Raw genomic sequence first — 461373 nt, forward strand, 5'->3', positions numbered from 1 at the left:
TGCGGCGTGTCGTAAAGCAGATAACCCATACAAGCCACTGGTTCAGCCAACTAACTAATCATTGGTTTATAAAAACACATAAAAAATGGCCGCTCGTTTGAGCGGCCATTTTTATATTAAAATACCAACCTAAATCTCTTTATGTTGATATAAATAAATTGAATATGACATAGCTAATAAAGCACATAGTGTCGCAGGTATTGCTAGCGTATTAATTTCTAAAATTGGATAAAAATACCCACCAATGGTGCCACCAAAAATAAAACCAAATGCAATATAAAGATATAGCGCCAGTCGACGATGGTGAATAGGCTCTCCTTTAAGCTTCATTCCAAGCATGATACCTAAATCGGTTAATACACCAGTTACATGTGTCGTTCGAACAACCGCACCACTATACGTCGTAACCAAACCATTTTGTAAACCACACGCAGCAGAAGCGAAATAGTGCCCCCACTGACTGCCTTCATTAAGAACAATCATTGCAGCAAACAACAATCCACTTTCAATAATTAAAGCAAAATTATAACGACGACCAAGCTTTAAAGCTGAGCAACCAACAATCAAACTGCTTAATGAAGATCCAAGAATAAAGCTAATAATGATAAATAATAAGTGCCAAGTCGTATCATTAAACCCAAGTAGTTGAGTGCCTAATAATGTCGCCGTCCCTGATAAGTGTGAGATAGATTGATGTTGGAAACCAAGTAAACCAACAGAATTTGTAATGCCTGCTAATAAAGCGAGAAAGAAGGTGCCGTATTCGACCCATTTAGGAAGTTTTGAAATCACGATACATTACCTAGCCAGTAAAGAGCGTTATTCTATACCTTAGAATCAAAATGTGCATGATCTACCGCAAAATAAAAAGGAAGACATTACGCCTTCCTTTAAAAGTTTATTCATTTTTGGTTATTTATTAACTATTTATAGCTGTTCGATACATTTCTATGTATTTTAGTGCCGCTTTATTCCAGCAGAAATCTTGTTTCATAGCATGCAATTGGACACGTTTTACTTCATTGAGGTTTTGGCTATAAAGTAATAACGAGCGCATAAGCACAAGTAATAACTCCATAGGTTCAGGATTTTTAAAGCTAAATCCTGTCGCATTTTCAATGTCATCATCGTAGTTATTGACGCTGTCTTTCAAACCTCCTACTTCACGAACTATTGGCAAAGTACCATAAGCCATGCTGTAGATCTGATTTAAGCCACAAGGTTCAAACTCTGATGGCATGATAAAGAAATCGGAACCAGCCTCTACCCAATGTGCAAGTTTATTATCGTATGCTTCAACAAACGTAAACTTGTCACTATGCTCTTGTGCTATCTCTGTTAGACGAGCAGCAAGTACGGGGTCTCCTGTACCTACAATGACAAGCTGTAAATCATTTTTCAGAAACTGCTCTAAGATAGGTAACAAATACTGAATGCCTTTTTGATTAGTCAAACGACAAACCATGCCGTACATAGCAACGTCTTTTTGAGGTAATGATACTTCTTGCTGCAGCGCAGCCTTACATGCCTTTTTACCTCTAACCATACTTATTCGATTTACTTTAAATTGCTTAGGAATGTAACTGTCTTTTTCTGGGTTCCATTCACTGTAATCACAGCCATTTAAAATCCCAATCAAATCTGATTCGCGATCTTGAAAGTCGCTTGCCATGCCATGAGATCCTAGCTCAGTAAGTAACTCTTTTGCATAATTCGGACTAACCGCATTAATCTTATCGGCGCACTGAACCCCAGCCTTGAGCATACTAACATGCGTATGACTTATCGACGCTTCTGGAACAAAATGAGATTTAAATTCAGACAAACAAGCAATTTCATCGTAATGAAAAATACCTTTAAACACTGCATTATGAATGGATAACACACTTCGGGTTTGATGGTAAAACTCATTTTCCACATAGCGTTTTTTCAATAAATAAGGAATGAGGCCTGTATGCCAATCATTTACATGAATAATATCAGGTTTTTTATTCAGTAATTTAGGAAGCAGATCTAATGTCGCAGCACTAAAGAAAGCAAAGCGTTCTCCATTATCAGCATAGGCTTGATTATTTTCAGCATACATCTCAGCACGTTCAAAATAATCTCCAGATTCAATGGCGAATACTGGAATTCCATCAACATTAAGTGATCTAACTTGATATGCAGTATGAGGCCAATGCTCTAATTGCGTCGTTAGAATAATTTCAGCATCATCTCGACCAGCAATCGTCTTATAAGCAGGCATAACTATTTGAACGCTATGCCCCAACTCTTTTAATGACTTAGGCAGAGCCTTGGCAACATCTGCCAAGCCTCCACTTTTTATTAACCCGTCAACTTCAGATGCTACAAATACAATTGATAGCGTCTTAGTAACCAACTCTCTCTCCTTTAGGGATAACAACAATACCCTCATCTGATACGTGGTATCTTTTCTTATCTTCTTGAAGGTTTACACCAATTTCAGTTCCTGGAGCTATATCTGCACCTTTATCGACAATCACTCGGCGCAAGACACAACCTTTACCGACTTTCACATTACCTAACAAAATACTTTCACTAATATCACAAGCGGATGCAATATTACTTCTAAAACCCAGTACTGATTTTTCAATACGTGAACCACGGATATAGCTACCACCACAAACGAGACTATCAATAATCTGCACTCGACCATTATCTGAATCAGAGAAAGTCGCAGGTGGTAATGGAGGATAATAAGTATGAAGTGGCCATTTGCGGTTATATAAAGAAAATGGAGCATCTTTCTTTAATAGGTCCATATGAGCTTCCCAATACGATTCAATCGTACCTACATCACGCCAGTAAACCTCTTTCTTTTCACCTTTAATATGATTTGTACTAAAATCGTAAACGTAAACATTCCCTTCTGGGAACATTTTAGGAATGATATCTTTACCAAAGTCATGAGAAGAATCTTCAAGCGCCGCATCATGGATCAATTCTTTACAAAGACTCTCTGCTTCAAAAATGTAGTTACCCATTGATACCAAAGCGATGCCAGGTTGGCCCGGGATACATTTAGGATTCAATGGTTTTTCTTCAAAGCCGATCATTTTGCCATGTTCATCAACTTCAATAACACCAAAGCCAGAGGCATCTTTTGCAGGCATGCGTAGTGCTGATACCGTTAATGCTGCTTTTTTCTTTTTATGAAAATCAAGCATTTGGCGAATATCCATTTTATAAATATGATCAGAACCGAAAATACATACATGTTCAGGATCTGTTGATTCTATAAAACTGATATTTTGATATATAGCATCTGCCGTCCCTTCATACCAACGCTTACCTGTTCGCATTTGAGCAGGAACAGGATCAATAAAGCGATCTGTTATTCCATTTACATTCCAACCTTTTTTCATATGTTGAAAAAGTGATTGAGATTTAAATTGAGTTAATACATAAATTCGCATTAAATCTGCATTTACAAAATTATTTAATGCAAAATCAATTAAGCGATAACTGCCACCAAATGGTACTGCAGGTTTGGTTCTTGATTCCGTTAATGGGCGTAGACGTGAGCCTTCACCACCAGCCAAAATCATCCCTAATACACCAGCCATGTGTTCTCCCTGAGATTATTATTAATATAGATAGAATTTCTTGAATTCTTTATTTTGAGATTAAGTTAACATAAATTATTTACAAATCTGTGAAATGTTTCGTTTATATTCACTTGCAAAATAAATTCATTCAATACTGTGCTCCAGCTCAATTTTTAAGCTATATGCAACACAAATGGTTAACAATAATTTTACCAAGCCATTATATAATCATGCGTACTTTAAAATATGTATTGAAACTTAACTATCTCAGTGTAATGATTTCTCCTCATTCGCTTTCAGGAAGTGTAGATATGGCAGTAAGTCTTTTTAAACAATTGCAAACAGTTTGGGATTATCACCTTGTAAATCAAGAGATTAGAAAATCAGATGCTATCTTTGTTTTATGTAGCTACGATCTAAGAGTGGCAGAACATGCAGCCCAACTTTATTTAGATGGCTATGCGCCATTACTTATATTTTCAGGGGCTCAGGGTAGAGCGACAGAAGGATTATTCACTTTAAGTGAAGCTGAAACATTTGCAAATGTAGCAAAAGACATGGGAGTCCCCTCCTCTGCTATTATTGTTGAAACAAAAGCAACCAATACAGGTGAAAATATCTTTTTCACTCAAGCATTATTAAAAGAAAGAAATATATCGGTTTCATCACTTATTTTAGTTCAGAAACCTTATATGGAGCGTCGATTATTAGCAACATTCTTAAAAAACTGGAATGATATAGAATTCTGTATCAGCTCACCTAATATTAGTTTTATCAATTACCCTACCGATGAAATTACATTTGACCATATTGCAAGTATTATATTAGGTGAATTACATAGACTAAAAGTTTACCCCACATTAGGTTATCAAGAAGCACAAGAAATACCTGATGAGGTATGGCAAGCATTTGAAAATTTAACTCAACTTGGGTTTGATGAGTATTTACTGCCTAACAATAATTAGTATCCATTCAAATAAAGAACAAGCCGTTAATTCAATTAATAAAAAGCCCTAAATCAGAAACTGACTTAGGGCTTTTTCATTCATACTTTTAATTTGTTATTTTAAACGATAAAAAACCGTAGAAAGCGGCGGTAACGTAATAACAATAGATTGTGCTAACCCTTGAGACTCAACTTCTTCTGTGGGTACACTACCTATAACAGAGTAATCACTGCCCCATAAAAATGAGCATCACTGTTTAAAATCAATTCATACTCACCAGCGATTGGCATTCCTAAACGGAAACCCTCTCTTGGAGCAGGTGTAAAGTTACTAACAACGAGGATTCGCTCACCATTATCACCTAAACGTTCATGAGCTAGAACACTCATTTCAGCTTCATCTTGTAATCGCCACTCAAAGCCAGCAGGATCACAATCTTTTTGATAAAGAGCAGGCTCTGTTGTGTATAATTTATTTAAATCACGCACTAGCGATTGCATACCAGAGTGACGCTCAAATTGAGTTAAGAACCACTGTAATTGACCATCATGATCCCACTCTGCACTTTGAGCTATTTCAGCCCCCATGAAGTTTAATTTCTTACCCGGCTGACCATACATATACCCCATATAGGCACGTAAGTTTGCCGTTTTTTGCCATTCATCTCCAGGCATTTTATCTAAGATTGAGCCTTTTCCATAAACCACTTCATCGTGTGAAAGCGAAAGAATAAAGTTCTCACTAAATGCATAAACTAGCGGGAAAGTGATGGTATCGTGGTGATATTTTCGGTGAATCGGATCTTCTCTAATGTAATTTAAGCTGTCATGCATCCAACCCATGTTCCACTTAAAGCCAAAGCCCAAACCACCAGCAAAAGTAGGAGCAGAGACCCCAGGAAAAGCCGTTGATTCTTCCGCAATGGTCATCGCATTAGGATAATGTGAATACACCTCTTCGTTCATCCACTTTAATAAAGCGATGGCTCCGTGGTTATGATTTCCACCTTCCCAGTTAGGGATCCATTCACCATCATTACGCGAATAATCAAGGTAAAGCATTGATGCTACAGCATCGACACGTAAACCATCGATATGGAAATGCTCAAACCAATATAATGCATTAGAAACTAAAAATTCACGCACATGAGGTTGGTCATAATTATAAATAAAGCTCTGCCAATCATTGTGCCATCCACGACGAGGGTCAGGATCATTAAACAAAGATGTTCCATCAAAATTCGCCAAACCATGTGAATCCGATGGGAAATGAGCAGGAACCCAATCGAGTACGACACCAATACCAACTTGGTGGCATTGATCGACAAAATATTTGAAATCATCAGGTGTACCAAAACGGCTCGTTGGTGAAAATAACCCTATCGGTTGATAGCCCCATGAACCATAAAATGGATGTTCTGATACTGGCATTAACTCTATGTGCGTATAACCCATATCTAAAATATAAGGTATTAATTGCTCAGCTAACTCACGATACGTTAAGAAATCGCCATTTTCATTTCTCTTCCAAGACCCTGCATGCAGTTCATAGAATGAAAGCGCTTCTTTCTGCTTTTCAGTTATTGGTCTTTGCTGCCATTTGGCATCATTCCACTGATAAGAGGTTTGATCATATACCACAGATGCAAATGATGGATACTGCTCATTATGAGCGCCATAAGGATCCATTTTATGAGGAAGTGATTCGCCATTTGGTCCTTTTAACTCAAATTTATACTTAGTACCAACAGCATGTTCAGGTATAAATAACGCCCAAAGTCCGTTATCTATCCGTTGCATAATATGACGACGACCATCCCATTGGTTAAAATCGCCAATAACACTAGCTGAAGAAGCATTTGGAGCAAAAACTAAATAACGCACACCTTGAATTTGCTTACCGTCACGAACAACACTAAATAGATGTGCACCTAAATGGTTATACATCTCTTTTGGTGTATGAACTTGCGCATCCGTAGGGGAAATATTGTGGTATTGATATGGGTCATCAAGAGTTTGTTCCGTTCCATTCCAATCGATAATTAATTGATAATGAACTTCTGTCATATCAACGCTTTCATTTAATACAAAAACACCCGAATGTTTCGGGTCTGAAAGCAATTGATATTCAACATGGTTAGCTAGTCGTACTTTTACCGATGTGGCACCTGGAAGCCAAACTCGTAGTGCTGTCGTTTGGCTTTGATATTGTGGACCTAGAAAAGAAAATGGATCAGAAAAAGCAGCCCTTTCGAGCTGCATGTAGATGTCCTTTTCTTTACGTTCAACAAGTAAGTTCAACGTAAATACTCCTTTTATTTTTGGCTTGCTTGAGCGCGAATGTCGGTTAGTCGTTTGGTTAATTCATTAACCTGAGGACGATTAAAAATGTCGTCCAGAGTAACAGACAATTTACGACGCCAGTTTGGATATTCATTTACCGTTCCCGGTATGTTAACTGGTTTATCCATTTCTAGCCAATCTTCAAGCTGTAAACTGAGAAGTGTGCTCGATCCCGCTGCAAGATGACATTGCAACGCATCACTTAAGTATCTATCCATAGGAACAAACGAAGCATCACGGCCCACACCTTCTGGTAAATACCCATGGAAATCGACACTGTTTAAGATCTCTTGTTTTGATTCCGCACGAGTATTAAACAATTCTTTTAGTTGTTCAGGATCTGGATATAAACCGATCTCTTCACCCATTTTCAAATCATCACAATGCCAGAAACCACGTAACGTTGGCATATCATGCGTACATAATGCCGACATTGATTGCTCTTGATAATGCGTTGGTGAATAGAAACCACCGTCTTCAGACGTTTCAAAGAAGAACACTTTGTACGAGTGAATCCCAGCTTCCGCAAGCAAATCAACAATCTCATCTGGTACTGTACCCAAATCCTCACCAATCACAGAACATTGGTAACGATGACTTTCTAACGCAAGAATAGACAGCATATCTTCTACAGGATAATGCATGTAAGCGCCTTTAGTTGCATCTTCACCTTTAGGGATCCACCACAAGCGTAGCAAGCCCAATACATGGTCAATTCGAAGTGCACCACACGCTTTCATGTTTGCTCGTAGCAACTGAACATACGCTTCGTAGCTTGTTTCTTTTAGTGTGTGAGGATTTAAAGGCGGTAGTCCCCAGTTTTGTCCCAATGGACCTAAAATATCTGGTGGCGCACCAATGCTTACATCCAGACATAAGTTGCCGTGATCAGCCCACGTCTCAGAACCTGAATCAGCAACACCAACAGCCAAATCACGATACAAACCAACGTCCATACCTTTATTTTCTGCGAATTGTTGTACATCGTTAATTTGAGTAAATGCCACCCATTGTAAGTACATATACAAATCAACTTGATCACGATTATCTGCAATGTATTTTTGCACGGCTTTATTATCAAAGTGCTGCAATTCATGAGGGAATACAGGCCAGCCCCAAATACTATTATCTTGGCTGTATAAGCTGTTATGCAATGCATCAAATGCAGCTTGATGTAATAAGCTCTCGCCACCTTCGGCAACAAACTCTAAGAACGCTTTTGCTCGTGCACTTTTCTTATCTAAATGACGAGTTTTAAACTCGCTAAATAGCAATGGAAGTACACTCATTTTTAGCGCAGAGACTTCTGAGTAATTCACCCAATGAGATTGACGAGCATCAGCTAAACGCTGTTGGAATTCCGCACTGCCAACTAACTCTTGAGCTTGGTTACACAATGCAAACTCAGGAACTGAACATACATCAATGTATAAAATATTTAGCCAACGACGAGATGATGGACTGTATGGGCTCGCCCCTTCAGGGTTAGCAGGAAACAGTGAATGAATCGGGTTTAAACCAACAAAATCACCGCCACGAACAGCAATATCACCTACTAGTTGCTTAAGATCACCAAAGTCACCAATACCCCAGTTATGCGGCGTTCTCAATGTGTATAACTGAACGCTTGGTCCCCACATTTTTTTGCCTTTAAGCATTGCATCTTGTTTGAAACACGCTTTTGGCGTCACAATTAATGTCATTTCATAAGGTGCTTTACGACGCTTACGAATCACTTCTAATTTATGGTAACCCCATGGCAGAGTTGGTAAAGAGAATAACAATGTACCATCATTTTCACGCTCGTCTGAAACGATTTGAGATTGTAAGTACCCTTCTAATACTTCACCCTCTTCAGTGGTGATTTTCCAACTAAATTCACTGATACGAGCACTTTTACCAAGATTCATTTCTACTTGAAGCGGCTCATTATCACGGACAACCTGTACAGTAGAAAGTACGTCTTTTTTATGTTTCTTTTCAGCTGAACTTAAGAGTGTTTTATCATTCTTAGTGTCATAACCTAAAGAAGCCAGTAGACGAGTTAAGGTTTCATCACTGACTTTTGCTTCATTGCCCAGGCACTTACATAGCTATTTTTTAACCCTGCCAGCTCTGCGACTTGATGGAGTACATTGTTATTATCTTTCATCGCTTTTCTCCAAGGGCAGTACGATACTGCCCTCATATTATAATTTTATTAATTAACGGTTTACTGATTCCAGTTTCCAAATGTTATTTACATAATCACGGATACTGCGGTCTGAACTAAATTTACCAACCAAAGCAGTGTTTAAAATAGCCATTTTCGCCCACTGTTTTTGGTCACGATATGCTGCATCAATGTCGTTCTGAGCACGAACATAATCAGCAAAATCAGCAAGAACTAAGTATGGGTCACCGCCATACAATAGGTTGTCACGAATTGCAGATAACAAACCTACTTTACCCGGAGTAAATTCATCACCAGCTAATAAATCTAATGATGCTTGTAATAATGAATCGGCTTCATAGTACTTATACGGGTTATAACCTGATGCCTTTAACGCCTCAACTTCATCAACCTCTAAGCCAAAGATGAAGATATTTTCGTCACCTACTTCTTCACGGATCTCAACGTTTGCACCATCCATAGTACCAACAGTCAATGCACCATTTAGCGCCATTTTCATGTTACCTGTACCAGATGCTTCTTTACCTGCTGTAGAAATTTGCTCAGATACATCCGCAGCTGGAATGATAATTTCAGCCATGCTCACACGGTAATCAGGAATAAATACCACTTTCAGTAAATCAGACACACGAGGATCGTTATTTACTTTTTCTGCCACTTTATTAATTGCAAAGATGATCTCTTTTGCTAAGTGGTAGCCCGGCGCTGCTTTTGCTGCAAAGAAGAACACACGTGGGTGCATATCAAAACCAGGTTCGTTCAATATACGGTGGTATAAAGAAAGAATATTTAATAAATCCAAATGTTGACGTTTGTATTCATGTAAACGCTTAATTTGAACATCAAAGATAGCATCGGTATTTAGTTCAATACCCATGTTTTCTTTAACCCAATTAGCTAAACGCTGTTTATTTTGTTTTTTCACAGCCATGAATTCTTTTTGGAATTTCTCATCATCGGCAAAAACAGCAATATCACTCAGTTGTTCAAGATGTGCAGGCCACTCATTCCCAATTTTTTCAGAAATAAGGTTTGAAAGACCAGGATTACAGAATTTCAGCCAACGACGAGGAGTAACACCGTTAGTTACATTCGTTAGTTTTCCTGGGAAATATTCATTAAACTCTGGGAATAAATCACGCTTAACTAACTCAGAGTGAAGTGCTGCCACACCATTCACGGCATAAGATGAAACCACACATAAATTCGCCATACGTACCATACGATGTGTGCCTTCTTCGATGATTGATAACTTGCGTAATTTTTCCACATCACCTGGCCACTTCAGTTTCACGCCTTCCAAGAATAGGTAGTTAATCTGATAAATGATTTCCATGTGACGGGTAAAAGTCGAGAAATCAGTGATTCACTCCATGTCTCTAACGCTTCAGGTAACAATGTGTGGTTGGTATAAGCAAACGTGTTTGAACAGATTTCCCATGCCGCATCCCACGATAAGCCACGAACATCAATAAGTACGCGCATTAACTCAGGAATACCAATTGTTGGGTGTGTATCGTTTAATTGGATCGTTTCATATTTAGAAAGATCTTCAATCTTATGACCTGCAGCATCATGACGACGTAAAATATCTGCAATAGAACACGCACAGTGGAAATACTGTTGCATCAAACGTAATGTTTTGCCTTTCTCGTGGTTATCATTTGGATACAGAACTTTCGTTACGTTACCAGCATCAATTAAGGCGTGTTGCGCTTCAAAGTAATCACCATTATTAAAGCTTGCAAGGCTAAACGGTGCTTTTGCACGACATTCCCACAAACGTAATGGGTAAACCGTATCACTTTGGTAACCAACAATTGGTAAATCCCAAGGCATACCTTCAACTGACATACCTGGTACCCAACGACGTTTCTCTTGGCCATTTTCAGTGTACGTTTCTACATGACCATAAAAACCAACTTGCTGTGCAAAATCAGGACGAGCCACTTCCCAAGGATAGCCTTCAACTCCACACCACGCATCAGGCGCTTCTTTTTGTCGACCGTCTTCAAAAGATTGGCGGAACAAGCCGTATTCGTAATGCAAACCGTAGCCAATCGCCGGATATTCTTGCGCAGCTAATGAATCCATAAAACACGCAGCTAAACGACCAAGGCCACCGTTACCTAAAGCAGGGTCACGCTCTTCTTCTAATAAATCCGTTAAGTTATAACCAAGCTCACCCATTGCTTCAGTGATCTCTTCATAAAGACCCATACTAATTAGGTTGTTGCCCGTTAGACGTCCAATTAAAAACTCTAAAGATAGATAGTTTACGCTGCGTGCGTTTTTAATTTTGTCATCATTTTCAGTAGCGACAAGATCAAATGTCGTTAATTCAGCTAGGGCTTTACCCATTGCTAAATACCATACTTTAGCGCTCGCTGTTTTTTCATCTGCAGCGAATGTTGTCACTAAATGCTGTTTTACCGACGCTTTAAACGCCGCTTTATCAAATTTCTCTATGTTATTCGTTTTCATCTTAAATATCTCACGAAGGTTCATAATCAACTGTTATCAATCCTGCCTTGTTCGAATAAGAGTCACATCCTCCTTTTTGGGGGATGAGATAAGGCTGAGATAAAGGCGTAGTCCTAATTAACCAAATAGGGTGTGACCCGACTCAAAGTTTGTAGGCTGACAGTAAAAACCTGCGTGATATTGGACACGTTTTTACAGCATAAAAAACAAAATGATAACAAGATCACAAATTTAAAGATTAAATAAAACTATTTAAAAAACGTATTAAATAAAACTCATATATAAATTCATCAAGATAAAAATAAAGGTTTGATCACATTTATAGGGCGTAGTGGATAGATTAAATCTCATTATTGAGGATAATCAGGTCAGTATTTTTTAAAAGAACAATAATTATGTTAATACCATCGAAACTGCATTTTCCAAGACGATTACATAATGCCATTCTCCGCCAACGTGTTTTAGATACGCTAGAGAATGCGATGCATTACAAACTTGTTTTATTTCGTTCTCCGGCTGGCTACGGAAAAACAACCATGGCTGCACAATGGCTATCAGACAAAGATGCTACTGGGTGGTATAGCCTAGATGAGAGTGATAATGATGAATACAAATTTGCAAAATACTTTGTACAAACAATAAGTAATGCAACTCATACTGAACTGTCGCATTCCAAAGCATTAACTGAGAAACGTCAGTTTGCTTCATTATCAAGCCTATTTTCGCAAGTCTTTACTGAGCTGATCTCGTTTCAAGATGAAGCTTATATCGTTCTCGACGACTATCACTTAATAACGAATGACATAATTCACCTTGGCTTAAAATTCTTCTTAAAACACCTTCCAGATAATTTGACGCTGGTAATAACAAGTCGCTCTCAACCACCTCTAAATACAGCAAATCTACGTGTGAGAGACTTATTAATTGAAATTGATAATCAAAGTTTAGCGTTTGACCAATCAGAAACATCTCTATTTTTCAATCAACGCCTAAATGAGAATATTGACCAAGAAGCCATTACTCATGTTCGTGAGCATGTTGAAGGTTGGCCGTCAGCTCTTCAATTAATTGCACTACACAGTATTCAAAACAATCAATCCTTAAATAATTCAGCGCAAGTCATGGCACAATTAAACCATGCTCACTTATGGGATTATTTAGCAGAAGAAGTGTTTGACCATTTGGATCAAGAAACGCAGCAATTTTTAATGCGTTGTGCTGTTTTGATCATTTTAATACCACACTGCTGTCTAAGGTAACGCAACGAAAAGATGCGCAGTTGCTTATTGAAAATCTAAACCGATTCGGATTATTTATTAACACAAATGGTGAACAAGGTGATTGGTATAAGTTCCATAACCTTTTTGCTGAGTTCTTAACCCACCAAAGACAAAACCACCTAGCTCATGAAGAAATAGACCTGCAAAAATACGCAGCAGAAGCTTGGCTTGAACACAATAATATCTATCAAGCACTTCGCCATGCAAAAAATGCAAAAGACGATATCCTAATCGCGAATATACTTACGCAGCATGGCTGGCATTTATTTAATAATGGTGAGCTTACGTTATTAGAAACGACCATCTCAGCTCTTCGTCCTGAGGTATTATTTACCTCTCCTCGACTTGTTATTATTCGTGCTTGGTTAGCTCAGAGTCAGCATAATTATCTACAAGTAGATGATTTACTCTCTGAAGCACAACGTGAAATGGCGGATCGAAATATTGTTCTTGATAGGCATATGCAAGGAGAGATCGATGCACTGCGAGCACAAGTTGCCATCAATAAAAATGAACCTGAAGCGGCACTTGCCTTTGCAGAAAAAGCACTTGAAGAATTAGAAACCAATAAATACCGCAGCCGCATCGTCGCAACATCTGTTATTGGTGAATATCACCACGTTTCAGGAAACCTTGCGCAAGCACTCGCTCTAATGCAGCAAACTGAAAAAATGGCCATGACCTATGGCATTTATCATCAAGCTTTGTGGGCAATCTTACAACAAAGTGAGATTTTAATGGCGCAAGGATTTATGCAGGCGGCTTTTGATCTTCAAGACAATGGATTCAAACTGATTGAAGACCAAGATTTACATCAACTACCACTGCATGAATTCTTACTTCGCTCACGAGCTCAAATTTACTGGTTCTGGTTCCGTTTTGACGAAGCTGAACAATGTACTTGGAAAGGTTTAGAGGTTCTATCTCCTTTTGATGAAACTAAGCACTTACGTGGCTATTCAATGCTTGCACGCTTGGCCGTTGCTCGTGGCGAACTTGATAAAGCAGAACGATACCTTGATAAATGCCAACAGTTACTTGGCCAAGCGGATTACCATATTGACTGGAAAGCAAATGCCTCTTCTGCTCAGCTATTTTACTGGCAAGCAAAAAACAATTCAGAAGCCATTCAATATTGGTTAGCACAAGCAGACAGGCCAGAGACTCGTTGTAACCATTTTACCCAATTACAATGGCGTAATATTGCACGAGCTCAGTTCCACTTAGGGGATATTGATACCGCAATTGACACACTACAAACCTCTCAAGCTATTGCTCAACAGCATAAGTTGATCACCGATATCAATCGTAATGCGATCTTAGCTGCCATTTTACTGCATGAAAACAAACAGATTGATGAAGCCGTTGAAGCGATGCACCTTGCTATTAAACAATCAAACCAAACAGGGATCATTGGTAGTTTTCTAATGGCGGGACGAAACGTTTTAAAACCCCTTGGGAAATTACAACAAAAAGGCAATGTGACGGAACTTGAAAAACACCGAATTGAACAATTACAGAAAGCGCTATCAAATAATGAGCGCTCTCGTTCAGCTCATTTCGATGAAGCCTTTATTGAAAAAGTATTAAATACACCAGAAGTACCTGAATTAATAAGAACCAGTCCACTCACCCACCGTGAATGGCAAGTGCTCGGCCTTATTTATTCTGGCTTTAGTAATGAACAAATTGCAGCGGAATTTGATGTTGCACCAACCACTATTAAAACTCATATTCGTAATTTGTATCAAAAACTGAATCTTCCAAATCGAAAAGCCGCTATCGCTATGGCTGACGAATTAGTTGGAATGATGAAGTAATCAAATTTACGACATTTTTTACACAGAACTTATGTATAATCATGGCATCTTCATGCATTGTGCATAAGTTTTTTATTTGTATCGAGATAAAATGAATTATTTAACAACGTTCTTTAAAGGCATGGCAATGGGAGCTGCTGATGTAGTTCCTGGGGTATCAGGTGGTACGATTGCATTTATTACTGGCATTTATGATACGCTTCTAGAAAGCATTCGACGTATTAATCCATCAATCTTAGGATTATGGAAGCGCGAAGGATTTAAAGCGGCATTTAACCACATTAACGGCTTCTTTCTTATTTCTCTGTTTGGTGGGATATTAACAAGCATCCTGACATTAGCGAAATTCATTACGTGGATGTTGCACACGCACCCAATTCCATTGTGGTCGTTTTTCTTCGGCTTAATCCTAATTTCAATCGTACATATTGCGAAACAGATTGAAAAATGGTCTTTAGATCGTTTTGTTATGTTATTTGCTGGTGCTGCTTTTGCTTATAGCATTACCGTTCTTAATCCAATGACAATGACACCATCAACTTTCACCTATATTCTTGCAGGCTCTATTGCTATTTGTGCAATGATCTTACCGGGTATCTCAGGAAGCTTTATTCTTCTACTTATCGGCATGTACGGCCCAGTACTTGGGGCAGTTAAATCTCTTGATTTAGTGACTATGGGTCTATTTGCATCTGGCTGCTTAATTGGTTTATTAAGCTTCTCACATGTTCTTTCTTTCCTACTAAGAAAGTTCCGAGATATTACGCTAATCTTCCTAACTGGCTTAATGGCTGGCACATTAGGTAAAATCTGGCCTTGGAAAGAAGTGCTAGAATGGCGTACAAATTCAAAAGGCGAGCAAGTACCACTAATAGAGCAAAACCTATCTCCATTTAACTACGAACAAGTAACGCAGCAACCAGCACTTATTGGTTTCGCAGTATTTGGCGTTATTTTAGGTATTGGTTTAGTTCTAGGTCTTGAAATGTACGCTAAGAAAAACGAAAAAGAATCGTAATTGATTGGTGTAAACTGGTAAATCAATAGATACAAAAAAGGAGCATTCAATATGCTCCTTTTTTTACATCTGTAATACTACTGATATTTATTAGTGATGATTTGGTTCACGAAGATAAATAATCCAGTAACCCATACCAACAAAGATGCCGCCACCAATGATATTACCAATCGTAACTGGGATAAGGTTATTAATCACAAAATTATGTAATGTTAAATCTGCAAAATCTAATGCTGAATAACCACTTGCAGCCCAGAACTCAGGAGAAGCAAAAGTTTTAATGCCAATCGCCATTGGAATTTGGAACATATTCGCAATACAGTGCTCAAAACCTGCTGATACAAACATTGCTACAGGTAAGATCATAACCAAAATTTTATCTGTTAATGTACGACCAGAAAATGTCATCCATACACCAACACAAACCAATACGTTACACATAAGACCTAACGCAATCGCCTGCCAAAAACCATGATGCAACTTGTGTTGTGCAATTTTCATTGTGTTGATACCAACGGCACCACCATCGTTCATGTATTGTTTTGCAACTAACATGATACCAACAAGTAGCATGGCACCTATAAAGTTACCAACATAAACAACAGCCCAGTTCGCACATAGGTTTTTCCAGCTGATTTTACCACTTGCACGAGCAACCAAAGTTAACACCGAGCTGGTAAATAGTTCACCACCGGTTACCACAACTAAAATAAGACCAAGACTGAAAGCCAAACCACCAACGAAATGGGACATACCCCATGGCATTGATTCAGCACCAGTTGTTACTGTGGTATAGAAGATAAATGCAATACCGATATGTATGCCTGCAGTAATTGCTAATAAAAAAGATTTGAATGGATCTTTAGTTGCTTTTGCTACGCCAACTTCAGCAGCGCGTTCAGCCATTTGTGGCGGTAGTAAAGAATCGAATTGGTTCATAGTAGAAACATTTTGATACAAGTGAATAGGAGGTCGGATAATCCTCCTATTTTGTTCGGAATACAAGCAATTTTATTGTTGAAGAGTATTAATTTTAAGATTTGAATAAAGTATAAAAAAATATTTATTGAAACTAATAAATAAGCATTGATTAAGTAAAAATAAGATTTAAATTTTGATATCAATACTATCTCTATGACGACGATCTTTATTTACTCGACGATCATACAGAACAGGCTTTGAAGGGTATGTGCGTCGCTCTTCTTTTTTTCTAAGTTCAGCTTGGTAGATACCATCGACATCTACTGTATCAATAATTTTTTCATCAACATTTGGTAAGGATTTTTTATTCATATCCCCTCCTTGGCTCGCCTATCTCACTTAACAAAACATCCAATTGTTATTTATTTGTTATTTTTAACATAACAAGGACAATTTACCAAGTGATCATTTACAACCCCTGTTGCTTGTAGAAAGGCATAGCAAATCGTAGATCCTACAAACTTAAAACCTCTCTTTTTTAAATCTTTACTTAATTTATCTGATAATTCGGTTGTTGCAGGTACATCACCCATCACTTCCCAGTGATTAATGATCGGTTTTTGATCGACATAAGACCAAAGGTAATTTGAAAAACTGCCAAATTCTTGTTGTATCTTTATAAAGGCATTCGCATTCGTAATCACCGAATTAATTTTAAGTCGATTACGTATAATTCTGGAATCTTGCATTAAAGATTCCACTTTATCTTGATCATATTGAATGATCTTTTGTAAATCAAAACCATCAAATAATAATCGGTAGCCTTCACGTTTCTTTAAAATCGTCGACCAACTTAAGCCAGCCTGAGCTCCTTCTAAAATTAAATACTCGAATAACTCATGATCAGAATAAACAGGTACCCCCCATTCATTATCATGATATTCCCTATCTAAATCAGAAACCTCTGCCCAGTGACATCGCTCTTTTCTCATTTCCTTACCACCTTTTTTATATACAATTTAACTGAGCTCACACAACAGATAATGCATGCATATCCAAAATTTAACTTATGTTACCATTCATTAACCAGTTTAATTGAGCCGATATATATGAAAGCATTCGCAGTTTTGATCAAAGCCTTTCTTATCCTATTACTATTGTGTACTGGTTTTTTCTTTACTGAAATAAGCACCTATGTAAAAAGCTATGTAAGCCCCAAAATTCAGCTTGAAAATACTTGTCATTTATCAACACAAACTTGTCAGCAAGGTGACGTATCCATCACGCTTGAAAAAGATACATTAACGCCGTTACAACCTAGCTCTATTTTAGTGAACTGGCCTAATCAAAATGCCAAAAACCTCATTATCACTCTACAAGGCTACGATATGGCAATGGGAAACCCGACATTTAAATTATTACCCAATACAGACAAAAGCTACTCTGGCGATATTTTACTTCCAATTTGTACACAAAACACCATGATTTGGGTCGGAACCATTAGTGATGGTAACACCTCTATTAATGTTTCATTAAAGGCAGAACAATGAAAAAAGTCTTAATTATCACTCTTATTATTTTATCAGGATTTGGGTTAAAGCAGCTCTATTTATCAATGACAGCCAACAGTACACAGCTTTATGGTGCACAAAATCAACCAATAAACCTTTTTGACGAAACCGACCCTAGAATACGTATTGTTTACTTTGGCTTTACTCGGTGCCCTGATGTTTGCCCAACATCTTTAGCTATGTTAGCAGGAGCTTTTAACCAAATTAACAAAACAACGTTATCTCAATTTAAACCCGTGTTTATCACGTTAGACCCTGAGCGTGATGATGCTGAGCATGCTGCTGAATATGCCCACTATTTCCATCAATCAATAGAAGGCAGTTCAGGTTCACTTCAAACCATTACACAATTAGCTGAACGTTATGGCGTTGTTTTTCATAAAACGGAACTGCCTAATTCAGAATTAAAATACACGATTGACCATTCGTCTTATTTTTACTTTTTAGAACCCAATGGCACTTTAATTACCAAAGTGCCGCATACAATAACACCAGATCCCATAGTGAAAGCAATTAATGAACTTTCACAGCAATAATGACACTTTAAAAGGAATATTAACCATGAAAAAAACATTGCTTGCTCTTAGTGCCCTATTTATTAGTTCGGCTTCTTTTGCACAAAGTGATTTGATCATCGAAAATCCATACGCACGTGCAACGCCACCAAATACAGTAAATAGTGCTATTTTCATGACCATTAAAAATAATGGTGATAAAGACCGTACTTTGGTTTCTGCTACGACATCAGCGGCTAATAAGGTTGAACTTCATACTGTTGTAAAAAGTGACGGAATGATGAAAATGCGTGAAGTGGACTCCATGACAATAGCAAAAGACTCAGAAACGGTTTTAAAGCCTGGTGGCCTACATATCATGCTTTTTGAACTAACAGGTCCGCTAAAAGAAGAAGAATTTATTGATGTAAGCCTTAACTTTGCAAATGGTGATAAAGAAGTATTTAAAGCGCCAGTGAAGAAAGTCATGGCTGGAATGAAGCACAAAATGTAATCATGTCTTATTAGTAAGTCAGCATGTCCGATTAGAGATATATGTAATTAATTGTACCTGTCAAACTGCATCCCATTATCCTCTGATGAGATGCAGTTCACATGTATTATCTTTTACCGCTATTCACCGTACTCATTTGGGGCGGAAATTCTATCATCAATAAGATGGCAGCTTCTGCTATCGAACCAAGCGCAATGAGCTTTTATCGTTGGGCTTTTGCCATGCTGATTTTAACTCCGTTTTGCTTACCATCTGTTATTAAATCTCGTCATGTGATCCGTCCGTATTTAAGCAAATTGGCTTTCTTAGCCTTACTTGGCATGGTATTAAACCAATCTCTTGGTTATTACGCAGGTTTAACGACTACGGCTTCAAATATGTCGTTAATCACCTCACTAGTGCCATTAATCAGTATCTTTCTTAGTCTCCCGTTATTGGGAAAACGTATTTCAGCATTAAGTATTGTCGGTGCCGTGATTTCACTTGCGGGTTTAACATTTATGCTTGGTCACGGAGATATGACTTTCTTTTTACATCAACCAATTACAGAAGGTGATGGCTTGATGGTAATCGCAGCCCTCTCGTATGGTGCCTATTGCGTATTATTAAAGCGCTGGAAAATGCCAATTACTAACTGGCAACTTATTTACATGCAAGGTATGTTTGCTGTCGCAATGCTAACACCATTGTGGTTAACAAGTGATAGCCTATTACCAACAGAAAGCTCGATTCCACTAATCATGTACGCGTCAATTGCTGCTTCTATCTTAGCACCTTGGATGTGGGTAAAAGCAATTGATGTAATTGGTGCAGAATCAAGTGCGATGTTCATGAATTTACTACCAGTAGTTGCGGTATCGTTAGCTGCAATCCTACTAGGTGAAAAGATTGAAAGTTATCATCTGATGGGCGGAATAATGGTTATCTCTGGTGTTATCTTGGCACAAATTAAAACCAAGAAAGCCAAACAAGAAGCAAGCGTTCTCGTTAAAGCCTAATTAAAATTTATAGCTTACATACATAATAAAGCCGACTATTAATGTCGGCTTTTTAGTACAAAGAATCAGTCATTTAACAACGGTTACACTTTCCCGTTTTAGATTGATATTCGATTAAATTCCCTTGAACATCTATAGAGAAATCACAACAATCCGTAAATAAGCCATGTAATTTTTCACGGCTTTTCTTTACTCTCGATTTTAACGTTGAGTATTTTAATCCATGTTTTTCTGCATACTCTTTTTGAGATATGCCTTCGATTTCAATAGCTGATAATAATTTCGCATCTTCATTCGATAGCTGTTCAATAAAAGGCAAAAGACATCGTGAAAGCTCTTTCATTACTTGCTCTTCATTTTCTTCATCGAACCATAAATCATCTGCTAGTAACTCTGTTCGCCTGTTATTTTGGCGGTAAAAATCAATAATCGTATTATTTGCTATTTGAAATATCCATGATTTCACCTTTTTAGTATCCGAGATCGTTTTCAGGTTTTTATGCGTTTTAATCAAGATCTCTTGAAGCAAGTCTTCAACATCTTCAGGATTAGACACTTTACTGCGTAAAAACGCTTTTAAACTTAATTGATACTCGGACCAAATCACTTCTAATTTCATATCAATTACTTACCTTTATACTTTCTAATTTTTGGCGATACAAACAACTTAAGGTAACCAATAATTGGTTACCTTGATTAAAGTCTACTATTTGTTGCTATGAATACAACTAATTACAGCATGAGCTTGAATCCGTTGAACAGCGTCCTTCTGCACATTCTGCCTCTGTGCCATTCATTACATGAGCTAAATAGGTATTTTTTAAATAAAAGCCACTAAAAGTTGCGACAAAATCTTGCGGTACTGTTTTCTCTGCAAGACCAGATTCAATAAGTGAAGCTTGCCATTTTTGAACTTTAGGGAAGCCATCAAGCATATCAAACCCTGATTGATCTTTAATGACAGCTGCACGATGTAACAATGGAAGCCAAGCAATATCTACATTTGAGATATAGTCACCTTTAAAAAACAATGAATCACTCAATTTACCTTCCGCCTTAGCGAACGCTTTAGAAAGATTAGCCAAACGTGTTTCAAAAGTTTCTTTGTCTTTACTTCCCATGGTTCCACATTGCGGCATGTAATGCTTACTCGCTTGATATGACCATGCACGATCAATTGCTCGCTGTTCTGGCGTAATATCTTCAATTGGCGCGTATTTATCATCAAGATATTCAACAATAGCGTCCGACTCAAACAACACGGTCTTATCTTCTGTGATCAATACTGGTACTTGACCATTTGGCGCAATATCCAAGAACCACTGTGGTTTATTATTTAATTCAATGTATTCAATTTCAAACGGTACATTCTTTGTTACTAACGCACCCATTACACGCTGTACAAATGGGCAATTTTTAAAGCTAATTAATTTAATCATTTTGTTACTCCAAAGTGGTTCGTTATTTGTATTTACATCTATAAGACGAAACCAATTTAGAAAAGACGACATTTTAATAAAAAAATCCCCATCAAAGATGATGAGGATTAGATATGATTAAAAACTTTCAATGAACTAATGCGTTACTTGCTCATGATGTTCAATTAACTGCTTATGTAATACGTCTTTTAATTCCATACGCTGACGCTTTAATGCATGCATACTATCATCGTCAATTGGGCTACCTGATATCTCTAATTGTCGAATGTCATAATCAAGTTGATGATACTGTTGGAGATCAGCTTTAAATTTAGGATCATCATGATTAAGCTGAACAATATCCAATTTAAGCTCTGGAAAATCTAAGATAAAAGCGTGGTTTTCATTTAGCATTGGCACTTCCTTTTCTATCAGATTACCTATCAGTATAGGAGCAATCCATCAAAAGAAATGTGCCGCATCACTCAAAGTTAATCACGAATCTTTTAGCAGATACTAACCCTCTGCAAGTTGGTCTTCGTGCTTCGCCACTTTATGTCCATCTTCTGTACAGCCTTCTTTCCAGTAGCTGCTGATATAAAGATCGTCTTTATCAACTTCCTTTTCATTACGGAAATACGTACGAAGCGCTCTCATGTTGTTAAATTCACACGCACTCCATACAGCAACTCGACCGGCTTTCCACTCTTGTAAGCGAACCGTATTTGTTAATCCTTTCTCATCAGATTTAATGACCCATACAAGCTCAATACCTTGTGGTTTCGCTAGATCTTGCTTATCTGATGGATGGTTAATTTCAATAACCGCATAACCTATTGCCGTTGCAGGCAAAGCTTCAAGTTTTGCAGATAATGCAGGTAACGCCGTCATATCAGCAACTAAGAAGAACCAATCTGCTTCTGCATTTAATCCTTTGATACTTCCTGGGCCAGCAATTGAAATCGTATCGCCATTAACGGCATTTTGAGCCCAAGCAGAAGCAAAGCCTCCAGTTTCAGCCGTCATCGCTGTATGCGCATGATGATGGCGAACAAAGTCAACATCCAGTTCATTCTGCTCTTTTCTCAAATTACGCACGGTATAAGTACGCATCATTGGGCGAGTGCCGTCGGGAATATTAAAAAGATCGGTTCCGCCATTGTCATTAAACAACAGCTTGATGTAACCGCCTTCACTTTCCATATTAAAATCAGACAGATCTTCAGCTTTAAACGTAATGCGCTGCATATTAGAAGTAAGTTGCACACTCTTTAAGACAGTCAGCACTCGTGGTGAGGGTTTATTACTCATAACTTAATCCTTTATTGTCCGTAATACATACAAATACGTTGGCCATTAACTTCATGGATATCAAACTCGGTTTCATATATTTCAGACAACACCTCTTTTCTAATAACTTCAGCAACGGTACCATTGGCCACCACTTTGCCTTTTTTAAGTGCCACAATATTGTCTGAATAGCATGATGCAAAATTAATATCGTGAATAACAATAACAACCGCTTTACCTAGTTCATGAGCCAACGTCTTAATGTTTTTCATGATTTGCAATGAATGTTTAATATCTAAGTTATTTAGTGGTTCATCTAAAAATACATAATCCGTATCTTGCGCAACAACCATAGCAATGAACGCTAATTGACGTTGACCGCCACTTAATTGATCTAAATATTTATTCTGAATAGGCTCGAGATCTAAATAGCGAATTGCCTTATCCATCACTTCATTATCGTGCTTTGTGAGTTTGCCTTGGCTATATGGAAAGCGACCAAAGGCAACAAGCTCACGAACCGTAAAACGCATATTTAAATTATTAGATTGTCGAAGTACCGCTAATTTCTTCGCTAGGGCTTTAGTATCCCAATCCACCACTTCTTGGTTTTCGATGAGAACACTACCGCTGTCTTTTGCTAACAAGCGACTTGCCATGGATAACACGGTACTTTTACCTGCCCCATTCGGTCCAATGATCGACGTAACTTCACCTTTAACAAAAGAAGCGGAAGCTTGGTCTACTACTTTTTGCTGACCAAATGATTTAGATAGTTGAGATAATGAAATCATACGTTTCTCTATTGAATTTTTTGTCTAACTAACAGTGATAAGAAATACAAACCACCGATAAAATTAATTACTACGCTTAATGTCGTTTCAAACTTAAATATGTTTTCGATAACCCATTGCCCTGAAAGCAACATCGACATTGCCATTAAACTGCTTCCCAGTAGCAAAGTACGATGACGATAGGTATGAAAAAACTCTTTCGCTAAGTTCGCTACCAACAAACCAAAGAACATCACAGGGCCAACTAATGCCGTTGAAACCGAAATTAAAATCGCCACTAAGATAAGTACTTGTTTTGTCACTTTACCAACATCAACACCCAAACTGGTCGCGTTATCATTATCTAGCCAGAACACATCAAGAATATTCGACATTCTAAAAAGAACAGCACTAATAAGAAGTAATGGAATCACACAAAAATAAACAAGATCTTTGTTAATGTTATTAAAACTGGCAAACATACTAGATTGAATCGAAGCAAAATCATTTGGATCGACTAACATCGTGAAGAAAGAAGAAATGTTAGAAAATAGCTGTCCAAAAATCACCCCAAGCAATAATAAGGTAATTACGTTACTGTTGTTTTTCTTGAAGTAAAATCCAAATAACAATAAAGAAAACCCGACCATTATCACAACTGACATCGCAAAGTTTAAAAATGGATTTAATATGAAAATACTGAAGCTACCAAAAATAACAACAACCAATACTTGAGTAAGTAAATACAAAGCATCAAAGCCCATAATACTTGGCGTTAAAATACGGTTGTGCGTGATGGTTTGAAAAACCAAAGACGATTGAGCAATTGCAATACTGGCTAAGATCATCGCCAATACTTTAGGTACACGGCGTGACAAAAAGTATTCATAATTTGAAGCGTCAAGCCCAATACCAATAAACAAAAAGGTAAATAATACGGTAATGAAAGCCAATGCCGTTAATTTAATTGAATCAGACATTTTGCTTACCTTTTACGATAAAGAAAATAAACACCATTCCACCAAGAATACTAATGATCATAGAGATAGGAATTTCATAAGGGAAAATGATCACACGTCCAACAACATCACACGCAAGAATTAATATCGCACCAACAATCGCTGTTAATGGAATATTCCTACGTAGGTTATCACCATAAAATTGTGCCACTAAGTTAGGTACAATGAGACCAAGGAAAGGTAATTGACCGACAATCATTACTACTGTTGCCGACATAACAGAAACTAAAATAATGCCAAGAAATAGAATTTGTTTGTAATTCAAGCCAATATTAGTAGCAAAGTCTTTGCCCATACCAACAGCAGATAGACGTGTTGCATACCAATAGCTGATCACTGAAATAGGGATTGCGATATACAGTAATTCGTAATTACCTTGAAGAATGTTAGCAAAGTTGGCTACTGTCCATGCAGAAAGGTTTTGAACTGCATCATATTTATAGGCAACAAAGGTAGCAGCAGAAGAGACAACATTACCAAAAATAATACCGATGAGCGGTACATAAATGGCATTTTTAAATTGAATACGATGAATAAACTGAATAAAAAGAAGCGTACCACCAATTGCCATTGCAAAAATGAGTAGTAAATTATCACCATGCCCAAAGAGTACTAAACTCAATACGTAGCCCAACATAGCACATTCGATGGTGCCTGAGGTTGATGGTGCAGCAAATCGATTTTGGCTAATCTGTTGCATAATTAGACCAGCAATACTCAAACCGGCACCAGATAATAAAATCGCTAATAAACGTGGTAAACGACTTACCATAAGAAGTTCTAAAGCTTCCGTATCACCACGAAATATAGCTGACAGCGGTAAATCAGCAACGCCAATAAATACCGAAGCAAAACTCAATACAATAAGAACAAGCAATAACTTTTTCAAAGCTAACCTCAGCCTGCACAAAGCGTGCTATCTCAGTGAAATAACACGCTTTACAGTAGAATTAGAAATAAATTTAAAGATGAATAGATTGTTTTACATCAGCAATCATTTGATCGGTTGCTGTAACACCAGAAATCGCTAAATACCATGCATTAATGTCTAAATAAGTTAAGCTATCGTTCTTATATGCATCAGTTGCTTTTACTAATGGATTAGCAAACTCTTCACGTGTACGACTTTTATCTTTATTGATCAATTTATCTTTATCAATAATTAGCAGGTTTGATGGGTTTACATCACGAATAAATTCATACGATACCAAATCACCATGGCGGGATTCTTTAATACCCTCTACCGCTTCTTTAAATCCAAAGTCTTTATAAATAGAAGAAAAACGCGATTGAGCTCCGAAGGTTGTGATATTACCACCAGCACTCATAACCGTTAATGCAGCAACATTATTTGCTTTATTGTGTTCAGCAATAGCTTTAAATTCAGCATCTACGCTAGCGATTTTCGCTTCAACTTTATCTTGAATTTCAAAAATATTACCTAGCATACGCCATTGTTGTTGTGTGCTTTTCCAATAGCCCGTAGAGTCAGCGGCAAATACGATTGTTGGTGCAATTTCAGACAGATCTTTATATGCTTTTACCGCTCGTGAACCAATAATGATTACATCCGGTTTTTGCATGTAAATAGTCTCAAAATCAGGTTCACTTAAGCTACCTGAAGAGGCATATTCTTTCGTTTTATACTTTAGTAAGTAAGAAGGCATTGTCGTTGCCTGAGTTACCGCTACTGGTTTAATACCAAAATAATCAATGGCATCTAACGTTCCTGTACCAATAACAACAACACGTTGAGGTTTTGTCTCAAGTGTCGTTTTGCCTAATTGATGAGAAACGGTAATCGTTTCAGCATAACTTGATGCAGAAACTAATAAACCAAATAACATTGTAGCGATACTTTTTTTCATATTCTTTACACTAAAGTGATAACTATTCGTATTTCGATTCACTATAATGAAAATGGTTATTATTAACCAGAATAAAAAAGTAAAGATTGTAAAGGCGTAAAAAATATAAGGCTATTAGAAGAGAGTTGAGATAATTGCGGTTCTATAGGCAATAAAAAGGCCATTATAGGGGGAATGATAATGGCCTTAAAAATACATAGCTGGTTTTCTTTAGTGCAAGTGTCTCTTCGTTACTTCACATGAAAGAGTCTCATGATCAAACAAGAAACGAAACGCGTGCGAGTTAAAATATTTCCCGTCACTCCATAACACTTCACCAAAGATCTTGCAGAGATCCATGTCTGAAGCTGAACCTTTCTTATCGATTAATCCAATAACAGATAAAACTTGGCTCTCTATATCCTTGGGACAATTTTTAATTGACCATTTATGAGTCATACTCATTTTTTCCATAATAATAACTAGCCTAATGTGTTTTTATTTATTGTGCTCAAGTCACAAAACACAGTTTAACCCAATGATAACTTAAATCAAGCTTTTTTGTGACTTAAGTCTCACAAAGTGAAATTACTGACAAATTATAGAAGTATAAATAATCAAAAATGAGATCTTTATCATTGATATTTTACATATTTAACACATAAAAAAGGCGCTGTATTAATACAAACGCCTTTGAGTTACCACTTTAGTATTAATGCAAGCTATTGGTATTTAAGGATATTTACTTTCTAAAAATGACATTATGTCAGCAGACTCATACATCCATTGTGTTTCACCATTTTCATTATCAATACGCAAGCATGGTACTTTTATTCTTCCACCTCCCGCTAACAAAGCGGCTCTGTGCTCTTCATTATTTTTTGCATCTCGTAATTCAATGTTCAGTGATTGACGTTTAATCGTTCGACGTACTTTCACACAAAAAGGACACGCTTCAAATTGGTACAAAGAATACTTTGCTGTTTCTGCATCAATTTCAGTCTGTTTAGCAGGATCTCGCTTAACTCCTGAAGGAGAAAATACACAATCCAAACCTAAAATAACCTTACCAAGCACGAAACGAATGACTTTCATGTTTACTCTCCTAAATAATGCATCAATAGCTAACAACGTTGAGCAAATAGATGTTAACTAATGTGAAATATAATAATTATTGTTTTAAAGTTACTGGATTGTAACAGTTTTATTTATATAAAAAAAAGCCTCAAAAGAAATCATCTTATGAGGCTTTAGATTTATGATTATTAATGGGCTAGAACTTATTCAAACTCAACAAGATTACGCTCAAATTCTTCATGCTGTTTTAGCACTGTATCTTCAGGCTTACCTGTTAATTTACTAACGACAATAATCGCAATCGTTGCAAAGATAATTCCAGGGACAATCTCATAGACATCAAATAAACCGCCAGTTAATTGCTTCCAAACAACAATTGTTACACCACCAACGATAATGCCAGCAAGAGCGCCATTACGGTTCATTCCTTTCCAATAAAGGCTAAGTACAATCGCTGGACCAAACGCAGCACCAAAACCTGCCCATGCGTAAGATACGAGACCAAGAACAGAACTATCAGGATTCATTGCTAATAATAGAGCGATAACAGACAAAGCAACGACAGCGAAACGACCCACATTAACGATCTCTTTGCTTGTTGCGTCTTTCTTAACCAGTTGCTTATATAAATCTTCTGATAACGCCGAAGAAGATACAAGTAATTGCGAATCCGCAGTACTCATTATTGCCGCTAAAATTGCAGCTAATAAAATACCAGCAACAACCGGATGGAAAATGGCATTTACTAACAGCATAAATACTTTTTCACCATCAATCGTCTCACCAGGCATAGAACCTGTTACATATAGTAAACCAACAAGACCAACAAGTACGGCACCAAACATGGATAGAGCGGTCCATGCAACGGCAATACGACGCGCTGTCGTTAAATCTTTATTTGTACGAGATGCTTGGAAACGAGCCAAAATATGTGGTTGTCCAAAGTAACCAAGTCCCCATGCCACTAATGAAATGATTGCAATCGCACTTAGTGGTTTGCCATCCATTCCTGTCCATAAAGTCATTAACTCAGGGTTAATTGCGACAAGCTCTGAACTCAATTGTCCAAAACCACCTTGCATAGCTGCAATGGGTACAATCATCAACGCAGCAGACATTAAAAGACCTTGAACAAGATCAGTCCATGCAACGGCTAAAAATCCACCGAATAAGGTATATGAGACGACACATAATGTTCCAATTACCACTGCCACTTTGTAATCTAAACCAAATACAGTCTCAAATAACTTACCACCAGCAACCAAACCAGAACTCGTATAGAAAAGGAAGAAAAGTAAAATGAATAGAGCTGAAATGGTTTGAATGAGTTTCGATTTGTCATTAAAACGGCGAGACAGAAATTCAGGAAGAGTTAATGAGTCATCCGTTGTCATGCTATAGGTTCTTAAGCGTTTCGCACAAATTAACCAGTTTAGCCATGTACCAACAAGTAAACCACCAGCAAGCCACAACGACTCTAAACCTGCTGCATAAGCGTAACCAGGTAAACCAAGCAGTAACCAACCACTCATATCTGACGCACCTGCAGATAATGCTGCTGGCCATGGACCTAATGTTCGTCCACCCAAAAAGTAATCTGATGAGCTGCTCGTTCGTTTATATGCATATACCCCAATCGCTAACATCATTATCAAGTAAGCGATAAAAGTGCCTGTAATGGCAAAGTTATTTTCAATCATTTTATTTCCTTTATGTTATTGGCAGTAATTAACGTCACTCTTGCTATGTTGAGCTTTGCTCTATAGTTATGGCGCAAAAATGACGATGTAATATTCATTCAATTGAATATCAGTGGTTACCACCTCCAAGTTCCAGCAGCGTAGCGTTACCACCTACCGCTGTAACATTAATTGTTCGGGTGCGCTCAGTAATAAAGCGTAGAACAAAATGAGGATCAGTAATTGTCGTTAAACCTTCTTGATCCGTTTCTGCGATCAATTGCGCTAATAATCCATCTCTTTGTGCTAATTGTTGATTCAATTCAATTGCTTTTTGAATACCTCCAACAAAACAGACACCAGCTAATCGCTCATCATTTATGTCTACTGCTTCTCTATCCACTTGTTGAACGGTAAATTCAGGAACATTCACCTCATGCAAACTATTAACAATGACAGAAGCCACTTCAGAGTCTTCACCCGAAAGGGCGACAATAATAGCGTTTCCGGCTACTAATGCTGCAGTTATTTGACCAATTAATGCAACAACCGATGCTTTTTTATCCGATGTGATGTAAAAAACACCTCTTGGAGCGGTATAAAGTTCATTACTTTCACCTGTAGGTCCGGGCATTAACTCAACGTCAGTGATAAGTTGTTGCGCTCGCTGACATTGATATCGAACCATTTTAGCCGCAAGTACACCAAAATGTGGATTCTCAGCTAACTGATTGGCCCAAGTAAGTAATTTTTCAATTCGAAGTGATGCTGACTCAGATTGCCACTCAGCCAATCCTTGAGAAAGCACCGAATCAATGATTTGTGTCATTTTAGTCATGGAATTCTCCTTTCTCATTTTAAAGTCGTTGTAATTGCTTTTGTATAACGCATTAGATAACGAGGTCCACCAGCTTTAGGTCCAGTTCCGATAACCCTTGCCGCCAAACGGTTGAACACCAACGACGGCACCAACTTGATCACGATTGATATAGCAGTTACCCACTTTGATGTTTTTCTCTATCCGCGTGTATGTCACTTCATTACGGCTGTGAATCCCCATGGTTAATCCAAATCCGGTCGAATTAATCTCAGAAATGACCTTATCTATATCGCTGGCTTTGAAACGAACAATATGAAGAATCGGACCAAATTGTTCATTTTCTAATTGTTTAATTGATTCAATTTCAAACGCACTTGGTGGAACAAAATCTCCCTTTTCAGACCAATTAGGTAGTTCAGCTTGTGCAACCAATACACCTTCTTTTGTCATTCTTTCAATGTGCGCCATCAATTTATCTTTCGCACGCACATCAATAACTGGCCCAACATCAGTACAGTGTAACTCAGGCAATCCGACACTTAGCTCAGCCATTGCCCTTTAATAAGATTGATAATTCTATCGGCAATATCTTGCTGAACAAACAACACACGTAAAGCTGAACAACGCTGACCGGCAGAAGCAAACGCTGAACGCATTACATCACGTACCACCTGTTCAGGTAATGCGGTACTGTCTACTATCATGGCATTTTGGCCACCCGTTTCAGCAATAAAAGGCACAGGAGAAACCCCTTCTCCCTCAATTGAACGGTTCGCTAATGTGCGATTGATAAGTTGTGCAGTTTCAGTTGAACCTGTAAAAGCAACGCCAGCCACACGATGATCAGAGGTCAATGGAGCACCGACAGTTTTCCCATCACCCGGTAATAAATGTACCGCTTGCGGAGCTATTCCCGTCTCTAACAACAATTCAATAGCTCGAACTGCAATCAATGACGTTTGTTCTGCTGGCTTAGCTATAACCGTATTACCAGCAACTAATGCTGCCGTTACTTGACCTAAGAAAATGGCAAGAGGGAAATTCCAAGGACTAATACAAACAAAAACACCTCGCCTTGGCGTTCAATTTGGCGAGAAATATCATCAAAACCGACGATGGTTTCTGCCGCTGTAAAATTCAATTTAGCTTGAACAGCATAATAACGGCAAAAATCCACCGCCTCACGCACTTCATCGATACTATCATGAATCGTTTTTCCTGCTTCTTTATGACATAAAGCGACAAGTTCAGGCATGTTCATCTCTAACTTATCTGCTAGAGCTTCCAGGTAATCAGCTCGCTCTGCCACTGGGGTTTGCTGCCAAATAGGAAAGTAATCATGAGCAATATCTAACGCATTGGATACTTGCTCTTGTGAACTCCAGACCAATGAGCCAACGTCATTTCCACGATCATAAGGAGAATTAATAACATGAAGTGCAGAACCATGTTCCTTGATCATGCTTTCGTAATCTCGGATGTTGCTCACGATTGGACCACCTTGCCAATACGTTTTCATTTGTTCTTTTACTTGACGTTCAAATGGATGGGCTTCACTTTCAACATCTAAGTTAATGCTGTATGAATTTTTACGATCAGAGAAAATGTATGGCGGTAGTGGAATTAATTGATTCTCTAATGATGGACACGCTAATAAAGAATCAACAGGGTGAACCGTTAAGCTTTCAATCGGACAATTCGCATCAACCAAACGATGAACAAAAGAGCTGTTAGCTCCATTCTCTAATAAACGTCTTACGAGGTATGGCAGTAAATCTTTATGACTTCCTACTGGTGCATAAATACGAACACTGCGGTTAAACATATCCATAGCGTGTTCATAAAGTGCATCTCCCATACCATGCAGCCGTTGAAATTCGAATTCATCATGTGTTGCCATAGAGGCAATAGCGGCAACCGTGTGTGCATTATGACTAGCAAACTGTGGAAAAATCTTACCTTTTACATGCTCGCTTAATAAGTAACGAGCGCAAGCTAAATAAGATACGTCAGTGGCCTCTTTACGAGTAAAGACAGGATATCGTGCAAATCCAAACTGTTGAGATAATTTTAATTCCGTATCCCAATAGGCACCTTTTACTAACCTAAGTGGAATAAGGTCTCCTTGTTCTTTTGATAACGCCGTTAACCATACTAAAACCGGCAACGCTCGTTTCGAATAAGCTTGAACAACCAGTCCGAACTTTCCCCACCCTTTTACTATGTCGCTACGATATAACTTTTCAAAAAGCTCAAGAGATAACTCTAAACGATCCATTTCTTCTGCATCGATAGTAATACCTACATCCAATTCTCGTGCACGTTCTAATAATTGCAGCACAGATTGGTACATCTCATTCATGACTCGTTCTTTATTTGCAACTTCATAACGAGGGTGCAATGCTGACAATTTGATTGAAACCGTTGGCTCAGGGGAATTCGCAATACTTGCAGCACGGCCAACGCTTTCAATAGCCATGATGTAATCTTTAAAATACTTATGAGCATCCGTTTGCGTTAATGCCGCTTCACCTAGCATATCGAAAGAATAGGTATACCCTTTCTCTCGCATTGATAACCCTTTTTTCTGAGCTTCTTCTATGGTTCGCCCAAGCACAAACTGATGCCCCATTATTTTCATGGCTTGATTCATTGCTTGACGGATCACAGGCTCTGAAAATTTATTAACGAGTCTACTCAAGGCATTAGATGGAGAACCATCAGCTTTGACATCCATAGATACAACTTTACCCGTTAAAAGAAGCCCCCATGTAGAAGCATTAACAAAAGTAGAATCTGAGTTTTTTAAATGAGACTTCCAATCTGCAACACTCAATTTATCTCGAATTAATGCATCCGCTGTTTCAGCATCAGGAATACGCATTAGCGCCTCAGCAAGACACATTAATAATATTCCTTCCTTAGTATCTAAACTGTACTCGAGCAAAAGTGCATCTATCATTTGCACCGCTTTTTTGTCATCACGAACACGCTGTATCAGTATCGCTGCGTGCTTTTCCATCATAACGGCTTCACGGTCTGTTGGTTTAGCTAATGGTAATAGCTGGTGCAGCCATTTGGCTTCATCAACCATGTAGAGAGGAGAAATAGCAGACCATAATGATTCTAACGGTTGCTCAATTATAGATGAGGACAATACTTCTTTCGCTTGAAACATACCTGTTTCCTCTTGTTTATCTGACATGATTAACTATAAAGACAGAGCCTCATAGTTAAGCTAGTTATTATTAGAGTTTATTGCGAAAGATTCTATTTTCTATTTAATCTGAATACTTGTCAAAACCTCCGATTTAATTGTTAAATCATCCATACGGTTACAAAATGAGAACAAAAGCGGTAATTTTTAATTACGAATAAAGTTCATATTACGATAGTGACTGGGAGAATCTCCCACTTTTTTCATAAAAGCATGGCTAAAAGCACTTTGATTAGCAAAACCAGCTTGTTGTGCAATTTCGCCTACAGTAAGGGTACTTTCTCTTAATAATTTCTTTGAGTACTCAATACGCTTTGTAACGATATACTGATGTGGGGTTAAACCAAATTCTTGCTTAAAAATGGCATAAAATTGACTCTCCCCTAAAAAAACAGTGCTTGCTAACTGTGCAATTGTGATCTTAGTTCCGAGATGTAGTGTTATAAAATTGTCGATCACATCTGGATTTAAACGTTTTATTTTTTTTGCTGAATTTTCATCAATTAAATGACGCTCTAACAGGGAAATTATCGTGTTACTGCATGTTCTGCTTAGTAAATGATCGTCAATATTTGATTGTATTTCACACACCAATAATTGGATTAAGTGCTGAATTTGACTATCAAGCTGATAATAACCCATTTTACAAAACAATTTTTTAACTCTTGATGCTAATTCATCATCAGTAAAAAACTGAGGAAAATTAAGGACTAATATTTCTGATTGATACAAACTTAAAAAAGCATGCTCTTGATTCGCCGGAATAACGGCCACTTTACCAGCATAAATAACACTTAAATTATTATTTATTTCAAACTCAGCTTGCCCTTTCAAACCTATCACTAATTGATGATAGTGATGAGAATGCAGTTCTCTTTCTTCCGGCAACATTATGATTTGAGTTGGTGAAATCCAGTCAATTTCCATCATCAATCCATTTAACTCATCTAATCTGATTTAAATTCAGTTTAACCAAGATCATAAAAACAATCTATCTATAACCACTACATGAAAGCATGATCATGATTAAACATTTTACTGCCAATGTATTTCCTATTTATAAATGACGGACATTTCAGTACAACAAATAATCAAAGCTCTTTAATTACAAATAGTTACAATTAAATATCAAAACTAAGAATATATCGTCTCATTAATTAACTTGATCATGCTTTCATACTATCGAAACAATGATCAAGGTTAACAGATTAGATTATATAAATTACATACTATTTTGGTATAAATTTTGCTTAATACTTAATGTTAAATCTATGAATAACAGATACTCATCTGCATAGATCATTTGCTACATGAAAAGTGAAATATGTAGATCAGTATCAGAATACGTGAACGAAATTTATTTATGTCTAATATTAAAAGCAGAAGAATTATGAATCGTAAAGGACTACCCGCACTAGCTTTAATCTTGTCACCAGCGCTCTTTACGCCAGTTGCGCTTGCCAATACTGAAACACAAATAACAGCTCCAGCTGCTGATTCAGTCGCGTCTATTGATGCGAAGCTTGATCATAAACGCAGTGAAGTTAAACAACTTGAAGGAACTGTTAGAAATGACCAAAATCGACTACGTGATTTACGTAATCAAAGTGATTCTTTAGACAAAAAAGCAGAACAATTAGATGCGAAACGTAAGTTAGCTCAGCGTAACTTAGATGAGCAATACAACCGCATGATTGATGACCCTGATCTTGATATCACTCCTTTCCAAAAACAATACCAAGACTCGTGGAAAGAAGTAAAAGAAAATCAGATTGCTAAACTTGCTATTCAACAAGATATTCAAGAACAAACTCGTGTTCTAAAAAGCAATAATGCTAAAAAACAGCGTGCATTAGACGAACTGGAAATTCTTGGAGAATCACGCCAAGAAGCTCGAGTTCTTCGTTTACAAGAAGAACTCGCAGCACAAGATAGTTTAGATGTTATTCATACCATTACATGTAAAATGTCGATGACCCTTGAAGCATGTGCAAGCCAAGGTAAAACATTGAGCATGCAAAAAGCGGTAAATAACTTCCAACAACAACTCATCAATGGTTTTACTGAAACAGATATCGTAAAACAACACGTTGATAGTGTATCGTTAAATATTCACGTATTAGATAGCGCTATTATTGATAGTGGTTTCAATGGTAGTAACCGTTACACAACTAAGCTTCAAGCTTCTTTACGTGCTCGTCCTAACTCTACTGCTGCTTGTCAACTTCTTGGACTTGAAAACCGTTACTGTATTGAGCAATCAAACTCTTCTTCTTTGAACGATAAAATCAAAAAAGAGAAAAAATGGGTAGGTATTACTATTCGTTCAAATCGTCATGAAGATAACGTAACAGTAAATGGCGTTAATTACGGTAGTACACCAGTAGACGTTATGCTTCCAGCTGGTCAACATCAGATCACTGTTGAGAAGTCAGGTTTCGAACCTTACCGTCGCCAAATGTCATTAACTAAAGACATTACTGTATGGGCTGATCTTAAAGAGCAAGAAAACCGTCCAAAACCAGGTAAAAAGTTTTCTGACCGATTAAGTAACAACCAACTAGCTCCTCAAATGGTAGTTATTGGCTCTGGTAATTTCCACATCGGTAAAAATGCAACTAAGAATGTAACGATTTCTAAGGCTTATTCTATTGGTGCAACACCTGTTACCGTAAATCAATTTAATGCATTTGTTGCTAGCACAGGTTATATCACTGAAGCTGAAAAAGGCGCAGGTTGTAATGCTATCAATGGCGGCGAAACCAAACGTCACCAAAACCAAAACTGGCGTAAACCGGGTTTTGAGCAATCTAAAAACGCACCTGCAGTTTGTATTTCTAAAAATGATGCTGAAACCTACGCTCAATGGTTAACAAAACAGACTGGCTTCAAGTACGCACTTCCAACAGAAGCACAGTGGGAAATTGCAGCTCGTGCGGGTAGCAAAGATGCATACTGGTGGGGTGACGATATTGGTTCTGGTAATGCAAACACAGGTTGGGGCGGCTCAACGTGGGCTAACAAGTCAACATCTCCTGTAGGCAGCTTTGGTGCAAACCCTTATGGTGTTTACGATACGGCAGGTAACGTATGGGAATGGACAAATGCTAAATCAGGTATCGTTCGTGGTGGCGCATGGAGCTTTGCACCAACAAAAGCAAAAGCTTATGAATCACTAGAGTTGAACCCATCAACCAGTGCTAACTACACCGGTTTCCGAGTGGTTCGCGAGTTATAATCTTACTCGATCCATAAATAACAAAGCCGCTGAATAGTCATGTTCAGCGGCTTTTTTATTAACCGATAGATAGTGTTAAATTTAAATGAATGATCTCATATATCATTGTATGTATATGATTATTAATGTTTATTGTGCAAATAAACTCACAGTCATCATATCTTGGTAAATTCCAGCCATTGCATTGGGTGATGCTTGATTTTCAATGTGAATTCGTAACACCTCTCCCTTACCTTTAGAAAAAGAGCGTACTTCATATTCTATCGGTGCACTTAATTTACGCTTCTGCCCATTAACCGTTACAAAATAAGGTATCCTTTTATTAGATGAATCTAAATTCACTAAATCTCCCCTATTTTCAGAAATCAACTTTACACGCACATTCGTGTTACTTTGAACCATGAAATCAATGGTCCTGTGATTACTTTTTGTTAAGTTACCCATATCTAATCGGATCGTACTCCCTGAATAACTTAACCAACGCCCACTATAGCTATTAATTTTTGCATTAACATAAGGTTTTGCCATGTACTTAAAAGAAGCAATTCGTTCTGACTTAACGCTCATCGTATCTCTTAAATAAAACATCATTTCACTGCTATAAAGGCCGGGCAACAGTTGCTTACCTTTTGCTATATATAGCCAAAATTTCACTCGATTTTTACCTAAAATAGGCAATTGATAATTCCCTTTGCCATTTTTTATTAACGGTTGTCTATCTGAATTAAATAAAGATGAAATTACGTCATTCTGTGGGCCTTTGATGATTCGGTCACTACTTCGCCCTAATGGTTCTATTTCAATAGCCTTTGCACAATGTCGGAATGCATGACCTAATTCAATATAAGCAGGAAACCACAATCCACCACGATCCCTGAAAGATCGCTCAACAGGCGTAGTTGATATGACAGCCTTCCACTCACTTTGACATGACTCATCGGGTTCACTTGCATTGACAGGAAAGCAAATTACGATGAACAACAAATAAAAAGCACTGCACAATAACCAATTTATATTATTTTTATTTATCATTGTTACATCCCCCTTCACAGGTTACATAGATGACACCTAAATCAACTAAACTCGTTTCTTTCTTGATAACCTGAATAAGTACATCAGGCATATCCATACCATCTGGCGTCAGTGTGTATTTTCCTGGCGTTAGTCCTTGAACAAAAAAACGACCTTGTTTATTAGTAAAAAATCGAACGCTTTTATGGTCATTTTTTATTGTTCCTTGATAATAATCCAAGGGGCTTTCATCATTAAATAACAAGACACCTTTCACTGTATAAGACGCATCTGATCCAATTTGCATAAAATGTCCAGTGGCGATTCCTGGCGTAAATGATATTTGTCCTTCTCCCCAGTCATACCCTATCGGGGCATCAATAACGTTATAATCAACATGATTAGTTGCATAAGGTTGAGATAAAGAAAACATACCGTTAATTAATGAGGTTGCTTGTGCAGTTGCTACGCCATCTTGTGTAACGTCTAAATCAGCCCTGCTATTTGGTAATGTTGGATGTAAAGAAGCAATTACAAATGGTCCAGAAGGAACCCGACCCCACCCTATTTGATTATCAACAATACCTATTGCTGTAGAAGCCCTAATCGATGCTTGATAGCTTTCATATCCCGTAGCTTGCATTTCATGTCTTGATATTTCACTTTCAACTCGAAAACGATTTGCCGTATAACTCGCAACTGCTTTTTGATTTACTTGATAATCATCCTTTTCCGCTTCAATTCGATAACCAGCATCTCCAACTCGTTCAAGTCCTTCATTATTTAAATATATTCTTGAACGCTGACTTTCACTGTTATAAGAAACGCCCATTCGGTGGTCGTCATCTTTAGAATACCAACTCCAATCTAGCGTAAACAATATTCTAGAATCAGGTTCTGTGTAACGTTCAGACTCTTCATATTCCATCCCAACTCCAACAGCTAAGTTACGTTTTCTCCAATTCAGGAGTGTCGTAGCTGTTATTTCTTTATCTGCTATTGGATAGGTTGTGAGTCTTCCTGATAACGTTAAATCAAACTCAGAAGTGATCTGCCAAAAGTAATTACCTAAATATCGCAAATATTCATTTTCATATTCGCTTTCTAGCCACGGCTGACTAACAAATTGTTTAGAATGTTCAATAGCAAGCCGTAAATTTGGTGATTGGCTATCACCTCTTCCAATGACACTATGCTCGTAATCCAGTGAAGTTATTTTTCCTTTATCATGCTGCTCTCCATCACTTACAGAAAAGCGCCCTGTTAAATTACCAAAATCAGAGCTAAGCGTAGCTATGCCACCAATAACTTGCCCGTCGGTTGTGTGTAATCCATTAACTCCCAAAGTTAGCCAATTTAGGACTCCATACTCAATAAATCCGGTACTTACAACCACATCACTATAATCAATACCGTCGTCGTTATAATTTAATGGTTTACCACTTGAAAAAGCATAATCAAACAACCCTTCTTCTAATAACTTGCTATTATAAAATTGTGTGAATTTAAGCGTTTCTTGTCTTCCTGATACATAACTCACCTCAACCGTAATATCATTCGCTCCATTTCCTAGCATTAGGTTTTGCAAGTTATATCGCCCTGGCTCTAGCCTTCCGCCAGATATGCGTTCACCATTGACATAAACATCGACCTCTGCTGATTCGAGTAATACTAATTGTTGGCTACTTTCAGGACTAATATCTCTATTGGGCTGTAAATCGGCATAACGACTTTCAATTGAAATCCCCCCCAATGCGATATTAGTAATATGCCCAGACTCACCACTACTAATATCTCCAACAGATATTCGTAAAGGCATATTAGGCTCATCATAAAAAGCTTTCCATTCACCTCGCTGAAATCGAGTTTCTTCTTGGTCGCTATAAATATAATTAGCCAAAAGAGCATTCACCCCTTTTGCTCCACCAATATTCAATTGAGATAGCCAATCAACAGATGTTGACCATGATTCAGTACTTTTATCCCAATTCATGTCATAACGAGTATTTATGCTATTAAGCCACGCAAAATTTCCACTTTCTGTTGGAATAAATAAAGGGTATCCGTTGGAAAGATTTATGTCTTGCTCTGCTAATAATTCAGACGACACAGTGACCAAGATAACTAAATTTTCAGGATCTAGCTCAATACCTAGACCATTTTCAGCTAATAATTTCGGTTCAATATAAGCATTTAAGGAAGTGTTTTTCTTTTCTATATTATGCCACCACTCAGGGCTTATCCTCGCTCCAAGTATGGCTTTCAAGTCTTTCTTTCCAATACCTGTTAATGTCATACCATCAACCTCAACAGGTACTTCTCCTATTTCTTTATCACTATAAATAATCGGTAGCGTTAAATTAAATGCCGCAAAAGCAGGTACTGTTATCCATAAGGAAACACAACATAGGACAATCCATCGCCACATTATTTATCTTCTTATCATTTCATATTGACTTAAATTATTGAGTCAAATCACTCACTAGCAAACTAGCACTTTGCCCTGGAACTAAATACTGAAGAGAAATAAAAGGTTCAATATCAGACCATTCCCATGTGTATTTCTTATCGTCTAAACTGACATTCCAGGTCTGTTTACTTACATCTACGACACTGCTTCCTACATTATCAATCATCAGAACTGATTGATTATTTTCATTTGTCGATAATTGACTTTTTATTGTTTCATTAACTTTATTTGGTGACACGAAAACAAGCCCACCAATTCGGAACAACATTTGAATACTATCGCTACCCATTTCATCTTTTAATGGCAACTGACTTACAATAAGGCGATAAGATTCTGCAATTTCTTTTGGTGAACCAATATATTGTACTTTTATTGTCTGTGAAGCGCCGGGAGCAATAAGTGCTTGTGGAGGGAAAACAAAGATATCTGCACTCTCAATCAAAACTTCCGATTCTTCTCCTGTTACTTGTCTTTTTCTTACTTCAATTTCGACAGGAAGAGGTTGTAGTGAGGCATTTGTAATTTTAAAGAAACCTGAACTGTCTTTACCATGGTCACTAAAAAAATTAACCATCGGAAAAAGCTCAAATGCACTAAGATGAAATGGAAAAATAAGAGTTAATAAAAATACATATATTTGTTTTTTCATATAAACCTCAATGGGGGGATATTATACCCCCCAAAACTACTCTGGTTATCATTACATATGGAATAAGCTTACATACATAGAACCTGCATATTCACCATGACGCGCACCAACTTGTGGTAACGATTTAAGTTTTAAAACATGTTTAGCAGACATTGATTTATCAAGACTATTGCTAATATCAATTTCTTTATAAATACGAGTCACGTTTGTTGAGCCATCGTTTACAACTTTTTCCCCTTTAAACTTATACTGCATAGGGATCACATCCCCATTACCATTTTTAAATTGGAAACCGTCAATAAGTAGGTTTGCTTTACTACCATACGAGTTACACCACGCTTTAAATGCGAACTTCTTCGTATCCGATTCTTTCGCTAAATCAAACGTTATAGTTTCTAAATTTTTGTTTGCAACCATTTCACAGCGCTTAGGAACTTCACCTTTAAATTTCACATGAAAATCTGCACGCCCTTCATCACTACCAACAACCCAATCAGATGCAGCTGCGCCTGTAGAACATAATAAAGCTAAAACAGCTCCACCAATTAAACCTTTCATTAGTCTTCTCCTTTCCTTAGTTGACTATTTTTATATACATCAACTTGACTGTACCGCTATAAATATAGAGATAAAGGAGAAATAGGATATAGGCCATATGTCTAGAGTTATCACTTAAAAGGGGGATTATTGGCCTAACTCATCCTATACTGTTGGTGTTAGTACTTTCTTTTCATTATCAACGAGTAAAGAGAAAAGTTGCCTACGCCCATTTTTTCCAGTTTTTAATAAAATGCTCGAAACATGACATTTAATCGTACTTGGACTGACATTCATTTGCGTCGCAATTTCCTTATTACTACTCCCTTGTAATAAATATAGAAAAACCTGCTGCTCCCTAACCGTAAGCGCATACTTTACCGCTAATATATTAATCGAATGATTTGACTGATGACCAATATGAGTAGCTTGTTTAAGCGACAATGACATTGCCTCTCGACTAAACCATAACTGCCCAGAAATAACTGTCCTTATCGCTTTAGGCAGCATTTCTATCGTATATGCTTTATCAATTAGGCCAGAGAAGCCCAACGCAATAAAACCAGCACTACTCTCTGTATCACACTGCTTTGCATTTACAATGACCCACTCTCCACCACGTTCGCCTGGAGAGACTAAATTTAATGATGGGTTACCCAAACTTTCTTTATCATAAATAACGATCGTTTTCGGCCTTATATTCCACAAATTAGATAGCGATGTTAAGTGCTGGAAATTATAGCTAACAAAGATCGTAGATAACCCCCGATAAGGATATCAGCCCATTCACTATTTGTTGATACAATATATATTTCGCTGTATTTATTCATTTCAACTCATACTGTCTATAGGTTAAAAGTATTAAGATCCCTCACTGCAATAGTTTATATATTCAGTGCAAATAACATATAACAGAGTAATAAATCACTCTAATGCAGTTATCACAGTTATTAATAAAACAGTATTTAAATCTATTTTTTGAGATGCTCTTCGAATATGTATTAATTTGTCGTACCTGCTTAAGACATACGGCTAAAGCAAACAAGGTGGGGTTTATATCTGCTTCTATTCTGTGTGGTCAAACCTGATGTTTAACTTCTGGGGTTACATCTCTTGTTCGTGTAAATCGCTATTTTAATAGTTACATTCCCAATATTATGCATATTTAATAGTTTAGAAATAATGTAAATCCTGAGATACTTTATCCATGATTCATTAGCCAATAAAAAATATGCAAGAATCCTTAGATATCAGTTGGTCGTTAATGGGGCTGTTTAGTCTTACATTAATCATTCCGTTTTCAATTAATCGCATTTACCAATTAGATCTCGCTAAAGACATGATTATCAGTGTGGTTAGAATGATCACACAACTGGCTTTTATTGGTCTGTATCTTGAATTTGTCTTTCAATTAAATGATCCATTGTTAAATGCACTATGGATTGTATTAATGATAGCTATCGGCTCTAGCTCTATCATTTCTAAAGCCAAGCTACCAAAAAGACGCCTGCTGTTTCCCGTAGCTACTGGTTTATTTATTGGACTTTCACCATTGGTCATTTTACTTAGTTCGGTAATCATTCAACCAACCCCACTTTATAGCGCCCAATATGTAATTCCTTTGGCTGGAATGTTATTAGGCAACAGTTTGAGTGGAAATATCGTTGCTTTGCAAAACTTATTCACTGCATTTAAAGAACGAGAGAGTGAGTATCATGCCGCCATCGCTCTTGGCGCATCTCCACACTATGCAACCCTTCCTTTTGTTCGTGCGGCAATGCAAAAAGCCTTTGCTCCTATTATGGCATCAATGGCTACAACAGGCTTAGTTACCCTTCCTGGCATGATGACAGGTCAAATCTTAGGAGGGGTTAACCCAATGATTGCTATAAAATATCAACTGCTTATTTTAATCGCTATTTTTGTTATGCTGACCATATCCGTCACTATCACATTACAACTAACCCTCAAGAACAATATTTCAAAAGAAGGGAAAGTATTAGTGCATTTTCTAAATTAACGATCCAATAAAAAGAAATAAAGGAGCCTTCTTACATGGAATACTCAACACTTGGTAGCAGTAATCTCTCAGTTTCTCGTATCTGTTTAGGTAGCATGACTTGGGGAAAGCAAAATACTCAAGAAGACGCCAATCAACAAATTGATTATGCGCTAAGCCAAGGCATCAACTTTATTGATACCGCTGAAATGTATGCGGTACCGCCATCACCTGATACCTACGGTAAAACAGAAACCATCATTGGTAATTGGCTAGCGGCAAATCCTGAACGACGTAAAGATATCATTTTAGCCTCTAAAATTGCAGGCCCGGGACTGCCTTGGGTTCGTGATGGTGGAGCAATCACAGGTGAAGCCGTTATTGCTGCAGTTGATGCCTCACTTGCACGATTACAAACGGATTATATTGACCTCTACCAACTGCATTGGCCAAACCGTACCTCCCCACATTTTGGTAAGCACTTTCCTAATCAATTCAAATTTAGTGATTTTGATGCGAAGAAAGAAGAAGCCGATATGCTAGAGATCTTACAAGCACTAGATACTTGTGTTAAAGCAGGAAAAATCCATCATATAGGGCTATCAGACGATACTCCGTGGGGCATCAACACCTATCTAAAATTGAGTGAAAAATACGATTTACCAAGAATGGTTTCAATTCAAAACGAATTCAGCTTATTGCACGCAAAAGACTGGCCTTATCTCATTGAAAACTGTATTCATGAAAATGTGGCTTACCTACCTTGGTCACCACTGGCTGGCGGCATGTTAAGTGGTAAATATTTAGATGGTAAAATGCCAGAAGGCAGCCGTTGGACCTTCTCACAACGTAACGGTATTTTCCGAGATACGCCTGCGGCAAATGAAGCGGTACGTGCCTATATGAATGTTGCTGAGAAACACGGTTATACACCTTGCCAATTAGCATTAGCTTGGTGTGATCAAGTAGACGGTGTCACGTCTACTATTATTGGTGCAACGTCGCTAGAGCAATTAAAAGAAGATATCGAAGCGTTCTCAAAACCATTAAGTGACGAAGCTATTTCAGATATTAATACGGTATTTAGACAATACCCAATGCCGTTTTAATTAATAAATTAGATGATCACTACATAGAAAAATGGCGCATCCTATCTTGATGCGCCATTTTATTTTTTAGTCCTAGGTAAAAATTTATACCAATCCGGATAAGTAGTTGATCAGATAATTGCGTAGGAAAAATCGATTAAAGCAAGGCATAAATTGCAGTAACTAGTGGCTCTAATTACAAAATTTATAACGCAGCTATAATCGATTTTAACAAGCAAGAATGATCAAATATTTATGTGGATTAGTATCACTTAGCTTCTAACGATAATAATACGCTACTGGTGTCTTGTTCTATGTCAAAACGGCTATCCAGTAAGAACACACGAGCGGCATCAACTTTTACCACATCCACCAAATACGCTTTTACTGCTTGAGCTCGCTGTTGAGCTAATTGCCCAAGTTCGCCTTCATTTATTTTTTGCTTATTTAAAACCAAATTATATAAAGCAATATGCCAACGTTTATTTAACTCTTCATCCGTTAACTCTATATCTTTTGCTTCTTCTTCGTCTTCAATTCGATCTTTTACTTCAGTGGCTTTTTCACCGTACTCCGCTTTATATATACTTTGCAAAGCGTCTGATAATGGACCCGAAGTTGGCATTGAACTCGCTGTTAAGTTTTGAGGTAATTCGTTTTCTGGAATTTTAGCCGCTTTCACTAACAATTGATTAAAATGTTCTAACTCAAGCGCCTTACTGTCTTCTTGGGCATTCACAGCGCCATCAACAGTTAATTTTAGTTTAGGACGAGTTTCTAATGCTTTACCTAACGTCTGTAGTTTCTCTTGCTCTTCTATTGTTAAGTCATCAGTACCAAATTGAAAGGCAATCACATTTAATTCTTCATCAGAGCCAGCAAGACCTGCGATAAATGAAAATGGTGCAGTAACCGCTTTAGTAATGATATTTGAAATCGTACTCCAAATAACAGCACCTAAACTAAACTCTGGATCATTCACATCACCAGATACTTCAACCCCAAGATCAATCACTCCATCATTATCTTGCAATAAAGCAATCGCCAACTCTAATGGTAATGAGGTTGCTAAATCACTGTCACTGGCTTTACCTAATTGCAGCTGATCAATAATCACATGGTTCTCACCTTTTAGCTGATTATTTTCTAACTGATAATTAAGCGCTAAGGTTAATTGCCCTTTATCGATATAGTGACCTGCATATGTGCCTGAATACGGATTTACCGTCGTCAACTCTACGCTCTTAAATACCACACCCAAATCTAAATACGGCTGCTTCAGTAATGGGTTAATTTCCCCCTTCACTTTTACTGGTGCGTATTTTTCAATGTTACCGCTAATATCAACCGTCGCCTTTGTTCCTGGAATACTCGATACATGGCCAATGTTGCCTTTTAATTGTTCGATACCAGAAGAGAAATTCGGCGTCAGTGAGTTATCAGCAAAGAAAGCCGAACCATTATTAAACGCTATCTTTCTAACGCTTAATGCAAACGGCTTCTGACCCTTTTTCTTCGTTGTCGATTTTGATTTTTTAGCTTTAGGTTGGGCAACAATCAAATCACCGATATTGGTGGAACGATCTTTGTTAATCACCACTCGAGCATAAGGCTGACTAACACTTAGTGTATCAATAGCTAGCTTAGACTTTTGTAAATCAAAATCAAATTTGTTCACCGCTAATGAGCGCCATTTTACAAACGGCTTTCTCAGCTTATTATCACGAATAGAAAGATGATTAACTTGCACCCCACCATTCACGATAACCTTGCCTTCTGCATTAGCATTTAACTTAGCTTGTGTATTCACTTCACCTTTAGTGAGCGTAGCATTTACTGCTGTTGCTAAATAAGGCTGAAACTGAGCAAGTTTTAATGATTTAACATCAATATCAGCCATTACGGCTTGTTGTTTAGCATCAGCCTGGCCTTTAACGCTTATATCCCCTTTGCTATTAACTGAAGCAAAGAAATCAAAATCAATAGGCTTAGATAAATCACTGACAATTTGACTCGTCGTTAAATTAATAGGAGAAATCTGCCACAGGTTAGCTTTTTTAGTAATAACCTTTTCTTCTACATTTAGCTGGTAATCTTTAATTTCTATACCATCAAGCGTTACCAACCATGACGGGGAAACTTCTGTAGATTTTGGTTCTGTTTCTACTGAATCATCTTTATGTTCTTTTGGTGCTTCAGCAATAAACTTAGGCGTGAATAAATTAACAAGGTCTGCGCCCTTATCATCCACTTTTGCTGAAACCTGTAAGCCTTGTGAAGTAACAGATGCAATCGTAACAGTTTGCTTTTCTACATTCGTTGCAATGCCCTTTACGGAGAAACTAGGCAGTGAAACAATGGATTTATCTTCTGCATTAAAATTTAAGTGATTAACAGAGAAGACGCCTTCATCAGTAGTGATGCTCATCGTATCGTCACTTTCAGTATCACCGATGGTTTGAGCCACATGATAGTTCGATGAAAAATTCACATTCCCTGAGGTTAATTTGGCAATAATGTCTTTTTCAATAAAGCCCCATAAGCGTGGTAATTCAATCTTCTGAACATGAATATCACCGACCACTTCTAACGGTTTTAATTGCACTTGACCTTTGAGCTCTACCTTGCCCGAATCTGCATCTGTAATTTGTAGACGATACTCATTCTTATACTCAGCATTAGTTAATAAGCTTTGTGTAGAAAATGAACCCAACGTGAAGTTGATATCTGGATAGACTAACTCTGTTTCAGTGACACCATCAAAAAATCTGACATGACCTTGAGCTAGTCTTGTTTGTTTAATCAAAACAGGAAATAACGCTTTATGACGATCAATTGGCTCTTCTATTGATGGTTCTACTTTTTCTTCTGAAGCCAAATTACGTGCAACAGCACTTAAAATATCATTGAAATTAAATACCGATTGTTCGGTATCATTTAAACGTTCAATATCAACATAAGGTTTATCTAATGCAATATATTCAACTGAAATTGCTGCATTAAAAATCGACTCCCAAAAGTTAACTTTTACGCCAGCATTCTCAAAGCGCACAAAGGAAGTTGAAGATTCAGCGTCCTGAATGGAAAACTGATGAAGATCTAATTGAAGAGTAAAAGGATTAAACGTCACGTCAGCTAACGTTACAGGACGTTCTATAAGTTTAGAAAGCTGTTCAGGGATCTGCTGCTTAGCAATATATGGTACCAGTAAGCCAAACAATGCAGCATATAAAAGATAAGCACTTAATGCATACGTACTCCAGCGAATACGGCGAGGAAAAGAACGAAACTTTTCAACTACAGCTTTAAATTTGTTCGACATTTTTACCTACTACTCCTACGTCTATAGCAGTCTCATGACGTATTAAGCACTCTTAATATAATCATTAACGATTCAAAATCAGTAATTATTACTTTTATCTATAGACAGAACAAAAAACATCAAAATTCTATCTATACAATATGCTTATGTCTAGCAATCTCCTTTGATTGGCTCGCAAAATCATAAGATATTTAATTTGGAATGAAAATCACACTCAAATACGTTTATTAATCTGAACTCTAGAACAACTAGAACAACTAGAATAAGAGAAAATTTCGTGGCATAGTCACTTTAAATACAGCAAGTTACCTTCTTAATAAGGACTGTTTACATGAAAAAAACCGCCTTCTTACTGCTTTAGTATTATTTTTTTGCTCTGCCCCAAGTTTTGCCAATATATCTAATTTAACGACAGCGCAATGCCAAGCAATGATTGGTAAAGGCGTAATGTCAACTAAAGCACCCGTTCAATGTGACCGCTTACGTAACGTCACCTTTAAGCATTACACGTTTAATGGGAAAACAGCGACAGGTAAACTTGTTGTCTTAGATGCAGTGACGCCTCATGTTGAACGTATTTTTGATGAGTTGTATCAGCAAAGCTTTCCAATTGCCCAAGCAAAACCCATTGAGAATTACGCTGGTAATGATAATAAATCCATGGATGCAAACAACACTTCAGCATTTAACTATCGACCTATTGTCGGTAAATCTTCTCTCTCTTTACATGCTTATGGCACAGCTATTGATATCAACCCATTACAGAATCCGTTTGTTGAATTTACTTCATGGGGAACCGCGACTTTTAAACCATTAAAAGGTCATGAATATTCAAACCGAATGCTGCAACGTTTAGGTAAGGAAGATAGAAAGGGATTTGCAGAGGAAGTGATTAATATTTTTGCTCAAAATGGATTCATTTATTGGGGCGGATATTGGGATACACCCATTGATTTTCAGCACTTTCAAACCAGTCGTGATATGGCGTATTTAATGACTGCAATGCCAACCAAAGAGGCGTCCCTATTCTTTAATCATTATGTTGATTGGATTCAGTCATGCCAACAAAATTACGGTTCTAAGCAGATGAATAAATTCAAAGATTACACTTCATATTTGCAAACAGAATTAAAAACAACGACGTCTTTAAACCGTTTGTATAAAACCACCCCTAACGCTGTGATGCAAGCTATAAACAAAAAAGCGCAAGTGTCACAATCTCGTTGCTTTAAATAACCTGAATCCTGAAAAGCATAAACCCGTTGAACTCTCATTCAACGGGTTTATTTTTACTCAGCTTATCACGCTTATTTGTTTAAACGATTCGCAGTCCAAACATACAGAAGCTCTAAAGCAATCGTTGCACCAGCCAATGCCGTGATATCACTTTGATCATACGCAGGTGATACTTCTACCACATCCATACCAACCATGTTGATACCTTGCAAACCACGGATGATTTTTAAGATCTTATCTGAATTCAAGCCACCACAAACTGGTGTGCCTGTACCCGGTGCGAATGCAGGATCAAGACAATCAATATCAAACGTTAGGTATACTGGTTTGTCACCAACAATGCCTTTTACTTGCTCGATAATAGCATCAACACTCATGTCATTGGCTTGCATTGCGTTAATCACATTAAAGCCGTGATCTTTTTGGTCATACTCAGTACGAATACCGATTTGAACAGAATGCTCAGGTGAAATAAGCCCTTCGTTTGGTGCATGGTAGAACATAGTACCGTGATCGTAACGACTACCATGACTGTAAGTGTCAGTATGTGCATCAAAATGAATTAATGCCATTTCACCGTATTTTTTACCGTAAGCACGTAGCAAAGGCAGAGTAATAAAGTGATCACCACCTAAACCTAATAGCGTTTTACCACTATTTAGGATCGCATCAGCAGCAGCTTCAAGGCGTATCGTTAAATCTTCTGCATCGCCGGTATCAAAAACAAGGTCACCTGAATCAATCACTTTTGTATGATCAAATACATTGAAATCCCATGGGAATTTTTTACCTTCCCACGCTAGATTTACTGATGCACGACGGATCGCATCAGGACCTAAACGCGCACCAGGGCGACCTGAGGTTGCCATATCTAATGGTGCACCTAACACTACGATATCTGCATCGTTATCAATTGGGTTTTGTACCAATGGGCGACGCATAAATGTCATTGCATTTGAGTACAATGAATAATCTTTTTTGGTGAATAAATCGTTCATTAAAAATCTTCCAAATAGGTGTAACCCATTAAGCCTTGCTCTAACTCTTCAAGCACGCTTTGTTGTTCTTCTTCTGCAACTTTCGCTGTTACCATGTCTTTGTAATTTTGACGGATCAAATCCACATCGATATGTACATAACGCATCATATCTTCAACGGTATCGCCTTCATTGATGTAATCAATATTTGCTTCGCCGTTTTCATCAACATTAACAACAACACTGTGAGTATCACCAAATAGGTTATGCATATCACCTAAGATCTCTTGGTATGCGCCCACTAAGAAGAAGCCCATTAAATAAGGCTCATCAGGGTTCCAAGCTGGTACTGGTAACGTTGTTTCAATACCTTGACCATCAACATATTGATCAATCGTACCGTCTGAGTCACACGTAATATCCAATACAACAGCACGATGCTCATCCGCATTATCAAGACCGCTTAGTGGTAACACAGGGAACACCTGATCAATACCCCACGCGTCTGGTAATGATTGGAACAAAGAGAAATTCACAAAAAATTTATCCGCTAAACGCTCACTTAACTCATCCAAGATTGGACGGTGGTAGCGGTTCTTAGTACTCATTTTTACGCTTAACTCATAGTTAATACGTAATGATACTTGCTCTGCCCATGCTCGATGCTGAAGGTTAATCATACCTGTCGCAAACTGATTATGAGCCTCTGCTACGTCACATTGAGTATCGTTATAAATTTCAATTAACGCACGATCATCGCTGCCGTTTTCTAACTGTTCTAAGTTACGCCACATGTTGTGTAATAACAATGGGTCATCAGCACGAGGCGCTTCAATGGCTTCAGGCGTATAGCTTTCTGTACCAATAACATTGGTAATTAACACCGCGTGATGCGCTGTTAACGAACGACCAGATTCAGAGATGATCACTGGCATTGGTTGTGAATAAAGCTGACAAATATCACCAATCGTCATTACGATATTACGCGCATATTCAGCCAAACCGTAGTTCATCGAGTTTGATGATTGACTGCGAGTTCCATCGTAATCTACCGCTAAACCACCACCCACATCGAGGTATTTTAGTTTTGCGCCAATATCACGTAATTCACAGTAAAAACGAGCCGCTTCACTCACCCCATTACGAACATCACGAATGTTTGCCATTTGTGAGCCTAAATGGAAATGCACAAGCTCTAAAATATCTAATTGGTCTTCTGCTTTTAGACGATTAATAACCGTTAATACTTGAGAAGCAGACAAACCAAATTTCGATTTTTCACCACCACTTGCTTGCCATTTTCCTGCACCTTGAGAAGCAAGACGAATGCGCAAGCCAAGACGCGGTTTAACACCTAATGCTTTTGCTTCAGATAGAACTAAATCTAATTCTGATAATTTTTCTAGAACGATAAAAACACTGTGACCAAGTTTCTCACCAATCAGTGCTAAGCGAACATACTCACGGTCTTTATAACCATTACATACGATAACTGAACTCGCTTTTTGAGCTAGCGCTAATACGGCCAATAGTTCAGGTTTACTGCCTGCTTCTAAACCTAATTGCTTCTGCTCTAATTGCGCCTGACTTGCAAGAATTTCATCAACCACTTCTTTTTGCTGGTTTACTTTAATTGGGTAAACAAGAAGATAGTGGTTTTCATATTGGTATTCATCAATCGCTTGGTTAAATGCATTACAAATATTATGCACACGCTGATGAACGATTTGGGGAAAACGAACCAAAGCAGGCAATCCAATATTTCGCTGCTCTAATTGATTCACAATATGACTTAGTGGAACTTGGTGACTCGCGTCAGTGCGTGGTGAAACATAAACCTCACCATTGTCATCAATACCATAAAAACCTTGGCTCCAGTGCTTTACATTATACTCAGCACGGATACGTTCCAAATTAACCGAATGTTCCAAATCTAGACCTCACACAATAGGGCCATCAAAAGAAAATACTTCGTTGGAATATCGAAGCATAACCTAACAATCCTTGTAATCTAACAAGTTGTCGACGGCATTAACTAACATTCTTTAAACGTAGTCCAATAATGAATATTTATCGTAAGAATCGAAAAAATTTGTCGTTATTTTGGTTCAAAATTGAGAGATAAAACTGTAACGCTTTTTGTCATTATCCTTGTTTATCTGATACGAAACAGTAGAATCTCATTCAACATTTGCTGTAATTAATATGTTCTTATGCCAAAACTGAATCTGCATCGCCGTGACTATGTATCAATCTTAGGAGGCGATATCTCTGCAGATAAATTAGAGCAATCGCTCAACCCTCATTTTGAAAAACCACTAAACAAAATCACTCCAAGCCCTTACCTAACTGAAAAAAATCTTACTCGTCGTTGGGATAAACTTGCAAAACCTGAACTTCAATCAGAACTTCTCGATCCACACACACAAAATCAAATGCATGTGTACGAGAAAAACATCGAGCATTTTATTGGTACTGTTAAACTGCCAGTTGGTCTTGCAGGCCCATTACGTGTGAATGGCTTATTTGCCAATGATGATTACTTGGTGCCACTAGCCACCACAGAAGCCGCCTTAGTCGCCTCTTATAACCGTGGAGCACAGCTATTGACGGCAAGTGGCGGCGCAAGTGCCATGCTGTTAAACGAAGGGGTAACACGAACGCCTGCGTTTGCTTTTTTTGGTCTAGCCGAAGCGGGACAATTTGTGGCATGGGCGGTGACTCAATACGACACATTCAAACAACTGGCTGAATCCACCACTTCTCATGGGAAACTCAGCGACATTAATATCAGTATTGAAGGCAATCATGTTTATTTGGTATTCGAGTTTTTAACTGGTGATGCTTCAGGACAAAACATGGTAACCATTGCGACCAATGCTGTGTTTAGCTACATCATGGAAAACTCCCCTATCACACCTGAAAATGCCTATTTAGATGGTAATTTATCAGGAGACAAAAAAGCCAGTAGTCAAACTCTCCGTAGTGTTCGAGGTAAAAAAGTCACTGCAGAAGCACACATCCCTGCGGAGTTAGTGAAAAAGTACCTACACACTACCCCTGAAAAATGATGCAGTTTACCCAAATGAGTACCGTTGGTGCCACACTCAGTGGAACCATTGGTATTAATGCACATTATGCTAACGCCCTTGCCGCTCTTTATATCGCTTGCGGGCAAGATGCGGCATGTGTGGCTGAATCAGCCATTGGGATGACTCGCATTGAAGTGGATAGAAATGGTGACTTATACGCAAGTGTCACTCTACCTAACCTTATGCTTGGTACAGTTGGCGGTGGTACCGGATTACCAAGCCAAAAAGCGTGCTTAGAATTAATGGGATTGCATGGTGCAGGTAAATCTCAAGCACTGGCTGAAGTATGTGCTGCTTTATGTTTAGCTGGAGAGTTATCCATCGTAGGGGCATTCTGTGCGGGGCACTTCTCTCGAGCGCATCATAAATTAGCTCGTTAATTAAAATGCCGTCAGATTTCCATATAAAAAATGGCACTTAATATGAGTGCCATTTCTTTTATTTGCTATATCTCGCTTTATTATTTTTGCTCAACAAAAATAAGTTCATTTGTTTTAAAACCAAGTGATTGAGCGGTTGATACAAAACGTTCAATCACTTCTTGGTCCACTTTTTTAGTTCGTGAAAGTAGCCATAAATAGTCGAGGTCAGGACCTGAAACAAAAGCATATTGATAATTTTCTTTATCTAACTCAAAAACAACATAAGAACCATAGAAAGGACCAAAGAAAGAAACTTTTAAATACCCCTCATCACTTCCATCAACAAATTTTGCTTTACCTAGAGCCTCACTCCATTGTTGATCTTGATCTGAAAAACCACGATTAATAACCTTTACACTGCCATCCTCATTGATTGAGTATTCTGCACTTACTTGACTCAAACCATCTTCGAAAGAATGATCCAAACGAGCTATCTCATACCAAGTACCAAGATAACGATTCAACTCAAAGCCTGTAACGGGTTCTACGCCTTTTGGCATTCCCAAACATCCATTGAGCATCATCAAAATAACAGCCCCAAAACCCACTTTACTTATACTTTTAAACATCATTCTCTCCATTACTCTTATCTTTTTGTTATTACGATACTTTTCAACAAAAAGATCATCCCATAGTTAAATATGACAGCGCCTTTATTTATTACGGTTTGGAATATTCATTATTCCTAAATGGTATTTAATTTTATTTATCATAAAACCAAAAATAAATTTGTGACTAATCGCATTTTTATTATACGCATGAGTACTTTTCATGCCCTTTTGATAATTAATATAAGAGCACTTTATGAAACCCTTTTTTAGCTACTCTTTAACTGCCTCTGCTGTTTTGCTCAGTTTTAATGCCTTTTCTAGCGGATTATTTCTTCAGGAAGCAACCGTTGCGAATGCTGGTACAACAGGCGCAGGAGACGGCGTTTACACTGAATCTGCGGCTGCAATGTGGACAAACCCTGCCACCATGTCCTACATGGGAGAGAGTAAAACAACCATCAATGCCATGGCGTTTGATTTAGAAATGAAATTTAATGATAACAATGGTTCAGAAGACGGCAAAGCACATTCAATTTTACCTTCAGCTGGCGCTTTTCATACTCAAGCGATAACAGACAAATTACACTTTGGTTTAGCACTTGGCGCTGTTGGAGGCTCAAGCTTAGACTATGGTAGTGACTGGGCTGGCAGTAAACTATTAGAAGATATCAGCTTGACTGCAATGCAGTTAAATCCTGCTTTAAGTTATCAAGTAAATGAACGATTATCATTAGGGGCTGGTTTACAATTTAGTTGGGCTTCTTTTGAGCAATCAATGTCAGGTATTACTGCTGAAAAAGATTCAGATTGGGCATATGGCTATAATTTAGGCGCTATGTATCAAGTTTCAGAACAAGCATCCATGGGCTTAAGCTACCGTTCAAAACTTGAGCATGAATTTAATAATAACATTAGCTTAGGTAATTTTAATCCAACGCTTTCGAGTGGAATGATCATGCCTGATATTGTTGACCTCAGCACCAGTTATGCATTAAGTAAAGATATAAACTTATTAAGTAGCATACAGCTGCACCGTTGGAGCCACTGGGATTCGACCATTTTAGACGCAAACCTAGGTAATGGTGGTGCCGAAATTAAACGAGATTGGGATGATGTATGGAAATTTGCCATCGGTGCTGATTATCGTCTAAATTCTGATTGGCGTTTAAAGGCTGGATTCTCATATGAAACCTCACCTCAAGATGATCCTTCGATGCAATGGGTAGATTTACCGGTAGGTGAACAATATCGCTACTCTGTTGGTGCATCCACATCATGGGACGGTATTACAATGGATATGTTTTATGAATACGCCGATTTAGGCTCTGTTGATATGGATCGTTTAAATGTGAATGGTACCTTCGACGGCAGAATCCACTTTGTGGGCGTAAACTTTACTTTTTAAAGAAAAAATAAATGGCCTACCAATTGAGTTGGTAAGCCATTTTAATTTGTCGGATCATTAAAATTGATAGTTAAATTCAATTCGGTGATCACCATCAGCAAAGTGTGTATCTTCATTCCAATTAGCAAAGTAACGAATATTAGATCGTTTCGTGATCTGATAACTAATTGCGGCTTCATGAGTTAACATTGCGTCGTTATCTACACCGTAAGCATTATTTTTATATTCATCAGATCCTGAAATTGTCCCTAAATACATTGGATTATAGTTAATCCAAATTTTATCGGTAATTTCAATTTTACTATACAGCCCTGCTACATAAAAAGAACCATGCAAATCATAACGATCTTGTGCCTGAGCCGCGCCTTGATCGCCTACATCATAAGATTCCCCAGCAGCTAAACCCAAACCAGCTAAAGGATATAAACTAACAGGTCCCATTTTTGGAAGAACCTGTATAAAACTGTAAGAAGCTGAGCCTTGGTTACGATCAAAATTCCAGTCAACATCAACCTGAGCACCACGCCCATTGGTTAAATCAACGCTAAAATTACGGAAGCGTATAGAGTCAATACTATCATCATTATTTGCACGAGCATCGCCATTCCAACCAACAGCTTCACCAGCAATACCTTTGATTTCGATGATATTCATCCCCATCGTAATATCGCTGCCCGTATCATACGTTTGACCTATTTTTAAGTTCAGTCCCTTATCGGTATAGCCTGCACCAGCTTGAGTATAAACGGCCAATGGATCAGACATATCTTGAACATCATCTTGGTTGTCTGCAGCAAGCACAGTACCACTAAAAATAGACAGTCCAACAAGCGTAAATAACGATCTTGTCGTACACTTCTTCATTTCAATACCCCCTATAGTTATAAGCAAAGTCAAAGCAATGCATTTATATAAATATTTTTATCAACAAAGGGACGATACTCGATGGATACTTCAGAGCCAATGATATGAAGGTTATATCGAATATAACTATTTTGATATGTTAGATTTTTATCCACCAAAACCGTACAATCAACGGATTGAATATTCAAAAACAATATTGTTATTAAATAGGTAAAAGATTTGCACACATTAGCGCAGTTACAATCTGGTGAATTACAAGGAATCACCCGATTACAATTAAGTGAACAACTCACTGAATTTCCAAAAGAAATCTTATCTCTTGCGGATTCATTAGAGATCTTAGATTTATCAAACAATCAACTAACTACGCTACCAAATGAGATAAATCAATTATCGAAATTAAAGATCTTTTTTGCATCAAATAACCCGTTTACTGTATTTCCTGATGCTCTGGCACAATGTGAAAACCTTGAAATGATTGGGTTTAAGTCATGCCAGATTAAACAGATCTCCGAAAACGCTTTTCCACCGAAATTACGCTGGCTTATCTTAACGGACAACCAACTCGAAACAGTGCCAGATGCTTTAGGTGAATGTAATTTAATGCAAAAACTGGCATTAGCCGGAAATAAGCTAACCGAACTACCAGATAATTTATCTCAGCTGCATAATTTAGAATTACTGCGTATTTCTGCAAATCAATTAACAAAATGTCCAGATCAACTACTTGATTTACCAAAATTGGCTTGGTTTGCTTTTGCTGGTAATCCATTCTGTAAATCAGATCTAAAGATCAAATCAGTACCTACGGTCTCTTCAAGTGACTACACGTTAGAAAATGTATTAGGTCAAGGCGCATCTGGCGTTATTTCTAAAGGTCGTTGGAATAAAGCGCAAACGGATTTCCCACAAGAAATCGCTGTTAAAGTATTTAAAGGCGAAGTCACAAGTGATGGATACCCTGAAGATGAGTTGCAAGCGTGTTTAAAAGTAGGCAATCACCCAAGTTTGGTACAATCGTTAGCACAAGTTAATGAAGAAAATCATCTCGCGTTGATCATGAACTTGATCCCTGCACATTACAAAAACTTAGGTTTACCACCTAGTTTAGAAAGTTGTACACGAGATACTTTTCCTAATGGGTTCAGTTTATCACTCGAAAAAATAAATAAAATGACATCAGAAATGTGCAATGTATTCAATCACCTGCACGATAATCAAGTGTGTCATGGGGATCTATACGCACACAACACGTTATTTGATAATGAAGCAAATATTATCTTTGGTGATTTTGGTGCCGCCAGTATGTACCACATGTTAAGTACTACACAACAACAAAAGATAAGAACCATTGAAAAGCGAGCACTTAACCATTTTATTGATGACTTAATGAGTGTATGCGAACACTAAAGAAAAACTAAAATTTACAATGTAAACTTCAAAAATTAAAAAGCCTTAAACGGTCCTAAATTTAAGGCTTTTTATTTAATTATCAATTGGATAAACGTTAAAAATAACAGATTACTCCGCTATTTTTGGAATGGATAAATAGAACCTAAATGCATAATTTGCGTTAATTCATCTAATGCTGCGCGAGATTCTACTAGCAATTGAGGATCCGCAAGATCTTTATCTTCAATACGGTCTCGATAATGCTTATCTGCCCATAGATTAAGAGTCGTAAATAGCTCTTCACTCATTAACGTATGTTGATTTACCGCCTTTTGCTCAGCTTCATTTAACACGACTCGCAAACGCAAACACGCTGGTCCACCACCATTTTGCATACTCTGTTTTAAATCAAAGGTATGTAGCTCATCAATACCACACTTTTGCTCTACTAACTCATTTAAATAAGCCCATACTCTTGAATTTTGACGACAATGTTCAGGAAGAATAATCAAAGTAGTTCCATCAGATTTAGTGATTAACTGGCTATTAAACAGATACGTTTCTACTGCATCTTGAACGGATACTTTATCAGTTGGTACCTCAATAACATTAAAGCCAGAACCATAAGAAGCACTTAAATCAGACTTCACTTTTTCTTGATTCAGAAAAGCTTGTTGGTGACAAAACAATGTGTTCTTATTTCCCACAGCAATTACATCGTTATGGAAGACACCTTGATCAATAACATCAGGGTTCTGCTGTGCGAATACAGAGAATTGCTCACGTAGACCATGTGTACGAGCGATGGCTTCACTCGCTTCTAATGTCTGACGTGCTGGGTATTTTTTCGGAGCAAGGTAACTCTCATCAAAGGCGCTTTTTCCAAAAACAAAAAACTCAACCCCTTGCTCACCATACTCACGACAAAAACGAGTGTGGTTTGCAGCGCCTTCATCACCAAAATAATCACTGTGTGGTAATGCTTGATGGTGAACAAAGTGGTCCTCATCAGAAAAAGTGGCTTTTAAAATATTCCCCGTGACCTGATCCTCTATCGAACGGTGAAACTTATTAATTAAATTCGCTGGTGTGAAATGGACTTTCCCATCAGCTGTATCTGCACTTGGAGAAACAGTGCCAGCATTGGCAGTCCACATACTTGATGCAGAAGAACAAGCAGCAAGTAATTGAGGTGAATATTGATATGACTTTTTTAGTACTTCAGAATCAGAGCCAGAAAAACCTAAACGTCGAAGTGTATGGATATCTGGACGCTCCTGTGGTGCAAGCACCCCTTGAACAAACCCCATATCATGCAATGCTTTCATTTTTTCCAAACCTTGCTTTACTGCTTGTTTGGGATTAGACACACCAGATTGATTGCTTTTAGAGGCGATATTACCAACCGACAAGCCGCTGTAATTATGTGTAGGCCCAACGAGCCCATCAAAGTTTGATTCAACTGCTTTCATATATTCCCTCATGACTGTTAACTGCTACTTGTTAAGCTCTTTGGCTCACTCTTTGGCATTGATATTAGCAAACTTATCTCTAATCAGTAGCATTTGATATCATCAAACAAGCGCACTATCACAACTTTTATTTAACATTTATCACGATTTAATTAACTATTCTCTGTCATAAAATAACTATGCAGATTTTTATTCTAAAACAGCTATAAAGTCCCCTTACACCATAAAAACCATCATTGATAAAACCTATCAAAATGATAGTTGATAATAATTCTCATTTGCATATACTAATAATCATTCGCATTTACTAATGGTTTTTTTATTATGATGACTACTAATTCATTTTCTCAATCGCTTTCGTTGTCGCAATTTTCTTTGCAACATAAACGCTTAATATTACCTATCACTTTATTAGCATTAGTTGGTGCAGAAACAACACGAGACCTTACCGTTACAACTCTATCTGATGCTTTTTGGGCGGTTTCAACCTACGTGGCTTTTACCTTAGTTATTTATCATTACCTTTCAAATATCATGGGTAAAACCAATCGTATTACTGCTTTGTATAACAAATCTCGTACTAACCAAGTTGTCTTCTCATCTCTACTTGGTGCACTACCAGGCTGTGGTGGTGCTATTGTTGTTACGACTCAATATATTAGCGGGAAGGTAGGGTTCGGTTCTGTCGTTGCGGTATTAACAGCAACCATGGGAGATGCTGCTTTCTTATTAATTGCAGCTCAACCAAAAGTTGGGTTTGGTGTAATGGCATTAGGCGTTGTTGTTGGTATTGTTTCAGGAATGGTAGTAAACGCTATCCATAAAGATGACTTCTTGCGTCCTGAATCACCACAAATTAAAGAACCAACTAAACAGGATATTCCATGTTTACAAGTAAAAGCGATTAATCTACAAGGTACTTTTTGGAAATTAGTATTAATTCCAGCGACAATTGTTGCGGTTTTAGGCTCATTCCAAGTCGATATTAACCAATTGTTTCACTTGCCAGAACATAGCATTGAATGGATTGGAGCAATATTAGCGATTGGCAGCATGATGTTATGGGCATTAACTAAAGAGATCAGTGATTATCAATCGACAGTTTCTGAAGATAATAAGTGCGTAAGTTCTCACCCTATACAAAAAGCAGCACAAGATACGAATTTTGTTTCTGCCTGGGTTATTGTTGCTTTCTTAATTTTTGAATTAACCACTTACTTTTCTGGTATCAACTTACACACGGTGTTTTTAGGTTATGGAATGTGGATGCCATTAATTGGTTTAGCGATTGGTTTACTGCCAGGCTGTGGCCCTCAAATTCTGGTAACTAGTCTATATCTATCAGGAGCTATGCCAATGTCTGCACAACTTTCAAATGCAATTTCAAATGATGGTGATGCACTGTTCCCTGCGATTGCACTAGCTCCAAAAGCAGCCATGGTTGCAACCTTCTACTCAGCAGTTCCTGCCTTTGTGGTTGGCTATGGTTATTACTTCCTATTTGAAATGTAGTGCTTCACTAGCTAGATAAACTAAATCTGAAAATGCGAATAGATAAAACAACAAAGGCGACAGTATTATGCTGTCGCCTTTTGTATTAAAACGTAAAACAATGCGTGATTTACTTAGGTTGTAGATCCAAAATAAAATCAATATCTTCTGCACTGTGGCGTTCTGGCACTTGCTCCCATGGTTCGCCCCATGAACGATTTACGATACGTCCACGTTGAACCCCTTTTCGTTGCGCTATCTCTTTCGCCCATTCAAGAACATGCACATAACTTTCAACATCTAAAAACTCTGCTGCTGCATATAAATTCCCTAATACTAGATTGCCATACCAAGGCCAAATAGCCATATCAGCAATACTATATTCATTACCAGCAATGTATTTGGTGGTAGCAAGCTGCTTATCAAGCACATCTAATTGGCGTTTTGCCTCCATTGAGAATCGATTAATAGGATATTCATATTTTTCTGGCGCATACGTATAAAAGTGACCGAAACCACCTCCTAAATATGGAGCCGAGCCCTGAAGCCAAAATAACCAATTTAATACTTGAGTACGAGCAGAGAGCTCTCTAGGAATAAAATGGCCAAACTTATCAGCCAAATATAATAAAATTGCACCAGATTCAAATACATGAAGTTCAGGATCAACAGAATGATCAACTAACGCAGGGATCTTTGAGTTTGGGTTAATATCAACAAAGCCAGATGCAAATTGATCTCCCTCCCCAATATTAATTAAATATGCATCATATTCGGCCTCTTTAATCCCTAATGCGAGCAATTCTTCCAATAGAATCGTCACTTTTTGCCCATTTGGTGTCGCTAAAGAGTACAGCTGTAAAGTATGCTCACCAATAGGCAATTCTCGCTCATGCCTTGCCCCTGAGTATGGTCGATTAATGCTCGCCCATTGACCGCTGCTGTCCGTTTCTGATGTCCAAACTTTTGGGGGTACATATTGATTATTCATACTCGCTCCTTACTCATTCATCCTCAATATTTACACATTATTACTATAGACCACTTCTAAAAAACCATGTATTCGCTATACGGAAAAAATAGCCAAAACACCTTGATAAGCATAAAATCACAGCTCTATCGCTATTAACTATTTAAGGTTCATAATGTCAGCGTTTTTTGGCGCATTAGCGTTTATTGTTTGGGGATTAGTTCCTATCTATTTCCATCAACTTGGTACGATGGAACCTATGTTGATCCTATCAAGTCGTATTTTTTGGTCAGCTATAATCTTAGTGGCGCTTTTCGCCTACAAACCCAAATTAATCAATAAAGCCCAATGCACCCCTAAAAACATTACCTTAGCTGCTGCTGCCGGTATTTTAATGAACCTATCTTGGCTCGGTTTTGTTTATGCCACCATCAGTAATAATATTATGGCGGCTTCTTTAGCTTTCTACATTACACCTGTAATGGTGTTTTTTATGGGCTTTATTTTCTTTAAAGAACACATTCAAAAAAATCAAAAGATTGCGTTGTTTTTAATGGTATTGGCTATTGCTGTGTATGTTGCTTTAGATAAACAATTACCTTTACTTAGCTTGGCTATCTCTGTCTCTTTTGCTAGCTACATCGCCATAAAAAAATTGGTCACATTAAACACCTTTGGTGCCATTTTCTTTGAACATATTATTTTTGCCCCCTAGCTCTATTGTATATAGCAACCCATTCATCTGGATTATCTTCAACAGAATGGGGATTATTAGTGGGGACAGCTCCACTGCAACTGCTGCCTATTTTGCTACTGACCATTTCATTACTCAAAACACCATTAAGTAAAATCAGTTTATTGCAATACATTGAGCCGACATTCCACTTAGCATTAGCATTGTGGGTTTATCATGAGCCTATTTCTTTAGGTCAAAAATCAGCACTGATTATTGTGATTATCTCCATTATGATCGCCTCTCTAAAAACAAGAAAAAAGATCACCATTGAGAACGTTAATAAAAGCTAATTGGTAAATAAAAATCTAACTCAAACTCTTCGTTTTCATTTAAAAAATGGTTTTTGTGGTAACGAACGTAAGCCGGTGTTGATCTCAATTTAAATCCCGACGCCGGCAACCATCGCTCTAATACGTGACTAATCTGTGGAAGAAGTTGCCCATATACACCACTTAACTTAAATACGGCGTGTAAACCACCAGGGATCACCATTTGATTCACAACACCACGATATTTAAGTGGTTTATCTATCGCTATACACGCGACATATCGGCATTTAGCTAATTCAACCCATGCAGGATTAGAATGATGCAAACCAAATTGAGTTGAGAAGTCACGCTCTTCTGAATTTGCCCACGCTTTTAATATTAACCATGCATTTCGAATAGAACGATTGTAACCCTCATGCCTCACATAAGCGGCAAGTCTATCTTCCACCTCAATAATCTTTGGCTGCGGTAACGGTTTATCTGCGACACTGACATAACCTGCAGCAATTTCATCGTCTTTCAAATACGGTTTATCCGATATTTGTAAATCGTGTTTTCTCCACTCCCCTGGTGCCATACCAAACGTAGATTTAAACGCACGACTAAAAGAAGAAAGTGAACTAAATCCACACGTATTCGCAATATCTAATACAGATGATTTTGTATCAAACATCAATTGGTTTGCGGCATACTCCATTCTTGTACGACGAATATATTGATGAATGGATTCCCCACCACTTGTTTAAAAATTCGATGAAAATGTTGTTCAGAATAAGCAGCAACATCTGCCAGCTCTTTCACTGCAAGCTCTTTGCTAATGTCTTTATGAATATAAAATAAGACATCATTAATTCTTGATAGATGTTGTCGGCTCATGATTAAAAAATAGCATAAATGGACATATTTATAAGCATAAACGGACAAACAAAGTTATACAACGCCTTGTACTATCGGATCAGTTAAAAAATATTATTTTATGGGAACATATATGGAAATCGCTCATTCTCTGCAACAAATTCAATCCTCTTACATTAGAGAAATTCTGGCTGCGGCTTCAGACAAAAACGTCATTTCTCTTGCTGGTGGGTTACCTGATGAAGAGACCTTTCCCATTGAAATAATGAAACCAATTCTTGAAAGCTTATCTGATATGCCAGATGTCTTTCAATATGGTGCAACAGCAGGTTACGCCCCACTTTTAGAGTTTCTTACACAGAAATTTGAATTGCCTGAAAACCACTTACCAATGATATGTACTGGTTCTCAACAAGGACTAGACTTGATTGCTCGAGCTTACATTAACCCGGGCGATACTGTGGTAATGGAAGCACCTAGCTACCTTGGTGCAATGCAAGTCTTTGGGTTAGTTCAAGCAAGTATTTCCACCGTATCTCAAACGGAGTTTGGACCTAATCTTGAAGAACTAGAGCAATGCTTTATTCAAGAGTCACCAAAAATGTTTTACGCGGTTCCTGATTTCCACAATCCAACAGGTGTATGTTGGTCATTAGAAACCCGTAAAAAAGTGGCTGAATTATGTATTCAGTATAACGTCGCTTTTATTGAAGACGCTCCTTATCGCGAACTTCGTTTTACTGGTGAAGCATTACCAATGGTATCCACTTTCTGTCCTCAAGATTCAATTGTATTACGCTCTTTCTCTAAAATAGCTTCTCCAGGTTTACGTATTGGTGTTGTCACAGGTAAAAAGAGTTATATCGAACCATTAATTAAAGTAAAGCAAGGTGCAGATTTACACTCAAGCGTACCTATGCAAGCCCTGTTACTTGGCTTACTCAAACATGAGAAATTTGAACAGCATATGCAAACCATCCAAACGCTTTATAAACAGCGTTACGATGTTTTATACAATGAGCTTAAAGCCCAACTCCCGGCACAGTGTGAAGTTAACGCCGTTGATGGTGGCATGTTTATTTGGGTATCATTACCAAATTGCGATACATTTGAACTTGCCAGCACATTAATCGCCAATGGGGTGGCTGTTGTTCCTAGCCCTGTGTTCTATCCAAAACCAGAAGGCAGCCCTGCAGCTTTGCGACTAAACTTTACTAATGCTAAACCAAATGAATTAGTAGAAGCGGTAAATCGTTTAACAAACGTATTGAATAAGTCAGTCAATTAATCTTATTCAAATTCTTATCTAAAGAAGTGAAATAATATGAAAATATTCAGCAATTTTGAAAGCGGCAATATTCATGTAGTAACGGCGGAATCGCCTAATGATATCCAGTTGACCATTCCTGCCGATAATCAAACTGAGATCTCCCAATGGTTTCACTTTCGCTTAGAGAGCCAGCCTCAGCAAGAACATAACTTCAAAATATTAAACTTAGCAACATCAGCCTATCCAGAAGGTTGGCAGGATTATGATGTTGTCGCGTCTTATGATCGTGAAGAATGGTTCCGTATTCCTACTGAGTTTAATGGTGACACGCTAAGCTTTAACGTAATTCCAGAATACCGTTCAATGTATTTTGCTTACTTTGCGCCTTACTCATACGATCGCCATCAAGATCTATTACACGGTGCACAAACCCATCATAGCTGCCAATTAGAAACTCTTGGAGTCACATTAGATAATAATGACATCAGCATTCTAACCATTGGTGAGCCTGCAGAAGGTAAAAAGAACATCTGGATCACTGGTCGGCAGCACCCAGGGGAAACCATGGCTGAATGGTTTATTGAAGGTTTACTGCTTCGCTTGTTAGATGAAACCGATACCGTAGGCCGCGCTCTGCTTGATAAAGTCGTGTTCCACATTGTTCCTAACATGAACCCTGATGGCAGTATTCGTGGTCACTTACGTACTAATGCCATTGGTGTGAACTTAAACCGTGAATGGCAGACACCATCAATGGAAAGATCACCTGAAGTCTTTTTAGTACGTGAACGCATGTTAGAGACAGGTGTTGATATGTTCTTGGATATTCACGGTGATGAAGCGATTCCATATAACTTTGTGGCAGGTGGCGAAGGCATTCCATCATATGATGACCGCATTGCAGCTCTTGAGAACACATTTAAGCAAGCATTACTAACCATTACGCCTGAGTTCCAAGATGACATTGGTTATGACAAAGATGAACCGGGAACCGCTAATTTAACGGTGGGTTCAAACTGGGTTGGAGAGCAATTTAAGTGTCTCTCTTACACGGTTGAAATGCCATTTAAAGATCATATTAGCCATGCTGATGAGCTATATGGTTGGTCGCCAGAAAGAAGCATCGCCTTTGGCCAAGACGTTTTAAGTGCGATTTGGGCAACCGTTGGAAAACTGTAATTCACAATGATAAAAGCCGGTCTAAAATGATCGGCTTTTATTATTTAACAATTTGCTTTAATTGATTTGTTTAATCCAAACTTGTGGAAACTGCCAATTATCATTTTGTATTTCCAAACTGGTTAATTCATCATTATCTGTAGATAGGTTTATTAAACCTCTTGTTTTACCAAACGAACAAGAATTACTCTTAATCCTAAAATAGGCCGCTTGCTCCTCAAGAATGAGATTAACTTGAGCCTTATCTTTACAATGATTAGATGTCATCTCTAATTTACCATTGTCTGAAATGGTTAAGTTATAAATATCATCATCAACCAATGCGGTGTAATGACCAGAGAATTGTGATAACTCTAACGGGGGTTCTTGCTTAAGACTCAATTCAAAATCACTATCATAAGATGAACAGAACCACTTTTTCTCTGCAGGAGAGCACATATATTCTCCATGATTAAATGAGATACGGTTCGATTCATTATCCATTTGTCCTACATAGCTGCTTTGTCGATCACGATCATCCCACTGTGTCATCAGAACATCTTCAGACTCACTCGCAGTTATTTCAATTTTAATTGGATCACCATTCTCGCTAGTAGCAACACCAATAAATACACCCGGTGAATACACCTCATGACACCCGGTTAATAAAAGTAATAACCCGACAGGTAAACCTAATCTAATCATGCCTATCACCTTTATAAATCAATTAAACGCTGTTGAATTAATGCCGCTTTCGCTCGGGTCGCTTGAACATTACCATCAATAGTACTAATAGTGATATAACCTGATTTAACCGCTACGCCTTCAGACATTTCATCCGTATCACCCGCATCTCCTGCCATAAATGAAATACCATGCTTATCACGCAACATTGCTTTAGCGACAATTCTTGCTTGTGCTTCTGACATTCCTTGCTCTTCAACGAGCATGTTAACAACATAATCCATGATCATTTCATTATTGCTTAAATCAGAAACAAATTTCAGCCCTATTCCACCCGCATTCCAACCAACATTGGTATATAGATAACCCAAATTATTATCTATATCATGAGGAGTATTAATGTTTAATCCAGTATAAGCAGGCAGTAAAGGCTGACCTTCAATGCGTGTTTTTTCTAAATTATTTATAACATCGACGACTACTTTGGCTATTTTTTTTCCTTGCTCACTATCTTGTGCCGAATTTTCACTACCACTAACAGCGATTGCAGGAATATTTCGGCTAAGTGCGATCATCGTTGCACCTAACGTACCCGAATTATTGTTCATATAACCCAGATTATTTCCTTCATTTGGTCCTGATACAACAAGGTCTGGATTCTTACCCCATCGTTCTTGAGCTGCTACATCAATACCATATAGAACAGACATGACAGGCGTACCTTCGGTATAATCTTCAAAAGCTTGTGTCGTATCCGTATCACCTACACAATATTCGTTATTAGCACTCTGGCTGGTATCAACATTCACCGCTTTAAAAAAGTTAATAGCACCACCTTTACCACTTTGGCCGGTACAAGGTGCGCTCATAATTACATCATGGCCCTGCTCAATTAAAGCTGACTTCATTGCTTGAATGTTATTCGTGTTCCAACTGTCATCATTGGTTAAAACAATATTCAACGCAGATGCAGGTTGAGATAAGAGTAAGAGTGGCGTAATACATACTGATAAGAAGCTATTTTTGATGTTCATATAATCCCTTGCTATTTATGTGCTTATTGATTCAAAAATAAACTTAACGGTAAATTATGAAATTCTTGTTACATTTTGTTTAAAGAAAAAATACATACGCATATCGTCATATAAGTGAATCATGTGTATAGAAATAAAAAAGCCGATCTGAGTAGATCGGCTTTTTGATAAAATTCCATTTTATGTTCACACTTCATAAATTAAATAAATGCCTTTAATTAAAGTAATTTTCTAAAATTAGATTTTCATAATTTTCAATCCAATTCGAATCTATGATATTAAGGATATTAATATCAATTTTTGATACATGTTTCTTTTTGTGTGTTAACGAATATAAGGATACATAAAGATAACTAGAATCACGTAGAAAAAAACCAGACTCATATGATAGCGTAATTATGGTCCTCTCTGTTTTATATTCAACAACTTGCATACGACTCCAAAAAATAAATGGTCGCGTATTGTTGCAGATGGGCATAATTTATTAATAGCACCTCAAAAGAATAAACTTAATAAAATGCTATTATCATAATTAGTAATGTTTATAAGAAACTACTCATTCACCTTAGACTGAATTTCATTTCCGGCTTCTTTTAATAAATTAAATGGTGACATGATCACCCCTTTTACCGCACCTTGAGTCGCTTGTTGAGAAAGTTCTTCTGTTTTATCAATGATTTGATCAGCTTTTAGCATAATAGGAGGAACTTCTTTACGCAGCTTTTCAGACTCTTTCAATACCGCAGGAATCGTTGTTATGCGGTAACCTTTACTTTCAACAAACGCTTTTGGGAATACCTGTTCACGATAATTTTTCAGTTCAATTAATGTATTTGGTACTGTCTCTTTATTTACTGCATTCATTACAGTAATAACTTCTGGTAATGATTCAGTTCTGATAGATTGCACTTCATTAAGAATCAATGGAATTTTGCTATCAACAGAAGCAACAGTTTGATTAACATCATTAATGGTATTTTTGACTTCATTGACCAACTCAAGAGCTTGAGGCGTTAACTCTTCAAGATGCTGAGCCAAAAGTAACCATTGTTCTATCTCTAACTTATCAGCCGTTTTATTTACTTCTTTCATTAATTCTGGATATTGATCCACAACCGTATTTATTGAGTGTGTAAAAGAGTAAATTGTATAACCTAAATAAAAAATAGAACTCGCTAATACAAGTTGTATCACCATTCCCAATCGAGCCATAACGTATTAATCCATAAATAAAAGATAGAGCTACTTTACGTTATTAGTTACTAGAAATACATGAATAATCGTTAAGCTAACGCAAGTAGTATCCACCAACGGTTAACGCTGCTGACATATATTGTCCTGCAGAATAAGAAGTATCACCTTCTTCCTCAATCGCATCCGGATGATTAATACCCAACGCGCCATGGGCAAATGATTCAACTTGATCGGAGACACCTTCAGTTTCTGATTGCTTCAGTTTACTGTCTTTTTCTATTTCTTGTAGTGCACGTAATAACGCTTTTCCTTCAACTGATAAAGAAACAGTATCATGCTGCACACTTAAAGCATTCATTGAAACAGCAGAAAAAGGAACTGAATTTAACGGCATTCTAGGCTTAAGGTATGTTGTTAACCTCGCTCCTGTCTGAATTCCATTTATCATGATGTTGCTCCATAAATTAATCACCTACTTCTTTATCGGTAGAACAATAAAAATCTGCTCTTTTTTTATCGAAAAACACTTTGTTATTAGAGCTTTATCACGATTATTTTGTAAACATAATTGAGTTTCTTTTTATTTTGTCTTGATCTTCTTTAGCAGTAGCTCTATAGTTAATCGTAATTTCACGATTGATATACGAGTAAACATGACAGTTGAATGTAAAGCGACAAATAAAAGTTCTTTTTCAACATCAGAACAAGAACTACAGTTAGAAACACACTTTGCATCATTAGCAAAAGCACTCGCTCACCCTGCTCGAGTTCGAATTTTAAAAATTCTATCAAACTTAGAAAAAGCAGGAGGTTGTTTAAATAGCGATCTAGTTTCTGAACTTGGACTTGCTCAATCAACCGTATCTGAACACTTAAGAGTATTAAAACAGGCTGGATTCATCACAGCAGAATCCATCCCACCTAAAATGTGTTATCGAATAAACCGCGAATGTATTTCATCATTTGATCAGTTAACTCGCTCTATCTTGATGTAATACGAATAACGCCGTTTAGATAATGGCGTATTTTTTGATATTCTCAATCGCAATTCGACGATGTACGATTCAATAAAATAAGGAACCACCATGCAACCTAAACTTAGCTTCTTAGATAGATATCTTACACTCTGGATTTTCCTAGCCATGGCCATTGGTGTATTGCTTGGAGTTCAGTTTCCACAAATTGCTGAATGGAATGAATCCATGTCAGTTGGTAGTACCAATATTCCCTAGCTATTGGTTTAATACTTATGATGTATCCACCATTAGCTAAAGTGAATTACAACCTACTTGGTACCGTTGTAAAAGATAAACAAGCCGTTACTCTTTCTCTTATCATGAACTGGATTGTTGGTCCTATTCTAATGTTTGCTCTTGCCTTAATCTTTTTAGGCGATCATCCAGGTTATATGGTTGGGATCATTCTGATTGGTTTGGCTCGTTGTATTGCAATGGTATTAGTTTGGAACGATATTGGTGGTGGTAATAAAGAGTATGGTGCAGCCTTAGTAGCTATTAACTCAGCATTCCAAATTGTAACTTATAGCTTTATGGCGTGGTTATTTATCAGTGTTTTACCTCCTGTATTCGGTTACGAAAGCATGGTTGTAGACATTTCTATGATGGACATCGCCCACAGTGTTTTAATTTATTTAGGTATTCCATTTTTAGCTGGTTTTTTAAGTCGTAAAATCTTGGTTTCAGCAAAAGGGGAAGAATGGTACAACACTGTTTTCATCCCGAAAATTTCACCAATTACACTTATCGCATTACTTGGTACTATCGTTCTAATGTTTAGTTTAAAAGGTGAAATGATCCTTGAACTACCAATGGATGTAGTACGTATTGCGATTCCATTGACTATTTACTTTGTTTTAATGTTTTTCTCTAGCTTCTTTATTGGTAAAAAGATGGGGATCCCTTATGACAAGAATGCTTCAATTGCTTTTACTGCGACAGGTAATAACTTTGAATTAGCCATTGCCGTTTCAATCGCTGTATTTGGTTTAAACTCAGACCAAGCATTTGCTGGTGTTATTGGCCCTCTTATCGAAGTACCAGTACTTATTGCATTAGTAAACGTTGCATTAAGAATGAAAGATAAGAAAACAGAAAAAGCGGCTTAAATATATCCTTTAATCAAAAATAGCCTTTAGCTTTCACTAAAGGCTATTTTTTTATCGTCTCATAAAGATAATCAATTCATCTTAAAGAAATCGAGTTCGGTTTTTTGTGCTACCGCTAATTTCGATAACTCATCCGCAGCTTGCTGAGTTTGATTAATCGCTGATACATTTTGTGTAACCAAATCAAATGTTCTTGTCGTATTTTTAGCGATATCTTCCGTTACACTAAATTGCTCTTGTGAAGCTGTTGCGACTAACGTGTTGATATCGGAAATCGATTGAACTGAGCTGACAATATCATTAAATGATGTTTTCACTGTATAGACTCTATTAATATGAACAATTAAAGAAGATATAGGGATTTGGCGAGAATTTAAGGGATTAGGTGGGATTAAAACCTCATGAAACCATATAGAATAAGGGCTGACGGTTTTTTTAAAATCGCAGCCCTTAATGGTATTTATGGATTGAGCAAAAATTTGCAAAATGAGCAATTTCTCTAAGATGGTAAAAATACGCTAATAAATTGAGCACTATCAAGATGGGTAGAATTAGTGTTTAAACTGAATTTAAACTTTTAAACATCTTTCGAAATGTGTACAACTTGACCTATTACCTCAAACTGGTTTTGTTCTTCTTTAGTTATATCTATTACACTATATAGTTGGTTATCGCTAATTAATCTCCACGCACTTGGCATGCTCTGATACCTTTTTACAAAAACCTCATCACCGTGTCTAAAAATATAAAGATGCCCATCCTTAAGAGTGTTTTTATTCATATTGACGACAATAGTATCATTGTTATGTATTGTTGGCTCCATACTGTCACCTTTTACCCATACAACTGTTAAATCACTATCTTTAAATCCTCTATATTTCAGCCACTTACGACGAAAAGCTAAGTATCTTGTTGGTGTAATATTGTCTTCATTGATAACTCCATTTCCTGCCGAAACTTGGACGTTATAACCTGGAATTAAAGCAAAATCATTAAGAAAGTTTGTATTATCAAGGTTGTCATTATCTTCTATATAACCCGTACAAAGCCATTCAAAAGAAACATTTGCTGCTTCAGCAATAATTATCAATTTATCTAATGATGGATAAGTTGTTCCAGATAAATATTTTCTTAAACCAGACTCTGAGTGCCCGCACTTTTGTGCGAATTCGCGCACAGAAATATCACCTATAGATTCCCTAAGCCTCTCAGGAAAGCGCATTATTGTGTTTTTATCAAAAAAGTGTTTCGCCTTTTTCATTAGTAAATCGCTCTTTTGTTGTTAACCTATTGTTTTTTAACTAAATGGTCGCACGCAAGTAAAGTTACGCACAACAACACAAAAAAGCGCAAAACTATTGACATGCGCACTTTTGTGATCAATCATGTGTTACACAAGAGCGCAGCATATTAGTGTAGCGCGTTAGTGTTTAGCGGAGAATATCATGATGAGTGACTTAGATCGAGATTGGCATGTGGCAGACATAAGAGCTGCAATAGCAAAAACAGATATAAATTTTGAACAATTAGCAAAAGAAAATGGAATTGCGGGAGCGACACTTAGAAATGCTCTGAGATTTAAATATCCAAAAGCAGAACGAATCATTGCAGAACGCATAGGTGTTTCACCAGAAGAAATCTGGCCATCTCGTTATATTAATAAATGTGCATAGGTGGGCTTATGTGGGTAACCGTAAAAGAATGTCTTGGTGTCGGCGGAATGCCAACTGATGCTAGTAATGTCAGAAAGCGTTTAAATGATTTATCAAATGAAAACACAAGACGTAAAAGGAAAGGAACTAAATCATTTGAGTATGACACAAGAATTTTATCTCCAGTAATTATCACCGCCCTGATGAAAAAACAGGGAAAAGTAAACGTCGGTGGACAAGAAATCGTACTACCGAAACCAAAAGAAAAAACCTCTTATTGCAGTGAAGCACTTTGGGCTCGTTGGAATAAAGCAGGTGCAAAAGCGCAAGACAAAGCAAAGAAAACGCTTAAAGCCGTTCAGGCCGTACAGCAGTTAGTGAACCACCAGGTTCCAAAAATGGACGCTTATCAATCTGTTTCTGACGAGTTCGGAATTCCAGTGGCAAGCCTTCGTAGATATTGCGCACAAGTAAAACGAATAGACATTGCTGATTGGGCTCCTGCTCTTCTACCGAAACATAAAGAAGCAGCGCAACTAGCAAGAAAGAAACACTTTGCAGAGATAGACGACCAAGCATGGGACTTTATCAAAGCTGATTATCTATCAAACGAAGAGCCAACCCTCACCGTTTGTTATGAAAGATTAAAAGATGCAGCGTCACACAACGGATGGAAAATCCCAAGTTACGACAGCATTAGAAGAAGAATGGCGTTTGAAGTTCCTGTAGAGCAGCGCGTCATGTTACGCAAAGGTGAGCACGCATTATTAATGATGTACCCACCGCAAGAACGCAGCGTCGCAGACTTGTACGCAATGCAATGGATAAACGGAGATGGTTACCAACACAACGTCTTTGTTAAATGGTTTAACGGCGAAATCCTAAGACCAAAAACATGGTTCTGGCAAGACATATACAGTCGCAAGATCATCGGATGGCGAACCGACATAAGCGAAAACACAGACAGCATTCGATTATCAATGATGGATGTGTTCGACAAGTTCGGAATACCAAAAGAAATAACGATCGATAACACCAGAGCAGCAGCAAACAAATGGATGACGGGCGGAGTACCAAACCGATACCGATTCAAAGTAAAAGAAGATGACCCACTAGGCATCATCCCAATGATGGGAATAAAGCTGCACTGGTCAAGCGTCATATTAGGAAAAGGTCATGGTCAAGCCAAGCCGATAGAACGAGCGTTTGGTGTTGGTGGTTTAGATGAATACATCGACAAACACCCATTAAACAGAGGTGCTTATACAGGCCCTAACCCAATGGCAAAACCAGACAACTACGGCAGCACCGCGATAGACGCAGAAGTGTTTCTTCAGTCGGTAGCGAAAGGAGTAGAAATGTTCAACGCAAAAGAGAACCGAAGTTCGGAAGCGTGCCAAGGTTTCATGAGTTACAACCAAGCATTTAATGCCAGTTACGAAAGCTCAGCAATACGCAAAGCAACACCAGAGCAATTGCAACTAATGATGCTGCAAGCAGAAGCAACAAGAGTATCGCAGCACGGAACAATTACCTTGTCAGCGGGGGGAAGTTTACAAGGTCGTAAGAACCGTTATCACCATGAAACGCTGACCAACTTTATAGGACAAAAACTAGTAGCAAGATTCGACCCACTAGCGCTGCATGAATCAGTAGAAATCTACACCCTTCAAGGTGTTCGAATTTGTACCGCAGCATGTTTAGACAAAGTAGGTTTTGGCGATACGCAAGCAGCAAGAGAGCATACACGCAAGCGTACACAATTTGGAAAAGCAAACAAGATAGCCGCAAAAGCGCAGCATGAAATGACCGCACTTGAAGCAGCAGCATTAATGAAACCTTTGGAAGAAGAAGTAGTACCAGAGACGAAAATAGTAGAACCATTTAGACCAGTTTCAATCGGCAGTAATGCAGTGAAAGCACAGCCGAAATATGAAGAAGATGCGGAAGAAGAATATGAGGAAAATTTCGCAGCAAGTATAGCTAAATGGCGTAGCACTAAAAATTCAAACAGCATTTAAACATTAGGTAAATGGAGTATAAAAAATGACAAACGTAACAGCGATTTCACAAGCGCAAGAATCAAAAAGTGTAGACACACTAATGCGCATTCGCACCATCTTAGATAGCAAAGAAGTCAGTGCTTCACAGCTTGCAAAAGAGATGAGTGTTTCTCCTGCAACTATTAGCCAAATTTTGAAAGGAAGCTACAAAGCAGACACCACAAAAATCATTGAAAAAATGGCGAAATGGCTAACGCTTCGTGAGCAAAAAAACAACGCGCCAATCACTAACCCAGGCTTTGTTATGACAACCACAGCAAAGCAAATTATCAACGACATGACGTATGCACAAATCAGTGAATCTATCGTCGTTATCTATGGTGCTTCAGGGGTTGGTAAATCAGAAGCAATTCGTGAATACAAACGTACCAACAACAACGTTTGGCACATTACAGCTAGCCCTAGTCGCTCAAGTTTAACCGAGTGTCTTTATGAACTAGCAATGGAACTAGGAATGGACGACGCACCACGTCGTAAAGGGTCACTTTCTCGCGTTATCCGAAACCGACTACAAGGCTCTGAAGGTTTAGTTGTGATCGACGAAGCAGATCACCTAGATTACCCAACACTAGAAGAGCTTCGCATCATGCAAGAAGAGACAGGAATAGGAATGGTTCTTGTCGGTAACAACAAAGTGTATACGCAGCTAACTGGCGGCCGTCGTAACGAAGACTTTGCACGCTTGTTTTCACGCATTGCAAAGAAACGTGGCATCCACAAAACAAAACAAGCTGATGTAAAAGCCATTGCTGAAGCATGGGGAATTCATCAAGAAGCTGAGCGTAAAACAATGATCAACATTAGTGAGCGACCAGGTGGTTTGCGACTGCTAAGTAAGACACTAAAACTGGCCGCAATGTTTGCCAATGGTTCAACCATTACCGACAAAACATTACGTGCCGCTTTCCAAGAATTAGAAACGAACGAGTAAGGAATAAAACGATGACATTTAAAGCAATGGTTCGCTGTGATGCGGAAGGATGTTGTGAGGAGTCGGAACTTGAATGTTTTGACCCTGCGGATGCAGAAGATGCGATTTTTGAATTATCAGATTGGTTCACCGCAGCTGGAAAACATTATTGCCCTGCTCATGCAGAAGCCGCAAAACAAAAATGGGAAGAAGAAAATCCAAGAAGAAATGGCATTTACCAAACCATGGTTGGATAAGGAAGAAACCAATGACACCGATGAATGAAAAGCGTCGCGCAGCCAAGAACGTCATTGAGCTGCTAGAGCGAAAAGGAATGGATGTTCATACCATCAACCTAAATTTTAATCGCCCAGTAATCACCATCTCAAACCCAAGCGGCGAGCTGATGATGCAAAGTTCATTGATTAAAAGTACGCACCAAAACGAGCAGAAATTAATAAGAAGCTCCAGATACAAAGGATGCATTGTCAACTGGAAAACAGACGAAACCAAAGAAGCAATGTTCCAATTCGCACTAACGTTGAAAGACATTTTTATTAAGCCAACACCGATTTTAAATTAAGAGAGAAACATCATGAAAAATGCAACCGTAATTAGTAAGAAAGTTTATATGAGCGTTTTAGACCAACAAAAAGAAACGCTTGAGAAGAAATTGGAAAACGCTCAAGCCGATTTGAACGCGCTACTAAAAGCAATCTCAGAACTAGAAAAAGAAGACTTTAATGAAGTTAAAGTTACTGACGAAAACGGCTCTTACACTTTTTCAATCATCAAGGAATAAGACATGAAAACTTCAATCTATCCACCGCAAGGCTACCGTAACAACGCACTAGGTCACCTAGTACCAGAAACGCAAATCAAAGAAATCGACAAGCTGCGTGATGATGTCGTTAACAGCATCGTAGAAAAAGCATTAAAAGTTCAAGCAACCGTTTCAGAGTTTAAGCAATCAGCAATGTCAGAAGTGGCTGATTTCGTAGACCTAAGCGCAGAAGAATACGGCGTTAATTACGGTGGAACAAAAGGAAACGTAACCCTACTTTCTTTTGATGGCCTGTACAAAGTTCAACGCTCAGTTGGCGAGCATCGTGTTTTTGATGAGCGCATCCAAGCAGCCAAAGCAAAAATCGATGAATGCATCATGCGCTGGTCAGAAGGGTCAAGCGACCAAATCAAATCACTAGTTGATCATGCGTTCCGCGTAAGCAAGCAAGGACACATCGACGTAAACCAAGTACTTAGTCTTCGTCAGTTAAATATTGATGATGCAGATTGGATAGAAGCAATGGAAGCTATCGCAGATTCAATCCAAGTGACAGGAACCTGTGCATATCTAAGAGTGTATAAACGCGATTTAAACGGTAAGTACAACCAAATCTCATTAGATGTAAGCAAGCTATAGCGAGGTGTAAATGCTCATCCAAACCCGATACGGAAAAATCAGGGTTTCTTACCACGCAATAGAGCGTTGGAAAGAGCGAACAGGACGCAGTGAGCAGCAACTAAAAACGGCGGTGGAAACATCCCACCGCCCAACCAAACGCCAACTGCGAATAATCATGAAGCGCGAGCAAGGCTTTAAACCAAAACGAATACTCGAATGCCAGCACGCCTACTTCATTATCAAAAACCACAACATCGTCACGGTGTACCAAAAAGAAAGGCAATGGATATGAAAAAAGAAACATGCACCTACAAACATCACGCAAACATGGCAGCTCGCGCAGAGCGTCAAGGTTTATACGGAATAGCAAAAGACGCATGGTGGCAAGCGTCGCTAAGCACCTCAAGCGAAAACCTAAGATGGTCAATTGCTCGTGCTGAGTTTTGTGACTCACGCTTCGCAAGAGGAGAACAACATGGGTAACGAACTGCAACGCTCATTCACCACCGCTCACTCATACAGTGCCATAGAGCGAGAAATAGAAATGGCACAAGTGCTGATAGATGAAGAAGGAACCGCTTTTCCAGACAGCAGCTTTGAAGAAGGTTACATCGCAGCAATGCAGTTCATCCTAACCAGACAAGGCTCAAACGTAAGAGAAGAATACGAAGCGTTAATGGATGAGCAAGATGGCCTCAAAGAGTAGCAAAGAATTAATCGCCTACATTCAAACGTTCAACAGATGCAACAAAGAAGAAGCAGAACAGTGGGCAGATAAACATTGTGGCGATTGGAGAAATACCCCACTACCAAAAGCCAAAACCATAATCAAAAAAGTAACAGATAAGGAAGATGAAGATGAGTAAATCAATAAGTAAAGAAATGTGGAAAAAGCTAGAAGAAGAAATGTCATGTGGTTGGGTTGCGATAACGTTCTCTTATAAAGGTCATGAAATATCAGTAAATCGTGTAAGAGAGTCAGAATCTAAAACCTGTCTTCAAGTTTACATCGACGGTTTTATTAAAGGTGAATGGATACAGTTTGATGGTGGATTTCATTTCAGTAAAAACGCACCAAAGATTCTTGATGAAGTATGGCGCAGAAAAAGCAAATCAAAATACTCACCATCGCGTAAAAAAGAACTTCAAGAAATATACGGTAAACGAAGATTTAAACAACGTTTCCCAGATGCAGACGATAAGTATTTTTTCTATGTGCCTGATTTTTCTAAAGCATCCGTTCTCTGTCGTCAGTACAAAAAATTAGAAGGCATCGAGCTAGTAAAAGCCGATTGCATGGGAGACGAATAATGAAACTAACACGCTGCCCATGCTGCCATGCCAACATTCATTTAGATGCTCTGATTCAAGATGATGCAGGAAGAGAACTACTGGCAACCATGGCAACACTACCCGATTTTGTAGCGCGACCATTGCTTAACTACCTTGGTTTATTTCGCCCAGCAAAATCCGATTTATCAAACACCAGAGCATTACGATTACTCAAAGAAGTGGTTGATGAATACATAGCAGATCATGTTCTTGCTTCGGCCCTAGTTGAGTGCGTTAACAAACTAAGAGAAAAGCGATTGCAGTTTAATGATTCAAAACCATTAGCCAATCACAACTACTTAAAACAGGTTTACCAAACCGTAGCGGTAAAAAACAACGTAAGCCCAGAGAGACGCAAGAACAACAAAGAGCCAGAGACCCAGTGCAACAAGACAACAGCGCATGGTACATAGAGCAAGCCGAAAAGATGATCAAGCATGGTCTAGACCCATTAGGTCCACAAAGCGCCATAGCCAAAAAGCTAAAAGAAATGAATTGGAGTCCAAAACAATAAAGCGAAACAACTAAGGTTCGCGCCTTAGTTGTCTGCCTAGAGTGGTTTCTAGGTACTGATGAGCAGCCACAAGCTAAAGGAGGGTTTTATGTTTGGCGAATACACACCATTGATGAAACCGGGAATATTAAAACGCAGACTCGCAAATGGTAAATCAAGAATAGATACGCTGTTAGGGTTAGAAAAGTACTGTCCCAATTGCCAAGAATACTGGCCTCAAGACACATTATTCTGGAGCCTACGCAGTTGTAATCAACATGATGGATTACAAACTTGGTGCAAAGCGTGCCAGAGCGAAAGCAAAACCAAATCAAGAGCGAGTCATGCATAAGGAGGATTTATGTCTAACAACCTCAAGCTAGTTCAAATCGCAAAGCGAGACTTGAACATGGACGACGATATTTACCGAGATTTATTAGAGCGCATTACAGGCCAAAGAAGCTGCAAAGGGTTAAGTGATTTCGCACTATCAAAAGTCGTCACCGAAATGAAGCGCAAAGGCTTTAAGCCAAAGCAAAGTAAAAAAATCAAGTTGTCACCGCCAAGTTCTGACAAAGTAAGAGCATCAGAAACGTTAAAAATCAGAGCAATATGGATAACCATGTATAAGCATGGCTTTGTAAGAAACCGCTCAGAAACAGCATTAGATGCTTACGTAAAGCGAATGACAAATAACAGCAATGGCAAAGGCGTAGCAAAAGCCGCATGGTTAAACAGCACCCAAGCCTACAACGTATTAGAAGCACTAAAGAAATGGCATTACCGCCTAATGGCAGAATCCATTATTAAACAAGGTGGACGCATTCCACTAAACAACGATTTAACATGCCCAGCAGGTTACGACTTGTTGAAAGAACATTTTGAAGATGGTTATTTGCAGAATAAAGAATCGGTGAGATAGATGAAAAAAGTATTAGTAACGAAAGAATGGCGAGAACGAGCAATGAAAGCTATTGAATCAGAAAATTCTTGCGTCGCATTCATTGAAGGTCTTCGTTTTTTTATTGCTACCAAGTTAACACCAGAGCAGCAAAATGAATTAGAAATAGAAATTCAAAGTTGGATGGATGCATTTAATATGGAAAAGGAAAGATAGATATGGCGCATTGGACTAGGAAGCGTTCAAGCAAATGGACGGAAATTTATAAAGAATTTAGCTATCACTATGATACTGCTTATGAGTTGGGATGGATGGTAGCAGAGTCAAAATCTGGAATGCCAAACCCATACGATCCACAAAATACTGATTACGATGATTTCAATGAAGGAAGGTATGATTACAGACAAAAAAACAAACTGGAAACAGGAATGAATGATAATTTACACGTGACGCCGCTTGGTAAAATTCTTCGAACTATTCGAATTAAAGAGTGTTTAACGTTGAGAGATATGGCGGTATCTATCGGAATTGGTTCTGCCCATCTTTCTTCAATTGAGTACGGAAAGAGAATAGATTCTAATGTTGTAGAGAAAATTAAAACTGTATACAAGTTAAATTCTACTCAGATTTCAGCACTAAACAACCAGTCAGTAAACTAAAAACCATCCCACCACTCAACACCTCAAGGTAAAATAAAACCACCCAATCAAACGGGTGGTTTTTTATTTGGAGGTAATCATGAAACCCACAACCCAAAGTGCAGAGCACAATCAAGACCTGTTTGGATTTACAGAAGTCACAGCAGAAGATATCGACAACATGGTCGATGAAGAAGAGAAAGTAAGATGGCCAGAAGACATGCGCCAAATGTACGACTTACTCGCAACCGATTTAGAAAAAGCAGGCATAGACAAATCACTTGCCATTACTCAGTTAAATTCTATTTGCAAAACCTTTGGTGGAATGCAATTCTACCTACCACGCGGCGAAGCACTCAGTAACATGATCTTAAAGTTTAGCGTCTGGAACGATTTTAAAGGCGACAACGTTAGAGAACTAACCCGAAAATACGACATGAGCGAAAACCATGTTTATCGAATAGTAAAGATGATGCGAGCAAGAGAAATAAAACGCCGTCAACCTAGTTTGTTTTAAGGATAGAATAATGAAATATTTATTAATCGCTATGTCGGTACTTGCTTTTTCAATGCCATCTTTAGCTAAAGAACTACCAAATGTAGATTTAATGGTAAGTAGGATTAATGACAGTGGGTTTACTAAATCCAATGAATGGAAAGGTATCGGAGATAGCAAAAGTCAATCAGTAAAAAATGGGGTTATTTTTGTTAGTAAAAATAATGTATCATCTATGATGACAATTGCTGGAGAAAGTGAAGCTGAGATAATGCTTTCTTATTCTTTTGCTAATCTTCATTGTGTTACCACTTCATTGTCTGCTATAAACATGCTTCAAAATGAAACGCTAAAAAAGTCAATGATGGAGAGCTTCACATCTGCGCTTGGTGCTTATGAAAATAAAACAAGCACACTAGTATGGGGCTACTATTTTAAAACCAAATTAACAAAAACAAAGCTAGGATTAATAGCTTCTTGCTCACTTGAGTAACATCACCGAAGGTTAATTTATCCCACCTCCAAACATAAAGCACAATCTATAAAAATTAACTTCCGTTGATGTTTATAGGTTGTGCAATGAAAACACTAACTCTCCACCGAAATTATTTCCAACATGGCACGTTCTCCATTCTTTGCGATGAGAACGGCAACCCAATACTAAAAACCGTCGAGCGTGAATGGGCTAATAACACGCCTAATATATCGTGCATTCCTGAAGGTGTTTATGATGTAACACCGCACGATTCACCACGCTTTGGTAAATGTTTAGCACTATCAGCACCATCACTTGGTGTCACTATTTACGGTCCATCACTTCGTACACACTGTCTAATCCATGCCGCAAACAAACCATCACAGCTTCAAGGTTGTATTGCACCAGGTCTAGATTTTGGTGTGGTTGATAACGAGTGGGCAGTATTAAGCTCTCGTGATGCACTTCTTGAGTTGATGAAATACATCGACCACAAGCCTGCAAAACTAATTATTCGCAAGGCATAACCATGGGCGCGAATTGGGAATACTCAAAAACCAAAGGGCGTGAAATGCGCTTAGAAGCAGAGTTACGCTTTGCTACCACTGGTGAGCCAGTCCCAACGGCACCCCCTTTATTCAGTCACGATGCCACCATGCAAAGCCTATTTTCAAAAGCATGGAACCGTGTCACCCCTGTTGATATTCGAGTCCATTGTCAAAAGGATGTGCCAATACAACCCAAAGGGGATCGATTATCAAAACTTAGGAGTTTACGAAAATGTCACTTTCATTAATGGCATCCGTCGCTTCACTAGCGGTAAAGCTAGGGCCAACGGTAATACGTGGTGTGTCCAGTTTATTTGGTGGCTCAGACACCGCAGACAAAGTAGCAAACATTGTTGAAGTAGCCGACAAGCTAACCGACCAATCAGATAAAGAAAATCTGATTATGAAAGAGCTTGGAAACCTACCACCAGAATCCCTTGCTCAACTTGAAGAGTTAAAAATAGCGCTTGAAAAAGAAAACACGCGCCGTTTAGAAATTGCAGCACAAGATGCACAAGCCGAGCACGAACAAGCGCAAGCCACAATCAGAAACGGTGATGTATCTGGTGACCCTGTTGTTCGACGCTCTCGACCACGTATTGCCTTTTGGAGTTTTATTGCTACTGCTATTTACGTTATCTCAATGTCAGTCGCCAATGCTTACTCACATGGAACAGGTCCAGACATGGCCGTAGCAGGTTTATTAATGTCTCCTTGCGTGGCTTACCTTGGTTTGCGTCACCGTGAAAAAACAGTAGGAACTGCATCATGACAGACCAATTTGATAGAGCTCAAGAAAATGACGAACGCTTTCAAAGCAATAGCCTAAAGCGCCATCAAGAAAATCGAATTACAGAAACACCGGATGAAGATGAGCACGGCCGATATTGTTTAACGTGTGGCAATCTCATTTCGCAAGAACGCCTTAATGCAAACCCTAGTGCAGTGCGTTGTGTTCCTTGTCAATCAAAACAGGAATCGTAAATGGAAGTACTCAAATCATGGTGGCCGATGATTTGGGCGTTGGTTCTAACGCTCGTTCAAATCATCCAAATTCTTTTAGCCAAAACTTACGCTCGACGTGAGGAACTAGAAAAGGTGAACAAGAACGTGGCAGATTTAACCGAGCAAATAAAGCATCTACCTTCTCATCAAGATGTGCAAAATCTAAGGCTAGAGCTTTCAGAAACTCGCGGAGAGCTGCGAGAGCTAAAAGCGGAAATAAAACCAATCAACCATTTGGCACAATTGCTATTAGAGCAACAGCTAAAACAAGATAAATGAGGTTCAAATGAGCTTTAAAGAACTTTTAAAACAAGACCAACACTTGGTCATTTTGCGATCATTGCTTGAAATGCCATCTTACGAAGCAAACGAATCTATTCTTGATTCATGCTTAGATTGTTACGGCCACAATGTAAGCCGTGATACGGTTCGCACTCGTATCAGTTGGTTAGAAGAGCAAGAGTTAGTGACCACTCGTGAGTTAGCAGGTTGCATGATTGCTAAGTTAACTAGCCGTGGTGAAGATGTGGCAACAGGTCAAGCCGTTGTCCCTGGCGTAAAACGCCCACGAGCATAGGAGCAACCAATGTCGATTACCGCCCCTGCAAACCGAAAGTCTAAAATCTCGCTATTACCAGAAGAGATAAAGCAGCAATTAAACGTGCTTATTCGCTCTGGAAACATGATGCAAAAAGACATACTTGCTGCCGTAAATGAAATGATTGATGAAGCCGGGTTAGGCGAAGAAGCAAAACCAAGCCGTTCAAGCTTCAACCGTTACGCCAAGCGAATGGAAGATGTGGGTTTGCGTATTCGACAAGCAAGAGAAACCGCAGAAGTGTGGACAACAAAGCTTGGAGAAGCGCCTACCTCAGAGTTGGGTAAGTTACTGCAAGAGTTCGTCCGAACCATGGCGTTTGAAACATCAACCCACATGATGGAGCAATCAGAAGAGAAGCAAGAGCCAATTCCACCAAAGGCATTAGCACAATTAGCATTGGTTATTCAACGTATCGAGCAATCATCAATGGTGTCTCATAAAGTTGAGAAAGAAATTCGTAAAGCCTTTGCTCAAGAAATGGCAGATAAAGCAGAGAAAATTGTTAAAACAGCAGGCGTAAGTGCCGAAACCATTCAAGACATTAAGAACGGAATATTGGGGATTGCATAATGGAAGAGCTAATGTGGGGACTAGGTGGATTAGGTATCATGCTTCTTATGTTTGTTGGTTTACCTTGCTGGCTTGCTAAGACAACCCCTTACAAACCAACCAAAACCAAGAGTGATAATGATGATTAAAAATAAAGCACCTACAATACTTAAGCATTTTAATTTTCAATATTTGCCTGACCATTTAAAAAAGGTTAGCCAACCATTTAGCGATGTAGCTAACAACGTTGTACTTTTGCTTCCTGATAATGAAGAGCGAGAAATTGCATTACGCAAGCTATTGGAAGCTAAAGACTGCGCCGTTCGTGCAATTCTTGGATAACGCTGATGGAAAATAAAACCACATCACAAAGCCGAAGTGCGATCTTGTCTGGTGAGTTTGATAAGAACGACGTTTTACTTCCATATCAAAAACGGTGGATAGCGGACAACTCTCAATTAAAGATTGCAGAGAAAAGCCGACGAACAGGCGTAACATGGGCAGAAGCGGCAGACTCAGCATTGAGTGCTGCCGCCTCTGCTAATGCAGGCGGTGAAGATGTCTTTTATGTAGGTTCAACAAAAGACATGGCGCGTGAGTTTATTGATGCAGTGTCAATGTGGGCTAAAGCTTATAACTGCGCGTGTGGTGATGTGAGTGAAGAAGTCTTCGATAATGAAGACAAAGATATTCTTACTTATGTGATCAACTTTGCGTCAGGTTTTAAAGTAAAAGCCTTATCAAGTAATCCGTCTAACCTTCGTGGTATGCAAGGCACCGTAATCATAGACGAAGCCGCCTTCCATGAGAGATTAGCTGAAGTGCTAAAAGCTGCACTAGCATTGACCATGTGGGGCTCAAAGGTTCGATTAATCAGTACTCATAATGGGGTCGAGAATTTATTCAATACTCTAATTCAAGACAGCCTAGCAGGTAAAAAACGCTACTCTATTCATACCATAACCCTTGATGATGCGTGTGAACAAGGTTTATATAAGCGTATCTGCCAAGTTAAAAAAACGCCTTGGACTAAAGAATTAGAAGAAGAATGGAAAGCAAACCTACTTAGTGACACCGCAACTGAAGAAGATGCATTAGAAGAATATCAGTGTATACCAAAGAACGGCGGCGGTGCTTATATTAGTCGCGGATTACGTGAACGAGCTGCACGCTTAACTGATGCACCAGTTTTATCCTTTACAGGATCGTCAGAGTTTAACCAAGCTAAAGAGCACATTCGTGAAGCCGAGATGAAAGAATGGCTAGATGAACACGTTCAGCCAGAGCTTGATAAGTTGGATCCTAAACTTCGTCATTCACTAGGGGAAGATTTCGCGCGTTCTGGAGACTTAACTGTTTACGCACCAATAGCGGTTCATAATGACACAACGCGAGAAGTTCCATTTTTATTAGAGCTTGGTAACGTGCCATTCAAACAGCAAGAACAAGCCCTCTATTATATATGTGATCAACTGCCTCGCCGTGATGGTATTTATCTCGATGCACGTGGTAACGGCCAATACTTAGCCGAGCAAGCAAGATACAAATACGGTGAAGAAGTAGTGGAAGTCATGTTGTCTGTGTCTTACTACCGTGAAAATATGCCATCGTTTAAAGCCGCTTTTGAAGACGACGAACTACTGCTACCAAAGCATGAAGACGTCATTACCGACTTGGGACAAATACAAATCAAGGCCGGAGTGCCAAGTATTGATTCAAGCAGAACCAAAGGCGAAAACGGAAACAAACGACACGGCGATAGTGCTATCGCTATTTGGTTTGCCTACTTAGCATCAAAGGCTGACATCACCCGTTACGGTCTACATACCATTAAAGCCGTTGGTGATGAAACAACGCGATCCTTTTATGGAACAGCAGAAGACAACAACAGATTTGAAGATATGCCGCATCAAGACTTGCGCGGTAAAGGAATTAGACTATGACCGGAATTTTAGACGCACAAGGTAAACCAATAAAAGCAGATAAAGCAATGCTGTCTGAAGATATTGCTAAAGCCTACACCACCAGTGTAAGAAACCCACGCCCTTCAAGTGTGGCATCAACGGTTACTCCTCAACGTTTGGCCGGATTACTTCGTGCAGTGATTGATGGTAACGATCCAGAAGCGTTCATGACATTAGCTGAAGAAATGGAAGAGCGTGATCTACATTACGCTGCTCAACTTCGTACCCGTAAATTAGCTGTTGCTGCTATTTCTCCAAGTGTAGAGCCATGCAGTGAAAGCGAACAAGACATGCTAATGGCAGAGCGCGTTCGTGAAGTGATGAATGATGATCAAATTCCAGAGTTGTTTTTTGATTTGCTCGACGGCCTTGGTAAAGGATTAGCTGTTGTTCAAATTCTTTGGAATACACAAAAGTCACCGTGGAAACCAAAAGATTACACATGGGTAGACCCAAGATATCTTCGTCAAGATAAAGATACGTTATCTAAAATTTTACTTATTAGTAATAACGCTCCAAGTGGAGAACCACTAGAGCCTTATAAATTTATGGTTCATACCCCACGCTCGAAATCTGGCAGCGTATGGCGCAATGGCCTAGCTCGATTAGTTGCTGTGATGTACATGCTAAAGTCATTCACCATTCGTGATTGGTGGGCGTTTGCTGAAGTGTTCGGCATTCCAATTCGTGTGGGTAAGTATGGCGCGAACGCAAGTCCAGATGACATCAATACGCTAGTCAATGCCATTGGTCGTATTGCCAGTGATGCAGGTGCAGTTATTCCAGAGTCCATGAAACTGGAGCTAATTGAAACCGCAAAAGGCAACGGCGGTAATACCCTGTTTGAAAATATGGCGCGTTGGTGTGATGAACAAATAAGTAAAGCCGTTCTTGGTCAAACCATGACAGCCGACAATGGCAGCTCACAATCTCAAGCTACCGTTCATAACGAAGTGCGTTTAGACATTGCAAAATGGGATGCAAGACAACTAGAAGCGTGCGTTAACGAATACCTGGTTAAGCCTTACATTATTCTTAATTGGGGTGTACAAGACTGTTATCCAAAAGTGCGCATCAAAGTTCATGAGCCAGAAGATCTAAAAGTCTTTGTTGACTCTTTAACACCAATGATTGATCGCGGCGTTCGTGTGACTGAAGATTCAATTTTAAACAAGTTTGGATTAAAAGCGGCAGAAGATAGCGAACGAGTACTTCACCCCGTTAACCAAGTTCAAACACTAACCCCAACAGAGTTAGGATTAAACCGTCGCCTTGCTATTAACCAAGTAAGCAAAACGGTAGATAAAGAAATTGAAGACATGACAAACGAAGCCATGAACGATTGGGTAGAAACCGCAGAGGATTTCATGAACCCGATCTTATCATTGGCAAATTCTGTCGATACCTTTGAAGAGTTCAACGCCAAGTTACCGCAACTTCAAGAAGAACTAGGTGCAGACGCGTTCGTCGCAGCGATGACGGAGTACATGTTTAAAGCAAGAGGATTGGGAGACGCGAAAGATGCCTAATGAAAGCGTGATCTCAAAAGAAGCATTAGCATGGTTTAAAAAGAAAGGCATAGAGCCTTCTTTTGATTACCGTGACGTGTGGGAAGAAGAGCACGCAAACGCCTTCACCGTGGCAAAAATGCTCAATGCTGATTTGCTTGTCGAAGTAAAAGGGTTAATCGATGAAGCCATAGAGCAAGGCCAAACCTTTGTACAGTTCCGAGACATACTAAAACCACTGTTAGTAAAATCCGGTTGGTGGGGAATTCAAGAAATGGATGACCCAACCACCAAAGAAACAAAGCTCGTTCAATTAGGCAGTGAAGGCCGTATAAAAACCATTTACAAAACCAACATGAGAACAGCAAGAGCAGCCGGGCAATGGGAACGAATAGAGCGAACAAAACGAGCTATGCCCTATTTGCTTTATCAGCTAGGTCCATCTCTTGAACATAGACTAGAGCATGTTAAGTGGAATGGAATATTGCTTCCAGTGGGCGATGAGTTTTGGATTAACCACATGCCACCAAATGGATGGGGGTGTAACTGTTGGATAAGGCAGGTATCAAAGTTTGAAGCCGATAAACTTATCCAGGATAAAAAAGTAACAACCACTGCACCACCAGATAAAACTAAAAAGTGGTAAACAAAAGAACAGGAGAAGAAACCACCTTACCAGTAGGAATTGATCCAGGTTGGAACTACAACCCTGGTAAAGAGCGAGAAAAAGCCCTTTCTCTAGACCTAGTTCAAAAAGAGACGCTAATGCGTCAAACGCTCTCTAAGGGCGTTTAAAATGAAATTAAGATAATCACGAGATAAAAAAAGTTTAAACACGCTCAGTTAAATTTAAACAGTGTTTAAATGCGGTTTTATAATGTATTTAGGTTAGCAGTTGTCTTTCAGCTTGCTAACCTGATTTTTATCTGTAATCTATAAAGCCTTCCCCTTCGCAATACCTAATCCCAAACTCACCTATTTTAATCAATCGACGTTATTCACAATGTCTTCGCTCGTCGGTGCATTATGAACTCCTACCAAGAAACATATCAATCAACCAACCACAAGGAGGTTGCTATGTAACGGTCAATTTATGGAGTAAGTAATGAGTCGCAAATTATATACCGCCCTTTGCTTTAGTCTTTCCAATACGGTTTCACCAGAAGGTCTTTGGCTTCCTATGATTCCTGCTGGAAATTTTTCAGGTATTGATAAGCGTTCTTGGACAAACTCAAACCCTGATGCCGTTGTCGCTGCGTTTCAAAAAAAGTTGCCTTTTGATATCGAGCACTCAACACATATCAAAGCACCAAACGGTGACCCTGCGCCTGCTGTCGGTTGGATTGTAGAGTTACAAAACCGTAATGGCGAAGTGTATGGAAAAGTTGAATGGAACAGCGAAGGCCACGAGTTAATTGAAGAAAAGAAATACGCTTATTATTCGCCATCGTTCACTTACGATGAAAATGGAACTGTCATCGAGTTGGCAAGTTCTGGTTTAACTAACAGCCCTAATTTAAATGTACCAGCCTTAAATCGAATAGAGGACGAAGACATGAAGTTTTCTCAAGCAATCGTTGCGGCCCTGTCGCTATCAGCAGAAGCAACAGAAGATCAAGTGTTGACTGCTATCAACTCCCTTAAGTCAGAAAAGCAAGTCGCATTAAACAGTGCGCAGCATCCAGATTTAACCAAGTTTGTTCCAGTTGAAACACATAACGTTGCGCTTAACCGTGCTGAAACCGCCGAAGGTAAATTAAAAGCAGTTGAAGATGCTGAGATTGAAGCATTAGTTGATAGTGCGATTGCCGACGGAAAAGTAGCGCCTGCAAATAAAGATATGTTTGTTGGTATGTGTCGTTCTGAAGGTGGTAAAGAGCAATTCGCCAAGTTCGTAGCTACTGCGTCTGCGGTTGTCTCTGATAAAGAAGACAAAAAACCAAACCTTGCAACTAACAGCAAGTTGAATAAAGAAGAGCTTGCGTTATGCCGCAAGATGAATTTAACCGAAGATGAATTCCTAAAATCAAAGGAAAGCATCGCGGCTTACAATGAACAGAATAAGGACGCGTAATCATGGCGACTGAAGCTCAAATTATTGAAGCACTATTTGTATCTATGAACGCTGCATATGTGAAAGGTGTTTCACGTGCACAGCCTCAATGGGACAAAATCGCAACCGAAGTTCCATCATCGGGTGCATCAAACTTTTACGGTTGGCTAAAAGACTTACCAGAGATTAAAGAATGGGTTGGCGATCGTCAGCTTGCTGATGTGGGTAAACATGGTTATGCCATCACTAACAAAACGTTTGAAAGTTCTATCTCTATCAGTCGTGAAAATGTTGAAGACGACCAAATCGGTCAGTACTCAGTATTAGCCGAGCGTTTTGGTGACCAAGTTACCATGTTCCCTGATAAGTTAGCGTACCCACTATTGGTAGCTGGCTTCACCACATTGTGTTACGACGGCCAAAACTACTTTGATACGGACCACCCATTAGATACTACACCAGCATCGACGTTCTCAAACGTAGTCGGCGACCCATCTACGGATACAGGTTCACCTTGGTTCTTGATTGATAACTCTCAAACGCTAAAGCCGATTGTGTATCAAAACCGTCGTCCATTCGTGTTTAAGAATATGAACCCGACAGAAGAATACACCTGGTTCAACAACAAATTTGCAGCAGGTACAGATGGCCGCTGTGAAGTTGGTTTCTCATTCCCTCAATTAGCGATTGGTTCTAAAGCTGCGCTAACTGAAGCGAACTATGAGCTTGCGGTTAAACAACTTGGTGGCATGAAGCGTGCGGATGGTACACCACTTGGCGTGCGACCAACGACATTAGTGGTTGGTTACGCTAACCGTGCAGCGGCTAAGAAGTTAATCGATCGAATGCTGATTGAAGGTGGCGATACCAATATCTACTACCAAGATGTGGAAGTTGTGGTTTCACCATTCATCGCATAATCAACTCATTATGGCGGTCTCAGTTCCGCCATATTTAAAGGAACAAGCCCATGACAAAAAGAGTATCGCTTAACCCAAATACATGGACTCTTATTTCTTCTGCGGCTGTTGGATACATGGATAACCAAGCAGGCAGCGTGGTTAAGTACCGAGTTGAAGATGCAGCACCAGATGATGCCGAAATATGGGGGCATCAACTAAAGCTTGAAAAAGGCATCGGTTGGTCACGAGCAACGGCGAAAAACATCTACGGAAGAACATCCAGTTCTAACGGTGACGTAATAGTAACGGAGGGCTAATCATGTTTTTTGAAGGTCCACCGATTATCAGCCAAAGCGCAGCGCCAACACCTGCCTCTGTTCTTTTAATGAGATCGAGTTTTATTACTCAAGATGCAAACCCATTAAAGCAAACGCTCGCAGCAGATAACGTTCCAGAAACCGTTTTATTTAATGAAACTCAAATTGCATCACCAGATTTAACGGTTGATTTAGTTAATGGTGAAGTTACCGCAGTTAAAGAATTTAACGGGATGATAAGTGTTAACGCATTGGTATTGCGTGAAAGCTCTCCTTTTGCTTCGTCTGATTGGGGAATGTTTGCTGAAGTGTTTGTTAATGGCGCTTGGGTTGAGGTTGACGGAAGTCTTAGACCATTAACCCTTGGGTTTCAGTTTGATAATGAAAAACGACCTAATGATTTTACGGTATCGGTTTCATTAGAAGCAGGTCAAAAATTCAGATGGCGACATTATGTTACTGATGCAAGCAGCCAAGTGTCACTGGTTTCATTCCCTTCTGAAAATGGTTTGCCATCAACAGCTGGGGTCATCATGAGTTTTTGGGGAATTAAACCCTGATTAATCCCTCTTTATATTGTGTTTAAAAGGAGCTTACTGTGAGTGAAGCATCTAAAAAGAAAACCACAAATAAGTCTAAAGCGAAAAAGACAAAGGCTAGTGCAAGCACAAAGCCAGTTCAAGATGGTGATGCCATCAAAACAACGCAAGCCGAACAGAAGCAAACCAAGTCAGAAGTGGCTGCGTTAACGGGTCAATATCAAGCGCTAATCGCGCCAACAAATGGTTCTGTAGTTGAAAAAGGAAATAGTAAAGATGGTGATTTGGAAACTGGAAATGAAGTGGAAACACAATTGGTCAGCAATTCTGAAATCAATAATGATCTTTTGGGGATTCTTGATCGCAAAACCGATATCGAAGTGCTTGGCGCTATGGAAGTCAGCTCGCATTCAGACAATGGCTTCTGGCGCAGCGGTGTTCATTTTTCTCGCCTTGAGAAAACAGTGGTTATTGTTGTCAGCGATGATGACATTAAAAACCCTGAGTTATCTCAAAGTGGACTTGGTATTGAAAGCGCGTTTCCTGTGGTGTTTATGGCACCATCACAAGCGAAAAGAGTACACGATGAGACTCACTTAAATGTTGACGTTCTAGAACTTGAATCCTTGATTGGAGAATAAGCATGGCTATCTACGCAACCAAGCAAGATTTAATAGATCGTGATGAACAAATGCTTTGGAATGTTGCGATTGATAGAGCAACAGATCAATTGAATGACACTGCCATCGAGCAGGCGTTGGAGCAAGCAGATGAAGAGATCGATTCTTTTATCGGTCGTCGATATGTCCTTCCGCTTCCAACCGTGCCAGGCATGTTAAACAAAGTAGCAATGACTATCGCGTTCTACTGGTTATCAGACCGTGACCAACAAGCTACGGATCTAGTAGAAAAGCGTTATGAAATGGCATTAACCACATTACGTGAAATTGCGAATGGTAAACGCGAGCTTGGCCTTCCAACGGTAGACACACCCGAAGAAGGAAGCGTAGGTAAAGTAGAGCTTGTTCAAACTAACGAGCGATTATTTACCCGAAACACATTGCGAGGCGTTCTGTAATGGGTATTAGCGTTCAGGTTACTGGAGCAGAAGAGCTTGAGCGCTATCAACGCTTGGTTGATACCTTATCTGATTCGAAGCATAAAGATGAATTACTCGATAGCCTTGGTGCCATCGTTGAAAGCCAAACAAGACGACGCATTGCGGATGAAAAAACCGCACCAGATGGTACTGCATGGCAAGCATGGTCAAGCGGTTATGAAAAGACCAGGCATGGTAATCAATCTTTACTGCAAGGTGAAGGCGATTTATTAGATTCAATTCAATACATCGTTGAGAAAAACCAAGTAAGAATTGGTTCACCTCTGCCCTATGCAGGCGTTCATCAAGATGGGTTTTCAGGTCAGGTTCAAGTTGATGCTCACACCAGACTCATTACTCAAGCGTTTGGTAAAGCGTTAGCGTTTCCTGTTTATCAATCCGTTGCAGCATTTAGCCGACAAATGGAAATACTACAGCGTCAGTTCTTAGGGCTTAGTAGCGACAACCAAACCGAAGTCTTTGCGGTTATCGGTGACTTTTGGAAGGAAGTAATGGCATGACAACATCAAGACCCAGTTTACAAACGCTTGGTTCTACCGTATGGGCAAGCGAACAAGTGGTTTCTTATCTTAAGACCAAGCTTGAAGGTGGAAAGAACGACGTAGACAAAGTTCAAAGTGTTGAACGTCATATCGGAAAGTTCGATAAACCAGAAGAAGTAAAGCGTTGGATGGGAAATCGTGATGGTGGTATTCGTGTTGCGGCTGTTCGTATTCCAAAGATGGAGAACATCGGCTCAGAACTCATCGGAACCATTAACTTTGCAGCCTATGTGTTCATGACCGACATGTGGGGATATTCAAAAGACGTGCGTGCTGAAGTCGTCACGGCCAAAGTAGCTCAAGCAATCATGAGCCGAGGATGGCACAAAACCTACAACGCAAAATCAACGGCGTTAGATGTAAGAGCCGATAATTTATATAGCGGAAAAATTGATGAATTAGGCGTATCTATTTGGGTGGTGACATGGACACAAGATTGGCGTCTCGATGTAGAGATTAATCTTGATGATCTAGACCCATTCCTAACGTTTGATTTTAAAGCCCCAATTGCTGATGGTGCACCAGTGCTAGAAGCAGAGATTCAATTACCACAGGATCCACAACCATGATGATTACTGTAAAACCTAAAAAAGAAGACGTTCTTGTTCGTAAGCCTGACGGAACGCACCTAGACAAAAAAGGCGAAAAAGTAAAGCGCACTGCTTTTTGGGTTCGACGCATCAATGATGGTGATGTTATCCGCGTTGAAGCCGAAGAGCACAAAGCCAAAGAAGCGAAAGCGAAGGCAAGCACTAAAGATAAAGGAGACAAATAATGTCACTAGGTTCTATCCCCAATGATATTCGCGTTCCTCTGGTTTATATTGATATTGATAACAGCCAGGCACTAAGCGGAACGCCAGCGCAAGCACAAAAGATTTTGGTGATTGGTCAGCAATTATCAGGCGCAGCAGCAACGCCGTTAACCCTAGAGCGCATTACAACGAGCGAAAGCCGTTGGGACGAGCTATATGGAAAAGGCTCAATGATGGCTCTTATGCTTAAAAAGCTGCGTAAGGCTAACTTCTCTACCGATGTTTACGCTCTTGGTGTTGCTGATTTAACCGCAGGAACGCAAGCAAAAGCAGAGTTAACTATTACGGCATCCAATGCAAAAGCAGGTGTGATCGCTTTATTAGTGGCTGGTCAATCGGTTCAAGTAGCAGTTAAAGACGATAACACCGCTGCTGAAATTGCTACTGCTGTTATCGCAAAGGTCACTGAGCTAACAAACCTTCCTGTTTCAGTTGCACTAAAATCAGGTGAAACAGAAGTCGTTGAGTTTACTTGTAAGCACAAAGGCTTAACGGGTAATGACTTAGATATTCGCTATAACTACTACGATGGTGAAGTGCTTCCTCAAGGTGTCACACTGGTTAAAACGGCATTTACAGGTGGTGCAGGCACACCAGATATGGCGTCCATTGTTGCCGCTATTCCTGATGAATGGTACAACCACGTGGTCAACCCATACAACGACACTCAAAGCATGAACGACTTGCGAGATGAATTAGTCGAGCGTTGGGGTCCACTTAAAATGATTGAAGGTATTGCCTATACCGCTTTTCGTGGCACGTTTGCTGAATCGGGATCTTACGGCCAAGCACGTAATGATTTCTTATTTAGCTGTATGGGAACCAATGCCGCACCTAACCCAACATGGGAATGGGCAGCCAGTTATGCAGGTGTTGCCTCATACAACTTAGCGATTGACCCTGCGCGTCCGCTGCAAACGTTAATTTTGCCAAGTTTATTACCACCGCAAAAAGAAGTGGTTTGGGATTTAACCGAGCGCAACCTTCTACTTAAAGATGGCATTGCAACGTATACCGTCACACCGGGTGGACAAGTCGCCATTGAGCGTGAAATCTCAATGTACCGTGAAAACATTTACGGTGACCCAGACCCAAGCTATTTAGATATTACTACGCCTGCAACATTGGGCTACTTACGTTACTCGATGCGTACCATGGTAACCAACCGTTACCCACGCCATAAGTTAGCTAATGATGATGTTCTGCCACAGTTAGACCCTGCTCAACCCGTGGTAACACCAAAGCTAATGCGTTTAGCTATTTTAGACCTAGCTCAACAATGGGTAACGCAAGGTCTGATTGAAGATTACGATCTCTTTGCGGAAACCTTAGAAGTGTATCGTGATGCGAATGATAAGAACCGCTTGAACTGCGTAGCGCATCCAGACATCGTGAATCAGTTACGAATCTTTGCAGCACTGTTTCAATTTAAACTTTAGGAAGGAATAAATTATGGGAGCGATTCTTGGCGAAGTGGTTGTTCGTGCTAACGGCAAGCAATTCAAAACGAAGAAAGGTTCACAACTTAACCCAGGTGGTTACACGCGAACCCCACATGTTGGCCCTGGTCGTGTATGGGGTCAATCAAAAGAGTACACAGTACCAACCATTACGATGGTGATTGCGGCGGATGAAGATGTCGATGTACTTGAAATTAATGCGATCGAATTTGCTACGTTAACGTGGGAAGGCGATAACGGCGTTGATTACATGATGACAGACGCAGCACCACAAGGACCAGCCACATTGTCCGACTCAGGTGACATCAATGTCGTATTCCAAGGTAATAAAGTGAGTAAAACCTAATGGCATTAATGACGTTTGAACTAAAAGACGGCTTCAAGGTGGGTGATGATATCCACACTGAAGTGGGGTTAAAAGAGCTAAGCAGTGGTGATTTGATTGATGCTCAAATGGCTGCCGAAAAGATCATTATTCATGATGGAACACCAGTCGCTTATACCTCTGATGTGCTTTACGGATTAGAAATGCTTGTTCGCCAAATTGAATACATCGGTAATGTTCAAGGTCCATTTCAAATCAAAGAGCTTCGTAAGTTATCACCAGGTGACTTGAATGAAATTCAAAAGCAATCAAGCAACCTAGATAAATTATTAATGAAGGAGTTTGAACAGCGGGGGCGATCTAACGGCGCTTCCTGATATTTGCCAAAATCTGCTGCTCGCCATGAGTGGCAGATTTCCAGTAAGTGCCTTATCTCCCCTTCCAATTCGTCGGTTATTGAAGTTGTATTATCAGCTTAAGGAACTAAAGAATGTCCAATAAACTAGTTACCGATATTGTTCTTAATCTCGCTGGTAACCTTTCTCAAAAAGCAAAACAATACGGCGCGAACATGTCGGAGTTCGCAAAGAAAAACGAACGCGCCATGAGTCTTGTCAAAAAATCATCCGAAGCCGCAGGTCGTGGTATTGACTCATTAGGTAATCGTTATATGGGTCTTGCTAGTACGGTTGTTGCAGGAACGGCAGTCAAGAACGTTGCTGCATTTGAAGCACAAATTACTCGTATGGGTACTAACGCTATGTTAAGCGCAGAGCAAGTCGATATGCTTACCGCTTCCATTCAAGAAATTTCAAATCAAAAAGATATTCGCATTGCAACCACAGATTTAACTTCTGGTGTTAATGAACTTTTAGGTAAGTCAGGTGATTTGGAGTTTGTAAATGACAACCTTGAAAACATGGGTTTGCTTATGCAGGCATTTGGTGTGGATGCTAAATCAACAGGAGCGATCTTTTCTCAGTTTCGTGAGAAAGGGGTTAAATCTACATCTGAAGTAATGGACACTATTGATCAATTATACGGTCAGTTCGCTGTTGGTAGCGTTGGCGTAGAAGAATTAGCTGGCGTGTCAGAGCAATTATTCTCAATCTATCAAGGAAAAGGCCAAGATGCGATTATTCAAATGGGCGCATTGCTGCAACTGTTTGCTAAAACAAAAGGAAGTGCAGATGAATCTGTAACAGCTATTGAAGCAGTATTTTCTGCATTCACTGATAAAAAGAATGTTGAATTTTTAGATCAAAAAGGTATTGAGGTATTCAAGAAAGGAACCAAAGAGCTAAGAGAGCCAGTTGAGTTATTAATGGAAATCTTAGATAAAGCTGAAAATGACCCAATGAAGTTGCGTGGAGTTTTTGATGGTACTGCCGTTAGTGGATTAGCTTCACTTTATTCAGAAGAAAACAAACAGCTATTAATTAAGATGACGTCAGGTACTGCCGAATTAGGCGCAACGCAAAAGGCAGCGGCTACTAACGCGGCCACGTTTAACAGTGCAATGGCATCAATGAATAACACCTTTAATAAAATAGCCAATGACAAGCTTGCTCAACCCATCCAAGACATTGCAGATGCGATAAACAGCGTAGACAGCGAAACCATTGATGATTGGCTTAAGTGGGGTGAAACCGCTGTCATCGCTATTGGTGGCATTATTGCAGCCAAAAAAGGAATGGACTTTGTAAATACCACTCGTGACTTTTTCGGCAAAGGTGGTAAAGGTGGCGGTTCAGGTGCCGGAGGTATGCAAGATTTAGGGGCAATGCCTGTTTATGTTGTGAACATGCCAGGTGGAGGTATGGGTGGTGATATTGTTACCACTGATTCAAACGGCAAAACACCAAGGAATGAACGTTCAGGATTCAAAGGGGCCATTCAAAAAGGTTTAGTAAGTTTAGTTCAAGGTGGAACTGTAGCATATGCATCATCAATTGCTCCTGAATTTAAATCTCCATTAATTTTAGACGAGCTAACACTGTCGATACTTCACAACTTCCTGAAAACTTTCCAGTATCAGCAGGGTTACTTGATGTGTTAGATGATATCAAAGGATTCTTTGGAGGCTCATCATCGACGACTGGTGGTGCAAATATTGGTTTGGATATTAAAGTTTCTGATGATCGTATCCAAGTTACTCAATCTGCAAGTTCTCCAACCATTGCCATAAATCTTGATAATGGTCGAAATTAAAGGAGCTTTAAATGTCGTTTGAAACCCGTTTAATGGCCTCTATTCGTGGCATTGAATTTAAACTTGAAGATGCAGACGGTAACTCTGGCCGTCGTGCAGTTCCTCATGCTTACCCAAAAAGAAACACAGGATGGACAGAAGACAACGGCGCAGTGCTTACCAATCAAACCATTACTGGAATTGTGGTTGGTGATAATTACGTTAAAGAATTAGTCGATATTCTTGCTGCATTAAATAAACCAGGGTCGTGTGAGTTAATCCACCCTTGGTTTGGGGTGCAGCAAGTTCAAGTGGGTAAAGTCAGCCATAAGCTTGTCAATAAAGAAGATGGTATTGCCACTTTTAGCTTTGAAGTGTTTGAAGCAGGGAAAGCATTATTCCCTGTTGCTGGTATTGATACGGTTCATGCAGTAAAAGCAGAATCAGCAGCCAGCCAAGAAGCCAGTAATAAAGAGTTTGAAAAGGAATGGAATAAAGACGCAGAGCAAGGCGCAGGCGATATGATTGATGCGTTCTTGGATGACTTGGAAGAGTTTACGCGAGGACTTCCTTCCCTTCCTTCTGAATTAAGAGAATGGACAGACCGATTAATTCGAGTAAAAGATTCTGTAGGAAAACTGCTTGCTTATCCTGGCGAATTAGCTCGTGAAGTAATGGGGTTATTAGAAGACATTAAAAGCGTGGTTAAGGATCCTATTCGTTCACTCGAAGTTTATGACCAAGTAAAAAACCGTTGGGATGGCGAACGAGCTGAGTTAGCTATTACGGGTGGTTTAACAAAAAACATTGTTACTGATGGCACTAACGCAAGCTCAGTACCAAACAGTGCAAACCCGATTACTCAAGCGAATATCATTCAAAACAGTGAAACTTTTAAAACACTAGTTCTTGAATCCGCTGTGGTATCTAAAGCATCCGCATTAGGCGACTCAATCATTATTCAAGATTTGTCCGCAAAAGTTGAAGTGATTACAGGTTTAACCGGTGCAGACAGTCAAGCCGTCCTTACTGGTCAGCAATTACGAAATATTGGTTATACGATAGCGGATGAATTGGCAGAACGAGCAGCCATTGCGGTTGATGTTGGCAGTTCTTCAGTTTGGCGTCAGTTCAGAGTGCTACGTCAAGCTGTACTTAATGATACAAAAGAGCGTGCAGAGCTGTTGCCTCAACTTAGTATTTATACGCCTATTATAACGAACCCTGTTGCCTTGGTGGCTTGGAGAGAAACAGGCAATACCGAATTAAGACAAAGCATAGTTCGTCGTAATGGAATTAAGAATCCATCATTTATTCAAGCGAATGAGCCTATCGAGGTAATTAATGGATAAGGTGTCTTTGAAAATCAATGGTGCGGTATATTCTGGATGGACTAATGTTCAAATCACAAGAGCGCTTGATGCTATGTCGGGAAGTTTTGAGTTAAGTCTAACTTGGGATTTAAAGAACGCCATTGATAAGCCAATTAATGAAGGCGATAGCTGCGTGGTTGAGTTAGGTACTGACCGAGTGATTACAGGCTTTATTGATGATTGGATCCCAAGCTATGACGAATCTGAAGTCACCATCGCAGTAAGTGGCCGTGATAAAACGGGAGACTTGGTGGATTGCTCTGTGGTTGGTCACTCTCAGTTTCTTAATTTAACCTTATCTCAAATCGCCATCGAAATATGCAAGCCCTTTAATATTAAAGTTGTGGTCGATGCAAATGTGGGTGAAGCGTTTAGTCGCGTTTCTGTAGAGCAAGGTGAAACATGTCACGAGCTGCTTACTCGCTTAGCAAAGCAACGTGGCATTATGCTAACCAGTGATGTTTACGGAAACTTAGTGCTGACTAAAGCAAGCAATGAAGTGCTACCAACTGCGCTTGTGTTAGGTGAAAACATCAAAGCAGCGCGTGGGCGATTCTCTCGACGTGATCGCTTTAGTAAGTTCATCGTTAAAGCGACGGGTTATGGTGGAGGTAATGAGTGGGACAGTACGGCAGTTACTTCAGTTGGTGGTCAAAAAGCTGAAATCACCGATAAACAGATTACTCGATACCGTCCTAAAATCATTATTAATGACGAAATATCAACAGCTGAAGGTGCGAGCAAGCGCGGACAGTGGGAACGTCAACGTAGCATTGGCGAGTCAAATACTTCTGAGATAACCGTAACAGGTTGGAGAATGCAGGAAGGCGGTAAGCTTTGGGAAACCAATAAACTGGTTACGGTTAAAGATCCAATTCAAGGTCTTGATGGTAATTTATTAATTAAGACGATCATGTTTAGTGAAGATGATTCTGGACGATTAACCGTGATAGGTGTTATTCCACGTGAAGCGATGGACATTCCTGTATCAATTGAAAAAGAAACACAAGTAGACGCTGGATGGTCTGGCGCAGTAATTGAACGTTAAGGCTTATTATGAACAATAGAATGATTGAAAAATTGTTGGCACCAATACGCCGTCGTTTAAGTTTAATGGTCGCACGAGGCATTGTAACGTTAGTTAATGATGGCACTAAACGACAAAACATTCAGGTTATCGGCTTTGCAGATGAAGTTGTCGATAATATGGAAAGGTTTCAGAACTACGGCCTAACCTCTGTACCACCAAAAAGCAGTGAAGTCGTTGCGGTGGCGACATCGGGATTGCGTTCTGGATTAGTTGCTGTTTCTGTAGAAGATAAAGAATGCAGACCTAAAAATCTGGAAGAGTTGGCCGTAATGCTTTACCATCTTGAAGGTCACGGCATCACTCTTTCCAAAGACGGTAAAATTCACATATCATCAACTGATGTTATTCTCGAAGCGTCAAACTCATTCACTATTATATCCCCAGAGACGTTAATTCAAGGCCCTCTGCATGTTACTGGCGGCATATCAACTGATTTAGGTATGTTTGCAAATAGTGGAATTACTTCAAATGGGATTATTACTGGTTCTGATTTATCAGCAGGTAACTTTTCTTATCTTGGTCACTATCACAATGCAGGAGGGTCAAATACTTCACCACCGATTGGGTAGATAGCAGATGAGCGCACGCATCGTTTATGACAGCGCAGGTGTAATGATAGAGAGCGGAAGTGTTCAAGATGACTCACTTACCGCTCTTGTTTTTATCTCTATGTTTACCGATGCTAGAGCTGAAGATTCAGATGTATTACCAGATAATTCTAACGACCGTCGCGGTTGGCCTGGCGATACATTTTATGACGAACCATGGGGCTCTCGCCTATGGCTTCTTTACCGCGAAAAACTCACCACTGATGTTCGTAACCGTGCCGTTAAATACACTGAAGACTGTTTGTCTTGGATGCTTGTAGAGAGTGGTGATGGCGTTACTGCAAAATCAATTACAGTAACGGGTTCTATTCCTCAATATCAAGTTCTTGCCTTAACGGTGGTTATCACAAAACCAGATGATAGCGTCATTACACTGACTGTATCTAAACAATGGGATATTCAATATGCCTTATAGTGTTCCTACTCTTAGACAGCTCATTGAAACGGGTTTAATTGATATTGAATCATCGTTAGATGAAGTGCTACCAAAGTTCGGAATTGAGCAAGCGCTTAATGTTTCTGTAAGCGGAAGTGTGCGTGATTTATACGACTACATTACCTTTGTTGTTCGACAAATTATTCCAACTACAGAGTCAGAAGACCAAACGATTATTGATACCGCTCGTTATGAAGGTATTGTTCAAAAATTGGCAACTTATGCGGTTGGTCCTGTCACTTTAACTGGTAATACATCGGTTCCTATTGGCACGAAATTAAGCCATCAAAACGGTCAAGTTTATACGGTTACTTTTGCTAATCCGCCATCAAGTGGAACGGTTGTTGTTACGGTTCAAGCCGATGAAGTTGGTGTTGATGGTAACTTGGTTTCAGGCGAAATATTAACCTTGGTTTCTGCGGTTCCTGGTATTCAAACAAATGGTATTTCAAACGGCATTATTGGTGGTGCAGAAGATGAGTCAATCGCCTCAGTTTTAGACCGATTATTGTTTAGAAAACGTAATCCGCCAATGGGTGGTGCTGTGTACGATTACGTTGCTTGGTGTCGTGAAGTTCCGGGCGTAAGTCGTGCATGGGCTGTAGACTTTTATCAAGGCGGTTCCACCGTTGGTTATGCGTTTGTTTTTGATGAAAGAGAGGATATTTTACCAACCTATTCCGATTATGTAGCGATGAATAGTTACATATTTCGTCATCCTGACCCATCAACAGGATCTAACGTTGGTAGGCCAGCAGGAATTGAAGTAATAGCAATTCAATTAACGTTAAAAACTATCGATATTGATGTAATTATTTCTCCAGATACGCCCGATAATAGAACCGCTGTCGAGCGGAGTATTCGCTCTTTTACACAAACGTTAAGTCCAGGGCAAACTATGTATAAAAACAGTCTTGGAACCGCCATTGGTTCTACGCCTGGTATTGATAATTATACGATCGATTTAGCTGCTGATGTTCCTGCTCAAACTGAGGAATTAAACACAATAGGAGCCATCATATGGGGCACTCTATAGCAGCATGGACAAGTGCGCTTCAACAGCAAATGCCACGTGGTTTAGCTTGGCCTACGGATACGTCAGGAAACCTATATAAATATGTTTCTGGATACGCACCAAGACTGCAAAGAGTAGAAGAGAAAGCCACGGGATTGCTTTCTGAAATGCGACCAGAAACCATGGTTGAATCACTCGAAGAATGGGAAGCATATTTAGGCCTTCCTGAGTGCTTTGTTCAGTATCGAACGTTTGAAGATAGACGTAACGCAGTTATAGAAAAATACCATCGTAAAGGCGGCTTGCAAGCGTGGAACATTGAAGAACTGGCCGCTAAGTTAGGCTTTGATATTTCAGTTGATGAGGTGTATCCACATCATTGTCTACGTGATTGCACTTACCCACTTTATGAAGAGAGTTTAAGGCATGTAATTCAAATTACTGTATATGGAATTACTCAAACTTATTCGACGTGTTTGGATGATGTTTTAACACCAATAGCATCATCAAATAACGCCGCTATTCTTGAATGTACATTGAACAAATTCAAGTTAGCAGGCAAGTACTACAACTTTATTTATCCACAAGAGGACGCATAATGCATTTTCTTCAAAATAATACTCAGGTTGCTGTAAAACCTCCTCTTAAGCCACGAACTGGTACTCCTGGTTTCTTTACTGAAAGTGGAGTAGATAACCGACCTTCGATACCGGGGCAAGATTGGTTTAACGCATGTATTGCTGAATTTCAAGGTGCTCTTGCTGCGAATGGTGTAGCGTTTGACCCTGAAAAGTTTGATCACCTTACTAAACTACTTGCAGGAAACGGTAGTCAGTTCGCCCCATACCGAGCCGATCGCGAATACGCAACAGGCGAAACTTGTACGACGGTAGACGCTACAACGGGTATGTTAAAAATCCATCAAATGTATGATGGACCAAACAAAACTTGCATAGGTAAAGACCCAGACGATCCTCTAAACCGTCGTGAAGGTTGGCCCGACTATCCAAAGCCATTCATTTGGATTGAATACACAGGCAAAGCACCAGGAGAGACGGTTTGGTGGGGTGGCGCAGACTTACCATCATTCGCACTACAAGAAATGAACCAAACAGTAAGCGCAGAGTTCTATTGGCGTTTAGCGCTAGCACGACCTGAACTGGTTTCTGGTGGCGATATCAATTTACTAGACGCATCTGGCCGCTTCGTTCGTGCAGCAGATGGTACAGCGTATATTGCAGGTCAGACGCATGAGGATGGAATTAGAGAAATTTCAGGGTCTATGAATTCTATCGTTAATCAAAACGGCCTTGGTACTGGTTCATTTGAAACGATAGTTAATTCGAGCTTAAACGTACCGAGTGGCTCTAGCTCTTGGAAAGATACAACAACAAACTTCAAAGCTTCTGATTCGACAAATGTAACCACTCAAGTTATGCCTGTTGGGTTAATTGAAAATAAAGGAGTTATAATTTAATGATTTACTTCAAGTACAACAAAGAAACATTAGTTGTTGAACACGGTCTAGTACGAGCAACTCAGCACGCGGTTGGACAATTTTCAATTCCAATAGATGCAATTACCGATGCATCAATAATTAAAACGCATAAAGAAGGTTTTAAAGTTATCGCCGCTGATATTGATGAAAATGGAAAGCCGCACGCAACTGAGTACATTCGTAATTTAATAGGGAAAACCGTATACGCTAAATCAGATTGTAACAAATCAAAATGTATGGATAATCTTGGTGAGCCTGACTTCGAATGGACATTAGACAAACCTAAAACGCGCTTTGATGAATGGTTTGATGGTTTAGGGTGGGTTACTAATACTCAAAATAAATTTCAATCAGAAGTCCTTGATGTTGATTCTAAACGTCGTTATTTGTATTCGACTATTGTAGATCCTCTTCGTGCTGAATCCATTGACGAAGCGTTACAGGGTAATACTGAAAAAGCTAACGAGTTAGACAAGCAGCGTATCGAAGCAAGAAAGAAAATTAAATCTGAAAACCCATTCCCAGAATACCCAACCGACTTATGAACAATAAAGCTAGAGTATTGAGCAGTTTAAGCCGTGCTCATTTCTCTAGCTTTTATTGTTCATACTACGCGCCGCGCTACATTCACACTTTCGATAAGATGCACCGATTCTTGAATAGATGTGACATTTTCCATCATATTTTTATTCGCATTTTCAGACTGAGCCTGTAGCTTGCTAATAATCTCCTGAATATTACTCGTAGATTCCTTTGTTTTAGCTGCTAGATTACGAACTTCATCAGCTACCACAGCAAAACCTCTTCCCGCTTCACCGGCACGTGCAGCCTCAATTGCTGCATTTAATGCAAGCAAGTTCGTTTGCTCTGAAATACTGCTGATAACGTCCGTCACTTCGCCAATATTAATTGCATCATCTCGTAATACAGAGATCATTTCTGCGGTTTGTTGTACAGATTCATTAATATCAACAGTCAATGCGATCGAATTATCAAGTGTATTATGTCCATTTGATACATTTGTTATTGCCTTTTGTGCTTCTTCTTCCGCCTGAGCAGCATTTGTTGTCACTTCTTTTGAAGTACTAGATAGCTCACTGATCGCGGTAGAAATTTCTTCAACTTGTGCCAATTCATGCTGAGAGTTCTTAGCCGTATCAGACATGACGACAGCCAGCTCTTCTGAAGCTGCTGATACACTATTTGAAATTGAATGACTCGACGTCACTATTTCTGACAGCTTCGAGCTTAAGGTAACAACTGAGCGGTATATACCTGTATCATTATCTGATGCCACTAATTGCTGAGATAAATCACCTTCCGAAATATTAGATAGAATTTCAGAGATGTTCTCTGGTTCTCCGCCAATCGGTTTATAGATTAAATAGATAACACCATAATAAACAATCGCTAATGAGATAATAAGAAGTGAAAAGAAGATGATAATTGAATTCTTTAACATCACCATACTAGGCGCGTAAACGTCATCCTCGTATTCATACATGACAACCGTCCAATCATAACGAGATAAATTATCAGCACTTGCCAAAACATAATCATCGTGGTCGATGTCATAAAAACGAGTATTGCCAGAATCAAAATCAACGAGCGCAGGTTCAACATTTTTAATATTCTTACTAACGTCGTCAGGATTTTTCGCTGCGATGATATAGCCTAAATTATTATAGGTAAATATCTGTCCTCGCTCTGTGAGCGTCCCAATAAACGCATTTAAAACATTCTGCTCAATCCCTATAGCCACAACAGCGACAACCTTACCATCACTTAAAATAGGTACTGCAAATGCAAATACATTTACTCCATCCGTATTTTGATACACATCAGTGATGATCTCCTTTTCACCAGCAAAGCCACGTACAAACCATTCGCGTTTTACCTCCTTAGCATTAAAGTTAGGAATAAACTGGCCATTTTCAAAAGTAAGTCCTGACTCAAATGCGATAAAGGCACTATTGGTATCATTATTTTCTGCTAATTTTCTCAAATCCTTTGTTGTGGTGACTTCATCTAGTCTACCATCAGGGTGATAAGATATAGAAAATGTCCTCAATGATGAAAAGTAGCCATCAAGTTTTTCTCCTAACGATACCGATATTAATTTAGATCGATCTTCCGTCGATTTAGTTATCAGATCTTTATTTATTTGACTGAATTCATTAAAACCATTCCAAGTTAAAGCACTCGCTATCGAAACCAATAACACGAATATAAATAATAATATTTTATTCTTTAACAACATCCATTATCCTTTTTGTTCACTATTTTAATATAAAAACTCACCTTACATTAATTAACTAATATCAATACAAAACCAGTTATTGATAGCTTATATCAATACCTCTCTCACAAAGTAGTTCATTATTAACATCTACAAAAAAATCAATACCAAAAATAGTGTTGATAAAATAAATTTCTTCCAATGTTAATTCATTTATCACACTTATCATATGTATGCTTTCATTTGCATTATATATAATCATAGGCCTTACTTTCTGTTTGTTATATTTATTAGTCAATTCATATTCTTTACACTTCGAATTATATAAAAATCAAGGAAAATAAACTAATAATGATGGATAATTTATATATAAAACCTTTAAAAACAACATTATATAAAATATAATCATCATACATTCACAATATTAATTTATAATGACAATATTGTTAATTGTGATCAATGACTGATTTTTTATAAATTCTAAGTGTTATCTTTGCGATAAATCAAAAATAATTTGTAACGTTATGAATTTAAAGTTTAAAAATTCCTTATTAATGCTAGAAGATAGGCCAAAAATTCTCATAAATAATAAAAGTTATGTGATAACCATTCCCGAAAGTAAGATTCTCAAATTACTTATCGAAAATAAAAATACATCAATAACTAAGACTGAACTCATTGTAACCGCATGGGGACACCCTGATTTTATAGGCCCTAACTCATTAGCTGTTGCTATATCTAACATCAGAAAAATAATTGAACATGATGGGTTAATATTAAAAAACATTCCTAAAGTTGGATATAAACTAATAATAGATGAACCACTAAAACATCAAAACAGAACAGTAAACATTAACAATAGAGAGCGAGCACTTGATAATGTTACACTCGCTAAAAACAGTGCAATTATAACGAAATTAACATCGTCACCTATTCAAATACTTATATTCTCAACCTTGACTTACTTTGTCTTATATTTGATTCACTCATGGGTCCTAATTAATTAAAAATGAACAAACTAAGCTTAATTAAAATAAATATTTTTATTGCCACTATAATGCTACTTCTGATTTCTATTTCTTTTGTTAACGGCACAGGTTGCAATTACAAGATGAATCTTATTGATAGTAAGAATCCGAACTTTCAGATAAAAATGACCTGTTTTAAAGGGAACTACGTCGCTTTACAAACCTTAAAATATGGCGATAGCACTTCAAAATGGAAAATTACAGCACGGCAATTTAACTTGTTTAATCAAGTCATTTTATACATAAATAAAAGAAGCCCGTTGGTTAAGCCTACCTATAACAACAAATTAGACGACTACAACCAGTTAGTTTTTGATCAACGCTTACTATTTTATGCTTACAAAATAGACAAAAAGAAAAATATTATTACAGTATACGAAGATTTTCCCGAGAGGCGGGCTATTACAACAGAATTCACAGGAAAAATTAGTCAATGGTAATAAAATAACTGCCATGACATTACGTACGAAAGAGCTTATATGGTAACATGATGTAAATTTTACATCACATTAGGTTATATCAGTCTTATGAAACCTTCTATGGAAAAAGTATTACTTCAAATAGCTTTGGATCTTAGCTCTAACTTATCCAGCGATTTACATTATCAACGTCTGATTAACTCGATTCATCAGGTATTTCCATGTGATGCTAGTGCCCTTTTTATTCTAGATAATGATCACTGCCTTAAGCCAGTCGCTGTTAAGGGGCTTTCTCAAGCAGTATTAGGACGTTGTTTTCCACCACAAGTCCATCCTAGGTTAGAGGCGATTTTACAAAGCAAACATCCTGTTAGGTTTGAATCAAATTCAGACCTACCTGATCCGTTCGATGGATTATTACTCGTAGATGAAAGTATAAACATAGAAGTTCACGACTGTTTAGGCTGCAGTTTATATGTAGAAGATACGCTCGTTGGTGTACTCACGTTAGATGCCTTAGAAGTGGGTGCTTTTAAAAAGATAGATGACATTACAATTGAAACATTTGCAGCCCTCGCCGCTGCGACTTTACATAACAAAGCTCTGATCAAAACACTCCAAGACAGTAATCAGCAACAAAAGTCCATCAACCAAACCTTAATTCAGCAAGCTAGAATTAAAAAAGGCGAATTAATTGGTATTAGTCCTCAAATTACTCGCCTTAAATCAAACATAAGTACTGTTGCCCATTCAGATTATGCTGTTTTAATCAGCGGTGAAACAGGATCTGGCAAAGAGTTAGTCGCTCACTCTGTGCACGCACAATCACAACGAAATGAACTTCCAATGATTTATGTTAACTGTGCAGCACTGCCCGAATCATTGGCGGAGAGTGAGCTATTTGGACATGTCAAAGGTGCATTTACTGGTGCGAATAACCATCGAGCAGGTAAGTTTGAATTAGCCGATAAAGGAACTCTTTTTCTTGATGAGATCGGAGAGCTTCCTCTGTTAATTCAAGCAAAATTATTACGCGTTATTCAACAAGGTGAAGTTCAACGTGTAGGCTCAGATAAAAACGTGATGGTGAATGTGCGTATTATTGCTGCAACCAATCGTAACCTAGAAAAAGAAGTGGAAGAAGGTCGTTTTCGTGCCGATCTTTTTCACAGACTTAACGTATTTCCAATCCATGTTCCACCACTTCGTGAACGTGAAGGCGATATTTCTGTTTTATCCGGTTATCTACTCGATAAAGTTAGAACACAGTTCAACGTACCAAATTTACATATCCACCCAAAAACACTCACTCATTTAGAATCGAGCCCTTGGCTTGGTAATGTTCGTGAACTTGAACATACACTAATGCGCGCAGGATTAAGAGCCATTCAAGAAAATGCAAACAGTATTACATTAGCTCACTTTCTTGGCGATATAGAAAATACGGAAGATGTAAAAAACACATCACACTTATTACCAAATAAAAGTCAACCTATGAGAGAGTTAGTAGAAAGCTATCAAAAACAATTAATTGAACATGCATTATCCGAATCTAATGGAATTTGGGCAAAAGCAGCTGAATTTTTGCAAATGGATCGTGGAAATCTCTATCGTATGGGAAAAAAATTAGGCATTTCAAATTGATACAAACAAACCAAATGATGTAATTATAACATCATACGCTGTAGTCATTAATACATCAATAAGCAAAAAATGAAACAATAAAGCCATTTAAATCAACAACTTAAAAATGGCACACACTGTGCAATAGATGGTTCATCAATGTCGATTCAAATCTCGACTGGTTCAACAATCTATTGCACAATAGAACGCATTGAACTGGCATGATTTGAACAATATGTATTAATGACTGGAGTTCTAACTATGTTCTGTATCCAATGTGAGCAAACGATCCAAACACCAACAACAAAAGGCTGTTCTTTTGCACAAGGTATGTGTGGTAAAACCGCTGAAGTTTCTGACTTACAAGATATTTTAGTTTACGCATTACAAGGGGTTTCTTTTTGGGCTGAGCAAGGTCGTAAAGTAAACGTCATTCTTGATGAAATCGATCAGTGGGCACCAAAAGCTTTCTTTGCCACGCTGACCAATGTTAATTTCGATCCTGAACGTGTTATTGAGTTTGCACAACAAGCACAAGATTACAAACAACAATTAGAAGAAACGGTACGTGCGGCAGCAACAGTTACTAACACTGAATTAGATGAATTATCGCCAGCTGCAAAATTCGAACTACCAACAGAAGCAGATCAAATCATTGCCTTAGCCCCACAAGCAGCCGTAAACCGTGGTCATGAAACACAACATGAAGACGTTATTGGCTTACGTTTGCTTTGCTTATATGGTCTAAAAGGTGCAGCAGCTTACATGGAGCATGCTCGTGTTCTTGGGCAAACAGACAAAGACGTTTTCACTGAATATCACCAAATCATGGCATGGTTAGGCACTGATCCTACAGATCTCGGTGAATTACTAGATTGCTCAATGAAAATTGGCCTAATGAATTACCGTATCATGGAAATGTTAGATACTGGTGAAACAGATACGTTTGGTCACCCAGAACCATCACAAGTAAACATTAAAACTATCGAAGGTAAATGTATTCTGATTTCAGGTCACGATTTACATGACTTAGAAAAGATCCTTCAACAAACAGAAGGTAAAGGCATCAATATTTACACTAACGGTGAAATGCTGCCTGCTCACTCTTATCCTGAACTAAAAAAATACCCTCATCTTGTAGGTAACTACGGCAGCGCATGGCAGAACCAGCAAAAAGAGTTTGCTAACTTCCCTGGCGCAATCGTAATGACGTCCAACTGCTTATTAAACCCAAATGTAGGTCAATATGCAGACCGCCTGTTTACTCGTAGTATTGTTGGTTGGCCGGGTGTTGCTCATATTGAAGGGGATGATTTCACAGCAGTTATTGATTGTGCACTAGCGCAAGAAGGTTTCAAGCACAACGAAATCGAACAAATGATCACGGTTGGATTTGGTCGTAACGCACTAATGGCTGCAGCTCCTGCAGTTGTTGAGCAAGTAAAAGAAGGCAACATTAGCCACTTCTTCCTTGTTGGCGGTTGTGATGGTGATAAATCAGAACGTAGCTACTACACAGACTTTACTGCTCAAGCTCCTGAAGACTCCGTGATTCTGACATTAGCTTGCGGTAAATACCGTTTCAACAAAAATCAATTTGGCGATATTAATGGTATCCCGCGTTTATTGGATGTTGGTCAATGTAATGATGCATATTCAGCTATTCAACTCGCACTTGCACTAGCTAAAGAGTTTGATTGTGACATTAACGAACTTCCATTAACGCTGGTACTTTCTTGGTTTGAACAAAAAGCAATTGTTATCCTACTGACTCTATTTGCTCTTGGTGTTAAAGGCATTTACACAGGCCCAACAGCACCTGCGTTCTTAACAGATAACCTACTTGCTATCATTCAAGAGAAGTTTGATATGCGCAGTATCGGTAATGTAGAAGACGATCTAAAAGCCATTTTAGCCGCGTAATCAAATCAAATAAATCCATCAAATTATGCCTCAGTTATCTGGGGCATTTTTCGCTAGCGTGTATTCAACACAATCTGACCAATAGAGAATAAACATGACACAATTTATTTGGCCAACCACTCCAGTTCAACTTCGTTGTGATAAAAAATGGCAAGAAACAGATGATACGATTAGCCTACAATTAATCAGTGAACACAAAGAAACCTTTGATTTTAAACCGGGTCAGTTTGTTAGTATCGGTATTGAAATTGAAGGAAAAATGGAATACCGTGCCTACTCTATCAGCTCAGTTCCAAATCAAGATTTTCTGCAACTAACCATTAAACGCGTCGAAGGTGGTAAGGTATCAAACTACCTAATTGACCAATTGAATGAAGGCGATGAGGTTGCTGTTTTAGCACCAACAGGCCCTTTCAACTCTATTGATTGTAAACCAAGAAAAAAAGTGGCGTTACTAAGCGCTGGCTGTGGCATCACTCCTGTCATCTCGATGGCGAAATCGTGGATAACTCAAAATAAAGATATCGATATTACTTTTGTCCACATGGCAAAATCTCCAGAACACACCATTTATTTTGATGAACTTCAGTATCTAAATAAGCAACATGCTAATTTCAATCTCAAATTATTATTAAAAAACCCACAATTTACCGATTACCCACAAGGTCGATTAGATCAAGAGTGGTTAGTAACATTATGTCCAGACTTAGTCGAAAGAACCGTATTTCTATGTGGCCCAACAAATTTCATGCAGGACATGAAAAAATATGTTGAAGCAATAGGCTTAGACATGGCTCACTTCTTTCAAGAAAGCTTTACTCCTATTGAACCTGAAATCACGGATACAGTTGAAAACTCGGGCGTTGTCCAATTTGATGTACCCGCTTTTGGTGTATCCAAAGAAATAGATAAAGGCGCAACTCTTGCTGATGTATTAGAAGAAAGTGGCGTTCCGATCATCATAGCCTGTCGTAGTGGTATGTGCGGATCGTGTAAGTGTAAAGTAACCAAAGGCGACGTTTCTCGCACCAGCACAGAAACACTGAGTGAAGAAGATATTGCGCAAGGTTATACGTTAGCGTGTTCAAGCCAAGTTCAAAGTGATGTTGAAGTGAGTTTAGTTTAATATCATTTTATTCATTCCCAAAAAACCGATGACTCTTTTTATACTAATCATAGTAAGTAAGTGATCATCGGTCTTTTTATATCGTACTTATGCAACAAATTGATAAATCAATCAAAGTCACCATACAGAGTTAGTGGATTAACAGGCATAGCTATTGGTTGCCAACGATCGGTAAAGGTATATTTAGCATAGAAAAGTAAATGGTTTGGTTCATAGAAATCCGAACGCTGAATATCGACGGCGGCACCTAAATACCAACGCTTACTGATTCTTTGCTCTACTGCTGCCTCTAAAGAAAAACCAAAGCCACCACCACGACTTGAACCAAGCGTTGCCCCTTCAACATATGGAGCATCTTCTTTTGTCCAAGAGTTTGAAATTGATCCACTGACTAAATATGAAAGACTATTATTAATACGTTCATAATAATTGACAGGAATAGAAACAGAGAAATAATCCTGAGGGCTATAATAACCGCCATATCCGTAGGCATATTCACTCAAATTCTTGTCATAATTTAGATACATCAAATTTAAGCCTAAACTTAACCGTTTATCGTTGTCGTTGATTATTTTCCAATATGTACCGCCCAATAAGCCTAAACGAGTATTATCCTCTACTGATTTGCCTGTCATTTTATGAAATTGAGCACTTGCCCAATAACCAACATCACCACCTAAATCGTAACTACCACCAAGCTTAATACCGGTTTTCATCACTCCGCCCCATTCCTCACCTTGATGATTTGAAACGGTATCAGGCACCGTCATACCTGCATAAGAAAGAGTGCTGCTTGTTTCTGAACGGCGAGATAATGTCGCTTTCCATCCAATGTCGCCTAGATCGCCAGAAAGATTCAAACCACCAACAATATTTTGTTGGTCAAACCCTATAGGTGTTGTTCCAATATCGGCACTCCATGAATCAGCTAACCACCCAATACCGAAGGCGGTACCAGTATCTTTCTCATTCATTCTTGTTGTTGGATTATAGTAATCAATATCGCCAGAATTCAGATGCACTACATCGGCTCTAAGTTGCAGATGCCCATCGTATTCAGGCATTGGAATAATTGCTTCCACTGGTATTTGAACGGACTTGTTTGCTCCTTCACGAGCACTGTAATCAACACCAAAAGAAACATACCCTTGCTTGCGCGCATCAATATAATCAATATCTGATTTTACATTTCGAGTTAGCCAGTTATCATCAGCGTTATCATATAAATGTCGAAGCGGCATATCTTTAGGTTCGTCTTTATCCTTAATCTGAGCGTCATCTTGACCAACCGTCGGACCGCCTTGCGGGTCTAAAGCATCTTCAATAAGGGCCAATTTAGCCATATCTTTAGCTAAACCCCAATCTTGCTGAGTCATGGCTACAGACATTCCATCTCGATAATCAATAGCATCACTATCTTGTTTATTACTTAATCCTTTAACCAAAAGTGACGCTTCTTGTTGATGCCCATATCTTGATAGTATTCCTGCAAGTTCAACGCTATTACGACTAGATAACGCTTTTTCCTCACTGTACAAATGCAATGCTAAGGGAAGAACGGTCTCTTCTTTTCCTAAAGCTTCTCGAGTTTTAATAACACCTAATAATGCATCATGCTGATACTGAGAATGCAATTGGCTTGCTAGAGAGTAATAATACTCGGCCTCTTCATACTGTTCATTTTTATAAGCGTACTCTGCAAACAACAAATCTCGACGTATCGCTTGATCAATGGTTAGATTGTCATGAATTTCAGTATTGAGCGCTTGCTGCCAAGCTTCAAATTCAGAGTTTTGCTCAAATTTAAACAATAATTCACCATAATGAAGTTGAGTTTCCATCTCCCACTCATTAGTAGGATGTATCGTATCTAAACTTTTTACGGCTTTCTCAGAAAAACCAAGTTGATACTGAATATCAATCAGAGACATGGTTGCATCTGGGTTAGATGAATATTTTATTTTTAAACGTTCAATTTCTCGCTCGGCAGCATCAGGATCATCCTTAGCCAATACATACAGAGATCCGAATGTTTGACTCATCTCCAATCGGTTTAAATTAGATGTCATTGCATCACTGCGTTTTTCTTTTGATATTGCAGTAAGTTGGTTTATTGCTTCTGGGGTATTTCCATGTCTTGCAAGATATAGCGCATAAGCAAATTTCATTTCAGGAGTCGGCGTTTCTATCGACCAGGTTTGCATTTGCTTATCAGCACGCTGCTCTTGACCAATTAAATGAAGTGAATCTGCAATATCACTACGTAACCACGGTGATGTAGGAGGGTCTGAAAGCAATTTATCTACGATAGTATTAGCCGTTACTGTATCACCGCGCTTCATGGCTTGATTTAATTCAGCCATCTGCATCGATATTTCAACTTCATGAAAGCGTTCTGCTAATACTTTTTGAGCATTTTTTGGTAATTTACGTCCACTTACTAACGCCTGCTTTTCGCCATAAAGTGCGATATTTACATTAAACCAACCTCGTAATGCGGTTTCATCAAGACTATTTTTACTCAGCGCTATTTTATAATAACGAAGGGCTTCTTCATTATTGTGTTGAACTATAGCTAACTCGGCTAAATAGTTATAAGCATAAGGGTCATCTGGCTCAAATTTAACCGCTTGGTGATATTTTCGATTTGCACCATCAAAATCCCCTCTCTTCATTTTTTTCTCACCTATCTCAAGGTAAGACCAATAACTAGAAGAGCTAATCAGTCCATTCCATTTATCTACATTTCGAAGATCTTTATCGTATTTTTTAGCTTTTTGAAAATAAGATAATGCTGCCTCTTGCTGACCTAAACGCAAATAAGTCATGCCTAGCGCACCTAAAATTTCAGGATCATTCGGGCGTGCTTTTAACGCTATAAATAGTTTTTGCTGTGCATTTCGGTAATGACCACTTTCAAGCTCTTTTAAGCCATCTAATTTAGCCATATAACGTGGATCTTTTCTTAGTTCTTTTTCTTTAGCTAATCGTTCTTTTGCGTCTATCCATGCTTTTTTATACTTAGTATTTGATGGGAAATAGCTAGCTAAAATGGCATATTGCACAACGACATCATCGGTTATGTATGTATCATCTAAACGAGATAACCATAATGTTCCAGCGCTATTACTTACAGAAGGCTCAAGAGAAAGGCGCTGTAATAGCTGCATTGCTTCAGGATTAGAAGGGTTTCCACGTGAAATATGTTCAGCATACGCTAATTGGAAATCAGGTACACCTGGGTGTTCTTGATTTAGTTTTTTTAAGCCGAATAATACTTCTCGTTCATGCCCCTCAACTCCTGATTCAATTTTCAAATATTGAAGCTGAATCTCAGGTGTTGGCATACCATTCGGAAACAGTTTTTTTAACCCATTTAATGCCTGTTTATTTCGTCCAGATCGCGCTTGCAGCATAATTTGCTGATATGCAGCCTTGTTATCACCATAAAGCGAGAGTACATCGTTAAGCTGTCTAGTAACTTTTGATTTTGGGTGCTTTTTCTGTAATTTTTTTAAAATTAACGTCGCTTGATCAACTTGACCTGATTTGGCCAAGTATTGCGCCTGAAAACTTAACCCTTCTGCATTTTCAGGATCAATAGCAAATAACCGCTTCAACGTAGTTTGTGTAATATCAGGGCGATGAAGCAACTGTGCATAAGTTAATTGTTTAATTAACCATGCTTTAGATTGAACCTCTGATACATCTTGTTGAAATACAATTGGCTCATGGTTATTGATATCTCGATTCAATGATACAGCAGAAACTGGCGATGAATACATAGCCCCCAGCATAGCAAAAGAAACAAATTGTTTAAGGCGGTATTTGCTTACTGACATACATTAACCCACTTAGGAGTAACGCTGCCATCATCATTAAAAGAGTACAAATCTTGATACCAGCCAAGGCCGAATAAAGTCAGCACACTGTTATAGTAATAATCACTTTCAATCTTCGACAATTCTGCTTGGATCTTTTTCTCATATTCAACGGCATTTGTATTTGAATCTAACGAAGATAATAAAGGCAAAATAGCTGCGTTCATTCCGACGCCACCTTGATTTTTACCTTTTCCTGTTAGCACATTTATTGTCTCAGGCATGCCTTTATTTCTTTCTATAACACGAACTAATGGCTTCATTTTACCAAGTAACAATGCTTTATTAGGATCACTATCTGGTAGCATTCCTGCCCATAAATACACTCTAATCGCATTATAACTGCCAACACTTTGGGTCTTTGAATCTTTTTTAAATTGAGTTTTATCCCACTCAACCCAATCAGGACTATAGCCTTTTGGCATGGTTTCTTTTAGTAATTTTGCGCTTGATTGATATATTTCTTCCCATTGGTAACTAGGGAAAATCGTATTCATTCGAGTTAGCAACTGCAATGGAACGTAGCTTGGGTTTAATCGAACATGATTTTTACCCAATACAAATCCCACTTTTCCTGGCAATAATACCGTTCCAAGACCTGACACTTTGATGGTTTCGTCACGTAAAATTCGACTAGCCAGTAAATGTCCAAGAGATTGATAATAATGGTTATCCCACAATCTTCCGGCTTCGAGTAGACTATAAGCAATCCATAAATCTGAGTCAGCTGCTGAGTTTGAGTCTAAAATACCTTGCGAGCCATCAGGTTGCGTTCCCCATAACCAAGCAGGGAGTTGTGCTGTTAGATCCCCCCCAGCTAAATGCAACTCAGTCCAACCAAGTAATTCATCAAATGTTTTTTTATCATTCGCAATTAATGCAAAAAATAAAGCATAGGATTGACCTTCTGATGTCGTTATTAAACGAGGATCACTGTTATCAACGACTCGACCATTCTCTATATAATGTTGTTTAAAGCTTTCCCATTGCCCCCATTCACACTGATTCTCTTTTGTTAGTGCGGCAGATGAAACGATTGGGGTTGTGTAATTTTCATCTTGAGCAATAGCTGAAGAAGAGCAAGTTAACGTGCCAATTAATAGACTCAATACCGTTAATTGCATTTTCATTATTCATCTTCCTCTGTGTTTAAACGATTTTTGGCGATACGGCGAAGTACTCTAAATAAAATAATTGTGACCATTACAACTAATAAGGCGGCAAGCAAAGCCATCACTAACGGGTGTTTTGAAAAGTGGTACCAAATCAACTGAGAAATCGGTAATTCACCTACGTAGTAATGTTCTCCTACATTAAAACTGGCTACCTCATCGTCTCGTAAGGTAATAACAGAACCAAACATAGCCGACACTTTACCGCTGTCATTTAATGCTTCATTGACCAATGCAAACGATTCTGGTGTCTGTGCTAAAACGCTCACAATGGTACGTTGTGATGTATATGGTGACTCCATACTAGTGATAGCCGCAAAGTTACCTGTCGTATTAATACTTACTGAATCAGAAACCTGTTGGTTTTTACCTGACGAAGCTCCCCAATTTTGTCCTTTTTGAGTCTCATTCTTGCTTGGTAGCTGAACAATACGATTCGATGCAACTAATTGAATATTTTCAATTTTCTCTTTATTAATAGACGCTAACTCTGGCGTCATTCCTATGGTTAAGATATCTTTATCTTCAAGGTCACTTTCATTCCAATTATCAGTTAAAGCGACATTTAATACTGAGTAACCAGTATGAGAACCAAATACCCCCATCATATTAACGAAAGTCTGGATTTCTTCTGTACTTGGCTGCTTAGGTAATACAACAACCGTTTCAGATAAATCAGCCATTCGTGTAAATGGATAGCCCGAATTGGCAAAAGCACGCATATTCGGCATTTCGATATAATGAGAGAAACCTGAAAAATCGATAGTCGAATCTGAATTGATTACCGCATAATTCTTACTTGGTTGCATGGTTTGACACTGATCTTTACCACCAATAGAGGAAGCGAAACCAAATTCAAATTTAACCTCATTTTTACTACCCACTTGGAAAGCAGGAATACGGACCACTTGGCCATTTCCTAATAAATCATCGTCTAACAAAGGAAGTCTCAAGTGAGTATTGTCATTCGATTCACCTGACGTATTTAAATTAAACGCTTTTACGAATTGATTGTTAACACTAAGACTCATTCTAGAGCCAGAGTGATCTCGTAGTGGTGGCGTATAACGATAATTTAAGTCAAATGGGATCCCGTTACTTTGCCAAGTAAATAAATCAGGCGGCAATCTAAAGTGAAGAGAAATAGGCGGTGGATTTTGCCCTTCCACTTGTAATGTCATGCCTTCCGTTAATAGCTCTGATAACGCAACAGGTCTGTCTGTATTTATCCAATTGGGCGCGTCATAAGGAATACGAGGAACTAATTGTTCTGCAGAATTAATTTTTGCCGACGGTCCTGTTAACAAATCTTGTCCTAGTGCCAACCCTTTTACTGCGGTAATTAAATCTTCACTATTTCGTCCCATAATCAGCAATAATTTAACGTAAGGATCTGCTGGATGAGAAATCATTTGAATACGAGGGCCATCAGCGTCAGGGAAATCACGTAAGAAATCAGGTTTGCTATCATTAGTGATAAAAACAATCGCATCATTTTTTGGCAATTGATCATCTAATATTGGAAAACTTGCTCCACGCCATTGAGCTAACGCACCAAAATAAGATGAAGCAATACCCGCAGCTTTAATTTCATTAAGATCAAGCTTCTCACCAAATACCATTGGTAAATTGACATGCTTCATGTCTCTTGAATCAAAAAATGGCGCTGGTAATAAACTTAGATCATTATTAATTTTTGTTTTTTGAGTCGCTAATGTAATCGTACTTTGAGAGCTGATTTCAGTCCAAATACTGTTATCATTTGGATTACTACATGACATAGAGGCATTACCAACCAATTCAAATTTTAGTTGGTTAAAATCAGTGAACAAACGCGGATCGAGCTCAAGATCAACATCCCCTTTCTGACCTTGCATACCATCAGAAATAGCAACAACCCCAGCCAATTGGTTATTAAAATACACCTTTATATGTGAAACCATAGAAAGCAATGCTGGTGATGGCGTAAAATCAAAATGAAGAGAAGCTTTAGACACAACCTCATCTAAACGTGAGCCAAAACCAATATAAGCAGTACTTTCACTCCCCTGCAATCGGATTGATTCTCCATAACCAAGATCACCAAAACTAAACGTTTTTTTCGTAATAATTGAGGATGCTTGTGATGTTTGTATTATTCCATTTTGTAATGGAGCATTGTCACTATGAGCTGTAGCCACCGATGCATTTGCACCCGAGCTCATAAGACCTATTGCTACTGCAAAAACGCTTATTTTTGTTTTAATCGACATAACTGATTGCACTCTGAAAATTGACTTTTTTTGGTTTAAATGTGAGTAAGAACTCACTTGTTATAGTTATTAGTTTTACGATAGCTCGCACTGTTTTAGGGCTGTAAGCTATTGTATTTTTGTATCCTTTTGCCCCAATTTTAAATACGCTGAGCATGCTGGATAACGGTTTGTCACTTTGATAGCTTTTTTGCCATTTACTCCATACATCTGCACGGGCAAAAGTACATTGCACATAATCTATATTTTGTTGTTTTGTTAATGGCTCCAACTGCAGCCCTAATGCTTTACCGTTGCTATAGCTTACTGTTGTAGGAAAAACAAAATGATGCTCACCTCTTTGCAACGCAATATTAAGTGAATGACCAGATGGCAAATCAAGTGAGACTGGTAATTCGACACGTAGTCCACCTAATGAAAAATCCTTAATGTCACAACGCACTTTATGCCCAGAAGATAAATGTATAGACATTGGAATATTTACGACCACACGATGATCTTTTCTCACCTGCTTTGACTCTTCTGCAACCGCAACCGCACCACCAAGTATCAATAAATTATAAAAAACCCAAAGTAAGTTAACGACAACACTTCCAAGCTCATCATCAGGGCCCCAGCCTAGTCGATAGAGACCAAAGCCAATGCCTAAAACATTAAGAATAACAAGTAACCAATACGGCTTTGAAATGGACCAGTCGTAGTGCGTTTCTTCAATTAACCCACCTTTAGCTGTAACATTAAATGTCCCTTTATGCGGAGCAAACAGTGCTACAGTTGTTGGTCTTGCGATATACCATGACAAAACGGTTTCATACACCTCCCCCCAAAAGGAATAACGATATTCCCCCTGCATTCGAGAGTTCGTCATACTTGCGTGAACCATGTGTGGTAACACATATAAAATAATCGCCAATGCTGGTGCATAAATAATATACGTATGCATAATTAGGAAAACTAACGGCGCAAGCAAAAAGATAATACGAGGAATACCCGACAAGAAGTGGAGCATCGCATTGGCATAGCACAATCTCTGCTGCCATTTTAGACCTTTACCTAATAAAGGATTATCCACTCTAAAAATTTGAGCCATGCCACGAGCCCAACGAATTCGTTGTCCAATGTGAGCAGATAAGGTTTCAGTCGCTAATCCTGCTGATAATGGCTTTCGCAAATAGGCTGAACGATAACCCAAACGATGCATTCTTAATGAAGTATGTGCATCTTCCGTTACCGTTTCTACTGCAATGCCTCCCACCTCTTCTAATGGTTCTCGGCGTAATACTGCACATGACCCACAAAAGAAAGAGGCATCCCATAAATCATTACCATCTTGAATTAAGCCATAAAACAAGCTGCCTTCATTTGGTACAACACCAAAGTTTGATAGATTTCTTTCAAAAGGATCAGGCGAAAAGAAGTGATGTGGAGTTTGAATTAATCCAAGCTTTTTATCTTTTAAAAACCATCCCATAGTCAGCTGAAAAAAAGCACGGGTTGGTATGTGGTCACAATCAAAAATGGCAACAAACTCACCTGAAGTTTGTTTTAAAGCATAATTAATATTGCCCGCTTTAGCATGTTCATTTGTCGGTCTACGGATATAACCTACACCTACTTCTTTAGCGAATTCTTTAAATGAATCTCTTTTGCCATCATCAAGAATAAATATATTCAACTTTTCTTTAGGCCAATCAACACCTAAAGCTGAGTATACAGTTGCTCGAACTACATCTAGATCTTCATTATACGTAGGGATCATCATATCAATCGTTGGCCACGTTGATTGATCTTCAGGCAATGATGCAGGCTGTCGATTTAAAGGCCAAATGTTTTGAAAGTAGCCAAGAATAAGAACAATCCATGCATACGTTTCCGCTATTAAAAGTACACAACCTAAAAACAGTGCTAGCGGATCATCCCAATTTAATGATGAGGTATATCGCCACCAAATATAACGGCATGAAACCGTTACTGACAACGTAATCAACAATATAGTCGGAAACTTGCCTGGCATTCGTCGAAACATCATACCAAGAGACCATAATGCAAAAATGAAAAAAGCCTGTGCTGTTAAGCTAAAAGGAATCGTAAAACACAATAAAGCAAGCATACAAACAGCAACGCCTATAATCACATTAATCACACGTTCACTGACGATTGCACTACGTTTACTTACATTTTCCTTCTTTCTTATCTCACTATATTTAGAATAATTTTCTAACCATGCAACAACGGAAGTCAGCCCTTTTAACGGAAAGTAGAAAATACGATTTATTTGTCTCCAAACATAGCTAATCCATTGAGTTAAAGAAATGTCTTGCGTTATTTTCTTAGGCTGAACAACAAGTATTATCCAAACTAATTGAATACACATACGTAATGGGTCTAAGAATTTTAGTTGTGAAAAATCAATTTGTGGAAATAAGTAATGTGGCAACTTCCAACTATCAACATTAAAAATGGTTGGCTTTAAAAAGCAAAAGCAAATAAAAAACCATAGTGATAACACCAACTGGCTAATACCTGTTGCCACTTTATCTTGAGTATAAAAGTTCAATTGCAACCGGAATTCTTTAACGAATCTCGGTTGAAATAAAAATGAAAGCCAGCCAAACATAGATTATTTACCCTCTACCTCTTTCGCCGAAAAATGAGTTAAAAGCCAAAACGATAATTCATTTATACCCTGAGATATTTGACTATGAGGAGCATAATTAAGTACTGGATTAAGCTGTGAACACGCATCTGGTACCGCAGTATCAAAATGTAAAAACATAGGTAAGCACTGCTTATCTAACTCATATTTAAGCACCAACGACAAATCGACACTATTATCGCTGTATAGACTCTATTAATATGAACAATTAAAGAAGATATAGGGATTTGGCGAGAATTTAAGGGATTAGGTGGGATTAAAACCTCATGAAACCATATAGAATAAGGGCTGACGGTTTTTTAAAATCGCAGCCCTTAATGGTATTTAGGGATTGAGCAAAAATTTGCAAAATGATCAATTTCTCTAAGATGGTAAAAATACGCTAATGAATTGAGCACAAGCGCAAATCCTTGAATCGATGTTTAAACTAAATTTAAACGTTTAAAATTCGGTTTTTAAACTCTGGCTTTTCTAATCCTGGTCATAAGAACGCGAACCGCCTCACCAATTACTTCAATATCATTAAGATCATCCCCAGAAAAGAACATCTCATCGTACTCTTTGTTATCACTTTTAACTTTAAGTGTCTGTTTTATATGGTTGTATTGAATCCTTTTTATAAACAAATCATCTTTAAGACGAATAACATAGACCCCTTCATGCAAAAAGCTTTCTAAGTTAACCCTTTGTATTAGCACTAAATCATCCTCATACAGCGTAGGTTCCATAGAATCACCTTTAACTGGAAGAATGAATAGCTCTCTACGGTTCGTAACGCCATAGAGCGATAGAAGCTCTTTCTGAATAGTTACATACTCGGTCGCTTGATCTTGTTCGTATGGAACGCAACCATGACCAGCTGAAACAGTAACATCATAGACAGGAATCTTAACAGAATCAGTAAGATATATTACTGATGGCTCTAGTATTTCATTTGTAGTTATTTCTTCTAAAGCTGATTTTGGAAGGCTGCTTATATGATATTCAAAAGCAACTCCTTTAATTCCTGTTTTTTGTCGTTTCTTCCAGCCTTCTTTTGATGCTTTTCTTGTGACATTACTAGCCGTATTAGGCATTCCTTTAAGTAGTGAAATCTCATCTGATGAAAACCATTCTTTCATGATTTTAAAAACCTCCATTTGAAATCAAAATGATTTCAAAAAAATTATTGATACGACCCAATAAAAACAAAGACTTAGCAAAAAGCCTTAAATTTTTATGAAATCTTTTTGAATTCACTATTGATTTCAAAAAGAATCCAAATTATTATCTTTTTAACGCATGAGCTACCGCACGAGGTAGCTCAAAATAAATAAGAAAGAGGATCGCATGATATGAGCCTTAAGAAAAGAGATATGGCACGAGAAGATATTGTTGCTGAATTAAAGAAACGAAAAATCTCACTTCGTTCGTTAGGAATAGAAAATGGATTATCTCCTCATACGTTAAAAAATGCTTTAGATAAATCGTACAGAAATGGCGAAATTATTATTGCAAAGGCAATTGGAATGAAGCCTGAAGATGTGTGGCCTTCTAGATATGACTCTTTTAATAATGCTGCGTAATAGGAGGGGTTATGACTAGTTGGTTTACAGCAAAAGAATTAGTAGGGCTTCCAGGATTACCCGAACATTCTCAAACATATCAAGAATGGCTAAAAAAAACGGGTGGGAATTCAGAAGAAAAGAAGGAGTTAAAGGTGTTGCTTATGAATTCTCAATGAATTCACTACCAATACAAACCCAAACCGCCCTGATGAAAAAACAGGGAAAAGTAAACGTCGGTGGACAAGAAATCGTACTACCGAAACCAAAAGAAAAAACCTCTTATTGCAGTGAAGCACTTTGGGCTCGTTGAAATAAAGCAGGTGCAAAAGCGCAAGACAAAGCAAAGAAAACGCTTAAAGCCGTTCAGGCTGTACAGCAGTTAATGAACCACCAGGTTCCAAAAATGGACGCTTATCAATCTGTTTCTGACGAGTTCGGAATTCCAGTGGCAAGCCTTCGTAGATATTGCGCACAAGTAAAACGAATAGACATTGCTGATTGGGCTCCTGCTCTTCTACCGAAACATAAAGAAGCAGCTCAACTAGCAAGAAAGAAACACTTTGCAGAGATAGACGACCAAGCATGGGACTTTATCAAAGCTGATTATCTATCAAACGAAGAGCCAACCCTCACCGTTTGTTATGAAAGATTAAAAGATGCAGCGTCACACAACGGATGGAAGATCCCAAGTTACGACAGCATTAGAAGAAGAATGGCGTTTGAGGTTCCTGTAGAGCAGCGCGTCATGTTACGTAAAGGTGAGCACGCATTATTAATGATGTACCCACCGCAAGAACGCAGCGTAGCAGACTTGCACGCAATGCAATGGATAAACGGAGATGGTTACCAACACAACGTCTTTGTTAAATGGTTTAACGGCGAAATCCTAAGACCAAAAACATGGTTCTGGCAAGACATATACAGTCGCAAGATCATCGGATGGCGAACCGACATAAGCGAAAACACAGACAGCATTCGATTATCAATGATGGATGTGTTCGACAAGTTCGGAATACCAAAAGAAATAACGATCGATAACACCAGAGCAGCAGCAAACAAATGGATGACGGGCGGCGTACCAAACCGATACCGATTCAAAGTAAAAGAAGATGACCCACTAGGCATCATCCCAATGATGGGAATAAAGCTGCACTGGTCAAGCGTCATATTAGGAAAAGGTCATGGTCAAGCCAAGCCGATAGAACGAGCGTTTGGTGTAGGTGGTTTAGATGAATACATCGATAAACACCCATTAAACCGAGGTGCTTATACAGGCCCTAACCCAATGGCAAAACCAGACAACTACGGCAGCACCGCGATAGACGCAGAAGTGTTTCTACAGTCGGTAGCGAAAGGCGTAGAAATGTTCAACGCAAAAGAGAACCGAAGTTCGGAAGCGTGCCAAGGTTTCATGAGTTACAACCAAGCATTTAATGCGAGTTACGAAAGCTCAGCAATACGCAAAGCAACACCAGAGCAATTGCAACTAATGATGCTGCAAGCAGAAGCAACAAGAGTATCGCAGCACGGAACAATTACCCTGTCAGCAGGGGGAAGTTTACAAGGTCGTAAGAACCGTTATCACCATGAAACGCTGACCAACTTTATAGGGCAAAAACTAGTAGCAAGATTCGACCCACTAGCGCTGCATGAATCAGTAGAAATCTACACCCTTCAAGGTGTTCGAATTTGTACCGCAGCATGTTTAGACAAAGTAGGTTTTGGCGATACGCAAGCAGCAAGAGAGCATACACGCAAGCGTACACAATTTGGAAAAGCAAACAAGATAGCCGCAAAAGCGCAGCATGAAATGACCGCACTTGAAGCAGCTGCATTAATGAAACCTTTGGAAGAAGAAGTAGTACCAGAGACGAAAATAGTAGAACCATTTAGACCAGTTTCAATCGGCAGTAATGCAGTGAAAGCACAGCCGAAATATGAAGAAGATGCGGAAGAAGAATATGAAGAAAATTTCGCAGCAAGTATCGCTAAATGGCGTAGCACTAAAAATTCAAACAGCATTTAAACATTAGGTAACTGGAGTATAAAAAATGACAAACGTAACAGCGATTTCACAAGCGCAAGAATCAAAAAGTGTAGACACACTAATGCGCATTCGCACCATCTTAGATAGCAAAGAAGTCAGTGCTTCACAGCTTGCAAAAGAGATGAGTGTTTCTCCTGCAACTATTAGCCAAATTTTGAAAGGAAGCTACAAAGCGGACACCACAAAAATCATTGAAAAAATGGCGAAATGGCTAACGCTTCGTGAGCAAAAAAACAACGCACCAATCACTAACCCAGGCTTTGTTATGACAACCACAGCAAAGCAAATTATCAACGACATGACGTATGCACAAATCAGTGAATCTATCGTCGTTATCTATGGTGCTTCAGGGGTTGGTAAATCAGAAGCAATTCGTGAATACAAACGTACCAACAACAACGTTTGGCACATTACAGCTAGCCCTAGTCGATCAAGTTTAACTGAGTGTCTTTATGAACTAGCAATGGAACTAGGAATGGACGACGCACCACGTCGTAAAGGGTCACTTTCTCGCGTTATCCGAAACCGACTACAAGGCTCTGAGGGGTTAGTCGTGATCGACGAAGCAGATCACCTAGATTACCCAACACTAGAAGAGCTTCGCATCATGCAAGAAGAGACAGGAATAGGAATGGTTCTTGTCGGTAACAACAAAGTGTATACGCAGCTAACGGGCGGCCGTCGTAACGAAGACTTTGCACGCTTGTTTTCACGCATTGCAAAGAAACGTGGCATCCACAAAACAAAACAAGCTGATGTAAAAGCCATTGCTGAAGCATGGGGAATTCATCAAGAAGCTGAGCGTAAAACAATGATCAACATTAGTGAGCGCCCAGGTGGTTTGCGACTACTAAGTAAGACACTAAAACTGGCCGCAATGTTTGCCAATGGTTCAACCATTACCGACAAAACATTACGTGCCGCTTTCCAAGAATTAGAGACGAATGAGTAAGGAATAAATTATGTGTGATTATCAAGGTTATGAGTTTGGAGCTCCATATCCAGATGGGCAATGTGTGGATGGGTTTATGTGGGATTTAGACAGTGGAGGAACAGATGAAGATGGAAATAGTTATCTAGATGAAGGTGGTTATATTCCGTGTCCTAGATGTAATCAAAAAGCAAGAGTTAAATACCTTTCTGATGAAATTGAAGAACAAGGATATTCCTCACTAGACCATCCATTTACAACAAAGATGGTAAAGAATCAGTTTAGAAATATCCCATCAAATATGCGTCGAATGGCAATGCGTTATTGGAGAAGAGGACGAACTCTAGCAATTAAAGAAGCTAAATCTTACGGAGAATAAAAACAATGACACCGATGAATGAAAAGCGTCGCGCAGCCAAGAACGTCATTGAGCTGCTAGAGCGAAAAGGAATGGATGTTCATACCATCAACCTAAATTTTAATCGACCAGTAATCACCATCTCAAACCCAAGCTGCGAGCTGATGATGCAAAGTTCATTGATTAAAAGTGCGCATCAAAACGAGCAGAAATTAATAAGAACCACCAGATACAAAGGATGCATTGTCAACTGGAAAACAGACGAAACCAAAGAAGCAATGTTCCAATTCGCACTAACGTTGAAAGACATTTTTATTAAGCCAACACCGATTTTAAATTAAGAGAGAAACATCATGAAAAATGCAACCGTAATTAGTAAGAAAGTTTATATGAGCGTTTTAGACCAACAAAAAGAAACGCTTGAGAAGAAATTGGAAAACGCTCAAGCCGATTTGAACGCGCTACTAAAAGCAATCTCAGAACTAGAAAAAGAAGACTTTAATGAAGTTAAAGTTACTGACGAAAACGGCTCTTACACTTTTTCAATCATCAAGGAATAAGACATGAAAACTTCAATCTATCCACCACAAGGCTACCGTAACAACGCACTAGGTCACCTAGTACCAGAAACGCAAATTAAAGAAATCGACAAGCTGCGTGATGATGTCGTTAACAGCATCGTAGAAAAAGCATTAAAAGTTCAAGCAACCGTTTCAGAGTTTAAGCAATCAGCAATGTCAGAAGTGGCTGATTTCGTAGACCTAAGCGCAGAAGAATACGGCGTTAATTACGGTGGAACAAAAGGAAACGTAACCCTACTTTCTTTTGATGGCATGTACAAAGTTCAACGCTCAGTTGGAGAGCATCGTATCTTTGATGAGCGCATCCAAGCAGCCAAAGCAAAAATTGATGAATGCATCATGCGCTGGTCAGAAGGGTCAAGCGACCAAATCAAATCACTAGTTGATCATGCGTTCCGCGTAAGCAAGCAAGGACACATCGACGTAAACCAAGTGCTTAGTCTTCGTCAGTTAAATATTGATGATGCAGATTGGATAGAAGCAATGGAAGCTATCGCAGATTCAATCCAAGTGACAGGAACCTGTGCATATCTAAGAGTGTATAAACGCGATTTAAACGGTAAGTACAACCAAATCTCATTAGATGTAAGCAAGCTATAGCGAGGTGTAAATGCTCATCCAAACCCGATACGGAAAAATCAGGGTTTCTTACCACGCAATAGAGCGTTGGAAAGAGCGAACAGGACGCAGTGAGCAGCAACTAAAAACGGCGGTGGAAACATCCCACCGCCCAACCAAACGCCAACTGCGAATAATCATGAAGCGCGAGCAAGGCTTTAAACCAAAACGAATACTCGAATGCCAGCACGCATACTTCATTATCAAAAATCATAACATCGTCACGGTGTACCAAAAAGAAAGGCAATGGATATGAAAAAAGAAATCTACCACTACCAGTACTACGCAAACATGGCAGCTCGCGCAGAGCGTCAAGGTTTATACGGAATAGCAAAAGACGCATGGTGGGAAGCCTCACTAAATACAGCGCTAGATACATCAAATAAAAACTTAAGATGGTCAATTGCTCGTGCTGAATTTTGTGACTCACGCTTCGCAAGAGGAGAACAACATGGGTAACGAACTGCAACGCTCATTCACCACCGCTCACTCATACAGTGCCATAGAGCGAGAAATAGAAATGGCACAAGTGCTGATAGATGAAGAAGGCACCGCTTTTCCAGACAGCAGCTTTGAAGAAGGTTACATCGCAGCAATGCAGTTCATCCTAACCAGACAAGGCTCAAACGTAAGAGAAGAATACGAAGCGTTAATGGATGAGCAAGATGGCCTCAAAGAGTAGCAAAGAATTAATCGCCTACATTCAAACGTTCAACAGATGCAACAAAGAAGAAGCAGAACAGTGGGCAGATAAACATTGTGGCGATTGGAGAAACACCCCACTACCAAAAGCCAAAACCATAATCAAAAAAGTAACAGATAAGGAAGATGAAGATGAGTAAATCAATAAGTAAAGAAATGTGGAAAAAGCTAGAAGAAGAAATGTCGCACATGTTTGTGAATGTTGTATTCAGTTACCAAGGATATGAAATAACAGTAACACGTGTACGTGAAGGCGAATCAAAAACGTGTCTTGGTATTTATATTGATGACGTAATGAAAGGGGCTTGGCTTCTAGATAAAACAGAAGATAAACCATCAATCATGAAAGAAGTTTGTTGCACAAAACAACGTCATCATTATTCACCATCAAGGGCGAAAAAATTGATTAAACAATTTGGGAAAAGAAGAGTGTTAGAGATAGTTCCTGATATTCACGACAAGTATGAATATCTTATGCCGTACTTCTCTAAAGCATCCGTTCTCTGTCGTCAGTACAAAAAATTAGAAGGCATCGAGCTAGTAAAAGCCGATTGCATGGGAGACGAATAATGAAACTAACACGCTGCCCATGCTGCCATGCCAACATTCATTTAGATGCTCTGATTCAAGATGATGCAGGAAGAGAACTACTGGCAACTATGGCAACACTACCCGATTTTGTAGCGCGACCATTGCTTAACTACCTTGGTTTATTTCGCCCAGCAAAATCCGATTTATCAAACACCAGAGCATTACGATTACTCAAAGAAGTGGTTGATGAATACATAGCAGATCATGTTCTTGCTTCGGCCCTAGTTGAGTGTGTAAACAAACTAAGAGAAAAGCGATTGCAGTTTAATGATTCAAAACCATTAGCCAATCACAACTACTTAAAACAGGTTTACCAAACCGTAGCGGTAAAAAACAACGTAAGCCCAGAGAGACGCAAGAACAACAAAGAGCCAGAAACCCCAGTGCAACAAGACAACAGCGCATGGTACATCGAGCAAGCAGAAAGAATGATCAAGGTTGGACAAGACCCATTCGGAGATAAAAGTCCAATAGCCAAAAAGCTAAAAGAAATGAATTGGAGCCCAAAACAATAAAGCGAAACAACTAAGGTTCGCGCCTTAGTTGTCTGCCTAGAGTGGTTTCTAGGTACTGATGAGCAGCCACAAGATAAAGGAGGGTTTTATGTTTGGAGAATACACACCATTGATGAAACCAGGAATATTAAAACGCAGACTCGCAAATGGTAAATCAAGAATAGATACACTGCTAGGGTTAGAAAAGTACTGTCCCAATTGCCAAGAATACTGGCCTCAAGACACATTATTCTGGAGCCTACGCAGCTGTAATCAACATGATGGATTGCAAACTTGGTGCAAAGCGTGCCAAAGCGAAAGCAAAACCAAATCAAGAGCGAGTCATGCATAAGGAGGATTTATGTCTAACAACCTCAAGCTAGTTCAAATCGCAAAGCGAGACTTGAACATGGACGATGATATTTACCGAGATTTATTAGAGCGCATCACAGGCCAAAGAAGCTGCAAAGGGTTAAGTGATTTCGCACTATCAAAAGTCGTCAACGAAATGAAGCGCAAAGGCTTTAAGCCAAAGCAAAGTAAAAAAATTAAGTTGTCACCGCCCAGTTCTGACAAAGTAAGAGCAGCCGAAACGCTAAAAATCAGAGCAATATGGATAACCATGTATAAGCATGGCTTTGTAAGAAACCGCTCAGAAACAGCATTAGACGCTTACGTAAAGCGAATGACAAATAACAGCAATGGCAAAGGCGTAGCAAAAGCCGCATGGTTAAACAGCACCCAAGCCTACAACGTATTAGAAGCACTAAAGAAATGGCATTACCGCCTAATGGCAGAATCCATTATTAAACAAGGTGGACGCATTCCACTAAATAACGATTTAACAGGCCCAGCAGGTTACGACTTGTTGAAAGAACATTTTGAAGATGGTTATTTGCAGAATAAAGAATCGGTGAGATAGATGAAAAAAGTATTAGTAACGAAAGAATGGCGAGAACGAGCAATGAAAGCTATTGAATCAGAAAATTCTTGCTGCGCGTTCATTGAAGGTCTTCGTGTTTTTATTGCTACCAAGTTAACACCAGAGCAACAAAACGAATTAGAAATAGAAATTCAAAGTTGGATGGATGTATTTAATATGGAAAAGGTGAACTAAATGGTAGATATCGTTGACTTTACTAGAAAGCAACAATTCAAAATTGGTGAAAAGAAAGTTAGTGATTATCAATGCGCTCATAGTGAATTAACTATTGATGAAAAAAGGCGCTTAATTGTTTGTGACAATTGCGGTCAACATTTCGATGCATTCGATTATGTAATGAAGATTGCAGAGAAAGAAATAAGAATTAGAAGCAATCTAAGATATTTAAGAGGTAAAACAAAACAATTAAGTGAAGAGATAGAAGATAAAAAACGCGAGTTAAGAAACATTAAAGCCCAAGTAAACAGAGCGAATAAACGCTCTACGCAAAAGGAAAAATAGACATGAATGATAATTTACACGTGACGCCGCTTGGTAAAATTCTTCGAGCTATTCGAATTAAAGAGTGTTTAACGTTGAGAGATATGGCGGTATCTATCGGAATTGGTTCTGCCTATCTTTCTTCAATTGAGTACGGAAAGATAATAGATTCTAATGTTGTAGAGAAAATTAAAACTGTATACAAGTTAAATTCTACTCAGATTTCAGCACTAAACAACCAGTCAGAAAACTAAAAACCATCCCACCACCCAACACCTCAAGGTAAAATAAAACCACCCAATCAAACGGGTGGTTTTTTTTATTTGGAGGTAATCATGAGACCAGCAACCCAAAGTGCAGAGCACAATCAAGACCTGTTTGGATTTACAGAAGTCACAGCAGAAGATATCGACAACATGGTCGATGAAGAAGAGAAAGTAAGATGGCCAGAAGACATGCGCCAAATGTATGACTTACTTGCAACCGATTTAGAAAACGCAGGCATAGACAAATCACTTGCCATTACTCAGTTAAATTCTATTTGCAAAACCTTCGGTGGGATGCAATTCTACCTCCCACGCGGCGAAGCACTCAGTAACATGATCTTAAAGTTTAGCGTCTGGAACGATTTTAAAGGCGACAACGTTAGAGAACTAACCCGAAAATACGACATGAGCGAAAACCATGTTTATCGAATAGTCAAGATGATGCGAGCAAGAGAAATCAAACGCCGTCAACCTAGTTTGTTTTAAGGATAGAATAATGAAACATTTATTAATCGCTATGTTGGTACTTGCTTTTTCAATGCCATCTTTAGCTAAAGAACTACCAAATGTAGATTTAATGGTAAGCAGGATTAATGACAGTGGGTTTACAAAATCCAATGAATGGAAAGATATTGGAGATAGCAAAAGTCAATCAGTAAAAAATGGGGTTATTTTTGTTAGTAAAAATAATGTATCATCTATGATGACAATTGCTGGAGAAAGTGAAGCTGAGATAATGCTTTCTTATTCTTTTGCTAATCTTCATTGTGTTACCACTTCATTGTCTGCTATAAACATGCTTCAAAATGAAACGCTAAAAAAGTCAATGATGGAGAGCTTCACATCTGCGCTTGGTGCTTATGAAAATAAAGTAAGCACACTAGTATGGGGCTACCATTTTAAAACGAAATTAACAAAAACAAAGCTAGGATTAATAGCTTCTTGCTCACTTGAGTAACATCACCGAAGGTTAATTTATCCCACCTCCTAACATAAAGCACAATCTATAAAAATTAACTTCCGTTAATGTTTATAGGTTGTGCAATGAAAACACTAACTCTCCACCGAAATTATTTCACACATGGCACGTTCTCCATTCTTTGCGATGAGAACGGCAACCCAATGCTAAAAACCGTCGAGCGTGAATGGGCTAATAACACGCCTAATATCTCGTGCATTCCTGAAGGTGTTTATGATGTAACACCGCACGATTCACCACGCTTTGGTAAATGTTTAGCGCTATCAGCACCATCACTTGGTGTCACTATTTACGGTCCATCAATTCGTACACACTGCCTAATCCATGCCGCAAACAAACCATCACAGCTTCAAGGTTGTATTGCACCAGGTCTAGATTTTGGTGTGGTTGATAACGAGTGGGCAGTATTAAGCTCTCGTGATGCACTTCTTGAGTTGATGAACTACATCGACCACAAGCCTGCAAAATTAATTATTCGCAAGGCATAACCATGGGCGCGAATTGGGAATACTCAAAAACCAAAGGGCGTGAAATGCGCTTAGAAGCAGAGTTACGCTTTGCTACCACTGGTGAGCCAGTCCCAACCGCACCCCCTTTATTCAGTCACGATGCCACCATGCAAAGTCTATTTTCAAAAGCATGGAACCGTGTCACCCCTGTTGATATTCGAGTCCATTGTAAAAAGGATGTGCCAATACAACCCAAAGGGGATCGATTATCAAAACTTAGGAGTTTACGAAAATGTCACTTTCATTAATGGCATCCGTCGCTTCACTGGCGGTAAAGCTAGGGCCAACGGTAATACGTGGTGTGTCCAGTTTATTTGGTGGCTCAGACACCGCAGATAAAGTAGCAAACATTGTTGAAGTAGCCGACAAGCTAACCGACCAATCAGATAAAGAAAATCTGATTATGAAAGAGCTTGGAAACCTACCACCAGAATCCCTTGCTCAACTTGAAGAGTTAAAAATAGCGCTTGAAAAAGAAAACACGCGCCGTTTAGAAATTGCAGCACAAGATGCACAAGCCGAGCACGAACAAGCGCAAGCCACAATCAGAAACGGTGATGTATCTGGTGACCCTGTTGTGCGACGCTCTCGACCACGTATTGCATTTTGGAGTTTTATTGCTACTGCTATTTACGTTATTTCAATGTCAGTCGCCAATGCTTACTCATATGGAACAGGTCCAGACATGGCCGTAGCAGGTTTATTAATGTCTCCTTGCGTGGCTTACCTTGGTTTGCGTCACCGTGAAAAAACAGTAGGAACTGCATCATGACAGACCAATTTGATAGAGCTCAAGAAAATGACGAACGCTTTCAAAGCAATAGCCTAAAGCGTCATCAAGAAAATCGAATTACAGAAACACCGGATGAAGATGATCACGGCCGATATTGTTTAACGTGTGGCAATCTCATTTCGCAAGAACGCCTTAATGCCAACCCTAGTGCAGTGCGTTGTGTTCCTTGTCAATCAAAACAGGAATCGTAAATGGAAGTACTCAAATCATGGTGGCCGATGATTTGGGCGTTGGTTCTAACGCTCGTTCAAATCATCCAAATTCTTTTAGCCAAAACTTACGCTCGACGTGAGGAACTAGAAAAGGTGAACAAGAACGTGGCAGATTTAACCGAGCAAATAAAGCATCTACCTTCTCATCAAGATGTGCAAAATCTAAGGCTAGAGCTTTCAGAAACTCGCGGAGAGCTGCGAGAGCTAAAAGCGGAAATAAAACCAATCAACCATTTGGCACAATTGCTATTAGAGCAACAGCTAAAACAAGATAAATGAGGTTCAAATGAGCTTTAAAGAACTTTTAAAACAAGACCAACACTTGGTCATTTTGCGATCATTGCTTGAAATGCCATCTTACGAAGCAAACGAATCTATTATTGATTCATGCCTAGATTGTTACGGCCACAATGTAAGCCGTGATACGGTTCGCACTCGTATCAGTTGGTTAGAAGAGCAAGAGTTAGTGACCACTCGTGAGTTAGCAGGTTGCATGATTGCTAAGTTAACTAGCCGTGGTGAAGATGTGGCAACAGGTCAAGCCGTTGTCCCTGGCGTAAAACGCCCACGAGCATAGGAGCAACCAATGACGATTACTGCACCTGTAAACCGAAAGTCTAAAATTTCGCTATTACCAGAAGAGATAAAGCAGCAATTAAACGTGCTTATTCGCTCTGGCAATATGCAGCAAAAAGACATACTCGCCGCTGTGCACGAAATGATTGACGAAGCAGGACTAGGTGAAGATGCCAAGCCAAGCCGTTCAAGCTTCAACCGCTACGCCAAGAAAATGGAAAACATGGGGGCACGTATTCGTCAGGCTCGTGAAGTGGCCGAAGTCTGGACAGCAAAACTTGGAGATGCCCCTACCTCAGAGTTAGGTAAGTTGCTGCAAGAGTTCGTTCGTACTATGGCGTTTGAAACATCATCGCACATGATGGAAGAATCAGAAGCTAACCAAGAGCCAATACCACCAAAGGCATTAGCACAATTAGCATTGGTTATTCAACGTATCGAGCAATCATCAATGGTGTCTCATAAAGTTGAGCAAGAAATTCGTAAAGCCTTTGCTGAAGAGATGGTTGCAAAAACTGATCAAGTAGCTAAGAAAGCAGGACTAACGTCAGACACCGTGAAGATGTTGAAAGCCGAGCTACTAGGAATTTCATAATGACAGAATCACTGAACGTCAATTCGATTACTGAAAACATCCTTGTCAAGTTCGACAAGGATGAGCTTTTACTTGGATATCAGAAACGTTGGATAGCCGATGAATCAGTGCTTAAGATTGCAGAGAAGTCACGTCGTACTGGTTTGACGTTTGCTGAAGCGGCAGATTCTGCGCTGAGTGCTGGCACTGCCAAAAGTGAAGGTGGAAATAACGTCTTCTATGTTGGTTCGAACAAAGAAATGGCACGAGAGTTTATTGATGCTGTTGCTCTATGGGCCAAGATATTCGATAAAGCGGCTGGAGAAGTTCAAGAAGATATTCTCAACGATGAAGACAAAGACATTCTTACCTTTGTCATCTACTTTGAATCGGGTTTAAAGGTTCAGGCGTTATCGAGTAACCCTTCAAACCTTCGTGGTATGCAAGGAACGGTTATTATCGATGAGGCTGCATTTCACGAGCGATTAGCTGAAGTACTAAAAGCCGCCCTTGCATTAACCATGTGGGGTTCTAAAGTCCGTCTTATATCTACTCACAATGGTATAGACAATCAATTCAATCAGTTAATCCAAGATAGCCGAGCAGGTAAAAAGCGTTACTCAATCCATACCGTTACCCTTGATGATGCTTGTTTAGAGGGGCTCTATCAGCGAATTTGTCAGGTAACAAAGCAAGAATGGACTCAAGAAAAAGAAGATGAATGGAAGAGTAATCTTCTCAAAGACACCGCAACTGAAGAAGATGCATTAGAAGAATATCAGTGTATACCAAAGAACGGCGGCGGTGCTTATATTAGTCGCGGATTACGTGAACGAGCTGCACGTTTAACTGATGCACCAGTTTTATCCTTTACAGGAACGTCAGAGTTTAACCAAGCTAAAGAGCACATTCGTGAAGCCGAGATGAAAGAATGGCTAGATGAACACGTTCAGCCAGAGCTTGATAAGTTGGATCCTAAACTTCGTCATTCACTAGGGGAAGATTTCGCGCGTTCTGGAGACTTAACTGTTTATGCACCAATAGCGGTTCATAATGACACAACGCGAGAAGTTCCATTTTTATTAGAACTTGGTAACGTGCCATTCAAACAGCAAGAACAAGCCCTCTATTATATATGTGATCAACTGCCTCGCCGTGATGGTATTTATCTCGATGCACGTGGTAACGGCCAATACTTAGCCGAGCAAGCAAGATACAAATACGGTGAAGAAGTAGTGGAAGTCATGTTGTCTGTGTCTTACTACCGTGAAAATATGCCATCGTTTAAAGCCGCTTTTGAAGACGACGAACTACTGCTACCAAAGCATGAAGACGTCATTACCGACTTGGGACAAATACAAATCAAGGCCGGAGTGCCAAGTATTGATTCAAGCAGAACCAAAGGCGAAAACGGAAACAAACGACACGGCGATAGTGCTATCGCTATTTGGTTTGCCTACTTAGCATCAAAGGCTGATATCACCCGTTACGGTCTACATACCATTAAAGCCGTTGGTGATGAAACAACGCGATCCTTTTATGGAACAGCAGAAGACAACAACCGATTTGAAGATATGCCGCATCAAGACTTGCGCGGTAAAGGAATTAGACTATGACCGGAATTTTAGACGCACAAGGTAAACCAATAAAAGCAGATAAAGCACTGCTGTCTGAAGATATTGCTAAAGCCTTCACCACCAGTGTAAGAAACCCACGCCCTTCAAGTGTGGCATCAACAGTGACTCCTCAACGTTTGGCCGGATTACTTCGTGCAGTGATTGATGGCAACGACCCAGAAGCGTTCATGACATTAGCTGAAGAAATGGAAGAGCGTGATCTACATTACGCTGCGCAACTTCGTACCCGTAAATTAGCCGTCGCTGCTATTTCTCCAAGTGTAGAGCCATGCAGTGAAAGCGAACAAGACATGCTAATGGCAGAGCGCGTTCGTGAAGTGATGAATGATGATCAAATTCCAGAGTTGTTTTTTGATTTACTCGATGGACTTGGTAAAGGGTTAGCTGTTGTTCAAATTCTTTGGAATACACAAAAGTCACCGTGGAAACCAAAAGATTACACATGGGTAGACCCAAGATATTTGCGCCAAGATAAAGACACGTTATCTAAAATTTTACTTATCAGTAATGACGCTCCAAGCGGTGAACCTTTAGAGCCTTATAAATTTATGGTTCATACCCCACGCTCGAAATCGGGCAGCGTATGGCGCAATGGCCTAGCTAGATTAGTTGCCGTGATGTACATGCTAAAGTCATTCACCATTCGTGATTGGTGGGCCTTTGCTGAAGTGTTCGGTATTCCAATTCGTGTGGGTAAGTATGGCGCGAACGCAAGTCCAGATGACATCAATACGCTAGTCAATGCCATTGGTCGTATTGCCAGTGATGCAGGTGCAGTTATTCCGGAATCCATGAAACTGGAGCTAATTGAAACCGCAAAAGGCAATGGCGGTAATACTCTATTTGAGAACATGGCACGTTGGTGTGATGAGCAAATAAGTAAAGCCGTGCTTGGTCAAACCATGACAGCCGACAATGGCAGCTCACAATCACAAGCCACTGTTCATAACGAAGTGCGTTTAGATATTGCAAAATGGGACGCAAGACAACTAGAAGCGTGCGTTAACGAATACCTGGTTAAGCCTTACATTATTCTTAATTGGGGTGTACAAGACTGTTACCAAAAGTGCGCATCAAAGTTCATGAGCCAGAAGATCTAAAAGTCTTTGTTGACTCTTTAACACCAATGATTGATCGCGGCGTTCGTGTGACTGAAGATTCAATCTTAAATAAGTTCGGACTAAAAGCGGCAGAAGATAGCGAACGAGTACTTCATCCCGTTAACCAAGTTCAAACCCCAACCCCAACAGAGTTAGGGTTAAACCGTCGCCTTGCTATTAACCAAGTAAGCAAAACGGTAGATAAAGAAATTGAAGACATGACAAACGAAGCCATGAAAGATTGGGTAGAAACCGCAGAGGATTTCATGAACCCAATCTTATCATTGGCAAATTCTGTCGATACCTTTGAAGAGTTCAACGCCAAGTTACCGCAACTTCAAGAAGAACTAGGTGCAGACGCGTTCGTCGCAGCTATGACGGAGTATATGTTTAAAGCAAGAGGATTGGGAGACGCGAAAGATGCCTAATGAAAGCGTGATCTCAAAAGAAGCATTAGCATGGTTTAAAAAGAAAGGCATAGAGCCTTCTTTTGATTACCGTGACGTGTGGGAAGAAGAGCACGCAAACGCCTTCACCGTAGCAAAAATGCTCAATGCTGATTTGCTTGTCGAAGTAAAAGGGTTAATCGATGAAGCCATAGAGCAAGGCCAAACCTTTGTACAGTTCCGCGACATACTAAAACCACTGTTAGTAAAATCCGGTTGGTGGGGCATTCAAGAAATGGATGACCCAACCACCAAAGAAACAAAGCTCGTTCAATTAGGCAGTGAAGGACGTATAAAAACCATTTACAAAACCAACATGAGAACAGCAAGAGCTGCTGGGCAATGGGAACGAATAGAACGAACAAAACGAGCTATGCCCTATTTGCTTTATCAGCTAGGCCCATCTCTTGAGCATAGACTTGAGCATGTTAAATGGAATGGAATATTGCTGCCAGTGGGTGATGAGTTTTGGATTAACCATATGCCCCCAAATGGATGGGGGTGTAATTGTTGGATAAGGCAGGTATCAAAGTTTGAAGCCGATAAACTTATCCAGGATAAAAAAGTAACAACCACTGCACCACCAGATAAAACTAAGAAGTGGGTAAACAAAAGAACAGGAGAAGAAACCACCTTACCAGTAGGAATTGATCCAGGTTGGAACTACAATCCTGGTAAAGAGCGAGAAAAAGCACTTTCTCTAGACCTAGTTCAAAAAGAGACGTTAATGCGTCAAACGCTCTCTAAGGGCGTTTAAAATGAAATTAAGATAATCACGAGATAAAAAAAGTTTAAACGCGCTCAGTTAAATTTAAACAGTGTTTAAATGCGGTTTTATAATGTATTTAGGTTAGCAGTTGTCTTTCAGCTTGCTAACCTGATTTTTATCTGTAATCTATAAAGCCTTCCCCTTCGCAATACCTAATCCAAAACTCACCTATTTTAATCAATCGATGTTATTCACAATGTCTTCGCACGTCGGTGCATTATGAACTCCTACCAAGAAACATATCAATCAACCACAAGGAGATTGCTATGTAACGGTCAATTTATGGAGTAAGTAATGAGTCGCAAATTATATACCGCCCTTTGCTTTAGTCTTTCCAATACGGTTTCACCAGAAGGCCTTTGGCTTCCTATGATTCCTGCTGGAAATTTTTCAGGTATTGATAAGCGTTCTTGGACAAACTCAAACCCTGATGCCGTTGTTGCTGCGTTTCAAAAAAAATTGCCTTTTGATATCGAGCACTCAACACATATCAAAGCACCAAACGGTGACCCTGCGCCTGCTGTCGGTTGGATTGTAGAGTTACAAAACCGTAATGGCGAAGTGTATGGAAAAGTTGAATGGAACAGCGAAGGCCACGAGTTAATTGAAGAAAAGAAATACGCTTATTATTCGCCATCGTTCACTTACGATGAAAATGGAACTGTCATCGAGTTGGCAAGTTCTGGTTTAACTAACAGCCCTAATTTAAATGTACCAGCCTTAAATAGAATAGAGGACGAAGACATGAAGTTTTCTCAAGCAATCGTTGCGGCCCTGTCGCTATCAGCAGAAGCAACAGAAGATCAAGTGTTGACTGCTATCAACTCCCTTAAGTCAGAAAAGCAAGTCGCATTAAACAGTGCGCAGCATCCAGATTTAACCAAGTTTGTTCCAGTTGAAACACATAACGTTGCGCTTAACCGTGCTGAAACCGCCGAAGGTAAATTAAAAGCAGTTGAAGATGCTGAGATTGAAGCATTAGTTGATAGTGCGATTGCCGACGGAAAAGTAGCGCCTGCAAATAAAGATATGTTTGTTGGTATGTGTCGTTCTGAAGGTGGTAAAGAGCAATTCGCCAAGTTCGTAGCTACTGCGTCTGCGGTTGTCTCTGATAAAGAAGACAAAAAACCAAACCTTGCAACTAACAGCAAGTTGGATAAAGAAGAGCTTGCGTTATGCCGCAAGATGAATTTAACCGAAGATGAATTCCTTAAATCAAAGGAAAGCATCGCGGCTTACAATGAACAGAATAAGGACGCGTAATCATGGCGACTGAAGCTCAAATTATTGAAGCACTATTTGTATCTATGAACGCTGCATATGTGAAAGGTGTTTCACGTGCACAGCCTCAATGGGACAAAATCGCAACCGAAGTTCCATCATCGGGTGCATCAAACTTTTACGGTTGGCTAAAAGACTTACCAGAGATTAAAGAATGGGTTGGCGATCGTCAGCTTGCTGATGTGGGTAAACATGGTTATGCCATCACCAACAAAACGTTTGAAAGTTCTATCTCTATCAGTCGTGAAAATGTTGAAGACGACCAAATCGGTCAGTACTCAGTATTAGCAGAGCGTTTTGGTGACCAAGTTACCATGTTCCCTGATAAGTTAGCGTACCCACTATTGGTAGCTGGCTTCACAACATTGTGTTACGACGGCCAAAACTACTTTGATACGGACCACCCATTAGATACTACACCAGCATCGACGTTCTCAAACGTAGTCGGCGACCCATCTACGGATACAGGTTCACCTTGGTTCTTGATTGATAACTCTCAAACGCTAAAGCCGATTGTGTATCAAACCCGTCGTCCATTCGTGTTTAAGAACATGAACCCGACAGAAGAATACACCTGGTTCAACAACAAATTTGCAGCAGGTACAGATGGCCGTTGTGAAGTTGGTTTCTCATTCCCTCAATTAGCGATTGGTTCTAAAGCTGCGCTAACTGAAGCGAACTATGAGCTTGCGGTTAAACAACTTGGTGGCATGAAGCGTGCGGATGGTACACCACTTGGCGTGCGACCAACGACATTGGTGGTTGGTTACGCTAACCGTGCAGCGGCTAAGAAGTTAATCGATCGAATGCTGATTGAAGGTGGCGATACCAATATCTACTACCAGGATGTGGAAGTTGTGGTTTCACCATTCATCGCATAATCAACTCATTATGGCGGTCTCAGTGCCGCCATATTTAAAGGAACAAGGCCATGACAGTTAAAGTTAATCTAAACCCAGATACATGGACTCTTATTTCTTCTGCGGCTGTTGGATACATGGATAACCAATCGGGCAGCGTGGTTAAGTATCGACTTGAAGATTTCGCACCAGATGATGCCGAAATATGGGGGCATCAACTAAAGCTTGAAAAAGGCATCGGGTGGTCACTATCAACGCCGAAAAACATTTACGGAAGAACATCCGGCTCTATCGGTGACGTAATAGTAACGGAAGCCGATAATGTCTGGGGATCTCATGATCTTTTTGTGAATTAAACCCTGATTAATCCCTCTTTATATTGTGTTTAAAAGGAGCTTACTGTGAGTGAAGCATCTAAAAAGAAAACCACAAATAAGTCTAAAACGAAAAAGACAAAGGCTAGTGCAAGCACAAAGCCAGTTCAAGATGGTGATGCCATCAAAACAACGCAAGCCGAACAGAAGCAAACCAAGTCAGAAGTGGCTGCGTTAACGGGTCACTATCAAGTGCCAATCGCGCCAACAAGTGGTTCTGTAGTTGAAAAAGGAAATGGTAAAGATGGTGATTTGGAAACTGGAAATGAAGTGGAAACACAATTGGTCAGCAATTCTGAAAGCAACAATGAGCTTTTTGGGCTTCTTGATCGCAAAACCGATATCGAAGTGCTTGGCGCTATGGAAGTCAGCTCGCGTTCAGACAATGGCTTCTGGCGCAGCGGTGTTCATTTTTCTCGCCTTGAGAAAACAGTGGTTATTGTTGTCAGCGATGATGACATTAAAAACCCTGAGTTATCTCAAAGTGGACTTGGTATTGAAAGCGCGTTTCCTGTGGTGTTTATGGCACCATCACAAGCGAAAAGAGTACACGATGAGCCTCACTTAAATGTTGACGTTCTAGAACTTGAATCCTTGATTGGAGAATAAGCATGGCTATCTACGCAACCAAGCAAGATTTAATAGACCGTGATGAACAAATGCTTTGGAACGTTGCGATTGATAGAGCAACAGACCAATTGAATGACACTGCAATCGAGCAGGCGTTGGAGCAAGCAGACGAAGAGATCGATTCTTTTATCGGTCGTCGATATGTCCTTCCTCTTCCAACCGTGCCAGGCATGTTAAACAAAGTCGCAATGACTATCGCGTTTTACTGGTTATCAGACCGTGACCAACAAGCCACTGAATTAGTAGAAAAACGTTATGAAATGGCATTAACCACATTACGTGAAATTGCGAATGGTAAACGTGAGCTTGGCCTTCCAACGGTAGACACACCAGAAGAAGGAAGCGTAGGTAAAGTAGAGCTTGTTCAAACTAACGAGCGATTATTTACCAGAAACACATTGCGAGGCGTTCTGTAATGGGTATTAGCGTTCAGGTTACTGGAGCAGAAGAGCTTGAGCGCTATCAACGCTTGGTTGATACCTTATCTGATTCGAAACATAAAGATGAATTACTCGATAGCCTTGGTGCCATCGTTGAAAGCCAAACAAGACGACGCATTGCGGATGAAAAAACCGCACCAGATGGTACTGCATGGCAAGCATGGTCAAGCGGTTATGAAAAGACCAGGCATGGTAATCAATCTTTACTGCAAGGAGAAGGCGATTTATTAGATTCAATCCAATACATCGTTGAGAAAAACCAAGTCAGAATTGGTTCACCTCTGCCCTATGCAGGCGTTCATCAAGATGGGTTTTCAGGTCAGGTTCAAGTTGATGCTCACACTAGGCTCATTACTCAAGCGTTTGGTAAAGCGTTAGCATTTCCTGTTTATCAATCCGTTGCAGCATTTAGCCGACAAATGGAAATACCACAACGTCAGTTCTTAGGGCTTAGTAGCGACAACCAAACCGAAGTCTTTGCGGTTATCGGTGACTTTTGGAAGGAAGTAATGGCATGACAACATCAAGACCCAGTTTACAAACGCTTGGTTCTACCGTATGGGCAAGCGAACAAGTGGTTTCTTATCTTAAGACCAAGCTTGAAGGTGGAAAGAACGACGTAGACAAAGTTCAAAGTGTTGAACGTCATATCGGAAAGTTCGATAAACCAGATGAAGTAAAGCGTTGGATGGGAAATCGTGATGGTGGTATTCGTGTTGCGGCTGTTCGTATTCCAAAGATAGAGAACATCGGCTCAGAACTAATCGGAACCATTAACTTTGCAGCCTATGTGTTCATGACCGACATGTGGGGATATTCAAAAGACGTACGTGCTGAAGTCGTCACGGCCAAAGTAGCTCAAGCAATCATGAGCCGAGGATGGCACAAAACCTACAACGCAAAATCAACGGCGTTAGATGTAAGAGCCGATAATTTATATAGCGGAAAAATTGATGAATTAGGTGTATCTATTTGGGTGGTGACATGGACACAAGATTGGCGTCTCGATGTGGAGATTAATCTTGATGATCTAGACCCATTCCTAACGTTTGATTTTAAAGCCCCAATTGCTGATGGTGCACCAGTGCTAGAAGCAGAGATTCAATTACCACAGGATCCACAACCATGATGATTACTGTAAAACCTAAAAAAGAAGACGTTCTTGTTCGTAAGCCTGACGGAACGCACCTAGACAAAAAAGGCGAAAAAGTAAAGCGCACTGCTTTTTGGGTTCGCCGTATTAATGATGGTGATGTTATCCGCGTTGAAGCCGAAGAGCACAAAGCCAAAGAAGCGAAAGCTAAGGCAAGCACTAAAGATAAAGGAGACAAATAATGTCACTAGGTTCTATCCCCAATGATATTCGCGTTCCTCTGGTTTATATCGATATTGATAACAGCCAGGCACTAAGCGGAACGCCAGCGCAAGCACAAAAGATTTTGGTGATTGGTCAGCAATTATCAGGCGCAGCAGCAACGCCGTTAACCCTAGAGCGCATCACTACGAGCGAAAGCCGTTGGGACGAGTTATACGGAAAAGGCTCAATGATGGCTCTTATGCTTAAAAAGCTGCGTAAGGCTAACTTCTCTACCGATGTTTACGCTCTTGGTGTTGCTGATTTAACCGCAGGAACGCAAGCAAAAGCAGAGTTAACTATTACTGCATCCAATGCAAAAGCAGGTGTGATCGCTTTATTAGTGGCTGGTCAATCGGTTCAAGTAGCAGTTAAAGACGATAACACCGCTGCTGAAATTGCTACTGCTGTTATCGCAAAGGTCACTGAGCTAACAAACCTTCCTGTTTCAGCTGCACTAAAATCAGGTGAAACAGAAGTCGTTGAATTTACTTGTAAGCACAAAGGCGTAACGGGTAATGACTTAGATATTCGCTATAACTACTATGATGGTGAAGTGCTTCCTCAAGGTGTCACACTGGTTAAAACGGCATTTACAGGTGGTGCAGGCACACCAGATATGGCGTCCATTGTCGCCGCTATTCCTGATGAATGGTACAACCACGTGGTCAACCCATACAACGACACTCAAAGCATGAACGACTTGCGTGATGAATTAGTCGAGCGTTGGGGTCCACTTAAAATGATTGAAGGTATTGCCTATACCGCTTTTCGTGGCACGTTTGCTGAATCGGGATCTTACGGCCAAGCACGTAATGATTTCTTATTTAGCTGTATGGGAACCAATGCCGCACCTAACCCAACATGGGAATGGGCAGCAAGTTATGCAGGTATTGCCTCATACAACTTAGCGATTGACCCAGCGCGTCCGCTGCAAACGTTAATCTTGCCAAGTTTATTACCACCGCAAAAAGAAGTGGTTTGGGATTTAACCGAGCGCAACCTTCTACTTAAAGATGGCATTGCAACGTATACCGTCACACCGGGTGGACAAGTCGCCATTGAGCGTGAAATCTCAATGTACCGTGAAAACATTTACGGTGACCCAGACCCAAGCTATTTAGATATTACTACGCCTGCAACATTGGGCTACTTACGTTACTCGATGCGTACCATGGTAACCAACCGTTACCCACGCCATAAGTTAGCAAATGATGATGTTCTGCCACAGTTAGATCCTGCTCAACCCGTGGTAACACCAAAGCTAATGCGTTTAGCTATTTTAGACTTAGCTCAGCAATGGGTAACGCAAGGTCTGATTGAAGATTACGATCTCTTTGCGGAAACCTTAGAAGTGTATCGTGATGCGAATGATAAGAACCGCTTGAACTGCGTAGCGCATCCAGACATCGTGAATCAGTTACGAATCTTTGCAGCACTGTTTCAATTTAAACTTTAGGAAGGAATAAATTATGGGAGCGATTCTTGGCGAAGTGGTTGTTCGTGCTAACGGCAAGCAATTCAAAACGAAGAAAGGTTCACAACTTAACCCAGGTGGTTACACGCGAACCTCACATGTTGGCCCTAGTCGTGTATGGGGTCAATCAAAAGAGTACACAGTACCAACCATTACGATGGTGATTGCGGCGGATGAAGATGTCGATGTACTTGAAATTAATGCGATCGAATTTGCTACGTTAACGTGGGAAGGCGATAACGGCGTTGATTACATGATGACAGACGCAGCACCACAAGGACCAGCCACATTGTCCGACTCAGGTGACATCAATGTCGTATTCCAAGGTAATAAAGTGAGTAAAACCTAATGGCATTAATGACGTTTGAACTAAAAGACGGCTTCAAGGTGGGTGATGATATCCACACTGAAGTGGGGTTAAAAGAGCTAAGCAGTGGTGATTTGATTGATGCTCAAATGGCTGCCGAAAAAATCATTATTCATGATGGAACGCCAGTCGCTTATACCTCTGATGTGCTTTATGGATTAGAAATGCTTGTTCGCCAAATTGAATACATCGGTAATGTTCAAGGTCCATTTCAAATCAAAGAGCTTCGTAAGTTATCACCAGGTGACTTGAATGAAATTCAAAAGCAATCAAGCAACCTAGATAAATTATTAATGAAGGAGTTTGAACAGCGGGGGCGATCTAACGGCGCTTCCTGATATTTGCCAAAATCTGCTGCTCGCCATGAGTGGCAGATTTCCAGTAAGTGCCTTATCTCCCCTTCCAATTCGTCGGTTATTGAAGTTGTATTATCAGCTTAAGGAACTTCAGAATGTCCAATAAACTAGTTACCGATATTGTTCTTAATCTCGCGGGTAACCTTTCTCAAAAAGCAAAACAATACGGCGCGAACATGTCGGAGTTCGCAAAGAAAAACGAGCGAGCCATGAGTCTTGTCAAAAAATCATCCGAAGCCGCAGGTCGTGGTATTGACTCATTAGGTAATCGTTATATGGGGCTTGCTAGTACGGTTGTTGCAGGAACGGCGGTTAAGAACGTTGCTGCATTTGATGCACAAATGACTCGTATCGGAACGAATGCGATGTTACGTGCTGAACAAGTCGATATGTTAACCGCTTCCATTCAAGAGATGTCAAATCAAAAAGATATTCGTGTAGCAACAACTGATTTAGCCACAGGGGTTGATGAGCTGTTAGCCAAGACTGGTGATCTAGAGTTTGTAAATGACAACCTTGAAAACATGGGTTTGTTCATGCAAGCGTTCGGGGCCGATGCAAAATCTACCGCAGCTATCTTTGCTCAGTTTCGTGAGAAAGGCGTTAAATCGTCAACCGATGTAATGAACACCATTGATGAATTATACGGTCAGTTTGCCGTTGGTAGCGTTAACGTAAGTGACTTAGCTAACGTATCAGAGCAATTATTCTCTGTGTATCAAGGAAAAGGACCACAAGCCATTTCACAAATGGCAGGGTTGGTTCAACTGTTTGCTAAAACAAAAGGCAGTGCCGATGAATCAGTAACATCTATCGAGGCGGTATTCTCAGCGTTTCAAGATAAAAAGAAAGTCGAGTTTTTAGATCAACAAGGTATCGAAGTGTTCAAGAAAGGAACCAAAGAACTGAGAGAGCCTATTGAATTATTAATGGAGATTTTAGATAAAGCTGAAAATGATCCTATGAAGTTAGGCGATGTGTTTGATGGCACCGCAATTAGCGGATTAACGTCTCTATATTCAGAAGAAAACAAACAGCTATTAATGAAGATGACGTCAGGTACTGCCGAATTAGGCGCAACGCAAAAAGCAGCAGCTACTAACGCCGCCACGTTTAACAGTGCAATGGCATCAATGAATAACACCTTCAATGAAATAGCCAATGACAAGCTTGCTCCACCCATCCAAGACATTGCAGATGCGATAAACAGCGTAGACAGCGAAACCATTGATGATTGGCTTAAGTGGGGTGAAACCGCTGTCATCGCTATTGGTGGCATTATTGCAGCAAAGAAAGGAATGGACTTTGTAAATACCACTCGTGACTTTTTCGGCAAAGGTGGTAAAGGCGGTTCTGGTGCAGGCGGAATGCAAGACTTAGGCGCAATGCCTGTTTATGTTGTGAATATGCCAGGTGGTGGTATGGGTGGCGGTGCTGTTGGTGGTTCAGGTAATGGTCCAACACCAAATCAACCGAGATCTAAAACATCAAGCCTGATTAAATCAGGTGCTGCGAATTTACTTTCTGGTGCGATTCTTTATCAAGCTGGAGAATCAATTGCAACGGGTGTTCAAGAGTTTAGCCCTTTTGATGTACGTCGTAAGAGTAGCGTCGATACTTCACAACTTCCTGAAAACTTCCCTGTATCAGCAGGATTACTTGATGTGTTAGATGATATCAAAGGATTCTTTGGAGGTTCATCATCGACGACTGGTGGTGCAAATATTGGTTTGGATATTAAAGTTTCTGATGATCGTATCCAAGTGACTCAATCTGCAAGTTCTCCAACTATTGCCATAAATCTTGATAATGGTCGAAATTAAAGGAGCTTTAAATGTCGTTTGAAACCCGTTTAATGGCCTCTATTCGTGGCATTGAATTTAAACTTGAAGATGCAGACGGTAACTCTGGCCGTCGTGCAGTTCCTCATGCTTACCCAAAAAGAAACACAGGATGGACAGAAGACAACGGCGCAGTGCTTACCAATCAAACCATTACTGGAATTGTGGTTGGTGATAATTACGTTAAAGAATTAGTCGATATTCTTGCTGCATTAAATAAACCAGGGTCGTGTGAGTTAATCCACCCTTGGTTTGGGGTGCAGCAAGTTCAAGTGGGTAAAGTCAGCCATAAGCTTGTCAATAAAGAAGATGGTATTGCCACTTTTAGCTTTGAAGTGTTTGAAGCAGGGAAAGCATTATTCCCTGTTGCTGGTATTGATACGGTTCATGCAGTAAAAGCAGAATCAGCAGCCAGCCAAGAAGCCAGTAATAAAGAGTTTGAAAAGGAATGGAATAAAGACGCAGAGCAAGGCGCAGGCGATATGATTGATGCGTTCTTGGATGACTTGGAAGAGTTTACGCGAGGACTTCCTTCCCTTCCTTCTGAATTAAGAGAATGGACAGACCGATTAATTCGAGTAAAAGATTCTGTAGGAAAACTGCTTGCTTATCCTGGCGAATTAGCTCGTGAAGTAATGGGGTTATTAGAAGACATTAAAAGCGTGGTTAAGGATCCTATTCGTTCACTCGAAGTTTATGACCAAGTAAAAAACCGTTGGGATGGCGAACGAGCTGAGTTAGCTATTACGGGTGGTTTAACAAAAAACATTGTTACTGATGGCACTAACGCAAGCTCAGTACCAAACAGTGCAAACCCGATTACTCAAGCGAATATCATTCAAAACAGTGAAACTTTTAAAACACTAGTTCTTGAATCCGCTGTGGTATCTAAAGCATCCGCATTAGGCGACTCAATCATTATTCAAGATTTGTCCGCAAAAGTTGAAGTGATTACAGGTTTAACCGGTGCAGACAGTCAAGCCGTCCTTACTGGTCAGCAATTACGAAATATTGGTTATACGATAGCGGATGAATTGGCAGAACGAGCAGCCATTGCGGTTGATGTTGGCAGTTCTTCAGTTTGGCGTCAGTTCAGAGTGCTACGTCAAGCTGTACTTAATGATACAAAAGAGCGTGCAGAGCTGTTGCCTCAACTTAGTATTTATACGCCTATTATAACGAACCCTGTTGCCTTGGTGGCTTGGAGAGAAACAGGCAATACCGAATTAAGACAAAGCATAGTTCGTCGTAATGGAATTAAGAATCCATCATTTATTCAAGCGAATGAGCCTATCGAGGTAATTAATGGATAAGGTGTCTTTGAAAATCAATGGTGCGGTATATTCTGGATGGACTAATGTTCAAATCACAAGAGCGCTTGATGCTATGTCGGGAAGTTTTGAGTTAAGTCTAACTTGGGATTTAAAGAACGCCATTGATAAGCCAATTAATGAAGGCGATAGCTGCGTGGTTGAGTTAGGTACTGACCGAGTGATTACAGGCTTTATTGATGATTGGATCCCAAGCTATGACGAATCTGAAGTCACCATCGCAGTAAGTGGCCGTGATAAAACGGGAGACTTGGTGGATTGCTCTGTGGTTGGTCACTCTCAGTTTCTTAATTTAACCTTATCTCAAATCGCCATCGAAATATGCAAGCCCTTTAATATTAAAGTTGTGGTCGATGCAAATGTGGGTGAAGCGTTTAGTCGCGTTTCTGTAGAGCAAGGTGAAACATGTCACGAGCTGCTTACTCGCTTAGCAAAGCAACGTGGCATTATGCTAACCAGTGATGTTTACGGAAACTTAGTGCTGACTAAAGCAAGCAATGAAGTGCTACCAACTGCGCTTGTGTTAGGTGAAAACATCAAAGCAGCGCGTGGGCGATTCTCTCGACGTGATCGCTTTAGTAAGTTCATCGTTAAAGCGACGGGTTATGGTGGAGGTAATGAGTGGGACAGTACGGCAGTTACTTCAGTTGGTGGTCAAAAAGCTGAAATCACCGATAAACAGATTACTCGATACCGTCCTAAAATCATTATTAATGACGAAATATCAACAGCTGAAGGTGCGAGCAAGCGCGGACAGTGGGAACGTCAACGTAGCATTGGCGAGTCAAATACTTCTGAGATAACCGTAACAGGTTGGAGAATGCAGGAAGGCGGTAAGCTTTGGGAAACCAATAAACTGGTTACGGTTAAAGATCCAATTCAAGGTCTTGATGGTAATTTATTAATTAAGACGATCATGTTTAGTGAAGATGATTCTGGACGATTAACCGTGATAGGTGTTATTCCACGTGAAGCGATGGACATTCCTGTATCAATTGAAAAAGAAACACAAGTAGACGCTGGATGGTCTGGCGCAGTAATTGAACGTTAAGGCTTATTATGAACAATAGAATGATTGAAAAATTGTTGGCACCAATACGCCGTCGTTTAAGTTTAATGGTCGCACGAGGCATTGTAACGTTAGTTAATGATGGCACTAAACGACAAAACATTCAGGTTATCGGCTTTGCAGATGAAGTTGTCGATAATATGGAAAGGTTTCAGAACTACGGCCTAACCTCTGTACCACCAAAAAGCAGTGAAGTCGTTGCGGTGGCGACATCGGGATTGCGTTCTGGATTAGTTGCTGTTTCTGTAGAAGATAAAGAATGCAGACCTAAAAATCTGGAAGAGTTGGCCGTAATGCTTTACCATCTTGAAGGTCACGGCATCACTCTTTCCAAAGACGGTAAAATTCACATATCATCAACTGATGTTATTCTCGAAGCGTCAAACTCATTCACTATTATATCCCCAGAGACGTTAATTCAAGGCCCTCTGCATGTTACTGGCGGCATATCAACTGATTTAGGTATGTTTGCAAATAGTGGAATTACTTCAAATGGGATTATTACTGGTTCTGATTTATCAGCAGGTAACTTTTCTTATCTTGGTCACTATCACAATGCAGGAGGGTCAAATACTTCACCACCGATTGGGTAGATAGCAGATGAGCGCACGCATCGTTTATGACAGCGCAGGTGTAATGATAGAGAGCGGAAGTGTTCAAGATGACTCACTTACCGCTCTTGTTTTTATCTCTATGTTTACCGATGCTAGAGCTGAAGATTCAGATGTATTACCAGATAATTCTAACGACCGTCGCGGTTGGCCTGGCGATACATTTTATGACGAACCATGGGGCTCTCGCCTATGGCTTCTTTACCGCGAAAAACTCACCACTGATGTTCGTAACCGTGCCGTTAAATACACTGAAGACTGTTTGTCTTGGATGCTTGTAGAGAGTGGTGATGGCGTTACTGCAAAATCAATTACAGTAACGGGTTCTATTCCTCAATATCAAGTTCTTGCCTTAACGGTGGTTATCACAAAACCAGATGATAGCGTCATTACACTGACTGTATCTAAACAATGGGATATTCAATATGCCTTATAGTGTTCCTACTCTTAGACAGCTCATTGAAACGGGTTTAATTGATATTGAATCATCGTTAGATGAAGTGCTACCAAAGTTCGGAATTGAGCAAGCGCTTAATGTTTCTGTAAGCGGAAGTGTGCGTGATTTATACGACTACATTACCTTTGTTGTTCGACAAATTATTCCAACTACAGAGTCAGAAGACCAAACGATTATTGATACCGCTCGTTATGAAGGTATTGTTCAAAAATTGGCAACTTATGCGGTTGGTCCTGTCACTTTAACTGGTAATACATCGGTTCCTATTGGCACGAAATTAAGCCATCAAAACGGTCAAGTTTATACGGTTACTTTTGCTAATCCGCCATCAAGTGGAACGGTTGTTGTTACGGTTCAAGCCGATGAAGTTGGTGTTGATGGTAACTTGGTTTCAGGCGAAATATTAACCTTGGTTTCTGCGGTTCCTGGTATTCAAACAAATGGTATTTCAAACGGCATTATTGGTGGTGCAGAAGATGAGTCAATCGCCTCAGTTTTAGACCGATTATTGTTTAGAAAACGTAATCCGCCAATGGGTGGTGCTGTGTACGATTACGTTGCTTGGTGTCGTGAAGTTCCGGGCGTAAGTCGTGCATGGGCTGTAGACTTTTATCAAGGCGGTTCCACCGTTGGTTATGCGTTTGTTTTTGATGAAAGAGAGGATATTTTACCAACCTATTCCGATTATGTAGCGATGAATAGTTACATATTTCGTCATCCTGACCCATCAACAGGATCTAACGTTGGTAGGCCAGCAGGAATTGAAGTAATAGCAATTCAATTAACGTTAAAAACTATCGATATTGATGTAATTATTTCTCCAGATACGCCCGATAATAGAACCGCTGTCGAGCGGAGTATTCGCTCTTTTACACAAACGTTAAGTCCAGGGCAAACTATGTATAAAAACAGTCTTGGAACCGCCATTGGTTCTACGCCTGGTATTGATAATTATACGATCGATTTAGCTGCTGATGTTCCTGCTCAAACTGAGGAATTAAACACAATAGGAGCCATCATATGGGGCACTCTATAGCAGCATGGACAAGTGCGCTTCAACAGCAAATGCCACGTGGTTTAGCTTGGCCTACGGATACGTCAGGAAACCTATATAAATATGTTTCTGGATACGCACCAAGACTGCAAAGAGTAGAAGAGAAAGCCACGGGATTGCTTTCTGAAATGCGACCAGAAACCATGGTTGAATCACTCGAAGAATGGGAAGCATATTTAGGCCTTCCTGAGTGCTTTGTTCAGTATCGAACGTTTGAAGATAGACGTAACGCAGTTATAGAAAAATACCATCGTAAAGGCGGCTTGCAAGCGTGGAACATTGAAGAACTGGCCGCTAAGTTAGGCTTTGATATTTCAGTTGATGAGGTGTATCCACATCATTGTCTACGTGATTGCACTTACCCACTTTATGAAGAGAGTTTAAGGCATGTAATTCAAATTACTGTATATGGAATTACTCAAACTTATTCGACGTGTTTGGATGATGTTTTAACACCAATAGCATCATCAAATAACGCCGCTATTCTTGAATGTACATTGAACAAATTCAAGTTAGCAGGCAAGTACTACAACTTTATTTATCCACAAGAGGACGCATAATGCATTTTCTTCAAAATAATACTCAGGTTGCTGTAAAACCTCCTCTTAAGCCACGAACTGGTACTCCTGGTTTCTTTACTGAAAGTGGAGTAGATAACCGACCTTCGATACCGGGGCAAGATTGGTTTAACGCATGTATTGCTGAATTTCAAGGTGCTCTTGCTGCGAATGGTGTAGCGTTTGACCCTGAAAAGTTTGATCACCTTACTAAACTACTTGCAGGAAACGGTAGTCAGTTCGCCCCATACCGAGCCGATCGCGAATACGCAACAGGCGAAACTTGTACGACGGTAGACGCTACAACGGGTATGTTAAAAATCCATCAAATGTATGATGGACCAAACAAAACTTGCATAGGTAAAGACCCAGACGATCCTCTAAACCGTCGTGAAGGTTGGCCCGACTATCCAAAGCCATTCATTTGGATTGAATACACAGGCAAAGCACCAGGAGAGACGGTTTGGTGGGGTGGCGCAGACTTACCATCATTCGCACTACAAGAAATGAACCAAACAGTAAGCGCAGAGTTCTATTGGCGTTTAGCGCTAGCACGACCTGAACTGGTTTCTGGTGGCGATATCAATTTACTAGACGCATCTGGCCGCTTCGTTCGTGCAGCAGATGGTACAGCGTATATTGCAGGTCAGACGCATGAGGATGGAATTAGAGAAATTTCAGGGTCTATGAATTCTATCGTTAATCAAAACGGCCTTGGTACTGGTTCATTTGAAACGATAGTTAATTCGAGCTTAAACGTACCGAGTGGCTCTAGCTCTTGGAAAGATACAACAACAAACTTCAAAGCTTCTGATTCGACAAATGTAACCACTCAAGTTATGCCTGTTGGGTTAATTGAAAATAAAGGAGTTATAATTTAATGATTTACTTCAAGTACAACAAAGAAACATTAGTTGTTGAACACGGTCTAGTACGAGCAACTCAGCACGCGGTTGGACAATTTTCAATTCCAATAGATGCAATTACCGATGCATCAATAATTAAAACGCATAAAGAAGGTTTTAAAGTTATCGCCGCTGATATTGATGAAAATGGAAAGCCGCACGCAACTGAGTACATTCGTAATTTAATAGGGAAAACCGTATACGCTAAATCAGATTGTAACAAATCAAAATGTATGGATAATCTTGGTGAGCCTGACTTCGAATGGACATTAGACAAACCTAAAACGCGCTTTGATGAATGGTTTGATGGTTTAGGGTGGGTTACTAATACTCAAAATAAATTTCAATCAGAAGTCCTTGATGTTGATTCTAAACGTCGTTATTTGTATTCGACTATTGTAGATCCTCTTCGTGCTGAATCCATTGACGAAGCGTTACAGGGTAATACTGAAAAAGCTAACGAGTTAGACAAGCAGCGTATCGAAGCAAGAAAGAAAATTAAATCTGAAAACCCATTCCCAGAATACCCAACCGACTTATGAACAATAAAGCTAGAGTATTGAGCAGTTTAAGCCGTGCTCATTTCTCTAGCTTTTATTGTTCATACTACGCGCCGCGCTACAATCGCTTTGAGGTTGATAACCATTAATTAAGTAATAAGGTTGATAACGTTCTATAAATCGACGAAAAAAAACGTTCTGCTGAATATATGCATAATTTTGTATGTCAGGCTTTGCGATGCACAACACCATATCAGCACTAGCTAATAATTCGTCATAATGCTCATTAAGCTCATGCACAGCTGGTAGTAAGATAATTTGCCACATATTCTCAAGCTCAGGTTGAATAGGAAATATATCCAACAGACCTTCAGATGTGCTCATCAACTTTTGTTCAAATGTAAGCCTTTCATCTAACGTTAATCCACCATAAGGAATAAATGAAAGAGAATTTGGGCTTATGTATGCTGCATTTTTCCATGATTCACCGTTAAGCCATCTCTTAGCCCAACCATCTTGCACTGACAAATCCATAGCAAAATGAAACCGCATTAAATTTTCAGGACGAACATCAATAATATGGACACTTTCATCATTTAACTTTAATGCTTGGATTAAATTAGCAGCAACAGTTGTCGCTCCGACACCACCACGAATACCCGTTATTATTATTCTTTTCATAGTACGGATTCTTTACTTATCGTTTCACCATTAACTTTATTCTCCAATGTATTAACTACACATTTTGGAGTTTCTGATAATAACTCTAAGGCTCGCCATGCTTTTTTTATTTTCTGATAACGTTCATTTTCTGTTAGCTCATTATATGAACGTTCATTAGTATCAAAGGCTGAAAATAAATCTGTAATATCTTGGCTAAAATGATTAGAGATAACCTATTCCTTACTGGATATTGAATCCAAATTAATTTAACAATTAATTCTATTACATATAGCTATAGATATAACACTCAACATTTGTACCATTTGTGAGAATGGGCGATATATTTGTTTAGTTAACTTTTAAAGATAAATACATACTTAAAAAAAGAATATAAAATAATTCTCTTAATCAAGAATCTTAAATAAAAGAAATATTCTATTGTTCTTTTTTTGTTATAGAAATAATCACCAACAATAGATAAATATAAAAAATACAATGAGTGATCGTCATGCCACAAACTCCAAAAGAGACTGATATAAAAGGGAAAAAATTAAAGTCTAGTATATACATATCTACTTTTAGCAATCGAACTCTGCTAATCAACAATGTTAATAAGTTGATGATAAATGAAAAACAAAATAGCTTTATTTGTTTTTCCACACTGGAATCATTCACGAAATCATTGAATGATAAGTTTATACATTTATTTAAATCCACTTTAAATAAATATTGTGAAAACATATTTTTCGCAAAAAATAAAAGCATTACCTCATTGATATCATTAACTAATGACATTACAAGATTGCAAACTAAAAAACATAGCACCATAACAATTACGATCCCAGACAACATTTTTACAACAAAAAGTGAGTCAGATGTTATATTCTTTATAAAAAAGCTAAACGAATGGTCAATTAAAACCACGTCTACAATAAACTTGTTTGTTTATGGTCGAGATACACACTTAATAAAAAAATCAATTACACAAAATCCTAATCTTTGTGTTGGTTACGCTAATTACCAAAGCATTGATAAAAATACGTATTTAGAGCACGTATATTATTGGGGATTAAATACAGGAATGAATGGAGAAAGCGAAACCTACCATTCACTCCACAACAATAGCGCAACAAATTACAACATAAAACATCCGCATTCATTATCATCATCAGCTAATCTTGACGATGAAGATACTGTTTATATTGCAAAAACCGCCATTGAATACGGTAATAAAATACCCGACACCATGATCTGTGCCTCTACAAATGTTGAACTAGTCAACAGTCTAACTAGCGTGTCAAAGGCTGCTATTGTATTAAGTTGCTCAGAGCAAAATGATGTATCTGAATTAGGTATGCAGGCGTTTCAATTACGTCAACGATATGGACAACAGATCAAAATCATTATTAAAGAGATGAAACCATGCCTACGTTACGCTGATGAAATGTATTTACTGCAAGCAGGCATTAACCTAATTGTTCATTTTGGAACTCGTTTTTCTAGAATGCAAAGCGGTATTGAGATGTTAAAGGGCCAAATATTCACTCGCCCGTTACCGAGCTCTATTGAAGAATTACTAAGCTTTCATGTTGAAACTATCGCCGTTAAGGGCTTTGTTGATTTCAATAGTTTTATCTACTATACCAAAACCTTCTTATCACAATTAGAAACGTCACAAACACAATTTGCGTTAATCAAACTCGAACGTCTTCCAAATATTAAAATCGCGAATTATCTATCAATGTGTAGTATCCAAAGAGAAGGGGATATTATGACCATCACTAATAACTCTATGTACCTGTTTTTACAAGGAGTCCGCATTAATGATCTTGCGACGGCACTACACAATATTTTTAAATTGCCAATTCAAGATATCTTCATTAGTGAAACGAGTTTGACCTCAATAGGTAGAATTGAGCATGAGTTACATCATATTGAACAAAATGGCCTTACTATCGACAATATAACTTTAATCGAAAATAAAGAAAAAGAGCCATTATCAGCAATCCCACAACAAGCATCTCTTGCTGTACATAAACCGTTGGATTTTTAATATTATGAATATTCAAGACTTTATTATTACTGCTGTGTTCAGTGGTCTAATTGGCCTTATTATTGGCTATTTTTTACGTGATATTATTTCATTTTTTTGGCGATTTTACACAACGAAAATCCGCCAACCAAAGCATCTCGTCCAATATCATTTTGAAGATATACAAACGCATTCCTCTCAGCTCGCAAGAAAAGGAAGCTCAAAATAATGAATACACGCTCATCCCAACACACATTGAATGGCCTTGGCTGGTGGAATATTTATTTCATAATAAAAATTGGGCTGTTCTTACAAGGTATCATCGATTTTCATCCAATCGAAAACTTTGCATTAGTAGCATTTTTACTGATCCCAATACGCCATAAAATACTAAATGTAATTCGTCAGTGTCTAGCTATACCCTTTGGATTATGGCTAATGCATTATGATTCATTTTTACCTCCGTTAGATCGTCTATGGAGTCAAATGGGTCAATTATTACAATTCAATCTCAGCTATTTAATTGAATTAGCCTCACGATTTGTCTCGTTAGAAACACTACTTGGTTTATTTGTATTAGTTTTCGCTTATTATTTTTTAAATCAAATATTCCGTATCTCTGTATTTGTTGTCATTACTTTGATCGCGATAAGTCTTCCTTCTGATTTATTCAGTAGCCAACCAAATGCAGTGGCTAACGTTTCTCAACAGCCAGAGATCGCAGAAACTGCGCAAATTTCCGATCATCAAGTGAATGAAACTGGCCCCGTAAATGATGCTGTATTAAATAATGCAAAAGAGCTGTTTTTTAGAAACGAAGCACAACGTAGAGTCAGCTTTCCAACCACATCACCATCGACTGATTTTGATCTTCTTTTCTTAAGCATTTGCTCTGTCGCTTGGGATGATATTGAAATTGCAGGCTTAGAAAGCCATCCTCTATTTAAAGAGTTTGATGTTATGTTTGATAATTTCAGCGCAGCGACCTCTTATAGTGGTCCTGCGGTTATTCGTCTATTAAGAGCCAGTTGTGGACAAGAATCACATCCAGAATTATTCAAAGCTCCAGCATCGAAACAGTGCTTCTTATTTGATAACTTGGCGAAACTTGGATTCCAAGAAAACCTTTTATTAAACCACGATGGTAAATTTGATGACTTCCTTGGTTTATTAAAAGAAGATGGTGATCTAAAAGCACCTTTAATGTCTCAAGCAGGATTAACTCAGTATCAATCTGCATTTGATGGCTCGCCGATTTATCGAGATAAAGATGTATTAAACCGTTGGCTAGATAAGCGTGAAAAATCACAAGATGGACCTACAGTTGCACTGTACAACACCATATCTCTACATGATGGTAACCGTATCATTAAGGCCAGTGGTAAAGTCGGCCTAGTCAGTTACAAACTGCGATTAAAAAATCTATTAGATGATTTATATGACTTCTTCCAAGAACTCAAAGCATCAAATCGTAATATTGTCGTAATGTTAGTTCCCGAACATGGTGCTGGTATGCGTGGAGATAAAATGCAAATTGCAGGTATGCGTGAAATTCCATCAGCAACCATTGTGCATACTCCTGTTGGAATGAAAATTTTCGGCCAAGGTATGACACGAGTGGGTAGTACCGCACATATCTCTGCTCCATCAAGCTACTTAGCGGTATCGACATTAGTAAGCCGTATTATTGAAGAAGACATATACGCAACGAAAACATTTAATACTGCAGAGTTAGTAAAAGACCTACCTACAACAAAAATGGTAGCGCAAAACTCTGGGACTACCGTTATGGAATACAATAAGAAACCTTATGTGTCCCTTGATGGAACCACTTGGTCTGAGTACCCAACAAAATAAACTAACAAAAAAGCCCAAAGTAGTGATTTACGCTTTGGGCTTATCTATTCTTTTCGATAAAACTGAGGATGTACTCTACACCAACAATGCACTATTCACTTTAATGATTAACTTCTTCACTGCTGCTGGCGTATCATTAACCGCTACAAGAGGACGATGAGGTTGCTTAGGGTTAAAGATAATAAACTCTCCTTTACCTAGCGTTACAAATTGCTCATCTTTTACATCATTACTAAAAGCAATGTCTTTATCTTCTAAGTAATCGTCTTCAATCGATATTAATGGATACTCACTGTAGCCAAACGTCTCACTACCTTCTAATAATAGTTGTACATCTAGGTATTTGTGATGAATTTCAGAGCGGCGGTTTTCCTTTAACTCCGTTTTATCATCAACAATAAAATACACCGACTCATCATGAGGCAATGGGTAATTCCCTACCGATGTATTCTGCTCAGTTTGCTCTTTTACATATTGAATAATTTCGATAATCACAGGATGCAAATCTGCTCCTTGAATATCTTCACTCCACTTACCTATAAACACGATGACCTCAAATTAATGCGTTTAATTGAAGTAAAATAGTAGCATGAGTTATTCCTATGAGTAAGTTATAATCAGCATGGTAATTCATTGATGATATTCAAAAAAGGGACTTCATGGCTAAACAAAACCCTATTTACCTTATTCGTGTATATGCAGCCAAAATGCTGATTGAGCATGCTATGAAGCATTATGGGTTAAGTCATTCAGACTTTAATATGCCAAGTGATTTATTTAATTATGAATTAAAACTAATGCCCTTACGTGATTTTGAAGCTTTACTTTGTAAGATAGAAGATTTAACTCAAGACCCAGCTTATACAGCCAAATTATCGCAATCCACTAACTTGAAACAGTTTGGCCCTTTCGTGCAATTAATCGCAAGCTCAACCAATCTTGGTATGGCAATTAAACGAGTTAATACTGTTCATAATGCGATTCAATCTGGGGTTCAAGTAAATATGTTACTTAGTGGCTCAATAGCTAAGTGGCGTTTTTTAAGCCAACAACTCTACCTCAAGCACGCATCCATGAAAGCATTCTTGCTGCCGGGTCTTTTTTACGTTTGCTGAAATTATTTCACGGTGAAGATTACCAACCTATCGCAATTCACTTAACTGGAACACCATCGAGCAATCAGCATGAAGTTGAATCCATTTTCAATTGTCCCATCACATGGAACTGTCCAAACACTCAAGTATGGTTCCCAGTTAAAGACATTACATGTCCAAGACGTTTTGAGCTGCCGACCTCGCAAATCAAAGCCTTTACTGTTGAACAAGCAATGAGTTACATGTTGATTCCACAACCACATGACATTTTAAAAGTCGTATTCGAACTAACCAAATACGCTTTATTTTATGGCTATCCAACTCTTGAATTTGTGGCTGACAAGGTTGGTATGAAACCTCTTACGTTACAGCGTCGCTTACAAGAACAAAGTATTTCTTTTACTAACATTGTTCACCACAGCGTTTGTGATGAGGCCATAACCTTAATGAGCACAAAGTTAACAATGGACGAGATTGCACGCCGTGTAGGTTATAAAAACACAGCCTCTTTCTCTGTTGCATTTAAACGTATGTATGGTGTAACACCACAATTATATCGACAAGACTATATTTAATTAAAATAACTCAAAAACCATCAAACCTGTAAAATCAGGAAGGTTAAAAAGTAAGCAATAAGAGTTCTAATTAGAACTCTACATTAATTACTATCTGGTTTATGAATATTATGATTAAAAAACTTCTGAAATTAAAATTAATTTTATTAGTGCTCACTAGCTTACTGCTCGTCTCTTGTAAAAATGACAATGGCACTAACGAAGATCACTCCAATATTTCCACAATCACTATCACACCAAAAGAAGTGCCGACACAAGGTATCAGTGGTTACGTTCTAAGGCCCGCCCAACAACTAGAACTTATCGCTACGGCTGAAAACAGGGATAACACCACTCATGATATTACAAAATATGTAACATGGCATAGCACTTTCCCTGAAGCGGCCAAAATGAATGGCTCTACAGTTGTGGGAATTGATATTGGCGAAGCAGATATATCAGCACGCTATAATGGCATTGAAAGTAATGACTCAATACACATCAAAGTAGCCTATGGTAAAATTAAAAACCTTCGAATAACCCCTGCAGTAACATCAATATCAAAAATGCTCCCAGTGCAGCTAAATTTAACAAGCGTATTTAGAGATCATACGACAGCCAACATAAGTACTCGTAGATGGTCATCATCAAACGAAGACGTTGCGAGCGTATCAATAACAGGATTAGTTACACCTAAAAAAGTTGGTGAAACAACAATCACAGCAAGAAAAGGGGCAAAAAAAGCAACAGCAAAAATCATCGTTACAGATGCAAAGCTTGAAAAAATTACAATTTTCCCCTTAAAATTTATGGTACCGATCGGAAAAAAGACCCACCTAACGGCGATAGGTACACTTAGTGACCACACAACCTTAAAACTTAATTCATCAGTCACTTGGAAGTCAGAAGACGAGAAAATAGCAACGGTATCGAACCAAGGGGAAATAACCCCAAAAAAAATAGGCAGAATTAATATCACCGCAACCAAAGATGGTATAAGTGGAACATCACAACTTGAAGTGATATCAGCTAAAATAGCAAAAATAATGATAGAGCCCACTGGCAAGATTGAAACTCCACTAGGTCGTGAAATTCAATTAACCACTTCAGGAATATTGACTGACGGAAGAAAAGTACAAAATTTGGCAACACATATTAGACTTCTCCCAACCAATGCTGCAACGATGAGATATGAGATAGGCAAACCAGCAGTTCTAGTTCCTCTTGCCCTCGGAAACGCAACTGTTATCACAAGTTTAGAGGGTGATAAAACCGCTAGCTCAACGATAACTGTAACCCCTGAAGTATTAGAAAGAATTACAATAATACCAGAAGGAAATACGACTTCTATACCAGTTAATAAAACGCTCCAACTAACCGCAAATGGGATTTTCTCAAACTCTAACAAACCGAAAAACATTACGAATGTAGCTTGGGACACAACAAGATACGATATTATATCCCTTAATAATAAAGGTAAAATCATACCATTGAAAGAAGGCTCCGCAGACGTTATCGCTACAAAAGACTCTATTCAGGCTACAGTAACAATAACAATTGAATCGGAAGAATAGCCTCTATTTCTTTCAAAGAAAATCTAGAAATCTAAGTTATATTTTTCATGTAAACAAACGATATTCCAAGAAAGTCTTTTTTGTTGACTTTCTTGGCCCCTACTCTGTAATAAACCCTAAAGATACTTCATTCATAAACATCAAAAATAAACAAATAATGATATAAACAAACAAAAAACGTCGAGTTTTTTCCAATTTTACCACATGATGCTCGCCCATTATTATTGAGGTGAGTCATTTATGAGTTTAGTCAGTATGCCGTTTGTTGGTTCTGGACAAGATTTAGGGTTACACATTGCAGCAAGCGTCGTTATGATAGGAAGCATAGTCGCTCTTGGTTATGGTTTTTGGAAACTTCATGAATTACCAATTAACAAAGCACATAGCAAACAACATCAACAAATTGGTCTAATTACTGCCCTCACATGGATAGGATTTGTTTGGCATTGGGTGTGGGTTTTAGCCGTTATTTGTGCCTTTGTTGATGCAGAAAAAGCCTTAATTAAAGTTCGAGATATTTGGCGACAGCCTCCAACCATTGAATCATCGACACAAGAAGCATCGACGGCTAAACCAACTCAAGAGGAGAATCATCATGCTTGAGGGTTTAGCGGTATGGCTCTATTTATATATCTACTTAGAATGGTAGGTATGCCTTGGAATAAATTTACCCAAGCTTTTGCTTATATTGGTGGCGGATCTTGGTTGCTATTTGTATGGGCAGGGTTACTCAATTATACCCCAATGGATCTTTCTGGTGGTTCTGTTGTTCAATCACCACACATCCAGTTACGTCCTGCAAGCACTCAAATTAAAGGTACAGTAAAAGCCATTCATATCGAGCCAAACCAAGAGGTCAAAAAAGGACAGTTAGTTTATGAACTCGATGATGAGCTTTACCAAATCGCACTAAATAAAGCAGAAGTTGCTTTTGAAGCAAGTGAAGTGGCATTAGCGGTAGCAAAGCAAAATGTAAAACTGGCCAACCAAGCAATTATTGCTTCAGAAAGTGATATTGTGGTCAGTCAAAAACAAATTGAAGCCAAGAGCCAAGATTTAAAATACAAAAAACTGACATTGCAACGTTACGTTGAGCAAAATAGAAAAGTAAAAAATACCATCACACAAAGCGCATTAGATGAACAAGGTACACTCGTTTCTATTGGTGAAATTGAAGTTGCTAGTGCCATTGCTCAACTTGATAAAGCCAAGTTAGCAAACGAAAAAGCTCAGCTTGATTTCGACAATGCAAAGTTAGGTGTTAAAGCAAAAGAAAGTGAATTAGCCAGCGCACAAGAAAGCGTAACACAAGCACAATGGAACTTAGACAATACTAAAGTTTATGCGCCAGCAGATGGTTATGTTACCAACTTTATCTTACGTGAAGGTCAATATGTTGGAACCGTTCCTCGTATGCAAATGTACACCAATGAAAAATATGTGTTAATGCGTGTAAATCATCAAGCAATACGTAACGTAAAAGTTGGACGTCCAGCTGAATTTTCAAGTGCGGTATATCCAGGAAAGATATTTGTAGCCGAAGTTGAAGGTATCATTGAGGCAACAGGTGAAGCACAAGCAAACCTACTCGGTCGAGAAACCAATGTTCGTCAAACTACGGGGCTAAACGTCAATAACAAACACCATTTTGTACGTTTAAAACTCCAAGAAGACCAAGGATATGATATTCCTGTTGGATCCGTTGGCTTAGCTTGGGTATCCGGTGAAAAACCAATTGGGTTCATGGCCTTTTTAGATGTAATTCGTGGCATCATCATTCGTATGAAATCACAAATTTACTTCTTCTATTCACTATAAATACTTTCGTTTTGCCCTTCTGCTCAACTCTCTCGAGCGGAGGGGCTTTTTTATAACCCCATCCATTCCATAAATGGTTTTTTCTTACTCAATTTGTCAATAATTTGCTGTCTTACTTTTCTATGCTGTGGGTCATTAATGTAACGCTTGTGATATATAAACTTATACTTAGCATTATCTAATTTTACAGGACACGGATAAATCGCTAAATTCAGTTGTTTTTCCCACCGCTTTGCAAATGATTGAGAAACTAAACCTAAAGAATCCCCCTGCGAGACAAACATAAGCACACTTGATAATGAAGATACGGTTAATGCAATATTCCTTTCTTCAACAGGTTCTTGCGCTATTTGTTCAAATCCATTCATTCCCTGCCATAAAGCAGAATAAATCACATGTGATTCTCTGTAATAATCCGCTTTTGTCAGTTCTCCTTGAATCGAGGATGATTTTTTGCACACACAACAACTAAAGGTTCAACATAAGCATCTTCAATAACAAAAGCAGAATCTTTCATTGTCGCAACGTCTAAAACTAAATCAACTTTTTGTTCTCTCAAGTGTTCAAACAACATTGATTGACTTCGTGGAGATTCTGCAAAATTAATTTGTTCTAAACCAACCAATGAATGAAGAATAATTTCAGCACAATACACCGATAGCGTATTTTTATCATTAACCGCGTCATTAATCGTATCTAATGCGAATTGAAACTTAGTTGCTAATGCATGAGCCTTTGACGTTGCTTCTATTCCTCGACCTTTCTTAATAAATAATTGCTTACCTATCTCAGATTCAAGACGTTTAATTGCAGCACTCACCGCAGGTTGAGTCAGCACCAATAATTCAGATGCTTTTGTATACGATTGGCAACGATATACCGCCATAAACGTACGAACTAGATTTAAATCCATAACTCACTGATACTCACTTAGGGTTAGAAAACAGTCAAAACTGACCTGATTCATAAATTAAATTTTGGTAATGGCATAAGTTCACCTTATTTATCACCACTCTACCACTGGTATATTTATTGCGCACTTACTCAATAGCAGTAATGTGCGTTGACTCATTAAAGATAAATAAAAAGAGCAAATAATGAAAAAAACACTTTTATTGATTTCGCTTCCTCTATTTTCATTATCATGCATTGCAGAAGAAACAACACAAGACATGTCTGACCCTCTGGCGGTTTACACTCAAGCAGGTTTTGGCATAACAGATAAAGGCATAAACCTAAAAGTAGGTCAAACTTACGATACGGGTAATGCCGATACTGCTGCAATGAACATAATTGAACTTAAAGGGATTGGCGGAGAGCTGCTGAACCTACGCAACCTTGATGATTACCCTTCTGTCGATGATTCTATCGATTCGTTTCGTTTTCGTAATTTTAGCGCAAACATGAAGAACGGAAGTGGTCATCAAATAGATATGTCTTATGACGTAGAGACTGAAACCCTCTCAAGCTCATACAGTATTATCCAAGCACTGCCCAAGATGGGAATATTCAGTTTTTTCCTCTTGCTGGGGCAGGCGTCACAATCCAAAACGATCAAACAGGAGCTAATGGATACAGTATTCCAGGTACTTTTGCTTTAGTTGGTATGTATGCGAAAGCTCAATTAACCGACAAGGTTTGGATCAACTACAACCCTATGTATATGTCTGCCCTTTCCGGATCAGATAACTACAAAGAAAGTGCTTATGGCAATGGAAACAGCGACATTTTAACTCATGAATTCGCTATTTCTTATCAAATAAATCCGAGATCTAATATTCGATATTTTGCTAATTGGAATGAATATAACGACATCTCCAAAGGCGATCACCGCATCGAATATAACTACCAATTTTAATAGCAATAACCGCTTTTAATTAAACGTACTCTACATTTTATGGAGCTTTTATGAACGTGAAAAAACTCAACACCAAAAAGTTTGCACTCAATGCGTGCACGCTTGCTCTTGGTGCCGCCTCTGCTGTAGCTCATGCTGCAGATAAACCAAACATTGTAGTTATCTTTGGTGACGATGTAGGCTACTGGAATATCAGTGCTTACAACCAAGATATGCTTGGTTATTCAACACCAAATATCGACAGTATCGCAAAAGATGGTATTAAGTTTACTAACTTTTATGCGCAACAAAGTTCAACTGCTGGACGTTCAGCCTTTATTACAGGTCAAATGCCAAAACGTACAGGCCTATCAAAAGTTGGGATGCCTGGCGCTCCTGAAGGCATCAGTGAAAAAGATCCAACAATAGCAACAATGCTAAAAGATCTTGGTTATGCCACAGGCCAATTTGGTAAAAACCATCTAGGTGACCGAGACGAAATGCTTCCAACAAATCATGGTTTTGATGAGTTCTTCGGTAATTTATATCACTTAAATGCAGAAGAAGAACCAGAAAATGTCGATTATCCTAAAGATCCTGAATTCCGTAAGCAATATGGTCCTCGCGGAGTTATAAAATCTTCTGCCGATGGCAAGATTGAAGATACTGGTCCATTAACTAAAAAACGTATGGAAACCATCGATGACGAAGTATTGGGCGTTGCTTCAACCTTCATTGAAAAACAAGTAAAAGCTGACAAGCCATTCTTTACTTGGATTAACACCACTCGCATGCATAACAACACGCACATTGATGGTAAAGCTCGTGGCAAAACAGGGCTAGGTGATTATGCCGATGGCATGGTTCAACACGATGAACAAGTAGGTCAAATCCTAAAACAAATAAAAGATCTTGGTATTGAAGATAACACTATCGTTGTTTACACCACAGACAACGGCCCAATGATCGCAACATGGCCAGATGCAGCAATGACTCCTTTCCGTAGTGAAAAAAATACGGGTTGGGAAGGCGGCTTCCGTGTCCCTGCAATGGTTAAATGGCCAAATCATATCCCTAAAGGAAAAAATATTAACGGCATGATGTCATTAGAAGACTGGATGCCTACGTTACTTGCAGCTGCAGGCAATGACCACGTTAAAAAAGATCTGTTAAAAGGCAAACGTGTACAAGGTAAAAACTATAACGTTCACCTAGATGGTTATAACCAATTACCAATGCTTACAGGTAAAACTGAAGAAAGTGCTCGTAAAGAGTTTGCTTATTGGAGTGATGATGGTGACTTACTTGCTATCCGTTACGAGCGTTGGAAATTCCATTTCATGATCCAAGAACATGAAACCGGTCTAGATGTGTGGAGATACCCATTCACCAAGCTTCGTGTACCGCTGATTTTTGACTTAAAAGTTGATCCACTAGAGCGTGGTGATGGTGGTATGGGCTACGACAAATGGATGTATGACCGTTCGTACGTACTTGCATTAGCGAAGCGCGAAGCAGCCAAAATCTACAAATCTTTTGAAAAATTCCCGCCTCGTATGAAAGCCGGTAGTTTTGTACCAAAAGAAGATTAATCCACTCTAATTAACAATTCATAGTGGCTCCAAATAGAGCCACTATTTTAAAAATAAGTGATCTTATGCCACACAACTCAGTCAAACATTCAACACGTTTAGATGTTATCCCACTAAAAACTGCAGAAAAGCACCCCAACTCCCAACGTCGTTTTCATGTTATGTCTAAACCTGGCGGTTCAAAATGTAATCTTGATTGCCAATATTGTTTTATCTTCACAAAGACGAATTACTCCATCAACCAAAGCAACCAATGATGGATGACACTACGTTAGAAGCCTTTATTAAAAGCTATATTGAGAGTCAAGATGGTCATGAAATTGTCTTTTCTTGGCAGGGAGGAGAACCCACTCTACTGGGTTTAGACTACTTCAAAAAAATCGTTCAGTTACAAAATAAATACCGTCCAAGCGGAGTGAAAATCGAAAACGATTTGCAAACTAACGGTATTTTACTAAATGACGAATGGTGCCAATTTTTAAAAGACAATGGATTTCTTGTTGGCCTATCAATTGATGGCCCTAAAGAATTACATGATAAGTACCGTGTAACTCGAAGCGGAAAACCGACTTTTAACCTGGTTATGGCAGCCGCAAAACGCTTACAAGAACACCATGTACCTTTTAATGCCCTTGTTGTGGTAAACCGCCACAACGCTAAACATCCACTAGATGTTTATCGATTCTTAACGAAAGAGCTCGGTGCAACCTATATCCAGTTTACCCTTGCGTTGAGGCAAAGGACTTTACCACCACAGCTCCTCAATTTTGGAATGAAACCATGATACCAAACAAAGGGAGTGAATTGGCAAAACCGGGACACCCCATGTCTATTGTTACTGATTGGTCGGTTGACCCTGATGATTGGGGGAACTTCTTAAATACAGTATTTGTTGAATGGGTAAATAACGACTTAGGGCGTGTATTGGTGAACCTATTTGAAACAGCAGTAGCTCAAGTGATGGGGAAAGAATCTCAATTATGTGTGACTGCTGAGTTCTGCGGCAAAGGTCTAGCAATGGAACACAATGGTGATGTATTCAGCTGTGATCACTACGTCTATCCAGAATATAAACTCGGAAATATTCACGACCGGGGTTTAAACGAATTTGCTTTTTCTATTCGCCAACATGGTTTCGGAATGGCAAAACGAGACAGCCTTCCCTCTTACTGTAAATCATGCCCACATTTAAAATTATGTTGGGGAGAATGCCCTAAAAATAGATTAATTAATACTCCAAATGGTGAACCAGGATTGAATTACCTCTGCAGTGGTATTCGTGCCTTTTTTGATGAAAGCCTTCCCATGCTTACAGGGTTATCTGTATTGCTACAGCGACAAGAAAACACACAAAAATAACAATACATTTATATTATTTTGGAGTCTTTATGCACAACCCTCAAACTGCCGTCACTGAATTATTCGAGCACGTAAATCGTTCAGTTATCGGTCAACCTCATGTGGTTAAATCCCTAATAATCGGATTATTAACCAATGGTCACGTTTTACTTGAAGGGCTACCAGGTACCGCAAAAACACGCTCTATTAAAACACTAGCTGAAGCGTTGGATGTCTCTTTTGGCCGTATTCAATTTACTCCAGACCTACTTCCTTCTGATGTAACAGGAACAGAAGTATACCAAGATATTAATGGCAGACCTCAGCTTCATTTTCAAGCGGGTCCTATTTTCAACAGCATTGTATTAGCAGATGAAATAAACCGTGCTCCTGCAAAAGTACAAGCCGCACTTCTCGAAGCAATGGCTGAGGGCACAATTACCATTAGTGATAATACTCATGACTTACCAGAACTGTTTATGGTATTAGCCACTCAAAACCCAGTGGAGCAAGAAGGTACTTATCCTCTTCCTGAAGCGCAAATGGATCGCTTCATGATGAAAGTGAATGTTGATTACCCTGACGATGCTGCAGAAAAAGAAATTATTCGCTTAGTTCGTAATGAAGAAGAACAAACAAACGAGAATAAACAAAGCAAAAAAAATGTTCATATCGACCCTAATGCCATTTTAATGGGACGAAAAGAACTCGCTACTGTTCATGTTTCCGACATTGCAGAAAACTATATTGTTGCTTTGGTTATGGCTACTCGTCATCCAGAACGCTACCCCCATACACAACTAGCAAAATGGATAGAAGTAGGCTCCAGTCCTAGAGCCTCTATCGCATTAGATAAGTGTGCTCGTGCTCATGCTTGGGTAGAAAATAGAATGCATGTTCTTCCCGATGACATTCGCGCAGTGGCCCATTCTGTATTAGGGCATCGTATCAGCCTAAGTTACGACGCATTAGCCGATGGCATAACGTCAAAGGAAGTCGTACAAGTATTATTAAATAGTGTAGTTATTGGGTGATTTTGTATGACGCACGTATCTACCCCAAAAACAGATAAAAAAACATTAGATCCTAGGATCCATTGTGACTACGCTCGTCTTGTAAAATTGAAAACCAATATCGATGGATTCTCACTTTTTCCATATTTAAAAACAAGCCGACAATTATCAGGTCGTCATCTTTCTAAGTATCGCGGAAGAGGATTAAATTTCGAAGAATTACGCCATTACCACCTTGGCGATGATATTCGTAATTTAGACTGGAAAGTTACACTTAGAACAGGAAAACCACACGTTAGATCTTACACCGAAGAAAAAGATCATAATGTCATTTTATGTGTCGACCAACGTTCGAACTTGTTTTTTTCTTCCGTTGACACCATGAAATCTGTTGTAGCTGCTGAATTAGCAAGTTTATGCGCATGGCGTGTAATCAAAGAAAGTGACCGTGTTGGTTTTTTCTTAATAACAAATGAAAATACTGAATGGATGCCACCAAAACGCAGCCAAAACGATATATTGCACTATCTAAAAAAAATTACGACGGCAAATCAATCATTACAAGTAAAGACTAAAGAAAAGCATTCGATTTCATTCTCGGACTCCCTTCATTCTCTTAATCGTCGTAATTTAAAAACAGCGTCATCATTATATTCAGCGATTGGATAAATATATCAAAAGAAGACGTTTCATTATTAAAGCACCTACAAAAATATAATGACGTATTAAGTATATTAATCAGCGATCCAATGGATTTTTCTCTCACTACAACCCCTTCATCAAAATGGGTACTCAGTAATGGCACACATCAAATCAATTTAGAAAAACGAAAAGACATTATCAAAGCTAATTGTCACCTCGAAAAAACATACCAAAACCGTTGTGAAGCATTACGTCAATTAATGGCAATAAAGCGCTTACCTTTCATGGAGGTTTCGACCGCAGGGAATCATATATCTCAATTCACGCATTTACTGAGAGCGAAATAGTCATGACCCATACACCACCAACAACTTATGTTTTAAAAGGGCTGTCTGATGTCCAAGTTCCAACCTCTATCTCTTGGTTTCCTCAAACTATCGGTTGGAAAATTCTATTTGTTGCCTTTACCGCATTTTCATTATTTGTAATTTACAACGCATTTAAAAAATATAAACAAAACCGCTATCGTCGCCTTGCTATAAAAGACCTTGCTTTAATAAATTGTAATTCCCCATATAAAGCGACTTGCGAACTTTTCCACATAATGAAACGTGTTGCCGTTTATTTAGAACCATCAAATGCGTCGAAATCAGGAAAAGAACTGCTTCAGTTTTTTCTAGAAACCAAAAGCGTAGATTGCGTTCATTTCCATAAAAAACTAAGCGAGCAGGCATTCCTACAAATGTGGTTACCTGAAACCAGGTTTACGCTTATTCCTGAGCAAGTTGAAGTACTACTACACCAATTCAGATACTGGTTACTTCATCACTCACTTGAGAGCTATCACAAAAAAGAGCAGAAGGTGAATACACATGATTAACCTTTCTTGGTCTAGTATCGAATTTATTCATCCTATGTGGTTATGGCTACTCCCTCTACCTTTACTGGTCACTCGAATTGCCCCTTCTTATCGAACCCAGCAATCGGCGATAAAAGTACCCTTTTTTCATATTATGGCTGAAGCATTGAATATCTCGGTATCTGATGGGGCAAGTCGTTTAACACCAGCTAAATGGCAACGGATTTTACTTTATCTCTCTTGGGGCATGATCTTAATCGCGTTAACAAAGCCAACGTTATTAGGTCCACCACAAACTCGTGAGCAATTTGGCCGTGATGTAATGGTTGTTGTAGATTTATCTGGTTCTATGGCCGAAAAAGATTTCACCTCAACTAATGGCGTAAAAATCAGTCGATTAGATGCGGTCAAAAAAGTATTGAACGATTTTGTTAAAACACGTAAAGGCGATCGCCTTGGTCTCATCTTATTTGGTGATGCTGCTTTTGTGCAAACACCATTTACAGCAGATCACAAGGTATGGCTCGATTTACTCAATCAGACTCACGTAGAAATGGCAGGAAAAAGTACGCACCTTGGTGATGCTATTGGCCTAACAATAAAGCGCTTTGAAGACAGTAATAACTCACAACCTCTCAGCACAACCTCCCGTGAGAAAGTCGCAATTATCCTCACTGATGGCAATGATACTGACAGTTACGTACCCCCAATGGATGCTGCAAAAGTAGCGAAAGTTAAAGGTGTACGTATACATATGATTGCCATTGGTGACCCACAAACAGTAGGAGAACAAGCCCTTGATATGGATACTATTAATACTATTGCTGATGCATCTGGCGGTCAGGCATTTCAAGCGTTAAATCAAGATGAATTAATCAATGCTTACGCTGAAATTAGTAAATTAGAACCTCAACTTTATCAAAGTACTACCTATCGAACAAAACAAAGTATTCATCAATATCCAGTAATGCTTATGTTGCTAATCCATTTGTGCTTCTTTGGGTTTATGTCATGTAAATACGTATGGAGAAAAACGGTTAAATCCAAAGGGGAATATCATGTTTGATTCATTAAGCACTCAATGGCCTTTACTAAAACAGATAGTTTCTCACTTTCATTTTATTCGACCTTTGTGGTTATCATTATTGATACCATTCACTAGCGTCATATATATAAAATGGCGCCAAGAGACGAAAAACAGCGATAAAAACCAACTTCCTAAACACTTGCAAAGTGTATTATTGATAGAAGAGAGCAGCTGGAAAAAGCAGTTGCCATTGAAACTATTATTTATCGTTATTTTCCTTAGTATTTTGATTTGTGCTGGCCCTACTTGGCAAAAACAAGCCTCTCCTTTTGGAGAAGATAAAGCCCCTTTGCTCATCGTATTAGACACCAGTAATTCTATGCTTGAGAAAGACGTATTACCCAATCGGCTCATTCGTGCAAAACAGAAAATACAAGATTTAATTGCATTACGAGATGGCGGCAAAACAGGGCTTATTGTTTACTCAGGCACCGCCCATATTGCTATGCCATTAACACAAGACTCTGCCGTTTTTAGCCCCTACCTTGCGGCTATTGAACCTGAAATTATGCCCGTTGAAGGTAAATCAGCATACAAAACATTACCACTGATCAAACAGCAATTTTCAGCGTTATCCCAAACTACTCCATCCTTAGGTGGAACCGTTATTTTAATCACTGATGGGGTTACAACACTAGATAACCGAGCATTTAAAGACTATTTCACTCATTCTACAAATCAGTTATTAATTCTTGCCGTTGGTGACAACAACAAAGCCAGTAATTTTACTATTAACATGGACTCATTAAATAAACTGAGCCAATTAAGTCATGGACACATTACTCAAATAACCATAGATAATAACGATGTCATTTGGCTAAATAACCAAATTGAACGCCATATGCAACTCAGCAATGATTCAGTTATGCCTTGGGAAGATATTGGCTATTACCTCCTGGTTCCTGTGATGTTGTTATTATTATTATGGTTTAGACGAGGTTGGTTAGTTCAATGGTGTATAACATTAGTATTAATAGGTAGTCTCGGATTTTATTCACCCGAAAGCATGGCTGAAATGGTTCAATCTACAGTCGCACAAAATGAATTAAGCACAAATAACAAGCAAACCTTATGGGATAAAACCACCCAATGGTGGATGAACCTATGGTTAACACCAGATCAACAAGGACAATGGTATTTTGAGCGCAATGAGTACGATAAAGCAGCACAACATTATCAAGACCCTTTACATAAAGGTGTTGCATTTTATTATGCGGCACAATATCAGCAAGCCTACACGGCTTTCATGGCAGGGATCCCTGACTTACAAAGTGCACTAGAAGAAAAACAGTCTGTAAACACTCCAAATGAATTATTAGAGCATCAAACAAATATTGATGTTTTATTATTTAATACTGCAACAACTCTTGCTAGACAGCGAGAGTATCTTGCCGCTCGTGACCTATTTCAAGCGATTGTAAAACGCTCTCCATGCAATAAAGCAGCCCAACATAACCTAGCTCTAATACAAAATATTATTGATGAAATAAATCGCTTAAGTGAAAGCCAAGCAAATACTGGAGAAGTTGAGCAATCACAAGACCTCCCTGAAAATGAACCTCAAACCGCCGATGGTGCCAATGAGCAAGTCCTTGAATCTCAAATAATCAAACAGACTCTTTCAGCTGAGCAAATTTTAGCGGATGAAAAAGTTGCAGAAAAATGGTTACGCCGTGTTGAAGCTGATCCTAAATACTTTCTACAGAACAAATTTCATATGCAAACGCTTTCTGATAAAGGAAATAAATAATGCGTCAAATACCTTTCTTCCTTTTGTTATTACTTAGCACTGTCTGCTTTTCTATTTATGCTAAAGAAGCAGCCCCGACGCTACAAGACCTTGCTGACAATAATGACATAACAATCACAAGTTGGCTAAATTCAAATAAAAACAAAGCCATAACTGTAGCAATTAACCAACCTGTTATTTTAACTATTGATATTGCAACACCTCGGTGGTTCACCGATGGAACTGTCATTGAGCACATATCTATTCCAAATATCATTGCTCAACAGCGTAATTTGCAAGCCACCAATTATAGCCTAATGAATGGAGAGCAAACATGGTCACACCAGCGTTGGGAGATCCCACTATTTCCACAAAAATCAGGACAATTCACCATCCCATCAATTAGTGTAAAAGTGACCGTTTCAGTAGAAACAGGAAAGAGTGTTACTGGTATTTTATCTACTCAGCCACACCGTTTTTCTGCACAACGTCCAACAAGTCAGATGACGAATCCTGATGAATGGATAGTTGCCCCTAGCGCTTCACTCACCCAAGAGTGGCAATATTCTTCTTCTAATAAAAGTAAAATAAATAAATCAAAAGACGATAAAGCATTTCAATTAAAAGTCGGAGATGCAATAACACGAACCACAACTTTAGCCGTTTCTGATTCTCTCGCTATGTTGCTTCCAGCAATAATCCCCAATAAACAAATGGACTCACTTCAACGTTATGTTGTTCCAGTCCAACTTACAGATCTTAATAACAGAGGTAACTTCACTTCAATCAAAAAAGAATCTGAAACTTATATCTTACAAAAAGGTGGAAAAATCACCTTACCTCAAATTTCCATTCCGTTTTGGAATACCACCACACAACAACCAGAAACATTATTCTTAGAAGGGAAAACCTTTATCGTTAAACATACATTAATATCATGGCTAACGACCTACTGGTATTACATCGCATTAACCTTAATTAGTTGCATCACTCTTGGTTTATTAATAAAGAGAACCAGACTCTATTATCGCACACACCCTTACCCTGATTTCTATTTATTGTGTCAATCAATCTACACCCGCACATGGCCACACATTCGACTTCATATTTATAGAAAATACGTTCAGAAAACAGAGCAATTAGAGCTGAAAAAGTACAAAACTAATAATAAAAAAGAATGGGATATTCAAAGTGAAAAACTACAAACCTCTGAAATATCGAAATTTAAAGTGCTATGGCTATGGTTCAAAATTAAGAAATAATTTAGAGAAAATCAGACTTAAATTCCGATTTTACAGTAAAGATATTAAGCAAAAAAATTAAATAAAAATATTTATCAACGAAATATAAAAGCAAAAAAAACGTTGTTAAATCACCGTGTGCTATCTCTCATGACCTAAATTTCGACCTTATTTATAACATTAATAATAGTAAGGTTTAAATGTAACTACATGTGTATTTTAATTAAAATTGAGAAAAACTCATGAAAAAAATAATAGCCAATTCTCTGATTATTGGCCTACTTAGTACCCTACTTCTAAGCGGCTGCAATAAAGAAGAAACCAAACAAGCAGTAACACCTTCACTACCTAAAGTGAAATCATTAACTCTAAATCCACAACCAATTACCCCCCATTTAGAGTTTATAGGAAGAACATCATCAGTCAGTAGTGTGGAAATCATTCCACGTGTTGGTGGTGAGTTAAAAGCAATTCATTTTAAAGACGGAGACTTTGTAAAAAAAGGAGATTTACTCTACGAAATAGATCCTAGAATTTTCCATGCGGCGGTCAACTCAGCCGAAGCTTCATTAGAAAAAGCACGTGCTACATTAAAGATGACAACAAGTAACGCAGAGCGTGCAAAACAGCTAATCAAAGATAAAAGTATCAGTGTTCAGCAATATGACACTGCCATTGCTAATTACGAATCTGCAAAAGCTGATATATCAGAAAAACAAGCGACATTAAAATCCGCTCAACTCGATTTGGAATTCTCACGTATCTATGCCCCTTTCTCCGGTCGATTAGGATTTTCTCGCTACAAAGTAGGAGAGCAAATTACAGCACTTCTTCCACCAAGTTCAACAATGAAGAATAGCTTAGTTTCTCTAACAAAAGTGAATGTTATCAACTTTGACTTTAACGTAGATGAGAAGGTATATCGTCGCATTCGCAGTGCTATTGATGTCGTCAGAAATGAAAATAAAAAACTTAATTTAGATATTCGCTTAACGTTATCTGATGGTTCTGAATACGCAAAAAATGGCAAGATCGCAGCCGTTGGTAACAAGATAGACCCATCAACAGGATCAATTCATGTCCGTGCAATTTTTGATAACACCGATTATTCATTAATGCCCGGTGAATTTGGGAAAATTAAAATCGGCTTAAAAGAGCGTACTGTTAATGGCCTATTAATACCAAAATCATCTATCCAGCAAGATCAAGCTGGTAACTATGTCATGCAGCTGACTAAAAAAAATATAGTTAAACAACAGTATGTGATCCTAGGGCAAGCTTATGGAACGAATAAAGCCGTAATTTCAGGGTTAAATAGTGGTGACCGTATTGTGACGGAAGGCTTACAAAAAATCCGTCCCGGAATACAAGTTGAAGAAATCACACCCGAAAAATAATGCACAATTAGGACAGACATAATGTTAAGTAAATTTTTTATTCACCGGCCTAAATTTGCATTAGTCATTTCATTGGTAATGACACTAATGGGCTTAATTGCACTAAAAGTATTACCAATAGCAGAATACCCGGCTATTTCACCAACAGTAATTATTGTAAATACCGTTTACCCTGGAGCGAATGCTGATGTAGTAAAAAAAACCGTCGCACAACCTTTAGAATCGAAGATCAATGGTGTAGAAGACATGATTTATATGTCTTCAAACATTGGTAATGATGGTAGCTATAGTCTTCGAGTTTATTTCCGGATTGGTGCAGATGGTGACATGGCACAAGTTCGTGTTAATAACTTAGTATCGCAAGCAACGTCAACCCTTCCACCCGAAGTGAAACAAATTGGGGTAACGGTCCGTAAAAAATCATCCGATATTTTAGGTGTTGTCACCCTTAGTTCGCCAAATAAAACTTACGACAGTATTTATTTATCAAACTACGCTGATCTTAACCTTGTCGAACGATTAAAACGCCTCGAGGGCATGAGTGACATCACCTTACTTGGTAAAAAATCATACTCTATGCGTATTTGGTTAAATCCAAATAAAATGAGTACGCTAAACTTAACAGCCAAAGATGTTATTAGCGCAGTTAAATCACAAAACATTCAAGTTGCAGCAGGGAAAATTGGTGGCATGCCTGCTCCTGATCAGCAACAAAACCAGTATGTTTTGCAAACTAAAGGGCGATTAACCTCAACCGATGAATTCGCTAATATTGTTATTAGGGCAAATAAAGATGGTTCAATTATTCGTTTGTCGGATGTGGCTCGTTTAGAGCTTGGAGCACAAGGTTATGAAGCGGATGGTCAATTAAACAATCAACCCGCAGCCGTTATGGCTCTGTATCAACTGCCAACCGCTAATGCTCTTGATGCTATGAGCAAAGTGAAAGCTGCCATGAAGGAGTACAGCAAAACCTTTCCTGATGATTTGGAATATAACATTGCTTATGACTCCACAGAATATGTTGAAGCCTCCATTGATGAAGTGTACGAAACATTAATTATTGCCGCTTTATTAGTTGCGATTGTTGTGTATGTTTTCCTTCAAAACTTACGAGCTACCGCCATCCCTATCATTGCTATTCCAGTCTCGATTATTGCAACATTTGCGGTAATGAGCCTAATGGGAATGACAATAAACACCATTTCACTTTTTGGTTTAATACTCGCTATTGGTATTGTGGTTGATGATGCGATTATCGTTGTAGAGAACGTTGAACGTATCATTCACGAAAAACACATGAAGCCTATCCCTGCAACCATTGAGGCGATGAAAGAAGTAACAGGTCCAGTTCTTGCCACAACGTTAATTTTGCTTGCAGTGTTTGTGCCTGTTGCCCTACTTCCTGGTATTTCAGGAAAAATGTTTAACCAATTTGCGGTAACCATCTGTGTATCAGTATTAATCTCAGCCATTAACGCCTTAACTCTGTCACCTGCACTATGTGGATTAATCTTAACGGATAAACACAGTGAACCGGTTGCGCCACTTAGAGCTTTTAACCGCGGATTTGACGCTGTAACGAAAAAATACCAATTTCTTGTTGGTTTTATGAGTCAACGTCTCTTGGTATCAAGTGTTATCTACATCGCCCTTATTGGCGTTTTAGGCTACACCTTTATGACCATTCCTACTGCCTTTGTACCTAATGAAGATAAAGGGGCATTTATGGTGGAAATGCGATTACCAGATTCCGCATCCTTACAACGTACCATTCCTATTCTGCAGGATTATACTCGAGATCTTTTAGAAATGGATGGTGTCGAAGATGTGGTTTCTGTTAGTGGATTCTCTTTAATTAACATGTCTGCAATCCCTAACGCAGGGATGCTTATCATCAAACTAAACAATTGGGATGAGCGTAAAGACCCAGCTCTGCACCAAAAAGCATTAATGAATAAAGTTCGACAAATGCTAAACACCATTCCAAACGCTAATGCTCTGGTTTTTGCTACCCCTGCTATTCGTGGCATGGGTTCTGTTGATGGCTTTAACTTTGTTCTAGAAGATAACCTAGGGCGGTCACCACAAGCATTAGCACAAACTACACAGAACTTTGTTGCTAAAATAAATCAATTGCCTGAAGTTGCGCGCGCTTTTTCTATTTTTAGAGCCAACGTACCGCAACGTTTCATCGATGTTGATAGAGATAAAGCAATATCAATGGGGATCCCACTTAACGATATTTTCCAAACGTTACAATCTCAACTGGGTGGCGCGTACATCTCTGATTTCAATATCTATGGACGATCTTTTCAAGTAAAGGTACAAGCTGAACAAGAGTATCGAGACAGCACCGATGACATCAATAACCTATATGTACGAAACAACACAGGCAAAATGGTGTCATTAGGAACCTTAGTGAAGATAAAGCCAATATTTGGCCCTGATTCACTCATGAATTACAACTTATTTGGTTCTGCTACCATTAATGGTGTTCCGGCACCAGGTTACAGCTCTGGTGATGTTGTAAAAGCCATTGAAAAACTCGCAGAAAATGAACTGCCTAAAGGGTATTCATTTGAATGGTCAGGAATGACATATCAAGAGCTAGAAGCAGGCAATGCCGCTCCTATTGCCTTCGCTCTATCTCTCTTATTTACTTATCTGTTCTTAGTTGCTCAATATGAAAGTTGGAGTATTCCGACAGCTGTTATGATGGCGGTTCCTATTGCTATTTTAGGCGCGATGGCAACCCTATTCGCTCTTGGCCAACCTTTCGATTTATACGTTCAAATTGGTATCGTCATATTGATTGGTATGTCAGCCAAAGTAGCTATATTAATCGTTGAATTTGCCAAAGTGCTAAGAGAAGAGAAAGGCTATTCAATTATTGAGGCCGCTAAAGAAGCAGCTCGATTGCGTTTTCGAGCTGTTCAAATGACCGCTTTTGCATTTATTTGGGGCGTTTTCCCCCTGGTTATTGCATCCGGTGCAGGTGCTGAATCTCGTCATTCATTGGGATTTGCAGTATTTGGCGGCATGATCCTCTCAACATTGATAGGCACAATCTTTACACCTGTCTTTTTTGTGACAATGCAGAGTTTAAGAGAGAGATTCAATCCTAAAAAATAATTGAAAACAATATACTCATTAACATTAAACCTACAATTGTATTTTCATACTTTGTAGGTTTATTGATTACTATCTTTATTATTTATCAGGCTTACATAATGAAAATTAAACCCTTTATATTACTACCTCTTCTCTTTTCATGCGGAGCTAATGCAGCGGGAACAGTAAAACCTAATTCTGAAAAACTGGCTGACGACCCCACCCGAGTCGTAACAGAACTAGGAATTACCTACAGCGATAATTACGATACTAATAATGATAGCTGGTCGCTCACAGGGTCTATTGCATTCGATCCCGTACGAAAAATAAATATCAGATTAAATGATGACCAGAGTGAATGGCGCGTTGGTGGGTCATGGCTCTTTGATTTTGGTATCGTCAATTTTAATTTTGGTAAAAATGAATTTGATAACAAAAATACACAAACAAACTATAGTGTAGGTACATTTGTTCCTTTGAGTTACTTCGGATTTGAACCTTTAGGTATTCAGATTTTTCCAACGATTGGTTACAACTACAACGATGGAGAAGAAGTGTGTGATGTGAATAACCCTACAGGTAAATGCCTAGACAACACACCTACATTCGACGACCATTACATGATGGTTCCAACGAGCAATCAGAGCGGTTATGTTGGTGCTTTTGCATTAAAACCATTAAGCCAAAAGCTAACATTAATGATGGCAACAGGAGCTGCAAAAGGCACGAATGATTACGATGCATGGTGGTTATTCGGTGGTGTAAGTTACAAGCTCGCTGAAAAACAAACCCTTAGCACTTTCACTTATATGATTGATAATAGCTACGGTCAAGAAGAACGCTTCGGTATCACGTATAAATACACATTTGATTAATTAAATTTATTTGTTTGTTAGATGACGCACAATAGGCGTCATCTAACACTTAACCTCAATTTAGCTATTCAGCGTTTCTTTTATCTCGTCTGAACTAAATCCATGAGAATATAAGTAAGCATAAGCTTTGCTTTTCTCTTTTGAGTTACTCAAATCAAAACGTTTTTTATCTAAACGTAGTTGGCAGTTTTCATAAAAATCAATCGAACCATCCATTTCTAATTTTTCAATTTGTTCATCAAAGTTTGTAACATCAATCAGTTTTTGTTGAAGCTCTCGTTTAATGACGGACTTTCCTTTTAACTTACGAGCCAACTTTTCTATTTCTTTAACGATATCAGCTTTCTCCGCTTTGATTTGCATTTTAGATGGAAGCGTTGATGCAATAGGATGAGACTTAATGACTTCTCGTACGTCAGAGGATTTAAAACCGTATTTCATCAAAGTTGAATATAGCTTATCGCTTGAATACGAATCTAACGTCATATTACTTAAACGATTGTTCAATATAGAAAATTCGCAAATCCCATCACGATTGACCAAATAATCAATCGCCTCATTTGCTATTGACTCATTTATCCCTTTTTCTTTTAACTTAGATAAAATGAATTGGCTGCCTTTTTCTGAATTGAATGCCATCTCAGCAAAATTAATAGCAAAATCCTTATCTGATTTAAGGTAGCCTCGGCCAATAAGATCAGACAAAACCGTATCAATCCATTCTTGGTTATCCGTTTTTGCTTCTAGCTTTTTTCTCAATTCATCAATCGTACGATCTTTTGCTTCAAGGTGATAAAAAGCACTACCATAAACGTTATCAATCGTTTTTGCTTGCTTAATGGGACGTTGAGTAAACATAAAAACCTCGAAGACAATGGAATATCTACCGACTCTAAAGCACTTCGCCTTTGGTTACTACGACAAATTGAAAATACCTCTGATATATTGTCGTTAATTAAAATAAAAAGACCGTATTGAATGATTTCATACAGTCTTTTAATCACGATTAATTAAGCATAGATAATAGCTTGCTCGCATGGCATTCAGAACGAACATTAATATCTTCAACCGAACCATACATATCAGGGATATAAAGCATATTATGGCTATAAACATAATTAATATCTTTAACCTGACAATACCTCAGCATTTGCTTTAATGGTTTTAACAGTTCATCTATCGTTAATGCGATTTCCTTTTCATTACCATACGCAGACTCTTGTCCACCAATAGTAAAAGAAAAAATAAACTGTTTATCTTTTAATTGCGCCCCCTTTTCACCACCAAACGCAAACCCATAGCAAATCACATCATCAATCCATTTTTTCATCAGAGCAGGGAATGAATACCAAAATAGAGGGAACTGAAAGATGATGGTATCAGCCTGTAATAAAGCCTCTTGCTCCTGAATAACATTAAACTCAAAATGCGTATTTAAATCTTCGAGCTTTCTTATGTTTAGCTGACTTTCCATAATGTTACTTTCTAAGTATTCAAGAATCGCTTTATTACTAATGGAACTTTCATGATTTGGGTGACCAGAAATAATCGTAATTTTCTTCATTTTATCGCCTCTTATGTGGGTAAGTGAGTAGGATAAAATGAATATTTCATTTTGATAATATGGTACTGTTGGGCTTCACTTTTCCATTTATGGGATAATAAAAGGATTAAATGATGAAGGAAGACTGGCTATTATTTGCAAAAGTTGCTCAGTATCAAAGCTTTTCAGAAGCGGCAAGACGCTTATCAATCCCTACAACAACAGTCAGTCGACGTATTCAACAACTGGAATCTCAACTAGGGGAAAGACTCTTTATTCGTAATACAAGATCAGTAACTCTAACTGAATTTGGCCAACGTTTATTGCCTAAAACCAAACTATTAGAAATAGCGCTAGAAGAGCTGCAATCAACAATTGAAAGTCACTCACAAGAAATCAGTGGTAAACTCAAGTTATCAACCTCTGATACATTGTCCCAATTTTTGCTACCGAGTCTAATTAGCTCTTTTTCATCGCAGCATCCATTAATCAATTTTGATATTTCTTCCTCAAACAGGAATGAACAACTCCTTAATGAGAATATAGATTTTCTTTTCGTATCGGGCAACTGGAAGACTCAAACTTAATTGCATATAAACTCTGTGAGATAGAGTATGTGTTAGTCGCTGCACCTTCCTTTATTGAAAAGAGCACCATAGGCATCACTCCGGAAACGCTAATTCAACATCCTTGCATCATTATCAATATCGATGGAAAAGAAGTCCCTTGGTTTGTATCAAGTGATGATCATGTATTAGAACTGAATACATATAAAAAGTATCGAGTTGATAATCTATTTATCGCCAAATCTTTAGCTGAATCAGGAAATGGTATTACTTTATTGCCTAAGTTTGTCGCTAAAGAAGCAATAAAAACAAACACGCTCGTTACTGTATTAGATAGTGTCAATATACAAAAGAATCCACTCAGTTTGATCTATTTTGATAAACATTTTCTATCGGAGAAATCTAAGTGCTTTTTGAAGTACATTAAAGAGCAACGCTCTCACATAGAGAGCGTTATTAATCCAACTATATAACAATTAAATAAATTGCGCTTTTTTCACTGCATTAGCCTTTTCCAGTGAAGAGAGCACTTGATTTAACCGTTGAGGCGATAATTTCGTTTTCTCATAACTTACGGGGACAAAATCCCGTTGTTTATACGGAGTAAAATCTGAATACTCAGCACGACATTCATAATAACTTTTTACAATCGAATCTAATGATACATAGCCAAATCGTTGATAGGTTTTTTGCAGTCTCTCTTCGAACCGTCTTATTTTGCAATCTTTACTTATCATAAAATTAAAAGATCATTGTGTGATCTGCTTACTCTCTTTTATATATGTGACACACAATTTGCCACATGAAAACAAAAGTCTCTTGAGCATTACTAATCATATATTTGAGAAGAATGCTAAGTATCTATTCTTTCTTATTGATAAGTTGCTAATTTTGCCGCATTTCTTTATTTATGGAACTTATCATGGTATTGCTACTCAATAACCATAATCAATTCAATCAGCTAAGGCATAGAATGAATCCTATTATTACAGTGAGTAGCGTATCAAAACACTATCCTGACTCGAATCAAGCTCAACAAGCCCTTGATAATATCAGCTTCACTTTATCTTCTGGTCAAGTATTAGGCCTACTTGGACACAATGGTGCAGGAAAATCGACGCTTATCAATGCACTTTTAGGTGCACATCGTTTTTCCGGCAATATTACAATTAATGGCTTAGATCCGATTGAAAACCACGCAGAGCTAATGAAACATCTAGCATACATCTCAGATGTAAATGTGTTACCTGAGTGGATGACGATAAAACAAATTTTGAAATATACATCAGGAGTTCATCCTTATTTTGACATTAATAAAGCCCTGTCTTTAATTACAAAAACGAACATTAAATTGAGCAGTAAAATCGGTAGTTTATCCAAAGGAATGAAAGTCCAAATTCACTTAGCCCTTGTTATCGCTACCAATGTAAAGGTACTTATTCTGGATGAACCCACTCTAGGCTTAGATTTGTTATATCGAGATAACTTTTATAACGACTTGATGGCGTGGTTTAATCAAGGAGAACGATGCTTAATTATTGCAAGTCATGAGGTTAATGAAATTGAAAAACTGCTTACTGATGTGCTCATTCTTAAGCAAGGGAAATGTGTAAAGCTAGATAATATGAATAATATCCCAAAAGGAACGCTCGCCGATCTATTTATCACTTTACAAAAGGAGGCAGTATAATGCGCCCTTCTTTATATATGCTACAAAAAGAGTTAATCGAACATAAAACAGTAAGTCGTGTTCCACTGTTTATTCTATTATGTGGTGTGGTGCTTTTTTTAAGCTTAATGATGAACACCAACTTACAAGATAACTTGTTTATTTCAGTACAAACTCAAGGGGATTTTACGCCTTTTTCTACTGAATTTTCAAACGATGTGCAAATCATGCTAAGTTTTATGGCAGGTATATTATCTCTTGCTTTAAGCACAACATATTTATCTAAAACCTTGCGCAAAGAACGTAACGAAGGAAGCTCCGCTTTTTGGCGTAGTATGCCTGTAACTAGCCAACATACTCACGCAGTTAAACTTACTTTCGGACTTATTGTCATCCCACTAATTTTCTCTATTTTAGTGCTTATTGCTAACTTATGTTTATGGTTTATTAGCTTATCCAGTGATTCTGTTCTCGTTTTGTTGCATGAGCACTCATCGCTACTTTACGTCATAACAGGGTGGTTTCAATTTTTAACTCGAATGCTATTAGTCAGTGTTGTTATGTTGCCAATAGCAGGTTAATACTGGCCGTATCTCAAGTGTCTAACTCACCATTAATTGTATTATTCTTGGGTGGATATGCATTAAAGATATTATCTAATTGGGTACTAGGTTGGGATGGGATCTCTCAGTTTCTATCTCATATATACCAAATACCAACGACCGTTTTATTATCACACAACCCATTAGTCAGTTTTGAACATGCTGGCATAGGTTTTTTAAGTCTATACGCTTTGCTTGGGGCTCTCGCTCTGTTTGTTAGTATTTCTTTATATCGAACAACAGAAATCTCGTGGCAATCATTAAACCCAAGTTGGTTGATTAAAAAATAAAAACAAAAAAGGAGATCATATGATCTCCTTTTATTTATTATTCTATGATTTCTAAACCAATTCAGACTGAACTTGAGTAACTCGAACTTTATTCGCTTTATTATTATCAATCGATAATACTTCAAAACTCCAGTCTTGATACTCTAAGGTATCTCCAACAGCAGGTACATTGCTTGTTAGCCACATAAACATACCTGTCAGTGTTTGATAATCCCCTTCTTTCTCTTCAGGTAAAGTCGCCAGATTTAAGGTATCTTTTAGCACTGTTGTCGGAATTGAACCATCTAAAACCCATTCCGTTTCTGATACTTGATCAGCCCATGCATCATTCGGGTTTCAGATTTAAACTCACCCGCTAACGCTTCTAACAAGTTCTTTTGCGTTACAATACCTTGAGCATCACCATATTCATCAACGACTAGAGCTATCTCTTCACCCGTCGTTTTTAGTAACTCCAACAATTCACTACCGTATTTTGTTTCTAAAATCGTTAAACAAGGTAATAAATTACGCATTAACCATTTGGTTCGGTGTTCTTGATGCGCTGCTTTTAGTAAAAATCGTGATGTTGTAAATCCAAGAACATTGTCCATTCCACCACGTGTTACAGGATAAATAGAATATTCTGAGCGCAATAATTTTGGTAAGTTCTCATCCCACGATTGCTCGGTGTCGAAATAAACCAATTCATTTCGTGGGATCATGAGTGATGCAACTCGTCTATCATCTAATTGTAAGATATTGCGCACCATACTGTGTTCATGCTTTTCAATAACACCTTGCTCAGAGCCTTCTGAAAGCAAAGCGTGAATATCATCTTCAGTAATCGATGCTTCATCGCTGTTTGAGCGACCTAATAAACGTAAAATCGCATCTGTTGAGATCGATAGTAAGAATACAAATGGTCGAGAAACAGAAGCTAACATGCTGATCAATGGCGCTATAAGCGTTGCAATACGTTCTGCGTGAAATTGTGCTATACGTTTTGGAACAAGCTCACCAACAACAATTGAGACATAGGTGATGATCACAACAGTCGACATAGTCGAAACGGTAGACGCTAATCCTGCTGGTACACCAAATGAAATAAGGAAATTTGAGATCGGGCCTGAAAATGCCGCCTCACCTAAGATACCATTTAAGATACCAATTCCGGTAATACCTATCTGTACGGTAGATAAGAACTGAGTAGGCTCTTCGCCTAATTTAATCGCTTTAGCAGCTGACTTACTGCCTTCTGCTGCTAATTTCTGTAATCGACTCTTTTTTGCGGTCATGAGAGCAATCTCAGACATAGCAAACACACCATTAATCACAATTAGAAAAAGTAATATGGCAATATCCAATGTAAACCTCGAATTATTAAGTAATAAAAACAACGTACATACGTTATTATTTTCCTACTCTTATATGCCTGATTTACAATAAGGTCAATAACTATATTGACCTTATTTTAAGCACTTGTTAATGAATAAACATATAGTTACATTTCGTTATACTTATCCATCTTAAACACCTAATTTTTAACTAACTCTTTTTATTTTGATCAAGTCGTTTAATTAACTTGGCAGGCGTTCCACCATACAAACAATCAGATGGCACATCATGGTTCACCACTGAATTTGCTGCAATAACAGAACGAGCTCCAATAGTAACGCCTTGATTAATCACTACACTACCACCGACCCACACATCATCTTCAATGACAATCGGTTTACAATAGGTTTCCCAACAACGACGGCTTTTATAATCTAAAGAATGTGAAGCCGTATAAAATTGAGCATTAGGACCAATTAATACATTATTACCAATCGTAATTTCTGCACCATCGAGCATGGTCACGTTCATATTAATAAACGTTTCGTTTCCTATAGAAATTGTCTTTCCAAATTCACAAAAGAACGGGGCTTGAATAAAACTCTGACCAAAGGCATTAAAGACATTTGGTAAAATAGATAACTTTTCTTTCGTTTCTGTACTTTGATTAAATTGTTGAAGGTACTTTTGTGTTTGATTACGAATAGCGTCTATTTCAGGATCACCACCATCAAATACCAAACCACTTTTCATTTTTTCAAATTCGGTCATGCTAACTCCCTAAAAAGCAAAAATCGAATAGACCGTCAAAGTCTATTCGATTTCTATAAAATAAAAAGAGTAAATATTGGAATAAAAAATTTCCTATTTTAAATACTCTAATGACTCATGACCGATGTAGAAGTCAATGGTAATGGCTTGATAATCTTCTGGGTTTTCAAATGATTCCATACCATTGGTGCAATACAGATAATCAATGCAATGTTTGATACTGGCATCGCTAACCAAACCCCATCAATTCCAAACCATTTAGGTAAGATAAGCAAAAATGGCAATTGAATAACGATATTACTAATTGATATCACCATGGCTTTTTTGCCTTCATTTACGGACAAAAAGTAGATAGTAATCAATACAATCATGCCATCCAAAAACATCGCAAATAAGTGATAACGAATACCAACAATCGTTTCAGCAATCAGATCTTTATCACCATTAGTAAACAAAGCCGTCGTTAGCTCTGGTGAAATATTTAAAATAGTCACCCAACCAATGCCAGTAATGATTACCCACTTCAATGCAATCTTGAAGATTTGATAAACTTTTTATTTTCTCTCGCACCAAAATAATAACTTATTGGTGGCTGTGCACCCTCAGCAATACCTTGCGCAAGAAGGTAATAAAGCATAAATAAGTAACCAACAATGGCATAAGCCCCCACAGTCGTTGCTGAGCCGTAATGCATCATTAACGCATTATGCATAGCAACAACAAAGCTGCCATACAAGTACATAACTAATGCCGACGCACCTAAAGAGAGAGATTGCTTTGCCTTATTCCAAGAAAATAGCACTTCTTGTAATGTGATCTGAATACTTGAACGCTGAGTAAAGAAATAACCAATACCCAAAACGGTCACACAAGCTTGAGCCATTAACGTTGCTAATGCCGCTCCAGAAAGCCCTAACCCCATCACACCAATAAATACGTAATCTAAAACAATATTAATTAATGCTCCAATAACGAGTAGAAATGTCGCAACATTTGGTGACTCATCATTACGCACAAGCATAGGTAGAGCCGTTGCACATGCAGTAAAAAACCACCAAACATAAGTACATTGATGTAATCCATTGCATAAGCAAAGTTTTGACCTTCCGCACCTTGTGCGAGCAATATGTCTTTTGCGAGTAACACAATACAGGAGATCGCAATCATGCTTAAAATCGCAAGTAACCAAAAACCTGTCGTTAACGCCACTTTTGTTTTTTCTAATTTATTTTCGCCACGGTAAATAGACATAACACTGCCTGTTCCCATGCCAACCATGACACCAATAGCACCTAATATACAAATCGCAGGCCAAGCCATATTAATCCCAGCAAGACCTTCAAAACCAATGTAATGACCAACAAAGATCCCATCAATAATTTGATACAGTCCACTCACCACCATTGCAGCAATAGAAGGAATAGCATAACGCCAAAAAGTACGTGTGATGGATGAATCTGCATGAAATGTTGTCATTTTAACCTCGGTAACAACAAAGAATGGCGTGATTCTATGATACAATTTAAGATTGAAAAAGTTAGTATCCATCTCCTTATCGGATGGATGAGTATAAATTATAGACTATTCTTATTTTCCTCTTATTGACACATAAAAACTGTGTTATAAGCTTATGAAATGGATAAAAATATTTCTGTAAATACAGACACAAAGGGTAAATTTATGATTTCTAAATGGGCAAAAAGATTCTTCCAAATGGCAGAATTAGTCGGTTCTTGGAGTAAAGACCCGTCGACTCAAGTTGGTGCAGTAATCACCAAGCATAACCGTATTGTTTCTGTTGGATTTAATGGCTACCCACATGGTGTATCAGACAGTGCAGATACAGATGAACGTGAAATTAAATATTTAAAAACACTTCATGCTGAAGAAAATGCCATTTTATTTGCCAAGCGTGATTTAGAAGGTTGCGATATTTGGGTTACTCACTTCCCTTGTCCAAACTGCGCAGCAAAAATCATCCAAACAGGAATATCAAAAGTATATTGCCTGAACAAACTGAAGACTTCTTATCTCGTTGGGGTGAAAAAATTCAAGTTAGCCAAGATATGTTCTCTCAGGCGGGAGTTGAAGTCACTTGGTTACCTTTAGACACGTTAAAATAATAAAAAAGCCGGATTAATAATCCGGCTTTTTTATATTCTCTTTATATGTATGCAAAAGCATCGGCAAAACATCTGTTCTGACTTCGCTTTTTTCTCTTCAATTAATTTTTCTTTTGCAGTTTTAGCCATCATGAAAGGCCCACAAACATAAATATCAAAATGGGTGAGATCAGTAAAATCTTCCATAACAGCATCAAGAACAGTGCCTTTTTTCCCTATCCATTCTTCATTTTTATCTTCAATAACAGGAATATAATGAAAGTTTTTATTATTTAATGATAAATTTAGTAACTCTTCATCTTCATACAAAAAGGAACTGTCTTTTACTCCCCAGTAAAGATATATATCCTGAGTGAACCCTTTACTTAAGCAATTTTTTAAAATACTACTTATGTAAGATAATCCTGTTCCTCCAGCAATCAATAGTAACGTTTTTTCGCTTTCTTCACGCCACCAAGCATCCCCATATGGTACATCTATCTTTATTACAGATTCTTCAACTAAAGCGTTAAGAAAATACTCAATAGCATCTAATGATTTCTCTCTATCAGAGCCACCGACATGTAACTCAATCTCATCTTTTTTGGTTGGGCAACTCGCAATTGAGAATGGTCGTTTTTCATTATCGAAATCAACAACAACATATTGCCCGGCTTTAAAATCAATCGAGTTATTTGGTGTAATAAACACTTTATATATATTGTTTTTGATCGATACTAATATTACCTTCTTAACTTTCCCCTCAATACTCATAAATCTCCCCTAAATAGTATTTTGAATCAAACTTGCCATGGAAAGAGCACATCCTTTTTGCGCACGTGTATTTAAGCGTCGAATAATTTCAACTGTTACCCCTGGATAAGGATCTGGTTCTCTTATTTCTCTAACAATACCGATATCATCAGTAACAATAAAAGCGGGTAAGCAGTCGAGGAAGCGTCCATATAACTTAACAATCCGATCTCCCCTCAGCTACAGGTTTCAAGGTCTCAGGATCAAGGGCTCGAGCATACACCCACGGTGGAACATGTTTTCTTTGAAATTCATCTTCAAAAAAGCAAGTATTAAGTTCTACCTGATTAAATGTATCCCTGATCTGACTAATATTATCTAATTGGAAAGTATTCATTATTAACTGATTAAAATCTTCTCTATTTAAAGATTTATTTTCATTAGATTTCCACCCGCCACCAGTAATAACATACACTCTATTTCCTCCTTTAAAATCAATATTATTGTCCTTCATATATTGACACAAAAGATAAACAAAAAATGGGGGGCCAATTAAGCAAATATCTTTATTACTATTATTAATCCTAAATAAATGATTTACTGTTTTTTCGAAATCAATCTTATCGTTGTTAACAGTAAATACTGTAGGATAAAGTAGCTCAACTAAGCTCATTACATATTTAAACCAAACATTACTTGCACTAAATCGATCTGGACCTAGATTCACCAACTCCATCTGATGTTCAAACCAATTTCCAACATACTTCATTCCAAAGTTAACAGAACCGAGCAACCGCTCAATAGTAAGACGATCGCGTGCAATACAGCTTTTAATCCCCTTTGTCCCACTACTTGTATACCAATTTTCAATATCATCCACACTTACAGTATGTAACTTCATATATTTAAATATTGATGTTGGAAAAACAGGTATTTCATCAATTGAATGTAAATTCTCGTTTATATGCAGACTTACACAATAATTCCGATACTTTTCATTCCTATTATAATGAAAATGAAAAGCCTCTCTAATTAACTTATTTTGTATTTCTTTTTGTTCGTCAAACGACCACTCCTGTGGTGAACTCATAAATATAAGATCATCTATTTCAGAACTAGCAATAATTTGATTTTTTTTATATTCAATATGATTAGTCATATCTATCCTAATAATACATAACGTCAACAACACTCGATAAATAATAGAAATCTAACTTAAAAAATGCCCTCAATCTATTAAGGTAGATTCTTTTCAATTTTCTGATTCAACATATCAATAATATCTTTTACATCATTAATATCATTCATTGATTCAAAGGATAATAAAATATTTTTACATCCTGTTTTTTCCACTGCTAATTTTGTCGATTCATAATAGTCATCATGAGTTCCAACAGCATTCTCTTCTATAATACAGTTAATTTTTTCATCGCTGCTCATTTGAGGATAGGTTTCAGTAATATAGTCTTTTAAATACTCTCTCACTTCTTCTTGAGCCGTATCTTTATCAGAATTTAAGTTCACAATCACAGTTAATTGATGATCAACATCTGAAATATCTACACCATATTGTTTAGCTGTTTTATTATAAAGTGCTGCGTAGCGTTCTTTCACTTCTAGGTTATCATCCCACTTAAAGATTAGAGACAGTGCTTTTTTCGCAGCCCATGTAACCACTTCTTTTGATGTAGCTAATACATATTGCTTAGGCCCATTTTCACTATAACAATGTGGATTAACTGAAATTTTTGGAAAATCATAAAAGTCATTCTGTGGATGACAAAACCCTGTAGTTAACGCTTCGTTAATGATGTCATAGCATGCTTCAAATTGCTGTTGACGAGATGGAATATGACGCTTAAAAAACTCCATTTCAAAATCACTTTCACAATCACTAAAACCAAAAATAAAACGCCCTTCTGTCATCTGATCTAGTAAGCTCACTTCTTCAGCGACTCGTACGGGATGGTGAGTGGTAATCACTTGATTTAATGAGCCAATGTGCAATTTATCTGTTAATCCCAATAAAAAACCAGCAGCAGTAATAGGAGATCCAACAATGCCATTTTTTGAAAAGTGATGTTCATTAACAAAAGCGGTATTAAAATGGTATTTAGTTGAATCTATTAATGTGACGGTATTTATCATGTTATCGAGTGTTTCTTCAGATGTAGTTCCATCTTTCTGAAAGTTTAGAAAAAATAATCCAAATTTCATAATCTGTTCCTTATTCTCTTTAATATCTCTATTGAGGGTCTTTTAAGAAAGGGGCTACCTGTGTCATAAATAGCTTCATTGACGCAATTATTTCTTCTTCAGTTCCATTAGCTTCGAATCCACATGTAATATTTGTAATACCTGTATCATCAATATCGCGTTGGATTATTTCAATGCACTGTTCAGGTGTACCTACTGGATTTATGCTATTGCTATAATCAACGCGTCGATTGGTGTTTGTATGCCCTTGTAAAACAAAATCCCGCCATTGGCCTTTATGATAATCATATCACGAGTTTGATTACTATCGTTAAAAATATTGGTCGCATTTACATACGAGTCATACCAATTTTTTAAAAATTCACGACATACTTCTTGTGCTTTATCGCCATCATCATCAACAGAACAAATATAGGCCATACAATGATCTATTTTACTTATGTCATGACCATGCTCTGTTGCTATCTCATTATATAACTCCATCTGTGCCTTTTTTTCGCTGGTGTCAATAATCCAGCTAAGTACCATAGGAAGTCCTTGTCGGGCTAACCATTCTGTTGTACTTGCAGACTCTGCGGTCATACACGTTGGAACCTTTTTAGAATATACTTTAGGGTATACGTCAACTTTAGGGAACTGGATATGCTCACTATCAGAGCTCATGCAACCTGTTTGTGCACTTTCCATTATCATTTGATGAAAATTTTGAGTAATAGCGCGGGATTGCTCCATATCAACGCCAAATACCCGAAAATCTTTATGATAGAGTCCTCGAACACCGCCAAAATTAAAGCGTCCTTTAGACATTTGATCTAACAATAAAATGTCTTCTAACTGACGAACTGGATGCTCAGTTGGAATAACCACTCCCATGGTACCTACATTTATTTTTTTAGTTCTACCTAGTACGTTAGCTGCTGCGGTAAATAAACTCCCAGTCAATCCAAACTCTGTAAAATGATGCTCCAAAATCCAATATGTATCAAACCCGACTTCTTCAGAAGCAACGCTCAACCGAACAAAGCGCTCCATGACTTCCCTATGACTTTCACTCGGAGGTTGATACGAAAAACAAATATTTCCAAATTTCATGGTTTTTATTCCTTCTTAATAATTAGGCCATTTCCAATAATTCATTCTCTATTTTATTTCTTAATCTTCGCTCTTTAACTGTTGTACTTGTCAAGTTTTCAAACCCTGGTTCAACTATTTCAATATCTAAATCTAATAAACCCTCATCTAAAGCTACTGCGGCTCTGGTTACTGATTCATAAAAATTCCTCAAGACCACAAGATTCTCACCGAGATCGTGAGAACTTCCAATCAACGAATAAAGCTTACATCGAGTAGAATTAATACTATCAATCACCCTCTCCACTTCACTTTGCTTAACCCAACTATCATCATTCGCCGTAAATGCAATAAACGGAATATTGAGTCCTCGTACCGCCATAAATGTCGAATCTAATGTGTCCCACTTGTTTTTAAGACAGTCCGACACAAAAACCTTAGAACCTAAATTATGACCTTCAAAGTCAAGATCATCTGGCAATTCTTCGATAGGTAATGGTAAATAGTCATACTTCAAAGCCTTCTCTAAAGTATCCCGTAAATTTACAACGCCAACCGCAGTAATGAGAAACGATGCATCAATATCATTTATTACTTCATAAGCGATCCGCGCCGATAAACTTGCTGCGATAATTCCTAGGTTTTGAATCCCTTTAGCTCTTAACCAACCAACAACAATGAGCAAACTATGTTTACCTATTGACATCGAAAATTCATCTATTTGGCCACTACTTAAACCAACATGATGTAAGGAGTCATAGCGAATAACACGGAAACCATTGCTAGACAAATACTCAGCAAGACCAGCAAAATGATCCATCCTACGAGCAAAACCTGCAGCAATGACAACGGTACTATTTTTTTTATGAGTATCACTCTTAGGAGGAGTCTCCCAAACCCGAATCGACTGACCATTTTCAAGCTCAATAATATGATCAATGGTGAAAAAGGTACTTTCATCTTTCATACAGTTTCCTTTTAACTATGGAACAAAAACTAAAAACTTATCTTCTTCTAGATAGCGTGTTTGTTCAATTTCAACCGCAACATCCTTGGTTGTATAATGAAATGGCCTTTCATGTGATATAAACCTAACTAAGTACTGAAGAGGAGATAATGAATCATGGGCTCCTCCAACTCTGAAGACGTTATTCATTCCCGACTCAACAATTCTCTCAACGCCACTCATCGCCAATTTATCTCTATATTTTACTGAGACCTCCCAAGGATAAATAGAAACTGTCTGTGTACTATTTTTGTTTACAAAAGGAAGTACTTCATTAATATCGGATACTTGGTGTATATATACGCTCCGAGATAACGGTTGATTTCCAAAGCTATTTATAGGAGATTTAATCATTAACCAAGCTTGATTATCCCCTTTTCTTACTTCATAGCCGGAAAAGACTCCTTCTCTTTCAGTAAGAGAAAACGCCGCTTTTTCATCAAAATTATTTACACCTTTTGGTAAAATTTTTTCATATCGATCAAGCTGTTTTTCAAGCTCATCTAAAAATAGTGACAAATTTTCTCCGATGTAATAAACGTCCTGAGTGGAAAAGCAGGCTTGCTGATCATAGAAACAAATATCATGGGCAACCCCCATTGCTGCGGCCTCCATATCTTTAGGTTCTTCAATGATACTTAAACTTTTCTTTGGCCCAAATTTCAGAATATCCACATGAGGAGGTGAGTGTTTTACCGCCCATTTAATCGCTTCTTCTCCCCCCAAGCAATGACAACATCTGCATGACTCATAATTTTTTGAGGTAAAGTCATATCTTCATTATGCGGCCAATACATAACAGACATTGATTTAGTTATCGGATGATCAGCATTAACGTCAATAAAACTCGAAACCAAAGCCGTTGCAGTAAAGGGATCCGAAGAAGAGGTTTTAATTATGCATTCATTTTTTGTTAAAATAGCACGCAAAATAGATGTCACTCCTGATAATGGAACATTACCAGCTAACAAGTGAACAGAAACGCCTTTTGCTTGTGCTTTTACATAACAATCACCTCGTGGAATCCATTCATCTAACACATGTATAGAGCCTAAATCGTAATTAACAATGTCATACAAAGCACTTTTAGAACACAATAACATGGCTATCCAATTGGCCTCTAATCTTGCCATTTCATCAGAATAACCGAGATATTTTTTTAACTCACGAATATAGCTTCGTCGTCGACTGTATTCTTCACTTTTCCATCGTTGACCCACGGTATATAAAAAATTCACAATTTGATTTAAGTTAAGATCTATTTTATTTCTAAAATTTAATGTTCTTAAAACTGAATCTTCCGTAATAACAGATAATTTAATTTTATTATCACTATTTAGGTTTATTTCTTTATAAGCGTTATTATTAAATTCTTGAACAACACCATTAATTATCATTGGAATACATTTAATCATTATTGTTCCTATAATACATTTATTATATTCTAGTATTAACTTGATACAGCTTTTCTAAACTGTTCATTAATTGGCATAGACAATACAACAGACCTAGTATTACCTAATAGATGGATTTCTTTATCCCCAATACGGTGACAAGGAACTTTAATACGCTTAAGAAACCTTTCTATCGCTGTTGATGTTACTGTTACATATTCTGTAATCCCTCTACTAACTGCGTGTTTATATATCGCTTCAAATAGCTTCATAGTCACTTCACTTGCAGAGTTATTTATTTTTGAGCTATTCTTCCCAACAGCAAAACGACTTAATTCGACTATATTAGGGGCTCTCGGAGGCACTTGCCCTCCGAGTAATTTAGGAAACACACTTTTTAACATATAATCACCCGTTGTGGGTAATAGACGCCAACACCCATTTACCTTTTCAGTATCATCGCAGGCATAAATATATTCTGCATTTGAGTTATCATATTCATCTGATTCAAGGTTATCTTCACTAACCAAATCCCACTCAAGTCTTTGTTTAAACACTTGATAACGAAGACTAAGAATGCCTCTATACTCATCTGATGGGATAGCCAAAAAGTTCGATTTTTTTATCATTATAGTCATGTAACCTCTCTGTATGTTTACATGACTATAACAAACTGTTGCACGACAGAAACCTGTACTATCCTACAGCCAAAATGTTAACACTACGTTCTAATCAAGACACAAAAATGTGACTAACGTCAAATAAATTGGAACCAACATCACTAAATTTCCAGTTTAATGTTATATAACACGCAAAAAATATAACAACTAAGCTAGGTGAAAAAAAAGATGAATACTAAAAACATAAATATTAATGACACAGAGAAGGTAATTAATAAAATTAAAACTTGTGCTAATAATAATGATATTAAGCAATGCTTATCTGAAATGACGAGAATAATACATTGTGAATATTATCTATTCGCTATTATTTATCCTCATTCAATGATTAAACCTGATGTTTCAATTATAGATAACTACCCTGAAAAATGGCGTAAATATTATGATGATGCGGAGTTACTAAAGTATGATCCTATAGTAGATTACTCTAACTCGTATCATTCACCAATTAATTGGAATGTATTCGAAAACAAATCAATAAAGAAAAAGTATCCAAATGTAATCAAAGAAGCAAAAGAATCAGGGCTCATTACTGGATTTAGTTTTCCAATTCATACTGCAAATAATGGTTTTGGAATGCTTAGTTTTGCTCATTCAGATAAAGACATTTATACAGACAGCTTATTTTTACACGCCTGTAAAAATGTACCGTTAATGCTTCCTTTCTTAGTCGATAATTATCGAAAAATAAATACAACACCTAAAAAGTTAGATGTGGATTTAACAAAAAGAGAAAAAGAATGCTTAGTGTGGGCGAGTGAAGGAAAAAGCACATGGGATATTTCAAAAATACTAGGCTGCAGTGAGCGTACTGTTACTTTTCATTTAACCAATGCTCAAATGAAGCTCAATACAACTAACCGCTGCCAAAGTATTTCTAAAGCGATTTTAACCGGTGCCATTGATTGTCCATACTTTAAAAAATTAAGTAAATGAGTAAAACTTTATACCTATTATACTTTACTCTTTTTACTACTCTGTTTTCTGTGGAAAATTGATCTCATACATTTCCATGAAGTCTTGACGAATAAGTTGTTCTAAATGAGATGCTTTTTCTGTTGGACAAAAGATCATGTAGTGCACTTTTTGATCGCCCATTGAAGTAGTCGTAATATGAATATGGGGCTCTGAACCTGGAAGATCGACACCTGCGTGCTTCTCTATTACGCTGTTATAGCGTCGAGCTACTTCGATAAACTCTTCACAATGAACATCGATCTTTGCTAATAGATCCGGTAACATTGGGTATAGATTCACGAACTCTTTAACACAGATTGAGAAGTTATGATAAACATAACGCTTCATGAAATTCAGATTTTTTACTGGGTATGTAAAGAACATACTGTTTGGAAGTGTAGCTGTTTTACCTGTGTAATCATATTGACCATGGTGCAAATCGATCTCTTGGATAACCGTAGCCATCATGTTGTGCTCAATAACTTCACCACATAAAGAGCCTACTTCAATCCAATCTCCTATTCGAAATGAACGAGAACTTGCACGTTGAATAGAGCCAGTAAAACACAAAATAATTTCTTTCGATGCCACCACAATTGCGACGGCAATAGCAGTAACTGATAAAGCAAATTCATTAATCTCAGATTGCCATAAAATAAATAACGTAATAACAATTACAGTAAACGAACCATTTTTAGTTCGAGAAATCCATTTACGCTGATCTTCAGTTAGGAAAGCAATATCACCACGAATATGCTTTACTGCATAATGGCGCAATAAGAAGATGAAGCTAATAATCAACACACTAAAAATCATCTTATGTGTTAATAAAAAATCTATTACTAGTAACAGTCTATCCACGCTTACCTCTTCTACTTACTGCTTTATTCTCGACAACTAGCAGTAAATATCCCATAGGTAGACCATAATTTCATCCCCATCTATCAATTTACTCGAACTTGATTCACTTTATCATCATATTAATAATCCTTTTGATTAAGAATGAGTCACTTCTGAATACTCACCTTCGATGATTCGTGCTTCTTTATCTTCATTTGATTCCGTTTTACGGCTATGTGTTTTCGACATAATAAAGCCGACAATACTTAATCCCACAGCAAAAAATAGGCTCGAAACCAAGACAAAAAAGCCAATGAATAAAGCAACAATAGTAGCTAATAACTGTTTCATATTTTATCTCTCATTATGAATGAAATTTTATAATATCAAGCCAATTCTGAACACAAGATGAACGATCAAATCATAACCCAAAATAATGCTCTCAAATAAATAACAAACAAATCAATAATGAAACACTTCAACATAAAAATCTACATTTTCAGATAGATCACAAAATATAAAACTATTTATACAATCTTTTATTTATAGAAATACTTTTTGATAATTATCAAGCCACTCAAAATCGATTCACGCAAAATACCCCTAAATGGTTAATCCAATACAATTTCTAATCTTTAAATTTTAAACGAGGTATTTATGACTCAATCGGCTGATAAAGCACGTAAAGTCGGTATTGGCAGCTATGTGGCTCTGGCCTTTGCTGTTGTGTTCTTCTCTGGCTTTATGCAATCAAATGAATGGTATGGTGTTTTTGACTTTACAACACTAAATGGTTCATTTGGTAAAGTTGCGTATTCTGTTTCTGAAACAGCGGACGGCGTTCAAGCGGCAACCACTTCTCTACGTGGTAAAGGCGGTAGCGGTGCTCGTGACGGTTTCATTTTCGCATTAACTCTGATCCCTACCGTTATGTTTGCATTAGGTATGATCAACGTACTTGAACATTACGGTGCACTTGATGCTGCTCGTAAGCTTCTTACTCCTCTTCTACGTCCATTAATGGGTATTCCGGGTAACTCTGGTTTAGCATTAATTGCATCATTACAGAGTACCGATGCAGGAGCTGCGATGACTCGTCAACTAAAAGACGAGAAACATCTAACCAAGCGAGAAACTGACATTTTCACAATGTTCCAATTCACAGCTGGTGCAGCAATTGTAAACTTCTTCTCATCTGGTGCGGTATTATTCACTCTAACTAACCCAGATGGCTCTTTAGCTGTTCCATCATCAATTGGTCTAGCTGTTGTTGTTATGTTTGCTTTCAAATTTGTTGGTGCAAACTTATTCCGTATTTACCTAAATGTGACTGAAGGTAAAGAAGGACAAGATGATGACAAACAAGATAAAAAAATGACTGAGGAGACAGCATAATGAGCGACGTTAAAGCAAAAAAACCTATGGTTACCGATATCTTTGTTGAAGGCGCTAAAAAAGGCTGGGTTATTGCAACCACTTCAACGGTTCCTAACGTATTAATGGCATTTGTTATTATCAAAGCTCTTCAGATTACGGGCGCGCTTGATTTAATGGGTTCTATCTTCTCTCCTATTATGGCTATCTTTGGTCTTCCAGGTGAAGCTGCGGCAGTATTAATTGGTGCTTGGATGTCAATGGGCGGCGCAGTTGGTGTGGTTATTACTCTGTTTGACCAAGGTATCCTAAATGGTGCACACATTGCGATTCTTGCACCGGCAATTTACTTAATGGGCTCACAAGTACAATACATGGGCCGTATCATGGGTCCTATCGGTACTGAAGGTCGCTATATCCCAGTAATGATTGCGATCTCAGTATTAAACGCATTCGGTGCAATGTTTGTTATGAACATGATTCTATAAGGATTTCTGATGAACTTTTCTCTAAACGATTATCTAGAAGAACTACGCCCTCTTATTGACGTGGATTGCGGTACGTATACCGTTGAAGGCATCGAAGTTATTGCTAATCAAATGGCAGCTAAATACGAAGCAATGGATGGCTGGTCTGTTAAGCGTATTGACTGTGGCAAAGCAGGCGTTGGCCTTGAAGTTCGCAACAAACCTGAAGCTGAACATATTGATGTGATGATGATTGGTCACATGGATACGGTTTTCCCTGTAGGTACAGCGGCAGAGCGTCCAATGTCTTTGGATGCTGAAAAAGCGTATGGTCCAGGTGTTTCTGATATGAAATCTGGATTATTAAACGTGGTATATGCACTACGTAACTTAGACCAAACAGTATTAGATAAGCTGTCTATTTGCGTGTGTATGAACCCAGATGAAGAGACAGGATCATTAGATTCAGTTGACTGGATCCAAGAAACAGCGAAAAAAGCGAAAAACGTATTGGTTGCAGAAGCAGCCCGTGCGGACGGTGGCTTAGTTAAAGCTCGTAAAGGCATGGCTCGCTACAAAATGACCTTCAACGGTAAAGCCGCTCACGCTGGTAACGAACCTGAGAATGGCCGTAGTGCGATCACTGAAATGGCAAACTGGATCTTAGCGACAAACGCGATGACTAACTTTGAATCAGGCACTACGTTAAACGTAGGCGTGGTCTCTGGTGGTGCTGGCGCAAACATCGTTCCTGATTTAGCAACAGCTATCGTTGATGTTCGTTTCTGGGATAACGCAGAATATGACCAAGTAGATACTACTTTAAATGGCATGATTACAACGCCATTTGTGGATGGAGTATCGATTGAACTGGTTCGTGAAGCGTATAAGCCTTCTATGGTGCCATCAGAGCAAACTGAAGCACTAATGGCGATGATTGAAGAATCAGCTCAAGAGCTAAACATTGATATCAACTGGAAAGAAGTGGGTGGCGGCTCTGATGCTAACAACACTGCGATCTTAGGTGTTCCAACATTAGATGGTCTAGGCCCTATCGGTGCAGGTTTCCACAGTGCTGATGAATACTTACTGCTTGAGTCAATCGAACCGCGCATTAAGCTACTAATGAGCGTATTAACGAAATTAGCTAAATAGTATTTGTGATATAACGATAACAACGCTTTTAGCTAGGTAACAAAATAAAACAGCGAGCATTTGGCTCGCTGTTTTTTTATCTTTTTTAATCAATACGTTTTTAATTAATACGACACGGTTTTCATATATTGTTTGGGGGTAATACCAAACTGCTGATGAAAACGTTGACTAAAACGTGTTTCAGATTGATATCCACACTGTAATGCTAGATCTAATTGGCTCTGCTTTCTCTCTTGCATTAAAGATAGAGCATGACTCATTCTTACGTTCGCTAATACCGTTCTAAAATTGGTTCCATCTTGATTCAATCGACGGATCAACGTAGCTCGACTCATAGAGAAAGCATGTGATACTTCATCTAACTGATAATTTTCTGCAGGATCTTTGAAAAATAAGCACTCAGTTTATTTTGCAAAGAATCATGGGACTCTGAGAATAAAACATGCAATGCACCAACTTCTACTAGCTGCTGATAAAAGGCAAATAAATGATGTTTTTGCACATTAGAGCTTAAATTCTGAGAACTCATCTCGATTAGCAAAGAAAAACCATACGCTAATGTTGAAGAAACCTTAATAGCGTTAAGATGTTCATGTCTACGTCGATTCTCTTTACTCTCCGCGATCATTTCAGGCGTTGGCGGAAACAAAAAACAGATCTGAACCGAGTAAAAATGATCTTTTGCTGGTTTATTAATAAAACTCAGATCTTGGTTAGCCGCGGTTAGTAACCATAATTGAGCATCAATATCGTAATTTTCAGTACCTTGAATTACTCTTTTTATACCAGATTTTACCCAAATAATACTTGGAGCATAAATATGAACATTACGTAAATGTTGATCATTAACGCCTGAATAAGTTTGTACCTTAAGCAGTGTGTCACTCATGTTATGCTCCTAGTTCTTATCAATTAACGCACATACGTTGCTGTTAATACCGCTTTGTCTAACGCCATGCTATTTAAAGTATAACCAACTACTGCTGGTGAAATGTCTGCTGGTAAATCGATTTTCTCTTGTGGTAATGCCCACACTGTATATTGGTATCTGTGCATGCCATCACCTTCTGGAGGACAAGCACCACCGTAACTCATCGTACCGAAGTCATTCTTAGTTTGTAATGTATTTTTCATTGGTGAACCTTGCTCAATGCTGTGTACATTTGCAGGAATATTTAGTGCTAACCAATGCCACCAGCCACTGCCTGTAGGAGCATCTGGATCAAATACCGTAATGGCAAAACTTTTTGTTCCTTTTGGCGCATCTTTCCAACTTAATTGTGGAGAGATATTATCACCAGTACAGCCCATACCTGAGAAGGTAAACTTGCTATTCATCAATTGACCTTCGTGTATATCTGTACTTGATACTTCAAAAGCTTGGCTAGAGAATGATGCAAGAGTAAGTAACACTAATAATGCTTTGTTCATAATAATTTCCTTCACTGTTTATAGGGTGTTCTAATTAAGTACAGGAGCATTATTACGAATAAAACAAACCAAAAGACAACATAAAGTATCAAATGACAATTAAATTAAACCTATTTTGATACTTTTAGCAAAAAATATTAATTACGAAGTTCTAAGGTATACATCATAGTAGACGCCATTTCATCACCACCTTCTGGAGGCGCAACTACCCCAAACTTTGTATTTTCAAAGAAAAGATAAAAAGTGGTATCTGCAGTTAATCCATTTCCAAGTGGTAACCAACCTGATTGATGCTTTCCTGAAAGAGGAGGAAATGCAAACTCAAAATTCAACAACGCATTTTCAAAATCACCGTTTTGAGTTTCATCTTGCCAGTCTTGATAAGAGGCTTGATCAATAATATAAGATTCAGACAACACATGATTAATGTCTTGTACTGAAATATTCACTTCTTGATTTGGTTTTAGTGTAAATTCTACAACTTTGTAATCATTAGGGGAGATTAAAATTGAATCTATGTTATTTTCATCTTCTGTATCGCACCCAACCAACAGTCCTATAAGTGCAATAGGTAACACTTTCTTTATATTCATAAAATCAATCCAATGCATAAAAATAAGTTATATTAAGTATGGTATGTTTTTTCATAAAAAAAAACCACTTAGGACTAACTAAATGGCTTTTGGCGCATACACTTTAGGAGCAATATGCTTTGGGGATACGGTTATACTAGGCTAAAAAGAGCACATGAAAAAGTGAACACTTCACCCAGTATCTTTTCCCCTTTATACTAAGAACAATAATAGTTTTTTACGCATAGGCACAACATGAAAAGCAGTGATATTTTACTTGGAAAACTCAATACTGAGTTTAAAACTGTATCAGCGATGATAGAGATTTACTGTAAAAAACACCACAATGCGACTCACCTATGTGAAGAGTGCCAGCAATTGATGGACTATGCAGAAGTACGATTAGATCGTTGTCCCTATGGCGAGAATAAACCAACCTGCAATACCTGCCCTATTCATTGCTACAAGCCCGAACCAAAAGAACAAATGCGTCTTGTTATGCGCTTTTCAGGCCCAAGAATGCTACTGCATCACCCAATATTGGCGATTCGTCATCTATTATCAGAAAAGAGAACCGTTGCAGATAAACCACAACCTAATGCTTCAAACCGTCATATTCGACTTAAGAATGGAAATAAAAAATGAACTGGACATTAGACCAACTGAATGCTTTTGTAACCTCAGTAAAATGTGGTTCTTTTTCTGCTGCAGCACGTCAAATGGGGAAGGCGCAGTCACGAATTAGTACCGCAATTTCCAATTTAGAGACAGATCTTGGATTTGAACTGTTTGATCGAAGTGCTCGTTTACCTGTTTTAACTCAAGATGGCGAAGATATGTTTGTAGAAGCTCAAGCTATTTTAGAGCAATGCGAACGACTACAAGCTCGAGCAGATACTGTTGCAACCGGTGAAGAAATAGCACTCACTGTTGCATTAGATGAAGCAGTACCTATTGACGTATTTGAAGATTTCTTTCAAAAAATCTCTGCTAAATTCCCACTATTAAAACTGACAATTATTAATGGCTCTCAGGCCGATATTGCACGATGGGTTGATGAAAAAAAAGCAGATCTTGGATTTTTATTTCGAGTTAATGTTCTGTCAGATTCATTAGAATATTTATCCTTGGCTTTTTTAATCAGGCATTAATTGTCTCGCCAGAACACCCTTTAGCGCAATTTGAAAAGCCAACGTTGATCCAGCTAAATCAATATCGACAATTGGTTATTCGAGATCGTGTAGGCCACTCTCAAGAAAAACCAATTTCGGCCAATCACTGGTATATCGACAGCTATTATTATATTACCGCTCTGGTTATTCGCAGTGTTGGTTGGGCATTAGTTCCTGAACACATATTAGAATCAGGCTGGTATAAAAACCAAACTCAAAAACTATCTACAGATCATATCCTTGATACATTACAAATTGAATGGGGAGTTGTAAAACGTAGAGACAGCGGTATGGGCAATGTTATGGAGTGGATGATAGATGAAATCGAACACACATTTAAAAAACAATAAGAAGATCATGGAACGATGAAAGCACAACTTAAAACTCATTTATTAAATAACGAAACGGTTGATTTATATGAACTGTTTCATCAATTACAACCTATTTCAATTTATGAAATAATTAATCAATTACATCAACTTAAGCATGAATTGGAATTAACCACCAAACTGAGTCCTTTGGTTTCTCAAATTGATGGTCTATTACCAAGATTAAACGCTATTGATAATCCAAAAGATCAAATTGAGTGGTTATGTACAGAAATTGATATTGCACAGCGAGGGCATAGTATGAGCCGGTATATTCATTTGGTTGATTCTCATAGTACTTTTACCCCTAAAGCTGATCTTGTTCTTTTTGGTGATTCAATTACCGAATGGGGACCATGGCAAGATGTATTAACTCATATTCCTCATGTAAATCGTGGCATTGCGGGGGACACCACTTTTGGCATGTTGCGAAGAATTGAAACGACTCTAGCAGTACAACCAAAACTCATTACGATCATGGCTGGTATTAATGATTTGAGCCAAGGTTTTTCTGTTGATTCTGTCTTTGATAATTACACAAAAATCTTAGCTTATTGGCAACAAAACAATTGTGAAATCCTAGTTCAAAGTACATTATTTTGTGGTCAAAAACTGGTTCACCTTAATACTCAAGTTGCAGAGTTAAACGGTCGTTTAGTTGCCTACTGTCAGCAGCATCAAATCAATTATCTAGATGTAAATGCCGTTCTTTGTCCAAATCAATTCTTATCAAATGAATTTACATGTGACGACTTACATTTAAACGCCCGAGCCTATTCAACTTGGATTAACTTACTCCAACCTAAAATAGAAACGTTATTACCATAAATAAAAACGGCTCATCTACTGAATGAGCCGTTTATTTAAATAAGACTTGAAAATCTTAGCGAGCTTTTAGTTCAGCTAAAACTTCAACCATAGAAGGTAAAATACGATGACCAAGTTCAATAACATCTTGGCTTGGTTGTACTAAATCAGGGATTTGGTAAGTGATCATTGTTGCGGCAACCGCAGCACGAGTTCCATTATTAGAATCTTCAAATGCTAAGCACGTTTCAGGAGCAATACCTAAACGTTCCGCTGCTAAAAAATAAATTTCTGGATGTGGCTTACTGTTCTCAACCTCACATCCCGTAGCAAGTACATCAAAATAACCATCAAGACCCGCTAATGCTAATTTCTTAATAGCGATATCATTTTGAGTTGATGTAGCAACAGCCATTGGGATCTTATTGGCTTTTAACCACTCTAACAGCTCAATAACGCCTTCTTTAACAGGAATAGCTTGATTCTGAACTATAGAAAAATAACGGATACGCCACGCTTTATTTAAAGCAGAGTAATCGATATCAGGACCATAACCTGCACGGAAAAGCTCTTCAATACGTTTAGCGTTACAGCCAATCCCCGACAGATAAACATCTTCAAGAAATGGAACATTCTCTGCTTCACATGCTTGTTGAAACACGGACATACACACTCTTTCTGTATCGAGAAGTAGTCCATCCATATCGAAAATTGCAGCTTTAAATGTCATGAGAAACCTTACTGTATGAATAGCAAAAAAACGTTACGTATACCTATAACTCACTATACGTGGAGAATTGTCATAGTAAGCCAAAATGAGAGATGAAAAAAGTGAACTCTTAATTTAAAAGCACTTCCTCTTTAATTTCATACAACGATAAACTAACTATAAAAAACCACTCGCATCGCTAATAAAATCAATACGACACCAGATAACCAGTCTATCCATTTCGCTTTACTACGGAGTTTATCCACAATTCTAGGGGCAGATAATAAACAACTAATAATCGTATACCACAAGCCATCAACAACAATAGGTGTGATAACAATAATGGCTTTATCTAAAGGTTCATTACCTACTGCGACAAATTGACTAAACAAAGCTAAAAAGAACAACGCAATTTTAGGGTTTAGAAGTGAGATAAGTAGCCCTTCTTTTGCTGACTCAACAATCGTAACTTGTTGTCCAGATTCAAGCTTTGCTGCAATTCCGCCAGTGGAACGCAAGGCACCGAGACCTAAATAAGCCAAATAAGCAGCACCTAAATAACTGATCCCTTTAAATAGCACGGGTGACTGTTGTAACACTACCGCTAAGCCAATCACAGTAATAAAAGCATAAAACCCAATACCAATTGAATGAGCCCAAGCGGCTGCTATACCATTAATTCGCTTACCTGATAAGGTATGTTTCGCTACTGTCGCTAAACTTGGTCCTGGAGACATTGCTCCCAACAATGAAACCAAAAATAATGAAATCCAAATAGTTAATGTCATTTCGCTTTTAATTCCTCTTTACAACATTGTCTCATTCACAATAAAATCGCACATTCGGTTAAATAGACGAGTTTATAATGAAAAGGTTACTACCACTTTTGTTGCTAGGGGCAACTGCATCAGCGCAAGCAACAGACACTTTACACCAAATCTATATTCAGCCAAGTCTTGCAAACCTAAAAATTGATGGCTCCCATGGTAGCGCTTTAATGACTCAAGTGGGTTATAACTATCATTTCGCACCCATGATTGCGATGGATCTAAGCTATTACATGACAGCATCAATGAATGATATCGCAATGGATAATGATAAAGCATCGGCTACGGGTGCGACTATTGCAGCAAAAATGTATTTCCCAATGTCTTATTATGGCTCTTTCTATGGGAAATTCGGTTTAAACCGTACCAATGTTGAATATCAATATAAAGAAGGTAATCAAACATTAAAACAAGAAGCGGTATCAACTAAACCTTATGTTGCAGTAGGTACAGTAATGAAGCTGTTCCCTTCTGTTACCTTCAACGTTGAATATCAATATATGCCATTAGCTTCTGATGATTACATCTCATCTATTGGTGCTGGTGTGAACTTTATGTTCTAGCTTTTAAAAAGCATAAAAAAGGGCGCTTCCAATCACCTTGGAAGCGCCCTTTTTATATCAATATAGCTTCATTTATTAAGCCGCTGCAACTTCTTTCGCATCCGCTTTATTTTTCAAGAAAGCGTAAGTGAAGCCTGTTACTGCTGTACCCGCTGCAATGGCTACCAAATACATAAATACTGGCGTGATTGCGTTTGGAATAAGTAGAACAAATAGACCACCGTGTGGAGCAAGTAGTTGAGCGCCAAACAACATAGACAGACCACCAGTTAATGCACCACCCGCCATACAGCTTGGGATAACGCGCATTGGATCTTTCGCTGCAAATGGAATCGCACCTTCAGAGATAAAGCATAAACCAAGCACAAATGATGCTTTACCTGCTTCACGCTCACCCGCTTCAAACTTGTTCTTAGCAAGGAATGTCGCTAAACCCATACCTAACGCAGGAACCATACCTGCTGCCATGATAGCCGCCATTGGACCGTACGTTTGTGAAGCTAGAAGACCTACACCAAATGTATATGCAGCTTTGTTTACTGGACCACCTAAGTCGAAACACATCATACAACCAAGAATCACACCCAGTAATACAGCGTTAGTTGAGCCCATGTTGTTTAGGAATTCTGTTAACGCCGACATGATGCCAGATACAGGACCACCGACGATATAAATCATCACCAGACCAGTAAATAAACTCGCCACAAATGGAATGATTAAGATTGGTTTTAGCGCTTCCATTGATTGAGGAAGAGATACTTTATCCGCAATGAATTTAGCTGAGTAACCAGCAATGAAACCGGCAGCAATACCACCAAGGAAACCGGCACCTGTTGAGCTAGCCAACATACCACCGATTAGACCCGGAGCTAAACCAGGACGATCAGCAATCGAGAACGCGATGAAACCAGCAAGAACAGGGATCATTAACGCAAATGCAGCGCCACCACCAATATCCATTAAGGTTGCAGCAATAGTGCCAGGCTCTTTAAATGCTTCGATACCAAATACAAAAGATAATGCAATCAACAAACCACCCGCGATAACAACAGGAAGCATGTGTGATACCCTGTCATTAGGTGTTTGTACATGCCTTTTTTCTCTTCAGTTTGAGAAGATTGTGTATTACCAGACGCTTGGAAAACCGTCGCATCAGCGAAGGCTTTATTCATCTCTTGTTCTGTTTTCTTTAATGCTAAACCTGTGCTTGTTTTATATAGACGTTTACCATTAAAACGCTCAAGAGGAACTTCAATATCAGCAGCGATGATAACCAGATCCGCTTCTGCGATTTCTTGATCCGTTAATTGGTTTTTCGCCCCACAGAACCACGAGTTTCTACTTTAATAATGTGACCTTGGCGTTTACCTTCTTCTTCTAGCGCTTCAGCAGCCATGAAGGTATGTGCAACACCCGTTGGACACGCTGTGATCGCTACAATTTTTTTAGCGCCCGTATCTTCAGCAACCACTGTTGATGTCACTTCAGAAGCGGTTAATTCTTTTGCGCTGTTCGCTGCGTTTTCTAACCACGCTTGCGTATCTGTCGTACATTCCGAAATAGTGCCTGTATATACTTTTTTACCCACAAAGCGAGCGGTATCTACCTCTGTATTTGCAGCGATGATAATAGCATCTGCGCCATCAATCACTTCTTGGCTTAATACATCAACAGGTAACACGCTTGATTGGCATTCAATCGACGCAGTCCAATTTAATTTTTTTGCAGCTTGTTCTAATAAACCCGCTGCAATAATGCTGTTTGCTACACCACTTGGGCATGCTGTTACGATAGCTATGTTTTTCATATTTTGTCCTTAATCTATCACTAAGCGTTATTACACGTTGCTAGAAATAGGGTTGTGTAGGGTTACTTGTTGTTGTAATTCTTGTACATTTTAATATCTGGAACACCAACGCCGACCTGCGATACAGCTAAAGCAGAAAGAGCGGTAGCAAAAGATAAGATTTGTGAACGATCCCAATCTTGCTGCATATGACCCCAGCAAAGACCTGCAACTAACGTATCACCTGCACCAACCGTGCTGACTACGTTCATTTTAGGTGGTTGAGAATACATCCATTCAGCTTGCTTTTGATTATTTTGACCAAGCCACATCACCCCTTTTGAACCTAACGATACGACGATATTTTCAATGCCTTTTTCAGCAAGATCTTCAGCCGCTTGTTGACATGATTCTGGTGTATTTAATTCACGGCCTACAAATTCCGACAGCTCTTCATCATTTGGTTTAATTAACCAAGGGTGTGCATCTAAACCTGCAGCTAATGCAGCACGACTACTATCAAATAACACTTTCTTGCCCATTTGATGCAGTTTTTCAATCCACTCTGCGCACTGCTCTGGAGAAATACCTTTTGGCAAGCTGCCCGCTAAAACAAAAAAATCATGATCTTTTGCTAATTCAAATAGGCGAACTTCAAACTCAGCAATCGCCTGTTGCGATACCTCAACACCCGGGAAGTTAATGTCACTCACTCGCCCATCTGATTCAACTAACTTCACATTGATGCGAGTTGCACCATCAACACGAATAAATTCATCTTTAGCCTTCATCTCTTCAAATAATTGACAGAAAAGCTCTTCATTATCACGGCCTAAAAACCCAGTAACCGTCACTTCTGCGCCTAAATCAGACAACACTTTAGCAACGTTAACGCCTTTGCCTGCGGCATGAAGTGAGCCTTTACTTACTAAGCTCACAGAGCCAACCGATAACGCATCTAAACTACCAGTTAAATCTAAAGCAGGGTTCAGAGTGATAGTAACGACTTTGCTTTTTAAATGAGTACTCATCAATTAACCCTCGCCTAAACCAGAAGCAATCGCAGCACCAATACCAGCAAGCGCTTCTTTTGCATCAGCACCATCTGCGGTAAATTGCAGTTCATGACCGTGTTTAACACCAAGCGCTATCACTTTCATTAAGCTTTTCGCATTCACGGCTTTGCCATCACCATTTACGTTTAATACGGTGATTTTTGATTCGTACTTTTTCGCTTCAGCAACAAGCATTGCACCCGGGCGAGCGTGTAAACCGTGCGCATTTTTAATTTTAAAGATTGCAGTGTTATCCGCATCAGCACTTACTGTTGTTTCTTCAGTAGAAGTAGAGAACATCGCAAGTAACTGTTCAGAAGTTGCAGATAGAATCGACTCTTGTTGTTGCTCAGCAACCGCCTTAGTGATCGTCGTTAAAAACGCTTGGTGAGAAGCATTACAAGAAGCAATCGCTATCAAACCTTTAACAGGCAAGCCATTAAACTCGCAACCATTTGCAGTGGTTACAATAGACATACCAGAACGTTTAACGCCTTTGTCCGTACTTACCAACCATAAACCTTTACCTAAATGAGTCGGCTCTTTAGTGACCAGTTCAGCAACAAATGCGCTCTCTGCGTTACCGCTATTTTTTAATAAACCGCCAGCAACCGCACTCATTTGGATCATGTCACTTGCAGGGAAAAGTAATTGAATAAGTGACGCATCAAAATCCGCTTCAAACTGAACTTCGCCATTTAATAATGCAATAATGTCAGCTTCGGTTTGTGCTTGTTTTAGCTTCTCTTCTACACCATCGGCTGACAGCACTTTCGTTAATTGCTTCAGAATACCTAAGTGCTCATCTGATTTAGCCGCAATACCGATTGCCACATAAACCACATTATCATCACCCCAATTTACACCTTGTGGAAAATGATGAATGGCTACACCTGTTTGATTAACCAATTCGCGGGTATCAACCGTGCCATGTGGAATAGCAATACCATTGCCTAAAAATGTTGAGTTTTGTTGTTCACGATTAAGCATTCCATCAACATAATTTTCTGCAACTAATCCTTTGGTTGCTAGCTGTTTTGCAATCGCTTTTATTGCTGTTGTTTTATCCGCTGCTGACTGCTGCAGCGTAATGTTATTCTTTGTTAATGTCAGCATGGGTCTTAGCCTCTCGCTATCTATGTTCACTGATAATCAATCGTATTTATTGCCTAGCCAAACAAACTGAATCGATTCAGCAAAGCACTCAAAAAAGTTCAACAAATTTATTTCTACGCATTAAATTCGCATTTATGAGTAAAAATAGCGCAAATATCACGCTTTTCAAATTTGCTGAATCCTTTCAGCTTTTATACTGAATCGATTCAGCGTATAATTCAACACCTAAGCTGATTGGATCTATATTTCTATGATCCGAACCACAAAATTGAGGATCCTTACCCATGACATTAGATGAAATTGCCAAACTTGCTGGCGTCTCCAAAACCACTGCAAGCTATGTCATCAATGGTAAAGCGCAGAAATATCGCATCAGCGAAAAGACACAATTAAAAGTCATGGCAGTGGTTGATGAGCACAATTACCGCCCTGATCATGCTGCTTCTGCATTGCGTGCAGGCAGTAGCCGTTCGTTTGGATTAATCATTCCTGATCTTGAAAACACCAGTTACGCCAAACTTGCTAAACTTTTAGAATTCAATTCAAGAAAAGCCGGTTATCAAATTTTAATTGGATGCTCTGATGATGATCCAGAAACAGAAATGAATGTCGCCCACGCACTTATTAGCCGTCGTATTGATGCACTATTCGTTGCAAGTTGCTTACCTAATGGCAGTGATTACTACTTAGGTATTCAAGAAAAAGGCACACCAATTATTGCCATTGACCGTTCATTAGATGACGAGCATTTTGGTTGTGTGATCAGTGAAGATTTTGATGCGGCTTACGAGTTAACCAAGTCAGTGGTTAATGAGAATGTAAAATCAATTGGCTTAATTGGTGCGTTACCAGAGCTGAATATTTCTCGTGAACGTCAATTAGGATTTGAAGCAAAAGCCAAAGAGAAAGGTTTAGCAAGCATCACGGGGTATGGCGAACACTTTAATAGTGAATCAGGCAAAGCAATTTTTGAACAATGGATCAAAGATAACGCCATTCCAGATGCGATTATCACCACCTCTTATATTTTGCTTGAAGGGATTTTAGATGTACTCATCGAAAGGCCTGAGTTAATGACCAGAATAAAATTAGGCACGTTTGGTGATAACCGTCTATTAGATTTCTTACCCATTAAAGTTAACTCTCTACCACAACAATTTGAGTTAATCGCAGACAGTGCATTAGCATTGGGGTTGAATGCCTCAGCAAAACGCTATCAAGCAGGAATAGAGTTAATTCCTAGGAAGATTATTATTCGCTAGTCGAAAAATTGGCTGTTGCGGCAGTCAATGTATATTCTAATTCTTTACCAAATGCCTGTAGGCACACCATGCTCATCAACATAAGCTTGTGCTTCTTCGCTTAACTCTGGGTAAACAAAATCATCAGCAACTTTATACTCTACGGCTTGTACTTTGAATTGAAGCTCATTATCAAAGCATCCACCATTAAGAAATACAGATATCATTCCATCAGGAGCTAAACCTAATAAAATATTATTTTTATATGGGAGTAATAAATCATAATAGCCACAGCGTATATCGTGGTATTCACGCATTTTATTTCGTATATCTTCTGATACTTTAATCGTTTTATTATATGTTTTCTTGTTCGCTAATGAATGCCAACGAATATAAAAAGAAGCTGGTAATTCGTCACTATTAATTGAATACCCTGAATGAAACCGCTCACCACCATCCCAACCTATAGGGCTTTCAGATTCCATTGTGTTTTTTCCTATCATCCCCCTCCATCCACCTTGTTTCTTCTCTCCAACAATCAATAAGATATCCCCCCTTACTGTGTAATATTTAGGAGAAATAGTCGAAATCGTCCACTCATCTAATCGTTGAGATTTAACTTGAGATTCAGTTGAACAAGAGGAAACTAATAAACAAAAAATAATGAGTAGAAATGTTTTAGCATTAATCATGATTATTACCAAATGCCTGTAGGCACGCCATGCTCATCAACATAAGCTTGTGCTTCTTCGCTTAACTCTGGGTAAACAAAATCATCAGCAACTGTATACTCTACGGCTTGTACTTTGAATTGAAGTTCATTATCAAAACATCGATTATTTAAAAAAACAGAAATCATTCCATCAGGAGCTAAACCTAATAAAATATTATTCTTATACGGTCTAAGTTTGTTACTTTTACCACACCGTATATCATGATATTCTCGCATTTTATTTCGCATATCGTCGGAAATCCTAATTGCTTTATCGTAAGTGACATTGTTCGCCAATGAATGCCAACGAATATAAACTAATCCTGGTAACTCAGAACTTTGAATAACATAACCTGAATGATATCGCTCCCTACCCTTCCAAGAATTTGGATGCGTAGAAAGCTTAGTATATTTTGTAACCAGCCCTCTCCACCCCCCTTGTTTTTTTTCACCAGTAATCAATAAGATATCAACATACGCTGAATAATATCTTGGTGCCATCGTCGAAACTCGCCACTCATCTAATTGTTGAGGTTTAACTTGAGGTTCAGTTGCACAAGAGGAAACTAATAAACAAAGAGCAATTAAAAGATACTTATTCAAAATGGATATCCTTTCTGTTTTTTATGAGTCCAAATTTGTCTTTCACGTTCTCCGTATTGATTAATTTTAGGTTTCATCGTGTACATTCCACTATCTAAAGCCCAGTGATCTGAACAATGGACATAATGTTTTAAAACATAAGATGATAAAGATTCTGGTACTTCTTTTATAATAGACAAGCCTGAGATATTTTTTGAATGATTATAATTGTCTTCATAAAATGAGTAGAGTTCTGCTAACCTTCCGTCAAAAGTTAAAGTATTTGTTGAAAATGGAACATTATTATCAGTTGCTATCTTATGCATTAAATTAAATGAAAGTAACTGAAGATCGGGTGAAATATCTCTTGTCATTGATAATGTTGCTCTATACCGATAATGCTTATTGGTGAGTCTTGTTTTAACAATATTGTTTTGTGAAAAACAACTTGAAGAAACGACATAAGGTAGAAACTCTTGTTTCATTTCTTCAATTTTTTCTATCGCTTTATTGTTGAAGTTCTGTGCTGCATGCCAATCGTCCTCACTAATAGTGCGTAGATATGGTTTCATAATTAGTACACTATCTTTTGGATCTTTGTAACCACCACCAATATCTGAATGAACACCAAGTAAAGCAATTTCTTGATGCTCTGGGGCAACCGAATTTAGAGCGAAATTATCTCTACACTCATGATGAGCGGTAAAATGCACTACTTTATTGGCAATATCTTTAGGTAGATATAAATTAATACCATGATTGTTTTCATCAGTTGTATCAAGTAAGTCTTTAATACAACCAATTGCTGCAACTGTATCGTATAACCCAATAAAATTAATATTTACTTTAGAAGAACTATTTAGTTGTAATTTTTCATACACCAACCCATCCATTTTTTTATGAATTTCATTAGCAAAATGCCTTGCTGTAGCGGCTCCTCGACTAAAACCAAAGATATCAAAAACAATATTAAACATTAAATTATTGTCATTCAATGAATCCATCTCATCAACAACTCTACCAATAGCTTTATGAGTAATAGCGACAACACCACGATCACCGATACCTAACCCCATATCAGGAAAACGTTCGTCCTTTTCAAGCGCCTTTGTCCCTACACCTTCCATATAAATACTAAATACACTTTCTTCATCTGAATAATAAAACTCACTTAAACGCCCTATATTTGTAATCGAGTTATCATAACTTCCTCGATTTTTTTCTGAAATTTCGAATAATTCTTCGCATATATTTTGGGTTTCATCAGAAATAAACTTTTCCTCTTCACACATAGCACCAAAATCAGCATTAAACGAGTTGTTTCCTGTACCATCAAAGAAAACACCAAAGCGAATTTCTTGCTTAGTAAAATCCAGAACTTCAATTACATAACTCTCGTTATGAACAAAAGTAACATTCCCTAGCTTCCCTTTATTATGCTCTTCAAGAAATTGATAATCCGGATTATTACTCCATAGATCTCCCAATGTTGCATGTAAGTACTTTTTACTTTGGCTTTGTTCTGGACCACCCAGAGCTTCTTTTGCAAACTCTGGAACTGGCGATGTTTCTGAATCTAATCGCTTATCTCGCTCTTCAACAGCATCTATCAATGTCTGAGTATCTATAGTAACTTTTACAGGACCACTCACAATTCCTTCAATATGATTTATTCCAGAAGTCAAATTTACAGTCTGAATAGCTCCGGAAGCATCTTCGATAATGACATCAAAACCCTCATAAGACTGATTATTTTCATCTCTAAAATCCAATTCAATCCAGTTTTTACTCTTTTCACAGGGAATACAACGCTCACTCATATCTGGGTTCCTTGTTGTAATTCAGATTGAGTTACTAAATTATCTACTCGCTTAAGTTTTTTTATTTGTGCACTATCTAAATACCACGCTTCATAGATGTCGTGGCTTTGTTGTTTACTATCTTTAATTAGCATGTTCATTGAATATGCTTCTAATTCTTCATTTTCAAGACGATGCGCTCGCCCCTCTATAAGATGGTTAATTAACTGTGATTGTATATCTGAATTTTTTTCGTATATCTCTTTCATTAAAGAAGGAAGACGCTGCCACGCTAATCGCTCAGTAATCCATGCATGTCTTTCAACTGAATATGATGAATGGTGTTTTTCTATCTTCCACCACGGCTCTGATTTATAACTTACTTGAGAGGCGCTATTTTCGTAAGAACACAAAGAACCGACTGACGATATAATTTCTATACACTCTGAACTACCAAGAAATAACGATAATTCTTTCTGGTTAAATGATGAAAGCATAGCTTCTAAAACAACTCGGTCATAATAACGAAATAAAACCAATTCTCCATCAAGCCCTGCAAACGTTAAACTTTTCCAATGCTGTATATGTGTTTCAATATCATCGGAAAAATAAATACAAAAGCCTGATGGTTTATTGGCAAAATAAACTAAAAATTCTTTAGGTGGATATGGCAATAACCATGGACCAATCTCTTTCTGTGCATCAAATTCAGTATCTAAATACAAAGGAAAAGCATTACCACCACCATAGTGATAAAAGCGATCAATAACCTCTTTATCTTCAAGAGGATTCACTACCAAATAGCTCTGTTCATGCATTCTATTATTCCCCTCCGCAAGGTTTAACAGCAATTGCATTCAATTTTTGAGCGTTCTCTAATGCATTTTGAGGAGCTTTCATTGGTAAAGATCCCGCCTGCTCAACCTCTTTCCCCATTGGTAACACGGCTGTTTTTCCTGCATAACCACTGCCACTTCCTGCGCTTCCGCCAGAGTTCAGGTTAATTGCAGAACCAATAAGATGAACGCCTGCTGGGTCAATTTTTACAACACTACCGCCGGCTTTAATGGTGATTTCAGTACCTGCTTCTAACACTATTTTTTGACCTGATTTTAAATGCAATTCAGAGCCGATCTCTTCTAGCTGTTTTTTGCCTACTTTTTTATGTAAAGAGCCATTAACTTGATGATGAGCGTCGCCTTTAATCGTTTCAAACTGGCTCCCATTAACGGTGGTATGACGATTGTTTTTTATCTCATTAAACTGATTGTTATGTACAATCTTATGTTCATCATTGAAGACTTCTATTGTGTGATCATGTTGGATCTGGCTATCCATGTCTTTTGCTGCATGAATATAAATTTGCTCTGCGTTTTTTTTATCTTCAAAGCGCAGTTCATTAAAATTTTCACCACCTAATGAACTTGAGGTTTTAAAGGTACTGCGTGTTTTATGCTCAGGTAAGGTATAAGGTGGTTTATTGGCACCGTTATAAAGCGCTCCAGTAATAATGGGCTTATCTGGATCACCATGAATGAAACTGACAATCACCTCGTGTCCTATCCTAGGTAAAATAAACTGCCCATATTGGTTTCCAGCCCAACCCTGAGATGTTCGTAACCAACAACTGGTCTTTTCATTTCCCTGACCATTTCTATCCCAATGAAACTGTACTTTTACGCGACCATGCTCATCACAATATATCTCTTCGCTTTCAGGGCCTGTTACGATAGCCGTATCAACATTATGGATAAGTGGCTTAGGTTGAGTAGTAAGCTTAAAAGGAACTATCCATGGCATACAACGAAAGCTGGCATTATATTCAGAGCCACCATCAGCCAATTCTTCAAGTACCTGAGGCTGACGCCCGCTATGAAACACTTGAGTTAGCAACCAAGTATCGTTCCACTCAGGATTAGGATGTTCTTGAATAGGTTGGAAATACCCTACAGTCAATTGTGCGCAGTCGCTCTCGCCGAAAAGCTCAATACTCCTAGCTCTTTGTTGCTCTAGTCGTAATGACGCTTGTTTTGTGGCTTTTTCTGATGAGGTTTGATTAATTGGGTATTGATAATGTTCTAATGCTAACTCAGAGGCACATTCACCTTGATCATCGTTCTGCATAATCCCAGCAGGAAGTCGTGTCGGCGTTTCAAAATTAAAGTCTCTTACTGATACTTTACCGACGCTTACTTGCTGCTTTTTCATTAAAGAAGTAATGGTGTTGCCATCTTTCGTCATTCCATTATCAGCAACAACGCACAAGGGAGGTAATTCGGTATATATTTCAGGTCCATCCGAAATAATCTGTTTAACTCCACTCTCTGTATGTTCAAAATAATATACTAAGCCTTCTTCAGACAATAAGCGCTGAACAAACATGGCATCGGATTCACCGTATTGAACACAGTATTCTCTTGGTTCATGAGTATTAAACAGCTCAATAGTAAAATGATTACTCAAGATCCCCGCTTGTTGATAAATCTCGGTAATGATGTCTGGTACGGTTTTATTTTGAAATATTTGATAATTGGTTCGATAATTGAGAAGCGCAAAAATAGGAACCAGACTTAATCGGTAGGTACTGTTTCGAAAAGAAGTGCTGATTTGCTCTATCGATTCAATAATGCCATGCACATACCTTGGCGCAAAATCGGGATTATTGTCATGATGCAATGTCAAGCAAGCTGGCAATTGTAGCCATTGAGCTAAATTCAATTCAGGCTCTTCACAAATAAAAGTAACATCAAACTGATAGTTTTCTCCCAACGTTTCTTGCCCTGAGAATGAATACACTTGAAGTGGAATATCTATCGTTGCAACGTTAATTTCAAATTGAGCTTGGTTTGCATCCTGCATAATGATCCTTCCTAATACACGACTCTACTTTCATCGCGTTAAACACGGTGACTTAATTAAATAAGCTAAAACGCAAAAAGGGAGAGCCATCATAAACAGCTAGGGGGCTTATGATATTGACTCTCCCGAAAATGCGAGCGATTACGCTTTCATTGCTGTACGCCAGTCATCGTTACCTGATGTACCTGCGACTTCGTGCGTCCAATCAATGGCACGATATGTCATAAATACATCTTCTAGGTGTGTGAAATGCGCTTGTGATGGATCTTGACAGTTAGGCATTGACGCTGTGATATCAACGATAATCGCATCGTGTAGAACTGTTGTGAAATAGTGCTCTTGTGTACCTGTTGCAGAAGTACGGTACCACTTAATCTCAACTTTAGGCAGTTTCTCACCAGACGTTAATGCGTTATACATTAGTGGTGATGCCTTATCGAATACTTTTGTAATACGTACAGGCTTATGCACACGTTGACCAGTAGGCTGACCTGATTGAGGATCACGAGGTAATAAAACCTGGTGTTCAAATCCTTGAACTAATACTTCGTCTTCATGACCTTCTTGGTAAATGTTACCTACTGAGTCTTCAGTAAATGTACCTGCAGTAATTAGTCCCTGTTTTTCGCCTTCAATGCGCATATAAGCTGGAGTTGGCATACTTTCTTCCTTTTAAACAATAGTAAATGAATAATTCCTTATCCCTATTGCCAAAGGTGTGCCAATTTTTTAATCTTTAAATATCAATAAGATAAAATGATAATAAACATAAATTATAAAATAAAAGTTTGAAAAACAATCAAAGATTCTTGAAAATCAATCAAACTAATATCCGTGCCAAATTAAACTATCTCTCGTACTGAATCACGATTTTCCGATTCAGTTATCAAAAAAACCATTAATTAAGTAAATGAGCATAAAGGTGACTCACTTTTTCACTGCATTTAGGATTCGCTTCCATTCTTTTATAATGTGCGATGGTTTTATGTAAATACTCTTGGTGCTCAGTATCACTCAAGTTCCACATTTCAGAACCTATGCAATGTAATGGCTGTGTTGATCGGTTACTCACATGCAATACTTCATAAAATCGTTGGTTTTCTTTTACAAGCGTTTCAGAGATCAAACCAAAGCCCATTTCAATTAATTCTCGCCTTACCCTGTAATTATGCAAAACTGGGCAAAGAATAAACTCTAAATCAGCATCTTTATTATACTGATAAATAGACCGTACTAACTCAATAAGTAAATCGCCACCAACACCAGCAATAATAATTAAATTTTTAGAATCATTAACTAATGGAAGGTGCGCCACATCCATACAATGAACCTGCCATTGGGTTGAATATCAGCGGCGTATTTATTAAGTCGAGTTTCTAGTTCTACCATTAAGCTATCTACCACATCCACAAAGTGAATCATGCTTTTGGGTTGTGAGACTAATAAAGCCATACCTAACTGGCCATGGTCACAGCAACAGTCCCAAATATGATCATAATGGGTTGTTACTTTATTTCTGATGGTATCTAAACGAGAGCTTAATTTCATGAGTTTAATCTGTAGTAAAAATCAGACACAGTATATAGTATTTTTTTCATAAAAATCAGGTAAGCTACCCTATAGAATTCTTAATCAAATGGTAATGATGATGTATAAACTGATCGCGCTTGATATGGATGGCACTCTGCTTAATTCCGACAAACAAATCTCTGCAGAAAACAAAGCTGCAATTGCCGCTGCTCGTAAAAAAGGTGTCGTTGTCGTATTGGCTTCTGGACGTCCACTAAATGGCATGAAACCGCAGCTTGAAGAACTTGGAATGACAACTGAAAACGACTACGTGCTCAGTTATAACGCATCATTAGTTCAAAAAGTGAAAAATGAGGAAGTGATCCGTAGCCAAATCATTACTGGTGCAGATGCCAAAGCCATTGCAAAACTTGCACAAGAGCTTGGTGTGAATGTTCATGCATTTTCTCAAGAAAAAGGGTTAATTACTCCAGCACTAAGTCACTACACAGAGCATGAATCAAAAATCACAGGTATGCCAATCACAGTTATTGATTTTGAAGAACTTGCTGATGATGAACAGATACTTAAAGCAATGATGATTGATGAACCAGAACTGCTTTCTGCAGCTATCAAACAACTTCCTGAAGCACTTTATAAACAGTTTACCATTGTTCAAAGTGCGCCTTTCTTCTTAGAATTTTTAAACCCAAACAGCAACAAGGGTGTAGGTGTAGAAGCACTGGCTGAGCATCTAGGTATTACTGCCGATGAGGTAATTTGTATGGGTGATGCTGGCAATGATTGGCACATGATTAAATACGCAGGTTTAGGCGTTGCAATGGCCAACGCAACCGATGATGTAAAAGAGATTGCTAATCACATTACCGTAAGTAATAACGAACATGGTGTAGCAAAAGTGATTGAAGAGTTTGTATTAAACGCTTAATTTCATTACATAAATACAAATAAAAATAGCCCCTAGCATGAATAGACATACTAAGGGCTATTTTATTTCTGATAAAGACTGATTACATGATTACGCTTCTGATTCAACCATGTGTTTTTCGTTATCTCCACCACTGTTCTTCTTCTTCAATGAAATAAGAATGAGTGAACACACCATTCCAACAACAGCAACAGTTAAACCAATACCAAAGATCATTTGATATGCCTGAACTGCAGGATAGCTATCAATAATCCAACCATTTAATGCATATGCCCAGAATACAGAAGCATAAGCTGCAAATGAACCGACGCTCATTGCTGAACCACTGTAATCTTTAGGTACGCCCGCTTCTGCCACTGGCGCTAAAATAATGCCTTTTGCTAAGAAAATGCTAAATGAGAAACACATTAATAGAACCATGTTCATCATTAACATGCCTTCTGATTTAGGTAGAGCAATCGTCACACCTAAACATACCGCCGTTAAACCTAAAGCGAAGAACATCATCTTAATGGAAGATTTAAAAATGAAATCAGCAATAGAGCCAGCGACAAGACCTGCAACAACACCCATTGCGCCTGTATTAATGATACCGAAGATCGCAGCTTGAGCAGTAGACAACCCGAACACAGCTTGAAGGTAAGGAACCGTATAAATCAGTGTAATATAAATCCAATATACGGTTAGAGAAGTAATTGCAGCTAGCCATACCGTTGGCATTTTTAAAACGTGAATTAAGCCTTTTAATGCCTCTTTGTTTTTGCTTTCACCTTGCTTAATTTCCATATGGTTATCTGGTACGAATTTCCATACACAGAAGATCATTGGAAGAATAAGCAATGTATAGAAAACAATTGCACCTTGGAATACAAGAATAGAGCCACCAACCAATGCCATGATACCGACGATAACCGCATTCATACTCATCTCAGCAGCGCGTCGCACAGATTCTAATAGCCCAAACGCCATTCCTTTGTTTCTATCGCCAGACATTAACGTCACACCATTCACAACGGCAGGCCAGAATGCGGCGTCGACTAAGCCCCAAATACCTGCAATAACGACAAGTATGCTAAAACCAGGTTCTAAGAAGATGATCGCCATCATACTTAAAAAACGAATCGACAAACTGGTTATTAAAATGGATTTAACAGAAAAACGATTATTGACCCAACCAGCTGGAATATAGAAGAACATTGCTGAGCCTATCAGCGTAAATAGGATCCCCATTTGGGTATTATCTATTTTTAGTACTTCTAATAATAAATTATAAAATGTCCCTTTAAAGGCTTCAAAGGCCGAGTAAATAATTTGCCCTGACATTACGACAGAGAAAAAACCGAATAGCTGATTTCGACTGGTAAACCCAATCTTTTCAAATAAGTTCATTTGAGCAATCCTTTCACGTTATTGAATTATTAGTTTTGTTATTATTGTTTTGCTTTGTATTTAGAAGGAAACTTATGAGCTATATCAGTACAGATACCATCTACACCCCAGTTAAATAGTTCATTTGCACGAGCCAAATCATTCACCGTCCAAACATTCACTTTAATGCCTGATGCTTTAAATTTTTGCACCATATCGCGAGTTAATCCTTTTTCTTCAGGGTGAATATAATCCGCTTGGCACCACTCAATAATTGAATTCCAGTCATCCCACAATGTATGGCTTTCAAAAAGACATGCTACTTTCGTTTCTGGGCTTTTGCGCTTAAATTCAGATAAAACAAGATGATTAAAGCTTGAAATGATCAGCTCTCTTTCAGAGTTCAGCTCTTTTAATGCCGTAATCAGATTATCAATCAATAAATGACTAAGCTTTGCGCTCGCTGAACATGATTTGATTTCGATATTCAAATTCAATTCTTTTTCGTTCGCTAATGTAATTAATTGTTGAATCGTCGGTAAACGCTCATCAATATAGTCATCACTAAACCAACTGCCAGCATCAATAGAAGATAAATCAGCACTACTAATATCACACAAGCGACCACTTTTATCAGTGCAACGATCTAACGTATCGTCATGAGATATGATCACCGTGCCATCTTGTAGAATATCGACATCACATTCAAACCATTGAACGCCATGATCTTTACATAATGAGAATGCTGAAAGGGTATTTTCAGGAGCCAGAGAAGACATTCCACGATGAGCTATTAATGTTTTCATTGTTAACCTATTTCACGTGTTAAAAGATAGAAATAATAATAACGCTTAGGTCATTGCATAAATGTGACAGAAACGAACAAAATGCGCATTCGAACGCTCGAATTGGAACTTTTATTACTTTTTGCAGCAAAGTTAACAATATTAATCACTAGAAATTAGCTCACAAACTAATTTAACATCTATTAAGCTATACCCATTTAGTAGTAAAAGCTATTTCAATGCCAATTTTAAACAGAATAAGTAATCATTAATATATAAGCCAAATAAATAATTGAATTCATTAATAATGTAAATTATGACTTTGCTAATACAGTTTGTTAATAAGTAAAAAAAATGGCACTTCATCTAAGATAAAGTGCCATCACGTTGGTTTATGAAATATTACTGCTGATAATAAGCTTTTTTCTCTCGATACATATGTTCATCAGCAACGGTAAACATTTTGAATAACTCTGTTTTATCTGAACATGCCCAACCAATAGAATAATGAGCAGCATAAGAGTTCCCTTCTTTATCGAAGAATGAAAGATCCTTTTGATTCACTCTCAATTTATCAGACAACTGAAGGCACTCACTTTGCGTTACATTCTCTACAAGCAAAACAAACTCATCACCACCAATACGATAAAACTTAATGTCGCTTGATAATAACTGAGCAATATTATGACAACTCGCTTTAATCAATTCATCACCAATACTATGTCCATATTGATCATTAATCGACTTTAATCCATTTACATCTAAAATGAACAAACCAAAATTCCAAACTGCTTTAGAATCTCGGTATCTCTTCTGGTAATGAGCTAAATCCTCATCAAATGCTTTTCTATTTCCGCAGGCAAGTAATACATCGGTTCTGGCAATATCTGCTAATTCTAACCATGATGACAATTGCTTAATAAATAGTTCAAACACAAGCACTTGCTTTTCCAAGGCATCTGTAGATACAAAGTGTAAACTAGCTAAGACCTTATAATTACTTGAAACAATCTCTATCCCTGCATTATCTCCTAGAGGGTCAAAACTTAGCTTCCAAACCATATCTGGGAATAATTTTTTCAGCTGTTGCTCAACTTTCGCAGGTACATCATGAAAATCTAATGACTTATATTCAGAGCCAAACTCAATGACTGCTGCTAAGTTATTTTTATTTAACTCTTCACGAAATAATGCATCACTAATTTGTGCGGTCTGTTTTTTAACTTGAATTTCCAGTTCTTGGTTAAATGATGATAATTTTTCGTTACTTAATTCGATTAAATTTTTAGATTCATTCAGCTCATCATTTTTCTTTTTAAGTTCAAGTAATTGATTACGAATCGTTGAACTCATTGTCTTTAAAACGATTGCCATTCGCTCAAATTCACTAAATTGAAAACGCTTTTCTCGTTTATTTGGCTTATTGGTTGCGTAACTCACAATGGTCTCTTCCATTTCACCAAATTCTTTTGAGATCCAACGGGTAATCCCCATCGCCACACAAATTACCGTAATAAGCGTCCAACCAATAACAGTGAACAGAGCTAATAAAGACGACTTCATGTCTTTTAATCGTGACACATCAGAGAATTGATAAGTAATATCTAATGTCAACGATGATGAAAATGAAGGATTATTTAATATAAAAATACGCTCAAGTTTTCCATCTTCTGCTTTTTGTTGGTTTACAGAATGTTCTTCATTGCCAATATGTTGATTTAATTTAAAATTTTCATCTTTAAATAGAAAATGTTGGAAGTGCTCTTCTATTGTCTCAAACGAAATCAACACGACAACATAGCCAGAAGCTCGATAACGACCAGATCCCTCTAAGTTATAAGCTAACATTGGAGTAACTAAAGCGATTCCTTTAGAAGATGAGGACTCCTTTATTAAATTTGGCTCTGAGTAGAACAGTGTCTTAGTTAGCCCTTTCTCATATATCGTATGATCGATATTAATCTGCTTGAGCAGCTGACTATTCTCAAAGTGATATGGGCGGCCATTTAAGTTATAGAGTGGCTCCCACTTATCATTAAGAATATAAACACTGTTTATCAGACGTGATAGTTCACTAAATCGAGTTAAATTATGTCTAACTACACTAGAATAAAGAATATTATCTAACGCTTGAATATTAAATCGGTCACGTGACAGCCAATTGAGGCTTTGCTGAATACGATCGAACTCCACCACTATCTCTTGCGCAATAGTAGATACGGCATTTTGAATTTGCTGTTCTTTTTGATTAAATAGCGTTTCACCTATGCTATTAGTTAAAAATTGACTAATAAATATCAATGGCACAAGCGAGCAAATAATCAAAACGTAAGTAAATGCTTTACGTAAACTCACATATGGGCGAGAAATCATGATCCTTCTACCTTTTCAGAAAAACGATCAATTAATTGATTTATATAAAGCATAGTTTCTTCTTTAGGCATACCATCTGAATAACGAGATACGCCTCTTGCTAGTGCTTCCCAAATAAACGAAACGCGAACGCTTGTAGGCATAGGCTGTGATCGTAAATACTGTTGATATACTGCATACATCACCTCTTGCTCAGGTTGTATCGATACTTGATTTACTTCCGTTGAAGCCGAGATATATTGATGCTCATTAATTAATTTAGTCAAGAATGCTTTGTCTTGAACCATAGTCAATAACTGTTTTATCATCACTCTTTTAGCAGGGTTCTGTAATGCTGTTTTCGTAATCATTAGTACTTTACCTGCAGATAGAGATTTCATTGGTATACCACGATAGCTTGGTAATGAAGCAATACCGAGATTACTACCAAACTTTTCACGTAAATCACTTACCGCCCAGTCTCCATCAATAAGGTATGACGCTTTACCATCTATAAATAGCTGTCGGCTACATAAACTATTACACTGAGAGCCTAAGTGATTTAGTTTTACTAATTCATGAAAGAAAACTAATGTATTCATGCATTCATGATCTTTAAAATGAATCTGATCAAGCGGTATCTCTGGATGAAATAAACTAAAAAAAGCCGAAAAGAAATACATATCACGCGAGCTAAACGCAATATGTGTTTTCTCTGGTTCTTTTTCAGATAATGCTTGTAATTGCTCCCATTGAGTAATCGGCTCAGGAGACTTACTCTTATCGTAAAAAAGCATTAAATGATTACCAAGAAACAGAGGTAAACCCATATAGCTATCGCCCACCATCGCACTTTGGCGCGCAGCAGGTTCAAGCTGATCTTGCTTTATCCATACTTTTGGGATCGGCGAAATGCCTATAAATTTATGCAAACCAAGAAAATCAGAAGGTACCCACGCCACATCTGGCATGTAATTTTTAGATCTTGAAGCTAATAAGAGTTCTGCTTTCATTTCATCAATTGAGAATTTACGAATCATCAATTGTTCCCTGTTCTTACTTCAAATTCAGCAGCTAACTCCTGATCAACGTTATCGCCAAATGCACTCCAAAATTCAAGCATTTCCGCTTTCGATATAAATGAAATAAATAATAATATAAGGGTGAAGAATTTAGACATGGGATTGTTTCTAAAAGTCAGATAAAAATGGAAAATATGCAGAGTAAATTAGTATAGTTTTAAGGTTCAATATTATATCAGATAAAGGGGGATTTACCTCTTCCTATTCATAAAATACCCCTTTAGAGTTCATATTAACTATTGAACCTTTACTCAAGGTAATTTCCAAAAAAGAAAAGACTCTTTGAATTAATTTCACTAACTGAAACAGCAATAGTTTCATTAGAATATAACCATACTAATAAAAAGGGTTTTATCATGAGTCAAGAACGTTTCTATAGCATCATTACCGATGCCAATTTGTCACCAAAACAAAAATCAAACTACTTAGCATTAGAAGCTGAAGCAAGTTTGCCTTATATGGAAATTAATACAGAAACTCGCACAGCAATGGATGACGGCGTTCTTTGTGACATGTTTGAAGGCCATGCCCCTTTTAAACCACGCTATGTATTACCTGATTACGCTAAGTTTTTAACTCAAGGTTCAGAATATTTAGAGTTAAGCCCAGCAGAAAATTTTGATGATGCATTACATTTACTCACCATCATTTATCATCATGTCCCTTCTGTTACTTCTATTCCTGTTTATCTTGGTCAACTTGATACTGTACTTCTGCCTTATGTTGGCGCCCTTAGCGATGAAGAAATTTACCAAAAAATAAAACGTTTTTGGATCATGTTAGATCGTACGCTTCCTGATGCATTCATGCACGTAAACATTGGCCCAACTGACAATATCATTTGTCGTACCATCTTACGTGTGGATGCTGAGCTAAAACAAATTGCTCCAAACTTGACCTTTATGTATGACGCAGACATCACGCCTGATGACCTACTTCGCCAAGCAGCATCTAACATTTGTGAATGCAGCAAGCCTCACATTGCTAACTACCCTGTACATGCACAAGCGTATAATAATACAGGCTTTGGCATTGTAAGTTGTTATAACTCACTGCCTCTTGCTGGTGGCTCAAACACCTTAGTTCGTATGAACTTAAAAGAAGCCGCTAAGAAAGCAAAAAATAAAGCCGATTTCGTTAACCATGTTCTACCTCATTACTGCAACATCATGTTTGGCTTAATTGAAACTCGTAGTGCTTTCTTACATGAAAAATCAAACTTCTTTGAAGGCTTCTTAACTAAAGAAGGTCTTATTAATGAAGACCGCTTTGCCCCAATGTTCGGTATTTACGGCATGGCTGAAGCTGTTGATATTTTGATGGAAAAAGAAGGTATCGAAGCCAAATATGGTCATGATGAAATCGCAAACCAATTAGGTCATGCGATTTCTAAGCAATTATCAGAAATCGTTGATGCAACAGATGTAAAATATGGCTATCACGGTAAAGCACTACTTCATGCTCAAGGTGGTATCAGTTTAGATATCGATGTAACACCTGGGGTTCGTATTCCTTATGGCACAGAACCGGATCCAGTTAGCTATGTACAAGCAACCGTTGGTCACCACCAATACTATACATCGGGTATTAGTGATATTTTAACGATTGATGAAACGGTAAAATCAAACCCTGAAGCCATGTTTAATTTAGCCAAAGGTGCATTACAGTTAGGTTACCGTGAGTTTACTGCGAACGTTGCTTCAAATGATTTAGTTCGAATCACAGGTTACATGGTGAAACTGTCTGATATCGCAAAATACGATGCTGAAGGCTCACGAACTAACACCACTTTCTTGGGTGCAGAAGCAGCGAAAAATACAGCAGTATTAAATCGTACTCCGCGTGTTGCTGCGTTAGAAACGACACCAACCTACGCTAAGTAACCGCATTTATGGTTAACACTGCCCTTTTAAATGGCGATAGCGTCAACTATGAAAAAACAGGAATGGTCAGTAAAGTGCTGACCTTTTCTTGTGTTGATGGGCCAGGTAATCGCCTTGTGATCTTCTTACAAGGCTGTAACTATGACTGCATTACTTGTCATAATCCTCATACCATAAACCATTGTGATCACTGCGGTGATTGCGTTACTCATTGCCCAACTAACGCATTAACATTTGATGACTCACCAAGCCAAAAAGTCATCTGGAATGAATCCCTGTGTACTCAATGTGACCAATGTATTGATGTTTGCCCAAGTAAATCGAATCCTAAAATCACCCTATATTCGGTTAAACAATTACTTGAATTAACTAAAAAACATGCACCTTTTTTAAGTGGAGTGACGGTTTCAGGAGGAGAAGCGACACTGCAACTTCCCTTTATTATTGAGTATTTTAAAGCAATTAAAGGCACTAATTCGTTACGTCATTTAACCTGTTTTATTGATAGCAACGGCAGCTTATCTGAACAAGGTTGGAACAAAGTCCTACCTTATGTAGATGGTGCAATGATTGACTTAAAAGCATGGCAAAATGAAACGCATTTATGGCTCGTTGGTAGAGACAATCATCGAGTATTAAATACAATAAGCCTACTAACTCAGCACAATAAACTTCATGAAGTACGTTTGCTGTATATTCCCAATAAAACCGATTTACTCACTGAAGTGGATGCGGTGGGTGACTATCTAAAAACGTTACCAGAACACGTTCAGATCCGATTAAATGCTTTTCAACATCACGGTGTTATTGGAGAGGCATTAACGTGGGACAAGTGCAGTAAAGCACAAATGGAAGAATTTGAAACCAACCTAGTACAGAGATTAGGTCGTAAAGTAATAACTCCATCTATCTATAGCTAATTTTTGTCATAACTTAGATAGGTAATTTTTTTATAACCTAACGCTATCAGATTATTGCGTTTCATAACTTGTAATTGTAAGCCAAGAGCCTCTTTAGATACACCTAAATATGAAGCTAATTCGTATTGTGATAACTTCAACTCACTAGAACCGCGCCATTCACATAGTTTCCTCAACATAGCCTCTATTCTTTCATAGAGGTTATAATTAACAGATTGGTAATATTGTTCGATTAAATGTTCAATATAATCAGTTAATTCAGTATATAAAAAGAATTGAATTTCTGGATTTTTTAATAAAACTCTTTTTAAATTTGATCCTGATAAGAAACCAACATAAGAATCAGTTTTTGCTATAGCATTGCTTTTTCTTTTATGATCATGGCATAGCTCGCCAACAAACCCAAACCACTCTTTATCACTAAATTGCTTATAAATAACTTCAACACCATTTATATCTATTTCAGAGAGCTCAACGATACCTTCAAAAATAAAGAAAATCCCTTCAGATAGTTCTCCCTTTCGATACAGAAACTCATTTTTTCCAACTCTTTTTTTTATAAGATTAGATGCTATGTACTCTTTTGATTCTTCATCTAGCTGATTAGTCCAATTATGATAAACGTAGTCATTCATTCATTTCACCCCAACTAAAATAACTAAATCAATGCTAAATTAATCAGTATACAAAATCAACATTTAACGAATAGGAGCTATTTATCACTCAAGATTACTTATCTTTATAAAATATTATGGTGCACATATGCACCATAATAATTAAGAAAGATATCAATAACATGCTTAATGAATTTGTGCTATTTAGCAAAAAATATAGAGAATCCATGCTTCCAAGTTATCTATTCCTCCTTCGAATTAAATATTTTTTGTAAGAAATTAAACTCTTCTCTAGATATAATACCAATGGATAAATAAAACTCTAATATAGAATCACCTTTCATAATTTGGCCTTATACATATATTTCATGATATAATCCATAAAAACACCCTGATAATTAGTTAAATATTTTACCATCGGTAAATGAAATTTTTTCCACACCTTTATCAAGCCCCTTCTTTATCAAAGCAAAAAGAAATATATCTTTATCATCAAAAATAAAAGTACAATGAATACATTTGCTATGAAGATCAAAAGCTAAAGTTTCTATTATATCCATAAAACTATCTTGAGTATGAGCAATAAATGTTCGCTCTAATTCAATTTTAAACATTTTAATATCTCATTTAGACTTAGTGAAAATCAAAAAATAAACTAATATTTATTCATTAATTTTGAAAAATGATAGTTCCTGATTTTGTTTTTCGGCTAATAAAGCTAACTCTAACATTGCTTGTTCTGTTTGATTTACTGCTGCAGCATTTTGATTTACTAAATCGAACGTTCTTGTTGTGTTTTTTGTTATATCTTCTGTAACACTATACTGCTCTTGTGATGCTGTAGCCACTAATGCATTAATATCAGAAATAGACTCAACAGAATTAGTTATACCATCAAATGTAGCTTTCACATTCTCAGAAAGAGTTACTGACTCCTGAATTAAAATAACATTCGCAGCCATATTTTCATTTGCTTTTTCTGATTGTGCTTGAAGTTTAGTTATTATTTCTTGAATATTTTTCGTTGATTCTTGTGTTTTTGCAGCAAGATTCCTCACTTCATCAGCAACAACAGCAAAACCACGCCCCTGCTCTCCAGCTCTTGCGGCTTCAATTGCAGCATTTAAAGCTAATAAATTCGTCTGCTCAGAAACCGAACTAATCACACTCGTCACTTCACCGATATCAATCGCATTATTTCTTAATTCCTCAATCATATCAGCAGTTTCCTTTACTGAATTATTTATATCTTGAGTTAATGAAATGGATTGCTCTAGCACCATACTTCCCTGATTAACATTGTTTATCGCTTTACGAGTTTCATCTTCTGCTTGAACAGCATTTAAAGAAACTTCCTTAGAAGTACTTGATAATTCACTAAGAGCAGTTGAAATCTCTTCTATTTGAGCTAATTCGTTTTGCGTATTTTTCGCAGTTTTTTTCATAACAGAAGCTAACTCTTCAGAAGATGCACTCACATTATCTGAAACGTGTAATAACTCTCCAACTACATGTGCTAACTTTATTGATGTTGCTATATAATCTTTAGATAATTTTGCAATTTCATTATCCCCTTTATTTTAGGGTTAGTAGTAGATAAGTTTCCTAAAGACATATCAGAAATACCTTTACTAACAAAACGCATTGATTTTTCAAGGTTTGATATAAAAATAGCAATCATAACGGTCGATATAACCATAACAACACCAAAAATCACAAATAAATAAACCTTAGATGTCTCATATAATTCTACTCCGTGCTCAGAGTATGCTTTAGCTTGCTTTTCTAGAAGAGAGGATATGTCATGTAGAATACCTGACATAGATAAATATGAATCAGAAGATTCATTGAAATAAATTTTCTCAGCTCTATCTATGTTACCGATAGATGATAGCTCTATAATTTCATTTCTAATATTTAAATAATTATCAAATTCATACTTAAATTTTTCATATAATTTATTCTCTTCTTTTGAATAAATAACATTTTTGTAATTATCAATTAAGAATAACAATGATTTAGTTTTCTCATTAATAATACTTTTAATTTCCTCTTTTTTATTGCTCGTTAGTATATGACTACTTTCATCTAACCTCATATCAGAAATGCTTCTATCAATTCTTTCAACAAGTATGGTCCTTGGAAGGATCTCATTACTTAAAAAACCAGATTCCACACTAATAACATTTAACTTATCAATTGATAAAAAAACCAAAAGACACATGCCCGCGACTGGTATAAAAAATGTTGTTAATAATAATTTACGTAACTTTATGTTATTCATGAATTCCTTAATCCTAATTAAGATGATAATCAATAGCGGTCACTAATTGATATTAATGTTAATAATTTATAAGAAATTCTAAGCCGACTGATACGATAACAAAACAATCTAGATTGCATTTAAAAAATCATAAAACAGATCTCTTTATACAATTAACCAACCAACTCAATGCTTGATCATTCAAACTCAGCTTATTATAAACCACGCTATAAGCAACTTGACCATAACCAAATGGCAATGTTTTTTGAACTAATCCTTGTGCTTGTTTAGTCACTTCAAACCATTTCTTTGAGCTCGTAAATAGAAAATCAGATTGCTGACACATAGCTGCTGCACTACCAAAATCAGCAACGAACATCGCCATCGTTCTAGACTGATGCTGTTGTGTTAGTAGCTGTTCAAAATAAGGCTTATTAAGTTCTTTATCAAAAATGCCTATGTGTTTATAAGAAAGATAATCTTCAATAGTTAATTCATTTTTTGCTAAAGGATGATCCTCTCGCATTAAACAAACCATCTCATCTTCGATAACACTTTTCCATACTAGCTGCTTTTCATTTGTCGGTGGCTGACTCTTATCATGAGGTAGAATAATCAGGTCAACTTGTCCATTAAGTAATGCATCAAATCCCAACTGCTCCTTTGAATGAATATTTATTTGAGCATTTGTCGCTTGATTTGACAAAATATCGCTAATAACAGGAGCAAAAACCTCAAGAGTACTTTCTCGCATAGAAAGAGAAAAACGACCAGAAAACAATGCCGGATCAAACGTAGATTGGTTAAGCAGGCCATTCATATTATTTAAAATCAAATGAACCGTTGGTCCTATTTTTACGGCATAAGGTGTTGGAATTAGCTGTGTTCCATCTCGATAAAACAATTCATCATTCAATACATTTCGTAGTTGAGTTAATGTTTTACTGACACTGGATGGACTCATGCATAGAGTTTCAGCACTCTTAGTAACACTGTGAGTCGAAAGCATAATATGCAAAGCCGTCAAATGCTTAAAACTAATACGAGAAAGTTGAATAAGGTCCATTAGTGTCCACAAATAAGAATTAACCAAGAATACACATTATAAAACATTTTGTAGTTGAAATGACAAATGACATCCTTTACCATCCATCACCTTACTCTTTGGGGAGTAGCCTGCTTTCTCGTTTTCATAAAAATACATAAAACAGAAAGCTCATATATCAACATAATTGATGCAAAATCATCATGGTATATGAGACAAGCCTGAGCAGCTTGTTTGGCAAGACCTTAGATTAACATCACGAACCATTGGGTGGGCGTGAGGTTTTTCTATGGTTTTTATAATTATAATCCCACCCTAATGAGTAATGTCGTGAGTGTATTAGCAATATCAATAACCACCGTAGCCTTAGCGGAGATCGGTGACAAAACCCAACTCCTCTCTTTACTGCTTGCCAGTAGATACCGAAAACCAATTCCTATTATTGCCGCAATTTTTTTTGCAACCATAGTAAATCATGCTTTAGCTGCCTATTTAGGTGTCGTCGTTGCTGACCTTTTGACTCCTGAAACACTAAGATGGGTGTTAATCATCAGTTTTATAGCAATGGCTGGTTGGGTATTAATTCCTGATAAGCTAGATGATGATGAAGCTATATCAAATAGAGGCCCTTTTGTTGCCAGTTTCATCGCCTTTTTTATTGCTGAAATTGGAGATAAAACTCAAATAGCTACTTCTATTCTAGGAGCTCAAAATGCAGATGCGCTGCATTGGGTTATTTTAGGCACAACCATTGGCATGCTATTAGCAAACGTTCCTGTTGTATTAATAGGAAAGCTTTCAGCAGATAAGTTGCCATTAACTCTAATCCATAGAATTACCGCTGTTATTTTCTTGGGACTGGCTGTCGGTACGTTCTTAGGAGTGTAACCTCAATCAATTTTAATTCTCTTCAATAAGACTGATTCATGAAAAGCGAATTATAAAATGACTCAAACTACAGGTTAACTTGTTTTCTATTAATAAGCCCTTATGTTTGTAATAGAAGCAGATCATCCTTGGATGATCTGCAGCCTATTTTACAGACGTTTAATAATGGACTGCCTTATGAACCCAGTTATCGATACCATTTTAGAGCATCGCTCTATTCGCTCTTTTACTAATGAAGCTATCTCTAAAGAGCAATTAGATACCATCATCAGCGCTGGTATTGCGGCCTCTTCTTCTAGCTTGCTCCAAGTCAATTCTATTATTCGAATTACCGATAAAGAAAAACGAAAAGCATTAGTAGAACTCTCAGGAGGCCAGCCTTATGTTGAAGGTGCGGCGGAGTTTCTTGTTTTCTGTATTGATTTTCAACGTCATTATGAAATGAACCCGGAGATCAAAGCCGAATTTACCGAACTTACTCTTATTGGTGCTGTTGATGCAGGTATTATGGCACAAAATTGTCTTTTAACTGCAGAGTCTATGGGGTTAGGAGGTGTGTATATCGGTGGGTTACGTACAAACGCACAAGCTGTCGATGATTTATTAGAAATGCCAAAAAACACGGCTGTTTTGTTTGGTATGTGCCTAGGTCACCCAAACCAAACACCTCAAAAAAAACCACGTTTAAGCCCTGACGTCATTATTCATGAAAATACTTATCAGCCACTGGATAAAAGTAAAGTTGATGAATATGACGAAATAATGCAAAGCTACTATGCAACGCGCTCAACGAATCAAAAACAAAGTTCATGGTCAGAACAAATTACAGGAAAGCTGTCGCAAGAATCTCGCCCTCACATTAAAGGCTACTTAAATAATAAAGGTCTAGCTATTAAGTGATACAAGCATAAATAGAGAAAACAGCTAAACTTAAAAACAATAAATACGGTTTTAAGGTGTTGTTATGCTTTCTATCTTTGATATTTTCAAAATTGGCGTTGGTCCATCAAGTTCTCATACTAATGGGCCAATGATTGCGGGTTATCATTTTACTCAACTGATTGAGCCCTACTTACCTCAAATAACACGCATTCAAGTCGATCTTTATGGCTCTCTTTCATTAACCGGTATAGGGCACCATACTGATCGTGCAACGCTTCTGGGTTTACTTGGAAACAAACCCGATACGATAAAAATAACCAGTGCTAATCGCGCTATGCGTAAGGCAATAGAAGAACATACGCTCCAACTCTCTGGCAAATCAACCATCTCCTTCGATTATGAAACGGACATGTTGTTTCATAAAACGAATTTACCTCTGCATGAAAATGGCATGACTATTTCTGCTTTTACTATTGATAATAAACAAATTGCAATCGAAACGTATTACTCTGTTGGCGGCGGTTTCATCGCAACTGAAAGCGAGCTTAAAAATGAAAATAAAGCACCAGAAATCAAAGTAGAATTCCCTTTTGGCTCAGCGGATGAAATGCTAGAAAAAGCAGAAAAGCACGGACTCAGCCTAAGTGGATTAGTCTTACGTAACGAAGTTTCATTCCAATCAATAGAAGCAATTAACTCTAAAGCAGACCAAATCTGGAAAGTCATGTCCCTTTGCATGGAAAGAGGCTTTCAAACTGAAGGCATTCTTGAAGGTGGTTTAAATGTCACCCGTAGAGCACCGGCATTACTCAAAAAATTAGAAGTGAATACATCCACACATAATGACCCTATGGAAGTATTAGATTGGGTGAATCTGTTTGCTTTTGCCGTTAGCGAAGAAAATGCAGCGGGCGGTCAGGTTGTAACCTCCCCAACTAACGGTGCAGCAGGTGTGATCCCAAGTGTTTTGATGTACTACCACAAATTTATTAAACCCTTAGACACTAAGCAACTTAAAGACTTTTTAGCCGTATCGGGTGCTATCGGTATTTTATACAAAACTAACGCCTCTATCTCTGGAGCCGAAGTTGGTTGCCAAGGCGAGGTTGGTGTGTCGTCCTCCATGGCGGCCGCTGGGCTAACGTCGCTTCTTGGTGGCAGTAATGAACAAATTTGCATAGCCGCTGAAATTGCAATGGAACATTCCTTAGGCATGACTTGTGACCCCATTGGGGGACTGGTTCAAGTTCCTTGTATCGAACGAAACGCGATGGGAGCAATGAAAGCCATAAATGCTTCACGTATGGCATTAAAACGCACAAGCAAATGCTTAATCTCACTAGATAAAGTCATTGAGACCATGTACCAAACAGGAAAAGACATGAATAAGAAATATCGAGAAACTTCACTAGGAGGATTGGCTTTAATTCATATGGCTCCTCCTTGTGAGTAATAATGACCATTCTATACTTCCATGAGGATCTTCTTCTACAGGTTTAAATAACTCGATTAAGCCCTATTTCCATAGTTTGATTTACATAACAGAAATACAAATCAACCACTTTAATTTGTGACTACTATCATACTATTCCCACACAAATAGATAAGAGCGGAAAAATTTCCGCTTTTTACTTTTTTAGCCGCCGTATTGTCTCATTACCTTTTAAATCCTTTGGAGTATTTCATGTCATTATTCATGAGCTGTGTTGGAATCTTGGTGCTATTGTTCATTGGATTTTTACTATCCGAGAATAAAAAAGCCATCAATGTAAGAACGATTGTCATTGCGCTTATTACTCAAATATCATTCGGTGCTTTTGTTATGTATGTTCCTTTAGGTCAAGGAATACTACAAATGATGAGCGATGCCGTTAACCATATTATTAACTTCTCAAATGAGGGATTAACCTTCGTATTTGGCGATCTCGCTAACTATAAAGTCGGCTTTATTTTTGTGATTAACGTTCTTTGTGTCGTTATCTTTATTTCTGCACTTATCTCCGTGCTTTATTACCTCAAAATAATGCAGTTCGTAATTAATTTAATCGGTGGTGCGTTATCTAAATTGTTCGGTACGAGTAAGGCGGAATCAATGTCTGCTACTGCTAACATTTTTGTTGGTCCTATCGAAGCGCCTTCAATGGTACGTCCGTTAATCAAAAAAATGACTCGTTCTGAACTGTTTGCGGTAATGACAGGCGGATTAGCGAGCGTTGCTGGCGGTACAATGATTGGCTACATCAATTTAGGGATAGACCCAAAATATATTTTAACAGCTTGCTTTATGACGGCTCCTGCTGGACTTCTGTTTGCCAAATTACTTTGCCCACAAACAGAACAAGAAAAAATCACTAATGAAATTGAAATCGATGACGAAACCACACCTAAATCACTCTTAGATGCGATAACTGATGGTTCTATCATGGGGATGAATCAAGTCGCCACCGTGACAGCCTTACTTATCTCCTTTGTTGCTTTGATCGCATTAGTAAATAGCTTAGTTGGCGGTATTGGTGATTTAATCTCGATTGAAGGTTTAAGCCTAGAACTGATTATCGGTTATATATTATCTCCTCTGGCTTTTTTAATGGGAGTTCCTTGGAGCGAAGCCGTTACCGCAGCATCACTAATTGGCCAAAAAATTGCGGTTAATGAGTTTGTTGCCTATATCAACTTTATTGAAATAGCGGAAACCTTGTCTCCAAAGACTCAAGCTATTGTTGTATTTAGCCTTTGTGGTTTTGCCAACATTGGTTCTTTAGCGATGGTTATTGGTGGCCTTGGTGCTATATGTCCAAATAAACGCCATATTCTTTCGGAAATTGGACCTCGTGTTTTAATGGCCGCAATTCTTGCAAACTTAATGTCAGGTACCATTGCTGGTGCGCTTCTTTCATTTTCTTAACATGTACTAATAAGGATTAATCATGTCGACTCCACATATTAATGCACCACTGGATGCATTTGCAGATACTATCTTGATGCCAGGTGATCCACTTCGCGCAAAATTAATAGCAGAAACTTATTTAGAAAATGTTGTTCAAGTTACTGATGTTCGAGGCATGTTAGGTTTTACTGGCGAATTTAAAGGTCGAAAAATCTCAGTCATGGGTCACGGAATGGGCGCACCATCTGCATCCATTTACTTTCATGAACTAATGACAACTTATAAGGTAAAAAACTTCATCCGTATTGGAAGCTGTGGCGCTATTCATGATGATGTGAAACTTAAAGATCTTATTGTAGCTATTGGTGCATCAACCGATTCAAAAATGAATCGCATTCGTTTTAAAGATAACGATTTTGCTGCAACTGCAAATTACAATATGCTTAGCGAGTGTGTTAATACGTTAAAAACGACTGACATTAATTACCTTGTAGGTAACGTTTTTTCTTCTGATCTATTTTATCGTCCAGATGAAGAGCAATATGACATGATGGCACGCTATGGCATTCTTGGAGTTGAGATGGAAGTTAATGCACTTTATAGTGCAGCAGCAGAAAACCATTGTAATGCCGTTGCCCTATGTACCGTGACTGACCATATTAAAAACCATGAACATTTGACGGCGGATGAACGTCGAACTGAACTTCATGAAATGATTAATGTTGCACTGGATGTAGCATTAAAATTACCAACTGAATAAAACATATCTTAGAGGCCAATTAATCATTGGCCTTTTTTCAAAGTGTAGAAATAACTAATGAATATAAAAAAAGGCGTCGTTGGTAAAGTTTATCATTGCCCGATTAAAGGGGAATTTGAATTTATCTCTAATGGGCTGATTACTATCGATCAGCAAGGTAAGATATGTGACGTTCTCCATCCTTCCGATCCTAATTATTCAAAAACGCTTAACTTTTTAAAAGAAAAAGATTCTCTACAAGAGTTAACCGATCAACAATTTTTATTACCTGGCATGGTTGATCTCCATATCCATGCTCCACAATGGCCTCAAGCTGGAAAAGGGTTAGATCTTCCGCTCAATGAATGGCTTGACCATTATACGTTCCCTTTAGAACATAAGTTTAGCGAGCTGTCATTTGCAGAACAGTACTACCCTCACCTAGTAAAAACCTATTTAGCTAATGGCACTACAACAGCAACCTATTTTGCAACTATAGATACTTCATCTTCTCTTTACTTGGCAGAAACTTGCATTAAATATGGTCAACGTGCATTAGTTGGTAAAGTCTCAATGGATGATAGGGAGATGTGTCCTAATTACTACGTAGAAGAGAGCGCAGAACACTCTATTCAAGAAGCTGAAAGATTCATAACATCCTTTTCTCAACTAACTAATAACAATAACTTAGTCGAACCAATTATCACGCCTAGGTTTATCCCTACCTGTTCGTTAGAAGCATTAAAAGGGTTAGGTGATTTAGCGAAAAAATATCAATGTGCGGTTCAAACTCATGCTTCAGAAAGCGATTGGGCAAGAGACTTCAGCCAAGAAAAATACAATAAAACAGATATCGAAATTTACAACGAAGCTGGACTACTTGGTGAACGAACCATCTTAGCCCACTCTATCTTCTTAACCGATTCAGACATTGATACTATCAAGCAAACAGGTTCAGGAATCGCTCACTGTCCAAGGTCCAATATCTATTTTGCAAATGCAGCATTGCCATTACGTGAATACTTAGATCAAGATATTCAACTAGGATTAGGCTCTGACATTGCAGGTGGCCCTTTTCCCTCGCTATTTATGGCTTGCTCAGATGCAGTCCTTCACTCAAGAGCACGAGAATGTGGAACAAATGCGAGTCTACCGGCAGAGATAAGGGGGCAAGAAAACAGCCGAGTCTCATTACTAGAAGCTTACTGGATGGCAACAACAGGTGGCGGTCAATTGCTAAAGCTACCAGTTGGACAGTTTAAAAAGGGTTACTGCTTCGACGCTCTAGTTATTGATGATGAAGATTCGAACCTACTAATCTGTCCTGAACTCGATTCACCTCAAGACATACTAGAAAAAATCATCACTCACACAACCAGAAATAATATTCGCCAAGTCTGGGTTGATGGCAATCAAGTAAAGTAAAACGTTTAGAGCTGAGTTTGCAGAAAGAATCACGAACTGAGACAAAGCAGAATATTCTGCAACTCGCTCTTTATTATTATCGCATTTTTTTATGAAACCATTACCATAGAGCTATCTTTAATACACAGAGATAGAGCATGGATCTGTTTCAACAATTAATCTCAGAGCTTAATTTACCTAAGATCTCTTATGTTAAAAATGAATTGCTTTTACAGCAGTCTACACCAATTAATTCGCTTCTATTTTGCCAAGATGCCGATTTAACCATTTTCCATATAAATGAACATGGTAAAGAATTTATTCTTGGAGTAGATACGAATTATTCAGGTCCTTTAGGTGAGATGGAATTCTTCCAGCAAAAACCATATTCAACTTTGAATGTTAAAGCTAACAAAGCTGGTTATCTCTATAAAATTCCTAAACTTAAGCTTCTTGAATTATTGAGAGAAAAACCAGAACTAACGATTCTTCTGCTCGAATTCATTTCAACAAGATATAATAAAAATATCACTAAGTTAATGAATAACATTACATTATCAGCAAGGATTAATGTCATCGAACAGATCCTCGAATTAAAACAGCACTCAAATAGTCCGCTATTTAAAATTCCAGTGACCTTAAAAGCCAAGCAGCTAGGTATAACTGACCGATGTTATCGCCAAATTTTACAAGTTTTGGAAAAAGAAAATAAGCTAATCAAACAAGGGCATGAGTTTGAGTTACTGAATGAAAAAGCACTAAAAGACGAAGTGCTTTATACCGAAGTAGACAAATAAACATAATCATCGCTATTTTTTATATGGCGATATGATCGTATTTCCTGTCACCGCATGATGAGAGACCATCACCAAATCTTGATATAAGGTGCGAATATTCTCTTCACTCAACACATCGCTTGGCTTTCCTTCAGCCATAATTTCACCTTGATTAATCAAAATCAAACGATCACAAAACTCAGCAGCGGTATTTAAGTTATGAATAGCAACCAATGCTGATTTTCCTTTTTGGCATTCTTGATATAAGACATTCATCAATTGAGATTCATGGCCAATATCTAAACTCGCCGTCGGCTCATCAAGTAACATTAAAGGAGTATCTTGAACTAAAGTTCGGGCAAAATGTACGAGCTGTTTTTCACCACCAGATAAATCAGTAACATTACGCTTATGTAGATGCTCTATTCCCACTTTTTCTAATGCAGCTTGGCTTTGTTTCTCTATCTCAGCTGGAGATATAATTGAGTGTTGCTGTCTCGCATGAAAACCAAAACCAATGGTTTCCATCACATTAAAAGAAAAAGCGGCTTCACTGTATTGAGGCAAATAACTCATACATAAAGCACGCTCAATATGAGATAAGACAGCAAGAGATTGACCTTGGATCTCAATACTTCCTTCGGCATAAGGCTGGAATCCACTGATGCACTTCATTAATGTACTTTTACCCGCGCCATTCGGGCCAATAATACCAACCAATTCACCAGAATTGGCGGTAAATGAAATCGACTTTAATAATGCTTTAGTCCCAACCTGATAGTTTAATTGTGAGACATTTAATAATGGTTTCATGCTAAACGTCCCTTTCTTTGAAATCGAATGATCAAGCCAATAAAGTAGCAACCACCAATAAATGAAGTAATAATCCCCGCTTTCAATTCATTAGGCGCAATGATCCAACGTCCTAATAAGTCACAAACCAATAGAAATATCACACCAAATATGGCTGAAAACGGCAATAATTTCTCATGACTTGGTCCTACTAATAGACGCACTAAATGAGGAACCATCAAGCCGATAAAACCAATAGGTCCAGCAATAGCAATCGACATCGCCGTTAATAACGTAGCAAACAACAATAATTTAAATCGTGTCTGTTTTACATTTAGACCCATACCATGAGCACTCTCCTCACCTAAAGCGAGTAAATTGAGAGAACGGCTTTCTTTGAGTAACAAGGTAGACACAATAATAATCACAGGTGTTGGCCATAATAAATGCTGCCACATACGACCATCTAGCCCCCCCATTGCCCAGAAAACAAATTGGCTGACTTCATACTGTTGCGCCATTAATAGTAGTCCCATACGAGCACCGCCCAATAAACTCGATAGCGCCAATCCAGTTAATATGAGAAATAAAATTTGTGAAGAAGAGTGACGAGATGCAAGAACATAAATAAACGCAGAAGCAGTAAGAGCACCAACCGTTGTAAAAACAGGTAACCACATCGGATTCATAAAAGAAAAACCCGTAACAATAGCGATAACAGCACCAAAACTGCTTCCCGAGCTTACCCCCAATACATCAGGACTCGCTAATGGGTTTTTAAATAATCCTTGAGTACAGGCTCCAGCTAAAGCCAATGCACCACCAGCCATAATTGCAGCACACGCCCTTGGCAAACGAATGTGCATCACTATTGCAGAAGCAAGCGGATACTCTTTAGTTGCTAACTCACTCCCACCAAATATATAACTCTTAAACATAGCTAAAATATCAATGATTGGAATATGAACCGCACCAAGACTTAAATATGTTAAGAATAATCCAATAAATAAACACGTAGAGACAATAGCTTGAAAAGAGGTTAAACGATAAAAAGGCATCAGAGTTTCTTATAGGCAGAGTGATTAACAAACAGAATCGCATCAATAATATATTGGCTATAAACACTTCTTAACACATGTGGCATTTGATAGACCCGACCTTCTTTAATGGCATTAACGGATTGTAATGAAGGATCAGATAAAACGTCTTGCTTAAATTTATCAGCACCTTTTTCATCTCCATACACCCACGCTGGTATAAATAAAATATCTGGATTTAATGCAATGACCATCTCTTTTGATACGGGAACTTGCCCGTATTTATCACTCACTAGCCCTTCAATGGCATTATTCAGATTTGCCTGTTTTAAGACTTCATCCCAAGTAGAATCTTGACCGCTCGATGTTCCCCACGGATTATAATCCAAAGCAGTTAATCGCTTTTTAGGTAAGATAACCTCTTGCTGTAAACGCTGTTGCATATCTTCGATGACTCGCTCAGCAGCAAGTCGACGATTAACAATATCACCGACTCGCAAAATCTCGGTTTCAACCTCTTTTAAGGTATTAGGCGTTTGAATGCGATAAACCGGGATACCAGCACTCTCAATAATCGCTAACTTTGATGCATCACTCCAATTAGCAGCAAAAACAATATCAGGACGATTCGCGATGATCATTTCCACATTAAGCGCTAACAAAGGTACTGATTTTGGCAAGATATCTTTAATCGCTGAATAGTTAGGGTTATTAGCAAGATCAGTCAAACTGGATAATTGTTCTTTATCAACCAACTCTAACAATACGGCATCGGTGAATAACGTTTTTGATGATATTTTTGTAGGTGCTTTATCTAAAAGAACGGTATTACCTAACCCATCAACAACATGTAATGGATAGGTAGTTTCGGCCATCGTTGACCAAGAAAGCAAAAGAGAAAAAATAATAATAAATGGGTTTAACGCAAGCCAACGCATGGCAACTCCTGTAAATCGCGTACATAATATGAACCAACTTCGTATCTGACTCAAACTCTTGCAAGCTCTCACAGTGGCGCGCCCGTCACGGATTCTCACCGTATTCCGAAGTAATCTTCATTGTACGATGCTATGTTGATATATTCTATCTATAACCCTGAAAACATGGGATTAATTAGAGATACCCCATACAACGTGATAAAATTCATCACCTCTTTAATCAACAAAGTAATTATTTATGGCACTTAAAGCATCTGGAAATATTGGTGAACTTTCATATCCATTCATTTTTGAAGACAGCCCATTATGCGACTTTGAAATCTTAACGGATGAATTATGTGCCTATACTGGCTTAGCGTTATCACAAGTAACTAATCAAGAAGTCCGTGAATCGCTAGAACGTCTACAACCAAAAATATTTCACCTTAATGGCTCGATTCGTGGGAAATGTGGCATCTTTGAGCAGGACGTTCAAGAACTCGTGTCTGAAATGTTTTACTTTAAAGAACAAGTTCATGACAAAGGTAAGCGCTTTGTTCTTCCTCGTGGAACCGGCCCTGTCATTCAACTTCATCAATGCCGTAGCTTAAGTAAAAAAGTGGTTCGCGCCTTAGTTCTTATTGATAAATTAACCAATAAAACAATCCCAGAAACACTTCCTCGTTTTGCAAATGCACTCGCTAATTATTATTTCGTGCTTACGCGAGTACTAAATCAAGATATGAATATTGATGAGCCTGAATATGTAAGCGTTAACTATCCAAGGCCTGAATAGATTATATATTGTGTAAACATATCGTTAAGCAAATTGTGAAAAAGAATATTAAGAATAGGAACCATAATATTCTCTTTTATTATCAATGATAATTGCACGATACAAGTCAATGCAACTCTACTTATGGGCTTTAATTATATTGATAGCAAACCTTATATATTATAAAGTCCACCTCAATTATTACAGTCATGCAATAAATGACTTTTTTGTTAACTTAGGTTAATTGATTAAAGTGATTACATTTAGTAAGTCCAATAAATTATTTTTTTGGCCACGCTTTATCGTTTTATTTACAATATTAAACATCTTGTTATTTTCGGTATTTTATTTTTACAAATACTCACAAAACCAGATAGAGATAAGTAAAATAAAATCAGAACAAAGTGCTCTAATTTCAGCACAAAAAAAGTACATAGCAATGACCCTAAACAGCATCGGGCAAGACTTATTGCTGCTCTCTGATTTTATTGAGATTAACAAAGCATACCAAAAACACGAACGCAAACTCATTAAATTAGCTGAAATGAACACACTTGCATTGAGCTTGCGTAAAGGCCTTTATGATCAATTAAGATACCTTGATCTGAAGGGAAATGAACTCATTCGTATTAACTATAATAATGGTATTCCAAGTGTAGTTACTGGTAATGAATTACAAAATAAATTCGACCGTTATTATTTTCAAGACAGCTTATCTTTAAATGATGGGGATATTTACGTTTCTATTTTAGATTTAAATATTGAGCATGGTGAAATAGAAGAACCTTATAAACCTATGATTCGTCTAGCTACACCAGTATATGATGAAGACGGACATAAACGAGGTATTGTTATATTAAATTACCTTGCCGCTCATTTATTAGATGGTCTAAAACTATTTTCTTTAGATAAAAGAAATCATCATATGCTAATAAATAGTAATAATTACTTTTTATTTTATGATAAAAGACCAGATCTTGAATTCGCTTTCATGTTTAATGAAGACGAAAGTAAAACCTATCCTGCAATTTATCCAATAACTTATTCTTGTATTGAGAAAGAACCTAAAGGTCAATATGAAATAGGTTCAGGAATTTTAACGTTCGATTCTGTATTTGCTTATCCAAAAAATTTAGATTCAGCAAAATCAGTCAAAATTGTTAAAAAAGACTCATGCTGGCGCTTAATCACTTTTGTTCCTAATTACCCTAAGTGGTCAATTGAGCGAATCTCAAGCAGTGAAGTAATTCTTGTTGGGTGTTTTATTTTACTCTCATTTATCGTATCGCTGGTTATTACTCAATTACAATTGAAGAAAAAAATTGACCATAACGAAATAAAGAAATTGGCTCACCACGATAGTCTGACTGGCCTAATCAACCGTGGATACTTTAAAAAACTGTTTCATTGGAAAATGCAAAAAGCACGAAAAAATGAAACTAAATTAGCTTTGATCTACATTGATTTAGATGGATTTAAAGATCTCAATGACAACTTTGGCCACAGTGCTGGTGATTTAGCGTTAAAAGCAGTCGCTCGAAATCTATATAGCACTTTCTCAGAAAATAGTTACGTCGCTCGATTAGGTGGTGATGAATTTGCCGTGCTTATTCATACCGTTATTGATGAAGAAGAGATATTTGCTCTTGTTGAGGAATTTTTAGAAAGTAGTAATACCCCATTAATGCTTGAAGATATTCCATATCAACTAAGCACGAGTATTGGCTTAGCTTTCTTCCCTGAACATGGTCGCTCCATTAACGAGTTAATGCATAATGCCGATGCGGCAATGTATGACATCAAACGCTCAGGAAAGAATGGATTTAAAGTATTTGAAAAGCTATGACTTAGGCTTTTATTACTGACTTACATTACGCCCAAGCCACTTTAGCTTGGGCGTAATGATTTAAACGCCAACATAAAGCAAAAATAATCATATATAGAAAACCGGCCGCAATCATCACCGCATTCCACCCACCATGCTGCCAACAATACATTAGATAAAAACCACCTAAGCTACCACTGACATAATAATGCACTAAGTATAATGCTGTTGCTGTAGATTTAGCCGTTTCTGCTTGCTGACTCACCCAACCATAAGCCAAGGAATGAGTAAAAAACGCACCAAAACTTAATACATTTAAACCAATGACCATTGTAATTAAAGAGTCATTTGTCGTAATAACCATTCCAATTAAACTAATGAATGTCCCTACAAACATACCAAATACAGAACTAAAGCGTTGACTCCATAGTCCAACTAACCTTGAGCTTACAGTGCCGGATAGATAACAAAGAAAAATCATAGAAGTGACGCTTAAAGGTAAAGAGTAAGGCTCAGCAATTAGTCGAAAGCCAGTAACAGAATAAAGGTTTACAAATAAAGCGAAGTTGACTCCTCCAATAAGCATAGCAAGAAAGAGACGTCGATTTCGTAAATGCTGCACAACAACTCTGACATAAGAAGATAATTCAGCTTTATTTAAAGCCTTATCACCTTCTTTAGGCAATAAAATAGCGACAAGCATGGCACCAATCAAACTCAGGGCAGCCATAAATATCACCGCTGTTTGCCAATCAAAATAGTCGGTTATAATTCCGCCAAACAACCGTCCTGAAATCCCGCCTAGTGAGTTGGCGCTAATATAAGCCCCTATCGCATAACTGAAGGCTTTTGCTGTAAACGCTTCAGCCATATAAGCAACGGCAACAGCCGTAAATCCGGCTAAAGCCATTCCCATAACGGCACGACTTAAGATTAATATAGCTAGATGACTTGTTAATAAAGACAATAAACCAATGATTGGCAAGAGAAATAAACTCAATAACATCACATTACGACGACCAATAAAATCAGAAGCGATAGCCCAAGGTAGCAACATAAAAGCTAAGGTGAATGTTCCAGCAGCTAACAACCAATTGATTTTAGTTGCAGATACCGAAAAATGTTCAGCCAAAACAGGAAGCATTGGCTGAAACAAATATAAATTACAAAATACAATAAAGGACCCAAATGCAAGAGCTGCACTTACTTGATAATAGGCCTTACTTTTAAACTCAATCATCTTAGTGATCGCCATTAGAAAACTGTACTAAAACTGTAGCAACTCCATTTGAATAGTGAAAATATATTATAATTATCATTTCAATAGCATTTGGTTATCACATGGACACTCGACTTCTTACTTATTTTGTCTCTGTTGCTGAGCATAAAAATATGACGCACGCAGCTCGTGCTCTACACATTGCTCAACCAGCACTAAGCGTTGCGATAAAAAAACTAGAGACCCAATTAGAGCTGGATCTATTCCGTAGAGATGAGAGAAAAATGATACTGACTCATGAAGGGGAAGTATTACTGACTCATGCAAAACAGATCCTACAACAGTTGGACGACGCCACTTTGGCGATGAAAGAGTTACGAGGTTTAGAAAAAGGAGAGGTGCGCTTAGGCGTGCCAAGCATCATGGGAACCTATTATTTCCCTGATGTTTTAATGGCATTTAAAAGTCGTTATCCAAAATTAAAACTCACCATTGTTGATGCGGGTGCTCAATCAATACAAAAAATGCTACTTGATGGTGAGATTGATCTTGGAATAACACAAATACGAAACCTGCCTGATGAACTGGATTCTGATCATTTACTTCGATCCCAAATGGTCGCTGTCGTCAGTAACGAGCATGAATTTTCTGATAAAAAATCACTCACTTTTTCCGAGTTTTTCTCTCAAGAGTTAGTGATGTTCAAACAAGGGTACTTTCATCGAGAAAAACTGGATGCCATCTGTAAACAAGAAGGATTAAATGCAAACTTTTCTTTTGAAACCAATCTACTAGCGGTAATAATGAAAATTGTAAAACGTGATTTTGCCATTAGTGCATTATTAGAATTAGCCACCGAAAATGAGCCCGATATCGTTTCTATTCCATTTAGTGAGCCTATCTATCTGGATATATCCATCGCATGGAGAAAGAACGGCTATCTATCTAGAGCTGATAGAACCTTTCTCGAATTCGTGAAACAAAATCATTAGAAGCTACATCAAGAAGCACGAAAAGTTCCCTAAAATCACACCTCATAAATGCAAAGTATGACTACCAAATTTGGTACTGACATTACTAAAGATTAGTGGAATATTAAATCTTACTTACTTTCTAGGTCAGTAATGAAAGTAATTACAAGATGATAATGAAGATTAAAAACAACAGCGCTAAACACTGTTTGCTAATAAATGAGGTGTCACAATGAAAAAATATATTCCTGTTCTATTTGCTCTAAGTGCTGTATCTGGTGTTAGTTATGCAGGTACAACAACACAAAGTGATTCTGTTGATTACTTACAAATGCGTAATGGCATTGCCTATCAAGTAAACCAAGAGACACCTTATACAGGGAAATTTGTTCAAAAATACGATAACGGACAAATCTCAACAAAAGCTCAATTCAAAGATGGCGTTGAAATTGGTACAGAAAGTAATTGGTATCCAAATGGCCAAATGGCTTCAAAACTTAATTATAAAGATGGCAAGCTTGATGGTTTAATGCAAACTTGGTACGTGAATGGTCAGAAAAAAACAGAATTCACGTATAAAAATAATCAGTTAGATGGCCAAGCAACACGTTGGTATGACAATGGCGAAAAAAATCTAACCGTTAATTACGATGATGGCCAAAAAGATGGCCTATACACCAGCTACTACGCTAATGGTAAAAAAGCCACTCAAGCAAATTACGACGATGGCAAAATCAAAGATGGCTCAGTTACCCACTGGAATAATCATGGTGACAAAGTAGAGCAATTAACCTTCAAAAACCAAAAAGTCGTGTCAGAGCAAACATGGATGCCAGAGAGTTAATCCGATTAAATTTGTTTAATTACCCATAATGAAAAGCCCTTATACCTATGATATAAGGGCTTTTCAAAATGCATATTTAAAAATAATAATTAGAAATGATCAAAATAAATGTGCTGTGCTTGCCACTCTACTTTTTCAACATTATCAGACAAAAGATGTTTGGCTACAGTAAAGGCAAACTCAAAGCTTACACCAAGACCTTTACCACTAATGAAACGTCCATCAACAACCACTTTCTTATCTTGGAAACAACCATCGCTAAATTTCTTTTCCAATCCACCACCGGTTGTGTAATTTCGTCCATTAAGAAGATGATTAGCGGCTAACACCTTAGCTCCAGATGAACATAACGCACATATGTATTTATCTTTCTCTATGTGACACTTTAGAAAATCGATCACCATCGAATTTGCAGATAAGTTATCTGTTCCTTTAGGGCCTCCAGGCATCATGACAGCATCATAGAGAACATCTTTTTTGTCTTTTAGCGTATAATCTGCAGATATCCGTGTTTCAAAATAGGTTTCTAACGCTGTTGTTTCCATGCAAGATAACACATCAACCTTAATATCTAAGCGACGCATTATATCGATAAAAACAACCGCTTCTCCCTCTTCAAAACCATCTGCAAGCAATACCGCAACGTGCTTTGTCACTTGATTATTTTCCATCTTCATTACCCATCACTAAAGAACAAGTTTCACGTACATTTTTAGCAATAATGTCCCAATCATGATTTCGAATCGCTTCAGTCGGAGCAATCCATGTACCACCACAAGCAATCACTTGGGAATGGCTAAGTAACTAAGTAGATTATTTGGATTCACTCCCCCTGTAGGCATGAGCTGAATATTTCCATAGGGCCCCGTTAATGACTTCAGCATATTCAAACCGCCTGAAGCTTCTGCTGGGAAGAACTTTAATGCAGATAATCCCATCTCTAATGCTTGTTCTACCAAGCTTGGATTATTAACCCCCGGAATGATTTTGATATCGTTATCTAAACAATATTGAACGGTATTTGGATTAAAGCCTGGACTAACCACAAAATCAGCTCCAGCTTCTGTTGCCAGCTGCGCTTGTTCTTTGGTTAATACGGTTCCTGCACATAACACAATATCTGGATACGCTTGACGAATACGACGAATTGACTCTTCTGCCGCTTCCGTTCTGAAGGTGATTTCAGCCGCAGGTAATCCATTTTCAACTAGCACTTTAGCTAACGGCACTGCATCTTCTGCGTTCTCAATTTGAATCACAGGCATAACTCGAAGTGCTCTTAACGTTTCTATCCATAAATTATTTTTCATTAATCTGTCCCATATCGGTAATTAGTGTTTGTAAGTAGTCCATCGGAATAATGGCTCCTTTGTGCTGAATAACTTGAGAAGCAAGGCGATTACCCCAAGCGCAACTTTCAGCCATGGACGCACCTTGACTGTATGCCGCAATATAAGCCGCATTAAATGAGTCCCCAGCCGCTGTCGTATCAACAAGCTTATCGACTGACTCCCCATCAACATAGCCGGATTTTCCCTCAAGAGTTGACCACATAGCACCTTTAGCGCCGAGCTTCACGACCACATGCCCCACCCCTAGTGCATGTAGTCGATCCGCGACTTCTTTTTCTGGCATATTCAGTTTATCAAGGAGTAACTCTTCATCATCTCCTGTCACTAAAGCGATATCACTTAATCGGTATAAGTTATCTAACCAAAACTTTGCATCCAGATTATTTTTCCATAATCTTGGACGATAATTAGAATCCGTAATAATCGTTGCACCATGTTTTTTTAATGTCGCTAATACGTCGAATAAAATTTCACGGTCATGAGTCGGTAAAATAGCCAATGAGATACCAGATAAATAGATAATGTCTGCATCCATAATTTTGGCGATATTAGGTACAAATAAAAGATGCTGACACATATACTTTGCAGCTGAATTGTCTCGCCAATAATGAAAACTACGTTCGCCTTCATCATCAATATTTATGCTATATAGACCGGGGAGGCGCTCTTGATCTCGCAATACCAGCGAACAATCTATATTTTCTTTCTCCCACGCTTTTAGCATCAAGGAACTGTATTGATCTTGACCTAACGCCGTTAAATAATAAGGGGAAACATGTGGAAGTAAGCGAGAGAGGTAAACCGCAGTATTAAGCGTATCACCACCAAAAGATTGAGTTTGTGTAGAGAACGCATTCCCACTGAGTTCAATCATGCATTCGCCAATAATGGCAATTTTCGTCTTTTTCATACAATAACCTAAAAAAAAGCCGCATTGATTCAATTAGAGGGTTTGATTAAATCAATGCGGCAAAACCATATAAGGCTAAAATGGAACAAAACTCGTATTACAGCTTCCCTTCACTGCCACACACTCGAATTTTATCTTGAACGACTTTTTTCATCGCTTCTTTACCAGGGATAATATAGTGACGAGGATCGTTAGCACCTGGATTTTCGATAAAGTAAGATTTCACTGCATCTGAAAAAGCAATTTTTAGCTCTGTTGCCACATTTACTTTGGTAATACCTAATTCAATACAACGACGTACATCTTCATCAGGCACGTCTGATGCACCATGTAATACTAAAGGTACGTCAGTTTTACCGCGAATAATGCCTAGTCGGTCAAAATCTAAACATGGTTTTTCTTTATACAATCCATGTGCAGTACCGATAGCAATGGCGAGTGAATCAATACCCGTCGCTTTAATAAATTCAACCGCAGCATCAGGATCCGTATACATAGCATCTTTTTCATCAACGATTAAATCGTCTTCTTGTCCACCTAAACGACCTAACTCAGCTTCAACTGAACAGTCCCAACGGTGACAAAATTGAACCACTTTACGAACGAGATCGATGTTCTTATCAAAGCTTAAATGAGAACCATCAATCATTGCTGATTTAATCCCTGCTTCTACTTTTTTCTGAATATCAGAATACGATTCATGGTGATCTAAATGCAGCGCAATTGGCATGTGATAACGTTTTGCGGCTTCTTTACAAATACCGATTAGGTAATCAGTTCCGGCATAAGAAAATGTTCCGGGAGTACCAGCAAGAATAACTGGTGTTTGCATTTCTGCAGCAGTTTCAACAACGACCTGAGCCGTTTCTAAATTATGGATATTAAATGCAGGAACGGCATAACCACCCAACTGCGCTTTGTGGAGCATTTCACGGGATGATACAAGAAACATAATAACCTCAAGTCAAATTCTTCGTTTACTTTCGCTATTATATTATTCGAAAGAAAACATAAATAAGATGAGCAAGATCACAGAACAAAAAATCAACGAAAGCAAATGAAAGCATTTTAATAAGATCAAATCCCATAACATGCCCAAAATTAACTTTCGAAACCTTTCATTATTTGTTTTATTAATCATTATGCATAAAAAAGCCCAAACAGCTGTCATGCTATTTGGGCTTAAATAAAACGAAAAATTATTTACATTACTGCGCGTCTTTAGCGTTAGCTTCAAGAAATGCCATTACTTCTTCTCGCTCTAATGGATTTAATCCGGCACGAGGGAACATACTTTTGGTAATACCATGCCATTGCGATTTAGTGTACTGCTTTGGATCTTTTGCAGAATGACACATAGTGCAACGTTGATAAAACAGAGCTTCGCCAACACTCTGTTTTGTTTCACTCGAACTTGTATTTACTTCACCAAGAGTGGTATTCACTTTATCGACACGAATATCACTGTCTACCGTCACCGTTCTTGGTGGTTCAAAGGCCAAGTTAGATGACTCAGGATCTCGACAACGCTGAATGTAAGCTAAGCAGGTATTGGCACTGTTTGCTTGACTTAAATCACTGCATGCTTGGCTTGATGTTAATACGTTAATAGAACCACTATTACAGCGCCCTTGACTATCAAATTGCAGCCAAGCTCCCTCTTCTAAACTAATGACTCCGGGCATGATCTGATCAGATACTTTTGCACCCGCAATAACACGTCCTCGCTCATTGTAGATTTCCACTAACTGCCCTGAACGAATACCGTGCTTTTGTGCATCCATGTCATTAATCAGTACATACTGACGTCCTTGAACACTTTCATATTTACGAACCTCTGTATTTGCCAGCTGCGAGTGTAATCGCATATAAGGATGAGGGCTCACAACATGAACTTGGTTTGGTTTTGCGTTTCCTAAATATTCAAACGGTTCTAAAAATGTTGGCATTGGTGGACAATTTTTCACATCAAAATTTGCAATATCTTGGCAGTAAAGCTCTATTTTTCCTGATGTGGTATGCAAAGGATGCTTATCTGGATCTTGATAAAAATCACCATGTCTTACCCACTGATTTGCCTCTTGAGGTACAGGTAATAAAGCGACTCCATTTTTCCAAAACTCATCAAATGATAAGGTTGCTGATGAGGCGTGATAAGCACGTTTCAAAATATCATCAAACGCTAAACCATCTGTAAATTTCTCTTCAACATTGAATATCTCGGCTAATTTACGAAAGATTTCGAAATCATCAAGACTTTCACCGTAAGGCTTAATGACCTGACGCATAGCATAGATTTTATCGTTACTGTACGTACCACCAGAAGAAAGATCATTACGCTCTAACGTACTGGTTGCAGGCAATACAATATCGGCATATCGAGAAGAAGCACACCACCATGGGTCTTGGCAGACAAACGTTTCAACTTTTTCATTAAGTGCATTAATAAGTTCATTCGTATCTTGCTGATGAGAAAGAAGATTATTGCCTGCGTTATACACCATTTTGATATCAGGGTACGTGTATTCAATACCATCTCTAGTAAAGCTTTTTCCTGGATTCATCAGCATTTCAGAAATACGAGATGCAGGACAAATCGCACTCACTGGATTTTTACCTTGAGATAAGCCAATAGGAAGTGTTTTCCCTGATTGTGGCATACCACCATTACCATAATGCCAACTAAAGCCAACCCCTTCTCCCGGCTTACCAATTTTGCCTAGCATGGCGGCAAAATTAATGATCGCCCAATGGATCATCTCACCATGATCGGCTCTTTGTAATGACCAACCCGCCGCAAATTGGTTTTACTGGCTGCGAATCGAATGGCCATTTTTTGAATATCCTCAGCAGGAATACCCGTGATCTTTGCAGCCCATACTGGTGATTTTACGATGCCATCATTTTTTCCCATTAAATGGTCGATGTATTTATCAGCTCCTACGGTATAACGATCCAAGTAAGCGATATCATGAAGATCGTTAACATAAACATGCTGTGCCATCGCTAAAAATAAAGCGGTGTCTGTATTTGGAACAATTTTCACCCATTCCGCATCCAATTCGTCATCGGTACGGGTCTGTTGTGGGTTAATTGAAATAAACTGAATGCCATCTTCAGCAAACTGCTTCCAATGAGAATACATTTGGTGATCCGCAACGCGAAATTCAATGCGGTTGTTTTTCCAAGGATCACAGCCTATCAATACAAAGATTTCTGTGTTCTCTTGAATTACAGGCCATGCGGTTTGTGGCGAGTATACTTCCATATCACCAATAACATGAGGAAGAATAACTTGCGAGGCACCACCAGAATAATCACCCGTTGTCGTACTTTGTCCACCAATTAAATTAAAAAATCGCCCTTGTAATACTTGAGGACGCATTAAACCAGCATGCGACCATCCACCATAAGAGCTACTGAAAATAGCTTCATTACCATGTTCTGTTGCAGTAGTTTGAATTACATCAGCAACCAAAGATAAAGCGGTATCCCAGCTAACTCGCACAAATGGTTCTTTACCGCGCAAGTGCGGTTTCGTATCCCCTTTTGGATCGGCTAAATAGGAAGCCCTTACCATCGGGTACTTAACGCGAGTTTTATCATAAACTCGACCGATTAAACCTTCTGTCAGCATTTCGGTAGGCATGGCATCAAGCTCTTTACGAGGTTGAATACCAACAAGAACACCCGCTTTTACAATCGCGTTAAATGGTCCCCAATGGCTAGCATGAGGAATGACTTCTACATCCTCATCATCAAAAAATTTAGAAGCGGGATAAACCATTAAACCACCACCCGCAACAATAGCGGTTGCAATGGAGGTTTTTAAAAAAGTACGTCGAGAAAGAGTCATAATGCATTCCGTATTTTTAGTCTATTTATCACTTATCAATAGTGGATAAATCCTTAACAGATGCATTCTAAACCTATAAAGATTCATTTTATATGCACATTCTAAATAAATAAGAACATACGTAACTTAAAACAGAACCATTCTTACACGTTATCTACAACTTCTTCTATTTTAAAAGATTTTAGCTTCTCTTTTCATGAAATATTGAATTTTAAAAGAATGATTCCATTTTTGATGAGTAGCAAGTTATCCCTTTTCTTAATAAATTATTCTTTGGCCTGTTTGCCCGTCCGGTTATTTTCTCTATTGTTTGCTCCCATCGAGATGGTGCAAGTAAGCGTCTACTAAGCGGAGATTGATCTTGAATATATTCATTTTTAAATATAGCTATCACTTCTTGAGTTTCATATACACCGAGTACTTTCATATTAATAGCAGAAATATCTAATTCAAAATTGCCTTGCTCAATTGCTAGTGGGGCTTCTTCAGCTTGCCAAAGGTTAATTTTTTCGCCACAAAACAGAGCTATATTCAATGCTCTTAATGACCATAAACTACTAGCAGGACCACTGTAGTTATCAACTAAACGAACATCTTCATCAAACAACCCTTGTGTGGGTAATCCTGCTTTTAACGCACCGTTACTAATAAAGTATTTCAAGTTACAATGAAAAGCTCTTTTCGCTTCACCAATCGTTATTTTGTCGCTTTGTAGATCCACAGCCGCTAATAATGGAGCAGCAACAGCTAAGCGATAACAGGCACTACGTCCAAAAAAAGGGAACCCTTCTTTACCAAAGAAATAACGATAATTACCAACAAAATCAGATAATGCACTCTTTATAAAAGTAGAATCAAAATCAACATCTATTTGAGTAAACCAGTACAAACTGTAATGAAAAGCCCACGCATTATAGTAATCGTAATTTCCTTTTGCCCCATCACGAAACCATCCATCACCGACATAAAACTCTTTTACTCTTTCGTATTTTTCATATTGGACTTCATCTTCACCGGTTAACGCTTTCAATACGATTTGCACGGTAAGTACAAACAAGTGCCAATTATTATCAACGGTTTCACACTGATTAACCTGTTTAAACCAAGTGACGATTTGACACTTTTCATCGATTGAAAAACAATCCCACACCCACTCTTTGCTCATCCATAATGCCAGAGCTAAATCTGCACTTTCACATACTCTTTGATCACAATGGTGTAGCGTTCCCCAGTAGCCTTTATGTTGTGGGTTGGTTCCAGCTAAAAAGGCTTTACGTAAAATCTCAGGTACTAAAATGGGTTGTTGGTTTAACCCAGTAATGATCGTATTAAATCTCCCGTTAGCGTGTAACCATGCAGCTAATGTTGGTAACGTTCGACTTGTTCCTTCCAATGCATCAGTTCTGGCTGTTTGTTGGCTTGGTCTTCCCGGATAATAAGCATGGCTATGATCCCATACTGAATAATGAACAAAAGCTTCTGCGATATAGCTAACAATGGATTCACAGTGATATTTTAAATTGACTCTTTCATCCATAAATACGTTTTTTATATACTCATCATGTTGAGTATAGAGTGATTTTTTATTTGCAAATCGGATGATATTTTCTTTCAGAGATTTTAAATAGGTCAACGCATTTGGGTGTTCGTAAGCAATCGTAGGGCGCTTCGTTTCTCTTATTTCCTTAGGCTGATACCGCAACGTTTGTGGTTCAATTTCTACCTTCATGATTTATTGTCCTTTCAAAACGAAAAAAGCCACAAAACACGGTGGTCATGTGGCTTAGAAAAAACGTTAACTTAGTCTTTTGCTGATTCAGTTAAGATTTGATAACGATCTTGACCCAAGCAACTGGTTTTGGTTTATCTTTAATCCAGTTATAGAAAGCATTTTTCATCTCTTTCACTTTTTCAGGGTATTTTTTAGCTAAATCAATCGACTCTGAAGGATCTTCTTTATCATTAAATAGCTTCACCTTATTTGAACCATCATCATAGAAATACAACGCCCAATCTTGATCACGAATCGCCCATGAGCCTTTAGACAGTTTTTCTAAATTTGGGTTATTCGGAATTGTATTGGTTTCATAGGTGATCCACTTCCAGTAGCCATACCAGAACGCATCATTTTCTTCACTGTAATGTTTCGCTCCAGGACCTGCCCAATATAAGTATTGATGAGGTGATGTTTCCGTCTTCCCTTCTAAAACAGGCATAATGTTTTTACCATCAACCTGCATATCTTCAGGAATATCAATGCCTGCCGCAGCTAGAGCCGTTGGTAAAATATCCAATGCTGAGATCAGTGAATCACTTTCACCACCAGCTGGAATGTGTTTTGGCCAGTAAGCGACAAATGGGACTCTGACACCACCGTTATACATTTGCCCTTTAAAGCCTTTATCCATTCCATTCATTGGCATTGGAGACTCATGAACGGCTCCGTTATCAGACAAGAAGAAGATGATGGTATTATCTAGCTCTCCTTTCTTCTCTAAGTTATCCATGATAATCCCAAGGCTTTCATCTGCTGCATTAATTGCCGCAAAATACTTGTCCGCCTCAACATTACCAGTATTAAATCTATCCATGTATTTTGCAGGAGATGCTTCTTCTAATGGAATATGAGGCACGCTAAATGCGAGGTTAACAAAGAAAGGTTTGTCACCACTTTCATCAATAAACTTCAGCGCTTGATCGGTTAAATTATGCGTTAAATAACCCGGAGCAGAGATATTTTTACCATTTTGCCAAATAGCTGGTGAATCCCATAAAGCGGCACCCGATGCGTAAAAACTGTATGAATAATCGAAACCACGCTCTTCTGGGCCATAACCTTTTGGCGTTACAGTAATTTGGTTGTCATGGTAATCGCGTGTACGCTTATCTTCATCAACCAAATTTTTGCCTTTAATCTTGGCATTATGCCATTTACCAATTGTCGCTGTTCGATAACCATTTTCTTGGAAAAGTGCTGGCAATAATTTGATATCTAAAGGGATACCCAATTTTGCATCATCATTACTGTATGTTCCAAAACTTGTTGGATGACGACCAGTAAAAATCCCTGCACGAGATGGGCCACAAACAGGGTGGGCCACAAATGCGTTAGTCATTTTAACGCCATTTGCAGCCAGTTTTTCAACATTTGGCATCGCTCGCTGAGCAGCGTCGATCATTTTATCTAAATCACCCTGATAACGAACAGGGACAGAGCGCTTAGCTAATTCAGACTTATCCAAACTGTCTAGGGCAAAATTAAGTTGGCCCGTGCCTAAATCATCCATAACGACAAGTAATACGTTAGGTTGATCAGGATTGTGATTTGCAGCATAAGAAAGCGAAGGTGCAGCTACACAGGCAGCAGCAACTAGGCTTGCAATTACTGTCTTCTTCGATGAGGACAGGTTCATTGTTTACTCCTTATTATTATTTTCAATTTATCGTGTTGCGTTAAATACGTAGGATATTTTTAATCAGAGGTACGGCATCAATCGCGGTTCCTCCTTGTTGAATGGCTTGAGACATTAAATGCATGGCAGGTGCGGTTTGCGTAAAAATTTGCTGATAGGATTTACAAAGATAATTGTGCTTATGCTTTTCTCCATCAAGAGAAACGAGGCGATGTTTAGGGCAACCACCATGACACAAACGATACACATCACACGCTTCACATTGGCCAGTTAACTTAAGGGATTTCGCAGAACCAAAACGCTTCTGTTGTTTACTTGTAGCCATTTGAGCTAATGCCGTTTGTTCAATATTTCCTAATTTATTTGCCGGATAAACATAATGATCACAAGAATAAACATCACCATTTGCTTCTATTACCATGGCTTGCCCACACTCTTTTGATTGCACACAAGTAGAAGCTGGGTATCCCATCCAACTGCCTAAAATACTATCGAAAATACGAACAAAAACCTGACCGACATCTTCTCTAACCCACTGATTAAACACAGCCATCATAAACTGCCCATAACCATCAGCAGGCACACTAAAATGGGTTAACTCTGCATCTTGTGAGGGAGAATAATGTCCATTTGTTGATTGCTGACAATTCGCATGAACTTCAACAATTGGAATAAATTGCATATGAGTTGAACCTAACTCTTTTAATGCTTGATACGTTTCTTTACCACGTTGCCAATTTTGATCGTTAATCACCGTTAATGTATTAAACTCAACCTTGTACTCTTTTAATAATTCAAGTGCTCGCTTCACTCGCTCAAACGTAGGCTTGCCATTAACTGAAATACGATATTTATCATGAACCTCAGCAATACCATCAATAGAAACACCCAGCAGAAAATTGTGTTGAGAAAAGAACTCTGCCCATTGACGATTAATGGCTACGGCATTGGTTTGAAAGCTATTGGTGATAATTTTACCTTCAGCATACTGTTGCTGATATTTCACTGCATTTCGATAAAAATCTAGGCCGGCTAATGTTGGTTCCCCCCCTGCCAAGAGAAATCAACCTCTTGCCCTCGATGTGAGCGGATATAATCACGTACATAACGCTTTAACATTCCATTAGACATATTTTCACTTGGCTCAAATGCCGTCTTATTCACCACACCATTTTTTTCTAAGTAGAAACAGTAATCGCATTTTAAGTTGCAATGAAAACTGGTTGGTTTTGCCATCATATGAAAAGCAGCATATTGTGCATTAGAAGCCATAACGATCCCTATCGAAAGTATTTGAAAGCAAGAGCAACAATACACGAAAGTAAATTAAGATTTAAAGATCGACATCACAAACAAACGAAAGAAAACAAAAATAAATAATTTGCGATATTGATCGATAAATAACCAATTCATTTTCGTTAATCTACGAACGTAAAATATCGAAAGTGATTTTGCATCTTACAAATTCATTAATATTTAAAGGGAATCAATTATGTATATGATCAAAAAACATCGTTTGAATACGATTGCTCTCTCTATGTTATTTCTATTTACGGGAAACGCTTACGCTGCAAAAAATACCCAAACACCACAATATTTACCGAGTGATTTTGAGCAAGTAAGAGAAAACTGGGCTGAAAATTATTTAGGTGATCCTGCTATAACGTTTGATCAAACGCTAAAAAATATGGTGACCAGCACCAATAGTTCGGCGCAAAAACATTGGGATAGCATGACACCACAACCAAACGCTTCTGGAATTTGGGATGATTTACCATTAATAGATAAAGATACAACACTCGGTCCTAATATACGCAGCTCCTATCAACGTTTATTTACCATGGCAAAGGCTTATCGTTTACGTGATGGCAATTTAGAAAATAATCAATTAATGCTAAATAACATCATGACTGCCATGAACTACATAAATCAAAATTTCTACTTTGTTAATCAATTAGAATATGGCAATTGGTGGCAGTGGGAGTTGGCAATACCAAAAGATATTCATAACATTTTAGTGCTACTTTTTGATGATATTAAAGACAATTACCAAACCATTATAACCAATCACCTTAATGCTACTCGCTATTTCACACCAGACCCAACTCACTTAGGAGTCAGTCCTGGTGCTGCTGAATCAACGAATCCTAACTATCGAGAATCCACTGGCGGCAATCGAACCGATAATGCTCAAGTTGTACTTATTCGTGGCATGCTTGAAAACAATAGTGAAGAAATCAGCCAAGCTATTGCTGCTCTTCCTGCGGTTATTGAATATGTGAGCGAAGGGGATGGCTATTACACTGATGGGTCATTCTTACAACACTCTGATATTGCCTATAACGGTACATATGGCAATGTATTACTTGGTGGTTTAGGCATTCAAATGAACGCAGTCGCAGGCTCACCATGGAGTATGGATAACCAAACCATTAGCAACGTTTACAATATCATTAACCAATCGTATGAACCTTTGCTGTATAAAGGAGCAATGATGGATATGGTCAATGGTCGCTCGATTTCTCGAAGCGCTGAACAAAATCATGATGTTGGATTAAATATTGTCAACTCTATGTTGTTCTATACCAATGGACCAGATAGCGATAAAAATAAACAACTGTCATCACTGATCAAAACCCAAATAACCGATGATACTTATCAAAACTTCTTTGATAAAATTTACTATGTATCCACGTATCAGGCTGCTCAGCATATTGTTAATGATCCAACGGTTTCGCTTAAAGATCCTCTGATTGGTAACTTTAGCTACCCTTCAATGGACCGTGTTGTGCACCGTCGAAATGATTGGGCTTTCGCTTTAGCGATGCACTCATATCGTATTGGTAACTACGAATGCATGAATGGTGAAAACCTTAAAGGCTGGTTTACTGGCGATGGCATGACCTATTTATATAACGATCAGCTTGATCATTACACAGGATATTGGCCAACCGTTAATGCATCTCGTATGCCGGGAACAACGGTTGATAGTCAAGTCATGGCTGATTGTAGTGGTGAACGTGTAGGTGGAAATGTAAATACTAATATGCAATGGGTTGGTAGTACTTCATTAAACAACTATGGGATTGCTGGTATGCAATTTTATAATTGGAGTGACACACTAAGTGCTTATAAATCTTGGTTTATGTTTGATAATGAAGTCGTCATGCTTAGCTCTAACATTAAAGACCAAAGCAATGGAAATAACATAACTACGATTGAAAACAGAAAGCGCTTAACAGATACACAATTATTTATTGATGGTACAGAGCAAGCAGTATTACCATATCAAGGAGTACCAACTACTTTTAGCATTCGTAATAAAACACTCGCTAACAGTGACTTAAGCTATGTTATGTTAACGCCTAAAACCATATCAATAAGCCAAAATAATGTAGATGGTAATTGGAGTGATATTGGCAATAGCAAAGGTGATGTTTCAGACTCGTACTTACAAGCGACATTAACTCAAGTAAATCAGGCAGATTATCAATATGCCCTACTTCCTAATCAAAACAATGATGCTGTACAAACCTATGCTCAACATCCTGATGTCACAGTTCTACGCCAAGATGAACAAGCACACGCGGTACAAGAAAACACCTTAAATATCATTGCCGCAAATAATTGGAAAAATAGTCCCGTTAATATCACAGACACTATTACACTGAACTCAATGATGGGCTTTATGATTAAAGAAGAAAGTTCAAATACGTTCACTGTTGCAGTTAGTGAACCAATTCAGACTATTGATAGCGTAAACTTTACCTTTGATAAACAAGGTATTGTAATTAAAGAAGATATTGAAAATCGTGTGGCATTAAATGGCACAACACTTACCATTAATACCTCTGGTTTACAGGGACAATCTTATTCTTTCCAAGTAACAATTCAAGACTAAACTACCACTAAGGCTACAAGAATTGTCTCTTGTGGCCTTTCTCTTACCTTTCTACTTATTCTTTATTTTATCAATATAAGTTTCCATAAATACAAATGAAATTGATAATGATTTGCATTACTATGATTTTACTCAATGAAATAGGATGTTTTTTATGTTTGCCAGTATAACGATTGTATTTAGAGAAGGCTTAGAAATGGCCATTATTGTTTCTTTGCTTTTAGCCGCAACAAAAGATATACCCAACAGATCAAAATGGATTTTAGGAGGAACAGGAGCAGGAGTTCTTCTCTCTGTATTGCTAGCCATTTTAGCGTTAAACAACGCAACTATTACGACACTAATTGAAGGAAAAATAACAGGAGGAATCATCCTAGCGTTATCTAGTATTTTAATTGGTTATACCGTTATTTGGATGAAATCAAACGGAATGAAAGCTTCTCAAGATATAAAAGCCTCTGTAAATAATATCAAAGAAAACAATAAACCTTTATTTTCATTAAGTTTGGTCGCTTTCTTTTGTGTTTTCCGTGAAGGTATTGAAGTTGTATTATTTCTTTTAGGTCTAACAAGTGATAGTGAAACAACAGGGCTTGCAATCTTAAGTGGCAGTTTAATTGGAGCTGCTGGTGCGATTGCAGCAGGCGTTGCAATGTACTTTGGTTTCATCAGAATCAATCTTGGTAAAGTATTCAACTTCTTTGCAGTCTTAATGTCATTTTTAGCTGCGGGTATGGCAATGAATGCTGTAAGTAAATTTACTTCAGCAGGATTAATTAATCCAATTATCAATCCATTATGGAATAGCACCGCCTTACTTGATCATCATTCAAATTGGTTTGGCTTATTTATTCACGTAATGTTTGGATATACAGAAAAGCCGAGCTTAGCTCAGTTGATCGCTTATATTGCTACATTAAGTATTCTTTTTGTATTAACCAAAAATCAAACAAATAAATTAATGAAAGCAAAAAAAGTAGCTTAGTGATTAAATAAAACCACGCAGAGTCAATAAATAAAAAAAGCCGATCACATGATCGGCTTTTTGTATTCAACATTTCTGAGAAATATTTATTCGGCTAACTTCGCAACCTCTGTTGCTGCTAGCACGAAAGCACCCGCACCATAATCGATGTTATGCTCAAACTTAACGTCACGTGGATTAAAGGCTGGTAGCTGTACCCAACCAATCATGCCGTTATCGTGAATACATTCAAGTAATGCTGCCCACGCTTTTTCAATAACTGGTAAGTAAGTTTCTTTATCCAACTCACCAGTATTAACGCCCCATGCTAAACCATAACAAAACAGAGCAGTTGCACTGCTTTCTGGTGCAGGGAAGTTTTCAGGAGCTAATAGGCTAGTACGCCAAAAACCATCGTCTTGCTGATATTTAATTACTTCAGCTGCTAAATGTGTAAATAGAGTAATGTACTCAGAACGATTCATGTAGTCTTCAGGCATATTCGCTAGAATACGAGGAACTGATGCTAGTACCCATCCAATACCACGACTCCAAAATACCTTATTGCCGTTTTCTTCTCGTAACTCTTCACCATTTCCATTTGGAATATAGCGATAGTCACGATAATACAAACCCGTTTCTGTATCTAATAAATGCTCTGCTGAATCCCAAAAAGCAGTATTCATGTAATCCAAGTATTTTGAATCACCTGTTTGCTTTGATAATGCAACAAAAGCTGGCGGCGCCATAAATAATGAATCACACCACCACCAATCTTTACGGCCTAGCTCTGGTTCATTAACCATAATATCAAGCGCCTTAATGGTTGGCTCTAAGGCTTCGGGTTGGTTAAATTCAGAATAAATATCAAGGTAGGCTTGGCAACAAACATGGTCATCAGCAAAACGAGCATTAGATCCAGTTCTGAATCCAGTATGTAGAGCATAATTTTTTACACCATCCAGATATTCAGTGTCTCCCGTCTCTTTCCATGCCGCGGCAACACACGACCAAAAAACACCACGTTCCCAATCAGTATCTTTAATAAAACGGGTCTTACCACTGCGTCTTACTACACTTCTTGTTTGGTTTTCAGCTTGGTAGCGATAAACTCGCTTCATCGCTTGTAATACGTCTTGCTTTGTTCCTAATGTCATTTTGCTGTTCCTTCTGTTCTTTAGATTAACGAGCTAACCAGCCACCATCAACCGCAATCGTATAACCATTAATATAGTCACTTGCAGGTGATGCTAGGAAGATTGCAGGTCCTTCAAGATCAGAAGGTAATCCCCAACGATTTGCAGGAATACGCTCTAAAATAGCGGCATTTCGATCTTCATCTGCGCGTAATGCTGCCGTATTATCCGTTGCCATGTAACCCGGAGCAATCGCATTAACATTGATATTATGTTCTGCAAGCTCAGTCGCTAGGGCACGAGTTAACCCCATAACCGCTGATTTACTTGCGGTATAAGAAGGAACGCGGATCCCTCCTTGATATGACAACATAGAAGCAATATTGATGATTTTGCCGCCATTTCCTTGCTTAACAAATTGCTTAGCGACTTTCTGAGAAAGGAAGAATAACGTTTTTTGGTTAATATTTATTACGTCATCCCAATCTTGCTCTGAGAATTTTAGTAAGTCTTCACGGCGAATAATACCTGCATTATTAATTAAGATATCAACGTGCCCCATTACTTCAACCGCTTCAGCAACCAGTTCTTCTAATCCTTCTTGCTTCATTAGGTTTGCAGTAATGTAATGAAATTTACGACCTAATGCTTTCACTTGTTCTTCAGTTTCGGGAGCGGCTTGATGACCAACACCAACAATATCTGCTCCCGCTTTCGCTAAACCAAGTGCCATACCTTGACCAAGACCCGTATTACACCCTGTAACAATGGCAACTTTGCCTGTTAAATCAAAAAGTTTCATGTTCGTTCCTACTATTCTCGATATATGCTGCCGATAGATACCAGCAACATAACAATAAAATTAAAATGACTATTTAATATCTGTCATTGCTACATGGTCCATATCATGGAAAGTTTGGTTTTCACCAACCATGCCCCAAATGAACGTGTATGACGATGTACCAACGCCTGAATGAATAGACCAACTAGGGCTAATAACGGCTTGTTCATTTCGAACAACCATATGACGTGTCTCTTGAGGCTCGCCCATGTAATGGAAAACAATGTTGTCGTCTTTCATATCAAAGTATAAATACACTTCCATACGACGTTCATGAGTATGACAAGGCATGGTGTTCCATAGACTGCCTGGTGCTAATTCAGTCATTCCCATTAATAGTTGGCACGTTGGCAGTACTGATGGGTGCAAGTATTTGTAAATGGTTCGAACGTTGCAGTTTTCTTGATTACCCAATGTTTCAGGAGAAGCTTCTTCACGTGTAATTTTACGAGTTGGATAAGCATGATGTGCTGGCGCGCAATTTAAATAAAAACGAGCAGGATCTTGTTGATCAACGCTTTCAAAACTGATCTCTTCAGCTCCCATGCCTACATACATGGCTTCACGAGCAGCAATATCATAAGTCACACCATCAACAATCACTCGGCCTGCTTGACCAATATTAATAATGCCTAGTTCACGACGTTGCAAAAAGAAATCCACACCAATTTCTTTTCCACCTTCAAATGGAACACTTTCTGATGTAGGTACAACACCACCAACAATAATGCGGTCAATATGACTGTATGTAAGAGTAATTTGGTTTTCTTGAAACATCCCTTCAATAAGGAATTGTTCACGCAATCCTGCTGTATCTAGTTGTTTTGCGTGATCGCTATGAATCGGTTGACGAATTTCCATTTTAAACCTCTAAAACATTGTTTTGTGTTATAGCTATCTAAATAATTCATTATTAGATGTTTATTTAGATAGCTATGAATCTTTAATAAAAATGGCGAGAGTTAATAAACCCACTTACCTTTAATCATGGTGTTCTGAACAGCGAAGTCTTGATTTACCACCACAAAGCTTGCTTCCATTTCTGGTGCAATGCTGCCTAAGCGATCATCAATGCCTAAATATTTGGCAGGAACCAATGTTGCCATTTGCACCGCCTCCCATTCAGGTACTTCACTTAGCTGAATCATATTTCTTAACGCACTATCTAAACTGCATGTGCTTCCAGCAAGCGAACCACATTTTGTTCTCGCTTCCCCTTTAGCTACAGTGATGGTTTGTGCACCAAGTTGGTACTCACCATCCTCTAAACCGCCAGCTCGCATACAGTCCGTAATAAGTGCAATTTGCTGATACCCTTTCATGCGATAAGCGAGCTGCATCATTACAGGATGAACATGCACACCATCAGCAATTAATTCAGCAAGCATGTCATGATACAAAACAGCTCCTGTACAACCGGGTTCTCTATGATGTAAACCACGCATACCATTAAACAAATGGACACCACAATCGGCACCTAATTGATGCGCTTGAGTAACTTGATCAAACGTCGAATCTGTATGAGCGACAGAGGTTTTGATGTTTTGACTTTGCAGCCATTGAATGGCTTCCATTGCACCATCAGCTTCAGGAGCTATCGCTACTCGTAATAGTGAATGCGCCGCTACGTCATAAAGTTCTTCTAACTCTTGAATGCTTGGCGATTTTAAATAAGCGGTTGGATGCGAGCCACGATGCACTTCTGTAAAATATGGACCTTCTAGAAAGCTACCTAATAACTCAGCACCACACTGTTGAGGTTTATCTAACCACGTTTTTACCGTATCGATTGAGCTAACAATACTATCCCAAGGTGCCGTTACCGTTGTTCCAACCCAAGCAACAACCCCTGTTTGAAGCAAAGCATCAGAAATGGTTTGCAATGCTTCTGGCGTCGCGTCCATAACATCAGCGCCTGCTCGCCCATGGATATGAATGTCGATAAACCCCGGCAACAAGGTTTTTCCTTCTAATGGCAAAATCTCGCAATCCGTTGGTTCACATGCTGTTATTGCTTCTATTTTCCCATCATTCACTATGACGTAATGATGTTCTTTAATGCCATCAGCAACAAACACACGTTGTGGATATAAAGCGTAACGCATATTACAACCCATCTTCACATTCAGGTTCTGGTTCCATGAACAATTCAAGCTGTAATCGCATGTCTTGCATACATGAAGAGCCTATTTCTAATAATGTCGTTACTAATTCTTTTACTGTTGTATCATCACGTTCAAATGCAGCATTTGCTATCATTGGTAGGTTTGCACCGCCAATCAACTCAACATTTTCAGTATCCATTAAAATGGTTAAAGCACGATTTGCAGGTGAACCACCTGGGATATCAGTTAAGAAAAGTACCCCTTCACCAGAATCAACACGCTTTGCAGCAGCTCGTAATGCTTGTTCTAATTCATCTGTCGACATAGATTCAACAAAATCGACAAACTCCATTTGTTCTTGTTCACCAGCAATGGCTTTTACTGCTGACTCAACCCCTGTAGCAAAATTAATATGGCCTGAAACTACAATACCAATCATGATTTAATCCTTGTTACCAATGCTTTTATAATGCTTTGAAATTAAGGGGATGGGAGAATCCCCTTATACGACTTCATTTCTTTTTGTGTTACAAAATACCTAGATAGTGACCAATAACACCACCGGCTAACGTTGAGAAAATCAACACAGGAGGTTTCGCCCAAAAACCAGTACCTTTCACCATTTTTAACATGAAGAACACCAATGCTAGTGGCAAAATATTAGGCATTATCTTGTCAAACAGTGCGGTTTGAAGTTCAACGACTTTCCCTCCGAGTTCGAGAGATAAGGTGGTTTGAACTTTAATAAAGGATGCCGACAATGCACCAATAACAAAGATACCCATGATATTTGCCGCTTTGGCTAATTTCTCAGTCGCATCGCTCATGTTAACCATGGCTGCTGTACCGGCTTTATATCCCATAAACATCAAACCGAAATACACAAAGAAGTGCACAATTTGATACAAAATGAAGAAAACAAACGGTCCTGCAATAGAGCCTTGCATTGCAATTGATGCACCTAACGCCAACGTTAACGGCATAAGAGTCATATGGTCAATTGCATCACCAATACCACCAGTAGGTCCCATACCCGCTACTTTCATTACATTTACTGTAGACGGTTTTTCCTTGTTTTCCTCCATTGCAATGGCAGTACCTAGCAGGAAAGTAAACAGTTTAGGACTCGCATTAAAGAACTGAAGATGGTTCTTAGTTGCCGTTGCTAAATCACGTTTGTTATTACCATGAATCTTCTTCAGTGCAGGAACAATTGAGTAAGCAAAGCCACCACCTTGCATACGTTCAAAGTTGAAGTTCCCTTCCATGAAAAGGCCACGAATTGCACATTTCCAAAGATCTTTTTTCGAGATAACTTTACGAACTTCCTTGTCTTGGTATTCGTCGATACCATCAACCAAGCTCTTAGGATTCGCCACTTGAGTACCTTGAAACTCATCAATGCCGTCAATTAAAGCGTTCGGATTTTCTGTTTTAGATACCATCTTCAAAGTCCTCAAATTCTTGATTTGAATTTTTGTTTCCATTTCCACTAAAGAAGTAATATAGAGCGGCTGCTGATGCCCCTAAAATTGCCACGGCCATGATCGGAAGCTGTAAATACGTTGTCATTACAAAACCGATAAAGAACACACCCGCCACTTCTTTTGACCACATGATTTTCAATAGCATTGCAAAACCAATTGCAGGAACCATTTTCGCCCCGATACCTAATCCTTCTAATAGAGTTTTCGGAGCATTAGCATCAATCCAAGCTGCGCCATGTTCACCAAAATAAACGGTCAAGAAGGCAATCACAGCGTAGAGCATTGAACGCATTGTAATCGTGGAAAGTAAGAGAAAATCAATGCCATTTGTATTCGCTTCTTCAGCGTATTTATCTGCTTTACCCATGGTAAATGAGGTCATAGCAAAGAAACCGATAACAAGCATTTGCATTAATACTGCGATAGGCATACCAACACCCATAGCAACTTCTGGTGATTGTCCTGTCATTACAGCGAATGCTACAGCAGCAATCGTACCCATAGTTACATCTGGCGGCTGGGCCCAGCGTTAGGCACGAGACCTAACCATGCGAGTTCCAGTGTTGCACCAGCGATTAAGCCAATTTGCATATCGCCCATAATTAGACCAACAACAGGTCCTGTGATAAGTGGTCTATGGATATTCAATGCGACATCGTATTTATCGATACCACAGAAGAATGCCCACACTGCCACTAAACTTGCTTCAAATAACATAAGTACCTACCTAGGCTGCTGTTTTTGCTAGTTCAAGAACGTTAATTGGTGTTTGATCTGGTGTATTTTGAACCGTGCATGTCACGCCCTTTTCCACCATTTTTTCAAACGCTAAAATATCGGTTTTATCTACAGAAACGGTTTTCGCAATTTGACGTTTACCATCGTGGTAATGCATATTGCCTACATTACAATGTGTAATTGGAACGCCGCCTTCTACCAAACGAGCAACGTCAGTAGGGTTATTACATAAGATAAAAATCTTCTGTTTTGGCGATGCTTTATGAATCACATCAATGGTTTTTTGAATTGAAAAGAAACGCACGGCATATTCACCGCCTGCAGAGGCTTTCATGCCTGCTTGCATAAACGCAGCATTAGGGCCCTCAGCAGCTTCATCATTAGCAACAAGAATCAAATTAGCTTCGGAATGTTTTCCCCAAGTAATTCGAATTTGTCCATGCAGTAAACGCTCATCAATACGCGTCCAAACGATTTGTGGTCCAGTCATAATATTTCCCTGCTTTAATCTTTATTATTAAAAGTATGAATATTGACGCCTTGAACAACACGATTAACTTCACCTGTAGGGCACGGGTTGTCAGGAGTATTTCCTAGTGCAACAGAACGATGGAATGCGTAAGCTTGAGCAAACAACATGTAAGGAAACAGCAACTCAACATCTGACGCGTTTTCCATCATAGGTACACGAATTACGTTTTCATCTGCAACTACGTCATTAAGTTGAGCGGTAATTGCGATAACTTTTTTAGCAATATTGTCACGACGAAGTTCAGCTAAAAGATCCAAATCGTATTGACGGGTGTATGGGTCATTTGAAATGAAAACAACAATCATGGTTTCATTATTAACAATGGACTTTGGACCATGACGAAAGCCAAGTGGGGAATCAAAACAAGCAACAACTTTACCCGCAGTCAGTTCTAATAATTTCAATGCAGACTCTTGTGCTAATCCCTTCAAACCACCGCTACCTAAATAAATAACCCTACTAAAATCATGGGAAGCAGTATCTCTAACATTGGAATTAATTTCTTTGATCAACTCCTCAGAACACTTACAAATACTTTCGATTTCTTTCGAACTGTTATTTTTGTGCGTTAAAACAGAAAAACAAGCTAAAGTCATTGACGAAAAACTAGAGGTCATTGCGAATGACTTATCATTAGTTTCTTCTGGCATCAGTAATACAAGAGCGTTATCTTGATGCTGAAATTGACTAAATAACGCCCCTTCACCATTGCAAGTTAAAATAAGATGATGACAATTAGTTAAACATTGATTAGCTAAATCAACTGCTGCAACACTTTCTGGACTATTACCAGAGCGAGCAAAAGAAACCAATAACGTAGGAATATCTTCTGCAAAATATTCTGCCGGATTAGAGACAAGATCAGTCGTTGAAATCGCTTCCACACGTTGTTGTAATACTTTTGATAATGCCGGAGCAACCGCTTGTCCTGCGAATGCTGAAGTACCCGCTCCCGTTAATATAATTCGACGCTCAGAATTCGTATTCCACTTATCTATAAACGACGAGATTTCCGCTATATTGTCTTGAATGATTAAGTCAGTTCGGCGCCAACTTTCCGGTTGTTGAGTAATTTCTTTCGCAGTCCAAAAACCAGAAAGCGTTTCTAATTCTGATTCTGAGTAACCAAGGTAGTGATTCATAATGCAACGCCTTCTTCTTTATTTTGTTTACAAGCCTTCGCATAACTACGAAGTGTTTGACGGATCTTATCGAGAACAAGCTCTTTGGGTTCTAAGCTCAATTGCCCTTCACGAACCGAGCGAAATTGGGATGATAAATGCTGACTAAGTAATGGAAGCGGAATGCCATTACGAGATAAATTAGTAAACAAAGTATTCTGCGCCTGATTAATTTTTTCATCTGGCCAGTAATAACGAATACGATCACTAAAGCTGTAGCTACGAGAGAAACGCTGCTGGGCTTCATTACCTTGATAATATGGTTGCCAATATTCTGGAGAGTCACACATTTCTTTTTCGATATGTTCACGCAAATCTGAACAATGTGCTTTTGGTATCAATTGTTCTTCGATATCACATAGGTTGTATAACGCTTCACGCAAGGCAAAGGTCAGCGCGGGGCCTACTTTCAAAATAGCAAAATGATCTCTTACAAGAGCTTGATACGCTTTATCTGTTTGATAATCTGTAGAGTGCGCTTCAAAAACCATGTGTTCAAAGTCATCAACTACTTTACTTAACTCCGAAGCTTCTTCTGAGCGATAATCAATAACACCAGTATGATCAAATTCAACACCTGGTTGTACAACTAAGCCAACCACACGTTGCCAACAATCAGCTACGCCTGCTCGTTCAAATGCAAATTGATGGGATTGAATGGTTTTTCTTGCTGCTTCTGGTGAAGTAACTTGAAGTGTATCTAACTCCTCAGCAGCACCACCCGGTACCGGAACTTCTGTACCAATAACATAAACAAGATCGCTATGACCAAAAGAAGAAACTGCCGTATCTTCTGCTATTTTAGCCAATCTAGCAGCACGTTCAGCGACGATTTCATCAGATAAAGGGGTTGGATCATCGGCACAAGACATACTGCAATCTAAATGGATCTTCTTAAATCCAGCAGCAACATAAGCGGCGATAAGATCATCAGCATTCAGCATTGCTTCTGCTGCTGTTAGTTTCTGCCAACGATTTGGACCAAGGTGATCACCACCAAGAATGAGTTTTTCGGTTGGGAAATTAAGTGATTTTGCTAGCTGTAGTACAAAGTCTCGAAAATCAGCAGGCTTCATTCCTGTATAGCCACCAAATTGATCAACTTGATTAGAAGTTGCCTCAATAAGTAGCAAGGAGTCATCGCTTAAAGCTTGAGAAAGCGCCGCTTCGATAACTAACGGATGAGCAGAACAAACCGAATAAATTCCGTTTTGCTCACCCGCTTTGTGACGCTGTACAAGAAGTTGAAAGGTGTTCATTTACTAACTCCATACTGCATCCGAATGCAGCTATGGAGTTAGGTCGGTTACTTTTCTTTTTCGACAATGATTACTTCAACTTTCATTTCACGGAGACCTTGTAGGTACTCTTCAGGAATATCAGAATCAGTAACTAAGATATCAATATTTCCGAATTCTCTGATCATATGACAGCTGCGTTTACCAAATTTGGTTGAATCTGCAACTGCGATCACTTGCTCTGAAATATCACACATAAGTCGGTTAAGGCTTGCTTCTTGTTCATTATGTGTAGTGATACCCGATCTCAAATCAAAGCCGTCAACACCTAAAAACACTTTATCGAAACGATAATTTTTTAAGCTGGCTTCAGCTTGAGAGCCAGAAAAAGAGAGAGCTTTCTTACGAAGAACTCCACCCGACATCAATACTTCTATACCAGAAGCTGATGCTAACTCCATAGCTACATCCAGACCATTAGTCATGACTACCGCTTGCTCTAACGACTTTAAGTTAGATGCAATTTCTCGCGTAGTCGTACCAGAATCTAGAATAACGGTGTCACCATTTTCAATCAGTTGTGCTGCTGCGTAACCAATAGAAGACTTTGTTCCAATATTTTGATGACGTTTTTCATGAACCGTAAGTTCAGCAATCACACCAGTATTTGGAATAGCCGCCCCATGAGAACGAACAACATACCCATTCTTTTCTAAAAAGCTCAGGTCACTGCGAATAGTGACACTAGAGACATCAAATCGTGCAGCAAGGTCCTCTACACGTGCTTTACCATCTTGATTAACCACGTTTACGATTTCCATGCGCCTTTCGACAGCACTCATCATTTTTTACTTGTCTCCTTAAATCAACGAAATCTCTTTCGTTTGATTTCGAATTAACCTTACACCTAAAAATTATTCCTACAATATGGAAGTATGAAACTTTTGATCTCTTTCACATTCTTTCGATAATCTTCGCTTTGTTTTTATCTTACGTTATTTTTCGTATTTCTTCATATATTACTCTTTGAAAGCAAAAATACCAAATAAATCCCATAGTTAATGCGACTTGCCTTTCATTTATCTTTAGATCTGCAAAAAAGGAAAATAGTGGACGGTTAAAAATTCAACAGTACTCTCAGATTTTGTGATCACTAACACAGCAAGTTAACTTTCGATCACTTACGATCCGCAAGCTTTCGAAGAAAAATAAACAATAACGAAAACCCTACAATTCAATTTAGTAAGGAGACTCAATGTCTATTACACGTAGAGACATATTGAAAGGTGCAGCCGCGACAGGAGCTATAGCTGCAACATCAGTATTGTCTGGTTGCCAAAAAACAGGGGCAACTAACTCAATGGCCGACTTGGCGCATAAAATTAAACGTCCAAATTTGTTAATCATATTTCCTGATGAAATGAGAGCACAAGCACTTGGCTTTATGGGGAAGATCCATCTCTAACGCCAAACTTAAATCGATTTGCTAAAGATAGTGCCGTTCTTAAACAAGCAGTATCTAATTTTCCGTTATGTACTCCATTTCGTGGAATGTTGATGACAGGACAATACCCTTACCGCAATGGGATCCAAGGAAATAGCCATACAGCCACACCAGGAATGTTTGGCGGTAAAGACTTCGGAATTGAATTAAAAAAGAATCAATCCACATGGTCAGACATTTTAAGTCAGCAAGGTTATAGCATGGGCTATATTGGTAAATGGCATTTAGATGCGCCAGAAGCCCCTTTTGTTCCAAGTTATAACAATCCAATGGAAGGTCGCTACTGGAATGACTGGACAGCACCAGATCGTCGTCATGGTTTTGATTTTTGGTATTCATACGGCACCTATGATAAACATTTAACACCAATGTATTGGACTAACGATACACCTCGAGATCAGCCTCTTCATATCAACCAATGGAGTCCTGAACATGAGGCCGATATAGCTATTAAATATTTACGCAATGAAAACGGCAACTACCGCGATAATGATAAGCCATTTACGCTTGTTGTTTCGATGAACCCTCCTCATTCTCCTTATGATCAAGTACCTCAAAAATATCTTGATAGATTCAAAGAAAGTTCAAAAACATTAAACTCTCGTCCAAATGTTCAATGGGATAAAGAATATCTAGAAGGATATGGCCCTGAATATTTCAAAGAATACATGGCGATGGTCAATGGTGTTGATGAGCAATTTGGTCGTATTGTCGATGAACTAGATGCCTTAAATCTTGCGAAAGATACCTTAGTTGTTTTCTTCTCCGATCACGGCTGCTGTATGGGGTCAAATGGTAATCCGACCAAAAATGTACATTATGAAGAAGCGATGCGAATTCCAATGATGTTCCGCTGGCCGGGAAAAATTGCACCTAAATCCGATGATCTTCTTTTTTCAGCACCTGATATCTACCCAACCCTATTTGGATTAATGGGTATGGACGATTTAATTCCAGATACCGTAGAAGGTACTGATTTCTCAAAAACAGTTAAAAGTGAAAGTGGCGATATTAAACCCACCTCTCAATTTTATACCTTTATGCCTTATGGCGGACAATCTTACGGTCGTCGTGGAATTCGAAATAAGCAATACACACTGATGATCGATAGAAAAATAGGTAAGCCATTAACTTATGTTCTTCATGATAATCAAGTAGATCCTTATCAAATGAAAAACATTGCTGAACAACAACCCGAACTCATCTCTCAATTAATTCAGAACGAACTCATGCCTTGGCTTGAGCATACTGGTGACCCATGGCGTCCAACAGAAGTACCTAAAAACACCGCCAATGCGTACACCTAAACACATATTTAAAAAATAACAATGAACACAAATTCAAGATTTAGCAGTGAAACACCCATAACAATAAATAGGGAATATTATGAAACAATCTTATAAAGTTATTATCGCTTCTGGTTTAGCAATATTTACAACACAAGCCCTAGCTAATGACTATAAAACAACAGTGGAATATCGCCATGAATATAAAGATGGCAATAATAAGCATGCTGACAGAGTGAAAATGTTCTTAGATACAGGGAAGAATATCGGCTTTGAATTGGATGCAAGATACAACAATAAAGATCAAGACCAAATGTACGATGAAATGAGTATGAATGGTTCAGAGCTTTCGATTTTCTACTACGATAAAATAGCAGAAAACACAACGGGACTATTGGGTTCATCACTCGATTTTAACCCTGATGGTTTAGTGTATGTTCCATATGTTCGTGTAAACCACTCTTTTGATAATGGATTTAGAGCACAAGCACGTTATAAATGGAAAATCTGGGATTATTCACAAACTAACGCAGCAGGTGAAAAATACACATCAAAAATTCAAGAGTTAGATACATGGCTTGGTTACAACACGGGAAAATGGGATTTCCAATACGAGTTTCAGATTTGGAATGAAACCGATGATGATGCAAAACCTCAATTTGATAATGAAAGCTACGACTATCTCCACAATTTCCGCATCATGTATAGTTTTGTAAACCCTGATGGTACGAAATGGCGCCCATTTGTTGAAGTGGGTAATGTACGCCAAGATAGCTACAGCGATAACCGTCAAACTCGTTACCGTGTTGGTATCAAATACACATGGTAATTATCGACTTAAGTAAACACATAATATATTTGTTTATATAAGCCAATAAAAAAACGGCACTTCTATAATAGAAGTGCCGTTTGATTATTTAATGACTGAATTTATGTTTCTAACGTAAATTACTTAACGCTAGTTACACGGCTAACACGCTCACCAGTAAATGATGCTGAACGAATTTGAACGTCACCAGTTACTTTTGGTTTGTTTGCATTGTCGTATTCAGCCCATGTTTTACCGCCATCTACAGAGTATTGTAGCGTTACACCTGGGAATGAAATGTTCATACTTAGCTCACCGTTCGCAATTTCTGCACCTGGGATTGGTAGACGGTAATCAATACCCGCTCTTTCAAGCTTAGCTAATTCACGTTGACCCATTGTGTTTGCAAATTTAGTCCAATCAGCTAATTGTGCTTTCTTATCTACTAGGTTTGTTTGTAGAGAATACTTAACACCTGCTTTGTATTCATTTTCCCAAGATGCTTCATGCCATGCACGCTCAGCCGCTGCAATAACACGTGGGAACACCATGTATTCATATTGCTCATCAGTACGTACTGTTTCAGACCAAAGTTGAGCAGATAGACCGTAGAAAGGTTTCTTAGGTGTTACTGTACCCGCACTTTCAAAGCCATTACCGTCACGGTCTACTGATGTTTCCGCATTTTGAGGTAAGTTTTCTGGTGCAAAACCAAACATCTTACGAGTGTCTGTTGCACGTGTTGCCCAGTAGTAACCACGCTCTTTTGCATCCACTTCGTATGGGAAATCCATGTAAACGTAATCTGGGTTAGAGATAACTACGTCATAACCTTTTTCAGCCCATTCGTAAGCTGAAGCACCACCGCCCCAGTACAATGTATCCCAGAAGTTAGCACGTACTGATTCCGTTGCGAATGCATCTGCATCTTCAGAGTGTTTTAGACCATCTTGCCATGCTTGGAAGTGTGGGATACCTTGCTTAGCAACGATCTTAGATACTTGCTCTGCGAAGTGGCTTGGTAAATGTTCGAAATCAGCAACTTCACCGCTTGCGATCAGAGACTGACACTGTGGCGATTTTGCAAATGGGAAATCTTGTTTAGATAGATCTAAATCCCCTTTCCATGCAATTTTCTCTTCATCGTTGATGTCTTGGAAACCAGCGTGAAGTTTGATGTTTTTCGCTTCATCACCACCGAAGTGCCATGTTGATAGAGGAACACCTGCCGCTTTATGCATTGCTGCAACTTCTGTGATTACTTTATCTACAAACGTAGCAGATGAATCTAGACATGGGTTGATAAAACTTTGTTTGTTGTAGAACTGAACCGTAGTTACGTTTGATTCATCTTTTGGATCCATCAGACGGTATTGGTTCGCTTCTTCCATCTTACCTTCAGCAGCAAGACGTGCGTAACGCGCTTCCATTGACATAACTGCTGCACGTGAGTGAGCTGGCATATCGATTTCTGGAATCACTTCAATGTTACGGTTTTTCGCGTAAGTTAAGATTTCTAGGTAATCTTCTGTTGTGAAGTAGCCAGAACCAAAGTTATCTGAATCAGCACCAGAACCTAGTTGAGGTAATAGACAAGAGGTTTCTGTCTCATCAAAACAACGATTACCACCAATATCCGTTAGCTCAGGAAGACCAGGGATCTCTAAACGCCAACCTTCATCATCAGTTAAGTGAAGGTGTAGTTTGTTCAGCTTGTATGCCGCCATTTGGTCAACAGTCGCTAGAATTGCTTCTTTTGAGTGGAAGTTACGAGCTACGTCAACCATTACACCACGGTATTCAAAACGTGGAGCATCTTCTACGTTTAACGTTGGGATTTCTGAGTTATCTAAACTTACTAGAGCAAGTAAAGATTGTACGCCGTAGAATGCGCCCGCTTGGTCAAATGCTACAACCGTTGCTTTACCTTCAGTCACATCTAGTTTGTATGCACCAGATACACCGTCTTTAAATTGTTTCTTATCAACAGAAACTGATACTGGGTACTCACCCGCAGTTTCAAGGCCAAGTAGTTCTGCACGTTGATTTAACGCTGCAAGTTGGTCAGCATCAATTCCGTTTGCAGTAATAGAGATACCTTTAGCTAAATCTACCGTTTTGTTCGTTAGTGTTGTTTTTAATGGTGTTGGAATAATGTGACCTGCCACATTCTCTTCAACAACATCGGCGTTCTTCTCAAAACGTGTGTTTGCTGTTGCTACAACGTTATTATCAGCAAGAGTACGTTTTAGTTGAACACCGATGATTTCATCTACGTATTCGCCTGTATCTTCTGTATCTAAAGAAATGATATTACGAGCTTCTGCACCTGGAGCCGTTACAAATGCACCCGGCATAAAGTCAGTTTCAAATAATTGCCAGTATTCAGCGATCAGTGGAATAACCACTTCTTCACCTGCCGCAAAACCATCAAACTTTTCAGTTGGTTCAAGTTTATGCAAATCACCCGTTACGCGAGTAATTTTAAATTGGTCGTTTTCAACATCTAAAATTAAACGGATGCTGTGGAAATAAATTGTCCAATCTTTTGAATCAATAGCTTCACCTGTATTAGTTAACGTCATGTTTACTTTGTTACATGATGCCCACTCAGCTTGAAGCTCTTTACATGCAAGACCGTCATCAGCACCTTGGTTTGTAATAACTGTGTAGTTAATATCTAGGTTTTCAGCTAGTTGATTAACCGCTGACTGCTCAGATGATGTTGATGAACAGCCTGCTAGACCAGCTAGTATTAGGGTTGATAAAAGCGTTTTCTTAAACATGATATACAATTCCATTATGAGTAATTTAATTTCGAATCTGGAATTACAATACGAAACTTTTTTGACTTTACAAATTAAGTAAATTCGCAATTTTGCTCTAAATCACACTTATTTTTATATTTTGCGGTATAAATTATTTTAATGCGATTCACGTCAACTTATAACAGAATGCAATTCCATTTATTTATTAAAGATATAATTATCATTATGTGATTCAAAGCACATTTACTGTTAAGTTGGTAATTATCAATACAAAACTTTACGACAAGCACTGCATATAATTGGTGTTAATAGACTTAATTCACTTTGAAATAAAGTTTTACAACTATATGAAATTTTATTCCAAAACAACTCAATTATATTCATAAATTAATTTAACTCACTCCGTAATCGATTGCCATCTCAATTCAAAAGAAAATAGATGTAAGCGTAACTACTTTAAGAGAGTTACATCACTAAAATAATTTCAATAAATCACTATTATTACTAATTAGCAAACAGACAACACAGGCAAAGTTATGAGCACATTGATTGCAATCGCAATTACTACAGGTATTCTTTCAGGAGTTTGGGGCTGGGTAGCCATAAGCTTAGGTTTATTAAGTTGGGCGGGGTTTTTAGGATGTACTACCTACTTCGCCTCCCCTATTGATGGCATTAAAGGCATTGGATTAAGTATTGCGACTAATTTAAGTGGTGTTTTCTGGGCTATGGTAATCATAAAATTATCATCCATGATGAGCTTAGAGATCATTGGTTATATCATTACTGCCATTGTTGCTTTCTTTATGTGTGCTCAAGCTAAAAAATCATGGCTAAGCTTTATTCCTGGTACATTTATTGGTTCTTGCGCTACTTTTGCTTCCAATGGTAATTGGCAACTTGTTATTCCATCACTAGTTTTGGGTGTTATATTTGCTTATGCGATGAAAACATCTGGTTTATGGCTAAATAAACGCCTAATTGACAAGGTTGTAAATTAGGCGTTTTCTAAACCATAAGCATAATTTAAGTGAAGAGAAGACTCTTCACTTTTCTTCAATAGTACTTCATGTCAAACTAAAATATATAAGCTGCGCCTGAATTTAAACCATTATCATCATAGCTATCACGGGCATCTTTACTGTCTTCACTCTTCGCTCCAACTGCTAATATATTTCCATCTGCCGAGAGAGAAATAACTTCTCCAAAATGATCATCTTCGGTTATGTTTAGCGCTTTAATATAATTTTTCTCAAGCCAAGCAGAACCGTTAAACCGATAAACATAAACGGCACCTGAGTCTAAAGCGGAGTTATCCTGAGCGTTTTCCCAATTACCACTATCTTCTTTTTTAGCTCCTAAAGCGAGAGTCATTCCATCAGATGATAGGGAAATGGAGCCACTGAATTGATCATTTTCGTCTAAATTCGAAGCTTTAATATAACTTTGATTATTCCAATGAGAGCCATCAAAACGATAAATATAAGCTGCACCTGATTTTACAGCATTACCATCTAAGGGATTATGTTGAGCATTACTGTCTTCATTTCTAGATCCTACAGCTAGCGTATTACCATCAGAAGAAAGCGAAACTGAGCTCCCAAAGTAATCGTTTGAATCAATATTAATTGCTTTGATATAGGATTGTTCAACCCAACTCAAATCATGAAAATATCTATAAATATAAACAGCACCTGAATCTTTAGCTGTATTATCTGTTTCATTAGTAGGTAATCTACTATCTTCATAAACAGCAGCAACAGCCAGTGTATTCCCATCAGCAGCTAATGAAAGTGAAGATCCAAACTGATCATTTACATCTATGTTAGACGCTTTAATATACGATTGTTCAATCCAATTCTCTCCATCAAATCGATAAACATAAACAGCTCCAGATGCTGAAGCTGTATTATCTAAACTATTGTTAGCATCTCCGCTATCTTCATATTTTGCTCCTACTGCTAATGTATTTCCATCTGAAGATAATGAAACTATCCCCCCAAAACCATCACCCATTCCTATATGAGATGCTTTAATATAGCTTTGTTCAACCCATGTTGAGCCATCAAACTCAAAAATATAAACAGCACCTGAATCAGTTTGAATATTATTGTCGGCACTATTTATATCACCACTATCTTCTCCTCTTGCTCCAATAGCCAATCTATTACCATCAAATGAAAGTGAAACTGAATTTCCAAAATTATCACCACTTCCTACATTAGATGCCTTAATATAAGCTTGCTCTACCCAACGATCATTCTCAAAGCGATAAATATAAACTGCACCAGATGCATTCCAAGTATTGTCTAGCTTATTATTCACATCTCCGCTGCTTTCATTTAATGCACCAACAGCCAACGTCAGCCCATCAGCTGATAACGAGACAGCTCCTCCAAACTCATCTCCAATACCGATATTAGATGCTTTAATATATGTTACTAATTTCATTATAGATTCAAATGATAGTGATACTTCATTTGATATAACATCATTATCTCCATTAGCAATAACAAAAAAACTAGATGAAAAATTATTTAGTGGTCCATATAAATTTACTGTTAACTCTTGTTCAAAACTTGAACCTAAAAAAGCGCAGTTATTTATTAAATTAATATTTTTTCTACACAGTGTATAACTTGCCGCACCTATGGACTCAGTCCACGAAAACGTGACTAAATGTGGGGCTGAATCATCAACCCGTTCTACTGTCGGTTCCAATAAATTAAAAGATTCAGGTTCACTACCACATCCAATTAACATAATAGTTGCAATAAGTATCAAACTGACAAATGATTTCTTTATCATATAACATCCTAATTAAATATAATTTAAATCACAGAGAATAAAATATTATTACTATAAATTTATTCTAATTTAAATTTACAAATCAATTGATCATTAAATATAACCAACATATAATTCATCAAATCTCCAAGCTATAATGAGCACCAATAAAAAACATAATATATTGTTTTTATTTTTAATAACTTACTTGAGAGATCGTGAAAATTATAATTTACATTCCTTTATAAATAACTAATCTAAGCTAACATGATTAATTAAGTACAGCTAAAGAGTGGAGAACCTAATGTTCGACTTAAATTTATTTCATATTTTCCATGCTGTTTTTTCTACTTCAAGCGTGAGTCATGCAGCCGATAGACTATCAATGACACCTTCAGCTGTAAGCCAAGCACTTAATCGTTTACGTAAAGAAATGGATGATCCTCTTTTTATAAGAGATGGGCGAGGAATAAAACCGACAACTAAAGCTATTGAGCTTCATCGTATTACGATCGCCCCATTTAATGTGTTACTTTCATCAACTGAAAATTCACATCAGTTTATTAAAAATGAAAGTCTACGCACGTTTAGAATATCAAGTCATAATGATATCAATATAATGTTTTTACCTTCACTATTACAAATCTTAAAATCTGAAGCTCCAGGTATTGAAATAACAACAGACACTTCACATAACATTGAAGAAAATAGGTATAATGATTTACGGCATCGTAAAGTAGATTTAATCCTTAGCACCATCGCACCATCAGATCCTAGTTTTAACTACTGCTTATTATTGAAAGAACCTTTAGTCCTCGCATTAAATAAATTTCATCCTAGACTTTCTAATTCAGTAACTATTACAGAATTCTTTAAAGAAGAACATATTCTTTGGCTTACAAAACGCCATAATCTCTCAACTCTCGATTCGTTAAGTAATGAAGATCTATTGCCCATGAGAAAAATAGCTTATCAATCTAACTCTATTGTAGCCTCTTTACATCTGGCAGCTAATAGTGATTGGCTATGTGTATCAAGCAAATGGCATGCTAATAGAATAAAAGAGTTAGGTATAATTAATGTAGTTCCAATTCCTTTTGAAACAAAGCCAATACCGCTCTATGCTTGTTGGCATCATTCCAAGAATAATGATCAAGGTTTACAATGGATCATAAGTAAAATAAAGCAACTAGTAACAGAAAAGAAGTGATTAATATTAGAAATGCAAAAACGCCGCTTGATATAACTATCAAGCGGCGTTCTTAAATGTGGCTCCCTTTGCTGGACTTGAACCAGCGACATACGGATTAACAGTCCGCCGTTCTACCGACTGAACTAAAAGGGAACAGATTGTATCTCATAAAGAGAAAAGATGGTGCCGACTACCGGAGTCGAACTGGTGACCTACTGATTACAAGTCAGTTGCTCTACCTACTGAGCTAAGTCGGCACACTTTATCTTTTTACTATCAAGCTACAAGCTCAACAGTGTAATAGTGGCGGAGGGATAGGGATTTGAACCCTAGAAGGGCTATTAACCCTTGCCGGTTTTCAAGACCGGTGCTTTCGACCACTCAGCCATCCCTCCGCAGGACTATCTGAAGCAATTGCCTCATCAAGTGATGGTGCGCATTATAGAGAAAATGAGATCGGGCGCAAGTGTTTTTTGAAAAAAAATGTTCGTTTGATTAAAAATAAAGCTAAGTGATTAAATTTAAGCAAATTTGAACAAATAACCTTCATTTATCAAATGGTTATTGTTGATACACAATTTCTTCCTTGTTTTTTTGCTTTATATAACTGCTGATCCGTGATTTCTAACAGGTAAGGTATCGGTTGAATTTGTTCTGCATTAATCAAAGTAGCACCAACACTAATACTTATTCTTTTATGAGATGAAAAATCATGAGTGATATTCAAATCATAGATACATTGACGCAGTAATTCAGCAGTTTGTCTTAACTGCTCAAAGTCAGTATCAAATTGAATTAAAATAAACTCTTCTCCACCGTATCGATAAACTCTATCTGTTTTCCTTTGTAAGGTTTTCATTAACGCTTTAGCGACTCTAACAAGCACCTCATCTCCAGCAGAGTGTCCATAGTTATCGTTATAGAGTTTAAAATGGTCAATATCAAACATGATTAGACCAAAATTAGCTTGTAATCGTTGGCTTTCAGCCCATCGATTTTCTAAATCAAAATCAAACATACGACGATTGAGCAAATTAGTTAATCCATCTAAAGATGCATGCTTCTCTAATAAATCGGATTTGAGTTTAAGTGCTAACTGATTACGAATACGTTTTTGTAAGATAACTGAATTAAATGGCTTAGTAATGAAGTCAACCGCTCCGAGATCTAAAGCTCGAATCTCATCTTCTGTAGATTGATTAACAGTAATAACAATAATGGGAATGTCTTTCGTTGTTTCACTATTTTTAAGTTTTTCTATTACCTCAAACCCTCCCATGATAGGCATATGAATATCCAATAACACCAAGTCGATACGCTCTTTATTAATTATATCAATAGCTTCTTGTCCATTTGCAACTGAAATACAAACAAATGATTTTAACAAGCGCTGCAATACAAGCCGACTTACTGGCTCATCTTCCGCTATTAATATTTTGGGTTCAGTTAACATATATCACCTACTTAATACTAAAATCCCTATCGGTATTGGCATCACTATTTTTTACTCAGAAGCTGTAACTTGGCTATCTTATCTTGTAACACCTCTCTTCTAAAAGGCTTCGGTAAATAATCATTCATTCCACAATCAAAGCATTTCTGAATATCATCATCCAAAATAGATGCAGTCAACGCAATAATCGTTGTTGATTCCATTCCTTCGTTTTGTTCTAAAGCGCGAATCGCTTCAGTTGCCTCAAAACCATCCATAATCGGCATCATACAATCCATTAATACCACTAAAATTTCTTCATGATATCTTTTATATAATTCAACCGCCTCGGCGCCATTATTTGCTATTTTATAATCAATACCTAACATTTTTAGATTAATTGAAACAACCTGTTGGTTAATTTTGTTATCTTCAACAATTAACACCATCCCACTGTAATCATCAGGTTCTGCCTTAATGCTATTTCTTTTTTCTACTGGCGTATCTGATTTAATAAAAATAGTTTTCAATAAATTTTCAAAGCGTGCACCTAATAGTGGATAGCTAACATAACCACTAATATTATCTCGTTCTACGTTATCATCTGCGTTATTACGTAGTAAAACGATAGGTAGTTTCGGATGTTTTTCTTTTACGGCATCAATATCATCTAAGAAATGTTCTTTTTCTAAAACGACTAAAGATTTTGATGTTTCTTGAACTTTAATTTCTTCGATAGAATACACTTTTTCAACATGATAACCATATTCAACCATTTCATTAATAAGTAACTCTTTTGGTGATTTGGCACAATAAATTATGGTTTTATTTTTCTGTTTATCTGCATCTATTGAGCTATCAAACATATGATCTTTTTCTAGATTTAGATAAAAATAAAATTCACTACCAACACCTTTACTTGATTTCAGTTTTATTTCGCCTCCCATCATTTTGATCATTTTAGACGAAATCGCCAAACCGAGTCCTGTTCCACCATAATTTTGTGAAGTGTCACTATCTTCTTGTTTAAACTCTTCAAATACTTGTTGCTGCTTGCTTTCATCAATACCAACACCGGTGTCCTTTACTGAAAAATAATATCGGTGATGGTTTTCCATTTCTTCTTCTAAAGATAAAGCAAATGAGATTGACCCTGCTTCGGTAAATTTAATCGCATTTGAAGCTAAATTCATCATAGTTTGCCTGATCTTTTGCTCATCAGCTTTTACGGACGCAGGAAATGGACCTGTCATAAGGATTTTTATTTCTACACCTTTTTGCTGAGCTTTAGGCGCGATCAGTGCTGCTGTATCAAAAATAATTTCTTTTATTTTGCAACTATGAACATTCACATCGAGGTTTCCAGACTCGATCTTCGATAAATCAAGAACATCATTAATCAACATTAAGAGTGTTTGTGACGAAGCATTGATTGTCGCCAAATAGTCCTTTTGAATGGCTGTAAGATTAGATGCTGACATAATTTCTGTCATACCAATAATTCCATTTAGCGGTGTTCTTATTTCATGAGACATGTTAGCAAGAAAGGAACTTTTCGCTTTATTAGCTTTTATTTCTTTATACTGTGAGCGAAGAATTGATTTTTCTAAACGAGTTATCATAATGGTCATAGAAACCAATACAGAAACAATGAGTAAAAACAGCACAGCAGAAAGAATTTGATTATAAAAATATGAATGATTAATTTTTTCGGCTGTTTTTTCAGATACCTTCTCAAACAACGAATTCAAACGATATTCTGCAGTATGAATGTTTTCTCTTAACTCCCCATGTAATCCTAGGCGATGAGTATATCCAGCTACACTATGAATTTTTTGTATATCCTCAAAACTATTTCTAAATAGGAGATAGGCATTTGTTGCCGTCTCATTATCAATACGATCTAATTTTTCTTTCATAATATCTAAAAGCTGAAAAATATTGTTAAGTTCATAGGCTATTTCTGTTTCATTTTTTGCCGCCATTCCACTATAAAAATCATAAACTTGCTCTTGTATCGACAACATTACTTTATTTAAATCTTGATCGCTTAAAGTCAACAATACTTCCTCAAGAGTGATCGATTGATCTTTTAAACTGTCAAATAAACCTCGATTGCTTCCTATACCATTAAGACTTTCTAATATTTCACTTAATTTATGAAATGAAGTTGCATAACTATGAATCGATTGAATTATCTCTAAGCTATTATCTTCTATATCAATTCCTTCTCGAATTAACGTCCGATGAATTTCTATCAACCGTCTCTCAAAATTCTCAACCTCTTTTTCTAATAAATCATGATATTTTTCGCTATTACGGCTAATAAAGTCTTTTTCGTAACGTCTTATCATTAACATATTATTTTTCGCTAATTTTACCTCCAACTCTAGAGCAGTTAATCGTTCTTCATTTTCATGAAACTGATGGTTCATATAAAAATACAAAAGCAATAATGCAGTAATAATTGCGCCAGCTACTTGTAAAAGAGATTTTATAGAAAAAGAGCGGAAGTTTTTCATGCATTATCCTTATAACATTTTCTTTATTAAAAATAGTCTAGGATATTTTTTGTATATAAAAAAACCTCGATCTCTTTAAATATACGATTTAAAGAAGATCGAGGTTTTAACAACCAGTTTAAGTAATAAAGTTAATGATCAACTAGGTTAGATAAATCATCATCTACGTTACTACTTGATTGATTTGATTCAAAACTTGAACTGTCATCCAGAACATCAACACCCACTGATGTGTTATCTTCTTCAGTCCAATCTTGTCCACCGTCACTATCCTCATGACCAACAATAGAAAAAGAGTTATCAGCACTGGTTGTTTGCATTTCATAACTCGAATCAACATCAATAATACTTATCCCAACTAAGCCATCTATTGGATCGTCCATCGCAGTCATGCCAACCATTTCAACACGTACTTCTCCTGAAAAATCATCATCAATCGCAAGAGCTACAGGCTGAAAAATATCACTAACTGCATAACTTCCATTGTCATCACTTAAACCTTGAACTGGCTCAACGCCACTTGGTAATCCATTAATTTGAATATGATTGACTTCTGAGTGCTGAGAAATAGCATCAGGAATATCAATATTAACAATACCGCCAGGAATCGAAGTATAATCATAATTTGAAGATTCAGAGCTCTCTTCTTGCACCATAACTGGATTCGTCTCTATTCTTGCAAACGCCTCAATACGTTCTACTTCTGAAGTTATTTCCACCTGATGCTGCTCACCATTTTCTGTAGTGAAATCAATCACGATATCACCTTCAAAATCTGGGTTTGCCCAAAAACTCCATGTACCATTTTGATTATCAATTAGTGTTCCATTGTCACCTGTGTATACTACACTTGTAACCGCATTATCACTCTCTTTATCATGGTTTCCTTCGTCAAGAGTCCCCAACAAGTCATCACTTGATAATAGCGCATACCCATTATCATCTAAGACAAATGGTGAGCCACTTACCTCATGAGTACCCAACTCTTGAGTTACCGGGTTATCTGCTGGGTCTTCGACTTCATCTAGTGAAACGACCGAAACAGTAACAAAGAAATTACCGTTAAAATCAGCAGGTGGCGTCATTGTCATGTTATCAATATTCCAACTGCTTATATCTATATCTTGCTGCTCTTCGGTAATGAATACAGTATGCTCACCGTCTCCAACTACAAAACCAATTGGATAGCCTGTCATGACCACACTTGTCATAATTTCAGAGGTATCAAGTTGTTCGATATTTAATCCAAAATGACCTGTCGTATCTTCTGGGAATACAAGAGGACCATCAAAGCTGGTTGTAATGACCACACCATCAGCAATAGGGCGTACATAAACATTCATATCCATACTGACATCTGTGGTTCCATCCGTAACCACCACCTGCAACCCTGTCGTTCCAGCAAAATCATCTGTTGGCGTAAATGTCCAAGTACCATCACCATTATCAATGACAGTGCCTTCTGCCTCTTCCCCTTCAGCCGTAACAACTCTTGATATTGTTAATGCACTATCTACGTCGCCAAATAAATTTAATAAATCTGCATTGTTAAACGTTACAGCGCCATCTTCATTCGTTGCTAAGTGAGCATTCCCGTTTTGGAATGGAGCATCATCCACAGGAATAATGTTTAGGTTTACGCTGCCTTCTGTTGATACATGGCCATCACTAACGGCATAAGCGAGTTCGACTTGACCATTAAAATTCTCAGGAACAACAACTTGATATAGCCCATCTTGATTTTGCGTTAACACAGCATGAGATGGTGAACGAACAACTAGACTATCTAGAGTTAAGCTGTCTCCATCTACATCTGTCGCTTGATTAAGGAGGAACTCGGGATCAATTGTAATCACTGCATCTTCATTTGCACTAAGAACTATAGACGGTGCATGTGGAGCATCATTTACTGGAGTTACTGTGAGTTGTAGATTATTGGCTACAGTATGTAGACCATCACTAACATCAAACCCGATCTGTACATCACCATTAAAATTTTCACTTGGCGTAATTGTATAACTGCCATTTTCATTGAGTTCAATCGTAGCGTCACCATTATTTACGATTAAATTATTAGCAATTAATTCGTCACCATTAAGATCACTAGCTGTTGCGAGCAACTCTTCTTGGCTTAATGTAATTGAACCATCTTCAGCAATTACGATCTCTATCGGGCTAACTTCAGGCGCATATTCAATCGCATCAATATGAACAGTGTGCGTTGTTGTTACTGAATCCTGATTTGACTCTTCTGTTGTTGTTGCTTCAATGATTAAGTCAAATTCATCACTAAACCCATCTGGTAATTCAAGAGCAAGAGTTTGATCTAAAATAACTGTAGGAATAATCACCGGTTCATCATTATTTATCTCAATCTCACCACTGTATATAGATTGGTTTACTTCACCTAAATCAATCGTAAACGTGAAATCGTCATAATCCCGATCACCACCACCGTACAAGTCTTCGATACCATAAACTAATTCACCTTCCTCATTCATAGTAGTTCGCGTATGTTCAACACCATCTTGATTTAAATTAACGCTGTTACCACCATGATAAATCGTATCACCATTTTGGCTGCGTACTAGTGTTTCTGTTCCATCAGCATGAACAAATATTAACTGAGGATCCACGGAGTTCATCGTTGCTGGTTCACCATTTGTATCTCTAAATACAAATTCTCCATCCGTCATTGCACCAAAATCGTTATAGTTATATCCATTGGGAACGACAAACAAATTAAAACTCTGTCCGGCTTCAATATCAAAACTAAAAGAAGACTGACCAGGAATTAAATTCCCTCCAGATCCTTGTTGTGATGCATTTTCAAACATCAGCTTAGCTCCAGAGATTGTGCCATCACTCTCTACAATATAATAACCAGCAGAATTCTGGAAACCAGCACCTTCTCCTTCAAAAGTCACTGTGACATTAGTGTCCGCATAACTGATCAAACCATTACTCTGGTCATTGATTACCGCATCACCATCATAATGAATAACACTGCCTTCAGGTGCTCCCCCCATAGTAACAACCATGGTTTCAGATAAGTCTTGATCAACTAATTCAGCTTGTAAATTCAACTCGATAATATTAGCATCATCGCGTATTTCAGCCCCATCATCAATCAACACACCTTCACTATTTGTCACACTTAAACTTGGAGCATCAGCCACAGCTTCTACAGTAAACACTAATGGAAGGGTTATGGTTTCTGTATCTCCATTTTCTTCTTCAACGGATGTTGCTGATACATTTAAATTCACTTCACCATCAAAGTGTTCTGCGGGTAAAAACTCTAATGTATCGAGAGACCATTGATTCACATCTATGCTATTTTCATCAGCCGTTGCTATAAAAGTATTTGTACCATCACTTAATGTAGCTCCCTCTGGGACATCATCAATAATAAGTGATTGTAAGCTTTCCGAACCATCGATATCAGTTAATAGCGCTTTAATATTAATACTGATACTTTGGTCTTCTGTCGGTACCTCAATAATTTTAATCTTATCTAAAATACCACCTAGACTGTCGCTTCCTGGTGCATCAAACTCTAATCGAGGATTATCTGTTGTAGCAGTTAATTCATAATTATATGTGTGCCACCCAACTGTAGGCTGAGTAATGCTTTCAATTAACTCTCCTTCAAAGTACACATCAATTTGTGAACCTTCACCTACATAACCGGCGCGTGCTGAATAATCAAAACTAAGAGAAATCTTATCTCCAACTTGAATATCAAGATCTTGATAAAGATTAGATTCATCTCCTCTATTTGCTTCTAATTCAATGACTCGTCCGCGTCCATCATCAACACCGGTATAAACTGACTCTTGATGTGTTTCAATTACACCACCTACATTATCAGTGCTCCATTGAGCCAGAATATCAGCAATACTATTGTCATCTTCGGCTGGAAAATCAGTAATTGACGCTTCACCTAAAGAGAGTGTTAAGGAAGGAGCATCTGCATTAGGCGTAATACTAATAATAGAAGCAAAATCAACTACGACCGTCCCATCAGTAATACTAACGGTTAAATCAACATAACCACTTTCATTCAAAACTGGCGTATATAACCAATCGCCATTTTCATCTTGTACTATGCTGCCTTTATCCGGCTCTACCGTAATCCCTACAATAGAAAGTTGGTCACCATCAACATCTGAAGCATTCTCTAATAATTGCGCTTTAGTGATTAAGATAGAATTATCTTCATTTATTATAAAGTGAGACTCAGTGAATATCGGCGCATCATTAACGGCTTCAACAATAACATTAATGTCGCTAGTAACGCTCTCACTTCCATCTGTTACGGTATAAGTAAAATCTAGAGAACCATTAAAGTTTTCGTTTGGCGTAAAAGTATGCGTGCCGTCACCATTAGATTCCAATTGACCATGGTTTCCATCATATACAACGGATTCAACTTCAAGTTCATCGCCATCAGCATCGAACGAGCCACTCAATAACTGCTCATCGGTTATAACAAGCACACCATCTTCATTTAACGAGAACACCTTACTCTCAAGCACTGCTACATCATTTACTGCATTAACAGTTAAATCAATTCCTGCAGCTACAACATCAATACCATCACTCACATCAAATTGAATAGCTAACTGACCGTTAAAGTTCTCATCTGGTGTAATCGTAAAAGATCCATCTTCATTTGCTTCAATCACAGCATGACCATCAACAATTAGATTAGATGCTGTCAATTGATCCCCGTCCACATCTATCGCATGCTTTAACAGCTGTTCTTGAGTTAACGTTATTGCACCATCTTCATCAATAGTTAGCTCAAGGTTACTTGTAATAATTGGGGCATCTTGTTGAGGTATGACATTAAGAGAAACAGTTGCTGAATCAAATGACCCATTCCCATCAGTAACGATATAATGAAACTCAGCCTCACCGGAGTAATTAGGATCTGGCGTATAAATTACCTGACCATTTTCATTAAGGCTTACTTCTCCATGAGAGTTATCGGTTGTATGTACTTCTACAATAGTTAAGGTATCCCCGTCGGCATCGGTATCGTTAACAAGTAGATCACTGGCATTAAGTACCAATTGGCCATCTTCTAAAACTTCAATTGGCGTTGATACTATTCCTTCATCAATATTAATTAACTCTTCTGTCACATCCATAGGCAGATGAGCTGTATTAAAATTCAGATCTAACGTCAATTCACTATTTGTTTCGCTTCCATCTGGCTGAATAGTCACGAGTTGAAGATGTTCAGATAATGTTCTGGACACTGTCATATTTTGAACAACATAAGTACCTCCACCTCCTGTTGTCCCTAATTCAAAATGGTGAACCGGTTGATCTGTGGTAAAAGAATAAAGATCTTGATATTCACCCGATTCTCGATAACCTCCCTGAGAATCGATTTGATTACCTTCTGCATCATAAGCTGTGATAATAACTTCTGTTGCTCTTGGATGAGATTCATCAAACCACCCACCAAGACCGTCTAACTGAAAAGTAATTTGGTTAACCTCTTCACCTTCAATCGTAACGATTAACTGGTCATCATCTGATAGACCATGACGATCTTGATCACCAATACCAGCACCAACTGAACTACCAGCTCCATTCCACGCAAATAGTTCCCCATTAGTCACTTCTGTTGTAATCGTAACGTCATCTTTTATAAACGTTGCGGTATTTCCATCAACAATACCCCAATCAGAAGCTTTTGCCACGCCATCAAAAATAAGCGTATTAGGATCACTATCAAAACTACCAACTTGTATATCACAAGTTGCCGATTGAACATCTGTGGCATTTGGTACAAATTGAATCTCAGTATCTGCTGAGTATTCTTGTCCAACAACCATTTCAACCCATTCGTATTCTTCATTTAAGTATTCTAATGTCCCATGCTCTGGTGCTGAATCAAGTCGAATTAACGGCTCAGCACCAGCTAACTCAAAATCATCAGTAGCAATTACAGGATCATTAATTGATATTATTTGAATATTTGCGGTTGTCGAAGCTGATGCACCTTCTTCATCAACTATCACCACATCAAAAGCTAATTCACCATAATAATTAGGGTTTGGGGTAAATGAATACGTCCCATTTGAATTTTCAACTAACTCACCTTCAAACCCAGGATAAGAAACGGATTGAACATACACTTCCCCTTCAACATCACTAGAGTTAGCTAACAATTGCTCTTTTGTAAAAGTAAGTACGTGATCTTCATCAACCTGATATGACGTTGCTCCAGCTACTGGAATATCATTCACACCTTCGATAAGTAGTTCAATATTCGCATCAACCGTTAACTCACTATCTGACACGGTAAAACCTAAATCCACATGCCCATTAAAATTCTCATTTGGTGCGAAAGAAAAACTACCGTCTGGATTTTCCGATAAAACCCCATCAGTCCCAGTGTAGGTAACCGTATCAATATGGAGAGTCTCACTATCAATATCTTTCGCTCCAACTAATAATTCTTCGGCAGTAAATGTAATGACCCCGTCTTCTAACATAGTAAATAGTTTGTCTACTGCCGTGGGCGCATCATTAACAGGTGATACATTTACTGCAAATGTAAGAGTATCGACTGTTGTATCTGAATGTTCTAACTCATCAGAAAAAATAGAACGTTCAGGTTCAACGCTGACTTCGAAGGCTTGAGTATCAATCACCTCATCACTTACCGCACCTCCAACTGCCCCCTCTAAAATAGAGCTAGTTGGCAACGATTCATTTTCCTCATGTTGAATATTATTGCCGCCCTCAGCAGTAACTGAGTCACTATTATGCCCACCGACATCTTGATGCTCCGTCGAATTTGGCACACTAACATTGCTATCACCACCATTATCTTTATCTGCTATTTCACTTGAAACCACATTAGAGCTAGCGTCTGTTTCTTCACCTTCGTTTCTATTTTCACTGATTCTCTCACTATTTATTTCATTGTTCTCTTCAGCTTCTTCTGTAGTTGTCTGCTTATCTTCATTTTGCCCTGAAGAGTTATCTTCTGATGCTATTGGTGCAATAGAATCCGCTCCCGTTGCGACAGTATTTGCAGTAGTCGATTGTTGATTATGCTGATTCCCTGTAAGCGCTTCCGAAGAAGAACGGCTATCCTCAGTCACAACTTGTTCAACTGCATCATTTAGATCATTATTTTCATTATTATTTCCAGTAGCCATATGTTGCTCCTTGTCACTAGTCACTGACTAAAACACACCAATAAAGAGTATGAAGTTCATAACTGAGCATAGGAAAGTAAATCAAGAAAACCAAAGTTACTGATTTATTCTGGATAATAAAAACATCTATCCTATAGTAAGAATATGTATTGAATTAATAGGTTAGTGATTGTGATTAATATAGATATGTTAAACGAAATGTTTGGTGGTGATGAAGAGATCACTCAACAATTGTTTGAGCTTTACCTAGCTGAAAACTCAGAAATTGGTAATGTCATTTTACAGCATTATGAAACCAATGATTTATCTACACTATTTCATACCGTTCATACACTTTCAGGAGCACTCGGCAATCTTTGTGAAATGAATATTCTTCCTTTAATTAAAGAGATTGAAGCCTCTGCTAAAGTGGGCAATACCCCTGAAAAAGATACGATAGACGCAGTAATCAATGGATTAGATGAGATAAAACAGCAAATGGAAGTCTACCTATCAGCTCAATAACAACGTAGAACATGCATTATAATATGTAAATCAAGGATGAATATATTCATGGGTAATTTAAATAAAATTATTGAGAGTTCCATTAATAAAACTCATACTGACCAAACTAACAGTACGAATGAACATATTAATAAAGTCACTACTCATAAGATATTTATTATTCTATTTTTGTTTGGCTTATTTATCCTTATTTGGTCTTCTCAAGCAAGTATTGACATTACTGTATCGACAAGAGGCGAAGCTTTACTTGATTCAGACGTTGAAAAAGTACAGCACCTTGAAGGCGGTATTTTAAATGAAGTTTATGTATCACCGGGAGAGCTCGTTTTCAAAGGTCAAAAAATAGCCCAATTAACCTCACAAGACCGCGTTTCTGAACTAAATTCGACTCAACACGAAATTACTGAGTTACAAATAGAACAACTAAAATACAACGCACTAATTAAAAATAGCTTACCTGACTTTAGCGCTTATAGTCATTCCCCAGAATTAGTTAAAGCACACTCATTATCATGGGAAGAAGAAGATAATCGTAATCGCTCTAATGACGAACTTATCCTGCATGACATTACGCACAAACAAAGCTTAATATCATCGATGCAACGTCGAGTTAAGTCATCAAATGCCCAACTTGGATTAATCAAAGAACAATTAAAAATAAAACAACAATTGTATGATGAAGACATGGCGTCTTATGTTGATGTACTTAATATGAAAGTACAACATATGAATATGGTCAGAGAAATAGAAAACCTACAAGAAGCAATACTCACAGAGAGATTTCAATTAACTCGTCTCGAAAAATTATTAGAAGATACAAGAAAAACCCGCAGAACAGAGTATTACTCAACTCTTACCGATATAAATAAAGCATTAACAATCAAGCTCACTCAACTACCCACACTCTCTGATAAAGTGGATAGATTATTGGTTTTTTCTCCCGTCGATGGGACTGTTGATAAAGTAAACTACAACTATCTCTCTGCAGTTATCTCTCCAGGAGACAGTATTGCTGATATCACCCCATTAAAAAACAAACTACATGCAGAAGTAAAAATCCCTCGTAAAGATGTTGGTTTTATCGAAAAAGGACAAGAGGTTAAATTGAAATTCGATGCTTACAACTTTGCAAAATATGGCGTAATTACAGGAAATATATCGTCAATATCAAGAAGCTCTTATGAAGAAAAAGAAGAAGAATATTATCTAGCTAAAATTGATATTTCACAGAATTATTTAGAGCGAAATGGCATTAAATATCATATATCCCCTTATATGGAATTCACTGCTGATATAAAAACGGGAAGTCGAAAAATCATCGATTATGCATTAAAACCGGTGATGGCTGCTTTAGATGAATCTTTTGATGAAAGGTAATGAATTATGAAACAATTTTTCCGACCTAATGCCCCTATTGTTCATGTCCTTTTCTTTACCACCTTAGGAATTATTTTATCCCAAGGCGCTTACTCTCTATATGAAGTTTTATCTGCAACAGATAATAAAGAAAGACAAACTCAAGTTTTATTAGTAAATAAATCAAGGGATATACTGAGCGATATTAGTCGATTAAATGCCACATTAGAAGTGTGCACCAAAACAGATTCAACTTGTAGCAATGCTCAAGTACAACTCTTTACGAATGAACTATCACAACAAATTGATCACTTCCATGCACTCATATCCAATGAGAAATCGTTGGCTTCATCAAGTGGTATTCTCGGTTTTGATTTAATCCAACTATATATAAAGAAATACAATAGAACCTTTGATTTAAATGAGCTCAAAAACTCTCTGAGTACAGCATTCAATAACAGCACATCTATTATTGATAATTTATTATTAAACCACACCCGACTCAATCAAGAAAAGCAAAACAACCATCTCTATATTTTATTAATGTTAAATGGCAGCTTAATTCTAGTATTCATGCTTTATTATCTTTTCAATACAAAATTATTACAGATCGTTCAGGCTGAAAAAAAACAAATTTCAGATACCTTTAAGAGCATCTCTAATGACCTAAAAAGTATCGATCATCGTAAAGTAAAAGAACGAATGACAGATATCTCGACTAATAGTATTGAAAAAACATTTATGCCAAACTACTGTCGAGTTATGAGCAACTAGAAGCTCAAAAATCAAAAACAGATTTATATCAACGGTTATACAATTTATTAGGGTATGAAGTCAGAGGTATTACTAATACTATTCAAGGAGGAGTAAAACTACTCATTAAAGATACAAATGAAAGTGGTGCTCTGCTAGCTAAAGAAATCATGTCTGCAACCAATACTCTTGAAAACTTAGCAGATAATTTTAATCGTCTTTCAAATATAGAGGCAATGAGCCACAATAAGACGATTAACTTTGACCATTTAATAAGTGAATTAATTGTTTTAACGTCAACAAAAGCAAAGCAGCAATCCAAACATATTGAGTGCTTTGTTGATAATGCAATCCCTCTAAAAATGCATGGTAATCAGACTGGCCTATTTTGGTTGTTGTTATTACAGGTATCAAATGCACTCTCAATTTCAACTCAAAAGAAAGTATTGTTAACAACCACATGTACGAGTTCTGACCGTGTAGATAAGCTAACCATACATTTGAATTTATTCTTATATTTAGATAATTATAAATCAATTCAACAAATTGAGAGCCTTCAATGGGAAAATGCACCAAAAAGAAATGTAACGAATGATGAGCTTGCCAATAATTTATTAAATGGGATACATAACTATACTGCGGAAACTCAAGACCTTGGGTATGCTGAAAAGCTAACCATATCTTTTGACGTCAATACATCAGAATATCAAACACACAATAACCGTCTAGCAGGGAGAACGATACTTTTATGTGGCACATCAGCCATGCAAGTTGATGTGATAGCAAAGACATTAACCAATCAGGGGGCGAATGTACTTCATGCTCATACCGCTAATGATATATTTAAGTCAATGAAGCAATTAAAAGCTAATGATGGCATTTTCTTAACAGATAATATTAAAGGCATTACTTTAGATTCATTTTGTAAAACACTAAAAGCACGCTTATCAAAGAGAAATATTAAACTCTTTTTATCTGTTTCAAATTCTGCAGACATCGATGATATATACAAACATGTAGATTATGTATTTTATCATCCTTTTACCCCTATTGACTTCATTGATAATATTGTTAATACCTTAGAAAGCAATTCTGATAAACCAGAAGAGCTCAACAGTCGATTCCTTATTGTAGAGGATGATAAAGTTCAACAATTCATCCTAAACAAAATTTTAAGCGATTTTGAATTTAGTGCCGAAGGTGTTGATGACGGTTCGAAAGCTCTCTCCTTAATTCAAGAAAACGACTTCGATATCATTTTTATGGATTGTATTATGCCAGGAATGGGAGGCATGGAAGCAACCGCGCTTATTCGTCAATATGAGAAGGAGCATGCTTTACCTCCAACAACCATCATTGGCGCAACAGCATTAACCAGTAATAAAGAACATAAACAATGTATTGATGCAGGAATGGATTACGTCATTAGTAAACCATACAAAAATGAAGAAATTTACTCTGTCATTAAAAAATACATGGCGATAAGGAAAGTAGGTTAATGGCAAAAATACCCAATAATTATCTTTTCCTCATGCTTTCATTAGTATCAGCAATCACCCCTACAATAAGTCAAGGAAGTGAGCTCTCTGCATTAATTAGTGAAGCATTAGAAAATAACTATCAGATAATTAACTCTAAATATGAAGTTCTGTCTTCAGAGTTTGATCGAGATATCAGCAGTGCTTTCTTTTACCCTACGATAAATGCAAGTGCTAATACGACATGGAATGATACTAAAGTCAGATCTCAAGCACCTTCAGACAGTGAGTATAATAGCTATGGCTATCGGTTATCGGTATCACAAACCATTTTAGATATGTCGAAGATTCGTTCATATCAAGAAAGTGGTATTGATTTACAAATCAATAAATTAAAACATGACAAACTTGTAAATGACATCATTATCCAGGTCGTTGACAATTATTTTTCCTATTTAAAATATCACTCTCAAAAAAAAGCAACTGATGCTCAATACCGTTCTTCAGAAGCACGCTTCAAACAAATCAGTCGAAATAATGAGCTTGGTAATCTACCTAAAACCGATGTTTATGAGGCAAGAGCTCAAAAAGAATCAACGTCTAAAAAACAGGCTGATATAGAAAAAAGAATTAAGCTTGCTTTACTTCAATTACAATCGACTACCCAAACAGCAATAAGACCGTCTTACGATGTTCGGCTTAATAATACCTATACTGAAATCGATTATTATGAAAAAAGTACATTAGAAAAAAATCTAATTGAAAGTAATTATGAAATTACTATCGCAAAATCCAATTTAGACAAGTCCAAAAGAGCACTTACTCAATCTCGCTCTGATTTTTATCCTACATTATCAGCTTCTGCTAACTATGAGTATACTGACAGTAATTTTGATAGTTCTAAAACAGATGATACTACTTATGCATTAACACTTGATATTCCAATTATTAATGGTGGCTCTGACTATTATGACTATCAAAAAAGTAAAACAAGAATAAATCAATTTGCTTCTCAATACGATCAAGCTATTAATGATAATCAGGTAAATTTCGAAGAATTAATTTATAGCATAAATACTAATGTTGAATCACTCAGCATTCTTCGAACCGTTATATTTTCTAATTACTTAGTATATAAAGGAAATCAAAAAGCATACAAGTTAGGAACAAAAACATTAACCGACTTGCTAAATTCAGAATCTGATTTATATGACAACATTCGTGAGTACCATTCAAATCAATATGATTACATTATTAATATGACAAAACTTTATGCCCTTTTTGGCGCTATTGATCTAGTCACTCTTGAAGAAATATCAAATAGAATGGAGCCTATCAGCGACACTTTTGATATCGCGCTTTTAGAAAATTTCACTTCAAAAGGAGCTAAGTAATGAACAAACTCCATTATTTACCTCGATTAGGGCTATTTGATACCTGTTTTTTAATTGCATCAAGCATAACCACAACCCTACTAGGATTAGTTCTACCTTTTTCAATTCTCATTATTTTTGACCGCATTTTACCAAACAATTCAAGTTCATCTCTTTATTTTATTTTTGCCATTATTTTGTTCGCTATTTTCCTTGATTACAAAGTGAAAAACTTAGAAGAAACAATGGTATCTCGAATTAGTAATCAATTTGAAAAGAAAATCACAAATCAATTATTCCAAGCAATCTGTCATTCTAATCCTTCCCAATTTACACAACTAGAAACAGGCGAATATCTAGAAAGATTAACGACGATTCCTGGTTTAAAATCATTCTTCAGCGGTGACCTTATTCACGCTACGATTAATTCTTTTACCTGTTTAATTACTTTACTCATTATTACTTTAATAAACCCAACTGCGGGGTTAGTTCTTATTGCGGCCTCTTGCTTACTACTTTTAATTTCACTGCATCTATCCAAAACAAAAGTCGCATTAATGGAGAAAAAATCTGATATTGAAGGGGTAACCAATTCAAAAGTTATCGAAATCATATCTTATCCACTTGACATAAAAAGTCGTTCTATGGAGTACCGAGTTGAAAACTTAATGGAAACGATGATTAAACAGAGAGAGCACCACACAGCTGAATTTGAAAAACAAGAATCTAATTTCAATCTTACATTACATCTAACACAACAACTGGCCGTTATTTTTACAGTAGTAAGCAGTGCCATTGCTGTTATTAACTTAGAAATAAGCCAAGGGGTAATGGCAGCTATTATTCTTTTAACTAATCGATATTTTTCACCATATCAACAAACTATGCGAACAATCAGCCAATGGCGAGTAAATAAGAGCTACATACAGCGCCTTAACGATATTTTAGCTATGGAAGAAGCTTATCATCATAATTCAGCACCTCAGGCAACACCACGTGTATTAAGTTATCACGGAACAAAAAGCTATCACTTTAACGCTGAGAAAATCTCCATTGTGACTGGTCCTTCTGGTGCAGGTAAATCAACGATTGTTAAAGCATTTACAACTAAACCCTCACTTCAGGAAGTCAATGTATCCGTCAACGGGGTTCAACAAAATAACTATTACCAATCAACAACATTAGATAACATTGTTCTTATTGATAAACACAGTACATTTGTTGATGGTACTATAATTGATAACATCACATGCTTCCGCCCTCAGCTACACAAAGCCGCCTATTCTCTTTGCGAAGCACTCGCAATTAAAACGGATATTGATGACCTTAAACTAGGATTTTATACTGATATTACAACCTCGGGAATCAAACCATTTTCACGAAAAATACACTTTGCTTTATTGATTGTCAGGGCCTTATTAAGTAATAAAAAAATCATAATTATTGATGATTTTGATCTTGTTTTTGATGATGAATTTAGTCTAAACCTACTGTCATGCCTTCGCCCTAGAATTCAATCTTATCTCTTTATTATTGTCAGTAATAAAATCAAAGATAGTGACATCAAAATTCAACATACCCCTATCAATGAGGTTGCTTAATATGGATACGTTAATTGCATTTGATGAGATACAAGAGCGTCTTCATCAATTTAAACAAGGTCACTTACATACACGATATTCTGAGAATCCTTTGTTGCTTGGACTAGCTTACACATTAGTCACGCTTGAATGGGAAGGTACACCTGATATTTTATCTGATGCTTTTCTTACTGAACCAGATCACTGTATTTCATTTAATAAAACATTAACCCGATTGGGCTATCAATGTGTGGAAGAAAAATCACCCATTCAGCACAGCTTCTCACTATTGATTGTCCTAGCTTCATTGTATTCAACCAACAAAACTATATATTATTAAATTTTGATAATGATATTCTCTATTTATATGATTATGAAAACGATGTCGTTATCGAAAATAAAGTGAATGACCGATTAATTGCCACCACTTGTTCGGTCTCTAAATACTCACGATTATTTAGAGAAGCCCCTCCGGAATCACAGGACAAACGTAATTGGATTAAGCACGTTTTTTATCACTACAATACCGAATTCAAAAACCTAGCAATACTAAGCCTTTTTATTAGTCTGTTAGGTACTTTTCAGCCATTTTTTATAATGGGAGTTTACACGCTCGCTCTAACAGCCGATTCCATATCTACATTGTATTGGTTAACGTCAGGAGCTATCGTCATCGCTGGGATGGAATTTTTTTTAAAAAGCAACGTATGGCCATACTCAATACCTCAGGACAAGAACTCGCCAAATATATATCGTACCAAGTTATTTCTAAACTTTTATGGTTACCTTATTCGTTAACATCAAATGCGGCTACATCTTCCCAGCTAGCAAGATTAAAAGATATTGATCAATTTCGACATTTAGTAACCGCAGAATCAAGTCTTAGCTACTTTGATTTACCTTTTATCATTATATTCTTAATTGCTATTTTTATGATGTCGAGCAGTGCCGCGATTACGGTTATCATTGGTATTTCTCTAATGATTTTATTCTGTGTTTACGCTCGTTATATTTATATGCACGCGACTTCAAAAAGCTCTAGAGCAAATGCAATGGTTTCTTATCAATGGAATGAAGTACTGACCAATGTAAGTTCGATTCAAAAATTACCTTTAATCTCTATTATTAAATCTCGCTTCCACTCAGCTTTAACTCAACGCCTTAAAGATTCACATCATGTTGCAGTTACAAATGCCAAAATACAGCAAACTGGAAGCAGTCTTATTCAAGTTATTGGGACAACAAGTATTGTGACTGCCGTGTTAGCCGTTATGGCTGGAGATGCAAACCCAGGAGCTATGTTGGCCATTATTATTTTAGTTTGGAAAACACTAACACCTATTATGGGGATCTATAATTCCTTAGCAAAAATAGACACAATAAAAGCTTCTACTGCTCAAATAAATGCGTTGATGTCACTCGAAGACGATAAAAATCGTATTGAAAAAAGCCCTCCGATTGACCAGTTTAATGGAAATATTTCAGTATCAGCATTGTCTCACCGATACCAAGGTATTAATAAAGGTCTGACAAATCTCTCTTTTTCTGTCAAAGCGGGAAGTAAAGTATCCGTTTGTGCACCTTCTGGCTGCGGAAAAACCACATTAATGAATATATTGGGTGGTATAGAGCCTCGTTTCCAAGGACGCTTATTATTTGATGGCTATAACATCAGTCAATTTAACAATTTTAGATTCCGTAATAGTATCTGTTATATTCCTTTTGAGATGCACTTATATCATGGCACAGTACAAGCCAATTACACCATGTATAACGGTTACATCCCACCAGAGTTCATTGATAATATGCTCAATTTTTTAGACTTATTGCCTTATCTTCCACAAGGAAGAAATACCCTATTAAGTTCTGATTTTATCTCTTCTTTGCCAGATGGTATTCATCGAAAATTAATCCTTGCTATCGGAATTGGTTATTGTCGTAAAAAAGTAATTATATTAGATGAACCTTTTGCAGGTTCAGAAGATGAAAACAGTAAATATTTAACGTCTTTATTTAGCGAATATCTTGCAACTAGCACGGTGATCTTTACAACAACCTGTAGAACAATGGTAGCGACTTCAGATCAATGCCTGTTACTTGAACAAGATGGTTCACAAAAGTTCTATGGTGCACCAGATAAGGTTCTGCAAGCCGCACCTCCTATCCTTAATTAACATAAAGATAGAAAATTAGCTCTTAATATTCTTACTTTTTAGTTCCACAACTGGACTCTGGTTGATATGAAATATTTCGATAAGTGCCATTTAAAGGCTGGTTTAATGCATTCATTTTACCAGCCCATGAGGATAGTTTCTCATCAACTGGCCATACATTTGCCATTATTTTCAAACGAGTATCATCCATATTTGGTATTGGATTTTCAGTAGTTTGCTTTACTTCATGACGCATTTCACCATCAACAAACCATTGAATTTTATCTTTACTCCATGATATCGCATATCGATGAAAATCTTGGGATGCGTCAAAATCAAGTGGAATTAATACTGCATTGTTGCTGGAGTAATCATCATCATTAGTCCAAAAATTAAACTGAACGGCTTTAGTATGTTTTCCTAAAAATTCAATATCAATTTCATTATGCTGAGCATTACTTCCTTCATATTTATCATGTTTACCTGCAAATAAAAAGAAAGAGGTAATTACACCAGGAGAAGCAATAGGTTTCATTTCAATAGAAAAGCACCCATGCCCATAAAAATGGCGACTACGTAATTCACCTGAACGATATTTGTATTTTTCATTGCTTTGCTCAGAGTCACTTAACTCTATCTTCATGCCGTTATCTGAAAAATTTATAGCTCCTTCTTCCCAACGATTAGAAAATGGAAAACCATTACTCCAATTATGCGCCCGCTCAAACAATGTCTCGTTGAACTCAGTTAATGAGTCAGAAAAGTATCCAACTTGGCACTCATTCATACTGCAGGCCTCTGAATTAAAATAAGGAACAAATATAAAAACTGCCACAATGTATTTATTCATAATCTCCCTTAATGCTTAAGCTGTCCTTGCATTACCTTAAGCATAGCGTCTCTTTTATAACGGAGAATTATTGTTTACTTTGTACCATAAAGAAGACAGTATCATTGAATTTGTATTAATGTTATACGCTGTATTTACTGAACTATCACTATAAATACCGGTAGGAATAACTCTAGAATATAAACTATTATTAATTACATCTCTTCGCAAATTCAATGCGTACTCATCGTTAAATAGCACGCTAAAACCAAAAGCGACTTTATTACTAAAAACTTGGAAAACTTCAATGGGTTTACCTCCAGAAGAAGTACTTAACCAACTTTTTCCATAAAAAAAGAGATTATTATAAGCAAACCACGGGCTTTTATTCATTGAATCCTCACCAAATACCCAATGTTTCTTAGTTCGTTCTTCTTTAGCTTTATGCAATAAATAAATAGTATTAAGTTGATCCCACCACTGCTGAAAATTTCCGACCTCTAATCGCATTAAAATATATGGATCGGATGTAGAAAAAGGCATATTTCGTGTATCAATAAGGAATGAGATACCTTCAATAGACACTTGTTCTATGTGCTTTTTTTGATAACTTTCACTCACATCAAAACCAAACAATAAAAAGCCAAACGAAGCGTATTGTAAATATCCTAAACGCCCTTCTTGTCGGTAATGCTCTCCTTTTTTACTCAGCTTAGTACCATAAAGTGTTTGTTTTGATACTGCAGAAGATAAAACCCATGTTGTTGTTATTTTCTCTATTAATGAAGAAAATTCAGGCTTTTCTTGCTCAATGATATACAACCAAATTAAAAGTCGCCCGATATCAAGAGCCGACCAACCATTTCCATTACTTTTATGACTACTGTATAAGCCTGATGGCATACCCGTTTTTGTATTATATTCACGATTGGGTAATTGATTATTATAAAGCGGCATTACTGACAATGTTGTAAGTAATTGTTCTAGTTTTTTATTCGTAATCTCTTTCGATTGCAACCCTAAACCTTCTAGAGAAAACTGAGCACTAATATCACTAGCAACATCCCACATTGTGACATGATGATACCCTTGAACTGAATCCGTAAATCCTGTTGATGGATTCCAATTTCTTTCAAAATAATAATGTGCTTTTTTTGCAAGTAACTTTTCATTACGTGAAAGCTCAGTTTTTGCATTTATGACTGGTTGAATAGACTGATTACCCTTCTCTACCATTAAAAACTGAGGCTCTTCATTCTGTTTATTATCTTCTAAAGGTGTCAGTACTAATGAGCGTCGTTGAAAAGAAAGGGGAGCTTTCTCATTGTTATTTTCCACAGGCCCAATGGTTCGCTTTCCATAAAAACTTGGCGAATCAACTTCAGCGAATACCGCTACAGAGAATAGGAATAACGCTATCCATAACAAAATTATTCTGCCAATAATAAGCTTCATCACACCTCCTCTGTGTATATCTCCTAAGCATAGGATATTCATATTTATTTTCATAAAAAAGAAAGAAAAAAACGCTCAATAACAAATGTTCAGCACCAATAAAATAAATTAATTGCATTTCCAGTTACGAATGCGACTTTCCTTTTCCTATACTAATTTCATTAAACTGCTCTTAATGATTGAGGTGTACTTTTGTTTAAGGATAAACTCAAAAAATCACTATCAGAAACCAAGCGAGATATCTTTTTTGCTTTACTATTTAGTAGTGCGATTAATTTCCTTGTGCTTACATTGCCACTCTATAGTCTACAGTTATTCGATCGCGTTCTTGGAAGCTCTAGTTTAGATACTCTATATGCGTTATTAACAATCGCCCTTTTTCTATTAACGGCACAAGCAGTTATTGAATATTTTCGAATCATTTTATTGCAACGTTCTGGATTAAAATTAGATGTCGCAATCAGTGCTATTATGCTTTCTGAGAGCATTCGACAATCTGCTATATCAAAAAACATTAATAAGAATGGGCTACAAGATCTCTCTGAAATTCGTCGATTTCTATTATCTCCATCTAGTTCTGCTATTTTTGATATGCCTTGGATCCCTCTATTTCTTGGGATTTTATTTATGCTTCACCCAACCATTGGACTTATTACCCTTTCAGGTTGTGCTCTTTTTATTTTTTTAGCCTTCATAATGATGCATTCAGCTAAATCTGCCACGCTTGAAGGCAACCAAACCATCGCCAAAACCACCTTAGAACTAAACGACTATTTACGGAATGCCTCTACATTAAGAGCAATGGGAATGGCTGAGAATATTGGACAATATTGGAATAAACAAAACCAAAAGATGCTAGGTTTACAATGGACGGTGAATTCTCGTGTTGGACAGCTATTAGCTCTAAGTCGATATTTTAGGACTATTTTACAAGTCCTTATTTTAACTGTCGGGGTTGTATTAGCTTTACAACAAGAAATAGGTACTGGAGCCATCATTGCTAGCTCAATAATAATGGGAAGAGTCCTCGCTCCTTTTGAACAAGCAGTCAATGGGTGGCGTTCTTGGTATAGTGCTTTCAATGCATATCAACGTATCAAATCTTTTTCATTTATTGAGGAAGAAAAAACAAAAACTGCACTTCCAAATCCTAAAGGCGATATTGTTTTTCAAAATGTAGGACTAAAATTACCACATAGAAAAGAACCAATATTGCAAAACATCAATTTTAAATTAGGCCATGGAAATGCCTTAGCTATATTAGGCAACTCGGGATCAGGGAAATCAACTTTAGCTTCTTTATTAATGGGGATACATGCACCAAGTGTAGGCACAATAAAAATCGATGGTGCCGCAATACATTTATGGCCTGAAAAACAATTCGGTCAACGCATAGGCTATCTACCTCAACAAGTTGGTTTATTATCAGGAACCATTGCCGAGAACATCTGCCGATTTTCTAACGCTCCTGATGAAGAAATCATTGCTGCTGCCCGACTCACCTGTATACATGAGCTTATTATTTCACTTCCACAAGGGTATGACACTTATCTAGAAGAGGGTGGAAGCTCTCAACTTTCTGGGGGCCAAAAACAGCGAATTGCATTAGCAAGAGCAATTTTCTCTAACCCATCAATTCTTGTACTTGACGAACCTAATTCCAATCTAGATCCAGAGGGTGAAATAGCTCTCGCAATCGTCCTTCAATATTGTAAAGAAAAAGAAATTACAGTGATTATGATAAGCCATCGCCAGGTTTTTTACGTCAAATGGATTGGGTTATATCTTTAAAAGAAGGACAAATACAAAAAGCGGGACCGGCAAAAATATTTTTAGAAGACATGTCAGGCATTGATAACCCTAATTCAACCGTTGTGCCTCAAATAGCGTAAATAAGGATAAATCATGACTCAATTTGGCACCTCTCGTATTATCATTTTATGTTCTATTTTTATCACCTTTACCATCGGTGGTTTTATACTATGGGCTACAACGGCTCAATTAAGCTCCGCATCTATTGCCAATGGTTCATTGATTGTTGAATCTCAAAGAAAAAAGTTCAACACTTACAAGGTGGTTGGGTCAAAGCTATTCATGTAACAGAAGGACAACAAGTAAAAAAAGGCGATTTACTCATCGAGCTTGCTAATACAAAAGCAGATTCCGATTATTATCGCTTAATGCTTCGCTCTATTTCATTAAAAGCTACGATCGAACGTATCCAAGCAGAGTTAAAAGATAAACCTTCTATTAATTGGACTGAAGAATATCACAACGAAGCTAATAGCGCTGATGTCATCAATATCCTAAACAATCAAACACTTCAATTTCAGCAGTCTTTGCTACGAAACGAGTTACGAATCAATCAATACACTCAAAGCAAGGAACAATTAACTGAACAAATTCGTGGTTCAAAATCTCAGCTAAAATCCATTTTGCGTCAACTTCAGCTAGTAAATAAAGAGATAACCATGATGAAAGGCTTACTAAAAAAAGGGTATGTTTCTCAAACAAAAATGTTTGAAATTCAACGCCATCAAGCCATGGTGGAATCGCAAAAAGAAGAATTAAAAACCAAAATAAATGTATCAACTCGTCAACTTGTAGCACTTAAACACGATTTTGAAGCTAAAAACATCGAATTAAAACAATCATTATCTTCTCAATCAGATCAGTTGGAAAAAGAATGGTTAGATGTCAATCAGGCACTAAAAACGGCACTAGATATCCGATCACGAATCAAAATAAGAAGTAAACATACTGGTACGATTGTTGGTCTTAATTTTCATAGCGTTGGAGGGGTTGTTAACCCTGGCGACATTATTATGGAGATAGTTCCAAACAATGAAGAGCTAATCGTTCAAGCGGTGGTAAATCCCAAAGATATTGATGTCGTGCAACAAGGACAAACGGCAAAAGTTAGATTGAGTGCTTATAACATCCGTAAAACACCTCCAGTGACAGGAACTGTAATTTATGTTGCTGCAGATAGGTTAAATCAACCAAATGAAAAAGAAAGTGGTTATTTAGTAAAAATCCAATTACTACAAGAAGATATAGTTAAACTCAAGAATGTCGATCTTTATCCAGGCATGCCAACAGATGTACTTATTCTATTAGAAAAACGAACACTCTGGGACTATCTCACCGCTCCATTATTTAATTCTTATTACAAAGCATTTCGCGAACAATAGGGAGATAACTATGTTTTTTGGCTTAGCTTCTATCTATTTTTCTTTTTATTAACTGCATTTATTGGTTATAGAAAGGGGCATTTAATTGCAGGTATTTTATTAGGGTACGTACTTGGTCCAGTAGGCTTATGTCTTATTTTATTAAGTAAAATCGCATGAAGCTAGCTTGTCCACATTGTCATACTCTCATTCATAAAGACTCTTATTTTTGCCCAAATTGCGAGAAAAAAGTGCTTCATTCCTTAGTTTAATAAAACGTATTGAGAATACATATATGATTACACATTCAAAAAAACGCCAAATATTTTTCATGTTTCTCATCTCTTGTATAGCCCTTGGAGGAATATTGCTTTTCTCTCTTAGTTCTTCAATTGAAAACAAAAACAATACTATTTTGCGCTTAACTGAAGAATTAAGATTAGCTCAGCTAACATCAAGCTCTCTAAAAGAATATGATGATCGTCTTATTGAACTTCAAAATAAAAATAATGAGTTGAAAGGAGACTTGAGTGTCGTTAGTGAAACCTTAGTAGAAAACAATTTGATAATAAACAAACTTCAACAACAATTGAATGCTGAGCGCCGTAAATTCACCCAGTACAAATCGAGATATAACAAAAAAATGAAAACTCAATTTGCTAACGAACAAAAGAGATTAAACGCTCAATTAGAGAAAGAACGCATAGCATTACAATCTCAAGAAAGTGAACTTGAAGTACAGAGAAAACACCTAGAGCAATTGCAAAAAGCATCAATGGAAGACACTTCAGAAGTGAAAGATAAAAAAGCAATTGATGAAGAGCGGGTAGAGGCATTAATGAAACAATTCAATGCCTACCAAGTTGATTTAACTGTAAAAAATAAGTGTGATAAGAGCTATTTATATCGCTATAACGAAGCCAAAAGTACTTTAAATCACATTCGAACTTACTTACAAAAAAATCAAATGGATTCAAGCTATTATCATTTTGTCATAGCAAATGACGCATCTATTACATCTCAAAATAGAGAGCTTTGTTTAGAAGATTAATGATACAAACTCATTAAAGAAATAAAAAAGCCGAATGTAAATATTCGGCTTTTATTTTATGTACAGTAATTAAGCCATATCATTTGGATCAGCAATTGTGATTTGGTCTTCATCACAGTCACTCCAAATGGTAACCTCATCACCTGCACTGTTTGAAAAAGTATAACCATTTAACGTACTAGTATCGATATTACTGGCTTCATACGCTTCTTTTAATCCACTATCCATACTCAATGGATTACCTATTAATTGCCAATGAGAACCATCGATATTTAACGTTTCTACACCCGAACAAACAAATTGGCTGTTTGCTTCTCCTGCGGTGTCATTAACCAAAATCTTATCTAATGCTATTTTTAGCTCTGTATTAGAGGTATTAACAACCACTCCTTCTATTTCTTGATAAGCCGTTTGGGTCATATCTATAATGTTATCCTTGCCATCACTTCCTACAACCATAACATCAAACCCTTCACCACCACTAAAATGAACAGTTGTACCATCAGTTGTATTAATATCTTCTTGGTCAAAGACTAACGTGTCATTTCCTGCTCCAGCAAATAATTGGTCACTACCTGAACCACCATCCAGATAATCATTACCATCTTGACCAAAAATTAAATCATTACCAGAACCTCCGTCAAGTGTATCGTTACCAATCCCTCCATCAAGGTAATCATCATCATTACCTCCGGAGAGAGAGTCAGAGCCTTCTCCACCAGAAAGGGTATCCGCACCAGAACCACCAGAGAGAGTATCATTACCTACATCACCATAAAGGGAATCTGCATGATTACCACCAGATAAACTATCATCACCTTCTTGACCATAAAGGATGTCTTCACCTGACCCCCCTTGCAGAGAATCATTACCTTCTTCTCCCCAGAGCACATCATTTCCACTATCGCCTTTTAAGGTATCGTTACCATCTCCACCATAAAGAGTATCTTCACCTGAACCGCCTGAAAGATAATCATTCCCTGAATTTCCATAAAGTTGATCATTATCATTTTGACCAAATAATCGGTCATCTCCAATCCCCCCATCAAGGGTATCGGATCCTACCCCTCCATATAATTTGTCGTTATCTTCACCGCCAAACAGTTGATCATTACCTGAGCCTGATATTAGAGTATCGTTTCCAGCATCGCCTTGCAGTACATCATTTCCAGAGCCCGATTCAACTTTATCGGCACCTTCACCACCGAACAATTGATTATCTCCTCCAGAGGTAAATAGTGTATCGTTACCGGAACCTCCACGTAAAACATCATCACCAATACCTGAGGTTAGATTATCATTACCTTCACCACCATCTAGTGTATTAATGCCATCACCACCATCTAGTGTATCGCTACCTAACCCACCAACTAGCACATCATTGCCAGACCCCGACTTGAGACTATCATTTCCCTCACCGCCATCTAACGTATTGTGGCCACTTAGTGCCTCTAATCGATCATCTCCAGCATCCCCGTATAATGAATCATTGCCTGAACCACCATATAATATATCGTTATCGTTGTTCCCATGAAGAATGTTGTTACCTGATTCGGCGTGTAATTCATCTTGTCCATCACCGCCAGATAAACTGTCATTGCCTGAACCTGCAAATAACTTATCATTTCCTAAACCGCCTTCAAGTGCATCATTTCCTTCTCCCCAGCAAGAATATCATCACCATCTTGCCCTTGAAGTAAATCAGCTCCTTGCCCACCATCAAGGTAATCAACTCCGCTACCACCAGCTAATGAATCCTCACCTTCAGCACCATATAAGGTATCAGCGCCACTACCAGCAACTACATTATCAGACCCACTGCCACCAAATAATGTATTTGTACCATCACCAAGATCTATCGTATTTTTCCCTGCCTCTCCATATACAATATCGTCTCCGGAACCGGCTGTTATCGTATCAACACCACCTCCAGCATAGAGTGTATTATCACCTTCACCACCTTGAATAATATCAGCACCTTCACCACCGAATAACGTATCACTAGACGCACTGCCTATAAGAGTATCGTTTCCTTCTCCACCATAAACTTGGTGACTTCCTGTCACTGCAGCAATTAATGTATCGTTTCCTGCACCACAACAAGTGTGTCTTGTCCATCATCAGTTAAAGTATCATCTCCTTCACCACCAGAAAGAAAATCGTAGCCTTCTCCACCAACTAAAGTGTCATTTCCATCGCCACCAAAAAGACTATCATTCCCTAATCCTCCTTCTAGACTGTCATTACCAGATCCACCATCAACACTGTCATCACCAACCCCGCATCAATGATGTCAGCACCGGCTCCTGCATAAATAATGTCATCACCTGAGCCTGCGGTAATCGTATCCTCATCAATACCGCCATAAATAATATCGTTACCAGAACCAGCATCAATGGCATTAATACCTGCATCGCCATAAATAGTGTCGTCTCCCTCACCGGCATTTACAGTATCATTACCCGTACCAGCACTTAAAACATCACTACCTAAACCACCAATTAAAAGATCATCATTACTGCCGCCATATAACTCATCATTTTCTTCAGATCCAATAAGTTCATCGTTACCTTGTCCACCGATAAGAATACTTGCATGCTCACCTGCGTGTAAGAAGTCATCTCCGCCCTCACCAACAAGTTTGTTGTTTCCTTCTTCACCATATACAAGATCATTTCCAGAGCCAGCATAAACAGCATCATTCCCAGACCCCGCATAAACAACATCTGCGCCACCGCCTGAATAGACAGTATCATCGCCAGAACCTGACTCAATTGTATCTATTCCGGAGCCAGAAAATATCTGATCATCTCCCTCTCCTGTTAATATTCGGTTTTCCCCATCACCTGAATACACAATATCGTCACCAATACCAGTATCAATAATGTCAGAACCACCTTCAGAATAAACAGTATCGGCCCTTCACCTGTAGTAATTTGATTAATGCCAGAACCAGCAAAAACGAGGTCATCACCCGTACCACTATCGATAATATCGTCACCAAAATCGGTATAAATTGTGTCATTGCCTTCACCAGATTGAATGGTGTTATCACCTATTTCACCAAATATGGTATCAGCGCCATCACCTGAATCGATAAGGTCATTACCACTACCAGCATAAATAAAATCATCTCCATCTCCAGAGTTAATAATATCGTCACCTTGATTGGCATGAATAACATCGTCTCCAGAACCACCTTCTAAGGTATCTGAACCTTGCCCACCATACAGTTGATCATTACCTTCCCCACCAATGAGATGATCATCACCGTCATCACCATAAAGTGCGTCATCACCAAGACCACCAATAACGGTATCATCACCTAATTCACCAAATAACTGGTCATTGCCTTCATTTCCAGATAACTGATCGTTACCATCACCACCAAGTAGCAAATCGTTACCGTGTTGGCCATCGATCACATCATCGCCAGCCCCACCTAGTGCGAAATCATCTCCGGCTCCACCTTGAATAACATCATCCCCTGCATCACCTTGAAGTTCATCGTTTCCTTCACCTCCATAGAGTTGATCGGCACCAACGCCTCCAAGGAGTAAATCATCACCGGTATCACCATAAAGCACATCGTTGCCATCATCACCAATGATAATGTCATTACCATCACCACCTTCAATACGATCATGACCTAATTCACCAAGCAAGGTGTCATTACCTTCATTACCAAAAAGAGTATCGTCACCATCACTACCTAATAACGTGTCAGCACCATCACCACCATGCAATTCATCATTGCCACTACCACCGATTAAAACATCATTACCTTCACCACCAAATAGACGATCATCATTGATATCGCCATCTAAGAAGTCATCTCCAGCTCCACCAATTAATAAATCAGATCCTTGCTGTCCAAAGATCGTATCATCGCCTTTTCCACCATCAATGAGATCGTCGTAAATGTTATGTGCAATGAATTCAACAGATTCAATATCAGTGAGTACATCACCATTAGGATCTTTTATAATAAAATTAATAACTTGATTATCATTCACTTCATCAGCAGTAAAACTAATATCCAGTTCAATTTCACCGTTTTCATTTACTGGTGCTTGAACTGTCTTGATTACACTGCCATTTTGATCTGTCAATTCAATCGTGGCTGTGGTTAATACTGAATTGAGTGTAAATTTTGTTGTTATATTACCGACATCATCCACTAAATAATTACCTAGTCGAGCACCATGGGTAATTTCTTCTGTCGCTACACTTTCAGTGGCATTAAATTGATAAACAGACTGTGATACACCCCAAGAGTCATCATTAGGTGGTGTATTTGAAACCTCCGATGAATGTTGGTCAGATGCATACTCTACATCGCCAAAAACAGTATCCTTTCCTTCACCACCAGAAATAACATCACTACCTTCACCTCCAGCAATATGATCATCTCCAGATAAACCTTCAACTTGATCACTACCTGACTTAGCATTTACGTTATCATCTTCTGATGTTCCCGTGATCGTATCGTTATATTTGGTTCCTTCCATTCTGACCTCTCTGTTATTAATAACAATGATATTAATTAGTAATAAGCGACCATAAACTGCATGGCAGTTATATTAGAATAGGAATAAATAAGTGGATATCCAGAGAGAATAGGTAAAAGTAATTCAGTTAAAATGAAAAAGAGTAAGAAAGAGAAATAGAACCATCAACAAATCGACCAGTTCCTTCACCTCTTTCAGATGAGTTCCATCGATTTCCTGAATAATTATTATATTGAAGAGTAATGGTTCCTGGACGCCAATCAAAATAACCAAAACCATAGGTATAATCTGGATTCCATGGCTGTTGTTGATTTTTATCTAAATAATAAAAAGCAGTACCATTAATATACCAATTACCAAAAATAGAATATTTGCACCCTAATGATAATGTTTTATGCCCATTTAAATATTCAGTTGTTGCTAAATTAAAGTATTCATGTGTGTAATTAAAATTTACCTGACAACCAATACTTCCCTCTGATGTAAACGTAAACCAATCGACAAATGGCTCAACTATAGGAAACTTCCACCCAAGAGACCATGTACCTTGATTAAAATAAGTCACTGACTCACCATCCTTCGGATTGAATCTATTTCCACCATAATTAGCATACACCAAACTTAACGTATAAGGCCGCCAATCACTGTATCCAAAGACATAAGTAAAATCAGGATTCCATACTTGTTGTTGTTCTTGGTCTATATAATAGTATGCAGTACCAGAAATAAACCAACTACCCAAAATACTGTATTTCAATGATAGTGTAGCGGTTTGATTTGTGTTTGTCGGCCCAGTTGTCGCTCCTACTGGTATATTGGCGGGAGAGGTTTCTAGAAGAGGGTAATGGTAACCAACATTTCCACTTAAACCGTGAAAAAAACCTTGCTCATCTTCCATTGCTTAATTGGAAAATAAAATGAACTTTGCACACCATTCCATATGTGATCCGCTTCTGTTGCTATCGATTCTGAAGTGGATCTCTGCGTAGTAATCACAGGTGATATCGGCGCATTTTTATGTTTTGCACTATTAGATAAGAATTCGTCCGCTAACGTTAAAAATGGAAAAAAGAAAAACAGAAAAAAAACAAAGAACAACAAACTGATATATCAATTTTGCTACTTTTTAAGCTCATCAAATTAGGCATCCATCCATAGATAAATCAGCAGTAGGTAAATAAGCTTTTAATACAAAATAAAGCTTATTTACTAATCTAGGATAGATTGATTATAAAAACCAATTACACAACTGCTTGCTTTGATTTTTCCTTATCAAACCAACGCTGTAAAGCTTTTGGAGACATAATGTTTGGGTCTCCCAGTTGATGGTCCTCTGCATTAACTAATTCTGGAGGTAATGTATTTATGATTAACTCTAAATCTTTGTGAGACTTAACTTCTTTATCAAACACTGCAGCCATTTCATTACTATGAAGAGCATTTCTTGCTCTCACTGCTTTCACCAAACCACCAAGTAAGGTATACCAAGTTGTCATTGGACCTTGTGTAATCGATGCCGATTCTTCTGCTGAATCAATAAAGGCAAATGGAACGGTTGTAATCGATTTATTTTTTTCCATAGCAGCAAGAATCCAATCAGTATCAAATGAAAAATCGTATACTGTCGGTGCCTTTAATATATCACTCAAAGCATCTTGCCCATATAATTTAAAAGCAGCTTGAGTGTCTTTAATCCCTTGACTGAATATCTGAACCCCTATCATGCGCTGCATATGGCGTAATGTTTTTATACCAACTCCCCAACGCTCTTCCTGCTTAACTAAAATAGAATCCTTATGCTTACGGTTACCTAGTACAACTTCTGCTTTTTTCTCAGCATAAGGTGCAAGTAATAAACCAATTTGTCCTAAATGAACCGAGTTATCGGCATCCGTATAAACAACGCAATCAACACCATCTTCAAGAGCTTTTTGGCACCCTAAAATAATAGCTCCTCCTTTTTTTGAATCGTTAACATCAACTAAATTTTTTAAAGGTCCCTCTGTAGTAGGAATCGCATCACTTAGTTTCATAATATGAATTTGAGACTCTGATGAAAGTTGCGAAACCATTTTTTTAGCAATGGTATAACTTCCATGAGGGCATCCATCATCAACCGGATACAAAGTCCAGCTAACATTAGTACCTTTTGTTATCCAATTTAATTGGTCTATTTTAGTAAGTAACGAATTTTCACCATTTGGGTTATGTTTTGATTTTTTATTTAATCGATGATGTTCTCCCCACATAGCAAAGACAACTCCTACACTTAGCGGTGTCGATATATTTAATATTAATCGGCGAGACTCAACTAATTTAACAGCTAGTCTAAACATTAATGGAGCAGACTCGGCATCAACAAAATTGTTAAATTCAGAAATCGATATATGTTCAAAAGAAATAAGCTTATCTGCCAATAATAATAATTTATTCTGATCTTTTTCACAGGTTAGATCAAACGTGTTATCTGAATTAGAAATAATATCTGAAATGATTTTTCTATCCATGGTTTAGTCTTCCTTTTAGTTATTGAAATAACATATTTAAAAAAACATAGGAAAGAGAAATATAAAAAACCATTAATAAAAAAAATAAGTACTTCTGCCTTGAATCGTTGTTTTTATGTCCTAGGCTAGATAAAAGCATTCAATCGTATGTTTGAGTTAAGGCTATGGGAAAGGATACCAATGGAATACATTTTAGTTGTAGATGATGACCCCGTCAGTCTTTTATTTATGTCCTCACTACTAAAACGTTGTGGTTATCAGGCTATATCCGCTAAAAATGGACTTGAAGCCATGATTATTTTACAAGATAACCCTCAAATACAATTTGTATTAAGTGACTGGATAATGCCAGAAATGGATGGCATTGAATTATGTAAACGATTGAAAGAAATAGCATTTGATCGCTATATTTTCTTTGTTTTATTATCAGGTAAAAATGACCAGCACTCTATAATTAACGGAATAAACGCTGGTGCAGATGATTTTATTGTTAAAGGTACTGATGCTAAAGAGCTAGAAGCTCGTGTAAAAGCAGGCTTTCGCACACTAGAACTACACAATAAAATAATCGAAAAAAACCAAGAATTGGACTCAGCTTACGCAACAATACGCAAAGATCTTGATTCTGCTGGCGATCTTATACGTCAATTATTACCAACCCAAACCAACTTTATTGGCGTGGAATTAAATTATATTTCCATACCCAGTGCACAAATTGGAGGAGATATGTTGGGATACATGCAGTTGGATCCTGATCATCTCGCTTTTTATCTTTTTGATGTCGCAGGACACGGTGTGTCATCTGCATTAATGTCTTTTTCAGTTCAACAAAGTTTATCTGTCATTGACGGACCATCATCAATAGTAAAAGACACTCAAAATCGAATTATTCCTCCAGAAGAAGTGATTAATAAACTTAATAAACTCTATATCAGTGACGATAAGATCCAACTTTATTTCACCATGATTTATGCCGTACTAAATGTCAAAACTGGCGTAATACATTACTGTTCAGCAGGCCATCCTCCGCTAGTTTGGCTACACAATGTTACGAAAAAAGCTGAGTTAATTGGTCATGAGAACTTTGTTGTTGGTGCTTTTGATTTTGTTGATTACCAATCATCGCAAATACAACTAGAACCAAACGATAAAATCTGGTTGTACTCAGATGGAATAACTGAGGCGGAAAACAAACCAAAAACGAAACAATTTACCGAAAATGGGCTTAGAAAAGCCATTATGGACATTCACAATCACCCAACCCATTTACAAACTGAACTGCTCGTTAATCGAGTAAGAACTTGGCAAGAATCAAACTTATTTGATGATGATGTTAGTGTTCTTGCTGTTGAGTGGAAAGGCTATTCAAAACAAGAGGATGACTCATGCAATACGAAATTAACAACCAAGGTAAATGCACAGTTTTTCAGATAAATGAAGAACGATTTGATGCAAAATTAGCACCTCAATTTCGTAAAGAAGCCGAGGAACTATTAAGCCAAATAGGTGACCATCTCATTCTTGATCTTGGCAGTGTCAAATTCATGGATAGCAGTGGGCTTGGTGCTATTATGGGCGTATATAAATTATGTAGAGGAAAAACCGTTAGTGTCGTTCACCTTCAAAAGCCAGTTGAAGATTTATTAAAGCTAACCAGAATGAATAGACTTATTCCCAACTATTCAACCCTAGAAGATGCAATGCTAACGTCAGCATAATAAAGGAACGATTATGAAAGGAATGATTTTAGCCGCAGGTAAAGGCACACGAGTAAAACCAATAACTCACACAATACCAAAACCAATGATCCCGATTTTAGGTAAACCAGTAATGGAATCTATGATCGAACTTTTTGTTAAACACAACATAAATAAGATCATGGTAAACACAAGTCATTTATCTGAAGTTATTGAAGGATACTTCAGAGATGGTCATCATTTCAATGCACAGTTATCTTACTCCTACGAAGGTGAAATCATTGACGGTGAATTCAAAAGTAAGACATTAGGTTCCGCAGGTGGAATGCAAAAGATTCAACAATTTTCAGGATTTTTTGATGATACTTTTGTCGTGGTATGTGGTGATGCTTGGATTGATTTAGATTTAACAAAAGCAATCGAACATCACAAAGAAAAAGGGGTATAGCAACTATTGTAACAAAAGCCGTTCTCACAGAAGATATTCATAAATATGGTATTGTTGTATCAAATGAACACGGCTTAATTACGAACTTCCAAGAAAAACCAACCGCCAATGAAGCTTTATCAAACCAAGCTAATACAGGTATCTATATTTTTGAACCTGCTATCTTTGATTTTATACCTACAGAAGGTGAATACGATATCGGCAGTGAATTATTTCCTTTATTAGTTGAAAAAAATATTCCTTTTTATTCTGTAAATATGGATTTCCAATGGTTAGATGTTGGTAATATTACTGATATTTGGGATGTTACAAATGATATTCTGAATGGAAAAGTTAATGGTTATCCTATCCCAGGGACTCAGATCAAAGCTGGAGTCTGGGTTGGGATTAATACCGTTGTTGATTTTGAACATTGCAATATAACTCCTCCAGTTGTTATTTCTAGTGGCTGCCATATTAAAAATGGAGCAACAATAGAAGGTCCAACAGTCATAAGTGCAAATTGTATCGTTGATTCAGAAGCTATCATTCGCAATTCATTAATATATGACTACATTCATATCCGTGATTTCATGTTGCTTGATCAAAAAACGGTTTTTGATAACTATTGCATTGATAGAGATGGAAACAGTGATTGCTTTGCCAAAATGACAAAGGAGAGCGTTTCTTCAGTCATGAAAGATGCTTTATCTGATTTATCAACTTTTACACAAAGCACAACAGAAAAGTAATAAAGGAAAGCAAACATGGTTAATGCTATTTTTTCTAACACTTATCTCAGCTCTCTTGAAGCTTCTCGAACGGTATCTAATGACATAAGAGAATATTGGGGAGCATTAAACATTAGTGAAGATATTATTAATGAAGCAGAGCTATGTTTAGTTGAAATGGTAAATAATACATATGAACATGCTTACCTCAATCAAGAAGGTTCTTTGATTGAGGTAAAGTCATATCTACAAACAGAAAATATCTTATTAATTGAGATATCAGATTATGGATATGCTCTAAACACAAATGGATTAGCTCAACAAATCCCTAACGATTTCATTACTCCAGAAAAAGATAAACCAGAGACATGGCTAACATCAGGCCGTGGTTTTTTAATCGTCGAGCAATTAATGGACAGCATTATTTATGAGAATAAAGATGGTAAAAATACATTTTACTTAAGCAAGCGACTAAGCTAAAAAACTATTTATTTTCCTCTTCAGTCATCATAGGAGTAAAACTTCTTCTTTGCAGTACCTCTACTCCACTCTTACCTGAATTGCCTATATTAGCTTTATGTATTGGATTGTATTCTGATTCAGGGGCTTCTTTTTGATTTTCTTCTACCGACTTTAAATCCTTTATTTCTACATTTCGATAGTTAAACTCTTCATCTGGAGTAATTATCACTATTTGTTCGGATTTATTTTTACGTGGATTATCTTGAGGGTAAATATCGGTAGGCTCAATCTCTGCGGATTCAGTACGAGGAGTAAAACTTTGACGCGGTGTAAAAGAGCGATTTAATCCAGTTAACTTACCTTTTTCAACCGGTTTCATTGATTTTGATGAATAATAATTTGGTACATCAACTGGAAGATTTTTTGGGGTCGAGTTATTCGCTTTCAGGCCTAATTTAGGTCCTTTGAATACGAAAAGTTGTAATTTTTCTTCCCAAACTTGCAAAATAGCCAACTCTCGCTGCCACTCAGAATCAAGAGAGACGCCAATATCAGTAGTTGTCAATTGTGTTGATAATTGCGTATTTATTTGTTCATATCGTCGATGTAATGCTTTTTGTAATTGAACCCACTCAGTGCCACCAGTGAGTAAATAGCGAGTACTATTTGCCCAATATTCATATGCTTTTATATCATTATATTTATTTGCTTCTATTGCCGCTAATGCTTCTGATAACCCTGCATATTGCCACATCGCCTGAGAACCTAGTTTTGATTCTGAAGCAATAATTTGATTTGTTAATCTATGCCAATAATCAGCCGCTCGTTTATCTCTAGAAGTATTCGATAACATCGTCCCTTTACTATAAATCGATAGATTAAAATCAACGACCTGAGCTTCAGCCCGAAAGAGAAAAAAACAACTAAATAACATAAAAAAACGCATCGTCTTCATCGAAAAGTCTCCACTAAACAATGTCCAGGATGTGAAAATCGAGATTTGAATTGAACATCACGATACTCTTTTGATTTTTCTGGTTGGTATAGTTTCCCTTTAGTTTTATAAAGTAAAGCTTCTAAAACACCGGCATTAGTCTGTAAGGAAATACTTTTTTCATAACTACTGTTTAATTCATAGCGTCCCTCATACCAGCCTCTTTCAGGGTCATATAACTCTTGTACTAATACCATTAAACGATCGGTATAATCAGATTTCCATAAAGCCCACATCTGAAAAGCAACTCGTGTTGAAATTAACGCTAGTTCATCATATGAAGTACCATCTTCGGCTAAAGTTATCCAAGGTGTCCCTAAGGCGTAAATAGCGTCATAAACGAAATAAGGCTCACCAGATACGATATGTTCCCCTCTTGCTGTATATATTCGTTCATGCTCCCATCTAGCCTCTTGAATTCGATAGATTGAATCAGCCATAGCTGACATCACCTCATCCGTATGTGTTGCATCACTTGATGAGTCATCTGAAATTTTATCCCAATTAAATTCTAATCCTAAACGCAAATATGGTGTGCTATAAACAGGGCGTAAAACATCAAAAATGCGCGGATCTCGACCATCAAAAATAAAATCAATACCATACATAGTTGCGACGTTATAAGGATCTATTCGCATGGCTTTTTGGGGGACGATCTGCCAATCAAGATAACCATATGATGTATACTCTTCTACACCCAATCGTCCCTCTTTATATCTCGCAACATTTCCTTGATAGACACTTGCACCAAACAGTTCTCCCTCCTCATTTACAAGCTCACAAAAATTCCATTTAAGTACTGCCTTATCAATATATTCTATGAATTGAGGATTATATTGCTTAACAATAGCAAGAACGATCAACAGTCGACCAATATCAATAGAAGACCATCCAATATCATTCGGCTGATTTCCATAGTCCACCATTTGTCCTGTCTGAGTGCTATACACTTTATTAGGAATTTGACCAATACTTAAAGGCATATCATTTAAAAAAGTGAGAACCAATGACAACCGTTCGTCGTGCTCTTTACTCGTAATAAATTTAAATTCACGAGCAGCAGTTAATGCCATAAGATAATCAGCAATACCAGACATATTTGTGGTTGGATAATTATCAATACTATTAACAAGGCCTGTCGTTAACTGAGTATTATTTTCCATATATACCCAAGCAAGGCGAGCCCATTCAAGCTCACCTTCTGTTAATTCGCCATATCTTCCTTGCCTAATTGCTTGTGATTGACTTATCGAGTTCACTCCATCTTGAACTCCTTGATATAAAACTCCACAAGATGACAATAAGAAGCTTATTAAAATAACAACTACGCCCTTTAGCATCCATTTCCCTTCAATAAAACTATAAACGTGAAGGTTTCATTGGTTTTCTTGGCAAACATTGTCCTTCATAACCAAATGGCGATTCTAGCGCTTTCTCCCATAGACTTGGAACGGCGTTTTCTTTATATGTTAATAATTTACCTTGCTCTTTAAAAAGTAAGATTTCTAACGTGATCCCATTGTTATTTGAAGTAAAGGTGTTAATTAAACCTGTTCCGTTTTCAAACATACCTTCATAGAAACCTTTTTTTCTATCGTATAGATTAGAAACATGATCGAATAATAAATCAGTATATTCTGTATCCCACAGCGCCCACATCCCCATCGCACCTTTAACTGCAACTGCTGAGTATTGTGGTAAAAACTCACCATTTTCCGAAATAGTATTCCAAGCAAATCCATCTGTATAAATAGTGTCATAAACAAAATAAGGGGCACCAGCTAACTGATGTTCTGTTCTTGCGGTAATAATCCCTGTTTGCTTATAACGCTCTTCTTGTACTCGATATATATTTAGAGCAAATTCTGCCATCCAACCATTCGAATAACTTGTATCATGAGGACTCTTATCTGTGGTTAAGTCCCATCCAAGTTCTATCGCATCCAATACATAGCTTTCTGTTACTACATAACTGTGAGCCTTCAGCTTCCTTGGGTCTCTTGTATCGTAAGGAATGTCATAACCATATAAATTAATGGTTCCATATGGCTCAGGCATTGATGCTTGTGTCGTATCAAATCCCCACAGTTGAAAACCTTTTGCTGCATATTCTTCGTAACCTAATCGACCTTCTTGAAGGTATTGCACAGGTTTTCCATTCTCTAATAACGCCCCAAACATGGTTCCATTTTCATCTACAACATTACAAAAATTCCAACGTAAAACAACCGAATCAATGCTCGTTGCAAACTCTGGATATCTATTTTTCAATATATGAAGCCAAATAAGTAAACGCCCTAAATCAAGAGCAGAGTAACCAATTTCGCCAGGTTGATTACCATAATCCACTTTTGCTCCATTCTGAGTGTTATATGCTTTATTTGGTAATTCACCTTTAAATAAATCCAATGTATTTAGTGTTGTGAGAAATTTGATTAAGCGAATATCAAACTCCTCTTTTTCTATAATTCCAAGCTCATAAGCACTCGTCATCCCAGCTAAATACGAAGCAGCATCCCACCATGTTACTGAAGGATAATTATTTACCGCATTGACCAACCCCGTAGATTCTTGATAATTATTTTCAAAATAAGTCCAGGCTATACGTGCCATATCCATTTCTTTTTCGGTTAACTTACCTTGGCGAGCCATTGGAGTGACCCAATGATCTTTTTTTTCTACTATATCTTCAGAAAAATGGTTGTATTTATTTCCGCAGCCCGCCAAAACTAAACCCAGCAAACCTATTGAGATATAACGCATCATTATCCTCCTTAATCTTGCTACGATTTACTTAGCGCCAACGCTTAAAAGTGGGCCATTTTCGATATACGCAAGAGACTCAAGTACTATCCCATTTGTGTTAGCTGTTATCGCTTTATTCTTTGTACCATCAGATTCATAACGTCCTGAAAACCATCCTTTCTTTTCAGAGTAGAGTGTATTCACTTCATTAATTAATATATTGGTATAATCTGTTTTATATAACGCATACCAACCAAAAGCAGCTTTGGTAGATAGTGATTTGAATTCTGATGCATCTTCACCTGTATCTGTAATTGCGTTCCACTCTTTACCATCAGAAAAAACGGTGTTGTAAACAAAATATGGTGCCTGATCTAAATTATCCTCACTAACCGCAGTCACAATTCCCGTATCTCTATAACGGTTCTCTTGAGCCTGATAAACACGATGAGCAAAAATTTTAGATACACTATCAGCACCAAACTCTAACCCATCTAATATATATGACTCACTAACGACATAGTTATGTGCATGATATTTTGCAGGATCACGCAAGTCCGTTGGTATCTCAACACCACTAATGGTTTTAAATTCTAGATAATCGATATATTTCATCGCATTAAATACATCTCGCCCCATTAAGGACATGGATTTAGATGCGTATTCTTCATACCCAATACGACCTTCTTGTACTAATTCAAATCCATCAGATGTAGCAGAAAGGCGGGCTCCATATAAATAACCCTCTTTGATCATGTCACCTACATGCCATGCATTAAGAACATTATTTACCGATTTATTAAATTCTGGATACTGCCAAATCAAAATATTAAATGGTACTAAGATTCGTCCAATATCAATAGCCGACCAACCAATACCATTCGGAGTCGGACTATTACTATAATCCACCATTTCTAATGTAATCGTGTTATATGCTTTATTTGGTAATCGATTATTGACTAAAGGCAGTCGAGCAAGTGTATGTAGCGCCTTTTCCATACGAATATTAAATACATCTTCAGTAATTACATTCAACTTTTCAGCTGAAATTAGCCCATTAAATACGATGCCGTATCCCACATGGTGGTAGATGGGTAACCATCAACTGAATTTACAAGTCCTGTATTTTCTTGATAATTATTTTCGAAATACTTCCATGCGGTATTCGCCCATTGATACTCTTCTTGAGTTAATATTCGACTAGGTTTGAGTGGGATTTTTTCTTCATGTTCAAAAGTAATATTCCCTAAAACCTGTGACGTCTCACGAGTTTCAATTGCAAATGAAATAAACAACGCAGTCGCTAACCCTAGTATAAATACGATATGGTGGCGAGCATTTATCAATGCCTTTCTAAATTCCATATTTGACTTCCTCTTGCCCTTGTTCTGATTGATTTTGTTGCTCATCATCGTTTGATTTAGGACTCCAAAATGCCGAAGCTATCATTCCCCACATAGCCAGCATATTGTTAATAATCCAAAATGTATTTAGTACTAATCCACCAAATGAATAACTTCCATAAGCACCAGTTGAATATCCCGTCCATGCGTAAACAACGCTAAACAAACTCAAACTAAACACAGCGATTTGTGGGATCACCAACTTAACAAAGTTACCACTCTGCCTCTCTTTCGGTGTTGTAGGAAAACTAATTTTCTTCCCTCTAAGAACAGTCCATAGCGCTTTAAAATTAACTGGAAAGAAAGATAAAAAATTTGTTTTACCTTTATAACCAGCCACTCCCATGTCCCAACCATCATTGCTAATTCAGCCGTCAAAACAAAAGGTAGGAAATGCAAATAAAAGGTCACATCATAAGCGCTAACTGGAGCAATACTTGTTAAGAAATAAACAATAGGACAAAGTAAAAAAATGATGTTCCAAATTGCCGATAAATTGGACCAGAAACTCGCTCCATACATAAGTTTTTGTTTAAGACTCATCCCTTTTCTAAACAATGGATTATCATTCATGAAAATATCAATCGAGCCGCCTGAATATTTAAACCGTTGTACTGTCCACGTCTGTAAATCTTGTGGGGACAACATTTTACTTTCGACTTGAGGATGTAAAACAGACCGCCAATTACGCTCTGAATCTGAATGCAAAACTAAAGAAGTATATAAATCTTCAGACACGTGGAACTTATACGGAGTGAATTCAGTATCAATAAAGATCTCTTGTTTCAAATTATCCGAAACATCTTTATCAACGACCTTTTCCTTTGTCATTTTTCTAATCTGTTTTTCTATTTCAGATTGTTCTTTTATGATTTGCTCACTATAACTACGAAGCGCAGCTTCCATGACCGCTTCTCGTCGATGTATGGAGCCAGCTCCACAGCAAAACGATGCATTAGCCCAATTTCTACGACGTTGTATTACGTCATAAAACATTTGTGGATCATTAACAAAAGGATCTTCACCTAATGTCACCGGCCCATATATTTTTTCTATGCCTCGACCAATACATGCAGACCAATTTCCCAATTTACGCTGCATAAATTGCGGTAGTCTTTCACCTTCAGGTATATCAAAGAACCATTGAGGAGTTTGTACCCATGCAACATCTGGATCTCTAAAGTACCCTAAGGTGTGTTCTAAAATCGTTGGAAATGGTCTTGTGTCTGCATCACAGATAACAACAAAATCACCGTAGGTTTGTTCCATTGCGTTTCGTAAATTTCCGGCTTTAAATCCTGTATTACCTTCTCGAGTAATATATCCGATATTCATTTCTTCAGCTAATTTAGCCATTTCTTCACGTTTACCATCATCAAGAATAAAGATTTTAATATCAATATCATGAGGATACGTTATCTTTTGAGCATCAAGTATACTCAATTTTACCAATTCAGGTTCTTCATCATAAGAAGGGAAAAAAACATCCACACTAATTGGTCTATTTTCATCAGTTTCAAGAACACATTCTTTTATTTTATATGGAGCGGGCTTTCTTGGTTCATCCTGAGTTTTCCAAAGATTGAAAGTAAATAAGACCGAGCCAATAAAAGCACACGATTCTGCAAAAGCTAAAGGCAAAGAAAACCATAATGCATCGTAGTTAAGAGCAAAGCTCCAACGCCACCATAAATACCAGATACCCAAGGTTAAATTACATGTTGCCAAATATTGATAAGTTAATTCACGAAAATGACTGTGAGGGACAGGTTCGGGAGGGCTTCTATCTTCATATTTACTAAAGTAAAAATCCATTTATTTTCTCCAAGATGAATATGGTAACCAGCATTAAAAAATCGAAATAGCTAATACAAACAACTTAGGATAGAAAAGAGCAAAAATGTAATTAAAAAAATGTTTTTAACTCAAACAAAGTATCTTTTTTATATATCTAAGCAATAGCTGATAATTTTTCTCTTTCAATTAACTTTAATGACCAATTTATAATATTATCAATAGATTGAGGTTTACTGATGTAATACCCTTGTACGTAATCACAACCTAGCTCTTGCAACTCGCAGAATAAGTGTTCATCTTCAACACCTTCAGCAACCACATTACACCCTAAGCTATGAGCAAGATAAATCGTTGACGCTACAATTGCATAATCACTATTGCCAATGGCCATATTTCGAATAAAAGATTGATCAATTTTAATTTGATTAAATGCCAAGACTCTTAATAAAGATAAAGAGGAATATCCTGTACCAAAATCATCAATGCTGATGTAAAAACCTAACTCTGATAATTTAGATAACATTAGATAGGCGGCATCAACATCTGACATTAAAGCACTTTCTGTTATTTCTAAGATCATACTAGATGGCTCAAGATGCTTATTGGCTACCATATCAAACAATTGGTTATACAAATCATCGTCATATAAATCTAACGTTGATATATTTAGATGAACTTGGAAATTTAAATTGTCATTTTTTAATCTAATAATATCTGAAGTAACTTGGCTCACAACCCATTTCGTTATCCCTTTGATATAATTGTTTTTTTCTGCAATCGAAATAAATTTATCAGGAGGAATCATGCTTCCGTCTTTTTGTGGCCAACGAATCAATGCTTCATAACCATGTAGAGTTTTATCCATGCTATTGACGATTGGTTGATAGTACAGCTCAAATTCTTTATTCGGAATCGCATGAACTAATTTACTTAAGATATCAACTTCATCATTAATAGATTGTGCATAATTTTCTGAATAAAAGTCTATAACCAAACCTAATTTCTTAGCCTTATAACAAGCAATATCAACTCGTTTAAGCATCTCATCTACGCTATCTATATCATCAGAGTAAATCACATTGCCTATAATTGGTTGAAGTATGAAATTTTTCCCTTTCATTTTAATTGGTTGGATGAGCAATTCATATACATCTAAAGCTATACTATTTATTTTATCTTTATTCGTTAAATTACCAATAATCAATATCTCATTATTATCATAAAAAATTGATACATTAGGATCATTACGATGTTTTTTAACGATTAAAGATGCATAGGATAATATACTATTAAATGTTCTATCAGAAGAGTATTCAATCAAAGCTCTATGATTCTGAATTTTAATTTTAGTAAGGTTAAATGGAATGCGATTTTCAATTCTACCTTCAATCACAGCTCGGTAAACTCTTGATTTATTAGTGATAACATTGCTATGATCTTGTGTTTGAACATTCTGATTTATTTTATTTGTCACTAATATACAGACAAATGCTAATTGTGTTAAAAATGTAACACTAATTAGCATTGATAAGTCTATATAATTTTTAACCCCTTTTTCCAAAAGAGAGTTTTCAATATAAATAAATCCTATAAAATAAATAAGAAGCAATATAGATATTAATATCTTCTTTGATAACTCATTATTTTTTATAATATCATAAATACCTTTAGATAATAAAACCAAAGATACAACATTGGCAAACAACAATAATTTTAAGATAACGTCATTATCCATACAAATACAACCTCAACATATCTATGACATTAAAAAGAATAGTACTACCCTAAAGCTATTTCTAAATCCAACTTATTTTTCTTAAAGATAGTATTCAATTTAATGAGTGTTTCTGATTGTATTTGTCTTACTCTTTCCTTTGATAAATCCAAATCTCTACCTAAGTCTTCTAGCGTCTTAACTTTACATCCAAACAACCCATATCTATTAATAATAATTTCTTTTTCTCTATAATTTAGTGAATCAATCCAAGAAGATAAATTCTTATCTAAATTATCTTGAGATAAAGAACTGTCAGGTTCCAAAGCTCTATCTTTCGAAGAAAGCTCAAGAAATTTAGGTGGTGTTTCATCACTACTGGCTGAATGGCAAGTAAGTTGACTTGGTATTAAGCTTATAATTTTATTTACTTTAATTTGTTCTTCTTCACAATAAGAAGAAATATCCCTGATCGAAGGTTCACGCTTTAACGATTTAGATAATTCACGAGCAGCTCTCAGGTAAATATTTAACTCTTTTGTTATATGAACAGGAAGACGAACCGTTCTAGAATGATTGAAAAGCGCACTCTCAATCGATTCTCTAATCCACCATACCGCATAGGTTGAAAAACGATAGCCTAATTCTGGGTTAAATTTTTCTATCGCCTTAATCAAACCTAAATTGCCTTCTTCGATAATATCTAAAATGGCTAAATCTGTTTGATTCCTTGTTCGATATTTATTAGCAACTTTAACAACAAGTCTTAAATTAGATTCGATTAATTTATTCCTCGCCGATATATCCCCTTTTTTATAAAGTCTGCTATAAATCAATTCCTCTTTTGCTGTAAGTAATTGATAACGATTTATCTCTTTCAAATATATTGAATAAGAATCTTTTAGATCCTGTTCTTCACAGGCTTTCATATCTAACTTTGCATAAGCCATAACATATCCTTGTACCTAGCTGTTTTATATTTATTGTTATCAACTGTTTTTTCAGTTGTGAATAAACTATGGTACAAACCCTAACAAGCGGCAATACCGTAAACTATTTTTCATTAAAAAAAAGAAAGAATTGTTGCCACGATCACAACTAATTAATATTCATTCTCAGAATTAAGACGACAATATATTGACACTGACTTATTTACAAGATAGACAATAAAAACATCACCATAAATAGAAACGATAAAATAACATTTACATTCAAACGTCTTTTAAGATAGAAACTTACTGTTTGTCTTAGAGTCTTTAAAATAAACTAATAATTGATATTTATAACAATAAATTTCAGATAAAAACAAAAGATAATTATCTGTTTTTCGATTTTTTTATCCTATGCTTTGATCATAGGTCTGCATTTGGTCTCTTAGAAACAAGGATTGTTTATGGCGCTACTGAATCGTTTTTCTATAAAATCAAGGGTTCTAACCATTACTTTTATTCCCTTACTTATTCTATGCTTATTTTTAAGTAAAGAAATACATCATCAGATAAAAAACATTAATACTCTAAACATTCTTAAAAAGAATTTAGAGTTAAATAGATTATTATTTTCCTATACGAATTCAATGCATTTTGAACGAGAAAATCTATTGCTTAGTGAAAACAATTCAACAATAAAAACAGATAGTGATATTTATATAAATAATATGCTACTCCAAACGACAGATGCAGACTCATCAGAATTGCATAGTGCTATAAACAAATTAGAGCGCATTACTAATGAGAAAAGTTCGCTAAGCGACATCATAAATCGCTCTGAATTACAAATGAACAATATCAGTAATGTGTATAATATTTTAGCGAAAAAAAACACCGTTATTCCTTTCATTAGCATTAATCAAAAACTAGCTTTACTACATCGATTAGAACTAATCAATTATTGGACCTTAAATGAAAATTGGTACACTCAACTAAGCACTCTGTTACCATCTCAACAGTTTGAAAAACAAATTGATCGTCTCCATTACCAGCAGCAACTATACGCAAAAGAACTGATTCAAATAAAAAACTTCAATTTAGACCTTCAAGAGTTGAAAAAATCATTCACGGCAAAATCACCATCTCAAATAAATATTGATAACTATTTATCTCTTACGAAAACAGCAGTAAACACTACCTTAACAGAGTTAACGCAAGAGATCATAAGCGAATTAAAGAACCAACAGCTTATTGCTACTGGTCAGGTTATTTTACTAATTTCTATTTTTTTGTTCATTTCAGTTATTGGTTTATCTCTATCAGTACGAATCCGCTCCTATTTAAAATTAATATATTCATCAATGTGTAAAATAGAAAGAAGTCATAATTACAGTATGAAGTTACCTATAGATGGAAATGATGAACTATCTTTCTTTTCAAAGAAAATAAATAAGTTAATAGCTAAACGTCGCTTAAGTGAAGAAACATTAATTTCTGCTAAAGAAGAAGCAGAGAACTCCAACCATGCAAAAACAACATTCCTTGCAAATATGTCACACGAGATAAGAACTCCACTCAATGGAATTATAGGAATGTCGAGCGTGTTAGCTGAAACTAAACTCACCCCAATTCAACTGGATTACCTAAATACAATAGAAACGTCATCACAAACCTTACTAATTTTAATTAACGATATTTTAGACTTATCAAAAATTGAAGCAGGAAATTTTGCAATTTATACTCAACCTAGCAACATACGTGAAATTATATTCGATACTCTTTCCGTTGATATAGCAAAAGCAACCGAAAAGAATCTAGATTTACACGTTTTTATTTCTCCTGATGTTCCAAACTATCTAAATCTGGATGAACATAGAATCAAACAAGTTTTAATGAATTTAACGTCTAATGCGATGAAATTTACATCAAAAGGGTTTATTTCTATTTCGATAGAGTTCTCACATTTAATGGCGAATAAAGGAAACTTAACCATTTCTGTCAAAGACTCTGGCATCGGTATAAATACCAATGTAAAAGAAAATATTATCAACCCATTCATACAAGGCGATAGCTCAATCACTAGACGTTTTGGTGGTACCGGATTAGGGTTAACAATCACCAATCAACTTATTGAATTAATGGGAGGAAAATTAGACATAGAGTCAGAACCAGAAAAAGGGAGTTGCTTTTCTTTCCGCATAAAAACTGATTTTATTAATAAAAAATTTCAAATACCAGAAAAGCTTAAACAACGAACGATTATATTAGTTGATGATAACTCAGGATTGTCTAAACAATTAACTCAAGAATTACATCGCTACCAAATTAAAAATATCATAGTTAAAGATACATCCGACAAAATCACGATTTTTGATAGCAGTAAAGCGATTATCTTATATTGCGTTACTAGCTGCTTAGAAGAAAACTGTCGAGATAAACTAATCAGAATTCACAATCAAAATTTAAATACACCTTTAGTTCTTGTTCAAAAACACAAAAGCCGTATCAATACGCTTGATTCTATTATTGATGGCTTAGTAACGTTCCCTATATTAGGACACCGTTTTATTAAAACCTTAGAAAACTCACTAAGTATTCATTTAGAAAATCTAGAATCTATCAACAATATACTTCATCCGGCTTCTTTAAATTCAAAGAAATTAAAGAGAAAAAAAGAGTTAAGCAAAGAGCATATCCTTATTGTTGAAGATAACCTTGTAAATCAAAAAGTAGCGTCGTTATTTCTTGGTAACTCAGGATACACTTTTGATATAGCAAGTAATGGACAAGAAGCTGTTGAAAAATTCACAGATAGCAAAGCATACAACATCATTCTTATGGATTGTATGATGCCTATAAAAGATGGATTTACAGCAACAAAAGAAATTAGAAAAGTAGAAAAAGCGCAAAATAGGAAGAAAATACCTATCATCGCTTTAACTGCCAGTATCCTAGATCAAGATATATCAAAATGCTATGAATCAGGGATGGATGATTTTATAGCAAAACCTTTCAAAAAAGAGATTTTATTAGAAAAAATCATGACGATAAAATAAGGATAACGCATGACTTCGGCTTTTAATCCAACATCGGGTACTCTCAATCTGTCAAACTTCGATATACTTATCGTCGATGACTGCCAAATATCGTCCATGTATTTATTTCAGTTAGTTAAACAACTTGGTTTTACACAAATAGATAAAGCTTACTCATATCAAGATGCCATAAAATGCTGTGCAAAAAAAAGATACGCATTACTCTTCATTGATTTTCATCTTGAACAAGCGATTAATGGCTCAGAATTACACGATCTACTTAAGGAAAAAGGCTTTATATCTCCTTATGCAAGAGTTATTACGGTATCAGGAGATAACACCACACAAACGGTTATTGGCACGATTTCAAAAGGACAGGGAGACTATCTATGTAAACCAATAAATAAAGCCACGCTGCAAAACAAAATACAAAATGCCTTTTCTGAATATCAGCTTTTTAAGAAGCTGTATAAACTTTTAGAACAACATAAATATGACGAATTATTATCCACAGCAGTATCAATAGCTGCTCATAAAAACATTGTTGAACTCGACATATTTCTTATTGATTTCCTCTATGAGCACGATAAAAACCTTCTGTTAAAACTGACACAGGAAACAACGTTTAGTAATAGAAAAAACTACATTCTGGCGCGTTTAAAAGTACAAAATGAAAAAAAATTATTGCATCCACTTAACTTAATACAAGCAACAACACAACTTTGCGAAAAACATCCATTATTCGTTCAAGCGTTTGATTTTTTAAGCTTATTACAAATAAACATTCAACATTATGAAGAATCATTAAACTCAGCTTTAAATGCGTTAGCCCTAACAACAAGATCTCCACATCGATCCTTATCCGTATTAAAGCTATCTTTAATATGTAATGACAAAAGTGAATTTCTAAAAGCAAGCCACCTACTTGCAAGTCATTTACCTATTTCTTCTCCTAGCTGGTGTTCGTATCTATCTGAATGTTTAAGTTATTTTAACAGTTATATTCAACAAACCACATCAGAAATAGATAAGAAACAATTAATTTTAGAACAAAAAAACTTCGTACGTCGTTGTGAATACCGTCTAACTGAAAAACAAAAAGTGCAACTAAATATTCTATACAATTATTCAATAAGCAAACGCTTAATTGAAGAGGGGCAAATAGCAAAAGCAAAAAGATTAACCTTAAAAGCCACCACCTCTTTTTATGATAACCTGCACCAACTCAACACGATTGTATTGATCGAATTAATGTATTTACTTTCTTTTTTTGGTGAGCTTTGGCTTATGACCAAGGTCAATACTGTATTGAAAACAAAAACAAATTTAGATAACTATTGCCGAGATTGTCTTAATATATTAAAAAATGATTCTGAGCTAATTCAATCTATAGCTCAATTATCCATTACGATAGAAAAACTTTCTGATTCTAAAACTGAACAACCGACATTTGATCAGCTCTCGAACGAGCTACAGCGCCATCCCTACTCCTCTGAATTGTGTATTAATTTTTTAGAAAAAATTATTAAATTAAGCCAAGATCTCCCTAATAATTTAAACAAAACAATAGATTTAATTAACGAAATGCCACTTTCCTTAGAACTAAACCTACGCCGAGATGCGATATTAAAACAATTACATGCTCATATAGATATTGATAATGAATTATCATTGCACGTATCTCAATCTCCTTCGACATTGAATATTCCTTCATTTATTGCAAACAGATAACGCAAGCAATTAACGTAAACCAAAATAAAAAAGCCACGTAGTACTACGTGGCTTTGCAATAATCACATGGATTATTTTAATTTAATACCATTCCCATTGAGTACCATCTACAACAAACTTTTTCTGTTGTGGATCACTACCATCATATAACCAAATTTCAACAACACTTTCATTCAAGCTATCAGCAATTGCAAATTCAATATCAACAGCCCCATTAGTTAATGGCACATCTATAATTTTACTTCCATAATCAACAATATACCCTCCATCATCTTTCTCACTAAAACTCGAATAAACAGATAAATGTGCACGAGATGGTAAACTACCACTCAAATCGACAATTAACCGTTGATCATCTATTGGATTAAATGAAAACCCTTCAGGAGCAACTAGATCTTGTGTTCTTATTGGTTCCGGTTGATCATCTGCTGCTGGAGAACTTCCACTAGCATTCCCACCAGATGATGAACCTCCGCTATCACTACATGCCATTAAGAACAGTGCTGTTATCGATACAATAGCTATCTTATCCAAAATAATATTTTTCATAATAACGTCCTTTTCTTAATAGTATTTATTCGCAATAGCATTAGTTATGTCATACCAATCTGTATGAGTTTCACCACCTGATGTTGTGTAATCTGCAAATTGAGGATAGGCAACAACAAGGTCAACACGCTCTCTTGGCCATTTCCACTCATCATAAATAAGCAGAGCCCACGGCATATTATTGCTAGTTTTAAAATAACGAGACGTATTAGGATCACTCGTATCTTCTGCTAACTGATAAAAATTAGTATCAAATTTTTCAGTTGGTGCTTGGTCAGCTAAGTGAACCTCATAACTTCGACCTGGTGCTTGGGCAAAACTTGGACCATGGTAATAACCTGGAGTCGCATACAAGAATGGGTCATAAGGCATCGCAGGCATACTGCTAGTTGTAACTGGAGTCACAAGACTAAAATGTAACTCAAACTCAACACCGACATCCTCTCGGCAATCATCTAATGTTCTATAGAAATAACAACTGTAGCTCGATACTTCAATTGCATCATTGATCACAATAAAGCTTGCTTCTGTCATTCCTGATTCTTGAACATCACCATCTTGCAACACTGAATTGTAATATAAGCGTGTCTTATCTGAGTCGATATTAGTTGCATCAATACCGGCTAATCGTACAGCAAAACCACTATGATAACTTGCCCCAACAGCAACTAACTGGCCACTAATACTCACTTTAGCAACATCACCATCTTTTAATGTTTCAGTGATTCGATATCTCAAAACCATATCATTCATATCGTAATCAGCAGTCTCAGGCCAATTATCCTCATAAGCAATCGTTACGTAGCCGTCTGCTGAAGGAAAATGACGCTGTGATGTATTAGCGTCAACGATAGTAACGACATGATCCTCTACTTCACCTGAAGTTGAGCCACCATAATAAGCTAATCCTGTTTGTTGACTAAAACGGAATCTTGACCAAGTTTCACCAACCGTAGCGCCAAATGGCACACTGATAACTAAATTATTACTACCGGCTACTAGAGCTTTATCTGTAATAACTTGTTCACCATCATCAGAAAAATCACCATCATCATTCCAATCGAACCAAGCTGATAAATAACCAGTTGTTGATGCACTTACCGTAATAACAGAATCAAGTCCCGGTTCTAAAGCAGTAACAAAACCCACACCATCTTCATCATCACTGGTAATTGAATCATCTGAATCTGGAGACTGTGCTGCGTAATAATCACCATCTACTGAAGCTCCTAACCATGTTACTCCATCCATTTCATGACGAGCACCATTGGAAGCTAATGTTGTTCCATAGTTTGTATCTGGAGCATCACCGAAATCAATCGTAGCTGGTTCATCTGTATCAATAAGAGGTGCATTAGCACAACGGGCACCATCATTTTGGTTAGAATAAGGACCGTCAGCAAACTTGATTGCAGGAACAACACCTGAATCAATGATCGCTTGAGTAGATAAATTCACTCGATAAATTTGACCGTCTTGGTTACGTGATAAATATAAATAACCATCCACATCAAAATACATAGCACCAAAGGTGCCTAATTCACCGGTGTCACCAATATAAGTAGCAACTCCTGTATTGATATCGAATTCATATAACCCACCGCTACCATTATCTACACCATATAAACGACTGTTACTTGGATGAAAAGCAAAATCCGTTAATGATACCGACGCCGTTGAAGTAATTAATTGTGCAGTTAGAGTGGAGTTCACATTCGAATCTAAAGGAGATAGATCGATCTTATATAACCCCGTTCCACTACGATATACATAGTAGTGATGGTCATATACATCACCGACATAAAATGTTTTATTCGAAGGTAATCCATTTACATTTAACGTCGTTGCTTGAAAGTTTTGCCCTAACCGAACCACGTTATAATTCGTAGTATCAAAGCCATAAATATATCGGTCAGTCTCATTAAAACCAACCCCATTTATATTAGAAGATAATCCCGTATCATCTTGCAAAAGACTATTAGTCCCGGTAACTAAATTAATACCATAGACAGACACAGGTTTACCTTGAAATAAATACGCCTTACTTGGACACGAATCAAAAGCAACAGCAAACACTTTTGAGCTGACTAATAAAAGTATTAGCATTGTTATCTTAAAAAATTGATACATAGCTTCTTCCTTATAGTTATGGTGTTACTTTTTATAACCATTCAAAAGACATGCCAGAAATAACCCATTGTTTTTAAAGAACTTTAAATCACCCAACCTCTGTTTTTTTATTCTGACAATCAGTTTGCACTCAATTAATTTCATTTTAATAAATAAAAACGCACAGTAAATTCATCTTATTTTATTCAAAATAGGCGTATCAAAAACGACCTCATTTTTATCTCTTTACCTATCTGCTCTTAAGTCGATTCTCATTCTGCAAACTGCATTGCAAATTGAGAATACATCGCAAAAAAAAATAAAACAAAGGCTAACAAAAATTAACTTATTGATAAATAAAGACTAAATTTTTGGCACGCATACTGCTCTAGTAACTTTATCGAAACAACGAGGATTATTCCCTAGGAGCTTATTATGGAACTACATCAATTCGAATCAAATGCAGATATTTTGGTGCTATCAGTTCAAGGTGATATGGACGCCATCGGTTGTAGAGATATTCAACCATCCATCGATAGCGTGATTGAACAAGAACATCATCAAGTTCAAATCGATTTATCACACGTAGCCTTTTTAGATTCATCAGGTATTGGCGCTATTGTTTATCTATATAAACGACTTATAGAGAAAGATCGTACTATGCAGATTAAAAATGCACATGGTCAGCCACTAGAGTTACTAAAACTTCTACGTATTGAAAACGCAATTCCTGTTAATAAAACAACGCATTAATTAGTGCAAAACACCATTTTAACTGTATGACACATGGAGAGTTATAAAATGAAAAAAATATTAGGATTAGTTTTTGGATTACTTTCTGTGTCTGGTTGTACATCTTTTGCTGAACCAGGCAAAGGTGGAGAAGCTGAAAATTACCCACAAGCGGCTTTTAGCCCTGTCATGCCAGATCAACCTCTTGGACCTGAGCATGGACTTAGATTTGATTGGGAATTAGCAGCTCGCCACCTAGATATTCTGATTCTAGAAAAAGCAGAATGGTGTTTTCCTGCGACCGTGCATCAAGCGAAACAAAATGAAGCTCGTATTGCACGAGAATTAGAAGGAGGTTTACAACTGGATGCGGCAAATGACTTGGTTATTCAACGTAACTTGCTAAAACGATTAGAGCGCCAGTTAGATTACGTGAAACGCCAAGAAACCTGTCAACCACCGACAGATTCAAACAATGGAAACTCAGACATTGAGTTAGCTCAAAAGATTCATGACTTATTAAATCGAGACAATCAATTTGCTTTTAATTCCGCGGAATTAAACCCTAAATACATTGTTAATCTATCAGAAGCGTCACAATTACTAAATCAACATAAAGACTTTAAATTGCTTATTACAGGCCATGCTGATGCGTTAGGTGAAGAAGATGCGAATCAGAACCTAGCTCTTGAGCGTGCCAAACAAGTAAAACGTTACTTAAGTATTTTTGGTCTTTCGCAACAACGAATCCATGTTGATTCAGTCGGCTCAAATGATCCTTACCTAAGCGGTACTGAGCCTCATGTACGCCTAACCAATCGCCGAGTAACTATCGAGCTATTACAACTCGATCAACCACTAATGCTTGAAAAACCATCACACAATGAGGGCTAAGAACATGCGTATTATTCAAGTTCTACTTATCATAGTAATGCTGTCTCCCCTTTCTGTTTCTCAAGCGAAAGAGAAGAAGGATGTAGTTCGTGTGGGCGATATCATTTCAATCATGCTGCCCGGTGAGGACTCATTAAATAAAGGTTTTCAGGTCGATAAACAAGGACGCTTAATTTTACCTGAAATTGGACCAATCTCAGTGGTAGGCAAAACCGAAGCACAAATGGTTTCAACAGTAACATTAAATTTAAAAACCATTTTACAAGACTTAACTAATCTACAAGTGTTTATCAGTAAACGTCAGCTGATTGTGAATATTCAAGGATATGTAAAACAACCAGGTGAATATACACTGTCTGATGGCGACTCAGTACAACTGGCACTTTACGCAGCAGGTGGTTTACGTTCTGGTGCTCAACTTAACCGTCTACAACTGCGTCGTTCAAACAAAGTAACGACCTTTAACTATAAGGCGTTCTTAGATTCAGGTGATCAAGCCCTTCTACCCACTCTGCAATCATTAGATACCTTATTTATCCCAGCTTCTCCTATGGTTGGTAATATTGAACAAGAATTTGACCCAGCAAAATTATCCCAAGCTGGTGACGCTGCCGATGGAAAGAAAGCAATCAAAGTATTTGGTGAGGTAAATTCTCCGGGTACTTTTTCATATAAAGATGGCAGTAACCTTGTTGATGTTCTAATGAGAGCGGGTGGTGTAACTCGCTACGCAGGTGTCGAACAAATTCGAGTAATCTCTAAAAACCAACCAGCCTTGTTTAACCTTAAGCGTTATTTAGATACTGGGGATTCTAATCTATTACCACCATTAGAAGTTGGCTCAACCATTTTCGTACCTAAACAAGAAGAAGAAATTAAATCAGGCTCTAATATGGTGTATGTCATGGGTGAAGTCGCAAAACCCGGTGCTTTTGAAGGGAAGAAAGGCGCAACGTTTATGGATATCTTAGCCAATGCTGGAGGCCCAACACGTTTTGCTGAATCTCGTCAAATCCGAGTAATTAAAGCCAATGGGGCGGTGATTAATTTTGATTTATCAGGTTACACCGAAGGTACAAACTATCAACGACCTCCAGCAATTGCTGCCGGTGATGCGATTTTTGTTCCTGAAAAAACCGATATGAACGAAAAATCATGGTTAAAAATTGCGCCTAGCCGTGCCGTTCGTGTCCTAGGAGAAGTACAACACCCAGGACGAATTGAATGGTCAGATGAAATGTCATTTTTAGATTTACTGGCGCATGTAGGTGGTCCAACTCTACGTGGAGATACCACAAGAATTGAAATTGTAACTCCAGATGCAAGCGGTAAGAATCATGTTTATACCTTTAACTTAGATTCATTTATATCAAAAGGAAAACCCGATTCAGCACTACCAACCATTCGTGCAGGCGCGACTATTCGAGTTCACGATTTACCTCAAGATCCATCAGACAACAAATCACAATGGGTACGTCAAAGTTCTGATAGCTCAATTTATGTCTTTGGCCAAGTAAATGCTGCGGGCCGCTATCGTTTTACCAATGATATGCATTTCCTAGATATCTTATCGGCGGCTGATGGCCCAACCATGGATGCCGATATTCACAATATTCGAATTACTCACAGAGATAAAAGTTATGCTCGTGTAAGTAAACTAAATCTAGCTTTATATTTTGAAACGGGTGATGAATCCCTACTACCAAAAGTAAAAACAGGTGACACCATTTATATTCCTGAAAAAAATCGTATTTGGGTCGATGAAAGTAAAGAAACCACCATTCGTGTGCTAGGAGCCATCAATAAACCCGGTCGCTATCGTTTTAATGATTCAATGACATTACTTGACCTATTAGCAGAAGCCGGAGGTCCTAGTGATGTGGCTTATCTTGAAAAAATCAGTGTGGTAAACCATTCATTGAATGAAGGACAAGCAAGAACCTTTGACCTTGTTGAGTTCAGTCGTACTGCTGATTTTAGAAGCATTCCCGTACTAAGAGCTGGCGATACCGTATATATTCCAAATAAAGACGAAAGCACAATGGAGCAAGTACGTGTTGTAATGAAAGATGTTTTCCAAGTTGTCGCAACCATTGCCTTGATAGGAGCATTATAATGAGGATCCCATCGTGCCATATGGAAATTGAACAAATCTTTTTGCAATTAGAGCAACAAGATAGCCGTTCACTTTGCATTACATCAACCAATTCTGGTGAAGGAGTAAGTTCATTGGCTCAAGCATTAACTGAGCGACACTTACTTGCTGGCTATCGAACACTATTGGTTGATCTTAATCTTCAAAATCCAAGTTTAATACCACTGTCATTTATACCAAACGATACCGATGTAGCTGAAACAAACTCTCATTATCTGACTTTCTCTCAACACAATAGTGTCGTGCTTTCAGGTCTTGCTGTGCCCACAAATAAAGCGGAAATCGTCGAATTGCGTCAACCCAAAAACTTGAAAAAGCGAATTGATACTTGGTTAAAAGAGTTCGATAAAGTCATTATTGATGCTTCATCTGTTTCACAACTCAATACCAACAATATTCCAGCTCAAACTATTGCTGGCTGTTGTGAAAGTACCCTTATGGTTATTTTGTCTGGTCAAACACTTCAAACCGAATTTAAAGATGCACTAGAAAAGCTAGAACATCACAACGCAAATATTATTGGTCATGTTTTTAATGATAAATACCAACCAAGTTTAAAAAATGAAATTTGTAGAGAAATCCAACGTTTATCTTTTTTACCAAAAAAAATATCAACTAGACTTATCGCAATAGTCCAAAGAAACCGATTTTTATCAACAGTGGTGTAATCATGAATTCTACTTTACTTTTTTCAGATACAAAGCCCACATCACTAGAGTCGGTGAGAGTGTTGCGCCAATCGTTATCTAAAATTCTTAAAAATCTTGAAATAAATACGACCGTATTGAATCAATGCTTATTGTGCTTTTCTGAATGGAGCACCAATCTAGTTTTACACCCTATTCAACCAAGTAAAAACATCAGCCTAACTCTGCGAAAAAGCAATAGTCACTGGCAAATAGACATTATTGATGATGGTATACCTTGGGATCCAACTGAACAGCATAAAGAATCCGAACTCAGTGAATTTTCATTAAAATGTGGCGGGCGAGGGATTGATATCATTCAAGATCAAACTGATGATATTAGATACAAATCGACAATAGAGAACAATACATTAAGCCTATTATGGGAGCGTTCCCCTTCCCATAAACACCCTCATATCTTAATTGTTGAAGACGATGCAATTCAATCAAAGTTACTTCAGGCGTATCTTAAATCCAATTTTTCAATAACAGCAACAACCAATGGCAGAGAAGCGCTGCAATTTCTACAGCATAACACCGTTGATTTAATTATCTCAGATATTCAAATGCCTGAAATGAGTGGTTTAGAGCTAAGAACGCAACTAGAAAAAGAGAATAACTTTTCAATTCCGTTTATTTTCCTTTCTAATTTACAAGATACAAATACCGTCAATTGTGCTGCCGAATTAGGCATTGATGATTTTCTGCAAAAACCCGTACAAAAAACACAATTAATATACTCTATTACTCGTGTATTAGGCCGTTTCCACCAGGTCTATCACGCACTATCAGAACAACTTAATCAAAAAATCGCCCATACTCTATTACCACAAGTTGAGGCACACTCTGATAAATGGAAGCTGATCACACAGCAAAGAACCGCAGGTCAAGGCGGTGGAGATTTTACTTTATCCAGAGCTAACAATAATAACACTCTACTGCTTCTTGCTGATGTAATGGGACACGATGAAAGTGCCAAATTCTTTGCTTACGCTTATGCAGGTTATGTGCGAGGCCTAATGCAACATGCAGACCTCACACAACCATCGCAACTTTTATCTCAACTTTCAAATAATGCATTTAAAGACCAACTTCTATCACAAACAATGTTAACCACATGTTGCTTAAGTTTTATTGGTGATGATACGATAAAAATAAGTAGCGCTGGACATCCAAAACCTCTCCACATAACACCAAGGGGAATTAACATTATCGAAATTGAGGGGACACTTCCAGGATTGCTCCCTACAACTCATTATAAAGAAACCACAATATCAATGAAGTATGGAGAACGTTTAGCATTATTTACTGATGGGTTATTTGAATCAGGTGACACTATTTCTGAACGAGATACCTTAGAGAAGGCCATAAAAAAACAGTTAATAGAAACACTACATTTACCAATAGAGCAAGCTATCAACCAGATAATAAAAACTTTTGATGCTCTAGCGGGGACGCCACCCAATGACGATGCATTATTGCTGTTAATTGAGAATCAATAAAAAGCAAACATTGCAAAGGAGCTAACTATGACATTTCGACTTAAAACGATCATTGGTATCTCTATTATTCAGTGCATCATGTTACTGATCTTAGTATTTAGTTCTGTAAAATTTATTTCAGATTCTAATGAGCAAAGATTAATAGCAAGAGCCAATGCATCTGTGCATATGTTCTCCAATGCAATAAAAGATTCCATACTCAATAATCAATACGATAAGGTAGCTTCCTTAATGGATGATTTTATCGCGTTAGAAAAAATTTGTTATATTCGTATTTTTCGTGAAGATGGAAGCTTAATTGTTGAAGGTGGGCCGAAATTACATGAAGTAGCCAACCCAAACTCCTCAATTCTTCATAATGCGTCAGATGGTACTTATGACGTCATTTTACCAATAATCACCAATGATAAAACATTAGGGAAAGTAGAAATCGGATTTGGTACTCATGGTGAAAACACTTTCCTTTCTCAAGCTAAATCATGGATATATGCTATCGCATCCATTGAACTTATTTTTGTTATTGGGCTTTCGTTTTTACTTGGTAACGCCCTAACCCGCAATCTCCATAAACTAAAAAAAGCCGTTAACACCGTTGCTAGTCAAGGTCCTGGAGCACAAGTTGATATATCATCTACCGGAGATTTAGGTGATGTAGCACAAGCATTTAATACCATGTCTTTAAAGCTTGAGCAAAACTATCAAGATCTACAGCAAGCCAGAAATGAAGCAGAAGCAGCCAATAAAAGTAAAAGTCGATTTTTAGCTTCCATGAGTCACGAAATACGAACACCTATGAATGCTGTCCTAGGTTTACTCGCGATTTTAAAAGACATAACCTTAAAACCAAATCAAAAAGAGCTTGTTAATACCGCAACAGATTCAAGTGAACTGTTACTTTCAATAATTAATGATATTCTCGATTTCTCACGCATGGAAGCCAACACCTTCTACCTTGAAAATCAAACCTTTAACATACATAAAAGTTTAAATAGTGTACTCAAAACTTTTCATCCACAAGCACAAAATAAGCAATTAGAACTGTCATTAGCTATTGCTGATAATGTTCCATCCTATGTTCAAGGCGATGCTCACCGATTACGTCAAATATTATTAAATTTGGTTGGTAACAGCTTAAAGTTCACTGATGATGGGCAGGTTCAAATATTAGTTAATGCCGAAGAGCATGAAGGACGAATCCAACTACACTGCTCAGTCCAAGATTCAGGCATTGGTATACAGCAAGAACAATTAAAATATCTATTTGACGAGTTTACTATGGCAGATAACAGCTTTTCTCGAACTCATGAGGGGTCTGGTTTAGGGTTAGCTATCTGTCAACGCTTAGTCCATATGATGGATGGCACTATTACAGTGAACAGCCAATATGGTTTGGGCAGTGAGTTCTCTTTCAATATTAAATTAGATAAAGCCACACCAGAAGAAATTAACCGTCTATTATCAAATGAAAAAATAGAACAACAAAGAGATGTTGAGCAGCAAAAAGCCTGTGTGTTCTCTGATGCTAATATTCTTGTAGTTGAAGATAATCATGCGAATCAAATTGTCATTAAAAACACATTAAATTATGCAGGTTACTCAATTGATATTGCTCAAAATGGTAAAGAAGCGATAACAAAAGCAATTAATACCCAATACGATCTTATTTTTATGGATATATCCATGCCTGAAATGGATGGAATGACAGCAACAAAAAAAATTCGATCACTTTCAGATGCACATAAACACATGCCTATCATCGCACTCACAGCTCATGCCCTATCTGGTGATAAAGAACGATTTATAGAAGCTGGAATGACCGATTATCTTTCTAAACCTTTAATCGAAGTAATTTATTAGAATGCCTAGCTAAGTATTTGTTTAAAGAGAGCAAACAAGACCCTTCATTTTGCCAAGAATGTGACCTATGTGAGTTTAATGAATCAACCGAAGAACCTAAAAATATGGATAATGAGCTATTATTAGTAGATGAACAGATAATTCAGCAAATCATTACTGACACAGATGCGAGTGTCATGCCTGAACTAATCCGTTTTTATATTATTGAATCAAAAGAACGAGTAGAAACTATCTCCAATGCAGCAAAAAATAAAGATTTATATGCATTAGAGTTTGAGTCGCATACATTAGGAAGCAGTGCATTAACGCTTGGAAACGTCGCCTTATCTACGCTTGCAAGAGAAATTGAAATTCATTGTATTAATCAACAATTTGATGATGCGTTAGAAAAAGCAGCACATCTCCCTGATTTAGCGACACTTTCACTCGATGCACTTGAACAAAGAAATAAACAAGGTTTTTCAAAATAAAAGAATAAAATTTGCTAGGTAAAACAGGATGTTACTTATGCTACAAAAAGTATTATTAGTCGAAGACTCCACTTCTCTGGCTATCCTCTATAAACAATATGTGAAAGATGAACCTTATGAATTCTTTCACGTTACTACAGGGGAGCAAGCGAAGGCATTTATGGAAAAGAATCCACCACATTTGGTGATTCTCGATTTGAAACTGCCAGATATGTCTGGGCAGGATGTACTCGCATGGATGAAAGAAAAACAACTACCTACCGCTGTTATCATTGCAACCGCTCACGGCACAATTAATATTGCTGTGAACCTCCTACAGAATGGTGCAGATGATTTTATCGAAAAACCAATCCAAGCAGAACGATTAAAAACATCCATAGCTAACCATTTAAAACGCAACAAACTAGAAGGTCTAGTTGAAGATTTACAAAACACCTTCAATCGAAAACAATACCAAGGTTTTATTGGCTCAAGTTTACCTATGCAGGCCGTCTATAAAATCATTGATGCCGTCGCTCCGACAACAGCTAGTGTTTTCATCTATGGTGAAAGTGGTACGGGTAAAGAAGTATGTGCCGAGGCAATTCATTATCAAAGTAAACGCAGTAATAAGCCTTTTGTAGCCATCAATTGCGGTGCCATACCAAGAGATTTAATGGAAAGTGAGATTTTCGGTCATATAAAAGGCGCTTTCACTGGCGCCACCACCGACCGTAAAGGCGCTGCCATGTTAGCTAATGGTGGCACACTCTTTTTGGATGAGTTGTGTGAAATGGAACTTGAAATGCAAAAAAAATTATTGCGTTTCTTACAGACAGGACGATTCACTCCACTAGGTGGAAGCAAAGAACTCAGCACCGATATACGCATTATTTGTGCAACGAACCGAGACCCACTGACTGAAGTTAACGAAGGTCGCTTTAGAGAGGATTTATATTACCGAGTCCATGTTGTACCTATTCATATGCCACCACTACGTGAACGTGGAACCGATATCATTGATATTGCCACTTTCTTCTTAAAAAAATACGCAAAAGAAGATCATAAAAAATTTAAGGCATTAAAACGTAATGTTGAATTAAGACTATGCAATTACTCATGGCCAGGTAACGTACGTCAGCTACAAAATATTATTCGAAATGTAGTGGTATTACATAATGATACCCATGTAGCAATAGAGCACCTTCCACCACCATTAAATCAACCAGTAACCAATAAAGTTGCACCCGGTGCTTCTAAACCATCTTTTACAGCACCTTCTCAGCTATCAACAAATATGGAAACCGCTGAAGTTCAACAGAATCAAACAGAACAACAGCTATCCCCATCACCTGAAGGACAAACTTTAGAAACCAGTGCGACAGATGCAATTAATACTAGTGTAATTCGCCCAATGGCAGATATCGAACGTGAAGTCATTCAAAATGCCATCGATCATTGCGATGGTAATGTTCTTAATGCTGCCGTTCTCTTAGAGTTAAGCCCATCAACACTCTATCGTAAAAAGCAGGCGTGGGAAGCCTATGAAGAATCGGAATGATGAAATATGGTTACTGCTTGATAGCCGCGATTTTGGAGGCATCGAATCACACGTATTACAGCTTGCAAAAGGGATAAAGTCCTTTCAACGCTCAGTACGTGTGATTTTTCTATGCCGTTACCCTACAACCCACCCTTTAATCGCCCTACTTAATGAGGCGAATGTTTCTTATCGTTTTTTAGGGGGTCACTTTCGTCTCTATTGACCTATACACGCCACCACAGTCCAAAAGTCATTCATTCACATGGCTACAAAGCAGCATTATATTCCAGGTTACTGCGCATCTCTCAATACACCTCTCAGCAAAAAATACGCTATATCAATACCTATCATGCAGGTGAAATTTCACGAGGAAAACTAGCCATATATGATTTAATTGATCGTTGGAGTGCCCCGTTGAGCCATTGCAACTTTGCAGTAAGTGAATTAATTAAAAAAAGAATCCCAAGCAAAACAGTGGTATTAAATAACTTCATAAATACAGAGAATTTAACTCTATCAAAAGGCACCCAAATTGCGTTTGTTGGGCGTCTAAGTCATGAAAAAGCGCCTGATCGCTTCCTTGAATTAGCCAATCAGCTATCTAAAGTACAGTTTCATTTTTATGGCTCAGGTCCAATGGAAAAAAACTTACAAAACCACTCACCTTCCAATCTTCATTTTCACGGGCATCAAAACTCAATGGATTCCATTTGGCCACACATTGGATTACTTGTTATTTGCTCACGTTATGAAGGCTTACCTATGGTTGCATTAGAGGCTATGGGGCGAGGTATTCCGGTGGTCTCAACCCCCGTAGGAAATATGCCGACACTCATCTGTAATAATGAAAATGGATGGATAGTTACCCCTGATGCTCTACCTACAGCAATAAAAAATTGGGTAAACTTACCGTCATCTCAAGCTAAAAATATTCAGAAAAATGCACAACAAACCATTCAAGAAACTTTCTCTTCTCAGGCTGTCATCCCCTCTTTATTATCTGCTTATCAAATTTAATTTTGTTTCTCATATTGATAAAAATCCATTCTCAATTTGAGAAAAATAAAACAGCATATAAATTAATCATTAAAATTCAACAAGATAATATAACATTCAAGATGGCACTCCATTTGCTCTATCTCTTATATCAAGAAGAAACTGCAAGGATGGTGAGCCGATGTCTAAATCAAAAAAACAACCTTACTGTTTGTACATTATGGTGATAACTGGATCCGAGGCAGTGAAGTTTGTCTTATTAATCTAATTAAAAGCATCAACCATCAGAAATACCGCTGTATTTTATGGTGTAATCAACAATGTCTTGCTGATGAAGTAAATAAGCAAGTGGAAGCAGTGTACGTTACTCCTTTCACATTACTGCTTGGTTGGGATTCTCCTCGATTTTCATTATCTAACTGGTTCCAGTTTTATCAACAGGGTAAACAAATCATCAAGTCACATAATATTGACTTAATCCATTGCAATAGTGCTGCGCCTTGTCAATGGATGAACTTGGTTGCTCGTCATACTCAAATTCCATTAGTCACTCACCTACATACCCAATATCCACTAAGGGATAGACTGAGCCTAGGTATTCATTTAAGTCCTAAACTCGTCACAGTAAGTGATGCGATTAGTCAAAACGTTTTAACTGACGGGTACAAAAAAGAGCAACTAACAACAATACCAAATGGAATAAATACAACAAAATTAAACACACAACATAAAATCGACCTAAGAACCCAATTAGGTATTGATAAAAATGCTTATGTTTTAGCAACATCAGGCTCATTAATTCATCGAAAAGGAGTCGACTTACTCATTGATAGCTTAGTTCTGGTTGACGCTGTAACGCTAAATATCCATTTAGTTATCATTGGTGAAGGGGAAGAAAGAGCAAACCTTGAAGCACAGGTTCGTCGATTAAAACTCACCAACAACGTCCATTTTTTAGGCGAGCAATCTAATGTTGTCGGTTTATTAAAAAGCGATATTAATGCATACATCAGCGGAGCAAGAGATGAAGCCTTTGGTTTAGCACTCATTGAGGCATCACTGGCTCAATTACCTGTTATTGCACCTATGGTTGGTGGTATTCCAGAGGTAATCACACACTACGAAACTGGCTTTCTTACACAACCCAATGACAGCGAATCTTTTGCAAAAGCCATTATGGTGTTTATCCAAAACCCGCACTTAGCTTCTCGCCTAGGGAAAAAAGGAAAAGAAACCGTTTATCGTTATTTCACCTTATCTCAATACGCACAACAATTTGAAAATATCTATGAAGAACAACTCATTAATAATCAATCACACACCCAACCTCTATGGGCGGCAATTAAACCTATTTTCAATAACTTAACGTACATTTCTAAACTATTTGTACGTAACCACATTGCCTCTCACTTCCGCTCAAATGACGATCTAAGCAAGGAGGCACACCATGAATAATATCAACCATATCTTAGTATTCGATCCCATCACCTACGCTGGAGGCTCAAAAGTTGCCACTCGTGAAATGATGGATTTAATAAACAGAAAAAAACACCACATTACGATACTTACCGCAAATCCAAGCTCTTGGTTATTACGTAATGTTGAAATGATCAATATGTCACACCCTAAATGGCTTCCAATATCAGAACATGGGAAAGGTTATTGGTTAAGACAACTCTATTTTTGTTTTTGGTTGATATATACACGAATTTTCTATGGAAAAATAAATATGGCTGTAGGGGCTTCAGGTCCTGGGATCGACATGCCTCTTTATCTTATGAAAGGGTTGCTTGGCTATCAAATTACTCAGCTAATTCATGGACCAGTCGGTTTATCTCGATCTATTGGTCTCTGTTTATGTAAAGCTCAACACGTTTTCTACTTAAAAAGCGCTTATCCTTCATTAATCGCTGCAATCAAACAAGTATGGCGTAAAAAACCTGAAACCGTTCAAGAAGAAAATGCACAACATCTATTACGTACTCATCATTTTGAAGCATTTGTGAATGGTATTAGTGAAAAGAACTTACCTTCTCCTTGTCAGTATGAAACCCCTTCTCTTTTTTGGGCTGCATCATTATTAAAATGGAAAGGATTAGATTTATTACTAGAGGTAATTAATTCCACTCCAGAATCTAATAGAGTACCAGTTAGAGTTTGCTATCTACTACCTGAAAACAATGCTCTACCCACAACAAAAGCACCGCAGGATATAAAAAGCATTGAATGGCATCATCAACCAGCTCAACTTGATCGTCTTCGCTCACAATCCAATATTTTTATTTCAACAAGTCACCAAGAACCATTTGGTTTGTCTATCCTTGAAGCTCTCACTGCAGGCATGTGTGTAATTATCCCTTCCGATGGCGCTTTTTGGGATCTGGTATTAACGCATAATAAAAACTGCTTAAAATATAAACCTAATGATATCAGCTCATTACAACAACAAATTAATAAAGCAACATCTAATACTCAACTAATAAAAACATTAGGAAAAGCAGGTACTCATCTATCACAAGGTTATCGCTCAGAACAATGTTATTTGAATATTAAATTAGCCATAGAAAAACGTCCTTTTTCAGCTCTATTATTAGATGAGGTGAAACAATGAGTCTATTTCCTTTATCACCCGTGCTAAAAAACATGGTGCTGTATGGGACAAGTATCGTGCTAATGAAAGGCGTATCTCTGTTCATGCTGCCATATATTGCTAATCATATTTCACAATATGAATTAGGACGTTTAGAGCTACTCGCTACTTTTGCAATGATCTTAAGTGTTGTTCTTGGATTTTCATTACACGAAGCACTTTATCGTTTTGCAGGAGCAGAACAAGACCCTTATAAAAAAAGAAAGATAACGGCACAAATATTCACATTAACCATGATTGTAGGCGCAGTATCTTTACCTATCATTTGGATAATCAGTCCTTTCTTTAATGAATTCAAACCAGAATATGCAAGTACTATTGAACTTGAATTATTGCTTATGCCTTTGGCTTTCGAAGGAATGATTGCCGTTGTGTTAGCCTCTTTAAGAATGCAAGATAAAGCACAATTATTCTTCTATTTAACAACAGGTCGAGCATTACTTCAGGCCATATTAACCGTTATTGTTTTACAACAAGGTTATGGCGTAACCGCTATTTTACTTGCTGGTTTTATTAGTGCAGTAATACAAATAATTGCTTTGGTTTACATACAAATGAATGAAAACCTGAAAGTAGAAAATACAAGCTATGTATTTAGCAAAGACATTGCTCAACTATGTCTTCCATATTGCTTTCCATTAATGCTAAGTGGATTGATTGCTTTTGGTTTAAACGGCTTTGAACGTTGGGTGCTTGCAGAAAACACCAGTTTTAATGACATTGCCTTATATGCTGTAGCACTTAAGTTCTCTCTTGCTCTTACACTACTGATGCAACCATTTTGTATGTGGTGGATGCCTAAACGTTTTGATTACTTACATGCAAAAGGAAATAAACTAACAGCGCAAATAACAGAAAGTAGCCTTGTACTACTATGTTCATTAACGATCCTAGTCAGCTACTTAGCTCCTGTATTAATCGATTGGTTAATGCCAACCACCTATCAATCAGCAAAACATATTGCAGTTGCCTTGATCATCGTTTCAGCAATCAAAGAATTAAATGAGTTAATTAATATTGGAGTACTTGCTAAGAAAAAAACAAACGCATTACTTTGGATTAATGGCGTAGCTACAATCATAGGAGTTGCATTAATTGTTATGTTAACGCCAATATACGGTGTATCGGGCGTTCTTACTTCATTGATTATCGCGCAACTACTACGAGTTATTGCTACATTCATTCTATCTCAACGTTACCATAATCTTCCCTACTCAATGGGAAAACTAGTGGTTATATTTTTAATTACAACCATTTCAATTGCACTCAGTTTGTCAGGATATTCAACCCTGTTACATCTTGTTATCGCCGCGGCTTCTACGGTTACCTTGATTGTCTTTGCTTTTCAATTAAGTCTCATCACTTTTCCTAAAAAAGAACAAACAGGAAAAACACTATGATGGATAATAATGTGCCACTTCAATCTCAATCATTACAATGGTTTACAGCTGTTGTATGCTCATTGCTAGCAGGAGTCTTGTGGCACTTATTTCCTCATCCAGCATTAATTGTTGTACTAGGTATAATTCCTCTTGCCGTTTTATATACATTAAATCGTCCATTTTTAATGGTATTATTTTTCGTCATTTTTTCCTTCTTCCGAATTCACGAGGTTTTTCCTCAACTTTACTCTTTAAAAATCCCACTATTGTTGTCTCTAGGATCACTTGCAGCTCTAGCTTGGCAAGTTGGGATTACTCGTCAAATTAAATTATTCTGGTGTAAAGAATTTACCTTACTTACTTGTTTTTTATTTTTGATTATCGTGGGTATTGTACTAGCTGGTAACCGTCCAATTGCTATTGAATACTTTAAAAACATCTATTGGAAAATTATTTTAATGACTTTCGCTATTGCCGTATTAGTCAGAACACCACAGCAACTAACTTTCACTTTAAGAGCAATCACCATTGCAGGCGTACTCGTCGGGATCGTAGCCATTCAAAATAAACTAGGAGGTATTGGATTAGTAGAAGAGACCCGTGTAACCATAGGGCGAGAACTCGGTTCTATGTTGGGAGATCCTAATGATTTAGCACTAGTACTTATGTTCCCTACATCTTTTGCTGTAGGTCTACTAGTAACCCATCAATTACCTTGGCATCAACGCCTCATTGGTTTTATCGCTATTCCTATTCTATTTTGGGCAATTATAGCAACACAAAGTCGAGGTGGATTATTAGGTATAATGGCTGTTTTTGGGATTTATGGCTTACAACGTATCAAGTCAAAAGCTTTATTGTTATCTATCGCTATCCTTGCTGGCGGTATATTATTCGCCGTTGCTGGTATCTCAGATAGAGCTTCAGGAGGCTCGGCAGAAGCAGGCGTTGACGCATCAGCAATGGGACGTTTATACGCGTGGGAAGCTGCTTTTAAGATGGCATTAGCCAACCCATTAACAGGTGTAGGTTTAGATAATTTTTATTCCAATTATTTCTATTATAGTCCTCACTGGGACGGATTAAATCATGCCGTTCATAGTACATGGTTTGGGGTTCTTGCTGAAACAGGCTTTCTAGGCCTAAGTATCTTTATTGCTCTTATTGTCGTACTAATTAAAAATGCCAACCACACTTTACAATCGGTTAAAGCAGTTAAAGACCGAATTGATCCCGCAATCTATACCAGTGCTCAAGCTGTATTTGCAGGATTAATAGGAACCATAGTATCGGGAACATTTTTAACTCAAGGTTTCAATTGGCCAATCTATATTTTAGCTGCACTTGTCGTCGCGGTAGGTAAAACAGCTCAGGTTGCATTAAACCAATTAAAAGAGTAAATCCTCACTTTCAAATCGATTCTCAAAATGAGAAATTTAGAATAACCCTAACCAAAATAACATATCCAATTGAAATATAAGTAAAAAAATATTGGCACATTCCATGATTGATCTACATAAAGAAGAATCAAAAAAGGAATGCCAATATGAACACATTATCAATTTATCGTTTTAAACAGTGGCTAAAAGAAGGTGAGAGTCCGCTAGCTCTGACGCTATTTCGTATAGCGAAATCCATCCGACATTTTGAGTTGCCAACTCCTCGCCTGCTTAACAAGGTACTTTATGGGTTGCACAAGACTCTATGTACTCAATGGCAAGCGTTTATTCACCTTATTTTTTATGTTCCAGCTTTCAAAGGTCGTTTAGAAAGTTATGGGAAACGCACACTGCTTTACGGTGGCTTACCCTTCTTTAGTGGTCCTTTAACGATGCGCATTGGTAATGACTGCCGCATTTCAGGGCAAACGACCTTTAGTGGGCGAACGAATTCAGATAATCCAACCTTAGAAGTGGGAGACAATGTCGATATTTGTTGGCAAACCACTATTGCTGTAGGCAACAAAGTTATTATTGGTAACAATGTGCGAATTGCAGGACAAGGTTTTTTATGTGGGTATCCAGGACATCCAATTGATCCAACTGAGCGAGCTTTGGGGAAACCTGATCTAGATAGTCAAGTGGGCGATATTATCTTAGAGCAAGACGTATGGCTTGGTTCTCGAGTGAGTATTATCGGCAACGTTACGGTTGGTGAAGGAACCATTGTTGCATCTGGTAGTGTCGTAACCAAAAGCCTTCCACCTTTTGTACTTGCCGCCGGAAATCCTGCCAAAGTAATCAAAAAACTAGATGTTAATGCATCAAATACAATCAAAGAGGAAATTCACTATGAAGCCTGATTTGATTGTATTTGGAGAAGATTGGGGAGGACTTCCCTCAAGTACCCAACATTTAATAAAACAGCTAGCACTTACTCGAAAAGTAGTGTGGATTAACTCTATTGGTTTACGCCAACCTCGCTTCTCAATTCATGATATGAAACGAGTATGGAGAAAGCTGACACAAAAAAGAGCAGTTCAAGCTCATAATGAAAATGAGGCTCCGTTTACAACGGTAAATATCAAAACCATCCCTGCACCAAAGGGAACATTTGCTCGTTGGGTTGCAAAAAAGCTTATCATCAATCAACTTAAGCCTATTTTGCAAAAAGAAAAACTAAACCAACCTATCTTATGGACATCATTACCTACGGTTGCTGATGTGTGTGGTGAACTAGGTGAAAAAAGCGTTGTTTATTATTGTGGTGACGATTTTGGTGCATTAGCTGGTGTTGACCACAGCACAGTAATACAGCATGAACAAAAACTCATTGATAAAGCGGATCTCATCCTAGCCGCCAGTAAAGAGTTACTAATAAAATTTCCTAAGAGAAAAACCCAACTATTAACCCATGGTGTTGATTTCACATTATTTAATCAACCAGTACCAAGAGCAAAAGATTTGCCTAATGATGGGCGCCCTATTGCTGGCTTTTATGGCAGTCTATCCGATTGGCTTGATTACGACTTACTAAATCAAGTCATTGCAGAAAACCCACTTTGGCATTTCGTTTTTATCGGAAAAAATGAATTAACGTATAACCCATTTAAAAATCACTCTAATTTGCACTTACTTGGGCCCAAAATGCACTACCACTTGCCAAGATACAGTCAACATTGGCAGGTAAACTTACTCCCATTTGTTGATAACGAACAAATCAGAGCCTGTAATCCTCTAAAATTATTGGAATATCTGGCGACAGGAACGCCTATTATTAGTACCTCATTTCCTGCATTAACACCTTATATTGCTGAAATTCACACTGTAAATTCAGTTCAAGACTTTACGATTCACTTAAACAGTATTCATTCTAATTGGCTCAATACATCAATACATAAAAAGAACACTCAACAAGCCGCATTAACTAAAAAACATACATGGCAGGCAAAAGCTCAACAGCTTGATGTGTGGTTGGAGGCATTATGATCACTTTAAGCCAACGTATTTTTATTATTTTAGAATCAGCATGGCGTCGTCGCTATTTGATTGTCTTACCCATTATATTAATGCCTTTTATTGGATTAACTATTGCGAAGTTAGCACCAAAGCATTATGACTCTCACACCAGTATGTTGATCCAAGAAACAGCGAAAATGAACCCATTCCTAGAAGATTTAGCCGTTTCGACCATGTTAAAAGAGCGATTAAGTGCTTTACAAACACTTTTACATAGTCGTCATATTTTAGGCTCAGTTGCAGAGGAGCGAGGTTATATTCATGAGTCAATGTCCCCTCAAGCCATTGATAATGAAATCAATCAACTATCCGCCAACTTATCTGTCAGCATGGCCGGTAAAGATTTAATTCGTATTGATTATCGAGCAAATAATCCTGATGGCATGAAAGATACGCTAGAGGCAGTTAGTCGTCATTTTACTGAACAACTTTTGGCTCCAGAACGTTCATCAATGAAGGATTCAAGTCAATTCCTCTCTGATAATATTGAATTTCGTCGACAAGAATTAGATGCCGCAGAAGAAAAATTAGCCGAATTTAAAAGCCAAGAAAATACCGTACTACCTGAAATGCAGCTCACAAGCTTAGATAGGCTAACCAAACTAAAACAACGTTTATACGAACGACAAGCCGAGCTCGCTGGTGCGAAAAAACGCTTAGGTTCAATCGATCTTCAACTTTCAAAAACCAATCCAGTAATAGGAAAAATAGAAGAACAAATCATTCGAATTCGTGGTGAACTGACTTTATTACAAGCTAAATACACCCCTCAACACAGTAAAGTTCAAGGAAAGTTACGTAATTTAAACCGTCTAGAAGAAGAGCGTTCTCGCTTACTTTCACAAACTCAACCGGGCTTAAGTAGTGAGCAATTATGGGACATAGCAAGTAGCAACAGTGTTGAAGATTTAGCAAAAGCGCCGCCAATACTTCTATCTCAATTAGAAGAGCTACAACAAGCAACCAGTAAAGTTGATGCATTAACAGAAGAAACACGAGTTCTCGAAAGCATGATCAAGGATATTGAACTACAAGCATCCACATTTGGACAAAACGAAAAAGTACTTTATCAATTACAACGAGATCTCACACTAAAACGTGAACTCTATAATGATCTAGTTGAGCGATTTGAAATGGCAAAACTTACTCGTTCACTGGGTGTTTTTGAGCAAGAAAAACGAGTAAAAATTATTGATCGACCTTATACACCAAGTGGTCCTTCAAACTTACCCACCATTCTATATGCTATTGCAGGCATTGCTGGAGGAATAGGATTAGGCATAGGTATGGCAGTAATTGCCGAATTATGCGACACCAGTATTCGAAGAAAAGACGAAATTAAAATACTGAGCTCAGCCCCTGTTCTTAGTCGTATACCGCCACAGCCCGTGAAATGTTTTCATCAAACTGAAGAAAACCCAACAGTAGCAGACAACTTACTGGCAAACATATCTAAAGCAAATTAAAAATGAATCTCTTATTAATGTGAAACTTCAGATTACTAAATTCATTCTCAATTTGAGAAAAAGAAAAAATCAACAATCAACCTATTGAATAATAAAGAAATTTTAATTGGCACAATCTCTGCAATTTGTACATTAGAATCACAAATAGGAGTGCGATATGAAAACCATTATTCACGTTGTCCAACACCTTTCACCTGGCGGGTTAGAAAGTATGGTATTAGATATGTTGGAGTTTACAAGCCAAGAACATCGCATCATTATTGTGAGCTTAGATGGTGCCTATGAAAAAACATTGGAAAATTGGCCAAGGTTACAACGTTATCAAGACCAAATTATATGTTTGAATAAATCAGCAGGATTTTCCTTTAAAGTAATAAAACAACTACTTAATTTATTTAAAACCTATAACGCAACGGTTGTACACTCTCATCATATAGGGCCATTAATTTACTCTGGAATTGCAGCCAAACTGAATAAAAAAATAAATCATGTTCATACAGAACACGATGCATGGCACCTCAATGCTAGCAAACATCGTCGATTACAACGATTTGCTCTTTCTCTGTCTCAACCTAAATTAGTTGCAGATGCCAGTTTTGTAAAAAAAGCACTTAACAACATTTTTAATAGCTACCCTATTTACACAATAAAAAATGGCATTAACCCATACAAATTCAGCATCGGTGATAAACAAAAAGCAAGAAATAAACTCAATATAATATTACCTGTTAATTCCATTGTTGTTGGTAATGCTGGGCGACTAGAAACTGTAAAAGGTCAATTAAACCTGATTGAAGCATTCCGTTTTTTAAATTCTAAATATCACTTACTGCTTGCAGGTTCTGGCTCCCAAAAAGAGCACTTAATGCAACTAGTTAAACGATATCACTTAGAAGATAGAGTGCACTTTTTAGGACATATCGATCATATGCCGACCTTTTATCACGCATTAGATTTATTTTGTCTTCCTTCAAATAACGAAGGATTCCCATTATCGACGCTGGAGGCTCAGGCTTGTGGGATCCCTTGTATCGCAAATGATGTTGGTGGAGTAAGTGAAACTCTATGTCCAAAATCCAGCATTTTAGTCAGTAACAATGCTGCTATAACATTAGCTCAAGCCATTGAATCAATGACACACAAAACCAGAAAATTCTCTTCACGAGATTTCATTTTAAAAAATAACCATGCTCAATCGATGGTTAATGCATATGAAGAGTTATATTTTGAAGGAGCAAATCTATGAATCTTTTTCTTATCATCATCACATCGTTAAGTATTGGTATCGTAATATACCATCATGCTCTTTACCCTATACTATTACGCTGGTTTGCTTCTCGTCGCCCAATAAAAGCAATAAAGCCAACCTGTAGAAACTTTGCTGAATCAAAAAAAGATCGTACATTGCCGTCAATAACCATGATCATTCCAGCTTATAACGAGTCACAATGGATTGCTGAAAAAATTCGCAATTTATCTTGTTTAGATTATCCATCATCAAAATTAAAAATTATCATCGCATGTGATGGATGTACTGATGACACTGTTACTATTGCTTATAACACTATACAAGAAGCTCTATGTGCAGATACCCACTTTGAAATTTTAGATTTTGAACATAATCGAGGAAAAGTGGCCTTACTTAATCAACTTATTCCTCAATATCAGTCAAGTGATGTCATTGCTCTGAGTGATGTTTCAGCCCTGCTTTCTTACGATGCATTGTTAATTGCAGCTAAACATTTCGAGAACAAAAATGTTGGTGTTGTAAATCCTACTTATCATTTATTAACACCTTCCTCTGAAGGCGAAAAGAAATATTGGGAGTATCAAACCCTTATTAAACAACAAGAAGCAACATTAGGTTCAAGCTTAGGATCTCATGGGGCTTTTTATCTATTTCGTTCCGAGCTATTTATTCATCTAGAGTCAGATACCATTAATGATGATTTTATTTTACCCATGATGATAGTAAAACAAGGTTATCAAGCAGTATACGACCCAAGCATTCTAGCAGTAGAACTAGAACGCGTAGTACAAGAAGAAGACTTTTCTCGAAGATTAAGAATTTCAGCAGGGAATGTACAACAATTATTCCGTCTAGTTACCTTGTTTAACCCTAAATACAAAGGAACAGCATTTACCTTTTTCTCTGGTAAAGGGTTAAGAGCAATGATGCCATATTTCATGCTTATTGCGTATATCGGCTCAGCTTGCCTTTTATCTAACCCTTTATTTTTAATCGCATTTATTGGACAAACCATTGGATATTGCATAGGGGTTATTAGTTTATTCTTACCTGCATTATTTTCAAATAAATATTGTCAGATCCTTGCCTATTTAATATCAGGTCACACTGCCAATTTACTCGGTGGATTAAATTATCTATTAAAAAAACCAACCGCTCCGTGGACTCGAGTTCAAAAATAACAGAGGATTTTATTATGATAGATTCATATTACACAATGAACCAATCGACCATTAAAGCCAAACGTGCTTTTGATGTTTGTTTATCCATTATAGGCTTAATGCTTACGCTTCCACTTTTTCCATTTATTGCTCTAGCGATTAAGTTAGATTCAAAAGGCCCAGTTTTTTACCGTCAACTTCGAGTTGGAAAAGCCATGCCAGATCAAATTCATGTTTTTGAAATGATAAAATTTAGAAGTATGGTGCAAGATGCAGAAGTGGCTACTGGGGCAACCCTTGCAACAAAAGGCGACAGTAGAGTAACTACCGTTGGTCGTATATTGCGAAAAACACGCTTAGACGAGTTACCACAATTTTTTAATGTAATAAATGGAGATATGTCTCTTGTAGGGCCTCGACCTGAAAGACCAACCTTTTATAATAAATTAGAACGTGAAATCCCTTATTTTAGTGAAAGAACTTATGGAGTATTACCGGGTATTACAGGATTAGCTCAAATTAACCAAGGTTATGATACGTGTATTGAAGATGTTCGTTCAAAGGTGGGATTTGATCATAGCTACGCTCTATCGTTAACATCAATTTCAGGATGGATTAAATCTGATCTTTATATCCTTCTAATGACAATTAAAGTAATGATATTTGCTCGAGGTCAATAAAATCATAACGGTTTCTATTTGAATTTTATATACAATTTACCTTTAACCACTCAAATTTTATGTGTATTACAAATGGAAATTTTATGATTCCATGCGAGCTAACTAATTAATTTATAAATAGACGTGCTTTGCAGTTATCAAATTTAAGACAAATAATGAATGGAATAAACTGCTACTATCTAACGAATAGCTATCAACTATTAGGAAATGGATACCTGATATGCAAAAAACGTTAACGTCTGCCATCGACATTCCTGAACAAATGCAAAACGATTGGCAAAATATGCTCGATATTTTATCGAATGTAATTAATGTACCTGCTGCATTAATTATGCGTATTTATGATAATGACATTAAAGTTTTTTCATCAAGTTCTTCCACAGAAAATCCTTACATTAAAGGAGCAACAGAAAAGCTCAACCAAGGGCTATATTGCGAAACCGTAATAAAAGAAAGACAAGAATTAACCGTATTTAATGCCTTGGTAGATCCTGAATGGAACAGCAACCCCGATCTTAAACAAAATATGATCGCCTATTGTGGGTTACCCCTTTATTGGCCAGACAATACCCCTTTTGGCACCCTATGTATTCTAGACAAAAAAGAAAATCACTTTTCACCGACTTATCAAAAGTTGATGAAAACCTATCAGCATTCGATTGAAGCCCAACTCAACACGTTATATCAACATGCTGATTTACTTAACCGTCACAAAGAGCTGCAGGCAGAAGTTGCAAGAACAACTCAGCATCTGAATGAAATAAATATCAAGTTATCCAATGAAATTGATTGTCGACGAGCAGCAGAGCAAAAAGTTGAGTATCATAAAAATCATGATGTTAATACGGGTTTTCTAAACCCCATCGCTATTCATAGACATGTTGATAATCTAATAAAAAACGAAACTAAATTTGTACTTTTGCATATACATTTTGCTAATAGTCGTAAAATACAACAAGAATACGGTTATCAAGCGTTTGACTCTTTATTAATAGAATACCGTTCAAAGCTAACAAAAATCACTGATACTTCAGTTACTGGGCGCTTAGGTTCATCGGATATTTTATTGATTATTCAGACAGATAAAGAAAAGCTGCCACAGCTGTGCCAACATTTATCTGAAATAGGCCAAGCAAACTACACGGCAAATGAACAATCTCTACATCTGCAAACTTATGTTGGAGCAGTACATTCTAAAGAAGGTATATCTCGTTCAGATTTACTGCAATTTGCTTACGATACCGTTGTAAAATGCCAAAGCTTAGGTAAAACTTTTACCATTGCAGACGTATCACTGCCTACTCAATCGTCATTATCTGAGCATAAAATTGAGCGCTATTTATTAGAAGCCGTTCGTAATCACGATCTATTCTTAAACTATCAACCTAAAGTATGCCCAGTAAATAAAAAATGGATTGGTTGTGAAGCACTATTACGCTGGAATCACCCACATTTAGGTGCAATCGCTAATGACGTATTAATCCAATTAGCAGAACGAAATGGCCTTATTTATGAGCTAGGGAACTTTGCACTTAGAAACGCAATTCAACAGGCATCTGAGTGGATCCTACATTCACCAAACTTTGTCATGGCCGTAAATATTTCTGCTGTCCAACTAAAAGATCCCCACTTTGTAACTCACATAAAACAATTACTTAGTTTATATCAACTACCTTCAAAAAACCTTGAACTAGAAGTAACAGAAAGTGGCTTAATTTCTGATGAGCCGCTGGCAATTACAACATTAAGCCAATTGAATAATATGGGAATTTCTATTGCATTAGATGATTTTGGAACAGGTTATGCCTCATTCCAATACCTTAAAAAATACCCATTCAGTTCATTAAAAATTGATAAAAGTTTTATTGCCAATATTGAACAAAATGAAGACGACCAAAACATTGTTTGTGCAATGATCAACATAGCCAAAAAACTGCAACTTAAAGTTGTGGTTGAAGGCGTTGAAAACCAAAACCAAGAAGCGTTTGTAGTTAAAGAAGGTATTGACTTAATTCAAGGTTATCTTTATTCCAAACCCATTTCCGCAACCGATTTTGAAGAAGGTTTATTTAATCAATCTTCAATTGGTACCCCCTACTTTCAGTTTGTGTAATGGGCACTCTAAAATATCATTATAGAAAGAAGCAGAAGATCTGATACTCTTGCTAACAAATATCATAATAAAATGAACTCAGTCAGCATGAATATTCAAAAAATAGAACAAGAAGTACAGCAATGGTTAGAAGATGTGGTCATCGGCCTCAATCTTTGCCCTTTTGCAGCAAAACCTAACCGTAATAAACAAATCAAAATTTTTGTATCTGAAGCAACAACAGAAGAAGCATTACTTGAAGATATTCTTCAAGAGTTGATGAATTTAGATTCAAAAACGGCTGAAGAGCTAGAAACAACACTCGTTGCGATTCCTAATATGCTGCAAGACTTTATGGATTATAACTTCTTCTTGGATTGGGTTGACGCACTCATCAAACAGCAAGAATGGGAAGGTATTTATCAAATTGCGACGTTCCATCCTGATTACTGTTTTGGTGGTGCAGAGCCTGAAGATGATGAGAACCTAACCAATCGCTCTCCATATCCTGTCCTTCACCTTATTCGTGAAGAAAGCATGGAAAAAGTCCTAAAACACTATCCAAATCCAGAGGCAATTCCAGATACAAATATTGCACGTGTTGAAGCGTTAACCTTAGAAGAACGTCGTAAGCTATTCCCTTACTTGTTCGTATAAGATAGGCTAGCAGCCATTAAGAAATAATTGAGAGAAATCGATGAAACGAGTTGTTTTATATGTTGCAGACAAATGCCCTCACTGCAAAGAAGCGCAACGCTACCTTGATTCTAAAGGCATTAAGTATCGTTTAACTAACGCAAAGATGCAGCGTGGCCGTAAAGAGTTAGAAGCCATTGGTGCTCGCTCTGTGCCAGTATTAAAAATCGGCGATCAAATGATGGCTGGTTGGAATCAAAAGAATTTCGATAAGATATATAATAGTTAATTAAAAATGGAGCTTATTTATAAGCTCCATTTTTTCACACACTTATAAATTTAAAAACACTCTCAATAAGATATTAATATTTTCAAAAATTAATTTATATTAATCAATAGTCACACTATCGACATAAATAATATAATTATCTTCTTTATTTACTTCACCTTTGATCGTCACTTTATCGTTTGGTTTCACTTGTAAACCAGACATTTTATCACCATCAATTTTTACATTTAAAGAACCTGTATTATCTTTAAATACATACACTTCCTTTCCTAGAGGCTCAATTAAATACCCTGTTAATAGGATAGGTGTGTCATCAATAACGGCGCTGGCATTTAATACCGATTCTACGCTATTTATTCCATCAACAGGTTTAGAGAATTCATCCTGATAATTAGCAGCTTGATCATTAGCAGCTTGATCATTAGCAGCTTGATCATTAGCCAATGCAAGTGTTGATGAACAAGCTAATATTAGTGTAAATAACAAATGTCTTTTTTTCATAAATAAAACCTTACCTATTATTATATGAATAACTACATTAACATTTGTAACTCAATTTAATTATGATCAAAATAAGTTATAAATATATAGTAGTTTTAATCAATTTCATTTAGAGATTACGCCTAGTTTTTAATTATATCAAGACTTATATTTATTTTTATATTTCGATTAAAAACATTATTATAACCGACAAGGTGATATTAATTAACTCACTGATTAACATCGCATATATTACATTTTCACTAATGCAAAGTTTCATCCAAAAAAGTAAAATATGAACATAGGTAAAAGGCAGGTTTTAATATAATTAAAACCTGCATAAAAACTAAAATAATAATTTTAAATACCTACTTTAACGGCTTTAATAGCTGATTGATCACACTCACTAAACTCATAAATACAATCATCATTGCTATTAAAGGCAATACAAGCCACATACTGATATGAAGTGTCGGCTCTAATTTAAAGCCCCATTTCACTAAGCTGAATACAATAGTCTCTGCTCCCATCACCGCCACAAATCCCGCAGCCAATGCCATTACACCGTATTCACTCCACAACGTATTACTGATGCGCTGACGGCTAGCCCAAGAGTACGATAAAGAGTGATTTCACGCTGACGTTGATACAAACTCAAACGAAGTAACGTGAATATCAATAAAATACCACTCACTACGCCTAATCCGGCTAATACAGTTAATGACCACGTGATTTGAGCTAGCATGGCTTGGATCTTTCCACCCATGGTTCTAAAGTCCAACAAACTAACCGTAGGGTAATCACGAGCCAATTGATTCAATAACGTGTTCTCATCATCGTTAACTTTAAAACTCACTAACCACGTTGCAGGTAAATCCGCAATCACATCTGGTGTGAAGATAAAATAAAAATTCGGTTTCATGCTTTGCCAATCAACGACACGAATCGAGTTAACTACAGCGGTAAAGGGCTGACTATTAACAGAAAAACTCAATGTATCACCAATAGTAATATCTAAATCGTTCGCAACATCTTGCTCAACAGACACCCCATTTTCACTCGTCCACGCCCCTACCGTCACCTGATTATGAACAGGCAAAGTATCACGCCATGTAAAATTAATTTCACGGCGTAGCGCATCTGAGCCTTGCCCTTCACCTTTCATTTTTTCTTTGGTACTTTCACCATTAATTTCCGTTAAGCGACCACGAACAATCGGATACCCTTCTGAGCGATCCAATTTTTCATTATCCAATGCTTGCAGGTAATCTCGTTGCTCATAAGGAGCAATATTCATCGCAAATACATTAGCTGCATCTGGTGGTAAGGTTTGTTGCCAATCGCCTAATAAATCGGTTCTCACTAGCCAAATCACGGCCACTAACATTAAAGAGCCAGACAGTGCAGCCAATTGCATCATACTATTTTTGGGGGAACGCTTAATCCGACTCAATGCTAATGTCATCGCTGCTCCCCATTTAAAACGTCCTAAAAAATGCACTAAGCCATAACTCACTCCAGCAAGCAGAATAAATAAAACAACCAATCCAATCGAAACCATCCAAACTAGACTGTTACTGCCGTACATCAGCAAAAATGCCGCTGTAGGAACCAAAATTAGCCATAACCCTTTTTTAGACGAATGACTTATTTGAGACTGGAGAACAGAAATCGCAGGCGTCTCTAATAAGCGTAATAGTGGAATACCAAGTGCTGGTAGCCCAATGAATAACGCAACGATAGAACCAAATAGAAAAGGTTGCCAACCATAGCTGGGTAACTCTTCAGGCAGAATATCGGCAAGAGGTATACGCAATAATAATTCAAGCCCTAACCCGATTAACGAACCTGCAATCACCCCTATAATAAACATCAAACCAATTTGACTAAATAGCCAGCGCTTCAGCCACGCTTTGCTTGCACCCATGCTCTTTAGCATCGCAACAGTATTCGCACGACTGGTTGCATAGTGCTGACAAGTTAGCACTAAAGTGACTGAAGCCATTAAGATCACCATCAAAATCGTCAATGACAAGTATTGCTTCGCTTTCTGCATTAAATCCGCAGTTCGACCTTGAGTTTCTTCACTTATCCAACTTTCTCCAGCTTGCAATTCATACTCATTTTGAAGCAATGAGATCCCATTATAATTCCCTTTAAATAACGTTCGATATTGAACTCGGCTGCCAAGTTGAATGGCACCTGTTTTATCTAAATCAGATTGATGAATAAACACACTTGGCATGGTGCGAAATGGATTAAACGCGAGTTCAGGCTCTGATTCAATCACACCAGAGATCGGTAACTCAGCATCACCAATGGCAATCACATCACCAATATTTAATTCAAGTAAGGATAAAAGTCGATCCGCGACCCACACTTCTCCTTGATTAACCTGCGTATATACTTCATTGTTTTCGCCATGCAATAATAGCTCACCACGAAGTGGGTAATTGCTCTCAACAGATTTAACGCTCACCAATTGCATTCCAGTATCACTAAATGCCATGGTTTGAAAACGAACTTGGGAAGAAGTAGCTAAGTTTTGCTCAGCAGCACGCTGTAAAATAGATTCAGGGGTAGGATTTGCTGAACGGAAAACCAAATCCGCCGCCATCATAGAGCGACCTTGATCCGTCATGACTTTTTCAACCCGGATGGCTAAAGCAGATAACGCAACAACACAGGCTACAATTAAAGTTAACGCCGCCATTACAGGCCATAATTGTCCCTGCCAAATCTCACGCCAACTCCAGCGTAATATCATCCGGTTTCCAGAAGGTAGATGATTTCCTAAAGAGGTTGAGGTTAATGATTTCTCATTCATTTCACACCACCTCTTCAAAAATTCGCCAGCATCTATCGTCAATGTTCGCTCACATCGCTCTGCTAACTTGGGATCATGAGTAATAAGAACCAAGGTAGTGCCATGCTTTTGGTTCATCTCGAATAAAAGCTCAATAATATGTTCAGCCGTATGCTGATCTAGATTTCCTGTCGGTTCATCGGCAAATAAAATTTGAGGTTGAGTCATAAAGGCACGAGCCAATGCCACACGCTGCTGTTCACCACCAGAAAGTTGAGATGGCAGATGTGTTTCTCTTCCAGACAATCCAACAGAAGCAAGTAACTGTTTTGCTTTTTTAATGTCTTCTCCTTCTCCACGTAAAATAGCAGGTAAGGTGACATTCTCAAGGGCGGTCAATGATGGAATAAGCAAGAAACTTTGAAATACAAAACCAATGGATTCACTTCGGATCTGAGCTCGAGTCTCATCATCCAGTTGAGACAAATTTTGTCCTAATAATTCAATATCACCAGTAGAAGGAATATCCAATCCTGCAAGCAAGGTCATTAACGTTGACTTTCCAGCCCCAGAGGTACCAACAATTGCAACACTTTGGCCTGATAGAACCTCAAAAGAAATGTCTTTTAAAATGGTTAATTCTGCCTCGTTAGAAATCACAGATTTTCCAACTGAACTCACTTTTATGGCAATCGTCATTATCCTTTCCTTTTGATATTATTTTTATGCTGTTATACGTATTGTATACATAAGTTCTTATTAATCAGCAATTTCATTTACACTTCTTTAACCAATTTATATAGGCAGATTTACGCTTTCTGCTATTCTATTGCTATCCATTATTGTTAAGGTTTCTCATGCGTAGATTACTGACTTTTATTCTGATACTTATTAGCAGCCAGCTACTTACTGTAAAAGCTGCTTATAGCCAAACGTTACTGATTCTTGGTGACAGCTTGAGTGCAGGTTATAACATGCCGATAGAACAAAGTTGGCCTTCACTATTACCAGAACAACTCAAAGCTTTAGGTAAACCAACCACAGTTATAAATGGCAGTATTTCAGGCGATACAACAGGCAACGGGCTAGATCGACTACCTAATCTATTAAAACAACATAAACCTAATTATGTACTTATTGAATTAGGAGCAAATGATGGATTACGTGGATTTCCACCACAGAAGATTAATGCTAATTTAGAAAAGATGTTCGCTCAAATTAAGGCGATTAATGCACAACCATTATTGATGCAAATTCAAGTACCACCTAACTATGGAAAACGATACAGCCAAGCATTTGGATCAATTTACCCTAAATTAAGTGAAAAACACGCCATCCCTCTATTACCTTTTTTCTTAGAACAAGTAATCGTAAAACCAGAATGGATGATGAAAGATGGATTGCATCCAAAGCCAGAAGCCCAACCTTGGATAGCAGAGTTTATGGCAGAAGAACTGCAACCCTATTTATAACCAGGTTTATTCATAAAAAACAAAAAGCCCGCTTATATAAACGGGCTTTTTACGTTACTGATACCAATACTATTGGTACTATTCTGTATCATCATCAGCAGAACCACTATCGTCATCATCTGAATTATCTGATGAACGCTGTGTTCCACATAATGTATGAAACCTTGGTTTAAAGTTAATCTTATTTTGATACTTTAACCAACACTGTGCAAATTCTGAAGTCTCAGCAGGTTGATGCTGTATTTGCTCAACAAATCGTATTTCTGCTTCTGATTCAGGAGCCAACGTACCGTCTAGTAACGACTGCATTGTTCGACCGTAGGTTTCTAAAATCAACGCTTCGCGGATTGTGAAACCACTGCGACTAAAACCTCGTTTGAAGTTTTTGTCATCGTAAAATTTAGTAAGAGTTCGCATTGATGCTTCTTCGTGACCACAAAAAACGTATATGTAATTCAGTGCAGTCACATTGTACAACGAAAAATATTAGCGATTTCAATCAAAATATTTTATTGTGGCGGTTACCACCATCAAAGAGATGATAACTTTGGATACTGATCTGCTTAAAACCTTCTTAGAAGTCACAAAAACGCGCCACTTTGGGCGTGCTGCAGAGCATTTATTTCTCACACAATCTGCCGTGAGTTTCCGTGTTCGACAGCTTGAATCACAACTAGGAAACCCATTGTTTACGCGCCAGCGCCATAATGTACAGCTAACTGCGGCAGGTGAGCGCTTACTTCCTTATGCAGAAGCAATCTTGCAAACTTGGGGAAGAGCAAAACAAGACGTTGCACTAACTGAAGATTACAACTCGCAAATCACCATCGGCGCCAGTGCATTAATCTGGGAATTTGATGGAATATCAGATTGGATAAATGGGATCTATGACACAATCTCTGGTTTAGCGTTACGCCTAGAATCCATACCTCGTCAAGAACTGGCAAAAGCATTATTAGAAAAAAGTGTCGACCTTTTCATTACTAGTGAACCGCCAAAAATTGATGGTATTCGAGTATTTAAGATTCGAGATTATCAATTACAACTCGTTTCTAGCACTCCAAACAGTACGATGGAAACCATTCAATCCATGCCATTAGTGTATTTAGATTGGGGAGCACGGTTTGCGATTCAGCATAGTAAAATTGCTGAACTGCAAAAAACCCCTATTCTACATACCCATTCGTCAAAGATGGCATTGGATTATTTAATGTCGCATTCAAGCATTGGTTACTTGCCTGCCCCAGTTATTAACCAAAGTGTTGATAACAAAGAGTTATACGTTGTAGAGGGCGCACCAATTATGGAGCAAGAACTGTACCTAGTGTGGCAAGAAAAAAGCGAAAAAGCAGAGCTTATTGAGCAAATTACCAACATAAAACCGAAAATGGTTACCTCTAGCGTTTAACAAACGATTCTTCGATTTACGATAAGGGCTTACATAAGCCCTTTTATTTTGTCTATTTCTATAATAAATCACTGTATTAAGTGGTTTAATTGCCTTTTCATCGTTACTATAATTATTATCTTTTTAATCTTACTTCCATCCATGGAGTACGACATTGAACGAACATCAAGATTTATCATTCCAAATTGAAACCTTATTCAATGCCGACGACCAACAGCAACAAATAAGCTTATTGAGTGAGTTTGTAGAAAACGGCTTAGATACAGGTTCTGTGGCTCGTATTTTAGAAGCTTTCCCAGTTGATGACCGTGTGCAATTATGGCGTCACTTACCACTAGAGATGCACATTGAAGTATTAACGGAAATGCGTGCTGATGCTCGTGTGGCTATTCTTGAAGAATTGTCAGAAGCCGAACTAAACTTCACTTTAGCAAAACTGGATAACTTATCGTTAATTGAGTGGGCAGAATCCCTGCCTGATGATATTTTCAGCCTTGCATTACAACTTATCAGTCGTGATGAGTTGGACTTATACGATGATGCAAAACAATATGACGACGATGAAGTTGGTCACTGGGCTGATAGAAAAATAGCAACTCTGCCTTTTAACGTGAGCGTAGGCCGAGCTAAAAAGCTATTAAAAACCAATTTGTTTGAATCGCACCAATACATGCACTTAATCAATCGTGCCCATAAGTTTCACGGTATTGTGCAATATACAGATATTTTAACTGCTGATGATTCAGTCAAAATTAACACATTAAAATTAGAAGATTGCTTAGTCCTTAATGTTCACCAACCACTAAGTGAGAGTATTGAAGCAATCGAACACTCAGCGGTGCCAAGTGTTGCTATTGTTGATGATGAAAACACGTTAATTGGCCAGTTAGATTGGCAGTTTGCGATTAATACCCAACGTGAAATCTATGAAACCCGATTAATGGCCGGTACCGGTATGGACGAAGGTGATGATCTATTCTCACCTATCATCAAGAGTTCGAAAAAGCGTGGTGTGTGGTTAGGCATTAACTTGCTTACTGCTATTTTAGCGTCGATTACTATCGGTTTATTTGAAGATGTCATTACCCAAGTCGTTGCTCTAGCGGTATTAATGCCGATTGTGGCCTCTATGGGAGGGATTGCAGGTAGCCAAACCTTAACGCTCATGGTTCGTGCAATGGCACTAAACCAAGTTACCGCTGGTAACCGTTTTGCCTTGTTAAAAAATGAATTAGGCATTGGCTCCATCAACGGATTGCTATGGTCGTTAATCATCGGTGGTATTGCTGGTGCGTGGTTCCAATCTTTTGCTTTGGGTGCCACAATTTCACTGGCTATCATTGTCAATATCGTTACCGCAGCACTATTTGGAGTACTTATTCCTATCACACTAGATAAGTTTAAACTTGATCCTGCACTGGCTGGTTCAGTTATCCTAACCACAGTAACTGATGTAGTTGGCTTCTTTGCTTTCTTAGGTACAGCAAGCCTAGTAATGATGTAAAGTAAACCTCTGTAAAATCCCCTCTCTGAATTGATATAAGCAAATCAGAGAGGGTTCTAATCTCACTTACCTATTTTTATCTCATCAAATAGCTCAAAAAAATTTAAAACCTAACGCTTGACCCGTCTATAAGTGCAGGGTTGATAATCGCCTCCAGATGGACAAGAGAGCACACTATGTTAACTGTAACGCAAATGGCAAAGCACCATAATATCTCCCGCACTACGATTTTATATTATGAACGAGCAGGATTACTTCTACCTGCTTATCGTTCTGATAACGGCTATCGTTGGTACGGAGATAAAGAATCCAAACGATTAGAAGCCATCATGGCTTATCGATCATTTGGTATTCCTATTACAGACATCATGCCGCTGCTTGACCATCAAGACGACATGACACAAGAAAGTATTTTACGTAATCAATTTAATGCGCTTGAAAATGAGATTCAACGATTACGACAACAACAAAATGCGATTGTCATGTTACTAAAGCAACCTACACTATTGGAGCAAAATATGGTTACTAAAGCACGCTGGGTCGAAATAATGAAAGCAGCAGGTCTTAATGAACAAGACATGCAAAATTGGCACAAACAGTTCGAAAAAATGGAACCTGATGCTCATCAAGAGTTTTTAGAATCACTAAGTATTGATGCAGAGGAAATTTCTGAGATTAGAGCTTGGTCTAAAGCTTAAGAGATAAAAACGGAAACGCCTAAAGTTATTAGCTTTAGGCGTTACTTCTAACAAGACACGATTAAAAAAACCGAGTGTTATAACTTCATGTGTAAGATTGGAAATGGTTTTCCCATATCATCAAGTTCAGAGCGAGATTCAACTTTAAACCCCATATGTTGATAAAAGCCAACTGCTTGTGGATTTTGTTCATTAACATCCACACTCTCGGCATTCAGCTCATTCACAGCATAGGTTAACAAGGCTGTTCCAATTCCTTCTCCTCTTGCTTCATTTAGAATAAATAGCATTTCAATTTTTTGATTTAGTACGCCGATAAAACCAAGAATCGCACCATTATTATTCTTTATACAACGCAAAGTTACTGAAGGAAACGCATGCTCCATGATAATAGGCTTAAAAAACTCAATATCTTCATCACTAATAAAGTCATGAGTTGCTCGGACTGAATTTTCCCAAACAGACAGCATTTCTGCATAGTCTTTAGGAAGCACATTTTCGATAATCATACTGTTCTCACTTAAACGGGTTCATATTGATATGCGCAGCCGCGAATGTTCTATTATACACATTTTTTAGACATAAACTTAGAAGCAAATCCAGTAACAAACATGGTGCCAATAACCACTAAAATCGTACCTATAATGGCATTTACTCCCACCGTTTCACCTAAGAACAAATACCCCCATAAAATCCCAAAAACAGGAATAATAAAGGTAACTGTTAAAGCAGAAGAAGCACCAAGCTCCTTAATAAGTCGAAAATACAATAAATAAGCCAATCCCGTACATACAGCACCAAGTGCAAAAACAGCCGCAATAATATCTGAAGTGACTTCTTCTCGAACAGGCATAAAAGGAACAAGAGGCAATACAAGTAATACAGATGCCCACATACTACCGTGCGCATTATTAAACGGCTCAACGCTTGGTGCATTTTTGGCATAATTAGTCGCAACCCCATAGCTAAACGCACCAATTAACGCAGTAATAATTGGAATAATCGCTTCATCGCCAATATTAATCGCTTCCCACCCAACCAATACACTTACACCAATCATTCCAAGAATCAGACCAAATATAACGTCTTTACTTAATCTTGTTCGAGTCCAGATAGCTCCAATAACGGCTCCCCAAATCGGAGCTGTGGAATTAAGAACAGCCAAAGTAGATACATTTAACACTTGCGCAGAATATGCAAATAACAAAAAAGGCAAAGCCGAATTAAACAGACCTAAAATAAGGAAGTGTTTAATATTAGACATAAAACGTAGCGATTTTTTGAGGAAAAATGAAACAACAAGCAGAGTCAATGCGGCAAAAGCGACACGTACTTCAATTAAAACCGCAGGGCCTAACGGATTAGCCGCAATCCTAACAAATAAAAATGAGCCCCCCACAAAGCAGCTAACGTAAATAAACTTAAGATATTAACCATCTGTAACTCCAAACTGTGTTTGATTTTTGAGTGTGTTCGATAATGACAAATAACTCAACGACATCATTAAAAAATGTCATTAACTGCTCACATTTAAAACTCAAATAGATTAGCGCTACTAACGAACTCATATTTTTCAATAGAGTTATAGACTGTCTCAATATTTGACAAGGTATATATAAACAAAAAAGGTATTATGTACGGATACACATAAAAACAAACTTCTATTTAAAGGAAAAAATTATGAAAATTCGCTTTTATCTTCTTGCAGCACTCGCTATGACTTCACTTTTTGGCTGCGGTGGAGGCGAACAATCTCTGAAAGTGACAGCAAGCGCATACACATCAAGTGTTGGTGAGACAGATGATACCCCGAACCTTGCTGCATGGGGAGATACGCTTAAGCCGGGAATGAAATCAATCGCAGTATCAAGAGATCTGATCGAAATGGGCCTTACTCACAACCAAGAAGTGAGAATCGAAGGGCTTGATGGTACATATCGCGTTCTTGATAAAATGAACAAACGTTGGAAAAAGAAGATCGACATTTACATGGGTGAAGATGTTGAAAAAGCAAGACAATGGGGTAAGAAAGAAGTCGTTATCTACTGGACTGTAGAAGAAGAAAAGTAGAAAGTTAATAACTGCGAATCCAAAGATTTATAACTAAAGTGGCCTTATTGTGAGGCCACTTTTTTATATTTCTAATAAAAGATTCTAACTGCCGATCACGCCGCCGTTATCTTTGGTGATCATCACAATCGTTGATCGAGGCTTACTGTTTCCACCTTGTGGGAAATGTCCAGATGGGTGTTGTACACCAACAAACATCGTCTTTTGATCTTCAGAGAAAGTTAACCCAGTAATTTCACAACCAATTGGGCCAGTTAAGAAGCGACGCACTTCTCCAGTATTAGGATCACCACACAACATCTGATTATTACCTTGTCCCGCAAAGTCCCCTTTGTTTGAGTAATTACCATCAGTTTGGATCCATAAACGTCCTGCTTTATCAAAACCAATACCATCAGGACTGTTAAACATATTATCTTTATTGATGTTATCACTACCAGCGTACAAACTATCTTTATGAACCGTTGGATTACCCGCAATTACGTATAAATCCCACTGGAACGTATCACTAACATGATTGGCATTAGTTGGCGCCCAACGCACAATTTGTCCATAATGATTTTCAGCACGAGGGTTAACACCATCAACGTCTTGGCCTTCTTTTACACCTCGATATTTATTATTGGTTAGTGTACAAAATACGTGCTTTTTATCAGGATGAACCGCAACCCATTCAGGTCTATCCATTGTGGTTGCCCCCACTTGGGTTGCCGCACGACGAGCAAAAATCATCACTTCAGCTTGGCTATTGAACCCATTTTCTCTGGTTAACCCATTTTTACCATAAATCAACTCTAGCCACTGGCCATCACCTTCTAACTTATCGTCTTTCATTGCAAATTTAGCAACGTACAAGGTGCCCTCTTCAAGGAGATTACGATTTGCTCTGTTATTCCCTTCTTGATATTTATCTTTTGATACGAACTTATAAAGGTGTTCACCACGTTCGTCATCACCAAGATACACCACAACATGGCCATCATCATTTACAACCAGTGCAGCATTTTCATGTTTAAATCGACCTAGTGCCGTTCGTTTTAATGGCGTTGATGTTGGATCATTTGGATCAATTTCAACCACCCACCCAAAACGATTCGGTTCATTTGGATTTTTCGCTACATCAAAACGATCATCAAAATTATGCCATTGATAATCACTTTGCTCTGCTTTAATACCATAACGCTTATCATCAGGTGTTAATTCTGCATTTTGTTCTGAACCAAAAAAATCATTAAAATTTTCTTCGCACGTTAAATAAGTACCCCAAGGCGTTTCACCATTTGCACAGTTATTAAAGGTACCTAACACTTTTTTACCCGTAGGATCGGCTTTGGTTTTTAGTAAATCATGACCCGCAGCAGGACCAGTCACTTCCATTTCAGTATTTGCTGTTATACGGCGATTTGCCTTGCCTGCTGAATCCATCGTCCATTGACCGTTCTTTTTTACAATTTCAACAATGGTAATTCCCACGGCCGCCTGTGCTTTAGCTACATCATCCGCAGTCATTTCTTTGCCTTGGTGAGCAAACAGAAATTCATAATTAGTATATTCATTATTAACTGCAAGAATCGCTCGATCGTTTGATAATGGGAATACACTCATGCCATCTGTGTTATCACCAAATTGCAATGCTTGCGCTTTTGAATCTTGCTTTCCATTTGGATTAAATTTCGGAGCGTTAGCAAAGATAGGGTCTCCCCAAGACATTAATGTATTCCAACTGTACCCTTTGGGAAGCACAATAGAGTCACTTGTAGAGGTAGGAATGGCTTCAAAATTTAATAACGCATTATTCATATTACCAGCGATGGCTTTTGCTACTGGGTTTAACGCCAAAAAAGCGCCAGCACCTGCCGCCGCAATTCCCATCAAGAAACCTCGACGAGATAAACGAGCATTCACCATATTGCTAAAATCAGATTCTTTCTCTACAAATTTATTCATCATACTTCCCTTTTGAAACTGTTATTTTTATAAGTGTATTTTTACAATCAGAAGTAGACTAAAGGTGCTTTGTGACAGAAATATTGAAAGGAGATGACGATTTTATTGCGTATTTTTATTATCACTCTATATAAAAATAATATTAATAATTAAATATAAAGCTGTAATAAACGACAGGGACATAAGCGTAATCATTCATATAAGATCCGCTCAAAAGTTAGAAATATAAAGAAGGATTTTATGAAGAAAATATCAACGTTGTTACTTTTAACTCTTATATCGTCATCTACTTTTGCCGATAATATATACTCGTTCAAGTCATTAAGTAATCTGAGAGAAGTTCCCAAAGTTGGCGATACTTATAAGTTAGACCCAGTAGATCAGGCTTCTATAGAACTTGTTTGTTGGGATAAGGGAGAAAGTGACTATCGTTCTTTTTCTGCATGTGAAATTGTAGTTAACTATTCAGAAAAAGCACTCTATGATCCTTGTTTTCAGGTAACAAATAGGTTTTCCACTCCGCCCATTTATGTCGAATTAAATAATAATAGATTTTCTGGTTTACACATATCTGGAATGAAAATTAAATTTAAAGAAATAAAATATGGCAATTTATTTTTTGAACTTATCAAGTAACTTTGGAGATTATATCTTAATAAAAAAGCCTCTATTGCAGAGGCCTTTTAGCTTTTATTTAATCTTAACAACCGCTGGTGGTTGCCAAGTACCACTTAGCATTTCCTCTTTAGGGCCGTAAGCGCGAATAGTCATTGCTATGTCATCTTTTGGAGCAGGTAACCAGTTACCTATTTTATCTTCACTTGGTTTTTCATTTTGAATATATATGGTTAAGGAGCCATCTTTATTGTATTTCATCCCTTTATTCTTTGTACCTATTGAATAACGCTTTATATCATTTGGAACAAAGAAATGATTAGAGTTATACATAGTCAAAGACCAAAAACCATCAACAGGAGGAAGTTCTCCCTTTTTGAACGTTAATGTATAATTGTGGTTCCCATTAATACGCGTCCCATTTTCATCTTTATATTGATAAAGATAACTCGTTTCGGTTACATCGTTAGTAAAAATGTTTGATTTAGCTACAGCTAAACGTGTTAAATAATCCGTTCCAAAGCGTCCATTATCTTGGGGTCTAGTCCAGTAATTATTTATTTCTTTACCTACATTCTCTAAGTGAAAAAGTGGGGCTACAATATTCATCTCAGCTTGATTAGCTACATCGTTTAATATTTTTTGTAGCTCTTTATTCTCTTCTGCTTGAAGTAATAACTCCTTGAACTGTGCATACATAGCTTCTTCACCAGGAAGAGGAGATACCTCTTCTAATACTTTCCCAAGCTGTTCTGCGCTAAAGAACGTATTAGGATTTACCCATGTTTTCTCTGATTTGGTTTTCTTAGCTTCTGGGATATTTGGTAAAGATTTCCAATTGGTTACCTTCATTATTCCTGTAAATTCCGATAAAGGATAAGCACCTAATTGATTAACTACCGACTGAATTGCTTCTCTATCTTCAGCTGTGTCATCCATAAAAACACGTGGAATCACAACAGCAAGGTCTGTTGACGAACGAAATACTTTATTAATACCTTCAGGTATCTCACCATCCCACTCCGGTGACACTATCATATAAAAACCTGGCTTAGAGTCATAAATACTGCTGAGCTGTGCAAAACTATCCGTTCTCTGATCTTCCGCCATTACCGTCCAAAAACGATCTCCAAAATCAGGAACCTGTATCACAACTGGCTCTTTATCTAGAGATAACATGCCAAAACCATATACAACATCTTGATTAGGATGGGCAACATCTCTCATGTTTGGTGATACATAATCAGAAAGCATAGTTAAATGATTAATAGGGGCTGCTGGCATAGCTCCCCCAATATAACCTTGATATGGTACCTGCTTAAAAGCTTCACGTCGGTTATGCATATTAACCATCGGCCAGCCCCAAACATACGCATAATTTGCAATCGCTTTTGCGTATCCTTTAGTCATAATAGAACCTGTTGGTCCTTTTGCTGCTTGCTCATACGATAACGACTGTACTGGGATATCTGTTCGGTTGTTTTCAGCAATACTAATATTTTGACAACCAACCATTAAAGTCGCTATTGGCAATAATAGACAAATTCGATTTAATTTCATGATAGGACTCCTAAACTATTATTTCGAAATTACCGCTTGAGGCATTTGATAATCACCTTTTTGAACAGCTTCACTTGCGCCATACAAACGCATAACTAAATAAAACTCTTTTTTAGGAATAGGAAGAAAATTCGATTTACCCTTATTTGTTTTTTCATCAGCACTCAAAGTAATAGTGTAATATCCGTCCTTATCAGCAATTAATGTCCTGTCTCCTCGGCTATGTCGATTTAACCCGTTCTTTGCCATTAATCGGTTATCAGCCCCATATACTGTCACAGACCAAAATTCACTTACATCTGGAGCTTTAAAATGCATTGTATAACTGTGTTTTGCCCCATTTAATTTATGACCGTTAGGATCTTTTTCTAACTTACGATAAGCGGCTTCTTCTGGTGGTAACCCCCACTGACCAACATAAGTACCAACAGAGAAAACACCACGATCAGCATCTCCCAAACTTTTTCTCGTACCAAGAATCAAACGGGCATCAGTAGTTGTTTTGGATAATTCAGCGATATGCTTCAACCCTTTTTCCTTACCAATTTTTTGCATTTGTAATTGTTCATGCTGAAATCATACTTACACGCTTCTAAACCCACGGACTTATATTGTTGTAACCACTGCTTATCCGCTTTCGCTAAACTACCTTCACAAAGCACAAAATTGGTTGTTTCTAACCAAGACGTTTTTTCTGGATCTGGATAATGACGAATACGAGGTTTTGGTCCATTTTTGCCAAGATATTCAGATAACGTTCTAATGTTCCATTGATCCATATATGACTGAGCAACTTGAGTGTCTTGTGGACCATTAGCCATAATTCGTCCCATCAATTTAACGAAGTTAGAATCAACTCGAATGACTTCGTCAACAGAAGCAGGGACTTCCCCCTTCCACGTTGGTGATGCATACATAAACTGACCACCTTGCTTACCACGAGTGCGTGAACCAAACATACTATCTGTGTAATGTCCCATATCCATAGTATGAAGAATCCAATATCGATCATCATCCATGTTTGGAACACTAACAATGACCGGTTCTTGAGCTACATCTAACCACCCCATTAAATGTAATGTGTCGTTATTAATTGTTGGGTGCGCAGTATAAGTATCATCAGCTAAATGACGGATATTTTGAAAACGGTTTAATGGATAGTCAGGTTTTACTGCTGTTTCATAAAAAAACTTATAAGCCTCATCCATAGAATAAGCGTACAGATAGGCATCTTCGGCAAGCTTTTCTGTAATCTGAGCAAACGCCACATTTGTACTTCCTATCACTAAACAAGCAGCACTAATCGCATGTTTTAATTTCATTCTATCGCTCCAGCATTATTATTAATTAAGTAGCTACACTATAAAAACTCACGAATTGAATGACGAATAGCAAAAACCAATACAGAACATATCAATTTTGATATAGTTTGATAGGAGATAAAATCAGAATGGATATATAAGATGAAAAACTTTGATTTAAATCTTTTACGAACTTTGAATGTTTTATTAGAAACCCGTAGCACAACTATCGCAGCCACACGATTACATACTAGCCAACCTGCGATCAGCCGTTCATTGCGTAAATTGCGAGATATATTTCAAGATGATTTACTTATCAGAAAAAATGGCAGATTTCAGTTAACTGTAAAAGCTGAAGAATTAACACAAACACTTCCAATGATATTTAATGGCATTGATGAACTAATGTGGAATGCCGAACCATTTGAACCACTTAACGCTTCTAATGATCTAACTATTGCGATGAATTCTTCTATTGCTCAATGGTTTGCTCCAATTTTAATTCAGCATTTATCACAAACCGCACCAAATATATCACTCACGATTGTTGATTGGACAGAATCATCACCTGATGATATCGCTGATGGTGCTGTTCAATACGGAATTAACTATTTCCCAATGGATTTACCTAAACATTTAATACAAAGAAAAGGCGGAACGGATTCTTTCGTTTTAGCATGCCAAAAAGAACATCAGCATATAGGGAAGGTAATGAAAGCTATAGATTTTGAACAATACCCTATTGCCATTCATGTAATTCAAAATTGGAATGATAAGAAAGATCACCTATCTCGAATATTAACGCCAATGGATATTAAGCCCTCAATCAAACTTCGTAGCTCGCACTTAAACATTATTCTACAAGCCATAGTGCAGTCAGATATGTTATTGCCGTGTTCTAAATATTTAGCTCAGAGCCTTGATGAACGATTTAGCTATATTGAGTTTGATCAATCATTAACAACACCAGAAGGTAACTTTGGTTTTGTGTACGCCGTAAAATGGCGGAATGATCCTTTTTTACAGTGGTTAAATGCTTCTATTTCTAATTTAGTAAATACGAAATTAATACAATAAAAAAAGCCTCTATTACAGAGGCTTTAACTTAATAGGTATTACATCAGCCATTTCCACCAAACAAAAATAGCTAAAAATCCAAATAAATAAACCAAACCAACAATGGATAACGTTTTTAATTTTGCCCCCATTTTTAGTTCATCTGGCAATTCCGTTTTTGTTACTAAAATATAATTTAGAGCAGCAAAAATCGGTGTTGTGATAAACGCCATGATCATTGCAAAATCTAACATACTCATTAAAGAAGAAATAAACAAAGTAACAATGGTAATCGCCAATACAGAAACAATCATGACCCAAGAATTATAATGTTTTGGCTGATTTAATGGTTTACGCTGTAGTAATAATTGAGCTTCCGATACCGCTCTTGAATAACCATCAATCACTGTAATAGTACTTCCAAAAATACAGAAAAAGGCGATAACTGCTATCAAATAACGTGACCACTCACCTATTGTTGCAGCATAAATTCCCACTAACTGATGAGAAAAACCAATGCCTGATGCTTTAAATTCAATTCCCGAACCGTATAACACCAAAGCTCCTAAAGATAAAAAAACGACAGCAAGAATCGCGGTTCCAATATAACCAACATTAAAATCAAACAAGGCAGATTGTGGTGTTACCTTTTGAGTTTGACACTGACGCTTTAACCACATAGATGTAATACTTGAGATTTCGATAGGTGCAGGCATCCACCCCATAGTAATAACCAAAAAACCAATAGACGCAATTGACCAAACCGAAGGACCTTGATAATCAGTAGGAGCAACAGCACCATTAGAAAACGCAACACCTAAGGCTATCGTTGTCGCAATCGTTAATGTGGCCATAATTAATTTAGACAGTTTATCTAAGGCTTTAAAATGTCCTGCAAATAATATTGTTATACAAGTAATTAGAACAATACCAGACAACACATTTAAAGAGAGATCAAAAGGTAAAAAATAGCCTAATAAACTTGCGCTAAATAGCAATAAAGCTGCGGTATTAACGACAGCTGAAATTGCACTTAATACTAAAAACACCCATAAATAACCTCGTCCTAATTTATGATAGCCTTGAATGATACTGTCCCCAGTACCAAGGGTATATTGAACTCCAGCTCTGAAGAATGGATATTTTAGCAAATTAACCGCGAGAATTAGCAGCAACATTTCCCATCCATAGATTGCCCCAGCCTTGGTTGAAGCCACCAAATGAGACCCACCAACAGCCGCTGCGGCCATCATAATACCAGGACCTAATGACCGAGAAAGGTCACTTATTTTTAATTTTGGCTTCATGCCATTTTGTGTACAAGACGGTTCCATATCTATCCTTTTAGTAACAACACTTGCCTCACGACCCCTGTGAACAAGTACAATTTAATTTAAATTAACAATTAAATTACATAAAGGAGTAATTTTAATCAATTGCAAAGTAGAGAATCAGTTCAAACAGTACTACATCATTGCAAATAGTTATTGGAATCACTCATAAGCCAGGTAATTACATAGAAAAGATTGAGAATAGTGCGAACATCAGTACAATGCGAAAATAACCATTCAATCTCGCACTCATACAGAAGGTCTGTCACTTGGAAAAACATGAAGAAGTTCTGGTCGCTATACGCCAAATAATTCGAGCTATTGATTTACACTCGAAAAAATTAAGCAAAGAGTATGGGTTAACAGGCCCTCAACTGATACTCATGCGCGCGATTCAAGAAATGGATAATGTGACAATCAAAGAGTTATCAAAACACACTAATGTAAGCCAAGCGACAACAACGACCATTATTGATCGTTTAGAACTTAACGGCTATGTTCAACGAATTCGTAGCGAATCAGACCGCCGTAAAGTTCATGCTCATTTAACTGATAAAGGAAAAGAGTTACTGGATAACGCTCCCCTTCCTTTACAAGACAGCTTTGTGAATAAGTTTCATAATCTAGAAGCGTGGGAACAGAGTCTTCTTTTATCATCAGTGCAGCGTGTATCCGCTATGATGAATGCAGAAGATATCGATGCGGCTCCAGTACTACAACTTGAAGGTATTGCTAAAAGTTAGTAACCATACAAGTCACCCACTTTCTAAAATAAAAAGCCTCTTTTTACAGAGGTTTTTTGTTTAAAAAAAATACTTACACATCAATCTGAAAGTTCATTTCTACTTGAAAATTTCCTATATAATTCAATTATATACTTATTTGACAAAAAACTAAGTGTATTATTTTCATATATAAATATATTATTGGCTGAGTCTTGAATAGTGCCTATATGTTTCCCTCCTAGCAACTCCAATATATTCACAAAATAATCACTCACACAAAAAAAATAAATTGGATTATTGACATAATCCAGTTCAATTAACTTTTCAATAAAACTAAACAATAGTTCTTCAAACGTTTTCTTTTCTCTAAAAAAAGGAATGTCAAAAATAATTAATTCTTCATCTTTTTCTAAATCAACATTAACATCTTTATCTAATAAAAATGATTTAAAATAATAAGAATTCTTAGCATTAAGGAAGGATGCTTGAATATGGGAGGTAATTCTTTCGTTTTTAACATCAAATTCCTTAAATAAATAACTATTGTAATTTATTGATTGCTTATCAATAAAGTCATAAACCTCAAGATAAAAATTAAAATTATTATAGAAATAAGAAAATACATTTCTTATCTCCAACTCATTATAAATACTGTAATAATAAATAATGTTATCATCATTAATTAATGGTTTATCATAGCTAGGATTTTTTCTATACTTAAAATAAACATCAATAACCTTGTTAGCTTCAGAAGAAGAGCTATTTAGACTTCTATTAAATTTAATGCATTTAGATATATTATCTCTAAAAAATAAATACATTAAAAACTGCCTATAGTTTGATGGTTTTGTTTTATTTTTTGACCATCTACTTAACGTTATCGTATCTAAACTGAAAAAAGCAAGATCAAATTTATTCAATCTTTTAACTAGCTCAACCTTAGTTAAATTACTTTCATCTAGTTTATTTTCCAAATAAAAACTAAAGATAACTCACCCCTAACTAAGTATAATAATATTAACTAAATCTTAAATTTATATAAATCAGACTCTAATTCTACCGTCATTTCTTTTATAACTATTATATCTTCGTTAACTTGACTAATTATATCACTTGATGATTTATTCATTAGGTAAATCTCATTAATATTTACATTAACATCATTAATGACAGTAGCTTGCTCTTCCGTTGCTGTAGATACTAAAATATTTGAATCTCTCATTTTTCCAACCTGCTCATTAACATAATCAATTGATTCGACAACTTTCACCGATTTGTCAACGCAATCATTAATAGCAACCAATATTTGAGATTCCATCATATTAAAAACATGTTCTGTTTCCATATTTATAGTGTCAACGATAGTATTAATTTCACTGGTAGACTGTTGTGTCTTTTGAGCTAAAACTCGAACTTCATCAGCAACAACGGCAAAGCCTCGTCCTGATTCGCCAGCTCTTGCTGCTTCTATTGCTGCATTCAAAGCTAATAAATTGGTTTGATCTGCAATACTACTTATCATACTAATAACTGAGTTTATACGTTCATTTTCTGATTTCAACTTCCTAATCGCAGTTCCACAAGTTTCAATTATGGAGTTGGCTTCTTGAACTGATTTCATCGATTCTTCAACTAACACCTTAGCTTCTTCTGTTAACTCAAGAGCTTCCTGGGATTGACCAACTAGAGATTCTGAGCTTACAGCTACGCTGGATATCGATGAATTCATTTCATCACTTGCTGTCACGATAAGTGTTAATTGTGACTCTTGGTCCACAGACGTATCATTCAATGTAACCGCTAAATTAGTAAATTGTTCTGTCTTTTCATGAATTAAATTATTTGTATTTGTAATATTTCCAATTAATTGATGTATTGATATTCGGAACAATTTTAACTTCTCTGCGATACTTCCAAACTCGTGTTTTACAAAGCGTCCTTTATCTATCCAATCACAAATAGGGCCCTCATTCAGATCGAAATTAATTAACATTTCTAGGTGTCTTTCTAAAGCAGACAAAGCTGGTGATATACTAAAAAAAAGAATAATAGACATCAACCCGCTCGTTATTAATAATGATATTAGTACCGTATCTGTTACAATCCTAATATCATCAGGAACATCAATAAACTGACCAGCAATCATTAACCCAATTAATAAAGATACACCAATAACACTTGTTAAAGATAATATTAATAATTTATTCTTCACACTAAAAAAATTCACATCCGCACCTAATATTTAATTATCAAACAACATTAAGTCTAATTGCCATCAATAAAAAAACACACTGCATTAAAAAAAAGAAAAAAACAAATGCTATTGTTTTACATATCATCAAGAGTAGCATGCTAATCACATTCAAAACTAAATAAGCAACAAATATGAAAGTACTAACATCAAAAGATATAAAAATATTCAAGATATTAATTGATGATAAAGGTATGGGTATTTCAGAAGCTATTAAGTTAATAATGAAAGAAGTATATTTTCTTAGTTATAAAGATAGAGCTATAATTAGAAGGTTAAATAGAATAATAACCTCAAAAAACAATAAGGAGTTTGTTATAGAAATGAAAAGGATAAAATTAATTAATTCTTTGAAATTTTAAAATAAAAAACTGATTTAACATAAGGTATAAAAATGCTTTACCGCAGCTTTAAAATTCAATATTCTTCAGAAACATTGATATACTCAATATCTATTAGAGATAAAAATAAAAAACAAGTTTATATTAAATCAAAGAATTTAAACTATATAAAAAAACAAATAGATAATGTTTTAGACTTCCATGCTTTAGATCATGTTGAGGTACAAACTAAAAATAAAAAGCCAAGCTTTTGGGGAACGATTGATACATAATTATTCCAAGTAAATCGAAAACCTCTTTTTACAGAGGTTTTTTATTGAATCTTAATCAAAAAAATCTACTGATACATCACTCATCATGCCATCTTTGTGTAAACTGAACTTCTGTATTCAAACTCACAAAGAAGTCATTATGGATAACCTCATTACACAGTTATTATTTTCAGCTTCAATAACTGGCCCTATTTGTGTCATGTTGCTATTAGGTGTCCTACTTAAACGTATCCATCTTATTAATGATAATTTTATTGAAGTTGCATCTAAGTTGGTCTTTCAAGTGACCTTACCAGCCATGCTTTTTTTAAGTATTGTAAACGCCAAACATGATTTTTCCTCAAGTAGTCATTTAATCATCTATGGGCTTATTGCTAACTTTGTTTTCTTTCTTTTCACTATTTACTCCACCCGATTTGCTTTTAAAGACAAACAAAATCACGGCGTTATTATTCAGGGAGGATTTCGCGCTAACACGGCGATCATCGCTTTAGCTTATGTGGCTAATGCTTATGGAAATACTGGTGTTGCACTGGCTGCCATCTATGTTGCTTCAACAACTATTTTATATAATATTCAGGCTGTTATAGCCCTTACACCTAAGAATGAGAACAATAAAAAACAAGCCATTGGGATAATAATAAAAACACTCACTAAAAACCCATTAATTATTTCCATTGTATTAGGTATTATTTGTTCTCTTCTCTCTATTCCTGTACCTAGTATGCTTTCACAAGCCGGACAATACTTTGCCAATATGACGCTTCCTTTAGCTTTACTATGTGCCGGAGGTTCACTTAATTTACATTCAATGAAAGAAGAGAGTGCTGCTACGTGGTTTGCTACAAGCTATAAACTTATCTTAAGTCCATTATTCATTACATCAGGAGGGATCCTCATAGGATTTAGAGGATTAGAGCTAGGACTTATTTTCTTTATGAGTGCAGCACCAACAGCTGCAGCAAGCTATGTAATGGCTAGAGCAATGGGGGGAAATGCAATATTAGCAGCAAACATCATCGCTCAAACAACCGTAGCCTCACTGTTTACTTGCACTCTAGGTATATTTGTTTTGTCATCATTTAATCTAATTTAATAAATTTTTTGGAAAATGAAAAAACAGTATCCTATATATAGTAATACCAACATCGTTAATGTGATGCTCAATTGTTACTGATGTTGGTACAATGTATCTACTATTGTTTTAGTTAATATCACGTTTTTCCAGAGAAGTTGCCCCTTAAGTTCTCTGGAATTTTTTTACCTATTATAATGTATAACGAACACCAAAAGTAAACGCGATATCAGTCGAGTTATCCATATTTATTGCATTTTCAATAACAGAAAACTCGAACGCAGCCTTCTCCAATAAGTAGCGGTAGCCTAAAACATACTCATGAGAAGACTCTGAAAAATCGTCACTATCATCGATGGTTCCTTCATAGTTATGATAAGAAGTAACAATATGATGCGATGGTGTAATGGCGTAACCATAACCAATAGCGAAAGCGAACGTATTTTCTTTATACGGTAACTCATTAATCACCGCATCATCATGAAAAGTGACTCCAAGCGTGGAAAAAATAGCGTGTTTCCCATAGTTAAAGCTGTAGTTTGCCTGTAAGCCTTGTTCAAAAGCCTCTCTTTTAAAATGACCACTATTCACTTTATTAAAATATAAACTAGCACCTAAACTCACTGCATTATGTTCATTGGCAAACAATTGATATTCTAAATAGCTATGAAGTGCACTTGATAATGTCTCGTTTTCAAAATCTTGAATATCCACCCCATACTTAGGCACCGAGATTGAAAATTGATCATCTTCGACTTCATCTCTTCCATTTTGGCCAATGCCAAAAAAGTCATGAAAACCATAAACAAAAGAATCTAACCTATTATTACCTGCGTAGTTATATTGATACTTTAACTCCGCTTTAAACTTAGAGGTTATTTGCCATTGTGCTCCAGTGACTACTTGGTTTTGATAGTAATCCATACTGAAACTTTCTGAATGAGCCCAAACACTAGAAATGGTACCAGTAGCGAACAGCTCTACAGAATCGTCTTTCATGGCAAAAGCAGAACGAAGCTCTGTCGTTAAGCTATTTGATTGTACTGGAGACTGAACGTAAGTTTTTAATGGCGTGACAGCAGTATCAGCCTGTACCCAAGAAGAAGACAGACCAACTATGGTTGGAATTAAAGTCAAAGTTATCTGTTTTCTTATAGGCATAATACTTTTCACATAATTAACCGCTACCAATAAATTGATAACAAAAGAAGAAATAAGGTAATAAACAGCATTATTACTTATCTTTCCCCTACCTCTCAATGCGTTAATGACATGATGGGAGATAGATCATGCACAAAGCAGCTAAATGACTATAAAAAAGCATTAATAAAAATTAAACAGATGCATTCAAAAGAGAAATGGGAGAAAACAACCAAATACCATTAAGTTATCAATTTATTCTATTTGCTGATGTAACCACTCTTTAAATACGCTGATTTTATCACTCACAATCCCCTTTTTTTTCCACACAACGTAATAGGCTAACTCTATGGTCGATTCAAGATCAGGGAACAACTGTACTAATCGTCCGCAATCTAAATCATCTTTGACTAATACACTTCGCCCCAAAGCTATGCCTTGTCCATTAATTGCAGCTTGAATAACAGAAGCAGAGTTATTTATTTTTAGTCCTTTTTCTGTATTTACATCAAAAATACCATTCTGTTCAAACCACGCCTTCCAAGAAGGAAAACCGCTTTCTTTAGGCAGAGAGATATCATGCAATAAAGGAAATTGAGCAATCGACTCAATACCATTAATACCTTTATTGAGTAACTCAGGAGAACATACTGGAAAAACAGACTCTGTCATTAATAGCGATGCTTCTAATCCTTCCCACTGACCTTTTCCATAACGAATCCCAACATCAATGCTTTCGGTAAGATAATCCACTGTTCGAATATTTGTATCTAGTCTTAAATCCCACTCAGGGTAAGAAGTTTGAAAATCATCTATGCGCATTAATAACCATTTAGCTGCAAATGCAGGGCTTACTGCTACAGTTAAAATAGGACTGTTTTCCGTTGGTTTTAATAAATCTAAACCTTGTGTTAAATGCTCAAATCCGCGCGTAATTTCAGGTAAACCTAACAGCGCTTCTTTAGTTAAGACTAAACGAGATACTCCTGATGTTCGCCTTTCGAACAAAGAAATGCCCAACCATTCTTCCAATAGTTTTACTTGCTGCCCAATTGCTGCAGGAGTGACGTTTAGCTCTTTCGCCGCTAAAGAAAAACTCAAATGTCGTGCTGAAGCTTCAAAGGCTCTCAAACCATTTAAATGGTGCAACTTCATAAAACACTTCCCTAAAAATAAACATCAATAAAGAAAAACTTTAGTGGAAGTATAGAAGTTCTGATTTGTGAGTACGAGATAAAAATCACACAATAAACTTTATCGTCACACATTCATGTAGGTTTATTATGAAATTACACACTGATTTATCAAAACACGCGCATGCAATTTTCTCTCAATCCACATGGGTGCCTTCTCCAATAAAAGAAGTGTCTCGCAAAATGCTTGAACGTGATGGTGGCGAAATAGCAACAGCTACAACCCTAGTTCACTATGAACCTAATAGCTATTTTTCTTCTCATATCCATACCGGCGGTGAAGAGTTTTTTGTTTTAGATGGCACTTTTGCTGATGAGCACGGTGACTACCCTATTGGTACTTATATGCGTAACCCTGTTAGCTCTTCTCACGCTCCAATCGTAGAGGCGGGGTGCATGATTTTAGTTAAGCTAGGGCAATACCAAGAAGGTGACACAACTCCCGTACATATTGATACTCATGCTCAAGATTTTCTTCCTGATCCTTCGCGTCATCACGTGCAATATCAAACGCTACATTCTTTTAAGCATGAGAGTGTTCGTCTCGAAAAGTGGCAAGCAAATCAAACTATCGAACTGGAAAATCAAGGAGGAATTGAACTCTTAGTTCTTGAAGGGAAATTTACTCATGATAATACTGAATATCAAAAATTTGATTGGCTACGTTTACCTATTGGGCATTCCTTACACGCTAGTATCAAGGAAGATACTTGTAAAGTTTGGATAAAAACAGGGCATCACTTACATCAAATTAAAAATAAGTGAGAAGTAATATGAAAACAGACTATCTAATTATTGGGGCTGGTTTAAGCGGCTTATACCTAGCTTATCAACTTGAAAAAATGGGTAAAAAGTATCAGATAATTGAATCACGTCAGCGTATTGGTGGACGAATTTTATCATTAGATAGCATGGATATGGGGCCTTCTTGGTTTTGGCCACAAATGCACCGCGCATCACACAACTTATTGATGATTTAGAATTGCCTATTTTCCCACAATATTCTCAAGGAGCCTATTTACTAGAAAATCAACCTAACAGCGCACCTATCAGATACGAATCAGGGTTTGAACAATCTCCAGTATCAATGAGAATTGCTGGTGGAATGCAATCCCTTGTTGAGACGCTATTTAATTTACTTCCTGCTAACCGCATTCGATTAGATAGCACGGTCACTCACGTTAATTACAAACAAAATAGTTATTCAGATATCACTGTTGATCAAAATGACAAAAAGCAAATTATCGAAACAAAGCATGTCATTTTTGCTACGCCTTTACGTCTTTTATCTGAGCGTATTACGTTTAATCCTAGCTTGCCTACAGATGTAAAAAAACACTTTGCTTCAACGCCGACATGGATGGCAGGTCAAGCAAAATTCTTTGCAGAATATAACACGCCTTTCTGGCGAAAAAATGGATTATCAGGCTCAGCAAGCAGCCATATTGGTCCGTTAATTGAAATTCATGATGCCAGTACATTTGAGGACTCAGGTGCTTTATTCGGTTTTGTAGGAGTCGATGCGTCAACACGTATAAAAGCAGGCGAAGCTCGTATTAAACAAGCGGCAATAGAGCAATTAAGTCGGATTTTTGGTGAGCAAGCCGCCTTCCCTACTGATGTTAAATTATTAGATTGGAGCCAAGAAGCTAATACAGCAACGCAGGCCGATCACCAATCACCAAGAAACCACCCTTCTTATGGTTTACCAACGGCTGCAAAAGAGTTACGTCAATTACATTGGCACTTTGCAGGAACAGAAGCCGCAGAAGAAAATGGTGGCTATTTAGAAGGTGCATTAGAAGCCGCCGACGCCGTTATTAATACCCTTGATTGCGATTAAAACAAAAAGCCAAGTCATGAATAGACTTGGCCTTAATTTGTATTCTTAGAACAATTTAACAGCTGTGTTCCATTAAGAATTGAATATCATCTCCAGCGCTATAATACACGGGGTCTTTACCATGACTGAATAGTTTTAATGGCTTTTCATTTGCTGTGTGATAACTCAACTTACCATCAAGAATGTGCAGCCAAGTACCTTCAGGAATACCAACGACGGGCTCATGCTTGTTCACTTCCAAAAACTCTTGAATACGCTCATCACGGGTTTCACCAAAATGCCCTTCAACAGACGCTTCTAAATAATGGGGGTTAATTTGGAATGGAACTAAATTCAATGAAGGCAGAATAGCGCCAGTAATGATTGGCATATCGTTCGTTGTACGAATCGTTGGACAGCCTATATTCGTTCCTGCACTCCACCCAATGTATGGAACACCATTATCAAGGACCGCTTTACGAATAGGACCAATCAAGCCTAAATCATGCAGTGTTTTATTTAATACCCAAGTATTGCCACCGCTAACCAAAATTCCATCCGCTTCTTGGATAGTTTTCACAGGATCTTCTGAACGATGCAATCCTGTTACTTTGCAATCTAACCCAATATGATCAAATGTTTGTTGAACCAAGGCAACACGATCATCGTGACTTGAGCGAATAACAGCATAAGGAATAAGAACTAAATTCTTTGCTTTTGTGCGTTGAATTTGTTCAATAATCGCTTCACTTGCAAACTCCATTACGTGATTATTTCCCGCAATTTTGCCGTTACTTAATAATAAAATATCCATCTTCTTACTGCCTTATGTCTATTTAACATCGCACACTAATTTTTACTTTCATAAAAATTGATGTAACGATCAAGAAAGAGCAAAGACCATAACAGAAAAAATAAGGCTAAAACTTGTGTTAGATCTCACCTAACAATGATCAACTCTAAGGCTTAACATATAGTTTTATTTTGGCAGAAGTTAGACAAAAATAACGACGTTAATAAAACTTAACTTGTGAGCAGCCCGAATACAGGGATAATGCGCCTAAAATGATTACTTGGTCTACAATAACGTCTACCTATATGACGTTTATTAAACTCCTTGAGGTGCAATGAAAATACCAAACAGATTACTACCATTAGTTGAAGATGGTTTGATAGATGAAGTTCTGACCCAATTAATGAGTGGTAAGGAAGCCTCGGTCTACATTGTTCGTAGCGGCGATAATATTCAATGTGCAAAAGTATACAAAGAGATTGAACAACGCAGTTTTAAACAAGCGGTAGCCTATCGTGAAGGTCGAAAAGTAAAAAACAGTCGCCGAGCTCGTGCTATGGAAAAAGGCTCTAAATTTGGCCGAGATGAGCAAGAAAAAGTATGGCAAAATGCTGAAATCGATGCCTTATACAAGCTATCAGAAGCAGGTGTTCGGGTTCCTACACCTTATGGCTGTTTTGATGGTGTTTTATTAATGGAGTTGGTTACTGATAATGATGGCTCTGTAGCACCTCGCTTAAATGACGTGACCTTAACCAAAGATCAAGCGATACGTGATCATGACTTAATGATCCAATACGTCACTCGTATGCTGTGTGCAGGTATTGTGCATGGTGACCTGTCTGAGTTTAATGTATTAGTCGATCACCTTGGTCCTGTCATCATAGACTTACCACAAGCGGTTGATGCATCGGCAAACAACAATGCCAAATGGATGCTTGAACGTGATGTGAATAACATGACCACTTATTATGGCCAATTCGCTCCAGAATTACTTGGTTCTGAATACGCAAAAGAAATGTGGGCATTGTATGAAATTGGTGAATTAACACCAAACACGCAGCTTACAGGCGTATTTATTGATAACGGAAGAGACGCTGATGTTGACGGCTTAATGGCTGAAATCAATGCCGTGATGGAAGAAGCCCGCTTACGTAAAGAGCGACAACTTGAAGATCAAGATATCGATTAACATGTTCAAATTGCAGGTAATGGATTATCTGCTAACACTCCACGCTTTCTCTCTGCTCAACCACTCTTTTAAATTCATGATGATGAATAAAATAGTCAATTTGCTCTACAGTTTGTTTTGCGTATATCAAACTCGTATGAGAATAATTTAAACACAAATGATCTTTTAGCTCAGGTAATACTGTTTCTTCAACCGTCACGGTACCATCAGAAGGGACTCTATCACGAATAATCGAAGAACGAATACCAATAGGTAAGGTTCCAGCAATAGAACCAATTGGGCAATCTACAGTTAATTGATTTACATCTACAAGACCTTGTTCTTTTGAATTACCTAAGATAAAACCAAGTTTTCTATTTTGTATTTCTTTAGCAATCGAAGCACCTTGAAGTGGAGAGCCAATGGTAACAATAGAATCAATAGGGGTATGTTTATCATTATGTGAATTGACAAAATGAACAGCGAGAATGCCACCTAAACTGTGTCCTACAATGACATTTTTTTCCGTTTCAGATAAACAATTACGGATCCGTTTGAAAAGCAACGCCTCGTTAATTCGCACCGAGTTATAGCTGACCACTTGGACGCTATGACCTTTACGTCTTAACCGAGAAGCCAACGGTTTCATCACAAGACCATGCATATACAAACCATGTAACACAACAATGTGAGCCATTAGCTACTCCTTCAAATCCGTCTATTAGCTATGACTATATCAAGAAGCAATCGTTCTCTATATGATAAAAATCATTCAAGTCTAATTAAACTCACTCTACATTAAGTTCTTATAAGCAACTCTATGGATTATCTTTTGCATTTTGAGTTTCTTCAGCTTCGTTCTTAAGCCATACAGTAAACATCTGGTAGGTAAGACTCAACACAACGGCACCAACAAACAAACCAACAATTCCAGACATTGCCATTCCTCCTAACGCTCCCAGTAGAATCACAATAATAGGAATATGAGAGCCACGGCTTAACAATACCGGCTTTAAAATTGCGTCACTGCTGCTTACCAATACACACCACACAGCAAACAATACACCGGTTGTCGTTGTATCAACGCTGAATACATAAAAAATGATGGGCAGAAGAATCAAAATAGGCGGTAACTGAATAATAGCAAAGACAAGAACAAGAAATACCCACAATCCAAGAACTGATGCAGAAATGCCAACCACCGCCATTCCTAATCCTGCCATTGTAGCTTGTATTACCGCGACACCAATCACCCCTTGAACGACACTTCTTATAGTGATTTTTGAAAGTTTTATTAACTCTTCACCATGCTTACCCGTCAATCGGTTAGTAATTAAAATAAAGGCACGTTCACATTTAGCCGCATTGGCCATAAACACGCCTGCGATAATTGTAGAGACAATAAATTGAATAAATCCACCGCCAAGAGAGCCAACCAGTGACGCGGCTTTTGCAGCCACCACTTTCACTTCTGCGCTGTATTTAAAAAGTAAACTTTCTAGATTCGATGATGCTAATGACATAAAAGAATAAGCTTCGTGACCAATAATCGGCCAGTCTTGCATACGTTCTTTTGGTTTAGGTATAGCAATACTGCCATCTTGATAACCTAAAAATAACTCAGTTCCACTCGTGTAAATACCTGTAGAAAGCGCTATCAATGGAATCAATAACAGTAATACCCCAATAACCGTTAAAATAATACTCACTTTGCTTTCACTTAATGCTGTTTTCTTACTAAAGAAAGCAACAATTGGGTATAAAGCGGTTGCAATAATTCCTCCCCATACCATTAATAAAAGAAATGGTTTTAAGATAGAAAAACACCATAAAACAAGCACAGAAAGAGCACTAATTTTAATAAATGCGTCGATCGCTTGGTTAGAGAAATTATGATCAAGTTTCATAAACATTCCTTGTTACTTAAAAGGGATAACCCAAACTAAACTCGGGTCTGTATTACTTATATGTATAGTGTATTACTCAGCTAAAGTTAGCTTTTTTCTCTCGTAAACCACCAACATATTAAAGATGCAGTTGTCACCATTATAACTCCTTGCCAAAATTGAATTGTTAACTCAATGTCTAAAATCCAAGCAGAAAAGAAAGTTGAAAATATAGGAGTAAAATATGAGAAAGTCGCAAGCAGCACCATGTTGCCACCAATAATGCCTATATTCCATAAAGCGTAACCACTTCCCATTACAACACCTGCAAGCAGCAGATCGATTGCAGCTTCACTGGTCATTACAATTGATGCTTCATCACTGACTGCGTATTTGCACCATAAAGAAAGTGCGGTTGCCATAAAGAACCAAGTAATCGCATTCTTACCATTTGCCAATTTCTTCGTAATATTGCAATAAATTGCCCAAAGAAACGCACCAGTAAACGCCAAAGAATAGCTAACCGGATTACTTGCAGCATTATCCATTAATTGTGTAATAGATAACCCTTGATCACCACTTAATGTCCAAGCAACACCAAAAAAAGACAGCAAAATAGCAGGATAAATGACTTTGCTTACTGGTTTTTTACTCGCAAGAACGGCAAACAATACAGTCAATGATGGCCATAAATAATTGATAATGCTCATTTCAACCGCTTGGTTACGGCTATTTGCCATACCTAAAGCTAAAGATAAGCACATTTCATAGCAAACAAATAAGCCACCACCAATGAGCAAATAACGAGGTGAAAACAATTTTAATTTAGGCAAACCTACAGTAAAAATTAAAAACAACGAACCCACGCTATAAATCATTGCGGCCCCACCGATCGGGCCAAGCTGCTCAGTTACATTACGAATAAGCCCAACAATTAAGCTCCACAGCAAAATGGCAGAACAACCCGCAACTGTATATTTATATGATGAATTCACTTTTTTGTTCCTAATTACAAGGTCTCGAATAACAAAAGACACTTTATCATTTTATAAGTTAAGGCTAAAAGCTATTCAGCAATTAAAAAGTTTATCTAATATACCCTTAATAAAAACATAAATTTATCAGTTATGTTTATCATCATAATATTTTGTTATATTGATGATAAACAATACGGTAATGACATGGTGATTTATGCTTAACCCTTTATGGCTCAATACCTTTTGCACTTTGGTTAATGTCGGGCATTTTACTCAAACTGCAGAAAAGCTTTTTATGACACAACCTGGCGTCAGTCAACACATAAAAAAATTAGAACAAGCTTGTGGTTATGACTTATTAAAGCGTGAAGGGAAAAGTGTCGAGCTTACTGAACAAGGCCGTCTTGTTTATGAATATGCGAATAAACAAAAGCAAAATGAAGCTCAACTCATTGAAGCATTAAGTTTTGATGACCCATACAAAGGGCTATGTAAATTATCTTGCTCAGGTGCGTTAGCGCTATCTCTTTACCCTGAATGCATCAACTTACAAAAAGCATATCCAAGCCTGACAACCTCTCTAGAGGCTGCACCAAACCATAAAATATTAGACGATATTCAACGTGGGTTCATTGATATTGGTATTGTTACTCATAACCCAACACCAAGTTTATTTAGTAGTGAAAAACTAACTGAAGAGCCTCTTTGCCTTGTATTACCAAAACATTATCAAAATACAGACATCACTATTGAAACCTTAATGCAATGTGGGTTAATCAAACACCCGGATGCAGAGCACTATTTATCACTGTATTTTGATAATTGTAAGGATCACGAATTAGAAAGTGGTAATGCAAATGAGTTTCCTGTGGCCAGTTACATCAATCAATTAAGTCAAATTTTATTACCTGTTGCCCAAGGTATTGGCTTTACTGTATTACCACAAAGCGCCATCGACGCCTTTCCTGATAAACAAGAACTGTATATTCACGAGCCAACTCAATTGGTTATGGAGCGTCTGTTTTTAGTTTACAAACGAAACAGAGACTTACCAAAACGATATCAAACGTTAATAGAGAGAATCAAACAAGTATTACTTTCTTAAAGTCCTAAAACCAAAAAACTCCTGATTATCAGGAGTTTTATTTTTTACCACTTTTTTGCCACATCTTTTGCAGTGTCTTTCCAGTATTGAATTCGCGCACGTTGCAATTGGGCTTTTCTTGTTCTTTTCATAAGAGACTTCCTTCTAACATTCATTTACTCGTCAATGAGCAACTTCATGAATTTCCTTACCCTTTGAATCTATCGAAGAGTTGCTCACATTGCGAGGATCAAGATCACGAATATTTAAACGTACCGCGTGTTTTTACTTTATTTATATGATCTTAATACCACTTATCCTCATTCTTAATACAAAAGCGCAATTCTTCTTTCACACCATACTGAAACATTAATGACATGAAAATTCACTAAAACTGTCAGAAAATCGCCTCAAAATCGTCATAAAGCATCTCTAGGATGACAATCAAATTATTGATGTAGTCCAAAAGGATAGAGACAAATGAAAACATTGCTAACCAGTGCGACATTACTCGTTACTACTTTATCAACGCCATTAATGGCAAAAGAAGCCGACATTCAATCCCTTGTAAATGCAGCCCAAAAAGAAGGCCAAGTATACAGTGTTGGTATGCCTGGAAGCTGGGCAAACTGGAAAGATACATGGAACGATTTAAATAAACTGTATGGCCTAAAGCATCAAGATACGGACATGAGTTCAGCTCAAGAAATTGCGAAATTTGCAGCAGAAAAGAACAACGCCACTGCCGATATCGGTGATATTGGCTTTGCTTTTGCACGAGTCGCAGTAAAAAAAGGCGTAACACAAGCTTATAAACCAACCACTTGGGATTCAATTCCAGATTGGGCAAAAGATAAAGACGGTCATTGGGCTCTTGCTTATACAGGCACTATATCTTTCATCTCAAATAATAAGTTAGTGAAAAATCCACCGACATCTTGGGATGATTTATTACAAGGAAACTACAAAGTCAGCGTTGGTGATGTTGGTGTGGCAGCGCAAGCAAACAACGCCGTATTAGCAGCCGCTTTTGCGAAAGGTGGAGATGAAAGCAATCTAAAACCTGCGATTAAATTCTTTGCAGAGTTAGCCAAACAAGGTCGCTTATCTTATACCGACCCAGGTTTAGCTAATCTAGAAAAAGGGGAGGTCGAAGTTGCGCTACTGTGGGACTTTAATGCTCTAAATTATCGTGACAAATTAGGGCGAGATCGCTTTAGTGTTAATATTCCTCAGGATGGTTCTGTTATTTCTGGATATACCACCATCATAAATAAATTTGCTAAAAATCCAAATTCGGCAAAATTAGCACGTGAATACATCTTCAGTGATCAAGGACAGATTAACCTAGCAGAAGGCTATGCCCGCCCTATTCGTAGTGATGTTGTGTTGCCACAATCAATCCAAGATAAGTTAATTCCTAACGATCAATACACTAATGTTCAGCCTGTAAGTGATTTTAAAGCGTGGGAAAAGTCCGCTCGTAAATTACCTCGCCAATGGCAAGAAAACGTATTAATTAACCAGCAGTAAGAGAATTCCATGAGCAGTAAGACTATTCTTGTTGTTCTCGATGGACTTAATTACCAAGTAGCTCATGATTGTATGGGCTACTTAACAGGGTTAATTGAGCACCAAAGAGCAACGCTATATAAAATTCAATCCGAATTACCTTCAATGTCTCGCCCATTATATGAGTGTTTATTAACGGGTATATCTCCTGTAAATAGTGGCATTGTAAACAATGATATTGTGCGATTATCTAACCAAGATTCCATATTCAGTTTAGCGACAAGCCAAGGTAAAACTACGGCAGCCGCCGCTTATCACTGGGTTAGTGAACTCTATAATATCGCTCCTTATCATGCGACACGTGATCGCTTTACCAACAGCAAGCAACTCAACATTCAGCATGGTTGTTTCTATCATTGGGATCACTACCCTGATGAAGCGCTATTTCTTGATGCTGAGCACCTGCGTCGTACGCACCAACCGGATTTTTTATTAATCCACCCAATGAATATTGATGATGTTGGACATAAATTTGGTCTGGATTCTCGTCAATATCGAAATAGTGCTCGCATTGCTGACATTATTTTATCTAACTACATTGATAACTGGGTAAACGACGGCTATCAAGTCCTTATTACCAGCGATCATGGTATGAATAACGATCTATCACATGGTGGAAATCTACCAGAAGAGCGTGACGTCCCCTTATTTGTTATTGGAGAGCGCTTTACTCACCAAGCATCCGATAACATCCAGATTAAGCAAACGGATATTTGCGGTGTGTTATGCCAATTATTAAGCCTTAAACACAACAAAACTTATCCTCAGGAATTATTAGTATTATGAGTAGTTCTGCAATCACTCACCCAAGCAACGCATCAAATAAATCGATTGTTGCTTGGATAAAGAAAATGAAACCAGCAATTTGGCTTGCTCCATTAGCACTGTTTTTTATCTCTTTCAATTAGCGCCAATGATTTGGGTATTCATCAATAGTTTCATTTATGAAGATGAATACTCATTTGAAAACTACCAAGAAATATTCGATTCTAGCTTTATGCTACAAGGGTTTAGTAACAGTCTATGGCTATCGATATGGTCCAGTTTAATAGGCTTAATGATTGCGACACTCTTGGTTTCGTCACTTCGTCGCATTGATAGTAAGCTACGTGATGGCGTTATTGCTTTCACTAACATGAGCAGTAATTTTTCAGGTGTACCATTAGCGTTTGCTCTCATTATTATTCTTGGTGTCAATGGGGCGTTTACCCTATTGCTTAAACAATACGGACTAATTGATGATTTTAATCTCTATGGGAAATGGGGATTGCTTTCTCTATACATCTACTTTCAGATCCCACTTGCCGTGTTATTACTTTATCCCGCTTTTGATGCATTAAGTGATGATTGGCAAGCGGCTTCAGCATTACTTGGCGCTAAAACATGGCAGTACTGGACCAAAATAGCGCTGCCAGTGCTCTTCCCTGCGCTACTAGGTACATTCATTATTCTTATCGCTAACGCCATCGGGGCTTATGCGAGTGTATATGCTTTAACTAATGGTAACTACAACGTAATTACTGTACGTATCGCTAGCCTTGTTTCTGGTGATTTATTCCTAGAACCAAATTTAGCGGCCGCTATCTCCGTTATATTAATGGCCATTCTGGCTTTTATTACCATAGTTAATCAGTGGCTTATCGCTAGGAGTTATCATGCAAAACGCTAATACCGCATTTCATAAATCGGTGGTTTACTCTATTGTCGGATTAATGATGATCCCCATCATCGCTACTTTTATTTATTCGATTTCATCTCGTTGGGGAGCCACCATTTTACCCGATGGATTTTCTCTACAATGGTATGGTCAACTCTTAACAGATGAGCGATTTTTAGCCGCTTTTGGACGATCATTATTTATTGGCATTTCTGCATTAACGCTGAGTGTTGTCTTAATTATCCCAGCTATTTTTGTTGTGTTTTATTACTTTCCAAAACTCGACAAAGTAATGAATATTCTGATCTTATTGCCTTTTGCAGTACCACCAGTGGTCTCCTCTGTTGGGTTATTGCAAATCTATGCAGATAGCAGTATCCCTTTAGTGGGAACTCCTTGGATATTAATTGGAACCTACTTTACCATTGCGCTTCCATTTATGTACCGTGCTATCGCAAATAGCTTTGAATCCATTAATTTACAAGACCTTATGGATGCTGCTCATTTATTAGGGGCCAGTACAACAAGAGCATTTCTCTTGATCATTCTTCCGAATTTACGTAAAGGCCTAATGGCCTCACTTTTTCTCTCTTTCTCTTTTTTACTAGGTGAATTTGTCTTCGCTAATATTTTGGTTGGCACACGCTATGAAACCTTACAAATCTATCTCTACAACATGCGTCAAACCAGCGGACACTTCACGTCTGCATTAGTGATGACCTATTTCTTGTTTATCTTTTTACTGACTTGGTTAGCAAGTCGCTTTAACCGAGGTATTAAATAATGAGCTATGTAAACGTAAACCAATTAACAAAACGTTTTGGTGACAATACGGTTTTTGAAAACGTAAATTTTAATATAGAAAAAGGCGAGTTTATTACTTTGCTAGGTCCAAGCGGATGCGGTAAATCAACCCTACTTCGTAGCTTAACAGGGTTAGATCCTATCAATAATGGTGAAATTTGGGTTAATGGCGAAAACATAACAGAACAAACACCACAGCAACGTGGTATTGGCATGGTATTTCAATCTTATGCGCTTTTTCCAAATATGACCGTGAAAGAAAACATCGCTTTTGGTTTAAAAATGAAAAAGATAGACGTAAATACGATTGAAAAAGAAGTCTGTAAAGTTATTGAATTAGTTGATTTAAACGGTAAAGAAGATCGCTACCCTCATCAACTTTCAGGTGGGCAACGTCAACGAGTAGCACTCGCTAGGGCTCTGGTTGTAAAACCGAGGATCTTATTACTTGATGAGCCTTTATCTGCACTTGATGCCAAAATAAGAAAGCGTCTCCGTCAGCAGATCCGTGATATTCAAAAAGAACTAAACTTAACAACGATCTTTGTTACTCATGATCAAGAAGAAGCCATGATCATGTCAGATCGCATCTTCTTAATGAATCAAGGTGAGATTGTTCAGCAAGGATCACCCGAAGAGATCTATACTCAACCTGCAAATGAATTTGTGGCAAGCTTCATGGGACATTACAATTTGGTTGATGCACCAAAAGCCAAACAGTTATTTGATATTGAAACCGAGTGGAAAGTCGCTATACGCCTGAATCGATTTATGTAAAAGAAGAAGGCAGGCACTATGCTGAACATATTTCGCTACCAAAACAAGGGATTATCAAAAATCATCAACTGCTTGGTAATGTCATTCGCTATCAAGTAGATGTTAATGACTGCGACTTAACCGTTGATTTACTTAATCGTTCGTCAGAAAGACTATTAGCAGCGGGAAGCAAACTAGAGTTACTTTTTAATCTTAACGAAATTCAACCAGTGAGAGCCTAAACATGACACACCCACTTTATATATTTGATCTTGATGAGACCTTGATTAATGGTGATTGTGCCATGATTTGGAATGAGTTTTTAGTTGATAAAGGCATCGTCACAACACCTGATTTTTTGGAGGAAGACAAACGCTTAATGACGCGGTATTCACGAGGCTTAATGGACATGGAAGATTATCTTACCTTTGCTATGTCCCCACTAAAAAACATACCAACAGATCAAGTAGAAATACTCGTTGAAGAGTGCGTTAAACAACACATACTTCCTCTTTTATTCCCGGAAGCAAAAGTACTCATAAACCAACTAAAAGCCGATAATGTAGATATGATTATTATTTCAGCTTCTGTCAGTTTTCTAGTAAAAATCGTAGCCAAGAACATAGGTATAGAACATGCAATTGGAATTGATTTAAAAGAAAAAGAGGGCTGTTATACAAGACACATTCTTGGTGTTCCAAGTTACAGAGAAGGCAAAGTATCTCGACTAACAGAATGGTTAAATGGAGGAGATAAAACCTATTCTAGTCTTCATTTTTATACTGATTCAATCAACGATTTACCATTATGTTTGTACGCAGATCATACGTACTTGGTAAACCCTTGTGAACAATTAGCAGTATATTCTAAAAAGAAAAATTGGCCGATACTTGCTTGGGGAAGCCAATAAATCAAAAATTATCCTTAATTTTCGTAATAACTGGTTTAAAACGAAACCATAAAATTACCAATAGTTTGATTATGGCTATTGGTAATACTTCCTTCACCTGTCTCTTCACTGTATGAAAAATCAACATCAAATGAATCAAGTTGTCCTTTCATTAAAAGATTACGTAATAATACATCACTGTTTAGTTGATGAATTACAGCGTCCCATGACACATTGTTTTTAAAAATTGTGAAATTTACGTTCATTAAATACCTTTGCTTTTTGATAGTTACTTTAAATTTTATTTATAAATTAGTTAGCTAAATAAAATTCAATTAAAATAGTGTAATTTTAGTATGTTACAGAAAAATGATGGATTAAAACTAATGAAGTAGATGTTACTGAGAGATTTATGGCAAGTACGAAACAGGAGCAGATGTTTGAAATGTTGCAATCTTACAAGTAGAGCTAATTTAATTATTAATAATACATTGTTAAAATCGCGTAAATGATGCGAGCACCACTCACGCAACTTATTTGAAATTAAAGCGCTACAACGTTAGCAGCTTGAGGGCCTTTTTGGCCTTGCTCAACTTCAAAAGAAACTTTTTGGCCTTCAGCAAGAGTTTTGAAACCTTCTGAAGCGATAGCACGGAAATGTACGAATACGTCAGCGCCGCCGTTATCTTGAGTGATAAAACCGAAACCTTTTTCTTCGTTAAACCATTTAACGATACCAGTTGTTTTAGACATATTATGTCCCTTCTTAATAAAAATTCATAAAAATCGCATTATGCGATGTGCTTGGAGCCTGAATTATTGAATGTGGCGATAAAGCTAAGGGAGACACTGAGGATAACAACACTTACGAAGAAATTCTGAGGACTTACTTTTACTTGATGTTCACTAACAACTCTGAGCAACAGAGCGAGGGCAATATTACTTGATTACTGAACATTGTAAAGACTTTTTTAATTTATTTTAAAAAACTGTAAAAATACTCTGTTATATAAGCATCCATATTTCGTTCACATACAAACACATAAAAACCGCCATAACAATGACGGTTTTATCTTTATAATCAATAACTTTTAAATGAAAAATTAAATTGCTTGATCACTCATAGAAAATAAAAATTGAGCATCTTGATTTGAGTGATCAGGTAGCTTCATTTTAATTACAGGAATTGCAATGCCCGTAGTTTGATAAAAATCTTTTTGATAACTTTGAGCTTCATTTCGTCCATTATAACCAGAATCAGCTGTATAGAAAAAAGCTTGTATAGGTAATTCTCTGCCTATATTTTGTGGCCATACTGCTAATCTTAGCTCATTTTGAGTACCAAATGATTCACTAGAGATCTTAGCCATTGATTTAATACCTTCAGAAAAATTTCTAGATGTATCAGATGGTGCAGTCTCTCTTAAGTTAAACGAACATTGGTGATGGTGCTTATCGCCATGCGTATCATAATAATGTGATTTCCACTCTGATGCTGTATAAATATTTTGTTGGTCACAAGAACGGCTAGAACCCTTATAATCAACATTCTCTCCACAACCATTATAATTACGACGGTTTGAATCTGCATCGATAGGGAAGAAACATAGATAATCTAAATCTCTTTTACCTTGTGGGGCACCAAAGATCTGATAAATAATATAACCACTATCATAACCATAAGCCAATCTAGTATATTTTGAATCTTTACGTAGATAAGAAAACGATACGCCACCTGTATTTATTGCATTCGGACTTGGATTCCAAACATGATAATTACCCGGCTTATTACCTCGAAAGGTAATTCCCGAACATAAAAACGCCGGAGATCCATTACCACAATAATCTGGAGTTTCATTATAATCATTAGTTAATGCTGCAACTAACGAACTACCTTGCTGCTGTGTGATAACGCTATTACTACGACTTACCGCAGCATTATCATCGGAAACGTCATTTGCCAGCACAGACAAGCTAAGGGGTAGAACAAACCAACTGATCAATTTTATAAATTTCATAATATATTCCATATATTTAAGTTTTAATTAATGCACATCACTGCGATCAATACACGTTACGTAATCGGTGTACGTGTCATAACCGTCATCGCTATTACCGTTACTCAAATCAAGCCAGAAATGAGCATCGGGATCAGAACCTGATCCTGATACAGTAGACGACCAGTAATATGTATTGGTTGGCCATTGATATTTCCCCATATCACCATATTCATTCTGCAATGTTTTTAAGTCCCATATCGTTGGTAATGTCCATGATGAACTGCCACCAATACGTAAACCTTCACAAAATTGCTTTGCTGTGTCTGGATGATATTTAGGATATTTATAGCCGTTTTCATTGTTGTACCCATCATAATTATGATAAGAACCAACCTGATCTAATTGCTCAACATTGACTGGACAAGAAACTTTAGCGCCGCTTGATAACGTCACCATTCCACCATCGTTTGAGCAAGTAGGTGTATATTTATCATCATCTTCAGTGATAGCTAATGACGTTATACAACTTTGATTTCCTTCAATTTGCCCTGTACTTTTAGGGACAACACAGAACTCAATGTGTTGGCCAACAAGAGAGGCATCATTTTTTAAATTGAAAGTAGAAGAGAAATGCTCTGTTCCTTTATCTCGATATAATTCTTCGTGAGTTTCCACACAGTCCACGTGCGCAAACTGTTTTTTTCTTCTGCACCAGAATCAGCAGCAACATAAAGATAATCACCTTTTAATTTCTCGCCAATAACTGGAACATCAGGAGTTATTCGTAACGATGACACCGAAGGTAAACTCTCTTCCCCTGTCTTCCATGTCGTTATTTCATCACCACAACTAGGGTGATATGCAAGAAAATAAGATACGCTGTTATCAGGGGCTTGCGTGGAGTACAAATCAATAGGTATGCCATCGCAAGTCAATGTAATATCATCAACATTAGCTCCATTAGCCCAACTGTTTAAAATATTACTTCCTGCCCCAAGCCTTGGTGGTTTACAGCAGCAAATGCATTACCACTAGCAATGGTTTCACTAGCAGGAGCAACAAATGCATTTAAAGCATCAGGTGACAGCTCTGCACTTTGTAACGCATCAATATAATTCCCATCACTATCAAGTACCAAAGCACCTTCATTGGATGTTCTCGTCACTAAACGGGTATTTTCGCCATACGTTTTTTTGGTATATAGATTCCCCCATTGCACCAGTTTTCCGGTTGATACATCCGTGGCAATAAAGCTGCATCGAGTCGCACTTAACTGTGGACTTTTCATATTTGATAAGAAATCAGAAGTTGATGAATTTATCTTTCCTCCACAAGCATCATCCCCCACGCATAGATAGTTGAATTAGAGATAACCGCAAAGGCTTTTTCTGTTGCTTGTATGCTCGAACTTCCAGAACTATTTAAAATCGAGGAAATATCACTAGGAATAGTGCCCGACTCTGAATTGTCTCCCCCCATGCAACGTATTTATTACTCTGTGTTTTAACTAGAAACGCATCTTTCGTAGCATAAATAGACTGTACAACTTCATTTTTTAAAGCCCTTTTAGCCTCTTTAGATATGGTTCCCCCAGCGGCACCATCACCCCACACTTTAATCTTTCCTGATTCTAAAAGCGCAACCCAAGCAATAGACTCTCCAATAGTACCTCCAGAGTGATAAATTGAGCGTATAATGTCGGAAGAAGTAATTGCATCAATCGTGTTCTCTGTTCCTGTCGACGGAGTATATTCAATAAGTGAACCATCGGTTTTCACTATCATGAATGATTCTGTTCCTGGGTAAACTGACCGGATATTTTCAATCGATTTTTCTTCACCGCGAGTAACACCATTTCCCAAGCGACCCCATTTTTGGAGGTTGGGTTTACAGCGAGAAAGGCACTACCAGATGCATACATTTGGCTAGGTTTAATAAACGTTAATAATTCATCTAATGTACTTCCTACTTCTATTTCCCCCCAAACTGCGGATTACCAAATGCCATCACATTTTGATATTCACCCTTATCCTGTATGATAAAAGCACCTGCAGCGAGGTTAATCCCAGCAGTACCTGGTAATGGTTCACTATTATTAAAGCGATAATTATTTGTTTGATTAAACCAACTGTTATTCGCTTCACTTTGAGGGATTAACATTGGTTGTGCAGCCATCACTACTGGACTTAATACATTAGCCAATAGAAGTGCGATAATAGACTTTTTCATTATTATTCCTTTGTTATTATTTTTATTACTCATTGAACACACCATCAGGAACAGAATTGCCCCACATCACGACAGCACTGCCTCCCCTAACATAAAACCCCCTGCAGTTTCCTCCTCGAACTCAGAAAACGTATTAAAACTACCAATTTGAGAAATATCAGAAAGATCATTAATAGCGCTACGTAAATTCAAATTAGAGTCATCAGAAGAAAGACACTGATGTCCATCAGGAATACAACCACCTTGGTTTACCCCTCCCCACGCATACACATCATCCATCGCCTTCATCAAAAAAGCGTGATTATTGCCAATGACATTAGCTATTGAGAAGGTAGGAATATTGCTTGGCAGTGCTCCGCCATATTTCTTATCTCCCCACACAAAAAGATGTGAGCTGTCGTATAAAGCAATGGCTTTTTCTGTTGATGCACAATGAAAATCATCGGTAATCGTTGTTGCATCTAACTCTGTTTGAATATTTGATGGGATATAACCAGCACCGTAATCATTCCCCCATGCAGCAACACCTTTATTGCCATCAGAAATAGCAACAAACGATGCATCAGAAGCACATAAACGGGTAATAGGGTTTGTATTAGTAAAGTCAGTAGCCGCAGAACTGAGTAATCCACCATAATATGAATCACCCCATGCTTTTACCTTCCCTGATGTGGTGATCCCAGCAAAGGCATAACGAGTTGCGTACACCGTTTGGATATTTTGGTGCTGCTCAAATGGACTATGCCCCCATGAATAAGCATTTCCATCATTATCGAGTACAGTAAAACTGTCTTGAGACGTGACAATATCTTTAATTGACAAAGCGGATTTCATTTCATCAGGTAATGTACCTCCATATATGGATTGCCCCCACGCAACAAGCTTTTGCTTACCGCTTGGCATATCAAACACAGCTAGAAATGCTTGAGCCGTATGATAAATTGCCTTTGGCAAACCATCTTTGCTTAACAACTTATCAATGCGTTTTTGTGATTCACTTGATATTGAGCCACCACGAACCATATCCCCAGCCGTATTTATTCCACCATTTTTTAAAATGGCAGCCATTGCATAAGGGGCTGGAAAAATTTCTTCGACTTGACTTATATAAGATGGCGTCGTATCAAACTGCCCCCAAATAATGGCATCATCTGACTCACTTTTTATCGCAAAGCCATCAAGCATAGAATACACTTCTTTCACTTTAGGTAAGTTAGGGGCATTAGTCACTTCAGAGCCATAACCAATTAATGAAGCATCGCCCTCAGAGCTAAGAGATAACGCCGCAGAATTACTTGTTACAAAGGAAACATCATCTTTTGCATCCGTGATTGGTGCATTGTATAAACTGAAGTTTTTAGTTTGATTTAAATAACTGAATAACGCATTTTTATTATCAATATCTCCATTAGTAATTAATTCACTTCTGCATTCATTTTCTGATGGAGCATAACTTCCAGGCAGATAAGTTACTTTAATACAGTATCGTAAATATTTATTATTTGTATCTTTTGGTACATTAATTGGAATTTCAGGAAACCCATCACCAGATATATTCCCGCAAGTTAATAATCCATCTAATTCACATTCCTCCTTATTATTATTGATAATACTTTTTAACGTATCGTCCGTTATTTCACACTCAGATGAATCATCATTTAAAATACAAGCACTGTATAATACTTTTATATCTGAGTCTGGTGTGGTTTTATAATTTATATTTGTTATTTCATTTTCTTTTGGTGGTGAAGATAAATGAAGCTGATCAATAGAAACCCTTGGTAGCTTTGGAACAATAGCATTAGCCATATTCCAGCTACTGGATAGAATGGTAATAGTCATCCCTACCCAATATTTATATTTCATTATATTTATTCCGAACAGATAAAAGCCTCTAATAAAAGAGGCTTTATTATTATTTTATATTGTTATTTATTTAGGGATATCTTCACACACTACTAATGCTAATGAAGCAGGATCTTGTCCAACAACTTTAAATTCGCCGCCACCAGTACTATCACTTGGCGTGTTGTAGATATAACCTACTGCATTATAGTAATTAAAGTAACTACCCGGTTCTGTTGCATCTTTTTCTGAACTCCACAACATACGAACATCGTATGGCCAGTGTTCAGTTTTACCTCCTGCTGTTTCAACCGTTAAGTAACTAGAAAATGCAGTTGGATTTGATACTAATCTTAAACCACGGTTAGTACACTCTTGTGCAGCAATATCTTGAGGTAATGCAGCAAAGCCATATACATCATCGCCTGTCATTTCATCTGTTGCTACACCGTTTCCATCAGTACGAACAATGAATTCTGATTCTGTAGCTTCATCACCTTCATCATAATCGGTTTCAATTGACAACATTGGACGATAATAGTTATCAGCAACATTACCACCAGGGAAGTTTTCTTGTATTGTGAAGTTATCACCACCAATACCAGAACCACCGCCTGCTTCAGAAGATAAGGTAACAGAGATCGATACCGTAAGTGGCATTCCTGCTTCTACTGGAACTTCAGCTGTATCTGGATCTTCATCGTTATCAAAAGTTTCAGGCACTAAAAATTGTTTATTTGATGGGCTAGTTACTGTTTTTACTAACGCCCCATCAATTCGCCATTGATAAGTGGCAGCAGTAATTTCACTTTCATCAATCGGAGTTGTTTCCCCCTTATTATAAACACTATAAGAAAGATTCACGACTTCTGTTGCTGCAATGAATTTTCCAACCAATACGTCAGAAACTTCTTTTTCATTGATACGTGGTGCAAAGGCATCCAATGTTTGAACGTTGTTTAATGACATTTCATTAGAACATTGAATAGAAGATGTAAGATCGTCTTGATTAATATATGAAATACATGCTGTTAGATTTTGGCTATTACCTAAAATATCAGGAGTAACAATCAATTTCTTACCAAGACCAACAATTGTGCCTTTTTCATCCTTCCATACAAATTTTGGATTTTTAATCTCATCTTTATTTAGATCAGATTTAACAACCAAAATACTATTTTCACGTATACTTCATCGTTATGATCAATATATACATTTGCAGATGCTGTACCAACAACACCAACAGTTAATAAAGATACCATTGCCAACTGGTTTAATTTAAAATACATATTTATACTCCAACCACTATACGTGGCTATTATTTATAATTTAGATAAAGTTATTTAATCCTTATCTATTTAAAGTACTGCGTTCAATAATTTAAACACAGTGTTATATAATCAAATGAAAACTCATTTAATTATAAAATCATTGCCCGACACATAATGGATTAATAAATTCACTATATGGGTAAAAAAATGAAACTTCTCTTTCTTCTTCAAAAATGACGTCCGAAAGAACAAAACTAAAATCACCTATATAAGAAGAGGTAAAACTCGCATTAGACGCATGATGATTATTAACAGCCGTTATCCAACCTGTTGTAAATGAGTAATACGGAACAATATCAGGGTCTTTATACGTTCCAGATGCAGCTCTCTTCATACCTAAAACTGAACGATTCAATGCAGCAAGACTATATTTAGATGACGCTAGCTCTAACATTCCTTCTTGATCTAAAGAATCAACTTCAGAACCTTCACTTAAAACATCGAGTCCTGGAACGGCCAAATACCAATGTTTAGTATCACTATTAAGCAAGTTACATGATTGAGCTTCTGTACTGTGCTCATACACAGCCCATTTATAACCAAAGGTGACTAAAGGATAATCTTCAACAGGAGCAGGAAACTCACCTTCACTAAATTTCAGTTTTTGCGCGTTTTTTGCTTCTGTTATTGTTAATGGCTATGGTAATAAGCGTCATCTCTTGTGCCACCCAAAGAATCTAAATAACGTCCTTCTGCCGACCCAGGGATCAATATTTCACGTATCGGCTCTATACCTCGAGAGTAAAATAATGGTTTATCTGGTGTCTCGGATAATATGCACCACCTGTGACGCACTCAGTATCATCCGTACATATCTCAGCGTCCCCTTTTGCCGAAAGAGGTGTCGCTTCTGAAGCATTAACACAATATTCATACCCAAGTTCAGTACTATCAATACAAAAACTGATGTCTTTACCAATAAAATACGTAGCATCTTTAGGTAGAGGATCTCCATTTGCTTCAGCAACAAGCCAATCCCAATCATCAAGTTGCTTATCAAGACTCACTTGCTGATCTCTACTGCTCCCCATATCCATTAAGCCCGGAACTAATTCCACAGCCTTATCTCGAGTACCTATGGTGTAAGATAAGTTAGTACCTACACCACCTTCACCTTCAGCAATCTCAACTCTGTCTTCTGCTTTATCGTTTGTCCAACCATCTTGTGCGCTTAAATTGGCTTTCCATTTTGTAGCACCAGTTAGTCCATATATTTTCGCGGTTAATGTGGCACCATATTCCAATGAGCCAGTAATTTTAGTGCCAATTCCTTTTGTTGAATCGCAGTTAAGTGGACCAACTTGAGTACCCTCCCCAATTGGGAGAACACAAGCTCGAATGGTTTTATCAATATAACGGCGGTTAATATCATACATACAATCCTTACCAGCACCGGATTCACATTGAGTAAACTCTGGCATATGATCATCGCCCAAAGTATGAGTAACAAAACCAAATATACTTTTACCTTCGGGATACCTGCACCATTATCATCATAGGTATAAGAAGCACTTATGGTATTTCCAGGTAAAGGAAAAACTGACGAATCTATCGTAACTTCAGCTGAAATATCTGATGAAAGCCCAATACTTAAATCTGTACAATATTCGTCACCAACTAATTCACCAGTTTTTGATGGAGTAACACATCCAGATACCGTTACACCTAACAACGCGCTTGCATCCGAAACAGGCAAGATATAATCATCAGCATCAGGAATCTCGACACCATCTTTTAACCAACGAAAAGTAAACTGTTCAACATCAGGCTCGTCTCCTTCTTCATCGTAATACGTTCCTGTCAGCTCTAACTGTTTATCTGCAATATTACCAATGATCTGTTCATCAAGAACTTGAGGGGCATGGTTTGATGTTGGATCCGTAGGCCGACTAGGCATAAGATCCGTATCCCCATTCTTACAGCTAACTAAAGAGACCAAGTAGTTAATACAATAATAGATTTATTCATATTAAGACCCAACCCTACGATTAAACTGAATAACTACTCGACGATTCAGAGCCGATTCATTTCGCATGAGGTCTTCATTTACAAGCGGGTCTGCTGAGCCTTTAGAATTAATGAGAATTCTTTCTTCATCCACACCAGCTTTAATCAGCATATCTGCAGCGTAAGTTGCTCTTCGTAAAGATTCGATATCATTTGCTGAATCCGTTCCTTTTGCGTCGGTGTAACCTGTGATGCTTACTTTCCCTTGTCCCTGCTTAACGCTTAACGCCAGTTCATTCCATGAGTGCCATTGCTTACTTTCAACAACAAAACGGCTTTCCCAAATTCAAAATGAAGCGTAACTTGCTCTGGATAATAGGTTGCTTCAGGGACCAGTTTTACAATCGTTTCAGGCTTAGGTTCTGGCTCTGGTTTTGCTTTAAATTTATAAGTCAAACCAAGAGAGGTGAAGTAGAGGTCACTTTTACCAGTTTTAGCATTACCTATACCGTCAATAATTGAGGTTCCAAATCGCAAGCTCCAGTTTGGAGCAAGCGCATATTCAGCACCAATTTCCCAAATATCATCTATGCTAGAATCGGATTCAAACATGCCTAGATGCACATTATCGTTGCCCGAAACGGATAAATAGTTATAAGCGGCACCACCTTTCGCATAAAGATCAAGATTATCGGTAACCGGTAGTGATAACTTCACCGATAAATCAACACCTGTCGCATTTGAATAATAACCATCACCAACCCCATAAAAAGTCTTAGGGCTTCCGTAATCATGCCAGCTACCTTCTAAGGCAAACCAAGAATTAAACTGATAACCACCATAAAGACCACCACCAGTGACATAATTTTTACACTCGATTGCATTTGATGAGCACGCACCTAAAAAGTGACTAACGCCAACCTGCCCACCTAAATACACATGAGATTGTTCTTCTTTTGATTCAGAAGCTACAGTTCCATTAGAGATAATTAACATTATTGCCAATAGTAAGGCTTTTATTTTTATTATGTAATTATCGTTATAAATTTTATGTTTTATCACTTTACTTTACCTTTATAACTAGCCAAATTTAAAACAAAGACAAGCTTCATTTTAATTTACATTCTATTTATGTATTTATATAAGACTCAGATTGAGCAGATGATTGAAATCGACACTTATTTGCCATCTCTAATGATTTCAATATACTCTTCATTCTTTCTTCACTTATTGATGATTTTTTTTCTTTAGGCTCTTTAATATCAAAGCTCTTCTTACTTACGAATTTATCGTCACTGTTTTTTATACGATATTCAAAATAACTGGATAATATTAAGTCTAAAGAAATACTTTCATATCTCTCATAACAACGCTCTAAGCGTTTAATTGTTCTTCTCTCTACAGGATTCATTTTCATCAGCCACGGTTACCTAGTCAACATTTTTAATATTAATATTTTTTATATATAAGAGATTTCATTTTTATTTATATGAATATCTCCCCTCCAAAAAGATATTTCTTTTTAGAGTTTCTTCTTATTTAAATTAATATTTAATTCTATTTTACAAAGTAGGTAGAATGTAAGTTAAATAATAAGACTTGTTTTAGTAACGATGTTTGAAGGTAATATGAAAATGGATTAAAATGAACGCATGTTGTAACAAAACGTAAATTGATATTTATAAGCTATTGATTTTAAAGTGGGTTCGACACTAGTTTACCGTCTACCTATTTGGTTAAATAGATGAAAAAAAATAGCGCTGCCAGTGCTCTTCCCTGCGCTACTAGGTACATTCATTATCTTATCGCTAACGCCATCGGGGCTTATGCGAGTGTATATGCTTTAACTAATGTAACTACAACGTAATTACTGTACGTATCGCTAGCCTTGTTTCTGGTGATTTTCCTAGAACCAAATTTAGCGGCCGCTATCTCCGTTATATTAATGGCCATTCTGGCTTTTATTACCATAGTTAATCAGTGCTTATCGCTAGGAGTTATCATGCAAAACGCTAATACCGCATTTCATAAATCGGTGGTTTACTCTATTGTCGGATTAATGATGATCCCCATCATCGCTACTTTTATTTATTCGATTTCATCTCGTTGGGGAGCCACCATTTTACCCGATGGATTTTCTCTACAATGGTATGGTCAACTCTTAACAGATGAGCGATTTTTAGCCGCTTTTGGACGATCATTATTTATTGGCATTTCTGCATTAACGCTGAGTGTTGTCTTAATTATCCCAGCTATTTTTGTTGTGTTTTTATTACTTTCCAAAACTCGACAAAGTAATGAATATTCTGATCTTATTGCCTTTTGCAGTACCACCAGTGGTCTCCCTCTGTTGGGTTATTGCAAATCTATGCAGATAGCAGTATCCCTTTAGTGGGAACTCCTTGGATATTAATTGGAACCTACTTTACCATTGCGCTTCCATTTATGTACCGTGCTATCGCAAATAGCTTTGAATCCATTAATTTACAAGACCTTATGGATGCTGCTCATTTATTAGGGGCCAGTACAACAAGAGCATTTCTCTTGATCATTCTTCCGAATTTACGTAAAGGCCTAATGGCCTCACTTTTTCTCTCTTTCTCTTTTTTACTAGGTGAATTTGTCTTCGCTAATATTTTGGTTGGCACACGCTATGAAACCTTACAAATCTATCTCTACAACATGCGTCAAACCAGCGGACACTTCACGTCTGCATTAGTGATGACCTATTTCTTGTTTATCTTTTTACTGACTTGGTTAGCAAGTCGCTTTAACCGAGGTATTAAATAATGAGCTATGTAAACGTAAACCAATTAACAAAACGTTTTGGTGACAATACGGTTTTTGAAAACGTAAATTTTAATATAGAAAAAGGCGAGTTTATTACTTTGCTAGGTCCAAGCGGATGCGGTAAATCAACCCTACTTCGTAGCTTAACAGGGTTAGATCCTATCAATAATGGTGAAATTTGGGTTAATGGCGAAAACATAACAGAACAAACACCACAGCAACGTGGTATTGGCATGGTATTTCAATCTTATGCGCTTTTTCCAAATATGACCGTGAAAGAAAACATCGCTTTTGGTTTAAAAATGAAAAAGATAGACGTAAATACGATTGAAAAAGAAGTCTGTAAAGTTATTGAATTAGTTGATTTAAACGGTAAAGAAGATCGCTACCCTCATCAACTTTCAGGTGGGCAACGTCAACGAGTAGCACTCGCTAGGGCTCTGGTTGTAAAACCGAGGATCTTATTACTTGATGAGCCTTTATCTGCACTTGATGCCAAAATAAGAAAGCGTCTCCGTCAGCAGATCCGTGATATTCAAAAAGAACTAAACTTAACAACGATCTTTGTTACTCATGATCAAGAAGAAGCCATGATCATGTCAGATCGCATCTTCTTAATGAATCAAGGTGAGATTGTTCAGCAAGGATCACCCGAAGAGATCTATACTCAACCTGCAAATGAATTTGTGGCAAGCTTCATGGGACATTACAATTTGGTTGATGCACCAAAAGCCAAACAGTTATTTGATATTGAAACCGAGTGGAAAGTCGCTATACGCCCTGAATCGATTTATGTAAAAGAAGAAGGCAGGCACTATGCTGAACATATTTCGCTACCAAAACAAGGGATTATCAAAAATCATCAACTGCTTGGTAATGTCATTCGCTATCAAGTAGATGTTAATGACTGCGACTTAACCGTTGATTTACTTAATCGTTCGTCAGAAAGACTATTAGCAGCGGGAAGCAAACTAGAGTTACTTTTTAATCTTAACGAAATTCAACCAGTGAGAGCCTAAACATGACACACCCACTTTATATATTTGATCTTGATGAGACCTTGATTAATGGTGATTGTGCCATGATTTGGAATGAGTTTTTAGTTGATAAAGGCATCGTCACAACACCTGATTTTTTGGAGGAAGACAAACGCTTAATGACGCGGTATTCACGAGGCTTAATGGACATGGAAGATTATCTTACCTTTGCTATGTCCCACTAAAAAACATACCAACAGATCAAGTAGAAATACTCGTTGAAGAGTGCGTTAAACAACACATACTTCCTCTTTTATTCCCGGAAGCAAAAGTACTCATAAACCAACTAAAAGCCGATAATGTAGATATGATTATTATTTCAGCTTCTGTCAGTTTTCTAGTAAAAATCGTAGCCAAGAACATAGGTATAGAACATGCAATTGGAATTGATTTAAAAGAAAAAGAGGGCTGTTATACAAGACACATTCTTGGTGTTCCAAGTTACAGAGAAGGCAAAGTATCTCGACTAACAGAATGGTTAAATGGAGGAGATAAAACCTATTCTAGTCTTCATTTTTATACTGATTCAATCAACGATTTACCATTATGTTTGTACGCAGATCATACGTACTTGGTAAACCCTTGTGAACAATTAGCAGTATATTCTAAAAAGAAAAATTGGCCGATACTTGCTTGGGGAAGCCAATAAATCAAAAATTATCCTTAATTTTCGTAATAACTGGTTTAAAACGAAACCATAAAATTACCAATAGTTTGATTATGGCTATTGGTAATACTTCCTTCACCTGTCTCTTCACTGTATGAAAAATCAACATCAAATGAATCAAGTTGTCCTTTCATTAAAAGATTACGTAATAATACATCACTGTTTAGTTGATGAATTACAGCGTCCCATGACACATTGTTTTTAAAAATTGTGAAATTTACGTTCATTAAATACCTTTGCTTTTTGATAGTTACTTTAAATTTATTTATAAATTAGTTAGCTAAATAAAATTCAATTAAAATAGTGTAATTTTAGTATGTTACAGAAAAATGATGGATTAAAACTAATGAAGTAGATGTTACTGAGAGATTTATGGCAAGTACGAAACAGGAGCAGATGTTTGAAATGTTGCAATCTTACAAGTAGAGCTAATTTAATTATTAATAATACATTGTTAAAATCGCGTAAATGATGCGAGCACCACTCACGCAACTTATTTGAAATTAAAGCGCTACAACGTTAGCAGCTTGAGGGCCTTTTTGGCCTTGCTCAACTTCAAAAGAAACTTTTTGGCCTTCAGCAAGAGTTTTGAAACCTTCTGAAGCGATAGCACGGAAATGTACGAATACGTCAGCGCCGCCGTTATCTTGAGTGATAAAACCGAAACCTTTTTCTTCGTTAAACCATTTAACGATACCAGTTGTTTTAGACATATTATGTCCCTTCTTAATAAAATTCATAAAAATCGCATTATGCGATGTGCTTGGAGCCTGAATTATTGAATGTGGCGATAAAGCTAAGGGAGACACTGAGGATAACAACACTTACGAAGAAATTCTGAGGACTTACTTTTACTTGATGTTCACTAACAACTCTGAGCAACAGAGCGAGGGCAATATTACTTGATTACTGAACATTGTAAAGACTTTTTTAATTTATTTTAAAAAACTGTAAAATACTCTGTTATATAAGCATCCATATTTCGTTCACATACAAACACATAAAAACCGCCATAACAATGACGGTTTTATCTTTATAATCAATAACTTTTAAATGAAAAATTAAATTGCTTGATCACTCATAGAAAATAAAAATTGAGCATCTTGATTTGAGTGATCAGGTAGCTTCATTTTAATTACAGGAATTGCAATGCCCGTAGTTTGATAAAAATCTTTTTGATAACTTTGAGCTTCATTTCGTCCATTATAACCAGAATCAGCTGTATAGAAAAAAGCTTGTATAGGTAATTCTCTGCCTATATTTTGTGGCCATACTGCTAATCTTAGCTCATTTTGAGTACCAAATGATTCACTAGAGATCTTAGCCATTGATTTAATACCTTCAGAAAAATTTCTAGATGTATCAGATGGTGCAGTCTCTCTTAAGTTAAACGAACATTGGTGATGGTGCTTATCGCCATGCGTATCATAATAATGTGATTTCCACTCTGATGCTGTATAAATATTTTGTTGGTCACAAGAACGGCTAGAACCCTTATAATCAACATTCTCTCCACAACCATTATAATTACGACGGTTTGAATCTGCATCGATAGGGAAGAACATAGATAATCTAAATCTCTTTTACCTTGTGGGGCACCAAAGATCTGATAAATAATATAACCACTATCATAACCATAAGCCAATCTAGTATATTTTGAATCTTTACGTAGATAAGAAAACGATACGCCACCTGTATTTATTGCATTCGGACTTGGATTCCAAACATGATAATTACCCGGCTTATTACCTCGAAAGGTAATTCCCGAACATAAAAACGCCGGAGATCCATTACCACAATAATCTGGAGTTTCATTATAATCATTAGTTAATGCTGCAACTAACGAACTACCTTGCTGCTGTGTGATAACGCTATTACTACGACTTACCGCAGCATTATCATCGGAAACGTCATTTGCCAGCACAGACAAGCTAAGGGGTAGAACAAACCAACTGATCAATTTTATAAATTTCATAATATATTCCATATATTTAAGTTTTAATTAATGCACATCACTGCGATCAATACACGTTACGTAATCGGTGTACGTGTCATAACCGTCATCGCTATTACCGTTACTCAAATCAAGCCAGAAATGAGCATCGGGATCAGAACCTGATCCTGATACAGTAGACGACCAGTAATATGTATTGGTTGGCCATTGATATTTCCCCATATCACCATATTCATTCTGCAATGTTTTTAAGTCCCATATCGTTGGTAATGTCCATGATGAACTGCCACCAATACGTAAACCTTCACAAAATTGCTTTGCTGTGTCTGGATGATATTTAGGATATTTATAGCCGTTTTCATTGTTGTACCCATCATAATTATGATAAGAACCAACCTGATCTAATTGCTCAACATTGACTGGACAAGAAACTTTAGCGCCGCTTGATAACGTCACCATTCCACCATCGTTTGAGCAAGTAGGTGTATATTTATCATCATCTTCAGTGATAGCTAATGACGTTATACAACTTTGATTTCCTTCAATTTGCCCTGTACTTTTAGGGACAACACAGAACTCAATGTGTTGGCCAACAAGAGAGGCATCATTTTTTAAATTGAAAGTAGAAGAGAAATGCTCTGTTCCTTTATCTCGATATAATTCTTCGTGAGTTTCCACACAGTCCACGTGCGCAAACTGTTTTTTTCTTCTGCACCAGAATCAGCAGCAACATAAAGATAATCACCTTTTAATTTCTCGCCAATAACTGGAACATCAGGAGTTATTCGTAACGATGACACCGAAGGTAAACTCTCTTCCCCTGTCTTCCATGTCGTTATTTCATCACCACAACTAGGGTGATATGCAAGAAAATAAGATACGCTGTTATCAGGGGCTTGCGTGGAGTACAAATCAATAGGTATGCCATCGCAAGTCAATGTAATATCATCAACATTAGCTCCATTAGCCCAACTGTTTAAAATATTACTTCCTGCCCCAAGCCTTGGTGGTTTACAGCAGCAAATGCATTACCACTAGCAATGGTTTCACTAGCAGGAGCAACAAATGCATTTAAAGCATCAGGTGACAGCTCTGCACTTTGTAACGCATCAATATAATTCCCATCACTATCAAGTACCAAAGCACCTTCATTGGATGTTCTCGTCACTAAACGGGTATTTTCGCCATACGTTTTTTTGGTATATAGATTCCCCCATTGCACCAGTTTTCCGGTTGATACATCCGTGGCAATAAAGCTGCATCGAGTCGCACTTAACTGTGGACTTTTCATATTTGATAAGAAATCAGAAGTTGATGAATTTATCTTTCCTCCACAAGCATCATCCCCCCACGCATAGATAGTTGAATTAGAGATAACCGCAAAGGCTTTTTCTGTTGCTTGTATGCTCGAACTTCCAGAACTATTTAAAATCGAGGAAATATCACTAGGAATAGTGCCCGACTCTGAATTGTCTCCCCCCATGCAACGTATTTATTACTCTGTGTTTTAACTAGAAACGCATCTTTCGTAGCATAAATAGACTGTACAACTTCATTTTTTAAAGCCCTTTTAGCCTCTTTAGATATGGTTCCCCCAGCGGCACCATCACCCCACACTTTAATCTTTCCTGATTCTAAAAGCGCAACCCAAGCAATAGACTCTCCAATAGTACCTCCAGAGTGATAAATTGAGCGTATAATGTCGGAAGAAGTAATTGCATCAATCGTGTTCTCTGTTCCTGTCGACGGAGTATATTCAATAAGTGAACCATCGGTTTTCACTATCATGAATGATTCTGTTCCTGGGTAAACTGACCGGATATTTTCAATCGATTTTTCTTCACCGCGAGTAACACCATTTCCCCAAGCGACCCCATTTTTGGAGGTTGGGTTTACAGCGAGAAAGGCACTACCAGATGCATACATTTGGCTAGGTTTAATAAACGTTAATAATTCATCTAATGTACTTCCTACTTCTATTTCCCCCCAAACTGCGGATTACCAAATGCCATCACATTTTGATATTCACCCTTATCCTGTATGATAAAAGCACCTGCAGCGAGGTTAATCCCAGCAGTACCTGGTAATGGTTCACTATTATTAAAGCGATAATTATTTGTTTGATTAAACCAACTGTTATTCGCTTCACTTTGAGGGATTAACATTGGTTGTGCAGCCATCACTACTGGACTTAATACATTAGCCAATAGAAGTGCGATAATAGACTTTTTCATTATTATTCCTTTGTTATTATTTTATTACTCATTGAACACACCATCAGGAACAGAATTGCCCCACATCACGACAGCACTGCCTCCCCTAACATAAAACCCCCTGCAGTTTCCTCCTCGAACTCAGAAAACGTATTAAAACTACCAATTTGAGAAATATCAGAAAGATCATTAATAGCGCTACGTAAATTCAAATTAGAGTCATCAGAAGAAAGACACTGATGTCCATCAGGAATACAACCACCTTGGTTTACCCCTCCCCACGCATACACATCATCCATCGCCTTCATCAAAAAAGCGTGATTATTGCCAATGACATTAGCTATTGAGAAGGTAGGAATATTGCTTGGCAGTGCTCCGCCATATTTCTTATCTCCCCACACAAAAAGATGTGAGCTGTCGTATAAAGCAATGGCTTTTTCTGTTGATGCACAATGAAAATCATCGGTAATCGTTGTTGCATCTAACTCTGTTTGAATATTTGATGGGATATAACCAGCACCGTAATCATTCCCCCATGCAGCAACACCTTTATTGCCATCAGAAATAGCAACAAACGATGCATCAGAAGCACATAAACGGGTAATAGGGTTTGTATTAGTAAAGTCAGTAGCCGCAGAACTGAGTAATCCACCATAATATGAATCACCCATGCTTTTACCTTCCCTGATGTGGTGATCCCAGCAAAGGCATAACGAGTTGCGTACACCGTTTGGATATTTTGGTGCTGCTCAAATGGACTATGCCCCCATGAATAAGCATTTCCATCATTATCGAGTACAGTAAAACTGTCTTGAGACGTGACAATATCTTTAATTGACAAAGCGGATTTCATTTCATCAGGTAATGTACCTCCATATATGGATTGCCCCCACGCAACAAGCTTTTGCTTACCGCTTGGCATATCAAACACAGCTAGAAATGCTTGAGCCGTATGATAAATTGCCTTTGGCAAACCATCTTTGCTTAACAACTTATCAATGCGTTTTTGTGATTCACTTGATATTGAGCCACCACGAACCATATCCCCAGCCGTATTTATTCCACCATTTTTTAAAATGGCAGCCATTGCATAAGGGGCTGGAAAAATTTCTTCGACTTGACTTATATAAGATGGCGTCGTATCAAACTGCCCCCAAATAATGGCATCATCTGACTCACTTTTTATCGCAAAGCCATCAAGCATAGAATACACTTCTTTCACTTTAGGTAAGTTAGGGGCATTAGTCACTTCAGAGCCATAACCAATTAATGAAGCATCGCCCTCAGAGCTAAGAGATAACGCCGCAGAATTACTTGTTACAAAGGAAACATCATCTTTTGCATCCGTGATTGGTGCATTGTATAAACTGAAGTTTTTAGTTTGATTTAAATAACTGAATAACGCATTTTTATTATCAATATCTCCATTAGTAATTAATTCACTTCTGCATTCATTTTCTGATGGAGCATAACTTCCAGGCAGATAAGTTACTTTAATACAGTATCGTAAATATTTATTATTTGTATCTTTTGGTACATTAATTGGAATTTCAGGAAACCCATCACCAGATATATTCCCGCAAGTTAATAATCCATCTAATTCACATTCCTCCTTATTATTATTGATAATACTTTTTAACGTATCGTCCGTTATTTCACACTCAGATGAATCATCATTTAAAATACAAGCACTGTATAATACTTTTATATCTGAGTCTGGTGTGGTTTTATAATTTATATTTGTTATTTCATTTTCTTTTGGTGGTGAAGATAAATGAAGCTGATCAATAGAAACCCTTGGTAGCTTTGGAACAATAGCATTAGCCATATTCCAGCTACTGGATAGAATGGTAATAGTCATCCCTACCCAATATTTATATTTCATTATATTTATTCCGAACAGATAAAAGCCTCTAATAAAAGAGGCTTTATTATTATTTTATATTGTTATTTATTTAGGGATATCTTCACACACTACTAATGCTAATGAAGCAGGATCTTGTCCAACAACTTTAAATTCGCCGCCACCAGTACTATCACTTGGCGTGTTGTAGATATAACCTACTGCATTATAGTAATTAAAGTAACTACCCGGTTCTGTTGCATCTTTTTCTGAACTCCACAACATACGAACATCGTATGGCCAGTGTTCAGTTTTACCTCCTGCTGTTTCAACCGTTAAGTAACTAGAAAATGCAGTTGGATTTGATACTAATCTTAAACCACGGTTAGTACACTCTTGTGCAGCAATATCTTGAGGTAATGCAGCAAAGCCATATACATCATCGCCTGTCATTTCATCTGTTGCTACACCGTTTCCATCAGTACGAACAATGAATTCTGATTCTGTAGCTTCATCACCTTCATCATAATCGGTTTCAATTGACAACATTGGACGATAATAGTTATCAGCAACATTACCACCAGGGAAGTTTTCTTGTATTGTGAAGTTATCACCACCAATACCAGAACCACCGCCTGCTTCAGAAGATAAGGTAACAGAGATCGATACCGTAAGTGGCATTCCTGCTTCTACTGGAACTTCAGCTGTATCTGGATCTTCATCGTTATCAAAAGTTTCAGGCACTAAAAATTGTTTATTTGATGGGCTAGTTACTGTTTTTACTAACGCCCCATCAATTCGCCATTGATAAGTGGCAGCAGTAATTTCACTTTCATCAATCGGAGTTGTTTCCCCCTTATTATAAACACTATAAGAAAGATTCACGACTTCTGTTGCTGCAATGAATTTTCCAACCAATACGTCAGAAACTTCTTTTTCATTGATACGTGGTGCAAAGGCATCCAATGTTTGAACGTTGTTTAATGACATTTCATTAGAACATTGAATAGAAGATGTAAGATCGTCTTGATTAATATATGAAATACATGCTGTTAGATTTTGGCTATTACCTAAAATATCAGGAGTAACAATCAATTTCTTACCAAGACCAACAATTGTGCCTTTTTCATCCTTCCATACAAATTTTGGATTTTTAATCTCATCTTTATTTAGATCAGATTTAACAACCAAAATACTATTTTCACGTATACCTTCATCGTTATGATCAATATATACATTTGCAGATGCTGTACCAACAACACCAACAGTTAATAAAGATACCATTGCCAACTGGTTTAATTTAAAATACATATTTATACTCCAACCACTATACGTGGCTATTATTTATAATTTAGATAAAGTTATTTAATCCTTATCTATTTAAAGTACTGCGTTCAATAATTTAAACACAGTGTTATATAATCAAATGAAAACTCATTTAATTATAAAATCATTGCCCGACACATAATGGATTAATAAATTCACTATATGGGTAAAAAAATGAAACTTCTCTTTCTTCTTCAAAAATGACGTCCGAAAGAACAAAACTAAAATCACCTATATAAGAAGAGGTAAAACTCGCATTAGACGCATGATGATTATTAACAGCCGTTATCCAACCTGTTGTAAATGAGTAATACGGAACAATATCAGGGTCTTTATACGTTCCAGATGCAGCTCTCTTCATACCTAAAACTGAACGATTCAATGCAGCAAGACTATATTTAGATGACGCTAGCTCTAACATTCCTTCTTGATCTAAAGAATCAACTTCAGAACCTTCACTTAAAACATCGAGTCCTGGAACGGCCAAATACCAATGTTTAGTATCACTATTAAGCAAGTTACATGATTGAGCTTCTGTACTGTGCTCATACACAGCCCATTTATAACCAAAGGTGACTAAAGGATAATCTTCAACAGGAGCAGGAAACTCACCTTCACTAAATTTCAGTTTTTGCGCGTTTTTTGCTTCTGTTATTGTTAATGGCCTATGGTAATAAGCGTCATCTCTTGTGCCACCCAAAGAATCTAAATAACGTCCTTCTGCCGACCCAGGGATCAATATTTCACGTATCGGCTCTATACCTCGAGAGTAAAATAATGGTTTATCTGGTGTCTCGGGATAATATGCACCACCTGTGACGCACTCAGTATCATCCGTACATATCTCAGCGTCCCCTTTTGCCGAAAGAGGTGTCGCTTCTGAAGCATTAACACAATATTCATACCCAAGTTCAGTACTATCAATACAAAAACTGATGTCTTTACCAATAAAATACGTAGCATCTTTAGGTAGAGGATCTCCATTTGCTTCAGCAACAAGCCAATCCCAATCATCAAGTTGCTTATCAAGACTCACTTGCTGATCTCTACTGCTCCCCATATCCATTAAGCCCGGAACTAATTCCACAGCCTTATCTCGAGTACCTATGGTGTAAGATAAGTTAGTACCTACACCACCTTCACCTTCAGCAATCTCAACTCTGTCTTCTGCTTTATCGTTTGTCCAACCATCTTGTGCGCTTAAATTGGCTTTCCATTTTGTAGCACCAGTTAGTCCATATATTTTCGCGGTTAATGTGGCACCATATTCCAATGAGCCAGTAATTTTAGTGCCAATTCCTTTTGTTGAATCGCAGTTAAGTGGACCAACTTGAGTACCCTCCCCAATTGGGAGAACACAAGCTCGAATGGTTTTATCAATATAACGGCGGTTAATATCATACATACAATCCTTACCAGCACCGGATTCACATTGAGTAAACTCTGGCATATGATCATCGCCCAAAGTATGAGTAACAAAACCAAATATACTTTTACCTTCGGGATACCTGCACCATTATCATCATAGGTATAAGAAGCACTTATGGTATTTCCAGGTAAAGGAAAAACTGACGAATCTATCGTAACTTCAGCTGAAATATCTGATGAAAGCCCAATACTTAAATCTGTACAATATTCGTCACCAACTAATTCACCAGTTTTTGCTGATGGAGTAACACATCCAGATACCGTTACACCTAACAACGCGCTTGCATCCGAAACAGGCAAGATATAATCATCAGCATCAGGAATCTCGACACCATCTTTTAACCAACGAAAAGTAAACTGTTCAACATCAGGCTCGTCTCCTTCTTCATCGTAATACGTTCCTGTCAGCTCTAACTGTTTATCTGCAATATTACCAATGATCTGTTCATCAAGAACTTGAGGGGCATGGTTTGATGTTGGATCCGTAGGCCGACTAGGCATAAGATCCGTATCCCCATTCTTACAGCTAACTAAAGAGACCAAAGTAGTTAATACAATAATAGATTTATTCATATTAAGACCCAACCCTACGATTAAACTGAATAACTACTCGACGATTCAGAGCCGATTCATTTCGCATGAGGTCTTCATTTACAAGCGGGTCTGCTGAGCCTTTAGAATTAATGAGAATTCTTTCTTCATCCACACCAGCTTTAATCAGCATATCTGCAGCGTAAGTTGCTCTTCGTAAAGATTCGATATCATTTGCTGAATCCGTTCCTTTTGCGTCGGTGTAACCTGTGATGCTTACTTTCCCTTGTCCCTGCTTAACGCTTAACGCCAGTTCATTCCATGAGTGCCATTGCTTACTTTCAACAACAAAACGGCTTTCCCCAAATTCAAAATGAAGCGTAACTTGCTCTGGATAATAGGTTGCTTCAGGGACCAGTTTTACAATCGTTTCAGGCTTAGGTTCTGGCTCTGGTTTTGCTTTAAATTTATAAGTCAAACCAAGAGAGGTGAAGTAGAGGTCACTTTTACCAGTTTTAGCATTACCTATACCGTCAATAATTGAGGTTCCAAATCGCAAGCTCCAGTTTGGAGCAAGCGCATATTCAGCACCAATTTCCCAAATATCATCTATGCTAGAATCGGATTCAAACATGCCTAGATGCACATTATCGTTGCCCGAAACGGATAAATAGTTATAAGCGGCACCACCTTTCGCATAAAGATCAAGATTATCGGTAACCGGTAGTGATAACTTCACCGATAAATCAACACCTGTCGCATTTGAATAATAACCATCACCAACCCCATAAAAAGTCTTAGGGCTTCCGTAATCATGCCAGCTACCTTCTAAGGCAAACCAAGAATTAAACTGATAACCACCATAAAGACCACCACCAGTGACATAATTTTTACACTCGATTGCATTTGATGAGCACGCACCTAAAAAGTGACTAACGCCAACCTGCCCACCTAAATACACATGAGATTGTTCTTCTTTTGATTCAGAAGCTACAGTTCCATTAGAGATAATTAACATTATTGCCAATAGTAAGGCTTTTATTTTTATTATGTAATTATCGTTATAAATTTTATGTTTTATCACTTTACTTTACCTTTATAACTAGCCAAATTTAAAACAAAGACAAGCTTCATTTTAATTTACATTCTATTTATGTATTTATATAAGACTCAGATTGAGCAGATGATTGAAATCGACACTTATTTGCCATCTCTAATGATTTCAATATACTCTTCATTCTTTCTTCACTTATTGATGATTTTTTTCTTTAGGCTCTTTAATATCAAAGCTCTTCTTACTTACGAATTTATCGTCACTGTTTTTTATACGATATTCAAAATAACTGGATAATATTAAGTCTAAAGAAATACTTTCATATCTCTCATAACAACGCTCTAAGCGTTTAATTGTTCTTCTCTCTACAGGATTCATTTTCATCAGCCACGGGTTACCTAGTCAACATTTTTAATATTAATATTTTTTATATATAAGAGATTTCATTTTTATTTATATGAATATCTCCCCTCCAAAAAAGATATTTCTTTTTAGAGTTTCTTCTTATTTAAATTAATATTTAATTCTATTTTACAAAGTAGGTAGAATGTAAGTTAAATAATAAGACTTGTTTTAGTAACGATGTTTGAAGGTAATATGAAAATGGATTAAAATGAACGCATGTTGTAACAAAACGTAAATTGATATTTATAAGCTATTGATTTTAAAGTGGGTTCGACACTAGTTTACCGTCTACCTATTTGGTTAAATAGATGAAAAAATACACCATTTACAACAAACATCACCAATCAATAACAATAAATACATTTACCAACCCAATAAAAAGCGCCATTATTTTGGCATTGAGTCACAGAAATAAAACTTAGCTCGATAAATAGGTAATAAGTGTCTTTTGAGCCAATTTAATATCATCGTCTGATACTCCTATATACCTTAAGCTGACACTTTCTGATTTATGCCCTATGGTGGTCATGACAAGACTAATGTCCTTACCTGTTGCGAAATATAAATGCCTCGCAAAACTCTTCCTTAATGTATGACACCCTACTTTAGCTGTACTCCCTATTTTCTCTAACACCTGAGTGAGCTTAGAAAACACAGTCCAGCAAGCCTGACGAGTTAATAAACCATCCACCCCTTTAGCTCTATTACTCAGTAATGTTTTACGACTAAAAACAGAATCGCTGTTAATGTGTCTAAACTTCTCCTTCCTTTGCTTAAGCATAAAAACCATTTTTTTACTGAATAAGAAGGAGCGAGTTACGGGTGGTGTCGCTTTTTTAGCTGCAGAAACCCTTTCATTCACCATTAATATCCACTCTTTAGGAAGCAGTTTTTCAATTTGATAAAATGGGGTTATGTACGTTGCCGTCAATTTTTTAACGTTATGTTGGTAATGAAGAATAAGTTCCTCTTTAACTTGTTTAAGTACCCGATGTTTGGCTCTTGCTTTACGTGCTAATGTACCTTTACTTTCAATAACTTCACAATGACCGCTTCTAAAATCAATATCAGAATATTTTAATCTTAATATATCGCTGATCCGTAACCCTGTTTCAAGTCCAATATTCCAAATTAATGAAAATGCAGGATCATGATTCTTCTGTAAATATTTTGCCGCATACTTTAAATGCTCTTTGTTTTTTATTGGTTCTACATAAGCCATTACTTTGCTCCTCTATTTATGGCTGTAAGTTGGTTATATTAACTGATAATTTTATAAGCTAACATACCCAAGAAGTTAATAACAATAATATCAGTATAGTTCTATATCATTGAGTAATCTTAAAAAGATTAACTATAATTTTCGATATCAACTTAGGTTAAATTAAGGTTTTGCCTGAAATAAAGCAGTTTTAAATTTCGCTACATTGTCATTCAAAAAGCACTAGGTAGTATTGTTTATATTCTATAGCGTCTTATAAAAACTCATGAAAAAAAGCAGACATTTCAGTATTACCTTCACCTTATTCTTTATTTCAAGTTTAATTGGATATTTGATCTACTTTGCCTGGCAATATTCTAATAATCACCCGAGTACCGAGAATGCTTACGTCCGCGCCAAAATAGTATCCATTGCGCCTCAAATAAAAGGACGAATTATCTCAGTTGAGGTGAATGACTACCAAAAGGTGAATAAAGGCGATCTGCTACTTAAGATAGATCCTCAACCGTATCTGCTAGCAGTAAAAAGAGCAGAGTCTGCATATCAACTCGCTGTGCAACAACATCAAGTCGCAGACAGCAAAGTTACACAAGCTATTGCCAACTTAAATGGTGTGACTTCTAACCTTAAAGAAACACAAATTGAATTCAAAAGAACTCAAGCCTTAGTTAGTCGCAAATTAAGCTCGCAACAAGAGCTAGACATAATCAAAAACAAATTAGCCATTGCACAGGCAAAACTAGAGGAAGCAAGAGCCAACGTAGAAGCTGCAATAGCAAACAGAGGGGACGATAATGGCGTTGATGCCGCCATAGTACAACAAGCCTCTGCAGAGCTTGCTCAAGCTGAACTAGACCTAAGTTACACCGATATTACAGCTCCAACCGACGGTTTACTTGGAGAAATAAATGTTTTTGTTGGTTCTGTTGTTAAAAACAGTCAAATGCTGTTTCCTTTAGTGGTTAAAAACACTTACTGGGTTAGAGCTAACTTTAAAGAAACCTCATTAACCAACATTAGAATGGGGCAAACAGCAGAAGTCGTTATCGACATGTACCCAGATATCACTTGGCAAGCCAAAGTAAGCGAACTTTCTCCCGCCAGTGGTACTTCGTTTTCTCTCATGCCACCAGAAAACGCAACTGGAAACTGGGTAAAAATCAAACAACGATATCCTGTGAAGCTAATCTTAGATATTCCAAAAGATTCTCCTCAACTTCGCATTGGTGCAAGTGCAGAGGTCACAATCAATTTGTCAGATGATTCAAGAACATGAGCAAAAATGGTGCAACGATCGCCGTCATGCTTGCTGTCTTGATGGTACAAATTGACATCACAGTTGCAAATGTTTCCTTACCTCACATCATGGGTTCTCTTGGTACAACCGTTGACAAGATCCCTTGGATATTAACCAGTTATAGCATGGCCGAAGCCATCTTTATCCCAATAACAAGCTTTTGGGTCGCTCGGTTTGGTGAACGAAAAGTAATGTTAGTTGCTATCACAGGTTTTACTATCGCAAGTATGCTTTGTGGTACCGCACAAACCTTAGCCGAGCTAGTTATTTACCGAATTTTTCAAGGAATGTTTGGGGCTTCAATGTTGCCTTTAGCCCAATCGACCATTGCTCAACTTTATCCAGCTGGACAAAGAGGACGTGGGATGGCCATTTTTTCTATTGGTATTCTTCTTGGCCCAATATTCGGACCTATTATCGGAGGGATTATTACTGATAACATCAACTGGCGATGGATTTTTTACATCAACCTTCCTGTTGGCTTAATTAGTATTTACCTTATTTATAAACACATTCACCTTAACAATCGCTCTAAATCCAAGTTTGACTGGTGGCTTGTTAGCTATATGGCAATATTCATCAGCTCATTGCAATTTATTCTTGATAGAGGCAATGAGAAAGATTGGCTCGATTCAGGATTAATTCAAATTTTACTCGCCTTTACTATTATTGGCGGAATAATGTGGATATACAGAAGTTTAAAAACCAAAGGTTCTATTGCTCCACTATGGGTTTTAAAAGATAGGAATTTATTAGCCTCATCAATTATCGGAGGATTAATATCAATGTGCACCTCAGGGCTAGGTGTTCAATTATCTATTTTATTAGAAGAAGTTCTTAATTATCCGGTATTAGATACAGGGCTACTTATGACACCAAGAGGACTTGTTTCAGCATTCGTACTTGTTTTAGTCATTAAATTTAATCCGCAGTTTGATCCTCGTTTGAAAATACTTTTTGGTTTGCTGTGCCTTGGACTTGGAAATTACTTAATGACTAAGTACTCACTCAATATAGATACATTTTGGATCGTATTTCCTGGCATGATACAAGGATTAGGGCTTGGGTTAGCCTTTTCCACATTATCCGTTGTTGCCTATTTGACCTTGCCTACACAGCATTCCATTGCAGGTGCTAGTATTTATAACCTTTTCAGGATCTTAGGTAGTGCCTCAGGTATCTCAATAGTCACTACACTGCAATATCGAGATTCGCAGCAGCAATGGCACGGATTAACGGAAGGTTTTTCTCCTTATAATCCTGATTTGCAAAAGTGGTTACAATTAAACGATTTGTCGATTATTGATCCAGAGTCAATTCTACGCTATGAAAATATGATTTATGAACAAAGTCAGATTGTGGTATTTACGCATATGTACCAATGGATTGGTATGAGTGTCATTTTCCTTATTCCATTACTCTTATTAATCAAAGTAAAAAAATAAGGCTTGGCTTAATTTAATAATAAACAAAAATCAATCTTTAATTTTCTTAAAAAATATAAAATGCGCATGTGAATGACAATCCAATAATAAATTAGTTGTTAGTATCTTCTCCGTTGATTGGCTAGAAACATCAACATGAAATTAACTAATTAAAATAAGGAAACATGTTATGAAACATACAAAAAAATTACTTTTTGTAACGACACTACTGGCAAGTAATATTGCTTTCGCAGGAAGCATTATTAGTCAAGAGCAAGGAGATGGCTTAGTTCAAGCACTAACAAAAGATTACAACCAATCTGACTCAAGTTGTGGAGGAGATGGAAGCCCATCATTCCTTTGTACTGGTATTATGCTACATGGTTCACAACCAACTAAAGACCATGTATGGAACCCAACAAAGGCTGAAAAAAAATCGGATGGTGTATCATTCTCTTACCTACGCCACGATTCTAAATACTCTGAATTGGCTTATCGTTTTGACAGTGGTTACATCGTATATCAAATCTTTGGCTCACCAAGTGATAAAATTGATTTAGAATATAACTGTTTCTTCCCTGTTGATGGCTCAACTGATGGGCGTGAATTTGCAGGTTGTGGCGCTCATGAAAATTACCCAAGTGAGAGTGGTTCATGTGAATCACAAGGCATACATACAGCATATGAGTGGAAAAAACATTATCAATCTACATCAGGTTCTAAATCTGAGCATCAATGTTCGTTTGACGTAAGAGACGGCTCTAGCAGTACTTCATATAACTTTGCGCAAGGCTTAGCTGCAATGAAACTGATCTCCGACGAATCTATGCACATTCAAAATGAAGTTCGTGCTTCATTGTGGCAGGACGATATTGGTGATGAACTTCCAATCCAAGCGTTTTTCTATCTTGAAGGTTCAAAATCTGTTGGCTTAGAAGAAGCACAAGACTACCAATCGGATTACTATAAAACGACAGGAATCGCTATTCCAGTGATTAAACTAACGCTTCCTAATAAATCATCTGAAGAAGCTAAGTTTAAGTTTTCACGTAAAGAACAAGCAATCTAATCGTCATTATTAAGTTCAGGCCACGACGATTTGTTCGTGGTCTTTTTTGTCAAAACAGTAATCTTACATTACTCACAAAGACCATTAAATTCTGTTTTGTTTCCGATATGATGTTTTTATCAATAGTTCATGAATATTTAGCCGGAGCCACGCATGAAAAAAATCGTCCCATTTATTTTACTCGCCTTTTTCAGCTTGCGTTTATTTGCTTCTGTCGGTCCTCATATTCAACAGCTAGAACATGATGGTTTTACAATTCTTCGTTCAGCTCTTATTGTTGGTGCGGTCTGTTTTGCCATTTCATTAATAATTAAAAAGTTTAAAAAACCGACTCAGATAGAAACCAAATCAGAAGATAATCTAGATTAGAATCCATAAAAAAAGAGTGACCGTTTGATCACTCTTTTTTGTTTCTGCATTTTATGCTTCGTGTTTATAAATATGCAGGTCACGTTGTGGGAATGGAATGCTCACACCTTCCGCATCCAAACGTTTTTTAACGGTTTCAGTTACTTCCCAGTACACATCCCAGTAATCATCAGTCTTAACCCAAGGGCGTACAATAAAGTCCACAGATGATTCATTTAGCGTATGCAATTTAACCATAGGTTCTGGCGTTTTTAATACTGCTGGGTGACTTTCTAAAATATCAGTAAAGATAGCTTTTGCTTTTTCAATATCGTCTTGATAACCAATACCAAACACCATGTCTACACGACGCTCAGTTTCGATAGTTACGTTCTTAATTACGTCACCCCAAATCTTATTATTAGGGAAAATTAAGTTTTGGTTATCAACGGTTTTAATCGTTGTTGATACCAGGTTCATGCGATTAACCTTACCCACAATACCACCGATATCAACCAAATCACCCACATCAAATGGACGATAAATCAGGATCATCATGCCAGATGCAAAGTTAGATAACGTGTCTTTTAATGCAAAACCAATAACAACACCAGCAACACCAAAACCAGTTAATAGTGGACCTAAATTAATGCCGATTTGAGATAAAGCAATTAAGATACCAATCATCATGACAAACTTTGAGCCCATAGACACAAAGAACTCTTGCATTAACTTGCTGAATTTCATTTTTGAGTGAGAAACACTTCTCTTAATTGCACGCTTCGCAAGACGAGAAAGGAAATTAGTAATCCAAAGAATAACTGCAAAAATGATTAACTTAACAATGATAGATGGTGCATTTTCTACCGCCCAATCTTTAAATCGAGTAACCCATTCTTCAGTTAGACCATATGCAACGCTGATATCCAATACATCGCTATTAATATCACCTGTCACAGAGAAGATCAGCTGCTTATATTCTGTAATATCAATATTATTTTGTTCCATTAATGCAGTCGTTACTTCTAAACTCGCAATCATTAATGAAATACGCTCAGTCAAGTTAGTCGCATTCTGCGTAAGAAGTTCTTTCTTCTCGGTAGATGCATATTGCATACGCTTAGCAATATCTGACTTTTGTGACTCAAGGTAATGAATGATATTAGATAACAAATCAGCACGATTTGTTAGCTCTTTTAAAATCGCGGTTTTTTCTTTTGTGAAATCAATATTTAGAGTTTCACCCCATGACAATGTGTCAAATGCTTCTTCATAATACACATCCATAATGCCAAGGCGTTTTTGCGCCGCAAATTCTAAATCGTCTTTCTCATCACCCTTCGCTTTACGAACCGCTTTAGTTAATTCAACGAGATCTTGATGACTTAACTTCAATAGGTTCCCCATAAGCGTCATCTCTGAACGAACAACCCCATCCAGTCCTTTAGCACTTGGATTATCTTGTAGTTGTAGTTCAATATCAGCTCGAATCTTGTCATTTTTACGACGTAATACATCTTCAAAAAACAATTTATCAGCAGGATCAGCCGTTGATAACTGAACTAATCTTTCTTTTAACTCTTGTTGAACCGTAACCATGCTATCAATAGATTGAGCATAGGCAGGAGCCATCATACTCATCATTAACAACAATGCGGCAAAATACTTTTTAATCATAAAAAACGTCCTATATAAATCATGACCATATAATAATTGATACCGCTCTATTCTCATCTATAACAATTACAAATAACAGTGACGAATGATGAAAGCTTGTTCAATTGTTGGGATTTTGTGAGATTTAAAGTATCAATTTGAATTTATAAATTAGTTATTTTGTTTTCAATCTGCGGTTTTCTTGTATAAAAAAGGCGCACCCATTAAATGGATGCGCCTCTATTTTCATGAAAACTTATAATACTGACATGATTGTTTTTAACTCAGCAATCAATGCTTCATTACGCAGCTCACCTTTTTCCATATCAAAGTTATCGTAAAAACTTGGAACAGATAGTGAACCTTTAACATCTGCAGCAAAATAAGGCGCAGAGCCTGTAGCTGCTGCTAATACTGTTGCAGCACCACCAGGGCCTGGAGATGTTGCTAACATAACAACAGGTTTACCTTGGTACACTTTCATATCAATACGGGAAGTCCAGTCAAACACATTCTTAAACGCTGTAGCATAAGAACCATTATGTTCAGCATAAGAAATGACAATCGCATCCGCTTCACCAATTTTTTGGAAGAAGCGCTTAGCTTGCTCTGGTTGACCGATTTCTTTTTCTTTATCTTCACTAAAGATAGGCATTTCGTAATCATTAATATCTAACACTTCAACTTCAGCACCGGCAACCAAACCTGCTGCATACGTTGCTAGTTGTTTGTTAATTGATGTTGAACTGCTGCTTGCTGCTAATGCTAAAATTTTCATCGGGATACCTTCATATTCTATTTAAGTAAAAAGAGTAGTTAATGCTCTGCTCTTTTCAAATCTATTGTTCTTGTTTGCGATGGAATAACTATAATTCATTCACAAATATTGATTAATAGCCTAAATGTGTAATGATTGTTTCCATATGACTCTTAATAAACTTAAAGATACGCAATATGGCATTTAATTCAGCATTGTTTGATGGCATGGTCATTTTCTCAGAAGTAGTGACCAGTGGTAGCTTTACTCAGGCCGCACTTAATAGTGGGCACTCAACCTCTTACATCAGCAAAGAAATTGGAAAATTAGAAGAGCGCTTAGGTGTTCGTCTACTTCATCGCACCACTCGAACGTTACGATTGACTCCTGAAGGCGAACTTTATTTTCAGCAATGCCAACAACTAATTGAAGATGCTCAAATGGCAGAAAATGCCATTACAGGACAACAAGAAAAACCCAAAGGACGATTAAAAGTCAGCTGTCCTGTCGGATTTGCACTTTCTCGCTTACGTCCAATACTGGGAAAATTTACTGACTTATATCCAGACATTACACTGGAGTTAGACTTGAATGATAGGAAAATAGATATCGTTGCTGAAGGATTTGATATGGCAATTCGAGCATCACATCAACTTGAAGATTCTAGCTTGATCAGTCGCCGGTTCTTACGTTCAAAAGCGGTTACCATCGCCTCTCCGGATTATTTAAAAAAGCACGGTGCACCACTGCACCCTAATGAACTGCCTTTACATAAAACCATAGGCTATGCCTACGTTAAGCAAGGAGCTGTTTGGGATTTTACCGATAAAAATGGCCAATCACTGGCAATTCAATTAAAAAGCCAAGTAATCACCAATAATTCATTTATGGAGCTATCGTTATGTTTAGCCGGACAAGGGATAACGCGTATCCCTCATTTTCATTTAACCGATGAATTAGAAACGGGTAAATTAGTTGAATTGTTTGCGGACTATCCTCAATTGGCCATTGATATTTTTATGGTGTATCCAAGCCGCAAACATATGTCGGCCAAGGTGCGATGCTTTATGGACTTCATATCTGAACACCTTGGGGATTGAATTGATAGATATTACTCTTCTAATAGTGTCTCAAAGCGCTCTAAGCCTCTTAAAGGGTCAAAATCAGGCTCTTCTAATACAAGTTCACGCATAGACGTACTCGCCTCAATAGAACGCTGCAAGTCATCAATGGCTTGCACTTCTGCCCCTAATTGCGCATATGCACAAGCACGTTGGAATAATGCGTGTGCATTTTGATCATCTACTTCTAAAACACGATTACATAAATTCAAAGCCCAATGGAATTCACGCATCTCCATTGCCGCATCCGCTTTATAGGTTAACGCTTCTAAATCACCCGGTCTTACCTTTAAAATCTCATCATAAATATCCATTTTCTGCTCAGGGGTTTGCACACTTTGAGCACGGAGCCATAAGTTGTGCACTTCATTAATGATTTCAATTTCACGGTTATTCTCGGTAATAATGCGCGTTTTACGCTTTAGGTCACGCTCTAATGCAACAAACTTCTTCTCATAGTCTTCCGCTATTTTATTAAGTTGTTTATCTGCCATTTCTTTGGTGTTTTGCTTCATCTCTCTCAATGATTGCCAACCAATCAATGCAATCAAAGAAGCAACCGCTGCAATAACATAGAAAAAGTAAGTTACTGTTGTATTGGAATAATTTAATGATTTATCTGCAACCGCTAACTCGCGATCGGTAATTTGTATCGTCATTCTACGTTCTAAGTCTTGTTGTTCAGTTCTTAATGACTTCAATTCATCGAGAATATAACGCTCCATTAACGGACGGTCTAAATACTCTTGTTCAGAATACGTCACTTCTTCTGCCTGTAATGACAATGAAGTAAAAAGAGTAATGAGGAGCAAAAAGAAGTGTCGATACATAGGGATACCCTTATTAATCGTGTATTTAGAGGTGATATACATAAAGATAACACATCCAAGGCAGCAACACCCAATTAACAAAGAAAACCGATTAAAATCCCATCACCATAGAGCCTACAAGTAAACCAGCCATGCTGTAATTAAAAAGTTTTAAATGCTTAGGTGTTTTCAATCTCTTTTGTAGTTCTTTGCCCGCAACTGTCCAAAAACTCACTGTTGGGACATTAATACAAATAAACACAAACGCAATTAACAATACACTGAACATATCTGAACTGGTTGCATAAATGCTCATCACAGATAAAGCCATCGACCATCCTTTCGGGTTCACCCATTGGAAACTTGCCGCAGCTAAAAATGACATTGGCTTATAATCACCAACACGGCTGTCTACCGGTTCACTTTGTGCAATTTTATACGCCAAATACAGTAAATAAATAGCACTTACAACTTGTAAGCCCTTTTCTAGTTGTGGATAGGTATGAAAAATCTGAATTAAACCAAAACCAACAAGCACTAACATAAATGCAAAACCAAATATCACTCCAAGCATATGTGGAATGGTACGAACAAAGCCAACATTAGCTCCTGATGCCATGAGCATAATATTATTCGGACCCGGCGTGAATGCACCAACGAAAGCAAAAGTAATTAACGCAAGTAAATGAGGATATTCCATAGTGATAATCTTATTAAATTAAATTCTGCTTGTATCTTAATGCGAGACTGAGTAAATTTTCTGTCTATATTTGTTTAAAATAAAACTATTTCACAAGGAATTGTCACTATGGATAGATTTGACGAAAGAATATTGCAAGAACTGAAATTAAATGGCCGATTAACCAATGTGGAGTTATCTGAACGTATTGGATTATCACCTTCGGCAACACTTAGGCGAGTACAAGAATTAGAGCGTAATGGGACAATTCAAGGCTACCGAGCAATATTGAACCCAAGTAAATGTGGGATAGGTTTTGTGGCTTATGTAACTATCGGGCTATCTGATCACAGTAAGAAATCACAAAAGGATTTCGAAGAACAAATAATGGAATCGAAAGAAGTGACTGAATGCCACAATATTACGGGGTCAAATGAGTATTTATTGCGAGTTGAAACTGAGAGTCTATCTTCCTATAAGCAGTTTCATTCAAACGTACTTGGAGAGATCTCTCAGGTCAACTCAATTGGCACCTTAGTGGTGATGGACACGCCTAAAGATGAACGAACTTAGGCGTGTGAATACTTTGCTAATACACCATCTCGATTTAATTGGTGCAGTTGTTTTGATGAACTAATGATCATTTTAACTGGCACAATAATAAAGTAGACAGAGGCCATAACAACCATGATTGGGTCAGCAAGTTGTGCATAGTGCGCATATGATGTTAGTAACAATACTTTAGCAATCATAAAGCCAACAAATACAGCAGCACTAATTACGGTATCCATTAACCACTGTTTTGCTTCCGCATCAACAAGCGCCGAGTTGACTTCACGACCTTGGGTTTTCATTACCCAATAACTGGTGTAACAACCTATCATGCTGAAAACACCAAACGCTAATGCGATACCAGTATTCACTTCTCGGCCACCTTCCATAATTGCTTGAACAGCAGCCACAAATGAAAGTACACACATTAAGGTAATTGCGATCCCTTTAAGCAAGATTACTGAAGACTCAATTACCTTAACACGCTTAATATTCTTCGAAACGTCTTCCTTTCGAATATACAGCACAGCCACTAACGAAATTAACGTTAAACCTAAACTCACTAGTGAATAAACACCATCAAAAATAATAACTAATGAATGAATCAACATACCTAATACAATACCTAGCATTGCAAACAGTAACGCTGAAAACATTGAAACCAGTAATAATTGCCTTTCTTTTTTAATTGAATACGACATATTTTCCTCCATCGACTTATTTTTCGTCTTTTTTATGTATACAAAGCATCATATAGAGAAAAATGGTGATAGGATAATCAGTCAGCGCCAAGTAATTCGTCGCTAAGATTTTGATAACATAATTTATCGAGAAAAATCATGAAAACTAGCCAAATTGAAATGCTCTTATATACCGTCGAATTGGGTTCTATTGCAGAGGCCGCCCGCAAACTTCAAAAAAGCCGAACTACGGTCAGTGCGGCATTAAGCACTCTTGAAGATGAACTTGGCGTTACGCTTTTAGTTCGTACTGGCAATCGTATTACTCCAACAGAGATTGGGGAATCCATTGTTAATGATTGCCAGCGCATGATGGTCATTAGTAATGACATAGTGAGTAAGTGCTTACAATATAACGAAGGGATTGCCTCAACCATTCGTGTTGTTCGAGACGATTCACTACCAGAACCAATTTGGCGTGATATTTTGACTCGCATGAGCCGTAAATTCCCAAATACCAGTATTTCAATTTACGTCGCACCATCACCAGAACTTGAAGAAATGGTAGAGCAAAACGTCGTTGATGTGGCTTATGGGATATTACCGATAAATAGCCAGCTTCTGCATGTTCAACAGAACGAGTTAGGGCAAATTCGCATGATGTCAGTAGCGCATAAAGAACATCCACTAAGTCAGCTCAGAAAAGTAAGCCCTACGGATTTAGAAAGCCATACTGAGATCATTGTGAACTACATTGATGATGATGAATTAATGGTATTCGAACCTAAATCCAGTAAATACATTGCCCTTACTTTCTATGAGCACCTGCGTGATGCAGTCTTGGATAAAACAGGATGGTCATCCGTTCCTGCGTTATTAATTAATGAACATTTACGTGATGGTACTTTAAAGGTCCTTAAACATAATCGTGCAATGAACTGGCAATCTTTCGCTGAAATGACCAAGACTACCATGCCCCGTGGTGTGATTATTGATTGGTTATCAGAACAAGTTGAAGACTATTTATTAGAAGTCTCAGAATAATGATTTCTTTCATTCAAAATAAGCAGTAAATTATTCATGATTCACATCTGAAAAGGGGTTTAATCATAGCCCTTAATACCAAATGCAGCAGTACATGGAATTATTTATGAGCATTGAAACTTATCTTCTTTTTATCGCAGGAATGTTCGCCTTTTGTGCGATGCCTGGCGCTGATTTCTTTTACGTTCTTTCAAGAGCCTTAGGCGGTGGTGCCAAAACAGGGGTTTATGCCGCTGTGGGTATTGCCACTGGTGTTCTTTTTCATACCTTTTTAGCTGTTGTTGGCTTAAGTGCACTACTGCTATCTTCAGCAACCGCATTTATGGTAATTAAATACATAGGTGCCGCTTACCTGTGTTATATCGGATTTAAAATGTTCACAGCAAAAGGCGGTTTTGGCCAAGTAGAAACCACTAATCGCACATCAGATATGAAAGTGTTTCGTCAAGGCATTCTAACCAATGCCCTCAATCCTAAAGTATGTTTGACCTTTGTTGCTTTTATTCCTCAGTTTTTAACTCCAGAGACATCATCACCTTTAATGATCGGAATGCTTGGTATTACAACCGCCGTTATCGCTTTATTATGGTTTACTTGCGTTGCCATTTTTGCAGCCAAATTTCGAACCGTCATTGCCGAGAGCAAAGCCTTTTCAAACATCTTGAAATACGGCCTAAGCTCTTTATTAGTAGGCTTTGGCGCTAAGTTAGCAATGACTAACTAATATTAGTCTAAAATCAAAAAAGGGCTGAAGATATTGTATCTTCAGCCCTTTTTTATCACTCCATCAGCATTTACTTATTTTCTTCAAAAGAGATTAACGATTTAAACGTTGATCAATCTCTACCGCCAGTGCTACTGATGCTCCAACCATTGGGTTATTCCCCATTCCAATAAAACCCATTGTATAGACTCTATTATTATGAACAATTAAACAAGGTATAGGGATCTGGTGCACTTTATGCGGAATAAATGGGATCGCTTTACTGCTTAACCCTTATGTAATAAGGGATTGCGGTTTTTTTTGATTGATACAATGTATAGCAAAAAGACATAAATGAAGAAAAAACAAAAGCTAGGTAATTTGAGCAATAATATAAAAATGGCTTATTTAAGGCTAGTTATTTGAGCAGTGATAGTTTTAAAGTAAAAATGTTTAAACAGCATTTAAAAATATAGAAAACCCTTATAAATAGGGGTTTTATCACATATTCTTTAAGGGCAAAACAACGGAACAATAAATTTAATTAAAACAATTAGTTGTGTTTTTTTTAAATCAATATGATTTTAAAAAGAATTCAAATGATATTACTCGATTATTTTGATATTTATCAGTTAGTTACGTAAAAATAATGAGTATCTACAATTTATCTTTTCAAATCAAAATCAATGGATGCTAACAAAAAAATAAATTTATTTTCACCTCATAATTTCCTTTCAATCAAAACACCTTAAAAGAAAGAGCTCCTTCCTTTAAAGAAACGAGCTTTCTTTTAAGTTAAGTTGTTGATTTTAAAGTAATAAGCAGGATTAAATGGTGTGCCTACTCTGATTTTGAAAGAAAGAGTTTTTTTGATTTTAAATCTTATTTTTTGCTCAATACACTAGCTTAAAAAGTTCTTGACGCTTTCATATTCCTTGTATATATTTATTGAACGTTAGCAAAATCTAGCGTCAGGATTCGAACCCTGCTATATTACATCGGCGCACAAACACACGCCTATTTGCGTGTTTTTTTGTTTGTGTGATCTAGTCTTCATATTATGGTGGACTGGGTGAGGCTAACTTCGGTTAGGCCGTTTCCTTTGTAGCGGTAGTTCGAACCTTATTCAGTTCGCCACCATGAGATTCGAACCTTGTAGTGGTGATTTAAAAATCATACAAAGGATCTTAATCATGGCTAATAATCTTCCAGTTAAACATTCTACTATCATCTCTGACACCAACCATAATCTAACATCGTCTTACGTTCCGTCTGCTGAACTAAAGTCTAACCTGCGTTCTGAGCTAGGTTGTATCCAAACTAAACTAGTTTCATTTATGAATTTATATCATAAGTGGGATAATGGTTTGATGAAATCTGATTGGACTGTTGTTAGCGAACTTGGCCTACGCGCCTCTGCTTTAGAAAATTCAATGAAGCGAATTCATAATAATTGCTCTAACGATCGCAAGAATCAAAATATAACTCAAAGCCTATCTATTGATGAAGAAAAAGAACTTAGTTCTTTAATGGATAAAGTATCTCCGTTAGAGTTATTGGCGATCCTTAAATCAAACATCCACTAAGAGAGGTTAAGATGAATAAAGATCGCTTAACCTCAAAAGAAAGCAAAGAACTATCTGCCATTGTTGGTAAACTTGGAGCTAGAAAGGCTCTTTATATCCTAAAAAACTGGTATAAGAATAATGAGAGGTTTTTAGATAATCATGACAAATAAACTAACAAACTTAACCCATAAAGATGTTGCTAAGAATAAAATCCGTAAAATATTATGCGATTTAACGCAAAGGCAAGCTCTTGAGGTTTACAATGAGTTATTAACAGAATTTGGGTTTCATAATGAGGATATGGAGAGCCTATATATTAGGTCTACTCATACATTAAGAACTAAACCTCACTTATTGCCATTTATATTAAGTCTACCTCTAAACACTCTAACACAAACACGAGTTCTAGAGCTTTGTGATGAAAAGTTTGGTAAATCTGAATCTATTAGTCGTTCGTCATTATATAGAATGTGGTTTAAACTTATTTTAATGAAAACTCGTAAAGACTTGAATAATTAACTTTTCTTCTGTATGTTAATCATGAGCTTCAGACATTAGTGCTGATTATATTGAAAGCCTCCTTTATTGGGGGCTTTTTTTTATCTCCTTTTCATTTCTAGCCCCCCTACATTCATCAATCAAGGTTAATACAGTAACATCAATTAATGTATTACTATTAACTCATCGTTAACGACTTGGTTGGCTTATGGGAAACAACACATTAAATAATAAATCTGAAATTTTATTACATCTAATAAACTTTTTCTTTGATGGAAAAGTAAATTACGATTACATAAGTAATTTGAAAATAGATGGACGTAGATTTTATGCTATAGAAAACTGCCGAGTATATGTATTAGAAGAGTTTATTGTTAACGACTTTAAAAACGGTCACTCTTTGACTTGTTTAACAAATAAATATGAACGTAGTGAATCGTGCATAAGAAAAATTTTATATAAATATGGCTATAATATTAAAAATGAAAAAATCAAATGCTCGAATGTAATTGATATTATTCATTTAGTTGATTTATTTAATCGTAAAGGTGAGGGAATTAATTATTTTAATTTGATTCATAAACTTTCAAGTATTGTATGTGAAGAATCAAAACAAAAATACTTTTTAAATGGTGATGATTTTCTATGTGGAATTAAATACTTGTTTATTTGTGATGATGCCAAAAGTATGACAGCAAATGAAATTGCATTTAAATACGGTCATTCAGTTGTTCATATATATAGAATATTAAAAAGTAATAATACAGTTTCACAAATAAGAGAAAGAACCCCAAAACTTAATTAGTGAGTTATTTATGCGTAATATCAGTTGGATTGAATTATCAAAAAATAAAGATGTGCATAACGCAGTTTTATCTAGACTAGAAAATGATAAAACATTATTAGGAGAAGTATTCTCAGCTTTAAGAAAAGAACTTAAAAATCAATTTTCAGATTCAGAGATTATATCTGTATTTTGTTGTATATGTGATTACTTCGGCGGAGCACAAGTATACTTTCCATCAGGTCATTCATTAAAAAGCGCAGTATCAGGATTTTTAATTTATAAAGAATTTAATGGTGAAAATGCTTATGAATTAGCAAGAAAGTACAAAGCATCTCACCAACATATATATAGACTTGTTGAAAAGCACAGGAACGCAGAGCGCGAAGCTAGAAAGCAAGTTGAGCAATTTAAATCATTATAAAAGGGCGTAACGTGTACTCATATAAATTAATTGATGGTGTTGTTGTTCATGGTGAATTAGTCACTGATTTTACTATCACCCCTTTAAGTGATGAACAAAAAACGGTTATTGATGAATTGGTAGAACGCCAACACGCAGTATTACTTCAATCGAAAAAATTTGAAGCAGTAACAGAGCAACACGCACTAGCGGTTAAAGGTGTAATGACTCTAAACGAATACACATCGGCTTCTATTTCTTCTCTTGGTGATGAATCGGTAAATCTTAGCTTTGACGATCTCTGTGATTTAAAAGTGTCGGCTCAAGATTGGAATGTAATTCTAACGTCCTCTATGGCTTGTGACGAGTTTCATAATAGCTCTAGAGGTTCAATATATGTTTAAACGCTAACAGCGCGATTTAAACGTGGTTTAAACATGGTTACAGGTACTATCAAATGTTATTTAAAGCAATATGCAAAGATTTAAGTGGTAACGCCCCTGAATGGGTGCAAATTCTTCCTAGTGGACCTGATATTCAAGGGCTTGATGGTCGTAGTTGGAAATCGAAGTCACCAGAAGCATTAGTACATGCTTTTAATAAGCTTAAAATGCCGATGGTTGTCGATTATGAACATGGACAAGAACTAAAAGCTCCAAATGGTGAAGAAGCTCCTGCGGCTGGGTGGATTGAAGAGCTAGAAGTTCGTAACGGTGAGTTATGGGCGCGTGTGGATTGGACTGAACGAGCTAAAACAGCAATTAATGCTCGTGAGTATCGATTCTTATCTCCTGCGTTCTCTTATAACGACCAAAGAGAAATAATGAGTTTTTCAAGTGTCGGTTTAACTAATAAGCCTAATTTAGTAATGCAAGCATTAAATAGCCGTCAATCCAATGCAGTAGACGCAACGGATTGGTCTGCGGTATCTAAAGCGTTAGGTACAACAGTATCAGACCAAAATGGATTACTTGCTGCTCTGAATAATAAAGATGAAGCTAAATCAACAAAAGAAGCGGAAACGATTGTTGATAGCTTTATTGAAAAAGCAGTATTTGCGCCCTCTCAACGTGATTTCTTAATTGCCACTTGTCGCACGCAAGGTATAGAGCAATTTACCGCGTTCGCAAGTGCTAACACTGGCTTTTCTTATTTAAATGATGGCTTGTCCATTCCAAATAAAGCCATAAATAAAAAATCTAATCTTGATGATACTCAACTTGCAGTATGTCGCAGTGTCGGCGTAACAGAAGAGCAATTCATTAACGTAATTAATAAAGAGAAATAAATTATGCCTACACCAGTTGATATTAATAACATCGTAATTCAATCAAGCTCTGCTTTTGCTGCTCGTTTTGGTCAAGGTATGGAGCATGCAAATCCTGATTACCTTAAAGTAGCTACCGTTCTACCATCTTCATCAGGCGCAACGGGTTACGGTTGGCTAGGTGACTTTCCAAACTTAAAAGAATGGATTGGAGCTCGACAATTAAAAGATCTTAAAAAGCATCAATACAATATTGTTAATAAAACCTTTGAATCATCCGTTAAGGTTGCACGTGTTGATTACGAAGATAATGACTACGGACGTTATGGAATTATTTTCGAGCAAATGGGGCATGATGCAAAACTATATCCAGATGATCATGTATTTGGTTTATTAAAAGATGGCTTTACAGAAGTTTGTTATGATGGACAACCATTCTTTGATGCTGACCATCCGTCTGAGATTGCAGGACAACCAACATTATCGAATATTGATGTCCCTGCTACTGACCCATCAACAGCATGGTATTTATTAGATACAAGTCGCCCTATTAAACCGCTTATTTGGCAAGAGCGCGTTAAACCAGAATTTGCGTCTTTAACTGATAATAATGATGCGCATGTATTTATTAATGATGATTATTTATTTGGTACTCGCGCTCGCGGTAATTCTGGATTTTCTTTTGGCAATTGGCGTTTGCATCAAAACAAGCATTAACAGAAGCAAATTTTGAATCTTTATTAACTAAAATGATGGAGCAAAAGAATAGCGAAGGTAAATCTTTAAAAATTAAACCTACGCTATTAGTTGTCCCTGTATCTCTTCGTTCTGCTGCCGAACGTATTATTTTACGTAAGCAATTAGAAAACGGAGAAGATAATACAAATTATAAAGCGGTTGAGATTCTAGTCTCTCAAGACCTTTAATTAAATAACGAAAAAGGCTAATTATTATATTAGCCTTTTTTATTGGTGGTTATATATGGCTAATAAATTAGAAACTGAAATTATTCTTAATTTAAAAGGGAATCTTTCAGAAAAAGCGAAAAGCTATGGTGCTTCCATGAGTAAATTTGCACGAGATAATGAACGTGCAATGTCAATGGTACAAACAACAACAGCGGCAGCGTCAAAAGGTATTGATACGTTAGGTAATCGAAGTTTAATAGCAACAGGGGCAATAGGCGTTGCTTTTCATCAGACGTTTGTAAAAACAGCGGCAGAATTTGAAAAGTATCAAATAATGCTTAATAACTTGCAAGGCTCACCAGAAGGAGGAGCTGCCGCAATGGATTGGATTGAAGAATTTACCCAATCAACGCCCTTTGCAGTTAATGAAGTGACAGAAGCCTTTGTTAAATTAAAAGCGTTTGGGTTAGATCCTATGGATGGTTCAATGCAGTCCATTGTTGATCAAGCTGCAAAAATGGGAGGTACTGCGGAATCGGTCGAAGGGATAGCTCTTGCTTTAGGTCAAGCATGGACAAAAGGAAAGTTACAAGGTGAAGAAGCATTGCAGCTCTTAGAACGTGGCGTTCCTGTTTGGGATTACTTAATTGAAGCAAGTAAAGAGCTTGGACATAATAATGGTCTTGGTTATACCGCTGCTCAATTACAAGATATGGCCTCTAAAGGCGAATTAACAAAGGATGCGATAACGTCTCTTATTACAGTTATGGGACGCGCTTCAAGTGGGTCAGCTAAAGCGCAAATGGACTCATGGAGTGGTATGTTATCTAATATGGGCGATCATTGGGATTTCTTCCAAAAAGATATTATGGATAGCGGAGCTTTCCAAGTTCTTAAAGATGAGCTGGGAGATTTACTAGATACTCTCGATAAAATGAAAGAAACAGGCGAATACGATAAGCTTGTTGAAACTGTAGGACAAAATCTTGTTGATGGTTTTAAAGCGGCAGCATCCGCAGCTACAACGTTAAAAGAGGTTGGCAAAGAGTTTTTACCCGTTCTTAGAGCGATAGGAAAAGGTGCATCATCAATTAGCGAAGCTGTAGGAGGGTATGAGAATTTAGCTAAAATTCTTGTTTCCGTATACGCTCTAAATAAAGCCATTCGTGTAGGAACGCCTTTAATGCAAGGTGCGATCTCTGCGGGGAAATGGGCTCTTGGTCGTGGCTCTAAAGCGGACGGTAAAGGCGGAATGCAAGACCTCGGAGCAACCCCTGTTTTTGTTGTTAACATGCCAGCAAGCGGATTAGGTGGTTCAATATGTAGCGCATCAACTACAAGCGCATCAACAAAAACAAGTAAAGCGGTAAAAGCCCTTGACGTTCTAGGTAAAGGTTTAATTGTTGGTGAGGTTATGGATGCCTTGTTCGGTGATACTGAGTGGGCCCAGAAAGCTAAAAATACAACATTATCCGATGTATTTCCTAGTGTGTTTGATAATCAATCAAAGCCAAAACAAATAGCTCAACCATCAACGCAAGAAATACTTAAAGCCGTTAATATGGAAATAAATGCACGCTCTCAAGGTGGTGCTATGGGGTCAATGTGGGATAACTTTCCTATTCCTAATCAAGGACAATCAAGCCTTAAAATTGAAGTATCAGATGATCGTGTTCGCGTTACAAATGTAAATTCATCACCACATTTAAATATTGATTATGATAACGGCCGTAATTAATCATTTTTCACTGTTCAAAACTCTAGCAAACGATGCGCAAAATGCGCGCGGCTGCACACCCATCATCGCAACATGTGCAGGTACAGATGAACTTCCAGCAAATTGTGCATCTGCATGCATTCTTCCCATGGTATCTGTCATACCGTAAGATGCAGGACCAGCTGCCACATTATCAGGGTGTAAAGTTCGTCCTGTACCACCACCAGAGGCCACAGAGAAGTACGGTTTTCCTTGAGATAAACGTTCTTGTTTATAAATGCCAGCAACAGGGTGCTGAAAACGTGTAGGGTTCGTTGAATTCCCCGTAATACTCACATCAACATTTGCAGCATGCATAATTGCGGTGCCTTCACGAACATCATCCGCACCATAACATAAAATATCCCCACGCTCTGTTTGCGAAAAACGCTTTCTACTGACTTCAACCAATTCACCGGTTTGGTAATTAAATTCTGTTCTTACATAAGTAAAACCATTAATACGCGAGATAAGATAAGCGGCATCTTTACCTAAGCCATTTAATACCACTCTTAATGGTGTTTGACGTGATTTATTTGCATTTAATGCAATTTTAATCGCTCCTTCAGCAGCAGCAAAAGACTCATGACCAGCTAAAAATGCAAAACATTGAGTTTCTTCCGATAATAAGCGAGCTGCTAATGCACCATGACCAAGCCCAACTTGACGCTGCTCTGCCACGCTCCCTTTTTTACAAAATGCTTGTAGCCCCTCACCTATCATTGTTGCTGCCGTTACCGCACTATCCGCTTTTCTAAATAGTGCTAAAGCAGAGCCTAAAGTATAAGCATCACACGCATTATCAAAGGCAATCGGCTGAGTATCTAATACCAATTTTTTAGGATCGATCCCAGCTTCAAGGCAATAATCATATGCTTGATCAAGTGTTGAGAAATTCATTTCTTCAAGTAATGTTTGGATATTTGTATTCATAATGATGGCCTCAATTATTCTTGACGTGGATAGACAGTTTTTACTGCTTCAGAAAAGCGTCCATAAGTACCCTTAGCACCTTTTAACGCTTCATCAGCAGAAATACCTTTTCCAATATCAGCCATCATTTTGCCAAGATTCAAATACTCATAACCAATCACTTCACTGTCTTCATCAAGACCTAGGCGAGTTACGTATCCTTCGGCTAATTCCATATAACGAACACCTTTTGCATTAGTTGAATAACTCGTACCAACTTGGCTTCGTTTGGTTTTACCTAAATCTTCTAATGCAGCTCCAACCTCTAAACCACCTTCAGAGAAAGCAGATTGAGTTCGACCATAAGCAAATTGAAGAAAGATTTCACGCATCGCAACATTAATTGCATCACATACCAAGTCCGTATTCATTGCTTCTAAAATGGTTTTTCCTGTCAGGATCTCAGCAGCCATTGCTGCAGAATGTGTCATGCCAGAACAGCCAATCGTTTCGATCAGTGCTTCTTCAATAATGCCTTCTTTCACATTTAAAGTTAATTTGGCAGCCCCTTGCTGAGGAGCACAAGCACCTACGCCATGACTTAATCCAGAAATCGCTATTACTTCTTTTGGATTAATCATTCTTCCTTCAACAGGAATTGGTGCTGATGAGTGAAGATCGCCTCTTTGAATAGGGCACATGGTTTGAATTTCAGATGCGTATTGCATAATGTTTTCCCGTTGGTAAGGAAAACAGGTGTAGGAGGGTATATGACCTACAGACCAAGAGCGAACAGCAATCTCAATCTAGATAAGTAACTATATAGATACTTATTTGGATTGACATACAACGTCCGTTCAACAGATACACCTGTTCTCTATTCTGTAGGAGTCATCAGCCAACATTGGCGGTTAAGTAGGTGGAACCCCATCACCTTTACGTATTCAATACTAGCTCCAAAGAACACGCAGTCGCAACAGGGTTATTAGACTTATTTTATATATTAAAGCCAACTTTTATATTAGATAAACCATAAAGATTGAGTATTTATCACTAGTTAAGGTAAGTAATACAACGTAATGTAATATTACTTAAAACTTAAAATCGTGAGCGATAACTACGATGGCATCCATTACAGGTATCCTGCGCCTGCTCTAAACCAGCTTCTGCCGCCTCTTTATCTTGTTGTTGGCTTGCTTGATATAGCAAAGCAAAACCACTATCCATCTCTTTCATCAGTTGATTAAACTTTTCCGGTTTATCCCACACCGCTTTTTTGCTTTACTGCCTTCTTGGCTCCCTTCAGTAAAAGCCGTATTTAATAATTGACTATGTTGAATCAATTGCTGACTGATCGATTCAATTTCGCTCCAATTTAGTACATTTTCATCCATCATCTCTTCTACTTGCTCTGATTGATTTTCTATATGTACAAAAGCCTGTTGTCTTGCGTTAATTAGGTCAACACTCGCTTGAGCAAATGCGATATTTGGTAATAAAACACATAAACTAATTACTAATTTTTTCATTACGTTCTCTCTTAATTGATGTCTGTCTCGCTTCGAGTTGCACTTAATTTACATCACAATAGTTGCGCACACAACTATTGTGATGTAAATTATTTCTAAGTTAGTTAAAACATCCATTAATTAGGAACACGAAAATGAAGATTTGGGATTTACCAACACGCATATATCATTGGCTTCAAGCACTGCTTTTTATCGGATTAGCCGCAAGTGGTTTTAATGGTGAAGGACCACATATCTATTTAGGTTTGGCTCTTTTTACTCTTATTTTATGGCGTATTGTGTGGGGCTTTATCGGAAGTGACACGAGCCGTTTTAAACAATTTATTTCTTCTCCAAAACGTACAATTTCTTATTTATTAGGAAAAGAACCATCAAAAGCAGGTCATAATCCAGCGGGATCTTGGATGGTTATTGGGTTGATTTCCACCTTATTCATTCAATGCATTACTGGAATTGCATTAGCAGGATTATTCGATCACATCCTTTATGCCGATATTGTGCTAAATGACAATGTCTTTGATGTTTTTGTTACTCTACATGGAGTATGTGCACGCTTATTACCTGTATTAGTCGTATTGCATTTAGTCGCCATTCTCTTTTATAAATTACGCTCAAAGCCGCTTGTTTGGGCAATGATCACTGGCGTACAAAAGAAACTTACAGAACATCAAATGTCATCAAATCTAGTGTTTGTATCAAATAAGCGTGCATTATTAGTGCTAATTGCAACAGGATTAGTTACCATTGCAATAGTTGTAAGCGCAGGAGTTTGAACACAATGGAAGAATTTGATCGTCAAAGTAGCTTTGGTTGGATGATAAATGTCATTGCTAATCAAGCATCAAAACGTTTCGAAACAGAATTAAAACAGCACGGCTTAACTGTTGCGCTGTGGCCAACCATGATGTGCCTATGGGAAGAGGAAGGAGTAACTCAGCGTGATATTGCTGAAAAGTCAAAAGTGGAAAACTCCACAACCACCCGAACATTAGATAAGTTAGAAAAACTTGGTCTTGTTGAACGACAAGCTGATCCCAATAGTCGTCGTTCCTTTCGAATTTACTTAACTGATGAAGGTCGAGCATTAAAAGAAACCCTTTTGCCAATCCCTATTAAAGTAAATAAAGAAATACTTAGCTCTCTTGATCTAAATGAGCAAAAAGAGATGATTCGACTACTGCAAAAAATGGTCGCGGCTGTATAAATATTACTCTTTTAAACTAATAAATAGCCCAAATCATCATGGGCTATTTTTGTATCTACGCCACCTTCATATCCAAATCAAAGCCCTCACAGATACTAAGAGAACTAATCTATTTTTCTCTATTTATTATTTTAGCAATCGAACTTAATGTGACTTAGATCGCATTTAATTGGGCCTAATCGTCTTTTTTGCGTCATTAATTTGCTTTTCAACTGCTAAAAATGCCCATAATAAAAAGCAATTTAATTAGAGTACAAAGGATATGTATTTACATATGGCTATCGCTGCGCCCAGAATCTTGTGTCCAGATATAGATTCTGACACAACAAAAAAATGGATTTTTCGAGAACCTTCGAGGACAGACGGTGACGATGTTTACGCATTGATCACCGAGTGTCCTCCTCTTGATATAAATTCTTCATACTGCAACTTTCTTCAAGCTACTCATTTCAGTAAAACCTGCGTTTTGGCAGAGAAAGATGGCGATCTCGCTGGCTTTATCTCTGGGTATCAAAAACCTGATGAACCGAATACGCTGTTCATATGGCAAGTCGCCGTCTCCCCACGTTACCGAGGTAAAGGTTTAGCGTTTTCTATGCTAACCACGCTTTTAGAGCGAAAAAACCTTCTACATATCGAATTTATAGAAACCACAATAACCAAGCCAAATAACGCCTCTTGGTCACTATTTAAAAAAATTGATGCCCAATATGGAAATCAAGGGCAAGTCACTACGTTTCTAGATAAAGAATCACACTTTAAAGGCAAGCACGATACAGAGTATTTGTATCGTATCCCTCTAAAATCTTCACAAAAATAGGAATCATAAACGGACTCATCATGAATATTTTCAAGAAGCAAGAATCACAAGTGCGCTCATACTCAAACAATTTCCCAGTTGTTTTTCAAAAAGCAAAAGGCAGCTGGCTAGAAACTGAAAATGGAGAGCGTTACCTAGACTTCCTTGCCGGAGCCGGATCACTTAATTACGGTCACAACAACCCAGTCTTAAAGCAAGCTTTACTTGAATACATCGAAAACGACGGTATCACTCATGGCTTAGACATGCACTCTAGTGCAAAAGCCACATTTTTAAATGCCCTGAGCCGTTATATTCTCGAACCAAGAAACTTAGAATACAAGGTACAGTTCACGGGACCTACGGGTACCAATGCTGTTGAGGCCGCTTTAAAACTGGCACGAAAAGTCACTAACCGAACCAATATTGTCGCGTTCACTAATGGCTTTCATGGTTGTACAGCCGGAGCACTGGCGGCAACGGGGAATCAACACCATCGCCAAGGTGCCGGTTTTAGCTTAAACAATATTACACGCATTCCTTTTGAAGGTTATGCTGATATCGATGGACTTAACTTGTTTGAGACCATGTTATCTGACAATTCAAGCGGTTTAGATAAACCAGCTGCGGTACTTTTAGAAACCGTACAAGGTGAAGGCGGTTTAAACGTCGCTTCAAATGAATGGCTACAACGTCTAAGTAAGATCTGTAAAGCCAACGACATTCTAATGATTGTTGATGATATTCAAGCGGGTTGTGGACGTACTGGTACTTTCTTTAGTTTTGAGTCATCTGGCATTAAACCAGACATGGTAACTCTATCAAAATCCATTGGTGGCTACGGCTTACCAATGGCGGTTGTCTTACTAAAACCTGAATTAGATGAATGGAAACCTGGTGAACATAACGGTACTTTCCGTGGTAACAACCATGCCTTTATTACTGCAGCAAAAGCGCTTGAAATTTATTGGGCGAACGATAACTTTGAAAACCACATCAAACAATCGTCTAACAAAGTCAGCGACGTAATCCTTCGCACCATTAAACGTCACCCTAAGTTATTTATTCAACAGAAAGGCCGTGGCATGATGATTGGCATTGAATGTAAAGACGGCATTATCTCAAGTGAGATAGCAAAAACCTGCTTTGAAAACGGAATGGTCATTGAAACCGCAGGTCCTGATGACGAAGTGGTTAAATTCTTTTGTCCATTAACCATTACTGAATCAGAGTTAGACCAAGGATTGGCTATCTTTGAAGACGCCGTTGATAGCATTGCAGCAAAACATTTTAAAAAAGCATCTTAATCAAGGAAGATACGATGATAGTAAGAACATTAGATGAATGTCGCGACAGCGAACGACGTGTAGCATCGGAAACATGGGAAAGCGTAAGAATGTTGTTGAAAAATGACAACATGGGTTTCTCTTTTCATATCACGACCATCTATCAAGATACTGAAACACACATCCATTACAAAAACCATTTAGAGTCCGTCTATTGCATGAGTGGTGAGGGTGAGATTGAAGTGGTTGGAGGGGAGACTTACCCCATAAAACCAGGAACATTATACATTCTTGATAAACACGACGAGCATTATTTACGAGCGTATAAAGATAAAGAAATGGTGATGGCGTGCGTTTTCAACCCGCCGATTACGGGTGCCGAAGTTCATGATGAAAACGGTGTTTATCCTGTTCTCGATTAAGTTGTATAACAATCAGCAACGGTAGAAATGCTCATTATTTTTCATCATTATTAATAATGAGCTGTTTTACTTAACTCTTGCAGTGATGACAATAGATCCTCTAATACGGGGCCAAATGCATGACGCCGAGAGACTAAGCAACCCATAGGCGTTAACCAACCATGAAACTCATGAGCAATCGGCAGCGCAACTAACTTTTTCTGCTCAATGAAGCTTGTCACCGTATGCTCTGGAACGATAGTCCAACCCACACCACGGCACGCTAACTCGATTAAGGCTTGATGGGTATTGGCATACCATAATTTTGAACTGATCCCGTAACTGAACCACAACTCTTTCCCCTTAGAGCTACGATGCACTAACTGTCGATATCCTTTCAATGCCGCATCATTCACCATTGGTAAAGCCGCTAGCTCATGCTCTGGCGCTGCTACAGTAAGAAAACGGGTTTGTCCTAAGGTGAAAAAATCCATATCAACTTTAAGCTCACCATCAGCATAGACGATGCCTACTTGTGCTTTTCCCTTTCTAACCAGATCTTCAACATCAAAGGTTGAAGTCGTAATAATTTCAACATCGGTAACGGGAAACTTATCTGCCAATATCGCTAAAATTTGCAATAAATCATCATTAATTAAGCTTTCATCAATCGCAATAACCAACTCATATTCATGCTCTCTTTCTAACGACTCAACCTTTTGATCAAAGTATTTCTGTTGGTGCAAAATAGACTGAGCAATCGGCAATAAAGCCTTACCCTTCTCTGTCAGTACTGGCGTATTTTTCTCACGATTAAACAGTTCTTGGTTAATGGCGATCTCTAAATTAGCAATGGCCTGACTCACACCTGATTGAGCACGCTTTAACTGACGAGCTGCGGCAGAGAATGAACCGCACTCACACACGGTGACAAAGATTTTTAATTGCTCAAAACTGTACATAACATTTAGCTCAAGTAAGTAGACCTGCGCTTAAGCTATCACGATTTGTGATGGCTGTTAACTTTATCTCTTTTATTCACTCTTTATAATCGCGCTTCTTTATTTTAGAACAGCCCCATTTTTTGAGAATACACCAATGAAGATGAAAACCAATGAGCGCATTTTTCATGCCGTTTTATTTGAAGTATTAGCTGTTAGCTTATCTATTATTGGACTAGCTATTTTTACTGATCATGATGTTACGGCACTATCAGGAACCATGATAGTCGTTGCTACTATCGCCATGATTTGGAATTTCATTTATAACTGGATTTTTGATCAATTCTTCACTGGTGAAAAAACACAACGCACACTGTCATTACGTATTTTCCACGTTATCTTATTTGAGTTAGGCTTGCTGTTTGTCACTGTGCCAGTAATGGCTTACTTATTAAGCGTTGGGATTTGGGAAGCCTTTATGATGGATATCGGCGTAACTATCTTTATCACCATTTACGCCTTTGCGTTTAACCTTATATACGACAACGTAAGAGCGCTATTAGTAAAAAGAATGGCGAGAGATGAGTCAGTCACAGCGTGATAGATTAGATGTGATTATAGAGAGCTAGATAGTAAACAACCCGCTGATTGGCAGGTTGTTTATTTTTTAGTTGCTCGGCATCTGAACTGAATTATTTTCAGTCCATTCGGGTAATAAAGGTTTGCTCGTCATCCACAAAAGCCACAAAGCCACCGTGATAGATAAATACTCGACCACGCCCCTCAACTAGGCAAGCAAGCTGTGGAAGCAAATCTTCTTCGTTATCCTGACTTTGAAATGTACCTGTATCGGTAATTACACCACTGAGTGCAGGCAAATACCCATAAGTGCGCTTGGCTTGATCAATCAGACTCAATTCGCTGGCGATAGAGAAGCAAGATGGAATCGCACCGGCTTCTTCGATAAACATAGTTTTCAGTTCTTCAAAAGCTGTAATCACCAGCCAGTCGATGTCGTTAACATGATGGATAAACATAGGATTTCTCGGTTATTCTGGTGCGAAGATATTATCATTATTAGGAGAGAACGTAGTAGATATTTAATTAACAGTGGGACACTCAAAATCGCAATCAAGACAAAGCAAAATTCGTAAAACCACTAAACATTAATTTTGAACAACAAACACAAGATTAACGCCATAAGTTAATATTCAACTTATAGCATTTAATTGCATTTGGCATACTTACTTGTGACTAAAACGCTGTCTTGTCACTATGCCCCATTGCGGGTCATCTAATGTGTCTTCTTGGTAGCCTTGTTTAATATTATTCTCAGTGGTGTAAGTACCTACTACATCGCGCCAGAATTTAACCGCGTGATCAGCACCTTCAACTTGCTTCATCTCCCACGAACCACCTAATTGCTTAAATAGCGTTGAGATAAAAGATTTACCTACTTGGTTCTTTCTAAAGAATGGCACAACATAAAAATCACACACTTCAAAATGATTATTCGTTTCATTTGCAATTGCTGTGTGCCCCGCTGGTACACCATCAACATAAAGTAAGTAGCCACTTACTTTTCCGCCAAGCTCGGTATCTAAAGGGAATACACCATTATCATCTGGCTTTTTCTGCATAATTTTTGAAAACTCAGCTTCATAAGCTTGAGCTAAGTTCATATAAACATGCTGATTGCTACTGTCTACTTTAACTATCTTCATAGTACTTTCTCTTTGTAATCCAAAAACCAAAATTAGAATCGTGGAAATAATATCATAAAGATAGCAGCCTACTTTTACTCTTCACTATTAAAAGCCCAATATCAGCAAAAATTCACTTACGGTAAAACAACAAAGAAAAGAACATTTATCTACATATTCACTCACTGCAGTTCAATATACCAGCAAGCCACCACATACAACTTATCAACCTAAGAAACAACTGGTTACATATATTTCTCATTTACGAGATAAATACGGTGCGTTGCTGATATTTCCAGTATAGAATCCCGCTCAATGTCCAGTCTGTGTATTCGTAGAACCTTTTCTGACTAAGTAAGGGAATGCTGAACACAATAGATTTGTGATAAATGGACGCTGGCCAAATAGAGATAAAAATAAATCTCTATTTAGCGATAACAGCACTAATGTGGCATTGAGAAAATTTAAAATGAGTCGTACAACAATGAAACCAACAATTGTTATTGCCCTAGGTGGCAATGCACTATTGCGTCGTGGTCAGGTTCTTTCTTATGAAAATCAACTTGAAAACGTAAAGGTAGCGGCAGAGTCTATTGCGAAATTAAGCAAAGAGTACCGTATTGCTATTGTTCATGGAAATGGCCCACAAGTTGGTTTATTAAGCCAACAAAATGATGCCTTTGATGCTGTTCCTTCTTATCCTCTTAGTTGTTTAGTTGCCGAATCTCAAGGGATGATAGCAACCATGCTTGCACAAGAATTACGTAACCGTGTCGATTGTAACGTAACGACAATTCTTACCCATGTCGATGTTGATAAAGCCGACCCCGCTTTTAATGATCCTACCAAGTTCATTGGCCAAGTGTATTCTGAAAAAGAAGCGTACGATCTTGCTGAAGAGTTTGGCTGGTCTATTCGCCAAGATGGTGACTACTTTAGACGTGTTGTTGCTTCCCCTGCTCCTAAAAATATCCGTGAGAGTGAATTAATTTCATTGGCTTTGCAGCACGATAATATTGTTATATGTTGCGGCGGAGGCGGTATTCCGTTTGTACTGACAACCACGGCATCACTTCAAATATCGATTGTGTTATTGATAAAGACTCAACGGCATCACTGCTTTCTCAGCAGATTTCAGCTGACTACTTCTTAATTTTGACCGATGGTGATGGGGTATTTTTCCATTACGGCAAGCCAAACCAAATCAAACTAGACATTGCGACTACCGAAGAATTAAAAGGCTACTCTTTTGATAAAGGCTCCATGCAGCCAAAAATTGATTCGATGATCAACTACGTTGAAAATGTCGATATCTCTATCGGTATCATTGCAGATTTGCACTTAGCTTTAGATGCGCTAAATGGCACGGCTGGTACAAAAATTGTAAAAAATAAGTTTTATAATGACTCTATTTCTCATCAACAAAATGATGGCGAATTAACACCAGCATAATAATTCGATGATAAAACCAAAAGCCCTAACGTGTTGTTAGGGCTTTTATATCACATCGTAAATAAGAAAAAACTTACAACACTTGCTCTTTAATCACAGTAAATACCCCAGCATCTTTATTACTTGGAGCCATAAAACGTGCTGTCTCTTTTACTTTTTGATGTGCATTTTCCATCGCATAAGAGTAATAACTCTCTTGCAGCATTTCTAAATCATTTAAGTAATCACCAAAGCTCATTGTTTCTTCAAAACTAAAGTCCAGTGTGTTTTGTAGATGTTTGATTGCCGCTCCTTTAGAAGCAACCGCATTCATTACATCAAGCCAGATCTTAGCACTCACCACCACTTGATGACTCTCACCAAAGTTGGCATCAAAAGATGGGAAAACGAACTCTTCAGTTCCATCAAAATGACAAATCGCTACTTTAATAAACTCGTCATCTACCGCAAGTAAGTCTTCGACATATTCACAACGCTGGTAATATTTTGAAAATTCAGCCAGTGCTTTTGGATCTTGTGTTTCAATGTATGCAGAACGCTTTCCACAAAGCACAATGTGCGTACCTTCAATCGCACGAGCAGTTTTGATGATATTGATTACCGATGGTGTATCCATTGAGCAGCTATAAAGTTCTTCACCTTTATACATCACTAGCGTGCCATTTTCAGCAATAAACATCATGCGATCTTTTACTGGCTCAAACGTTTCTAACAAGCTGTAGTATTGACGCCCAGAGGCAGCGGCAAAAATGATATTTTTATCTTCTAATTGCTGATAAAGATCGAAAAAACTTGGATCTAATTGGCTATGTTCATTAAGCAGTGTGCCGTCCATATCAGCAGCAATAAATTTTACGTTATGTTTTTGCATTAATTGGTACTCAGAGATAATTTAAATTCAATAAACACCCAGAAGTATATACTGTTCAGGACGTTACACCGAACAACTCCACCGTAAAATGAGAGGCTACAGCCCCTTTTTCACTGGATATAAAGAGGCAAAATTTGGAATGTGTTGCTCCCACAACGGAGGATGACCAATGTGCTTTTGCACGGCACTAATGAACTCTCTAACCAATGCGGTCTGTTTTCGATGCGGATAAAGTGCGTATACCGCTAAGCCTTGATTACATAATGGGTAATCCGTAAGTAACGTTGTTAATCCCATGCTTTCGATAGAACGCTCAAGGTTTGATGAGGCAACCACTGCATAACCTAAACCATCTTGAACAGCTGACAATAAGGTTCGAACATCATTTACCTTATAGTTACCTTTCATTTTATAGCTTTTAAATTGAGATGAATCTGGGCTTTCACCTAATCGAACGGTATCTACCGTTAATGTGCCATTGCTGTAAATAACAGAGGGTAAATTTACCAATTCTTCTGGTGTACTTGGCTCTCCAAAGCGTTCAATAAATGAATGTGAAGCGAGGATCACCCCTCGAATATCTGCCACTTTTTTCGCTATCAAACTTGAATCATCTAATCGACCTAATCGAAAAGCGACATCAAAGTGCTCTGAAATGATATCGGAGCGTTTATCATCCATCATCAGAACCACCTCAACATCTGGATAAGTGGTCATAAACTGACTAATAACAGGTTGTAAATACCCTTGCCCAATATGCAATGGAGCTGTAATTCTAATTCGCCCTTTTGGTACTGCTTGATATGAATCTGCAATGGATTTCACGTTATCTAATGAGCCAACTAACTGATGGGCTTGCTCTAAGATCTCTTCGCCTGCTGGTGTTAATGAGAAAGTACGAGTCGAGCGGTTAAGTAACTGAACACCTAGCTCTGCTTCTAATTTTTTGATCTGTTTTGAAAGCGCAGAATTATCCATATCATGCAATGCAGCTGCTTTAGTGAATGAGCCTTGTTGCACCACATCGATAAATAGAGAAAGTTGATTAACCAGAGACATACCTTTACCTAAAACACCCGTCGATTTGATTTAAAGTGAAACCAATCCAAATACATTGTGATATTAAACCTTAATTTTAGTGCGAATACGAAAATTATTCAGACTATTCGGTTATGGTACGTATAAAAAGGAGCCACGAAGGCCCCTTTGAATTTATATTTAATCGCTTAATGCGTTAACTTCTTGCAAAATTACTCATCATCTAAAGGAATAAGTTTGGTGCTTCCGCCGTGCAACTTTTCACGACGACGTTGTACCATTGCATAGAAGCCAGGGATAAGTAGCGTACCCACTAATAACACACACAGTAGACCACCAATCAACGACACACCCAATGAGTTTTGGCTGATGTAGCCTGCACCCGATGCAAACACAAGCGGTAAAATACCCAAGATAAACGACCACGATGTCATGTTTACCGCACGGAATCGTAATCGACCACCGTTTACTGACGCATCATCTAAGCCCACTTCTTTCTCTTCACGCTCATTTTTCGCAAATTCAACAATCAAAATGGCATTTTTGGCGGCCAATGCGATTAAGAGAACCAGACCGATTTGTGCGTATAAATTCAACGGCATCCCCGTTAAATTAAGCGCAAGGAAAGATCCAAAGGTTGCCACTGGCACCACAAGAATAATAGCAAGAGGAATACTCCAACTCTCGTATTGTGCCACCATGAATAGATAGATAAAGATCAGCGCTAGCGCAAACGCATAAATCGCTTGGTTACCCGCTTTCACTTCTTGATACGCCATACCTGTCCATTCATATTGGTAACCATGTGGAAGCACTTCAGCTGCAACACGTTCCATCGCTGCAATGGCATCACCACTTGAATACCCAGCCGCTGGCTGTCCTTGGATCACCGCTGAACGATACATGTTGTAACGCCACGCTACATCAGGTTCAAATACCGTGTCATAAGTGACTAATGTACTTAATGGCACCATTTGCCCCGAGCTTGCACGAACGTGGAATTTATCCAAATCATCCATGCTGCTACGATACTGCCCATCTGCTTGCATCGTAACTCGGAAGTTCTTACCAAACATAGTAAAGTCATTCACGTACATTGAACCTAAGTTACCTTGCAGTGTTTGGAAAATAGAGCCTAATGACACACCTAATTGCTTTGCTTTTTCACGGTCAATATCCACATAGTAGTGTGGAACATTGGCACGGAACGTACTGAATGTATATTGAATTTCAGGCTGTTGATTGGCGGTTTGAATCACTTGATTCATAACATTAGCCAAATCAGTACGACTACGACCTAAGGTATCTTCAAGAACAAATTCAAAACCAGACGCAGCCCCCATTCCCGGAACCGCTGGCGCACCCATTGCAAAAATAACGGCTTCTGGTAACTCCATCGCTGCACGCCCGTTA

Annotated in this window: 438 protein-coding genes, 3 tRNA genes, 2 other RNA genes, 43 pseudogenes and 3 riboswitches (2 of these 489 only partly in view); of the genes and pseudogenes, 279 read left to right on the forward strand and 207 right to left on the reverse strand. The window is 37.6% G+C overall.

The annotated features are described in order from the left end of the window. On the forward strand, positions 1–58 hold the end of the coding sequence (gene sstT / locus AAFX60_018270) for a serine/threonine transporter SstT (protein ID XDF79117.1). Its footprint begins 1184 nt before the window's first position; only the last 58 of its 1242 coding nucleotides appear in the window; the start codon falls outside the window, past its left edge; the stop codon is at positions 56–58. Positions 59–129: 71 nt separating this feature from the next. On the opposite strand, the gene AAFX60_018275 is transcribed toward sstT, so the two are convergent. The 3 genes from AAFX60_018275 to glgC form a co-directional block, all read right to left on the reverse strand. Next, positions 130–792: a YoaK family protein gene (locus AAFX60_018275; GenBank protein XDF79118.1), complete on the reverse strand. Its 663-nt coding sequence runs from the start codon at positions 790–792 to the stop codon at positions 130–132. 127 nt (positions 793–919) lie between these two features. Continuing rightward, positions 920–2383 carry a glycogen synthase GlgA gene (gene glgA, locus AAFX60_018280; protein ID XDF79119.1) on the reverse strand — a complete coding sequence of 488 codons (1464 nt, stop codon included), beginning with the start codon at positions 2381–2383 and terminating at the stop codon, positions 920–922. Then, positions 2373–3590 (reverse strand): glucose-1-phosphate adenylyltransferase, encoded by a 1218-nt coding sequence (gene glgC, locus AAFX60_018285; GenBank protein XDF79120.1) that lies wholly within the window; start codon positions 3588–3590, stop codon positions 2373–2375. Before glgC ends, glgA begins: the two co-directional genes overlap by 11 nt. Positions 3591–3883: 293 nt before the next feature. On the opposite strand from glgC, the gene AAFX60_018290 reads away from it, so the two are divergent. After that, positions 3884–4537, forward strand: coding sequence for a YdcF family protein (locus AAFX60_018290; GenBank protein ID XDF79121.1), 654 nt, complete (start codon positions 3884–3886; stop codon positions 4535–4537). Positions 4538–4633: 96 nt separating this feature from the next. Here AAFX60_018290 and glgB read toward each other — a convergent pair. The 3 pseudogenes from glgB to AAFX60_018305 all read right to left on the reverse strand — a co-directional run bounded on the left by glgB (position 4634) and on the right by AAFX60_018305 (position 11518). Then, positions 4634–6780: pseudogene (glgB, locus tag AAFX60_018295) on the reverse strand (1,4-alpha-glucan branching protein GlgB). A 53-nt stretch (positions 6781–6833) separates the two neighbouring features. Beyond that, a pseudogene (gene malQ / locus AAFX60_018300) lies at positions 6834–9013 on the reverse strand (4-alpha-glucanotransferase). 52 nt (positions 9014–9065) lie between these two features. Beyond that, positions 9066–11518 (reverse strand): annotated as a pseudogene (locus AAFX60_018305) (glycogen/starch/alpha-glucan phosphorylase). 395 nt (positions 11519–11913) lie between these two features. Between AAFX60_018305 and malT the strand changes: the two are divergent. Beyond that, positions 11914–14618: pseudogene (malT, locus tag AAFX60_018310) on the forward strand (HTH-type transcriptional regulator MalT). A 91-nt stretch (positions 14619–14709) separates the two neighbouring features. After that, the gene (locus tag AAFX60_018315; GenBank protein XDF79122.1) at positions 14710–15636 is read left to right on the forward strand and encodes a DUF368 domain-containing protein; all 927 of its coding nucleotides are present in this window, start codon (positions 14710–14712) and stop codon (positions 15634–15636) included. 90 nt (positions 15637–15726) lie between these two features. On the opposite strand, the gene focA is transcribed toward AAFX60_018315, so the two are convergent. From focA to AAFX60_018330, 3 genes are all read right to left on the reverse strand, one after another. Beyond that, on the reverse strand, positions 15727–16575 hold the full coding sequence (focA, locus tag AAFX60_018320; protein ID XDF79123.1) for a formate transporter FocA: 849 nt from the start codon (positions 16573–16575) through the stop codon (positions 15727–15729). Between the two features lie 168 nt (positions 16576–16743). After that, a complete protein-coding gene (locus tag AAFX60_018325; GenBank protein XDF79124.1) occupies positions 16744–16929 on the reverse strand; it encodes a hypothetical protein in 186 nt (61 codons plus the stop codon). 50 nt (positions 16930–16979) lie between these two features. After that, positions 16980–17549 carry a DNA-3-methyladenine glycosylase I gene (locus AAFX60_018330; protein XDF79125.1) on the reverse strand — a complete coding sequence of 190 codons (570 nt, stop codon included), beginning with the start codon at positions 17547–17549 and terminating at the stop codon, positions 16980–16982. Positions 17550–17666: 117 nt separating this feature from the next. Here AAFX60_018330 and AAFX60_018335 point away from each other — a divergent pair, with 117 nt between their 5' ends. The 4 genes from AAFX60_018335 (at position 17667) to AAFX60_018350 (ending at position 20134) form a co-directional block, all read left to right on the forward strand. Then, positions 17667–18107, forward strand: coding sequence for a hypothetical protein (locus AAFX60_018335; protein XDF79126.1), 441 nt, complete (start codon positions 17667–17669; stop codon positions 18105–18107). Further along, a complete protein-coding gene (locus tag AAFX60_018340; GenBank protein XDF79127.1) occupies positions 18104–18664 on the forward strand; it encodes an SCO family protein in 561 nt (186 codons plus the stop codon). Before AAFX60_018335 ends, AAFX60_018340 begins: the two co-directional genes overlap by 4 nt. Positions 18665–18689: 25 nt before the next feature. Next, positions 18690–19136 (forward strand): copper chaperone PCu(A)C, encoded by a 447-nt coding sequence (locus AAFX60_018345; protein XDF79128.1) that lies wholly within the window; start codon positions 18690–18692, stop codon positions 19134–19136. Between the two features lie 101 nt (positions 19137–19237). Further along, on the forward strand, positions 19238–20134 hold the full coding sequence (locus tag AAFX60_018350) for a DMT family transporter (protein ID XDF79129.1): 897 nt from the start codon (positions 19238–19240) through the stop codon (positions 20132–20134). Positions 20135–20207: 73 nt separating this feature from the next. Here AAFX60_018350 and sigZ read toward each other — a convergent pair whose 3' ends face one another. From sigZ to AAFX60_018415, 13 genes and pseudogenes are all read right to left on the reverse strand, one after another. Further along, the gene (gene sigZ / locus AAFX60_018355; GenBank protein XDF79130.1) at positions 20208–20753 is read right to left on the reverse strand and encodes an RNA polymerase sigma factor SigZ; all 546 of its coding nucleotides are present in this window, start codon (positions 20751–20753) and stop codon (positions 20208–20210) included. A 109-nt stretch (positions 20754–20862) separates the two neighbouring features. Further along, positions 20863–21573, reverse strand: coding sequence for a glutathione S-transferase family protein (locus AAFX60_018360; protein XDF79131.1), 711 nt, complete (start codon positions 21571–21573; stop codon positions 20863–20865). Positions 21574–21708: 135 nt separating this feature from the next. Then, complete coding sequence (locus AAFX60_018365; GenBank protein ID XDF79132.1) at positions 21709–21966, reverse strand: YdcH family protein; 258 nt, start codon at positions 21964–21966, stop codon at positions 21709–21711. A gap of 102 nt (positions 21967–22068) precedes the next feature. After that, positions 22069–22863 (reverse strand): siderophore-interacting protein, encoded by a 795-nt coding sequence (locus AAFX60_018370; protein XDF79133.1) that lies wholly within the window; start codon positions 22861–22863, stop codon positions 22069–22071. A gap of 11 nt (positions 22864–22874) precedes the next feature. Continuing rightward, on the reverse strand, positions 22875–23636 hold the full coding sequence (vctC, locus tag AAFX60_018375; GenBank protein XDF79134.1) for an iron chelate ABC transporter ATP-binding protein VctC: 762 nt from the start codon (positions 23634–23636) through the stop codon (positions 22875–22877). A gap of 8 nt (positions 23637–23644) precedes the next feature. Beyond that, positions 23645–24595: an iron chelate uptake ABC transporter family permease subunit gene (locus AAFX60_018380; GenBank protein ID XDF79135.1), complete on the reverse strand. Its 951-nt coding sequence runs from the start codon at positions 24593–24595 to the stop codon at positions 23645–23647. Next, positions 24588–25523, reverse strand: a complete 936-nt coding sequence (gene vctD / locus AAFX60_018385; protein XDF79136.1) for an iron chelate uptake ABC transporter permease subunit VctD — start codon at positions 25521–25523, stop codon at positions 24588–24590. The genes AAFX60_018380 and vctD overlap by 8 nt, the downstream gene beginning before the upstream one ends. A gap of 73 nt (positions 25524–25596) precedes the next feature. After that, a complete protein-coding gene (locus AAFX60_018390) occupies positions 25597–26502 on the reverse strand; it encodes a siderophore ABC transporter substrate-binding protein (GenBank protein ID XDF79137.1) in 906 nt (301 codons plus the stop codon). A gap of 711 nt (positions 26503–27213) precedes the next feature. Next, the gene (locus AAFX60_018395; GenBank protein XDF79138.1) at positions 27214–27576 is read right to left on the reverse strand and encodes a glutaredoxin; all 363 of its coding nucleotides are present in this window, start codon (positions 27574–27576) and stop codon (positions 27214–27216) included. A gap of 185 nt (positions 27577–27761) precedes the next feature. Further along, positions 27762–29258 carry a sodium/proline symporter PutP gene (putP, locus tag AAFX60_018400; GenBank protein ID XDF79139.1) on the reverse strand — a complete coding sequence of 499 codons (1497 nt, stop codon included), beginning with the start codon at positions 29256–29258 and terminating at the stop codon, positions 27762–27764. 109 nt (positions 29259–29367) lie between these two features. Next, complete coding sequence (locus tag AAFX60_018405) at positions 29368–30075, reverse strand: aldehyde dehydrogenase family protein (GenBank protein ID XDF79140.1); 708 nt, start codon at positions 30073–30075, stop codon at positions 29368–29370. 14 nt (positions 30076–30089) lie between these two features. Continuing rightward, a pseudogene (putA, locus tag AAFX60_018410) lies at positions 30090–33235 on the reverse strand (bifunctional proline dehydrogenase/L-glutamate gamma-semialdehyde dehydrogenase PutA). Between the two features lie 186 nt (positions 33236–33421). Continuing rightward, on the reverse strand, positions 33422–34204 hold the full coding sequence (locus tag AAFX60_018415) for an AraC family transcriptional regulator (GenBank protein ID XDF79141.1): 783 nt from the start codon (positions 34202–34204) through the stop codon (positions 33422–33424). Positions 34205–34664: 460 nt separating this feature from the next. On the opposite strand from AAFX60_018415, the gene AAFX60_018420 reads away from it, so the two are divergent. Beyond that, positions 34665–36512, forward strand: a complete 1848-nt coding sequence (locus AAFX60_018420) for an SUMF1/EgtB/PvdO family nonheme iron enzyme (protein ID XDF79142.1) — start codon at positions 34665–34667, stop codon at positions 36510–36512. A 129-nt stretch (positions 36513–36641) separates the two neighbouring features. On the opposite strand, the gene AAFX60_018425 is transcribed toward AAFX60_018420, so the two are convergent. The 5 genes from AAFX60_018425 to AAFX60_018445 form a co-directional block, all read right to left on the reverse strand. Further along, positions 36642–37544: a hypothetical protein gene (locus AAFX60_018425; GenBank protein ID XDF79143.1), complete on the reverse strand. Its 903-nt coding sequence runs from the start codon at positions 37542–37544 to the stop codon at positions 36642–36644. Beyond that, on the reverse strand, positions 37534–39951 hold the full coding sequence (locus AAFX60_018430; GenBank protein ID XDF79144.1) for a pilus assembly protein PapC: 2418 nt from the start codon (positions 39949–39951) through the stop codon (positions 37534–37536). The genes AAFX60_018425 and AAFX60_018430 overlap by 11 nt, the downstream gene beginning before the upstream one ends. Positions 39952–39985: 34 nt before the next feature. After that, complete coding sequence (locus tag AAFX60_018435; GenBank protein ID XDF79145.1) at positions 39986–40642, reverse strand: fimbria/pilus periplasmic chaperone; 657 nt, start codon at positions 40640–40642, stop codon at positions 39986–39988. 51 nt (positions 40643–40693) lie between these two features. Beyond that, entirely contained in the window at positions 40694–41200 is a 507-nt protein-coding gene (locus AAFX60_018440) for a hypothetical protein (GenBank protein XDF79146.1), read from the reverse strand. Positions 41201–41344: 144 nt separating this feature from the next. Next, the gene (locus AAFX60_018445) at positions 41345–41839 is read right to left on the reverse strand and encodes a response regulator transcription factor (GenBank protein ID XDF79147.1); all 495 of its coding nucleotides are present in this window, start codon (positions 41837–41839) and stop codon (positions 41345–41347) included. Positions 41840–42410: 571 nt separating this feature from the next. Here AAFX60_018445 and AAFX60_018450 point away from each other — a divergent pair. Together AAFX60_018450 and AAFX60_018455 are read left to right on the forward strand one after the other, a co-directional pair. Next, entirely contained in the window at positions 42411–43199 is a 789-nt protein-coding gene (locus tag AAFX60_018450; protein ID XDF79148.1) for an ABC transporter permease, read from the forward strand. A 35-nt stretch (positions 43200–43234) separates the two neighbouring features. Further along, entirely contained in the window at positions 43235–44287 is a 1053-nt protein-coding gene (locus AAFX60_018455) for an aldo/keto reductase (protein ID XDF79149.1), read from the forward strand. A gap of 247 nt (positions 44288–44534) precedes the next feature. Here the strand turns inward: AAFX60_018455 and AAFX60_018460 are convergent, their stop codons facing one another. After that, positions 44535–47588, reverse strand: a complete 3054-nt coding sequence (locus tag AAFX60_018460; GenBank protein ID XDF79150.1) for a DUF748 domain-containing protein — start codon at positions 47586–47588, stop codon at positions 44535–44537. Positions 47589–48035: 447 nt separating this feature from the next. Between AAFX60_018460 and AAFX60_018465 the strand changes: the two genes are divergently transcribed. Beyond that, positions 48036–48824, forward strand: a complete 789-nt coding sequence (locus tag AAFX60_018465; GenBank protein ID XDF79151.1) for a M15 family metallopeptidase — start codon at positions 48036–48038, stop codon at positions 48822–48824. A 71-nt stretch (positions 48825–48895) separates the two neighbouring features. On the opposite strand, the gene speB is transcribed toward AAFX60_018465, so the two are convergent. After that, a complete protein-coding gene (gene speB / locus AAFX60_018470) occupies positions 48896–49822 on the reverse strand; it encodes an agmatinase (GenBank protein ID XDF79152.1) in 927 nt (308 codons plus the stop codon). Then, positions 49822–51732, reverse strand: coding sequence for a biosynthetic arginine decarboxylase (speA, locus tag AAFX60_018475; GenBank protein ID XDF79153.1), 1911 nt, complete (start codon positions 51730–51732; stop codon positions 49822–49824). The genes speB and speA overlap by 1 nt, the downstream gene beginning before the upstream one ends. Before the next feature lie 282 nt (positions 51733–52014). Here speA and AAFX60_018480 point away from each other — a divergent pair. Continuing rightward, positions 52015–53273 (forward strand): annotated as a pseudogene (locus AAFX60_018480) (hydroxymethylglutaryl-CoA reductase). 80 nt (positions 53274–53353) lie between these two features. Here the strand turns inward: AAFX60_018480 and AAFX60_018485 are convergent. Beyond that, positions 53354–53884, reverse strand: coding sequence for a lipocalin family protein (locus tag AAFX60_018485; protein ID XDF80159.1), 531 nt, complete (start codon positions 53882–53884; stop codon positions 53354–53356). Between the two features lie 235 nt (positions 53885–54119). Here AAFX60_018485 and AAFX60_018490 point away from each other — a divergent pair, with 235 nt between their 5' ends. Beyond that, positions 54120–55271: an outer membrane protein transport protein gene (locus AAFX60_018490; protein ID XDF79154.1), complete on the forward strand. Its 1152-nt coding sequence runs from the start codon at positions 54120–54122 to the stop codon at positions 55269–55271. A gap of 57 nt (positions 55272–55328) precedes the next feature. On the opposite strand, the gene AAFX60_018495 is transcribed toward AAFX60_018490, so the two are convergent. Next, positions 55329–56135 (reverse strand): hypothetical protein, encoded by an 807-nt coding sequence (locus AAFX60_018495; GenBank protein XDF79155.1) that lies wholly within the window; start codon positions 56133–56135, stop codon positions 55329–55331. Between the two features lie 219 nt (positions 56136–56354). Between AAFX60_018495 and AAFX60_018500 the strand changes: the two genes are divergently transcribed. Continuing rightward, the gene (locus tag AAFX60_018500) at positions 56355–57545 is read left to right on the forward strand and encodes a leucine-rich repeat-containing protein kinase family protein (GenBank protein XDF79156.1); all 1191 of its coding nucleotides are present in this window, start codon (positions 56355–56357) and stop codon (positions 57543–57545) included. 119 nt (positions 57546–57664) lie between these two features. Here AAFX60_018500 and astB read toward each other — a convergent pair whose 3' ends face one another. Next, positions 57665–58999 (reverse strand): N-succinylarginine dihydrolase, encoded by a 1335-nt coding sequence (astB, locus tag AAFX60_018505; GenBank protein ID XDF79157.1) that lies wholly within the window; start codon positions 58997–58999, stop codon positions 57665–57667. 324 nt (positions 59000–59323) lie between these two features. Between astB and AAFX60_018510 the strand changes: the two genes are divergently transcribed. Then, entirely contained in the window at positions 59324–60511 is a 1188-nt protein-coding gene (locus tag AAFX60_018510) for a putative manganese transporter (protein ID XDF79158.1), read from the forward strand. A 109-nt stretch (positions 60512–60620) separates the two neighbouring features. Here AAFX60_018510 and yghU read toward each other — a convergent pair whose 3' ends face one another. Beyond that, complete coding sequence (gene yghU / locus AAFX60_018515) at positions 60621–61481, reverse strand: glutathione-dependent disulfide-bond oxidoreductase (GenBank protein XDF79159.1); 861 nt, start codon at positions 61479–61481, stop codon at positions 60621–60623. 154 nt (positions 61482–61635) lie between these two features. On the opposite strand from yghU, the gene AAFX60_018520 reads away from it, so the two are divergent. Both AAFX60_018520 and AAFX60_018525 read left to right on the forward strand, forming a co-directional pair. Then, positions 61636–62175, forward strand: coding sequence for an EamA family transporter (locus tag AAFX60_018520; GenBank protein ID XDF79160.1), 540 nt, complete (start codon positions 61636–61638; stop codon positions 62173–62175). 5 nt (positions 62176–62180) lie between these two features. Further along, positions 62181–62486 carry an EamA family transporter gene (locus tag AAFX60_018525; GenBank protein ID XDF79161.1) on the forward strand — a complete coding sequence of 102 codons (306 nt, stop codon included), beginning with the start codon at positions 62181–62183 and terminating at the stop codon, positions 62484–62486. Here AAFX60_018525 and AAFX60_018530 read toward each other — a convergent pair. After that, a pseudogene (locus AAFX60_018530) lies at positions 62473–63341 on the reverse strand (helix-turn-helix domain-containing protein). The gene AAFX60_018525 and the pseudogene AAFX60_018530 overlap by 14 nt on opposite strands. Positions 63342–63453: 112 nt before the next feature. On the opposite strand from AAFX60_018530, the gene AAFX60_018535 reads away from it, so the two are divergent. Together AAFX60_018535 and AAFX60_018540 are read left to right on the forward strand one after the other, a co-directional pair. Beyond that, complete coding sequence (locus tag AAFX60_018535; GenBank protein XDF79162.1) at positions 63454–64608, forward strand: PLP-dependent aminotransferase family protein; 1155 nt, start codon at positions 63454–63456, stop codon at positions 64606–64608. A 36-nt stretch (positions 64609–64644) separates the two neighbouring features. Further along, positions 64645–65769: a M14-type cytosolic carboxypeptidase gene (locus AAFX60_018540; GenBank protein XDF79163.1), complete on the forward strand. Its 1125-nt coding sequence runs from the start codon at positions 64645–64647 to the stop codon at positions 65767–65769. A 57-nt stretch (positions 65770–65826) separates the two neighbouring features. Here the strand turns inward: AAFX60_018540 and AAFX60_018545 are convergent, their stop codons facing one another. The 4 genes from AAFX60_018545 to AAFX60_018560 form a co-directional block, all read right to left on the reverse strand. Continuing rightward, positions 65827–66453 (reverse strand): hypothetical protein, encoded by a 627-nt coding sequence (locus AAFX60_018545; protein XDF79164.1) that lies wholly within the window; start codon positions 66451–66453, stop codon positions 65827–65829. A gap of 11 nt (positions 66454–66464) precedes the next feature. Then, complete coding sequence (locus AAFX60_018550) at positions 66465–67466, reverse strand: 5'/3'-nucleotidase SurE (GenBank protein XDF79165.1); 1002 nt, start codon at positions 67464–67466, stop codon at positions 66465–66467. Between the two features lie 552 nt (positions 67467–68018). Next, complete coding sequence (locus AAFX60_018555) at positions 68019–68678, reverse strand: hypothetical protein (protein XDF79166.1); 660 nt, start codon at positions 68676–68678, stop codon at positions 68019–68021. A 76-nt stretch (positions 68679–68754) separates the two neighbouring features. Continuing rightward, positions 68755–69054, reverse strand: coding sequence for a hypothetical protein (locus tag AAFX60_018560; protein ID XDF80160.1), 300 nt, complete (start codon positions 69052–69054; stop codon positions 68755–68757). A gap of 259 nt (positions 69055–69313) precedes the next feature. Between AAFX60_018560 and AAFX60_018565 the strand changes: the two genes are divergently transcribed. Continuing rightward, a complete protein-coding gene (locus tag AAFX60_018565) occupies positions 69314–69655 on the forward strand; it encodes a winged helix-turn-helix domain-containing protein (protein XDF79167.1) in 342 nt (113 codons plus the stop codon). Between the two features lie 90 nt (positions 69656–69745). Then, positions 69746–70785 (forward strand): annotated as a pseudogene (arsB, locus tag AAFX60_018570) (ACR3 family arsenite efflux transporter). 71 nt (positions 70786–70856) lie between these two features. Here arsB and AAFX60_018575 read toward each other — a convergent pair. Beyond that, positions 70857–71102 (reverse strand): annotated as a pseudogene (locus AAFX60_018575) (methyl-accepting chemotaxis protein). Positions 71103–71362: 260 nt separating this feature from the next. Next, positions 71363–72046: a helix-turn-helix transcriptional regulator gene (locus AAFX60_018580; protein XDF79168.1), complete on the reverse strand. Its 684-nt coding sequence runs from the start codon at positions 72044–72046 to the stop codon at positions 71363–71365. A gap of 187 nt (positions 72047–72233) precedes the next feature. Between AAFX60_018580 and AAFX60_018585 the strand changes: the two genes are divergently transcribed. The 54 genes from AAFX60_018585 to AAFX60_018850 all read left to right on the forward strand — a co-directional run bounded on the left by AAFX60_018585 (position 72234) and on the right by AAFX60_018850 (position 104152). Continuing rightward, on the forward strand, positions 72234–72458 hold the full coding sequence (locus AAFX60_018585) for a helix-turn-helix domain-containing protein (GenBank protein ID XDF80161.1): 225 nt from the start codon (positions 72234–72236) through the stop codon (positions 72456–72458). 8 nt (positions 72459–72466) lie between these two features. Then, positions 72467–74458 (forward strand): transposase domain-containing protein, encoded by a 1992-nt coding sequence (locus AAFX60_018590; GenBank protein ID XDF79169.1) that lies wholly within the window; start codon positions 72467–72469, stop codon positions 74456–74458. Between the two features lie 25 nt (positions 74459–74483). Continuing rightward, positions 74484–75431 carry an AAA family ATPase gene (locus AAFX60_018595; protein ID XDF79170.1) on the forward strand — a complete coding sequence of 316 codons (948 nt, stop codon included), beginning with the start codon at positions 74484–74486 and terminating at the stop codon, positions 75429–75431. 11 nt (positions 75432–75442) lie between these two features. Beyond that, positions 75443–75667 (forward strand): hypothetical protein, encoded by a 225-nt coding sequence (locus AAFX60_018600; GenBank protein XDF79171.1) that lies wholly within the window; start codon positions 75443–75445, stop codon positions 75665–75667. An 11-nt stretch (positions 75668–75678) separates the two neighbouring features. Next, complete coding sequence (locus AAFX60_018605; protein ID XDF79172.1) at positions 75679–75993, forward strand: hypothetical protein; 315 nt, start codon at positions 75679–75681, stop codon at positions 75991–75993. A 12-nt stretch (positions 75994–76005) separates the two neighbouring features. Further along, entirely contained in the window at positions 76006–76212 is a 207-nt protein-coding gene (locus AAFX60_018610) for a hypothetical protein (GenBank protein ID XDF79173.1), read from the forward strand. Positions 76213–76215: 3 nt separating this feature from the next. After that, positions 76216–76833 (forward strand): DUF3164 family protein, encoded by a 618-nt coding sequence (locus tag AAFX60_018615; protein XDF79174.1) that lies wholly within the window; start codon positions 76216–76218, stop codon positions 76831–76833. Positions 76834–77031: 198 nt separating this feature from the next. Further along, complete coding sequence (locus AAFX60_018620) at positions 77032–77298, forward strand: ANR family transcriptional regulator (GenBank protein ID XDF79175.1); 267 nt, start codon at positions 77032–77034, stop codon at positions 77296–77298. Continuing rightward, positions 77291–77521 (forward strand): hypothetical protein, encoded by a 231-nt coding sequence (locus AAFX60_018625; GenBank protein ID XDF79176.1) that lies wholly within the window; start codon positions 77291–77293, stop codon positions 77519–77521. The genes AAFX60_018620 and AAFX60_018625 overlap by 8 nt, the downstream gene beginning before the upstream one ends. Next, on the forward strand, positions 77505–77681 hold the full coding sequence (locus tag AAFX60_018630) for a hypothetical protein (GenBank protein XDF79177.1): 177 nt from the start codon (positions 77505–77507) through the stop codon (positions 77679–77681). The genes AAFX60_018625 and AAFX60_018630 overlap by 17 nt, the downstream gene beginning before the upstream one ends. Then, the gene (locus tag AAFX60_018635; GenBank protein XDF79178.1) at positions 77674–78126 is read left to right on the forward strand and encodes a hypothetical protein; all 453 of its coding nucleotides are present in this window, start codon (positions 77674–77676) and stop codon (positions 78124–78126) included. The genes AAFX60_018630 and AAFX60_018635 overlap by 8 nt, the downstream gene beginning before the upstream one ends. Then, positions 78126–78560, forward strand: coding sequence for a hypothetical protein (locus AAFX60_018640; GenBank protein XDF79179.1), 435 nt, complete (start codon positions 78126–78128; stop codon positions 78558–78560). Before AAFX60_018635 ends, AAFX60_018640 begins: the two co-directional genes overlap by 1 nt. A 100-nt stretch (positions 78561–78660) precedes the next feature. Continuing rightward, an RNA gene (locus AAFX60_018645) (hammerhead ribozyme type II) lies at positions 78661–78733 on the forward strand. 16 nt (positions 78734–78749) lie between these two features. After that, positions 78750–78992, forward strand: coding sequence for a hypothetical protein (locus AAFX60_018650; GenBank protein ID XDF79180.1), 243 nt, complete (start codon positions 78750–78752; stop codon positions 78990–78992). Between the two features lie 9 nt (positions 78993–79001). Continuing rightward, positions 79002–79562: a regulatory protein GemA gene (locus AAFX60_018655; protein ID XDF79181.1), complete on the forward strand. Its 561-nt coding sequence runs from the start codon at positions 79002–79004 to the stop codon at positions 79560–79562. Next, positions 79563–79757, forward strand: coding sequence for a hypothetical protein (locus AAFX60_018660; GenBank protein XDF79182.1), 195 nt, complete (start codon positions 79563–79565; stop codon positions 79755–79757). Positions 79758–79759: 2 nt separating this feature from the next. Next, complete coding sequence (locus AAFX60_018665; protein XDF79183.1) at positions 79760–80200, forward strand: helix-turn-helix transcriptional regulator; 441 nt, start codon at positions 79760–79762, stop codon at positions 80198–80200. Between the two features lie 79 nt (positions 80201–80279). Then, complete coding sequence (locus tag AAFX60_018670) at positions 80280–80696, forward strand: Mor transcription activator family protein (protein ID XDF79184.1); 417 nt, start codon at positions 80280–80282, stop codon at positions 80694–80696. A 10-nt stretch (positions 80697–80706) separates the two neighbouring features. Beyond that, complete coding sequence (locus AAFX60_018675; protein ID XDF79185.1) at positions 80707–81168, forward strand: hypothetical protein; 462 nt, start codon at positions 80707–80709, stop codon at positions 81166–81168. 86 nt (positions 81169–81254) lie between these two features. Then, a complete protein-coding gene (locus AAFX60_018680; protein ID XDF79186.1) occupies positions 81255–81677 on the forward strand; it encodes a DUF5675 family protein in 423 nt (140 codons plus the stop codon). 2 nt (positions 81678–81679) lie between these two features. Further along, positions 81680–81946, forward strand: coding sequence for a hypothetical protein (locus AAFX60_018685; protein ID XDF79187.1), 267 nt, complete (start codon positions 81680–81682; stop codon positions 81944–81946). Further along, a complete protein-coding gene (locus AAFX60_018690; protein ID XDF79188.1) occupies positions 81931–82470 on the forward strand; it encodes a hypothetical protein in 540 nt (179 codons plus the stop codon). Before AAFX60_018685 ends, AAFX60_018690 begins: the two co-directional genes overlap by 16 nt. Next, a complete protein-coding gene (locus AAFX60_018695) occupies positions 82467–82682 on the forward strand; it encodes a TraR/DksA C4-type zinc finger protein (GenBank protein ID XDF79189.1) in 216 nt (71 codons plus the stop codon). Before AAFX60_018690 ends, AAFX60_018695 begins: the two co-directional genes overlap by 4 nt. Continuing rightward, complete coding sequence (locus AAFX60_018700) at positions 82683–82982, forward strand: DUF2730 family protein (protein XDF79190.1); 300 nt, start codon at positions 82683–82685, stop codon at positions 82980–82982. It begins immediately after the preceding gene. A gap of 7 nt (positions 82983–82989) precedes the next feature. Then, positions 82990–83280: an ArsR family transcriptional regulator gene (locus tag AAFX60_018705; GenBank protein ID XDF79191.1), complete on the forward strand. Its 291-nt coding sequence runs from the start codon at positions 82990–82992 to the stop codon at positions 83278–83280. A 15-nt stretch (positions 83281–83295) separates the two neighbouring features. Continuing rightward, positions 83296–83874 (forward strand): DUF3486 family protein, encoded by a 579-nt coding sequence (locus tag AAFX60_018710; GenBank protein ID XDF80162.1) that lies wholly within the window; start codon positions 83296–83298, stop codon positions 83872–83874. Continuing rightward, positions 83874–84002 (forward strand): hypothetical protein, encoded by a 129-nt coding sequence (locus AAFX60_018715; protein XDF79192.1) that lies wholly within the window; start codon positions 83874–83876, stop codon positions 84000–84002. Before AAFX60_018710 ends, AAFX60_018715 begins: the two co-directional genes overlap by 1 nt. Then, the gene (locus AAFX60_018720) at positions 83992–84195 is read left to right on the forward strand and encodes a hypothetical protein (protein XDF79193.1); all 204 of its coding nucleotides are present in this window, start codon (positions 83992–83994) and stop codon (positions 84193–84195) included. The genes AAFX60_018715 and AAFX60_018720 overlap by 11 nt, the downstream gene beginning before the upstream one ends. Before the next feature lie 5 nt (positions 84196–84200). Further along, complete coding sequence (locus AAFX60_018725; protein XDF79194.1) at positions 84201–85796, forward strand: terminase family protein; 1596 nt, start codon at positions 84201–84203, stop codon at positions 85794–85796. Then, on the forward strand, positions 85793–87346 hold the full coding sequence (locus AAFX60_018730) for a DUF935 domain-containing protein (protein XDF79195.1): 1554 nt from the start codon (positions 85793–85795) through the stop codon (positions 87344–87346). The genes AAFX60_018725 and AAFX60_018730 overlap by 4 nt, the downstream gene beginning before the upstream one ends. After that, positions 87339–87971: a phage minor head protein gene (locus AAFX60_018735; protein XDF79196.1), complete on the forward strand. Its 633-nt coding sequence runs from the start codon at positions 87339–87341 to the stop codon at positions 87969–87971. The genes AAFX60_018730 and AAFX60_018735 overlap by 8 nt, the downstream gene beginning before the upstream one ends. Continuing rightward, positions 87965–88120 (forward strand): hypothetical protein, encoded by a 156-nt coding sequence (locus AAFX60_018740; protein XDF79197.1) that lies wholly within the window; start codon positions 87965–87967, stop codon positions 88118–88120. The genes AAFX60_018735 and AAFX60_018740 overlap by 7 nt, the downstream gene beginning before the upstream one ends. A 310-nt stretch (positions 88121–88430) precedes the next feature. After that, positions 88431–89399: a phage protease gene (locus AAFX60_018745; protein ID XDF79198.1), complete on the forward strand. Its 969-nt coding sequence runs from the start codon at positions 88431–88433 to the stop codon at positions 89397–89399. Positions 89400–89401: 2 nt separating this feature from the next. After that, positions 89402–90298 carry a Mu-like prophage major head subunit gpT family protein gene (locus AAFX60_018750; protein ID XDF79199.1) on the forward strand — a complete coding sequence of 299 codons (897 nt, stop codon included), beginning with the start codon at positions 89402–89404 and terminating at the stop codon, positions 90296–90298. A 50-nt stretch (positions 90299–90348) separates the two neighbouring features. Then, positions 90349–90597 (forward strand): hypothetical protein, encoded by a 249-nt coding sequence (locus AAFX60_018755; protein ID XDF79200.1) that lies wholly within the window; start codon positions 90349–90351, stop codon positions 90595–90597. A 2-nt stretch (positions 90598–90599) separates the two neighbouring features. Further along, the gene (locus AAFX60_018760; GenBank protein XDF79201.1) at positions 90600–91157 is read left to right on the forward strand and encodes a hypothetical protein; all 558 of its coding nucleotides are present in this window, start codon (positions 90600–90602) and stop codon (positions 91155–91157) included. A gap of 38 nt (positions 91158–91195) precedes the next feature. Then, positions 91196–91777, forward strand: a complete 582-nt coding sequence (locus AAFX60_018765; protein ID XDF79202.1) for a hypothetical protein — start codon at positions 91196–91198, stop codon at positions 91775–91777. Positions 91778–91779: 2 nt separating this feature from the next. Beyond that, positions 91780–92214 (forward strand): DUF1320 domain-containing protein, encoded by a 435-nt coding sequence (locus tag AAFX60_018770; protein XDF79203.1) that lies wholly within the window; start codon positions 91780–91782, stop codon positions 92212–92214. Continuing rightward, positions 92214–92756, forward strand: coding sequence for a phage virion morphogenesis protein (locus AAFX60_018775; protein ID XDF79204.1), 543 nt, complete (start codon positions 92214–92216; stop codon positions 92754–92756). Before AAFX60_018770 ends, AAFX60_018775 begins: the two co-directional genes overlap by 1 nt. After that, complete coding sequence (locus tag AAFX60_018780) at positions 92753–93367, forward strand: hypothetical protein (protein ID XDF79205.1); 615 nt, start codon at positions 92753–92755, stop codon at positions 93365–93367. The genes AAFX60_018775 and AAFX60_018780 overlap by 4 nt, the downstream gene beginning before the upstream one ends. Next, on the forward strand, positions 93364–93573 hold the full coding sequence (locus tag AAFX60_018785) for a DUF2635 domain-containing protein (GenBank protein ID XDF79206.1): 210 nt from the start codon (positions 93364–93366) through the stop codon (positions 93571–93573). Before AAFX60_018780 ends, AAFX60_018785 begins: the two co-directional genes overlap by 4 nt. Further along, positions 93573–95051 carry a phage tail sheath subtilisin-like domain-containing protein gene (locus AAFX60_018790; protein XDF79207.1) on the forward strand — a complete coding sequence of 493 codons (1479 nt, stop codon included), beginning with the start codon at positions 93573–93575 and terminating at the stop codon, positions 95049–95051. Before AAFX60_018785 ends, AAFX60_018790 begins: the two co-directional genes overlap by 1 nt. A gap of 13 nt (positions 95052–95064) precedes the next feature. After that, positions 95065–95418, forward strand: a complete 354-nt coding sequence (locus tag AAFX60_018795; GenBank protein ID XDF79208.1) for a phage tail tube protein — start codon at positions 95065–95067, stop codon at positions 95416–95418. After that, positions 95418–95774 (forward strand): phage tail assembly protein, encoded by a 357-nt coding sequence (locus AAFX60_018800; protein XDF79209.1) that lies wholly within the window; start codon positions 95418–95420, stop codon positions 95772–95774. Before AAFX60_018795 ends, AAFX60_018800 begins: the two co-directional genes overlap by 1 nt. A gap of 113 nt (positions 95775–95887) precedes the next feature. Continuing rightward, on the forward strand, positions 95888–97456 hold the full coding sequence (locus tag AAFX60_018805; protein ID XDF79210.1) for a phage tail tape measure protein: 1569 nt from the start codon (positions 95888–95890) through the stop codon (positions 97454–97456). Then, positions 97450–97608: a hypothetical protein gene (locus AAFX60_018810; protein XDF79211.1), complete on the forward strand. Its 159-nt coding sequence runs from the start codon at positions 97450–97452 to the stop codon at positions 97606–97608. The genes AAFX60_018805 and AAFX60_018810 overlap by 7 nt, the downstream gene beginning before the upstream one ends. Before the next feature lie 11 nt (positions 97609–97619). Next, a complete protein-coding gene (locus AAFX60_018815) occupies positions 97620–98939 on the forward strand; it encodes a DNA circularization N-terminal domain-containing protein (protein XDF79212.1) in 1320 nt (439 codons plus the stop codon). Then, positions 98932–100008, forward strand: coding sequence for a phage baseplate assembly protein (locus AAFX60_018820; protein XDF79213.1), 1077 nt, complete (start codon positions 98932–98934; stop codon positions 100006–100008). The genes AAFX60_018815 and AAFX60_018820 overlap by 8 nt, the downstream gene beginning before the upstream one ends. A gap of 8 nt (positions 100009–100016) precedes the next feature. After that, positions 100017–100619 carry a phage baseplate assembly protein V gene (locus AAFX60_018825; GenBank protein ID XDF79214.1) on the forward strand — a complete coding sequence of 201 codons (603 nt, stop codon included), beginning with the start codon at positions 100017–100019 and terminating at the stop codon, positions 100617–100619. A gap of 7 nt (positions 100620–100626) precedes the next feature. After that, positions 100627–101073 (forward strand): phage GP46 family protein, encoded by a 447-nt coding sequence (locus AAFX60_018830; protein ID XDF79215.1) that lies wholly within the window; start codon positions 100627–100629, stop codon positions 101071–101073. Then, the gene (locus AAFX60_018835) at positions 101063–102130 is read left to right on the forward strand and encodes a baseplate J/gp47 family protein (protein ID XDF79216.1); all 1068 of its coding nucleotides are present in this window, start codon (positions 101063–101065) and stop codon (positions 102128–102130) included. Before AAFX60_018830 ends, AAFX60_018835 begins: the two co-directional genes overlap by 11 nt. Continuing rightward, the gene (locus AAFX60_018840; GenBank protein ID XDF79217.1) at positions 102115–102708 is read left to right on the forward strand and encodes a putative phage tail protein; all 594 of its coding nucleotides are present in this window, start codon (positions 102115–102117) and stop codon (positions 102706–102708) included. The genes AAFX60_018835 and AAFX60_018840 overlap by 16 nt, the downstream gene beginning before the upstream one ends. Beyond that, on the forward strand, positions 102708–103586 hold the full coding sequence (locus AAFX60_018845) for a hypothetical protein (protein XDF79218.1): 879 nt from the start codon (positions 102708–102710) through the stop codon (positions 103584–103586). The genes AAFX60_018840 and AAFX60_018845 overlap by 1 nt, the downstream gene beginning before the upstream one ends. Continuing rightward, entirely contained in the window at positions 103586–104152 is a 567-nt protein-coding gene (locus tag AAFX60_018850; protein ID XDF79219.1) for a hypothetical protein, read from the forward strand. Before AAFX60_018845 ends, AAFX60_018850 begins: the two co-directional genes overlap by 1 nt. A 59-nt stretch (positions 104153–104211) precedes the next feature. Here AAFX60_018850 and AAFX60_018855 read toward each other — a convergent pair whose 3' ends face one another. Next, positions 104212–105867: a methyl-accepting chemotaxis protein gene (locus AAFX60_018855; GenBank protein XDF79220.1), complete on the reverse strand. Its 1656-nt coding sequence runs from the start codon at positions 105865–105867 to the stop codon at positions 104212–104214. A 503-nt stretch (positions 105868–106370) separates the two neighbouring features. On the opposite strand from AAFX60_018855, the gene AAFX60_018860 reads away from it, so the two are divergent. The 5 genes from AAFX60_018860 (at position 106371) to AAFX60_018880 (ending at position 111965) form a co-directional block, all read left to right on the forward strand. Continuing rightward, positions 106371–106853, forward strand: coding sequence for a winged helix-turn-helix domain-containing protein (locus AAFX60_018860; GenBank protein XDF79221.1), 483 nt, complete (start codon positions 106371–106373; stop codon positions 106851–106853). Positions 106854–106855: 2 nt separating this feature from the next. Next, positions 106856–107314 carry a hypothetical protein gene (locus AAFX60_018865; GenBank protein ID XDF79222.1) on the forward strand — a complete coding sequence of 153 codons (459 nt, stop codon included), beginning with the start codon at positions 106856–106858 and terminating at the stop codon, positions 107312–107314. A gap of 87 nt (positions 107315–107401) precedes the next feature. Next, entirely contained in the window at positions 107402–108937 is a 1536-nt protein-coding gene (norR, locus tag AAFX60_018870; GenBank protein XDF79223.1) for a nitric oxide reductase transcriptional regulator NorR, read from the forward strand. Between the two features lie 240 nt (positions 108938–109177). Further along, positions 109178–110839 carry a hydroxylamine reductase gene (gene hcp, locus AAFX60_018875; GenBank protein XDF79224.1) on the forward strand — a complete coding sequence of 554 codons (1662 nt, stop codon included), beginning with the start codon at positions 109178–109180 and terminating at the stop codon, positions 110837–110839. Between the two features lie 94 nt (positions 110840–110933). Next, positions 110934–111965 (forward strand): hybrid-cluster NAD(P)-dependent oxidoreductase, encoded by a 1032-nt coding sequence (locus tag AAFX60_018880; protein XDF79225.1) that lies wholly within the window; start codon positions 110934–110936, stop codon positions 111963–111965. A 107-nt stretch (positions 111966–112072) separates the two neighbouring features. Here AAFX60_018880 and AAFX60_018885 read toward each other — a convergent pair whose 3' ends face one another. The 6 genes from AAFX60_018885 to AAFX60_018910 form a co-directional block, all read right to left on the reverse strand. Further along, positions 112073–115807, reverse strand: coding sequence for a cellulose synthase subunit BcsC-related outer membrane protein (locus AAFX60_018885; protein XDF79226.1), 3735 nt, complete (start codon positions 115805–115807; stop codon positions 112073–112075). Then, positions 115798–116976, reverse strand: a complete 1179-nt coding sequence (gene bcsZ / locus AAFX60_018890; protein XDF79227.1) for a cellulose synthase complex periplasmic endoglucanase BcsZ — start codon at positions 116974–116976, stop codon at positions 115798–115800. The genes AAFX60_018885 and bcsZ overlap by 10 nt, the downstream gene beginning before the upstream one ends. Continuing rightward, entirely contained in the window at positions 116976–119270 is a 2295-nt protein-coding gene (bcsB, locus tag AAFX60_018895) for a cellulose biosynthesis cyclic di-GMP-binding regulatory protein BcsB (GenBank protein ID XDF79228.1), read from the reverse strand. Before bcsB ends, bcsZ begins: the two co-directional genes overlap by 1 nt. Next, complete coding sequence (gene bcsA, locus AAFX60_018900) at positions 119260–121887, reverse strand: UDP-forming cellulose synthase catalytic subunit (protein ID XDF79229.1); 2628 nt, start codon at positions 121885–121887, stop codon at positions 119260–119262. Before bcsA ends, bcsB begins: the two co-directional genes overlap by 11 nt. Before the next feature lie 3 nt (positions 121888–121890). Beyond that, positions 121891–122091, reverse strand: a complete 201-nt coding sequence (locus tag AAFX60_018905; GenBank protein ID XDF79230.1) for a cellulose synthase operon protein YhjQ/BcsQ — start codon at positions 122089–122091, stop codon at positions 121891–121893. Positions 122092–122381: 290 nt separating this feature from the next. After that, entirely contained in the window at positions 122382–123047 is a 666-nt protein-coding gene (locus AAFX60_018910; GenBank protein ID XDF79231.1) for a S24 family peptidase, read from the reverse strand. A 213-nt stretch (positions 123048–123260) separates the two neighbouring features. Here AAFX60_018910 and AAFX60_018915 point away from each other — a divergent pair, with 213 nt between their 5' ends. The 52 genes and pseudogenes from AAFX60_018915 (at position 123261) to AAFX60_019170 (ending at position 154585) form a co-directional block, all read left to right on the forward strand. Further along, entirely contained in the window at positions 123261–123491 is a 231-nt protein-coding gene (locus AAFX60_018915) for a helix-turn-helix domain-containing protein (protein ID XDF79232.1), read from the forward strand. A gap of 11 nt (positions 123492–123502) precedes the next feature. Then, a complete protein-coding gene (locus tag AAFX60_018920) occupies positions 123503–123649 on the forward strand; it encodes a hypothetical protein (protein ID XDF80185.1) in 147 nt (48 codons plus the stop codon). After that, positions 123577–123783, forward strand: coding sequence for a DNA-binding protein (locus AAFX60_018925; GenBank protein XDF79233.1), 207 nt, complete (start codon positions 123577–123579; stop codon positions 123781–123783). The genes AAFX60_018920 and AAFX60_018925 overlap by 73 nt, the downstream gene beginning before the upstream one ends. Before the next feature lie 93 nt (positions 123784–123876). Further along, positions 123877–125499: a transposase domain-containing protein gene (locus AAFX60_018930; GenBank protein XDF79234.1), complete on the forward strand. Its 1623-nt coding sequence runs from the start codon at positions 123877–123879 to the stop codon at positions 125497–125499. Between the two features lie 25 nt (positions 125500–125524). Further along, a complete protein-coding gene (locus tag AAFX60_018935; protein ID XDF79235.1) occupies positions 125525–126472 on the forward strand; it encodes an AAA family ATPase in 948 nt (315 codons plus the stop codon). Positions 126473–126482: 10 nt separating this feature from the next. Continuing rightward, a complete protein-coding gene (locus tag AAFX60_018940) occupies positions 126483–126830 on the forward strand; it encodes a hypothetical protein (GenBank protein XDF79236.1) in 348 nt (115 codons plus the stop codon). 5 nt (positions 126831–126835) lie between these two features. Then, positions 126836–127150: a hypothetical protein gene (locus tag AAFX60_018945; protein ID XDF79237.1), complete on the forward strand. Its 315-nt coding sequence runs from the start codon at positions 126836–126838 to the stop codon at positions 127148–127150. A 12-nt stretch (positions 127151–127162) separates the two neighbouring features. Then, complete coding sequence (locus AAFX60_018950; GenBank protein XDF79238.1) at positions 127163–127369, forward strand: hypothetical protein; 207 nt, start codon at positions 127163–127165, stop codon at positions 127367–127369. A gap of 3 nt (positions 127370–127372) precedes the next feature. Next, entirely contained in the window at positions 127373–127990 is a 618-nt protein-coding gene (locus AAFX60_018955; GenBank protein ID XDF79239.1) for a DUF3164 family protein, read from the forward strand. A gap of 270 nt (positions 127991–128260) precedes the next feature. Then, positions 128261–128467 (forward strand): ANR family transcriptional regulator, encoded by a 207-nt coding sequence (locus AAFX60_018960; GenBank protein ID XDF79240.1) that lies wholly within the window; start codon positions 128261–128263, stop codon positions 128465–128467. Continuing rightward, the gene (locus AAFX60_018965) at positions 128460–128690 is read left to right on the forward strand and encodes a hypothetical protein (protein XDF79241.1); all 231 of its coding nucleotides are present in this window, start codon (positions 128460–128462) and stop codon (positions 128688–128690) included. Before AAFX60_018960 ends, AAFX60_018965 begins: the two co-directional genes overlap by 8 nt. Next, the gene (locus tag AAFX60_018970; protein ID XDF79242.1) at positions 128674–128850 is read left to right on the forward strand and encodes a hypothetical protein; all 177 of its coding nucleotides are present in this window, start codon (positions 128674–128676) and stop codon (positions 128848–128850) included. The genes AAFX60_018965 and AAFX60_018970 overlap by 17 nt, the downstream gene beginning before the upstream one ends. Further along, entirely contained in the window at positions 128843–129280 is a 438-nt protein-coding gene (locus AAFX60_018975) for a hypothetical protein (protein XDF79243.1), read from the forward strand. The genes AAFX60_018970 and AAFX60_018975 overlap by 8 nt, the downstream gene beginning before the upstream one ends. Beyond that, positions 129280–129816, forward strand: a complete 537-nt coding sequence (locus AAFX60_018980; GenBank protein XDF79244.1) for a hypothetical protein — start codon at positions 129280–129282, stop codon at positions 129814–129816. Before AAFX60_018975 ends, AAFX60_018980 begins: the two co-directional genes overlap by 1 nt. Then, positions 129816–129888, forward strand: an RNA gene (locus tag AAFX60_018985) — hammerhead ribozyme type II. The genes AAFX60_018980 and AAFX60_018985 overlap by 1 nt, the downstream gene beginning before the upstream one ends. Before the next feature lie 16 nt (positions 129889–129904). Further along, a complete protein-coding gene (locus AAFX60_018990) occupies positions 129905–130147 on the forward strand; it encodes a hypothetical protein (protein XDF79245.1) in 243 nt (80 codons plus the stop codon). A 9-nt stretch (positions 130148–130156) separates the two neighbouring features. Further along, positions 130157–130717, forward strand: coding sequence for a regulatory protein GemA (locus AAFX60_018995; GenBank protein XDF79246.1), 561 nt, complete (start codon positions 130157–130159; stop codon positions 130715–130717). After that, complete coding sequence (locus tag AAFX60_019000) at positions 130718–130912, forward strand: hypothetical protein (GenBank protein XDF79247.1); 195 nt, start codon at positions 130718–130720, stop codon at positions 130910–130912. Beyond that, positions 130913–131239 carry a hypothetical protein gene (locus AAFX60_019005; protein XDF79248.1) on the forward strand — a complete coding sequence of 109 codons (327 nt, stop codon included), beginning with the start codon at positions 130913–130915 and terminating at the stop codon, positions 131237–131239. A 2-nt stretch (positions 131240–131241) separates the two neighbouring features. After that, positions 131242–131472: a helix-turn-helix transcriptional regulator gene (locus AAFX60_019010; protein XDF79249.1), complete on the forward strand. Its 231-nt coding sequence runs from the start codon at positions 131242–131244 to the stop codon at positions 131470–131472. Between the two features lie 81 nt (positions 131473–131553). Beyond that, the gene (locus tag AAFX60_019015) at positions 131554–131970 is read left to right on the forward strand and encodes a Mor transcription activator family protein (protein ID XDF79250.1); all 417 of its coding nucleotides are present in this window, start codon (positions 131554–131556) and stop codon (positions 131968–131970) included. Positions 131971–131980: 10 nt separating this feature from the next. Further along, positions 131981–132442, forward strand: coding sequence for a hypothetical protein (locus AAFX60_019020; GenBank protein ID XDF79251.1), 462 nt, complete (start codon positions 131981–131983; stop codon positions 132440–132442). A gap of 86 nt (positions 132443–132528) precedes the next feature. Next, a complete protein-coding gene (locus AAFX60_019025) occupies positions 132529–132951 on the forward strand; it encodes a DUF5675 family protein (GenBank protein XDF79252.1) in 423 nt (140 codons plus the stop codon). Between the two features lie 2 nt (positions 132952–132953). Next, positions 132954–133220: a hypothetical protein gene (locus AAFX60_019030; GenBank protein ID XDF79253.1), complete on the forward strand. Its 267-nt coding sequence runs from the start codon at positions 132954–132956 to the stop codon at positions 133218–133220. Continuing rightward, positions 133205–133744 carry a hypothetical protein gene (locus AAFX60_019035; protein XDF79254.1) on the forward strand — a complete coding sequence of 180 codons (540 nt, stop codon included), beginning with the start codon at positions 133205–133207 and terminating at the stop codon, positions 133742–133744. The genes AAFX60_019030 and AAFX60_019035 overlap by 16 nt, the downstream gene beginning before the upstream one ends. Further along, positions 133741–133956, forward strand: a complete 216-nt coding sequence (locus AAFX60_019040) for a TraR/DksA C4-type zinc finger protein (GenBank protein ID XDF79255.1) — start codon at positions 133741–133743, stop codon at positions 133954–133956. The genes AAFX60_019035 and AAFX60_019040 overlap by 4 nt, the downstream gene beginning before the upstream one ends. Next, the gene (locus AAFX60_019045; protein ID XDF79256.1) at positions 133957–134256 is read left to right on the forward strand and encodes a DUF2730 family protein; all 300 of its coding nucleotides are present in this window, start codon (positions 133957–133959) and stop codon (positions 134254–134256) included. Between the two features lie 7 nt (positions 134257–134263). Next, entirely contained in the window at positions 134264–134554 is a 291-nt protein-coding gene (locus AAFX60_019050; GenBank protein ID XDF79257.1) for an ArsR family transcriptional regulator, read from the forward strand. Between the two features lie 9 nt (positions 134555–134563). After that, positions 134564–135148: a DUF3486 family protein gene (locus AAFX60_019055; GenBank protein XDF79258.1), complete on the forward strand. Its 585-nt coding sequence runs from the start codon at positions 134564–134566 to the stop codon at positions 135146–135148. Then, entirely contained in the window at positions 135148–136743 is a 1596-nt protein-coding gene (locus tag AAFX60_019060) for a terminase family protein (GenBank protein ID XDF79259.1), read from the forward strand. Before AAFX60_019055 ends, AAFX60_019060 begins: the two co-directional genes overlap by 1 nt. Further along, positions 136740–138292, forward strand: a pseudogene (locus AAFX60_019065) (DUF935 domain-containing protein). The gene AAFX60_019060 and the pseudogene AAFX60_019065 overlap by 4 nt, the downstream one beginning before the upstream one ends. After that, positions 138285–139067, forward strand: coding sequence for a phage minor head protein (locus AAFX60_019070; GenBank protein ID XDF79260.1), 783 nt, complete (start codon positions 138285–138287; stop codon positions 139065–139067). Before AAFX60_019065 ends, AAFX60_019070 begins: the two are co-directional and overlap by 8 nt. Before the next feature lie 306 nt (positions 139068–139373). Next, entirely contained in the window at positions 139374–140342 is a 969-nt protein-coding gene (locus AAFX60_019075) for a phage protease (GenBank protein ID XDF79261.1), read from the forward strand. Between the two features lie 2 nt (positions 140343–140344). Continuing rightward, the gene (locus tag AAFX60_019080) at positions 140345–141241 is read left to right on the forward strand and encodes a Mu-like prophage major head subunit gpT family protein (GenBank protein ID XDF79262.1); all 897 of its coding nucleotides are present in this window, start codon (positions 140345–140347) and stop codon (positions 141239–141241) included. A gap of 50 nt (positions 141242–141291) precedes the next feature. After that, on the forward strand, positions 141292–141576 hold the full coding sequence (locus AAFX60_019085; protein ID XDF79263.1) for a hypothetical protein: 285 nt from the start codon (positions 141292–141294) through the stop codon (positions 141574–141576). Positions 141577–141621: 45 nt separating this feature from the next. Further along, complete coding sequence (locus AAFX60_019090) at positions 141622–142203, forward strand: hypothetical protein (GenBank protein XDF79264.1); 582 nt, start codon at positions 141622–141624, stop codon at positions 142201–142203. A 2-nt stretch (positions 142204–142205) separates the two neighbouring features. Then, a complete protein-coding gene (locus AAFX60_019095) occupies positions 142206–142640 on the forward strand; it encodes a DUF1320 domain-containing protein (protein XDF79265.1) in 435 nt (144 codons plus the stop codon). Then, positions 142640–143182: a phage virion morphogenesis protein gene (locus AAFX60_019100; GenBank protein XDF79266.1), complete on the forward strand. Its 543-nt coding sequence runs from the start codon at positions 142640–142642 to the stop codon at positions 143180–143182. Before AAFX60_019095 ends, AAFX60_019100 begins: the two co-directional genes overlap by 1 nt. Next, positions 143179–143793 (forward strand): hypothetical protein, encoded by a 615-nt coding sequence (locus tag AAFX60_019105; GenBank protein ID XDF79267.1) that lies wholly within the window; start codon positions 143179–143181, stop codon positions 143791–143793. The genes AAFX60_019100 and AAFX60_019105 overlap by 4 nt, the downstream gene beginning before the upstream one ends. Further along, the gene (locus AAFX60_019110; GenBank protein XDF79268.1) at positions 143790–143999 is read left to right on the forward strand and encodes a DUF2635 domain-containing protein; all 210 of its coding nucleotides are present in this window, start codon (positions 143790–143792) and stop codon (positions 143997–143999) included. The genes AAFX60_019105 and AAFX60_019110 overlap by 4 nt, the downstream gene beginning before the upstream one ends. Next, the gene (locus AAFX60_019115; protein XDF79269.1) at positions 143999–145477 is read left to right on the forward strand and encodes a phage tail sheath subtilisin-like domain-containing protein; all 1479 of its coding nucleotides are present in this window, start codon (positions 143999–144001) and stop codon (positions 145475–145477) included. Before AAFX60_019110 ends, AAFX60_019115 begins: the two co-directional genes overlap by 1 nt. Before the next feature lie 13 nt (positions 145478–145490). Beyond that, positions 145491–145844: a phage tail tube protein gene (locus AAFX60_019120; GenBank protein XDF79270.1), complete on the forward strand. Its 354-nt coding sequence runs from the start codon at positions 145491–145493 to the stop codon at positions 145842–145844. Continuing rightward, positions 145844–146200 (forward strand): phage tail assembly protein, encoded by a 357-nt coding sequence (locus AAFX60_019125; GenBank protein XDF79271.1) that lies wholly within the window; start codon positions 145844–145846, stop codon positions 146198–146200. Before AAFX60_019120 ends, AAFX60_019125 begins: the two co-directional genes overlap by 1 nt. Before the next feature lie 113 nt (positions 146201–146313). Next, positions 146314–148041 (forward strand): phage tail tape measure protein, encoded by a 1728-nt coding sequence (locus AAFX60_019130; GenBank protein XDF79272.1) that lies wholly within the window; start codon positions 146314–146316, stop codon positions 148039–148041. Between the two features lie 11 nt (positions 148042–148052). After that, a complete protein-coding gene (locus AAFX60_019135; protein ID XDF79273.1) occupies positions 148053–149372 on the forward strand; it encodes a DNA circularization N-terminal domain-containing protein in 1320 nt (439 codons plus the stop codon). Next, positions 149365–150441 carry a phage baseplate assembly protein gene (locus tag AAFX60_019140; GenBank protein ID XDF79274.1) on the forward strand — a complete coding sequence of 359 codons (1077 nt, stop codon included), beginning with the start codon at positions 149365–149367 and terminating at the stop codon, positions 150439–150441. The genes AAFX60_019135 and AAFX60_019140 overlap by 8 nt, the downstream gene beginning before the upstream one ends. An 8-nt stretch (positions 150442–150449) precedes the next feature. Beyond that, the gene (locus AAFX60_019145; protein XDF79275.1) at positions 150450–151052 is read left to right on the forward strand and encodes a phage baseplate assembly protein V; all 603 of its coding nucleotides are present in this window, start codon (positions 150450–150452) and stop codon (positions 151050–151052) included. Between the two features lie 7 nt (positions 151053–151059). After that, on the forward strand, positions 151060–151506 hold the full coding sequence (locus AAFX60_019150; protein ID XDF79276.1) for a phage GP46 family protein: 447 nt from the start codon (positions 151060–151062) through the stop codon (positions 151504–151506). Continuing rightward, positions 151496–152563, forward strand: a complete 1068-nt coding sequence (locus tag AAFX60_019155) for a baseplate J/gp47 family protein (GenBank protein XDF79277.1) — start codon at positions 151496–151498, stop codon at positions 152561–152563. Before AAFX60_019150 ends, AAFX60_019155 begins: the two co-directional genes overlap by 11 nt. Next, positions 152548–153141: a putative phage tail protein gene (locus tag AAFX60_019160; GenBank protein XDF79278.1), complete on the forward strand. Its 594-nt coding sequence runs from the start codon at positions 152548–152550 to the stop codon at positions 153139–153141. The genes AAFX60_019155 and AAFX60_019160 overlap by 16 nt, the downstream gene beginning before the upstream one ends. Continuing rightward, a complete protein-coding gene (locus AAFX60_019165; protein ID XDF79279.1) occupies positions 153141–154019 on the forward strand; it encodes a hypothetical protein in 879 nt (292 codons plus the stop codon). The genes AAFX60_019160 and AAFX60_019165 overlap by 1 nt, the downstream gene beginning before the upstream one ends. After that, on the forward strand, positions 154019–154585 hold the full coding sequence (locus AAFX60_019170) for a hypothetical protein (protein ID XDF79280.1): 567 nt from the start codon (positions 154019–154021) through the stop codon (positions 154583–154585). Before AAFX60_019165 ends, AAFX60_019170 begins: the two co-directional genes overlap by 1 nt. Before the next feature lie 45 nt (positions 154586–154630). Here the strand turns inward: AAFX60_019170 and bcsQ are convergent, their stop codons facing one another. After that, complete coding sequence (gene bcsQ / locus AAFX60_019175; GenBank protein ID XDF79281.1) at positions 154631–155224, reverse strand: cellulose biosynthesis protein BcsQ; 594 nt, start codon at positions 155222–155224, stop codon at positions 154631–154633. Between the two features lie 490 nt (positions 155225–155714). On the opposite strand from bcsQ, the gene bcsE reads away from it, so the two are divergent. Continuing rightward, positions 155715–157259 (forward strand): cellulose biosynthesis protein BcsE, encoded by a 1545-nt coding sequence (gene bcsE, locus AAFX60_019180; GenBank protein XDF79282.1) that lies wholly within the window; start codon positions 155715–155717, stop codon positions 157257–157259. A 207-nt stretch (positions 157260–157466) separates the two neighbouring features. Beyond that, positions 157467–159095: a cellulose biosynthesis protein BcsG gene (gene bcsG, locus AAFX60_019185; protein ID XDF79283.1), complete on the forward strand. Its 1629-nt coding sequence runs from the start codon at positions 157467–157469 to the stop codon at positions 159093–159095. 75 nt (positions 159096–159170) lie between these two features. Here the strand turns inward: bcsG and AAFX60_019190 are convergent, their stop codons facing one another. Next, the gene (locus tag AAFX60_019190) at positions 159171–159641 is read right to left on the reverse strand and encodes a YhcH/YjgK/YiaL family protein (protein XDF79284.1); all 471 of its coding nucleotides are present in this window, start codon (positions 159639–159641) and stop codon (positions 159171–159173) included. A 113-nt stretch (positions 159642–159754) separates the two neighbouring features. On the opposite strand from AAFX60_019190, the gene AAFX60_019195 reads away from it, so the two are divergent. From AAFX60_019195 to AAFX60_019215, 5 genes and pseudogenes are all read left to right on the forward strand, one after another. Then, positions 159755–160210: an AraC family transcriptional regulator ligand-binding domain-containing protein gene (locus AAFX60_019195; protein XDF79285.1), complete on the forward strand. Its 456-nt coding sequence runs from the start codon at positions 159755–159757 to the stop codon at positions 160208–160210. Further along, a complete protein-coding gene (locus AAFX60_019200) occupies positions 160204–160764 on the forward strand; it encodes an AraC family transcriptional regulator (GenBank protein ID XDF79286.1) in 561 nt (186 codons plus the stop codon). Before AAFX60_019195 ends, AAFX60_019200 begins: the two co-directional genes overlap by 7 nt. A gap of 110 nt (positions 160765–160874) precedes the next feature. Beyond that, positions 160875–162317, forward strand: a complete 1443-nt coding sequence (locus AAFX60_019205) for an Ig-like domain-containing protein (GenBank protein ID XDF79287.1) — start codon at positions 160875–160877, stop codon at positions 162315–162317. Between the two features lie 240 nt (positions 162318–162557). Further along, the gene (locus tag AAFX60_019210) at positions 162558–162920 is read left to right on the forward strand and encodes an MFS transporter (protein ID XDF79288.1); all 363 of its coding nucleotides are present in this window, start codon (positions 162558–162560) and stop codon (positions 162918–162920) included. Continuing rightward, a pseudogene (locus tag AAFX60_019215) lies at positions 162913–164135 on the forward strand (biotin/lipoyl-binding protein). The gene AAFX60_019210 and the pseudogene AAFX60_019215 overlap by 8 nt, the downstream one beginning before the upstream one ends. Positions 164136–164185: 50 nt before the next feature. Here AAFX60_019215 and AAFX60_019220 read toward each other — a convergent pair. Beyond that, a pseudogene (locus AAFX60_019220) lies at positions 164186–165048 on the reverse strand (LysR family transcriptional regulator). 184 nt (positions 165049–165232) lie between these two features. Between AAFX60_019220 and AAFX60_019225 the strand changes: the two are divergent. From AAFX60_019225 to AAFX60_019280, 12 genes and pseudogenes are all read left to right on the forward strand, one after another. Beyond that, positions 165233–165993: pseudogene (locus AAFX60_019225) on the forward strand (hypothetical protein). Between the two features lie 50 nt (positions 165994–166043). Then, positions 166044–167564 (forward strand): arylsulfatase, encoded by a 1521-nt coding sequence (locus AAFX60_019230; protein ID XDF79289.1) that lies wholly within the window; start codon positions 166044–166046, stop codon positions 167562–167564. Positions 167565–167629: 65 nt separating this feature from the next. After that, positions 167630–168923 (forward strand): annotated as a pseudogene (locus AAFX60_019235) (anaerobic sulfatase maturase). A gap of 29 nt (positions 168924–168952) precedes the next feature. Continuing rightward, positions 168953–169936, forward strand: a complete 984-nt coding sequence (locus AAFX60_019240) for a MoxR family ATPase (GenBank protein XDF79290.1) — start codon at positions 168953–168955, stop codon at positions 169934–169936. A gap of 6 nt (positions 169937–169942) precedes the next feature. Beyond that, a pseudogene (locus tag AAFX60_019245) lies at positions 169943–170904 on the forward strand (DUF58 domain-containing protein). 2 nt (positions 170905–170906) lie between these two features. Continuing rightward, positions 170907–171437, forward strand: coding sequence for a DUF4381 domain-containing protein (locus tag AAFX60_019250; GenBank protein ID XDF79291.1), 531 nt, complete (start codon positions 170907–170909; stop codon positions 171435–171437). Next, on the forward strand, positions 171430–172482 hold the full coding sequence (locus tag AAFX60_019255) for a VWA domain-containing protein (protein XDF79292.1): 1053 nt from the start codon (positions 171430–171432) through the stop codon (positions 172480–172482). Before AAFX60_019250 ends, AAFX60_019255 begins: the two co-directional genes overlap by 8 nt. Then, positions 172475–174253, forward strand: a complete 1779-nt coding sequence (locus AAFX60_019260; GenBank protein XDF79293.1) for a VWA domain-containing protein — start codon at positions 172475–172477, stop codon at positions 174251–174253. The genes AAFX60_019255 and AAFX60_019260 overlap by 8 nt, the downstream gene beginning before the upstream one ends. Beyond that, complete coding sequence (locus AAFX60_019265; protein ID XDF79294.1) at positions 174253–175494, forward strand: BatD family protein; 1242 nt, start codon at positions 174253–174255, stop codon at positions 175492–175494. Before AAFX60_019260 ends, AAFX60_019265 begins: the two co-directional genes overlap by 1 nt. Positions 175495–175715: 221 nt before the next feature. Further along, on the forward strand, positions 175716–176870 hold the full coding sequence (locus tag AAFX60_019270; protein ID XDF79295.1) for an efflux RND transporter periplasmic adaptor subunit: 1155 nt from the start codon (positions 175716–175718) through the stop codon (positions 176868–176870). Between the two features lie 21 nt (positions 176871–176891). Continuing rightward, positions 176892–180005, forward strand: a complete 3114-nt coding sequence (locus AAFX60_019275; protein ID XDF79296.1) for a multidrug efflux RND transporter permease subunit — start codon at positions 176892–176894, stop codon at positions 180003–180005. Between the two features lie 98 nt (positions 180006–180103). Further along, complete coding sequence (locus AAFX60_019280; GenBank protein ID XDF79297.1) at positions 180104–180859, forward strand: hypothetical protein; 756 nt, start codon at positions 180104–180106, stop codon at positions 180857–180859. A 60-nt stretch (positions 180860–180919) separates the two neighbouring features. Here AAFX60_019280 and AAFX60_019285 read toward each other — a convergent pair whose 3' ends face one another. Continuing rightward, complete coding sequence (locus tag AAFX60_019285; GenBank protein XDF79298.1) at positions 180920–181717, reverse strand: RecX family transcriptional regulator; 798 nt, start codon at positions 181715–181717, stop codon at positions 180920–180922. Positions 181718–181865: 148 nt separating this feature from the next. Then, positions 181866–182423 carry an NAD(P)H-dependent oxidoreductase gene (locus AAFX60_019290; protein XDF79299.1) on the reverse strand — a complete coding sequence of 186 codons (558 nt, stop codon included), beginning with the start codon at positions 182421–182423 and terminating at the stop codon, positions 181866–181868. Positions 182424–182536: 113 nt separating this feature from the next. Between AAFX60_019290 and AAFX60_019295 the strand changes: the two are divergent. From AAFX60_019295 to AAFX60_019310, 4 genes and pseudogenes are all read left to right on the forward strand, one after another. After that, positions 182537–183441 (forward strand): annotated as a pseudogene (locus tag AAFX60_019295) (LysR family transcriptional regulator). Between the two features lie 500 nt (positions 183442–183941). Beyond that, a complete protein-coding gene (locus AAFX60_019300) occupies positions 183942–184658 on the forward strand; it encodes an ABC transporter ATP-binding protein (GenBank protein XDF79300.1) in 717 nt (238 codons plus the stop codon). Then, positions 184658–185218: a hypothetical protein gene (locus tag AAFX60_019305; GenBank protein ID XDF79301.1), complete on the forward strand. Its 561-nt coding sequence runs from the start codon at positions 184658–184660 to the stop codon at positions 185216–185218. Before AAFX60_019300 ends, AAFX60_019305 begins: the two co-directional genes overlap by 1 nt. 17 nt (positions 185219–185235) lie before the next feature. Then, the gene (locus AAFX60_019310; GenBank protein XDF79302.1) at positions 185236–185529 is read left to right on the forward strand and encodes a hypothetical protein; all 294 of its coding nucleotides are present in this window, start codon (positions 185236–185238) and stop codon (positions 185527–185529) included. Between the two features lie 51 nt (positions 185530–185580). Here the strand turns inward: AAFX60_019310 and AAFX60_019315 are convergent. The 3 genes and pseudogenes from AAFX60_019315 to AAFX60_019325 form a co-directional block, all read right to left on the reverse strand. Beyond that, a pseudogene (locus AAFX60_019315) lies at positions 185581–186875 on the reverse strand (hemolysin family protein). Between the two features lie 181 nt (positions 186876–187056). Beyond that, positions 187057–187617: a sugar O-acetyltransferase gene (locus tag AAFX60_019320; protein ID XDF79303.1), complete on the reverse strand. Its 561-nt coding sequence runs from the start codon at positions 187615–187617 to the stop codon at positions 187057–187059. A gap of 107 nt (positions 187618–187724) precedes the next feature. Next, positions 187725–189093, reverse strand: a pseudogene (locus AAFX60_019325) (MATE family efflux transporter). A 204-nt stretch (positions 189094–189297) separates the two neighbouring features. Here AAFX60_019325 and AAFX60_019330 point away from each other — a divergent pair. Further along, positions 189298–189740 (forward strand): annotated as a pseudogene (locus tag AAFX60_019330) (cytidine/deoxycytidylate deaminase family protein). A gap of 30 nt (positions 189741–189770) precedes the next feature. On the opposite strand, the gene fre reads toward AAFX60_019330, so the two are convergent. The 7 genes and pseudogenes from fre to AAFX60_019365 form a co-directional block, all read right to left on the reverse strand. After that, complete coding sequence (gene fre, locus AAFX60_019335; protein XDF79304.1) at positions 189771–190493, reverse strand: NAD(P)H-flavin reductase; 723 nt, start codon at positions 190491–190493, stop codon at positions 189771–189773. Positions 190494–190502: 9 nt separating this feature from the next. Then, positions 190503–191631 (reverse strand): annotated as a pseudogene (locus AAFX60_019340) (long-chain fatty acid--CoA ligase). A gap of 77 nt (positions 191632–191708) precedes the next feature. Next, positions 191709–192689, reverse strand: a complete 981-nt coding sequence (locus tag AAFX60_019345) for an alkanal monooxygenase (GenBank protein ID XDF79305.1) — start codon at positions 192687–192689, stop codon at positions 191709–191711. Between the two features lie 28 nt (positions 192690–192717). Continuing rightward, positions 192718–193781 (reverse strand): annotated as a pseudogene (locus tag AAFX60_019350) (alkanal monooxygenase). Positions 193782–193803: 22 nt separating this feature from the next. Further along, complete coding sequence (locus AAFX60_019355) at positions 193804–194727, reverse strand: acyl transferase (protein XDF79306.1); 924 nt, start codon at positions 194725–194727, stop codon at positions 193804–193806. Positions 194728–194742: 15 nt separating this feature from the next. Then, a pseudogene (locus AAFX60_019360) lies at positions 194743–196181 on the reverse strand (aldehyde dehydrogenase family protein). Positions 196182–196216: 35 nt separating this feature from the next. Continuing rightward, entirely contained in the window at positions 196217–196798 is a 582-nt protein-coding gene (locus tag AAFX60_019365) for an acyl-homoserine-lactone synthase (GenBank protein XDF79307.1), read from the reverse strand. Positions 196799–197008: 210 nt separating this feature from the next. On the opposite strand from AAFX60_019365, the gene AAFX60_019370 reads away from it, so the two are divergent. After that, a complete protein-coding gene (locus tag AAFX60_019370) occupies positions 197009–197776 on the forward strand; it encodes a LuxR family transcriptional regulator (GenBank protein ID XDF79308.1) in 768 nt (255 codons plus the stop codon). Between the two features lie 36 nt (positions 197777–197812). On the opposite strand, the gene AAFX60_019375 is transcribed toward AAFX60_019370, so the two are convergent. Beyond that, on the reverse strand, positions 197813–198658 hold the full coding sequence (locus tag AAFX60_019375; protein XDF79309.1) for a mechanosensitive ion channel family protein: 846 nt from the start codon (positions 198656–198658) through the stop codon (positions 197813–197815). 135 nt (positions 198659–198793) lie between these two features. Then, positions 198794–198988 carry a hypothetical protein gene (locus AAFX60_019380; GenBank protein XDF79310.1) on the reverse strand — a complete coding sequence of 65 codons (195 nt, stop codon included), beginning with the start codon at positions 198986–198988 and terminating at the stop codon, positions 198794–198796. Between the two features lie 306 nt (positions 198989–199294). Here AAFX60_019380 and AAFX60_019385 point away from each other — a divergent pair, with 306 nt between their 5' ends. Genes AAFX60_019385 through AAFX60_019395 form a run of 3 tightly spaced genes read left to right on the forward strand, consistent with a single transcriptional unit; the run spans position 199295 to position 201633 of the window. Then, the gene (locus AAFX60_019385; GenBank protein ID XDF79311.1) at positions 199295–200032 is read left to right on the forward strand and encodes a nucleoside recognition domain-containing protein; all 738 of its coding nucleotides are present in this window, start codon (positions 199295–199297) and stop codon (positions 200030–200032) included. Further along, complete coding sequence (locus tag AAFX60_019390; protein ID XDF79312.1) at positions 200032–200499, forward strand: YjiG family protein; 468 nt, start codon at positions 200032–200034, stop codon at positions 200497–200499. Before AAFX60_019385 ends, AAFX60_019390 begins: the two co-directional genes overlap by 1 nt. 9 nt (positions 200500–200508) lie before the next feature. Beyond that, positions 200509–201633, forward strand: coding sequence for a M20 family metallopeptidase (locus AAFX60_019395; GenBank protein XDF79313.1), 1125 nt, complete (start codon positions 200509–200511; stop codon positions 201631–201633). Positions 201634–201737: 104 nt separating this feature from the next. On the opposite strand, the gene AAFX60_019400 is transcribed toward AAFX60_019395, so the two are convergent. From AAFX60_019400 to AAFX60_019415, 4 genes are all read right to left on the reverse strand, one after another. Further along, a complete protein-coding gene (locus AAFX60_019400) occupies positions 201738–201968 on the reverse strand; it encodes a helix-turn-helix transcriptional regulator (GenBank protein XDF79314.1) in 231 nt (76 codons plus the stop codon). A gap of 23 nt (positions 201969–201991) precedes the next feature. Next, on the reverse strand, positions 201992–202522 hold the full coding sequence (locus AAFX60_019405) for a hypothetical protein (GenBank protein XDF79315.1): 531 nt from the start codon (positions 202520–202522) through the stop codon (positions 201992–201994). A 23-nt stretch (positions 202523–202545) separates the two neighbouring features. After that, positions 202546–203064 carry a YbhB/YbcL family Raf kinase inhibitor-like protein gene (locus AAFX60_019410; protein XDF79316.1) on the reverse strand — a complete coding sequence of 173 codons (519 nt, stop codon included), beginning with the start codon at positions 203062–203064 and terminating at the stop codon, positions 202546–202548. Between the two features lie 137 nt (positions 203065–203201). Next, the gene (locus tag AAFX60_019415; GenBank protein XDF79317.1) at positions 203202–203657 is read right to left on the reverse strand and encodes a hypothetical protein; all 456 of its coding nucleotides are present in this window, start codon (positions 203655–203657) and stop codon (positions 203202–203204) included. Between the two features lie 234 nt (positions 203658–203891). Here AAFX60_019415 and AAFX60_019420 point away from each other — a divergent pair, with 234 nt between their 5' ends. The 3 genes and pseudogenes from AAFX60_019420 to AAFX60_019430 all read left to right on the forward strand — a co-directional run bounded on the left by AAFX60_019420 (position 203892) and on the right by AAFX60_019430 (position 206004). Next, positions 203892–204281: a nitrous oxide-stimulated promoter family protein gene (locus AAFX60_019420; GenBank protein ID XDF79318.1), complete on the forward strand. Its 390-nt coding sequence runs from the start codon at positions 203892–203894 to the stop codon at positions 204279–204281. Further along, a pseudogene (locus AAFX60_019425) lies at positions 204278–205158 on the forward strand (LysR family transcriptional regulator). The gene AAFX60_019420 and the pseudogene AAFX60_019425 overlap by 4 nt, the downstream one beginning before the upstream one ends. A gap of 15 nt (positions 205159–205173) precedes the next feature. Further along, entirely contained in the window at positions 205174–206004 is an 831-nt protein-coding gene (locus AAFX60_019430; protein ID XDF79319.1) for an SGNH/GDSL hydrolase family protein, read from the forward strand. Positions 206005–206059: 55 nt separating this feature from the next. Here AAFX60_019430 and AAFX60_019435 read toward each other — a convergent pair whose 3' ends face one another. Then, positions 206060–206713, reverse strand: a complete 654-nt coding sequence (locus AAFX60_019435; GenBank protein ID XDF79320.1) for an HAD family phosphatase — start codon at positions 206711–206713, stop codon at positions 206060–206062. A 152-nt stretch (positions 206714–206865) separates the two neighbouring features. Then, positions 206866–207480 (reverse strand): LysE family translocator, encoded by a 615-nt coding sequence (locus AAFX60_019440; protein XDF79321.1) that lies wholly within the window; start codon positions 207478–207480, stop codon positions 206866–206868. Positions 207481–207557: 77 nt separating this feature from the next. Here AAFX60_019440 and AAFX60_019445 point away from each other — a divergent pair, with 77 nt between their 5' ends. Beyond that, positions 207558–208082, forward strand: coding sequence for an outer membrane beta-barrel protein (locus tag AAFX60_019445; GenBank protein XDF79322.1), 525 nt, complete (start codon positions 207558–207560; stop codon positions 208080–208082). 75 nt (positions 208083–208157) lie between these two features. Here AAFX60_019445 and fruA read toward each other — a convergent pair. From fruA to fruB, 3 genes and pseudogenes are all read right to left on the reverse strand, one after another. Further along, positions 208158–209889: pseudogene (fruA, locus tag AAFX60_019450) on the reverse strand (PTS fructose transporter subunit IIBC). A 62-nt stretch (positions 209890–209951) separates the two neighbouring features. Continuing rightward, on the reverse strand, positions 209952–210899 hold the full coding sequence (gene pfkB / locus AAFX60_019455) for a 1-phosphofructokinase (GenBank protein XDF79323.1): 948 nt from the start codon (positions 210897–210899) through the stop codon (positions 209952–209954). Positions 210900–210902: 3 nt separating this feature from the next. Continuing rightward, positions 210903–212039 (reverse strand): fused PTS fructose transporter subunit IIA/HPr protein, encoded by a 1137-nt coding sequence (fruB, locus tag AAFX60_019460; protein ID XDF79324.1) that lies wholly within the window; start codon positions 212037–212039, stop codon positions 210903–210905. 284 nt (positions 212040–212323) lie between these two features. Between fruB and cra the strand changes: the two genes are divergently transcribed. Next, the gene (gene cra, locus AAFX60_019465; GenBank protein ID XDF79325.1) at positions 212324–213301 is read left to right on the forward strand and encodes a catabolite repressor/activator; all 978 of its coding nucleotides are present in this window, start codon (positions 212324–212326) and stop codon (positions 213299–213301) included. 44 nt (positions 213302–213345) lie between these two features. On the opposite strand, the gene AAFX60_019470 is transcribed toward cra, so the two are convergent. The 8 genes from AAFX60_019470 to AAFX60_019505 form a co-directional block, all read right to left on the reverse strand. Further along, on the reverse strand, positions 213346–213972 hold the full coding sequence (locus AAFX60_019470) for a DUF2931 family protein (protein ID XDF79326.1): 627 nt from the start codon (positions 213970–213972) through the stop codon (positions 213346–213348). Positions 213973–213977: 5 nt separating this feature from the next. After that, positions 213978–214595, reverse strand: a complete 618-nt coding sequence (locus AAFX60_019475; protein ID XDF79327.1) for a DUF2931 family protein — start codon at positions 214593–214595, stop codon at positions 213978–213980. Then, entirely contained in the window at positions 214592–216394 is a 1803-nt protein-coding gene (locus AAFX60_019480) for a DUF2235 domain-containing protein (GenBank protein ID XDF79328.1), read from the reverse strand. Before AAFX60_019480 ends, AAFX60_019475 begins: the two co-directional genes overlap by 4 nt. Continuing rightward, positions 216391–217191, reverse strand: coding sequence for a DUF4123 domain-containing protein (locus AAFX60_019485; GenBank protein ID XDF79329.1), 801 nt, complete (start codon positions 217189–217191; stop codon positions 216391–216393). The genes AAFX60_019480 and AAFX60_019485 overlap by 4 nt, the downstream gene beginning before the upstream one ends. A 4-nt stretch (positions 217192–217195) precedes the next feature. Further along, the gene (locus AAFX60_019490; protein XDF79330.1) at positions 217196–219232 is read right to left on the reverse strand and encodes a type VI secretion system tip protein VgrG; all 2037 of its coding nucleotides are present in this window, start codon (positions 219230–219232) and stop codon (positions 217196–217198) included. A 141-nt stretch (positions 219233–219373) separates the two neighbouring features. Next, positions 219374–219892 carry an Hcp family type VI secretion system effector gene (locus AAFX60_019495; protein XDF79331.1) on the reverse strand — a complete coding sequence of 173 codons (519 nt, stop codon included), beginning with the start codon at positions 219890–219892 and terminating at the stop codon, positions 219374–219376. Positions 219893–220130: 238 nt separating this feature from the next. Then, complete coding sequence (locus AAFX60_019500) at positions 220131–220553, reverse strand: tRNA (adenine(22)-N(1))-methyltransferase TrmK (GenBank protein ID XDF79332.1); 423 nt, start codon at positions 220551–220553, stop codon at positions 220131–220133. Further along, on the reverse strand, positions 220529–220780 hold the full coding sequence (locus tag AAFX60_019505) for an SAM-dependent methyltransferase (GenBank protein ID XDF79333.1): 252 nt from the start codon (positions 220778–220780) through the stop codon (positions 220529–220531). The genes AAFX60_019500 and AAFX60_019505 overlap by 25 nt, the downstream gene beginning before the upstream one ends. A gap of 100 nt (positions 220781–220880) precedes the next feature. On the opposite strand from AAFX60_019505, the gene yidA reads away from it, so the two are divergent. Next, complete coding sequence (gene yidA, locus AAFX60_019510; protein ID XDF79334.1) at positions 220881–221690, forward strand: sugar-phosphatase; 810 nt, start codon at positions 220881–220883, stop codon at positions 221688–221690. Between the two features lie 90 nt (positions 221691–221780). Here yidA and AAFX60_019515 read toward each other — a convergent pair whose 3' ends face one another. The 4 genes from AAFX60_019515 to AAFX60_019530 all read right to left on the reverse strand — a co-directional run bounded on the left by AAFX60_019515 (position 221781) and on the right by AAFX60_019530 (position 227235). Continuing rightward, positions 221781–223079, reverse strand: a complete 1299-nt coding sequence (locus AAFX60_019515; GenBank protein XDF79335.1) for an MFS transporter — start codon at positions 223077–223079, stop codon at positions 221781–221783. 41 nt (positions 223080–223120) lie between these two features. After that, a complete protein-coding gene (locus AAFX60_019520; protein ID XDF79336.1) occupies positions 223121–223864 on the reverse strand; it encodes a glycerophosphodiester phosphodiesterase family protein in 744 nt (247 codons plus the stop codon). Positions 223865–224245: 381 nt separating this feature from the next. After that, on the reverse strand, positions 224246–226216 hold the full coding sequence (locus AAFX60_019525) for a GGDEF domain-containing protein (GenBank protein ID XDF79337.1): 1971 nt from the start codon (positions 226214–226216) through the stop codon (positions 224246–224248). Further along, the gene (locus tag AAFX60_019530; protein ID XDF79338.1) at positions 226213–227235 is read right to left on the reverse strand and encodes an extracellular solute-binding protein; all 1023 of its coding nucleotides are present in this window, start codon (positions 227233–227235) and stop codon (positions 226213–226215) included. The genes AAFX60_019525 and AAFX60_019530 overlap by 4 nt, the downstream gene beginning before the upstream one ends. A 398-nt stretch (positions 227236–227633) precedes the next feature. On the opposite strand from AAFX60_019530, the gene AAFX60_019535 reads away from it, so the two are divergent. Together AAFX60_019535 and AAFX60_019540 are read left to right on the forward strand one after the other, a co-directional pair. Then, positions 227634–229160, forward strand: a complete 1527-nt coding sequence (locus AAFX60_019535; protein ID XDF79339.1) for a YjjI family glycine radical enzyme — start codon at positions 227634–227636, stop codon at positions 229158–229160. Between the two features lie 8 nt (positions 229161–229168). Beyond that, complete coding sequence (locus AAFX60_019540; protein ID XDF79340.1) at positions 229169–230080, forward strand: YjjW family glycine radical enzyme activase; 912 nt, start codon at positions 229169–229171, stop codon at positions 230078–230080. Here AAFX60_019540 and AAFX60_019545 read toward each other — a convergent pair. The 5 genes and pseudogenes from AAFX60_019545 to AAFX60_019565 all read right to left on the reverse strand — a co-directional run bounded on the left by AAFX60_019545 (position 230077) and on the right by AAFX60_019565 (position 234023). Beyond that, positions 230077–230715 (reverse strand): Crp/Fnr family transcriptional regulator, encoded by a 639-nt coding sequence (locus AAFX60_019545; protein XDF79341.1) that lies wholly within the window; start codon positions 230713–230715, stop codon positions 230077–230079. The two genes, AAFX60_019540 and AAFX60_019545, sit on opposite strands and share 4 nt — an antisense overlap. Before the next feature lie 377 nt (positions 230716–231092). Beyond that, on the reverse strand, positions 231093–231308 hold the full coding sequence (locus AAFX60_019550) for a hypothetical protein (protein ID XDF79342.1): 216 nt from the start codon (positions 231306–231308) through the stop codon (positions 231093–231095). A 48-nt stretch (positions 231309–231356) separates the two neighbouring features. Further along, a pseudogene (locus tag AAFX60_019555) lies at positions 231357–232330 on the reverse strand (methyl-accepting chemotaxis protein). A 135-nt stretch (positions 232331–232465) separates the two neighbouring features. Then, positions 232466–232978: pseudogene (locus tag AAFX60_019560) on the reverse strand (MCP four helix bundle domain-containing protein). Between the two features lie 127 nt (positions 232979–233105). Further along, positions 233106–234023 (reverse strand): LysR family transcriptional regulator, encoded by a 918-nt coding sequence (locus AAFX60_019565; GenBank protein XDF79343.1) that lies wholly within the window; start codon positions 234021–234023, stop codon positions 233106–233108. Positions 234024–234111: 88 nt separating this feature from the next. Next, positions 234112–234237: riboswitch (yybP-ykoY riboswitch) on the forward strand. A gap of 95 nt (positions 234238–234332) precedes the next feature. On the opposite strand from AAFX60_019565, the gene AAFX60_019570 reads away from it, so the two are divergent. The 7 genes from AAFX60_019570 to AAFX60_019600 all read left to right on the forward strand — a co-directional run bounded on the left by AAFX60_019570 (position 234333) and on the right by AAFX60_019600 (position 241599). Next, positions 234333–234890, forward strand: a complete 558-nt coding sequence (locus AAFX60_019570) for a TMEM165/GDT1 family protein (GenBank protein XDF79344.1) — start codon at positions 234333–234335, stop codon at positions 234888–234890. A gap of 177 nt (positions 234891–235067) precedes the next feature. Beyond that, positions 235068–235790, forward strand: coding sequence for an oxygen-insensitive NADPH nitroreductase (gene nfsA / locus AAFX60_019575; GenBank protein XDF79345.1), 723 nt, complete (start codon positions 235068–235070; stop codon positions 235788–235790). A 64-nt stretch (positions 235791–235854) separates the two neighbouring features. Beyond that, positions 235855–237225, forward strand: a complete 1371-nt coding sequence (locus AAFX60_019580) for an L-serine ammonia-lyase (GenBank protein ID XDF79346.1) — start codon at positions 235855–235857, stop codon at positions 237223–237225. Between the two features lie 231 nt (positions 237226–237456). After that, complete coding sequence (locus tag AAFX60_019585) at positions 237457–238677, forward strand: NupC/NupG family nucleoside CNT transporter (protein ID XDF79347.1); 1221 nt, start codon at positions 237457–237459, stop codon at positions 238675–238677. Positions 238678–238699: 22 nt separating this feature from the next. After that, positions 238700–239419: a purine-nucleoside phosphorylase gene (gene deoD, locus AAFX60_019590; GenBank protein ID XDF79348.1), complete on the forward strand. Its 720-nt coding sequence runs from the start codon at positions 238700–238702 to the stop codon at positions 239417–239419. 57 nt (positions 239420–239476) lie between these two features. Beyond that, the gene (gene guaD / locus AAFX60_019595; protein XDF79349.1) at positions 239477–240823 is read left to right on the forward strand and encodes a guanine deaminase; all 1347 of its coding nucleotides are present in this window, start codon (positions 239477–239479) and stop codon (positions 240821–240823) included. 137 nt (positions 240824–240960) lie between these two features. Beyond that, complete coding sequence (locus AAFX60_019600) at positions 240961–241599, forward strand: Crp/Fnr family transcriptional regulator (GenBank protein ID XDF79350.1); 639 nt, start codon at positions 240961–240963, stop codon at positions 241597–241599. A 12-nt stretch (positions 241600–241611) separates the two neighbouring features. On the opposite strand, the gene AAFX60_019605 is transcribed toward AAFX60_019600, so the two are convergent. The 3 genes from AAFX60_019605 to AAFX60_019615 are packed head-to-tail and all read right to left on the reverse strand — an operon-like array spanning position 241612 to position 244345. Beyond that, positions 241612–242391 (reverse strand): ABC transporter ATP-binding protein, encoded by a 780-nt coding sequence (locus AAFX60_019605; GenBank protein XDF79351.1) that lies wholly within the window; start codon positions 242389–242391, stop codon positions 241612–241614. Continuing rightward, complete coding sequence (locus AAFX60_019610; protein XDF79352.1) at positions 242388–243428, reverse strand: iron ABC transporter permease; 1041 nt, start codon at positions 243426–243428, stop codon at positions 242388–242390. Before AAFX60_019610 ends, AAFX60_019605 begins: the two co-directional genes overlap by 4 nt. Then, positions 243428–244345, reverse strand: a complete 918-nt coding sequence (locus AAFX60_019615) for an ABC transporter substrate-binding protein (protein ID XDF79353.1) — start codon at positions 244343–244345, stop codon at positions 243428–243430. The genes AAFX60_019610 and AAFX60_019615 overlap by 1 nt, the downstream gene beginning before the upstream one ends. Positions 244346–244363: 18 nt before the next feature. Continuing rightward, positions 244364–244494, reverse strand: a riboswitch (cobalamin riboswitch). An 89-nt stretch (positions 244495–244583) separates the two neighbouring features. Here AAFX60_019615 and AAFX60_019620 point away from each other — a divergent pair. After that, a complete protein-coding gene (locus AAFX60_019620; GenBank protein ID XDF79354.1) occupies positions 244584–245120 on the forward strand; it encodes a cobalamin adenosyltransferase in 537 nt (178 codons plus the stop codon). A 418-nt stretch (positions 245121–245538) separates the two neighbouring features. Next, the gene (locus AAFX60_019625; protein ID XDF79355.1) at positions 245539–246945 is read left to right on the forward strand and encodes a diguanylate cyclase; all 1407 of its coding nucleotides are present in this window, start codon (positions 245539–245541) and stop codon (positions 246943–246945) included. A gap of 25 nt (positions 246946–246970) precedes the next feature. Here the strand turns inward: AAFX60_019625 and AAFX60_019630 are convergent, their stop codons facing one another. Then, positions 246971–248164, reverse strand: a complete 1194-nt coding sequence (locus AAFX60_019630) for an MFS transporter (GenBank protein ID XDF79356.1) — start codon at positions 248162–248164, stop codon at positions 246971–246973. 101 nt (positions 248165–248265) lie between these two features. Here AAFX60_019630 and AAFX60_019635 point away from each other — a divergent pair, with 101 nt between their 5' ends. Together AAFX60_019635 and AAFX60_019640 are read left to right on the forward strand one after the other, a co-directional pair. Beyond that, positions 248266–249135 (forward strand): LysR family transcriptional regulator, encoded by an 870-nt coding sequence (locus tag AAFX60_019635; protein XDF79357.1) that lies wholly within the window; start codon positions 248266–248268, stop codon positions 249133–249135. 211 nt (positions 249136–249346) lie between these two features. Next, on the forward strand, positions 249347–249958 hold the full coding sequence (locus AAFX60_019640; GenBank protein ID XDF79358.1) for a toxin-antitoxin system YwqK family antitoxin: 612 nt from the start codon (positions 249347–249349) through the stop codon (positions 249956–249958). Between the two features lie 89 nt (positions 249959–250047). Here the strand turns inward: AAFX60_019640 and AAFX60_019645 are convergent, their stop codons facing one another. The 9 genes and pseudogenes from AAFX60_019645 to AAFX60_019685 all read right to left on the reverse strand — a co-directional run bounded on the left by AAFX60_019645 (position 250048) and on the right by AAFX60_019685 (position 260761). Continuing rightward, entirely contained in the window at positions 250048–250629 is a 582-nt protein-coding gene (locus tag AAFX60_019645; protein XDF79359.1) for a DJ-1/PfpI family protein, read from the reverse strand. After that, positions 250619–251268, reverse strand: a pseudogene (locus AAFX60_019650) (bifunctional 4-hydroxy-2-oxoglutarate aldolase/2-dehydro-3-deoxy-phosphogluconate aldolase). Before AAFX60_019650 ends, AAFX60_019645 begins: the two are co-directional and overlap by 11 nt. Next, positions 251258–252220 (reverse strand): sugar kinase, encoded by a 963-nt coding sequence (locus tag AAFX60_019655; protein ID XDF79360.1) that lies wholly within the window; start codon positions 252218–252220, stop codon positions 251258–251260. The pseudogene AAFX60_019650 and the gene AAFX60_019655 overlap by 11 nt, the downstream one beginning before the upstream one ends. A 97-nt stretch (positions 252221–252317) precedes the next feature. Next, the gene (locus AAFX60_019660; protein XDF79361.1) at positions 252318–253172 is read right to left on the reverse strand and encodes a tagatose bisphosphate family class II aldolase; all 855 of its coding nucleotides are present in this window, start codon (positions 253170–253172) and stop codon (positions 252318–252320) included. 256 nt (positions 253173–253428) lie between these two features. Beyond that, positions 253429–256076, reverse strand: a pseudogene (locus tag AAFX60_019665) (molybdopterin-dependent oxidoreductase). Positions 256077–256287: 211 nt separating this feature from the next. Further along, on the reverse strand, positions 256288–257805 hold the full coding sequence (locus tag AAFX60_019670) for a DUF2264 domain-containing protein (GenBank protein XDF79362.1): 1518 nt from the start codon (positions 257803–257805) through the stop codon (positions 256288–256290). A gap of 91 nt (positions 257806–257896) precedes the next feature. Then, a complete protein-coding gene (locus tag AAFX60_019675) occupies positions 257897–259489 on the reverse strand; it encodes a sulfatase-like hydrolase/transferase (protein ID XDF79363.1) in 1593 nt (530 codons plus the stop codon). Positions 259490–259529: 40 nt separating this feature from the next. Further along, entirely contained in the window at positions 259530–260546 is a 1017-nt protein-coding gene (locus AAFX60_019680; protein ID XDF79364.1) for an anaerobic sulfatase maturase, read from the reverse strand. Then, complete coding sequence (locus AAFX60_019685) at positions 260522–260761, reverse strand: hypothetical protein (GenBank protein XDF79365.1); 240 nt, start codon at positions 260759–260761, stop codon at positions 260522–260524. Before AAFX60_019685 ends, AAFX60_019680 begins: the two co-directional genes overlap by 25 nt. Positions 260762–260981: 220 nt before the next feature. Between AAFX60_019685 and AAFX60_019690 the strand changes: the two genes are divergently transcribed. Further along, the gene (locus AAFX60_019690) at positions 260982–263390 is read left to right on the forward strand and encodes a polysaccharide lyase 8 family protein (GenBank protein XDF79366.1); all 2409 of its coding nucleotides are present in this window, start codon (positions 260982–260984) and stop codon (positions 263388–263390) included. A 154-nt stretch (positions 263391–263544) separates the two neighbouring features. Further along, complete coding sequence (locus AAFX60_019695; protein ID XDF80163.1) at positions 263545–264375, forward strand: FTR1 family protein; 831 nt, start codon at positions 263545–263547, stop codon at positions 264373–264375. Between the two features lie 86 nt (positions 264376–264461). Here AAFX60_019695 and AAFX60_019700 read toward each other — a convergent pair whose 3' ends face one another. The 11 genes and pseudogenes from AAFX60_019700 to agaR form a co-directional block, all read right to left on the reverse strand. Continuing rightward, positions 264462–265511 carry a glycoside hydrolase family 88 protein gene (locus AAFX60_019700; protein ID XDF79367.1) on the reverse strand — a complete coding sequence of 350 codons (1050 nt, stop codon included), beginning with the start codon at positions 265509–265511 and terminating at the stop codon, positions 264462–264464. A gap of 25 nt (positions 265512–265536) precedes the next feature. Then, positions 265537–266292 carry a 2-dehydro-3-deoxy-D-gluconate 5-dehydrogenase KduD gene (gene kduD, locus AAFX60_019705; GenBank protein XDF79368.1) on the reverse strand — a complete coding sequence of 252 codons (756 nt, stop codon included), beginning with the start codon at positions 266290–266292 and terminating at the stop codon, positions 265537–265539. Between the two features lie 69 nt (positions 266293–266361). Next, entirely contained in the window at positions 266362–267192 is an 831-nt protein-coding gene (kduI, locus tag AAFX60_019710; GenBank protein XDF79369.1) for a 5-dehydro-4-deoxy-D-glucuronate isomerase, read from the reverse strand. A gap of 101 nt (positions 267193–267293) precedes the next feature. Beyond that, on the reverse strand, positions 267294–268436 hold the full coding sequence (gene nagA / locus AAFX60_019715) for an N-acetylglucosamine-6-phosphate deacetylase (protein XDF79370.1): 1143 nt from the start codon (positions 268434–268436) through the stop codon (positions 267294–267296). A gap of 1 nt (position 268437) precedes the next feature. Further along, positions 268438–268875 (reverse strand): PTS galactosamine/N-acetylgalactosamine transporter subunit IIA, encoded by a 438-nt coding sequence (gene agaF, locus AAFX60_019720; protein ID XDF79371.1) that lies wholly within the window; start codon positions 268873–268875, stop codon positions 268438–268440. An 88-nt stretch (positions 268876–268963) separates the two neighbouring features. After that, positions 268964–269881 (reverse strand): PTS system mannose/fructose/sorbose family transporter subunit IID, encoded by a 918-nt coding sequence (locus tag AAFX60_019725; GenBank protein ID XDF79372.1) that lies wholly within the window; start codon positions 269879–269881, stop codon positions 268964–268966. Beyond that, positions 269871–270640 (reverse strand): annotated as a pseudogene (gene agaW / locus AAFX60_019730) (PTS N-acetylgalactosamine transporter subunit IIC). The gene AAFX60_019725 and the pseudogene agaW overlap by 11 nt, the downstream one beginning before the upstream one ends. Before the next feature lie 10 nt (positions 270641–270650). After that, the gene (agaV, locus tag AAFX60_019735; GenBank protein XDF79373.1) at positions 270651–271151 is read right to left on the reverse strand and encodes a PTS N-acetylgalactosamine transporter subunit IIB; all 501 of its coding nucleotides are present in this window, start codon (positions 271149–271151) and stop codon (positions 270651–270653) included. A 14-nt stretch (positions 271152–271165) separates the two neighbouring features. Then, on the reverse strand, positions 271166–272335 hold the full coding sequence (locus tag AAFX60_019740) for an SIS domain-containing protein (protein XDF79374.1): 1170 nt from the start codon (positions 272333–272335) through the stop codon (positions 271166–271168). Beyond that, positions 272332–273633 (reverse strand): tagatose-bisphosphate aldolase subunit KbaZ, encoded by a 1302-nt coding sequence (gene kbaZ, locus AAFX60_019745; GenBank protein XDF79375.1) that lies wholly within the window; start codon positions 273631–273633, stop codon positions 272332–272334. The genes AAFX60_019740 and kbaZ overlap by 4 nt, the downstream gene beginning before the upstream one ends. Before the next feature lie 47 nt (positions 273634–273680). Continuing rightward, on the reverse strand, positions 273681–274457 hold the full coding sequence (gene agaR, locus AAFX60_019750) for a transcriptional repressor AgaR (protein ID XDF79376.1): 777 nt from the start codon (positions 274455–274457) through the stop codon (positions 273681–273683). Between the two features lie 410 nt (positions 274458–274867). On the opposite strand from agaR, the gene AAFX60_019755 reads away from it, so the two are divergent. The 3 genes and pseudogenes from AAFX60_019755 (at position 274868) to AAFX60_019765 (ending at position 277231) form a co-directional block, all read left to right on the forward strand. After that, positions 274868–275077: a twin-arginine translocation signal domain-containing protein gene (locus AAFX60_019755; protein XDF79377.1), complete on the forward strand. Its 210-nt coding sequence runs from the start codon at positions 274868–274870 to the stop codon at positions 275075–275077. 35 nt (positions 275078–275112) lie between these two features. Further along, a pseudogene (locus AAFX60_019760) lies at positions 275113–276423 on the forward strand (sulfatase). A 79-nt stretch (positions 276424–276502) separates the two neighbouring features. Continuing rightward, positions 276503–277231 carry an oligogalacturonate-specific porin KdgM family protein gene (locus AAFX60_019765; protein ID XDF79378.1) on the forward strand — a complete coding sequence of 243 codons (729 nt, stop codon included), beginning with the start codon at positions 276503–276505 and terminating at the stop codon, positions 277229–277231. 119 nt (positions 277232–277350) lie between these two features. Here the strand turns inward: AAFX60_019765 and AAFX60_019770 are convergent, their stop codons facing one another. Then, positions 277351–279996: a beta-N-acetylhexosaminidase gene (locus tag AAFX60_019770; GenBank protein XDF79379.1), complete on the reverse strand. Its 2646-nt coding sequence runs from the start codon at positions 279994–279996 to the stop codon at positions 277351–277353. A gap of 518 nt (positions 279997–280514) precedes the next feature. Between AAFX60_019770 and AAFX60_019775 the strand changes: the two genes are divergently transcribed. Beyond that, positions 280515–280979, forward strand: coding sequence for a DUF1097 domain-containing protein (locus tag AAFX60_019775; protein ID XDF79380.1), 465 nt, complete (start codon positions 280515–280517; stop codon positions 280977–280979). Between the two features lie 76 nt (positions 280980–281055). Here AAFX60_019775 and AAFX60_019780 read toward each other — a convergent pair whose 3' ends face one another. Then, positions 281056–282786: a hypothetical protein gene (locus AAFX60_019780; protein ID XDF79381.1), complete on the reverse strand. Its 1731-nt coding sequence runs from the start codon at positions 282784–282786 to the stop codon at positions 281056–281058. Between the two features lie 283 nt (positions 282787–283069). On the opposite strand from AAFX60_019780, the gene AAFX60_019785 reads away from it, so the two are divergent. Beyond that, positions 283070–283975 carry a LysR family transcriptional regulator gene (locus tag AAFX60_019785; protein XDF79382.1) on the forward strand — a complete coding sequence of 302 codons (906 nt, stop codon included), beginning with the start codon at positions 283070–283072 and terminating at the stop codon, positions 283973–283975. Positions 283976–284034: 59 nt separating this feature from the next. On the opposite strand, the gene AAFX60_019790 is transcribed toward AAFX60_019785, so the two are convergent. The 6 genes from AAFX60_019790 to AAFX60_019815 all read right to left on the reverse strand — a co-directional run bounded on the left by AAFX60_019790 (position 284035) and on the right by AAFX60_019815 (position 295101). Continuing rightward, a tRNA-Asn gene (locus AAFX60_019790) sits at positions 284035–284110 on the reverse strand. 28 nt (positions 284111–284138) lie between these two features. Beyond that, positions 284139–284214, reverse strand: a tRNA-Thr gene (locus AAFX60_019795). Positions 284215–284261: 47 nt separating this feature from the next. Further along, positions 284262–284352 (reverse strand) — tRNA-Ser (locus AAFX60_019800). A 158-nt stretch (positions 284353–284510) separates the two neighbouring features. After that, positions 284511–285410, reverse strand: a complete 900-nt coding sequence (locus tag AAFX60_019805) for a diguanylate cyclase (protein XDF79383.1) — start codon at positions 285408–285410, stop codon at positions 284511–284513. Between the two features lie 44 nt (positions 285411–285454). Then, positions 285455–287911, reverse strand: a complete 2457-nt coding sequence (locus AAFX60_019810) for an ATP-binding protein (protein XDF79384.1) — start codon at positions 287909–287911, stop codon at positions 285455–285457. A gap of 131 nt (positions 287912–288042) precedes the next feature. Beyond that, positions 288043–295101: a tandem-95 repeat protein gene (locus AAFX60_019815; protein XDF79385.1), complete on the reverse strand. Its 7059-nt coding sequence runs from the start codon at positions 295099–295101 to the stop codon at positions 288043–288045. A 171-nt stretch (positions 295102–295272) separates the two neighbouring features. On the opposite strand from AAFX60_019815, the gene AAFX60_019820 reads away from it, so the two are divergent. From AAFX60_019820 to AAFX60_019855, 8 genes are all read left to right on the forward strand, one after another. Further along, complete coding sequence (locus AAFX60_019820; protein XDF79386.1) at positions 295273–295605, forward strand: Hpt domain-containing protein; 333 nt, start codon at positions 295273–295275, stop codon at positions 295603–295605. A 48-nt stretch (positions 295606–295653) separates the two neighbouring features. Continuing rightward, positions 295654–296982, forward strand: a complete 1329-nt coding sequence (locus tag AAFX60_019825; protein XDF79387.1) for an HlyD family type I secretion periplasmic adaptor subunit — start codon at positions 295654–295656, stop codon at positions 296980–296982. Between the two features lie 6 nt (positions 296983–296988). Further along, positions 296989–297735: a hypothetical protein gene (locus tag AAFX60_019830; GenBank protein XDF79388.1), complete on the forward strand. Its 747-nt coding sequence runs from the start codon at positions 296989–296991 to the stop codon at positions 297733–297735. A 149-nt stretch (positions 297736–297884) separates the two neighbouring features. Further along, entirely contained in the window at positions 297885–299213 is a 1329-nt protein-coding gene (locus AAFX60_019835) for a response regulator (GenBank protein XDF79389.1), read from the forward strand. Next, a complete protein-coding gene (locus AAFX60_019840) occupies positions 299213–300586 on the forward strand; it encodes a TolC family protein (protein ID XDF79390.1) in 1374 nt (457 codons plus the stop codon). The genes AAFX60_019835 and AAFX60_019840 overlap by 1 nt, the downstream gene beginning before the upstream one ends. After that, positions 300586–302166 carry an ABC transporter transmembrane domain-containing protein gene (locus AAFX60_019845; protein ID XDF79391.1) on the forward strand — a complete coding sequence of 527 codons (1581 nt, stop codon included), beginning with the start codon at positions 300586–300588 and terminating at the stop codon, positions 302164–302166. The genes AAFX60_019840 and AAFX60_019845 overlap by 1 nt, the downstream gene beginning before the upstream one ends. A gap of 1 nt (position 302167) precedes the next feature. Then, positions 302168–302485 (forward strand): hypothetical protein, encoded by a 318-nt coding sequence (locus tag AAFX60_019850; protein ID XDF79392.1) that lies wholly within the window; start codon positions 302168–302170, stop codon positions 302483–302485. Between the two features lie 367 nt (positions 302486–302852). Next, positions 302853–304319, forward strand: a complete 1467-nt coding sequence (locus tag AAFX60_019855; protein XDF79393.1) for an ATP-binding cassette domain-containing protein — start codon at positions 302853–302855, stop codon at positions 304317–304319. A 31-nt stretch (positions 304320–304350) separates the two neighbouring features. Here the strand turns inward: AAFX60_019855 and AAFX60_019860 are convergent, their stop codons facing one another. Further along, a complete protein-coding gene (locus tag AAFX60_019860; protein ID XDF79394.1) occupies positions 304351–305148 on the reverse strand; it encodes a family 16 glycosylhydrolase in 798 nt (265 codons plus the stop codon). 54 nt (positions 305149–305202) lie between these two features. Then, positions 305203–306582, reverse strand: coding sequence for a DUF3131 domain-containing protein (locus AAFX60_019865; protein XDF79395.1), 1380 nt, complete (start codon positions 306580–306582; stop codon positions 305203–305205). A gap of 192 nt (positions 306583–306774) precedes the next feature. Between AAFX60_019865 and AAFX60_019870 the strand changes: the two genes are divergently transcribed. The 5 genes from AAFX60_019870 to AAFX60_019890 all read left to right on the forward strand — a co-directional run bounded on the left by AAFX60_019870 (position 306775) and on the right by AAFX60_019890 (position 310806). Then, on the forward strand, positions 306775–308373 hold the full coding sequence (locus AAFX60_019870) for a type I secretion system permease/ATPase (GenBank protein XDF79396.1): 1599 nt from the start codon (positions 306775–306777) through the stop codon (positions 308371–308373). Further along, the gene (locus tag AAFX60_019875) at positions 308352–308474 is read left to right on the forward strand and encodes a hypothetical protein (GenBank protein XDF79397.1); all 123 of its coding nucleotides are present in this window, start codon (positions 308352–308354) and stop codon (positions 308472–308474) included. The genes AAFX60_019870 and AAFX60_019875 overlap by 22 nt, the downstream gene beginning before the upstream one ends. Before the next feature lie 13 nt (positions 308475–308487). Further along, positions 308488–308682 (forward strand): hypothetical protein, encoded by a 195-nt coding sequence (locus AAFX60_019880; GenBank protein XDF79398.1) that lies wholly within the window; start codon positions 308488–308490, stop codon positions 308680–308682. Continuing rightward, positions 308673–309776, forward strand: a complete 1104-nt coding sequence (locus tag AAFX60_019885) for an HlyD family type I secretion periplasmic adaptor subunit (GenBank protein ID XDF80164.1) — start codon at positions 308673–308675, stop codon at positions 309774–309776. Before AAFX60_019880 ends, AAFX60_019885 begins: the two co-directional genes overlap by 10 nt. 274 nt (positions 309777–310050) lie before the next feature. Further along, positions 310051–310806 (forward strand): hypothetical protein, encoded by a 756-nt coding sequence (locus AAFX60_019890; GenBank protein XDF79399.1) that lies wholly within the window; start codon positions 310051–310053, stop codon positions 310804–310806. Between the two features lie 69 nt (positions 310807–310875). Here AAFX60_019890 and AAFX60_019895 read toward each other — a convergent pair whose 3' ends face one another. The 8 genes and pseudogenes from AAFX60_019895 to AAFX60_019930 all read right to left on the reverse strand — a co-directional run bounded on the left by AAFX60_019895 (position 310876) and on the right by AAFX60_019930 (position 317824). Beyond that, the gene (locus AAFX60_019895; protein XDF80165.1) at positions 310876–312318 is read right to left on the reverse strand and encodes a calcium-binding protein; all 1443 of its coding nucleotides are present in this window, start codon (positions 312316–312318) and stop codon (positions 310876–310878) included. Continuing rightward, positions 312258–312404 carry a hypothetical protein gene (locus AAFX60_019900; protein ID XDF79400.1) on the reverse strand — a complete coding sequence of 49 codons (147 nt, stop codon included), beginning with the start codon at positions 312402–312404 and terminating at the stop codon, positions 312258–312260. The genes AAFX60_019895 and AAFX60_019900 overlap by 61 nt, the downstream gene beginning before the upstream one ends. Before the next feature lie 30 nt (positions 312405–312434). Further along, positions 312435–312872: a calcium-binding protein gene (locus AAFX60_019905; protein ID XDF79401.1), complete on the reverse strand. Its 438-nt coding sequence runs from the start codon at positions 312870–312872 to the stop codon at positions 312435–312437. A gap of 8 nt (positions 312873–312880) precedes the next feature. Further along, a pseudogene (locus AAFX60_019910) lies at positions 312881–313039 on the reverse strand (hypothetical protein). Next, a complete protein-coding gene (locus tag AAFX60_019915; protein ID XDF80166.1) occupies positions 313039–313692 on the reverse strand; it encodes a calcium-binding protein in 654 nt (217 codons plus the stop codon). The pseudogene AAFX60_019910 and the gene AAFX60_019915 overlap by 1 nt, the downstream one beginning before the upstream one ends. Continuing rightward, positions 313629–315317, reverse strand: coding sequence for a calcium-binding protein (locus tag AAFX60_019920; GenBank protein XDF79402.1), 1689 nt, complete (start codon positions 315315–315317; stop codon positions 313629–313631). Before AAFX60_019920 ends, AAFX60_019915 begins: the two co-directional genes overlap by 64 nt. A 127-nt stretch (positions 315318–315444) precedes the next feature. Continuing rightward, a complete protein-coding gene (locus tag AAFX60_019925; GenBank protein ID XDF79403.1) occupies positions 315445–316215 on the reverse strand; it encodes a hypothetical protein in 771 nt (256 codons plus the stop codon). A 343-nt stretch (positions 316216–316558) separates the two neighbouring features. Beyond that, entirely contained in the window at positions 316559–317824 is a 1266-nt protein-coding gene (locus AAFX60_019930) for a glycosyltransferase (protein XDF79404.1), read from the reverse strand. Positions 317825–318004: 180 nt separating this feature from the next. Between AAFX60_019930 and AAFX60_019935 the strand changes: the two genes are divergently transcribed. From AAFX60_019935 to AAFX60_019950, 4 genes and pseudogenes are all read left to right on the forward strand, one after another. Continuing rightward, on the forward strand, positions 318005–319258 hold the full coding sequence (locus tag AAFX60_019935) for a fused response regulator/phosphatase (GenBank protein XDF79405.1): 1254 nt from the start codon (positions 318005–318007) through the stop codon (positions 319256–319258). After that, positions 319210–319542, forward strand: a complete 333-nt coding sequence (locus tag AAFX60_019940) for an STAS domain-containing protein (protein XDF79406.1) — start codon at positions 319210–319212, stop codon at positions 319540–319542. Before AAFX60_019935 ends, AAFX60_019940 begins: the two co-directional genes overlap by 49 nt. Before the next feature lie 22 nt (positions 319543–319564). Continuing rightward, positions 319565–320700 (forward strand): annotated as a pseudogene (locus AAFX60_019945) (NDP-sugar synthase). A gap of 15 nt (positions 320701–320715) precedes the next feature. Further along, a complete protein-coding gene (locus tag AAFX60_019950; GenBank protein XDF79407.1) occupies positions 320716–321159 on the forward strand; it encodes an ATP-binding protein in 444 nt (147 codons plus the stop codon). Between the two features lie 4 nt (positions 321160–321163). On the opposite strand, the gene AAFX60_019955 is transcribed toward AAFX60_019950, so the two are convergent. The 8 genes and pseudogenes from AAFX60_019955 to AAFX60_019990 all read right to left on the reverse strand — a co-directional run bounded on the left by AAFX60_019955 (position 321164) and on the right by AAFX60_019990 (position 330744). Next, complete coding sequence (locus tag AAFX60_019955; protein XDF79408.1) at positions 321164–322096, reverse strand: hypothetical protein; 933 nt, start codon at positions 322094–322096, stop codon at positions 321164–321166. Beyond that, complete coding sequence (locus AAFX60_019960; protein XDF79409.1) at positions 322093–323475, reverse strand: DUF3131 domain-containing protein; 1383 nt, start codon at positions 323473–323475, stop codon at positions 322093–322095. The genes AAFX60_019955 and AAFX60_019960 overlap by 4 nt, the downstream gene beginning before the upstream one ends. Before the next feature lie 19 nt (positions 323476–323494). After that, on the reverse strand, positions 323495–324898 hold the full coding sequence (locus tag AAFX60_019965; GenBank protein XDF80167.1) for a DUF3131 domain-containing protein: 1404 nt from the start codon (positions 324896–324898) through the stop codon (positions 323495–323497). Positions 324899–324925: 27 nt separating this feature from the next. After that, positions 324926–326292, reverse strand: a pseudogene (locus AAFX60_019970) (DUF3131 domain-containing protein). After that, complete coding sequence (locus AAFX60_019975; GenBank protein XDF79410.1) at positions 326234–326485, reverse strand: hypothetical protein; 252 nt, start codon at positions 326483–326485, stop codon at positions 326234–326236. The pseudogene AAFX60_019970 and the gene AAFX60_019975 overlap by 59 nt, the downstream one beginning before the upstream one ends. Beyond that, complete coding sequence (locus AAFX60_019980) at positions 326479–328098, reverse strand: cellulose synthase catalytic subunit (protein XDF79411.1); 1620 nt, start codon at positions 328096–328098, stop codon at positions 326479–326481. Before AAFX60_019980 ends, AAFX60_019975 begins: the two co-directional genes overlap by 7 nt. Before the next feature lie 136 nt (positions 328099–328234). Then, positions 328235–329815: a GGDEF domain-containing phosphodiesterase gene (locus AAFX60_019985; GenBank protein ID XDF79412.1), complete on the reverse strand. Its 1581-nt coding sequence runs from the start codon at positions 329813–329815 to the stop codon at positions 328235–328237. Between the two features lie 44 nt (positions 329816–329859). Next, positions 329860–330744, reverse strand: a complete 885-nt coding sequence (locus tag AAFX60_019990) for a sigma-70 family RNA polymerase sigma factor (GenBank protein ID XDF79413.1) — start codon at positions 330742–330744, stop codon at positions 329860–329862. Positions 330745–331187: 443 nt separating this feature from the next. Between AAFX60_019990 and AAFX60_019995 the strand changes: the two genes are divergently transcribed. Next, a complete protein-coding gene (locus tag AAFX60_019995) occupies positions 331188–333779 on the forward strand; it encodes an ATP-binding protein (protein ID XDF79414.1) in 2592 nt (863 codons plus the stop codon). A gap of 9 nt (positions 333780–333788) precedes the next feature. Continuing rightward, positions 333789–335489, forward strand: a complete 1701-nt coding sequence (locus AAFX60_020000) for a response regulator (GenBank protein ID XDF79415.1) — start codon at positions 333789–333791, stop codon at positions 335487–335489. Positions 335490–335570: 81 nt separating this feature from the next. Here the strand turns inward: AAFX60_020000 and AAFX60_020005 are convergent, their stop codons facing one another. Then, entirely contained in the window at positions 335571–336038 is a 468-nt protein-coding gene (locus tag AAFX60_020005; protein ID XDF79416.1) for a hypothetical protein, read from the reverse strand. A gap of 15 nt (positions 336039–336053) precedes the next feature. Then, a complete protein-coding gene (locus AAFX60_020010; GenBank protein XDF79417.1) occupies positions 336054–338168 on the reverse strand; it encodes an LruC domain-containing protein in 2115 nt (704 codons plus the stop codon). Positions 338169–338582: 414 nt separating this feature from the next. On the opposite strand from AAFX60_020010, the gene AAFX60_020015 reads away from it, so the two are divergent. From AAFX60_020015 to AAFX60_020120, 22 genes are all read left to right on the forward strand, one after another. Continuing rightward, a complete protein-coding gene (locus AAFX60_020015; protein ID XDF79418.1) occupies positions 338583–338900 on the forward strand; it encodes an STAS domain-containing protein in 318 nt (105 codons plus the stop codon). 48 nt (positions 338901–338948) lie between these two features. Beyond that, positions 338949–339773, forward strand: a complete 825-nt coding sequence (locus AAFX60_020020; protein ID XDF79419.1) for an OmpA family protein — start codon at positions 338949–338951, stop codon at positions 339771–339773. A 4-nt stretch (positions 339774–339777) separates the two neighbouring features. Further along, positions 339778–341889, forward strand: a complete 2112-nt coding sequence (locus AAFX60_020025; GenBank protein ID XDF79420.1) for an SLBB domain-containing protein — start codon at positions 339778–339780, stop codon at positions 341887–341889. Between the two features lie 20 nt (positions 341890–341909). Beyond that, positions 341910–342596, forward strand: a complete 687-nt coding sequence (locus tag AAFX60_020030; GenBank protein ID XDF79421.1) for a CpsD/CapB family tyrosine-protein kinase — start codon at positions 341910–341912, stop codon at positions 342594–342596. 2 nt (positions 342597–342598) lie between these two features. Continuing rightward, positions 342599–344116, forward strand: a complete 1518-nt coding sequence (locus AAFX60_020035) for a SpoIIE family protein phosphatase (protein XDF79422.1) — start codon at positions 342599–342601, stop codon at positions 344114–344116. A gap of 27 nt (positions 344117–344143) precedes the next feature. Continuing rightward, entirely contained in the window at positions 344144–345973 is a 1830-nt protein-coding gene (locus tag AAFX60_020040) for a response regulator (GenBank protein ID XDF79423.1), read from the forward strand. A gap of 17 nt (positions 345974–345990) precedes the next feature. Next, positions 345991–346443 (forward strand): Hpt domain-containing protein, encoded by a 453-nt coding sequence (locus AAFX60_020045; GenBank protein ID XDF79424.1) that lies wholly within the window; start codon positions 345991–345993, stop codon positions 346441–346443. Positions 346444–346480: 37 nt separating this feature from the next. Next, a complete protein-coding gene (locus AAFX60_020050) occupies positions 346481–347983 on the forward strand; it encodes a sigma-54 dependent transcriptional regulator (GenBank protein XDF79425.1) in 1503 nt (500 codons plus the stop codon). A gap of 396 nt (positions 347984–348379) precedes the next feature. Continuing rightward, positions 348380–348982 carry a glycosyltransferase family 4 protein gene (locus AAFX60_020055; protein ID XDF79426.1) on the forward strand — a complete coding sequence of 201 codons (603 nt, stop codon included), beginning with the start codon at positions 348380–348382 and terminating at the stop codon, positions 348980–348982. A 213-nt stretch (positions 348983–349195) separates the two neighbouring features. Further along, positions 349196–350416 carry a glycosyltransferase gene (locus tag AAFX60_020060; protein XDF80168.1) on the forward strand — a complete coding sequence of 407 codons (1221 nt, stop codon included), beginning with the start codon at positions 349196–349198 and terminating at the stop codon, positions 350414–350416. Then, positions 350409–351572 carry a glycosyltransferase family 4 protein gene (locus AAFX60_020065; GenBank protein XDF79427.1) on the forward strand — a complete coding sequence of 388 codons (1164 nt, stop codon included), beginning with the start codon at positions 350409–350411 and terminating at the stop codon, positions 351570–351572. Before AAFX60_020060 ends, AAFX60_020065 begins: the two co-directional genes overlap by 8 nt. Next, positions 351569–353011, forward strand: coding sequence for an oligosaccharide flippase family protein (locus AAFX60_020070; GenBank protein ID XDF79428.1), 1443 nt, complete (start codon positions 351569–351571; stop codon positions 353009–353011). Before AAFX60_020065 ends, AAFX60_020070 begins: the two co-directional genes overlap by 4 nt. Further along, on the forward strand, positions 353008–354393 hold the full coding sequence (locus AAFX60_020075) for an O-antigen ligase family protein (GenBank protein ID XDF79429.1): 1386 nt from the start codon (positions 353008–353010) through the stop codon (positions 354391–354393). Before AAFX60_020070 ends, AAFX60_020075 begins: the two co-directional genes overlap by 4 nt. 146 nt (positions 354394–354539) lie before the next feature. Then, positions 354540–355295 carry an acyltransferase gene (locus AAFX60_020080; protein ID XDF79430.1) on the forward strand — a complete coding sequence of 252 codons (756 nt, stop codon included), beginning with the start codon at positions 354540–354542 and terminating at the stop codon, positions 355293–355295. After that, the gene (locus AAFX60_020085) at positions 355285–356421 is read left to right on the forward strand and encodes a glycosyltransferase family 1 protein (protein ID XDF79431.1); all 1137 of its coding nucleotides are present in this window, start codon (positions 355285–355287) and stop codon (positions 356419–356421) included. The genes AAFX60_020080 and AAFX60_020085 overlap by 11 nt, the downstream gene beginning before the upstream one ends. Next, entirely contained in the window at positions 356418–357917 is a 1500-nt protein-coding gene (locus AAFX60_020090; protein ID XDF79432.1) for a chain-length determining protein, read from the forward strand. The genes AAFX60_020085 and AAFX60_020090 overlap by 4 nt, the downstream gene beginning before the upstream one ends. 157 nt (positions 357918–358074) lie before the next feature. Next, a complete protein-coding gene (locus AAFX60_020095; protein ID XDF79433.1) occupies positions 358075–359163 on the forward strand; it encodes a glycosyltransferase in 1089 nt (362 codons plus the stop codon). Next, entirely contained in the window at positions 359160–360347 is a 1188-nt protein-coding gene (locus AAFX60_020100) for a glycosyltransferase family 2 protein (protein XDF79434.1), read from the forward strand. The genes AAFX60_020095 and AAFX60_020100 overlap by 4 nt, the downstream gene beginning before the upstream one ends. Before the next feature lie 14 nt (positions 360348–360361). Further along, the gene (locus AAFX60_020105) at positions 360362–361006 is read left to right on the forward strand and encodes a sugar transferase (protein XDF79435.1); all 645 of its coding nucleotides are present in this window, start codon (positions 360362–360364) and stop codon (positions 361004–361006) included. 220 nt (positions 361007–361226) lie between these two features. Further along, entirely contained in the window at positions 361227–363119 is a 1893-nt protein-coding gene (locus AAFX60_020110) for a GGDEF and EAL domain-containing protein (GenBank protein XDF79436.1), read from the forward strand. 87 nt (positions 363120–363206) lie between these two features. Continuing rightward, the gene (locus tag AAFX60_020115; GenBank protein ID XDF79437.1) at positions 363207–363755 is read left to right on the forward strand and encodes a DUF1415 domain-containing protein; all 549 of its coding nucleotides are present in this window, start codon (positions 363207–363209) and stop codon (positions 363753–363755) included. Between the two features lie 40 nt (positions 363756–363795). Beyond that, positions 363796–364023, forward strand: coding sequence for a glutaredoxin family protein (locus AAFX60_020120; GenBank protein XDF79438.1), 228 nt, complete (start codon positions 363796–363798; stop codon positions 364021–364023). 99 nt (positions 364024–364122) lie between these two features. Here AAFX60_020120 and AAFX60_020125 read toward each other — a convergent pair whose 3' ends face one another. The 3 genes and pseudogenes from AAFX60_020125 to AAFX60_020135 all read right to left on the reverse strand — a co-directional run bounded on the left by AAFX60_020125 (position 364123) and on the right by AAFX60_020135 (position 368008). Continuing rightward, complete coding sequence (locus tag AAFX60_020125; protein XDF79439.1) at positions 364123–364524, reverse strand: NirD/YgiW/YdeI family stress tolerance protein; 402 nt, start codon at positions 364522–364524, stop codon at positions 364123–364125. Between the two features lie 347 nt (positions 364525–364871). Further along, positions 364872–367330 (reverse strand): annotated as a pseudogene (locus tag AAFX60_020130) (FtsX-like permease family protein). Positions 367331–367510: 180 nt separating this feature from the next. Then, a pseudogene (locus tag AAFX60_020135) lies at positions 367511–368008 on the reverse strand (ATP-binding cassette domain-containing protein). A gap of 158 nt (positions 368009–368166) precedes the next feature. Here AAFX60_020135 and tesA point away from each other — a divergent pair. Continuing rightward, positions 368167–368781 (forward strand): multifunctional acyl-CoA thioesterase I/protease I/lysophospholipase L1, encoded by a 615-nt coding sequence (gene tesA / locus AAFX60_020140; protein XDF79440.1) that lies wholly within the window; start codon positions 368167–368169, stop codon positions 368779–368781. Between the two features lie 78 nt (positions 368782–368859). On the opposite strand, the gene AAFX60_020145 is transcribed toward tesA, so the two are convergent. Further along, positions 368860–369258, reverse strand: coding sequence for a DUF413 domain-containing protein (locus AAFX60_020145; protein XDF79441.1), 399 nt, complete (start codon positions 369256–369258; stop codon positions 368860–368862). A 70-nt stretch (positions 369259–369328) separates the two neighbouring features. On the opposite strand from AAFX60_020145, the gene hdfR reads away from it, so the two are divergent. The 3 genes from hdfR to AAFX60_020160 all read left to right on the forward strand — a co-directional run bounded on the left by hdfR (position 369329) and on the right by AAFX60_020160 (position 372391). Then, complete coding sequence (hdfR, locus tag AAFX60_020150; protein ID XDF79442.1) at positions 369329–370189, forward strand: HTH-type transcriptional regulator HdfR; 861 nt, start codon at positions 369329–369331, stop codon at positions 370187–370189. 154 nt (positions 370190–370343) lie between these two features. Continuing rightward, complete coding sequence (locus AAFX60_020155; GenBank protein XDF79443.1) at positions 370344–371693, forward strand: magnesium transporter; 1350 nt, start codon at positions 370344–370346, stop codon at positions 371691–371693. Between the two features lie 176 nt (positions 371694–371869). Next, on the forward strand, positions 371870–372391 hold the full coding sequence (locus AAFX60_020160) for a MerR family transcriptional regulator (GenBank protein ID XDF79444.1): 522 nt from the start codon (positions 371870–371872) through the stop codon (positions 372389–372391). 77 nt (positions 372392–372468) lie between these two features. Here AAFX60_020160 and AAFX60_020165 read toward each other — a convergent pair whose 3' ends face one another. Then, a complete protein-coding gene (locus AAFX60_020165) occupies positions 372469–372900 on the reverse strand; it encodes a GNAT family N-acetyltransferase (protein XDF79445.1) in 432 nt (143 codons plus the stop codon). Between the two features lie 53 nt (positions 372901–372953). Then, positions 372954–373790, reverse strand: a complete 837-nt coding sequence (locus AAFX60_020170; protein XDF79446.1) for a DMT family transporter — start codon at positions 373788–373790, stop codon at positions 372954–372956. A gap of 281 nt (positions 373791–374071) precedes the next feature. Between AAFX60_020170 and AAFX60_020175 the strand changes: the two genes are divergently transcribed. Further along, complete coding sequence (locus AAFX60_020175) at positions 374072–374461, forward strand: 3D domain-containing protein (GenBank protein XDF79447.1); 390 nt, start codon at positions 374072–374074, stop codon at positions 374459–374461. 84 nt (positions 374462–374545) lie between these two features. Here the strand turns inward: AAFX60_020175 and AAFX60_020180 are convergent, their stop codons facing one another. Then, entirely contained in the window at positions 374546–376408 is a 1863-nt protein-coding gene (locus AAFX60_020180; protein ID XDF79448.1) for a PhoX family phosphatase, read from the reverse strand. A 240-nt stretch (positions 376409–376648) separates the two neighbouring features. Here AAFX60_020180 and AAFX60_020185 point away from each other — a divergent pair, with 240 nt between their 5' ends. Continuing rightward, on the forward strand, positions 376649–377044 hold the full coding sequence (locus tag AAFX60_020185; GenBank protein ID XDF79449.1) for a hypothetical protein: 396 nt from the start codon (positions 376649–376651) through the stop codon (positions 377042–377044). A 54-nt stretch (positions 377045–377098) separates the two neighbouring features. Here the strand turns inward: AAFX60_020185 and AAFX60_020190 are convergent, their stop codons facing one another. Next, complete coding sequence (locus AAFX60_020190; GenBank protein ID XDF79450.1) at positions 377099–378583, reverse strand: DUF1254 domain-containing protein; 1485 nt, start codon at positions 378581–378583, stop codon at positions 377099–377101. Between the two features lie 18 nt (positions 378584–378601). Next, a pseudogene (locus tag AAFX60_020195) lies at positions 378602–379905 on the reverse strand (DUF1254 domain-containing protein). Between the two features lie 141 nt (positions 379906–380046). Here AAFX60_020195 and AAFX60_020200 point away from each other — a divergent pair. After that, positions 380047–380961, forward strand: a complete 915-nt coding sequence (locus AAFX60_020200; GenBank protein ID XDF79451.1) for a LysR family transcriptional regulator — start codon at positions 380047–380049, stop codon at positions 380959–380961. 38 nt (positions 380962–380999) lie between these two features. Here the strand turns inward: AAFX60_020200 and AAFX60_020205 are convergent, their stop codons facing one another. Then, entirely contained in the window at positions 381000–382274 is a 1275-nt protein-coding gene (locus tag AAFX60_020205; GenBank protein XDF79452.1) for a divalent metal cation transporter, read from the reverse strand. Positions 382275–382540: 266 nt separating this feature from the next. On the opposite strand from AAFX60_020205, the gene AAFX60_020210 reads away from it, so the two are divergent. Then, complete coding sequence (locus AAFX60_020210; protein ID XDF79453.1) at positions 382541–383014, forward strand: MarR family transcriptional regulator; 474 nt, start codon at positions 382541–382543, stop codon at positions 383012–383014. An 80-nt stretch (positions 383015–383094) separates the two neighbouring features. On the opposite strand, the gene AAFX60_020215 is transcribed toward AAFX60_020210, so the two are convergent. Together AAFX60_020215 and AAFX60_020220 are read right to left on the reverse strand one after the other, a co-directional pair. After that, positions 383095–383970, reverse strand: a complete 876-nt coding sequence (locus tag AAFX60_020215) for a hypothetical protein (protein XDF79454.1) — start codon at positions 383968–383970, stop codon at positions 383095–383097. A gap of 47 nt (positions 383971–384017) precedes the next feature. Further along, a complete protein-coding gene (locus tag AAFX60_020220; protein ID XDF79455.1) occupies positions 384018–385223 on the reverse strand; it encodes a methyl-accepting chemotaxis protein in 1206 nt (401 codons plus the stop codon). Between the two features lie 158 nt (positions 385224–385381). Between AAFX60_020220 and AAFX60_020225 the strand changes: the two genes are divergently transcribed. From AAFX60_020225 to AAFX60_020235, 3 genes are all read left to right on the forward strand, one after another. Continuing rightward, a complete protein-coding gene (locus tag AAFX60_020225; protein ID XDF79456.1) occupies positions 385382–385609 on the forward strand; it encodes a hypothetical protein in 228 nt (75 codons plus the stop codon). Positions 385610–385641: 32 nt separating this feature from the next. Continuing rightward, on the forward strand, positions 385642–385860 hold the full coding sequence (locus tag AAFX60_020230; protein ID XDF79457.1) for a hypothetical protein: 219 nt from the start codon (positions 385642–385644) through the stop codon (positions 385858–385860). A 139-nt stretch (positions 385861–385999) separates the two neighbouring features. Beyond that, positions 386000–386956, forward strand: coding sequence for an AEC family transporter (locus AAFX60_020235; GenBank protein XDF79458.1), 957 nt, complete (start codon positions 386000–386002; stop codon positions 386954–386956). Between the two features lie 171 nt (positions 386957–387127). Here the strand turns inward: AAFX60_020235 and AAFX60_020240 are convergent, their stop codons facing one another. Then, entirely contained in the window at positions 387128–388072 is a 945-nt protein-coding gene (locus AAFX60_020240; protein ID XDF79459.1) for a DUF3187 family protein, read from the reverse strand. A 258-nt stretch (positions 388073–388330) separates the two neighbouring features. Beyond that, positions 388331–389230 (reverse strand): transcriptional regulator GcvA, encoded by a 900-nt coding sequence (gene gcvA, locus AAFX60_020245; GenBank protein XDF79460.1) that lies wholly within the window; start codon positions 389228–389230, stop codon positions 388331–388333. Positions 389231–389358: 128 nt separating this feature from the next. Here gcvA and AAFX60_020250 point away from each other — a divergent pair, with 128 nt between their 5' ends. Genes AAFX60_020250 through AAFX60_020260 form a run of 3 tightly spaced genes read left to right on the forward strand, consistent with a single transcriptional unit; the run spans position 389359 to position 391111 of the window. Further along, on the forward strand, positions 389359–390033 hold the full coding sequence (locus AAFX60_020250; protein ID XDF79461.1) for a cupin domain-containing protein: 675 nt from the start codon (positions 389359–389361) through the stop codon (positions 390031–390033). An 8-nt stretch (positions 390034–390041) separates the two neighbouring features. Then, positions 390042–390248 (forward strand): NAD(P)-binding protein, encoded by a 207-nt coding sequence (locus AAFX60_020255; protein ID XDF79462.1) that lies wholly within the window; start codon positions 390042–390044, stop codon positions 390246–390248. Next, positions 390197–391111, forward strand: a complete 915-nt coding sequence (locus AAFX60_020260) for an FAD-dependent oxidoreductase (GenBank protein ID XDF79463.1) — start codon at positions 390197–390199, stop codon at positions 391109–391111. The genes AAFX60_020255 and AAFX60_020260 overlap by 52 nt, the downstream gene beginning before the upstream one ends. A gap of 55 nt (positions 391112–391166) precedes the next feature. On the opposite strand, the gene pepE is transcribed toward AAFX60_020260, so the two are convergent. Then, the gene (pepE, locus tag AAFX60_020265) at positions 391167–391904 is read right to left on the reverse strand and encodes a dipeptidase PepE (protein ID XDF79464.1); all 738 of its coding nucleotides are present in this window, start codon (positions 391902–391904) and stop codon (positions 391167–391169) included. Between the two features lie 313 nt (positions 391905–392217). Here pepE and AAFX60_020270 point away from each other — a divergent pair, with 313 nt between their 5' ends. After that, entirely contained in the window at positions 392218–393075 is an 858-nt protein-coding gene (locus tag AAFX60_020270) for a PA4780 family RIO1-like protein kinase (GenBank protein XDF79465.1), read from the forward strand. 31 nt (positions 393076–393106) lie between these two features. Here the strand turns inward: AAFX60_020270 and AAFX60_020275 are convergent, their stop codons facing one another. The 3 genes from AAFX60_020275 to yddG form a co-directional block, all read right to left on the reverse strand. Then, entirely contained in the window at positions 393107–393751 is a 645-nt protein-coding gene (locus tag AAFX60_020275) for an acetyltransferase (GenBank protein ID XDF79466.1), read from the reverse strand. Positions 393752–393872: 121 nt separating this feature from the next. Next, a complete protein-coding gene (locus tag AAFX60_020280; GenBank protein ID XDF79467.1) occupies positions 393873–394961 on the reverse strand; it encodes an AI-2E family transporter in 1089 nt (362 codons plus the stop codon). A gap of 86 nt (positions 394962–395047) precedes the next feature. Continuing rightward, complete coding sequence (gene yddG / locus AAFX60_020285; GenBank protein ID XDF79468.1) at positions 395048–395935, reverse strand: aromatic amino acid DMT transporter YddG; 888 nt, start codon at positions 395933–395935, stop codon at positions 395048–395050. A gap of 196 nt (positions 395936–396131) precedes the next feature. Between yddG and AAFX60_020290 the strand changes: the two genes are divergently transcribed. From AAFX60_020290 to AAFX60_020320, 7 genes and pseudogenes are all read left to right on the forward strand, one after another. After that, positions 396132–397022 (forward strand): LysR family transcriptional regulator, encoded by an 891-nt coding sequence (locus AAFX60_020290; protein XDF79469.1) that lies wholly within the window; start codon positions 396132–396134, stop codon positions 397020–397022. A gap of 459 nt (positions 397023–397481) precedes the next feature. Next, positions 397482–398534 (forward strand): ABC transporter substrate-binding protein, encoded by a 1053-nt coding sequence (locus tag AAFX60_020295; GenBank protein XDF79470.1) that lies wholly within the window; start codon positions 397482–397484, stop codon positions 398532–398534. A gap of 9 nt (positions 398535–398543) precedes the next feature. Beyond that, the gene (locus tag AAFX60_020300; protein XDF79471.1) at positions 398544–399359 is read left to right on the forward strand and encodes an alkaline phosphatase family protein; all 816 of its coding nucleotides are present in this window, start codon (positions 398544–398546) and stop codon (positions 399357–399359) included. Continuing rightward, positions 399356–400242, forward strand: a pseudogene (locus AAFX60_020305) (ABC transporter permease subunit). The gene AAFX60_020300 and the pseudogene AAFX60_020305 overlap by 4 nt, the downstream one beginning before the upstream one ends. Further along, on the forward strand, positions 400229–401014 hold the full coding sequence (locus tag AAFX60_020310) for an ABC transporter permease (GenBank protein ID XDF79472.1): 786 nt from the start codon (positions 400229–400231) through the stop codon (positions 401012–401014). Before AAFX60_020305 ends, AAFX60_020310 begins: the two are co-directional and overlap by 14 nt. After that, positions 401014–402032 (forward strand): annotated as a pseudogene (locus AAFX60_020315) (ABC transporter ATP-binding protein). The gene AAFX60_020310 and the pseudogene AAFX60_020315 overlap by 1 nt, the downstream one beginning before the upstream one ends. Before the next feature lie 2 nt (positions 402033–402034). Next, complete coding sequence (locus tag AAFX60_020320) at positions 402035–402700, forward strand: HAD family hydrolase (GenBank protein XDF79473.1); 666 nt, start codon at positions 402035–402037, stop codon at positions 402698–402700. A 35-nt stretch (positions 402701–402735) separates the two neighbouring features. Here the strand turns inward: AAFX60_020320 and AAFX60_020325 are convergent, their stop codons facing one another. The 16 genes from AAFX60_020325 to AAFX60_020400 form a co-directional block, all read right to left on the reverse strand. Beyond that, on the reverse strand, positions 402736–402945 hold the full coding sequence (locus AAFX60_020325) for a hypothetical protein (protein ID XDF79474.1): 210 nt from the start codon (positions 402943–402945) through the stop codon (positions 402736–402738). 277 nt (positions 402946–403222) lie between these two features. Then, the gene (locus tag AAFX60_020330; protein ID XDF79475.1) at positions 403223–403432 is read right to left on the reverse strand and encodes a cold-shock protein; all 210 of its coding nucleotides are present in this window, start codon (positions 403430–403432) and stop codon (positions 403223–403225) included. Between the two features lie 350 nt (positions 403433–403782). After that, complete coding sequence (locus AAFX60_020335; GenBank protein ID XDF79476.1) at positions 403783–404697, reverse strand: halovibrin HvnA; 915 nt, start codon at positions 404695–404697, stop codon at positions 403783–403785. Between the two features lie 27 nt (positions 404698–404724). Beyond that, the gene (locus AAFX60_020340) at positions 404725–405354 is read right to left on the reverse strand and encodes a DUF823 domain-containing adhesin (GenBank protein XDF79477.1); all 630 of its coding nucleotides are present in this window, start codon (positions 405352–405354) and stop codon (positions 404725–404727) included. Then, a complete protein-coding gene (locus AAFX60_020345) occupies positions 405288–405587 on the reverse strand; it encodes a hypothetical protein (protein XDF79478.1) in 300 nt (99 codons plus the stop codon). Before AAFX60_020345 ends, AAFX60_020340 begins: the two co-directional genes overlap by 67 nt. A gap of 65 nt (positions 405588–405652) precedes the next feature. After that, a complete protein-coding gene (locus AAFX60_020350) occupies positions 405653–405967 on the reverse strand; it encodes a hypothetical protein (GenBank protein ID XDF79479.1) in 315 nt (104 codons plus the stop codon). A 133-nt stretch (positions 405968–406100) separates the two neighbouring features. Further along, positions 406101–406541 (reverse strand): hypothetical protein, encoded by a 441-nt coding sequence (locus AAFX60_020355; GenBank protein ID XDF79480.1) that lies wholly within the window; start codon positions 406539–406541, stop codon positions 406101–406103. A 109-nt stretch (positions 406542–406650) separates the two neighbouring features. Next, complete coding sequence (locus tag AAFX60_020360; GenBank protein XDF79481.1) at positions 406651–406908, reverse strand: hypothetical protein; 258 nt, start codon at positions 406906–406908, stop codon at positions 406651–406653. A 66-nt stretch (positions 406909–406974) separates the two neighbouring features. Further along, positions 406975–408774: a hypothetical protein gene (locus AAFX60_020365; protein ID XDF79482.1), complete on the reverse strand. Its 1800-nt coding sequence runs from the start codon at positions 408772–408774 to the stop codon at positions 406975–406977. Between the two features lie 66 nt (positions 408775–408840). Further along, a complete protein-coding gene (locus AAFX60_020370; protein XDF79483.1) occupies positions 408841–409923 on the reverse strand; it encodes a hypothetical protein in 1083 nt (360 codons plus the stop codon). Between the two features lie 258 nt (positions 409924–410181). Then, the gene (locus tag AAFX60_020375) at positions 410182–410610 is read right to left on the reverse strand and encodes a hypothetical protein (GenBank protein XDF79484.1); all 429 of its coding nucleotides are present in this window, start codon (positions 410608–410610) and stop codon (positions 410182–410184) included. A 202-nt stretch (positions 410611–410812) separates the two neighbouring features. Further along, on the reverse strand, positions 410813–411328 hold the full coding sequence (locus AAFX60_020380) for a hypothetical protein (GenBank protein XDF79485.1): 516 nt from the start codon (positions 411326–411328) through the stop codon (positions 410813–410815). Beyond that, positions 411307–411981, reverse strand: a complete 675-nt coding sequence (locus AAFX60_020385; GenBank protein ID XDF79486.1) for a hypothetical protein — start codon at positions 411979–411981, stop codon at positions 411307–411309. Before AAFX60_020385 ends, AAFX60_020380 begins: the two co-directional genes overlap by 22 nt. 72 nt (positions 411982–412053) lie before the next feature. Then, entirely contained in the window at positions 412054–412377 is a 324-nt protein-coding gene (locus AAFX60_020390; protein ID XDF80169.1) for an OmpA family protein, read from the reverse strand. Next, a complete protein-coding gene (locus AAFX60_020395) occupies positions 412314–413027 on the reverse strand; it encodes an outer membrane beta-barrel protein (GenBank protein XDF79487.1) in 714 nt (237 codons plus the stop codon). Before AAFX60_020395 ends, AAFX60_020390 begins: the two co-directional genes overlap by 64 nt. A 133-nt stretch (positions 413028–413160) precedes the next feature. Beyond that, a complete protein-coding gene (locus tag AAFX60_020400; GenBank protein XDF79488.1) occupies positions 413161–413448 on the reverse strand; it encodes a hypothetical protein in 288 nt (95 codons plus the stop codon). Between the two features lie 334 nt (positions 413449–413782). Between AAFX60_020400 and AAFX60_020405 the strand changes: the two are divergent. The 4 genes and pseudogenes from AAFX60_020405 to AAFX60_020420 all read left to right on the forward strand — a co-directional run bounded on the left by AAFX60_020405 (position 413783) and on the right by AAFX60_020420 (position 416507). Continuing rightward, positions 413783–414047 (forward strand): annotated as a pseudogene (locus AAFX60_020405) (ABC transporter permease). Further along, positions 414034–414821: pseudogene (locus AAFX60_020410) on the forward strand (ABC transporter permease). The pseudogenes AAFX60_020405 and AAFX60_020410 overlap by 14 nt, the downstream one beginning before the upstream one ends. Further along, the gene (locus AAFX60_020415; protein ID XDF79489.1) at positions 414821–415840 is read left to right on the forward strand and encodes an ABC transporter ATP-binding protein; all 1020 of its coding nucleotides are present in this window, start codon (positions 414821–414823) and stop codon (positions 415838–415840) included. The pseudogene AAFX60_020410 and the gene AAFX60_020415 overlap by 1 nt, the downstream one beginning before the upstream one ends. A 2-nt stretch (positions 415841–415842) precedes the next feature. Next, positions 415843–416507: pseudogene (locus AAFX60_020420) on the forward strand (HAD family hydrolase). A 35-nt stretch (positions 416508–416542) separates the two neighbouring features. Here AAFX60_020420 and AAFX60_020425 read toward each other — a convergent pair. From AAFX60_020425 to AAFX60_020495, 15 genes are all read right to left on the reverse strand, one after another. After that, a complete protein-coding gene (locus tag AAFX60_020425) occupies positions 416543–416752 on the reverse strand; it encodes a hypothetical protein (protein XDF79490.1) in 210 nt (69 codons plus the stop codon). 276 nt (positions 416753–417028) lie between these two features. Then, entirely contained in the window at positions 417029–417238 is a 210-nt protein-coding gene (locus AAFX60_020430; GenBank protein XDF79491.1) for a cold-shock protein, read from the reverse strand. Positions 417239–417586: 348 nt separating this feature from the next. Then, complete coding sequence (locus AAFX60_020435) at positions 417587–417853, reverse strand: hypothetical protein (protein ID XDF79492.1); 267 nt, start codon at positions 417851–417853, stop codon at positions 417587–417589. A gap of 53 nt (positions 417854–417906) precedes the next feature. Further along, positions 417907–418500, reverse strand: coding sequence for a hypothetical protein (locus AAFX60_020440; protein ID XDF79493.1), 594 nt, complete (start codon positions 418498–418500; stop codon positions 417907–417909). A 27-nt stretch (positions 418501–418527) separates the two neighbouring features. Then, complete coding sequence (locus AAFX60_020445) at positions 418528–419157, reverse strand: DUF823 domain-containing adhesin (protein XDF79494.1); 630 nt, start codon at positions 419155–419157, stop codon at positions 418528–418530. Continuing rightward, entirely contained in the window at positions 419091–419390 is a 300-nt protein-coding gene (locus AAFX60_020450) for a hypothetical protein (GenBank protein ID XDF79495.1), read from the reverse strand. The genes AAFX60_020445 and AAFX60_020450 overlap by 67 nt, the downstream gene beginning before the upstream one ends. 65 nt (positions 419391–419455) lie before the next feature. Continuing rightward, positions 419456–419962, reverse strand: coding sequence for a hypothetical protein (locus AAFX60_020455; protein ID XDF79496.1), 507 nt, complete (start codon positions 419960–419962; stop codon positions 419456–419458). Then, the gene (locus AAFX60_020460) at positions 419905–420405 is read right to left on the reverse strand and encodes a hypothetical protein (protein ID XDF79497.1); all 501 of its coding nucleotides are present in this window, start codon (positions 420403–420405) and stop codon (positions 419905–419907) included. Before AAFX60_020460 ends, AAFX60_020455 begins: the two co-directional genes overlap by 58 nt. Before the next feature lie 50 nt (positions 420406–420455). Then, a complete protein-coding gene (locus AAFX60_020465; protein XDF79498.1) occupies positions 420456–420713 on the reverse strand; it encodes a hypothetical protein in 258 nt (85 codons plus the stop codon). A gap of 460 nt (positions 420714–421173) precedes the next feature. After that, a complete protein-coding gene (locus AAFX60_020470; GenBank protein XDF79499.1) occupies positions 421174–422577 on the reverse strand; it encodes a hypothetical protein in 1404 nt (467 codons plus the stop codon). 66 nt (positions 422578–422643) lie between these two features. Next, positions 422644–423846 (reverse strand): hypothetical protein, encoded by a 1203-nt coding sequence (locus AAFX60_020475; GenBank protein ID XDF79500.1) that lies wholly within the window; start codon positions 423844–423846, stop codon positions 422644–422646. Between the two features lie 139 nt (positions 423847–423985). Then, positions 423986–425266, reverse strand: a complete 1281-nt coding sequence (locus tag AAFX60_020480) for a hypothetical protein (protein XDF79501.1) — start codon at positions 425264–425266, stop codon at positions 423986–423988. A 597-nt stretch (positions 425267–425863) separates the two neighbouring features. Further along, positions 425864–426838 (reverse strand): outer membrane beta-barrel protein, encoded by a 975-nt coding sequence (locus tag AAFX60_020485; protein XDF79502.1) that lies wholly within the window; start codon positions 426836–426838, stop codon positions 425864–425866. Positions 426839–427069: 231 nt separating this feature from the next. Then, positions 427070–427258 (reverse strand): hypothetical protein, encoded by a 189-nt coding sequence (locus tag AAFX60_020490; protein ID XDF79503.1) that lies wholly within the window; start codon positions 427256–427258, stop codon positions 427070–427072. 439 nt (positions 427259–427697) lie between these two features. After that, positions 427698–428501: a tyrosine-type recombinase/integrase gene (locus AAFX60_020495; GenBank protein XDF79504.1), complete on the reverse strand. Its 804-nt coding sequence runs from the start codon at positions 428499–428501 to the stop codon at positions 427698–427700. Between the two features lie 265 nt (positions 428502–428766). Here AAFX60_020495 and AAFX60_020500 point away from each other — a divergent pair, with 265 nt between their 5' ends. The 4 genes from AAFX60_020500 (at position 428767) to AAFX60_020515 (ending at position 432660) form a co-directional block, all read left to right on the forward strand. Continuing rightward, positions 428767–429777 carry an HlyD family secretion protein gene (locus tag AAFX60_020500; GenBank protein XDF79505.1) on the forward strand — a complete coding sequence of 337 codons (1011 nt, stop codon included), beginning with the start codon at positions 428767–428769 and terminating at the stop codon, positions 429775–429777. After that, positions 429774–431243 carry an MDR family MFS transporter gene (locus AAFX60_020505; GenBank protein XDF79506.1) on the forward strand — a complete coding sequence of 490 codons (1470 nt, stop codon included), beginning with the start codon at positions 429774–429776 and terminating at the stop codon, positions 431241–431243. Before AAFX60_020500 ends, AAFX60_020505 begins: the two co-directional genes overlap by 4 nt. Before the next feature lie 169 nt (positions 431244–431412). After that, positions 431413–432291 (forward strand): halovibrin HvnA, encoded by an 879-nt coding sequence (locus AAFX60_020510; protein ID XDF79507.1) that lies wholly within the window; start codon positions 431413–431415, stop codon positions 432289–432291. A 153-nt stretch (positions 432292–432444) separates the two neighbouring features. Further along, positions 432445–432660: a hypothetical protein gene (locus AAFX60_020515; GenBank protein ID XDF79508.1), complete on the forward strand. Its 216-nt coding sequence runs from the start codon at positions 432445–432447 to the stop codon at positions 432658–432660. A 51-nt stretch (positions 432661–432711) separates the two neighbouring features. Here AAFX60_020515 and AAFX60_020520 read toward each other — a convergent pair whose 3' ends face one another. Next, a complete protein-coding gene (locus AAFX60_020520; protein XDF79509.1) occupies positions 432712–434316 on the reverse strand; it encodes a mechanosensitive ion channel family protein in 1605 nt (534 codons plus the stop codon). Between the two features lie 235 nt (positions 434317–434551). Further along, complete coding sequence (locus AAFX60_020525) at positions 434552–435073, reverse strand: NAD(P)H-dependent oxidoreductase (GenBank protein ID XDF79510.1); 522 nt, start codon at positions 435071–435073, stop codon at positions 434552–434554. A 176-nt stretch (positions 435074–435249) separates the two neighbouring features. On the opposite strand from AAFX60_020525, the gene AAFX60_020530 reads away from it, so the two are divergent. Next, positions 435250–436152 (forward strand): LysR family transcriptional regulator, encoded by a 903-nt coding sequence (locus tag AAFX60_020530; protein ID XDF79511.1) that lies wholly within the window; start codon positions 435250–435252, stop codon positions 436150–436152. An 11-nt stretch (positions 436153–436163) separates the two neighbouring features. Here AAFX60_020530 and AAFX60_020535 read toward each other — a convergent pair whose 3' ends face one another. Together AAFX60_020535 and AAFX60_020540 are read right to left on the reverse strand one after the other, a co-directional pair. Continuing rightward, positions 436164–437003: a hypothetical protein gene (locus tag AAFX60_020535; protein XDF80170.1), complete on the reverse strand. Its 840-nt coding sequence runs from the start codon at positions 437001–437003 to the stop codon at positions 436164–436166. Positions 437004–437094: 91 nt separating this feature from the next. Then, positions 437095–437682, reverse strand: a complete 588-nt coding sequence (locus tag AAFX60_020540) for a LysE family translocator (GenBank protein XDF79512.1) — start codon at positions 437680–437682, stop codon at positions 437095–437097. 108 nt (positions 437683–437790) lie between these two features. On the opposite strand from AAFX60_020540, the gene AAFX60_020545 reads away from it, so the two are divergent. Further along, positions 437791–438234 carry an Lrp/AsnC family transcriptional regulator gene (locus AAFX60_020545; GenBank protein XDF79513.1) on the forward strand — a complete coding sequence of 148 codons (444 nt, stop codon included), beginning with the start codon at positions 437791–437793 and terminating at the stop codon, positions 438232–438234. On the opposite strand, the gene AAFX60_020550 is transcribed toward AAFX60_020545, so the two are convergent. Next, positions 438231–438914, reverse strand: a complete 684-nt coding sequence (locus AAFX60_020550) for a cation transporter (GenBank protein XDF79514.1) — start codon at positions 438912–438914, stop codon at positions 438231–438233. The genes AAFX60_020545 and AAFX60_020550 overlap by 4 nt on opposite strands. A 138-nt stretch (positions 438915–439052) precedes the next feature. Between AAFX60_020550 and AAFX60_020555 the strand changes: the two genes are divergently transcribed. Together AAFX60_020555 and AAFX60_020560 are read left to right on the forward strand one after the other, a co-directional pair. Continuing rightward, complete coding sequence (locus tag AAFX60_020555) at positions 439053–439937, forward strand: LysR family transcriptional regulator (protein XDF79515.1); 885 nt, start codon at positions 439053–439055, stop codon at positions 439935–439937. A 106-nt stretch (positions 439938–440043) separates the two neighbouring features. Beyond that, the gene (locus AAFX60_020560) at positions 440044–440661 is read left to right on the forward strand and encodes a LysE family translocator (protein ID XDF79516.1); all 618 of its coding nucleotides are present in this window, start codon (positions 440044–440046) and stop codon (positions 440659–440661) included. Between the two features lie 93 nt (positions 440662–440754). On the opposite strand, the gene AAFX60_020565 is transcribed toward AAFX60_020560, so the two are convergent. After that, a complete protein-coding gene (locus AAFX60_020565) occupies positions 440755–440841 on the reverse strand; it encodes a GGGtGRT protein (GenBank protein ID XDF80171.1) in 87 nt (28 codons plus the stop codon). A gap of 992 nt (positions 440842–441833) precedes the next feature. Between AAFX60_020565 and AAFX60_020570 the strand changes: the two genes are divergently transcribed. The 9 genes and pseudogenes from AAFX60_020570 (at position 441834) to AAFX60_020610 (ending at position 447806) form a co-directional block, all read left to right on the forward strand. Beyond that, a complete protein-coding gene (locus AAFX60_020570; GenBank protein XDF79517.1) occupies positions 441834–442226 on the forward strand; it encodes a hypothetical protein in 393 nt (130 codons plus the stop codon). A gap of 11 nt (positions 442227–442237) precedes the next feature. Continuing rightward, positions 442238–442378, forward strand: a complete 141-nt coding sequence (locus AAFX60_020575; GenBank protein XDF79518.1) for a hypothetical protein — start codon at positions 442238–442240, stop codon at positions 442376–442378. After that, the gene (locus tag AAFX60_020580; GenBank protein XDF79519.1) at positions 442368–442727 is read left to right on the forward strand and encodes a hypothetical protein; all 360 of its coding nucleotides are present in this window, start codon (positions 442368–442370) and stop codon (positions 442725–442727) included. The genes AAFX60_020575 and AAFX60_020580 overlap by 11 nt, the downstream gene beginning before the upstream one ends. Before the next feature lie 187 nt (positions 442728–442914). Next, positions 442915–443511 (forward strand): hypothetical protein, encoded by a 597-nt coding sequence (locus AAFX60_020585; GenBank protein XDF79520.1) that lies wholly within the window; start codon positions 442915–442917, stop codon positions 443509–443511. Between the two features lie 10 nt (positions 443512–443521). Beyond that, a complete protein-coding gene (locus AAFX60_020590) occupies positions 443522–443914 on the forward strand; it encodes a Mor transcription activator family protein (GenBank protein XDF79521.1) in 393 nt (130 codons plus the stop codon). Positions 443915–443925: 11 nt separating this feature from the next. After that, positions 443926–444297 (forward strand): 6-phospho-beta-glucosidase, encoded by a 372-nt coding sequence (locus AAFX60_020595; protein ID XDF79522.1) that lies wholly within the window; start codon positions 443926–443928, stop codon positions 444295–444297. Positions 444298–444350: 53 nt separating this feature from the next. Continuing rightward, entirely contained in the window at positions 444351–445181 is an 831-nt protein-coding gene (locus tag AAFX60_020600) for a phage protease (GenBank protein XDF79523.1), read from the forward strand. Positions 445182–445259: 78 nt separating this feature from the next. After that, positions 445260–446086 (forward strand): annotated as a pseudogene (locus AAFX60_020605) (Mu-like prophage major head subunit gpT family protein). 55 nt (positions 446087–446141) lie between these two features. Next, on the forward strand, positions 446142–447806 hold the full coding sequence (locus tag AAFX60_020610; GenBank protein ID XDF79524.1) for a tape measure protein: 1665 nt from the start codon (positions 446142–446144) through the stop codon (positions 447804–447806). Here the strand turns inward: AAFX60_020610 and AAFX60_020615 are convergent, their stop codons facing one another. The 3 genes and pseudogenes from AAFX60_020615 to AAFX60_020625 all read right to left on the reverse strand — a co-directional run bounded on the left by AAFX60_020615 (position 447807) and on the right by AAFX60_020625 (position 450265). Beyond that, a complete protein-coding gene (locus AAFX60_020615) occupies positions 447807–448757 on the reverse strand; it encodes a GGGtGRT protein (protein ID XDF79525.1) in 951 nt (316 codons plus the stop codon). 14 nt (positions 448758–448771) lie between these two features. Next, positions 448772–449464 (reverse strand): iron-sulfur cluster assembly scaffold protein, encoded by a 693-nt coding sequence (locus tag AAFX60_020620; GenBank protein XDF79526.1) that lies wholly within the window; start codon positions 449462–449464, stop codon positions 448772–448774. A gap of 150 nt (positions 449465–449614) precedes the next feature. Then, positions 449615–449680: riboswitch (Fluoride riboswitch) on the reverse strand. Positions 449681–449834: 154 nt separating this feature from the next. After that, positions 449835–450265, reverse strand: a pseudogene (locus tag AAFX60_020625) (cytochrome c). A gap of 134 nt (positions 450266–450399) precedes the next feature. On the opposite strand from AAFX60_020625, the gene AAFX60_020630 reads away from it, so the two are divergent. The 5 genes from AAFX60_020630 to AAFX60_020650 all read left to right on the forward strand — a co-directional run bounded on the left by AAFX60_020630 (position 450400) and on the right by AAFX60_020650 (position 453976). After that, a complete protein-coding gene (locus AAFX60_020630) occupies positions 450400–451038 on the forward strand; it encodes a cytochrome b/b6 domain-containing protein (GenBank protein XDF79527.1) in 639 nt (212 codons plus the stop codon). 5 nt (positions 451039–451043) lie between these two features. Further along, positions 451044–451469, forward strand: a complete 426-nt coding sequence (locus AAFX60_020635) for a MarR family transcriptional regulator (protein ID XDF79528.1) — start codon at positions 451044–451046, stop codon at positions 451467–451469. Positions 451470–451743: 274 nt separating this feature from the next. Then, complete coding sequence (ectA, locus tag AAFX60_020640) at positions 451744–452289, forward strand: diaminobutyrate acetyltransferase (protein ID XDF79529.1); 546 nt, start codon at positions 451744–451746, stop codon at positions 452287–452289. A 20-nt stretch (positions 452290–452309) separates the two neighbouring features. Then, positions 452310–453575 (forward strand): diaminobutyrate--2-oxoglutarate transaminase, encoded by a 1266-nt coding sequence (gene ectB / locus AAFX60_020645; protein ID XDF79530.1) that lies wholly within the window; start codon positions 452310–452312, stop codon positions 453573–453575. Positions 453576–453589: 14 nt separating this feature from the next. Further along, positions 453590–453976, forward strand: a complete 387-nt coding sequence (locus AAFX60_020650; protein XDF79531.1) for an ectoine synthase — start codon at positions 453590–453592, stop codon at positions 453974–453976. Positions 453977–454026: 50 nt separating this feature from the next. Here AAFX60_020650 and AAFX60_020655 read toward each other — a convergent pair whose 3' ends face one another. Next, positions 454027–454917, reverse strand: a complete 891-nt coding sequence (locus AAFX60_020655; protein ID XDF79532.1) for a LysR family transcriptional regulator — start codon at positions 454915–454917, stop codon at positions 454027–454029. Positions 454918–455059: 142 nt separating this feature from the next. Here AAFX60_020655 and AAFX60_020660 point away from each other — a divergent pair, with 142 nt between their 5' ends. Next, positions 455060–455497: a PACE efflux transporter gene (locus tag AAFX60_020660; protein XDF80172.1), complete on the forward strand. Its 438-nt coding sequence runs from the start codon at positions 455060–455062 to the stop codon at positions 455495–455497. A gap of 97 nt (positions 455498–455594) precedes the next feature. Here AAFX60_020660 and AAFX60_020665 read toward each other — a convergent pair whose 3' ends face one another. Together AAFX60_020665 and AAFX60_020670 are read right to left on the reverse strand one after the other, a co-directional pair. After that, the gene (locus tag AAFX60_020665; protein ID XDF79533.1) at positions 455595–455933 is read right to left on the reverse strand and encodes a cytosolic protein; all 339 of its coding nucleotides are present in this window, start codon (positions 455931–455933) and stop codon (positions 455595–455597) included. 207 nt (positions 455934–456140) lie between these two features. Beyond that, positions 456141–456620 (reverse strand): GNAT family N-acetyltransferase, encoded by a 480-nt coding sequence (locus AAFX60_020670; protein ID XDF79534.1) that lies wholly within the window; start codon positions 456618–456620, stop codon positions 456141–456143. Positions 456621–457068: 448 nt separating this feature from the next. Between AAFX60_020670 and AAFX60_020675 the strand changes: the two genes are divergently transcribed. Both AAFX60_020675 and AAFX60_020680 read left to right on the forward strand, forming a co-directional pair. Then, entirely contained in the window at positions 457069–457752 is a 684-nt protein-coding gene (locus tag AAFX60_020675) for a hypothetical protein (protein XDF79535.1), read from the forward strand. Beyond that, a complete protein-coding gene (locus AAFX60_020680; protein ID XDF80173.1) occupies positions 457680–458051 on the forward strand; it encodes a hypothetical protein in 372 nt (123 codons plus the stop codon). Before AAFX60_020675 ends, AAFX60_020680 begins: the two co-directional genes overlap by 73 nt. A gap of 73 nt (positions 458052–458124) precedes the next feature. Here AAFX60_020680 and AAFX60_020685 read toward each other — a convergent pair whose 3' ends face one another. The 3 genes from AAFX60_020685 to AAFX60_020695 form a co-directional block, all read right to left on the reverse strand. Further along, complete coding sequence (locus AAFX60_020685) at positions 458125–458922, reverse strand: Cof-type HAD-IIB family hydrolase (GenBank protein XDF79536.1); 798 nt, start codon at positions 458920–458922, stop codon at positions 458125–458127. A 96-nt stretch (positions 458923–459018) separates the two neighbouring features. Continuing rightward, the gene (locus AAFX60_020690) at positions 459019–459981 is read right to left on the reverse strand and encodes a LysR family transcriptional regulator (protein ID XDF79537.1); all 963 of its coding nucleotides are present in this window, start codon (positions 459979–459981) and stop codon (positions 459019–459021) included. A gap of 191 nt (positions 459982–460172) precedes the next feature. Further along, positions 460173–461373, reverse strand: the 3' end of a protein-coding gene (locus AAFX60_020695; GenBank protein ID XDF79538.1) for an efflux RND transporter permease subunit. 1952 nt of this gene lie beyond the right edge of the window; 1201 of the gene's 3153 nt are visible here — the last part of the coding sequence; its start codon lies beyond the right edge, outside the window; the stop codon is at positions 460173–460175.

The sequence above is a fragment of the Aliivibrio fischeri genome (assembly GCA_038993745.2).
Classification (GTDB): domain Bacteria; phylum Pseudomonadota; class Gammaproteobacteria; order Enterobacterales; family Vibrionaceae; genus Aliivibrio; species Aliivibrio fischeri_B.

Coding starts and splice junctions, on each gene's coding strand:
- AAFX60_019695 (XDF80163.1), top strand. CDS start 263,545: ATGTTTGCCAGTATAACGATTGTATTTAGAGAAGGCTTAGAAATGGCC.
- AAFX60_019925 (XDF79403.1), bottom strand. CDS start 316,215: ATGGAAGATGAGCAAGGTTTTTTTCACGGTTTAAGTGGAAATGTTGGT.
- AAFX60_018365 (XDF79132.1), bottom strand. CDS start 21,966: ATGCTAAATGAAAACCACGCTTTTATCTTAGATTTTCCAGAGCTTAAA.
- AAFX60_019645 (XDF79359.1), bottom strand. CDS start 250,629: ATGGAAAATAATCAAGTGACAAAGCACGTTGCGGTATTGCTTGCAGAT.
- AAFX60_020325 (XDF79474.1), bottom strand. CDS start 402,945: ATGAACGTAAATTTCACAATTTTTAAAAACAATGTGTCATGGGACGCT.
- AAFX60_018680 (XDF79186.1), top strand. CDS start 81,255: ATGAAAACACTAACTCTCCACCGAAATTATTTCCAACATGGCACGTTC.
- AAFX60_019170 (XDF79280.1), top strand. CDS start 154,019: ATGATTTACTTCAAGTACAACAAAGAAACATTAGTTGTTGAACACGGT.
- AAFX60_018405 (XDF79140.1), bottom strand. CDS start 30,075: ATGACTAAAATGACACAAATCATTGATTCGGTGCTTTCTCAAGGATTG.
- kduD (XDF79368.1), bottom strand. CDS start 266,292: ATGAAACTTTTTGATTTAACAGGCAAAGTTGCCATTGTTACAGGGTGT.
- AAFX60_019395 (XDF79313.1), top strand. CDS start 200,509: ATGAACTTTTCTCTAAACGATTATCTAGAAGAACTACGCCCTCTTATT.
- AAFX60_018845 (XDF79218.1), top strand. CDS start 102,708: ATGCATTTTCTTCAAAATAATACTCAGGTTGCTGTAAAACCTCCTCTT.
- AAFX60_020550 (XDF79514.1), bottom strand. CDS start 438,914: ATGTCGTATTCAATTAAAAAAGAAAGGCAATTATTACTGGTTTCAATG.
- AAFX60_018885 (XDF79226.1), bottom strand. CDS start 115,807: ATGTCAGTAAGCAAATACCGCCTTAAACAATTTGTTTCTTTTGCTATG.
- AAFX60_020575 (XDF79518.1), top strand. CDS start 442,238: ATGAATAAAGATCGCTTAACCTCAAAAGAAAGCAAAGAACTATCTGCC.
- AAFX60_019405 (XDF79315.1), bottom strand. CDS start 202,522: ATGAGTGACACACTGCTTAAGGTACAAACTTATTCAGGCGTTAATGAT.
- AAFX60_018820 (XDF79213.1), top strand. CDS start 98,932: ATGGATAAGGTGTCTTTGAAAATCAATGGTGCGGTATATTCTGGATGG.
- AAFX60_019875 (XDF79397.1), top strand. CDS start 308,352: ATGGATTGGGTTATATCTTTAAAAGAAGGACAAATACAAAAAGCGGGA.
- AAFX60_019440 (XDF79321.1), bottom strand. CDS start 207,480: ATGACATTAACTATTTGGATTTCATTATTTTTGGTTTCATTGTTGGGA.
- AAFX60_019810 (XDF79384.1), bottom strand. CDS start 287,911: ATGAAAAACTTCCGCTCTTTTTCTATAAAATCTCTTTTACAAGTAGCT.
- AAFX60_019320 (XDF79303.1), bottom strand. CDS start 187,617: ATGACCGAATTTGAAAAAATGAAAAGTGGTTTGGTATTTGATGGTGGT.
- AAFX60_018970 (XDF79242.1), top strand. CDS start 128,674: ATGGCCTCAAAGAGTAGCAAAGAATTAATCGCCTACATTCAAACGTTC.
- AAFX60_018430 (XDF79144.1), bottom strand. CDS start 39,951: ATGTGGCGATGGATTGTCCTATGTTGTGTTTCCTTATGGATAACAGTA.
- AAFX60_019740 (XDF79374.1), bottom strand. CDS start 272,335: ATGAATCACTACCTTGGTTACTCAGAATCAGAATTAGAAACGCTTTCT.
- AAFX60_018995 (XDF79246.1), top strand. CDS start 130,157: ATGTCTAACAACCTCAAGCTAGTTCAAATCGCAAAGCGAGACTTGAAC.
- AAFX60_018855 (XDF79220.1), bottom strand. CDS start 105,867: ATGTTGTTAAAGAATAAAATATTATTATTTATATTCGTGTTATTGGTT.
- AAFX60_019950 (XDF79407.1), top strand. CDS start 320,716: ATGGTTAATGCTATTTTTTCTAACACTTATCTCAGCTCTCTTGAAGCT.
- guaD (XDF79349.1), top strand. CDS start 239,477: ATGAATATAAAAAAAGGCGTCGTTGGTAAAGTTTATCATTGCCCGATT.
- AAFX60_020385 (XDF79486.1), bottom strand. CDS start 411,981: ATGCCTAGTCGGCCTACGGATCCAACATCAAACCATGCCCCTCAAGTT.
- AAFX60_020585 (XDF79520.1), top strand. CDS start 442,915: ATGGGAAACAACACATTAAATAATAAATCTGAAATTTTATTACATCTA.
- AAFX60_020100 (XDF79434.1), top strand. CDS start 359,160: ATGAATCTTTTTCTTATCATCATCACATCGTTAAGTATTGGTATCGTA.
- AAFX60_019830 (XDF79388.1), top strand. CDS start 296,989: ATGAAACAATTTTTCCGACCTAATGCCCCTATTGTTCATGTCCTTTTC.
- AAFX60_018435 (XDF79145.1), bottom strand. CDS start 40,642: ATGAAAAAACAAATATATGTATTTTTATTAACTCTTATTTTTCCATTT.
- AAFX60_020540 (XDF79512.1), bottom strand. CDS start 437,682: ATGGAATATCCTCATTTACTTGCGTTAATTACTTTTGCTTTCGTTGGT.
- AAFX60_020555 (XDF79515.1), top strand. CDS start 439,053: ATGAAAACTAGCCAAATTGAAATGCTCTTATATACCGTCGAATTGGGT.
- AAFX60_019005 (XDF79248.1), top strand. CDS start 130,913: ATGGTAGATATCGTTGACTTTACTAGAAAGCAACAATTCAAAATTGGT.
- ectA (XDF79529.1), top strand. CDS start 451,744: ATGGCTATCGCTGCGCCCAGAATCTTGTGTCCAGATATAGATTCTGAC.
- AAFX60_018655 (XDF79181.1), top strand. CDS start 79,002: ATGTCTAACAACCTCAAGCTAGTTCAAATCGCAAAGCGAGACTTGAAC.
- AAFX60_019900 (XDF79400.1), bottom strand. CDS start 312,404: ATGACAGTTTATCTGGCGGTGATGGACAAGATGAATTACACGCCGAAT.
- AAFX60_019285 (XDF79298.1), bottom strand. CDS start 181,717: ATGTTTACTCAACGTCCCATTAAGCAAGCAAAAACGATTGATAACGTT.
- AAFX60_020125 (XDF79439.1), bottom strand. CDS start 364,524: ATGAAAAAAAGACATTTGTTATTTACACTAATATTAGCTTGTTCATCA.
- AAFX60_018360 (XDF79131.1), bottom strand. CDS start 21,573: ATGATTAAATTAATTAGCTTTAAAAATTGCCCATTTGTACAGCGTGTA.
- AAFX60_019655 (XDF79360.1), bottom strand. CDS start 252,220: ATGAAAAAGACGAAAATTGCCATTATTGGCGAATGCATGATTGAACTC.
- AAFX60_018935 (XDF79235.1), top strand. CDS start 125,525: ATGACAAACGTAACAGCGATTTCACAAGCGCAAGAATCAAAAAGTGTA.
- AAFX60_018730 (XDF79195.1), top strand. CDS start 85,793: ATGACCGGAATTTTAGACGCACAAGGTAAACCAATAAAAGCAGATAAA.
- AAFX60_018485 (XDF80159.1), bottom strand. CDS start 53,884: ATGTTTAAAAGTATAAGTAAAGTGGGTTTTGGGGCTGTTATTTTGATG.
- AAFX60_019270 (XDF79295.1), top strand. CDS start 175,716: ATGAAAAAAATAATAGCCAATTCTCTGATTATTGGCCTACTTAGTACC.
- cra (XDF79325.1), top strand. CDS start 212,324: ATGACATTAGATGAAATTGCCAAACTTGCTGGCGTCTCCAAAACCACT.
- AAFX60_020400 (XDF79488.1), bottom strand. CDS start 413,448: ATGAAAATGAATCCTGTAGAGAGAAGAACAATTAAACGCTTAGAGCGT.
- AAFX60_019540 (XDF79340.1), top strand. CDS start 229,169: ATGGTTAACACTGCCCTTTTAAATGGCGATAGCGTCAACTATGAAAAA.
- AAFX60_019855 (XDF79393.1), top strand. CDS start 302,853: ATGGCCATACTCAATACCTCAGGACAAGAACTCGCCAAATATATATCG.
- AAFX60_019150 (XDF79276.1), top strand. CDS start 151,060: ATGAGCGCACGCATCGTTTATGACAGCGCAGGTGTAATGATAGAGAGC.
- AAFX60_018850 (XDF79219.1), top strand. CDS start 103,586: ATGATTTACTTCAAGTACAACAAAGAAACATTAGTTGTTGAACACGGT.
- AAFX60_019055 (XDF79258.1), top strand. CDS start 134,564: ATGACGATTACTGCACCTGTAAACCGAAAGTCTAAAATTTCGCTATTA.
- AAFX60_020670 (XDF79534.1), bottom strand. CDS start 456,620: ATGAAGATAGTTAAAGTAGACAGTAGCAATCAGCATGTTTATATGAAC.
- AAFX60_020230 (XDF79457.1), top strand. CDS start 385,642: ATGCTTTACCGCAGCTTTAAAATTCAATATTCTTCAGAAACATTGATA.
- AAFX60_020270 (XDF79465.1), top strand. CDS start 392,218: ATGAAAATACCAAACAGATTACTACCATTAGTTGAAGATGGTTTGATA.
- AAFX60_018510 (XDF79158.1), top strand. CDS start 59,324: ATGATGACTACTAATTCATTTTCTCAATCGCTTTCGTTGTCGCAATTT.
- AAFX60_019495 (XDF79331.1), bottom strand. CDS start 219,892: ATGCCAACTCCAGCTTATATGCGCATTGAAGGCGAAAAACAGGGACTA.
- AAFX60_019685 (XDF79365.1), bottom strand. CDS start 260,761: ATGGCTTCTAATGCACAATATGCTGCTTTTCATATGATGGCAAAACCA.
- AAFX60_020000 (XDF79415.1), top strand. CDS start 333,789: ATGACTTCGGCTTTTAATCCAACATCGGGTACTCTCAATCTGTCAAAC.
- AAFX60_020020 (XDF79419.1), top strand. CDS start 338,949: ATGAAAAAAATATTAGGATTAGTTTTTGGATTACTTTCTGTGTCTGGT.
- AAFX60_020010 (XDF79417.1), bottom strand. CDS start 338,168: ATGTATCAATTTTTTAAGATAACAATGCTAATACTTTTATTAGTCAGC.
- AAFX60_019675 (XDF79363.1), bottom strand. CDS start 259,489: ATGAACCTGTCCTCATCGAAGAAGACAGTAATTGCAAGCCTAGTTGCT.
- AAFX60_018715 (XDF79192.1), top strand. CDS start 83,874: ATGGAAGAGCTAATGTGGGGACTAGGTGGATTAGGTATCATGCTTCTT.
- AAFX60_018700 (XDF79190.1), top strand. CDS start 82,683: ATGGAAGTACTCAAATCATGGTGGCCGATGATTTGGGCGTTGGTTCTA.
- AAFX60_020330 (XDF79475.1), bottom strand. CDS start 403,432: ATGTCTAAAACAACTGGTATCGTTAAATGGTTTAACGAAGAAAAAGGT.
- AAFX60_019385 (XDF79311.1), top strand. CDS start 199,295: ATGACTCAATCGGCTGATAAAGCACGTAAAGTCGGTATTGGCAGCTAT.
- AAFX60_019520 (XDF79336.1), bottom strand. CDS start 223,864: ATGAAAACATTAATAGCTCATCGTGGAATGTCTTCTCTGGCTCCTGAA.
- AAFX60_019290 (XDF79299.1), bottom strand. CDS start 182,423: ATGAAGAAAATTACGATTATTTCTGGTCACCCAAATCATGAAAGTTCC.
- AAFX60_019430 (XDF79319.1), top strand. CDS start 205,174: ATGAAAGCACAACTTAAAACTCATTTATTAAATAACGAAACGGTTGAT.
- nfsA (XDF79345.1), top strand. CDS start 235,068: ATGAACCCAGTTATCGATACCATTTTAGAGCATCGCTCTATTCGCTCT.
- AAFX60_019995 (XDF79414.1), top strand. CDS start 331,188: ATGGCGCTACTGAATCGTTTTTCTATAAAATCAAGGGTTCTAACCATT.
- AAFX60_019805 (XDF79383.1), bottom strand. CDS start 285,410: ATGTTAACTGAACCCAAAATATTAATAGCGGAAGATGAGCCAGTAAGT.
- AAFX60_019050 (XDF79257.1), top strand. CDS start 134,264: ATGAGCTTTAAAGAACTTTTAAAACAAGACCAACACTTGGTCATTTTG.
- AAFX60_019365 (XDF79307.1), bottom strand. CDS start 196,798: ATGACTATAATGATAAAAAAATCGAACTTTTTGGCTATCCCATCAGAT.
- AAFX60_019980 (XDF79411.1), bottom strand. CDS start 328,098: ATGGATTTTTACTTTAGTAAATATGAAGATAGAAGCCCTCCCGAACCT.
- AAFX60_020675 (XDF79535.1), top strand. CDS start 457,069: ATGAGTCGTACAACAATGAAACCAACAATTGTTATTGCCCTAGGTGGC.
- AAFX60_020250 (XDF79461.1), top strand. CDS start 389,359: ATGAAATTACACACTGATTTATCAAAACACGCGCATGCAATTTTCTCT.
- AAFX60_020005 (XDF79416.1), bottom strand. CDS start 336,038: ATGAAAAATATTATTTTGGATAAGATAGCTATTGTATCGATAACAGCA.
- AAFX60_019085 (XDF79263.1), top strand. CDS start 141,292: ATGACAGTTAAAGTTAATCTAAACCCAGATACATGGACTCTTATTTCT.
- AAFX60_020205 (XDF79452.1), bottom strand. CDS start 382,274: ATGGAACCGTCTTGTACACAAAATGGCATGAAGCCAAAATTAAAAATA.
- norR (XDF79223.1), top strand. CDS start 107,402: ATGAAACCTTCTATGGAAAAAGTATTACTTCAAATAGCTTTGGATCTT.
- AAFX60_018640 (XDF79179.1), top strand. CDS start 78,126: ATGAAACTAACACGCTGCCCATGCTGCCATGCCAACATTCATTTAGAT.
- AAFX60_020520 (XDF79509.1), bottom strand. CDS start 434,316: ATGATTAAAAAGTATTTTGCCGCATTGTTGTTAATGATGAGTATGATG.
- AAFX60_018565 (XDF79167.1), top strand. CDS start 69,314: ATGACAGTTGAATGTAAAGCGACAAATAAAAGTTCTTTTTCAACATCA.
- AAFX60_019145 (XDF79275.1), top strand. CDS start 150,450: ATGAACAATAGAATGATTGAAAAATTGTTGGCACCAATACGCCGTCGT.
- AAFX60_018665 (XDF79183.1), top strand. CDS start 79,760: ATGGCGCATTGGACTAGGAAGCGTTCAAGCAAATGGACGGAAATTTAT.
- AAFX60_018760 (XDF79201.1), top strand. CDS start 90,600: ATGTTTTTTGAAGGTCCACCGATTATCAGCCAAAGCGCAGCGCCAACA.
- AAFX60_019010 (XDF79249.1), top strand. CDS start 131,242: ATGAATGATAATTTACACGTGACGCCGCTTGGTAAAATTCTTCGAGCT.
- AAFX60_018745 (XDF79198.1), top strand. CDS start 88,431: ATGAGTCGCAAATTATATACCGCCCTTTGCTTTAGTCTTTCCAATACG.
- AAFX60_019415 (XDF79317.1), bottom strand. CDS start 203,657: ATGAATATAAAGAAAGTGTTACCTATTGCACTTATAGGACTGTTGGTT.
- AAFX60_020650 (XDF79531.1), top strand. CDS start 453,590: ATGATAGTAAGAACATTAGATGAATGTCGCGACAGCGAACGACGTGTA.
- AAFX60_018955 (XDF79239.1), top strand. CDS start 127,373: ATGAAAACTTCAATCTATCCACCACAAGGCTACCGTAACAACGCACTA.
- AAFX60_018945 (XDF79237.1), top strand. CDS start 126,836: ATGACACCGATGAATGAAAAGCGTCGCGCAGCCAAGAACGTCATTGAG.
- AAFX60_018555 (XDF79166.1), bottom strand. CDS start 68,678: ATGGCTCGATTGGGAATGGTGATACAACTTGTATTAGCGAGTTCTATT.
- AAFX60_019105 (XDF79267.1), top strand. CDS start 143,179: ATGACAACATCAAGACCCAGTTTACAAACGCTTGGTTCTACCGTATGG.
- agaF (XDF79371.1), bottom strand. CDS start 268,875: ATGATTGGTATTGTAGTTTCAGGCCATATTAATTTTGCTACAGGGGTT.
- vctC (XDF79134.1), bottom strand. CDS start 23,636: ATGATTTCATTATCTCAACTATCTAAATCATTTGGTCAGCAAAAAGTA.
- AAFX60_019670 (XDF79362.1), bottom strand. CDS start 257,805: ATGAAGGTAGAAATTGAACCACAAACGTTGCGGTATCAGCCTAAGGAA.
- AAFX60_018840 (XDF79217.1), top strand. CDS start 102,115: ATGGGGCACTCTATAGCAGCATGGACAAGTGCGCTTCAACAGCAAATG.
- AAFX60_020275 (XDF79466.1), bottom strand. CDS start 393,751: ATGGCTCACATTGTTGTGTTACATGGTTTGTATATGCATGGTCTTGTG.
- AAFX60_018940 (XDF79236.1), top strand. CDS start 126,483: ATGTGTGATTATCAAGGTTATGAGTTTGGAGCTCCATATCCAGATGGG.
- AAFX60_020465 (XDF79498.1), bottom strand. CDS start 420,713: ATGAAAAAGTCTATTATCGCACTTCTATTGGCTAATGTATTAAGTCCA.
- AAFX60_018625 (XDF79176.1), top strand. CDS start 77,291: ATGGGTAACGAACTGCAACGCTCATTCACCACCGCTCACTCATACAGT.
- AAFX60_019205 (XDF79287.1), top strand. CDS start 160,875: ATGATTAAAAAACTTCTGAAATTAAAATTAATTTTATTAGTGCTCACT.
- AAFX60_019505 (XDF79333.1), bottom strand. CDS start 220,780: ATGAAATTAAGCTCTCGTTTAGATACCATCAGAAATAAAGTAACAACC.
- AAFX60_019755 (XDF79377.1), top strand. CDS start 274,868: ATGTCTATTACACGTAGAGACATATTGAAAGGTGCAGCCGCGACAGGA.
- AAFX60_020615 (XDF79525.1), bottom strand. CDS start 448,757: ATGAATACAAATATCCAAACATTACTTGAAGAAATGAATTTCTCAACA.
- AAFX60_019470 (XDF79326.1), bottom strand. CDS start 213,972: ATGATTAATGCTAAAACATTTCTACTCATTATTTTTTGTTTATTAGTT.
- AAFX60_018380 (XDF79135.1), bottom strand. CDS start 24,595: ATGTCTGATTCAATTAAATTAACGGCATTGGCTTTCATTACCGTATTA.
- bcsG (XDF79283.1), top strand. CDS start 157,467: ATGAATACACGCTCATCCCAACACACATTGAATGGCCTTGGCTGGTGG.
- AAFX60_018345 (XDF79128.1), top strand. CDS start 18,690: ATGAAAAAAACATTGCTTGCTCTTAGTGCCCTATTTATTAGTTCGGCT.
- AAFX60_018805 (XDF79210.1), top strand. CDS start 95,888: ATGTCCAATAAACTAGTTACCGATATTGTTCTTAATCTCGCTGGTAAC.
- AAFX60_020030 (XDF79421.1), top strand. CDS start 341,910: ATGGAAATTGAACAAATCTTTTTGCAATTAGAGCAACAAGATAGCCGT.
- AAFX60_019410 (XDF79316.1), bottom strand. CDS start 203,064: ATGAACAAAGCATTATTAGTGTTACTTACTCTTGCATCATTCTCTAGC.
- AAFX60_018865 (XDF79222.1), top strand. CDS start 106,856: ATGAACAAACTAAGCTTAATTAAAATAAATATTTTTATTGCCACTATA.
- bcsZ (XDF79227.1), bottom strand. CDS start 116,976: ATGAAAATGCAATTAACGGTATTGAGTCTATTAATTGGCACGTTAACT.
- AAFX60_018695 (XDF79189.1), top strand. CDS start 82,467: ATGACAGACCAATTTGATAGAGCTCAAGAAAATGACGAACGCTTTCAA.
- AAFX60_020035 (XDF79422.1), top strand. CDS start 342,599: ATGAATTCTACTTTACTTTTTTCAGATACAAAGCCCACATCACTAGAG.
- AAFX60_018650 (XDF79180.1), top strand. CDS start 78,750: ATGTTTGGCGAATACACACCATTGATGAAACCGGGAATATTAAAACGC.
- AAFX60_018335 (XDF79126.1), top strand. CDS start 17,667: ATGAAAGCATTCGCAGTTTTGATCAAAGCCTTTCTTATCCTATTACTA.
- bcsQ (XDF79281.1), bottom strand. CDS start 155,224: ATGAAAAGAATAATAATAACGGGTATTCGTGGTGGTGTCGGAGCGACA.
- AAFX60_018340 (XDF79127.1), top strand. CDS start 18,104: ATGAAAAAAGTCTTAATTATCACTCTTATTATTTTATCAGGATTTGGG.
- AAFX60_020365 (XDF79482.1), bottom strand. CDS start 408,774: ATGAAATATAAATATTGGGTAGGGATGACTATTACCATTCTATCCAGT.
- AAFX60_020435 (XDF79492.1), bottom strand. CDS start 417,853: ATGGCTAAGATCTCTAGTGAATCATTTGGTACTCAAAATGAGCTAAGA.
- AAFX60_019700 (XDF79367.1), bottom strand. CDS start 265,511: ATGACATTAGGAACAAAGCAAGACGTATTACAAGCGATGAAGCGAGTT.
- AAFX60_019370 (XDF79308.1), top strand. CDS start 197,009: ATGAATACTAAAAACATAAATATTAATGACACAGAGAAGGTAATTAAT.
- bcsE (XDF79282.1), top strand. CDS start 155,715: ATGCCACAAACTCCAAAAGAGACTGATATAAAAGGGAAAAAATTAAAG.
- hcp (XDF79224.1), top strand. CDS start 109,178: ATGTTCTGTATCCAATGTGAGCAAACGATCCAAACACCAACAACAAAA.
- AAFX60_018620 (XDF79175.1), top strand. CDS start 77,032: ATGCCAGCACGCCTACTTCATTATCAAAAACCACAACATCGTCACGGT.
- AAFX60_019165 (XDF79279.1), top strand. CDS start 153,141: ATGCATTTTCTTCAAAATAATACTCAGGTTGCTGTAAAACCTCCTCTT.
- AAFX60_020655 (XDF79532.1), bottom strand. CDS start 454,917: ATGTACAGTTTTGAGCAATTAAAAATCTTTGTCACCGTGTGTGAGTGC.
- AAFX60_018965 (XDF79241.1), top strand. CDS start 128,460: ATGGGTAACGAACTGCAACGCTCATTCACCACCGCTCACTCATACAGT.
- AAFX60_018465 (XDF79151.1), top strand. CDS start 48,036: ATGTCAACTAAAGCACCCGTTCAATGTGACCGCTTACGTAACGTCACC.
- AAFX60_019845 (XDF79391.1), top strand. CDS start 300,586: ATGAACAAACTCCATTATTTACCTCGATTAGGGCTATTTGATACCTGT.
- AAFX60_019485 (XDF79329.1), bottom strand. CDS start 217,191: ATGCATGAACAGAGCTATTTGGTAGTGAATCCTCTTGAAGATAAAGAG.
- AAFX60_019960 (XDF79409.1), bottom strand. CDS start 323,475: ATGCTAAAGGGCGTAGTTGTTATTTTAATAAGCTTCTTATTGTCATCT.
- AAFX60_019940 (XDF79406.1), top strand. CDS start 319,210: ATGCAATACGAAATTAACAACCAAGGTAAATGCACAGTTTTTCAGATA.
- AAFX60_019780 (XDF79381.1), bottom strand. CDS start 282,786: ATGATAAAGAAATCATTTGTCAGTTTGATACTTATTGCAACTATTATG.
- AAFX60_019130 (XDF79272.1), top strand. CDS start 146,314: ATGTCCAATAAACTAGTTACCGATATTGTTCTTAATCTCGCGGGTAAC.
- AAFX60_018830 (XDF79215.1), top strand. CDS start 100,627: ATGAGCGCACGCATCGTTTATGACAGCGCAGGTGTAATGATAGAGAGC.
- AAFX60_019160 (XDF79278.1), top strand. CDS start 152,548: ATGGGGCACTCTATAGCAGCATGGACAAGTGCGCTTCAACAGCAAATG.
- AAFX60_018540 (XDF79163.1), top strand. CDS start 64,645: ATGAAAATATTCAGCAATTTTGAAAGCGGCAATATTCATGTAGTAACG.
- AAFX60_020665 (XDF79533.1), bottom strand. CDS start 455,933: ATGTTTATCCATCATGTTAACGACATCGACTGGCTGGTGATTACAGCT.
- AAFX60_018490 (XDF79154.1), top strand. CDS start 54,120: ATGAAACCCTTTTTTAGCTACTCTTTAACTGCCTCTGCTGTTTTGCTC.
- AAFX60_020320 (XDF79473.1), top strand. CDS start 402,035: ATGACACACCCACTTTATATATTTGATCTTGATGAGACCTTGATTAAT.
- AAFX60_018595 (XDF79170.1), top strand. CDS start 74,484: ATGACAAACGTAACAGCGATTTCACAAGCGCAAGAATCAAAAAGTGTA.
- AAFX60_018880 (XDF79225.1), top strand. CDS start 110,934: ATGACACAATTTATTTGGCCAACCACTCCAGTTCAACTTCGTTGTGAT.
- AAFX60_018495 (XDF79155.1), bottom strand. CDS start 56,135: ATGAAGAAGTGTACGACAAGATCGTTATTTACGCTTGTTGGACTGTCT.
- AAFX60_020025 (XDF79420.1), top strand. CDS start 339,778: ATGCGTATTATTCAAGTTCTACTTATCATAGTAATGCTGTCTCCCCTT.
- putP (XDF79139.1), bottom strand. CDS start 29,258: ATGATTGAAAATAACTTTGCCATTACAGGCACTTTTATCGCTTACTTG.
- AAFX60_018550 (XDF79165.1), bottom strand. CDS start 67,466: ATGAACATCAAAAATAGCTTCTTATCAGTATGTATTACGCCACTCTTA.
- AAFX60_020475 (XDF79500.1), bottom strand. CDS start 423,846: ATGTATTTTAAATTAAACCAGTTGGCAATGGTATCTTTATTAACTGTT.
- AAFX60_020360 (XDF79481.1), bottom strand. CDS start 406,908: ATGAAAAAGTCTATTATCGCACTTCTATTGGCTAATGTATTAAGTCCA.
- AAFX60_019850 (XDF79392.1), top strand. CDS start 302,168: ATGGATACGTTAATTGCATTTGATGAGATACAAGAGCGTCTTCATCAA.
- AAFX60_018560 (XDF80160.1), bottom strand. CDS start 69,054: ATGCCGTTAAATTCAGTTCCTTTTTCTGCTGTTTCAATGAATGCTTTA.
- AAFX60_020280 (XDF79467.1), bottom strand. CDS start 394,961: ATGAAACTTGATCATAATTTCTCTAACCAAGCGATCGACGCATTTATT.
- AAFX60_019625 (XDF79355.1), top strand. CDS start 245,539: ATGACCCTAAACAGCATCGGGCAAGACTTATTGCTGCTCTCTGATTTT.
- AAFX60_019345 (XDF79305.1), bottom strand. CDS start 192,689: ATGAAATTTGGATTATTTTTTCTAAACTTTCAGAAAGATGGAACTACA.
- AAFX60_018545 (XDF79164.1), bottom strand. CDS start 66,453: ATGATTAGATTAGGTTTACCTGTCGGGTTATTACTTTTATTAACCGGG.
- AAFX60_019840 (XDF79390.1), top strand. CDS start 299,213: ATGGCAAAAATACCCAATAATTATCTTTTCCTCATGCTTTCATTAGTA.
- AAFX60_019140 (XDF79274.1), top strand. CDS start 149,365: ATGGATAAGGTGTCTTTGAAAATCAATGGTGCGGTATATTCTGGATGG.
- AAFX60_019420 (XDF79318.1), top strand. CDS start 203,892: ATGAAAAGCAGTGATATTTTACTTGGAAAACTCAATACTGAGTTTAAA.
- AAFX60_020300 (XDF79471.1), top strand. CDS start 398,544: ATGAGCAGTAAGACTATTCTTGTTGTTCTCGATGGACTTAATTACCAA.
- AAFX60_020040 (XDF79423.1), top strand. CDS start 344,144: ATGACATTTCGACTTAAAACGATCATTGGTATCTCTATTATTCAGTGC.
- AAFX60_019240 (XDF79290.1), top strand. CDS start 168,953: ATGCACAACCCTCAAACTGCCGTCACTGAATTATTCGAGCACGTAAAT.
- AAFX60_020350 (XDF79479.1), bottom strand. CDS start 405,967: ATGAAAAGTCCACAGTTAAGTGCGACTCGATGCAGCTTTATTGCCACG.
- AAFX60_020310 (XDF79472.1), top strand. CDS start 400,229: ATGCAAAACGCTAATACCGCATTTCATAAATCGGTGGTTTACTCTATT.
- AAFX60_019070 (XDF79260.1), top strand. CDS start 138,285: ATGCCTAATGAAAGCGTGATCTCAAAAGAAGCATTAGCATGGTTTAAA.
- AAFX60_018750 (XDF79199.1), top strand. CDS start 89,402: ATGGCGACTGAAGCTCAAATTATTGAAGCACTATTTGTATCTATGAAC.
- AAFX60_019660 (XDF79361.1), bottom strand. CDS start 253,172: ATGTTTCTTGTATCATCCCGTGAAATGCTCCACAAAGCGCAGTTGGGT.
- AAFX60_020590 (XDF79521.1), top strand. CDS start 443,522: ATGCGTAATATCAGTTGGATTGAATTATCAAAAAATAAAGATGTGCAT.
- AAFX60_018610 (XDF79173.1), top strand. CDS start 76,006: ATGAAAAATGCAACCGTAATTAGTAAGAAAGTTTATATGAGCGTTTTA.
- tesA (XDF79440.1), top strand. CDS start 368,167: ATGCGTAGATTACTGACTTTTATTCTGATACTTATTAGCAGCCAGCTA.
- AAFX60_018580 (XDF79168.1), bottom strand. CDS start 72,046: ATGAAAAAGGCGAAACACTTTTTTGATAAAAACACAATAATGCGCTTT.
- AAFX60_018330 (XDF79125.1), bottom strand. CDS start 17,549: ATGAGAAAAGAGCGATGTCACTGGGCAGAGGTTTCTGATTTAGATAGG.
- AAFX60_020050 (XDF79425.1), top strand. CDS start 346,481: ATGCTACAAAAAGTATTATTAGTCGAAGACTCCACTTCTCTGGCTATC.
- AAFX60_019880 (XDF79398.1), top strand. CDS start 308,488: ATGACTCAATTTGGCACCTCTCGTATTATCATTTTATGTTCTATTTTT.
- AAFX60_018835 (XDF79216.1), top strand. CDS start 101,063: ATGCCTTATAGTGTTCCTACTCTTAGACAGCTCATTGAAACGGGTTTA.
- AAFX60_019985 (XDF79412.1), bottom strand. CDS start 329,815: ATGGATAATGACGTTATCTTAAAATTATTGTTGTTTGCCAATGTTGTA.
- AAFX60_020630 (XDF79527.1), top strand. CDS start 450,400: ATGAAGATTTGGGATTTACCAACACGCATATATCATTGGCTTCAAGCA.
- kbaZ (XDF79375.1), bottom strand. CDS start 273,633: ATGAACACCTTTCAACTTCTTGTACAGCGTCACAAAGCGGGTGAGCAA.
- AAFX60_019125 (XDF79271.1), top strand. CDS start 145,844: ATGGCATTAATGACGTTTGAACTAAAAGACGGCTTCAAGGTGGGTGAT.
- AAFX60_020685 (XDF79536.1), bottom strand. CDS start 458,922: ATGCAAAAACATAACGTAAAATTTATTGCTGCTGATATGGACGGCACA.
- AAFX60_020105 (XDF79435.1), top strand. CDS start 360,362: ATGATAGATTCATATTACACAATGAACCAATCGACCATTAAAGCCAAA.
- AAFX60_020075 (XDF79429.1), top strand. CDS start 353,008: ATGATGGATAATAATGTGCCACTTCAATCTCAATCATTACAATGGTTT.
- AAFX60_019935 (XDF79405.1), top strand. CDS start 318,005: ATGGAATACATTTTAGTTGTAGATGATGACCCCGTCAGTCTTTTATTT.
- AAFX60_020235 (XDF79458.1), top strand. CDS start 386,000: ATGGATAACCTCATTACACAGTTATTATTTTCAGCTTCAATAACTGGC.
- AAFX60_018915 (XDF79232.1), top strand. CDS start 123,261: ATGAGCCTTAAGAAAAGAGATATGGCACGAGAAGATATTGTTGCTGAA.
- AAFX60_019035 (XDF79254.1), top strand. CDS start 133,205: ATGTCACTTTCATTAATGGCATCCGTCGCTTCACTGGCGGTAAAGCTA.
- AAFX60_018520 (XDF79160.1), top strand. CDS start 61,636: ATGTCAGCGTTTTTTGGCGCATTAGCGTTTATTGTTTGGGGATTAGTT.
- fruB (XDF79324.1), bottom strand. CDS start 212,039: ATGCTGACATTAACAAAGAATAACATTACGCTGCAGCAGTCAGCAGCG.
- AAFX60_019490 (XDF79330.1), bottom strand. CDS start 219,232: ATGCAGGATGCAAACCAAGCTCAATTTGAAATTAACGTTGCAACGATA.
- AAFX60_019275 (XDF79296.1), top strand. CDS start 176,892: ATGTTAAGTAAATTTTTTATTCACCGGCCTAAATTTGCATTAGTCATT.
- AAFX60_018790 (XDF79207.1), top strand. CDS start 93,573: ATGTCACTAGGTTCTATCCCCAATGATATTCGCGTTCCTCTGGTTTAT.
- AAFX60_020495 (XDF79504.1), bottom strand. CDS start 428,501: ATGGCTTATGTAGAACCAATAAAAAACAAAGAGCATTTAAAGTATGCG.
- AAFX60_020425 (XDF79490.1), bottom strand. CDS start 416,752: ATGAACGTAAATTTCACAATTTTTAAAAACAATGTGTCATGGGACGCT.
- AAFX60_018675 (XDF79185.1), top strand. CDS start 80,707: ATGAAATATTTATTAATCGCTATGTCGGTACTTGCTTTTTCAATGCCA.
- AAFX60_019390 (XDF79312.1), top strand. CDS start 200,032: ATGAGCGACGTTAAAGCAAAAAAACCTATGGTTACCGATATCTTTGTT.
- AAFX60_018950 (XDF79238.1), top strand. CDS start 127,163: ATGAAAAATGCAACCGTAATTAGTAAGAAAGTTTATATGAGCGTTTTA.
- kduI (XDF79369.1), bottom strand. CDS start 267,192: ATGGAAATTCGTCAACCGATTCATAGCGATCACGCAAAACAACTAGAT.
- AAFX60_020515 (XDF79508.1), top strand. CDS start 432,445: ATGAAAAAAATCGTCCCATTTATTTTACTCGCCTTTTTCAGCTTGCGT.
- AAFX60_020610 (XDF79524.1), top strand. CDS start 446,142: ATGGCTAATAAATTAGAAACTGAAATTATTCTTAATTTAAAAGGGAAT.
- AAFX60_020485 (XDF79502.1), bottom strand. CDS start 426,838: ATGTTAATTATCTCTAATGGAACTGTAGCTTCTGAATCAAAAGAAGAA.
- AAFX60_019075 (XDF79261.1), top strand. CDS start 139,374: ATGAGTCGCAAATTATATACCGCCCTTTGCTTTAGTCTTTCCAATACG.
- AAFX60_020085 (XDF79431.1), top strand. CDS start 355,285: ATGAAGCCTGATTTGATTGTATTTGGAGAAGATTGGGGAGGACTTCCC.
- AAFX60_018785 (XDF79206.1), top strand. CDS start 93,364: ATGATGATTACTGTAAAACCTAAAAAAGAAGACGTTCTTGTTCGTAAG.
- AAFX60_020535 (XDF80170.1), bottom strand. CDS start 437,003: ATGTATCGACACTTCTTTTTGCTCCTCATTACTCTTTTTACTTCATTG.
- AAFX60_019195 (XDF79285.1), top strand. CDS start 159,755: ATGGCTAAACAAAACCCTATTTACCTTATTCGTGTATATGCAGCCAAA.
- AAFX60_018990 (XDF79245.1), top strand. CDS start 129,905: ATGTTTGGAGAATACACACCATTGATGAAACCAGGAATATTAAAACGC.
- AAFX60_020690 (XDF79537.1), bottom strand. CDS start 459,981: ATGTCTCTGGTTAATCAACTTTCTCTATTTATCGATGTGGTGCAACAA.
- AAFX60_019380 (XDF79310.1), bottom strand. CDS start 198,988: ATGAAACAGTTATTAGCTACTATTGTTGCTTTATTCATTGGCTTTTTT.
- AAFX60_020180 (XDF79448.1), bottom strand. CDS start 376,408: ATGAATAAATTTGTAGAGAAAGAATCTGATTTTAGCAATATGGTGAAT.
- deoD (XDF79348.1), top strand. CDS start 238,700: ATGTCGACTCCACATATTAATGCACCACTGGATGCATTTGCAGATACT.
- astB (XDF79157.1), bottom strand. CDS start 58,999: ATGAAAGCAGTTGAATCAAACTTTGATGGGCTCGTTGGGCCTACACAT.
- AAFX60_018415 (XDF79141.1), bottom strand. CDS start 34,204: ATGATGGAAATTGACTGGATTTCACCAACTCAAATCATAATGTTGCCG.
- AAFX60_019620 (XDF79354.1), top strand. CDS start 244,584: ATGGCACTTAAAGCATCTGGAAATATTGGTGAACTTTCATATCCATTC.
- AAFX60_019550 (XDF79342.1), bottom strand. CDS start 231,308: ATGTTTAAAATTGAATTAGAGCGAACATTTATTGCTCATACTCAAGAT.
- AAFX60_020525 (XDF79510.1), bottom strand. CDS start 435,073: ATGAAAATTTTAGCATTAGCAGCAAGCAGCAGTTCAACATCAATTAAC.
- AAFX60_019615 (XDF79353.1), bottom strand. CDS start 244,345: ATGCGTTGGCTTGCGTTAAACCCATTTATTATTATTTTTTCTCTTTTG.
- AAFX60_020095 (XDF79433.1), top strand. CDS start 358,075: ATGAAAACCATTATTCACGTTGTCCAACACCTTTCACCTGGCGGGTTA.
- AAFX60_019565 (XDF79343.1), bottom strand. CDS start 234,023: ATGGACCTTATTCAACTTTCTCGTATTAGTTTTAAGCATTTGACGGCT.
- focA (XDF79123.1), bottom strand. CDS start 16,575: ATGAACCAATTCGATTCTTTACTACCGCCACAAATGGCTGAACGCGCT.
- AAFX60_018735 (XDF79196.1), top strand. CDS start 87,339: ATGCCTAATGAAAGCGTGATCTCAAAAGAAGCATTAGCATGGTTTAAA.
- AAFX60_020460 (XDF79497.1), bottom strand. CDS start 420,405: ATGTATGCATCTGGTAGTGCCTTTCTCGCTGTAAACCCAACCTCCAAA.
- AAFX60_019835 (XDF79389.1), top strand. CDS start 297,885: ATGTCTGCAACCAATACTCTTGAAAACTTAGCAGATAATTTTAATCGT.
- AAFX60_020175 (XDF79447.1), top strand. CDS start 374,072: ATGAAAATTCGCTTTTATCTTCTTGCAGCACTCGCTATGACTTCACTT.
- gcvA (XDF79460.1), bottom strand. CDS start 389,230: ATGAAGTTGCACCATTTAAATGGTTTGAGAGCCTTTGAAGCTTCAGCA.
- AAFX60_020560 (XDF79516.1), top strand. CDS start 440,044: ATGAGCATTGAAACTTATCTTCTTTTTATCGCAGGAATGTTCGCCTTT.
- AAFX60_019250 (XDF79291.1), top strand. CDS start 170,907: ATGACCCATACACCACCAACAACTTATGTTTTAAAAGGGCTGTCTGAT.
- AAFX60_020225 (XDF79456.1), top strand. CDS start 385,382: ATGAAAGTACTAACATCAAAAGATATAAAAATATTCAAGATATTAATT.
- AAFX60_018420 (XDF79142.1), top strand. CDS start 34,665: ATGAATCGTAAAGGACTACCCGCACTAGCTTTAATCTTGTCACCAGCG.
- AAFX60_019000 (XDF79247.1), top strand. CDS start 130,718: ATGAAAAAAGTATTAGTAACGAAAGAATGGCGAGAACGAGCAATGAAA.
- AAFX60_020600 (XDF79523.1), top strand. CDS start 444,351: ATGTTATTTAAAGCAATATGCAAAGATTTAAGTGGTAACGCCCCTGAA.
- AAFX60_018600 (XDF79171.1), top strand. CDS start 75,443: ATGACATTTAAAGCAATGGTTCGCTGTGATGCGGAAGGATGTTGTGAG.
- AAFX60_018440 (XDF79146.1), bottom strand. CDS start 41,200: ATGAAAGGTTTAATTGGTGGAGCTGTTTTAGCTTTATTATGTTCTACA.
- agaV (XDF79373.1), bottom strand. CDS start 271,151: ATGACTGGACCACAAATCGTTTGGACGCGTATTGATGAGCGTTTACTG.
- AAFX60_020620 (XDF79526.1), bottom strand. CDS start 449,464: ATGCAATACGCATCTGAAATTCAAACCATGTGCCCTATTCAAAGAGGC.
- AAFX60_018455 (XDF79149.1), top strand. CDS start 43,235: ATGGAATACTCAACACTTGGTAGCAGTAATCTCTCAGTTTCTCGTATC.
- AAFX60_018535 (XDF79162.1), top strand. CDS start 63,454: ATGGAAATCGCTCATTCTCTGCAACAAATTCAATCCTCTTACATTAGA.
- AAFX60_019115 (XDF79269.1), top strand. CDS start 143,999: ATGTCACTAGGTTCTATCCCCAATGATATTCGCGTTCCTCTGGTTTAT.
- nagA (XDF79370.1), bottom strand. CDS start 268,436: ATGCGTTACGCTTTATATCCACAACGTGTGTTTGTTGCTGATGGCATT.
- AAFX60_019605 (XDF79351.1), bottom strand. CDS start 242,391: ATGAAACCATTATTAAATGTCTCACAATTAAACTATCAGGTTGGGACT.
- AAFX60_020580 (XDF79519.1), top strand. CDS start 442,368: ATGACAAATAAACTAACAAACTTAACCCATAAAGATGTTGCTAAGAAT.
- AAFX60_020190 (XDF79450.1), bottom strand. CDS start 378,583: ATGAAATTAAATCGAATTTGTCTATTATTGCCAATAGCGACTTTAATG.
- AAFX60_020295 (XDF79470.1), top strand. CDS start 397,482: ATGAAAACATTGCTAACCAGTGCGACATTACTCGTTACTACTTTATCA.
- AAFX60_018910 (XDF79231.1), bottom strand. CDS start 123,047: ATGAAAGAATGGTTTTCATCAGATGAGATTTCACTACTTAAAGGAATG.
- AAFX60_018370 (XDF79133.1), bottom strand. CDS start 22,863: ATGAGTAATAAACCCTCACCACGAGTGCTGACTGTCTTAAAGAGTGTG.
- AAFX60_019530 (XDF79338.1), bottom strand. CDS start 227,235: ATGATTCGTAAATTCTCAATTGATGAAATGAAAGCAGAACTCTTATTA.
- AAFX60_020185 (XDF79449.1), top strand. CDS start 376,649: ATGAAGAAAATATCAACGTTGTTACTTTTAACTCTTATATCGTCATCT.
- AAFX60_020290 (XDF79469.1), top strand. CDS start 396,132: ATGCTTAACCCTTTATGGCTCAATACCTTTTGCACTTTGGTTAATGTC.
- AAFX60_018930 (XDF79234.1), top strand. CDS start 123,877: ATGGACGCTTATCAATCTGTTTCTGACGAGTTCGGAATTCCAGTGGCA.
- AAFX60_020080 (XDF79430.1), top strand. CDS start 354,540: ATGAACACATTATCAATTTATCGTTTTAAACAGTGGCTAAAAGAAGGT.
- AAFX60_018825 (XDF79214.1), top strand. CDS start 100,017: ATGAACAATAGAATGATTGAAAAATTGTTGGCACCAATACGCCGTCGT.
- AAFX60_019120 (XDF79270.1), top strand. CDS start 145,491: ATGGGAGCGATTCTTGGCGAAGTGGTTGTTCGTGCTAACGGCAAGCAA.
- AAFX60_018720 (XDF79193.1), top strand. CDS start 83,992: ATGATGATTAAAAATAAAGCACCTACAATACTTAAGCATTTTAATTTT.
- AAFX60_019990 (XDF79413.1), bottom strand. CDS start 330,744: ATGGCTTATGCAAAGTTAGATATGAAAGCCTGTGAAGAACAGGATCTA.
- AAFX60_018635 (XDF79178.1), top strand. CDS start 77,674: ATGAGTAAATCAATAAGTAAAGAAATGTGGAAAAAGCTAGAAGAAGAA.
- AAFX60_018705 (XDF79191.1), top strand. CDS start 82,990: ATGAGCTTTAAAGAACTTTTAAAACAAGACCAACACTTGGTCATTTTG.
- AAFX60_020395 (XDF79487.1), bottom strand. CDS start 413,027: ATGTTAATTATCTCTAATGGAACTGTAGCTTCTGAATCAAAAGAAGAA.
- AAFX60_020635 (XDF79528.1), top strand. CDS start 451,044: ATGGAAGAATTTGATCGTCAAAGTAGCTTTGGTTGGATGATAAATGTC.
- AAFX60_019825 (XDF79387.1), top strand. CDS start 295,654: ATGGGTAATTTAAATAAAATTATTGAGAGTTCCATTAATAAAACTCAT.
- glgC (XDF79120.1), bottom strand. CDS start 3,590: ATGGCTGGTGTATTAGGGATGATTTTGGCTGGTGGTGAAGGCTCACGT.
- AAFX60_019210 (XDF79288.1), top strand. CDS start 162,558: ATGAGTTTAGTCAGTATGCCGTTTGTTGGTTCTGGACAAGATTTAGGG.
- AAFX60_018980 (XDF79244.1), top strand. CDS start 129,280: ATGAAACTAACACGCTGCCCATGCTGCCATGCCAACATTCATTTAGAT.
- AAFX60_019585 (XDF79347.1), top strand. CDS start 237,457: ATGTCATTATTCATGAGCTGTGTTGGAATCTTGGTGCTATTGTTCATT.
- sigZ (XDF79130.1), bottom strand. CDS start 20,753: ATGAAATTAGAAGTGATTTGGTCCGAGTATCAATTAAGTTTAAAAGCG.
- AAFX60_019100 (XDF79266.1), top strand. CDS start 142,640: ATGGGTATTAGCGTTCAGGTTACTGGAGCAGAAGAGCTTGAGCGCTAT.
- AAFX60_019030 (XDF79253.1), top strand. CDS start 132,954: ATGGGCGCGAATTGGGAATACTCAAAAACCAAAGGGCGTGAAATGCGC.
- AAFX60_019280 (XDF79297.1), top strand. CDS start 180,104: ATGAAAATTAAACCCTTTATATTACTACCTCTTCTCTTTTCATGCGGA.
- AAFX60_018585 (XDF80161.1), top strand. CDS start 72,234: ATGAGTGACTTAGATCGAGATTGGCATGTGGCAGACATAAGAGCTGCA.
- AAFX60_019260 (XDF79293.1), top strand. CDS start 172,475: ATGTTTGATTCATTAAGCACTCAATGGCCTTTACTAAAACAGATAGTT.
- AAFX60_019025 (XDF79252.1), top strand. CDS start 132,529: ATGAAAACACTAACTCTCCACCGAAATTATTTCACACATGGCACGTTC.
- AAFX60_018685 (XDF79187.1), top strand. CDS start 81,680: ATGGGCGCGAATTGGGAATACTCAAAAACCAAAGGGCGTGAAATGCGC.
- AAFX60_020015 (XDF79418.1), top strand. CDS start 338,583: ATGGAACTACATCAATTCGAATCAAATGCAGATATTTTGGTGCTATCA.
- AAFX60_019630 (XDF79356.1), bottom strand. CDS start 248,164: ATGATTGAGTTTAAAAGTAAGGCCTATTATCAAGTAAGTGCAGCTCTT.
- AAFX60_019610 (XDF79352.1), bottom strand. CDS start 243,428: ATGCCTTTTTATCGTTTAACCTCTTTTCAAGCTATTGTCTCTACGTGT.
- AAFX60_019815 (XDF79385.1), bottom strand. CDS start 295,101: ATGGCTACTGGAAATAATAATGAAAATAATGATCTAAATGATGCAGTT.
- AAFX60_020110 (XDF79436.1), top strand. CDS start 361,227: ATGCAAAAAACGTTAACGTCTGCCATCGACATTCCTGAACAAATGCAA.
- AAFX60_019580 (XDF79346.1), top strand. CDS start 235,855: ATGCTTTCTATCTTTGATATTTTCAAAATTGGCGTTGGTCCATCAAGT.
- bcsB (XDF79228.1), bottom strand. CDS start 119,270: ATGTCGATTAAAACAAAAATAAGCGTTTTTGCAGTAGCAATAGGTCTT.
- AAFX60_018755 (XDF79200.1), top strand. CDS start 90,349: ATGACAAAAAGAGTATCGCTTAACCCAAATACATGGACTCTTATTTCT.
- yghU (XDF79159.1), bottom strand. CDS start 61,481: ATGAATAATCAATATGTACCCCCAAAAGTTTGGACATCAGAAACGGAC.
- pepE (XDF79464.1), bottom strand. CDS start 391,904: ATGGATATTTTATTATTAAGTAACGGCAAAATTGCGGGAAATAATCAC.
- AAFX60_018800 (XDF79209.1), top strand. CDS start 95,418: ATGGCATTAATGACGTTTGAACTAAAAGACGGCTTCAAGGTGGGTGAT.
- AAFX60_019535 (XDF79339.1), top strand. CDS start 227,634: ATGAGTCAAGAACGTTTCTATAGCATCATTACCGATGCCAATTTGTCA.
- AAFX60_018815 (XDF79212.1), top strand. CDS start 97,620: ATGTCGTTTGAAACCCGTTTAATGGCCTCTATTCGTGGCATTGAATTT.
- AAFX60_020065 (XDF79427.1), top strand. CDS start 350,409: ATGAATAATATCAACCATATCTTAGTATTCGATCCCATCACCTACGCT.
- AAFX60_019930 (XDF79404.1), bottom strand. CDS start 317,824: ATGGATAGAAAAATCATTTCAGATATTATTTCTAATTCAGATAACACG.
- AAFX60_019770 (XDF79379.1), bottom strand. CDS start 279,996: ATGTTTAAGAAAACGCTTTTATCAACCCTAATACTAGCTGGTCTAGCA.
- AAFX60_020660 (XDF80172.1), top strand. CDS start 455,060: ATGAAAACCAATGAGCGCATTTTTCATGCCGTTTTATTTGAAGTATTA.
- ectB (XDF79530.1), top strand. CDS start 452,310: ATGAATATTTTCAAGAAGCAAGAATCACAAGTGCGCTCATACTCAAAC.
- AAFX60_019600 (XDF79350.1), top strand. CDS start 240,961: ATGGATCTGTTTCAACAATTAATCTCAGAGCTTAATTTACCTAAGATC.
- AAFX60_020415 (XDF79489.1), top strand. CDS start 414,821: ATGAGCTATGTAAACGTAAACCAATTAACAAAACGTTTTGGTGACAAT.
- AAFX60_018450 (XDF79148.1), top strand. CDS start 42,411: ATGCAAGAATCCTTAGATATCAGTTGGTCGTTAATGGGGCTGTTTAGT.
- AAFX60_019040 (XDF79255.1), top strand. CDS start 133,741: ATGACAGACCAATTTGATAGAGCTCAAGAAAATGACGAACGCTTTCAA.
- AAFX60_020165 (XDF79445.1), bottom strand. CDS start 372,900: ATGATTATCGAAAATGTGCTTCCTAAAGACTATGCAGAAATGCTGTCT.
- AAFX60_018390 (XDF79137.1), bottom strand. CDS start 26,502: ATGAAAAAAAGTATCGCTACAATGTTATTTGGTTTATTAGTTTCTGCA.
- AAFX60_019300 (XDF79300.1), top strand. CDS start 183,942: ATGAATCCTATTATTACAGTGAGTAGCGTATCAAAACACTATCCTGAC.
- AAFX60_020565 (XDF80171.1), bottom strand. CDS start 440,841: ATGGGTTTTATTGGAATGGGGAATAACCCAATGGTTGGAGCATCAGTA.
- AAFX60_019355 (XDF79306.1), bottom strand. CDS start 194,727: ATGAAAGATGAAAGTACCTTTTTCACCATTGATCATATTATTGAGCTT.
- AAFX60_018325 (XDF79124.1), bottom strand. CDS start 16,929: ATGAATAAAAAATCCTTACCAAATGTTGATGAAAAAATTATTGATACA.
- AAFX60_020545 (XDF79513.1), top strand. CDS start 437,791: ATGGATAGATTTGACGAAAGAATATTGCAAGAACTGAAATTAAATGGC.
- AAFX60_020430 (XDF79491.1), bottom strand. CDS start 417,238: ATGTCTAAAACAACTGGTATCGTTAAATGGTTTAACGAAGAAAAAGGT.
- AAFX60_020255 (XDF79462.1), top strand. CDS start 390,042: ATGAAAACAGACTATCTAATTATTGGGGCTGGTTTAAGCGGCTTATAC.
- AAFX60_019920 (XDF79402.1), bottom strand. CDS start 315,317: ATGGAAGGAACCAAATATAACGATACGATCACGGGAACATCAGAAGAT.
- AAFX60_020480 (XDF79501.1), bottom strand. CDS start 425,266: ATGTATGATATTAACCGCCGTTATATTGATAAAACCATTCGAGCTTGT.
- AAFX60_018725 (XDF79194.1), top strand. CDS start 84,201: ATGGAAAATAAAACCACATCACAAAGCCGAAGTGCGATCTTGTCTGGT.
- AAFX60_019305 (XDF79301.1), top strand. CDS start 184,658: ATGCGCCCTTCTTTATATATGCTACAAAAAGAGTTAATCGAACATAAA.
- AAFX60_020500 (XDF79505.1), top strand. CDS start 428,767: ATGAAAAAAAGCAGACATTTCAGTATTACCTTCACCTTATTCTTTATT.
- AAFX60_019765 (XDF79378.1), top strand. CDS start 276,503: ATGAAACAATCTTATAAAGTTATTATCGCTTCTGGTTTAGCAATATTT.
- AAFX60_020510 (XDF79507.1), top strand. CDS start 431,413: ATGAAACATACAAAAAAATTACTTTTTGTAACGACACTACTGGCAAGT.
- AAFX60_019480 (XDF79328.1), bottom strand. CDS start 216,394: ATGAGTGAGCGTTGTATTCCCTGTGAAAAGAGTAAAAACTGGATTGAA.
- AAFX60_018780 (XDF79205.1), top strand. CDS start 92,753: ATGACAACATCAAGACCCAGTTTACAAACGCTTGGTTCTACCGTATGG.
- AAFX60_019635 (XDF79357.1), top strand. CDS start 248,266: ATGGACACTCGACTTCTTACTTATTTTGTCTCTGTTGCTGAGCATAAA.
- yidA (XDF79334.1), top strand. CDS start 220,881: ATGTATAAACTGATCGCGCTTGATATGGATGGCACTCTGCTTAATTCC.
- AAFX60_019955 (XDF79408.1), bottom strand. CDS start 322,096: ATGAAGACGATGCGTTTTTTTATGTTATTTAGTTGTTTTTTTCTCTTT.
- AAFX60_019255 (XDF79292.1), top strand. CDS start 171,430: ATGATTAACCTTTCTTGGTCTAGTATCGAATTTATTCATCCTATGTGG.
- pfkB (XDF79323.1), bottom strand. CDS start 210,899: ATGAGTACTCATTTAAAAAGCAAAGTCGTTACTATCACTCTGAACCCT.
- AAFX60_018605 (XDF79172.1), top strand. CDS start 75,679: ATGACACCGATGAATGAAAAGCGTCGCGCAGCCAAGAACGTCATTGAG.
- AAFX60_019775 (XDF79380.1), top strand. CDS start 280,515: ATGAGCACATTGATTGCAATCGCAATTACTACAGGTATTCTTTCAGGA.
- AAFX60_019965 (XDF80167.1), bottom strand. CDS start 324,898: ATGCGTTATATCTCAATAGGTTTGCTGGGTTTAGTTTTGGCGGGCTGC.
- AAFX60_018960 (XDF79240.1), top strand. CDS start 128,261: ATGAAAAAAGAAATCTACCACTACCAGTACTACGCAAACATGGCAGCT.
- AAFX60_018775 (XDF79204.1), top strand. CDS start 92,214: ATGGGTATTAGCGTTCAGGTTACTGGAGCAGAAGAGCTTGAGCGCTAT.
- AAFX60_020505 (XDF79506.1), top strand. CDS start 429,774: ATGAGCAAAAATGGTGCAACGATCGCCGTCATGCTTGCTGTCTTGATG.
- AAFX60_019080 (XDF79262.1), top strand. CDS start 140,345: ATGGCGACTGAAGCTCAAATTATTGAAGCACTATTTGTATCTATGAAC.
- AAFX60_019865 (XDF79395.1), bottom strand. CDS start 306,582: ATGAAGCTTATTATTGGCAGAATAATTTTGTTATGGATAGCGTTATTC.
- fre (XDF79304.1), bottom strand. CDS start 190,493: ATGAGTATTGAGGGGAAAGTTAAGAAGGTAATATTAGTATCGATCAAA.
- AAFX60_020570 (XDF79517.1), top strand. CDS start 441,834: ATGGCTAATAATCTTCCAGTTAAACATTCTACTATCATCTCTGACACC.
- AAFX60_020470 (XDF79499.1), bottom strand. CDS start 422,577: ATGAAATATAAATATTGGGTAGGGATGACTATTACCATTCTATCCAGT.
- AAFX60_020490 (XDF79503.1), bottom strand. CDS start 427,258: ATGAAAATGAATCCTGTAGAGAGAAGAACAATTAAACGCTTAGAGCGT.
- AAFX60_019500 (XDF79332.1), bottom strand. CDS start 220,553: ATGGATGTGGCGCACCTTCCATTAGTTAATGATTCTAAAAATTTAATT.
- AAFX60_018350 (XDF79129.1), top strand. CDS start 19,238: ATGTATTATCTTTTACCGCTATTCACCGTACTCATTTGGGGCGGAAAT.
- AAFX60_018795 (XDF79208.1), top strand. CDS start 95,065: ATGGGAGCGATTCTTGGCGAAGTGGTTGTTCGTGCTAACGGCAAGCAA.
- AAFX60_019060 (XDF79259.1), top strand. CDS start 135,148: ATGACAGAATCACTGAACGTCAATTCGATTACTGAAAACATCCTTGTC.
- AAFX60_019725 (XDF79372.1), bottom strand. CDS start 269,881: ATGGTATCTAAAACAGAAAATCCGAACGCTTTAATTGACGGCATTGAT.
- AAFX60_020455 (XDF79496.1), bottom strand. CDS start 419,962: ATGGGGGGAGACAATTCAGAGTCGGGCACTATTCCTAGTGATATTTCC.
- AAFX60_018860 (XDF79221.1), top strand. CDS start 106,371: ATGAATTTAAAGTTTAAAAATTCCTTATTAATGCTAGAAGATAGGCCA.
- AAFX60_019230 (XDF79289.1), top strand. CDS start 166,044: ATGAACGTGAAAAAACTCAACACCAAAAAGTTTGCACTCAATGCGTGC.
- AAFX60_020090 (XDF79432.1), top strand. CDS start 356,418: ATGATCACTTTAAGCCAACGTATTTTTATTATTTTAGAATCAGCATGG.
- AAFX60_020530 (XDF79511.1), top strand. CDS start 435,250: ATGGCATTTAATTCAGCATTGTTTGATGGCATGGTCATTTTCTCAGAA.
- AAFX60_020115 (XDF79437.1), top strand. CDS start 363,207: ATGAATATTCAAAAAATAGAACAAGAAGTACAGCAATGGTTAGAAGAT.
- AAFX60_019890 (XDF79399.1), top strand. CDS start 310,051: ATGATTACACATTCAAAAAAACGCCAAATATTTTTCATGTTTCTCATC.
- AAFX60_019690 (XDF79366.1), top strand. CDS start 260,982: ATGTATATGATCAAAAAACATCGTTTGAATACGATTGCTCTCTCTATG.
- AAFX60_019045 (XDF79256.1), top strand. CDS start 133,957: ATGGAAGTACTCAAATCATGGTGGCCGATGATTTGGGCGTTGGTTCTA.
- AAFX60_018395 (XDF79138.1), bottom strand. CDS start 27,576: ATGAAAGTCATTCGTTTCGTGCTTGGTAAGGTTATTTTAGGTTTGGAT.
- AAFX60_020070 (XDF79428.1), top strand. CDS start 351,569: ATGAGTCTATTTCCTTTATCACCCGTGCTAAAAAACATGGTGCTGTAT.
- AAFX60_018925 (XDF79233.1), top strand. CDS start 123,577: ATGGCTAAAAAAAACGGGTGGGAATTCAGAAGAAAAGAAGGAGTTAAA.
- AAFX60_018315 (XDF79122.1), top strand. CDS start 14,710: ATGAATTATTTAACAACGTTCTTTAAAGGCATGGCAATGGGAGCTGCT.
- AAFX60_019110 (XDF79268.1), top strand. CDS start 143,790: ATGATGATTACTGTAAAACCTAAAAAAGAAGACGTTCTTGTTCGTAAG.
- AAFX60_020335 (XDF79476.1), bottom strand. CDS start 404,697: ATGAAATTTATAAAATTGATCAGTTGGTTTGTTCTACCCCTTAGCTTG.
- AAFX60_020440 (XDF79493.1), bottom strand. CDS start 418,500: ATGAAATTTATAAAATTGATCAGTTGGTTTGTTCTACCCCTTAGCTTG.
- AAFX60_018290 (XDF79121.1), top strand. CDS start 3,884: ATGGCAGTAAGTCTTTTTAAACAATTGCAAACAGTTTGGGATTATCAC.
- bcsA (XDF79229.1), bottom strand. CDS start 121,887: ATGTTTGGCTGGCTTTCATTTTTATTTCAACCGAGATTCGTTAAAGAA.
- AAFX60_019015 (XDF79250.1), top strand. CDS start 131,554: ATGAGACCAGCAACCCAAAGTGCAGAGCACAATCAAGACCTGTTTGGA.
- AAFX60_019785 (XDF79382.1), top strand. CDS start 283,070: ATGTTCGACTTAAATTTATTTCATATTTTCCATGCTGTTTTTTCTACT.
- AAFX60_018770 (XDF79203.1), top strand. CDS start 91,780: ATGGCTATCTACGCAACCAAGCAAGATTTAATAGATCGTGATGAACAA.
- AAFX60_020120 (XDF79438.1), top strand. CDS start 363,796: ATGAAACGAGTTGTTTTATATGTTGCAGACAAATGCCCTCACTGCAAA.
- AAFX60_020160 (XDF79444.1), top strand. CDS start 371,870: ATGTTAACTGTAACGCAAATGGCAAAGCACCATAATATCTCCCGCACT.
- AAFX60_018690 (XDF79188.1), top strand. CDS start 81,931: ATGTCACTTTCATTAATGGCATCCGTCGCTTCACTAGCGGTAAAGCTA.
- AAFX60_018975 (XDF79243.1), top strand. CDS start 128,843: ATGAGTAAATCAATAAGTAAAGAAATGTGGAAAAAGCTAGAAGAAGAA.
- AAFX60_019515 (XDF79335.1), bottom strand. CDS start 223,079: ATGAACTTATTTGAAAAGATTGGGTTTACCAGTCGAAATCAGCTATTC.
- AAFX60_018425 (XDF79143.1), bottom strand. CDS start 37,544: ATGATAAATAAAAATAATATAAATTGGTTATTGTGCAGTGCTTTTTAT.
- AAFX60_019095 (XDF79265.1), top strand. CDS start 142,206: ATGGCTATCTACGCAACCAAGCAAGATTTAATAGACCGTGATGAACAA.
- AAFX60_019640 (XDF79358.1), top strand. CDS start 249,347: ATGAAAAAATATATTCCTGTTCTATTTGCTCTAAGTGCTGTATCTGGT.
- AAFX60_018615 (XDF79174.1), top strand. CDS start 76,216: ATGAAAACTTCAATCTATCCACCGCAAGGCTACCGTAACAACGCACTA.
- AAFX60_018590 (XDF79169.1), top strand. CDS start 72,467: ATGTGGGTAACCGTAAAAGAATGTCTTGGTGTCGGCGGAATGCCAACT.
- AAFX60_019400 (XDF79314.1), bottom strand. CDS start 201,968: ATGAGTCGAGCTACGTTGATCCGTCGATTGAATCAAGATGGAACCAAT.
- AAFX60_019265 (XDF79294.1), top strand. CDS start 174,253: ATGCGTCAAATACCTTTCTTCCTTTTGTTATTACTTAGCACTGTCTGC.
- agaR (XDF79376.1), bottom strand. CDS start 274,457: ATGATGAGTGCTGTCGAAAGGCGCATGGAAATCGTAAACGTGGTTAAT.
- AAFX60_018460 (XDF79150.1), bottom strand. CDS start 47,588: ATGTCGAACAAATTTAAAGCTGTAGTTGAAAAGTTTCGTTCTTTTCCT.
- AAFX60_018630 (XDF79177.1), top strand. CDS start 77,505: ATGGCCTCAAAGAGTAGCAAAGAATTAATCGCCTACATTCAAACGTTC.
- AAFX60_019135 (XDF79273.1), top strand. CDS start 148,053: ATGTCGTTTGAAACCCGTTTAATGGCCTCTATTCGTGGCATTGAATTT.
- AAFX60_019020 (XDF79251.1), top strand. CDS start 131,981: ATGAAACATTTATTAATCGCTATGTTGGTACTTGCTTTTTCAATGCCA.
- AAFX60_020200 (XDF79451.1), top strand. CDS start 380,047: ATGAAAAACTTTGATTTAAATCTTTTACGAACTTTGAATGTTTTATTA.
- AAFX60_018660 (XDF79182.1), top strand. CDS start 79,563: ATGAAAAAAGTATTAGTAACGAAAGAATGGCGAGAACGAGCAATGAAA.
- AAFX60_019545 (XDF79341.1), bottom strand. CDS start 230,715: ATGAATGACTACGTTTATCATAATTGGACTAATCAGCTAGATGAAGAA.
- speB (XDF79152.1), bottom strand. CDS start 49,822: ATGAACGATTTATTCACCAAAAAAGATTATTCATTGTACTCAAATGCA.
- AAFX60_018920 (XDF80185.1), top strand. CDS start 123,503: ATGACTAGTTGGTTTACAGCAAAAGAATTAGTAGGGCTTCCAGGATTA.
- AAFX60_019445 (XDF79322.1), top strand. CDS start 207,558: ATGAAAAGGTTACTACCACTTTTGTTGCTAGGGGCAACTGCATCAGCG.
- AAFX60_019860 (XDF79394.1), bottom strand. CDS start 305,148: ATGAATAAATACATTGTGGCAGTTTTTATATTTGTTCCTTATTTTAAT.
- AAFX60_019155 (XDF79277.1), top strand. CDS start 151,496: ATGCCTTATAGTGTTCCTACTCTTAGACAGCTCATTGAAACGGGTTTA.
- AAFX60_019435 (XDF79320.1), bottom strand. CDS start 206,713: ATGACATTTAAAGCTGCAATTTTCGATATGGATGGACTACTTCTCGAT.
- AAFX60_018670 (XDF79184.1), top strand. CDS start 80,280: ATGAAACCCACAACCCAAAGTGCAGAGCACAATCAAGACCTGTTTGGA.
- AAFX60_019525 (XDF79337.1), bottom strand. CDS start 226,216: ATGATTTCTCGCCCATATGTGAGTTTACGTAAAGCATTTACTTACGTT.